The organism is Shewanella sp. Shew256 (assembly GCF_002196695.1).
Taxonomy (GTDB): Bacteria; Pseudomonadota; Gammaproteobacteria; order Enterobacterales; family Shewanellaceae; genus Shewanella; species Shewanella mangrovisoli.
The window spans coordinates 287,826-662,530 of record NZ_NAJR01000001.1; the positions used below are offsets into that span (position 1 = coordinate 287,826).

The 374,705-nt window shown below is 48.8% G+C and carries 318 protein-coding genes, 3 tRNA genes, 1 rRNA gene and 3 riboswitches (1 of these 325 only partly in view); of the genes, 163 read left to right on the forward strand and 159 right to left on the reverse strand.

The window, feature by feature from the left end:
• On the reverse strand, window positions 1-127 hold the 5' end (the start) of the coding sequence (locus tag B5P39_RS01270; protein ID WP_088210168.1) for a DUF4274 domain-containing protein. Its footprint begins 479 nt before the window's first position; only the first 127 of its 606 coding nucleotides appear in the window; it begins with the start codon at window positions 125-127; its stop codon lies beyond the left edge, outside the window.
• An 83-nt stretch (window positions 128-210) separates the two neighbouring features.
• Window positions 211-636, reverse strand: coding sequence for a CBS domain-containing protein (locus tag B5P39_RS01275; protein WP_011624048.1), 426 nt, complete (start codon window positions 634-636; stop codon window positions 211-213).
• A gap of 261 nt (window positions 637-897) precedes the next feature.
• Between B5P39_RS01275 and B5P39_RS01280 the strand changes: the two genes are divergently transcribed.
• Both B5P39_RS01280 and B5P39_RS01285 read left to right on the forward strand, forming a co-directional pair.
• Window positions 898-2,664 (forward strand): alkaline phosphatase D family protein, encoded by a 1,767-nt coding sequence (locus tag B5P39_RS01280; protein ID WP_088210169.1) that lies wholly within the window; start codon window positions 898-900, stop codon window positions 2,662-2,664.
• Between the two features lie 346 nt (window positions 2,665-3,010).
• Window positions 3,011-3,577: a phosphoribosyltransferase gene (locus B5P39_RS01285; RefSeq protein WP_011624046.1), complete on the forward strand. Its 567-nt coding sequence runs from the start codon at window positions 3,011-3,013 to the stop codon at window positions 3,575-3,577.
• Window positions 3,578-3,663: 86 nt separating this feature from the next.
• On the opposite strand, the gene B5P39_RS01290 is transcribed toward B5P39_RS01285, so the two are convergent.
• On the reverse strand, window positions 3,664-4,929 hold the full coding sequence (locus tag B5P39_RS01290; protein WP_088210170.1) for a glycerophosphodiester phosphodiesterase family protein: 1,266 nt from the start codon (window positions 4,927-4,929) through the stop codon (window positions 3,664-3,666).
• A gap of 354 nt (window positions 4,930-5,283) precedes the next feature.
• Here B5P39_RS01290 and B5P39_RS01295 point away from each other — a divergent pair, with 354 nt between their 5' ends.
• Window positions 5,284-5,589 carry a DUF3622 domain-containing protein gene (locus B5P39_RS01295; protein ID WP_011625141.1) on the forward strand — a complete coding sequence of 102 codons (306 nt, stop codon included), beginning with the start codon at window positions 5,284-5,286 and terminating at the stop codon, window positions 5,587-5,589.
• Between the two features lie 159 nt (window positions 5,590-5,748).
• On the opposite strand, the gene azu is transcribed toward B5P39_RS01295, so the two are convergent.
• The 3 genes from azu to rihA all read right to left on the reverse strand — a co-directional run bounded on the left by azu (window position 5,749) and on the right by rihA (window position 8,281).
• Window positions 5,749-6,225 (reverse strand): azurin, encoded by a 477-nt coding sequence (gene azu / locus B5P39_RS01300; protein ID WP_011718270.1) that lies wholly within the window; start codon window positions 6,223-6,225, stop codon window positions 5,749-5,751.
• 168 nt (window positions 6,226-6,393) lie between these two features.
• Window positions 6,394-7,305: a ribokinase gene (rbsK, locus tag B5P39_RS01305; protein WP_088210171.1), complete on the reverse strand. Its 912-nt coding sequence runs from the start codon at window positions 7,303-7,305 to the stop codon at window positions 6,394-6,396.
• Window positions 7,306-7,324: 19 nt separating this feature from the next.
• Window positions 7,325-8,281, reverse strand: coding sequence for a pyrimidine-specific ribonucleoside hydrolase RihA (gene rihA / locus B5P39_RS01310; RefSeq protein ID WP_088210172.1), 957 nt, complete (start codon window positions 8,279-8,281; stop codon window positions 7,325-7,327).
• 207 nt (window positions 8,282-8,488) lie between these two features.
• On the opposite strand from rihA, the gene B5P39_RS01315 reads away from it, so the two are divergent.
• The 5 genes from B5P39_RS01315 to B5P39_RS01335 all read left to right on the forward strand — a co-directional run bounded on the left by B5P39_RS01315 (window position 8,489) and on the right by B5P39_RS01335 (window position 15,643).
• Entirely contained in the window at window positions 8,489-9,850 is a 1,362-nt protein-coding gene (locus tag B5P39_RS01315) for a hypothetical protein (protein ID WP_254915665.1), read from the forward strand.
• Window positions 9,851-9,853: 3 nt separating this feature from the next.
• Entirely contained in the window at window positions 9,854-11,290 is a 1,437-nt protein-coding gene (locus tag B5P39_RS01320) for a hypothetical protein (protein ID WP_088210174.1), read from the forward strand.
• Between the two features lie 246 nt (window positions 11,291-11,536).
• Entirely contained in the window at window positions 11,537-12,205 is a 669-nt protein-coding gene (locus B5P39_RS01325) for a hypothetical protein (RefSeq protein ID WP_011718265.1), read from the forward strand.
• A 127-nt stretch (window positions 12,206-12,332) separates the two neighbouring features.
• Window positions 12,333-12,562: riboswitch (cobalamin riboswitch) on the forward strand.
• 109 nt (window positions 12,563-12,671) lie between these two features.
• On the forward strand, window positions 12,672-14,633 hold the full coding sequence (locus B5P39_RS01330; protein ID WP_086902793.1) for a TonB-dependent receptor: 1,962 nt from the start codon (window positions 12,672-12,674) through the stop codon (window positions 14,631-14,633).
• 281 nt (window positions 14,634-14,914) lie between these two features.
• Complete coding sequence (locus B5P39_RS01335; RefSeq protein WP_011718263.1) at window positions 14,915-15,643, forward strand: HDOD domain-containing protein; 729 nt, start codon at window positions 14,915-14,917, stop codon at window positions 15,641-15,643.
• 61 nt (window positions 15,644-15,704) lie between these two features.
• Here the strand turns inward: B5P39_RS01335 and B5P39_RS01340 are convergent, their stop codons facing one another.
• Window positions 15,705-16,610, reverse strand: a complete 906-nt coding sequence (locus B5P39_RS01340) for a LysR family transcriptional regulator (RefSeq protein WP_088210175.1) — start codon at window positions 16,608-16,610, stop codon at window positions 15,705-15,707.
• 200 nt (window positions 16,611-16,810) lie between these two features.
• On the opposite strand from B5P39_RS01340, the gene metE reads away from it, so the two are divergent.
• Entirely contained in the window at window positions 16,811-19,081 is a 2,271-nt protein-coding gene (metE, locus tag B5P39_RS01345) for a 5-methyltetrahydropteroyltriglutamate--homocysteine S-methyltransferase (RefSeq protein WP_088210176.1), read from the forward strand.
• A gap of 153 nt (window positions 19,082-19,234) precedes the next feature.
• Here the strand turns inward: metE and B5P39_RS01350 are convergent, their stop codons facing one another.
• Together B5P39_RS01350 and B5P39_RS01355 are read right to left on the reverse strand one after the other, a co-directional pair.
• Entirely contained in the window at window positions 19,235-19,897 is a 663-nt protein-coding gene (locus tag B5P39_RS01350; RefSeq protein ID WP_011718260.1) for a 3-oxoacid CoA-transferase subunit B, read from the reverse strand.
• Between the two features lie 9 nt (window positions 19,898-19,906).
• Window positions 19,907-20,614 carry a CoA transferase subunit A gene (locus B5P39_RS01355; protein ID WP_088210177.1) on the reverse strand — a complete coding sequence of 236 codons (708 nt, stop codon included), beginning with the start codon at window positions 20,612-20,614 and terminating at the stop codon, window positions 19,907-19,909.
• A 218-nt stretch (window positions 20,615-20,832) separates the two neighbouring features.
• Here B5P39_RS01355 and B5P39_RS01360 point away from each other — a divergent pair, with 218 nt between their 5' ends.
• From B5P39_RS01360 to B5P39_RS01380, 5 genes are all read left to right on the forward strand, one after another.
• Window positions 20,833-21,633: a 3-hydroxybutyrate dehydrogenase gene (locus B5P39_RS01360; protein WP_176399834.1), complete on the forward strand. Its 801-nt coding sequence runs from the start codon at window positions 20,833-20,835 to the stop codon at window positions 21,631-21,633.
• A 141-nt stretch (window positions 21,634-21,774) separates the two neighbouring features.
• Window positions 21,775-23,826 carry an extracellular catalytic domain type 1 short-chain-length polyhydroxyalkanoate depolymerase gene (locus B5P39_RS01365; RefSeq protein WP_088210179.1) on the forward strand — a complete coding sequence of 684 codons (2,052 nt, stop codon included), beginning with the start codon at window positions 21,775-21,777 and terminating at the stop codon, window positions 23,824-23,826.
• A 386-nt stretch (window positions 23,827-24,212) separates the two neighbouring features.
• Entirely contained in the window at window positions 24,213-25,325 is a 1,113-nt protein-coding gene (gene aguA / locus B5P39_RS01370) for an agmatine deiminase (protein ID WP_088210180.1), read from the forward strand.
• Window positions 25,326-25,402: 77 nt separating this feature from the next.
• The gene (locus tag B5P39_RS01375; RefSeq protein WP_088210394.1) at window positions 25,403-27,109 is read left to right on the forward strand and encodes an amidase; all 1,707 of its coding nucleotides are present in this window, start codon (window positions 25,403-25,405) and stop codon (window positions 27,107-27,109) included.
• Between the two features lie 201 nt (window positions 27,110-27,310).
• Complete coding sequence (locus B5P39_RS01380; protein ID WP_088210181.1) at window positions 27,311-27,691, forward strand: hypothetical protein; 381 nt, start codon at window positions 27,311-27,313, stop codon at window positions 27,689-27,691.
• A gap of 117 nt (window positions 27,692-27,808) precedes the next feature.
• On the opposite strand, the gene B5P39_RS01385 is transcribed toward B5P39_RS01380, so the two are convergent.
• Both B5P39_RS01385 and B5P39_RS01390 read right to left on the reverse strand, forming a co-directional pair.
• Window positions 27,809-28,798, reverse strand: coding sequence for an alpha/beta hydrolase (locus tag B5P39_RS01385; protein ID WP_088210182.1), 990 nt, complete (start codon window positions 28,796-28,798; stop codon window positions 27,809-27,811).
• A gap of 2 nt (window positions 28,799-28,800) precedes the next feature.
• Window positions 28,801-29,976 carry an MFS transporter gene (locus B5P39_RS01390; protein ID WP_088210183.1) on the reverse strand — a complete coding sequence of 392 codons (1,176 nt, stop codon included), beginning with the start codon at window positions 29,974-29,976 and terminating at the stop codon, window positions 28,801-28,803.
• 145 nt (window positions 29,977-30,121) lie between these two features.
• Between B5P39_RS01390 and B5P39_RS01395 the strand changes: the two genes are divergently transcribed.
• Window positions 30,122-33,640 (forward strand): hybrid sensor histidine kinase/response regulator, encoded by a 3,519-nt coding sequence (locus B5P39_RS01395; RefSeq protein WP_254915666.1) that lies wholly within the window; start codon window positions 30,122-30,124, stop codon window positions 33,638-33,640.
• Window positions 33,641-33,746: 106 nt separating this feature from the next.
• On the opposite strand, the gene B5P39_RS01400 is transcribed toward B5P39_RS01395, so the two are convergent.
• The 3 genes from B5P39_RS01400 to B5P39_RS01410 all read right to left on the reverse strand — a co-directional run bounded on the left by B5P39_RS01400 (window position 33,747) and on the right by B5P39_RS01410 (window position 37,945).
• Window positions 33,747-34,418 (reverse strand): response regulator transcription factor, encoded by a 672-nt coding sequence (locus B5P39_RS01400; RefSeq protein ID WP_088210185.1) that lies wholly within the window; start codon window positions 34,416-34,418, stop codon window positions 33,747-33,749.
• A 131-nt stretch (window positions 34,419-34,549) separates the two neighbouring features.
• The gene (locus B5P39_RS01405; RefSeq protein ID WP_088210186.1) at window positions 34,550-36,826 is read right to left on the reverse strand and encodes a TonB-dependent receptor; all 2,277 of its coding nucleotides are present in this window, start codon (window positions 36,824-36,826) and stop codon (window positions 34,550-34,552) included.
• 192 nt (window positions 36,827-37,018) lie between these two features.
• The gene (locus tag B5P39_RS01410) at window positions 37,019-37,945 is read right to left on the reverse strand and encodes an extracellular catalytic domain type 1 short-chain-length polyhydroxyalkanoate depolymerase (RefSeq protein ID WP_088210187.1); all 927 of its coding nucleotides are present in this window, start codon (window positions 37,943-37,945) and stop codon (window positions 37,019-37,021) included.
• Between the two features lie 350 nt (window positions 37,946-38,295).
• On the opposite strand from B5P39_RS01410, the gene B5P39_RS01415 reads away from it, so the two are divergent.
• Together B5P39_RS01415 and B5P39_RS01420 are read left to right on the forward strand one after the other, a co-directional pair.
• The gene (locus B5P39_RS01415) at window positions 38,296-39,429 is read left to right on the forward strand and encodes an HlyD family secretion protein (protein WP_254915667.1); all 1,134 of its coding nucleotides are present in this window, start codon (window positions 38,296-38,298) and stop codon (window positions 39,427-39,429) included.
• An 18-nt stretch (window positions 39,430-39,447) separates the two neighbouring features.
• Window positions 39,448-40,977, forward strand: a complete 1,530-nt coding sequence (locus B5P39_RS01420; RefSeq protein ID WP_088210189.1) for an MFS transporter — start codon at window positions 39,448-39,450, stop codon at window positions 40,975-40,977.
• 18 nt (window positions 40,978-40,995) lie between these two features.
• On the opposite strand, the gene B5P39_RS01425 is transcribed toward B5P39_RS01420, so the two are convergent.
• The gene (locus B5P39_RS01425) at window positions 40,996-41,907 is read right to left on the reverse strand and encodes a LysR family transcriptional regulator (protein WP_088210190.1); all 912 of its coding nucleotides are present in this window, start codon (window positions 41,905-41,907) and stop codon (window positions 40,996-40,998) included.
• A 508-nt stretch (window positions 41,908-42,415) separates the two neighbouring features.
• On the opposite strand from B5P39_RS01425, the gene B5P39_RS01435 reads away from it, so the two are divergent.
• The 3 genes from B5P39_RS01435 to B5P39_RS01445 are packed head-to-tail and all read left to right on the forward strand — an operon-like array spanning window position 42,416 to window position 47,038.
• Window positions 42,416-43,627, forward strand: a complete 1,212-nt coding sequence (locus B5P39_RS01435) for an efflux RND transporter periplasmic adaptor subunit (protein ID WP_088210191.1) — start codon at window positions 42,416-42,418, stop codon at window positions 43,625-43,627.
• Between the two features lie 2 nt (window positions 43,628-43,629).
• Window positions 43,630-45,600: a MacB family efflux pump subunit gene (locus tag B5P39_RS01440; RefSeq protein WP_088210192.1), complete on the forward strand. Its 1,971-nt coding sequence runs from the start codon at window positions 43,630-43,632 to the stop codon at window positions 45,598-45,600.
• A 4-nt stretch (window positions 45,601-45,604) separates the two neighbouring features.
• Window positions 45,605-47,038, forward strand: coding sequence for an efflux transporter outer membrane subunit (locus B5P39_RS01445; RefSeq protein ID WP_088210193.1), 1,434 nt, complete (start codon window positions 45,605-45,607; stop codon window positions 47,036-47,038).
• A gap of 86 nt (window positions 47,039-47,124) precedes the next feature.
• Here the strand turns inward: B5P39_RS01445 and B5P39_RS01450 are convergent, their stop codons facing one another.
• The 13 genes from B5P39_RS01450 to B5P39_RS01510 all read right to left on the reverse strand — a co-directional run bounded on the left by B5P39_RS01450 (window position 47,125) and on the right by B5P39_RS01510 (window position 62,439).
• Window positions 47,125-48,249 (reverse strand): site-2 protease family protein, encoded by a 1,125-nt coding sequence (locus B5P39_RS01450; RefSeq protein ID WP_088210194.1) that lies wholly within the window; start codon window positions 48,247-48,249, stop codon window positions 47,125-47,127.
• 189 nt (window positions 48,250-48,438) lie between these two features.
• Window positions 48,439-48,816: a DUF4144 domain-containing protein gene (locus B5P39_RS01455; RefSeq protein WP_088210195.1), complete on the reverse strand. Its 378-nt coding sequence runs from the start codon at window positions 48,814-48,816 to the stop codon at window positions 48,439-48,441.
• 228 nt (window positions 48,817-49,044) lie between these two features.
• The gene (locus B5P39_RS01460) at window positions 49,045-50,736 is read right to left on the reverse strand and encodes a DUF342 domain-containing protein (RefSeq protein WP_088210196.1); all 1,692 of its coding nucleotides are present in this window, start codon (window positions 50,734-50,736) and stop codon (window positions 49,045-49,047) included.
• Window positions 50,737-51,371: 635 nt separating this feature from the next.
• Window positions 51,372-51,713, reverse strand: a complete 342-nt coding sequence (locus tag B5P39_RS01465) for a hypothetical protein (protein WP_088210197.1) — start codon at window positions 51,711-51,713, stop codon at window positions 51,372-51,374.
• A gap of 75 nt (window positions 51,714-51,788) precedes the next feature.
• The gene (locus B5P39_RS01470) at window positions 51,789-52,592 is read right to left on the reverse strand and encodes a hypothetical protein (RefSeq protein ID WP_140418319.1); all 804 of its coding nucleotides are present in this window, start codon (window positions 52,590-52,592) and stop codon (window positions 51,789-51,791) included.
• A 654-nt stretch (window positions 52,593-53,246) separates the two neighbouring features.
• Complete coding sequence (locus tag B5P39_RS01475; protein WP_176399835.1) at window positions 53,247-54,914, reverse strand: sensor domain-containing diguanylate cyclase; 1,668 nt, start codon at window positions 54,912-54,914, stop codon at window positions 53,247-53,249.
• Window positions 54,915-55,100: 186 nt separating this feature from the next.
• Window positions 55,101-56,129 (reverse strand): methyltransferase, encoded by a 1,029-nt coding sequence (locus B5P39_RS01480; RefSeq protein ID WP_088210395.1) that lies wholly within the window; start codon window positions 56,127-56,129, stop codon window positions 55,101-55,103.
• A 188-nt stretch (window positions 56,130-56,317) separates the two neighbouring features.
• Window positions 56,318-57,712 carry an alkaline phosphatase gene (locus B5P39_RS01485; RefSeq protein WP_088210200.1) on the reverse strand — a complete coding sequence of 465 codons (1,395 nt, stop codon included), beginning with the start codon at window positions 57,710-57,712 and terminating at the stop codon, window positions 56,318-56,320.
• 73 nt (window positions 57,713-57,785) lie between these two features.
• The gene (gene gshB, locus B5P39_RS01490; protein ID WP_088210201.1) at window positions 57,786-58,733 is read right to left on the reverse strand and encodes a glutathione synthase; all 948 of its coding nucleotides are present in this window, start codon (window positions 58,731-58,733) and stop codon (window positions 57,786-57,788) included.
• Between the two features lie 106 nt (window positions 58,734-58,839).
• Window positions 58,840-59,571, reverse strand: coding sequence for a 16S rRNA (uracil(1498)-N(3))-methyltransferase (gene rsmE / locus B5P39_RS01495; RefSeq protein ID WP_088210202.1), 732 nt, complete (start codon window positions 59,569-59,571; stop codon window positions 58,840-58,842).
• Window positions 59,572-59,579: 8 nt separating this feature from the next.
• On the reverse strand, window positions 59,580-60,356 hold the full coding sequence (gene endA / locus B5P39_RS01500; RefSeq protein WP_088210203.1) for an endonuclease EndA: 777 nt from the start codon (window positions 60,354-60,356) through the stop codon (window positions 59,580-59,582).
• A gap of 126 nt (window positions 60,357-60,482) precedes the next feature.
• A complete protein-coding gene (locus B5P39_RS01505; protein WP_088210204.1) occupies window positions 60,483-61,088 on the reverse strand; it encodes a SprT family zinc-dependent metalloprotease in 606 nt (201 codons plus the stop codon).
• A 193-nt stretch (window positions 61,089-61,281) separates the two neighbouring features.
• Window positions 61,282-62,439 (reverse strand): hypothetical protein, encoded by a 1,158-nt coding sequence (locus B5P39_RS01510; protein ID WP_088210205.1) that lies wholly within the window; start codon window positions 62,437-62,439, stop codon window positions 61,282-61,284.
• Window positions 62,440-62,787: 348 nt separating this feature from the next.
• Here B5P39_RS01510 and blaOXA point away from each other — a divergent pair, with 348 nt between their 5' ends.
• A complete protein-coding gene (blaOXA, locus tag B5P39_RS01515) occupies window positions 62,788-63,585 on the forward strand; it encodes an OXA-48 family class D beta-lactamase (RefSeq protein ID WP_088210206.1) in 798 nt (265 codons plus the stop codon).
• A 293-nt stretch (window positions 63,586-63,878) separates the two neighbouring features.
• Here blaOXA and B5P39_RS01520 read toward each other — a convergent pair whose 3' ends face one another.
• The gene (locus B5P39_RS01520; RefSeq protein WP_011621492.1) at window positions 63,879-64,790 is read right to left on the reverse strand and encodes a LysR family transcriptional regulator; all 912 of its coding nucleotides are present in this window, start codon (window positions 64,788-64,790) and stop codon (window positions 63,879-63,881) included.
• 122 nt (window positions 64,791-64,912) lie between these two features.
• Here B5P39_RS01520 and B5P39_RS01525 point away from each other — a divergent pair, with 122 nt between their 5' ends.
• From B5P39_RS01525 to fusA, 3 genes are all read left to right on the forward strand, one after another.
• Window positions 64,913-69,466: an ATP-binding protein gene (locus tag B5P39_RS01525; protein ID WP_088210207.1), complete on the forward strand. Its 4,554-nt coding sequence runs from the start codon at window positions 64,913-64,915 to the stop codon at window positions 69,464-69,466.
• Between the two features lie 190 nt (window positions 69,467-69,656).
• On the forward strand, window positions 69,657-71,108 hold the full coding sequence (locus tag B5P39_RS01530) for a diguanylate cyclase (protein WP_088210208.1): 1,452 nt from the start codon (window positions 69,657-69,659) through the stop codon (window positions 71,106-71,108).
• 449 nt (window positions 71,109-71,557) lie between these two features.
• Window positions 71,558-73,651 (forward strand): elongation factor G, encoded by a 2,094-nt coding sequence (gene fusA, locus B5P39_RS01535; RefSeq protein ID WP_088210209.1) that lies wholly within the window; start codon window positions 71,558-71,560, stop codon window positions 73,649-73,651.
• Between the two features lie 136 nt (window positions 73,652-73,787).
• On the opposite strand, the gene B5P39_RS01540 is transcribed toward fusA, so the two are convergent.
• Complete coding sequence (locus tag B5P39_RS01540; protein WP_088210210.1) at window positions 73,788-74,675, reverse strand: LysR family transcriptional regulator; 888 nt, start codon at window positions 74,673-74,675, stop codon at window positions 73,788-73,790.
• Window positions 74,676-74,769: 94 nt separating this feature from the next.
• Between B5P39_RS01540 and B5P39_RS01545 the strand changes: the two genes are divergently transcribed.
• The gene (locus tag B5P39_RS01545; protein ID WP_011627178.1) at window positions 74,770-74,922 is read left to right on the forward strand and encodes a hypothetical protein; all 153 of its coding nucleotides are present in this window, start codon (window positions 74,770-74,772) and stop codon (window positions 74,920-74,922) included.
• A 252-nt stretch (window positions 74,923-75,174) separates the two neighbouring features.
• Here B5P39_RS01545 and napB read toward each other — a convergent pair whose 3' ends face one another.
• From napB to B5P39_RS01610, 13 genes are all read right to left on the reverse strand, one after another.
• Entirely contained in the window at window positions 75,175-75,606 is a 432-nt protein-coding gene (gene napB / locus B5P39_RS01550; RefSeq protein WP_086902827.1) for a nitrate reductase cytochrome c-type subunit NapB, read from the reverse strand.
• Window positions 75,603-76,592 (reverse strand): quinol dehydrogenase ferredoxin subunit NapH, encoded by a 990-nt coding sequence (napH, locus tag B5P39_RS01555; RefSeq protein WP_088210211.1) that lies wholly within the window; start codon window positions 76,590-76,592, stop codon window positions 75,603-75,605. The genes napB and napH overlap by 4 nt, the downstream gene beginning before the upstream one ends.
• A complete protein-coding gene (napG, locus tag B5P39_RS01560) occupies window positions 76,589-77,323 on the reverse strand; it encodes a ferredoxin-type protein NapG (protein WP_088210212.1) in 735 nt (244 codons plus the stop codon). The genes napH and napG overlap by 4 nt, the downstream gene beginning before the upstream one ends.
• Before the next feature lie 51 nt (window positions 77,324-77,374).
• The gene (gene napA / locus B5P39_RS01565; RefSeq protein ID WP_088210213.1) at window positions 77,375-79,855 is read right to left on the reverse strand and encodes a nitrate reductase catalytic subunit NapA; all 2,481 of its coding nucleotides are present in this window, start codon (window positions 79,853-79,855) and stop codon (window positions 77,375-77,377) included.
• On the reverse strand, window positions 79,852-80,121 hold the full coding sequence (locus tag B5P39_RS01570) for a chaperone NapD (protein WP_011718223.1): 270 nt from the start codon (window positions 80,119-80,121) through the stop codon (window positions 79,852-79,854). The genes napA and B5P39_RS01570 overlap by 4 nt, the downstream gene beginning before the upstream one ends.
• Window positions 80,122-80,362: 241 nt before the next feature.
• Window positions 80,363-81,988, reverse strand: coding sequence for a DUF7305 domain-containing protein (locus B5P39_RS01575; RefSeq protein WP_088210214.1), 1,626 nt, complete (start codon window positions 81,986-81,988; stop codon window positions 80,363-80,365).
• A 15-nt stretch (window positions 81,989-82,003) separates the two neighbouring features.
• Window positions 82,004-82,546, reverse strand: coding sequence for a PilW family protein (locus tag B5P39_RS01580; protein WP_011718221.1), 543 nt, complete (start codon window positions 82,544-82,546; stop codon window positions 82,004-82,006).
• Window positions 82,547-82,548: 2 nt separating this feature from the next.
• Window positions 82,549-82,956 carry a type IV pilus modification PilV family protein gene (locus B5P39_RS01585; protein ID WP_086902833.1) on the reverse strand — a complete coding sequence of 136 codons (408 nt, stop codon included), beginning with the start codon at window positions 82,954-82,956 and terminating at the stop codon, window positions 82,549-82,551.
• Window positions 82,947-83,381 carry a GspH/FimT family pseudopilin gene (locus B5P39_RS01590; RefSeq protein ID WP_088210215.1) on the reverse strand — a complete coding sequence of 145 codons (435 nt, stop codon included), beginning with the start codon at window positions 83,379-83,381 and terminating at the stop codon, window positions 82,947-82,949. Before B5P39_RS01590 ends, B5P39_RS01585 begins: the two co-directional genes overlap by 10 nt.
• 1 nt (window position 83,382) lies before the next feature.
• Window positions 83,383-83,754: a type IV pilin protein gene (locus B5P39_RS01595; protein ID WP_088210216.1), complete on the reverse strand. Its 372-nt coding sequence runs from the start codon at window positions 83,752-83,754 to the stop codon at window positions 83,383-83,385.
• Between the two features lie 234 nt (window positions 83,755-83,988).
• Entirely contained in the window at window positions 83,989-85,239 is a 1,251-nt protein-coding gene (locus B5P39_RS01600; RefSeq protein ID WP_088210217.1) for a lipocalin-like domain-containing protein, read from the reverse strand.
• Window positions 85,236-87,905, reverse strand: coding sequence for an ABC transporter permease (locus B5P39_RS01605; protein WP_088210218.1), 2,670 nt, complete (start codon window positions 87,903-87,905; stop codon window positions 85,236-85,238). Before B5P39_RS01605 ends, B5P39_RS01600 begins: the two co-directional genes overlap by 4 nt.
• Before the next feature lie 4 nt (window positions 87,906-87,909).
• Window positions 87,910-88,581: an ABC transporter ATP-binding protein gene (locus B5P39_RS01610; RefSeq protein WP_088210219.1), complete on the reverse strand. Its 672-nt coding sequence runs from the start codon at window positions 88,579-88,581 to the stop codon at window positions 87,910-87,912.
• Between the two features lie 368 nt (window positions 88,582-88,949).
• A riboswitch (glycine riboswitch) is annotated at window positions 88,950-89,075 on the forward strand.
• A gap of 150 nt (window positions 89,076-89,225) precedes the next feature.
• Here B5P39_RS01610 and B5P39_RS01615 point away from each other — a divergent pair.
• The 3 genes from B5P39_RS01615 to B5P39_RS01625 all read left to right on the forward strand — a co-directional run bounded on the left by B5P39_RS01615 (window position 89,226) and on the right by B5P39_RS01625 (window position 97,097).
• Window positions 89,226-90,584: an alanine/glycine:cation symporter family protein gene (locus tag B5P39_RS01615; protein WP_088210220.1), complete on the forward strand. Its 1,359-nt coding sequence runs from the start codon at window positions 89,226-89,228 to the stop codon at window positions 90,582-90,584.
• Window positions 90,585-90,712: 128 nt separating this feature from the next.
• Window positions 90,713-96,016 carry a PAS domain S-box protein gene (locus B5P39_RS01620; protein ID WP_088210221.1) on the forward strand — a complete coding sequence of 1,768 codons (5,304 nt, stop codon included), beginning with the start codon at window positions 90,713-90,715 and terminating at the stop codon, window positions 96,014-96,016.
• Window positions 96,017-96,080: 64 nt separating this feature from the next.
• The gene (locus B5P39_RS01625; RefSeq protein WP_011718212.1) at window positions 96,081-97,097 is read left to right on the forward strand and encodes a response regulator; all 1,017 of its coding nucleotides are present in this window, start codon (window positions 96,081-96,083) and stop codon (window positions 97,095-97,097) included.
• A gap of 59 nt (window positions 97,098-97,156) precedes the next feature.
• On the opposite strand, the gene ygfZ is transcribed toward B5P39_RS01625, so the two are convergent.
• Together ygfZ and serA are read right to left on the reverse strand one after the other, a co-directional pair.
• Complete coding sequence (gene ygfZ, locus B5P39_RS01630) at window positions 97,157-98,113, reverse strand: tRNA-modifying protein YgfZ (RefSeq protein ID WP_088210222.1); 957 nt, start codon at window positions 98,111-98,113, stop codon at window positions 97,157-97,159.
• Window positions 98,114-98,250: 137 nt separating this feature from the next.
• A complete protein-coding gene (gene serA, locus B5P39_RS01635) occupies window positions 98,251-99,480 on the reverse strand; it encodes a phosphoglycerate dehydrogenase (protein WP_086903786.1) in 1,230 nt (409 codons plus the stop codon).
• A 155-nt stretch (window positions 99,481-99,635) separates the two neighbouring features.
• On the opposite strand from serA, the gene B5P39_RS01640 reads away from it, so the two are divergent.
• Both B5P39_RS01640 and B5P39_RS01645 read left to right on the forward strand, forming a co-directional pair.
• A complete protein-coding gene (locus B5P39_RS01640; protein ID WP_088210223.1) occupies window positions 99,636-100,274 on the forward strand; it encodes a DUF2238 domain-containing protein in 639 nt (212 codons plus the stop codon).
• A 336-nt stretch (window positions 100,275-100,610) separates the two neighbouring features.
• Complete coding sequence (locus B5P39_RS01645) at window positions 100,611-101,276, forward strand: helix-turn-helix transcriptional regulator (protein WP_011621517.1); 666 nt, start codon at window positions 100,611-100,613, stop codon at window positions 101,274-101,276.
• Window positions 101,277-101,460: 184 nt separating this feature from the next.
• Here B5P39_RS01645 and B5P39_RS01650 read toward each other — a convergent pair whose 3' ends face one another.
• Window positions 101,461-102,969, reverse strand: coding sequence for a curlin (locus B5P39_RS01650; protein WP_088210224.1), 1,509 nt, complete (start codon window positions 102,967-102,969; stop codon window positions 101,461-101,463).
• A gap of 15 nt (window positions 102,970-102,984) precedes the next feature.
• Window positions 102,985-103,404, reverse strand: a complete 420-nt coding sequence (locus tag B5P39_RS01655) for a curlin (RefSeq protein ID WP_088210225.1) — start codon at window positions 103,402-103,404, stop codon at window positions 102,985-102,987.
• Between the two features lie 400 nt (window positions 103,405-103,804).
• On the opposite strand from B5P39_RS01655, the gene B5P39_RS01660 reads away from it, so the two are divergent.
• Window positions 103,805-106,312: a S8 family serine peptidase gene (locus B5P39_RS01660; protein WP_088210226.1), complete on the forward strand. Its 2,508-nt coding sequence runs from the start codon at window positions 103,805-103,807 to the stop codon at window positions 106,310-106,312.
• A 70-nt stretch (window positions 106,313-106,382) separates the two neighbouring features.
• Here B5P39_RS01660 and B5P39_RS01665 read toward each other — a convergent pair whose 3' ends face one another.
• The 8 genes from B5P39_RS01665 to sfsA form a co-directional block, all read right to left on the reverse strand.
• Window positions 106,383-106,895, reverse strand: a complete 513-nt coding sequence (locus B5P39_RS01665) for a hypothetical protein (RefSeq protein ID WP_088210227.1) — start codon at window positions 106,893-106,895, stop codon at window positions 106,383-106,385.
• A 292-nt stretch (window positions 106,896-107,187) separates the two neighbouring features.
• A complete protein-coding gene (gene panC, locus B5P39_RS01670; protein ID WP_088210228.1) occupies window positions 107,188-108,033 on the reverse strand; it encodes a pantoate--beta-alanine ligase in 846 nt (281 codons plus the stop codon).
• A gap of 76 nt (window positions 108,034-108,109) precedes the next feature.
• A complete protein-coding gene (gene panB / locus B5P39_RS01675; RefSeq protein WP_011718202.1) occupies window positions 108,110-108,904 on the reverse strand; it encodes a 3-methyl-2-oxobutanoate hydroxymethyltransferase in 795 nt (264 codons plus the stop codon).
• Between the two features lie 56 nt (window positions 108,905-108,960).
• Window positions 108,961-109,449 (reverse strand): 2-amino-4-hydroxy-6-hydroxymethyldihydropteridine diphosphokinase, encoded by a 489-nt coding sequence (folK, locus tag B5P39_RS01680; protein ID WP_086903778.1) that lies wholly within the window; start codon window positions 109,447-109,449, stop codon window positions 108,961-108,963.
• A complete protein-coding gene (locus B5P39_RS01685; protein WP_254915677.1) occupies window positions 109,449-110,756 on the reverse strand; it encodes a polynucleotide adenylyltransferase PcnB in 1,308 nt (435 codons plus the stop codon). The genes folK and B5P39_RS01685 overlap by 1 nt, the downstream gene beginning before the upstream one ends.
• Before the next feature lie 282 nt (window positions 110,757-111,038).
• Complete coding sequence (gene gluQRS / locus B5P39_RS01690; protein ID WP_088210396.1) at window positions 111,039-111,935, reverse strand: tRNA glutamyl-Q(34) synthetase GluQRS; 897 nt, start codon at window positions 111,933-111,935, stop codon at window positions 111,039-111,041.
• 138 nt (window positions 111,936-112,073) lie between these two features.
• Window positions 112,074-112,517 carry an RNA polymerase-binding protein DksA gene (gene dksA / locus B5P39_RS01695; protein ID WP_011718198.1) on the reverse strand — a complete coding sequence of 148 codons (444 nt, stop codon included), beginning with the start codon at window positions 112,515-112,517 and terminating at the stop codon, window positions 112,074-112,076.
• 162 nt (window positions 112,518-112,679) lie between these two features.
• Entirely contained in the window at window positions 112,680-113,384 is a 705-nt protein-coding gene (gene sfsA, locus B5P39_RS01700; protein WP_088210230.1) for a DNA/RNA nuclease SfsA, read from the reverse strand.
• Between the two features lie 231 nt (window positions 113,385-113,615).
• Between sfsA and pepB the strand changes: the two genes are divergently transcribed.
• Together pepB and B5P39_RS01710 are read left to right on the forward strand one after the other, a co-directional pair.
• Window positions 113,616-114,908: an aminopeptidase PepB gene (gene pepB, locus B5P39_RS01705; RefSeq protein WP_088210231.1), complete on the forward strand. Its 1,293-nt coding sequence runs from the start codon at window positions 113,616-113,618 to the stop codon at window positions 114,906-114,908.
• 204 nt (window positions 114,909-115,112) lie between these two features.
• On the forward strand, window positions 115,113-115,625 hold the full coding sequence (locus B5P39_RS01710) for a GNAT family N-acetyltransferase (protein ID WP_088210232.1): 513 nt from the start codon (window positions 115,113-115,115) through the stop codon (window positions 115,623-115,625).
• A gap of 424 nt (window positions 115,626-116,049) precedes the next feature.
• Here B5P39_RS01710 and B5P39_RS01715 read toward each other — a convergent pair whose 3' ends face one another.
• The 3 genes from B5P39_RS01715 to B5P39_RS01725 all read right to left on the reverse strand — a co-directional run bounded on the left by B5P39_RS01715 (window position 116,050) and on the right by B5P39_RS01725 (window position 118,264).
• A complete protein-coding gene (locus B5P39_RS01715) occupies window positions 116,050-116,937 on the reverse strand; it encodes a phosphoribulokinase (RefSeq protein WP_011621530.1) in 888 nt (295 codons plus the stop codon).
• Between the two features lie 88 nt (window positions 116,938-117,025).
• Window positions 117,026-117,271 carry a YheU family protein gene (locus B5P39_RS01720; RefSeq protein ID WP_011718194.1) on the reverse strand — a complete coding sequence of 82 codons (246 nt, stop codon included), beginning with the start codon at window positions 117,269-117,271 and terminating at the stop codon, window positions 117,026-117,028.
• Between the two features lie 9 nt (window positions 117,272-117,280).
• Window positions 117,281-118,264, reverse strand: a complete 984-nt coding sequence (locus B5P39_RS01725) for a hydrolase (protein ID WP_088210233.1) — start codon at window positions 118,262-118,264, stop codon at window positions 117,281-117,283.
• Between the two features lie 111 nt (window positions 118,265-118,375).
• Here B5P39_RS01725 and B5P39_RS01730 point away from each other — a divergent pair, with 111 nt between their 5' ends.
• From B5P39_RS01730 to B5P39_RS01740, 3 genes are read left to right on the forward strand one after another with little or no spacing between them, the layout of a single operon-like run.
• Entirely contained in the window at window positions 118,376-118,882 is a 507-nt protein-coding gene (locus B5P39_RS01730) for a TAT leader-containing periplasmic protein (RefSeq protein ID WP_088210234.1), read from the forward strand.
• A 46-nt stretch (window positions 118,883-118,928) separates the two neighbouring features.
• Window positions 118,929-120,530, forward strand: a complete 1,602-nt coding sequence (locus tag B5P39_RS01735) for a GMC family oxidoreductase (RefSeq protein ID WP_088210235.1) — start codon at window positions 118,929-118,931, stop codon at window positions 120,528-120,530.
• A 12-nt stretch (window positions 120,531-120,542) separates the two neighbouring features.
• Window positions 120,543-120,953: a GFA family protein gene (locus B5P39_RS01740; protein ID WP_088210236.1), complete on the forward strand. Its 411-nt coding sequence runs from the start codon at window positions 120,543-120,545 to the stop codon at window positions 120,951-120,953.
• An 11-nt stretch (window positions 120,954-120,964) separates the two neighbouring features.
• On the opposite strand, the gene B5P39_RS01745 is transcribed toward B5P39_RS01740, so the two are convergent.
• Both B5P39_RS01745 and B5P39_RS01750 read right to left on the reverse strand, forming a co-directional pair.
• The gene (locus B5P39_RS01745) at window positions 120,965-121,426 is read right to left on the reverse strand and encodes a TIGR02444 family protein (RefSeq protein ID WP_088210237.1); all 462 of its coding nucleotides are present in this window, start codon (window positions 121,424-121,426) and stop codon (window positions 120,965-120,967) included.
• Window positions 121,427-121,461: 35 nt separating this feature from the next.
• Window positions 121,462-123,375, reverse strand: a complete 1,914-nt coding sequence (locus B5P39_RS01750; RefSeq protein WP_088210238.1) for an ABC transporter ATP-binding protein — start codon at window positions 123,373-123,375, stop codon at window positions 121,462-121,464.
• Between the two features lie 391 nt (window positions 123,376-123,766).
• Here B5P39_RS01750 and B5P39_RS01755 point away from each other — a divergent pair, with 391 nt between their 5' ends.
• The 6 genes from B5P39_RS01755 to dbpA all read left to right on the forward strand — a co-directional run bounded on the left by B5P39_RS01755 (window position 123,767) and on the right by dbpA (window position 129,757).
• A complete protein-coding gene (locus B5P39_RS01755) occupies window positions 123,767-123,967 on the forward strand; it encodes a YheV family putative zinc ribbon protein (protein ID WP_011621538.1) in 201 nt (66 codons plus the stop codon).
• Between the two features lie 606 nt (window positions 123,968-124,573).
• The gene (locus B5P39_RS01760; RefSeq protein WP_088210239.1) at window positions 124,574-125,242 is read left to right on the forward strand and encodes a hypothetical protein; all 669 of its coding nucleotides are present in this window, start codon (window positions 124,574-124,576) and stop codon (window positions 125,240-125,242) included.
• 68 nt (window positions 125,243-125,310) lie between these two features.
• On the forward strand, window positions 125,311-125,493 hold the full coding sequence (locus tag B5P39_RS01765) for a hypothetical protein (protein ID WP_023266713.1): 183 nt from the start codon (window positions 125,311-125,313) through the stop codon (window positions 125,491-125,493).
• The gene (locus tag B5P39_RS01770) at window positions 125,486-126,544 is read left to right on the forward strand and encodes an LPO_1073/Vpar_1526 family protein (protein WP_088210240.1); all 1,059 of its coding nucleotides are present in this window, start codon (window positions 125,486-125,488) and stop codon (window positions 126,542-126,544) included. The genes B5P39_RS01765 and B5P39_RS01770 overlap by 8 nt, the downstream gene beginning before the upstream one ends.
• A gap of 562 nt (window positions 126,545-127,106) precedes the next feature.
• Complete coding sequence (locus B5P39_RS01775) at window positions 127,107-127,964, forward strand: pirin family protein (protein ID WP_088210241.1); 858 nt, start codon at window positions 127,107-127,109, stop codon at window positions 127,962-127,964.
• A gap of 416 nt (window positions 127,965-128,380) precedes the next feature.
• Window positions 128,381-129,757: an ATP-dependent RNA helicase DbpA gene (gene dbpA / locus B5P39_RS01780; protein WP_088210242.1), complete on the forward strand. Its 1,377-nt coding sequence runs from the start codon at window positions 128,381-128,383 to the stop codon at window positions 129,755-129,757.
• 63 nt (window positions 129,758-129,820) lie between these two features.
• Here dbpA and B5P39_RS01785 read toward each other — a convergent pair whose 3' ends face one another.
• From B5P39_RS01785 to B5P39_RS01805, 5 genes are all read right to left on the reverse strand, one after another.
• Window positions 129,821-132,097: a TonB-dependent receptor gene (locus tag B5P39_RS01785; RefSeq protein ID WP_088210243.1), complete on the reverse strand. Its 2,277-nt coding sequence runs from the start codon at window positions 132,095-132,097 to the stop codon at window positions 129,821-129,823.
• A gap of 57 nt (window positions 132,098-132,154) precedes the next feature.
• Window positions 132,155-132,403: a hypothetical protein gene (locus tag B5P39_RS01790; protein WP_254915668.1), complete on the reverse strand. Its 249-nt coding sequence runs from the start codon at window positions 132,401-132,403 to the stop codon at window positions 132,155-132,157.
• 242 nt (window positions 132,404-132,645) lie between these two features.
• Entirely contained in the window at window positions 132,646-133,173 is a 528-nt protein-coding gene (locus B5P39_RS01795; protein WP_088210245.1) for a CbrC family protein, read from the reverse strand.
• A gap of 174 nt (window positions 133,174-133,347) precedes the next feature.
• Entirely contained in the window at window positions 133,348-133,770 is a 423-nt protein-coding gene (locus B5P39_RS01800; RefSeq protein WP_088210246.1) for a VOC family protein, read from the reverse strand.
• Between the two features lie 180 nt (window positions 133,771-133,950).
• On the reverse strand, window positions 133,951-134,991 hold the full coding sequence (locus B5P39_RS01805; RefSeq protein ID WP_088210247.1) for an NADP(H)-dependent aldo-keto reductase: 1,041 nt from the start codon (window positions 134,989-134,991) through the stop codon (window positions 133,951-133,953).
• Window positions 134,992-135,456: 465 nt separating this feature from the next.
• On the opposite strand from B5P39_RS01805, the gene B5P39_RS01810 reads away from it, so the two are divergent.
• The 6 genes from B5P39_RS01810 to nqrF are packed head-to-tail and all read left to right on the forward strand — an operon-like array spanning window position 135,457 to window position 141,329.
• Window positions 135,457-136,827 carry a Na(+)-translocating NADH-quinone reductase subunit A gene (locus B5P39_RS01810; RefSeq protein ID WP_088210248.1) on the forward strand — a complete coding sequence of 457 codons (1,371 nt, stop codon included), beginning with the start codon at window positions 135,457-135,459 and terminating at the stop codon, window positions 136,825-136,827.
• Window positions 136,827-138,041: an NADH:ubiquinone reductase (Na(+)-transporting) subunit B gene (locus tag B5P39_RS01815; RefSeq protein ID WP_088210249.1), complete on the forward strand. Its 1,215-nt coding sequence runs from the start codon at window positions 136,827-136,829 to the stop codon at window positions 138,039-138,041. Before B5P39_RS01810 ends, B5P39_RS01815 begins: the two co-directional genes overlap by 1 nt.
• Window positions 138,031-138,825, forward strand: a complete 795-nt coding sequence (locus B5P39_RS01820; RefSeq protein ID WP_088210250.1) for a Na(+)-translocating NADH-quinone reductase subunit C — start codon at window positions 138,031-138,033, stop codon at window positions 138,823-138,825. Before B5P39_RS01815 ends, B5P39_RS01820 begins: the two co-directional genes overlap by 11 nt.
• Complete coding sequence (locus B5P39_RS01825; protein ID WP_011071186.1) at window positions 138,822-139,442, forward strand: NADH:ubiquinone reductase (Na(+)-transporting) subunit D; 621 nt, start codon at window positions 138,822-138,824, stop codon at window positions 139,440-139,442. The genes B5P39_RS01820 and B5P39_RS01825 overlap by 4 nt, the downstream gene beginning before the upstream one ends.
• A gap of 9 nt (window positions 139,443-139,451) precedes the next feature.
• On the forward strand, window positions 139,452-140,060 hold the full coding sequence (gene nqrE, locus B5P39_RS01830) for an NADH:ubiquinone reductase (Na(+)-transporting) subunit E (RefSeq protein WP_088210251.1): 609 nt from the start codon (window positions 139,452-139,454) through the stop codon (window positions 140,058-140,060).
• 51 nt (window positions 140,061-140,111) lie between these two features.
• Window positions 140,112-141,329, forward strand: a complete 1,218-nt coding sequence (gene nqrF, locus B5P39_RS01835) for an NADH:ubiquinone reductase (Na(+)-transporting) subunit F (protein WP_011718172.1) — start codon at window positions 140,112-140,114, stop codon at window positions 141,327-141,329.
• 97 nt (window positions 141,330-141,426) lie between these two features.
• Here the strand turns inward: nqrF and B5P39_RS01840 are convergent, their stop codons facing one another.
• Together B5P39_RS01840 and B5P39_RS01845 are read right to left on the reverse strand one after the other, a co-directional pair.
• The gene (locus tag B5P39_RS01840) at window positions 141,427-141,729 is read right to left on the reverse strand and encodes an ankyrin repeat domain-containing protein (protein WP_254915678.1); all 303 of its coding nucleotides are present in this window, start codon (window positions 141,727-141,729) and stop codon (window positions 141,427-141,429) included.
• Between the two features lie 57 nt (window positions 141,730-141,786).
• Complete coding sequence (locus tag B5P39_RS01845; protein WP_254915669.1) at window positions 141,787-142,293, reverse strand: hypothetical protein; 507 nt, start codon at window positions 142,291-142,293, stop codon at window positions 141,787-141,789.
• A gap of 652 nt (window positions 142,294-142,945) precedes the next feature.
• Here B5P39_RS01845 and B5P39_RS01850 point away from each other — a divergent pair.
• Together B5P39_RS01850 and B5P39_RS01855 are read left to right on the forward strand one after the other, a co-directional pair.
• Window positions 142,946-143,263, forward strand: coding sequence for a hypothetical protein (locus B5P39_RS01850; RefSeq protein ID WP_088210252.1), 318 nt, complete (start codon window positions 142,946-142,948; stop codon window positions 143,261-143,263).
• 120 nt (window positions 143,264-143,383) lie between these two features.
• A complete protein-coding gene (locus B5P39_RS01855) occupies window positions 143,384-144,577 on the forward strand; it encodes a serine hydrolase domain-containing protein (protein ID WP_088210253.1) in 1,194 nt (397 codons plus the stop codon).
• A gap of 221 nt (window positions 144,578-144,798) precedes the next feature.
• Here B5P39_RS01855 and B5P39_RS01860 read toward each other — a convergent pair whose 3' ends face one another.
• Entirely contained in the window at window positions 144,799-145,779 is a 981-nt protein-coding gene (locus B5P39_RS01860; protein ID WP_254915671.1) for a bifunctional helix-turn-helix transcriptional regulator/GNAT family N-acetyltransferase, read from the reverse strand.
• Window positions 145,780-145,886: 107 nt separating this feature from the next.
• On the reverse strand, window positions 145,887-146,426 hold the full coding sequence (gene yjjX, locus B5P39_RS01865) for an inosine/xanthosine triphosphatase (RefSeq protein WP_011627128.1): 540 nt from the start codon (window positions 146,424-146,426) through the stop codon (window positions 145,887-145,889).
• A gap of 256 nt (window positions 146,427-146,682) precedes the next feature.
• Here yjjX and B5P39_RS01870 point away from each other — a divergent pair, with 256 nt between their 5' ends.
• Both B5P39_RS01870 and B5P39_RS01875 read left to right on the forward strand, forming a co-directional pair.
• Window positions 146,683-149,250 carry an acylase gene (locus tag B5P39_RS01870; RefSeq protein ID WP_088210254.1) on the forward strand — a complete coding sequence of 856 codons (2,568 nt, stop codon included), beginning with the start codon at window positions 146,683-146,685 and terminating at the stop codon, window positions 149,248-149,250.
• Between the two features lie 444 nt (window positions 149,251-149,694).
• Entirely contained in the window at window positions 149,695-150,987 is a 1,293-nt protein-coding gene (locus B5P39_RS01875; RefSeq protein ID WP_088210255.1) for a serine/threonine transporter, read from the forward strand.
• A 58-nt stretch (window positions 150,988-151,045) separates the two neighbouring features.
• Here the strand turns inward: B5P39_RS01875 and B5P39_RS01880 are convergent, their stop codons facing one another.
• Window positions 151,046-151,489: a GNAT family N-acetyltransferase gene (locus B5P39_RS01880; RefSeq protein WP_088210256.1), complete on the reverse strand. Its 444-nt coding sequence runs from the start codon at window positions 151,487-151,489 to the stop codon at window positions 151,046-151,048.
• Between the two features lie 220 nt (window positions 151,490-151,709).
• On the opposite strand from B5P39_RS01880, the gene B5P39_RS01885 reads away from it, so the two are divergent.
• Entirely contained in the window at window positions 151,710-152,006 is a 297-nt protein-coding gene (locus B5P39_RS01885; protein WP_088210257.1) for a DUF4234 domain-containing protein, read from the forward strand.
• A 161-nt stretch (window positions 152,007-152,167) separates the two neighbouring features.
• Complete coding sequence (locus B5P39_RS01890; protein WP_088210258.1) at window positions 152,168-153,490, forward strand: dicarboxylate/amino acid:cation symporter; 1,323 nt, start codon at window positions 152,168-152,170, stop codon at window positions 153,488-153,490.
• A 55-nt stretch (window positions 153,491-153,545) separates the two neighbouring features.
• Here B5P39_RS01890 and B5P39_RS01895 read toward each other — a convergent pair whose 3' ends face one another.
• Window positions 153,546-153,962 carry an META domain-containing protein gene (locus B5P39_RS01895; protein WP_011718162.1) on the reverse strand — a complete coding sequence of 139 codons (417 nt, stop codon included), beginning with the start codon at window positions 153,960-153,962 and terminating at the stop codon, window positions 153,546-153,548.
• Between the two features lie 70 nt (window positions 153,963-154,032).
• Here B5P39_RS01895 and B5P39_RS01900 point away from each other — a divergent pair, with 70 nt between their 5' ends.
• Window positions 154,033-154,266: a hypothetical protein gene (locus B5P39_RS01900; protein ID WP_086903750.1), complete on the forward strand. Its 234-nt coding sequence runs from the start codon at window positions 154,033-154,035 to the stop codon at window positions 154,264-154,266.
• Window positions 154,267-154,279: 13 nt separating this feature from the next.
• Here B5P39_RS01900 and B5P39_RS01905 read toward each other — a convergent pair whose 3' ends face one another.
• Window positions 154,280-155,293, reverse strand: a complete 1,014-nt coding sequence (locus tag B5P39_RS01905; RefSeq protein ID WP_088210259.1) for a GGDEF domain-containing protein — start codon at window positions 155,291-155,293, stop codon at window positions 154,280-154,282.
• Window positions 155,294-155,465: 172 nt separating this feature from the next.
• Between B5P39_RS01905 and B5P39_RS01910 the strand changes: the two genes are divergently transcribed.
• The 3 genes from B5P39_RS01910 (at window position 155,466) to B5P39_RS01920 (ending at window position 158,481) form a co-directional block, all read left to right on the forward strand.
• Window positions 155,466-156,014: a GNAT family N-acetyltransferase gene (locus B5P39_RS01910; RefSeq protein ID WP_088210260.1), complete on the forward strand. Its 549-nt coding sequence runs from the start codon at window positions 155,466-155,468 to the stop codon at window positions 156,012-156,014.
• Between the two features lie 117 nt (window positions 156,015-156,131).
• Entirely contained in the window at window positions 156,132-158,147 is a 2,016-nt protein-coding gene (locus tag B5P39_RS01915) for an EAL domain-containing protein (protein WP_088210261.1), read from the forward strand.
• Entirely contained in the window at window positions 158,140-158,481 is a 342-nt protein-coding gene (locus B5P39_RS01920; RefSeq protein WP_088210262.1) for a hypothetical protein, read from the forward strand. Before B5P39_RS01915 ends, B5P39_RS01920 begins: the two co-directional genes overlap by 8 nt.
• 80 nt (window positions 158,482-158,561) lie before the next feature.
• On the opposite strand, the gene B5P39_RS01925 is transcribed toward B5P39_RS01920, so the two are convergent.
• Window positions 158,562-158,936: a hypothetical protein gene (locus B5P39_RS01925; protein WP_254915672.1), complete on the reverse strand. Its 375-nt coding sequence runs from the start codon at window positions 158,934-158,936 to the stop codon at window positions 158,562-158,564.
• A 130-nt stretch (window positions 158,937-159,066) separates the two neighbouring features.
• Entirely contained in the window at window positions 159,067-160,218 is a 1,152-nt protein-coding gene (gene metK / locus B5P39_RS01930; RefSeq protein ID WP_011621567.1) for a methionine adenosyltransferase, read from the reverse strand.
• Window positions 160,219-160,697: 479 nt separating this feature from the next.
• Between metK and tkt the strand changes: the two genes are divergently transcribed.
• From tkt to B5P39_RS01970, 8 genes are all read left to right on the forward strand, one after another.
• Window positions 160,698-162,692, forward strand: a complete 1,995-nt coding sequence (tkt, locus tag B5P39_RS01935) for a transketolase (protein ID WP_088210263.1) — start codon at window positions 160,698-160,700, stop codon at window positions 162,690-162,692.
• Window positions 162,693-162,820: 128 nt separating this feature from the next.
• Window positions 162,821-163,837, forward strand: coding sequence for an erythrose-4-phosphate dehydrogenase (epd, locus tag B5P39_RS01940; RefSeq protein ID WP_088210264.1), 1,017 nt, complete (start codon window positions 162,821-162,823; stop codon window positions 163,835-163,837).
• 133 nt (window positions 163,838-163,970) lie between these two features.
• On the forward strand, window positions 163,971-165,146 hold the full coding sequence (locus B5P39_RS01945; protein ID WP_088210265.1) for a phosphoglycerate kinase: 1,176 nt from the start codon (window positions 163,971-163,973) through the stop codon (window positions 165,144-165,146).
• A gap of 199 nt (window positions 165,147-165,345) precedes the next feature.
• On the forward strand, window positions 165,346-166,413 hold the full coding sequence (gene fba / locus B5P39_RS01950) for a class II fructose-bisphosphate aldolase (protein ID WP_011621571.1): 1,068 nt from the start codon (window positions 165,346-165,348) through the stop codon (window positions 166,411-166,413).
• A gap of 137 nt (window positions 166,414-166,550) precedes the next feature.
• Window positions 166,551-167,288 (forward strand): DUF481 domain-containing protein, encoded by a 738-nt coding sequence (locus tag B5P39_RS01955; protein WP_011718152.1) that lies wholly within the window; start codon window positions 166,551-166,553, stop codon window positions 167,286-167,288.
• Window positions 167,289-167,528: 240 nt separating this feature from the next.
• Window positions 167,529-168,998 carry a sodium:proton antiporter NhaD gene (nhaD, locus tag B5P39_RS01960; RefSeq protein ID WP_011718151.1) on the forward strand — a complete coding sequence of 490 codons (1,470 nt, stop codon included), beginning with the start codon at window positions 167,529-167,531 and terminating at the stop codon, window positions 168,996-168,998.
• A 166-nt stretch (window positions 168,999-169,164) separates the two neighbouring features.
• Window positions 169,165-169,914 (forward strand): winged helix-turn-helix domain-containing protein, encoded by a 750-nt coding sequence (locus B5P39_RS01965; protein WP_088210266.1) that lies wholly within the window; start codon window positions 169,165-169,167, stop codon window positions 169,912-169,914.
• A gap of 61 nt (window positions 169,915-169,975) precedes the next feature.
• Window positions 169,976-170,455, forward strand: coding sequence for a hypothetical protein (locus B5P39_RS01970; protein WP_254915673.1), 480 nt, complete (start codon window positions 169,976-169,978; stop codon window positions 170,453-170,455).
• A gap of 56 nt (window positions 170,456-170,511) precedes the next feature.
• Here B5P39_RS01970 and B5P39_RS01975 read toward each other — a convergent pair whose 3' ends face one another.
• Entirely contained in the window at window positions 170,512-171,033 is a 522-nt protein-coding gene (locus tag B5P39_RS01975) for a hypothetical protein (protein WP_088210268.1), read from the reverse strand.
• Window positions 171,034-171,043: 10 nt separating this feature from the next.
• Window positions 171,044-171,865 carry a cytochrome C gene (locus B5P39_RS01980; RefSeq protein ID WP_164717971.1) on the reverse strand — a complete coding sequence of 274 codons (822 nt, stop codon included), beginning with the start codon at window positions 171,863-171,865 and terminating at the stop codon, window positions 171,044-171,046.
• Window positions 171,866-172,310: 445 nt separating this feature from the next.
• Between B5P39_RS01980 and B5P39_RS01985 the strand changes: the two genes are divergently transcribed.
• The 3 genes from B5P39_RS01985 (at window position 172,311) to B5P39_RS01995 (ending at window position 175,059) form a co-directional block, all read left to right on the forward strand.
• Window positions 172,311-173,054 carry a winged helix-turn-helix domain-containing protein gene (locus B5P39_RS01985; RefSeq protein ID WP_011718146.1) on the forward strand — a complete coding sequence of 248 codons (744 nt, stop codon included), beginning with the start codon at window positions 172,311-172,313 and terminating at the stop codon, window positions 173,052-173,054.
• Complete coding sequence (locus tag B5P39_RS01990) at window positions 173,047-173,577, forward strand: hypothetical protein (protein WP_011718145.1); 531 nt, start codon at window positions 173,047-173,049, stop codon at window positions 173,575-173,577. Before B5P39_RS01985 ends, B5P39_RS01990 begins: the two co-directional genes overlap by 8 nt.
• 84 nt (window positions 173,578-173,661) lie before the next feature.
• The gene (locus B5P39_RS01995; protein ID WP_011718144.1) at window positions 173,662-175,059 is read left to right on the forward strand and encodes a hypothetical protein; all 1,398 of its coding nucleotides are present in this window, start codon (window positions 173,662-173,664) and stop codon (window positions 175,057-175,059) included.
• Here B5P39_RS01995 and B5P39_RS02000 read toward each other — a convergent pair.
• From B5P39_RS02000 to srmB, 5 genes are all read right to left on the reverse strand, one after another.
• The gene (locus B5P39_RS02000; protein WP_088210269.1) at window positions 175,031-177,277 is read right to left on the reverse strand and encodes a PAS domain-containing protein; all 2,247 of its coding nucleotides are present in this window, start codon (window positions 177,275-177,277) and stop codon (window positions 175,031-175,033) included. The two genes, B5P39_RS01995 and B5P39_RS02000, sit on opposite strands and share 29 nt — an antisense overlap.
• Window positions 177,278-177,410: 133 nt before the next feature.
• Complete coding sequence (locus tag B5P39_RS02005) at window positions 177,411-178,115, reverse strand: TatD family nuclease-associated radical SAM protein (RefSeq protein WP_088210398.1); 705 nt, start codon at window positions 178,113-178,115, stop codon at window positions 177,411-177,413.
• A gap of 187 nt (window positions 178,116-178,302) precedes the next feature.
• Complete coding sequence (locus tag B5P39_RS02010; RefSeq protein WP_088210270.1) at window positions 178,303-181,506, reverse strand: efflux RND transporter permease subunit; 3,204 nt, start codon at window positions 181,504-181,506, stop codon at window positions 178,303-178,305.
• A complete protein-coding gene (locus B5P39_RS02015) occupies window positions 181,506-182,723 on the reverse strand; it encodes an efflux RND transporter periplasmic adaptor subunit (protein ID WP_037430327.1) in 1,218 nt (405 codons plus the stop codon). Before B5P39_RS02015 ends, B5P39_RS02010 begins: the two co-directional genes overlap by 1 nt.
• Before the next feature lie 253 nt (window positions 182,724-182,976).
• A complete protein-coding gene (gene srmB / locus B5P39_RS02020) occupies window positions 182,977-184,239 on the reverse strand; it encodes an ATP-dependent RNA helicase SrmB (RefSeq protein WP_088210271.1) in 1,263 nt (420 codons plus the stop codon).
• Between the two features lie 400 nt (window positions 184,240-184,639).
• On the opposite strand from srmB, the gene B5P39_RS02025 reads away from it, so the two are divergent.
• Together B5P39_RS02025 and B5P39_RS02030 are read left to right on the forward strand one after the other, a co-directional pair.
• A complete protein-coding gene (locus tag B5P39_RS02025; RefSeq protein WP_088210272.1) occupies window positions 184,640-187,993 on the forward strand; it encodes an MHYT domain-containing protein in 3,354 nt (1,117 codons plus the stop codon).
• Between the two features lie 2 nt (window positions 187,994-187,995).
• Window positions 187,996-188,991 (forward strand): response regulator, encoded by a 996-nt coding sequence (locus B5P39_RS02030; protein ID WP_088210273.1) that lies wholly within the window; start codon window positions 187,996-187,998, stop codon window positions 188,989-188,991.
• A 57-nt stretch (window positions 188,992-189,048) separates the two neighbouring features.
• On the opposite strand, the gene B5P39_RS02035 is transcribed toward B5P39_RS02030, so the two are convergent.
• Window positions 189,049-189,774 (reverse strand): tRNA1(Val) (adenine(37)-N6)-methyltransferase, encoded by a 726-nt coding sequence (locus B5P39_RS02035; protein ID WP_088210274.1) that lies wholly within the window; start codon window positions 189,772-189,774, stop codon window positions 189,049-189,051.
• 523 nt (window positions 189,775-190,297) lie between these two features.
• Between B5P39_RS02035 and brnQ the strand changes: the two genes are divergently transcribed.
• The 6 genes from brnQ (at window position 190,298) to B5P39_RS02065 (ending at window position 196,196) form a co-directional block, all read left to right on the forward strand.
• A complete protein-coding gene (gene brnQ / locus B5P39_RS02040) occupies window positions 190,298-191,713 on the forward strand; it encodes a branched-chain amino acid transport system II carrier protein (RefSeq protein ID WP_176399838.1) in 1,416 nt (471 codons plus the stop codon).
• 81 nt (window positions 191,714-191,794) lie between these two features.
• Window positions 191,795-192,697: a site-specific tyrosine recombinase XerD gene (gene xerD, locus B5P39_RS02045; protein WP_088210276.1), complete on the forward strand. Its 903-nt coding sequence runs from the start codon at window positions 191,795-191,797 to the stop codon at window positions 192,695-192,697.
• Between the two features lie 150 nt (window positions 192,698-192,847).
• Window positions 192,848-193,573: a bifunctional protein-disulfide isomerase/oxidoreductase DsbC gene (gene dsbC, locus B5P39_RS02050; protein WP_011718133.1), complete on the forward strand. Its 726-nt coding sequence runs from the start codon at window positions 192,848-192,850 to the stop codon at window positions 193,571-193,573.
• 92 nt (window positions 193,574-193,665) lie between these two features.
• The gene (gene recJ, locus B5P39_RS02055; RefSeq protein WP_088210277.1) at window positions 193,666-195,390 is read left to right on the forward strand and encodes a single-stranded-DNA-specific exonuclease RecJ; all 1,725 of its coding nucleotides are present in this window, start codon (window positions 193,666-193,668) and stop codon (window positions 195,388-195,390) included.
• A gap of 37 nt (window positions 195,391-195,427) precedes the next feature.
• Window positions 195,428-195,757: a hypothetical protein gene (locus B5P39_RS02060; protein ID WP_011718131.1), complete on the forward strand. Its 330-nt coding sequence runs from the start codon at window positions 195,428-195,430 to the stop codon at window positions 195,755-195,757.
• Between the two features lie 13 nt (window positions 195,758-195,770).
• Complete coding sequence (locus B5P39_RS02065; RefSeq protein WP_088210278.1) at window positions 195,771-196,196, forward strand: GNAT family N-acetyltransferase; 426 nt, start codon at window positions 195,771-195,773, stop codon at window positions 196,194-196,196.
• A gap of 468 nt (window positions 196,197-196,664) precedes the next feature.
• On the opposite strand, the gene ahpF is transcribed toward B5P39_RS02065, so the two are convergent.
• From ahpF to B5P39_RS02090, 4 genes are all read right to left on the reverse strand, one after another.
• Window positions 196,665-198,242 (reverse strand): alkyl hydroperoxide reductase subunit F, encoded by a 1,578-nt coding sequence (gene ahpF, locus B5P39_RS02075; RefSeq protein WP_088210280.1) that lies wholly within the window; start codon window positions 198,240-198,242, stop codon window positions 196,665-196,667.
• Between the two features lie 233 nt (window positions 198,243-198,475).
• Window positions 198,476-199,045, reverse strand: a complete 570-nt coding sequence (gene ahpC, locus B5P39_RS02080; protein ID WP_011718128.1) for an alkyl hydroperoxide reductase subunit C — start codon at window positions 199,043-199,045, stop codon at window positions 198,476-198,478.
• 322 nt (window positions 199,046-199,367) lie between these two features.
• A complete protein-coding gene (locus B5P39_RS02085; RefSeq protein WP_011621597.1) occupies window positions 199,368-200,903 on the reverse strand; it encodes a leucyl aminopeptidase in 1,536 nt (511 codons plus the stop codon).
• Between the two features lie 89 nt (window positions 200,904-200,992).
• Window positions 200,993-201,736, reverse strand: coding sequence for a spermidine synthase (locus tag B5P39_RS02090; RefSeq protein ID WP_088210281.1), 744 nt, complete (start codon window positions 201,734-201,736; stop codon window positions 200,993-200,995).
• Between the two features lie 100 nt (window positions 201,737-201,836).
• Here B5P39_RS02090 and B5P39_RS02095 point away from each other — a divergent pair, with 100 nt between their 5' ends.
• Together B5P39_RS02095 and B5P39_RS02100 are read left to right on the forward strand one after the other, a co-directional pair.
• Window positions 201,837-202,382: a mechanosensitive ion channel family protein gene (locus tag B5P39_RS02095; RefSeq protein WP_011718125.1), complete on the forward strand. Its 546-nt coding sequence runs from the start codon at window positions 201,837-201,839 to the stop codon at window positions 202,380-202,382.
• Window positions 202,383-202,628: 246 nt separating this feature from the next.
• A complete protein-coding gene (locus B5P39_RS02100; RefSeq protein ID WP_011718124.1) occupies window positions 202,629-203,156 on the forward strand; it encodes a DUF3332 domain-containing protein in 528 nt (175 codons plus the stop codon).
• A gap of 103 nt (window positions 203,157-203,259) precedes the next feature.
• Here B5P39_RS02100 and B5P39_RS02105 read toward each other — a convergent pair whose 3' ends face one another.
• The 3 genes from B5P39_RS02105 to fccA form a co-directional block, all read right to left on the reverse strand.
• Window positions 203,260-203,997, reverse strand: coding sequence for a dienelactone hydrolase family protein (locus B5P39_RS02105; protein WP_088210282.1), 738 nt, complete (start codon window positions 203,995-203,997; stop codon window positions 203,260-203,262).
• 67 nt (window positions 203,998-204,064) lie between these two features.
• The gene (ldhA, locus tag B5P39_RS02110; protein WP_088210283.1) at window positions 204,065-205,054 is read right to left on the reverse strand and encodes a lactate dehydrogenase LdhA; all 990 of its coding nucleotides are present in this window, start codon (window positions 205,052-205,054) and stop codon (window positions 204,065-204,067) included.
• A 245-nt stretch (window positions 205,055-205,299) separates the two neighbouring features.
• The gene (fccA, locus tag B5P39_RS02115; protein WP_088210284.1) at window positions 205,300-207,090 is read right to left on the reverse strand and encodes a fumarate reductase flavoprotein subunit FccA; all 1,791 of its coding nucleotides are present in this window, start codon (window positions 207,088-207,090) and stop codon (window positions 205,300-205,302) included.
• A gap of 504 nt (window positions 207,091-207,594) precedes the next feature.
• Here fccA and B5P39_RS02120 point away from each other — a divergent pair.
• From B5P39_RS02120 to B5P39_RS02130, 3 genes are all read left to right on the forward strand, one after another.
• Complete coding sequence (locus tag B5P39_RS02120) at window positions 207,595-208,005, forward strand: hypothetical protein (RefSeq protein WP_011718121.1); 411 nt, start codon at window positions 207,595-207,597, stop codon at window positions 208,003-208,005.
• A complete protein-coding gene (locus tag B5P39_RS02125) occupies window positions 208,002-208,526 on the forward strand; it encodes a class I SAM-dependent methyltransferase (RefSeq protein WP_088210285.1) in 525 nt (174 codons plus the stop codon). The genes B5P39_RS02120 and B5P39_RS02125 overlap by 4 nt, the downstream gene beginning before the upstream one ends.
• Before the next feature lie 61 nt (window positions 208,527-208,587).
• Window positions 208,588-208,878 carry a hypothetical protein gene (locus B5P39_RS02130; RefSeq protein WP_011621606.1) on the forward strand — a complete coding sequence of 97 codons (291 nt, stop codon included), beginning with the start codon at window positions 208,588-208,590 and terminating at the stop codon, window positions 208,876-208,878.
• Window positions 208,879-209,011: 133 nt separating this feature from the next.
• Here the strand turns inward: B5P39_RS02130 and B5P39_RS02135 are convergent, their stop codons facing one another.
• The 3 genes from B5P39_RS02135 to B5P39_RS02145 all read right to left on the reverse strand — a co-directional run bounded on the left by B5P39_RS02135 (window position 209,012) and on the right by B5P39_RS02145 (window position 211,372).
• Window positions 209,012-209,197: a hypothetical protein gene (locus tag B5P39_RS02135; RefSeq protein ID WP_011718119.1), complete on the reverse strand. Its 186-nt coding sequence runs from the start codon at window positions 209,195-209,197 to the stop codon at window positions 209,012-209,014.
• A gap of 98 nt (window positions 209,198-209,295) precedes the next feature.
• The gene (locus tag B5P39_RS02140) at window positions 209,296-210,720 is read right to left on the reverse strand and encodes a cytochrome C biosynthesis protein (protein WP_088210286.1); all 1,425 of its coding nucleotides are present in this window, start codon (window positions 210,718-210,720) and stop codon (window positions 209,296-209,298) included.
• A gap of 226 nt (window positions 210,721-210,946) precedes the next feature.
• On the reverse strand, window positions 210,947-211,372 hold the full coding sequence (locus B5P39_RS02145) for an organic hydroperoxide resistance protein (RefSeq protein WP_011627089.1): 426 nt from the start codon (window positions 211,370-211,372) through the stop codon (window positions 210,947-210,949).
• Between the two features lie 129 nt (window positions 211,373-211,501).
• Between B5P39_RS02145 and ohrR the strand changes: the two genes are divergently transcribed.
• The 3 genes from ohrR to rlmC all read left to right on the forward strand — a co-directional run bounded on the left by ohrR (window position 211,502) and on the right by rlmC (window position 214,588).
• Window positions 211,502-211,999 carry a hydroperoxide resistance transcriptional regulator OhrR gene (ohrR, locus tag B5P39_RS02150; protein ID WP_088210287.1) on the forward strand — a complete coding sequence of 166 codons (498 nt, stop codon included), beginning with the start codon at window positions 211,502-211,504 and terminating at the stop codon, window positions 211,997-211,999.
• 80 nt (window positions 212,000-212,079) lie between these two features.
• Complete coding sequence (locus B5P39_RS02155; protein WP_088210399.1) at window positions 212,080-213,255, forward strand: glycerol-3-phosphate dehydrogenase/oxidase; 1,176 nt, start codon at window positions 212,080-212,082, stop codon at window positions 213,253-213,255.
• 178 nt (window positions 213,256-213,433) lie between these two features.
• A complete protein-coding gene (gene rlmC, locus B5P39_RS02160) occupies window positions 213,434-214,588 on the forward strand; it encodes a 23S rRNA (uracil(747)-C(5))-methyltransferase RlmC (RefSeq protein ID WP_088210288.1) in 1,155 nt (384 codons plus the stop codon).
• A gap of 14 nt (window positions 214,589-214,602) precedes the next feature.
• Here rlmC and B5P39_RS02165 read toward each other — a convergent pair whose 3' ends face one another.
• From B5P39_RS02165 to B5P39_RS02180, 4 genes are read right to left on the reverse strand one after another with little or no spacing between them, the layout of a single operon-like run.
• The gene (locus B5P39_RS02165; protein WP_088210289.1) at window positions 214,603-215,832 is read right to left on the reverse strand and encodes an ATP-binding protein; all 1,230 of its coding nucleotides are present in this window, start codon (window positions 215,830-215,832) and stop codon (window positions 214,603-214,605) included.
• A gap of 5 nt (window positions 215,833-215,837) precedes the next feature.
• On the reverse strand, window positions 215,838-216,560 hold the full coding sequence (locus B5P39_RS02170; protein ID WP_011718112.1) for a response regulator transcription factor: 723 nt from the start codon (window positions 216,558-216,560) through the stop codon (window positions 215,838-215,840).
• Complete coding sequence (locus tag B5P39_RS02175; protein WP_011718111.1) at window positions 216,557-216,976, reverse strand: DUF3019 domain-containing protein; 420 nt, start codon at window positions 216,974-216,976, stop codon at window positions 216,557-216,559. The genes B5P39_RS02170 and B5P39_RS02175 overlap by 4 nt, the downstream gene beginning before the upstream one ends.
• Window positions 216,966-217,808: a MipA/OmpV family protein gene (locus B5P39_RS02180; RefSeq protein ID WP_088210290.1), complete on the reverse strand. Its 843-nt coding sequence runs from the start codon at window positions 217,806-217,808 to the stop codon at window positions 216,966-216,968. Before B5P39_RS02180 ends, B5P39_RS02175 begins: the two co-directional genes overlap by 11 nt.
• 293 nt (window positions 217,809-218,101) lie before the next feature.
• Between B5P39_RS02180 and B5P39_RS02185 the strand changes: the two genes are divergently transcribed.
• From B5P39_RS02185 to B5P39_RS02195, 3 genes are all read left to right on the forward strand, one after another.
• Window positions 218,102-223,219: a S8 family serine peptidase gene (locus B5P39_RS02185; RefSeq protein ID WP_088210291.1), complete on the forward strand. Its 5,118-nt coding sequence runs from the start codon at window positions 218,102-218,104 to the stop codon at window positions 223,217-223,219.
• A gap of 184 nt (window positions 223,220-223,403) precedes the next feature.
• Entirely contained in the window at window positions 223,404-224,555 is a 1,152-nt protein-coding gene (gene chrA / locus B5P39_RS02190) for a chromate efflux transporter (protein ID WP_088210292.1), read from the forward strand.
• Window positions 224,556-224,690: 135 nt separating this feature from the next.
• Window positions 224,691-226,355 (forward strand): methyl-accepting chemotaxis protein, encoded by a 1,665-nt coding sequence (locus B5P39_RS02195; RefSeq protein WP_011718105.1) that lies wholly within the window; start codon window positions 224,691-224,693, stop codon window positions 226,353-226,355.
• Between the two features lie 112 nt (window positions 226,356-226,467).
• Here the strand turns inward: B5P39_RS02195 and fdhF are convergent, their stop codons facing one another.
• The gene (gene fdhF / locus B5P39_RS02200; RefSeq protein ID WP_088210293.1) at window positions 226,468-230,766 is read right to left on the reverse strand and encodes a formate dehydrogenase subunit alpha; all 4,299 of its coding nucleotides are present in this window, start codon (window positions 230,764-230,766) and stop codon (window positions 226,468-226,470) included.
• 527 nt (window positions 230,767-231,293) lie between these two features.
• On the opposite strand from fdhF, the gene prfB reads away from it, so the two are divergent.
• Both prfB and lysS read left to right on the forward strand, forming a co-directional pair.
• A protein-coding gene (gene prfB / locus B5P39_RS02205; protein ID WP_161629216.1) for a peptide chain release factor 2 occupies window positions 231,294-232,392 on the forward strand; the annotation gives its coding sequence in 2 pieces (ribosomal slippage) (window positions 231,294-231,368 and window positions 231,370-232,392; 1,098 coding nt in all).
• A 29-nt stretch (window positions 232,393-232,421) separates the two neighbouring features.
• Complete coding sequence (lysS, locus tag B5P39_RS02210; RefSeq protein ID WP_011621622.1) at window positions 232,422-233,924, forward strand: lysine--tRNA ligase; 1,503 nt, start codon at window positions 232,422-232,424, stop codon at window positions 233,922-233,924.
• 102 nt (window positions 233,925-234,026) lie between these two features.
• Here the strand turns inward: lysS and B5P39_RS02215 are convergent, their stop codons facing one another.
• Both B5P39_RS02215 and B5P39_RS02220 read right to left on the reverse strand, forming a co-directional pair.
• Window positions 234,027-234,467 carry a DUF2846 domain-containing protein gene (locus tag B5P39_RS02215; RefSeq protein WP_088210294.1) on the reverse strand — a complete coding sequence of 147 codons (441 nt, stop codon included), beginning with the start codon at window positions 234,465-234,467 and terminating at the stop codon, window positions 234,027-234,029.
• A 394-nt stretch (window positions 234,468-234,861) separates the two neighbouring features.
• Window positions 234,862-235,365 (reverse strand): lactoylglutathione lyase family protein, encoded by a 504-nt coding sequence (locus B5P39_RS02220; protein WP_088210295.1) that lies wholly within the window; start codon window positions 235,363-235,365, stop codon window positions 234,862-234,864.
• A gap of 168 nt (window positions 235,366-235,533) precedes the next feature.
• On the opposite strand from B5P39_RS02220, the gene B5P39_RS02225 reads away from it, so the two are divergent.
• From B5P39_RS02225 to B5P39_RS02235, 3 genes are all read left to right on the forward strand, one after another.
• Window positions 235,534-236,460 (forward strand): LysR family transcriptional regulator, encoded by a 927-nt coding sequence (locus tag B5P39_RS02225; RefSeq protein ID WP_088210296.1) that lies wholly within the window; start codon window positions 235,534-235,536, stop codon window positions 236,458-236,460.
• 290 nt (window positions 236,461-236,750) lie between these two features.
• Complete coding sequence (gene pbpG / locus B5P39_RS02230) at window positions 236,751-237,707, forward strand: D-alanyl-D-alanine endopeptidase (RefSeq protein WP_011718099.1); 957 nt, start codon at window positions 236,751-236,753, stop codon at window positions 237,705-237,707.
• 454 nt (window positions 237,708-238,161) lie between these two features.
• On the forward strand, window positions 238,162-239,712 hold the full coding sequence (locus B5P39_RS02235) for a rhomboid family intramembrane serine protease (protein ID WP_088210297.1): 1,551 nt from the start codon (window positions 238,162-238,164) through the stop codon (window positions 239,710-239,712).
• 68 nt (window positions 239,713-239,780) lie between these two features.
• On the opposite strand, the gene B5P39_RS02240 is transcribed toward B5P39_RS02235, so the two are convergent.
• From B5P39_RS02240 to B5P39_RS02255, 4 genes are all read right to left on the reverse strand, one after another.
• Window positions 239,781-240,878, reverse strand: coding sequence for a calcium:proton antiporter (locus B5P39_RS02240; protein ID WP_088210298.1), 1,098 nt, complete (start codon window positions 240,876-240,878; stop codon window positions 239,781-239,783).
• Between the two features lie 212 nt (window positions 240,879-241,090).
• Complete coding sequence (locus tag B5P39_RS02245; protein WP_088210299.1) at window positions 241,091-243,403, reverse strand: toxin-antitoxin system YwqK family antitoxin; 2,313 nt, start codon at window positions 243,401-243,403, stop codon at window positions 241,091-241,093.
• Window positions 243,404-243,562: 159 nt separating this feature from the next.
• Entirely contained in the window at window positions 243,563-245,296 is a 1,734-nt protein-coding gene (locus B5P39_RS02250) for a toxin-antitoxin system YwqK family antitoxin (protein ID WP_088210300.1), read from the reverse strand.
• A gap of 9 nt (window positions 245,297-245,305) precedes the next feature.
• Window positions 245,306-247,594 (reverse strand): hypothetical protein, encoded by a 2,289-nt coding sequence (locus B5P39_RS02255; RefSeq protein WP_088210301.1) that lies wholly within the window; start codon window positions 247,592-247,594, stop codon window positions 245,306-245,308.
• A gap of 271 nt (window positions 247,595-247,865) precedes the next feature.
• Between B5P39_RS02255 and B5P39_RS02260 the strand changes: the two genes are divergently transcribed.
• The 4 genes from B5P39_RS02260 (at window position 247,866) to B5P39_RS02280 (ending at window position 253,617) form a co-directional block, all read left to right on the forward strand.
• On the forward strand, window positions 247,866-248,828 hold the full coding sequence (locus B5P39_RS02260; protein ID WP_088210302.1) for a dienelactone hydrolase family protein: 963 nt from the start codon (window positions 247,866-247,868) through the stop codon (window positions 248,826-248,828).
• A gap of 1,023 nt (window positions 248,829-249,851) precedes the next feature.
• The gene (locus B5P39_RS02270) at window positions 249,852-250,382 is read left to right on the forward strand and encodes a HEPN domain-containing protein (protein ID WP_088210303.1); all 531 of its coding nucleotides are present in this window, start codon (window positions 249,852-249,854) and stop codon (window positions 250,380-250,382) included.
• 20 nt (window positions 250,383-250,402) lie between these two features.
• Window positions 250,403-250,807, forward strand: coding sequence for a hypothetical protein (locus tag B5P39_RS02275; RefSeq protein ID WP_088210304.1), 405 nt, complete (start codon window positions 250,403-250,405; stop codon window positions 250,805-250,807).
• A 110-nt stretch (window positions 250,808-250,917) separates the two neighbouring features.
• Entirely contained in the window at window positions 250,918-253,617 is a 2,700-nt protein-coding gene (locus tag B5P39_RS02280) for an ATP-binding protein (RefSeq protein WP_088210305.1), read from the forward strand.
• Window positions 253,618-254,248: 631 nt separating this feature from the next.
• Here the strand turns inward: B5P39_RS02280 and metH are convergent.
• The gene (gene metH / locus B5P39_RS02285) at window positions 254,249-257,983 is read right to left on the reverse strand and encodes a methionine synthase (protein WP_088210306.1); all 3,735 of its coding nucleotides are present in this window, start codon (window positions 257,981-257,983) and stop codon (window positions 254,249-254,251) included.
• Window positions 257,984-258,192: 209 nt separating this feature from the next.
• Here metH and B5P39_RS02290 point away from each other — a divergent pair, with 209 nt between their 5' ends.
• From B5P39_RS02290 to B5P39_RS02360, 15 genes are all read left to right on the forward strand, one after another.
• On the forward strand, window positions 258,193-258,915 hold the full coding sequence (locus B5P39_RS02290; RefSeq protein WP_088210307.1) for a histidine phosphatase family protein: 723 nt from the start codon (window positions 258,193-258,195) through the stop codon (window positions 258,913-258,915).
• A gap of 172 nt (window positions 258,916-259,087) precedes the next feature.
• Window positions 259,088-259,254, forward strand: a riboswitch (cobalamin riboswitch).
• Between the two features lie 133 nt (window positions 259,255-259,387).
• On the forward strand, window positions 259,388-260,368 hold the full coding sequence (locus B5P39_RS02295; protein WP_088210308.1) for an ABC transporter ATP-binding protein: 981 nt from the start codon (window positions 259,388-259,390) through the stop codon (window positions 260,366-260,368).
• Window positions 260,365-261,513, forward strand: a complete 1,149-nt coding sequence (locus tag B5P39_RS02300; RefSeq protein WP_088210309.1) for a FecCD family ABC transporter permease — start codon at window positions 260,365-260,367, stop codon at window positions 261,511-261,513. The genes B5P39_RS02295 and B5P39_RS02300 overlap by 4 nt, the downstream gene beginning before the upstream one ends.
• Window positions 261,514-261,675: 162 nt before the next feature.
• Window positions 261,676-262,728 (forward strand): nicotinate-nucleotide--dimethylbenzimidazole phosphoribosyltransferase, encoded by a 1,053-nt coding sequence (gene cobT / locus B5P39_RS02305; RefSeq protein WP_088210310.1) that lies wholly within the window; start codon window positions 261,676-261,678, stop codon window positions 262,726-262,728.
• 96 nt (window positions 262,729-262,824) lie between these two features.
• Entirely contained in the window at window positions 262,825-263,613 is a 789-nt protein-coding gene (locus tag B5P39_RS02310) for an adenosylcobinamide-GDP ribazoletransferase (RefSeq protein ID WP_011621638.1), read from the forward strand.
• A complete protein-coding gene (gene cobU, locus B5P39_RS02315; RefSeq protein ID WP_088210311.1) occupies window positions 263,610-264,212 on the forward strand; it encodes a bifunctional adenosylcobinamide kinase/adenosylcobinamide-phosphate guanylyltransferase in 603 nt (200 codons plus the stop codon). Before B5P39_RS02310 ends, cobU begins: the two co-directional genes overlap by 4 nt.
• A gap of 87 nt (window positions 264,213-264,299) precedes the next feature.
• Window positions 264,300-265,925 (forward strand): cobyric acid synthase, encoded by a 1,626-nt coding sequence (locus B5P39_RS02320; RefSeq protein ID WP_176399839.1) that lies wholly within the window; start codon window positions 264,300-264,302, stop codon window positions 265,923-265,925.
• Window positions 265,926-265,953: 28 nt separating this feature from the next.
• Window positions 265,954-266,589, forward strand: a complete 636-nt coding sequence (gene cobO / locus B5P39_RS02325; RefSeq protein WP_011718082.1) for a cob(I)yrinic acid a,c-diamide adenosyltransferase — start codon at window positions 265,954-265,956, stop codon at window positions 266,587-266,589.
• Window positions 266,590-266,746: 157 nt separating this feature from the next.
• On the forward strand, window positions 266,747-267,784 hold the full coding sequence (locus B5P39_RS02330; RefSeq protein WP_088210312.1) for a DUF2235 domain-containing protein: 1,038 nt from the start codon (window positions 266,747-266,749) through the stop codon (window positions 267,782-267,784).
• 14 nt (window positions 267,785-267,798) lie between these two features.
• Window positions 267,799-268,623, forward strand: a complete 825-nt coding sequence (locus tag B5P39_RS02335; protein ID WP_088210313.1) for a cobalamin-binding protein — start codon at window positions 267,799-267,801, stop codon at window positions 268,621-268,623.
• Window positions 268,624-268,694: 71 nt separating this feature from the next.
• Window positions 268,695-269,249, forward strand: coding sequence for an AAA family ATPase (locus tag B5P39_RS02340; RefSeq protein WP_088210314.1), 555 nt, complete (start codon window positions 268,695-268,697; stop codon window positions 269,247-269,249).
• A gap of 10 nt (window positions 269,250-269,259) precedes the next feature.
• A complete protein-coding gene (locus B5P39_RS02345; RefSeq protein ID WP_011718078.1) occupies window positions 269,260-269,655 on the forward strand; it encodes a GNAT family N-acetyltransferase in 396 nt (131 codons plus the stop codon).
• 44 nt (window positions 269,656-269,699) lie between these two features.
• The gene (locus tag B5P39_RS02350) at window positions 269,700-270,083 is read left to right on the forward strand and encodes an MAPEG family protein (protein ID WP_011718077.1); all 384 of its coding nucleotides are present in this window, start codon (window positions 269,700-269,702) and stop codon (window positions 270,081-270,083) included.
• A gap of 53 nt (window positions 270,084-270,136) precedes the next feature.
• Window positions 270,137-270,463, forward strand: a complete 327-nt coding sequence (locus tag B5P39_RS02355; RefSeq protein ID WP_088210315.1) for a hypothetical protein — start codon at window positions 270,137-270,139, stop codon at window positions 270,461-270,463.
• A 330-nt stretch (window positions 270,464-270,793) separates the two neighbouring features.
• Entirely contained in the window at window positions 270,794-271,018 is a 225-nt protein-coding gene (locus B5P39_RS02360) for a hypothetical protein (protein WP_088210316.1), read from the forward strand.
• A 156-nt stretch (window positions 271,019-271,174) separates the two neighbouring features.
• Here the strand turns inward: B5P39_RS02360 and B5P39_RS02365 are convergent, their stop codons facing one another.
• The 4 genes from B5P39_RS02365 to pyrC all read right to left on the reverse strand — a co-directional run bounded on the left by B5P39_RS02365 (window position 271,175) and on the right by pyrC (window position 274,456).
• Entirely contained in the window at window positions 271,175-271,468 is a 294-nt protein-coding gene (locus B5P39_RS02365) for a DUF3144 domain-containing protein (protein WP_011621652.1), read from the reverse strand.
• Window positions 271,469-271,724: 256 nt separating this feature from the next.
• The gene (locus B5P39_RS02370; protein WP_086902732.1) at window positions 271,725-272,081 is read right to left on the reverse strand and encodes a nuclear transport factor 2 family protein; all 357 of its coding nucleotides are present in this window, start codon (window positions 272,079-272,081) and stop codon (window positions 271,725-271,727) included.
• A 160-nt stretch (window positions 272,082-272,241) separates the two neighbouring features.
• On the reverse strand, window positions 272,242-273,288 hold the full coding sequence (locus B5P39_RS02375) for a hypothetical protein (RefSeq protein ID WP_088210317.1): 1,047 nt from the start codon (window positions 273,286-273,288) through the stop codon (window positions 272,242-272,244).
• Between the two features lie 136 nt (window positions 273,289-273,424).
• Complete coding sequence (pyrC, locus tag B5P39_RS02380; protein WP_088210401.1) at window positions 273,425-274,456, reverse strand: dihydroorotase; 1,032 nt, start codon at window positions 274,454-274,456, stop codon at window positions 273,425-273,427.
• A gap of 369 nt (window positions 274,457-274,825) precedes the next feature.
• On the opposite strand from pyrC, the gene B5P39_RS02385 reads away from it, so the two are divergent.
• The 10 genes from B5P39_RS02385 (at window position 274,826) to B5P39_RS02430 (ending at window position 284,939) form a co-directional block, all read left to right on the forward strand.
• Window positions 274,826-276,088: an efflux RND transporter periplasmic adaptor subunit gene (locus B5P39_RS02385; RefSeq protein WP_088210318.1), complete on the forward strand. Its 1,263-nt coding sequence runs from the start codon at window positions 274,826-274,828 to the stop codon at window positions 276,086-276,088.
• A 95-nt stretch (window positions 276,089-276,183) separates the two neighbouring features.
• Complete coding sequence (locus B5P39_RS02390; RefSeq protein ID WP_088210402.1) at window positions 276,184-276,459, forward strand: hypothetical protein; 276 nt, start codon at window positions 276,184-276,186, stop codon at window positions 276,457-276,459.
• A 100-nt stretch (window positions 276,460-276,559) separates the two neighbouring features.
• Window positions 276,560-277,300, forward strand: coding sequence for an ABC transporter ATP-binding protein (locus tag B5P39_RS02395; protein ID WP_088210319.1), 741 nt, complete (start codon window positions 276,560-276,562; stop codon window positions 277,298-277,300).
• An 8-nt stretch (window positions 277,301-277,308) separates the two neighbouring features.
• Window positions 277,309-278,613 (forward strand): ABC transporter permease, encoded by a 1,305-nt coding sequence (locus B5P39_RS02400; protein WP_088210320.1) that lies wholly within the window; start codon window positions 277,309-277,311, stop codon window positions 278,611-278,613.
• 11 nt (window positions 278,614-278,624) lie between these two features.
• Window positions 278,625-279,824, forward strand: a complete 1,200-nt coding sequence (locus tag B5P39_RS02405) for an ABC transporter permease (RefSeq protein WP_088210321.1) — start codon at window positions 278,625-278,627, stop codon at window positions 279,822-279,824.
• 96 nt (window positions 279,825-279,920) lie between these two features.
• Window positions 279,921-281,375, forward strand: coding sequence for a sigma-54-dependent transcriptional regulator (locus tag B5P39_RS02410; protein ID WP_088210322.1), 1,455 nt, complete (start codon window positions 279,921-279,923; stop codon window positions 281,373-281,375).
• A gap of 41 nt (window positions 281,376-281,416) precedes the next feature.
• The gene (locus B5P39_RS02415) at window positions 281,417-283,084 is read left to right on the forward strand and encodes a sensor histidine kinase (protein WP_088210323.1); all 1,668 of its coding nucleotides are present in this window, start codon (window positions 281,417-281,419) and stop codon (window positions 283,082-283,084) included.
• Window positions 283,085-283,316: 232 nt separating this feature from the next.
• The gene (locus B5P39_RS02420; protein ID WP_088210324.1) at window positions 283,317-283,727 is read left to right on the forward strand and encodes a curli production assembly/transport protein CsgE; all 411 of its coding nucleotides are present in this window, start codon (window positions 283,317-283,319) and stop codon (window positions 283,725-283,727) included.
• Between the two features lie 10 nt (window positions 283,728-283,737).
• Window positions 283,738-284,133: a curli assembly protein CsgF gene (locus B5P39_RS02425; RefSeq protein ID WP_088210325.1), complete on the forward strand. Its 396-nt coding sequence runs from the start codon at window positions 283,738-283,740 to the stop codon at window positions 284,131-284,133.
• The gene (locus tag B5P39_RS02430; RefSeq protein WP_088210326.1) at window positions 284,133-284,939 is read left to right on the forward strand and encodes a CsgG/HfaB family protein; all 807 of its coding nucleotides are present in this window, start codon (window positions 284,133-284,135) and stop codon (window positions 284,937-284,939) included. The genes B5P39_RS02425 and B5P39_RS02430 overlap by 1 nt, the downstream gene beginning before the upstream one ends.
• A gap of 58 nt (window positions 284,940-284,997) precedes the next feature.
• Here B5P39_RS02430 and B5P39_RS02435 read toward each other — a convergent pair whose 3' ends face one another.
• Both B5P39_RS02435 and B5P39_RS02440 read right to left on the reverse strand, forming a co-directional pair.
• Entirely contained in the window at window positions 284,998-285,606 is a 609-nt protein-coding gene (locus B5P39_RS02435) for a TetR/AcrR family transcriptional regulator (protein ID WP_088210327.1), read from the reverse strand.
• A 21-nt stretch (window positions 285,607-285,627) separates the two neighbouring features.
• A complete protein-coding gene (locus B5P39_RS02440; RefSeq protein WP_088210328.1) occupies window positions 285,628-287,052 on the reverse strand; it encodes a coniferyl aldehyde dehydrogenase in 1,425 nt (474 codons plus the stop codon).
• A 196-nt stretch (window positions 287,053-287,248) separates the two neighbouring features.
• Here B5P39_RS02440 and B5P39_RS02445 point away from each other — a divergent pair, with 196 nt between their 5' ends.
• The 3 genes from B5P39_RS02445 (at window position 287,249) to B5P39_RS02455 (ending at window position 288,699) form a co-directional block, all read left to right on the forward strand.
• Complete coding sequence (locus B5P39_RS02445) at window positions 287,249-287,647, forward strand: STAS/SEC14 domain-containing protein (protein WP_011621668.1); 399 nt, start codon at window positions 287,249-287,251, stop codon at window positions 287,645-287,647.
• 19 nt (window positions 287,648-287,666) lie between these two features.
• Window positions 287,667-288,098: a universal stress protein gene (locus B5P39_RS02450; protein ID WP_011621669.1), complete on the forward strand. Its 432-nt coding sequence runs from the start codon at window positions 287,667-287,669 to the stop codon at window positions 288,096-288,098.
• A gap of 163 nt (window positions 288,099-288,261) precedes the next feature.
• The gene (locus B5P39_RS02455; protein WP_088210329.1) at window positions 288,262-288,699 is read left to right on the forward strand and encodes a universal stress protein; all 438 of its coding nucleotides are present in this window, start codon (window positions 288,262-288,264) and stop codon (window positions 288,697-288,699) included.
• Between the two features lie 2 nt (window positions 288,700-288,701).
• Here B5P39_RS02455 and B5P39_RS02460 read toward each other — a convergent pair whose 3' ends face one another.
• On the reverse strand, window positions 288,702-289,559 hold the full coding sequence (locus B5P39_RS02460; RefSeq protein ID WP_088210330.1) for a substrate-binding periplasmic protein: 858 nt from the start codon (window positions 289,557-289,559) through the stop codon (window positions 288,702-288,704).
• 121 nt (window positions 289,560-289,680) lie between these two features.
• Window positions 289,681-290,232 (reverse strand): DUF924 family protein, encoded by a 552-nt coding sequence (locus B5P39_RS02465; protein ID WP_088210331.1) that lies wholly within the window; start codon window positions 290,230-290,232, stop codon window positions 289,681-289,683.
• A 198-nt stretch (window positions 290,233-290,430) separates the two neighbouring features.
• Here B5P39_RS02465 and B5P39_RS02470 point away from each other — a divergent pair, with 198 nt between their 5' ends.
• From B5P39_RS02470 to B5P39_RS02480, 3 genes are all read left to right on the forward strand, one after another.
• The gene (locus tag B5P39_RS02470) at window positions 290,431-290,766 is read left to right on the forward strand and encodes a winged helix-turn-helix domain-containing protein (protein WP_011621673.1); all 336 of its coding nucleotides are present in this window, start codon (window positions 290,431-290,433) and stop codon (window positions 290,764-290,766) included.
• Complete coding sequence (locus B5P39_RS02475; protein ID WP_088210332.1) at window positions 290,763-292,238, forward strand: NAD(P)/FAD-dependent oxidoreductase; 1,476 nt, start codon at window positions 290,763-290,765, stop codon at window positions 292,236-292,238. The genes B5P39_RS02470 and B5P39_RS02475 overlap by 4 nt, the downstream gene beginning before the upstream one ends.
• A gap of 96 nt (window positions 292,239-292,334) precedes the next feature.
• A complete protein-coding gene (locus B5P39_RS02480; protein ID WP_088210333.1) occupies window positions 292,335-292,700 on the forward strand; it encodes a hypothetical protein in 366 nt (121 codons plus the stop codon).
• On the opposite strand, the gene B5P39_RS02485 is transcribed toward B5P39_RS02480, so the two are convergent.
• The 7 genes from B5P39_RS02485 to B5P39_RS02515 form a co-directional block, all read right to left on the reverse strand.
• The gene (locus B5P39_RS02485; RefSeq protein ID WP_088210334.1) at window positions 292,697-293,038 is read right to left on the reverse strand and encodes a DUF2956 domain-containing protein; all 342 of its coding nucleotides are present in this window, start codon (window positions 293,036-293,038) and stop codon (window positions 292,697-292,699) included. The two genes, B5P39_RS02480 and B5P39_RS02485, sit on opposite strands and share 4 nt — an antisense overlap.
• A gap of 82 nt (window positions 293,039-293,120) precedes the next feature.
• Window positions 293,121-293,939 (reverse strand): heme ABC transporter ATP-binding protein, encoded by an 819-nt coding sequence (locus B5P39_RS02490; RefSeq protein ID WP_088210335.1) that lies wholly within the window; start codon window positions 293,937-293,939, stop codon window positions 293,121-293,123.
• Between the two features lie 11 nt (window positions 293,940-293,950).
• On the reverse strand, window positions 293,951-294,967 hold the full coding sequence (locus B5P39_RS02495; RefSeq protein ID WP_088210403.1) for a FecCD family ABC transporter permease: 1,017 nt from the start codon (window positions 294,965-294,967) through the stop codon (window positions 293,951-293,953).
• Between the two features lie 17 nt (window positions 294,968-294,984).
• A complete protein-coding gene (locus B5P39_RS02500; RefSeq protein ID WP_088210336.1) occupies window positions 294,985-295,908 on the reverse strand; it encodes a hemin ABC transporter substrate-binding protein in 924 nt (307 codons plus the stop codon).
• A 90-nt stretch (window positions 295,909-295,998) separates the two neighbouring features.
• Entirely contained in the window at window positions 295,999-296,436 is a 438-nt protein-coding gene (locus tag B5P39_RS02505) for an ExbD/TolR family protein (RefSeq protein WP_088210337.1), read from the reverse strand.
• Window positions 296,433-297,170, reverse strand: a complete 738-nt coding sequence (locus B5P39_RS02510; protein ID WP_088210338.1) for a MotA/TolQ/ExbB proton channel family protein — start codon at window positions 297,168-297,170, stop codon at window positions 296,433-296,435. Before B5P39_RS02510 ends, B5P39_RS02505 begins: the two co-directional genes overlap by 4 nt.
• Window positions 297,171-297,252: 82 nt before the next feature.
• Entirely contained in the window at window positions 297,253-298,116 is an 864-nt protein-coding gene (locus B5P39_RS02515) for an energy transducer TonB (protein WP_254915674.1), read from the reverse strand.
• A gap of 248 nt (window positions 298,117-298,364) precedes the next feature.
• On the opposite strand from B5P39_RS02515, the gene B5P39_RS02520 reads away from it, so the two are divergent.
• From B5P39_RS02520 to B5P39_RS02535, 4 genes are all read left to right on the forward strand, one after another.
• On the forward strand, window positions 298,365-300,452 hold the full coding sequence (locus tag B5P39_RS02520; RefSeq protein WP_088210339.1) for a TonB-dependent hemoglobin/transferrin/lactoferrin family receptor: 2,088 nt from the start codon (window positions 298,365-298,367) through the stop codon (window positions 300,450-300,452).
• Window positions 300,453-300,473: 21 nt separating this feature from the next.
• On the forward strand, window positions 300,474-301,028 hold the full coding sequence (gene hutX, locus B5P39_RS02525; RefSeq protein ID WP_088210340.1) for a heme utilization cystosolic carrier protein HutX: 555 nt from the start codon (window positions 300,474-300,476) through the stop codon (window positions 301,026-301,028).
• Window positions 301,029-301,058: 30 nt separating this feature from the next.
• Window positions 301,059-301,616, forward strand: a complete 558-nt coding sequence (hutZ, locus tag B5P39_RS02530; RefSeq protein WP_088210341.1) for a heme utilization protein HutZ — start codon at window positions 301,059-301,061, stop codon at window positions 301,614-301,616.
• 335 nt (window positions 301,617-301,951) lie between these two features.
• Window positions 301,952-303,739 (forward strand): ABC transporter ATP-binding protein/permease, encoded by a 1,788-nt coding sequence (locus B5P39_RS02535; RefSeq protein WP_088210342.1) that lies wholly within the window; start codon window positions 301,952-301,954, stop codon window positions 303,737-303,739.
• 101 nt (window positions 303,740-303,840) lie between these two features.
• Here B5P39_RS02535 and B5P39_RS02540 read toward each other — a convergent pair whose 3' ends face one another.
• From B5P39_RS02540 to B5P39_RS02565, 6 genes are all read right to left on the reverse strand, one after another.
• On the reverse strand, window positions 303,841-305,445 hold the full coding sequence (locus tag B5P39_RS02540; protein ID WP_088210343.1) for a long-chain-fatty-acid--CoA ligase: 1,605 nt from the start codon (window positions 305,443-305,445) through the stop codon (window positions 303,841-303,843).
• Window positions 305,446-305,681: 236 nt separating this feature from the next.
• A complete protein-coding gene (map, locus tag B5P39_RS02545) occupies window positions 305,682-306,464 on the reverse strand; it encodes a type I methionyl aminopeptidase (protein WP_088210344.1) in 783 nt (260 codons plus the stop codon).
• A complete protein-coding gene (locus tag B5P39_RS02550) occupies window positions 306,457-306,681 on the reverse strand; it encodes a ParD-like family protein (RefSeq protein WP_011621680.1) in 225 nt (74 codons plus the stop codon). The genes map and B5P39_RS02550 overlap by 8 nt, the downstream gene beginning before the upstream one ends.
• 331 nt (window positions 306,682-307,012) lie before the next feature.
• Window positions 307,013-308,446: a cytochrome c oxidase accessory protein CcoG gene (gene ccoG / locus B5P39_RS02555; RefSeq protein ID WP_088210345.1), complete on the reverse strand. Its 1,434-nt coding sequence runs from the start codon at window positions 308,444-308,446 to the stop codon at window positions 307,013-307,015.
• Between the two features lie 160 nt (window positions 308,447-308,606).
• A complete protein-coding gene (locus tag B5P39_RS02560) occupies window positions 308,607-310,073 on the reverse strand; it encodes a sigma-54 interaction domain-containing protein (RefSeq protein ID WP_088210346.1) in 1,467 nt (488 codons plus the stop codon).
• A 510-nt stretch (window positions 310,074-310,583) separates the two neighbouring features.
• On the reverse strand, window positions 310,584-311,129 hold the full coding sequence (locus B5P39_RS02565; protein ID WP_088210347.1) for a thioredoxin family protein: 546 nt from the start codon (window positions 311,127-311,129) through the stop codon (window positions 310,584-310,586).
• A gap of 203 nt (window positions 311,130-311,332) precedes the next feature.
• On the opposite strand from B5P39_RS02565, the gene B5P39_RS02570 reads away from it, so the two are divergent.
• A complete protein-coding gene (locus B5P39_RS02570) occupies window positions 311,333-312,883 on the forward strand; it encodes a S10 family peptidase (RefSeq protein ID WP_088210348.1) in 1,551 nt (516 codons plus the stop codon).
• An 86-nt stretch (window positions 312,884-312,969) separates the two neighbouring features.
• Complete coding sequence (locus tag B5P39_RS02575; protein ID WP_088210349.1) at window positions 312,970-313,584, forward strand: LysE family translocator; 615 nt, start codon at window positions 312,970-312,972, stop codon at window positions 313,582-313,584.
• A 134-nt stretch (window positions 313,585-313,718) separates the two neighbouring features.
• Here B5P39_RS02575 and B5P39_RS02580 read toward each other — a convergent pair whose 3' ends face one another.
• On the reverse strand, window positions 313,719-314,033 hold the full coding sequence (locus tag B5P39_RS02580; protein ID WP_088210350.1) for a DUF3144 domain-containing protein: 315 nt from the start codon (window positions 314,031-314,033) through the stop codon (window positions 313,719-313,721).
• 395 nt (window positions 314,034-314,428) lie between these two features.
• Between B5P39_RS02580 and B5P39_RS02585 the strand changes: the two genes are divergently transcribed.
• Together B5P39_RS02585 and ung are read left to right on the forward strand one after the other, a co-directional pair.
• Complete coding sequence (locus B5P39_RS02585) at window positions 314,429-314,863, forward strand: hypothetical protein (RefSeq protein ID WP_088210351.1); 435 nt, start codon at window positions 314,429-314,431, stop codon at window positions 314,861-314,863.
• A 277-nt stretch (window positions 314,864-315,140) separates the two neighbouring features.
• On the forward strand, window positions 315,141-315,806 hold the full coding sequence (ung, locus tag B5P39_RS02590) for a uracil-DNA glycosylase (RefSeq protein WP_088210352.1): 666 nt from the start codon (window positions 315,141-315,143) through the stop codon (window positions 315,804-315,806).
• Between the two features lie 76 nt (window positions 315,807-315,882).
• Here the strand turns inward: ung and ispB are convergent, their stop codons facing one another.
• Complete coding sequence (gene ispB, locus B5P39_RS02595) at window positions 315,883-316,854, reverse strand: octaprenyl diphosphate synthase (RefSeq protein ID WP_140418320.1); 972 nt, start codon at window positions 316,852-316,854, stop codon at window positions 315,883-315,885.
• Window positions 316,855-317,127: 273 nt separating this feature from the next.
• On the opposite strand from ispB, the gene rplU reads away from it, so the two are divergent.
• The 7 genes from rplU (at window position 317,128) to B5P39_RS02630 (ending at window position 321,467) form a co-directional block, all read left to right on the forward strand.
• On the forward strand, window positions 317,128-317,439 hold the full coding sequence (gene rplU, locus B5P39_RS02600; RefSeq protein WP_011073451.1) for a 50S ribosomal protein L21: 312 nt from the start codon (window positions 317,128-317,130) through the stop codon (window positions 317,437-317,439).
• Between the two features lie 14 nt (window positions 317,440-317,453).
• On the forward strand, window positions 317,454-317,708 hold the full coding sequence (rpmA, locus tag B5P39_RS02605) for a 50S ribosomal protein L27 (protein WP_007650346.1): 255 nt from the start codon (window positions 317,454-317,456) through the stop codon (window positions 317,706-317,708).
• A gap of 212 nt (window positions 317,709-317,920) precedes the next feature.
• Window positions 317,921-319,087: an Obg family GTPase CgtA gene (gene cgtA, locus B5P39_RS02610; protein ID WP_011621692.1), complete on the forward strand. Its 1,167-nt coding sequence runs from the start codon at window positions 317,921-317,923 to the stop codon at window positions 319,085-319,087.
• 27 nt (window positions 319,088-319,114) lie between these two features.
• Window positions 319,115-319,876 carry a threonine/serine exporter family protein gene (locus B5P39_RS02615; RefSeq protein WP_011718036.1) on the forward strand — a complete coding sequence of 254 codons (762 nt, stop codon included), beginning with the start codon at window positions 319,115-319,117 and terminating at the stop codon, window positions 319,874-319,876.
• A complete protein-coding gene (locus B5P39_RS02620; protein WP_011621694.1) occupies window positions 319,873-320,346 on the forward strand; it encodes a threonine/serine exporter family protein in 474 nt (157 codons plus the stop codon). Before B5P39_RS02615 ends, B5P39_RS02620 begins: the two co-directional genes overlap by 4 nt.
• A 22-nt stretch (window positions 320,347-320,368) precedes the next feature.
• Window positions 320,369-320,851 carry a type 3 dihydrofolate reductase gene (gene folA / locus B5P39_RS02625; RefSeq protein ID WP_088210354.1) on the forward strand — a complete coding sequence of 161 codons (483 nt, stop codon included), beginning with the start codon at window positions 320,369-320,371 and terminating at the stop codon, window positions 320,849-320,851.
• 202 nt (window positions 320,852-321,053) lie between these two features.
• Window positions 321,054-321,467: a DUF3718 domain-containing protein gene (locus B5P39_RS02630; protein WP_011621696.1), complete on the forward strand. Its 414-nt coding sequence runs from the start codon at window positions 321,054-321,056 to the stop codon at window positions 321,465-321,467.
• Between the two features lie 321 nt (window positions 321,468-321,788).
• On the opposite strand, the gene B5P39_RS02635 is transcribed toward B5P39_RS02630, so the two are convergent.
• From B5P39_RS02635 to lptD, 7 genes are all read right to left on the reverse strand, one after another.
• Window positions 321,789-323,810 (reverse strand): methyl-accepting chemotaxis protein, encoded by a 2,022-nt coding sequence (locus tag B5P39_RS02635; protein ID WP_088210355.1) that lies wholly within the window; start codon window positions 323,808-323,810, stop codon window positions 321,789-321,791.
• A gap of 96 nt (window positions 323,811-323,906) precedes the next feature.
• Window positions 323,907-324,731, reverse strand: coding sequence for a symmetrical bis(5'-nucleosyl)-tetraphosphatase (locus B5P39_RS02640; protein WP_088210356.1), 825 nt, complete (start codon window positions 324,729-324,731; stop codon window positions 323,907-323,909).
• 21 nt (window positions 324,732-324,752) lie between these two features.
• A complete protein-coding gene (gene apaG / locus B5P39_RS02645) occupies window positions 324,753-325,133 on the reverse strand; it encodes a Co2+/Mg2+ efflux protein ApaG (RefSeq protein ID WP_088210357.1) in 381 nt (126 codons plus the stop codon).
• A gap of 55 nt (window positions 325,134-325,188) precedes the next feature.
• Entirely contained in the window at window positions 325,189-325,995 is an 807-nt protein-coding gene (gene rsmA / locus B5P39_RS02650) for a 16S rRNA (adenine(1518)-N(6)/adenine(1519)-N(6))-dimethyltransferase RsmA (protein WP_011627022.1), read from the reverse strand.
• Window positions 325,996-326,009: 14 nt separating this feature from the next.
• Window positions 326,010-326,996 (reverse strand): 4-hydroxythreonine-4-phosphate dehydrogenase PdxA, encoded by a 987-nt coding sequence (pdxA, locus tag B5P39_RS02655; RefSeq protein ID WP_088210358.1) that lies wholly within the window; start codon window positions 326,994-326,996, stop codon window positions 326,010-326,012.
• A 6-nt stretch (window positions 326,997-327,002) separates the two neighbouring features.
• On the reverse strand, window positions 327,003-328,307 hold the full coding sequence (surA, locus tag B5P39_RS02660; RefSeq protein WP_011718028.1) for a peptidylprolyl isomerase SurA: 1,305 nt from the start codon (window positions 328,305-328,307) through the stop codon (window positions 327,003-327,005).
• A gap of 219 nt (window positions 328,308-328,526) precedes the next feature.
• Complete coding sequence (gene lptD / locus B5P39_RS02665; protein ID WP_011718027.1) at window positions 328,527-330,824, reverse strand: LPS assembly protein LptD; 2,298 nt, start codon at window positions 330,822-330,824, stop codon at window positions 328,527-328,529.
• 115 nt (window positions 330,825-330,939) lie between these two features.
• Between lptD and B5P39_RS02670 the strand changes: the two genes are divergently transcribed.
• The 6 genes from B5P39_RS02670 to B5P39_RS24860 all read left to right on the forward strand — a co-directional run bounded on the left by B5P39_RS02670 (window position 330,940) and on the right by B5P39_RS24860 (window position 336,500).
• Window positions 330,940-332,031, forward strand: coding sequence for an aminoglycoside phosphotransferase family protein (locus B5P39_RS02670; RefSeq protein WP_088210359.1), 1,092 nt, complete (start codon window positions 330,940-330,942; stop codon window positions 332,029-332,031).
• Window positions 332,028-332,696 carry an N-acetylmuramate alpha-1-phosphate uridylyltransferase MurU gene (murU, locus tag B5P39_RS02675; RefSeq protein ID WP_088210360.1) on the forward strand — a complete coding sequence of 223 codons (669 nt, stop codon included), beginning with the start codon at window positions 332,028-332,030 and terminating at the stop codon, window positions 332,694-332,696. The genes B5P39_RS02670 and murU overlap by 4 nt, the downstream gene beginning before the upstream one ends.
• A 93-nt stretch (window positions 332,697-332,789) precedes the next feature.
• On the forward strand, window positions 332,790-333,578 hold the full coding sequence (gene djlA / locus B5P39_RS02680) for a co-chaperone DjlA (RefSeq protein ID WP_088210361.1): 789 nt from the start codon (window positions 332,790-332,792) through the stop codon (window positions 333,576-333,578).
• Window positions 333,579-333,633: 55 nt separating this feature from the next.
• Window positions 333,634-334,278: an outer membrane beta-barrel protein gene (locus tag B5P39_RS02685; protein WP_088210362.1), complete on the forward strand. Its 645-nt coding sequence runs from the start codon at window positions 333,634-333,636 to the stop codon at window positions 334,276-334,278.
• A 46-nt stretch (window positions 334,279-334,324) separates the two neighbouring features.
• The gene (locus tag B5P39_RS02690; RefSeq protein WP_088210363.1) at window positions 334,325-335,278 is read left to right on the forward strand and encodes a D-2-hydroxyacid dehydrogenase; all 954 of its coding nucleotides are present in this window, start codon (window positions 334,325-334,327) and stop codon (window positions 335,276-335,278) included.
• 1,093 nt (window positions 335,279-336,371) lie between these two features.
• On the forward strand, window positions 336,372-336,500 hold the full coding sequence (locus B5P39_RS24860; protein ID WP_254915675.1) for a hypothetical protein: 129 nt from the start codon (window positions 336,372-336,374) through the stop codon (window positions 336,498-336,500).
• Between the two features lie 244 nt (window positions 336,501-336,744).
• On the opposite strand, the gene B5P39_RS02700 is transcribed toward B5P39_RS24860, so the two are convergent.
• The 5 genes from B5P39_RS02700 to purT form a co-directional block, all read right to left on the reverse strand.
• Complete coding sequence (locus B5P39_RS02700; protein ID WP_088210364.1) at window positions 336,745-337,722, reverse strand: transposase; 978 nt, start codon at window positions 337,720-337,722, stop codon at window positions 336,745-336,747.
• A gap of 114 nt (window positions 337,723-337,836) precedes the next feature.
• Window positions 337,837-338,247, reverse strand: a complete 411-nt coding sequence (locus B5P39_RS02705) for a hypothetical protein (protein WP_088210365.1) — start codon at window positions 338,245-338,247, stop codon at window positions 337,837-337,839.
• Window positions 338,248-338,391: 144 nt separating this feature from the next.
• Window positions 338,392-340,689 (reverse strand): hypothetical protein, encoded by a 2,298-nt coding sequence (locus tag B5P39_RS02710; RefSeq protein WP_088210366.1) that lies wholly within the window; start codon window positions 340,687-340,689, stop codon window positions 338,392-338,394.
• Window positions 340,679-342,184: a DUF3142 domain-containing protein gene (locus B5P39_RS02715; protein ID WP_088210367.1), complete on the reverse strand. Its 1,506-nt coding sequence runs from the start codon at window positions 342,182-342,184 to the stop codon at window positions 340,679-340,681. Before B5P39_RS02715 ends, B5P39_RS02710 begins: the two co-directional genes overlap by 11 nt.
• 237 nt (window positions 342,185-342,421) lie before the next feature.
• On the reverse strand, window positions 342,422-343,597 hold the full coding sequence (gene purT / locus B5P39_RS02720) for a formate-dependent phosphoribosylglycinamide formyltransferase (RefSeq protein ID WP_011623765.1): 1,176 nt from the start codon (window positions 343,595-343,597) through the stop codon (window positions 342,422-342,424).
• A gap of 217 nt (window positions 343,598-343,814) precedes the next feature.
• On the opposite strand from purT, the gene B5P39_RS02725 reads away from it, so the two are divergent.
• From B5P39_RS02725 to B5P39_RS02740, 4 genes are all read left to right on the forward strand, one after another.
• A complete protein-coding gene (locus B5P39_RS02725) occupies window positions 343,815-345,302 on the forward strand; it encodes an AAA family ATPase (RefSeq protein ID WP_088210368.1) in 1,488 nt (495 codons plus the stop codon).
• Window positions 345,303-345,538: 236 nt separating this feature from the next.
• Window positions 345,539-345,994 (forward strand): hypothetical protein, encoded by a 456-nt coding sequence (locus B5P39_RS02730; protein ID WP_088210369.1) that lies wholly within the window; start codon window positions 345,539-345,541, stop codon window positions 345,992-345,994.
• A gap of 495 nt (window positions 345,995-346,489) precedes the next feature.
• On the forward strand, window positions 346,490-346,906 hold the full coding sequence (locus B5P39_RS02735) for a DUF3302 domain-containing protein (RefSeq protein ID WP_088210370.1): 417 nt from the start codon (window positions 346,490-346,492) through the stop codon (window positions 346,904-346,906).
• 1 nt (window position 346,907) lies between these two features.
• The gene (locus B5P39_RS02740) at window positions 346,908-348,053 is read left to right on the forward strand and encodes an HlyD family secretion protein (RefSeq protein ID WP_088210371.1); all 1,146 of its coding nucleotides are present in this window, start codon (window positions 346,908-346,910) and stop codon (window positions 348,051-348,053) included.
• A 122-nt stretch (window positions 348,054-348,175) separates the two neighbouring features.
• Here the strand turns inward: B5P39_RS02740 and B5P39_RS02745 are convergent, their stop codons facing one another.
• The 4 genes from B5P39_RS02745 to cysP form a co-directional block, all read right to left on the reverse strand.
• Window positions 348,176-349,306, reverse strand: coding sequence for a sulfate/molybdate ABC transporter ATP-binding protein (locus B5P39_RS02745; protein ID WP_088210372.1), 1,131 nt, complete (start codon window positions 349,304-349,306; stop codon window positions 348,176-348,178).
• Entirely contained in the window at window positions 349,303-350,172 is an 870-nt protein-coding gene (gene cysW / locus B5P39_RS02750) for a sulfate ABC transporter permease subunit CysW (protein ID WP_011627003.1), read from the reverse strand. Before cysW ends, B5P39_RS02745 begins: the two co-directional genes overlap by 4 nt.
• A 9-nt stretch (window positions 350,173-350,181) precedes the next feature.
• Window positions 350,182-351,027, reverse strand: a complete 846-nt coding sequence (gene cysT, locus B5P39_RS02755; RefSeq protein ID WP_088210373.1) for a sulfate/thiosulfate ABC transporter permease CysT — start codon at window positions 351,025-351,027, stop codon at window positions 350,182-350,184.
• Window positions 351,028-351,210: 183 nt separating this feature from the next.
• Window positions 351,211-352,218, reverse strand: a complete 1,008-nt coding sequence (gene cysP, locus B5P39_RS02760; protein ID WP_011718011.1) for a thiosulfate ABC transporter substrate-binding protein CysP — start codon at window positions 352,216-352,218, stop codon at window positions 351,211-351,213.
• Window positions 352,219-352,426: 208 nt separating this feature from the next.
• Here cysP and cysM point away from each other — a divergent pair, with 208 nt between their 5' ends.
• Entirely contained in the window at window positions 352,427-353,305 is an 879-nt protein-coding gene (cysM, locus tag B5P39_RS02765) for a cysteine synthase CysM (protein WP_088210374.1), read from the forward strand.
• 177 nt (window positions 353,306-353,482) lie between these two features.
• On the opposite strand, the gene B5P39_RS02770 is transcribed toward cysM, so the two are convergent.
• Window positions 353,483-354,019 (reverse strand): DUF4136 domain-containing protein, encoded by a 537-nt coding sequence (locus tag B5P39_RS02770; protein ID WP_088210375.1) that lies wholly within the window; start codon window positions 354,017-354,019, stop codon window positions 353,483-353,485.
• A gap of 157 nt (window positions 354,020-354,176) precedes the next feature.
• Between B5P39_RS02770 and B5P39_RS02775 the strand changes: the two genes are divergently transcribed.
• Window positions 354,177-354,485 (forward strand): DUF1289 domain-containing protein, encoded by a 309-nt coding sequence (locus B5P39_RS02775; RefSeq protein ID WP_088210376.1) that lies wholly within the window; start codon window positions 354,177-354,179, stop codon window positions 354,483-354,485.
• A 28-nt stretch (window positions 354,486-354,513) separates the two neighbouring features.
• Here B5P39_RS02775 and B5P39_RS02780 read toward each other — a convergent pair whose 3' ends face one another.
• From B5P39_RS02780 to B5P39_RS02800, 5 genes are all read right to left on the reverse strand, one after another.
• Complete coding sequence (locus B5P39_RS02780) at window positions 354,514-355,782, reverse strand: ATP-binding protein (RefSeq protein WP_088210377.1); 1,269 nt, start codon at window positions 355,780-355,782, stop codon at window positions 354,514-354,516.
• A gap of 8 nt (window positions 355,783-355,790) precedes the next feature.
• Window positions 355,791-356,504 (reverse strand): winged helix-turn-helix domain-containing protein, encoded by a 714-nt coding sequence (locus B5P39_RS02785; protein WP_011718006.1) that lies wholly within the window; start codon window positions 356,502-356,504, stop codon window positions 355,791-355,793.
• Window positions 356,504-356,896: a DUF3019 domain-containing protein gene (locus B5P39_RS02790; protein ID WP_011718005.1), complete on the reverse strand. Its 393-nt coding sequence runs from the start codon at window positions 356,894-356,896 to the stop codon at window positions 356,504-356,506. Before B5P39_RS02790 ends, B5P39_RS02785 begins: the two co-directional genes overlap by 1 nt.
• Window positions 356,897-356,922: 26 nt before the next feature.
• Window positions 356,923-357,786, reverse strand: coding sequence for a MipA/OmpV family protein (locus B5P39_RS02795; RefSeq protein ID WP_088210405.1), 864 nt, complete (start codon window positions 357,784-357,786; stop codon window positions 356,923-356,925).
• Window positions 357,787-358,135: 349 nt separating this feature from the next.
• Complete coding sequence (locus B5P39_RS02800) at window positions 358,136-358,372, reverse strand: hypothetical protein (protein WP_011718003.1); 237 nt, start codon at window positions 358,370-358,372, stop codon at window positions 358,136-358,138.
• Window positions 358,373-359,099: 727 nt separating this feature from the next.
• Between B5P39_RS02800 and B5P39_RS02805 the strand changes: the two genes are divergently transcribed.
• Window positions 359,100-359,669, forward strand: coding sequence for an acetate uptake transporter (locus B5P39_RS02805; protein ID WP_011718002.1), 570 nt, complete (start codon window positions 359,100-359,102; stop codon window positions 359,667-359,669).
• An 82-nt stretch (window positions 359,670-359,751) separates the two neighbouring features.
• Here B5P39_RS02805 and B5P39_RS02810 read toward each other — a convergent pair whose 3' ends face one another.
• The 3 genes from B5P39_RS02810 to B5P39_RS02820 form a co-directional block, all read right to left on the reverse strand.
• Complete coding sequence (locus B5P39_RS02810) at window positions 359,752-360,222, reverse strand: YcxB family protein (RefSeq protein WP_088210378.1); 471 nt, start codon at window positions 360,220-360,222, stop codon at window positions 359,752-359,754.
• Window positions 360,223-360,366: 144 nt separating this feature from the next.
• A complete protein-coding gene (locus B5P39_RS02815) occupies window positions 360,367-360,783 on the reverse strand; it encodes a VOC family protein (protein ID WP_023267917.1) in 417 nt (138 codons plus the stop codon).
• 50 nt (window positions 360,784-360,833) lie between these two features.
• Window positions 360,834-361,448 carry an NADPH-dependent FMN reductase gene (locus B5P39_RS02820; protein WP_088210379.1) on the reverse strand — a complete coding sequence of 205 codons (615 nt, stop codon included), beginning with the start codon at window positions 361,446-361,448 and terminating at the stop codon, window positions 360,834-360,836.
• A 146-nt stretch (window positions 361,449-361,594) separates the two neighbouring features.
• On the opposite strand from B5P39_RS02820, the gene B5P39_RS02825 reads away from it, so the two are divergent.
• Both B5P39_RS02825 and B5P39_RS02830 read left to right on the forward strand, forming a co-directional pair.
• The gene (locus tag B5P39_RS02825; RefSeq protein ID WP_088210380.1) at window positions 361,595-362,215 is read left to right on the forward strand and encodes a helix-turn-helix transcriptional regulator; all 621 of its coding nucleotides are present in this window, start codon (window positions 361,595-361,597) and stop codon (window positions 362,213-362,215) included.
• Window positions 362,216-362,229: 14 nt separating this feature from the next.
• On the forward strand, window positions 362,230-362,955 hold the full coding sequence (locus B5P39_RS02830) for a pseudouridine synthase (protein ID WP_088210381.1): 726 nt from the start codon (window positions 362,230-362,232) through the stop codon (window positions 362,953-362,955).
• Window positions 362,956-363,052: 97 nt separating this feature from the next.
• Here B5P39_RS02830 and hmpA read toward each other — a convergent pair whose 3' ends face one another.
• The 6 genes from hmpA to B5P39_RS02860 all read right to left on the reverse strand — a co-directional run bounded on the left by hmpA (window position 363,053) and on the right by B5P39_RS02860 (window position 367,531).
• Window positions 363,053-364,246, reverse strand: a complete 1,194-nt coding sequence (gene hmpA / locus B5P39_RS02835) for an NO-inducible flavohemoprotein (protein WP_088210382.1) — start codon at window positions 364,244-364,246, stop codon at window positions 363,053-363,055.
• A gap of 166 nt (window positions 364,247-364,412) precedes the next feature.
• A complete protein-coding gene (locus B5P39_RS02840; protein WP_011717995.1) occupies window positions 364,413-366,038 on the reverse strand; it encodes a methyl-accepting chemotaxis protein in 1,626 nt (541 codons plus the stop codon).
• 163 nt (window positions 366,039-366,201) lie between these two features.
• Window positions 366,202-366,288, reverse strand: a tRNA-Leu gene (locus tag B5P39_RS02845).
• A gap of 44 nt (window positions 366,289-366,332) precedes the next feature.
• A tRNA-Leu gene (locus B5P39_RS02850) sits at window positions 366,333-366,419 on the reverse strand.
• A 55-nt stretch (window positions 366,420-366,474) separates the two neighbouring features.
• Window positions 366,475-366,550, reverse strand: a tRNA-Phe gene (locus B5P39_RS02855).
• 219 nt (window positions 366,551-366,769) lie between these two features.
• Window positions 366,770-367,531, reverse strand: coding sequence for an outer membrane protein assembly factor BamD (locus B5P39_RS02860; protein WP_088210383.1), 762 nt, complete (start codon window positions 367,529-367,531; stop codon window positions 366,770-366,772).
• Between the two features lie 122 nt (window positions 367,532-367,653).
• Between B5P39_RS02860 and rluD the strand changes: the two genes are divergently transcribed.
• The 3 genes from rluD to clpB all read left to right on the forward strand — a co-directional run bounded on the left by rluD (window position 367,654) and on the right by clpB (window position 372,108).
• Window positions 367,654-368,625, forward strand: a complete 972-nt coding sequence (gene rluD / locus B5P39_RS02865; protein WP_011623739.1) for a 23S rRNA pseudouridine(1911/1915/1917) synthase RluD — start codon at window positions 367,654-367,656, stop codon at window positions 368,623-368,625.
• Window positions 368,626-368,628: 3 nt separating this feature from the next.
• Window positions 368,629-369,417 carry a peptidoglycan editing factor PgeF gene (gene pgeF / locus B5P39_RS02870; protein ID WP_088210384.1) on the forward strand — a complete coding sequence of 263 codons (789 nt, stop codon included), beginning with the start codon at window positions 368,629-368,631 and terminating at the stop codon, window positions 369,415-369,417.
• A gap of 117 nt (window positions 369,418-369,534) precedes the next feature.
• A complete protein-coding gene (gene clpB, locus B5P39_RS02875; protein WP_088210385.1) occupies window positions 369,535-372,108 on the forward strand; it encodes an ATP-dependent chaperone ClpB in 2,574 nt (857 codons plus the stop codon).
• 183 nt (window positions 372,109-372,291) lie between these two features.
• Here clpB and B5P39_RS02880 read toward each other — a convergent pair whose 3' ends face one another.
• A complete protein-coding gene (locus tag B5P39_RS02880) occupies window positions 372,292-372,756 on the reverse strand; it encodes a DUF4124 domain-containing protein (protein ID WP_088210386.1) in 465 nt (154 codons plus the stop codon).
• A gap of 91 nt (window positions 372,757-372,847) precedes the next feature.
• Here B5P39_RS02880 and pssA point away from each other — a divergent pair, with 91 nt between their 5' ends.
• Window positions 372,848-373,666 carry a CDP-diacylglycerol--serine O-phosphatidyltransferase gene (gene pssA / locus B5P39_RS02885; protein WP_088210387.1) on the forward strand — a complete coding sequence of 273 codons (819 nt, stop codon included), beginning with the start codon at window positions 372,848-372,850 and terminating at the stop codon, window positions 373,664-373,666.
• Window positions 373,667-374,360: 694 nt separating this feature from the next.
• Window positions 374,361-374,705 (forward strand): 16S ribosomal RNA (locus B5P39_RS02890); the annotation flags it as partial.

The window sequence follows — 374,705 nt, forward strand, 5'->3', positions numbered from 1 at the left end:
ATTCATGTAAAGCGTCATAATCGGGATCGGCGAGCAATTGGGCGAGGCGGTCATGGTTGGCGATACAGCCTAATTCGGCGCATTCATAGGCGCGAATAAATTGTTCTTGGGTTAATAGCTTGGCCACGGGCGTCCTTGGGATTGTTAAATAATGACTCTCGCCAGCCCTGATAACTGAGAGCCAGCGAGAAAGAGTGAGGATGTTAGGTGCTAAGCTTGCTGTTGCAGCAGGGTACGACAGAGCTTAATAAAGTCGGAAGAGGTGACAATCCCTAATACTTTCTTATCGTTATCCACTACGGGTAAGCAGCCGAGTTTGTTGTCGATAAAGTATTCCACCACCACGCTCAAGGGCTCATCGGCGGTTAAGTGCTGGCAGTCTTTGTCCATCACAGTAGCTATGGGAGTGTAGCGTTCCTTGCGATCCAATGCGCCTTGGCCGTATTTGTTCAGCATAGACAATACGCTGGCGATCATCTTCTTATGGGTGAGCACACCGACTAAGGTGCCGTCGGTTTCAGATATCACAGGTAAATGGCGCACGCCGCGGGTTTGCATTAAATGGTGGGCATCTTTCAGGCTTGCACCATCGCTGATGCAGATGACCTCAGTGCTCATAATGTCGCTGACTTTCATCCTATAAATTCCTTTTTTAACAATGCGCTAAGAAGTAGTGATCTTAGGTGCTATTTGCATCTGAGTCGATGTTAGCAGCTTAGTGATGTTCTGTGCCAGCACTGTACAAATAAAGAACGCTATTCAGTATAAGTTGATGAATTAAAAGAAATCATAAAAGGCTGACAAAGATGTCACAAATGTGTAACAGTGATGTCTCACAATCGGGGCCTCATTAGACCTCATACCAGTGAAACCTCATTTTTAAAGGGAATAATAATAATGAAACGAACCGTGACTCGTCGTGATTTTCTAGCAATGTCAGCCAAAGGTATTGGTGCCGCAGTGATCTCCTACGGCCTAATGGGGTGTAGTGACAGTGATGATGATAACTCTGTGCCCGCACAGTTTTTACATGGGGTTGCCAGCGGTGACCCTGCGCAGGATGCGGTGATCCTCTGGACCCGTGTGACGCCAGATTCTGCTGGGGATGTTAAAGTCAGCTGGCAAGTCGCCAGTGACGCGGCATTCTCACAATTAGTGACCACTGGGGAGATGGTCACTAATGCTAACCGTGATTACACGGTCAAAATTGATGCCCGTGGTTTACGTGCGGGACAAACCTATTTTTACCGCTTTATGACGGGTGGAAAAACCTCCGAGGTGGGCAAGACCCGCACTTTACCCGAGGGCGAAGTGAGTTCGGTAAAACTCGCCGTTATGTCCTGTGCGAACTTTCCTGCCGGTTATTTTAACGTGTATGAACTGGCCGCAGCGCAGGATGACCTCGATGCCGTGGTGCATCTGGGTGACTATATCTATGAATATGCCCGTGGTGGCTATGCCAGCGAACATGCGGCAGAGCTTGGTCGTGAAGTGTTACCCGCCAACGAACTGCTGACGCTTAGCGATTATCGTACCCGTTACGCCCAATACCATACCGATGCCAGCCTGCAAAAACTGCACGCGAAAGTGCCATTTATTACGGTATGGGATGACCACGAAGTGGCAAACGATACCTGGCGTGATGGCGCCGAGAACCACAACGAAGGCGAAGGGGATTTTGCGGTCCGTAAAGAAGCCGCGCTACAAGCTTACTTTGAATGGCTGCCGATCCGTCCATGGCGCGAGGGTAACCATGAGGAGATCTACCGCAGCTTCAGTTACGGTAACTTAGTCGACTTACATATGCTGGACACGCGTGTGTTAGCCCGCGATAAGCAGCTCGATTATGCCGATTATATGGATGCCAGCACGGGTGCCTTCGATGGGGAGCGTTTCCTCGCCGATGTGACATCGACCACGCGCACCATGTTAGGGTTGACCCAATTACTCTGGTTACAGGGCACTTTATTGCAAGCCACGGGCACTTGGCAGGTGTTAGGACAACAGATCCTGATGGGCAAGATGTCTCTACCTGCGGCAATCGCTACTCAGCAAATGAGCATTCCACAATATGCCATGCTTGGGGCGCTGGCGAAGTTAGCCGCCCGTGCGGCGGCAAACGATCCAACCCTAACGGCGGCGGAATTACAGTACTTACAGGCCAATCAAGCCTTGTTAACGCCAGAAGTGATTGCACTGCTGCAACTGCCATCTATTCCCTATAACTTGGATGCATGGGATGGTTATGCCTATGAAAGGGAAGTAATTTTAGGCACGGCTAAATCGAAGAATCACAACCTAGTGGTGATTGCCGGTGACACCCATAACGCCTGGGCGAATGAACTTAAAGATGTCAACGGTGACACCGTTGGGGTCGAGTTTGCCACAAGCTCAGTGTCTTCACCTGGTTTGGAATATTACTTAAATCTACCGGCGGAGCAGATCCCCGCGACCGAAGCGGCGATCGTCGAGTTGGTGCCAGATCTTAAATACACCAACCTTAAAGATCGCGGTTTTATGACCTTAACCTTCACTAAGGAAGCCGTGCGGAGCGACTGGCATTATGTCAGCACGATTCTGGCGAAGGAATTTGAAGAGTCGACCAGCCGCAGCTACAGCGCCATGACTAAGGTCGGTGAGCACGTTATCAACCCTGTGAGCTAACTTAAGCGCCAAACCTAAGCGCCAAACTTAAGCTCCATTCTTTGCTTTGAGCCTGTGCTCGTTCCTTGTTGGCCACCTTTGGGTGGCCTTTTTTGTACGCTTTTTGTTAGTTCCGTCCTAAAAATGCAAAATAAACGGTCGTTCACCTGCAACTTATGACTATAACTGCAGCACGGCGGTTTTTTTTGGTATAAAATTCGCTCCCAAAATTCGGCGGCTGCCTACACTTGCTAGGACTCTTATGAAGAGAATGCTGTTCTCGTGTTTTGGACGCCGAACAGACCTTACTAGGTAAAAGCGCTCGCTTTAACACCTAAAATCAATAATTAAGATGGGGATCGGTGTCATGTCAGAAAAATATTTCGTTACCGCACAGCAACTGCTCGAAGATTCATTTCTATTAGCTTCACAGGTTTATGAGAGTGGATTCCGCCCGCAGTTTATCGTGGGTATTTGGCGTGGCGGTGCTCCAATTGGGATCGCGGTACAAGAGTTTTTCGACTTTAAGAAGGTTGAAACCGATCATATCGCCGTGCGTACCTCGTCTTACTATGGTATTGGTACCGACAAGCAAAGCAAAGAAATCAAAGTACATGGTCTGCATTACATTGTTGAAAATGCGAATGCTAGCGATAGCTTACTGATAGTGGACGATGTGTTTGACTCTGGCCGCAGCATCCACGCGCTGAAGGAAAAGTTAAGCCAACTGATGCGTTTAAACATGCCGCAGGATATTCGTATCGCTTGCCCTTATTACAAGCCAAAGAACACCGCTGTGCCTTTAAAGCCTGATTACTATATCCATGCCTCTGAAGACTGGTTAGTGTTCCCACACGAAGTGACAGGTTTAACACCGGAAGAAATTGCCGAAGGTAAGGGCGATTTAAAAAATATTCAGCATCTTTTTAAGTAAAAAGAATCTGTTAATAAAAAGCGTTAGCAGTTTTTGCTAACGCTTTTTTGTTTCTAGCTTTTGTATTTAGAGCCTATTTATTCGGCCTATAAATCCATGCAGTTGGCATAGTAAGTCACAGTCGCTGGCCAGTCAGAGAAGACGCCAATCACGCCCACATCTTTGGCGAGCACATCGAGCAGCTCGTAGGTATCGCCTTCATTATCAATGGCATCTGTGATGCTTTGATAATACCAACCGCCGCCATCTTTCAATAATCCTGAGCGTTCTAAGCTCCAAGTGATGATCTTAAGTCCCGCTGCTTTCGCGGCTTTGGCATATTCCGATGGAATGATTTTTTTATCCGCATCTAAGGTCACCAGCACCCAGAGTGGCGGCGCGACAATCTCTACGCCTTGGGCTTTCAGCTCAGCCATTGAGGGTGACCAGCTGGAGGAGTCCTGTGGGTCAAAACCCGTGTGAATATCATATCTATCATCAAGATATACCGCTTGCTTGCCAAACTCGGGAGCGTTAGCAATCCAGTATTTTACATCTTCTAAATTAAAGGATTGAGGGAATACCTGCGAGGCATCGACACCCGCTGCGGTATATTCATCGAGCATCTTCTGGGCGTACTCCTGCTGAGTAAAACCGTCGAAGGGCATAGCCACGCTGGCGGCTTTTAGCTCGGGCGTCATTTTAACGCCGGCCTTTTTAAACATCTCAATACTCTCGGCGTGGGTCATCAGGGTACCGTTGCCCGCATAGAGATCGGTGCGCCACTTTGGCGTGGCATTTATAAATTCCTCGACATTGGTCGCCTTAGGATTCTCGCCCTCCATCTTGCCCTTTAACATTTTAAATTCGGCGAGGGTGATATCGCTGGTACAGCAAGTTGCTGTGGCGGCAACGCCATTGGCCGCATCGGCGGGGGTAAAGGGGACTGAGCATTTATTGGCAAGTTCGGGAATGGCCAAAATGTTGGTCGTGCTGGCGAGATCGCACTGGGAATGGCGACAGACTAAGGCTTTATCGGCGGTAAAAGTCACATCGCACTCGACGATACCCGCGCCAGAGTCGATGGCGGCTTGGTAGGATTCTTTCGTATGTTCAGGGAATTGCATCGCCGCGCCGCGATGACCAATGGCAAAATCGCTACGGTAGAAATGGTCGGTTTCGCACTGGGCTAAACGGGTTTTTAAGCTGCTGTCCTGCATTTGACGCACCAAAAACAGTGGTCGCTCACCGACTTGGGCGGGCACCAGTTTGGCGGGCGGTGTGGTGTCGTTATCTTTGTTATCGCTGTTGCAGCCTGCGAGCAGAGCCGTACTGGCGAGCAGCATGCAGAGTGTTACTGAGGAGGTATTCATCATCTTTCCTAAATTATGGATTACTTATTAATGGGGTCCCTCATACTCTAAAATTGCTATATGACTAAATAAGCTCAGTTTTATGACTAAAACAAGAAAAGATACCGTCCGCCAGCCGCTTTTACGCTAGCTTGATACTGAGCTTAGGACTAAGATTAGGGCGAAAAATTATCTAGCATGCCGCGTTACTTTTGGGATTCTTACGGCTGTGTGAAAGTGCTAAGTATGAAAATTTTCTCGCAAGCGATCTTTCTGTGCCGAAATCAAGTAAACTGCGCTCCTTTTGTTTTATGATGGCGTTTGTATCGCTTGATAAGACAAACGTGGCAAGCATCATTTAGGAAATAGAGCAGAATGAGTAAGGGTAAAAAATACGATTTTCGCGTCACTCAAGCTGAAAATGGTTGGAAGACGGAAATCACCCGTCGTATGACGTCGACTAAAACAGTAGTGTCGAAAAGCCATGACGGTTTTGCGACCGAGGCCGAGGCACAAGCTTGGGGTCAAGCCGAGCTGCAAGTGTTTTTAGGCACGTTGGCTGAGCGCAACAAGCGTCGCTCAGAGAAACAGGCTAAGGCCAAATTAGCGGCGGCTTTAGCGGCAGAAGCGGCAACCGATGCCGATGATTTTGATGATGAAGACGAGTTCGGCGAAGAATAACTAGCCCGAAGAATACATCTCAGAAGACATCGCGAAACAAAATCCTCGAAGGCAGCTGGCTTATAAGCCAATATGCACTCAACAAAAAAGCGGACCAGAGGTCCGCTTTTTTGTTGTCTCACTTAAGGTATTCCCTTAAGTGAGCATTAGGCAATGGAATTAGCCTTGAATTTTAAAGCTACCTTGCATAATCGCCCAGTGGCCTGGGAAGCTGCAGAAGAACTGGTAAGCTTCAGTCGCGCTCATGCCTGCGGTGCTAAAGGTAACAGAAGTTGATTCACCGCCACCCACTAAACCAGTGTGTGCGATAACACGGGTATCACCGGCTTTAACGTAAGCCGCATCGGCGCCAGCGCCCATACCATCGGTCGCAACGGCAGACATATCAGCGGCTTTAGTTAATACCCAGTTGTGGCCCATAGCTGCTTTTGGCAGAGTGCCAGTGTGCGTTAGTGTGAGGGTCACTTCCTTACACGTTGCAGGAACAGACAGCTCTTTAGTGTCAAATTGCATAGCGTCAGTCGCAGCAATCTTGAGCTCACATTCGTTAGCACTCGCTTGGCTGGCGACGAATAATCCTAGGCCGAGTAAGCTAGCGCTAGTCATATTACGTAAAGTGGTGCTTTTCGCTTTCATCTGGTACTTCCTTATTCTGAACAAGGTGGGTCGAGCCGTTTTGGCTCGAACATGCGCTTGCCAGCATAGGCTGAATTCATTAAATGGGAATGAATTCGGTATGTAAATTATGTATATAGTACTTTTGAATGAAAGAGGTCGAGTGCGACAATTTGCCGCACTCATGGGTTAACGTTGGACTTCGTGGCGATAGGGAATCGCGCGCTGGGCGCCTTCTCGGGTAACGGTAATGGCAGAGGCGGCATTGGCAAACCCGACGGCCGCTGCAATTGACATCCCTTCACTTAAACCCACCACTAAGGCGCCATTAAAGGTATCGCCCGCGGCAACCGTATCTATGGCTTGCACTGTCAGCGCCGGAATTAACCCGGTAAAACCGGCACTGCTAATAAACGCGCCTTTACTGCCTAAGGTTATGACGACAGTTGCAACGCCCTGCTGATGTAGCCATTGGGCGGCAAGCTCGGCATCTTCTTCGTTATTGACCTCAATGCCTGTAAGTGCTTCGGCCTCGGTCTCATTGGGAGTAATGATGTCGACCCATTTGAGGTAATCCAACTCCTGACTGGTTGCAGGCGCAGGATTCAGCACTGTGGTAATACCGAGGCGCTTGGCGGTTTGCAATGCGTGGTGAACCGTCTCCATAGGCGTTTCGAGCTGGATCAGTAAGAATTGGGCATTGGCAAACAGGGCGTAATGCTTCTCTAACTCGCTTGGGGTGAGATCGGCATTGGCGCCCGCGGCGATCCCGATGGAGTTCTCCCCATTATCGCCGACAAAAATCAGCGCCGTGCCCGTACTCATATTGGCGACTTGGGTAATACCTTCGGCCTTAATGCCATCCTTGAGCCAGCTTGTACGCATGTCATTGCCGACACTGTCTTGGCCGAGATGGCAGATAAATGCCACTTCCGCATCCTCCTGGCATAAACGGGCACAGGCTACTGCCTGATTAGCCCCTTTGCCACCATGCTCCAAGCGATAGGCTCGGCTCATTAAGGTTTGGCCGGGAACGGGCAAATACTCAAAGTTCATCACATGATCGGCATTCGCACTGCCGATAACGAGGATCTGGCTCATGGAAGGTTCACTCTTAAGTTTATCTGCGATTGAGATAGGTTGGTGTGTAGGCCGCTAAGCTGTCAACTAACAAGTCAACAAAACCCTGTCTATCAATGCCGAAGAGCATAGTTGCATTCGCGGGTTTGCCCGTTAGTTGATAGCGGTCGACTACCGTCATCCCCAGTGTTAATTCGCTTTGGGTTTCAATGCCGACCCAGCAGTCTTGGGCATCAAACAGCGCGGGGTTGAGTAACCAAGCGATAGTGCAAGGGTCATGCAGCGGCGCGCCGACAAAGCCCCATTTAGGATCTCTATGGTAAATCATAAAGAAATCCAACAACTCGGCGACACACTTAGCCACGGGATTCGGAATGGCGCGAATACGTTCGATATCTTCATCCATGATCTGTGCCTGATGGGTGACATCGAGGCCGCACATAGTGATGGGAATACCGGATTTAAAGACGATATCGGCCGCCTCTGGGTCGACAAAAATATTAAACTCGGCGGCGGGTGTCCAGTTACCAACCCCGGCGGCACCACCCATCAACACAATGCGCTCAATCTTGGCGTGTAACTCGCCATGGCTGGCGAGTAGCAGCGCGATATTGGTGAGCGGCCCAGTAGGCACTAATGTTACTGGTTTATCGCTTTGGCGGATTTTCTCGGCCATCAGCTCGATTGCATTCACGGTCTGTGGTTGAAAACTCGGTGCAGGCAATGCCGGGCCATCGAGCCCCGTTTCACCGTGAACGTTATCGGCAATCATCAACTCACGGCTTAAGGGTTTAACCGCGCCGCCCGCGACCGGAATATCGCTGCGATTGAGCAGGGTTAAGATCCGCAGGGCGTTATTGAGGGTTTTATCTGGGGTTTGGTTGCCGGCGCTGGTGGTTACGGCCAGTGGGGTTAGCTCTGGATGGGCGAGGGCTAAAATGAGTGCGATGGCATCGTCATGGCCGGGATCGCAATCCAAAATAATCGGACGACTCATACTGTTACTCCTTTAAACAGCGGGAATGGAAACGTAGAATAGCATGCTCAAGTTTGCAGGCTAGGATATGGCCGAGTCTTTAGGGCAAACTGTGAGCTTTTTCTGATTTCTATCAATAAGCTGCTACAATAGCGCCCCGCTTTAGGCAGAATCAAGTTCTCTAATGCCTTACCGATCATGGAATGATAAGGAAGTTCTGGCGTGTTGATGAATCGCAGTCAATTAACCTCGAGTGCACCCACGCGTTTTTGGGGTTGGTTAGCAATACTCTTGACCTGTATCCCTCTCCTTTTTATGAGTGTTGCCGCGCTGTTCCTCTGGGAAGGGGGGCAAAAGTGGTTTCTGGTCAATCAGTTGCTAGAACGTGGCGATGTGGCCATAGGTAGAGTGATTGAGACCGCCTATCGCAGTGAGCGCAGTTCGACAGGCGTTTATAACCAAAGATTGATTTGCTTGGTTGAGTATCGCACCGCCGAAGGCAAGCTCGTCCGTCAATGGGAACTCGATGGTGTGAATTGCCAAGCGACCTATCAATTACGGCCGCCGCAGGGCGACACCCCAGGCGCATTAGTGCCCAACTACGGACAAAGTGTTGTGCATTATCTTCCCGAGGCGCCAACACGGGCGAGCGCAGATCTCGAATTAACCCGCGATCGCGCCAAGCTAGATTTGGGCTTTGGCATCGCAGGTATATTAGGCAGTTTGCTTATCGGTTATTTCTGTTTGACGCTATTAAGGATCCGCTGGGCCGAGTCCCGTTATGTGCCAATACTCAAGCAGTTAGGGCGGCAACAGGATTACACCGGGATTATCCATTTGCTCAACACCTATCGCCAGCATCCTGCCGCGAATATTTTGGTCTGGGAAGCGGCTGAGCATATAGGTCATTGCCCTGAGCTCTATCTGCGTTTGGTGGATTTATTCGAGCAAATGCAAACTTCACCGAGCAAAAAAAAGCTGGAGTCGGTAGATGAATCTATTGCGATGATAAGCTTTTATCGCTTGAGTTCATTAGGATTTCACGACTTAGCGCTGGCGATGCTCGCCCGTAATAAACAGGCGCTGTCGGCTAAAACCTTAGCCAGCTTTGTGCTGATGACGCGCACTAAGCAGTTGCCCTTTGCATTGGAATTAACCGCAGAAAAGTTAGCGGCATGGAAGGCGCTGTGTGAGGCCAAAGTACTCACATTCGGCTTGACGGATGAAAAGCAATGCTCCGTCGATTTTGCGGTGCACCTCGATTATTTACTCTGCTTAGTGACATTAGTGCTAGACAATACCGCACTGAACCGCCAAATGGGGCAGGCTATCGGCCCAGTTCAACGGTTGATCTTAACAGCCTTAAAACAGGCAATGCCATTTGACGCGCTCAGCCAAGACTGTGCGCAGACACTGGATAAACAAATTCAAGTGCTCTTAACCCGTTTAAATACGACTCAGGGTTTTGAATACGAACTCAAGCCGCTACTCGAGTCGATATCAGGCAAATTAGCACAACCCAATCAGCAACCCGCGTTTTCAGTAACCAAAGTATCAGCAACCAAAATTTCAGCAAATACAGGGAAATAAGTAATGCAGTCTTATCCTATATCACGCCCCTTGGCATTGGTGGCCGCCTTAGTGGCGTTACAATTAACCGCCTGTAGCCAACCTAAGCCCGTCGCCGTAGTCGAAAATGAAAAGGAATCCTTGCTGCAATTTGATAACGGCAAGCTTATCCAGTTTAAGGAAGAGGCAAATCCGAATTATCGCCATATTCCCTGCGATTTACCCGCAGTTGAGACTGTGGTGACCAACAGCACGGCCTTCGCCGCATTAACTAACTCGGGTGAGGTCATCACATGGGGCGACAGTTTTGCCGGTGGCGATAGCCGTGAGGTGACAGAACAACTTAAGCATGTGAAGCAAATTGTCCCTGTTAAAGATGGGTTTGCCGCACTGCGCCAAGATGGCACTGTGGTGTATTGGGGCAATGCGGGCAAGTTGAGTCTGGACAAGGCATTGCAAGCGCGCATGACCAATATCACTAAGCTATTCGCCAACCGAGAGGCTGTAGCCGCCCTCGACGCCAATGGTAAGGTGCATACTTGGGGCTACGGGCCTTACGGCGGCAATAGTTTGCAGGTGCAGGATGAGTTAGTCGATGTGGTCGATATCTTTGCTAAAGGGCGCAGTTTTATTGCCCTGAAAAAAGACGCCAGCGCCGTAGTTTGGGGGGAGGTTGAAAGTTCGACCAATATGAAGAAGTTGCAGTCGCAGCTGACGGATATTAAACATATCGAATATTTTCAAAATACCTATGCCGCCTTAAAAAAAGATGGCTCAGTGGTGAGTTGGGGCTGGCGCAGTGATGCCTATCCTATCCGCAGCGCGCTTAAGGATGTGGCGAGTCTCACGGCAAACAGTTGCGCGTTTGCGGTGTTAAGTCCAACGGGTGACGCGCATTTCTGGGGCGATGGCATTAACTGTGGCGTCGATTGGATTAAGAAAACCGATATCACAGGCGTGAAAGAGATTATCAGCGTCGGCCCGGGATTCTTGCTACTGCGTGACAACACTACGCCGCAAATTCTCGCCGACGATACGGATTACACCTATCTGTTTGGCTTTCATCAGGCTCAAGAGATCCTCGACAAGTATTGGCAGCAGGGCAGCAAAATTACCCTAGGCAAGTCCTCCTTTGCCTTTACGCGCCCCGACGGCAAAGTGGTACCCGTCGGTTATCGGGCAAACCTTAAAAATGTCGAGCAACTGATTGAACGCATTCCGCGCCTCACTTGGTTAGCGCAGGCAAATGATGGTTTTGTGGGGATCAGTGAAAAGGGAGAATGGGTCTCTTGGTCGATGAATCTCGGAATGTTTGATAAATCGCCGGTACAACCTGCAGATTCCTTGGTGGTTAAGCCGCTGGAATTTACCCTCGCTGCCCAATGTGAGACCCCGGAGCAACGGCAGGCGATTTTGAGTCAGGCAAGGCCGCAGCGGAAAATCAATTGGTCATTTGAATAATTCATTGTTGGGCATGTAAGGCATTTCTCAGCTGGTGAAGATCCATTCACCAGCTTTTTTAATCCCTCACAGCCCCTATCTTCAGCTGCTATTTACTATTTTACAGTTGTTATGACTGTATAAGTATCATTTTGTTTCGCTTTTTAACTGTTATCTTATTTACATCTTCGCTAGAATGCTGGATGTTTTCTATGCAATTTCATATGTCGTATTAACCCATAACAATGCGATACAAGGATGATAATAATGAAATGTATACCCCATATGCAGATGAGGTTATGGCAGGGTGCGAGCGTATTGATGCTATGCAGCCTAATCGGCTCCGAATCCGTTGAGGCGAAATTGGATATGCCTCGCCATGAGAGCAGTGCTTCCCATTCACATGTGCTTCCCGTCTTTAGCCAGCAATTAGGATTTAACCTGCCAGAGGGGTGGCGCAAAGCCTATCACGAAGAACGTGCGGGTATGTTTATGGCGGAATTTGTGCCGGAGCAGGAGGCGCTCAATCAATGGAGTGCGCTGTTTTGTGTGCAAGGCTTTAAGGATATGGCCGAAAGCGTGAGCCCGGAGCAGTTTTTAGATGCGATGGCCGAGACTTACCAAGCCTCCTGTGACGGTGAGGTGGTTTACCAAAAGCTGGGGGATACCCAAGTGGATGGTCACGACGGATTTCAAGCGATTCTCGGTTGTACCACTATGCCGAATGTCCATGGCGCAACTCAATTCAATCCAACGGCCTTTACCTCTCATCCCCAGGGCGAAATTGGTTATTACACTGTAGTGAGTGGCGACAAGGATTTGTATTTGCTGCATAAATCGATGCGTGGTGAGGTGTTTTCTGCCGATAAACCTCCTCTACAAGCGGCCAACAGTGCCGACTTTATCTCAGCCTTGGCGCCCTTTTCCTTAAAGTAGTTGTCAGTCGATAGACGGATGATCATGGACTTTCATCCGTATAGACGTCTATAATGCGCGCGCTCAGGCTTGATATGCCACGAGCCTTGTTGGGCGTTAACTGGTTTTTTCGCCCTATGAACCTCATTTTTAGTCAACCTTCTGTGGTGCTTGCGATGCATTCGTCGCGAGATAATCGGGAAGCCAGTGAAATTCTGGCACTGCCCCCGCAACGGTAAAAGGTGAGAGACGACCGCATTCGTTAGGTAGCTCAAGATGAGCCAGAGAATCGAGTGTGCAAAGGTCAGTTTCGCGTTTATCTCTCGTTGAGATAGGCATAGCCTAAGTCCGGAGACCGGCCCTAAAGGTGTTTTTGAGATTTCGGTGGGCAGATCTCAAAATGCGATAGTGACTGTCAGTATTTGTTACTGAATCAACGGTATCGTGGCGCCAATGCCCCGTTTTCCTTGCAGGAGTTAAAGGTAAAATGGGAACACATCCAACTAAAATCGCGCTGCTGATCGGCAGCCTTTGCAGCTTTTCTGTTATCGCCCCCGCCGTGGCGGCCGATGATGCCAGCGTCGCCAAAGTCGATGAGCATATTGTCGTCATTGGCCGTTCAGACAAGACCCCCTTAAATATTGCCGCCAATGTGAATGTGATTGATGCCGCTGCGATTGAGCAGAGTGGCGCAACCAGCTTGACCGAAGTCTTACGTGGTCAAAGCGGTATTCAGCTGTCCGACAATAACATTGGTACTAGCTTTGCGATGCGTGGCTTTAGCGCGAGCTCTGCGGTTAATAACACGCTGATTTTGCTCGATGGTCGTCGCTTAAATAATATCGATATCGCCGCCCCGAGCCTGAATGCGATTCCACTCAATTTAATTGAGCGTGTTGAAATTCTATCTGGCAGTGCCGGCGTGCTCTATGGCGACCAAGCGGTAGGCGGGGTGATTAACATTGTGACCAAGTCGCCTGAGAATACGGGCGGCAGCGTGCAATTATCCGGCGGCAGCTTTAATACCTACGAAGGTCGCGGCGATGTGTCGGGCGCCATCAATAAAGATTGGCACTATTTCCTGACTGGTAGCTACAACCAAGGCGATAACTATCGCAAGCATAATGCCAATGAAACTGGCTCTATCTTAGGCCGTATTCAATATAAAACCGCCACTGATTCTTTCTTCGTTGAAACCAGCTATTACGATGATGACCGCGAAAATCCTGGTTCGTTGACGGTAGAACAGTTCAAAGAAAATCCACGTCAGTCTTCTAATAGCAGCGAATATGTTCATGAGATGACCACGGCGGCGCGCAGCGGTTATCAGCATCAGCTTAACCAAAACTGGGCCTTGGCGGCGGATCTGGATTACAGCGATACCTTAGTGAGTTCATTAAACTGGGGGGCGGGTAGCCATAATACTCGCTCGCTGCTGATGTTTAGTCCTAAAGCGCTCGCAACCTACAGCACTCGTCAAGGTGAGCTAAACCTAGTCACGGGTTTGGATATCAGCCGCGGTAAGGCCGAGTTTGACTCTATGGCGCGCAGCAACGTGCAGGAAATGCAGAGTGCTTACCTGCAAGCCACAGTGCCATTAAGCCACACCTTAAGCTATGTGGTGGGCGGACGTTATGCGCGAGTGACCGACGATCTGGTCGATGGCAATGTCTATCCAAACGGCATCGATTTAGATGAAGATGCGACCGCATTCGAGTTCGGTTTAAATTACCGTCCGAGCGCCGAGCACAGATTCTATCTACGTGGCGATGAAAACTTCCGCTTTGCTAAGGTCGATGAGCAAGCTTACACCCCGAAAGATGTGTATGGCTTAAAGCCGCAGACGGGCCGCTCCTATGAGGCGGGTTGGGATTGGACTGTGGCTAGCCAAAGCCTACGTGTCAGCCTATATCGCCTCGATTTAGAAGATGAAATTGTCTTCGACCCAAGTGCTGAAAAACCTGTTGGTGGCAGCTTCCAAGGCGCCAACGTCAATGCCGATGCTTCACGTCGCTATGGCGCGAGTGCCGATTGGGATTGGCAGGTCACTCAAGCCCTAACCCTAGGCTTGGAATATAACTATATCGATGCCGAATTTACCGATGGGGTGAATGATGGCAAGCAATTGTCTTGGGTGGCTGAGCATACGGGACGCGGTTATGTCAGCATGGATTTTGCCGAGCATTTCCAAGTGTTTGCCGAGGCGATTTACACGGGTGATCGTTTTATCGAAGGCGATAACGCTAACGAAGGCGATAAATTATCTAGCTATGTTTTAGGTAATCTGGCTCTGAACTATACCCGTGATGCTTGGTTAGCGAGCCTGCGTATCGATAACCTGTTTGATAAAGAGTATGTTAGCTCGGGTTATTACGGTGGCATTTGGGGTGATAGCTATTACGCTGGTCGCGGACGTGATATTCGCTTGACTGTGGGTTACCGCTTCTAAGCTTGAGACTAATCGTTAATCTATATAAGGCCAGACACTGTCTGGCCTTATTATTTCTGTTGTTTGGCTATACGCAGAGAAAAATCCATTTTCTCGGTGTATTCTTTATAAGTTCGCCCTATATTCAGATAGCCTAAGTCGTTGCTTGTGCTGTAGATCACTGCATCTAAAGCATAGTCACAATTATTCTACGACTTAGGGCTGAAATTCTTTGTAGTTTGGGTATGATGTGAGCGGTATTCGAATCATCTTATAGCAAATTAACAGGTGTAAAGTGTCTTATGACAGATCTTGAGCAACAGGTTTTTACTCAAGTGAGAGCCATCATAGCGAATGAAGAGCAAGTGATTGGTCGCCGTGGGATCTTAATTCCACTCAAAAAAGCGATCCTTGCCGAAGGCGACATTCGTAATGTGATCGATATTATTTCGAGCGATCCCGCATTAGCTGCCCATATGTTGATGCGCAGTAATTCGGCGCAGGCTTCAGGCGTCGTAAATCCTAAATCTCGTTCCTTAAAAGACGCCCTGATCCGTTTAGGCCAGGTCAATATTTATCGTTATGCCTTCACCTTCTATTTGAAAGAGCGCCTCGATGAATTACCCCAACCCTATAAGAAATTAGTGCAAGGTTATTGGAAACTCACGGAAAATATTGCTACCGATGCGGTCGACAGCTTAGTCGATATGCCGGATGTTGAAGTTGATCCCGATGAAGTACAAACCTTGGCGCTGTTTAGCGTATTCGGGCAAATCATTGCCTTAACGGCCTTTGCATACTTAAATGCCAGCTCTGAGCAATCTTTCCCGTTAAGCGTGATTAAGTCATTGATTGATAATCAGCAGCAGACCTTAACCATCGAAGCCTTTGAGGCCTTAGATCTCGATCAGGATCTGCGCCAAGAGTTTATGATCGCCCATAATCTGCGCCAGACCCGTAATCAAAATTCTCCAGGGTTAATCCTGCGCCGTGTGCTCTCGATGCGCGGCATGTTACTCAACCCGCTCTAGACATGTGCCTTTAATAAAAAAGCCTGCGATTGCAGGCTTTTTTATTACTGTTTTTACGGTACTAATTGGATTTTTGCTGACGCGCTAAGCCTTCGCTGGCCACCAGTTGCAGCCAGTTTTGCACTAAGGCCGAGTTCGCGCTGTGGCGGCGGTAGGCACCAAATAGTGGGCGCTTTAAGCCTTCTTGGCCGAGTTTAACGGCGGCGAGGCTCAAGCCATGTCCCTCATTGATTGACCAGTTGGGCAGGGCGGCGATACCGTCCTTACAGGCGATGCGTTGCAATAACATCATGGTCAAATCGCAGGTCTTTTGTTCGCCCGCCTCAACACCAGCCGGTTCTAAAAAGTGGCGGTAAATATCTAAACGCGCCAGTGGCACTGGGTAGCTGATTATGGGTAAACGCGCCAATTGCTTAGGCGTAACATAGGCTTCTTTCGCTAAGGGATGATCCTTGGCAACGACTAACTTCACTTCAAAATCAAACAAATGCTGATAGGCGAGCGAGTGCCCCGGCACGGGATCTGAGGTCAGCACTATATCGAGTTCGCCCATTTCTAAGGCATTGAGCGAATCGAACAGGTGACGGCTCGATAGATCTAACTCGGCCTGCGGATGATCTTGCCTAAATTGCTCCATCACTGGCATTAACCAGCGAAAACAGCTGTGGCATTCAATCCCCACTCTGAGTTGATTGGTCTCTGTCTCTAGGCCATTTTTCAGATCCGTTTCCGTCTCTAACACCTTAGGCAGGATTTCTTCGGCGAGGTGCAACAGGCGTGCGCCTTCCTGAGTAAAAGAGAGCGGTTTGCTTTTACGTACAAAAATGGGCGAGTTAATTCGTTGCTCTAACTCCTTAATTTGATGGGAGAGAGCCGATTGAGTGACAAAACGTTTTTTGGCTGCGCCCGCCAAGCTGCCACTTTCCTTCAGTGCCATTAAGGTTCGCAGATGTCTTAGTTCGATCATGATCACTCCAAGTGAATTTCGCTCATGTTGTGCTTGAAATCAATTCGGTTGCTGGCATAGAGACTATCACAATAAACTTCTAGACGTCCAGACGCCCATTGTGATTTATCTAGGCTTAAATGCGAAAAGTTGCCAAGAAAACACCATCAGCTGGGTGCTAGTGCCGAATATGGCTTATCTCAAATAAAGGAAGATATGGTATGCAATTAAACAGTCTTGGTTTTCCCCGTATCGGGCGTCGTCGTGAACTGAAATTTGCCCTCGAAAAATACTGGCGTGGTGAGAGCACTCAAGCTGAACTGCATGAGGTGGCCAAGGAGTTACGTCGTACCCATTGGCAATGGCAAGTGGCCGCAGGGATCGAGCAAGTGCCAGTGGGTGATTTTGCCTTTTACGATCAAGTGTTAACCCTAAGTGCGACCCTTAACGCCATCCCTGATCGACACCGCGGCGAGGGCGCTATCGATCTTGATACCTTATTCCGCGTTGCCCGTGGCCGTGCGCCAACTGGCACCGATGCGCCAGCCTCTGAAATGACTAAGTATTTCAACACTAACTATCACTACTTAGTGCCAGAGCTTAAGCAAGACCAAGTGTTCTCTATCGCCTATGAGCAGTTTTTTGATGAAGTGGCCGAGGCACAGGCGCTGGGTTATCAAGCCAAGCCCGTGTTGTTAGGTCCTGTGAGTTACTTGTATCTGGCCAAAACCGTGGGTCAGGATTTCGATAAACTCAGCCTATTGCCCAATCTGTTAAAGGCCTATGCCGACATTCTTGCGCGTTTTGCCACGCAGGGCGTGACTTGGGTACAGCTTGAAGAACCTATTCTGGCGCTTGAATTAACCGTCGATTGGCAAGCGGCGATTAGCGAAGCTTATCAAGCGCTTAAAACGGCTCAAGTGAAGATTTTACTCACTAGCTACTATGGCAGCATTAGTCATCATCAGGCGCTGGTTTCCGCGCTGCCAGTGGCGGGGCTGCACCTCGATTTAGTGACAGCTCCTGAACAATTGGCCTTGTTTGCCAATGCCTTAAGAGCAGATCAAATTCTCTCTGCAGGCGTAGTAAATGGTCGCAACGTGTGGGCGGCAGAGGTTGACCTGATTGTCGAGCGTATCGGCAGTGTTGCCAGAGACTTAGGTGCGCGCCTATGGATTGGCTCTTCCTGTTCACTGCTTCACAGCCCTGTGGATTTAGAGGTGGAGACAACGCTCACGCCAGCACTACGTCAACAGCTTGCGTTTGCTAAGCAAAAGCTGTTGGAACTGGCTAATGTGCGCCAATTGTTACAGGCTCCTGAGTCTGTCGCCGCCAAAGAGATAGTTAACACTTGTTTGGCACGTCGTGAGGCTAAAGCACTGGCGGCGGATGCAAAAGTCATCGCCCGTGTGGCTGCGCTGACCCAAGCCGACTATGAACGTGTGAGCGAATTTACTGAGCGCCAAGCGGTACAGCAGCGCAAGTATCGTTTGCCATTACTGCCCACGACCACAATTGGCTCATTCCCACAAACGCCTGCTATCCGTGGCTTACGTAGCCGCTGGCGCAAAGGGGAGCTAAGCGATGCCCAATATACCGAGCAGTTGCAGCAAGTGACCCGCGATACCATCGACCGCCAACTTAAACTCGGTATCGATGTGCTAGTACACGGTGAGGCCGAGCGTAATGACATGGTGGAATACTTCGGCGAGCAGCTCGAAGGCGTGGGCTTTACCAAAAATGGTTGGGTGCAGAGTTATGGTTCTCGCTGCGTTAAGCCGCCATTGATTTATGGTGATGTAAGCCGCCCGAAAGCGATGACGGTAGAGTGGGCCGAATTCGCCCAAAGCCTGACGGACAAACCGGTCAAAGGTATGTTAACGGGTCCGGTGACGATTCTACATTGGTCGTTTGCCCGTGAAGATATCAGCCGCGATACCATTGCCACCCAATTGGCGCTGGCTATTCGTGATGAAGTGGTGGATTTACAAAATGCAGGCATTGGCATTATCCAAATTGATGAACCTGCCTTCCGCGAAGGTCTGCCATTAAAGCAGAGCGAGTGGCAAGCTTACTTAGATTGGGCGGTGAATGCCTTTAAACTGAGTGCGGCAGGTGTTGTGGATGAAACTCAAATCCACACCCATATGTGTTACAGCGAGTTTAACGACACGATTGCAGCTATTGCCGCCATGGATGCGGATGTGATTACCATCGAGACCTCGCGTTCACGCATGGAACTGCTTAACGCCTTTGAAGATTTTGAATATCCAAATGAAATTGGCCCAGGCGTTTACGATATCCACTCGCCAAATACGCCAAGTGTTGAGGCCATGGTGCACCTTATCGAAAAAGCGGCGCAAAAAGTGCCTGTGCGCCAACTCTGGGTTAACCCCGATTGCGGCCTTAAGACCCGCACTTGGGATGAGGTAGAACCCGCGTTGAAGAACATGGTCGATGCGACCCGTGAACTGCGTCGCCGCCTTGGCTAAGCGCGTGTAATATCCGCAATTAATGCCTCTTTGGCATAGCGTAAAAAACAGGGATACCTTAGGTATCCCTGTTTTTTATTGGCGATTTGAAAAGGCATATTTGAATGCGCACTTGAGCCTACTGTTTAATGGCGCTTATTCACTGAATTGCGCTTATTCGTTAAACATCATCTCGGGGACATGCTCAGGTACCACCAATTCGCCTGCGGTGAGCTTAATAATCTCCTCGACACTCACGCCGGGCGCACGTTCGAGCAAATGAAATTTGCCTTCTTTGATTTCGATAAAGGCCAGATCCGTCAGCACTTTTTTGATGCAACCCTTACCCGTTAGCGGCAGGGTGCACTCGGTTAATAATTTAGATTCACCGTGCTTTGAGGCGTGGGTCATGGTCACAATGATATTGTCGGCGCCGGCGACAAGATCCATGGCGCCGCCCATGCCCTTAATCAGTTTGCCCGGGATCATATAGGAGGCGATATTGCCCTGAGTGTCGACCTCAAAGGCGCCTAATACGGTGAGATCCACATGGCCGCCGCGGATCATTGCAAAGGACTCGGCCGAGTCGAAGAGGGCGGCGCCCCTTGCCATAGTCACTGTTTGCTTGCCGGCATTGATTAAGTCGGCATCGACCTCTTCCATCGTCGGAAAAGGCCCCATCCCTAACAGGCCATTTTCGGATTGCAGCATCACTTCAATGCCTTCGGGAATATAGTTGGCCACCAGTGTGGGGATACCAATGCCGAGATTCACGTAATAGCCATCTTTGAGTTCTTGGGCGACGCGCTGGGCGAGTTGTTCTCTTGAAAGTGCCATAACCAAATCCTATTTGCTGGAGGGGCGGGTGGTTAGTTGTTCGATACGTTTCTCAAAGCTGCCTTGGATAAGTCGGTCGACATAGATGCCGGGCGTATGGATTTCATCGGGATCTAATTGACCCGGCTCGACAATTTCCTCCACCTCCACCACGGTTATCTTGCCCGCTGTGGCGGCAAGGGGATTGAAGTTACGGGCGGTTCTGCGAAAGACTAAATTGCCGAAGGTGTCGGCCTTCCAGGCTTTGACTATGGCAAAGTCGCCTGTAATGGATTCTTCAAGAATGTAATGGCGACCATTGAATTCTTTGACTTCTTTACCTATTGCGACGTCAGTGCCATAGCCTGTTGCGGTATAAAAAGCCGGAATGCCCGCGCCCGCCGCCCGCATTTTTTCCGCCAGCGTGCCCTGCGGTGTGAGTTCAACTTCCAGTTCGCCAGACATCATCTGCGCCTCGAAGTTGGCATTTTCACCCACATAGGAGGCGATCATTTTTTTGATCTGTTTATCGAGCAGTAAGATCCCAAGCCCGTATTCCGTGGTGCCGCAGTTATTGGAGACGACGGTCAGGTTTTTGGTGCCCTTGTGTTTGATTTCTTTGATGAGATTTTCAGGAATACCGCAAAGGCCAAAGCCGCCCGCAATCACCGTCATCCCATCTTCGAGTCCCGCTAACGCATCGCTGTAGCTGGTAACCACCTTATTCAATCCAGACATGGAGTGCTCTCTTACGCTTGCTGAAAGTGTGGCGCTTACTATTACCCAATTTTTCGAGCGCTCCTATGGTACTAAGGTGCCAAATAAAACCGCGGCCAATTGCCATATTCTAATGGTATTGAGTCTGGGGGCATTGAGGATGTGCGTCCCGCCATGATGTGTTCAAGGCATGGATAAAGGACTGTGACTGGATTTTAAAGCATCGGGAGACAAGCAATATGGCGGTTGAACACACAAGCTTAAAAGGCAAGGTAGGGCTGATCACCGGCTCCACCAGTGGAATAGGTTTAGCAACGGCCCATGTGCTGGCGGAGCAAGGTTGTCATCTGATCCTGCACGGGTTAATGCCAGAGGCCGAGGGGCGGCGCCTCGCGGCGGAGTTTGCCGAGCAATATCATATTCACACTTTCTTCAGTAACGCCGATCTGCGGGATCCCGAGAGCATTCATGCCTTTATGGACGCGGGAGTAAAGGCATTGGGCACTATTGATATTTTGGTGAATAACGCCGGTATTCAACACACTGAAAATGTTGCGCATTTCCCGATTGATAAATGGAACGACATTATCGCCATTAACCTATCCTCGGCATTTCATACCATTCAACAAGCCGTGCCTGCGATGGCCGAAAAGCGTTGGGGCCGCATTATCAATATCGCCTCGGTGCATGGCTTAGTGGCCTCGGTCAACAAGGCGGCCTATTGTGCGGCTAAACACGGGATTGTCGGCTTAACCAAAGTCGTGGCTATCGAGTGCGCCGAGCAGGGAATTACCGTCAATGCGATTTGCCCTGGCTGGGTGGATACGCCGCTGATCAACAAACAGATTGAGGCCATCGCCAGTAATAAGGGCTTAAGTTACGACGAGGCTAAATATCAACTCGTCACGGCAAAACAACCCCTGCCAGAGATGCTAGACCCACGTCAGATTGGCGAATTTGTGCTGTTTTTATGTAGCAGTGCGGCGCGGGGAATTACGGGCGCATCGCTGGCCATGGACGGCGCCTGGACCGCGCAATAGGTTAACGCAATCGTTTTTAGCTCAACAGGTTAGTATTACTTTAGCGTCTACTTCTAAAGACCCATATCCGTTTTAAGGCGATTCACCTAGGTTTAGTTTGATGTCTATTTTCAAACAAAAATAACCTTAAAGGTGATAACAATGAAATGGAACAAATCGTGTCTCGTCGCCCAATTTCTACTCCTTGTAATTGGGCTTTTTTCATCTCTGACGTACGCCGGAAGTTGGCAACAGAATGTGGCCATTGGTGGTTTTAACAAAGTACATATCTACACTCCGGATACTGACGCTAAGGTGGGCGACGGTAAGGCCTTGATGTTAGTGCTGCATGGCTGCGTGCAACCCATCAACAACTATCTCACGGCCAATCTTGAACAGGCCGCAGAGGCTCACGGTATGGTCATTGCCGTACCCGATGCGATGAATAAGGCGGGCTACAGCTGTTGGTCCTATTGGCAGGGCAGCATTAATCGGACATCGGGGGATTATAAAAATCTGATTAATTTAGCCAATGCCTTGTCGGGTGATGTAAACCGTCATATCGACCCGACTCAGGTGTATATTGCGGGGCTGTCCTCGGGCGCGGCGATGGCAATGCAAACTGCCTGCGTGGCACCCGATGTGTTTGCTGGGGTGGCCTCAAGCGCGGGGCCAAGCATAGGGACGAGTTCGAATGGGGCGATCTCTACCTGTGAAACCGTCTCCACATCCACCTTCAAATCACGCTGTGAATCCTACGCGGGTAGCTACAAGAGTTATTTAGGGACTCAGTTAGCCGTGATTGGCCATGGCAAGGCCGACACAACGGTCAACACTTGCTATAACCAGCAGAATGCCGATGGTTTTGCCACCGTTTATGGTGTGACTAAGCTAAGCGGAACCAATGCATTATCTGAGGGCGCTGGACATACGGCATCGGAAACCCTGTGGAGCAACAAACGGGTGGCAATGTTGTGGTTCGATGGCTTAGACCATTCATGGTCAGGTGGGGCGGGCGCATCGGGGGATTATGTCGCCGACGACAGCATTAACTTTGCCACCTATTTAGGGAAGTTTTTCGCTGATAATAACCAAAGGGTAAACCGTAATGCCTTGCCTACCCTTGCCAATGTCACTGGCGCGGATAACGCGGGCGTGCTGACTGTTTCTGGCATGGCTAATGATAGCGATGGGTATGTCGCGCAGGTAACTATGGGCATTTATTTGCTCGACGGTGCGGGCCAAAGCCTGATCGGCAATGTGAGTACCACAAGCCTTGGTAGCGACGGTAGTTTTCAGCTATCTAGCCAGAGCTTGAGTGATGGCCTGTACAAGCTGGTGGTACAAGCAAGTGATGATGTGTCTGCGCTTAGCGCGCCAGTGGAGTTAACCGTACGTGTTGGGCCTGAGCCTGCGAATGCTGCGCCAGTACTGAGTAATATTCAGGTGAGTGTTTCAGGACAATGCGCATCGGTGACAGGCTCGGTTATCGATGCAAACCAAAATTTAGCCTCGGTGACCGTTGGTTTTAGTTCTGGTCAGCAAGTCAGCGCGAGCATTAATGGCACTCAATATAGCGCTCAAGGTTGTAATTTACCGGGCGGTGCGAATCTTGCGACCGTGATTGCGATGGATAGCACGCAACTCTCTAGCCAAGACAGCATTAACTTTACTATCGATGCGGGCGTGACGGGGGATTACAACACCCATATTAATCTTGGTCATATCACTTGGGGTGTAGGTTATTCCGCCTGTTATCTTGCCTTCGGTACAGGGCAATTTACCATGCGCGAATATGCGGTGGGCAGCTCGCAATGTCAGTGGGTTGCCGATGGCAATACTAGCTGCGCGGGGCCTTCGCAGGCATGTACTGGTAGCACAGGTGGCACCACTGAGCCTACAGATAGCGACAGCGATGGCATAAGTGACAGCATAGATAACTGCCCCAATGTCGCTAATGCGGATCAGGCGGATAACGATGGTGATGGTATCGGCAATGCGTGCGATACCACGCCTAATGGAGATACTTATCAATGTACCCAAGTCACGGCGACAAACTATGCCCATGTCACGGCGGGGCGCGCGACCAGCAGTGGCGGTTATGCCTACGCTAAAGGGTCGGGTCAATTAATGGGGCTTTATAACACCTTCTATAGCAGTACTTTGGCCAATACTGCCGCCAATTACTATGTGGTTGGTAGCTGTCCTAACTAAGTGAAAAGGTTGATTAGGTGAAAGCCCTAACTGGGTGAGCTCGGCTTGATAACAAAGGCGAACCTTATGGTTCGCCTTTTCGCATTGGCTTGGGTGGATGACGGGAGCGACTACTGACAGCAAATAGCGCATTATCCTGTAAATTCTAAGCAATGCCCTGCATAGCACTATTCAGCGAAAGCCGTCTTAAATGATAAGATAGGCGCCAGAATTTTTATGAGGTGAAAACTCACCTAGTGAAGACGTGGCAATTTTGACCTAACGCGCCGCGTGATGAATGCGGTTATTCGATGTATTTATTTGATTATGTTAGGTGTATTTCTATTCTGTCGTCCTAAATGGGGCGTACACCCTTATAGATTTGAGCATTACTGGAGACAAAACTCATGACAAACGCGAATGTGGATGCCACGCAGTTAACGACTAAGCCATCAGAAGATGGTTTTTACATGCCCGCCGAATGGGCGGCGCAGCAAGCCGTATGGATGATTTGGCCATATCGTCCTGATAACTGGCGCTCTGCAGGTGCTTATGCTCAAGCGACCTTTGCTAAGGTGGCCGATGCCATTGGTGGGGCAACTCCCGTTTATATGGGTGTACCTCAGGCCTTTGTAGCAGAAGCTCAAAAAGTGATGCCTTCCCACGTGACTCTAGTCGAAATCGACAGTAACGACTGCTGGGCTCGCGACACTGGACCTACTGTGGTGGTTAATGCCGAGGGCGAATGCCGTGGTGTGGATTGGGGCTTCAATGCTTGGGGTGGTCACAATGGCGGTCTGTATTTCCCATGGGATAAGGACGAACAGGTTGCCGCACAAATGCTCAAGCAACATGGTTTTGCTCGTTATAGTGCACCGCTGATCCTCGAAGGTGGCTCCATCCACGTCGATGGTGAAGGCACCTGTATGACCACGGCCGAATGTTTACTTAACGCCAACCGTAACCCAGACCTGACGAAAGAGCAGATCGAAGCCTTACTGCGTGACTATTTGAATGTTAAGCAGTTTATCTGGTTGGAAGAGGGCGTTTATATGGACGAAACCGACGGACATATCGACAACATGTGTTGTTTTGCGCGCCCTGGTGAAGTGATCCTGCACTGGACCGACGATGAAACCGATCCACAATACCCACGCTCGAAAGCCGCGTTGGACGTGTTGCAAAACACAGTTGACGCCCAAGGTCGCAAGTTAAAAATTCACCTGCTGCCACAACCGGGTCCTCTGTATTGCACCGAAGAAGAATCAAGAGGCGTGACAGAAGGCACTGGCGTACCGCGCACTGCGGGCGAGCGCTTAGCGGGCTCTTATGTGAACTTTTTAATCACTAACGACCGTATCGTCTTCCCACTGCTTGACCCTGCAACCGACGATATCGCTGCGCAAAAACTGCAGGAGATTTTCCCTGAGCACAAGATTGTGGGTGTGCCCGCGCGGGAGATTTTATTAGGTGGCGGCAATATCCATTGTATTACCCAGCAGATCCCTTCTGGAAAGTAAGTACACCAAGGAGAACAGTATGACGCTTGATGTCACTGTTATTGCACCACAATTGGTTTTCTGCGGGAGGGCGTAAAATGTTTGAAGTGACTGAAGTTTCCATTGCCGAGCTGCGTGAAGCGCTCGAATCCGGCCGCACGACTGCGGTTGAGTTGGTGAAATCCTATTTGGCTCGAGTGGCGGCTTACGATGGCCCTGCCACTGAGACTAAGCTGAATGCGTTAGTGGTGCACAATCCCGATGCGCTGAAAGAAGCCGAGGCTTCCGATGCGCGCCGTGCCCGTGGCGAAACCTTAAGCCCGCTCGATGGTATTCCTTACACCGCTAAGGACAGCTATTTAGTGAAGGGATTGACGGCGGCGTCTGGCAGCCCAGCATTTAAAGATTTAGTGGCCCAGTATGATGCCTTTGCCGTCGAGCGCCTTCGCGCCGCGGGTGCTATTTGCTTAGGCAAAACCAATATGCCACCGATGGCGAATGGCGGCATGCAGCGTGGTCACTATGGCCGCGCCGAAAGCCCCTACAATGCGAACTATCTGACGGCGCCCTTTGCCTCGGGCTCATCCAACGGAGCGGGTACTGGAACAGCGGCAAGCTACTCGGCGTTCGGTCTTGCCGAAGAGACTTGGTCGAGTGGCCGTGGCCCTGCATCCAACAACGGTTTGTGTGCCTATACGCCATCTCGCGGGGTAATTTCGGTGCGCGGCAACTGGCCATTAACCCCAACCATGGACGTGGTAGTGCCTTATACCCGCACTATGGCGGATATGCTCGAAGTGCTCGATGTGATTGTGGCCGATGACCCTATCACCCGTGGCGACCTCTGGCGCCTGCAACCTTGGGTGCAAATTCCTAAAGCGTCTAGCGTTCGTCCAGAATCCTATCTGGCACTCGCCGCCTGCGCCGACACCCTTAAGGGTAAGCGTTTTGGCGTTCCGCGCATGTACATCAACAAAGATGAACTAGCTGGTACCAGCGAAAACCCAGGTATCGGTGGACCAACGGGCCAACGTATCCATACTCGCCAATCGGTGATCGATTTGTGGGAAGCGGCGCGTAAAGCCCTAGAAGCTGCCGGTGCGGAAGTGATTGAAGTTGATTTTCCGCTGGTGTCTAACTGTGAAGGCGACCGCCCCGGCGCGCCGACCGTGTTTAACCGTGGCATAGTGACGCCCCAATTCCTCCATGATGAATTATGGGAACTCTCGGGTTGGGCGTTCGATGAATTCCTGCGGGCGAACAACGACCCTAAACTTAACAAGCTTGAAGATGTGGTGGGACATTTGATATTCCCCCATGACCTCGGCACCTTGCCAAACCGTGAGGGTGATTTAGCGGCGGGCATGGAAGAGTATGTCAACATGGCCAAACGCGGCTTGAAATCCTATGACCAGATCGACAGTATTCCCGATGGCCTGCGTGGTTTAGAGAAGACCCGTAAGCTGGATCTCGAAGACTGGATGGACGAACTTAAGCTGGATGCCGTGCTGTTCCCGACCGTGGCCGATGTCGGCCCCGCCGATGCCCATGTGAATCCGGCCTCCGCCGATATCGCTTGGAGTAATGGGGTTTGGGTGGCAAACGGTAACCTTGCGATTCGCCATTTAGGCGTGCCGACTGTGACTGTGCCAATGGGCGTAATGGCCGATATTGGCATGCCAGTGGGATTAACCTTCGCGGGTCGTGCCTACGATGATAACAACCTGCTTAAGTTTGCCGGCGCGTTCGAGTCGACGGGTAATAAGCGTATGATTCCGCCGCGTACACCGCCGCTGAGTCAATAAGCTCTAAGTCGTAAGGCTGAGAAATCCAACACGGGATGGGTAACAATACCCATCCCGTTTTTTTCGCGTTAATCTCTCATGCGTTATTTATCAAACCTATTCCAGCGTTAGGATTCTACTTTTACCATGTACCGCACTATCGAACTCATGCCTTTTGGTGTACTCAGAGCTAAAGGAAGGTCCAAAGTTTGGCAAACCTAATTGTCGATTCCCTACCTCGGGGGAGACTTTCAACTGGTTATTCATGGTGATGTTAATGGACCTTCGGCCAGTCAACGCACGGCCCTCACATTACTTATCGAGCCAAGTGAGACGTTGCGCGATGAAATAGCGACTAAAGTGGTCGAGTTTATTCACGCTTGTAATATCGTGCCTGTTGAGTTCAAGGTTGAGGTTGCCACTGTATGGTCATTGCTCACTCCTGAGCTGATTGAGGTTCACACTAGTCACGAGTACGCCTATGGTGAGGGTGAATTGGGAACTAATGCTATATCAATTGGTTACCTTACACCTTGGACGAATGAACAATTAATCCAAGTGCCATTCTTAAATGGAAAAATTGGCGTGATTTATAGCGAGTAATTTGGGGTGCAGTTGTATTTTTTAATTATGTCCTCCCGTTAATTGCTACTTAAAAAATAAGCACCTACAAACATATCTTGGGTGTAGGTGCTTCGAGGGAGAGTTTGAATGGGCCAGCTAGCGAGAGGTCGCGGTTATGGGCTCAGCTAAAAACGCGGCAATCATACGGTAGGTCGCAAGGCATTCCTCCGAAACCAAATCCTGCAGCAGCATATAGGCGTGGATCATGTCTTCAAATTGATGGTGCTGCACCTTCACGCCAGCCGCCGTTAAGGCGTTAGCATAGGCAATGCCTTCATCCCGCAATGGGTCACAGCCTGCGGTAAATATCAAGGTGCTGGGCAGTTTGGCGTTGAACTCGCCATGTAAGGGGGAAGCTTGTTTGACTCGCTCGGCATCCTTAGCCACTTCTTGAAAATACTGTTCGAAGTACCATTGCACCCTAGGGGTTTCGAGCAAGAAACCTGCGCCATTACTCTGATAGGAAGCGCTCGCCATGGTGTAATCCACGCTGGGATACACCAAGATCTGCTTGGCGATATTAAGCCTGTTGTCGCTTAGGCTACGTTGGCTAAGGCTAGTGCATAGCGCGCCACCGGCACTGTCGCCCATGATGCTAACACCTTGTTGATATTGCACCTCAGTCAACACGCTTTGATAGTGGCGCAGGGCGTATTCGCAGTCTTCAAGTCCCGCCGGATAGGGATGTTCGGGCGCGAGGCGATACTCCACACTGATCACCACACACTGAGCTATGCTGGCAAGGTGACGACAGATAGGGTCGTACAGCTCCACACTGCCGCACATATGGCCGCCGCCGTGAAAATGTAACACTACGGGCAGGGCTTTGTTCGGTGCTGGGCTGTAAACTCGACAACCAATTTCCCTGTCGCCATGCTGCGCATCCTTCACTTGCCATGCCTTATCGGCGATATAACTTACCTCAGGTTTAGCGCTCATCAGGGCCGCGAGTTTGTTCAAGTTTTCCCGCAGCAGCTGTGGACTGTATTGAATATTTTGCTGTTTCGCGAGGGCGATATTCTGGTTTGCTAACTCAAGAAAATTCGTCAGCTTTGCTGAAGCGGTACCGCGTGGGGAAACTTGCATGCTTACTCCTTAGCTTGTCCGGTTTCGGGGAGAAAATAGCTGCCAACAAACACTGTGGCGCTTAACAGGGTGATCAGCACAAACGAGGCGAAGTAACTGCCTTGGTTGATATCCACTAGCTTGCCAAACAGCCATAACACTAAGGTCGAAATCAGATAGCTGATGGACCAAAACAGGCTAAAAATTACCGTGATTTTTTGACTGGTCATCTTAGGTAGCTCGTGGGGAATCGAGACTAAAGCGGTGACGGGTAAAAAGATGCAAAAGCCTAAGACGATGGCGCACAGGGTTTGCAGCCAAGGCGCCGAGCCAAAGGATAGCCCTAACACAGTCAAGAAAATCAGCAGGCCGCTGAGGCGAATAATCGGCAGGCGCAGTGGCTGTTTACGGCTATAGAGTATCCCCGCTATGGTGCCGACAATCCCAAAGCCAATCACCCACTTACTCTGGCTGATGCCCGCCAGTGGATAAAAGGTAAATAGGCAAATATAAAAGGATAATAATCCCGAGTAGGTGAGGGCATAGGCCCAGTTAAAGCCGTCTTTTAAGCCATCGAGATAGGAGTATGAGGTGATGGCATCTTGCTGTGCATTGGCTTGATGGCTGGGGGCTTGTTCAAACTTTACCAATAACCACAGCAGCGCCAGTACCAGACTGGCCAGGGAAAACACCAACAGGCTTTGTTGCCAACCGCCGCTGATGGCATTGATGCTCGGCATGCCCCAAAGCACGATAGCCGTGCCCACATTAAAGGCAACCGCGTTTAATCCATTGATCACAGGGCGCTCTTCTGGGGCGAACCAGTGCATCACAATCGGGTTGAAATAGACAATCATAAAGGCGCCGCCCAGCCCCATTAAAAAGCGGCTCACCAGCAGTAACTCATAGTTTGGGGCGTAGGGTGTCATGACGCCCGTGACTATCAATAATGCCGCGACTAAAAACGCATATTTCACCCCAAATTTGAGGGTGAGATAGGCCGCAGCAAAGGTGCCGACAATTTTGGCTAAGGTAACTGCACCGCTCAATAAACTGGCGGAGGCATAACTTTCGATATGCATCGAGGCCATGATGTTATTCATACTCGCGGTGCCGCCAACCCATGCCATTGCAAATAAGACGTAACTGGTAAAAACCAAGCCTTCTACGAGATATTTATGGGTAATTTTTATCGGCATAGTTGTTTAAAACCTCGAGTCAATATTGGCCGTAGGTTAGCCGATGGGGGGGGATAAATAAGTACTACCTTAGTGCACCGTGCTGTTATCAAGTATTTAACAATTTGTTTGTCTAGTGTAGTTTGGCTGGGTGTATACAGGTTGATTGGGGAATATCTTGCTGGCGTGGTTGTCTGTTGATACTTGGTGGATCAGTGTTATATCGATTGCCTATTTGGCTGTGCTGTTTATTGTCGCCCAATGGGGGCAAAATCAGGCGATAGATCAATGGCGTAAACGGCCTTGGGTGTACAGTTTATCCTTGGGGGTGTGTTGTACTTCGTGGGCGTTTTACGGCACGGTTGGGCAAGCGGCTACCACGGGTGCTTGGTTAGCGCCCATCTACATAGGTTCGATAATCTGTCTCGTGCTGGCGTGGCCTATGTTGATGCGCACGCTGCAGATCATCAAAAGCCAAAACCTGACCTCGATTGCCGACTTTATCGCCTGCCGCTTTGACCGCTCGCCTAAAATTGCCGCCAGTGTTGCCATGGTGTCCCTCTTTGGCACTATTCCCTATATCGCGCTGCAGCTGAGGGCGATAAGTACCAGTTTCGATCTTTTAACGGGTACTTTTCAGTCTGGGATAAGCACGGCGTTTATCGTTACTATCGTGTTGATTATCTTTAGTATCTTATTCGGTACTCGGCAGCTTTCGGCCAGTAATCAAAATCAAGGCTTGGTACTGGCGATTGCCTTTAGCTCAATCGTAAAGCTGTTTGCGCTCACCACGGTTGGGTTGTTCGCGACTTTCTATGTGTTTGATGGTTTCAGTGATTTGCTCGCTCGGGGTCAGCATTTACCGCCGAGTTCTGAGGGGAATTCACTCTATTTTGTGCTGTCACAAATTCTGCTGGGCGCCATTACCATCTATGCGCTGCCACAGGAATTCCACATGATGATGATTGAAAATCATCATGCCAAAGAGTTAAAAGCCGCCCGTTGGATGGTGCCGCTGTATCTGCTGCTGATTAATGCCTTTGTATTGCCTATCGCGCTTGCGGGGCAGATTAGCTTTCCCGGCGGCAGTGTCGATGCCGACACCTATGTGCTGACCTTACCACTCTTCTATCAGCAGGCTTGGCTGGGGGTCTTGGTGTATATTGGCGGCCTTGCGGCGGCAACGGCTATGGTGATTGTGGCGGCGATTGTACTCAGCACCATGATTTCGACCGAGATTTTGACCCCGCTGCTGCTGAGATTGCCGAAATTTAGCTCGCAACAGACGCCGCAGCTCGCGGGGATATTGCTCAATTTACGGCGGATATCGATAGCGGCGATTCTGCTATCGGCCTTTGCCTTCGAGCGTTATATCGATCAGCAGAATCACTTGGCCAGCATTGGCTTATTATCCTTTGTGCTACTGTCGCAGTTCTTTCCCGCCGCCGTAGGGGCGCTCTATTGGCGCCGCGCCACCACCCAAGGTGCCTTTTGGGGCATGTTGATGGGCAGTTTAGTCTGGCTTTATACCTTGCTGCTGCCCGCGACCTTCCCCGATGCTCTCTGGGTCACTCAAGGGTTGTTGAATATTCCATGGCTAACCCCAACCGCGCTATTTGGTCTAACAGGGCTGGATAATATCAGCCACGGCCTACTGTATAGTTTGCTTGCGAACGTCGGTTGTTTTGTGCTGATTTCGTTGCTGAAAGAGCAGAGTGTGGGGGAAGTGCTTCAAGCCGATGTGTTTGTTAACCGCAAACAGGTGGCGCTGGAACGGCACCTCTCGGTTGAGGATCTGGCGAGCCTATTACACCGCTTTATCAATAAGGAAGAAGCCGACGCCCTGCTGGCTAGGGCGAAGGTACTTGGTTCTGAATTGCAATTAGCCACACGGCGCGAGGAGCTGGTGGATTACACCCGCCTTAAGTTGTCGGGGGTGTTAGGGTCTGCCTCGACGCGGATGGTGATGAATGCCGCCTCACGCTCGCAGCAGGTGCCGCTGGAGGATGTGGTCAGCATAGTCGATGAGGCCAACCAGATCTTCGAGTTTAACCGCGAACTGCTGCAATCTGGGGTCGAAAATATCGAACAGGGCATTAGCGTGGTCGATGCCGATATGCGTTTGGTTGCATGGAACAAACGTTATATTGAGTTGCTTGATTATCCTAAAGATTTGGTAAAAGCTGGCATACCGATAGAGAAGCTGCTGAGGTTTAATATCGAGCGCGGCATCATTGTAGGCGATGAGGCTCATGAGCTGGTGGAAAAGCGCCTTGCCCATATGCGTAGCGGTAGTCCACATCATTTTCTGCGCACTATGCTCGATGGCAAAGTGCTGGAAATCCGTGGTCAAGCCATGCCTGGTGGTGGCTTTGTAAGTACTTTTACCGATATTACCGACCATATTCAGGCCGAAAAAGCCCTGCAACTGGCTAACGAAACCCTCGAAAAGCGGGTCGAAAGCCGCACAAGGGAGCTCGCTAAAGCCAAGGCCGAAGCAGAGGCGGCCAATAGCAGTAAGACGCGGTTTTTAGCGGCGGCGAGCCACGATTTAATGCAGCCCTTTAACGCACTTACCCTGTTTACCGAGATGCTTAAACAGCGGGTGACGTCGACCGAACTCAAGGATCTCGCCACCCATATTGAAGCCTCCTTAAATGTGGTGGAGAGCCTGTTATCCGATCTGGTAGAAATCTCCCGCCTCGATAGCAGTAGCCTTAAAACTGAGCAGAGCCAGTTTGCGCTCAACGATTTACTCTCGACCTTAGTGAATGAATTTAAAGTGCTTTCCGCCGAGCAGGGCATCGATTTTTCCTATCAGTTTTCCTCCTGCCTAGTGCAAAGCGACCAACGTTTACTGCGACGGATTATTCAAAACTTCCTCTCCAATGCGTTCCATTATTCCCCAGCTGGCGCGGTGAATCGGCAAACGCAGCTGCCGCTCAATGCCAGCGCGGCTCTGCCTAAGCTATCGCAAGCCGATTTTGTGGCTAAGGTGCTGCTGGGGGTGAGGCGGCTCGAACATAGCCTGCTAATTCAAGTGTGGGACAATGGCCCGGGCATACCTCAAGATAAACAGCAGGCGATTTTCGGCGAGTTTGAGCGCCTCGAACAAACGCGGGAGATCCCGGGGCTTGGGCTGGGGCTGGCGATTTGCGATCGCATCGCTAAGTTACTCGGGCTTAAGATTAGCTTGCACTCAGAGGTGGGTAAGGGCACCTGTTTTAGTGTTGAAGTGCCGCGCGTCTTCGCCCAAGCCAAACCGAGTAATGTGGTTAAGCTACGCAGCGAAGAGGAAGGCGTAAACGATAGCTTTAATATTAGCGTGTTAGTCATAGATAACGATGAGTTAATGCTAAAGGCCATTTCCTCATTGCTGTTAGGCTGGGGCTGCCATGTACTCACTGCTCGAGATAAAGCCAGTGCCGAGCAGCAACTGGCGCAGCAGGTGTTGCCGAAGCTTATCATTGCCGATTACCACTTAGATGATGACCAAAACGGTGTCGATCTGGTGCAAAGCTTGCTCACTCATCCTGTGTTTAGCGGCCAGCGTCCGACCTGCATTATCTGCTCGGCAGATCCGTCTGAGTCCGTGCGGCAACACACCAGCAGCGCGCAGTTCAGTTTTGTGCGTAAACCCGTTAAAGCCACCGCCTTAAAACGATTGATTAAGCAATTGTCTTAACTCTGCACTATCGTGGTTCTGGCTTAATAAATACGGATAAAAAAAACAGTGGTTTAGTGCCACTGTTTTTCTTTAATTCTCAATTCTGGGAGTGGTTCAAGTTACGTTAGGCGCTGATAGGCGGTTTATCGTTGCTGGTTATCATCAGCTGCTGGAAGACTAATCCCGCCTGAGTGCGGTTGTAGACTTCGAGTTTGACTAGTATCGCCGACACGTGTTTTTTAACCGTGGTCTCTTTAATATCAAGATCATAGGCGATCTGTTTGTTTAAGCGTCCATTGGCAATGCTGGCCAGTACTGTGTACTGCTGCGGGGTTAATTGCGCCAGTTGCTTCGCTAAACGTTGATGCTCGGCAGCGGTTTGCTGATCGATATTGATATCTGTGTGTTCCGGTAGCCAGACTTCCCCTTCGAGCACTGTGGCAATTGCAGTGGAGATCTGGGTTAAGCTGGCAGATTTCGGGATAAACGCACTGGCGCCAAAATTAATGGCCTTACGAATAATCTCGGGCTGATCATCGGAGGAAACCATGATCACCGCGATATCGGGAAAATGATTCTGCAGTAGGGTTAAGCCGGTAAAGCCCTCATTTCCGGGCATATGTAAATCGAGAAAGATCAGTTCAATATCAGGATTATTCTCAACGAGCGTAATTAATTCTTGAAAGTTTTCCGCTTCCAATACTTCCGCTGTATTCACATTCTTGAGAACAGCTTGCGTTAAGGCTGTACGAAATAATGGATGATCATCAGCAATGGCGACTTTTATCTGAGACATAATCCGTTCCCTTTATTTTTTTAACCCAGTTTAATCATATTGGAAATTAATGCTAGATAATATTTAAAGCCGTTAAATTAATAACCGACTCATGGGAGTCGGTTATTATTATGCGTCAATAACATTATATTCTAGAAATTATAGCCAACGGTGAGAGAGATTGTCTCTGGATCGCCATAATAACCAATTAATGTATTGTCACCGCCTAAACCTGGAATATATCCGCCATTACCATCTGGGGTGACGAAGGCATAGTTACCGACCAGATATTCTTCGTTAGTGACGTTTTTCCAATGCAGACCCGCGTGCCAATGGCCGTCGTTGCTGTACCAGTTTAAGCCGAGGTTGAGCAGGCCATAACCGTCTTGGCTCAACAGGTTATTTACTACAGCTAAGTCATAGTCGCTGCGATAGTAGTAGTTACCGTTGGCCACAAAGCTGCCGATATCCGTGTCGATATTGTAGCTAAATCCAACGTTTGCCGTGGTATCAGGGGTGTTAGTGATAGTGTAAGTATCGCTGATATCGATGCGGTTTCCATCGCTATCGTAGGAGATGACTTCCTCGAAGCTGGCATCGATTAAGCCCAGAGTCGCAAACAGATTCAATGACTCTGTCGCTGCGTATTCCACTTCGAGTTCTAGACCCGTGGCGGTCGATTTACCAATGTTGCCTAGACGTTGGTTAAGATCGGACGCGTTTTCACCGGGTAATACGGTCACGAACTGCCTGTCTTTATGGTCTAAGTAGAAGGCGGTTGCGTTAACTCGCAGTCTGTCAAACCATTCACTCTTCATACCCAGTTCATAGGAATCAACGACTTCTGGGTCTACTGCGGGTTCAGGACCCGTTGCCCTTGGGTTAAAGGTGCCCGACTTAAAGCCCTGTGAATAGCTGGTAAAGAGCATCATATCGTCGGAGAGCTGATACTCTAAACCTAAGCGCGGATTGAGTTTCGACCAGGTTTCTTCATCATCTAACACCTTAGGAATACTGGCGTTGATGGCATCTTCATCGCGAACATATCCTGGTACCCAGCCTGTTTCGGGGTAAAGCGTCGTAAACATGATGCCGTTATAGACTGTGGCATCCTTCGTTTCGCGGGTATAACGCAAACCGGCGGTCATCGACAATTTATCTGTGATGTCGTAAGTGCCTTGAGCGTAGGCGGCATAGCTTTCACTGTTGTTGCAACCACGAACTTCACGCGTTAGACCACCGTAAACTTTGTAATATTCATACAGGATGGAATCGAACATCCCGCAGGAATCGCCTTTAAAGTAATAAAGGCCTGATACGAGTTTCAAGTTATCGCCGTCGTAGTTAGCTTGGAATTCCTGACTAAATTGCTCGTCATCATAGATAGCGGGAACGTCCAAAATACGCAGACTCGTGTTGTCAAAGTCGATGTTGGTGGGCGAATAGCTCTCGCGGGATGAGGTGACGGATTTTAGTGTCCAGTCATCGTTCAAGCCGTATTCAATGGTCAGCCCCCAACCTTCGGTTTCCACCTTGTTCCAGGTTGGCATACTGGTGTAAGAGTCGTATTTGCTGTCTGGCACTGGGGCATCTGTCAGGACACTGGGGAGCATACGGTAGCCGCCCTTTGAATTCGACTCATCTTTGGTCTTGTCGTAGTTGAGGCGCATAAACAGGTTGTCGGTTGGCGCGTATTCTAAGCTCACACGCCCCGCCATAACATCTTTGTTATAGTTTTCAGTATCTTGACCTGGTATCGCTGAGGTAATGAAGTCACCATAACCATCGCGATTTAAGCTGGCGAAGGCGCCGCCAATATACAGCTTGTCATCAATTAAAGGTAATTGACCCGCTATCTTGTAGTCTTGCTGGTTGTAGCTGCCGACGGTGGCATTGAGGTTTAACTCAGCGTCACCGCTCATCTTCTTAGTCACGTATTTGACCGCGCCGCCGATGGTATTTTTACCATAGAGGGTGCCCTGTGGGCCGCGCAGTACTTCGATACGTTGTACATCGAGGATATCGAGCACCGCGCCCTGTGGGCGGGCGATATACACATCATCGATATAGATACCGACGCCTGGCTCATAGCCCCAGAGCGGATCTTCCTGGCCGACACCGCGAATAAAGGCCGTGAGGGTAGAGTTAGTGCCGCGACTGGATTGCAGCGTGGTGTTGGGTGAAAATTGCTGGATTTCAGTCATCACGCTGATGCCATTTTCCGACAAATCGTCAGCACTGACCGAAGTCACTGCAACTGGTACGTTTTGCAGGCTCTCAATGGACTTACGGGCGGTGACTTCAATGCGTTCTAAGGTGGCTTGCTTCTCCCCGGTGCTATTTTCATCCTCAGCAACAGCATATTGTGCTGCCAATGCAGATGAGATAGCTAAAGCAATGCAACTCATTTTGATAGTATTCTGTTTCATACAGATTTCCCGTTGTAGTATTTATTTTTTAAAGGTTGGTACTTACTACTATTTTTCTGATTCACATTGACTCTATAGTAATTATTTAAAATTTAAATCGGTACTATAGTAGTATGTGTTTTTAACTCATTGTTTTTATTTTTATACCGATACGTTGAATATCGATACTCAGGGTTTATTTATTATTAAACCCTATATTCCCCAAAGATTGATTATTTCTGGCATGCTGCTGATAGGTGCTTTTAGTAAAAAGTCTCCCGTGTTGCCGCCATTTTTAATATCTGGATTAACGGCAATGCCATGGCCCATATTATTTATTTCGACTAACGAAATAAGGTTATTGCCACTCGTATCGGACCAAGTGCTAACACTATAGTCGGCATATTGTTCGACTCTTGGTGTTTTATTCGCTTGGGTCAGTGCGACCCACTGGGCCGAGAGTTGTTTGGCATTTTCAGGATTCACCACCACATCGTTTTGCCCAGTCCACACGGTTAAGGCCGGCCAGTGTTGTTGGTTTGGATGCACCTGTTTGGCAAAACTGACCAGTTCTTCAACAGACTCTGCTGGGCCCTTTTTCATGCAGGAAATGGCTTTGGTCAGGTTGTCAGCGCAGGGGTAAGGCAGGCCTGCGATCACCGCGCCTGCGGTGAATACATCGGGATAATTCACCAGTGCGGCGCTGGCCATGGCGCCACCAGCGGACAGGCCAATCACATAGACGCGCTTCGCCCCAGATTGGGATTGGGCTTTGGCTATCATGTTTTTCAGCGATAGCATCTCGCCGCTATCCACCTGAGTATCCTGCGCTGAAAACCAGTTATAACAACGCTTTACATTGTTCTCAAAACTCTGTTGTGGCACCAGTAAGCTAAACTTTTTCTCTTTGGCAAGGGCGGTTAAACCGCTATTGTTGGCGAGTTCCACGCCATCCTGCACACAGCCGTGCAGCAGCACTACAAGCGCATCTTGGCCTGGGCCTTCGGGCGATAAATAGGAGGCGGTTAACTCACCGGGATTGGCGCCAAATTCGCTAAATGCCTGATACTCACTCTGGGCATAGGCTGGGGTGAATAACAGTGCGCTGAGGCAAGTGGCGATGAGTGTCAATTTGCGCATAGGAGTGCTTCCAAGTTCATGATAGTGAGAACTTGCTGAATTTTGCGGCGCCTGACAATGGCACTTTAGTTCCAGAGCCTGATTACCCTTTTATGCTGCTGGTACAAATACGTCAGGTAAAACTCGAATATACCCGTCAATAAGGCCTAACTGCTAATGTGCATCCGAGGTTGGCGGTGTATTTGACCCTCCTAGGTTGCCCCAATCACCTGTATCTAAGTATCTTGCGAGCAAACCTGTCAGGTTCAGTCTGATGGTGGCGTGGATATTTTGATGGGCGAAGTAGTCATTGCGCATTCAAACTCAACCATAGGCGCCTAAACTTCGCGCTGCCTGTGATGGGCGGTTTCATGTTCATTCACCTTATTCCTTGGGGTTCCATTTTCTGGGCAGTAACCTTCCAGTTATTTTTCTCGCTCCAAAGCGTACTCACCAGTACAGTTTTTCCATCTTTCTCCCCTTCGATGAGTTACACGATGAAGAAAACGATGATTACGCTGGCAGCGCTGGGCACCTTGGCACTGGGCGGCTGGAAATACTGGCAGGGACAACAATGGGTCACGACCGACAATGCGTATGTCAAAGCAGACGTAACGCTGGTTTCCCCAGAAGTCAGCGGCCGAGTCACCAAGCTGTTTGTGCGCGACAACCAGTGGGTGAACGCTGGCGATCCACTGTTTCAGATTGATGACCAGGACTATCAGGCGAACGTCAACATCTCTCAGGCGGCCATTGCGGTTGCTCAGTCTGCGCTGGCCAACAATGCCTCACGAATGCAGTTGCAACAGGTCAGTATTGAACAGGCCAAAACGGCGATAGAAGCCGCGAGCGCCAATGCACAATTTCAACATTCAGAACGCCAGCGCTTTCAGAAACTTTTGCGCTCCGCATCGGTAAGCCAGACCGCCTTTGATAACCAGAACACCAAAGCGATCAACGCGCAAGCGACGCTGAAAAATGCTCGGTTAGCCCTTGATGCCGCCCATCAGCAGCTCAATACGCTGGCCGCTGAACGCGAACAACTTGGCGCTCAGCTCAATCAGGCGCAGTCCAAACTGGCATTGAATACCATTGCGTTACAGCGCACCGTAGTCAAAGCGCCGGTGGACGGTTTCATCGCCAATCGCCAGGTGCAGGAGGGCAAGTTTGTGCAGCCGGGCATGGGGACCATCACACTGGTGCCAGAAACTGTGTGGCTGAACGCCAACTTTAAAGAGACGCAGCTCAGTCACCTAATCGCAGGTCAGGCAGTTCATGTGCGAATCGATATGTATCCCGATATTGTGCTCGAAGGCCGGGTTGACTCGATCACGCCTGCCACTGGCGCTCAGTTCAGCATGATTCCACCGCAAAACGCCACGGGAAACTTCGTTAAGGTGGTGCAGCGCGTGCCCGTCAAAATCACCCTGACACTGCCTGAATCACTCAAAGGCCGAGTTTATCCCGGCTTATCTGCGGTGGTCAGTATCGCACTCGGTCAATAAGGTAGCAGGAGAATGACCATGCAACGCAAAGGTTGGCTAATCGCCCTCATTCTGTTGGCCATGTTACCCGTAGGGATCGGCTCGGCACTGTTCAAAGCACTCGCCGCAGAGATGGCCGCCAGCAACGGATTATCCGGTGATGAACAGAGTTACCTCAATATCGCGTTTTCCGCTGCACAGCTGGTCGCGTTACTGGCCGCCCCGTTTACTGTTCGCCACTTCACGGTCACTCGCACCTTGCGTGCCAGCTTGCTAATGGCCGCTCTGTGCCAGATGGTTTTCGCTTTTACCCACCAATCACCCTGGCTGCATGGCGCAACTTGGGTCCTCTTGGGCTTCTGCGTCAGTATCATCACGCTGACGATTAACCTGCTGATTTTGGATCAATACGGCTATCGCGCCATGACACTTTTCACTGCGTTGGTGCTGACTTGCTCAACCCTGCTGCCGCTGGGCGGATACCCTTGGTTCTTAACCTGGCTGGTCACGCAGGTCGAATGGCAGTGGCTTACTTATCCGATCGCCGGGTCATTGTTACTGGCAGCAGCCATCAGTACAAAATTTTCCATTCGTTATCCCTTCGCCCGAACTAAAAAATCGCACTTTCTCGCTTATGCATGCAGCGCATTGGCGCTCACGTTGCTGGTTTACCTGTTGATGCGTGGCAGCTATTACAACTGGTTTGATTATCCGGGATTTGAATATGCGATGCTGGGCGTGATTGTCATTGCGCTGTTGGCCATGTTGTTTATGCAGGCCAGCCAGAACAGCGGCCATACCAGTAGCCGCACACTGCTGACCAACCTGCACAACAATGTCTTTATGTATAACGGCTTTCTTGCCGGATTCGGCGTCACCGCCAGTGGCGCCTTGATGATGTTGTTTCTCACCAACGTGCTGCACTACAGCCATGAAACTGCTGGACAGATACAACTGCCTTCGTTGCTTGCCATGATTGTCGGCATGATGATCAGTGTCGCAGCCAGCAATCAACGGCGCTTTCCAAGTGACATCATTACGCCCATCGGTGTTGTTCTGCTGGTGATTTCGGTGGTGATGTTCAGCCGCTTACCCGCGTATGTCGGGCCGGATCAAGTGCTGCTGCCCATCTGCTTGCGTGGCTTAGGGGGCGGCTTACTCAATGTCTCGGTGACCATCGCCATGTTGGCCCATTTTCGTCCCGAGCAACGCCCCGAAGGCATCAGCGTGTTCTATGTCTGCCGCACATTGGGGGGCTTATTGGGTTCGGCGCTGTTTACCCGCTTGCTGCAGATAACACGCACTGAATCTATGACTGATCTCACTCGTGATATCGGCTCCGAACCAGCCGCATTTTACACCAACTCGACCCAGCAACTGCTGTTATCGCAAGGGCATCTGCCCTCGGCGCCAATCAGCGCATCATTGATGCAACAAACCATCAGCCAGCAAGTGATTGTCTCTGCGCTGGGCAATACCTTTCTGTGGTTCGTTGTCGCGGTTGCGGTGATGGCCCCGGTGATCCTGATTGGGAAGAAGATGGTGAAAAAACAGTCGGAAGCCGCTTAACAACCCGGCCACCGGGTGTCACATCAACAGGTGTTTCTGTGCTTCCGAGGCAAAATGGCTGCTGAGGTAATCAATCAGCAGCCGCACGCGGCGCGGAATGTGCTGACGATCGTGATAAACCAGATTAATCGGCACACGCCGGCGGTGTTGCTGGTTAAACAACGGCACCAGCTGTTGGTCCTTCATGGCTTGCGCCAGTTGAATGTCTGGTAACAACGCAACACCAAAACCCTGCGTGGCCAAGGTCAGTGCCATCTCCGGTGAATCGACGACCGTCATATTTGCCCGCCCAAGGTCGAGCTTACGCGTCGGGGATTCAAACCACCAGAACTTGTACTCATCCTGCGACATCTCACGGAAGATAAGTCGGTGTTGTAACAGATCCTCCGGCATTTGCGGCGTGCCAAATTCAGCTAAGTAATCCGGACTGGCGTAGTAGTCGGCGTACATCGCACCAATCTGCTGCGCCACCAGATTGCTGATCACTGGCTGACCAAGCTGCACCAACAGATCAAAGCGGCGTTTGGGAATGGTACGCTCCACCACTTCCTGAGCATGCAATTCCAACTCAATTTGCGGGTATAGACGGCAGAACTCTCGCAGTAACTGACCCAAACATTTGACCATCGGCGATACACACAAAAGGCGTATTTTCCCCGCCATTTCCTGTCCGTATGCCGACATTTCTTGATCCAACACCTCGACGTGCGTCAACACATCACGGCTATGAGCATGAAAGATTTCGCCCGCTTCGGTCAGGGTAAAATGCCGTGCGCTGCGATTGATCAGTTTCACATTGTAATGTTCTTCCAGTTCTTTGATTTTGCGACTGACGCTTGATTTGGGCAGCGAGAGAAAATCCGCCGCCTGCGTAATACCGCCCAGTTGCACCACGTGCTGAAACAACGACAGTGAGTCCAGTTTCAACATGCGGGAACTCCTGATGCATCGCTGACAGTTTGATGACTGTGGGAATGAAGAAAGTGCTCACCCCCCCGCTCTATATGCAGGTGAACCGGAGCTTTGTCTGGCTGAGATAGGCCCAACAGCGCGGTAGTGGCTTCTAGTAAGTTGGTTTGTTTTTGAAGAGTTGAAGGGCGCATTGCGTAGTTCCCAAGCTGTACTAGGTAGTGCGATTTTGTAAAGTATAGCGCTTGGCTGTTGATAAATCAGCGAAAAAAGATGCCTTCGCCAAGGTCAATGATGCGCGATTAGTGTCATCGCCGGTGCGTTGTGGTGGATGCCAATAAAGCTGCTGGAATTGTTACGGCCGTGTTTTATGTTTCAAACTTCTACACAGATATTTGCAAATCTTTACCTGATATCGACATTTCCTTCGTCTACTGCGCTGAGCTAACTCTATATACTGACTGCACTATTTTTCCTCCCGCAAGATGCACGCTTGCGCCCATTGGCATTGATGGACACCTAGATTCAGATGAAAAAATCCTCAAAGCGTAAACTGATATTGATCTTAAGCGGCTTAGTCCTCCTTGGGGGCGGCGCTTATTTTCTGCTGCATAAACCCGAGGCGGCCCCAAGTTATGTGACTGAACCCGTTAGGCGCGGCGACATTGAAAACTCGGTGCTCGCCAATGGCATGTTGCAGGCCTCTAAGTTGGTGAGTGTGGGCGCGCAGGTCTCGGGGCAAATTCAGAGTTTGCCTGTGGATCTTGGCCAAGAGGTGAAGAAGGGCGACCTTATCGCGCAAATCGACAGCCTTGCCCAGCAAAACAACCTGCAAAATGCGCTGGCCTCCCTTAAAAGCATCAATGCTCAATACCGCGCTAAGCAGGCGCAAATTCGTCAGGCAAAACTCGAATACACCCGTCAGCAGGAAATGCTCGCCGATAAAGCTAGCTCCCGCGCAGACTTTGAAGCCGCCGAAGCCACTTTGACGGTTTATCAAGCCGAGCTTGAGCAGTTACAGGCGCAAAAACAACAGGCTGAGATCAATGTCGATAGTGCCAGAATCGATTTAGGTTATACAAAAATCACCGCGCCTATGGATGGCACGGTCGTTTACTCTGCGGTCGAAGTCGGCCAAACCGTTAACGCCAATCAAACTACGCCAACCATAGTCGAGATGGCGCAGCTCGATACCATGACGGTCAAGGCGCAGATCTCCGAGGCCGATATCGTCAATGTGCATCCGGGGCAGGCTGTGTACTTTACGATTCTCGGTCGTCCCAACCATCCTTATCGCGGCACCCTAAGGGCAATTGAGCCCGGTCCCACCTCCATGGATGGTGACGATAGCAATATGAGTTCCAGCGATTCGGACGCCATCTATTACCACGGCTTATTCGATGTCGAAAACCCCGACCGTACCCTACGTATTGGCATGACGGCACAGATCTCGATTGTGCTCGCCAAAGCCGATGATGCGCTGTTAGTGCCATCGCAGGTGCTGCGAGCTAAACCGCGGGATAAAGCGGCATCGGCAAGCGATCGCAAATCCCGTGGGCCACAGTATCAAGTGCCAGTACTGGTGAATAACCAAGTGCAATATGTGGATGTGACCGTCGGTATTAATAACAAAATCAATGCCGAAATCCTGTCTGGCCTGAACGAAGGCGACCAAGTGGTGCTCGGAATGCCTGCCGACGGTTCGACCATGAAGTTCCGTGGCCCACCAATGAGGTTTTAAGCGTGAGTAAGCCATTACTGGAAGTCTCAGCTTGCTACCGCAGTTTTCAGGCGGGTGAGCAACAACTGACTGTACTCAAAGATATTAATCTTTCCATCGCCCGTGGTGAGATGGTCGCGATTGTCGGCGCCTCGGGATCGGGTAAGTCGACCTTGATGAATATCTTGGGCTGTTTAGATAAACCGTCAAAGGGCTCGTACTTTATCGATGGCCAAGATACCTCGCAGATGGATGTGGATGAACTGGCCAAGCTGAGGCGCGAGCATTTTGGCTTTATTTTCCAGCGATATCATTTGCTTGGCGATCTTAATGCTGTGGGTAACGTCGAAGTGCCCGCCGTGTATGCGGGTAAAGATCGCTTAGAGCGTCGGGAGCGGGCGGAAAGCTTGTTATCACGCTTGGGTTTAGGTGAGCGCCTCGACCATAAGCCGAATCAGCTCAGCGGTGGCCAGCAGCAAAGGGTGAGTGTGGCGCGGGCGCTGATGAATGGCGGCGATGTGATCCTCGCCGACGAACCGACTGGCGCCTTAGATAGTCACAGCGGCGAAGAAATGATGCGGCTGTTGCAGGAGCTGCACCGCGAGGGCCAGACCATCATTATCGTGACCCACGATATGCATGTGGCCCAGCATGCCAACCGTATTATCGAGATTAAGGACGGGGTGATTATCAGCGATGAGCCTAATCCCGCCTCAAATATCGCGGCTGCGCCTAAGACCGAAGTGATCCCCGCCAAGACTAAGGCGCGCGCCCGCGTGGCGGCATGGGACAGATATGCCGAAGCCCTGAAAATGGCGCTGCTGGCGATGTCGACCCATAGATTGCGCACCTTTTTAACTATGCTGGGGATTATTATCGGTATCGCCTCCGTGGTATCTGTGGTGGCGCTGGGGGAAGGATCGCAGCGGGAGATCTTAAAGAGCATTAGCTCAATGGGCACCAATACCATTGATATTCGCCCCGGCTCAGGTTTTGGCGATAGGCGCTCGGCAAGGGTAAGAACCCTGACCGCAAGCGATGCCAACGCACTGAAAAATTTACCTTATGTCGATAGCGTCACCCCGAGTATTGGCTCGAGTGCGACTGTGCGTTATGGCAATAAGGCGGTGACGGCGACAGTGAATGGCGTGGGGCCCGAGTTCTTCCGGGTTCGAGGATATGAGCTTGCCCAAGGACAGTTTTGGGACGATGACAGTGTTAATGCGTTAGCCCAAGATGCGGTAATCGACGATAACACCCGCAAACAGCTGTTCCCTAACAGTAGCGGAGCCACGGGCTCTGCCATTGGGGAAGTGATCTTCCTCGGGGATTTACCGGTGCGGATTATCGGCGTCACTCAGCCTAAGGAAAGCGCCTTTGGTAACAGCGATGCCCTCAATGTGTGGGTGCCATACACTACGGTTTCTGGCCGTATGGTGGGCAAAAAATATTTAGATGGGATTACCGTGCGGCTCGATGAGTCGGTGCCGAGCAATGCGGCGGAGCAGGGCATTATTAGCCTGCTGAAGATGCGCCACGGCACGCAGGATTTCTTCACCATTAACACGGACACCATTCGCCAGAATATCGAGAAAACCACCGCGACCATGACGCTATTAATCTCGGCGATTGCGGTGATTTCCCTCGTGGTGGGCGGCATTGGGGTGATGAATATCATGTTGGTGTCGGTGACTGAGCGCACCCGCGAGATTGGCGTTCGCATGGCAGTCGGGGCGCGCCAGAGCGATATTCTGCGGCAATTTTTAATTGAGGCCGTGTTAGTTTGTCTGTGCGGCGGCGCGCTTGGGGTGGCCTTGGCTTATTTGATTGGCGTGGTGTTTGCCCAAGCGGGAGGCAGTTTCCAGATGATTTATTCGACGACTTCTATTATTGCCGCCTTCGCCTGCTCTACCTTAATCGGGGTGCTGTTTGGCTTCTTGCCCGCTCGCAACGCGGCGCGTTTAGACCCTGTTGATGCCCTAGCGAGAGAGTAACTGAATGAATAATCAAGTTTTAACGCATCAAAATGAATTAGGCCGCCGTGTCTGTTCAACGCTCAAGCTCAGCGTGATTGCCATCAGCATCGCTTTGCTCTCGGGTTGTGGTGCACTGATGCGCTCCGACTTTGAGCCGCCTGCTTTACAGGTGCCAGAGCAGTGGCAGCACACCCAAGTAAATGGTCAAGTCAGCCTAGACCCTTGGTGGCAGAAGTTTAATCAACCCGAATTAAATCAGCTGATTAGCCAAGTGCTCAGCAGCAATAATGATTTAACTCTTGCGACCTTAACCTTGCAAAAGGCGCGTTTACAGGCGGGGTTAGCGCGGGATGATTTGTATCCACAACTCAGCTCCAATAATACGGCGTCTGTGAATAAACCGCTGGAGGGCGGCAGTTCGAGCAAGGCATTTCAGGCTAATCTGTCGGTAAGCTATGAGGTGGATCTCTGGGGCAAAGTGTCGGCCAATATCGATCAAGCCCAGTGGACTGCGCTGGCAAGCCTCGAAGATAGGGAGAGCACGGCGCAGAGTCTCGTCGCGACAACGGCGTCGCTCTATTGGCAGATTGGCTATCTGCATCAACGGATTGAACTGAGCAATAAGAGTATTGAGCACAGTAGGCAAACGCTGGCGTTAACCCAGCGCCAATATGCCTCGGGCGCCGTGACTGAGCTGAATGTGCTCGAATCCCAACGCAGTTTAGCGGGACAAGAGGCTTCCCACAGCCAACTGCTACAACAATTGGTTGAAGCCGAAAATGCGCTTGCGATCTTACTCAATCGCGCTCCGGGGCAGGTGGCGGTTGAGATCAAGCAATTGCCGGATAGCGCTGTGCCTGAGATTGGCGTCGGCATTCCCGCCGACTTGGTCGGTCGTCGCCCCGATGTGAAGGCGGCCCTGTATCAACTGCGCTCGGCGCTGGCCAGTAAGGATGCGACCTATGCCAGTTACTTCCCAAGCTTGAGTTTGACTGGCAGTGTGGGGGAGTCGACCTCAGAGCTAAAAGAGTTATTGCGTAATCCCGTGGGGAGTTTAGGCGCTGGCTTAGTGCTGCCCTTTTTGCAATGGAATCAAATGCAAATCAACAATGATATTGCCGATATCGACTATCAATCGGCCATCGTCAGCTACCGTAAAACCCTCTACAGCGCCTTCGAGGATGTAGATAACGCCATCTCGGCCAAGCAGCAATACGCCTACCAAGGTGAGAAGCTTGAGCAGCAATTTAGCGCTGCCGCCCAGGCCGAAGCCATTTATGAGAGCCAATATCGCCATGGCGCTATCGGCATTCAAAATTGGCTCGATGCCCAGGAGAATCGCCGCAGCGCCGAGGCCGCATTGCTGGAGAACCGCTATAACCAATTAACGGCTCAAGCGACGCTCTACCAAGCCCTAGGTGGGAGCGATATTGCGCCGCCGATAGCGGATAACTAATTGAATAATTAGATAATAAAAAAACCGCGATGCCTTAGACTATCGCGGTTTTTTATTATCTCGCTTTATCTTAATGCGAGTCGTGATTAGCTGCGCAGAATATGCAGTGGCAGGCTTAACATATCATCGCCCGTGCCCGCTAAGTGCCAGATAATGCCGACTAGGGCGGCAACGGTCACTAAGTACCAAATGGTTGAGAAAATCTGCCCATATCTGTCTAGCGGCAACAGGTGGCTTTGATGGCGGGTACGCCACTCGAACACTATCTCTAAGCTACCGATAAGTAATAGGAAACCGAGCAGGGCAAGGCCCAAGGTATAGCTGATATACACCCCAAAGGCGGCGCCAATCACGCAGGCGATTAAGCCCATGATGCTGTTCATCGAGAAGCTAATGCTCTTTAAAATATGGCCGCCATCGAGGGGTAAAATCGGCAATAAATTAAACAGGTTAAGTAGCGCGTTAAAGGCCGCGAGCCCCGCAAAGAAGACATTGTCCGTCAGGTGGTAAGCGATAAGCGAGCCCACCGACATTAACAGGCCGAAGGTCGGGCCCATAATCGAGATGACCACATCTTGCCAGCGGGTGTTAATCTTTTCGTCGCTTAGCGCGAGTCCGCCCATAAAGGGGATGAGATATATCCCTTTGGTTTTCATCCCAAAATACTTCATCGCGCGGATATGGCCGTATTCGTGGAAGACCAAACAGGCGATAAGTGCCAAGGCAAATTGGAAGGAAAACAGCCAAGAATAGGCCGCCACACTCGCGCCCGCGAGCACCACTTTAATCACTTTGGCACTCTTGAGCAGCTTAAAGCCGAGGGAGGCTAGGCCGACAAAACTGATTTTTTGTGGGTTAGTCACTGGGACTTCAGGGGTTTGGCGCTCGATATCTTTTTCGGTGCGAGTGCCTTGGGCCATCACTTCCTCATCGACCAGCAGGCGGTAATCGAATCGAAAGGGCTGCCACACCACGTCGGTCTCGAGGCGTACTTGGATTTTGTGTTCTAAAACCTGTGTTTCGCCGGTATCGCTGGCCAATTGGCTCTGGTGCTGGGTGAGTTCAAACTCATGGACTTTGAGGCCGCCATTTTCGACCGATGCGGCTTTTTGTGAGACTAAGGTATTGTCCCAAAAGAGTTGTTGCCAACCTGCGAGTGAGCCTTCCAAGCGCAGCGATTTGCCTAAGCAGTCAATCTTAAGTAGTTCCAATTTAGGGTCCGTTTGTATGTGTATCCGAATGATGCCCAGCGATAATTTGGCATATAAATATCAATCGCTTTGGGCAAAACGGCCTGAGCCGTGTGTGACAAATTATGCCTGTGAAATGTGACTGAGGATATTAGCTTTTAGGATCATCTTGGTTTTTATTGTGATCCCAGACGATTTATTCGAGCCGTATTAGTCATCTAAGGTGCGGACGATTTCCATCCCTTGGGCCAACGTGGTGAAGGCTAGCTTGGCGACGCAGCATTGGCCTATGGCATTGGCGTGCTTTTGTACCCATTTGATAAAGTCGGTAAGCGGCAATTTTTGCTCTTGTTTGAGGAGCTTAGGTAGCTCGCCTATGGGATCTTCGTGAATGGTGCTTGGGGTCGCGCGGATCAGATATTGGTTACCGAGACTGTCGAGTAACAGATCCGTATCGATAAATTGATGCTGATACAGGCAGGCAAGTTCTAACCAATCCCGTTGATGGGCAAGGTAAAGTAGTTCGTCATTTTGAGTGAGTTTGACTACCGCAGGCCATTCTATGTCTGCCATTTTCACTTGAGTCATGCGCAATCCCGTAGGCGTTTTTATGTGCTTAGCCTTTTAGCCGACAGAGTCTGTGCTAAAGAGCCATATTGAGGTCAGTATGCCACCGACCGAGGCGAAGATGAAAGGCGTTAGGGGATTTTCTCTGGCAAGTCTACCTAATGGGTGGAGCAAAGCGAGTGGTAAAGCATTAAGGCTAAGAGTTCACTCAGTGGAATGAACCCTTAGCGGGTGTTGATGATTGCCCTGTTAATGGCTCGCCGCTTGTGGCTTAGGTTTAGCGTTGTAATCGAAGTTAATCTCTTGATTCAGATTGGTTATCGAGCAAGTGCCGTGTTCGCGGGTGGTTCTGTGATTGGCTTGACCAATATGGAACTCGGCATTGAGGAACACATGCTTAATCACATCGATACGGTACTTGTCATAGTAGCTTTCGACCTCCAGCTTTAGGCTGTCAAACTCTAATTCTTCGCGGGAACGTTCACCTAAGATGCGATTCTTCTCGTCGAGCATCATCTTGATCTGTTCGATCATGATAGGGTCGTTCTGCCATTCTGATTTCGGCGGTAGTTTTTTCAGGCGAGCCTCGATATCCAGAGTCGCAACCACCATGGCCTGCACACTTTCTTCAAGCTGTTTAAGGTTTTGTTTGAGTTCGCCCTGCTCCATGGCGCAGAACACTTCGGTTTTGGTGCCAGCGGTAGCGCCAATCACCACGGCGGTAAGGCCCTTTTCGGCATGCGCTACACCACCGACTAAGTCACCACGGCGGCCGCTTTGATCGCTGACGGTGAGCGTGCCTGCGGTTTTGGTATTGCTGTGCAGTAATTGCTTAGTGATCAGAATATTACCCTTGGCAGTCAATTGGGAATATTGCACGAACTGGGCGCTAATTTGCCCCTGAGCCGTGATATTGGTGGAGAACTCATTGACTCTGACTTGGCGACCGATAACGCCCTTGCTTACCGTAATATCACCATCAGCCTCGAGGGTCGCCGAATCGACAAAACCCATCACGGTAATATCGCCTGAGCTTTTAACCATCATGCCTTCGTGCACATCACCGGTGATTAAAATACTGCCCTTAAAGTTGATATGGCCAGTACTGATATCCACATCTTTCAGCTGAAGTACATCGTCGACATTCATGCCGGTGCGGGTTTCAACCGGTTGACCAGCCACTGTGGCGATCAGTTTATTGGGATCTTTAGGATGGAAGTCAGTACCAGTACCCGGTTGTAATACCAGATCTTTTCCCGGTTTTTGTTTAAGGACTTCGCCCCTAATGTTGTAGCCGGGAGAGCCTTCGGTCGCAGGATGTTTGATCATTAGCAGATCGTTGGGTTTGACCATAATCATGGCGCCAAGGTTGCGCATATCCACAGTGCCGTCTTCCCGCTCCTGCGGCTGCAATAGACGTTCACGGGCGAGGGATACCTTGCGTTCCAATACTGCATTTTGACCATTTATCGCAGGCTTACCTTGGGCGATTTCACTCTGGCAGCTTTCACCCGGCTTTAACTTGGTCATTTTTTGCAGTAAAGCTTGGATCTTAAGCTTGCTTAAACCCATGCATACATTGTCTTTTTTGAGCTGTGTAAGGATTTCGGGTAAATCGATGGCTTTGCCACCCCAAGGGGCGGTTAAGACCATAGTGGCTTGCATCTTATCTTGGCTGAGCTCGATTTTTACGCTGCCATCACGGCGTTCTGCCAATACAGCAAATAGCTCGTACTTACCATCCTCTTGATGGCAAAGGGAATTGGTTTGCGCGATCACTTTGTCTATCGCAGGCTCGAGTGGGAATAGGGGGGCAAACTCAGGTACGGATAATAAACGCATCACATCATCACGGGTAATAGGACCGTGTTCGTTCGGAATCAAACGTAATTCCGCCTTGGTTTTATCGCTGCTTAGCTCAAGAAGTTCAGGGGCCAACATAGAGCACTTCCTATCCATTTGTTTTATTTTTGTTTTAGTAGCCACCTGAGTATAACAGTAGAAACTTTGCTCAAAGAAGCCTTTTCGGCGCGAAAAAACGTAAATGTTGGTATTTTGTGGTGTGCAGTCTATTTGTTGATTTTTAAATAGATTTTTATTTGAAATATTACCGATAACTTAGTGTTATCTTTGGTTTTTTGCCGCGGATTTAGCACGGGGATAAAATTAGCTGACTTTTAGATTTAACAAAAAATCAAACTTTACAACTGTGCTCACTATGCTAGGGAAGAGTGCTAAAAGGTAAAGCACTCGGTAATTCAGCGCTTACTGCATTTGATACCGTTCACAAAACCATGAAAATCTTATCTAGGTAGCGGCATGTGATTGGCTGCGAATCACTACTCTTCGAGGCGTTCTTAAGGGGATAAGGCTTCTATCCAGACGTGGGCTCATTAAAAGCTTCGAGTCATCTAAGTTTGGGCAAAGTAAGCTAGGTGCTTTGCTTCAATTCGTGGGATTAGGACTAAATCGAGGGGGAGGATTAAAAATTCTATGGTTTAACATTTGATTCCCCTTTTCTACTCACAGATTACACCCCCATGAGTCAGCTCAAATAGAGGTTCCTTATTGCTTGGCTAGGTCGGCTTTTCTATGGGAGATTCAAAAGTCGTCAGCCAAACTTCAAGCTCACCTGAGCCAGATAAACACCCCATGTAGGAGAAACACATACCGCTATCTATCATGTTATTGGCAAATTGAATTGCCTCTTCAAGAGAGCCTTCTTCCTTGTTATGGGTGAAGGTTTCATCGTCCCACACCCAGTTGATAGGTGCCCCATCTTCATCACGAGCAAGGTATCTTACGTTCTTATAACCTTTGCTAGCTGCTGTTAATGAATCCAAAAATGTTTCTCTGATTTCTGAGAATCTCCTCTTAAATTCTTCAATGCTAATATTTTTACTAATAATGTGCTTCATACTTGCTCTAGAGGTTAACGCCCGCGCAATAGGCGCGAGCTTGCGAGCGTCCTAATTGACGCGTTTGTTAGGGCCTTATTCATCATCGTGAAATTTACTTCTGTATTTTTCATGCATAAATTCATTTCTTTCACGAACATAGTCGTCCATAAACTTTTCTTCAATTTCGGCCCGGATCAACCTATCCCTTCGCACCTTCCTTCTAAACAACATATAAAGATACAAAACCCCGACGTAAAGAACTGAAGCCAATAATAATACCTCAGGCTTTTCTATAAATATCTTTACGAAGTCTGCAATGCTTGTTCTATCTCTTATGCTGCTTTTTGCCTCAAGCTCTTCAATTTTTGAGCTAAAGTCGGTTGCTAACTTTATTACCTTTGCGGAAACATCTTTATTATTCCCTTCATTGAGCGAGGCCAATATGTCATTTACTGCGTTTTCTGAAAGTCCGCTATACACTAAGCTGTCTGGCGCATATATTTCTGCATAGATAGTATTGAATATTTCTTTAAACTCTAATTTTTTGTCAAATTCAAGGTATTGGCTTTTAATGATGTTAAATTCTGCATTTTCTACAATTTCAGAAACTGTAGGTGTAACCAACAGATTTTCTTCTCGCGACCTAAAATCCGCTAACCGAGACAGTCTTGAAATATCTAAAGGCTTTCTGTTTATTACGTGCTCTTCAACAATTTGAACTAGCTCGCTTTTAACAGATTTAGACCGTTCTTTTTCCGCTTCTTGAATTTGCTCATCATTCAAATTTATTTGATACCAGGCAACTAGCACAGACACAGCGACACCTACTAGAGTGGTAATGGTTGGCGTAAGCCAATTCTTCTTTTTCTTCGTTTTAGTATCTTCTAATGATTCCATATTTATCTCTGACGTAGTTCGCCCTAACATTTTATTCATGCGCATGCGCGTTTACCTCGTTGGATCAGTGAAAGCGCGCACAGTTAACTATCTGTATGCAAAGAACTTATCAGCTTTCTGCCGCTTTTCATATAAGTAATCCATCTGGAAAAACGTACATGCGTGTTTTCCAAACCTATGAACTAAAAGTCAGCTACTGTAGTCAATTGATTTTATAGCATTTTATTTGTTATAAATGGAGTTAATGCGCACTGATATTGTCTTCAAATCATTCAAAAATACCTAAATTTAAATATGACTGTACACCTATGCATTGTTAGTCGATTTATGGCAGGGCCTAGCATAGGTAAATAGATGGGAATTTGTATAGCAACAGGTGTGGGAATTTTCGATTGAGTTAACGAGCCGAAACATGAAATGGGGCATTAGCTTGTTAGTCAGATGAACAGTTCAATGGCAATGCATATAACCTAATCTACGATTCAAAAATCTTGCTCTAGGCAATACTTTTTAGCCGAACGAAAACAGCTAGAGGGATCGTTAGGACTGGCATTATTGCCGCCGCGACCATTGAGAACATGGCTGCTTTTTAATATCTATATAAATGCCGTATTCGAATCTATTGGACTCCACCTTAGGCTTTAACTGCGTTAATTAAGTACAAACCTTATTTCTGCCGGTGGTTTTGGCTAAATAGAGGGCGGTGTCGGCTCGTCTTACGACATCGTAGGCAGTTTCATCCGTTTGCTCGACGGTCGATAAGCCAATGCTGGCGGTGACATTTTTTACGACAGTGAATTCGGTCGTATTAATGGATATCCTTATTTTTTCGGCAAGGGTTAATGCATCACTATTATCTGTGCCAGTCAGTATAATTAAAAACTCTTCACCACCGTAACGAGCGACTAAATCGGCTTTACGTACCGATTGCGCTAATAACTTAGCGACTTCGACTAACACAATATCGCCCGTCTCATGCCCATAGGTATCGTTAATCTTTTTGAAATGATCGATATCCACCATTAGGATCGAATAAGCCAATCCAAAGCGTTTGAGTCTCGTAAATTCGCTGTCGATATGTTCGGCGGCCGAACGACGATTGTGAAGATCCGTCAAGGGATCTCGTCGGCTTAATCGTTCAAGCTCTTGATTGGCCGATTCGAGTTCTTTGGTGCGCTCTAAGACTTTATTTTCTAAGGTCTGATTCATTTCCATTAGGCTCTTCTCATGGCTCAATAGCGAGAAGGTCATCTTTTGAATGGCATCAATTAAGAATGAGATTTCAATCAAACCATGCGATTTGGGGAATTTGACTTGCTCTTTGCCCGCTTGGATCTCTCTGGTGACGGTAATTAATCGCTCGAGCGGTAAGCTCATTGAAATCGACATGCGGTAGACAAACCACAGGCACAGCAAGACCGCAATGACGCTCACCCAGAGAAGTTGGCGTTGTAGTTCGGTGGTCTCTTGCAGGGCAATATTTTTCGGGATGCGAACGACAATGCGCCAGCCCAATTGATCCATCAAGGTTGATTTTAGTGTGGTCACACCCGTTAAATATTCATGACCATCAGGCCATTGAATAAGCTGACTGCTGTTGTCTTTGGGGAGTAAATCCTGAGGAAGGTGCTGATCTGCCGAGGCTTGCGGGTACAAAATCCCATCGTCACGGCTTACGATTTGCACATCTATCCCTGTTTGTTGCTTGCTTCTTGCCAGCGACGATTCAATCACAGTGTTAACCCATTTCCAGTTTGAATGGGTGGCAACGACCCCAAGCAAGTTGTTATTGGTATCAAACACTGGGGCCGCAAAATCGATTAGGCGCAGAGGGTCATTTTTATCGATATTTAACACCTTGGCGAGCAATACGGCATCGTGTACATCGCCAATAAACACGCCCGTCTTGCCATTAATAAACCATGGGCGTTTGGATACGTCATGGCCTTCAAGCGTGCCATCGGCCGCGTATTGGACGACGCCATTGATATCGGCAAACCCAAGCCATGAGTAGTATTCGTAGGAGGCTTTTATATTATCGAGGTTTTGGCGGATCTGTGGATAGTTAGCGCTAGCGCCTGAAAAGAGCGCGCGTTTACTCAATAGCGATATTTCTCGGGCACGTTCGTCAATGTTGTTTGAGATGGTTGTTTCAATCGAACGGCCAATCATGGTTAATTGATTGGCATAGGCATTGAGCAGTTTGTCTGAGGTAATAGAAGATAAATAGCTGGTAAAACCAAGACAGAAAATAAGACTGATCCCACCGAAGAAAAAGGTTAATCGGTATCTGAGTGAGTTGAACCAGTTAAATTTGCTCAAAATGCTTAGCCTCATACTCATATTGGGAGTTGAGACTTATCATATCGAGGCTGCCCCAAAAATTCCAAATAATTGATTGTATTGGCAGCAATTTTCCATAGCTAAGTTGAGGCTTAACCATAAAGGATATTGGAAGGTATCGAGGCGAAGGGTGTTGCCCCACTCACAATCGAGTGGGGCGAAAGATTAGGCCTGTTGGAAGGAATAGAGTTTGTACTTGTTGTTCTCTGCTGGCACGGTTAATTGGCCGAACTCGGCGGCGATGGTGTCCGAATAGGGTAGGTGGCGGTTAGCGACGATTTGCCAAATCCCTTTAGATTGTAATTGCTTGGCGCTATCGGCGACAAAACTTTGGGCAATGCTGGTCGTGCTGGCAAGGCCATCGTGGAACGGGGGATTGGAGATAATACCGTCGAATTTTCCACTGGTTTGCGCTAATCCATCGGAGGGATAGACCTTGGCCGTCATGCCGTTTGCCGCCAGCGTAAGTTCGCAGGAGGCCAGTGCCATGGCATTGATATCAATACATTCTAGCGACAGTGTCGGTTGTGCCTTTAACAGTGCAGCGGCAATCACACCGGCGCCGCAGCCAAAATCCAGTACTCGGCCTGAAAGCGTTGGCAGATGCGACAGCAATAGCTCTGTGCCTTGGTCTAAATGCTTTTCACTGAACACACCGACTAAGTTGCAGATGGTGATATTGCCCTGCGGGGTGGCGAGTTGATACTGGCTAGTCCAATCGCTGAGTTTAATTTCGGGCGCAGTATCGATTAGGCTGCTGCCAAAGAGTAGGCAGTGGCGCGCGTTATCGAGTTTGACGCCTGTAGCAAAGTATTTCGGCAACAGTTTGACTAAGGATTTAACCCCGCCTTTGTTCTCACCCACGACTAAGAGCTGGCCATCGGCCACTAAATGCTGAGCGGCCAGATTAAACAAGTAGGGCGCTAACGGCTTAGCCTTAGGAAAGTACACAATCACAGTGTCGTACTTATCCTGGTGGGGCAGTTGATGGCCAAAATAGCAGCGCAGTTTGGCATTAGCCTGCGGCGCTAAATGCAGGTAATGGTGATAATCCAAGGCGAGAGCATCGACGGACTTGGCGACATCGAGCAGTGCTTTGGGCAGTGAGTCTGCTTCATGGTTTAGCACTAAGACTCTATGTTGGCTCAGGGGTTCCTGATTGCGGATAATGACTTGCGATGGATTCGTTAACACAGCATGGCTACCGTAAAAAATAAGTGCGGGCATTATACCCCTTATTCGGCTACGAGCCAGCCTGCAAGCCGTCGACTGAAGGGATGCAGCAAAACAGCGCTCACTCGAAACTGTGCGGAATGAAAGCCAATAAAAAAGGCAACAGTGTAAACACGGTTGCCTTTTATCTGTTAGCTAATTGCAGCAAATTAGCCCTGAGACTGTACTGGTGCTAGTTCTGGTGCTGGTGCTGGAGTCGATACCTGTGCGGTGGCTTTTGGCTTTTTAGGCTTAGGTAACAGGCTAAAAATCTTATTGGCGATATCTGTGTTGTCTTGATGACCGTTAAACAACTCAGAGGCTGGGCCTGCGGCAAAGACTTGCACGTCGGTCCCTGTGTGGCCGCCGGTAGTCCAACCCGTATCGGTGCGCTTATCAATCACATGGCGAATCGCAACGGCCATGGTTTCTAAGCCCTGCATTCTGGCAACATTTAACTTAGTCACTTCTTCTTCGGTCAATTCAAAGCCTAGCCCGCGGGATAGGTCGGCTTGCCAAGTGTCACCACCAAGGGCGGCTTGGGCTAAGGTATCTGAGCTTGCCGAGATATTACGTAGGATCTCTGGATTCCAGTTGTAGTTGCCATCGGCGCCAATCGATAACCCGCCAGTATTATGGTCGGCGGTGATAACCATTAAGGTATCGGGATTTTGGCGTACGAATTGCTCGACGACTTCAATCGCATTGGCAAACTCATCCATTTCGCCCATGGCGGCGGCGATATCATTGTTGTGTCCCGCCCAGTCGATAAGGCTACCTTCGACCAGCAGCACAAAGCCTTGCTCATTTTGCGACAGTAAACTGAGGGCTTTTTGAGTCAAGGTGCTGAGTTTTTTAGCATCTTTTTCATCAATCGCCCAAGGCAGTTGCACCTCGGCAAATAGACCCAAGACTTTAGGCTGGGTAATGCTGGCCAGATCGTCAAAGCGGGTAATGTGTTGATAACCCTTGGCGGTGAACTGGGCTAACAGCTCAGGAGGGAAATACTTTTGCCCACCACCCAAAAACACATCGGCGTTAGTTTCGAGATAACTTAATGCCAGCGCATCGTAATTCTTACGGCTCTCGTTATGGGATAAAAAGGCCGCTGGTGTGGCATGGTTGATTTGCGACGTGACCGCCACACCCGTGCTCAAGCCTAAGGTTTTGGCCTTTTCAAGAATGGTGGGCAGTGGTTGTTTTTGCGTATCGACCGAAATGGCGCCGTTATAGGATTTGACTCCTGTCGCAAGGGCAGTGGCAGCAGCGGCCGAGTCGGTGACATAACCACTGACGCTGGCGGGATAAGTGCTCGCCATGCCAACCAATAAACGGTCGAAGACGGTTTGTTCGACTTCTTCGGTATCTGGATTGTCCTTGTAATAACGATAGGCACTGGTGTAGGAAGGCCCCATGCCGTCGCCAATCATGATCACAATATTTTTCGGGCGTGAGGGGGCTTTTACTGGGCCAGTCTCATTCGCTCCTGCTTCGACTGCCAGTGCGGAGGTGGAGAGCCATAAACTCATACCAAGCAATAACAGTGGCGCTTTGGTGAAACTCATATCAGATCCCTAGAAGTCGTAGGCGCTCTGTGGGCGCCTTCAATGAATAATATTATCTTGTAGGTGTACAAGCTTACTGGGCAAGACGGGCTTCGATGGCATCGAACAGCATGCCTGTAATGTCCACATCGAATGCCGCTTGGATTTCACGGATACAGGTTGGGCTAGTGACGTTAATCTCGGTCAGCTTGTCACCAATCACATCCAGACCCACAAAAATCAGGCCGCGTTTTTTCAGCTCTGGGCCAATGGCGCGGGCGATTTTCCAATCTGAGTCCGATAACGGCTGAGCAACACCGCTGCCGCCTGCGGCCAAGTTACCGCGGGTTTCGCCTTTTTTCGGAATACGCGCTAAGGCGTAGGGCACGGGCTCACCGTCGACCACCAGAATGCGCTTGTCACCCTTAGTGATTTCAGGAATAAAGGCCTGCGCCATGGCGTATTGGTTGCCATATTGGGTCAAGGTTTCGATGATCACCCCAAGGTTAGGATCGTCCTGCTTCACGCGGAAAATCGAGGTGCCGCCCATGCCGTCTAATGGCTTGAGGATAATGTCGCCCTTGGCTTGATGGAACGCGCGGATGCGATTAGCATCGCGGGTCACTATGGTCTCTGGCGTAAATTCGCTAAACCATGCGGTGAATAGCTTCTCGTTGGCATCGCGCAAGCTTTGCGGTTTATTCACAATCAGCACGCCTTGCTCTTCGGCGCGCTCTAGCATGTAAGTGGCGTAGATAAATTCGGTATCGAACGGTGGGTCTTTACGCATTAACACCACGTTCAGCTCGCTCAGCGGCGTGTCTTGAGCCTCGCCCAGTTCGAACCATTTATTGGCATCGTTGATGACCTTTAATGGACGCATATTGCCCATGGCAACACCGTTGACCATGGCGAGGTCGGCCATTTCCATATAAAACAGTTGGTAACCCCTTTCCTGCGCCGCCATTAGCATGGCAAAACTGGAGTCTTTCTTAATGTTGATCTCACTGATGGGGTCCATCACTATGCCGAGTTTTATCATTAATCTGTTCCTTATTGATTGCCGTCGCAGGCAAAAAGCATTTATGGATTAGCCAGTAATCGATTCGCCAGCCAGTGTTACCCGCTGACGTTTAACCATTTTAGATTTAACCTAAGTCACCGAACCTAAGTTGCAGCGCGGTAATCGCCGTGAGTGAGGCGGTTTCGGTGCGCAGCACTCGGGGGCCGAGTAACACATCGGTAAACTGGTAGGTTTCAGTCATGGCGATTTCTTCCGCCGATAATCCCCCTTCGGGGCCGATCAGCAGTCGTACACGGGTATGGGATAAGTCTAAGCCATTGATACCGTGTGCCGCCCTTGGGTGCAAGTTGAGTTTGAGTGCGTTGGTCGGTTCGCTGCACCATTCCTGTAATTCCATGGCGGGGCGAACGATGGGCACTTGGCTACGGCCAGATTGCTCACAGGCGCTGATCACAATCTTTTGCCATTGCTGGATTTTCTTTTCGAGACGCTCACCCGTGAGCTTGACGCCGCAGCGGTCAGAAAACAGTGGCGTAATGGTATTCACCCCTAGCTCAACGGATTTTTGAATGGTGAACTCCATCCGATCGCCGCGAGAAATCACTTGGCCTAAATGCAGGTTGAGGGGCGACTCCGATGGATTGGCCTCACAGGACAGCACTTTTACCGTGACTGATTTTTTTCCCGCATCGACAATTTCGGCAAGATAATCATTACCATCGCCATTAAACAGGCTAATGTGTTCGCCACTGCCCATACGCAACACTTTGCCAATATGGGCTGCGCCATCCTCATCTAAATTCAGCTGTTGATTTACGGCTAATGGTTGAGGTTGATAAATTCTTGGAACTCTCATTGTCGACCTTATTCGGCTAATTGTTGGCGCAGTGGCGGTGCATTGCAGGCATTCTGCACAAATGGATTATGATTACCTTGGATCTGCGCTATGGCGTTATCGCGTTTGCATTCAATAGTATCAACTGGATAGATTTTATCCCATGCTTTGAACAATTTTAATTGCTGCGAGGCGATTTTAAGGCCGTAGGTTTGCTGCATATACAGGTAAGTGCGGGCAATTTTGCCACGGGCGTTAGCGGGTGGCTGGGCTTGGCGATTCTTAAAGTCGATGACCATAGCGCATTGACCATATTGGTCGGCCTTACCGTTCCATTGGCTAAAACGGAAGTTGCTGCGATCGCCGTTCACTTCACCAATCGCGGGCACCAGATTGTGCATGTCCGCTTCCATTTTATTGAATTCTTGGCTGTTATCGGCGCAGTTTTTACGGCCGCCCTTTTGCCAGCATTGTAATTGATGGCCAAATTCCCATGCTGGAACTATATGTTCCCATTCGATACGGTTGGCGCGGGTTTCTTGTTTACGCACTTGATAGCCGCAGCTGTTGAGATCTGGCTTCCAGGATTTGCCCTTTATTTGGATATCACAGCCACAATAAAAACTGACCGCGGGCAAGGTGCCTTGGCGACTGCCTTTGTATAAAGATTGGGACAAGACCTTGGCTTGGCTAAAACTATTGGGGTGTGAAGGAGAGGCATGGACTGAGGCCGAAACCGCCAGCCAACTGAATAGGCACAGCAAGGCTTGCCGAGACCTTAAGGCTATCTTGGTGTTGTTCAATATTTATCCCAAAAAGTTATCTGTACTACGCGAGCCTGTGGCTCGTCTCTTATACCTGAATGGTAAGGGAAATAGCGCGCCTTATGCAAATCGCTCGTACTTTTGGCCTAGGATGTTGTGTATGGCGGATTATTCGGCGGCTTCGGTAAAGGTGAGGTGGGTATGGCAGCGTTTGCACAGATAACGGGTTTCACCACGCAACACTTTATTATGGCGACGGATGCTCAGCCTAACCGGACCGCAGGCGCAGCGGTACTCAAAGTCTTTCCCTTTAACCGACTGAGTATCGAAACTGTGGGTGGTATTGGGGCTCACCTTAAACAGCTTGAGCATGATGGATTGCCACTCGCGGCCATGGGGCTTGGTTTTGCCAAACAGTTGGAAACAGAGCAAATGGCTGATTTCGTGGGGCACTACTTCTGCTAAAAAGGCTTCGCTATTTTCCCTGAGCAATACGGGATTAAAGCGCAGGCGATTCTGTTGTAAATGGGCCGTGCCCGCACTCCGTCCCCGCAGGGTAAATTGAGTTAGCGGCCGCGCAAATGGACGCTTGAAGTAGATTTCCGCCTGCTGATAACAGTCTTCAATGCGTACCAAGATTTGTTGCTGCAGGGGTGTCAGCGGCTTGGGTTGGCGTTGTGGCGCGGCCGAATTAGCCGCCGTTGCTGAGGTGATACTCGTGGATGAGATGGCTTTACGGCGCAGGCTATTGAGTAGGGATCTCTTGTTAAACATAGACTTAGGCGTTAACTCTTATTTTGCAAAGCATCAATTAAACAACTCATCTAGCTATCGCACGACATCTATTACGATTTGCTGAGCTTAAAGCTCACATGTTCAGAGCCCTCATTCAAGGTGGCTCGACAAGCGTTTGGGCAAGCGTTCGCATCATAACGAACGCTTGCAGACAATGCCAGTATTGCGGCTGTTACAGGCTCGCCGCGGCCTGCATCACCATAGTACGTACTTGCTCGACGATCGCTTGTTCGGTGGCGTTGTCGTAGCCCTTCACCCTTGGGGTGTGGATATGGCCAACCTTGGCAGGGCTGTTGAACTTTTGCTGTAACACAATGGCGCGATAAGAAATCTCGTTTGAGAGATAGCCACCGCCAGAACCTTCGACCGAGGTTTCATTTTGCAGCTCGCTTAGGGAGCTGGCATTAAATTCGCCGCGAGCTAGTGTGGTCACTGTATGGTTGTCGTTGACTTTCCATTGGCCGTCTTTGACCTGCATGGCGGCGACGGGCAGTGAAAACTCAACAAACTCTGGGCCGATAAAGTCTTTACCATTGAGTTTGGGGGCGACAGGCGCGGTTTTGCTTCCGCCTGTGTACAGATTTTGGTTATCGGGTGCGGCGGCGCTACGGTTACGGCCGGGGAAGCGCTCAATATCAAAGTCACTGCGGCCCATGCTGACGGTAAAGACAAACTGGGTTTTAGGAGCGCGATAAATGGGGCTAAGTAGTGACTCGATAATGCCTTGGTCAAAATCCTCGAAGCGCACTGGGATCATTGCGGTTTCGATTTGGGCCTTTTTGCCGTTGATATCAAACCTAAAACCATCGAGGGCGAGGGCGACCAAGCCTGAAGGATTACTCTGGCTGATGTCTTTATCGAGGAAGAAAGGGTCGAATCCCGTCAGGAAGATTTTTATCTGCACATCGTCGCCGTATTGGATATCGCTAAAACCGCGAGATGCCTTTTCGACGGCGCTGGCTAAAATCTGCTGTTGCCAATCGGCCATTTTGAAATTGGCACTATTGCTCTTGATGCTATTTAACATTGAGAGCCGAGCCCAGTAGAGTGATCTGTCGTCAAAGTGCCCTGACTGCACATCACGCACTGCCTGTTGCCACAGTCTATGCCCCTGACGAGCGGCAAGTTGGGTTGCATCGCGTTCATTCTTCTGTGCGGAAAGCTGAGTCGCCAAGCCTTCGTCCAAGGCTTGATAGCGGTTAACCACTTCTGCCATGGTTTTTTCTGCAGTGGGAATGCGGGAAACTTCTACATCTCCTAGGAGTTGTACTGCACCTGCGGTTTGCGCCACTGTGCTGGCGAGGATAAAAACGAGGCTGGGCTTTAACATTGGCGTTTCCTTTTTATTTTAATCACTTATTTTGCTGGAAAAGGGCGATGTTCCTAAGGCGTTTGGGTTTGCTTCATCCTAGAGAGGATGTAACTTATGCCAAAAAGTCACAATGATTGTTTTGAGTATAAGAGTTTACCTAGAGTGATTCGAGGATCTTATTCCTGTTTTGCATATTGAGGTCGGTGCGCGGGCGTTAATCAGCGTTGAGTGGCGAGAAACGCGGCATAAGCGCCTGCCTTATTTTTGCCACAATTGGTCAGCAGTTTGCTAGGGAAAGTCCGCCAAGACGGTGCTACTCTTAGCGCCTCATTTTTATGGATTTATTGCATTAGGCAAGGGGACATTATGCGTGCGTTAGCCTTATTGGCTGTGTTGATGGTGACAACGATGATTGGCATGCCTGCGGTGGCAAAGGAGTGGCAAGAGAACAAGAGTTGGAATGCTCACTTTAGCGAACATAAAACCCAAGGCGTGGTTGTGCTCTGGAACGAGAATACACAGCAGGGTTTTACTAACGATCTTAAACGGGCAAACCAAGCATTTTTACCGGCATCGACTTTTAAGATCCCAAACAGTTTAATTGCCTTGGACTTAGGTGTGGTTAAGGATGAGCATCAAGTCTTTAAATGGGATGGACAGACGCGAGATATCGCCGCATGGAATCGTGACCATGATTTAATCACCGCGATGAAGTACTCGGTTGTGCCTGTTTATCAAGAATTTGCCCGCCAAATTGGCGAGGCACGTATGAGTAAAATGCTGCACGCCTTCGATTATGGCAATGAGGATATCTCGGGCAATTTAGACAGTTTTTGGCTCGATGGTGGTATTCGCATTTCGGCTACCCAGCAAATCGCTTTTTTACGCAAGCTATACCACAACAAGTTGCACGTCTCTGAGCGTAGTCAGCGTATCGTTAAGCAAGCCATGCTGACCGAGGCAAATGCCGATTATATCATCCGGGCGAAAACCGGCTATTCGGTCAGAATGGAACCCAAAATTGGTTGGTGGGTTGGCTGGGTCGAACTGGATGACAATGTGTGGTTCTTCGCGACCAATATGGATATGCCTTCCGCTGAGGGCTTAGGGTTGCGTCAAAGCATTACGAAAGCAGTGCTGAAACAGGAAAAAATTATTCCTTAGAAATGGTTAGCGGCGCATTTGTGTTAAATAGCAGTCATATAAGGTGTAAAGATATATGGACAAAATGCTTATGCGCTCATAGCTAATGGCTCATATTTAATTCGGTCAAACACAATCGACTCGTGCTCAGCGTTAACAGTTAGTCTGAGCATTAGCACCTCATTCCTAAACGCAAAAAGCCTAGTCAATTCGCTAGGCTTTTTTGTTATCTCAATGGCATGGTCACTCAACATAGGGATGTGGATCAAGGAGTGGCGATATAGATAAAGAAGAATACCTCAGCGATAAAGTGCTTAGCCCATCAAGGATTGCAGGCTTTCTTGGCTACTAAAGCGTTTGACGAAAAAGTCCAAGAAGGCACTGATATTAGTAGCTAATTGGCGACGGCTCGAATACACCCCATAGACTTTAAAGGGTTCGATTGGCCATTCTTGTAGTATGGGAACCAGTTGACCATTCGCCAATTCCGTCTTGCAGGCGGAGTTGGACAGCATGGCAATGCCAAAGTCATCGAGGGCTAACTGCTTGACCATAATAGGGCTATTAACCCTAACCTTACGTTGAAAATTCACCATGGTCTTACGCGCGCCTTTACCGAGGGGCCAAATGGGCGCAGAGCGTGATGTCCCGAGTAGGATGCCACTGTGTTCACTTAATTCCTTGGGTGTAGCAGGCGTGCCTCGGGCTTTTAGATAGGCCGGGCTTGCCACGAGAATGGGTTGGCGCTCGAACAGTAATCTTGCAACAAGATCAGAGGATTGCAGTGGCCCATATTTGATAGCTATGTCATATCCTTCACCCACTAAACCGATATCGTTGTCGGTAAACTGGACATCTAATTCCACATTGGGATATAAACGCATGAATCCGCTACAGAGGTTAGCGATTAATTCTTGGCTAAAAGAGACTGGAATAGCTATCCGTAATGATCCTGACACATCATCATGGGTACTCTCGATAACAGCCTTGGCCGCTTCCACCTCATTGCGAATGGAATCACAGTGTTGATAAAAGAGGGCCCCGACTTGAGTAAGGCTTAAGTTGCGGGTGTCGCGTTGTAATAATCGCACGCCAAGTTCTTCTTCGAGCTGCGCGATTTTGCGACTTATGGTGGATTTTGGGTGGCCGGTTTCACGTGCAGCTTGGGAGAATCCCTTCGCTCTAACTACGGCTGCAAATAGCATCATACCGTTTAAATCTGGCATGTTTTTCCCACTGTCTCATATTTGGAACATAGCGTCTTATGCAGTTTAATGGCATTTGGCGGGATAACAAAGTTATATTTATTGGCTAAAAATTTTCAGAGGCTAAAGCAGAGGATCTTTTGATGACCAGCAATAATCAGCCCACACACATGACTCAAGCCCAAACGCCCGATCCGCTTTTTTTACAAGCCGAGCATTTGGCAAAAGATTTTTCTCTGTTTCCTAAACACAGTAAACAGAGCTTATCAGATGAAATTAAAGGTCTTTTAAACGATGACGCCATTCAGGCAAATTTAAAAGACTTGGCATCGTTAGATGTCGATGGTTACGTCGCAAAAGTGATCCAGCCGACTCAAGATAAAGGTCGTCCTGGTGCAAAACGTATCATTGCTGACCTAAAAGGTCGCTTGATTACCGAAACTCACTTGGGTTCTTTCTACAGCGCTGAGGTCGAGCTGAATTTCGGTTCACGCACTCGTCGTATCGGTTTTATTGCCCAAGAGCGTACTACGGCTAACGGCGCGTGGATGCCAGAGCATCACTATGCAGCCTGTAAAGCGATTCGTCATTTCGCCGAATTGTCTATGCCTATCGTTTACCTCATCGACACCCCAGGGGCCGATGCGGGCGAAGTGGCCAACAGCCAAAACCAAGCCCATTCTATTTCTAAGGCGATCGCAGAGAGTGCCAACGTTGACGTGCCAACCGTCGGTATCGTTATCGGTGCGGGTTACTCGGGCGGCGCGATTCCATTAGCGGCGGCCAACATCCTGTTATCGCTGCGCGATGGTATTTTCAACACGATTCAGCCACAAGGTCTGCAGAGTATTGCGCGTAAGTACAACCTGTCATGGCAGGAATGTGCTAAGTCTGTGGGCGTGTCTCCAGAAGAGCTTTACACTGCGGGTTGTATCGATGGCATCATCGATTTCTCTCCAGGTGACCGTGACGAGCGTCAGCACAATTTACGCCGCGCTATCATCAGCAGTATCGAAGCTGTTGAACGTGCAGCCATCAACTTTGTGCGTGAATCTAAAGATTTACGTGAGCACTATGACCGCAGTTTAGCGCGTTTCCTTAACCCATCTAAAAACCTGATGGCGTTAGAATTAAACGCAGAGCTGGCTGTGGCAACTAGCCCGACCAACCATCACAACCTGTTTGGTAGTGCCTACCGTTACCTGCGTTATTTAACGCTGCGTAGCCGCATTCATTCAATATCTCAGGAGCAATACGGACGTTTGTCACGTGTTAGTGTGCCTGAAGGTGACTTGTTAGCTCGTATCCAGCAAGAGCAAGACCGTGTATTCCAAGCTTGGTTATCAAGCCCTGATAAGCTGGTTTACGATGAAGATCTAAACAAACTGTGGGCGAACTTTATTGCTAAGCGTGATGAAGTGTCTACCGAGCGTAACATGCTGACGCGTTTGATTTTGGGTGAGCCAAAAGAGAACTACAAAAAAGCACGTAAGGCGCTGTTATTTAACATCGGTTGGTCTCTATATCACCGCTGGAAGAGCAACGCGGCAAACAACTTCAAGGGCTTAATCCAGCACCTTGAAAATCTGCCAAAGTCAGTGACTCAAGCCAAGTGGCCTGAACTGAATCAACTGACTGTGCTCGATGTGGTTGTGAACGATGAACTGCGTGAAGACTTCATTTGGCAATGTCATAACATCCTGATCTTTAACTCACTGTACGACAATGTTGTGGGCAGCTTAGCGTCTATCGCGAAAGAAGCCATGATGGCGAAGAGCTTGTCGCGCAATTCGGTGAACAACCTGCTGCACAAGTCAATTGACCATGCGCTGTCGACTCAGGATACCGCTAACGATAAGGCGAAATTCTACAAGTGGCTTAAGTACTTTATGGGCCAATCTAACCGTGCCGATCTCTTGGTGCGTGTAGAGCAGTGGAAGAGTGTGGGCTTCCCACAACTTAACGACAGTCTATTCGTTATTCTTACTTACTTCTTCGAGCGTTTACTGCCTGAATACTTCGACAGTGAAAGCGATAACAGCAAGTACACTGGCGCGATTAACCCTGTGCGTATCGGTCGTCGTAAGGACTTCTGGAACCGCTTGACTATGGGTTATCAGGACTTACTGATCCAAAAAGTATTACGTGACGAAAAACGTACCGGCAAGATGACGTGGGAAAATGTGATTAAGCAATTCTTCACTCATTTTGAAGAGATCAATGGCGACAAGATGTCGGCCAACTTGCTTAACTTCCCTGGTTTCCGTCTCTCAATCGAAGATGCGTTAGACAAAGGCATTCGTCCTTGCGGTCTGATCACTGGTATTGCTGACTTTAAAGAAAAAGGTCAAAAAGTCCGTGTGGGTGTGGCTGTGTCTAACACCGCATTCCAAGCGGGTGCCTTCGATATGGCGAGTGCTGAGAAATTCTCTGCGCTGCTGATCGAGTGTGCTAAGCGTAAGCTACCTGTTGTTTGCTTTATCAGCTCAGGCGGTATGCAAACTAAAGAAGGTGCTGCAGCACTGTTCTCAATGGCTGTTGTGAATGACCGGATCACTCGTTTCATCCGTGATAACGAATTGCCAGTACTGATGTTTGGTTTTGGTGACTGTACCGGTGGTGCGCAGGCGAGTTTCGTAACTCACCCATTAGTGCAAACCTATTACCTGTCTGGTACTAACATGCCATTCGCGGGTCAAATGGTGGTTCCAGCTTACTTGCCTTCGACTTCGACACTGTCTAACTACTTGTCGAAAGTACCAGGTGCAATGGCGGGCCTAGTCCACAACCCATTCAGCGAAACCTTAGATAACCAATTGGCGAGCATCGATCCTCTGATGCCAATGCCAACGGCGAAGATCAATGACGTGATCATCAACGCCCTATCAACACTGGTTGTTGAAGCGCCTGTTGAAGAAGAAGTGATTGTTCAAAACGATCCACGTAAGTTAATGAAACCAATTAACAAAGTATTGGTTCATGCCCGTGGTTGTACCGCTGTTAAGTTGATCCGTAAGGCTCACGATAACGATATCAACGTGGTATTAGTGGCGTCAGATCCTGACATGACCGCCGTACCTGCGGATATGCTGAAAGACTCAGACAAGTTAGTCTGCTTAGGTGGTAACACCTCTGACGAAAGTTACCTGAACGCTTACTCAGTGCTCAAAGTGGCCGAATACGAGCAAGTTGATGCACTGCACCCAGGTATCGGCTTCCTGTCTGAAAGCCCACAATTTGCGGCATTGTGTGTGAACAATGGGGTTAACTTCGTTGGTCCTAGCGTACATTCAATGACGACTATGGGTAACAAGTCGAACGCGATTAAGACGTCACAAAGCCAAAACGTGCCAGTAGTACCAGGTTCGCACGGTATTCTGACGAACGCTGAGCAAGCGGTGAACGTGGCCAATGAAATTGGTTACCCAGTACTGCTCAAAGCGGTACAAGGCGGTGGCGGTAAAGGTATCCAGGTCGTTAAACGCCCTGAAGATATGATTGGTTTGTTCCAAAAGACCTCTACCGAAGCGGCTGCGGCCTTTGGTAACGGCGACTTGTACTTAGAGAAATATGTAACGTCACTGCGTCATATCGAAGTGCAGTTACTGCGTGACAAGTTTGGTAACGCTAAGGTTCTGGGTTTACGTGACTGTTCTGTACAGCGTAACAACCAGAAAGTGGTCGAAGAGTCTGGCTCAACCATGCTGCCAGAAGAACTGAAGAAACAAGTGCTGGATTACACCCGTGCTTTAGGTGATGCGACCGATTATATGGGCGCAGGTACAGTTGAGTTCATCTATAACTTAGATGCGAACGAAGTGTACTTCATGGAAATGAACACTCGTCTACAGGTAGAGCATCCTGTAACTGAAGCGACTTCTGGTATCGATATCGTGAGCGCGCAGTTTGATATCGCTGCGGGCCGTTCAATCGAGAACCTCGAGCCGAAAGAAATCGGTTATGCGATGGAAGTGCGTGTGACTGCAGAAAAAGCCGCACTGGACAGCCATGGTGTACTCCAACTGATCCCAAATCCTGGCAAGATCACTGAGTGTGTATTCCCTGATCATCCAGATGTGGAAATCATTTCTATTGCCGCAGCGGGTAAAGAAGTATCGCCATACTACGACAGCTTAATCGCTCAGGTGATTATGCGCGGTGAAAACCGTGAAGACGTTATCGCGAAACTGCACGCTTACTTAGACAGCGTAGTACTCAAAGGTATCGCGACTAACATTCCATTGCTGAAACTGATCCTAAGCGATGGCACCTTCAAAGAAGGCGTATACGACACTAACTACCTGCCACGCTTTATGGCTGAGCTCGACATTCCAGCGCTGATCGCTGAAATGGAAGCCGCTGCCGAAACTGTGGGTGTAGACACTGAGTCACTGCGTGTTGGTGAAAGTAACGAGCTGAAAGTATTAGCCCAAGGCGCAGGTATCTTCTATACCTCTCCAGCGCCTGGCGAACCTGATTTCGTTAAAGAAGGTGATATTGTGACTGCAGATCAGACGCTTGCGTTAACTGAAGCGATGAAGATGTTCTCACAAGTGAACTTAGCCGGCTTCAACCGTCAAGGCGCTGTGCTATACCCAGAAGATAAGAAGTATCGCATCGAGCGTATTCTGAACAGCAATGGTCAGCAAGTATCTCAAGGTGACTTACTCTTCGTGGTATCACCCGTAGAAGATTAATCAGTAAAGCAGACCGCTTAAACGAAATACCCGCCAATTGGCGGGTATTTTTTTATCCTAATGAATGTTGCATAGACAAACCCTTAGGCTATTTCCATACTTGAACTAGGGCTTATTGGTATTATCTTAATATCGCGTATACACTTTTTTGACTTTGTCTGATTGATAGCGGGTCGAATCGAGAGGTGCCATGGGTTGCAGATACTGGGTTTTACTCCTCTGTTTATGCTCTCCATTATCTGGAAATGCCGAGCGTTTGGCCTCAACTTACCTCAATGCAGCTGAAGACGCTAACCATGCGACTCAGTTGGTGCGTTATTGCGTCGACCCCGATTGGTTGCCCTACGAAGCGATTCGTGATGGCCAGCACGTGGGGATTTCGTCGGATTATATTCGTTATATCGAAGCCCACTCGTCGTTAAAGTTCAGCTTGGTTCCCACGGCATCTTGGACACAAACCTTGCATTTTCTGCAAACGGGGCGCTGCGATTTAACACCGTTACTCAATAAGACGGCGACTCGAGAGCAGTTTTTACATTTCAGCCATGTGTATTTTCGTTCCCCCAATGTTTTAGTGTCGCTAAAGGAGCAACCCTTTTTACAGGGCTTTGAAAATATAGGGTCGCGCACCTTGGCTGTGCCCGATGGCTATCGTCTCGCCGAGTATATTCAGCATTACTATCCCAATGTTCACACCATTAAAGTGGCGAGCGAGCCTGCGGGGCTTGAGGCCGTGCTTGATAAAAAAGTTGACCTCTTTGTCGGCTCGATGTTTTCGGTCAATGCCTATATCCAGCAGACGGGCTTTAATCATCTTAAAATTGCCGGCTGGGGCGGCCCTGAGGATGAACTGCGGGTCGGAGTGAGCTTGGGGCATGAGGCGTTGCTGCCGATCATCAATCAGGTATTGGATAATGTGGATGAACTGGAGCGGATCCGGATTTATCAGAAGTGGAACAATATCACCATTATCGATGAAACTAACTATCTGCTTATCTATCAGGTCATTGCAGGCACTTTGTTGGTGATATTTTTACTTGCGACTCGCACTTATGTTATCAGCCGTTACAATCGCCGTTTAACCGATAAAAACCAGCAACTTGAGGTTTTACGTTTGCAATTAGAGCAGAGTAATGCCGAGCTTGAATTTTTATCCACCCATGACCCACTCACTAAACTCTACAATCGGCATTATTTTAACCGCCAGTTTGTTCACGAACATCGCGCCGCTGTCTCCATGGATGGCGCTATTTGTCTGGTGATGTTAGATATCGATTTTTTTAAAGAGATCAATGACACCTTAGGTCATGCGATTGGGGATAAAATTTTGATGGAGTTGTCCTCGGTGTTGCAGCACTGCGTGCGCGAAAGCGATGTGGTGGCGCGCTGGGGCGGGGAAGAGTTTGTGATCCTTTGCCATCAAACATCGCTCGATGCCGTTAAATCATTGTGTCAGCGGATAGCTCACGCCATCAAAGATTATCATTTCAGTGGTGATGTGCGGCTCACCTGTAGTTTTGGGATTGCCAAACTTGCGGTCAATGAGCCCATGCAGTCATGTTTTGAACGGGCAGATAAGGCGCTATATCAGGCAAAAGCGTTGGGACGGGACCAAATTTGTGTGGATGAGACGCACCTCTAGTGCGTGCCGAGCGTGATGAATAGACTGTATTCCTCAGTACATAGCGGATTTCATTCAGAAATCGGCTATTTATCCTAGAAAACCTGCGTCATCGAACCGATTTTAACGGGAATATTGCCCATAGGCGCACTGTCTGAGGGCTGGATTTTTGCGTTTAATGAACCGTTAAAGCATGGAAAAACATCAATATCAGCAAAAACACGCTTATTTTTAAGGTTTTTAGTAATTGATTGATAAATGAGCTAAAAATTTTTATTTAATTGTTTTCACATATTTTTCTTATTTTTTTTTAATTTTTTCCGCGACTTTATCGTGAAAAATTGCAAGAGCCATTTGCGAAGAGCGGGGTTCCAATTTACAATATGCGCCTAAAATAATCTGATGTGCGGTGTGTCGGTGGTTTGTCGCATACTCCGTCTACTTCTTAAACTAATCATTAAAGTTGAATCATGACCGAATTATCCAAATACAGAAACATTGGTATCTTCGCTCACGTTGACGCGGGTAAAACCACGACCACCGAGCGTATTCTTAAGCTAACCGGTAAAATCCATAAGTTAGGTGAAGTTCACGACGGTGAATCAACAACAGACTTCATGGTTCAGGAAGCTGAGCGCGGTATTACTATTCAATCAGCTGCAGTTAGCTGTTTCTGGAAAGATCACCGTTTCAACGTTATTGACACCCCTGGACACGTTGACTTCACAGTTGAAGTTTACCGTTCTCTGAAGGTTCTTGACGGCGGTATCGCTGTATTCTGTGGTTCTGGTGGTGTTGAGCCTCAATCAGAAACTAACTGGCGCTATGCTAACGAATCTGAAGTTGCTCGTATCATCTTCGTAAACAAGTTAGACCGTATGGGTGCTGACTTCTTACGTGTTGTTAAGCAAACTAAAGACGTTTTAGCTGCTAACCCACTGGTTATGGTTCTGCCAATCGGTATCGAAGACGAGTTCAAAGGTGTTGTTGACCTGTTAACTCGCAAAGCTTACGTGTGGGACGATTCTGGTATTCCAGAAAACTTCACTGTAACTGACGTTCCAGCAGACATGGTTGACCTAGTTGAAGAATACCGTGAAATGCTGATCGAATCTGCTGTTGAGCAAGATGACGATCTGCTGGAAGCTTACATGGAAGGCGAAGAGCCATCTATTGAAGACCTGAAGCGTTGTATCCGTAAGGGTACTCGTACTATGGCATTCTTCCCAACATTCTGTGGTTCTGCGTTCAAGAACAAAGGTATGCAACTGGTTCTAGACGCTGTTGTTGACTACCTGCCAGCTCCAGACGAAGTTGATCCACAACCTTTAACTGACGAAGAAGGTAACGAAACTGGCGAATACGCTATCGTTTCTGCTGACGAGTCATTAAAAGCATTAGCGTTCAAGATCATGGACGACCGTTTCGGCGCCCTGACTTTCGTACGTATCTATGCTGGCCGCCTGAAGAAAGGTGACACCATTCTTAACAGTGCAACTGGTAAGACTGAGCGTATCGGCCGTATGTGCGAAATGTATGCAAACGATCGTATCGAAATTGAATCAGCTGAAGCTGGTGACATTATCGCTATCGTGGGTATGAAGAACGTACAAACTGGTCACACTCTGTGTGATGTTAAGCACCCATGTACTCTGGAAGCCATGGTGTTCCCAGAGCCAGTTATCTCTATCGCAGTAGCGCCAAAAGATAAAGGCGGCAGCGAGAAGATGGCTATCGCTATCGGTAAGATGATCGCTGAAGATCCATCATTCCGCGTAGAAACTGACGAAGATTCAGGTGAAACCATCCTTAAAGGTATGGGTGAACTGCACTTAGACATTAAAGTGGACATCCTGAAGCGTACTTACGGTGTTGAGCTGATCGTGGGTGAACCACAAGTAGCATACCGTGAAACCATTACTCAAATGGTTGAAGACCAATACACCCACAAGAAACAATCTGGTGGTTCAGGTCAATTCGGTAAGATCGAATACATCATCCGCCCAGGTGAGCCAAACTCTGGCTTCGTGTTCAAGTCTTCAGTTGTTGGTGGTAACGTTCCTAAGGAATACTGGCCAGCAGTTGAGAAAGGCTTCGCCAGCATGATGAACACTGGTACTATCGCTGGCTTCCCAGTGTTAGACGTTGAGTTCGAACTGACTGACGGTGCTTACCACGCAGTTGACTCTTCAGCAATCGCGTTCGAAATCGCTGCTAAAGCGGCATTCCGTCAGTCTATTGCTAAAGCTAAACCACAACTGCTTGAGCCAATCATGAAAGTTGACGTGTTCAGCCCAGAAGACAACGTAGGTGACGTAATCGGTGACTTAAACCGTCGTCGCGGTATGATCAAAGACCAAGTTGCTGGTGTAACTGGTGTTCGCGTTAAGGCTGACGTTCCGTTATCAGAAATGTTCGGTTACATCGGTTCTCTACGTACAATGACTTCAGGTCGTGGTCAGTTCTCTATGGAGTTCTCACACTACAGCCCATGTCCAAACAGCGTTTCGGACAAAGTTGTTGAGCAAGTTAAAGAGCGTAAAGCTGCTGAAGCTAAGAAGTAATTCTTAACTTCCTCTAAATAGAAACCGCTGCTAAGCCTAGGCTAGCAGCGGTTTTTTTATTGGTGAAATTTAAGAATAAATGCAGGGTTAGTGGGACAGACTAAGGCTTAATCCTAGTTCAAACTTAGGGGCAGATTTAGCGCAGTGCTTTCTGTTTACTCAATTCCAATAACGCATTGGCCGCGGGGGTTAAAGGCAGATTTTGCCGCCAGATAAGGGCTAAATCCCAGGTCATCGCCGGTTGCATAGGTCTAAACACTAGTTTGCTGGTGCTGAGTTTTTGGCAAATAGGTTCGGGTAAAATCGCCAGTCCCATATCGGCTTCGACCATGGCCGCGAGGAAGTCCCATTGGCCGCTTCGAAACGCGATATTGAGTTGTACTCCCGCCTTACGACTCAGGCGATTGATTAGCTTAGCCAAGGAAAAATCTTCGTTGTAGAGAATAAAGGGATAGGGCTCAAAATCCTGCCAGCTGAGGTGTGATTTAGCGGTAAGTGGATGCCCATCGGGCAAACAAGCGAGCAGGGGATATTTGGTCAGAGGTTGGTTAACCAGCTCGGTCTCATGGGTGGTTGGCAGCGCAGTAAAGGCGATGTCTAAGCTGTTATTCAGCAGCGCTTGTTCACAACCGAACCCGCCGTATTCATACATTTGTAGTTCAACGCCGGGATAGCGTTTCCGGTAACTGGTCAGCAGCCCGATAATTAAACTGCTCATCATAGGGCAGACGCCTAATCTTAATCGCCCCGTCTTTAGCCCACTTAAGTTGCTCATGTCCTCCTGCAATCTATGCCATTGCCCGAGAATTTCCCGTGCGCTGTGCTCAAACAGTTGTCCCGCTTGGGTCAGCTCGACCTTTTGATTGTTACGTATTAGCAGCGTCTCTCCTAAGCTCTCTTCGAGCCTTTGGATGATCTTGCTGAGCGTCGGTTGGGTGATAAAGCATTTTTCCGCGGCTCGAGTGAAGTTTTCCGTTTCGACGAGGATCAGAAAACATTGCAAGGTCTTGATTGGAATATTCATGCTTAAATGGAATCCATTGTATGGCGTTAATTCATTTTACTGATGATGGCCTAAGTATTACTTTGAGCTCGTTAACAGAAAAGGGGAATTACCAATGAAATCCACATCGAGTTTATGGGTAGGTGCTTTGTGGCAGGCAGCGATGCCTGAAGCAAAGAATGTGCAAACAGCTAAAGCGGTGCAAACCAGATTAACGGCTCCAGCGGGTGATTTGCATAAAGCAAAACAACAAGTAAACCCAGCCTAGGCTGGGTTTTTACTTTTAGGTCGTTTCTTGTTTGTATCCTCTTACCGCCAGTTTTCTTTCCCTGCTCTCCTATCTTATTGCACGGTTGTTTAGTCCTTGCATTTCACTTTCTGCGTCTAACTCTTCAGTTTTAGCGGCGCTCTTAACACTATGTTTTAAACACTTAGCAGGCAAAGCTTAGCGCTGAGGGGTTATTACTGCGAAAAAAGCCACTAGCTTAGCAGTGGCTTTTGTGGGCAGGGAAGTGCTGTGTTATTGATTTGAGAACTTGTTCTCGACTAAAGGCGCCTTGTTTTCTGCCTGTGCCACGTGGCACTGGGTGCAGAAATAGTTATGGCCATTGAGCGTGCCTTTATCATCGATTACGTGGGATTTAGCCACTGGCGTAGCCTTCATCCGTGGGGCTTTATCCCAGCTGTGGCAGGTTAAACAGCCATTCTTATCCATAGTGATTTTGTAATCATCCTTATGGGGAATGAGTGGCGGTTGGTCGGTAAAGCTGCGCTCTAACGCCTTGCCACGACTTGGGTAGACGGGCATGGCATCGGCGGGGCGAATATCCGTTACCGCGCTATCGCCGGCGAGGGATTTAATGTTTACGGGTGTGGCTTGCGTGTCTGCTTGTTGGCCTGAGCAGCCGCCGATGGCTAATACAATCGCAGCTAAGGTGAGTATTTTTTTCATTGGTCATTCTCCGCCTTGGGGGCAATGTGTTGACGAATTGATGAAGTGGTTGATGGCGACTGACAATCGGTCGAATCGCCTGGACTAAGTTGGGCCTGAGTGGCCGTAAAGCGTGTTTGATAGCGAAATACGCGTTGTGCGCAGACATCGATACAGCGACCGCATTGGGTGCAGTCAGGGCTCGTGATCACTGGGTTTTGCCCTTTTAACGCCGGCTTTAATACCTGGCGCTCTGGGCAAACGGCAAAGCAGTCCATGCAGTTATCACAGGCACTGGCTTTGCTGGCGACGATTTTGATGGGGCTCCATTTGCCGATTAAGCCAAACAGAGCGCCTGTTGGACACAGGTGACCACACCAAGCGCGCTCGGCGATAAACAGATCCAGCAGAAATATCGCCGCTAAGATCCATAAACCACTGAGACTTCCAAATAACACGGCGCGATAGACTAAGGGGACTGGGTTAACCCATTCCCAAATCAAGTTGCCCGTGAGCAGTGGCAATAACAGCACGAGTGCCAGCAGGTAATAACGTAAATTACTCGGCAACTCGCTGGTGCGAGGAAGGTTCAATTTACGTCTGAGCCAGCTTGCGACATCGGTAACCAGATTGACTGGACACACCCAACTGCAAAACACCCGGCCACCGGCGAGGGCATAAAACAGTATGACCAAGGCGGCGCCTATCAGTAGACTAAGCACGGGAATATGCCCGCTTGCCAGCATTTGTAAGCTCACCAGTGGATCGGCAAAGGGAATGGTATCGAGCAGTAAACTGGCCGATAAATTTCCCTTAAATAGCCAAATTCCTAAAAGTGGCCCGAGTGCAAATAGGCCTAATAAGCCAAATTGCACCGCGCGGCGTAGCAGCAAATATTTGTGTGCGCCAAACCATCCGAGTTCTGCAATGGCTGCGGCATGTTCGCCTTGCATGTGAGCCTTAGCTTTTGAGTTCACTGTCTGGTTATTCATAGACTTGTTACTCATAACGTCAGCCCCTTATTCAACATCTCTAAGGTGGTTTCCTCAGTGTTGATATAAGTGTCATGCGCCGCCGCTTTACCGAGTGCGAGTGCAGTCGGTAACACCTTGATCGCGGCCGTGTCGAGCACGCAGGCATGCTCGCATTTACCGCAACCCGTGCAGGTATCGCTGTTGACTGTGGGTAAAAACATGGCGTGGTGGTCGCTATGTTGATTGCGTTGGCGTTCTAAGGTGATGGCATTGTCAATTAACGGACAAACCCGATAACAGACATCACAACGTAATCCCTTAAAGTTGAGGCAATTTTTCTCATCTATCAGTACCGCAACCCCCATCTTAGCATCGCTAATTTGCTCAAGTTGAGGATCAAGCGCGCCCGAAGGGCAGGCTTTGATGCAGGGAATATCCTCACACATTTCGCAGGGAATGCGTCTTGCGGTAAAGAATGGCGTGCCAGTGGCGGCGCCATCGAACCAACGTGCCAGCGATAGGGTGTCGTAGGGACAAGCCTCGACACACAAACCGCAACGCACACAGGCGGAGAGAAAATCGCTTTCTTCAAGGGCGCCCGGCGGTCTGCAAGCTTGGGGGGCTAGTTGGCCTTGGCTTTTTGCCGTGGCCGTCAAGCCTAATCCCACGAGCCCCATCACGCAGCCAGCCTTAGCCGTCGTTGCCAAAAATTGACGACGGTTTACTTGCTTGACTGTGAATGGACTCTTCACTTGCTGACTCACCTTAGACTCCTTAATCGCTTTCAAATACGCTTATCGCTATCAAATGAGGGCTTAGGCCTTCATCACTTTTACGGGACACTTCTTAAAGTCAGTTTCTTTTGACAGTGGATCGGTCGCATCAAGAATCAGCTTGTTAACTAACTGACGCGCATCGAAGAAGGGCATAAACACCACGCCGCGTGGCGGTTTGTTACGGCCTTTGGTTTCGACACGGGTTTTGACCTCACCACGGGGAGAAGCGACTAGCACTTCATCACCACGTTGCAGACCACGGGCCTTAGCGTCTTCAGGATGCATAAAGATTTGTGCATCGGGGTAAGCGCGGTACAGCTCAGGTACACGGGCGGTCATCGAACCTGTATGCCAGTGTTCGAGTACACGGCCGGTAGACATCCACAGATCGTATTCTTCATTTGGCTCTTCTGCCGCAGGTTCGTAGGGCAGGGCGAAAATCACCGCTTTGCCATCGGGTTTACCGTAGAACTTGTAGCCTTCTCCCGCCTTCACATAAGGATCGCTACCTTCAACGAAGCGGCGCAGGGTTTCTTTGCCCTCAACCACAGGCCAGCGTAAGCCGCGGGTTTCGTGGTAACGGTCGAAGTCGGCTAAGTCATGACCATGGCCGCGACCGAAGGCGGCGTATTCTTCGAAAATGCCTTTCTGTAGATAGAAACCAAAGTGCGCGCTTTCATCGTTTAAGTCGCCCTTACAATCTGTGGTTGGGAACTTGTTGATAACGCCGTTGGCGAATAGCACTTCATAAAGCGTTTTGTCAGCATATTCTGGTTGTTTGGCAATAAGCTCAGCAGGCCATACTTCAGACACTTTAAAGCGTTTTGAGAATTCGACTAATTGCCACAGATCCGACTTAGCCCCTTCAGGCGCTTTGACCTGTTGATGCCACATATGGGTGCGGCGCTCGGCGTTACCGTAGGCACCTTCTTTCTCAACCCACATGGCGGTGGGCAGAATTAAGTCGGCGGCCATGGCGGTAACGGTTGGGTATGGATCGGATACCACGATAAAGTTTTCTGGGTTACGGAAACCGGGGTAAATTTCATCGTTGATGTTCGGACCCGCCTGCATATTGTTGGTACACATGGTCCAATAGCAGTTGAGCTTACCGTCTTTGAGCATGCGGCTTTGCAGCACGGCATGGAAGCCTGGTTTTGGCGGAATCGTGCCTTCTGGTACCTGCCACAGTTTTTCTGTGATGGCGCGGTGTTTATCGTTGGCCACTTCCATATCCGCAGGTAAGCGGTGGGCGAAGGTGCCGACTTCACGGGCAGTACCACAGGCCGAAGGTTGACCCGTTAATGAGAATGGGCTGTTGCCTGGGGTGGCGATTTTACCTGTGAGTAAGTGGATGTTGTAGAGCATGTTGTTTGCCCACACGCCACGAACGTGTTGGTTGATGCCCATGGTCCACAGACTCATGACTTTGACCTTAGGATCGGCATAGGCCTTAGCTAAGGTTTCTAATTTTTCAGGCTCTACACCACTCATTTTCGCCGCATATTCCAGCGTATAAGTGCTGACGAACTTAGCGTATTCTTCGAAGCTGATAGGACTGGATTTACCATTGCCTGGGTTTTTGGCTTTCTTCTCTAACGGATGATCTGGGCGCAGACCATAACCGATATCATCCACTCCGAGGGCAAACTTAGTATGTTTAGTCACAAAGTCGGTATTCACGGCTTTGTGTTGGATGATGTAGTTAGCGATAAAGTTGAGGATCACTAAGTCTGACTGTGGACGGAACACCATAGGGTTGTCCGCTAAGTCGAAGCTGCGGTTCTCGAAGGTGGATAGCACATGTACGCGGCAGTCTTTGTGGCTTAAGCGGCGGTCGGATAAGCGCGCCCACAGGATCGGGTGCATCTCGGCCATGTTGGCGCCCCAGAGCACAAATTGGTCGGCGGCTTCTAAGTCATCGTAACAGCCCATTGGCTCGTCGATACCGAAGGTACGCATAAAGCCACCCACGGCCGATGCCATACAGTGACGGGCGTTAGGGTCGATATTGTTGGTTAAGAATCCGGCCTTATGTAATTTAGAGGCGGCATAACCTTCCCAAATGGTCCATTGGCCCGAGCCGAACATACCGACTGAGGTAGGGCCCTTAGTGGCGATGCTGTGTTTCCACTTAGCGGCCATAGTATCGAAGGCGACATCCCAGCTTACAGGGGTAAACTCGCCTTCTTTGTGGTATTTACCGTCTTTCATCCGCAGCAGCGGCGTGGTTAATCTGTCCTTGCCGTACATGATTTTCGACAGGAAGTACCCCTTAATACAGTTCAAACCACGGTTAACTGGGCTTTCGGGATCGCCCTTAGTGGCGACGACTTTACCGGCTTTAGTTCCGACTAGTACGCTACAACCCACACCGCAAAAACGGCAGGGGGCTTTATCCCACTTGATGCTATCTGACTCGGCGGCTTCGACCATTTTCACGGGAAGCGTGACGCCAACGGCCGTGGCAGCGGCAACCGCTGCGTTAGCCTTGAGAAACTCGCGGCGGCTAATGCTCATAGTGTTTCCTCACTCTCTTGTTCTAAGGGTTCTACTTGGTGGTAAATCAAACTGGCGGATAACACGCCGGACAGGGCATTGATGGCTTCAACATTGTCGAGAATGGCTTTTTGGCTATTGCCTTCGAGGGTTATAACGAACTTGCCCTCGGGGGAAATAGCGTGGATATCGCAGCCCTTTAATGCGGCAATATCGGCCTCAACCTGTTGTAAGGCATAAGGGGCGGCATGTACCACAAGACTGGTGACATGGTATTCCTGACTCATAGCGGTACCTTTATCTTGAGATTCATTCAGTTGTTTTCGATAAACATCGCGACAACTCAATGTGGATAACTGTGAGTCTAGACCTGATAAAAAATGTGGGTATACCTCGCAAGAGGTATTGGCGGGGATAGTCGATCGGGATCAAAGTTTTGCGCGTGATCTAACTCTCAGTTTGAAATTTACACAATCCCTATCCCTTTGGAGAGGGAGCCTGCGAGTAAGTTAAACATGGGCATTGGCTCTATAAATATTGCCATTGCTTGAGCAAGATGACCGCGGGATTAGCATTACCTTCGCCTAAGTCGGCAGCGCCTAAGGCATTGTCATAGTGGCTTTTTCCATTTCCGGTGGCTGTGATGGATTTGCCCCTCACCGAGCCGAAAATCTCTGGGCCGCCGGGAAGATTAACCTTAGATTTGGGGGCGTAGAGCGCGGCATAAATCGGCACATTACCGCTGACGGTGACATCCTTATCCGAGCCAGAAAAAATAGACAGTGGCGGCTTGTTGCTATCGGTTAGGGTTTGTCCCTTAATGTTGTTACCGTTGTTTGTTCCCGCCGTAAAGGCGACTTCACCGCCCACAAACAGTGTAAGGCTCGAGCCCGGGGCAATATTTAGCTGATTCGAGCCACTCATCTTAAAGTCACCATTGACTATCAGGGTGACATCGCCGCCACTGATATTGAGCACGCCATCGGCACTCATGACTAAGCTGTCGAGGTTAAATACCGGGGTGTCACTGCCGAAGATGTTTTCTGACGTGGGAGTTAGGCTCGGGAAATAATCACCTTTCCAGCAGAGTTCGGTCTTACTCGACCCCGATGGCGTGATAGTGACATTGGCGTTTGAATCAATCCTGCGCGCGCCGTTATTTGGCATCTTAAAGCCGCCCATCACAGCGCCAATATCCAGTGGATCGCAGGATTTTGTCGGCACGGGCGGCACATTAGGGCGCGCGTTGACTAGGTTGCCAATCTGGCTGTCCTGATGAAAGTTACCGTCGCCACCATATTGCAGTGTGCCATTCACTTGGGCTTTGGGCGCCGTGGCGGCGTTATTATTAGCTTTGACCGAACCTTCCACCGTGCCGCTATTGGCCAAGTTAAAGTTATTGCCCGCCGCGACATTCCCGCCTATGGTCCCAGTGCCTAGGGTGACATCATTATTGGCTTGAATGCTGCCGTGGATATCCGACGAGCCGGTGAGGGTGACGCTGCCCGTGGCGCTAACATCGCCGTAAATTGGTGCGTTGCCCGTGAGCGTAATATTGGCATTGGGCTCAATGGTGGTGACATTGCCTTTGCCGTGTTGATTAAGCTCACTGCCACCTTGGCCATTACTGATGCTATCGCCATAGGCGCCTTTACGGGAATCGTAGCCATCGATGCTACTGCTGCCGGTAAGGTTTAAGCTTTCGCAGGACACTATCGCATCATTGAAAATCGTATTTCCGTGACTGCCCTGCAGTGTGAACTGGGCGTTGAGTTTGGCCTCGCCCTCTAAATGATTGCCACGACTGTCGAGGCTAAGATCGGCCCCGGCGATTTGGCCGTTTTCGAGGGCATAGCTGCTGCCTTCGAGGCTGCCATCGGCTTCGGCGGGGAGTTGCTCATAAAGGGTTTGCAGGCCTTGATTGGGCGCGCGCTGCAGCTGAGTCTTGAGTTGGTTGTAACTCTCATGCATCCCCTGTTCGGCGAGTAGCTGCGCATTGACCTGCTTTTGAAAGTTACCACTCAGTCGCTCTTGTACTAGGTTATCCCTGAGGGACGTGACCACCAGTAAACTCGCTAACAGACTGAAGACTAAGACGATAAGCAGTACCGCGCCATGTTCCTTATTGCCTAGAGCAGGTCTTAGATTATCCATTATGGCTTCCTTGCTTTATGGGTTCTGTTGGCTGTTGAGGGCTTGTTGCCATAGGGGTTTACGCAGGGCGATATCGAGCTGGATCCCTTGTCCATATTGCGCGGGGAGTTTTTCGGGCTTGAGTACTACAGTCACCAGTTCGCCATTCAGTGCAAAACGGGTCGATTCTAGCCCTGTGAGTAACACCTGAGCGCCATCGCCGTCGTCGCAGCTCAGATTGGGGGCGTCAAAACGGTAGGTTTCGTTGTAATCGCTGGTTTTGCTGGTTCCTAGGCAAGTTAAACTCGGCTGGGCTGGGGATGCTGCAACTGCGAGCACTAACTCATTCGCGCTGAGGGATACGATATTTGATGCACGTTTGACGCTCTTGCTAAGGCTGAGGGTGGCGTATCTCAGCGCATCGGCAGCGTTTTCGAGGCGTTTACTTTCTTCAACAGTGGCCTTGAGCGGGGCGAAAAAGTTGACCACGGCCAGCATAATAATCAGCCCAAGCACCATAGCGATCATCAGCTCTGATAAGCTAAATCCCGCTTGCTGTTTTTTCGCGCTTAAGGACATAGCTACACCTGACATAAGTGCGGAAAGCTGGCGTTGAGGCTCACACTGTTATTGTCCTCAATGCGGCCGTCCTGCCAAGTCACAGTGATGGGCATAGTGTCTTGATAAGTGTTCGGTAGCACTAAGGTGTAACCGCTAGGCATATCTTGGCTGAGGCTGGCCCTAAAATTGACATCTTCAAAGCGTGCGGGTTGGCGCTGAATATCGCAGATCCTCGGCCAGATCCTTTCAATGGCATTCTGCGCTTGAATGGTGGCGACCGTATACTGGAAGCTATTGGTCGCATGCTGCAATGAAGATAGCTGAGCTTTGCCGAGCGCCAGTAGCGAAGTGACTGAAACCACTAACGAAATCAGCACTTCGGTCATGGTAAAGCCTTGTTGTTTCTCACTCAGCACCTTTATGCGCATGCCGCCTCCTGTAAATAACTTTGCCCGCTTGGCAATATGCACAGATTGAGCGTTTCGCCTTGGGTGTTTTCGAGGCTCATCTGGGTTTTAGTGGTGTTGCCTGTCGCATTGATATTGAGGGTGTTAAAGCCATCGATGCTGACGCCGCGGTTAGATGGGCTAAAGACCTTAAGTTGTTCCTGATTGCTGATAACTAGCCAGCGTCCATCTTCTGTCGCTTCCAGTGTCACGGGCTGATTGCGCTTGATGGCTTCGCCACGGGCGAATTTATAACTGGAGATCAGTTCATTCGCCGTGCTGGTGAGGCTTTCTCTGGCGATCAAATTCCGATAGGAAGGCAGGGCGATGCTCGCCAAGATACCTATGATGGCGATAGCGACCAGTAATTCGACTAAGGTGAACCCCGCTTTAGTGCGCTTTGCCATCTTAGTGGGTCCAGCAATGGGTTGCGGGGGCGCGTACGCCTTTATGGTCGAGGCTTAAGGTGCCGTAGGAATCCGACTGACGACTGGTGGGGACGGCCTTGAGGCTAAAACCTAATTTATCCGCCGTGGGCGTGTAGCTGAAACTGTAGTAGGCACTGTTGGTTAAACTCTGCGAAGCGGGATACAGGCCGTTGCGGGAATAATGGCGCTCTAGCGCTTGGGCGCTACTGACGAGATATTGCTGCGCATCGAAGCGTCGGCCTTGTTTCAAGTACTCATTAAACGAAGGAATCGCAATGGCGGCAAGAATGCCAATAATGGCGACGGTGATCATCAGTTCAATCAGGGTAAACCCTTTACGTAAAGCGCTCATCCCCCCCTCCCTGTGTTATTGAACTGAATAGAATCGTCCGTGATTACGATGGCTATCTTGTTGTTTTGATTATTTTGACAACGTTGTCATAATAATTTATTGGGATTTCAATCGAAATGCAATCACTGAGTGAAAATTCAACAGCATTTGCAATCGATAGTATGAGAATAATGCGTGTTAAGTCGCTGTATTTGATATGGAGATCACATCAGAGCTAAGCCAGACGTATGGAGATTAATAGCCCGTCAGTTCCATATAACCCGTGCTGCTATGGCTGCCTTTAAGCTCAATCGGGCCTTCCCAATAGGAGGTGGATAACGCCATGGCGCTATTGGGATTTAAGGGGGAAATGCGGATGTCGATTTGCTCGCTTGGGATTTGCACTTGCCAGCGGATCGGGTATTTACCCGTGCTGGTGGTTTGCCACTCGAGTGGCGTCATTTTTATCCCATCGGGGTTATCGCTGGAATTGATGTTGCGTCCGGTGCCATCGGCAAACATTCGTCTGGCGCTGTAAAAGGCCGATTGCGCTTTATCGGAGGATTGTTCCCTGAGCTGAAATAGCATCAACGCCGAACCATCATCTAACCTAAGGGCAAACCAATCCCAGCCCTGCTGGCTCTTGGTTAAAAACTGCGAGCTCCATTCTCTATCTAGCCAGCCTTGGCCTGTGACTTTCTCGACGCGGTTTTCCACTTGGCCATTGATCTTGATATGGCGGGTGATTTCGCCATGAATCGTGATAAAGGGTTGGCTGTAGTAGTAAGAGGCGACTTTGCCGTCGCGACTCTTAATGCTGTAACCATTATCCCCTTGATATTGCAGTGGCGCTTGGCTGCTAAGCTCGAGTTGATAACTAAAGTCGTCGGTTGCAACGCTTAAGGTTGCTGGGAATAAGTCCTTTGACTGACTACGCCATTGCCAATTATCGAGGTGAATTTGGTAGGGATCTGCACTTACCCCTGCAAGTGATGGATGCGCCCGCGACCATTTCTCATGGGCGAGGTGAGAAGTGCTGAAGGTGAGTGCGCTATGGGCAAAATAAAGCTGTTCAGTCGCCCAAGTGGACTTAGGATTAGGTTCCACGTTTTGCGATTCACTGTGCTTAGGTTTTAGCGCCACCCTAAATTGCGTCCATTGGGCGCCAAGTTGCTCGCCATTCTCTGTGGTTAAATTGGCGGTGAGATACCACCATTCTTGACGAAAATCCTGGTGGGCGAGGTGATCTTGAGGAAATTGAAAGTGGTTTCCCGGCGTTACCTTAGCAAAGCTTTGGCTATCTGCGCTTGCTTGCCCCAGTAAAGCCCCCATGGATTGAGGCTCGGTCGTTGAAGGCGCATTATCGCAGCCGCTTATTGTCGCAAGCAGTAAGCCGCCTATGGCACTCTTCAAGATAAAGCCTGCACTTGTGCTGAGCTTAAATCGCGTTGCAGACGCTAATGCATTAACGCGCCAAGCCTTGGTTTGATGTATGCGTGCGCTCATAGGGTTTCCTGCTGCAAACTGGCAATTAAGGGCCTGCGGGTTTGCCAGTAAAGCGGTAAGAGTACGGCTAAGGTGCAGGTTACTAGGGCAATGAGGATAGCTTTTCCATAGGCAAACCAATCCCAGATCATCTTGATTGTCCAGCCGAAGGCCTGCAGGGTGATTTTATCAATTAATAAATAGCCGAGCAGCGCGCCTGTGGGCATGGCCATCAGGCAAGTGATGACCACGACTAGCAGCATTTGGCTGAACACCATAGTCCGCAGCTTACTGCGACTCACCCCGAGGGAATACAGTCTTGCCAATGGTGCTTGTCGGGATTGAGTTAACATCAAGCAGGCGCTAAATAGTCCTATGGCTGCCACCAGCAAAGTTAAGCTATTGAGCACTAAGGTGATTGAGAAGGTGCGTTTAAACATGGCAATGGCCTGAGCCTTGATCTTGGCTTGGCTGTAAATTTGCGCCTGTGCTAAGCCCAATGTAACGGCCAATTGTCCTTGCAGTTCATCTAGCTCTGCCTCGCTGAGTTTGCGCTGAGTCGTTGTGGTTTGAGCTCCTGGCTCGACAGAGTGGAAACTGGCCGCAAGGCTAATGGGTAACACGGGTAGCTGCGCCTGTTGCCATAGCTTATGGCTGATGATGAGCTCATTGCGGGTATTGCCGTGGTCGTAATAAATCCCCGCGATTATGACGGGATTGTTGGCGGTTTTGTCCAGCACGTTTAACGCCACAGTATCCCCGAGTTGCAGCTGATACTTAATGGCCATGGGTTCGCTGACTAACACGTAATGTCCGTCAAAGTAGGTTTGCCAGAGATCCGGCAAGCTTTCTTTGATCGTGCTGGTGTGTTGAATCGATGTATCATCGCGGCTAATCAGGTTGACGGGTATGGTTTGCGCCGCCCCTTGGTTAGAGACTTCCGCTTCCACTTGCCATTGCTGATATAGGCCACTCAGGCGGGGATCTTGGCGCAACTTATCACGCACTTCGGCCATATGATTGGCGCTGGGGCGCAGGTATAAATCGGCATGCAGACGGGTTTCTAACCAACTTCTTAGGGTTTGCTCGAAGCTCCCGACTAAGGTGTTCATCGATACATTAGCGCTCAGTGCCAGCAGTATCGCCATCATGGCAAGGGACAATGGCGCGATAAGTTCGCGGGTTTCGGCGAGGAGATATTGATTAAGCCCTGGACGAGTCAATGGCAGCAGCAAGTTGACGCCCCAGTGCAATACTTGCGGTAATAACAATGGAATCGCGACGGCGACCATGCCCAACAATACCAAACTGGTGTTATAGCTTTGGCTGAAGGGTATGAGTATTGCGGCGAGCGAGAGCAGGCCGCAGGCTAAGATAAACTGCCTGCCATGGGTTTTGTTGTGGGCCTGCGTTTGTTGATAACGATTAGCGCCTTGGGCGAGGGATTGGCGGGTTAAGTCAAAATACAAGGGCAAACAGGCGGCTAGGGCGGCAACTAAGGTGAGGGCTATCGCCTCGGCCAACCAACGCCATTGCCAAATCCCCGGCAATAAGTGGGCACCGTAGAGCTGCTCTAAGGTCATAGCGACCATAGGTTGCAACCAGTGACTCAGCTGTAATCCTAGGATAAATCCCATTAACGAGCCCAACACCACCAACAGCAGTAATTCGCCAAGTAGGGCAAGCATGACTTCGCGCCGTGCTAAGCCCTGTTGCAGCAATTGGATTAATAGACGTTGGCGTTTCATCAGGCTGTAACGCACGCCGTTATAGGCAATAAACAGCCCGACCACAAAGGCTAACATGCTCATTGCATTGAGGTTTAAATGAAAACTGCGGGTAAGCGCCATTAAGGCTTGGCCTTGATCCTGTTGACTGTAACTGGCGCGAAGCGGCGTAATCCCCAGGGTATCGAGCCGCTGCTTTAAGGCGGGGAGCTTGTCCCTGTCACTAAATAGAGCGATATAGCTGAGTTTGCCTTGCATTCCGAGTAACGTTTGGGCGAGGGAAATGTCGGTCAGAATTGCACTGCCCAGTCTCCAGCTATCATCGATACTAATGACTTTAAGTTTGTCCGGCGCAAAAGACGCTGGCGCGAGGACGAGCTGGCCATTGGGCGCAATTTTATTGGCAAGGCTCTGACTCATGACCACTATCGGCTCACCACTCATTAAATCGGCGAGCGGCAGCGCTCCCATCGACATCCTTGGATTGGCTTCTTGCTTTGTGCTGGTGTCGTGCTTTTGTCCCTCTTTTGGGCTTAGGCTCGCCGTCAACGCGGCGACGATATCGCTGCCTTCAATTTGCCAAAACTGACCGTTCATGCCCGCCACTCTGCCACTGACAACCGCAAGGCTTTGGCTGATGCCCGCTTGCCTTAGGCTGAAATACACGGATTCGTCGAGGGTTTCTTGACCTATGGGCGCGCTTAAGAGCACATCGGCCCGCTGGCTCAAGAGTTCTGTGGCCTCACTGTAGCTGCGAATAGCATTATCATTGGTGGCTTTAACCCCGATAAGCAAAGTCACGGCGAGGGCAAGCCCGAGCAAAATCGCGCCCGCTTGCAGCGGCGCGTGGCGATAATGGGCGAGAAAGACCCTTAATACCCAATAGATCCGCAGCCATGGGCGATTTCTGCTTGGGGTTTGGCTGTGATTGACCTTAGAGGTTAATGCTGGACTCATCATCGAGTTAACCGGAGATAGACACTGCGGCGTGGGAAAGATGCCAGCGTTTGTGCATAAAGGCGGCGCATTCTTCACTGTGGGTAACCATTAATATGCTGGTGTGGCTTTCTTTGGCCAGTTCACACAGCAGTGACATCACCTGTTTACCCGATTCATCATCGAGATTGCCCGTGGGTTCGTCGGCCAGCAGTAAACTCGGGTTGTGGGCTAAGGCTCTGGCGATAGCGACCCTTTGCTGTTGCCCGCCTGAAAGTGCCTCAACCTGCCGATTGAGCAGCGAAGCCAGCCCCAATTTGTCGACGAGATAATCGCACCAAGGATTCCAACTGGCGCCGTTGAGATTGAGTGAAAAACCTATGTTGCTTCTCACATTGAGTGGCGTCAGTAGATTAAATTGTTGAAACACGACGCCTAAGTGGTTGCGCCGGAACTCACTCCAGTGTTTGTCTTGCCAATCTTGGGTGGGTTGATGATTCAGCACTATCTGGCCGCTGTCTGGCGTTTCAAAGCCTGCGATCAAATTTAACAGTGTGCTTTTGCCGCTGCCGCTGGGGCCCGTGAGAGCGATGGTTTCGCCGCGATGCAAGGTTAAATCGACGGCTTGCAGTACGGTATGGCGCTGTTCGCCATCGCGAAAACTTTTACTCACTTGGATAAGTTTGGCTACTTCTGACATTTATCCTTCCACTCTGGCAACATTTAGCCCGACTAAAGATAAAACATTTTATCTTCTGATAGATACTGCTATTTGGCCCTTAAGGTTCACTTTGCATCGATTCAGACTTAGGTTTTATGCTGTTTAAATTTTCTGCAATTGTGGCGTTTAGCTCGCATTCTGTGAGCGAATGGGCTTGAGCTATTTTTGTGTTTGTTGCATGCTGTGCGCCCTGTTAAATCGATAGCGGACTATCGATTTAACAATCCGTTCGGATGAAGGTAGCAGGAGAGTGGGGAATTAACCCCACACCGACGAGGCAACTTTGTTTTGGGATGTGTCCCGAACCAAAGCACTCTTTCAGGTGCCGCAAGGCGTGGACTGTTACTGGACGAGCCTCTGGAGAGACTACCGATTGCGTTAAGTCGCGATAATAGGTGGCGCCGAAGGCGAAAGTAGGTGCATCGATGAATGCATTCTGCGAAACGCTCAGGCAAAAGGACAGAGGAGAGGATGACTGCACGATCCCTGTCGTTTGTCTTTTGGACGCTTCCCTGCCTTTATTGGCTGGGTGATAGTCTTTCTTTAGGCTGGCAGCGGTGTGTCACAGCCATTTCTTTTCCTCCTCCTTTATTAATTTAGTTGTTTAATAATTGAGGAATATCATGAGTTTTCAAGCTTTACTCAGCAGCCTGAACGGTATCGTTTGGGGACCCGTTACCCTGTGTTTACTAGTAGGTACGGGCATCTATCTCACCCTGCGTTTGCGGCTTATTCAAGTGTTTCGTCTGCCTATGGCGCTTAGCCTATTGTTTAAACCTGCGAAAGGACACGGGGATCTCTCTTCTTTCGCCGCCTTATGCACAGCGCTGTCCGCCACCATAGGGACGGGCAATATTGTTGGGGTAGCAACCGCAATCAAGATGGGCGGCCCAGGAGCATTATTTTGGATGTGGCTGGCGGCCTTCTTTGGCATGGCGACCAAGTATGCCGAATGTATGTTGGCGGTAAAATACCGCACTACCGATGCGCGCGGACAAATTGCAGGCGGCCCCATGTATTACATCGAGCGGGGTCTTGGCATACATTGGATGGCGAAGTTGTTCGCCCTGTTTGGCGTGGGGGTGGCGTTCTTCGGGATTGGTACTTTTGCCCAAGTGAATGCGATTAGCGATGCCCTGACCATTGCCTTTGAGGTGCCGACCTGGGCGACGGCACTGGTGCTCACCCTGTTAGTCGCGGCGGTAACCTTAGGTGGGGTGAAGCGGATTTCCAACGTGGCGCAAAAGTTAGTGCCAGCGATGTCGATTGGTTATGTGCTGGCTTGTGTATGGATTTTAGTGAGTTTTGCCGAATCGATTTTACCAGCATTGCAGTTAGTGGTGGAGTCGGCCTTTACGCCTGTTTCGGCGGCGGGCGGATTCTTAGGGGCGACCGTGGCGCAGGCGATTCAAATGGGGATTGCCCGCGGGGTGTTTTCGAACGAGTCTGGCCTCGGTAGCGCGCCAATTGCCGCCGCGGCGGCGAAAACCAATGAGCCGGTCGAACAGGGCTTAGTCAGTATGACGGGCACCTTTTTCGATACCATCATCATCTGTACTATGACGGGACTGGTGCTGATTATCACGGGTGTCTGGAGCGGTGATACCGCAGGCGCAGCCATGACTAGCACGGCCTTCAGCCTAGGCGGTTCGGCGGCCATCGGTCAGTATTTAGTGACTATCGCCTTAGTCTGTTTTGCATTCACCACTATTTTAGGTTGGCACTACTATGGCGAGCGCTGCTGGTACTATTTAGTGGGCGAACGTGGACTGCGTGCCTATCAAATGCTGTTTTTAGGTCTGATTGCGGTGGGGGCCTTTATCAAGCTGGATGTGATCTGGTTATTGGCCGATACGGTAAACGGTTTAATGGCGATACCTAACCTAATTGCGATTATTGGATTAAGGCACGTCATTATTGCTGAAACCCAAAGCTATTTTGTTCGGACACTCTCAAACCGTACATTAGACCCAATTTATTAATGTTGTGAAAACAATATATTAGTTCACATTATTTTAACTTTAAGATTGTCGCCACAAGGTTCTTCGTTTACTTTATAAGGGCTACCCAAAAATGGGTGGATTAAAAACGGGGGCTTTGAGGCGACGCCATGGATAAAAGTAAACTTCGTACCTTCCGCAGCAAAATTCTATCCCATATTGCGCTGCCTTTAATTCTTATCATGACGGCCGTTTACGGCATTAATGCTTGGTTTAATTATCTTTCTGCCGAGCGAAAGCTATACGATTCCTTAGCCCAGGAATCCAATCATTCCGCCTATCGCCTACAGTTGCTACTCGAACATGCGCAGGCCAATACGCAAGGTGTTGCCGATTTTATTGGGTTTATCTCCAATAAGGAGGGCATTAATGATAGTGAGAAAATCAAACGGGTACTCACTAATCGCATCGAACGCAATCCCGATTTTTATGGCTCAGCCGTTGCGTTTAAACCTTATACCTTCCCCGATAAAAAACTCTTTTCCCCCTATGTTTACCGCGATGGCAACAACTTCCATTACCTAGATATTGGCGCCGAGGGTTATGACTATACCGATGGCTCTTGGGATTGGTGGTCGAAAGCCATTAATCAACCCGGAGGCTATTGGTCTAAAGCTTATTTTGATGAGGGCGCAGGAAACACTTTGATGGTGACTTATTCGGTGCCTTTTGGTCCTGAAAATGATTACTTTGGGGTGGCGACCGTCGATTTGGCGCTCGATAAATTGCCTGAACAACTGGGTGTGCAGCCAAGCCAATTAGTGGTACTCGATGATCAAGGGCGGCTGATTTTCCACAGCGATAAAGAGAAAGTGCTCGCCGTGACCTCCGCCGAATGGCTCGATAGAAATACCCGTCGAAACAGTGACTTTTGGGCATTATTGGATAAGGGGCTAAATGGACAAGCGCGCTTTATCGATGATAAGAGCACTGTGTATCTCGCCAGTGTTGCTTCGGTCGCTAAGCTCAAATGGCGCGTCATTGTCATGGTGCCCGAACATCAGCTGTTTGCAACGCTGCTGGATGATGTGGCATCCGTGGTGCTCAACCTTAGTTTATTAACCCTATTGTTATTACTCACTTGCTACATCGCCGCTAAACGTTTGACTCGTCCACTTGAGGCGCTGGAGTCGGGCATTTTGGCCTTTGGTCAGGGTAAAGCCCAGCAATTGGCGATCCCCAAAGGCGCGGTGAGTGAGATAGTTACCTTAAGCAGCACCTTTAACCAGATGGCGGAACTCCTCGCCGAGCGTGAGCAGGCGATTTTAGACTCCCGCGGTAACCGCTTCGCGCGGCTGATCGATGGCATGAGTGATAAGTCCTTCTATTGCTCGCTCGACCCTTCAGGGCAGTTGGCGCAGGTGAGTGAGGGCGTCACTAAGGTCTTGGGCATGTCACCTGAACTGCTCAAGCGTAAGTATCAGAGACTGTTTACCGCCAATCCGTTAAATGAAAAAAACTGGGAATACACGGATTTAGCCCTGAAGGGGGAGAATGTTCCTTCCCATCAAGTCGAGCTGCTCGACGCGAGTGGTCATCCACGTATGCTCGATCTCTTTATGCAGCCCTTGGTTTCCGACACGGGCGAGCTGATGTCGGTGGAGATGTTATTCACCGATGTGACCGAACAGTTCTCTGCCGCTACTTGGTCTAATGCCGTACTCGAAGCGGCGCCAGAGGCGATGCTGATCGTCGATCAGATGGGCTCAATTGTATTCACTAATACCCGCTGCCAAATTCTCTTTGGTTACGATGCCAACAGCATGTTAGGGCTACAGGTGGAGTCACTCTTGCCTGAAGCCATGCGTAGCAACCATGCCCGCGACCGCCTGCAATTTTTGCGTGAAGGCCGCGATCGCCCCATGGCCAATGCGCGCCATGTGCGGGCGCTTAAGGCCGATGGCGGGGAGTTTGTTGCCGAAATCGCCTTGAGTATTTTACCTGCCGATCATGAAGGTCGCAGACAAGTGGCAGCATCTATTCGGGATATGACCCAGAAGTTAGCCGTAGAGCAAAAAATTCGTGACAGTGAACTAAGGTTCCGTGGCCTAGTGACCAATATTCCTGGCGCCGTCTATCGTACGCGCATCGGCGATGTCTGGGTGATGGAATATGTCAGTGACAACATTGCCGATATTACGGGTTTTGCGGCGAGCCTGTTTATTGAAAACCGTCAACGCACCTTTGCCTCGCTGATCGTGGAAGAAGATCGTGAGCTATGCCATCAACATATCGATAGGGCGCTGGCGCAACAGGAAACCTTTGAGATGGAATACCGCATCCGCCACCGTGACGGTAGCATTCGCTGGGTGCATGAAAAGGGCAAGGCGAGTTATACCGAAGAAGGATTCCCGCTATGGTTTGACGGCAGTATTGACGATATCACCGAGAGTAAACTGGCCATGGTTGAGCTTGAGGCATCGCGCCTGCAACTCACCAATATTACCGAATCTATCCCTTGTACCGTGTATCAGTTGCGCTGGGTTTCTCCTGCGGATCGCACCTTTACTTTCCTCTCCGGCGCGGCATTCCATATGCTGGGCTTACACCGCGAAGATTTACTGAAAGACTTTAATATCATTGCCGAGCGGATATTTGATGAGGAACGCCCCGAGGTGGTGCGTGCCTTAGCGGGTAAGAGTGAGGACAAGTTGCAATGGGTGCGAGAGTTCCGTTATCGCCATCCTAACGGCAGTATTCGCTGGATGGAGGCGGGAGCGAGCGGTCACTACAACGATGATGGCGCCATTATTTGGAATGGCTACGTGATGGATATTACCGAGCGTAAAGCCATTGAAGAAGAGTTGGCAGTTAGCGAGGCGCACTTTAAGGCGCTATTTGATGGCTCGACCATTGGCATTGTGAACGTCGATGCCAAAGGCGTGATCCTCGACTGTAACGACCAATATTGCGAAGACATGGGCCAGACCCGAGAGTCACTCTGCGGTGTGCCAATTTTCGATGTCTTGAGCCTGCAGGATAAAGAAACCGCTAAGGCTCAGTTTAGAGAATTGGCCGAAGGTAAAGTCGACCACTATCGCGGTGAACGTAGCTTTATTCGCCCCAATGGTGAGCCGTTGTGGATGACGGTCAATGTGTCGGCACTGTTTGATAGCCAGAAGCAGTTCGAATCGGCCGTGGTCAGTATGGTCGATATGACAGAGCTGAAACTGCTATCTGACGAACTGTTAGTGGCGAAAGAGGAGGCTGATGCGGCGAGTAAGGCTAAGGGCGATTTCCTCGCGAATATGTCCCATGAAATCCGCACGCCGATGAATGCCATTATCGGTATGTCGCAACTTTGTTTGCAGACGGCGTTGGATAAGAAGCAGAAAAATTATGTGGAGAAAATTGAGCGCGCTTCAAAATCCTTACTCTCCATCATTAACGACATCCTCGACTTCTCTAAAATTGAAGCCGGCAAGTTAGACATCGAATCTGTGCCCTTCCAGCTCGATACTATGCTCGAAGATCTCAGCGATATGTTCTCCGAGAAGGCGGCCCATAAACAGCTTGAACTGCTGTTTGCGGTGGCGCCCAATGTGCCTAGGCACTTATATGGTGATTCGCTGCGCCTAGGGCAAGTGCTGATCAACTTGATGAACAACGCGATTAAGTTTACCGAGCGCGGTGAAGTCTTGTTATCGCTCAACTTAGTTGAGCAGCAAAATGACGATGTGGTGCTGCGCTTTAGTGTGCGCGACAGCGGTATTGGTTTAACCGCAGATCAGCAGGCCAAGTTGTTTAAATCTTTCAGTCAGGCCGACACCTCAACCACCCGCAAGTACGGCGGTACGGGCTTAGGGCTAGCGATTTGTAAACAGCTCGTCGAACTGATGGGCGGCACCATAGGGGTTGAAAGTCAGTTCGGCCACGGCAGTACCTTCTACTTTACCGTTAAGTTGCAGATTTCCAGCGGTCAAAAGCTAACGGTTGCCCAAGAGCTCGAAGGTATGCCGATTCTGGTGGCCGATGACAATGCCACCGCCCGTGACATTATGCGCACCACCTTAGAAAGCATGGGCTTTAGGGTGGATACGGTGCGCTCCGGCGAAGAGGCTGTGACCCGTTGTATCCAGCAGGAATATGCCGTTGCCTTAATCGACTGGAAGATGCCAAACCTCGATGGCATTGAAACGGCTAAACAAATCAAGCAGCAGGCGAAGAAAGCGCCGCGGATCTTGATGGTGTCGGCCCACGCCAACCAAGACTTCTTAAGCCAAATTGAAGAACTTGGCTTGGCCGGATATATCAGTAAACCCATTAGTGCATCTAGGTTGCTCGACGGCATTATGAATTCCCTCGGCCGGGCGGGAGTTCTCCCCGTGAGACGCCAGAGCGAGAGCATCGATCCTAAACTGTTATTGCCGCTTAAGGGTAAGCGCATCCTCTTGGTTGAAGACAATGAGATGAACCTTGAGGTGGCCACCGAGTTTTTAGAGCAGGTGGGGATTATCTTATCCATTGCCACTAACGGCCAGATAGCGCTCGATAAGCTGGAGCAGCAGAGCTTCGATCTGGTGTTGATGGACTGCCAAATGCCAGTGATGGACGGTTATCAGGCCACGCAGGCACTCAGAAAGCGGCCTGAACTCACCGAGCTGCCCGTGGTCGCGATGACGGCAAATGCGATGGCTGGCGATAAGGAAATGTGTTTAAGAGCGGGGATGAACGACCATATCGCTAAGCCGATTGAGGTCAACCTACTGTATCAAACCCTGTTGAAATACTTAGGTGGCAGCGCGTCGCTGGTCGATAACACAGAACCGAGTCAACTGGTTGATATCCCAGTTAAACCTATCAACTTAGATTCTGAATCTGTGGTGAAATGGCCCGAGCATCCTGAGCTGGATATCGATAGGGGCTTACAATTAGTTCAAAACTCTACCCGTTTGTATCAAAGGATCTTCGATCGTTTCGTTACCAGTCAGCGTAATGTGGTGGATCTCATCAATAAAGCGCTCGCCAATGACAAACGTGACGATGCCGTGCGGATGGCGCATACCTTGAAGGGGCTCGCGGGTAACTTAAGCTCCAGTAAGCTGGTGGAATTAGCCCGCCAACTAGAGTTGCACTTAGGTGAGAAGAGCGAATACCAAACTGAGTTAGACCAAATCCAAGCGCTAGTGGCGTCGATTTGTGATGCCATTGAGCGGGTCAAGCCCCAGTTTGAGGAGTCGACCACATCGACGAGCGAACAACTCTCGCCAGAGGCGCTAGTCACCGCCTTAAAACAGCTGCGACAAAGCCTAGAGGATGCTGACTCAGATGCGGTGGCGCAAATCGATGCGCTAAAACCTCAGGTGAGTAGCAAGTTATGGCTGCAGCTCAGCCCAGCCCTGACTATGATTAATCAGTATCAATTTGATGAAGCCGTGGATTTGATAGATGACGTGCTTGCGGAATTAGCGTGACAACCGGTCAATGAGGTGCGGTAGTTGACCATAAATAAAGCCACTGGATAAGGTGAAAGTGTTGATGGATAAGGCAACGATATTGGTCGTCGATGATACACCGGAGAATATTGATATTTTAGTGGGTATCCTCGGTGAGGATTATAAGGTCAAGGTGGCGATTGATGGACCAAGAGCACTCGCCCTTGTTGCCAAAACCCTACCTGATTTGATTTTACTCGACGTAATGATGCCCGGCATGAATGGCTATGAAGTGTGTAAGTTGCTTAAGCAGGAACCCTTAACTTGCCATATTCCGGTGATTTTTGTGACCGCCTTGTCTGAGGTGGCCGACGAGACCCAAGGGTTTGAGTTAGGCGCCGTCGATTACATTACTAAGCCAGTGAGTGCTCCTGTGGTAAAAGCGCGGGTCCGAACCCATCTAGCGCTGTACGATCAAAAGCGCCTACTAGAGCAACAGGTAAAAGAGCGCACCCAAGAGTTAGAAGAAACCCGCTTCGAAATTATCCGCCGCTTAGGCCGCGCCGCCGAATACAAAGACAACGAGACGGGCCTGCACGTGGTGCGCATGAGCCACTATGCACGGATGCTGGCCGTGAAATTAGGCTTGCCTAGCACCTTCTGCGAGCTGTTATATAACGCCGCGCCGATGCACGACATCGGGAAAATCGGCACTCCCGATGCGGTGCTGAAAAAGCCCGGTAAGCTCGATGCCGATGAGTGGGAAATCATGCAGCAACATGCCGCCATTGGCGCTGAGATCATTGGCGAACATGGCGATCCACTGCTGCAAATGGCGCGGCGCATCGCCTTAACCCACCACGAAAAATGGGATGGTTCGGGTTATCCTAATGGTTTGTCTGGGGAAAATATTCCGATTGAAGGCCGGATTGTGGCGATAGCGGACGTTTTCGATGCCCTGACTTCGCGTCGTCCTTACAAGGAGCCGTGGACAATTGAAGCCACGGTCGAGTTACTCGAAAGCCAAGCGGGCAAACACTTTGACCCTAAGCTGGTGGAGGAGTTTAAGCAAATTCTGCCCGAAGTCGTGGCTATTCGAGACACTTACATCGAGCATTAAACAAAAAAGGCGCCTAGAGCGCCTTTTTCAATAGCAACTCTTTGTTTGCTCGCGGCCAACTATTCCTCTTCGAGCGAGTAGGGCAGCGCTTGGATCCCTAAGCTGGATTGCTCGTCATCAGCAAAACGCAGCTTGGCATCATTTGCGGTATCGTTAGCGAGAACGGCGGTCAGTAACACTTGATTGCCACGCTGCACGAACTCAATAATTTGTCCGCCCTTGCGATAGCCATCTTCTAATGCAATCTCGATAACGCTTTCTAAATTAATCGTTAATACTGTGGTGCCCTGAAGAATATAGAGTGCGCGCTTGTTACCGCCACGGTATTTAGTGCGAGCAACGGTTTCTTGGCCCATATAGCAGCCCTTGTTGAAGCTAATGCCATTAATGGCCTGCAGGTTACACATCTGCGGCACATATTGGTTAGCATGGTTTGGGGCTAGATTAGGGTAGCCTGCTGCAATTTCTAAGGCTTGCCAAGCGCTGGCATCAAACACTGTGTGCTCGCCCACTAAGGCCGTTGCCGCTTCTGGCTGCAGCACCAGAATAAAACGGTCCCCATCCTTTAGGATGGCGCCATGTTCAACCAGTGTGAGTTCTTCAGTGATTTCACCGAAGTGTTGCGTCACAAACGGTACTGCCTGTTCGCCCGCCACACCGAGTAATGTCCACTCAGCCGTCGCATTTGTCAGGGTTGCCTTGCTAAATACGGCATATTTTTGCAGCTGTGGCAGGTCGAGCTCAAGGGTGTCCTTTGGCATCAGCATCAACAGCGCATCTTGGATGGCGAAGGTGCGGAAGCTGGCGAGCATCTTACCCTTAGGATCGCAATGTGCGCCCCAGCGCCATTGGTTGGCTTCGAGTGAGCTGATATCCGTGGTGACTTGACCATGGATAAAACTGCGACCCTGTTCGCCGACCACTTTGATGAGGCCGAGGTGGGATAGGTTGGCGAGCATAAGTGGAGGCATTGAGGCGTCCAGATCCCAAGTGGGTGTCGAAACTGCAATAGTCATAGCGGAGATCCTGAAAATGAAGACGATGCAAGAGGCTAGATTGTAGCGGAATTAAGCGGCGCTCAAAAGCATAAGGCGCACATATCTTGAATGAAATGTGCGCCTTATAAATACACTCAAGCTGAGTGCGTAAAGCCTTAGAACAATACGCGGGTGCGCAGTGTGCCTTCAATGGCCTTAAGTTCGACCAGTGCTTCCTCGGCTTGGTGAGTATCGACTTCCATCACCACATAACCGATTTCAGCTGTGGTTTGCAGATACTGAGCGGCAATGTTGATGCCTTTTTCAGAGAAAGCTTTGTTGATTTTGATCAGCACGCCAGGACGGTTTTGGTGAATGTGCAGTAAGCGCGAAATACCTTTGTGCATTGGCAGCGACACTTCAGGGAAGTTAACCGCAGAAACGGTCGAACCGTTGTCTGAGTATTTGGCTAACTTACCAGCCACTTCGATACCGATGTTTTCTTGGGCTTCGGCAGTACTGCCGCCCACGTGCGGGGTCAACAGCACATTGTCTAAGCCACGTAATGGGCTGATAAATTCATCATCATTCGATTGTGGCTCGACGGGGAATACGTCGATTGCCGCGCCCGCAAGGTGACGCTCTTTAAGGGCAACCGTCAGGGCATCGATATCAACCACAGTGCCGCGTGAGGCGTTGATAAAGATGCTGCCTTTGCGCATGGCGGCAAATTCTGCGGTGCTGATCATATCTTTGGTCTGCGCTGTCTCTGGGACGTGCAAACTGATCACATCGGACTGTGCCAGTAATTGTTCCATCGAATGAATTTGTTGGGCATTGCCTAATGGCAGTTTGTCTTCGATATCGAAAAACACCACGCGCATGCCTAAGGTTTCAGCCAGGATCCCAAGCTGAGTACCAATATGGCCATAACCTATCACACCTAAGGTTTTGCCACGGACTTCGTAACTGCCGGCGGCCGTTTTCATCCAGCCACCACGGTGGGCGATGGCATTACGTTCAGGAATGCCGCGCATCAGCATGATAATTTCGCCTAATACCAGTTCAGCCACGCTGCGGGTATTGGAAAACGGTGCGTTAAAGACGGGGATACCGAGTAATTCGGCGGTCGCGAGATCCACTTGGTTAGTACCGATACAGAAACAACCAATCGCAATCAGTTTTTCGGCACGCTTCAATACATCAGCCGTTAATTGGGTACGGGAACGAATACCAACAAAGTGAGCATCTTTGATGGACTCGAGCAGGGCTTCATCACCCAAGGAGGCTTTGTGATACTCGATATTGGTGTATCCAGCACGTTCAAATACATCGACCGCAGATTGGTGGACGCCTTCCAACAACAGGATCTTGATCTTATCCTTGTCCAGCGAATGTTTCGCCATGATATGGGTACCCTCTAATTAATTGAAATAGTTCTGTGTGATATGCTGACAGCCTTGGCCTTCCAAAGTAGCACTTTTTTTGCTCACTGTGGAGGGCTAGATGGCTAAAGTTAATATTCTAGAATTAGAACAATATCGCATAAGAGGAAGGAACATTGAATAACAAAATCATTTGGTGCGGTATTTACCTCTCAGTTTTAATATGGTCGGCGATAAAACCCGCAGATCCATTCACTTGGTGGCTCGAAGCCTTGCCCGCATTAGTGGCCGTGCCCTTGCTCTTTTTTACCCGCAAGGGTTTTCCGCTGACGCCCTTAGTGTATTTTTTGGTGCTGGTGCATTGCTGTGTGTTGTTTGTTGGCGCGCACTATACCTATGCCGAAGTGCCACTGTTCGATACGATTGCCCAGTGGATGGGCACTGAACGCAACAACTACGACAAGGTCGGGCATTTCGCCCAAGGTTTTATTCCTGCCATGTTAGCCCGTGAGATTATGTTACGTAATCAAGCCGTTAAACCTGGCGCATGGTGTGCCTTTTTAGTCACCTGCTTTGTGTTGGCCTTCAGCGCCTTCTACGAACTGATTGAATGGTGGGTGGCCGCCGCGACGGGCGAAGGCGCTGAGGCCTTCTTAGGTACTCAAGGTTATGTGTGGGATACTCAATCGGATATGTTTTTAGCCTTGATTGGGGCCATTGTCGCACTAATCAGTTTGTCCCGTGTGCAGGATAAACAAATCGCAAAACTTATCGGTCAGGCTAGGCTCAAACACTTACCGAAAAATCCCCTCTAAGTCTCACTTAGAGGGGATTTTTTATGCCTCAAACCGTCATTATTTTCTGTTAAATTTTTGTATCAACTTTCGATTGAGAGCTTTATAGACTAAGGTGTACCCTGAATGTTCCGTCGATAAGCTTCAGGATTAATCACTGTTTAGTGATAAAGCCTTGGTCTGTTAGTCGAACTTACTATAAAAAAAGAGTGATTATTTAGTACATTCGGGTGATGGCATTCATGCGGTAACTAGTCAAAATGGGCTATGTTAATTAATTGTATTTTTGTGCATTTGCACGCTTAAGTTCAACATTAGACTAATAAAGACGAAATACTTTTCAGGGAGAAGAGTAAAGTGAATACTATCAACGAGTTAGTTTTTCTGCATCAAGTGGCAGCGCCTTGCCATTTGGCGATACTCGCAGAATCTATCGGATTAAAAACACGGATTGTTAAACAGGCTTCCGAGCTAAATTTAGATAAAGGGCAACGCAGTTTTTGCCTTATCGCCCAAAAAGGCGCTGCCTTAGATAATAAAGGCATTCCGCTGTTGGCCTCACGTCTGGTGCCCCATGTTCCCGTCGCTTTGTATCAAGTCGAGCGTAATTCCTTAGACCAAGAGTCAGCCATGTTGCTGGGGATCCGCGGTTTGTTATTTGCGGATCAGCGCATGGATTTGATGCTAACAGGGCTGCGCAAAATGGTGGCCGATGAGCTTTGGTACGATAGAACCTTACTCAGTAAGATGTTTCGCCGGGTGGTGCAAAAGTTGGATGGGCAAAATGATATGCCCGCCGATACTGTTGCCATGTTGCAAGCGCTTACATCGAGGGAGCGAACCATTATTCAGTTCGTCTCTAGCGGCGCGCGTAATAAGGAAATCGCCCATCGACTCTGCATCAGTGAGCATACGGTGAAGGCACATATTTCCTCTATTTTCCGTAAGACCCAGTCCCGCAATCGTGTTGAGCTATTGCGTTGGGCTCAGACCTATCAAACACATTTTGAGTTTTGCAGTTAAGCTCAAAGCTTAAGCCTTAAACGCACTAAGATGAGTTGCGAGTGAACTGGGCCGGTGATTTACATCGGCAAGATAAGACGAGCGGCAACTCACTTTTGCGCTTTATATGCAAATAAAAACGGGAACATGATTCATGTTCCCGTTTTTATTGGGCCGCCTACAGCAGACGGCCTATCGATAGAGATTAGTACTGAACAACGGTTGCAACGTTCATATCACCGGTTTGGTTAACGCTGATGCTGTTGCTATTGCCAGCTTGTGAACCCAGCACTAAGTTGTCATTACCAGTTTGGGTAATCATTAGGCTGTTGTTGTCACCACGCACGCCAAATGAGCTTGAAGCGAATGAAGTGCCGCTATCGCCACCTACCCAGTTACCGTTACCCGCTTGAGTGATTTGAGCTGAGTTTTCATCACCTTCGATGATTAAATCGATAAGGTTCAGATCACCACGGTGTTGCAGTGCAGTCACATCGGCGTTGTTGTTACCCGTTACGCTAATGATGGTTTCGTTTTGTCCGCCATCTTGCTCAACATCCACTTCGTTGTCGTTACCAACGGCATCCACATAGGCGAAGTTCGCATCACCTTCTTGGCTGATTTCGATGCTGTTGTCTTCACCTGTTGCGAAGGCAACCAGCTCGTTGTTATCACCCTTAGAAGATAAGTCGAAGTCGTTGTCTGTACCGTAAGCGCCAAAGGTTGCGAAGTTAGCATCACCACGTTGCTTTAAGTCAACGTCGTTGCTATCGCCCCATACTTGGAACTCTGCGCCGTTGCTGTTGCCACGTTGCTTGATAGTGATATCGTTGTCGTTACCTTGAATGTCAGCCACTAAAGTATCGCCTACAGTGTTGCGGTCGCCGTCTTGAGCGATATCAATGCTGTTGTCATCACCTGTGGTCATTGAAAGGTAAGCAGTGTTGTTGCTGCCTTCTTGTTTCATGGTGATATCGTTCTCACTACCCGCTAAGGCGTAAACGAAGCCAGTGTGGCTATCACCCTTTTGATAGATATCGATGCTGTTGTCGTTACCCGCGATGCCTTTAGCCGCACCAAAGTTGTTGTTACCAATCTGTTCAACCGATACGTCGTTGTTATTACCCACGTTTGCGGTCAGGTCGAGTGCGATTAAACCCGCTTGGTTGTTGTTACCGTATTGCTTGATGTCGCCATCGTTATTATCACCTTGTACGCGGAATACGGCGAAGTTGGCATCACCTTCTTGTTCTACGAAGGCACTGTTTTCGTTGCCAGTGATTTCAACTTGGCTTTCGTTCACTTCACCTAATTGGTTTACAGAAACCAGGTTGTCGCTACCAGTGATGTCGTTGCTGCTTTGGTTGTAGAAACCATCCTGTGCCACTTCAGCGACGTTGTTATTGCCAGTGACGTTAACTGACGCAACATGCCAATCAGTTTGTTGAGTCACTGTGACTTCGTTGGCATCACCCGTTGAGTTAACTTGCGCTTCATGCCACACACCGTCTTGTAATACGGTGGCTACTTGGTCGTTACCCGTTTGGGTCACTGCTGCAGCGTTAATCACTCCAGTTTGCGCAACTAGGGTGTCTTGACCTTGGCCAGTTTGCTCAACGCTGATGTCGTTAACGAGACTGGCCGCAAATGCTTGGCCACTTAAGCCAGTTGCAATAGCTAGCGCAATGAGTGATTTTTTCGCTTGTGATTTCATGTGGACTCTCCCTGTTTAATATTGAGTTATTGAGATTGCAGCACCGTCTGCAATCTGCTGGATCGAAAAATTGCCGCTTCCTAGTTGGTTCAATTGCACCAGATTGTCATTGCCAATCTGGGTGATTGAAGCCGTGTTTTGAGTGCCGACTTGCAGTAGTTGGACTTCATTGTTGGAACCAATCTGTGTCACAAGCGAAACGTTATCGTTACCCGCTTGTGTCACATAGGCGCTGTTATCGCTGCCCGACTGGATCACTATTGCTTGGTTTGCCGTACCTTGCTGCACTAGGTCGATAAGGTTATCGCGCCCAGAACGCTCAATGAGCGCCTGCAGGGTGATAGGCAGTTCACTGACATCCGCCGCTTGGCTGGGCGTCAGACAACTACATAACAAGATGAGCAGTACCAAAAAGCGTGTGAATAGACTTGGCACAAGTGACTCCTTGTATGTATAGGTGTTTTGGCCGAGGTGAAAACACTCCAACCAATTCAGGCATCAAGGTACGAGTCATAGGGCCGAGAGACAATTGGCCGAAAGGGTATTTATTTGTTGGGTGCAATAGCCTGCTAGATAGAATTAACTTTTGTTAATCCTATGATAAATCAGTTTATTGTCTATTTACGCTCCGTGCTCCTTTCTTTTTAACCTACCAAGTCGGTCTAGTAGTTAAGTCGTATTTCGCAGTGGGCGGCTTTTTTAAGTTGAAACATTATGGCAACAATTTACCGGCAAACATGCTGGATGTTCGTTGCTATTATCCAATCAATTTTGAGCGGAGGCTGCGTAATTGCGGTTCCAGAATTTCAACGTAAAGGACTATAGGAAGCTCAATATGTCGATAAAACTCTCACCACTGGCGTTAGCAATTGCAGGAGCGATGACACTGTCAGCCGTGCCTGCTATGGCAAAAGATGCCCCTGTCTATGAAAAAGATGCCATTCTCGTGGTGTATAAAGACAATGCGACGAAAGCGGAGCGCTCGGCGGCTCAGCGTTTAATTCGTGGCACCTTAACCGATGCCAATGCGGACGGTGTCGATGATAAGTTCCAGCATTTACTTAATGGCAAACTGGCACGTTTAGCCCTGCGCAAAGGCGCCAATATTGAGGATGCGATTAAGGTGATTAGCCGTCATCCTGCGGTGAAATATGCCGAACCTAACTACATTCTCAAGGCGATAGGTACGCCTGATGACCCAAGCTTTGCTAGCCTGTGGGGCATGCATAACACGGGACAAAACGGTGGCACCGCCGATGCGGATATCGATGCGCCTGAAGCTTGGGAAATCACCACCGGCAGCTCGGATGTGGTGATTGGGGTGATTGACACTGGGGTGGATTACAATCATCCCGATCTACAGGCCAACATGTGGGTGAATGGTGGCGAGATCCCTGGTAACGGTATCGACGATGACGGCAACGGCGTGATCGACGATGTTCACGGTTACAGCGCGGTCAATAATAACGGTAATCCTATGGACGGTAACGGCCACGGTACCCATGTTTCCGGCACGATTGGCGCTAAAGGCAATAACGGTGTGGGTGTCGTAGGGGTGAACTGGGATGTTAAAATCGCCGCCTGTCAGTTCCTCGATGCCGATGGTTATGGTTCCACCGCAGGTGCGATTGCCTGTCTGGACTACTTTACCGATCTTAAGGTTAATCATGGCGTTGATATCAAAGCCACCAACAACTCTTGGGGCGGCGGCAGCTTTAGCCAAGCCTTAAAAGATGCGATTGAAGCGGGTGGTGAAGCGGGCATTCTGTTTGTGGCCGCCGCGGGTAACGATGCGGTGGACAATGATGCCAGCCCACATTATCCCTCAAGCTACGACTCGGATGTGGTGTTGTCTATTGCCAGTACCGACCGTAATGACCGTATGTCAGATTTCTCCCAGTGGGGCTTAACCAGCGTCGATATGGGCGCGCCAGGTACTGCAATTCTCTCGACAGTACCAGGTGGTGGTTATGCCAGTTATTCTGGTACCTCAATGGCGACACCCCATGTGACAGGTGCGGCGGCACTGGTGTGGTCGTTAAATCCCGATCTCTCACCAGTAGAAATGAAAACCTTACTGATGGCATCGGGTGATGCGAATGCGGACCTCACCGGTAAAACCGTAGCTGGGACTCGCCTCAATGTGGCAAATGCCTTAGAGCAGGCAAACCCATCCCCTAGCTATAAGTTTACCGTATCGCCAGCATCGCAATCGGTCGAAGCGGGTAACACGGCTAGTTATAACTTTAGTGTCGGCAGTGTGGCTGGGTGGGAAGGTGATGTGGCGCTTAGCGTAGCCGTATCTCCGGCGCTTGAAGGCGTATCCTTATCAGCCTCAACAGTTGCTGCTGGTGGTTCATTTACCTTAGATGTAGCGACAACGGCGCAAACAGCTTGGGGTGATTACAGCATTACAGTAACAGGTACCGATGGCACCATTGAAAAGTCTAAAGTCGTTTCACTGAATGTGTTCCCACAGGGATTAAATGACTTTAGCTATGGCAATGAAAACGCTGTTGCTATCCCTGATAACAATGCTAATGGCGTGGTGAGCACTATCGACGTTGCCGACGATGTGCAGATTTTTGGTGTGACCGCCGATGTGAATATCAGCCACACTTGGATTGGTGATTTACGTGTCGTGTTAACCTCTCCTGCGGGCACCGAAGTGGTTCTGCATAACCGTGAGGGAGGCAGTGCCGACAACATCGTTAAGAGCTGGGACTTAAGCGCGTTTGACGGTGAAAATGCCCGCGGTACTTGGTCATTATCTGTGGACGACAATGCGGGCGCGGACATGGGCACCCTGAATAACTGGGGCTTAGTGATCAGCGGCTTAGGTGAAGCCTCTCCTGCGGCACCTGTTGCAGGTTTCGAGTATACTGTTGAAGGCTTAAGCGTTGCCTTTACTAACACCAGTACCGATGCAAACGATGATATCGTGAGCTATAGCTGGGACTTTGGTGATGACACTAACTCTAGCGAAATGAACCCAAGCCATGTGTTTGCTGCCGCTGGCACCTACAGAGTGTCGCTTACCGTGACTGACGCTATGGAGCATAGCAACACTGTGACCATGGAGGTGCAAGTGTATGAGCATAGCATCAGTGCCGATGTGACTCGTGCGCTAGTCTCACGCCGTGGCAGTGCTATGGTCGATCTCACATGGGATAGCGCCTTAGGTGAAAGCGTCGCCCTGTACCGTGATGGTGAGTTAGTGGCCACGACTGAAAACGATGGTAACTACCGTGATCGCTTTACAACGACGGCATCGAGTGTGACGTACCAAGTGTGTGAAACCTCGGGCTCACTCTGTTCTGCGGCGGTTGTCGCGCAGTTCTAATGAAGTCATAAAATAACAAGGCGACCCTAGGGTCGCCTTTTTTGTTCTCTAAACTCGAAAGCTAAGGTTTTTATTTCACTTCCTCTGGCTCAGTTTCGGCGGAAATTTGTGTTTTTCGGTCGGATAACTGCTGTATTGCCTGAGTGTTATTCGAGGTTAAGCCATTAAAATGATCGTTAATTTTATTGAGTTGGCTGATGTATTCAGGATCATCTTTTTCTTTATGTTGCCAGTAACGTTGGCGTTCTAATTTTTGCAACTCGCTGGTTCTTAGGATTTCGAAATAGCTGTTTTCCTGCTTTAGGCGGTACAGCTCGGCATCGAGCAATTGCAGCAGTTTTTCCTTAGAAATCGTTTGGCTATTGAGCAAGGCTTGCAGCGGGTCGACAGGCGTCTCTCGTTTGTCTGAATCGGTTTCTGTGGTGATGCCAAGCTGATACTCAATCTTATGTTGGCTATAATCCTGCGGGCAGGCGGTTTGGCTAAAGACGATCTTATCGTCCTTGCGACATTTATAGACGGTATTTGCAAGTGCAGTTGTAGGAAGCAGCACGCAAATAAGAGTCACTATGAGTCTTGCCATTCGACGACAGATCCTTTGTGTACGCAATAATGAATAACGTTACTGTATTGGTGCAATGCCAGATTGTGATTGGCGCTTGCGTCCTTGTTAAACTCTAGCAGTTATCAGATTAAGAGGCTGGAATACTTGTTACTCATAGTTAACAACCGTGAATACTATGGCGTAACTTGAAGAATAAAACCAGTTTTTTGACGATGGAATTTTTTTGACGCTCAATAGATTGAGGCGAGTTTACACAGAGCGGCACAAACAAAAAAGGAGCCTAAGCTCCTTTTTCTTGCGCTAAAAACGCTTAGCGGTCGAAGCGCAGGTTATCGATAAGACGCGCCTTACCTAAGTAAGCGGCGGCCAAAATCACCAGTGCTTGGTCCGTAGTTTCCGCATTGGCCAGCGTAGTGGCATGGCGAACTTCTAAATAATCCGGCGTAAAGCCTGCGGCGATAAGGCTCGCTTTAGCTTCAGCGGTGACTTGTTCGATGCTCAGGCCTTGCTTGATGCCTTGCGCCATGGCATCGATAGCTTTTTTCAGCGCCGGCGCCGCGGCTTTTTCTTCCGCCGTCAGGTAGCCATTGCGGGAACTCATGGCTAAGCCTGAGGCTTCACGAATGGTATCCACACCGATAATTTCAATCGGCAGTGACAAGTCTTCAACCATAGTGCGGATCACTAAGAGTTGTTGATAATCCTTGTTGCCAAAGAACGCCACATCGGGCTGCACTATGTTGAACAGTTTACAGACGACAGTCGCGACGCCACGGAAGTGGCCGGGACGACTGGCACCGCAGAGCACATCGGAGATCCCAGGTACTTCAACATAGGTTTGCTGCGCCAAGCCTTTAGGATAAATAATCGCAGGCGTTGGGGTAAATAGCAGCTCGGCGCCCGCGGCAGTCAGCGCTTGGCTATCGGCCTCTAAGGTGCGCGGGTAGGCGTCGAGATCTTCGTTCTGCCCAAACTGCATGGGATTAACGAAGATTGAGACGACCACATGGTCGCATTTCTTCGCCGCTTCTTTCACTAAGGTGATGTGTCCCTGATGGAGATTGCCCATGGTAGGCACAAAGGCGACAGTCTCGCCCTTGGCACGCCATGCTCGCACTTGAGTACGAATATCATCGATATGGGCGCTAGTGATCATTAACTCTTACCTTGCTAAAACTTGAAATAGTCGTCTGTGTGCTTAGCACTATTTAGCTCAATGAGTGCTAGCACGCTTAGTTAAACGTGTGATCAGCACTTGGGAAGCTACCATTGGCCACTTCTTCAATATAAGCGCGTACCGCCGAGCGGATTTCGCCCGTTTGCTTGAGGTAGTTCTTTGAAAAACGTGGGATATAACCACTCGAAATACCGAGCACGTCGTGCATTACTAGGATCTGGCCATCTGTCGTGGCGCCAGCGCCAATGCCGATCACTGGGATAGTTAATGCTTGAGTGATGGCGGTGGCGAGTGATGCCGGAATACATTCAACTACTAACAGCTGCGCACCAGCGGCTTCTAAGGCTTTGGCTTCATCGAGAATGCGCTGGGCATTTTCAGCATCGCGGCCTTGTACTTTAAAGCCACCAAAAACGTGTACCGATTGCGGGGTGAGGCCCAAGTGGGCGCAGACAGGAATACCGCGTTCGGTCAGTTTAGTCACGGTTTCGAGTAACCAGTGACCGCCTTCCAGCTTGACCATATTGGCACCCGCCTGCATGAGTGCAGTGGCGTTTTCCATGGCTTGTTCTGGCGTGGCGTAACTCATAAATGGCATGTCGGCGATCAGCAGTGAGCGCTCGATACCGCGACGCACACAACGAGTGTGATAGGCGATTTCGGCTGTCGTGACGGGCAGGGTATCATCGTGGCCTTGCAGAACCATTCCCAAAGAATCGCCGACCAGTAGCACATCGATGCCTTCGCCGTCGAACGCACTGGCAAAGCTGGCATCATAGGCTGTCAGAGCGGTGAATTTTCTACCTTCCTGTTTGTATTTCAACAGGGTTGAGCTAGTAACTTTAGACATATGGGTGATCTTCAAACCAAATAGAAGTGGTGTTATAAGCTAACTGGGGGCTGACTTCAATGATCATTGCCCAGTAGTTGTAACTCGGCCAAGAATTTTTCACTGATAAGGCTGCGTAACGGCGTTTTACAAGGTAACACCAGATCCGGTGCTATGGCCGCCAAGGGCACTAGCACAAAACTACGCTCCTTCATGCCGTAGTGCGGCACTTTAAGTCTGGGCTCATCGATAATGGCATCGCCATATAAGAGTAAGTCGAGATCTAAGGTTCTGGGGCCCCAACGTTCTTTACGAACACGGCCCTGAGTGTTTTCAATCTCTTGCAGTGCATCTAACAGGGCGATGGGCGCAAGAGAGGTCTCAAAGCTGGCAACGGCATTGATATAGTCGGGCTGCACTACGTCACCCATGGGGGCGGAACCGTAATAGGGCGATACCTTGAGACTCTGATGTTCAGCCAAGGTGGACAAGGCCGCAACGGCATTGTCCAACTGGGTTTTAGGATCTTCAAGATTAGCCCCGAGGGCGACAAAAACCTGAGTCATTATTCGGCGGCTTTGGCTTTCGCGGCACTCGGGCGACGGCGACGGCGCTGTAGTGAATTGCGGTTACGGTTACCCGCCGCTTTGTTACCACTGCGGGCGATATTCATACGCTCGGTTTCATCCGCTTCAACAAACTGTTGCCACCAAGCGGCACTCTTGGCGACATTGCCACCTTCGACTTCGCCGCGCAGTAACAGTAAGTCGTAGGCCGCTCTAAATTTAGGGTGCTCTAACAGTTTAAAGGCGCGTGTGCCTTGGCTGCGATCGAAGCGTAATTGCAATTGCCAGATGTCTTTGGCGGGCGTACTAAAACGGCGCGGAATGCTGATGGTTTGGCATTGCTGCTCAATCACATCACCCATGGCGGCAAAAAACGCATCGTATAAAGTCAGACCGCTCTCGACCGCGATATCTTCGGCGCGTTGACGTAGTGGATACCAGAGGATCGCCGCATAGAAGAATGACGGAGTAACAGGCTTATCTTCGTTCACGCGCGCATCCGTGCTCTTCATAATGGCTTGCACCATCTTCATCGCAGGGCCTTTTGGCGCATCTTTTAATTGGGCATCGACTTGCGGGAAGAGCGGCGCGAACAGCTTATATTCCTGCATCATCTCAAAGTTGGCCATGGCTTTGCCAGCGAAGAAGAGTTTGAGCACTTCTTCATACATGCGGGCGGCCGGAATGTCCTTGAGCAGTGGCGCTAACTGTTTGATAGGTTTAGCGGTCACTTCTTCAATCGCCATGCTGAGCTTAGTGGCAAAACGCACTGCTCTGAGCATACGCACCGGATCTTCACGGTAACGGGTTTCGGGATCGCCAATCAGCCTTAAGGTACCGGCTTTAAGATCTTCCATACCGCCGCCATAGCTGCGGATAGAGTAGTCGCTAATATCGTAGTAAAGGGCGTTGACGGTAAAATCGCGGCGCTCTGCGTCTTCATCGATTTCGCCATACACGTTATCCCTGAGCAAACGCCCTTCGGCATTGGCTTTGGAAATCTTTTCATTGCTGTCGCCGTGGTGACCACGGAAGGTGGCAACTTCAATCACATCGCGGCCAAATACAATATGGGCGAGGCGGAAGCGGCGTCCGACTACGCGGCAATTGCGAAACAGCTTTTTAATTTCTTCCGGCGTTGCATTGGTAACCACGTCGAAGTCTTTCGGTTCGAGTCCGAGGAGTAAATCCCGTACGCCCCCACCGACTAAATAGGCCTGAAAACCTGATTTATTCAATCGGTATAATACTTTAAGTGCGTTTTCGCTGATCTGCTTACGGGAAATCGAATGCGCATCCCGAGGCACGAGCGACAAGCTTAAGCCGCCTGAAGTGAGTTCTGGCGTTTGGGGTTCAATCTGAGCTGGAGTCGGAGCGGTCGTTTTAGGCGCGTCTTCAAATAGCTGCTTGCAGAATTGGCTGATACGGCGAAAAATGGGACACCTCGGAATGTATCTGTTATGTGATTAAAAATCTGGCGGCTATGATATACCAATTGCGCACCGATGGGTATATCGCGATTTTTGAGCTATGCCACGACTTAGCACTGCTAAAACGATGCTTTTTGGCCGCAACTCGCCCTAAGGGGATTAAGGTGCTATCAAGATTTCCCGCTGCTTAGGAATGGCCGACAGTTGAAACTGCGCCAACGCTTGGGCCAGCATTTGCGGCGCCGTTGTCGGCTCCACTGGCGCTTGGCCTAAAAAGCTGAGGGCGGCATTAAGGCTTGCCTGCGGATGCTGTTTATCGATAGCCTGTGCATGGTTTTGTTTCGACAGCTTAAATCCCGGCGTCAAACAGGCTAAGGGTAAGTGCAGCCACTGCGGCGCGCTTAGGCCAAAGGTTTGATACAGGCTTAATTGGCGGCAACTGGCTTCGATTAGATCGTAACCGCGTACCACTTCGGTAATGCCTTGATAGGCGTCATCCAGCACTACAGCGAGTTGATAGGCATACAGGCCATCGCTGCGTTTGATAATAAAATCTTCGGCGGCAAAGGCATGGTCCACTACGACTTTTCCCATCAGATTATCGCTAAATTCGGCTACTTGTTGTCGATTTACAATGCGAATTGCGCCCGATTGATGCGGCGTGGCTAACTGATGACAGCGACCATCGTAAATCCCGCCCATGGCTTGGATCTGTTTGCGACTACACTGGCAAAAGTAGGCGTTATCTTCGGCGAGTAACTCGTCGAGCTTGGCTTGATAGGCCTCGGTGCGTGCACTCTGGTACAGCACAGTGTCATCCCATTCGAAACCGTAGGCCTCTAAGGTTCGTAAAATATCATCGGCTGCGCCTGCGACTTCCCTCGGAGGATCAATATCTTCAACGCGAATTAACCACTTTCCCCCCAATGAGCGTGCCCGCAGATAACTGCCAAGGGCGGCGATCAGTGAGCCAAAGTGCAGCGCGCCCGAGGGCGAAGGGGCAAAACGGCCAACATAGGGATGTAAAGCAGGAGTGGTGGAAGAGTGAGTCGCCATCATAGAAATGTGCAGGAATAACCAGTCAAAGTGGCTGTATTTTAGAGGGATACAAATAAAAAAGCGAAGTGAAACGAAGGATGTTCATGCAAGACGCATAAACAAGTAGGCGGGGAAATCCCCGCCCGAGATGGCCGATTAACCCGCCATTTGCTTCTCTTTGATCTCTGCAAGCGTTTTACAGTCGATACATTGATCGGCCGTTGGACGCGCTTCGAGACGGCGAATACCAATTTCGATACCGCAGGTTTCACAGAAGCCAAAATCGTCTTCTTCGATTTTTTGCAGGGTTTTCTCGATCTTCTTGATCAGTTTACGTTCTCTGTCACGGGCACGCAGTTCGAGACTGAACTCTTCTTCTTGCGCTGCACGGTCTACAGGATCAGGAAAGTTTGCTGCTTCGTCCTGCATGTGACTCAGAGTACGGTCGACTTCCTCACGCAACTGATTGCGCCAAGCTTCAAGAATGATCTTGAAGTGACCCAGTTGCTTAGCGTTCATATACTCCTCACCTGGCTTTTCCTGGTAGGGACTTACACCTGCGATAGCGAGTACGCCAAGTTTTTTGGTGCCTTCAGGCATAACGCATCTCCTGTCATCATTTGCGTTGTAGGGCGTCCTTAAGAACGGCCGCTATCTATATCAGAATCTTCACATTGAGGCAAATTTTTCATTTCACCTTGGCAGAATTTTTTGATTGCCTTCGCTAATTGAAATGAAAATGCATTTTACTGAATCTTAACATCATACTCGGACTGGACAAGCGTGGGCTAGATGTATCTCACTCGCAGAAATCTCACAGCGATAAGCTAAGACTTCTACTCCCGATAAAACAGCCTTTTTCAATAGGTTAGCATATTCAGGGTCGATATGTGCCGCGGGAGCCACACTGTGGATGTCTGTGTGTTGCACCACAAATAGCAAGACGGCTCTATGACCAAGGCTGGCCATGTGCATTAATTCTCGCAGATGTTTTTGGCCGCGAAGACTCACAGTATCGGGGAAATAACCTTGGCCATCCTCAAGCAAAGTACAACTTTTGACTTCAATATAGCAGGCGGGTTTTTGAGCAGCCTCAAGCAAGATATCGATGCGGCTATTTTCATCGCCGTACTTCACTTCGCGACTTAAGCTGTCGTAGCCGGTGAGTTCGGTGATGGCACTTTTATTAAGCGCCTCCTCGACTAGGGCGTTGGCATTGCCCGAATGAATGCCAATAAGGCCGCCCGTTGGCGTGGTCATTAACTCCCATGTATGGGCATATTTACGTTTAGGATTATTAGACGTGGAAAACCACACGGTTTCACCGGGGAACAGGCAGTTACGCATTGAGCCGGTATTGGGGCAATGCAGGGTGATTTCAGTGCCGTCTTCGAGTTGAACATCGGCGAGAAAACGTTTGTAGCGTTTAAGTAGCTTTCCCGATTTCAGTGCTGGACTAAAGTGCATGCTATAACCTGTAGCGAGGTGATTTGGGCGCCCAAGACTAACAAATTTCGCAAATGTTTACAGATTTTACCTCGGTAACTTAGGCCGATGGCTTTCAGTCCTTGCCTGCTAGCAGTAAACTGCCGCCAACCCCGTTGTACTTTGTATACCCCAAAAGCCTGAGGATGCAGGATCTCTCACCTTAACTTGCATGGGTATAAGCGTAAGAACAAATTAAAATAAGGACCCCTCATGAGTGAACTTAAAGTGACTGAAGTGATGAGAGTTGAGTTAACCAAAGATACCCCTGCCGCCCATTGGGGCAAAGCCGATGTGACCTTCAATGCCGAAGGCGCATTAGTCCACTTAGGTGGTGGCGATGAGCTGCGCCAAATTCAAATGGCGGCGCGTAAATTACGTAATCAGGGGATTAGCACTGTTGCCTTAGCGGGCGCTCTTTGGGATCTGAATAGCCAATGGGTCTTCGCCCAAGGTTTTGCTACCGCTAAACCCGGCTATAAGATCCAATGGTGTGGCGATGACGCTGTGCAAGCCGAGTTACAACGTCGCTTAGAGGTCGCGACATTTGCCCGTCAACTGATCAACGACACCCCTGAAAATCTGTCGCCAGTGAAACTGGCGCAGCAAGCAGCCAAATGGTTAGTCGATATCGGTGGTGCTAAGGTGAGCTACCGTATTATTGAAGGTGAAGCATTATTAGAAGAGCAGTGGATTGGGATCCATGCCGTAGGCCGTGGCAGTGAGCGTCCACCAGCGATGTTAGAGCTAGACTTTAACCCGCTGTCAGCCGATGCCCCAGTATCTGTTGCCTTAGTCGGTAAAGGGATTACCTTCGACTCAGGTGGTTACAGCATTAAAGCCTCTGAAGGCATGCTGGGTATGAAGTGCGATATGGGCGGCGCCGCCACTGTGACCGCCGCTTTAGGTTTAGCGATTAAATCGGGTCTGAACAAACGCGTTAAGTTATTCCTCTGCTGCGCAGAAAACCTGATCAGCGGTCGTGCCTATAAGTTGGGTGATATTCTTACCTATAAAAATGGTGTGACAGTTGAAGTGGTTAACACCGATGCCGAAGGGCGCTTAGTGTTGGCCGATGGTCTGCAAGCGGCTTCTGCGACGGGGGCTCCTTTTATTATCGATGCGGCAACCTTAACCGGCGCAGCGGTGATGGCGGTAGGCTCTAACTACAACGCAATTTTCTCGCCACAGACTGAAGTGTTACAACTTGCGCAGCAAAAGGCCTCGACTGTGGCCGAGCGTGTATGGCCATTGCCACTGGATCCTTGGCACAAAGACATGTGTCCATCTGCCTATGCTGACACCGCAAACAGCCGCCCTGTAAAAGGCGGTGGTGCTGGCGGCGCTTCGAATGCGGCGGGCTTCCTGTGGCGTTTCGTTTCGCCAGAAGCCAAATGGTTACACGTGGATTTAGCGGCGGCCTTCGAAGATTCAGCTTCTGCACTATGGGGCGCTGGCGCGACCACCCATGGCGTGCTGACCATCAGTGAGCTGATTAAAGGCTAAGTTTGCCTTCGCGACTGAGTTTGCCTTTGCGGCTCAGCTTACGAGTAACGCTTTTTATTGTGTTAAAACCGCCTACGGGCGGTTTTTTATTGCATAAAATTAACGCATGGGCTGTATGAGTCTTTAGATGTTTGTTTTATGATTCAATCTATTAGCGGTTGGCTATGGTTATGGATATGGCTAGGGCAATTTATCGGAAAGACTATGCTAAGGATACGTAAAGCGACGCAATTAGATGCCAAGGCCTGCTGGGATATTCGCAATGCGGCGATTAATAAAGGCTGCGCCGGATTTTATTCTCAAGATGACTTACAGATTTGGACTCAGGGTGAATTGACTGAATCTTTTCGTCGTATGGTGGGCGCGCATTTTTATGTGGCTGAAATCCTCAATGAGACAACCCAAGAACCGACGGTGGTGGGCACCATCATGCTGGATGAACCCTATGCTCAGGTCGAGGCGCTGTTCGTTTCTCCCGAGGCGATGGGCTTCGGTGTTGGCAGGTCGTTACTGCAATTTATTGAAACAAAAGCCTTTAATTTAGGCCTTGCCCAATTGCGATTAGAGTCGACCTTAAATGCGGTCGAATTTTATCGCCATTGCGGTTTTGGTGGTGAAGGCCTAGAGGAAGACGCCGTCTATTGCTCACCCCGCGGCATCGCCTTGGATTGTCGGGTGATGTATAAAAACTTAGGACGATTAACTGCTCGCCGTTAGCTGAGCACAATTGAAAATCTGGGGTGATAAAGTTTCGAAGGATTATAGATGTGGAATTAATAGCTTAGACTTAACGCAAGATGGGGTTGATGGCATATCTAAGGGAATCAACAGACCTAGCATTAAAGTGGAATTCACTTCTAGAACTTGTTTGGAGGGTTGCTGACATACTCAAGGGAATCAACAGATCAAGCATTGAGGTAGAATTAACTGCTAAGACTTAACGCAAGATGGGGTTGCTGGCATACCCAAGGGAATCAACAGATCAAGATGGGGGAATTAACTCCCAAGAGTATGCCAACTATCGTTCTTTCGCCTGAAATCCCGATGCCAATAAGATTAACTTCAATGGCTTAAATCAAGCTTAATCTATTGCTCAAAAAGGCTTTATTTCATTAGCCTTTAGTCAAACGTTCACTCTATCTCAATTCGCCTGAGGGCTATTAAGCTGCTGGCGTTTTTCCATTAAATCTTTAATCAGTGGTGTGAGGATCAGCTCCATAGCTAGGGACATTTTGCCGCCCGGCACCACTAAGGTGTTGACCCGTGACATAAAGGAGCCTTGGATCATGCTCAAATAATAGGGGAAGTCGACGTTGTTGATGCCGCGAAAACGGATCACCACAAAGCTTTCATCTAGGCTTGGAATATCTTTGGCGCTAAAGGGGTTAGAGGTATCGACCGTCGGCACCCGTTGGAAGTTGATATGGGTACGGGAAAACTGCGGTGTCATATGCTTAATGTAATCGTCCATGCTGCGCACAATCGAGCCCATGACTTTTTCGCGGCTATGGCCTCGCTCCGAGGTATCACGAATGATTTTTTGGATCCACTCTAAGTTGACGATAGGCACCATGCCAATCAGCAAATCCACATGCTGTGCCACGTTGGCATCGCCCGTGACTACACCGCCATGTAAGCCTTCGTAATACAACATATCGGTGTTTTCTGGCAGTGGGCGCCATTGGGTGAAGGTGCCCGGCATTTGGTTAAAGGGCACAGCTTCATCGAAGGTATGTAAATAGCTGCGGGTTTCGCCTTGGCCCGTGGCGCCGTAATCACGAAAGCATTGCTCTAGGCGGGCAAAGTTATTGGCCTCGGGGCCAAAGTAACTCAGGTTGCGATTCTCGGCCTGGGATTTGCGGATCATCACTTCCATCTCTGCACGGGTAAAGTGATGAAAACTATCGCCTTCTACAAAGGCGGCATTAATCCCTAGCTGGCGAAAGATATGGCTAAAGGCGGTAGTAGTAGTGGTGGTTCCTGCGCCGGATGAGCCTGTAACTGCAATAATCGGATGTTTTGCTGACATTTTTTCTACCTAGCTAGGAACCTAAAGAGCCGCCCATTTGGAGCGATAAACCGTATAAGCTATTTATACGGCACAGGGATACTGGTGGTCAATCTTGCCGTTTGGCCACTTGGTCTGCGTGGCGAATGGCAAAGGATTCATCGTCCTCGCTGTATTCCAAGACGAGTTTTCCTTGTTTAAGTGCTTGTTGGCATTGCGCTATTGCCGCTGATAGCTCTTGCTCATCTAGGCTGGTAAAACTACCATCCTCCACTTGGCCTAACAGATATTCGCGGATCAAATTGGCTAACGTCTCTTTGGGGAGCTGGAGTAAAGCATCGTAGGGGATAAGCATTCGGGTTCCTTAAGGTGCCGATAAAGCATCATTGGCGAGTAAAAAGTCTAAAATGCGCCGCTCTAGATAATAGCGTGGCTTCCAAGGCGTACCACCCTCAATAAAACCGACATGGCCGCCATGGGCATGTAATTCATATTCCACATGCTCGGAAAGCTGGCTGGAATGCGGGATAACGGCATCCGTCATAAAGGGATCGTCCTTGGCGTGTAAGATCAGCGTCGGCTTAGTAATGCACTTGATAAAGGGGAGGCCGCTGGCGCGGGTGTAGTAATCTTCAACACCCAAAAATCCATGGAGTGGTGCGGTGACTTTATCGTCAAAGTCATAAAAAGTATTGAGATGAGCAACTTGCATTGGACTCAATGCCATCGCACCCGCCAGATCGGGGTCAGCGAGTTTTTGATTGACCTTATGTTGTAACTGTTTGATTAAATGGCTTTGATACACTTTTGAGAAACCACTTTCTAAGCGTTTGGCGCAGGCCGATAATTGCAGCGGCGCCGACACAACCACGGCGCGACTCAACAGGCTATGCTCTTGATATTCGCCTTGATATTTGGTCAGCACATTGCCACCTAAGCTGTAACCCACGGCCAATAAAGGTGATTGCGGATACGTTTGTTGCAGCAGGCTTAGGCTAAACTGCAAATCGTCGGTATCGCCACTGTGATAACTGCGGGCGAGGCGATTGGTTTCCCCTGAGCAGCTTCTGTGGTGGTGAACCACAGCCGCTAACCCTTGCTCTTTACAGGCTTGCAGAATGCGTCTGGCATAATGGGACTGGGCACTGCCCTCTAACCCATGAATGATGACCACAATGGGTTTGCCGATTTCTGGCCTTGCTTGCCAATCTAAATCGATAAAATCGCCGTCGGGAAGCTCGAGTCGCTGCCGCTCAAGCACAGGTTTGGCCACTTTAGTAAATACGGGCAGAATAGTTTGTACATGGGGACTTTTGGCCCACCAAGGCGGATTAAAAACGTTTGGCATGGGATCTTATCTTGATATCAACTATTGCTGAAAATTAAAACGTGTGTTTAATTTAGATTCGCGGTCATTGTAGCACAATAATTTAACACTAAGCGTCTTGGGGAGACATTGATGAATAGACGTACCTTTTTACTGGGCGCGTTTGCCGGTACGGCGGCGATTGCCTTGGGGGTGAATCTCTACTCTCCCGAATTCAGCCTCCCCGATGAAGGCGAAGGAAAAGACTACCGTTTGTTATTCGGTGTGCTGTTACCTGTGATGCTCGATGGGGCCTTGCCCGATGTGGCAACCCATAAGTTGGCGGCGCAAAATCGCACCTTAGATGCCATTAAGCACTCGATTGATGTCTTGCCCGACGAGCAGCAGACTGAACTATTCGAACTGCTGGATATGCTGGAAAATCGTCTCGGTTTACTGCTACTTACCTCGAATATGACGCCGCTGCTGATGCGTTCACCCAGCGAATTAACGCAAATGCTGGAAACCTGGCGCCACAGCTACTTTGCATTATTGCAAACAGCTTATTTAGGCCTGCGGGAATTAGTGATGGCCAGTTATTACGCCTGTCCTGAGCATTGGAGCCGACTCCACTACGCCAAGCCTGAATTGTTCAAATAGGCTGAATTTATAATAATAACAATAATGTAAGAATGGAGTGTTCCAAGTGGCAATCATAGATCCCATAGTGACAGGCTTAAATTCCGGTTGGTTACATACCGACGCCAGTCAACTGCAAGAGAACCAGCAATTTGAAGCCGATGTGGTAATTGTGGGCACGGGCGCAGGCGGCGGTGTGGCGGCGGAAATCCTTACCCAAGCTGGACTCAGTGTGATCATGATTGAAGCGGGGCCGCTTAAATCCTCCAGTGACTTTAATATGGAGGAGCGAGTCGCTTACCCGAATTTGTATCAACAGGCGGCCGCGATGAAAACCGCCGATAAGGCGATTGGGATTTTTCAAGGTCGTGCCGTGGGCGGCTCGACCACCATCAATTGGACCACCTCCATTCGTACCCCGAAGGAAGCCTTAGCCTTTTGGGCGCAGCATAAATCCGTTGCCGGACTCGATCCCGAGGCCCTTGCCCCTTGGTTCGAACAGATGGAGCACCGGCTCAATATTCATGAATGGAATTATGAACCTAACCGCAATAATGGCGCCCTCAAGCAAGGCTGTATCAATCTAGATTGGGATTACACCGTCATTAAGCGCAATGTGGCGGGCTGTTGGAATACTGGCTATTGCGGTATGGGCTGCCCGGTTAATGCTAAGCAGTCGATGCTAGTCACGACGATCCCGACCGCATTAGAGAAGGGCGCGCAGCTTGTTAGCCGTGCCAAAGTCATTAAGATTGAACACCATAATGGGCAAGTGTTTGCCCTCAAGGCGCAGGCGCTCGATGTTAATTTACGGCCGACCTCGGTCGAGCTGTTATTTAAAGCCAAACACTATATTTTAAGCGCTGGCGCTATCCACACGCCGACCTTGATGATGCGCTCCGAGGTGCCCGATCCCTATCAGCTGTTGGGTAAGCGTACCTTTTTACATCCCACAGTGCTCTCGGGTGGCGTATTTGCCGATGCGATTAATGCCCACAGCGGCGCGCCGCAATCTATCTATTCCGATGAATTTGTTTGGAAAAATGGCGCCGATGGCGAGTTAGGCTACAAGCTTGAGGTGCCGCCTGTGCATCCGATTTTGATTGCCTCTAAGACGATAGGTTACGGCGTGAGCCATGCCGAATTGATGGCACAGTTTAATCAGCTACAGGTCACTATCGCCTTGATCCGTGACGGTTATCATCCCGATAGCCAAGGTGGGCAAGTGCATCTCACCTCGACGGGCTTTGCCTTGGATTACCTGCTCTCCGAGGCCTTTTGGCGTGCGGCGCGGCGGGCGTATGCCAGCATGGCCGAACTGCAATTCTCAGCGGGGGCATTAAAAGTGCTGCCCATCAGTGATGGTATGCCCTATCTGTCATCATGGAAGGAGGCAAAAGAGAGCATTGCGCAAATGGATTTAGCACCGCTGCGCACAGTCGTTGCCTCGGCGCACGTGATGGGCGGTTGCCCCTTTGGTGAGGATGAAAAGCTCTCTATGGTCAATAGCTATGGTCAGTCACATTATCTGGATAATCTGTCGGTGATGGACGGCTCAATCTTCCCGACCAGTCTCGGGGCCAATCCGCAGCTGTCTATTTATGGCATTACCGCGCGCAATGCTACGGCGCTGGCACAAAAGCTCACCGATGGCCGAGAGTCGCAATAGCGCGGAGCCTGTATGCAATCTATAGAACCCTTGGAGGGTGGCTGTTTATGTGGGGCGATTCGTTATCGGATTGAGGGTAAGCCCTTCGACGCCGATTATTGCCATTGCCGCATGTGCCAAAAAAGCATTGGGGCCGTGTTTGGTGCTTGGATGGATTTTAAGCTGCAGCAGGTGACTTGGGTTAAGGGGCAAGTGACTGAGTTTGCTTCATCTGAATGTGTGAGACGCGGTTTTTGTGCCCACTGCGGCTGCTCGCTGACCTACAGGCACACTGAGTATCCCGACTATCTCACCCTGACGATTGCAAGCTTAGACGATCCGAATTTAGTGCAGCCTAATTACCATATTTATACCGATGAGCAACCAAGTTGGCTCAAGATTGAGGATAACTGCCTACGCTATCCTCAGGGGCGTACTAAGTAATGTTCGGTCTATTAAGGCGCGATAAAATTCAGCGAATTTACATCGGCTGCGGATAGGCCAAATAGGGCGAGGTAATTGACCAGATTGGTTTGTTGGCCTGTCGGCGATAACCCATTGACGGCATTTAGAATCGTGCGCTGCGCCTTACGTTCCATCATCAGCTCAACATCGAGCATCTGCTGGTATTCTTCCTCATTCAGGCTTGCCTTAGCGAGACGGCGCAGACGACGATAGGGCGTGAGAAACTTTTCATTCCAATCCCAAACCGCATTGACCAGCTGCTGCCACTGCTCGGTCGAATATTCCCGCGGGCCCGCCACATCGCTGGTGAGATCTAAATACTGCGCCAGCAGTAAGAGATTCACATTCACTTGGCAGTTATCCTGTAGCTCGAGGCAAAGCTGCTTATTTTGCCCGTAGCTCATATCACACCAATGCCAAATTTGACTGTCTAGCGGGGTTGCATCCGACATACTGTTTCCTTGTACGTTAGGCGATAAAGGGTCAATTACTGACCCATCAGCTCAAGTTCCATTGCATCAATTTCTTCTTGCAGCTCAAGCCATTGCATTTCACTTTCTTCTAGCGTTTGTGTCAAGCTGGTGCGCTCACTGAGTACCGACGTGAGTTTGGCTTTATTGTCCTGATCATAGAGCTCGCTATCGGCGAGCAGATGCTCTAGCTCGGCGAGCCGTTCACTAAGCTTTTGCTGATCGGTTTCAAGCTTCGCCTGCTTGCGTTTAAGTGGCGACACCTTTTGGCGCAGCTCTGCCTCTAACCGCTTTTGCTGTTTCTTATCGACGGCGGGCTTGGCATCGTCACCATTAGCGGTGGAATTTGCACTGGCGGCCTTAGCGGCATCGAGTAACCATTGGTGGTAATCCTCTAAATCGCCATCGAAGGCCTGCACTTGGCCTTGATCAACCAGATAGTAATCGCTACAGGTTAAGCGCAGTAAGTGACGGTCGTGCGATACAATAACCATTGCGCCTTCAAAGGTTTGCAATGCCATAGTAAGTGCATGGCGCATTTCTAAATCTAAGTGGTTGGTCGGTTCGTCGAGCAGTAATAGGTTAGGGCGCTGCCACACTAATAAGGCCAACACTAAACGCGCTTTCTCGCCCCCCGAGAAGGGACGAACTGGCGAGAGCGCCATATCGCCATGGAAGCCAAAACCACCGAGGAAGTTACGTAATTCCTGCTCACGAGCATTTGGCGCGAGGCGCACCAGATGTTGCAGCGGCGTATCGTCTAGGCGTAAAAATTCGATTTGGTGCTGGGCAAAGTAACCGATATTCAGGCCGGGATTTGGCTCATACAATCCGGTCATCGGTGACAGTTGTCCCGATAACAGTTTGATTAGTGTCGATTTACCCGCGCCGTTACGCCCTAAGAGGCCAATACGGGCACCGGGGACTAAGTTCAAATGTACTTTGCTAAGGATTTGCTTGTCGCCATAACCTACAGCCACTTGCTCCATTTTTATCAATGGATTGGGCAGAGCTTCTGGCGGGCGAAACTCCATATAAAACGGGCTATCGGCCTGGGATGGCAATAGCTCAGTCATCCGCTCCAGCGCCTTTAAGCGGCTCTGCGCTTGCTTGGCTTTACTGGCCTTGTAGCGGAAGCGGTCGACGAAGGACTGCATATGCGCCCGTTCTTTTTGTTGGCGCTCATAGGCGACCTGTTGCTGCGCCATACGTTCGGCACGGATGCGCTCAAAGGCACTGTAGTTGCCTTTGTAATAATTGAGTTTTTGATTCTCGACATGGACGATTTCATCGACAATCTCGTCGATAAAATCCCTATCGTGGCTGATTAAAATCAGCGTGCCTTGATAGGACTTAATCCACCCTTCGAGCCAGTACATGGTATCTAAGTCTAAGTGGTTGGTCGGTTCGTCGAGCAGCAGTAAGTCGGAGCGGCACAGCAGCGCTTGGGCAAGGTTGAGGCGCATCCGCCAACCGCCCGAAAAGCTTTTCACTGGGTTGTTTTGCTCGGCTTCGCTAAAGCCTAAACCTGCCAGCAAAGCACCTGCGCGGGCACGAATGGCGTAGCCGCCAATGGCATCGATTTTTCCGTGCAGGGTGGCAATGGCGTGGCCATCATTATGTTCCTGCGCGATATGCAAATCGGCCTCAAGCTGGCGATATTCTTTATCACCATCAAGTACATACTCAAGTGCAGAGACTTCCAGCGCGGGCGTTTCTTGAGCTACGGTGGCGATTTGCCACCCCGAAGGCATACTAAACTCGCCTTTGTCTAAGCTTAGGTGACCCATAATTAATGCCAGCAGTGAGGACTTACCCGTGCCATTGGCGCCGACTAGGCCGACCTTATGGCCGGGATAGATGGTCAAAGAGGCTTCGTCGAGCAGGGTTTTGCTGCCACGGATTAATTGCGCTTGGTTGATGCTGATCATTAACTACAACTTGGTCATATCATGAATGAGTAAGGGCTGTGATGATAGCGTACAAGCCGATGGCAAACCACAACTTAGGCCGAGTTGCTGAGGATTTCTTACACTTTTTACTGCATCTTTTTGGCGAATGTGGTGGCGGCTTTTAGGGCGCTCTTATGATGAGTGCCAATGCGAGTGTACGGCTGATTTGGCAAATCCTTCTTGAGTGAATCCCACAAGATGCTAACGCCTGCTCATATCTTATGGCATCACAACTTGGTTTAAAGGCTGGCAATAGCTGGGCACTGTGGCAAAATAGCGGCCAATTTCAGGCTCACGCTTTGGTGTTCTCAAGCGAAGCGTAGTCATCTTCTGATCCAACTGAGCTGGTCTGTGCATTAAAGGTATTAGCATGACAACCAAAATCAAAAAGCGCTTCGTAGCTGGCGCAAAATGCCCAAAATGTGGCGCCAAGGACAGCATTCTGCTGTTTAAAGAAAACGGTATCGAAACCGTAGAATGTACCGACTGTGATTACCGCGAACAACAAACCGATGTGAAAGTCACCGAAAAAGCCACAGGTGCCGTGATAGGGGTGTTTAAGCCTGACTAGGCTTGGTGTTGCTTTGCCTGTTAGTTGGATTTCAAAAGTCTCTCCAACTCGCTGTACAGGATTGTCATTGTTTCCCCTGTGACACGCCATAAACTCCTACCTGAGGGCTCGACGGCGGCATCCATGCCGCCAACGGTCACAGTTGCAACAATGACAATCTTAACGATTATTGTACTGCTCATCTGGCTAAATGCTTTTGCCCCATTCCGTGTTTCGGCTCGTTAGCTCAATCGAAAATACCCACACCTGCTGCCATACATATTCTTATCTATTTGCCTATGTTTGGCCTTACCAGAAATAGGCTAACAATGTATGGGTATACAGTCGTATTTAAATTTAGGTGTTTTGGTATGATTTTGAGACAAAATCACTGCGCACTAATTCCATCCGCAATAAATAAAACTCTATAAAATCAGGTGAATATAGTAACTGAATTTTAGTTAATAGGTTTGGAAAACGCGCATGCGCGTTTTTCCAGATGGTGTATTTGGCAGAAAGCTGATAACTTCTTTGCATACAGATAGTTAACTGTGTGCGTTTTCACTGGTCTAACAAGGTAAACGCGCATGCGCACGAATAAAATGTTATGCATCTTAAGGAGTAATCGTGGCATTCACGGATGAAACAAAACACGCAATTGAAAGTTACATTGACGGGCACCTAGCCGACTGGGACTGGCACAAGGATCGATTCGATTTTATTTCTGACGATGTTTTGAGAGACAGGCTTGCTGACGAGTTCATGTCAACACGCTATGTCTATAAGCTGCTCGAAGGAATGTCGGCGGACTCATGGCTTTTGCGTGCTCAAATACGTCTGCAAGTTCTCTCTTATGCCTCGATATATGAAGCGGTAATTCATCATATTTTGTTCGATGATCTAGCTTCTAACTCCGAAGTTCAGTCACTTACTGAGTTTAAAACGAAAAAAGTAATCGCTATTCCTTCGTCAAAGATGGCCCAATTGCAGGCTGCTTTAGAGCATGATGGGAAAGATATAATTCCAACATATGAGGGAATAGGCAGAACAGATACTACAAAAGTTAGATTCGACAAAAAGGCCGAGTGCGCTGAAAAGCTCGGGTTAATCGAAGAGTGGCTCAAAGATGAAATAATCGAATTTTATGAAGCTAGGAATGCAATACATATTCATGCAGAAATCAGGAAGAGCCTTGAGTATCAACTGGACTTATCAAAAAGAGCTTATAGGCGCATGGAGCCATTTATTGACCAAATCAGAAGCAACTTGCCAAAAGTGGTGGCCAACAATGCATAACAAGGCGCTCAAGCAAGGACGCAGCAAGCTGCGCCGCTTAGCTTGGCGTTATGCATAAGGAGAGCTAAATGCAGTGGATAATAGATAACAAAGAATGGGTGTTTAGTGGTATCGGCGTGTTTGTTCTCAGCTTGATAGGTGCTTTTATCTTTAAAGGAAAAAGCACAACCAGTCAGACCCAGAAATCTGGAAAGAACTCTAAAAACTATCAAGCTGCGGGCGACATTAACATCGGTACTAAAAATGATTAAGGATAAGGTTCAAAAACAAGAGTCAGGAGATGACTCTACAAATCTTCAGGCGCAATCAATTACCATCAATCAAGGTATTACCTACTCAGACGCCAAAGAGATTGCTCTTGATGTGTATAAAGCTAATTTCCTACAGCTGTCGCAAGATGCTGCGCAAGTGGCAAGAAAAAGAGCTGAAGAGCTAACAGATGATTTTCTTCAAAAGTTACAACAAGAAAACGAGTCTGCAATAGAGTCAATGAATGAGCCATCTATGCAAGCTGCGTTATACGAGGCTCAAAAACAGTATGCAAAGACTGGTGACAAGGACTTAGAAGGGTTGCTTGTTGATATTTTGGTTGAACGAGCAGCCACACCTATGAGAAATATCCATCAAATTGTATTAGATGAAGCGCTTGAAGTTGCAGCAAAACTGACAGCGGAACAAATGGATGCTCTGACAATAAACTTCCTCATAACTCGAACATCCAACGGATCTTTGACAAATCTCCCTGCTATTCCAAATTACATTAAAACGCATTTGGTTCCATTCATAGCTAATCTCAGTAGCGAGAGCTCATGCTATGAGCATCTAGAGTACGTTGGCTGTGGCTCTCTTATGCATATGGGAGGGTTAAAGCCCATCGAGAAAATATATCAAGAAGTCTATGGTGGACTATTTTCTAAAGGCTTTGATCGCGAGCGCCTAGAAAATGACATTGCAACTCCTGACAGCTATCCACAGCTGATTACTAATTGCCTACATGATTCAAGTTTGCTTCAAGTAAATGCGATAAACGTTGGTGTAATCGACCAAATATCTGAGAGTCAAAATATTTCGGCAGATGTAAAACAGAAATTCGTAAACCTATTCAATTCCACCCTGATGAATCCTCAGGAAATTAAAGACTATCTTGTTAAAGTATCACCTGAAATAGAACCGCTGTTTAAGCTTTGGGGTAAGTCTGGATTATCCAAGCTAGGCCTTACAACAGTGGGCATTGCAATCGCTCAGGCTAATTTCCGAAGAAAGACAGGCATAAAACTAGACCTATCAATTTGGATCAAGTAGATGCATAACAAAGCCATCAACTACGCGCCTTCGGCGCCGGACTCAGCAAAGCTGCGCCGGTTATGGCGGCGTTATCGCCATATAAATTTTTATCCGAAATTCACCTGATGCACCCGACGTCCTAACATGCTTTTGTCCCAAAGTATGCTGCGTAAGGCTTTTAAATCTACAGGTTACGCTATATCCAAAAAGGTGAGCCATGGTGATTAGCGAGACGACCGTCCGCCCCATGGATGGGGCGGTCGAGCATCCACGGACGGACTTGAACAACATCCTTGTTTAAAGGCCAGTTCGCCATCCATGGCTCTCGTTCATAAGCACAGAAACCCTAGGTTTCCATTCACCGTGACTGTGAGTGAACATCATGGCAAGCATGTATTCATGGGCATCAGCAGCCTACCGTTCCATTTTTTCGAATGTTTAGACCGTGATTTCGCGTTATTCATTTGCAAATTTCCTTGTTATTCTGCCTCCATCAGCATTGCCACTGTTTGACTCAGTCACTTCTAACCCAAGTGATCGTGAGTACACAGGCTAATGCCTTATGAGTTAGGAGCATAAAATGAAAGTCTTAGGTCAGTTTTCTGCTAAACCTGCGATGGATGGTGACGGGGTGAATATTCGCCGTGTGGCGGACTTTGTTACCACCCATTTTGATCCGTTTTTGATGATGGATGAGATTAAATCCGATGATAAACAGGATTTTATCGGTGGCTTTCCGCCGCATCCGCACCGTGGAATGGAGACCTTTACTTACATCCGCAAGGGCGGGTTTGAGCATCGCGATCAGATGGGTAACGTCAAAGCGATTCGTGCTGGCGATGTGCAGTGGATGAGCACGGGTTACGGTGTGGTGCATTCCGAAATGCCGCTGGCCGATGCGCTTAATGGTCTGCATGGCTTCCAAATTTGGGTCAATATGCCTGCCAAAGACAAACTGCGCCCCGCGACTTATCAGGATACGGCTTCAACCCCTAGCGTTGAAACCACGAACGACACAGGCGCCACCCTTAAAGCCTTGGCGGGGGATTGGGGATTTGCGGGTAAGAGCGCGACCAGTGCCACCATTCAAGGATTAGCGGGCGAGGCGGCGATTGCCGACTTGATGATTAACGCCAATGGTGAGGCTCAGCTCGATTTATCTAAGCATGAGTTTGCCGCTCTCTATCTTTACCAAGGTGGCTTGAGTAAGGGCGAAGGCTCACAGTGGTCATTCAATGAAGGCGAGTTTTTAGTGCTCGATAGCCAAACGCCATTGCAGCTCAAGGCCGATGAACGCGGTGCGGGCATGTTACTGTTTGTAGGTAAACCTATTCGCGAAAAAATCGTTCAAATGGGGCCGTTTGTGATGAACACCCAAGCGGAAATTCAGCAGGCGATTCGCGATTATCAAGAGGGGCGTTTTGGCAGCATTGCTTAAATCTCCCTTGCTTTAACTATTGACTCCTGCTTGAAAAACACTGTTAGTTCAGACCTTGTTTTTCCGTAAGTCACACCCACTAAGCCCTGCCAATGCAGGGCTTTTTGTTGGCGCACTTCTTATTAATGACTCTCTTTAAAGTAGGCAATAAAGCCTGCTTTGGGGGTTAAGAGAAAGACTTCAGGAAAAGGGCGCGCTTTATTGCTACAATAGCCGAGCTTTGGGATGGTGCGGATAAGACTGAGCACGGCAAGTTGCCAACTTAGACTGATTGCACGAATGGCTAAACGCCCCGAAGCGATAAGCGTATTTAATCAGTAACACTATGCAATTTCAGTGACTTGCCTGAGTTTATGCCAGCGCGGGTTACCCACCACAGGATATTCGCCTTGAGCAATTCAGACACTCAGCCTTCAATGGCTTTCTCGACTCTTAAGCTAAAACCCGAACTGCTTGAGAACCTTACCACTATGGGCTATCACGAAATGACGCCGATTCAGGCGCAGAGTCTGCCAGCCATTTTAGCGGGCGAGGATGTGATTGGTCAGGGTAAGACTGGCTCGGGTAAAACGGCGGCCTTCGGTTTAGGTCTGTTGAACAAGTTAGATGTGAAGCGTTTTCGCATTCAAACCTTAGTGCTGTGTCCAACCCGCGAACTGGCTGACCAAGTGGCGCAGGAGATCCGCACACTGGCACGTGGTATCCACAACGTAAAAGTGCTTACCCTCTGTGGCGGCGTGCCCATGGGGCCGCAAATTGGTTCGCTCGAGCATGGCGCCCACATTATCGTCGGAACGCCAGGGCGGATTGTCGATCACTTAGAACGTAACCGTTTAGATTTAAGCAACTTAAGTATGCTCGTCTTGGACGAAGCCGACCGTATGCTGGAAATGGGCTTTCAGCCACAGCTCGATGCGATTATCGAGCAGTCGCCACGCGAGCGCCAAACCCTGCTGTTTAGTGCGACCTTCCCCGAGCAAATTCAGTCGATTGCTAAGCAAATTATGTACGACCCAGTGATGGTGAAAGTGGCCGTGACCCACGAAAAGAGCACCATCGAGCAGCATTTCTACCACTTGGATGACGACAAGGCGCGCATGCAGGCGCTGCAATTATTGCTGCTGGATCGTAAGCCCGAGAGCGCCGTGGTGTTTTGTAATACCAAGCGCGAAACCCAAAAAGTGGCCGATGAACTAAGTGATGCTGGCTTTAGCGTTATCGCCCTACATGGGGATTTAGAACAGCGCGACCGGGATGAAACCCTGCTGCAATTTGCCAACAAGAGTGCCTGTGTGTTGGTGGCGACCGACGTGGCTGCCCGTGGTTTAGATATCGATGCACTGGACGCGGTATTTAACTACCACGTGGCCTATGATACCGAAGTGCATATTCACCGTATTGGCCGTACCGGCCGTGCGGGCAGTAAGGGCGCAGCCTTTACCTTCTTTGACGATCAAGACGGCTACAAGATTGCCCTGTTAGAAGAGTATTTAGAGCGTGATATTCAGAGCGAAGCCTTGCCATCATTAAGTTTGCTCGGCACAGCGCCCAATGCGCCAACCATGATCACCCTGCAAATCGATGGCGGTAAAAAAGAGAAGCTTCGCCCCGGCGATATCCTCGGTGCCCTCACGGGAGAGAATGGTATCGAAGGCTCGCAGGTCGGCAAAATCCTTGTAACCGACTACCGTGCCTATGTGGCGGTGAATCGCAAAGTCGCTAAAAAGGCGCTGAGCAAAATCACCAGCGGCCGCATTAAAGGTAAATCCTACCGCGCGTGGTTAATGAAATAACCCGCAGTTCAGTGATTAAAAAGCGAAGCCAAATGGCTTCGCTTTTTGGTTTATGGCCTGGGGTTAGAAGTTATAGGTGACTCCCAGCATCAGGTTGCGCCCCATTAACGGTGCATAATCCTTGAGTAGGGAAGTATGGGGGCGGGCCTCCTGATTAAGCAGGTTGGTACCTTTGAGATAAACCAAAATATCGCCGCTTGAGGTGTACCAGCGATAGGTGGCGGCCGCATTCACTAGGGCATAGCCTGCGGTTTCGGTCTCATTGTCGGCGGTGTCGGTTTGGCGGGCATAGCCTATGGCGCCTAACTCTGCGTGCCACTGCTGCAGATCGAAGTTTAATGTCGAGCCGACACGCATCGGCGATATTTGCGGTAAGTTACCGCCATCGACGAGTTTGCCGCGGGTGTAGTCGCTAAAGAGCCCGAGTGACCATAGATCATTAAATGGAATCGTTGCCTGCGCCTCTATGGAATAAAGATCCGCATCGCCTTGAGTATATTGATAAACCGGCATATCGCCTTCTTCATCGCTATTGACCAGATCCGAGGCAACCAGTCCAGTATTGCGCTCATAGTAGAAGTTGTTGACTCGGTTATAGGCGAGGCTGAGTGAACCTGTCCATGCACCGTCCAGCTTACGCAGCGTGAGGTCGATATTGTTGGCGATTTCCTTATCGTTACTGCCGCTGTTGGCAACGATTTGGCCATTATCTAGGCTAAATTGCGACCCTAGCTCAAAGCTTTGAGTGGCATCGTGTGGCCCGTAGCTGTAAAGCTCTTCGGCGGTGGCTGAGCGTTCGGCGCGGGTGAGTGACAGCCCTAGGTTGTATGATGGACTAAAGTCCCACACCACGCCTGCCGACAGCGTCACATTATTATCAGTTAAATCATTAGGTTGATACTCTTGTTCACCATTAAGCGTGTCGAGCTGCATGCTCTCGGGCGCGAGGCGGTAATGCTCGAGGCGACCGCCGAGTTCAAAGCGAAAATCCCCCAGCTTACGTTCTTGCACGATAAAGGCGGCGAGAGTGTCCGTTTTACTGTCGGGGGTCAGGGCTTCGTCGCCTTCCACCGCAAAGTCACGGTGCACCGCATGTAATCCCAGAGTACCTTGCCATTCGCCCCAAGGATGATTGTTTAGGCTTAAACGTGCTTCGCTCTGCTTGTTAAAAAAGGTGGTGCCAGCAATGCCATCTTCTTCCTCGGCGTGTTGATAATCGCTATAGGCAGCGTCGAATTTTAACTTACTAAAACCAGCAAAGGGGTCGAGTAGCCCGCTATGTAATTGCCAAGCGGTTTTCTGTAAGTCGATGGTGATATTGGGTGCATCGGCCTCACCACGGCTGGGGATGCCGTAGTTGGATTCGGTGCGAGCGCCGGAGACACTAACAAAACCCGAATCCCCCGTATAACCAACGCCTGCGGCGTAATCATCGAGTTTGAGTTGGCTATTGGCTAAGGTGCCGTGGGTGGTCGGCATATCGGCAATGGCATTACCGGGAATGTCGACATCTTCGGTTTTTCTGTGGGTGCCATCCAGATGCCAGTTGAACTGGCCATTACCGCCGTTGAGTTCGCCATTGTAGGTTTGGCCATGATTGGCACTGTCGTAGCGAGCGCCAAAGTGCCCTGTCACTTCATCGATTGGGGTTTCGCTGTAGCGGCTATCAACCACATTGACGACACCGCCGATGGCGCCATTGCCATAGAGTAGGGTGCCCGGACCGCGAAGAATTTCAATTTGCTGTGCCGAGGCGGCCTCGGAGGTCACGGCATGATCTGCCGATACGGTAGAGGCATCGCCAACCGACAGGCCATTTTCAAGCACTTGTACTCTGGGGCCGCCCATGCCGCGGATAATCGGCCGACTGGCGCCCGCACCAAAGTGAGAGGCCTGTACGCCGGGGAGTTTTTCTAAGGTGTCGCCCAAGGTGGGTTCGGTGTTGAGTTTGAGTTGATCCTCGGTCAATACGCTGATGGGCGTAGTGCTTTCGAGGGCCGAGCGGGCGAGGGGCGAGGCGGTTACCACAATATTTTCCATCGGGGTTTGGCTCAGCGTCACATCTTGAATGAGCATGCCTGTCGTTGAGCTAATCTCTTGATCGCTATGTTTAAAATTCGCATGACTCACGTGTAGGTGCAGGTGACTATTATCGGCAAGCTTGAGTTGATACTGGCCTTGGGCATTCGTGGTCGTGCTGTTACCGCCGTCAACACTGACGCGGGCATTGGCGAGCGCGTTACCTTGTTGATCAGTGACTTGGCCTTGAAGCTCTGCGGCCATAGCCGATGAACACACGCTCGCGACCGCAAGCGCTATTGAAGATAGTGCAAGTTTCATTGTGCCTTTCCTTGTAGATAAGCAAAAAATTAATTTTTAAGTTTTTGAATTTGCTTTCTAAAAGGGAGGGGCGCGCGCATTAACATGGCGGATGTGGGCTAAGTTGGGGGCTTGATAGGCGGCGGTGGCACGATGATCGGCATGTTGCAGATCCAGTGGTAGCACGGGCATAGATGCCGGACTTGCACTGGTATCATGGCCAAAATCGCAGACAATACAATGGGTGTGTTCATGTTCCAGACTGTGTTCGGTGTAATGGGTCAGCGCAAAGCACTGGGTAACCAGTAGCCATACACTGAGCAGCAACCAAGGCCACTTTTTATGAGTCCGAAATTGATGATAAGCCATTATTGTTATTGGTTAAGGTTCAGCCGTTAGTCTTATCGGGAAGCGCGTATCCCTGTTGAAATAAGCTAAAGCCTGCGCCTGCGTCAGGCAACCTGAGTTGCTGATGCAGGCCCATTCGCTTTAGCCTTATCTAATCCACAAACTGACCTTAATTGATTTACATTGACCGAGTCTAGTTAACTTTTAGTTATAAAACTGGTTCAGTGGCAATCTAAGGTAAAAATCGCTTGCTGGCAGTGGCGGCACTTAAACTTGTAAATGGCCGGGTTGCCACCCTTTTGGTAGTTAGATAAGAGTTTTTGCCATAGGTCATGGTTTGGCAGGTATTCGGCTAAAAAGTCTTCTAAAGCTTCGCCTTGCAAGGCTTGTAAATCGGCGAGTTCGGCATCGCCATGAAACTCGCAGGCATCGTTACAATGGGACTGCCAGACTTCCTGTTGCCATGAGGCATACCCCGGCGTTCTTTCCGCCACTTCCTTCACTATGGCGATATCCAGCCCCGCGTCGAGTAGCGGATAATCGTCGACAAAATGGCCATTAAATTTGTCTGCGGCGCTACCATCGGCAACGCACCAAGGGCATATTGCTTCAACATTGTCCCTGCAATACATTCCTGAGCTGCAGATAAATCCCCGTGCTTGGCCGCAGCATTCGCAGGTCGCATCGCTTGAGATCACGGCGCCAGTATCGAGGGGATGAGGGTGATAGGTAAACTGAGGGAAATCCATTTCAACTCCTAAGTGAAGAATAACGCGATTAAATAGCCAAGCGATTATCATCAAGTTGCGTGGTTAATTCAATTGGTTATTCAATTAGATAAGCACTTAGCTGCTACTCGCAGCGTCACTTAGTTAACGCTTCTTCTGTTTTTTACTTGGCTATCGGCTCAGTCTTTTGCACTGTTATTGGCATCTTTTGGCCATGGGATGATTAGGGCTTAATTGCAATAAATCCCAACGGTTGCCATAGAGGTCTTCGAATACGGCAACGGTGCCGTAATCCTGCTCCTGCGGCTCACGAATAAAGCGGATCCCAATGGATTGCATATGGTGATAATCGCGCCAAAAATCATCGGTATTTAAGAACAGAAACACACGGCCGCCGGCTTGATTACCGATAAAGGGTTCTTGCTCCGGCTTAGAAGCCTTGGCTAACAATAAGGCGGTGCCACTAGAATTGGGCGGAGCGACCACGACCCAACGTTTATCTTGCTCGGGTTGATAGCTGTCTTCAATCAATTCGAATTTGAGTTTATTGACATAAAAATCAATCGCCTCATCGTAATCTCTTACGACGAGTGCAATATGGACAATGGCTTGTTTCATCTGGATTTCTCGACTTTTGCTGTCTTATAGACCGCTATTGTAATGGCTATCGCTGCGGTCAGGGTACCGCTGTGATAGGCAATCAATCTGTGGCTCAAGTGAGTGGCACTTTGGCCACTCACTTTAGAGGCTTGTTTAAAAACTCAATTTAACAGCTCATTGTTAGCGCTCTTTTAAGAGCTAAGGACAGGGCAATCTAAATTGATCTGAGAGTGCATTGAGACGGCTGAGTAACTCGGGGGAGAGGCTGACCTTTAAGCTGTCGATATTCTCTTTCAGTTGGTATAAGTCTGTGGCACCAATGATGTTTGAGCCAACAAATTTACGCGAGTTAACAAAGGCTAACGCCATTTGCGCGGGGGAGAGATTAAACTCGCTGGCTAAGTCTACGTAGGCCGCTGTGGCATCGAGTGCTATTTGCGATCCAGTGTAACGGGCGAAGCGTTTAAACAGGGTTAAGCGCGCGCCTTCTGGCCATTGGTTATTGCAATATTTACCGCTTAAGGCTCCAAAGGCCAAGGGCGAGTAGGCCAGCAGTGGAAGCTCTTCGCGGTGGCTGATTTCACTCATGCCCACTTCAAAGCTGCGATTGAGCAGGTTATAGGGGTTTTGCACGGTAACAATGCGTGGCAGGCCGTGTTTTTCCGCCAGTTGCAGGTACTTCATCAGTCCCCAAGGGGTTTCGTTCGATACGCCGATATAGCGCACTTTACCTTGGCGAATGACTTCGGCGAGGGCTTCTAGGGTCTCGAGGATTGGCGTTTGCTGCTCAATCTCTTGCTCGTCGTAAAATAATTCCCCGAAGAAGTTGGTATTGCGGTCTGGCCAATGTACTTGGTAGAGATCGATAGTATCGATTTGCAGGCGTTCGAGTGAGGCATCGACCGCTTGATGGATATTGTTCCAGTCCAGCGCCATATTTTTGCGAATATAGTCACTCTTGCCGCCGGGTGCGGCAATTTTAGTGGCGATCACTAGGTCATCACGGTTGCCTCGGGCCTTAATGTATTGGCCCAAAATGCGCTCGGTTTCCCCTTGGGTTTCCGGCTTAGGCGGCACAGGGTACATTTCCGCAGTGTCAATAAAGTTGATGCCACTGCCGATGGCGTAGTCTAGCTGTGCGAAGGCTTCGGCTTGGGTATTTTGTTCACCCCAAGTCATAGTGCCTAAACAGATTTTGCTCACCTCGAGATTAGAATGCGGTATGCGTCTGTATTCCATCTATTTCTCCTACGGAAACTATCTTAGTCCGAGGCTATCAAGCTTTTGCTGTAAAGCAAAGGTTAATAGGGCGTCAAACATTTTACTGCAGTAAAAATAACCAATGCTTTAAAGCCGGGCGTTGCAGCAGGATTGCGGAGCGCGCAGATTGGATTGCACATGAATTCATCACTGACTCAAGGTTTTGAACCTTTGTGTTAATTCTGGGCTGAAAGGGGAGATTTTTGTCAGTTTTTATCTAGTTAAGTCAAAACTAAATCAGAAATGCAGGAATTATGAATTATTTGTTATAAAACTACATTTGCAACTTTAGGCTGTAATCGATGTGAATCTATGTCACAAAATGGCGCGAATTTACGTATATTACTTACGAAATTGCGGCGGAATGTGACGCCAATATCGGATTATCTGTTAACAAACATCTACCCTAAATTTATCTAAAAATTTTCATGGTTGATATTTGTGATGGCAGATTTTTCAAACCAAGTTATAACGATCAAAAAAGGCCTCGACTTGCCGATTTCGGGTGAGCCTAGGCAGATCATCGAACCCGGTAACAGGCCATCCCAAGTGGCTCTGTTGGGTGAGGAGTATGTTGGCTTAAAACCGACGATGTTGGTGGAAGTCGGCGATAAGGTCAAAAAAGGCCAACCTTTGTTTGAAGATAAAAAAACAAAGGGCGTGCTGTTTACCGCTCCCGCCAGTGGTGAGATTGTTGCAATCCACCGTGGTGAGCGTAGGGTGTTGCAGTCCGTGGTGATCCGCTGCAATGGCTTAGACGCCGATGAGCAGATCCGTTTCGATATTCACACCGATTTACAGGCTCTATCCGCGGATGTGGTTAAAGCGCAACTGGTTAATAGCGGCCTGTGGACTGCGCTGCGTACCCGTCCTTTCTCCCGCGTTCCCGCACTCGATAGCAAACCCGCAGGCATTTTCGTGACGGCGATGGATACCAATCCACTCGCCGCCGATCCTCGGTTGATTATTGCTGAGCAGCGCGATGCCTTTAAGGCGGGCTTAGCGGTACTAAGTCATTTAACCGAAGGCAAGGTTTACCTCTGCCAAGATAAAGGCGAAGCCTTAGTCGGTGCTGATTTGCCTAAGGTTGAAGTGCGCCGTTTTACTGGGGTACATCCTGCCGGATTAGCCGGGACTCACATTCACTTTACCTTACCCGTCAGCATTGAACGTCAGGTGTGGCATATCGGCTATCAAGACGTTATCGCCTACGGCAAGCTGTTCCAAAGCGGTGAGCTTTATACCGACCGCGTGGTGGCGCTGGGTGGCCCGAGTGTGCTTAACCCGCGTTTACTGCGCACTCAGTTAGGTGCTGAGCTGAGCGCCTTAGTGGCCGACGAAGTGAAACCCGGTAACAACCGTGTGGTATCAGGCTCAGTGTTATCAGGCCATACTGCGAGGGGCGTGCATGACTTTTTAGGTCGCTTCCACAATCAAGTATCAGTGCTCGCCGAAGATGCGCAGCACCAAGTATTGCCTTGGGTGCGTGGCGGCTCGGATAAGTTTTCTATCACCCGTGCGGTAACTTCCCGTTTATTTGGCCTGACCAAGTCCTTCGAATTTACCACTCATCAGGGCGGTTCTCACCGCGCCATGATGGCCTTTGGTCAGCTCGATCGCGTTATGCCATTAGATATTTTACCCACTCTGCTAGTGCGTGACTTAGTAGTGCGAGATACCGATGAGGCGCAGGCCTTAGGCGCATTGGAGTTAGATGAAGAAGATTTAGCCCTGTGTACCTTTGTGTGCCCCGGCAAGTATGACTTCGGTAAAGAGTTACGTGCCTGTCTAGATGTTATCGAGAGGGAAGGTTAATGACGACACAACCTAAAAAACCTGATTTACAGGAAGACTACTACGCCACGGGGAAATCGATGAAGGGCTTTGTGCGCTCATTGGTGATCGCCAGTGGTCGCAGCACTAAGGGACAAGTACACGTACGTGACGCCATTGACGTAAAACGTACCATGACCTTAGTGGGCCTTTGTTTATTACCCGCCATTTTATTTGGCTTATATAACGTAGGCTTACAGGCTCAGCTCGCACTAGCAAGCGGCTTAACCACGCCAGATACCTGGAAACTCGCGCTGTTTAATGCCTTAAGCGGTGGCTTAAGTGCCGAGACGGGCGTGATTGGCCTGTTCCTCTATGGCTTAAGTTTTTATCTGCCGATTTACTTAACGGCCTTGCTGACCAGCCTGTTCTGGGAAGTGGTGTTTGCCAAGGTGCGCCGTCAAGAATTGCACGAAGGCTTCTTCGTCACAGCCTTGTTATTTACGCTGATTTTACCCGTTTCGATTCCACTCTGGTTGGTAGTGATGGGGATTAGCTTTGGGGTAGTGATTGCCAAAGAGCTGTTTGGTGGTATGGGATACAACTTCCTTAACCCTGCATTAGCAGGTTTGGCCTTTATCTATTTTGCCTACCCTTCTGAAGTGTCAACCGTTAAGCAACTGGTTGCCGTAGATGGTTTTTCTGGCGCGACAGCCTTAGCACAAGCCGCTGCTGGTAAGTTGCAATTTGCCGATTACGCTTGGTACAGCGCCTTTAGCGATCCGAACTGGTGGAGTAATTTCTTCGGCTTCACCGTAGGCGCGATTGGTGAAACCAGCACGCTCGCCGCGTTGCTCGGTGGGCTATTACTGCTTATCACCCGTTTAGCCGACTGGCGCATCGTGGTGGGTGTGATGTTGGGCATGATTGCCACTGCAACCTTGTTCAATGTTATTGGTTCAAGCACAAACCAAATGATGGCAATGCCTTGGACATGGCACTTAGTCACGGGCGGTTTTGCTATCGCGATGATGTTTATGGCGACCGATCCGGTAACGACCTCTTATACCCGCCAAGGCAAGTTTGCCTACGGCGCGCTGATTGGTTTTATGACAATCCTTATCCGTGTGGCTAACCCCAAAATGCCAGAAGGCGTGATGTTAGCCATCCTGTTCGCGAACCTGTGGGCGCCGCTGTTCGATTATCTGGTGGCCCGTGCCAACATTAAACGGAGAGTAAAACGTCATGGTATTTAAGAAAGATACTGTGGTGGGGACCATGATCTTCACCATCACGCTCTGCCTTTTGTGCTCCTTTATGATCACCGGCACCGCAGGCGTATTGAAAGAGCGTAAGCTCGCAAAAAAACGCGATGAGTTACAACGTTATGTGTTGATGGCGGCCGATGTAAATATTGGCCAAGGCAATGAGTTTAGAGAGATTTTTGCTAAATCCGTTAAGCCATTATTGATTAATCTCGACACAGGCAAAGTGGACTCGGATGCCAATGTACTCGACTTTGACGAGCGCATGGCGGCGATTAACCCAGAAACCTCAAGCGCCCCTAAAAAGGATATCGCCAAAATCAAGACCCGCGCCAACGATGCCCGCGTGTTTAAGGTGTTCGATGACAGCGGCAAGTTATCAAGCGTGGTCGTGCCTTTCTACGGTAAAGGGCTGTGGTCGATGATCTACGGTTACGTGGCCGTCGAGCCTGACTTTAATACCATTAAAGGCATGGTGGTTTACGAGCACGGTGAAACCCCAGGTATCGGCGACTTTGTGACTGACCCACATTGGTTATCCCTGTGGAAGGGTAAACAACTCTTTGATGAAAAAGGCAAGTTTGCGATGCGCCTCGTGAAAGGCGGCGCCAAAGAGGGCGATGTGCACGGTGTTGATGCTGTGAGTGGCGCGACCATGACTGGCCGTGGCGTGCAACGCGCAATGGAGTTTTGGTTTGGCGTCGAGGGTTTCCAAACCTTCTTCAACCAATTAAAAGCATCGGCTGAGCAAGGTGAGTTGGGAGGTGCAAAATGAGCAACAGTTTATCCATGCGGGACATGCTAGCAGGCCCTGTATTTGCCAATAACCCAGTGGCGATGCAAGTGCTGGGCGTATGTTCGGCGCTGGCGGTGAGTAACTCCATGCAGACGGCCGTGGTGATGACACTGGCGGTGACCTTCGTTCTGGTGTTCTCTAACCTTATCATCTCCGCCATTCGCAACTTTATCCCTAACAGTGTGCGGATTATTGCCCAGATGACGGTCATTGCCTCCTTGGTGATTATTGTCGATATGGTGTTGCAGGATGTGGCTTACGAGCTGTCTAAGCAACTCTCTGTATTCGTTGGATTAATTATCACTAACTGTATCATCATGGGCCGCGCAGAAGCCTTTGCGATGAAGTATCCACCTCACTTAGCCGTGGTCGATGCCGTGGGGAACGCGGCGGGTTATGGCTTGGTGCTGATCAGTGTGGCCTTTGTGCGTGAGCTGTTAGGCACAGGCAATCTGTTTGGTCATAGCGTGTTGACTACGGTTGAAAACGGCGGCTGGTACTTACCTAACGAGATGTTTAAGTTGCCACCAAGCGCCTTCTTCCTGATTGGCCTGCTGATCTGGAGCATTAACGTGATCCAGCGTAAACGCGGTTAAGGAGCGGATATGGAACACTATATTAATCTGTTTTTACAGGCCACATTCTTAGACAACATGGCGCTGTCGTTCTTCCTCGGTATGTGTACCTTCTTAGCCGTGTCTAAAAAGGTGTCGACCGCCTTCGGCTTAGGCATTGCGGTTATCGTGGTGATGACCTTAGCCGTTCCGTTAAACCAACTGATCTATGTGAAGGTGTTAGCACCGGGCGCATTGGCTTGGGCGGGTATGCCAGGCATCGACTTAAGTTACCTGCAACTGATCACCTTTATCGGTGTGATTGCGGCCTTAGTGCAAATCCTTGAAATGTTTTTAGATAAATACATTCCAAGCCTGTATGACTCCCTCGGGATCTTCCTGCCACTGCTCACCGTAAACTGTGCGATTTTTGCCGGGGTGATCTTTATGGCTAACCGTGATTACAACTTTGCAGAATCTGCGGTGTTTGCCATGGGCTCGGGCACGGGTTGGGCGCTGGCGATCGTGATGCTGGCAGGGCTGCGTGAGCGGATGAAGTTTCATGCGATTCCCGAAGGCTTACAGGGGATTGGTATCACCTTTATTACCACAGGGTTGATGGCACTTGGCTTTATGTCTTTCTCGGGGATCTCGCTGTAACGCGTGGCTGAGAAAGTGAAACCGCATTCTGTTTAGAAAAAGGGTTATCGAATGGAAATGGCAATAGGCATAGGCATGTTCACCTTAGTGGTGTGCCTACTGGTGATAGTAATCCTTATCGCCAAAAAGAAATTAGTGACTACTGGTGAGATCACTATCGGGATTAACGACGATGCCGAGAAAAGCATTAAAGTTGCCGCAGGCGACAAACTGCTTGGCGCCTTAGCGAGCAAGAATATTTTTATTCCCTCGGCCTGTGGCGGCGGCGGTACTTGCGGCCAGTGCCGGGTGAAAGTTAAATCGGGCGGCGGTGATATTCTGCCGACAGAACAAGGGCATATCACTAAAAAAGAAGCCAAAGAAGGTTGTCGTCTCGCCTGCCAAGTGGCGGTGAAAACCGATATGGAACTTGAGCTAGAGGAAGAAATCTTTGGCGTGAAGAAGTGGCAATGTGAGGTGATCTCAAACGATAACAAGGCCACCTTTATCAAAGAGTTATTGCTAAAACTGCCCGAAGGTGAAGACGTACACTTTAAGGCGGGTGGTTATATCCAAATTGAAGCGCCAGCCCATGTGGTGAAGTATGCCGATTTTGATATTCCGGCTAAGTACCGCGACGATTGGGAAAAATACGGCCTGTTCGACTTAGTCTCCACCGTCAATGAAGACGTGCTGCGCGCCTATTCAATGGCGAACTATCCCGATGAAAAGGGTCGCATTATGCTTAACGTGCGGATTGCGACGCCACCTTCAGCCAATGTGCCACCGGGTAAGATGTCTTCTTATATCTTTAACCTCAAGGCGGGGGATAAGGTGACCATTTCTGGCCCATTCGGTGAGTTCTTTGTGAAGGATACCGATGCGGAAATGGTATTTATCGGCGGTGGTGCGGGCATGGCACCGATGCGCTCACATATTTTCGATCAGCTAAAGAGTAAAAAGACCAAGCGTAAGATGAGCTTCTGGTACGGTGCCCGTTCGACCCGTGAGGTGTTTTACCAACAAGATTTCGATGCATTAGCGGCTGAAAATGACAACTTTGTCTGGCATGTGGCGCTGTCGGAGCCGCTACCTGAGGATAACTGGACGGGTTACACAGGCTTTATCCATAATGTGATTTACGAAAATTACCTTAAACATCATAAGGCACCTGAGGATTGTGAGTACTACATGTGCGGTCCTCCAATTATGAACTCCTCGGTGATCCGTATGCTCGAAAGCCTAGGGGTTGAGCCTGAAAATATCCTGCTCGATGACTTTGGTGATTAAGCGATAAGTGGAATAGAAAATCGCGTTAGGCACAGCTAGTACAGCTGAGTCTAACGCGATTTTTGTTTATCTGGCTTTTAGTTTTAGGTTTTGATATCTAGCTAAAGGATTTACCGCCATGGCGGCTTAAATAGCTCAGCATACGCTGACTCTCAGCGGTATAGCATCCCATGCGAAACTCTCCTTGCCAGTAAGCAATATCGAGCGGACGATACCCCAGCGCATTTGGATGATTCACGTTGGCCCCTGCATCCACAAGTAGTTTGAGCAGTTCAAAAGACTGTAGCTCACAGGCATGCAACAGTGCCGTCATCCCATTCTCGTCAACGCCTTCAAGATCAGCGCCATTGGCAATAATGCGCTTAACCGCAAGTGTATCCTTCGCTTTAACTGCATGGATAAGTTAAGTGCTCATAGGGATATTTAACCTGATCCTGTGAAGCAAATTTAAAGGAGATCAATCAGAAACGCCCAAGTGAATAAATACAACTCCTTTCCTGCCCTCGATAGCAAAATCAACCCATTCCATCTCGTACCATTCATCCGTTATCAATGAAACAGCTAAAACCCTTTTGACCTCTAGCAGCGCATCAAGTTGATCACTTATCTGTTTGATAAATTCGTCTCTAAAGCTTTTTATGGACATTGAAAAGGCGTTATCGACATCCTTAAGAGAAGTAAAAGCTGAGCCGCAACCGGCCTGTGTTGTAGGTAGGAGATAGGAAAAAAGCCAAGTATGAAGTGCTGCGTTGATCTCACTACGCCAGTCTATGACTTCACTAAAGCTAACCGTGGCATCCTTATAAAAAACCTTAAGATAATTTTCCGTTGCAATCTCTAATGGTTTTGATGCATCAATTTTAGTGATTTCAAACGTATAGCCGTGATTCGCTTTATTGTTTACATAGGATAGCCCCGTGAGTATCCCGTTTAACGTACCCAATTTATAGTCAAAGTTATCCATTTCAGTTACTACACGCCTTTAGCCATTGAAAATGGCAACCAATAATTCTATCTGTCATTTTAAATCAACAACATAATCTGCTTTCGGCTTCCCCTCAAGCGAATAGTGATTGAGATTGCTCTAAAGATAGCTGCTGAGTGGCAGCCAAGGTTTATAAATGGGTTTGTCTTTAAAACTCAACCCATACTCTCATTGCTAATTTCAAATGCTCGACCGTGACATCTACTGCATACGGAAATGGAAATGCCGTGATCACCTGGATATGAAAGAGCGGCCATGTTACGAACGGTCGAGGTTATTCATAATTCTGTGTCAGGTTAACTTGAACATGGCTCAATTTTGTTTTTTCGTCGCAAAATTTACCAATGGGTGTCTCAATAAACTCCTTTTGTGCTTAATCCTGCTAACCACTGCGTATCCTGCTAGCTTGAATATGCTTCAAATTGGTCTTCTCGTTGTAAAATTTAACAATGGGTGTCTCAATAGATTTATTACTTGAACCTCAGTCAAAAGATTTAACCTTAGTCAATTCAGCTCAAGTTTCTTTAGTTTACGAGCGGAATTTCGTAAGTTGAATCGTCTTATCTAAGTACTTATGCCTATGGGAATTATTTAATCATGGATGCAACCGTTTGTAGGATAGGAGGTTCGTTTGAAAAGGCTAGCCATAGCATTACTTATCAGTTTCTCCCTTAGTGCATGTTCTTCACTCAATGAAGTTAAATTAGACGCTCAATCGGCACCCAGTTATATCGGCGAAAAAGTCAAAGTCACCACCGTATCGGGTAAACAGGTGGAATTTACCGTCGAAAGAGTGACTGACCAGCAGATTGAGGGAGAGGGAAAAGAAGTCAAAATTGAAGAGATACAAACGTTGGAGGTTGAAGAGTTTAGCCCGATAAAATCGATATCACTCACAGCGGGTTTATATATGTTGGGTGCGGTAATTATTGCCGTTGTGGTTTTATAACGAATTATCAATTGCTTCCTAACTGGCACTCCAAACCTCAAGTCACACTTAAGGTGTGCCTGTGATAAGCTGGCCGCTTTCTAATCTGGCAGTATTTGCTAATTAAGTTAAGGATAACCCATGCGTTTGAGTGTTATCGGTTCCCTGCTATCGGGGTTGTTATTACTCCCAAGTGCCAATAGTGTTGGCGAGCCGTTTGAAACTGCGATTGTGTCGGAAAGCGTGCAAGGCGGTCAGTTAGTTAAGCTTGAAAGCCAAACTGCATCCTCAGAATCTAAGCTCGGGGAGGTTAAGAGTTTAATCCAAGCGGCGATAATGGATTCGCCGCAGCCATTTAGTGGCAGCGTTATTCTGCTTGAAGAGGGGAAACCACTGCTTGAATTACAAAAGGGCGAAGGGATCAATCAAGATTCGCGCTTTGTGATGGCATCGCTCTCTAAACAAATTACCGCAACGCTAGTGTTGCAGGCACTCGATGCGGGGAAACTCGATTTAAATCAAGCGCTAAATCATTACCTTTTTGGCGATCTTGACGCGGAATCTAAGGCGCTAAAAGCCATTGATGCGAATGCCAATGCGGGTGCTTTGAATCCCAACCGTTATGATGAGCGCATTACTTTGCACCAACTGCTGAACCATACATCGGGTGTCGATAAACTGGGTAAGCACAATCGGTTCGTTCCTGGTAACCAGTTTGAATATTCCAATTTGGGTTATTCATTGTTGGGACAAGTACTTGAGAAGGTGAATCATCAATCCTTTACCGAGCAGGTGGTACAATTTGCTGCGCGATACCAACTTAGTGGCCTAAGTGCTGAGCTTGGCAGTATTGAGGCGATTCATGCCAAAGTGCCTAGCTTGGCGGTGGGATTGCAGGAAGGCGAAGTGATTGCGCCTTCTGAGCTGGTGATTGATGAAACGTTATTGCCCGCAGGGGGATTAATTGTCTCGACGGCCACTTATGCCGCCTTTCAGCAGCAATTACATGCTGGCAAGTTGTTGAGCCCTGAAAGTTATCAGATGATGACCACTGCCTATATCGAGCTGCCATTTTTGTGGCCGAATATGCGCTACGGTTATGGGATAAGGATAAATAAGGACAATGACTTAGTCGAATATAGCCATACGGGTTATGTCTCGGGGTATATGTCAATGACGCTGCATTACCCAGGATATAATCTGGACTTAGTCATGCTGGAAAATCTCTCCTTAAACCTTAACGACCGTAACCGGGTATTTGAACTGCATAATCAAATACGTCAAATCATTCGCAGTCAGTTACTACTGACGACATCATCTCTGCATAAGGTTTAAGTTTGTCACTGCGTCGACTCAGTAGACGTTGCGTTTGCGGGAGTAACGCAAACGCAGGGCTGGGTCTGATGTAACCGTTAACGCTAATGACTTCGACAGAATAAGGCTCCACGATTTGTTAATTGAGCCTTATTCTGGTTTCTTTCGTTGAAAGGGGCGCTTTGTATCACCAAAAAGTGGGTCTTAGCCGCGCCTTAACTGCTGCAAATATTGGCACAAGGCTATTCATTCAGTTCGGCGTGCAGTGGCAATAGCATTGGGATCTCGCAGGCGTCGTGGCCAGTATTGCCAAGTGGTGTGCTCAAGTAGTTAAACCCTAAGTGTTCGTAGAGTTTTAGGGCTTCTTTGAGTAATGCGGTGGTTTCGAGATAGCAGCTCTGATAACCCGATTCACGGGCGAACTCGAGGGCCTGCAGCGCTAAGCGCTTGGCTAAGCCTTTACCGCGGATCTCGGGCATAAAGTACATTTTTTGCAGCTCACTAATACCTTCATTGTTAGCCAGTGGCGCTATGCCTGCGCCGCCAACCACTTGGCCTTCATGCTCAATCACCCAGTATTTGGCGCCCGGCTGCGAATAGATTTGGCTTAAACAATCTAAGGTGGGGTCGGCCACGCTATAGCCTTTATCCGCCGTTAAGCCGTATTCGGCGGAAACCGCACGGATCACTTGGGCAATGGCGGCATCATCGGCGGCGGTCGCTTCACGGATAAGGCAACCCGATTGTTGTTTGGCTTTGTGTATGGCTTGGTTGTATTGCATAAGAGCTTGCTCGATTTGTTGAATTTGCTCAGGGGTCAGCTGGGCCAAGATTTCTTGAAAGAGTTGATTTTGCTGGCTATCTAATTTTGCGAGCAGCTTTTTACCTGCGCTCGTGAGTTGTACGACGAGGCAGCGATTATCCCGCGGATGCATTTGGCTCTGGGCGAGGTTTTTATCGACTAAGTGTTTGATCGCGCGGCTAGCATTGGATTTATCTATGCTCAGTTTGCAGGCGAGTTCCTTAATGGTTTGCGGTTGATTGCCTATCTCAAACAAGGCGTGGGCCTGTACTGGGGACAGAGGTAAATCGCCAAAGGCCGCATTGAGCATGCCTAAGTGTCTGACCATATAGCGGGAAAGGTGTCTCAGTTGGCTAGATGAGCCTGGATCATTTGCCATAGTCGGATTGAATGCCATCAGGGTTAACCAAAGTTGAGCCATGCAAGCACTTGTGTGGGCTGGCAGTGGCTCAGTTCGAATCATTTAGTTGCAAGTTACAACGAAATTAGCGGGCTTTGCTCGGCTTTGCAATATTTCATTAACAAAATTTAAGGGTACAGCTCAGGATTCAAAAACGGCGCCATGGCGAGGATAATCGCTTGGGTGTAATTGCTCTCACGGGTGGCATGGCCGTGGGTGAGCAGGCCGATTGCGCCGCCTTTTTGTTTGATGTTGACAGTATTGAACAGTCTATCCATCACATGCCCCAACTCTTCACCCGCCTCAAGTGCCTGATAAACCTGCATAGGTAGCGGCAACAGGGCGCCTCGGCCAATGCTCAAACGGGCTTGGTGGGCAATCGCAATATAGGCGAAGGTCGCAGGACCAAACTCGAAACAATCGACGCCGCCTTCCATCGCAAAGTAATAATCCGCTTCAACTTGTTGCTGGCAATAGTGAACACGGTTGATTGCCCCTTGGCGGGTGTCGCTATCTGTCATGGGCTGTGCGGGGACACCTGAGGGCGCATCCATGCCTTGAGTTTGGATCTCATATTCAGGGAAGAGCAGCGCCATGGCATTGGCCGCCGCGTTAATTTTGACGGGGTTTTTCGAACCGACGATCACTTTGATAATGTTTTGTTGCATATAAGTTATTTATTTTGGTTTTTAATGTGGACGCTCGTTTGAATCATTGCTTAAATGGTCGGAGGTGTCTCGCCTCTGGGTTTTCTATTTTGCCATATTCATCGCCTTGGCTCAGTAAAAAAGCGAATGCATGGGGAGCAAATAGCCAGAGTCGTGCATCAGGAAGCGACATACGACTATTGCTCCTTCAGTCAATTAGCTGATTTAAGCAGTAAAGCTATGTCATTGAAGGAACTAAAATTAAGAGATAATAATAATGAAATTCAACAAACTCATGATCGCGATGGGGATGGCCTGCGGCGTTATGCTCACAGGCTGTAACGACAGCGAAGATAGCACTACACCTACCGAACCTGAAACCCAACTACAAACCTTTGCCCCCAACGGCTTACTCAAAGCCAATATTCGTCGAACTACCTACGGTGTGCCCCATATCCAAGCCGATAACCTAGAAAGCTTAGGTTTTGGTAGCGGTTACGCGCAGGCGCAGGACAACCTCTGCGTGCTCGCCGATGGTTTTATTAAGGCCAACTCCCAACGCTCTATGTACTTTGGCCCCCATGCGTCGATTGATTTCACAACAGGGCTGCCCACGGCAGAAGACAATGGCAACTTAATCTCCGACTTTGCCTATAAAGCCTTAAAAATTCGTGAGCAAGCCGAAGCCAAATGGCCGCAGTTTAGTGAGCGTTCCCGTGCATTAATCCAAGGTTTTACCGCGGGTTATAACCAATACCTTGCCGATGTTGAAGCGGGTAAACAAACCGCCGAACCTTTCTGTGGCGGTCAGCCGTGGGTGAAGCCCATAGTGCCAGAGGATGTGGTCACTTATCTGTTTTCCATCGCCCTGTTACCCGGTGCGGCTAACTTCCTCGATTTGATTTTCTACGCTAACCCCGGGGATGGGCAGGAATACATGCCGCGCATCGTCGGGCCTGCGCCAAGCCAAGAACAAACCGCGTTTGTCAGCGATATGCAGTCTAAATTGCTTGCCCGTGCGGCGCGCATTACCACACCTGAGACTAATCCAAGGGATTTAGGCTCTAACGGTTGGGGTCTGGGTAAAGACAAGACTGAAAATGGTCGCGGCATGGTGCTAGGCAATCCGCATTTCCCACACACGGGCAACCTGCGCTTCTGGCAATCGCACATTACTATTCCAGGCCAATTGGATATGATGGGTGGCTCGCTGGTGGGCATGCCAGGCCCTATCAATATCGGGTTTAACAAAGACTTAGCTTGGACTCATACCTTCTCGACCGCTGAACATTTTGTGATGTATAACCTCGAGCTGGTCTCTAGCGATAGATTGCAGTATCTGTTCGATGGTCAGCCGATGCCGATCAATAAAGAGACTGTGTCTATCCTAGTGAACGCAGGCCCCGCTGGCATGTTAGTGGCTGAAAAGGATATTTACACCACGGCAAAAGGACCTATGGTCGAGGCGCCGCCTGCGCTCGCGCCTTTGGGTTGGGACGATGGCAGTGCCTTTATGATCCAAGATGCGAACATGGCGACTATGGATCCGGTCGATCATTGGCTCGCCATGAACTTAGCGACCAATAAAGACGAATTCCAACAAGCCTTTAAAGACTACGACGGGGTGATTTTCAACAACACTATGTATGCCGATAAAGAGGGGAACGCCTTCTATATCGACGACTCGACCGTGCCCGGTTTATCCGAGGCGGCGGTGGTAGTGCTAAAGACTTCACCCGATATTAAGGCGGCAAAAGAGCAAGCAGGTTTTACCATTCTGCCGGGGAATACTTCGTTATTTAGCTTTAGTGGCCCCACGCCCTATGAGCGTGCGCCTAAGCTTGAGCGTAGTGACTTTGTGCAAAACTCCAATGACTCCTTCTGGTCTACCAACTTAAATGAGCCACTGACTTACTTCTCGCCCATGTATGGTCCAGAAGCTGGGCAGTTATCGCTGCGTACCCGTATGGGCTTAACCTTGATGCAGGATGCGGCGGGCAGTGATGGCAAGTTCAATCTGGAAGAGTTAGAAGCCGCGGTATTGTCGAATCGCAGTTATTTAGCTGAGTTGGTATTGCCGGATTTGATTGCCCAATGTGAGGCGCAGGGCAGTACGCCTGTGGTGGTATCAGCGAGTTTATCGAAGGATCTCACCTCAGCCTGTGCGGCGCTCAAAGCCTGGAACGGTAAGCAAGATAACGACAGTAAAGGCGGCGCCTTACTGCGTGAGTTTGCCCATCAGTTCAGCCAAAAAACCATGTTGACCAAGGGATTCGACCCCGCGAATGCGGCAACCACGCCTAATACGCTTACCACAGACGGTAGTGCATTAGTGGCGCTTGCCCATGCGGCCTTGAATCTTGAAGCCGCGGGTTTTGCCTTAGATGCACCGCTAGGTGATGTGCAGTTTGTCGAGAAGTCACTCCCCGACGGCACAGCCAGCGGCGCGCGTTTACCTTGGCCGGGCAGCCATAACGCGGAAGGGGGATTCAACGTATTCTCTACGAGCTTGTCGGGAGATGACACTCTGATCCCGCAGCATAAGTACGCGCCGCTAATGGATGTTGTTACGGGTAAGGCTATGGCCTCAGGCATGACGGCTAAGGGTTACCAAGTGCGTTACGGTTCAAGTTGGATGATGGCGGTCAGCTTTACCGATGAGGGCCCTGTCGCGCGCGGCATACTTACCTATTCGGAGTCGAGCAATATACTGTCGCCTTCCTTTACCGACCAGAGCAATCTGTATTCCAGCAGTAAGACTTTCCGTCCTTTACTGTTTAAGGAAGCCGATATCGCCCCTGCGGTGATTTCGACCACTGAGCTGACACTGCAAAAAGCCCAGTAATTGCTGAGTTGTCGTGAATAGATGGGCTCACTTAGGTGGGCCTTTTTTTATTGGCTTTCTCTGGCGCAGCGCTCGCTGTTTCAAAATGTAAAAATTTAACAATTTACACAGTGATCTCGATCAAGCTTTTATAGGGCTTAATTGAAGCCTGTCGCATTTAGTGCATTTTTGCGACTTGATGCGGTTTTGTGGTTTTTATCGACAAACTGGCCGTGTCAACTCTTAGGTGCAGGGGTGAATTAACTGTACGTTATTGGTGTTTTTGTGTGATCTTTTTGCTGCACTATTGAAAATTTATTACGTAAATTCATGGATCTAGATCGCAAACCCAGTTTTATTTGAAATTTCATTACTTAAAATGGTGTTAGATCAACTTTTGCTTAAGCTTTTTCGCTATCCTTACGCCGAATTTTTTATGCGGTATCACCGTAAGGTAATTTTAATATGCAAAAAGATGCGATCAGTGTTCTCGAAACACCTCAAAGCACGCAAGAAAGCACAACAAGACACTTACCATGGACGCGCCAAGACACTACTTGGATGCTAAGTTTATTCGGCACCGCTGTGGGGGCGGGCATTTTATTTCTTCCTATCAATGCGGGCATGGGCGGTTTTTGGCCATTAGTCTTGATGGCCATCATCATCGGCCCTATGACCTATCTCGCCCACCGCGGTCTGTCACGTTTCGTATGTTCATCGAGTATTCCCGGCAGTGACATTACCCAAGTGGTTGAAGAGCATTTTGGGATTGGCGCGGGCAAGGCGATTACGCTGCTGTATTTCTTAGCGATTTATCCCATTGTGTTGATCTACGGTGTGGGGATCACTAACACAGTCGACAGCTTTATCGTCAACCAGTTGGGCATGGCCTCTCCGCCACGTTTCTTGCTGTCTGGCGTGTTGATTTTCGGCATGATGTCAGTGATGGTTGCTGGTGAGCAATTTATGCTAAAAGTGACCCAACTGCTGGTCTATCCGTTGGTGGGGATTTTGGCCTTTATGTCCATCTATCTGATCCCTGAGTGGAAAATGGATGCGCTGCAAGTCGTGCCAGACACCGGCGCCTTTTTGGGCACTGTATGGCTAACCATTCCTGTATTGGTGTTTGCCTTTAACCATTCTCCAGCGATTTCGCAATTTTCGGTTTCCCTTAAGCGTGACCACGGCGTCAACGCGGCCCGTAAGGCCGATGTGATCCTGCGTAATACCTCGATGATGTTAGTCGGCTTTGTGATGTTATTCGTGTTCTCCTGCGTGTTGTCGCTGTCGCCAGAACAGTTGGCCGAAGCGAAGGCGAAGAACCTGCCGATTTTATCTTACCTTGCGAACGTGCATGACAGTGGTTTTGTCAGCTATTTCGGGCCTTTCATCGCGTTTGTGGCGATTGTGTCTTCTTTCTTTGGCCACTATATGGGCGCGACTGAGGGCATGAAGGGCATTATCGTTAAGCAGCTGCGCTCAAGTAACAAACAAATCAGCGAGAACAAGCTGAACAAGTTTATCTTAGTGTTTATGTTTGCCACGATTTGGGCCGTTGCGATTAAAAACCCAAGTATTTTGGGGATGATTGAGGCGCTGGGCGGGCCGATTATTGCGGCGATTTTGTACTTAATGCCAATGTATGCCGTGTACAAAGTGCCAGCTTTGAAGGCTTACCGTAACCGCATCAGCAACGTGTTTGTGATTATTGCGGGCCTACTGGCGATGACGGCTATTCTGTTTGGTTTGTTAAGCTAAGCTTGGAATTAAAAGCGGTTTGAAACGAAAGGATCGGGTGATGCCCGATCCTTTTTTATTACTTCTCTTCGTACATCAGATAGTAACTCTGCTTCATCCCTAGCGCTTGGTAGGTTTGTTGAGCGGCGGTATTTTCCTGCTCCACATAGAGACGGAAACTCGCGGCGCCACCATTGGCCTCGGCCAATTGTTTCACCTCAGCATAGAGCTTGCCATAAATCCCCTGACGGCGATTTTGCGGACGAATATAAACGCTTTGGATCCAGTAATAATCTTTGGCGCGCCAGTCGCTCCACTCGAAGGTAACCATCAGCGAACCGACAATGTCGCCATCGATTTCGGCCACCAGATAAAAGCCTTTCTCAGGGTGATTCAGTAAGGTATTGACGCCTTTAATCAGGGTCGTTTCGTCTAGGGTGAGGCCTTCGGTTTCCTGCGCCATTGCCTGATTAAATTGAACTAGGGCGGTGAGATCTTGCACTTTGGCTTTACGGATCAACATATAACAACTCCTCGGCGGTTAGTACCTCTACCGCTCTTGTGTATGGGGATGACGCTTATGCATCGGCTTTTATTTGGCGGCACACTTTAGCACGGAACCGTTTAGAAGAACGAGTGAACAGCGTTTCAAATCCTGCTTTAATCACGGCTAATTTTTGTACGACTAAAGTCTAATCTGCTAGGCTTGAATAAGGTTTTCATCCTAAGGGAGTGATGCGATTATGGCATTCGTAAAATCAACTCGTCGCTTTAAGCCAAAATTTTTACAAGCCTATGAGGTGCAAGAAGATTTTAAGATGAATCATGCCATGCACTTTGTACTTACCTTAATCACCTTTGGACTATGGGGGCTGGTTTGGTGGTATTTGATCCTCAAATCGCAGGGGGATAATCAGTCACTCTTCAGCGGTTTTGACGATGACTATTGGAGCTACCTTATCGAGTGCGAGCAGCCGCCCGCATCCCTTTATCGCCAACGTTTTGCCGCCTCAGTCAATTCGGTGCAATTTGAGGCCTAGGCTTTGCCTTAGCTGGATTTTGCAGCGGTTGGCATCAACGTGATATAGATCATCCTTAGAATTTTATCCCTTATGTTAGACTCGGCGGCTGGCTAAGTTAAGTTAGTCCCGCCAAGGATAAGGCTCAGCCCTATCATCATTTAAAACTCAAGGTTATAAACATGTCAAAACAAAGGTCATCAGCCCTAGGCCGGATCTGGTCTTCCTGGATGTCAGTGCCCCTGTGGCTGCAAATTTTCGTTGGTATGGTGTTGGGGATTGCGGTGGGCATCAGTTTAGGTGAGCAGGCTTCTTACCTGAAACCTATTGGCACCCTGTTTGTGAATACCATCAAGATGCTGATCGTGCCTTTAGTGTTTTGTTCCTTGATTGTCGGTGTGACCTCAATGGAAGACACCGCCAAAATGGGCCGAATTGGGTTTAAATCCTTTGCGTTTTACCTGTGCACCACCGCGATTGCGATCAGCCTAGGTTTAGCCGTGGGCTATGTGGTGCAACCCGGTGCGGGCGTGCCTTTACTGCAACACGAAGCGGTACAAACGGCAAAAGAAGTGCCTTCGGTGATGCAAACCCTGATTGATATAGTCCCTACCAACCCTGTTGCCGCCTTGGCGAGTGGTCAAATCCTGCAAGTCATTGTGTTTGCTGTGGCGCTAGGGATTGCCTTGGTCTTGATTGGCGATCATGGAAAGCCTGCTATCAAGGTGTTTGAAAGCCTTGCAGAGGCCATGTACAAACTCACCGACATGGTGATGAAGCTTGCGCCTTATGGGGTATTTGGTCTGATGGCATGGGTCGCGGGCGAGTATGGCATCGACATGCTGTGGCCGCTGATTAAAGTGATTATTGCCGTTTATATTGGCTGTATTATCCACGTGTTAGGTTTCTACAGCATAGTGTTGCGTCTATTTGCCAAGCTGAATCCACTGCATTTTTTCAAGGGGATCAGCAATGCGATGGCGGTGGCATTTACCACCTCAAGTTCGGCGGGTACCTTACCTGCAAGCATGAAATGTGCGAGCGAATATCTCGGGGTAAATAAGAAGATCTCTAGCTTTGTGCTGCCCTTAGGCACCACCATCAATATGGATGGCACCGCCCTATACCAAGGCGTGACCGCACTGTTTGTGGCGCAGGCCTTTGGTATCGATTTAACTTGGGTCGACTATCTAACGATTATTTTAACCGCGACCTTAGCCTCAATCGGCACCGCGGGTGTGCCGGGTGCGGGCTTAGTGATGCTGACCTTAGTGCTCTCGACCGTGGGCTTACCCTTAGAAGGCGTGGCCTTGATTGCGGGAATTGACCGTATTCTCGATATGGCGCGCACCGTGGTAAACGTTTCTGGCGACTTAGTGGCGACGACTGTGATTGCTAAGTCGGAAGATGAGCTCGATGTTGAGCATTACAATGCCGACATGGTGCAGAGCGCTATGATTGCCGAGCAAAATGCCGCGAGTGAAAACGCCGCGACAAAAAGTTAATTCATCGAATAATAAAAAACCGCCAACTAGGCGGTTTTTTATTATCTAAGCAAGTTTATTTAAGCTGGCTTAAGACTAGGACGGGCTTATCGTCGCTGCTAAGCAGTGTTAAACGCCCTTGCACTAACTTGGCCTTAGCGACCAGTGGCAGGGCTTGCATCACTTTATGCTCCTGCTGCATCAGTGCATCGACACAGGCCTTCATCGTGCTGCCGCCAGGTATGATTTTTAGCGCCTGTCCCTGCTGGCTGTATTGACCAAAGAAGTTGTTGCAGCTGTTATTGCCAGAGAGTTTACCTTCATCAGCGAAGGTGATTTGCGCAGGGCTGTAATCCACTGTGGGTTGCCCTTGAACGGCTTCAATATGCCAACTTCCCTGTAATGGCACTGTGTCCTGATTGGCAACGTCAGTGCTCTGACATGCGGTTAAACCAAAAAGTAATGCGCTTAATAGAAATGTTTGTTTTAACATTGTCTCAGTTCCTTTTTCCGTATTCATGGCCATAGTGTACAAGTTTAGCGGGAGATAAAAAGAGGTTTATATGACAGATACCATTAAAAGCACTATGAATTTATTGAAGTTTTTACATTGGTTAGGTGTTTTGATGTTAGTTTGTGGACTTGGGATCTATATGTTGACCCAATGGAGTCTAGAAATCAGCGGTATGTTACTGATCTCAAGCCTCATTGGTTTAGGACTCGTATTGATGTCACCCTATCCCGTGGTGCTGTTTATCCAATGGGCGAAGCGTCAGGATGAGCTTCCTAAAGACTAATCGCGCGTAAAAGCTAGAGCTCGGCCGAGTCGGCGGCGGGATTATCATACTGTTCGGCATCGAACTTGGGCGCTTGATTTGTTTGGTTTGGTTCAGGCTCTGGCTGCATGGATTTCAGTTTGCAGCGCGCATCCTCCATCATGGGCGCTAACTTGGCCGTCGATTCTGGGGTAAAGAAGCTGTAACTGGCATCGAGTTTTAGATGGGGGTTTTGTTGTTCTAATTGTTTTTCGACCCGCTTCATAATGTGCAATATATCGCGCTCGCTATCGACGAAAGCTAACACCACAAATTGAGTCTCACTGTAATGGGCGGCCACATCGGCGGTGCGAATAGTATCTTGGACCAAATTGCCCAGCAGTCTATGGTGTTTCTCTTCTAAAGTATTTTCCGACGAATTTGCTTCTGTTAACTCGAAGAAGACGATTCCTGCGTGGGCGCCAAAACGTCGTCCTAGATTGAGTTGCCTGGGCGCCATCATCATAAAACCGTAATGGTTGAGCATGCCGGTCTCTTGATCGCGCATCGATAGGGATTCAATTCGATGATTTTGGCATAACAGGGATAATTCCTGCTGCAATAGAATTTGGAAGGGCTCGAGCATGGCGCTGTTGCTCGCGGGCTCGACCATATGGGGATTTAATACGCACAGCGAACCAAATTGGCTGCCGTCGGGCCAAGCGATAGGGCGTGAGAGAATATGTTGAATACCATCAAAATCCCGTGGCAATTCATCGAGCATAAAACGACCGAGATTAAGATAGTCTCCTTCCGCTGGACTATGTTTAAGTTGTTCAAACAGGGGGAAGTCGCTCGCAAACAAAGTGCCAGAGGTAAAGAGTGGCGTTTCGCTCACTGAGCTGACTATCACTTCAAAACCAGATTGAGTCATTTGCAGCACAAACACACTGGTGGCGCTGTAGTAGCTTTTAATCAACTCGCATTGATGCATCCAGCGACCAAGATTCACTTGCTGGTGGTCACTATCGAGCAGGCTGACATTGGGGTTGATGGTTTCGGGCAACATGGTGGCGCCTAAAGGGCAAAAAATATGCCTTAAGTTTGGGAAACAACAAGATAATTTGCAAATCAACGGGCTAAAAATCATCAGTTTTTATGCATCTATTATTGGGATGATTTATGACTCCTGTATACTGGCGCGCCGCCAGCCATATTGCTCGCCAAATTGAGTTTAGACAATGACAGTAAATATACGCCCTGCTACGACGCAAGATATTGATTCTTTAGTTTTATTAGAAAGAACCTTCCTCAATGATGAACTGGCGTCTTCGGCGATGGGCTTGGAGGGGCAAGCCTTTGGCCGTAGTGAACTGACCGAATTAGTCACTCGACATTGGGTGGTGGTGGCCGAAGATAAAGGGCGGATTATTGGTTATGTGATTGCCGGGCGTTGGGCCTTTTTCGAAACTTGGCCAGTTTATCGCACGCTCCTTAATCGCTTAGCTAAGGCCGAGTGGGACGGCCCTAGATTAACGAAGCAGAACACTTGTCAGTATGGCCCCATTTGGATAGATAAACACTATCGAGGTCAGGGGGTTTTTGAGGCGTTGGTGAAGGGGATTTATCAGCAACTTGCCCCTCATTTTGCCTATGCGGTGACCTTTATTGCCGAGGAAAACGAGCGTTCCTTTGCTGCTCATACTCAAAAAGCCACGATGCAAGTGGTCGATTTCTTTACCGTTTCGGCAAGAGATTACTATTTAATGGTGGCGCGCACTCAGGCTTAGTGAACATCCAGATTGACACGTGTTCTTGCTTGGAAACTCAGTATTTAGTGCATATCGTTATGAGGAATACTCTGTATCGACTATGGTTAGAAAATACTAATCAATATAGATGCTGCTATGAAGTTTGAGCTACGCCAATTTCTTGATAGAAGTTTTCTCATTTCGATACGTGAATCCTTTATCGCGTTACTGCCTTTTATTTTGATTAATTCGTTTCTCTCGCTGATTATTGCCTTACTCGACATTGGCATACCTACTTGGCAAGGCTCTGCATTTCATCAGGGAATTAGTTTTTTTTCGGTGCAACTTTCAAAGATTTTTCCATTACTTGCACTGATTTCTTTGTCCTTTCACTTTGCTAAATATCTACAACTGTCGGCGATTGTGGTGTGTTCTTTGTCGCTCAGTATTTTACTCGCCATTAATGCCCAAGATACGGGTAATGTATTTAATCTCGATTATGTACGCGCCATTTTGGCGGATCCGCGGATTGCGGTTTTGCCAATTATCTCGGCCTATTTATTACGTTTTTTGAGTGCATGGAAGGGGCTTCAACTGATTAAAGCGAAGGCGCTGAGTCGTTACTTAAAGCAACATTTAAATTTATTTTTCCCGATAGTGATTGGTTTTATCGGTCTGTTTGCCATCGTTGCCGAAGCTTCTATCTTTTTAGAATGGTTATTTGCGCCATTTATCGAAGGGTTGCAACAAGCGAGCCTCGGCGTGCAACTGTTTATGCGGATCCTGCTCACCCATGTGCTCTGGTGTTTTGGAGTGCATGGCGATAACGCCTATCTACTGTTGATTGGCGTCGATAATGGTTTAATGCAACTGGTACCGCATTTAACGGCGAGCCAGTTTATGGACTTGTTTATTCTCTATGGCGGTAGCGGTGCCACTTTATCGCTGATCATTGCCATTTTTATTGGCGCTAAAGACAGCGCTACTCGGCATATTGCCAAAATTGCCACACCCTTTGCGATTTTTAACATCAATGAAATTCTGATTTACGGCCTACCGATTATCTTTAATCCGCGCTTATTAGTGCCGTTTATCCTATCGCCGCTGATTAATTTTATCTTAGCTTACAGTGCTATCCATGTTGGGATCTTAAGCTTTGAGGGTCACAGTTTCCCTTGGATCACGCCGCCATTGCTCAACGCTTACATTGCCAGCGGCCATATCAGTGCGGTGTTTTTCCAGGTGTTATTAATCGGGCTTGGGGTATTGATTTATCTGCCCTTTGTACGACGTTTCTCCTTGATGTCTGAGCATTATGAGTTTGATAGCGAATTAATCAAACGTGTGCAGTTTCAAGCAGATATCGACCGGATGAGTGAGCAGCATTATTCACAGCAGCAGTCCGAATCGCTTAAGGCTGAATTGAACCTCGAGAAGACCATCAAAGAAGTCTTGGCGGGTGAGTTGCAACTACACTATCAGCCTAAAATTGCCTTAAGTACTAATCATGTTGTTGGATATGAAGCGCTTATTCGCCTGAAGGATGAGCATGGTAAGTTAAAGGGGCCGTATTTTATTGATGCCTTTCAGCGTGCAGGCTATTCCCATATCATCGACCGCTTTGTGATTAATACGGTTGCAGAGGATCTCGCTCGCTGGGAATTAGAAGGTTTTTACCCAAAAGTGAGCATCAATATCGACCCAAACAATATTACCGATCCCCAATTGTTGGCGACCATGAATGAAAGGTTAGGCAGCGTCGCCAACCGAGTCGAAATTGAGATGTTAGAATCGGCCTTTATGTTGGATTTAAATCGTATCGATAACAGCATGAAGCAGCTTAAACAACATGGGTTTAGCTTTTTCTTAGATGACTTCGGGACAGGGTTTTCTAGCTTAAGTTTACTGAGTCGGATTAATGTCGATGGTATTAAGCTCGACCGCAGTATTCTGGCCAATACCAGCGAGCCAAAAGGGCGTACCTTGTATCTGCAAATCTGTAAGCTTTGTAATAGTTTAGGCTTCAGTTTGATTGCCGAAGGAGTTGAAACCCCTGAAGAAGCCGAGTTTGTTAAAGCGGCGGGGGTGAGTTATGTGCAGGGCTGGTTATACGCCAAGGCGATGCCAGGACCCGAGGCTAAAGCCTTTTGGTTGGAGAGAAATAGTGAGTGATACCTTGGTCAGCAATCTGCTGACGACATACGCCAATGCCAATTTGTCGGCTTGGGATAATTTGCGAGTCTTATTATCCGAGTGCGCGTTGCAGCAATGCGAAGCCCGTGGATTTGAAGTCGATTGCGACGATAGTCGCCCCCATTATTGGCTGCAGATTGAGGATTGTTGGCTCGATTGCGGCAGAACCAATGCCTACAGCGCGGCTATAGAACGTTTAACACCTGAGGCCGTTCAAGGTGCAAGGATTATCGGCGTGCAAGACTGTGCACTGTTATCCGCCGCGCAGATAAACCTGCTGTGTATGCAAAACGCCCATTTTGACCACTGTTAATCCGAGTTATAGGATTAACCATTCCCCCGTCGGATACTTCCCTTGATAGCCAAAAGGAAGCCGTCCTTGTAAGTACCAAGCTAAACGTTCTTGGGTAAATTCTGAGAGCGTTCATCGGCTAGCAGTAAAGTGGCTAAGGTATCGGCATCATCTGACACCAGTGTGCAAATCTCAGCAACGGGTACTATTTTCCAGGTTTCCAGATAGGCGGCTTTAGCGATTTGAGCGACGATTTCGCTTGAGACTTGGGGCTTTAATCTGTCGGCTTGCTGATGGTCGCTAACGCATAAGCTTTCATAGGGTTCGGAGTAGGGCGGTTCGAAAAAACGGTCGGGATCCTTTTCAAGATAAGTGGTGATTTCTTCAAGGCTGCCTAAGGTTTTGGTCATGGGCTCGTTATGGCCCACCTTGGTCGCCCAAGAACAGGATTGGAGTTGTGCGATTAACGGCTTCATTGAGTCCCTGTCTTTTGCCTATAGTGAAAGCCATCTTGCTGATTATGATGGGGTTAGGCAATACATCCTAAGCATAAAAAAACCGCCCTAAGGCGGTTTTTTACAAGCGAAAGCGTGAGCTTAATGCAGATTACAGACCTGCATCGGCGCGAAGTGCGTCAGCTTTATCCGTCGCTTCCCATGGGAACTCGTTACGGCCAAAGTGACCATAAGCGGCGGTTGCTTGATAGATTGGGCGAGCTAGGTTCAACATTTCGGTCAGGCCGTATGGGCGCAGGTCGAAGTGTTGACGGACTAACTTGATTAAGACTTCTTCTGATACTTTACCAGTACCGAAGGTCTCAACGCTGATAGACGTAGGTTCAGCCACACCGATAGCGTAAGACACTTGGATCTCACAACGGTCCGCTAAGCCTGCTGCAACGATGTTTTTCGCTACGTAACGGGCAGCGTAAGCCGCACTACGGTCAACTTTTGATGGGTCTTTACCAGAGAAAGCACCACCACCGTGACGCGCCATACCACCGTAGGTATCTACGATGATCTTACGACCGGTTAAACCACAGTCACCCATTGGACCACCGATAACGAAACGGCCAGTTGGGTTGATGAAGTATTTAGTGTCCTTGTTCAGCCATTGTGCTGGCAGAACTGGCTTGATGATGGTTTCCATCACGCCTTCGATCAGATCCGCTTGGGCGATGTCAGGGCTGTGTTGGGTAGACAGTACGATCGCATCGATACCAACAATTTTGTTGTCTTCGTAAGCGAAGGTGACTTGGCTTTTCGCATCAGGGCGTAACCATGGCAGAGTGCCATCTTTACGCACTTCTGATTGGCGCTTCACTAATGCGTGGGCATAGGTGATTGGCGCTGGCATCAGAATGTCAGTTTCGTTGCTGGCATAACCAAACATTAAACCTTGGTCGCCAGCACCTTGTTCTTTTGGATCGGCACGGTCGACACCTTGGTTGATGTCTGGAGACTGTTTACCAATCGCATTTAATACTGCGCAAGAATCGGCATCGAAGCCCATATCGGAATGGACATAACCAATTTCACGAACCGTTTTACGGGTCAGCTCTTCAATATCAACCCAGGCAGAGGTGGTCACTTCGCCACCTACTAATACCATGCCAGTTTTGACATATGTTTCGCACGCAACACGTGCTTTAGGATCTTGGGCCAGAATCGCATCTAGCACAGCATCAGAAATCTGATCTGCAATCTTATCGGGATGACCTTCTGAGACCGACTCAGAAGTAAACAAGTGCTTTGCCATAGTAGGAAAATCTCGTCGTTAGCAATCAAACGTGTAGAAGCATCTACATCTAGACGGCTATTTTAGTGGAATTTCCCTTGGTTGACACCCCCTAAACTAAATATTTGTGTGTAAAGTGAGGTAAGCCCCAAATCTGGCTGAGTTTGCGGCGCTGGAGTTTCTGCTCTAACTCAATGAATTGATAGTGGTATGTGGTTTTTGTTCCAGATGAGGTGGGTAAGTTGTCGCTGAGCTAAGCTCAAACCAAGGTTGTAGCCTGATTGCTATGGGACTAAATGTGACAAAGGATATAACATATTTAAATTATTGTATTACAAATGTGTTTAATGTGTTTTAAGATGAATTCGCCTAAACCTTCAAAGGTGTAATCCACCAGACTGGACAGTGGAATGCAATTTTCGTTTGCGTCGCTTCGCTATGTAGGGGAAAATATGCGTCCAAATTGCCCGCTAGACCCCACAAATTAAGCAGGAGAGAGCATGTCTTCCCGTAAAGTACTCGCCAACGCAATCCGTGCGTTAAGTATGGATGCAGTTCAAAAAGCAAACTCAGGCCACCCTGGCGCCCCAATGGGCATGGCAGATATTGCTGAAGTGCTGTGGAATGATTTCCTTAAGCACAATCCGAACAATCCGAAATGGGTAGATAGAGATCGTTTTATCCTCTCTAACGGTCACGGATCTATGCTGATCTACTCTTTATTACACCTGACTGGCTACGACCTGCCTATCGATGAACTGAAGCAATTCCGTCAGTTACATTCAAAAACTCCGGGTCACCCAGAATACGGCTACACCCCTGGTGTTGAAACCACCACTGGCCCATTAGGGGCGGGGATCAGCAACGCTGTGGGTATGGCGATTGCAGAAAAAACCTTAGCGGCACAGTTCAACCGTGAAGGTCACGAGATTGTTGACCACTACACATACTGCTTCCTCGGCGATGGCTGCTTGATGGAAGGTATTTCCCACGAAGCTTGTTCTCTGGCTGGTACCTTAGGCCTAGGCAAACTGATCGCATTTTGGGATGACAATGGCATCTCTATCGACGGTCATGTTGAAGGCTGGTTTACCGATGACACGCCAAAACGTTTCGAATCATACGGCTGGCATGTAATTGCTAACGTTGATGGTCACGATAGCGATGCGATTCGCGCGGCTATCGAAGCGGCAAAAGCCGTGACCGACAAGCCAACCATGATCTGCTGCAAAACCATTATCGGTTTTGGTTCACCAAACAAATCTGGCAGCCACGATTGCCACGGCGCACCATTAGGTGATGCTGAAATCGCAGCGGCCCGTGAATTCTTAGGTTGGCCACATGCGCCATTCGAAATCCCTGCCGACGTATACGCAGGTTGGGATGCTAAAGAAGCCGGTAACGCCCGTGAAGCGGCTTGGAACGATAAGTTTGCCGCTTACGCTGCTGCTTACCCAGAACTGGCTGCCGAATACGAGCGCCGTGTGATGAAAGGTGAATTACCAGCTGATTTCGAAGCTAAAGCGCAAGCCTTTATCCAAGAATGCCAAGCGAAAGGCGAAGGTATTGCGAGCCGTAAAGCGTCACAAAACGCGATTGCCGCCTTCGGTGCGGTTCTGCCTGAACTGTTAGGCGGCAGTGCTGACTTAGCGGGTTCTAACCTGACCTTGTGGGCAGGTTCTAAAGGTATTCAAGAAGATCCAGCGGGTAACTACGTGTACTACGGTGTGCGTGAGTTCGGTATGAGCGGCATCATGAACGGTGTGTCACTCCACGGTGGTTTCATCAACTACGGCGCGACGTTCATGATGTTTATGGAATACGCTCGTAATGCAGTACGTATGTCTGCGCTAATGGGCATTCAAAACATCTTCGTTTACACCCACGACTCTATCGGTCAAGGTGAAGATGGTCCAACTCACCAACCAGTTGAGCAATTAGCTAACCTGCGTATGACGCCAAACATGGCGGTATGGCGCCCATGTGACGCGGCTGAAACCGCAGTGGCATGGAAAGCGGCTATCGAACGTCGTCATGCACCAACATCGCTAGTATTCAGCCGTCAAAACCTGAAGGCTCAACCACGTACTGCTGAGCAGTTAGCTAATGTGGCAAAAGGCGCTTACGTACTGCAAGACTGTGCGGGTACGCCTGAGTTCATCCTGATTGCAACCGGTAGTGAAGTGCAATTAGCGGTAGAAGCGGCGGCTGCGCTGACTGAACAAGGCAAACAAGTTCGCGTGGTTTCTATGCCATCAAACACTGAGTTTGATAAGCAAGATGCCGCTTACAAAGAGTCTGTACTGCCAAAAGCGGTGACTAAGCGTATCGCTATCGAAGCGGCCCATACTGACTTCTGGTACAAGTATGTTGGTTTCGAAGGCACTGTTGTTGGCATGACCACTTTTGGTGAGTCTGCGCCAGGTAACGTCCTGCTGAAGCACTTCGGTTTCACCGTTGAAAATGTGCTGAATGCTGCAAAATCACTAGGCTAATCGCTTAGGTGATGAGATTACCGACAAAAGGTTAAACTTTTGAAAGGTTAATCTGTATAATGCGGCCTGCAATCGTTTGCAGGCCGTTTTTGTATATGCAGTATTGTTAAGAGGAAATAAAGACCTCAATGATCCGAGTCGCAATCAATGGTTATGGTCGTATTGGCCGCTCAATCCTTCGCGCTTTATATGAGTCCGGAAAACGTCAGCAAATACAAATTGTCGCAATCAACGAGTTGGCTAAGCCAGAAGCCATCATTCATCTGACCCAGTACGATACTACCCACGGTCGGTTTCAGCCCAGAGTCAAATTAGTCGATGATCAGATGCTGATCGGCGATGACGTCATCAAAATTCTCCATGAACCGGATCCAGCCAAGCTGCCTTGGCGCGAGATGGACATCGATATCGTCTATGAAGCGACTGGCGCCATCTTAGATCGCAACAGTTGCGAGGCCCATATCTACGCAGGCGCCAAACAGGTCTTAATCAGTCACCCTTCTTCTGCCGATGTTGACGGCACTATCGTTTACGGTGTGAACCAAGACTTACTGCGCGCCGAGCATACTGTGGTCTCCAACGCCTCTTGTACAACCAACTGTATCGTGCCCGTTATCGACGTGCTGGATAAACACTTTGGCGTGAAAAGTGGCGCGATTACCACTATCCATTCGGCGATGAACGATCAGCAAGTGATTGATGCCTATCATGATGACTTACGCCGCACCCGAGCTGCGGGTCAGTCAATCATCCCTGTCGACACTAAACTTGCCCGTGGTATCGAGCGGATTTTGCCGCACATGAAAGACAAGTTTGAGGCGATTTCGGTGCGCGTTCCCACGATCAACGTTACCGCTATCGATCTTTCGGTAACATTAGATAAAACAGTGGATATTGCGACCGTCAATCAAGTGTTAGAATTGGCCGCCAATGGACGATTTAACGGTATCTTAGGCTATACTGATGAGCCGCTCGTATCCTGTGATTTTAACCATGATCCGCGCTCAAGCATTGTCGATGGCACCCAAACTCGGGTGAGCGCAGGGCAGTTGGTGAAACTGTTGCTGTGGTGCGATAACGAGTGGGGCTTTGCAAATCGTATGCTAGATACCAGTTTGGCGATGATTGCAGCTAAACAAAGCTGAAGATGAGAATTTATACCAGTGGGTTAAGCCTAGTGGCCAATTCGACGGGATGTCGAGTGCCGAGTAGCTATCTAGGCTAACCGATTGATGCAAAACCAGTTTGTTTTTTTTGATTATAAAAGGAAGCGTTACCATGGCAATTATCAATATGTCAGATTTAGATCTCCAAGGTAAGCGAGTGCTTATTCGTGAAGATCTCAATGTGCCAGTCAGCAACGGCGTCGTCACCAGTGATGCACGTCTGCGCGCCTCTCTTCCCACTATCGAATTAGCCCTTGCCAAAGGCGCTGCGGTAATGGTGATGTCTCACTTAGGTCGTCCAACCGAAGGTGAATACAACAGCGAATTCTCCATGCAACCTGTGGTCGATTACTTGGCCAAAGCCCTGTCTTGCCCTGTGCGCTTAGCGACCGACTATTTAGACGGCGTTGAAGTTGCGGTAGGCGAAGTGGTTGTGTTTGAAAACGTTCGCTTTAACAAAGGCGAGAAGAAAAACGACGAAGCCCTGTCAAAGAAAATGGCAGCCTTATGTGATGTGTATGTGATGGATGCCTTCGGTACCGCTCACCGCGCAGAAGCGTCTACCAATGGTGTTGGCTTACACGCACCTATAGCCTGTGCAGGCCCATTATTAGCACAAGAATTAGAAGCGTTAGGCAAAGCCCTAGACAACCCAGCGCGCCCATTAGTGGCCATCGTTGGCGGTTCTAAAGTGTCGACTAAGCTGACCGTATTAGAAAGCTTATCTGGCATCGTGGACCAGTTAGTCGTTGGCGGTGGTATCGCCAACACCTTTATCGCTGCGGCGGGCCACAATGTAGGTAAATCCTTATACGAAGCGGATTTAATTGATGAAGCTAAGCGCTTAGTGGCGAATGCCCAAAGCCGCGGTGGCGACATCCCAGTACCTACCGATGTGGTTGTTGCGGGTGAGTTTAGCCCAACGGCCGCCGCGACCTTAAAAGCGGTCAATGAAGTGGGCGATAGCGACATGATTTTCGACATCGGCCCCGACAGTGCCGAAGCGTTAGCGAAAATCATCAAGTCTGCTGGCACTATCGTATGGAACGGCCCTGTGGGCGTGTTCGAGTTCGACCAATTCGGTGAAGGTACTAAGCGTATCGCGCAAGCTATCGCTGATTCTAAAGCCTTCTCTATCGCTGGCGGTGGTGACACCTTAGCGGCGGTCGACAAGTATGATATCGCCGATAAAGTCTCTTACATTTCTACTGGCGGTGGCGCTTTCCTTGAGTTTTTAGAAGGTAAAGAGTTACCGGCTGTAGCTATGCTAAAACAACGCGGTGCCTAACATTAAGTTAGGTATTGCGCCATCGCGGCAGGGCGCTGCGATGGCACTAAAACTAGATAAAAAAATTATAAAAAACCGCTCATTCTCTTAAGACGACTAAGTTGTTCTTGAGTGATTGAGCATAAAAATCCATCCAAACGATAGCGACCTCGGTGACCTAACGTTGATGTGACAGTCACCCTATTATTGGAGTTAAAAAATGGCGTTAATTTCCCTACGACAACTACTCGATCACGCGGCAGAGCATGGATACGGTGTGCCAGCGTTCAACGTAAACAACCTTGAGCAAATGCGCGCTATCATGCAGGCTGCAGAAGCCACAGACAGCCCTGTTATCGTGCAAGCCTCTGCGGGTGCACGTAAATATGCGCGTCCACAATTCTTAAAATACCTGATGACGGCTGCACTTGAACAGTATCCAGATATCCCAGTCTGTATTCACCAGGACCACGGTACCGATCCTGACATCTGTCAGCGTTCTATCCAATTAGGTATGTCATCAGTCATGATGGACGGTTCATTAATGGCCGACGGTAAAACCCCAGCATCTTACGAGTACAACGTTGATGTGACTCGCAGAACCGTAGCATTCGCCCACGCTTGTGGTGTGTCTGTAGAGGGCGAAATCGGTTGTTTAGGCAGCTTAGAAACCGGTACAGCTGGTGAAGAAGACGGTGTGGGCGCAGAAGGCGTATTAAGCCACGACCAATTGCTGACCAGCCCAGAAGAAGCGGCACGCTTCGTTGCCGATACCCATGTTGACGCGCTGGCGATTGCAATTGGTACTAGCCACGGTGCATACAAGTTCAGCCGTAAACCCACGGGTGATGTACTGCGTATCGACCGCATCAAAGAAATCCATGCCCGCATTCCTAACACTCACTTAGTAATGCACGGTTCATCTTCAGTACCTCAAGAATGGTTACAGATCATCAACCAATACGGTGGTCAAATTCCTGAAACTTACGGCGTGCCATTAGAAGAAATCGTTGAAGGTATCAAACACGGCGTGCGTAAAGTGAACATCGATACCGATTTGCGCTTAGCGTCTACCGGTGCGGTACGTAAATACTTGGCCGAACACCCAAGCGAGTTCGACCCACGTAAGTTCCTGAAAGCCTCTATGGAAGCGATGGCAGACATCTGTACTGTTCGCTACGAAGCCTTTGGTTGTGCGGGTCAAGCTTCTAAGATTAAGCCTTTGTCTTTACAAGCAATGTACAAAGCTTATCAGTCAGGTGCTTTAGACCCTAAGATCAACCTGTAAGGCTTAAAGCATGTTTAAAAGCCCGCTGATTAGCGGGCTTTTTTATGCAAAAAACCGTTGAATTTTCATTTTTTAATCGTAAATGTTAGTATTGCGCAGATTTTTTAGGGGATAAAACGCAACAGGAACGGATAAACATGAAGAAAGTACTGACCGCAGCGCTATTAATGACTGCGCCATTTATGGCTAATGCGGGAGCCGATTTTGTAAAAGGCGACAAGACATTCGCAGGTGAAGCCGAGTTAGGTGCAACCTTAACCACAGGTAACACCGATACCTCATCCTATAAGGGCCGCTTAAGCCTAAAACACGAACTGGGTGACTGGGAAAACCAATATCTTTTAGAAGGTTTGTACAAAGAAGATACGGGTGAAGTGACAGCTAAACGTTATTTAGCGGGTGCTCAAGGCAACTATAAGATGACAGATCGCAGCTATCTGTTTGCCAACGCTAACTACGAAGTTGACCCTTTTACCGGTTATGACTACACAGTATCAGGTGCTGCGGGTTATGGTCACAGACTCTATGACACCAGCAAGACCTTCTTGGATGTGGAAATCGGTCCCGGTTACATCTATCAGCGCCTCGATTCAGAGCAAGCCCTGCTAGAAGGCACAGATTCGAATGACAGCGTGGTTGCCCACGGCGTGATTAACTTCGAAACTGAAATCACTGAAACCTCAAAATTCCAGCAACGTTTTGTGGCCGACTACGGCGATAAATTAGATGCGCGTTCAGAAACCTCGCTGACGGCCAATATTATTGGCGCCTTGGCGATGAAGTTTGCGATTATCGTGCGTTACAACAGCGAGCCGCTGGATGATAAAAAGAGCACTGATACCGAAACAAATATGACCTTGCTCTATTCGTTCTAATCAATGTGATTGATATCAATAAAAAAGCACCGAGAGGTGCTTTTTTATTGGCTGTTTTTGGACTAACTTGAAACAAAGTTAGTTAATTCTTTATTAGTTATGTCTGTAGTTATACAAAAATTAATGTTGTAGATGCCCTTGGTTATCGGGAAATGCATAGAAAGTTGCGTTTTGTCAAAATTTACAGAGCCCGAGCTATGGTAATTTTCGAACTAATTTCCCTTGCAGAGATCAACTTTGATGAAATTACAGCGGTGGTTTAAAAACAGTGGAGTGGTGCTAGCTAGCCTATTCTGCGTTGCAATATTGAGCGGATTCTCACCAGCAGTTTGGGCAATGACCGAAGGAACAGAACGGCTCGATTTAACCGCTGCATCAGTGGGGTATATTGCCGTATGCGTCTTCGTACTCGCCTATATTTTGGTGATGGCCGAAGAGGCGCTACACCTGCGTAAATCCAAACCCGTATTGGTCGCAGCCGGCATTATTTGGGGCATGATAGGTTTTGTGTATGTGCAAAATGGCATGTCGGAGGTTTCCGAGGCGGCCTTTAAGCACAATCTACTGGAATACGCCGAGTTATTACTCTTCCTCTTAGTGGCGATGACTTATATCAACGCCATGGAGGAACGTAACTTATTCGATGCAATTCGCGGTTGGTTAGTCGGACGGGGATTTAGCCTGCGAACTGTGTTCTGGCTGACGGGGTTTATGGCATTCTTCATTTCACCGGTGGCCGATAACTTAACTACAGCATTATTGATGTGTGCCGTGGTGATGAAGGTCGGCGCGGGGCAGCGCAAATTTATTACGCTGGCGTGTATTAACATTGTGGTCGCGGCGAATGCGGGCGGTGCCTTTAGTCCCTTTGGCGATATCACCACCCTGATGGTGTGGCAAAAGGGCTTAGTGCACTTTGCTGACTTCTTCCATCTGTTTATTCCCGCCTTGGTCAACTTTGCCTTGCCTGCGGCGATTATGAGCGTGTTTATTCCACGTTATGTGCCAGAGCCAGAAAAAGAGCAGGTGTACACTAAACCCGGTGCTAAACGTATCGTGGCGTTATTCCTGCTGACCATTGCGACGGCAGTGTGTGCTCATTCCTTCTTCGGCATGCCACCTGTGCTTGGGATGATGACGGGTCTGGGCTTCCTACAGTTCTTTGGTTATTACCTGCGTAAGACCTTCGACAAATCCGTTGCCCGTGAGCGTGCAAAGGCGGAATTACGTCAGGATAAACAACGACTACAACAACTTGGCAGCGTGGTGCCCTTCGATGTGTTTAGCCGGATCTCCCGCGCCGAATGGGATACCTTACTGTTCTTCTACGGTGTGGTGTTATGTGTGGGCGGCCTTGGCTTTATGGGGTATTTGAGCTTAGTGTCTGAGGCACTGTATTCCCATTGGGATGCAACTTATGCCAACGTGGCTATTGGTCTGTTGTCTTCGATTGTCGATAATATTCCAGTGATGTTCGCCGTATTGACCATGAACCCAGAGATGGCCCTCGGTCAATGGTTACTGGTGACCTTAACCGCGGGCGTTGGGGGTAGTTTATTATCCATCGGCAGTGCGGCCGGGGTTGCCTTGATGGGACAGGCTAGGGGGATTTACACCTTCGGCGCCCATTTACGTTGGACACCTGTGATCGCGCTTGGCTATATTGCTAGCATTTTGGTACATATGTGGCTCAATGCTGCAATGTTCTAAAAACAAATGAAACACTATGTATCGTCGTTTGTTTTTAGCATTAAATGTTTTATTGATGTGTTTCACAGATTATTCATCTGACCATGTTAGGTGGCATTAAGATCACTGCGTTGTTTTAGCTCGAATTGTATACTCGGTCTCAAGTAAGATGATGAAAGAGGCCGAGATGCAAATAGGCGCTTGTTGGTTTAATGCACAGGAACAAGTGCTGGTTGATTCGGCTTCAGGACGCAGCTGGTTATTGAGTGCGGATGAATTTCAAATACTTTCTCTGCTGAGTGCACAGCGCGGCAAAGTCGTTTCGCGCATGGAGTTACAGCAGGCGATTCGGCCGCAACTCAAATTGTCTATGCGTGCTGATGACTTGCTCAATAGCACCATTCGTCGCTTAAGGTTATTTCTCGGTGACGATGCGGCGCATCTATTAGTTAATGTTGCTAATCAAGGTTTTATCCTTTACGCCACCCCTAGAAAACAATCTCGTACCGAGCTTAATTCGCCGCTTTTTAAACTAGGTATGCCGCAGTTTATGTTGCTGATGCTCTTGACCTTGGCAACGCTGTTTTGGGTTGGCTCTCGGATCTCCCATCCCACGAGCATCGCGCCCAATTATGCGACGCAATTACCTATGCATAATGGTGATTTGTCAGAGATCCAATTCTATACGGGGCAGCCGACGGACCATTCGATGAAGCCATTAGTCGACCACTTTCTGGTGCAGGTTTCGGCTTGTGCCATTTTCCCTTGGCAATCCATCGCCGCCACTATCTCAACGGACCAAAAGTTTGTGAGTCTAGTGCTAAAAAATGAAGATGCCGATGGGCTGAGATTCGAGACCATCAAGATGATGTCCGAGGATTTTAATGCCGATGTGATTGATGAGTTATGGCTAAAAATGGTGGGGATCTGTGCTTAAATTTTCTGATTTAACGGCGAAAACCCATAGGTTTCGTTTATGGCATGTAGTTGGAATAATTGTGGTTTTATCCAGTATAGTGCTGGGCACTTACGCCATGAGCTTTAACAGTAAGCAACTCAATTTGAGTTGCCAAGCTAAGCTGTACCAATCGCCTTTTATGGCCGAATCTCTGCCTGCCTTTAGCCAAAGCTTAGCCCTCGATGTGGCGATAGAGGCTAATCACGCTAAGTTAAGTTATCGCTATGCACAGGATGGGCAAGACTTGGCTGCGCTGATTTACCGCGGCAAAGTCAGTGCCTTAGAGCCTGGCACTATGACTTATAAGCTGAATTTAGACCAAGCCAATTTAAAAATGGACCTACTGCAAACCGAAGTGCCCGACTTAATGCGTGCCGAGGTGCGAAAATCCCGCCAAGCCTTATTTGAGCAGGGCAGAATGAGTTTCGATATGCAGATTGTGGATATGGATACCTTAAATGATTTCGTGTTGATTAAGTTCTATCCCAGCGGGCATTTGTGGGCTTGTAGGAGTCATTAATATCAGCAATAAAAAGGCATCCCATTGGATGCCTTTTTTTGGGCGCGATGATGGGATTACTGCGGTGTGACTTGGACTAATGTCAGTTCATTATTGGCTTTAGCACCATAGATCTGAATGGCGACCTTGATTTGGGACACGGCGCCACTGGGGTCCTGTTGCTGCCAATCGAGACCCGCGATTTCAAACTGATATTGGCCATTCTTGACTTCGGTCAGTTGACCCGAACATTCCCCTTGGCTCTGACAGCGATAGCTTTGGGTCACATGCCAGCGTTTCCATGCCTTAGGATTGGACGAGGCTTTATCCTTATTAGGGAAACCAAAGTAATAAATGTCATAGCTCTTGGCGGCGGTAATCGCCGCTTGGTTAGCATCGGTTAATGAGAACACTAAGCTGCCAGTGTTGGAGTCAAACTGTTCTACCGCCAGATTAATCTGGGTGGCCTCATCGATACTTACTGTGGTTTCGACCGGCGGTGGTGGCGGAGGCGTGATCTCCTCGGATTTATCATCGTCACTACCACAGCCAACAAGGGCGAGTGTACCTAGGGTTAATGCGAGTAATGGGTATTTCATCACTGCCTCCTTAATTGAAGTGGCCAGTGTGGCACGTGGTGCATTCCATATCGGTTTTAACACTTGCCGCCGAACCTAAGGTACTGGTGCTGCCGTGGCAGACTTGGCAATCCTGCGCTTCCAGTGAGGGTTTACTGCCGGGGAGGGCGCCAATATTCTCGCCCTGATAGGCACGGTTTAGCAGTTCAACCAAGTAATAGGCCATAGAAGCCGATAGGCGATAGCAGCGCTCACCCTTCTTGGCGAAGGGCAGGCCAGAAGCCCGTGACCAATTACTGATGGAGGAGTGGCACAGCACACTCATGGCTTTCGATGAGCTACCTACAAGGGCGGTTTTTTCCGCTGTCGAGCCGATACCTGCAACGAACTCAGGGGTCGATAGTGGCAAGGTGGTGTTTTCATAGTAACGGAAGGTATTGGCGATAACCGCGCTATTCTGGCCGTTAATATCATCTAAGATGTTGACTAACATACCAATAGCGTTGAGGTTACCACAGAGTGTGCCTTGGCCTGTGACCCCAGCAAAACCATACCCCGCAAGGGCGGTGGGAATGGTTTTAAATTTGTCGGCATCGGCACTATTTGATTGCGCTAGCATAGTGATAACCGAATGAAACACTTGGTGCATACAGCCGCCACCCGTCTCGTAGGCAAGTTTTGCGGTTGCCATGGCATCGAGTGGCACATATTTGAGTTTTTCCCCGAGGGCTAATTGATATTGACCGTCGGCATTGGTCGCCGCAAATGCTGACGTACCCATTAAAGTTGCGCCCGCAGCCGCCGTGCTGATACCGATAATGCGAGTTAATGCTTGGCGTCGATTAATGCTCATCATGAATATCCTCTTTTATTAATTGCTTTTATTTATCAATCAGTAACCATTGGTTGATGACATCATTCTAGAAACTACAGCAATAAATAGTGTGATTTGCGGCCGGGGATATTTGGTCTCCCCAAATCGCTGGCGGTGGGAGAAGAACAATCGTTTTAGCCGATGCTTGCTAGGTGGTTTTGTGGTTCTGCTCGATTTCAATTTGCGGTAACGCACATTATTTGTGGCATTTATGTAAATTTACGCGGATTTATCACTAAGCTAGGGGGCTGCAAATACCATTTATCGCTGTGAGCTGAAGCAGATTTTTGTTCTATGCTCATTTACCTGCGGGGGAAGCTCACGAAAATTAATTATTTAGCACCTTGGGTTAACGGGATCACAGTAATCATTAGCAGGCTTGCATAGACTTAATTCGATGATTTTATAGGTTGGAGTTTGAATTATGCAGGTGGGGGGCTGTTGGTTTGACCGTGAGCGTGGCTTACTCGTCGAACAGGCTCGTGATGAATCTTGGCACCTTCCCCGTGCCGAGTTGCAAGTGTTGAGCCTGTTGGTTGAACATCAAGGCAAACTGGTCTCCAAGCATGAGTTGAAGACTGGCGATGGGGCGCATCCTCCTCTGACTGATACTTCGTTAGCGCGGGCGGTCTTTATGATCCGCTCCTTCCTCGGGCCCCAATATGAGGGGCTGATAGAAACCGTCAAGGGTCAAGGCTATCTGTTGCATTGTACCCAAGGGCAAAAGCTAAAAAGCTTACGCTATCCTAGGCTGCAATCCTTACCTTGGTGGAGTGTGTTGCTGGTTTTTGGATTTATGCTCGCGATTTCAGGCTTTTATCTTAGCCGCATCGACCACAGCGTACCGACGCAGCCTTTGCTCTCTACCGATTTGCCCTTAGCCTCGGGTCAACATATTCGACTGCATTTGTATGCCAACTCGAAAACCAACAATACCCTATTGTTTGAGTTAGGCGACCGCTTAGGCCAAGGGCTAAGTCGCTGTGGTCACAGTGATTGGTCCGAAGTGTATTCCTCTCTCTCCCACGATAAACAGGTGCTCAACATTACTATGCGGGGTTATAAACTCGGGCAATCGGTGATCCGTAACTTGAAGATCAGCGACTTTAGGCGGCCGAAGGAGTTTATCGATGTGAACTGGCTTCAGGAGGTCGGGATCTGTGGCTAAGTGGCTCAAGTGGACGATAAATCTAACCATTCTCTCGGCGCTAATTGTCGCCTGCGGGGTGATTTACCTGCAATCTGTCTCCAATAAGGCGGTGATCTTAAATTGCAGCTCAGAACTCTTCGACCGCCATACGCAGCAAGTGGATGAGGGTAAATTCTACTTATTGGTCGATGTCTTAATCTCGGCGGGCAATGCGCAAATCAATTACCGTTACTTTAACCTCGATGGTTCAAGCGCGGGTGCGATTCTGATGCAGGGCGAGGTCAAGAGTATGGAGCTGAACCGCATGACCTACAATGTTTCAGTTAAAACCAAGACAGAGTCCGAAGACATAGATAAAAAGTCTTGGCCCGAACATATGAAATACCTTTCCTACATCAGCAGCTTGCACTTTAGTGAATCCGGCAGACACAATCTCAGCATTGAGGTGCTCGATAGCGACACGAATCAAGACTATGCGGTTGTCTTATTCCAACCGAGTAACACTGTTTGTGGCTGTCGAATCGTCAATAGCCGAATTTAATCAGTGAATTTGCTGCGCTTTCGGTTTAGATTATATTTTCCATGGTGTTAATGCCGACTCTTCCATCTCAATCATAAGGTTGTTGTGTTTAAGATACGTGTCAAACAAGAAGAATCCCTGTCGATTAAGTTCAGCCATCAGATGGAAAAGGGCGATAATCGTCAGCTCGATCTCTATTTCTTTTTACCAAAGGAAATGGGCATAGGCGCGCACACTTTAAACGAAGAAGAGTATTACCACAGCGCGATTGTGGGACGCCGCTCTTACTACTCCGAAGGGCTGCACTTGCCACTGGTGCAAGGGCGTTTCGCCAGTATGAACCGCCGTACTGTGGAAGAATTCCGGTTGTACTTAAACCTGTTTGCCTACCAGTTTGCCGTCGCGGTGGAAAACGATGTCAAAGAACTCAATCGCATCGCCGATGTGGAACACTTCTATCTGGCGCTCGATGAGCTGTGCGAGCAGGTGACGCAACTGCTGAAAAAGTTTCGCCGTAATGAGCCGGGCGATCCTAAATGGAAATCCTATTTCGAGAATGCCGATAACTATCTTTCCTGGTTCTGCGAGCAGCAACTGCTAAAAGTACTTGCCCATGCTACCCGCACCAGCGATTTTGCCGACATCCAAGAACGAGTCTTGACCCTGTGCCGCACCGAATGTGCTTATCGCGATGCCAACAACTATAACTCGGCGCAGACCAAGCAAGATCCCAACCGAATTTCGAATAAAATGCTGTTATTGCGGCGCTTAATTCAGCAAGGTGTGGTACTCAAAGAAGAGTTAAAACCCTTAGGCATTGGCCTTAAGAAGTTTACGACTGGGCTGGCGACCGCATTGGTGATGTTGGTGGTATCGGCGCTGATTATCGAAGCGCAGGGCGTCTTTAGCGGCTTTACCATAGCGCTAGTGCTGACGCTGGCGGTGATTTACGGATTTCGTGAAATCTTTAAGGACGATGTGCGTAATGCCCTCTGGCGCTTTATTCAGCGTGGTCGGCCGCGTTGGAGCCGTATCTTAAGGGATACCACCAGTCAGTCGGTGATCGCTAAGCAATTAGTCTGGCTCGAATTTATGCGGCAGCAGGATTTGCCTGAGAAGGTTAACGAAATCCTAAAACAACGGCATAGCCAGAATAAGGTCGATGCCGAAGTCCTGCATTATAAGATTGCCACTCGGGTAAATCATGGCGAGTTTCAGGCGGGATATTCGACCATACAAGAGCAAGTGAACTTCAGTTTTGTGCCCTTTGCCCGCTACTTAGAGCGGGGCAAGGCCAAGATTTATAAGGAACTTGAGGGCAAGATCAGCCATGAGTCGGTCGAGCGTCGTTACCAAGTGAATCTGATTTTAGTGCTGCGGGACGGCCGCGAAGAGCCTGAATACGCGCGCTACAAAATCACCATGAACCGCTCGGCCATTATCGAGATCACCCAAAGTAAGTTACCCGATTCCTTTAATCCGCCCGCCAAGGCTGACGAGTAAAGGCCTGGCCGATATTCTGATCGTTATTCTGCTTCGCCCGTTTGAGCGCCACCTCGGCATTACTGAGGTATTGCTCTAGGCTTTGTCCTTCCTGATAGCTGGCAATCCCAATGCTAATCCCTTCACCTAAGCCATTGCTGTTGAGCTTTTCTATGGTATTGAGGGCGAAGTGATGCGCCGCCGTGGCATCGGTATCTGGCAGTAACAACAACAGTTTACCGAGTTGCCAGTGAAGGATTTGGTAATGGGTAGGGATTTCGAGCAAGAGCTGCACTTCCACTTCCTGCTGACGTGTCTCGAGTTGGTCGATATCACTCATATGGCTGAGTAAACCCTCGGGGTTGATATCCATCACTAGCAGGCTTGAGTGGTTGCGGCTTTGGGGGGAAAGCGATGCAAAATAGCGTTCTAAATCGGCAAGATGCTGCAAAATGGTGCTGCGGTGCGGCACAAAGCTGCGCGGCTCTGCGCCCCTTAGACTATCGGCGGCTTGCTCTAAGGTACAGATGATATAATCAATCTCACCGTCGGCGGCCACATGGCCCTTTAAGGTGGCCTGTAAACAATTTGAATGGCGCAGATTGGGCGAGCAGAGGATCTGCCCTTGCCATTGACCTTGCATGCTGATCTGAGCGGTGATCCGCTGCCACTGGTTACCCAGATCGTTGGCGAGCAGTGAGGCTAAATCATGGTTCAAATCGCCATTAAGCTGCATCAGTTGATCGAATACCGGATTGATTTTTATCAGCTTACCATTGGCGTCCGTCAGCGCTGTGGCCACAGTCGTATCGCAGAGTAAGTCGCTTAAGAAGGCTTGATTCTGGCAATCGATCATGGCGCTAATATCTTCAAGGGAGACTAACAGATGCGGTAAGCCGCGCCCTAATCTCGGCGCTTGGCGTACACACACGCTAAGTCTTGAGCCCTTATCATTGTCTAGCGACAGCTTGCCTTGCCACTCACCCTGTCTATGCACTTGGTCGAGCATTTGTGCGTGGGTCAGGTCGTCGAGATTCAGCGCACGTTGCAGGCTGCGATCTGTGAGTTCATCCTGTGGGACTTGTGTCGCCTCGGCCGCTTTGGGGTTGGCACTGATGATCCGTGCCTGCTCATTGGCGAGGATAAAGCCGATATCATTGTTAAATAGTGCATTGGCCACATCGATACTGTATTGGCGCGAGCGATACTGCAGGCGATACATATGGCTGAGTAAGATCACCCAAGCGGCGAGTAAGGTCAGGATTAACGCGGCGACGATAACGATGTTCTGCCACTGGGAAAACTTGGAGGCGATGTCGGCATTACGAATATAAGAGAGTAAAAAGTACTCGCGGCGCAGTTCAGGCTGGTTAGTTAACTCGACTTTGAGGTACACGAAGGTGGCATCTTCACCATGGAATTGGCCAAAGTTGCTCATCGACATTTCCCGCCACAGCGCCGGATAACTCTGGCGCAAACTGGCGCCTAAGGTATCGGGAATATGGGTTAAGGGCGCGAGTTCACTCACTCCAGCATAGAGTAACCCTTGGGTATCTAACACTAGCATCGGTGATTTATTGCTTGAAAATGCAGGCTTTATCGCTTCTAGCATCTGCACAATCGAGTTATAGGTAATCAAATAACCCATGGAGCTTTGATCGGGTTTCTCAAGCCAAGTCATTTGATACATATAGGGTTCGAGCATGCCATTAAGGGGCACAAACTCTAAGGGCGAGGTAAAGACTTCTTTGCCGCCTAAGTTACGACTCGAGCCTAACAGGGCGGCGGGTAGCGCGTCCTGACTAAAGTTTGAAGGTGTCGCAAACTTATAATTACCTTGGGGATCGAACAGGGCAATCCCGAGGAGTTCGGGAATATGCTGTACTAACTCCTGCCAACTTGCCTGTAATTTCTGTTGAGACGAGGCCGTTGGATTTTTGAGGTACTGCTTGAGTAATTCGTCTTTGGCAAATAGCTGAGTGCGAAATTGCTGGAAGGCGACCTTATCTGTGATCAGCGTGCCTATGGTTTGTAGTTCGCTATATCTTTGGGTTGCCCATTCTTCTTGTAACCGACGTTCACCTAAGGTAATGATTAAGTTAGTTAAAATAATCATACCTATCACCAGCATCGATAACTGGCTCGCGACAGCCAACAGGCGTTGGTGAGACCAATGCAGCCCTTGGGTCAATGAAAGTAATGGCGCGAGTGGGTGTAGGTTAGGGTTCTTTTTCAGCATGGGCCGATTTAGGGTTGATTAACTGTTAATTAGGCTATGTTAACACGAATGAAATGTTACGACAGTGGCAAGTTGCTCGGCGACTCTGTTATCCCGAGCAATGCATCAACCCCAATGCGGCTGCGCGGAACGGTTAGCCGAGTGCGCCTAACACTCTGTGCTTAAACTCGCAGCCCGAGGCGAGCACTTGTTCGCGGCAAAGATCGATGTCGACCCCTTCTAATCCCTCAATCGCCGAGACTTGAACCCGCTCGATATAATGAGGGGCGAGGGCGATAAAGGCATTCACGGCGGCGTAGGAACCTGCCAGTTTTGGGCGGCAATGTTGGTTATAGGCGGCTTCATTGTCGGCGTTGAGGGAAATGGATAATCCATCCACGCACTCCGCTAACTCGGGCAGAATGTTGCGTCTGTGAACTAGGTTGCCTAAGCCATCGGTATTGACCCGCACGCGGCCACCACGGCGTTTGATTTCTTTGGCAACGGCCAGCAGGGTCGGCAGATTCATCGTCGGTTCACCGTACCCGCAGAACACATATTCCTCAAAGTCTTCCACTTTACCTAATAGCGGGATAATTTCCTCCGGCTTGGGCTGGTGGGTCAATGCCAATTGATACTCGTGAATTTGTTTACTGCCATTGTGTTTAGGACAGAAGGCACACCGCAGGGTGCAGCGACCCGTGATATTCAGATAACGACTCCTGCGAATATCATAGACTAAGGTTTCGGTGGCGCAGGTTTCATTGGTGCACACTTCCGCCGTGGTGTTGCCATTGGCTAAGGTTTCAGTGGCTTTAATGGGGGCGGGGTGGATTGGGGCAGAATGTGAGTTTGGCATCCGATCTGTTTTCATACTATCGACTTTATTGGCATCTTGGCGGTCACTTAAGTTGAGTGTAACGAATGCCATCCTTGATAACTGCCACCTAGATCGCACAACGCGCTTTACTCGTTCGGGGAGGTTAGAGATAAAAAAGAGAGCCTAGGCTCTCTTTTTATGGGGGACAACGGTGACTTGACGACCACTAATCCTGTTTATAGTCAGGTTCATTAAAGGCGTCTAAGGACACCTTGTGGGTCTCATTGGCATGTAAATGTCTCTCCTGCGATGTTTTTGGACGCCACCACCAATGGTAGAAGCGGCTTCCAACACGTTTAGCATCATCGAGAATGATGTACAGCAAAGGCACCAAAATTAAGGTCACCACAGTCGAGAATAGGATACCGAAGGCAAGGGACGTCGCCATAGGGATCACAATCTGCGCCTGTAGGCTGCGCTCAAGAATAATAGGCACAAGACCGACGAAGGTGGTCAATGAGGTCAAGATAATCGCCCTGAAACGATAACATCCTGAATCTACCGCCGCTTGTCTGACCGATTGCCCTTGCTCCCGTGCACGGTTTACAAAGTCCACCAAGATCAAGGAGTCGTTTACCACTACCCCGGCGAGCGCGACGATACCACAGAGACTCAAGACGCTCATGGCAAGACCTTGGATCAAATGCCCAAACAACGCGCCGATAATCCCGAAGGGGATCACTGACATGATGATCAGCGGCTGGCTGTATGACTTAAGCGGCACCGCCATTAAGGCATAAATGGTAAACAGCGCAAAGAAGAAGCCCTGCATTAGACCGACCATAGCATTCTGTTCATCCAAACTGCCGCCATCGAGGGTGGTTTGGATTTTAGGATACTTGGCCTGTAACTGCGGCAGGAAATCCTTTTGTATTTCAGTAACGACCTTAGAAGGCTCCACCTTGTGTTTGTTGGCATTCGCAATAATGGTAATTGCCCGCTTGCCATCGACACGGGTGATTGAGGCGTAGGATTCGCCTTTTTCAACCTCAGCTACAGTAGAGAAAGGCACCGACTTGCCCTGCGGCGTGCGGATCAACATATTCTCGAGGTAGCCAACGGTACGGCGCTGCTCCAAGGGGTAGCGCACCATGACCTTGATTTCTTCTTTATTACGCAAAATACGTTGTGCTTCATAACCATAGAAGCCATAACGGACTTGGCGAGCTAAATCAGACAAGGTTAAGCCAAGCGCTTCGGCCTCGGGGCGGATCTTTAAGCGGATCTCATGGCTACCCGAAGAGAAGTTATCGGCAATATCATACACACCTTCGTAGGTGGCGAGTTTTTGCTTGAGCTCGCGGGCGGCTGCGGATAATTCTTCGAGATCGCTCGAGGTCAATCTAAAGGAGATGTCACCACCGCCACCGCCGTTACCGCTGGCGTTAAAGTCGAGCTTCTTCACCGACAGTAATTCTGGCAGTTGTTCGCGCCATGCGGCGGCAATAGCCTCGCCATCCACTTCCCGGTCTTCGCCCTTGGTGAGTTCGGCAAAGATAAAGGCGGAGGTGCGCGAACTCATATTGATAAAACTATGCTTCACTACTTCGCTGCCGTTGTCCTTCTCCATTTTAGCGTTCATCTTGTACAGGGCTTCTTCAATATCCTGTACCACCTTGAGGGTGTTCTGCTCTGAGCTGCCTTCATCCATCTCCAGCTGTACTTGGATAAAATCCGATGGAATATCGGGGAAGAACACCCAGCGCACTTTGCCGCTGGCGACTAAGGCTATGGATAAAATCAACACACCGATAAAGGCCGCGACAACGTTGTAGCGATGTTGGATACAGCGCTCGAGGAAGTTACGGTAACTGTGGTGAATAAAGTGCTGAACGCGATTGTTAAATTTGTCCTTGAAGCGACCAAAGAAGCCCGTGGGTTCACCTGGTTTTCTGAACTTCATGTGGGCTAAGTGCGCTGGCAGGATAAATTTAGATTCCACCAGTGAAAACGCCAGACACATGATGACCACCATGCCGATGGATTTCCAAATAATCCCCATGGGGCCAGAAACCATCAACATAGGAATAAAGGCGGCGATAGTGGTTAACACCCCGAAGGTGGCGGGCATGGCCACTTTTTGCGCCCCGCGGATCACGTTATCAATCGAGTGTCCGTGCCGTTCGACCTCACTGTAGGCGCTTTCACCTATCACAATCGCATCGTCGACCACTATCCCCAAGACGAGAATAAAGGCGAACAATGTCAGCATGTTGATGGTCATGGAGAAAGGTTCCAACGGCATGATGAGCATAGTGCCGAGGAAACACACGGGTAATCCCATCATCACCCAGAAGGCGAGTTTGAGATCGAGGAACAGGGCTAAGATCACAAACACTAACAGGGCGCCATAAAACATGTTCGACATCATCATGTTCAAACGGCCCTTGAGGTAGTGGGTTAAATCTCCCCAAGTGTCTAATTTTGCATTGGCTGGCAGAGTGGCGCGGCGTTTCTCAACGTAGTCTTTGACCTGTTGAGCAATGTCGAGGGCGTTTTGATCGTTAACGCTGGTCACTTCAATAATGGCCGCAGGCTTGCCGTTGAAGCGGGTGTACTCTAAACGTTCTTCAAAATCGTCCTTAATGGTTGCCACTTGAGGCAACATCACTCGACTACCATCGGCGCGGGTGGTGACGACGATATTGGCAAAATCATCGCCAGTATAGGCTTGGCCTTTTGTACGCAGCAGAATGTCGCCATCTTCGGCGCGGATCGAACCGCCCGGCAAGTCGATAGAAGAGTTTTGCACCGCCAAGGCGACTTGCGAGAAGGTTAAGCCGTATTCCCGCAGCTTATCCTCTGAGACTTCGATACCGATTTCATAGTCGCGCACACCCGTGACTTTCGCGCGGGTGACGGCGGGAAGTTGGGTCAAATCATCACGTACCGATTTAGCCAACTCCTTCATATCGTGCAGCGACATATCACCGTAGACCGACACCCAAATCACGTTGTTTTCGGGTTCGATTTTATAGATTTGCGGTTTTTCGATGTTCACCGGAAAGGTGGAGATCGCGTCCAATCGTAACTTGGCTTCGTCGAGCACGGTTTGCACGTCGTAGTCATCTTCGACTTCGACCGTGATGGCGCCAACCCCTTCACTGGCAACCGAAGTAACTTTCTTAATCCCGTTGATATCTTGGATGGCTTCTTCAATCTTGATGTTGATGCCTTCTTCGATTTCCTGCGGCGCAGCGCCGGGATAAGCAACGGTAATGCTCAATAAGTTAAGGTTAAAAGAGGGAAAGACCTCTTTATTAATCAACACTGTGCTAAATAGACCACCAATCAATAGCGCCCACATTAACAGGTTAGCTGCCACGCTGTTGCGGGCAAACCAGGCTAAGATCCCTTTTTGAGTATCCATTAGTTCACCCCAGCGGCCGCAAGACTCGACTCAGGAGCATCTTCCTTAGGTGTGGGTGTCTGCACCGGCTTGGCATCTTCACCTATGATTTTGACCAACTGGCCATTCGCCATATTGCTAAAGTGAGTGATGGCAACGCGCTCACCAGTCTTTAAGCTGTCTTTGATAAACACATTTTCAAGATCGCTACGTACGACATTCACATGGCGCATCTCGACAATATTTTGCTCGTTAATCAAGGCCACATGCTCGTTACGCACCACGTGGCGAGGCAGTTTAACTATGCCATCGACGGTGCGGCCCTTAATTACGGCATTCACAAAGCTGCCGTATTTCAGCGGTAAACTGCCTTGAGTTTTGTGCTCACGCAGGTAAGGGTCTTTAATCTCGGCGACGAGGTAAACCATGCGGTTATCGGCATCAATCACGCCTTCGCTACGAATAATATTCCCCATCCAAGTGTTTTCCTTACCCGCTAAAGAGGCGCTTAAGGTGACTTGGGTATCGGGGTGATCGACGGATTCTAAATAGGCTAAATCATCGTTAGAGATAGGCAGACGAATTTCGGCAATGCTAGTGTCGTACAGCTCACCCAAGTTAGTGCCTAATGTCACGTACTGACCTAAATCGACATTTCTGGCCTTGATTATGCCGTCAAAGGGCGCGCGGATAACAGTGCGCTCTAAGTTACGCTGGGCGCGTGCCAGTGCGGCCTGGGCATATTTAACGTTGGCTTGCTCTTTTTTCAGCTGCGGGATACGCAACCCCAGCTCTGGCGGTAAGCCTTTGTCGTAGCCCTTAAATTCGATTTTAGCGACTTCGCCACGGGCAATTTCTTCATTGAGCGCTGCGGTTGCCTGAGCCAAGGTGGCTTCGGCTTGCATTAAATCGGCTTCGTAATCCGAAGGTTCGATTTGGGCTAATTGGTCGCCTTTCTTCACTATGCCACCAGCCACAAATTGCGGCGAAATGCTCAGCATCCGCCCTTGGACTTCGGTCACCAGTTGCGTCTTATATTTAGGGGTAACCACGCCGTAGGAAGGAAGATTAAGCGATACCGTTTGCTGCTCAACCTGAGTGACATCGACGATAGGTACTGGCATTTCTTCAGGTTTTTGTTCGGGGGCTTCCTTAGTTGACATCAGTGCTATCGCACCAACAACAAATAACAGCAGTATAAACAGAGGAGATAATCTCCTGAGTAAAGTTTTCATCATATGATTGTTACATCCGTGCTAAATCGCTTAATGCGCCTAAAGTATCAGAGTCGAGCGGCGCAATAAATTTATTTTTGTAAATAAAATGTGTCTAAAGGTGATGGCGCGTTTTTACGGTACGCCACCTCTTTTTGGGCTGCTGATAAGCATACGGAAAATAAGAGTGTTTGGGTCACTCCGTTTGCATTTGTTATAGCGATTTTTTGTGGCGGGCGAGCATAAAAAAGCCGCATTACGCGGCTTTCGGGGGGATTTAAGCTTGCTTCTTACGAGCAATTTTAGTGGCCTTTTTCGCGGCCTCTTTCTTGCTGGTTCGCTTGGCCGCTTCTTTGGCTTTCACCTTCGCTTTTTTCTTGGTCGGTACACGCGCTTCTTTGTGCTTAGGACGCAGTTCCTCAATAATACGGCGCTTAAGCGGCTGCTCGATATAACGCTCAATCTTACCGACAATGCGCATATCGTGGGCTTCGGCTAATGAAATCGCCGTCCCTTTCGCGCCCGCGCGACCAGTGCGACCAATGCGGTGAATGTAACTATCGGCAGAACGTGGCATGTCGAAGTTAATCACATGGGTGATATCGTCGATATCGATACCACGAGCGGCCACATCGGTCGCCAGTAACACATTCACTTCGCCTTTGGTAAAGCGGCTTAAGGCTTGGAAGCGTTTCTTCTGTTCCATATCGCCACGCATAAAGGCGCAGGGAATACCGGCTTTCAGCAACTGACCTTCGAGGCTAGAAACCACATCGCGAGTCTTTACGAATACGATGGCGCGTTTAACATCTTCCTGCTTGAGCAGATGGCACAGCAGGGCAATCTTATGTTCTTTATCATCGGCAAGGTGGATCCATTGGTGGATCTTAGCCTTTTCTTTGCGCGGTGCGTCGACATCGATTTCGATAGGATCGTTAAGCACTTCGCGGGCAAAACGGATAACGCCGCTGCCTTCGAGGGTGGCCGAAAACAGCATATTTTGCTTACGACCTTGGGCTTCCAGGGCAATGGCCTTCACCACGGCGGAGAAACCCATATCGAGCATGCGGTCGGCTTCGTCGATGATCAATATGTCGACCGATTCTGCGCTGAATTTGCCTCTATCTAAATATTCCATCAGACGACCAGGAGTCGCGACCAGAATATCGATATTGTCTTTTAAGGCTTCTTCCTGCGGACCATAGGGCACACCACCAGTGATGATGGCGATATTCAGCCCTTGGCCTGTGGCTAAGTGGCAGGCATAACGGTGAATTTGGCTGGCTAACTCACGGGTTGGCGTCAGGATCAAAATTCGCGCATGGCCAGAATAGCGACGGGGAAAGTCGATTAAATGTTGCAACGCAGGCAATAAGAAACTGGCGGTTTTACCTGTACCCGTCGGGGCGCGCGCCAAAATATCCCGCTGCTCGAGGGCATGTGGCAGGGTTTCTTGCTGGATGGTGGTGGGCGACAGGTGCCCCATGGCTTTAAGTGACTCTAATAAGCTAGGGTCAAGCTGAAAATCTTCAAATTGCATGCGCGGCGTCTCGACGAATAATAGCCAAGCATTATAAAGGTTATAACCGTTAACTTAAATAATTTAATCGGGAGAGGGTTTACTTTTACGTGCTTTGGCCGATGCAGTGCGGGTCTACCTACTTTAAGCCTCGTTGATGGCGGCCGTTAGGAGTGGGTTTTACCGTACTCTATTGCATTTGAAGGCAGACATTTTGCAAAAGATGTATAAGATAAAGAGAACATTGTAAAAAATTGGCTGTTGTTGAGAGAGTTCGAAGGATTGATGGGATGTTAGCTGGAGTCTTAACAATAAATTGTGCCTATGGTTGATGAGTGTATCCCATAGTACCCAAGCGTTAGCCCTGCTTGGATTGGCGTATTCGAATGTTGGTTACGATTAGGTTTTACGTTTCTAAAACATGGGCTTGGAACATATGGCTTTTGATTGGTTATCGCAGTTTTTTATTTCTTCCCAAGACAGCCTATTGCTGAATGTCTATTACAATCCTCTGCTGGTCACTATTTCCATTCTGATTGAGATTTTTGCCGCTTTTATGGCCTTTCAGGTCACCTCTCAAGCGGTGCAGAGTCAATCGAGAGCGCGGCAACAGATCATGTTACTGACGGGGAGCGTAGTCCTCGGCGGTGGGGTCTGGTCGATGCATTTTATCGGAATGTTAGCCTTCGATTTATGTTCGCCCGTAACCTATAACTTTGGGCTCACGGCGCTATCCCTTTTACCTAGCATTGGTGCCTCATGGGTGGCGCTGAATTTGCTTTCTAAGCCGAGTTTTCAACTTTCCCAAGTGCTGATTAGCGGCACCTTAGTGGGCGCAGGGATTGGCACTATGCACTATGTGGGGATGGCGGCCATGGAGATGGCGCCATTACTGCGTTATGACCCATGGATTTTTGCGCTCTCGATCGTAGTCGCCGTATTACTCGCCATTATTGCGCTGTGGGTTCGCACTGGGCTGAATCAGCTTATTTCCTCCAATATGAATAGCATTAGCTGTAATTTTATCGCCAGTATCGTGATGGGACTGGCGATTTCGGGCATGCATTACACTGGCATGGCGGCGGCGCGATTCGTTAAACCCGAAGGTCTGGAGCTGAGCCAGCAGAGTTCAGAAATCTCGTTTTATCTGGCGCTCGGCGTCTCGGTGATCACTGTTATCATCATCTGCTTAGTGCTGATCGTGAACGTGATTTTTAAGTATAAAGACCTGTCTTTACTCGCAAAATCCAATGAAGACCGCATGCGCGCCATGATGAATACCGCTGTCGATGGGATTATTACGATCGATGGACAAGGCATCATAGTGAATGTGAACAAAGCGGTGACCACTATTTTAGGTTGGTCATCCGCAGAGTTACTGGGCGCGAATGTGAAGAAAATTGTGCCCGAGTCGATTCGGCCGAACCACGATGGTTATTTAGCCCAATACGTGAAAACCCGTGAGGCGCAGATTATTGGCACGGGGCGTGAGGTCGAGGCGCAACATAAGGCGGGCCATTTGGTGCCAGTGCGCCTAAGTATTGGCCATGTGATGCAGGGCAAGGCCCATTACTTTGTCGGCTTTATTTCCGATCTCAGCCAACGTAATGAGATGGAGCAAGAGCTTAAAAACAATGAGGCCAAGTTTCGCTCGCTGATCACTAATATTCCGGGCATTGCCTATCGCTGCAAAAGCACTGAGGGCTGGCCCATGGTGTTTATCAGCGACGCGGTGCAAAACATCACTGGCTATCCCGCCGAGGATTTCGAGCTTCCCCATCCGAAACGTTTCTTCTCGGATCTCTATCACCCAGACGATATTGAAACCATTTACGCCCAAGCGCAGCCGCCGACCTTTTCGATGGAATATCGCATTATCCGCGCAGATGGCGGGGTGCGTTGGTTGTTCGAGCACGGCAATTATATTCTCGATGAAACCAGCAAAGAGGTGTGGATTGACGGCTTCCTGATGGATATCACCGAGCGTAAGGAGATGGAGCAGGACCTAGTGACGGCGAAGAATAATGCCGAGCAGGCGGCTGCGGCCCGCGCGGCCTTCTTAGCCAACATGAGCCATGAGATCCGCACGCCAATGAATGCCATCATCGGCTTTAGCGATATTCTGTTGGAGTCAGTATTAGATGTTGATCAGCAAAAACAGCTCTCCACCATCAATCGCTCCGCCAAATCCTTGTTGCATCTACTCAACGATGTGCTCGACAGCGCCAAGCTCGACAAGGGCAAACTCGAGTTAGAAAACCGCGTGTTTTGTTTAACCGATGAAATCGATACTGTGATTTCAACCCTGTGGTTGCAGGCGAAAAAACAGCGCTTATCCCTCGAGGTTAATATCGCGCCGACGATGGCGGCGAACTTTATTGGCTCGCCGGAGCGCATCCGCCAAGTGCTGATCAACTTAATTGGTAATGCGGTAAAATTTACCTGCGAAGGCAAAGTCACGGTCAACGTTTTCCCGCAGGATGAGTCTCTGGTTAGCTTCGAGATTGTCGATACCGGAATTGGTATGTCACCCGAGCAGCTAAATCGGGTCTTTGAGGCATTTGCCCAGGCCGATGTGTCCATGAGCCGAAAATACGGTGGCACAGGGCTTGGCACGACTATCAGTAAACAGTTGGTTGAGTTGATGGGCGGTAAGATTGAGGCGAAAAGTGCCCTCGGCCAAGGCAGTACATTCCGCTTTACTATTCCCTTGCAACCTAGCTTTGAGCCGCTATCGAGCCAGCACGACGATAACTGGTCATTACCGCCACTGACGATGTTAGTGGTCGATGATATTCAGCAGAATATCGATCTCCTGTCCGTATGGTTAACCCGCCAAGGGCATAAAGTGATCACCGCCCGCGATGGTGAACAGGCGCTGCTGCGGATGCAAAAAGCCGACATCGATATCACGCTGATGGATCTACAAATGCCTGTCATGGATGGTCTGACGGCGGCGAAGATGCGGCGCGAGCAAGAAGTCGCATCTCAATTACCCCGAATGCCAATTATTGCGTTAACCGCGAGCGTGCTAGAGCAAGATAAGAGCGCCGCCGAGCAAGCCGGTATGGATGGCTTTGCGAATAAGCCCATCGATTTTGCGCTGCTGACGCGGGAAATTGCCAGAGTGTTGCAGCTTAATCCGCCTCAGGCCGAATTTGTCTCTTCGCAGCCTGCTAGCACGCAATTAGTCGATGAAGCCAAGGGCGTGAAATTGTGGGGTTCTAAACCGCAATTTATCAAAGAGTTGATGAAGTTTATTGCCCAATGGCCAGAGAAAAATCAAGCGCTACAACAGGCGATAAGTGACCAAGATACTGTGACCATTAAGCTCCTAAGCCATAGTTTGAAAGGCGTCAGTGGGAATTTGGGTCTATTGCAGTGGATGGCGCACTTTGGACAGTTAGAGCAGTTGGCGCAAGCTCAGTCACCTTCGCGTGAAGCCATGGAGGCCATTGTTGCTAAGGTAAGCGACTCCCTCGTCGAGATTGGGGATTATATCGAGGGCACCACAATGCCATCGGCCAGCGTATCCGCCGTCCATGTGGGGACAAGCGATCCCGCAGAATTATTAGCGCATATTGATGCCTTGCTAGCATCGATTGCGCACCATAGTTTTGAAGAGTCTGATCTTGAGGCGCTTACCGCTCGTATTGATGAGCATCTGCGCCTTCATGTGGCCATGATTACCGAAGCCTTAGACAACTTTGATTTTGATATTGCCCATAACGAATTGACCGAGTTACGGCGTTCTATCACCGCGAATAAGGAGTAGCAATGCAGTCTACATCTGAACATAAGAAAACCTTATTGTTGGTGGATGATGAGCCCGTTAACTTACGGGTGCTCAAGCAAGTTTTACATCAGGATTACCATCTTATCTTTGCCAAAAGTGGCGAAGAAGCCCTGCGCCTCGCGCAAACTGAGCTGCCATCGCTGATCCTACTGGATATTATGATGCCCAATATGACGGGGTTAGAAGTCTGTCAGTTGCTGAAAAATATCCCAGAGACTCAGTCGATCCCTGTGATTTTTGTCACCGCTTTGAATGATGAGCACGATGAAGCGGCGGGCTTTGCCGTGGGCGGGGTGGATTATATTGTGAAGCCGATTTCGGCCACCGTAGTCAAGGCGCGGGTGAAAACCCATTTATCCTTAGTGCAGGCCGATGAATTGCGCCGCACTCGCTTGCAAGTGATCCAACGTTTAGGTCGCGCCGCCGAATATAAAGATAATGAAACCGGCACCCATGTGCTGCGCATGAGCCATTATTCTAAAATTTTGGCCTTGGCCTACGGCCTGAGTGAGGCGCAGGCGGATGATTTATTACATGCTGCGCCCATGCACGACATTGGTAAAATCGGTATTCCCGATAGCATTATGCTCAAACCGGGAAAGTTGACCGATGAAGAGTTTGCCATTATGAAAACCCATCCCCATATCGGCGCCGAGATTATCGGTGAGGCGGATTCTGAGCTGCTACGGTTAGCGAAATCCGTGTCTTTAACTCACCACGAGAAATGGAACGGCACTGGTTATCCTAATGGATTGAAAGGCGAAGCCATTCCCTTAGAAGGACGCATAGTTGCCCTCGCCGATGTGTTTGACGCCCTGACCAGTAAACGCCCCTATAAAGAGGCTTGGTCAGTTGAGAAGACCATGGACTATATCCAGGAGCAGAGCGGGGTGCATTTCGACCCTGAGTTGGTGCGCTTATTTACCGATAACTTAGATAAAGTGCTAGAGATTAAAAATAAATGGATAGATAGCTGATATTAGATTAGCGACAAAAGATAAGGCTCTTGCTGGGAGCCTTATCACTCGTTTGAATTACAGTTTTAGATAAAAATCTTTGGTCAGGGCAATCATTTGCTCGGTATAGCGGCCATCTTCTCGGCGTAGAGTGAGCTCTGTGTGCTGGCAAGGTTCATCGTGACTTTTAGTCTGCGCAGTCTTAGCCAACAGCAGTAACACGCGATTGGCGGCCTTATTCTCCACGCTTTTTACCCTCACTTCCTTTACAAGATAAAGTTGAGTCTGATGCAGGCAAGCTTTAAAGCGCGTTAGGCTTTGGATGGGGAGGATCAGGCTGGCGTGGCCTTCATGCGACAGGCACTGACTTATCGCCTCGAGTAAGGGCGTAAAGCCTAAGGTATCAGTGTGGCGCGCCATCGCCCTGTGTTGCTCATTTGCCTTGGGGCCATGTTCGAAGTAGGGCGGGTTGCAGATGATATGGTCGAAATATTCTTGATACTCAGCTTGTTGGCAAACGTGCTGAATATCGCCATGGATGAGCTTACATCTATCCGCCCACGGACTTTGCGTCATATTGTATTGGCACGCAGCGGCGGCTTTTTCTTCCAACTCGACAGCGGTTATCTGCCCTTGGCTGCGCTGCGCCGCCATTAAACTCAATAATCCACTTCCCGCACCAATATCGAGAATATGCTTAGCCTGCGACAGCGGAGCCCATGCGCCTAATATCACGCCGTCGGTGCTGACGGGCATGCCGCAATTAAGATCGTCAATGTGGAATTGTTTAAAGGTAAATGCCATTGGATATCAGACTATCGAGTGAATTAATGGGGGCGATTTAAGATTGCCGCTATTTTAAAGGGCCGTTCGCGCTTTAGCTAAGATTTTTATGGTTAAGTGAAATAAGTCTATTCTTCCATTTAGATCTAGTTTTTGTGTTTTTTATGCTGTTTTGAGGCGAAGTTCACTTAATTAACGGTTTAATTTATTACCTCGGTAACGCATTGTTAGCAGTTAATTAGCATTGAGGTGGTTTTTTTCTTAAAAACAACCTTGATTGTTGCATTGGTTTTTTAATTCTGTTATTAGTTTCGCCCCCATTTTTAATCAATTTTATGATTAACGGATAGGTGAACGGGTTTTTAGGTGAATAAATCGGCAGTGAAGCCAATTTTTAGTTCATTTTTGTTTATAAACTCAGCAGATATCGCACATATTTACCACGGAATTGTGTAAACATAGATTTGCACTCCGAATGGGCTTTGTTTTAGCTATGGCTAATCGACACATAATCACTTAAGTTTATTAAAAACAATAAGACAAGATGGGGCTTTCCGTGCAAGACAATCAGATGAGTATCGGGGATACATTAGGCTTAGGTTTTATGACCTTCGCGTTTTTTTTGGGGGCAGGTAACTTAATTTTTCCACCCTTTGCGGGTATGTTGGCCGGGGAGAATATGCCCCTTGCCATGTTAGGCTTTCTCATCACTGCCGTAGGTTTACCTTTAGTCGGGCTCATTGCTGTTGCTAAGGCTCAAGGTAAGGTTATGGCAATGCTGCCAGTGTTTGCGGCAACCGCTTTGGCCATCGCGATTTATATCATTATTGGACCAGCGTTTGCAGCGCCACGTACGGGTCTTGTGGCCTATGAAATCGGTGCTAAGCCCTTTATCGACAACACAACTGCGACCATTATGCTCGGCAGTTTGTCGCTGAATCTGTCGCAACTTATCTACACCCTGTGCTTCTTTACTGTGACTATGCTACTGGCATTGTTCCCCGGTAAATTACTCGACAGCGTCGGTAAAGTATTAACTCCTATCCTGTTGTTATTACTGGTCGGTTTAGCCCTGTCTGTGGTGTTTTTACCCGCAGGCGATGTAGGCGTGGCCGTGGGTGACTACCAAAACCATCCGCTGACCAAAGGTATCCTCGAAGGCTATAACACCATGGATACCCTAGCGTCTTTGATGTTCGGTATGTTGATTATCGATCTGCTGCGTAAAAAGGGGATTGACCAGCCTAGCGCGCAGACTAAATACTTGATCCGCGCAGCCTTTATCGCGGCGGCAGGTTTGGCCTTTGTGTATGTGTCACTGTTCTTTTTAGGTGCGACGGCAGGTGATATTGCCGTGGGCGCGAAAAACGGTGGCGAGATTTTAACTAACTATGTGACTCGTGAGTTTGGCAGTTTAGGTACTGTATTGCTGTCTACTGTAGTGACCTTAGCCTGTTTAACCACGGCGGTCGGTTTAGTGAGTGCCTGCTCAGAGTTTTTCAATGAGCTGATGCCAAAGCTGTCTTACCGTTTCTTAGTGGTTCTACTGAGCGCCATCTGTGCCTTAATCGCAAACGTTGGTCTGTCGCAGTTAATTACTATCAGTATTCCGGTGTTGATGGCGGTTTACCCTGTAGCGATTGCCTTAGTGGCTGTGACTTTCTTGACCGAATACTTCCCACGTCCACAGTTTGCCCATCGCGCGGCACTGTCGGTAGCCTTGCTGTTCGGTATTTTCGATGGGATGAAAGTTGCGGCGAAAAGCCTCACTGGTGAAGACGGTAAAGGCGTGACGGAAGCGGCGCAAAGCTTTATCGACTTAGTCAGTGGTATGTCTCCAACGCTGTCTATCCTACCGCTGTATGAAGAGGGCATGGCGTGGTTATTACCAACGCTAGTGGTGATAGTGCTCTGTTTAATCATTCGTGGTAGCGGCGCGAAAACAGTTAGCGCGGCATAAACAAGGCGCTGCTAGAAGCAGACAATTGAGTTAATATCAACGGCGTATCTTTAGAGTGCGCCGTTTTTTTATGGAGTTTTTGTGGCTAAAACCTATCAGTGCGATCCGCTTATCGATGCCTTTCTCGATGATCTTTGGTCCAGCAAGGGCTTGAGTGATAACACCTTGAGTGCCTATCGCACCGATTTACGCCATTTCGACCGTTACCAACAGGGCCAAGGCCTGCGGTTAATCGAGGTGGGGCAAGCCGATGTGCGTGCCTATTTAGCCTACCGCGTCGAGCAACAATTTGCCCGTACCAGTAGCGCACGTCTACTGAGCAGTTTACGGCGTTTTTACACTTATTTATTGCAGACCAAACAGATTGCTGGCGATCCTATGGCGTTAATTGAATCGCCTAAATTGAGTCGGCAGTTGCCCGATTCCTTAAGTGAGTCACAGGTCGATAGATTACTGGCCGAGCCTAATGTGGATGACCCCGTCGAGTGCCGTGATAAAGCCATGCTTGAACTCTTATATGCCACTGGATTACGGGTGAGTGAGCTGGTGGGACTCACCATGGAACAGATGAGTTTACGCCAAGGGTTAGTGCGGATTGTGGGTAAGGGCGGTAAAGAGCGCTTAGTGCCCATGGGCGAGCTGGCCATTACCGAGGTCGAGTGTTACTTAAGCTTTGCACGGCACGAACTCTTGGGCAATATCCAGTCCGATGTGGTATTTCCTTCGAAGCGGGCACAGATGATGACAAGGCAAACCTTTTGGCATCGGATCAAGCTCTATGCGAGTCGCGCTGGCATCGAAACCGAGCTTTCGCCCCATACCCTGCGACATGCCTTTGCCACCCACTTACTTAACCATGGAGCCGACCTTAGGGTGGTGCAATTACTCTTAGGTCACAGTGACTTATCGACCACTCAAATTTATACCCATGTGGCGCGAGCGAGATTACAAGAGTTGCACCAACAACATCATCCTCGCGGTTAAGTTGGATCCTTCACAAAACCGTGGATGGTCGAATTTAGTTACAGTATAAATTTGCATTCTATCTGGCTTGTCTGTAACTTTTTGCCCCCATACAAGGTCTAATAAACAGACCCATATTTCGCAGTAGCGATTTACTTAATAGGAAGTCCCATGAAGTTGACCCGAGCATTATCTTTAGTTATCGCGCTTGTTGTTGCGCCTCTGGCCAGCGCCGCTACGGCGACCACTCCCGACACCGCTGCGATTAAGCAAAAACTCAGCGAGATGTTAGACGTTGAAGTGATTTCAATGCAGGACTCGCCGATTGAAGGTTTATACCAAGCCATGACCAATCGTGGTGTGCTCTATATTAGCCGTGATGGCACAAAACTGTTCCACGGTAACTTGTACGATCTCGATAAGGGGATGAAAAACCTGACGGAAGCCGCACTTGCTGGCCCGCGTCTGGAGATGATGAAGCCGCTTGAAGATCATATGTTGGTATACAAGGCCAAGGATGAAAAACACGTAGTGACGGTATTTACCGATGTAAGCTGTGGCTATTGCCGCAAATTGCATAGCCAAATGGCCGACTACAACAAGATGGGCATTACCGTGCGTTACTTAGCTTTCCCACGTGCTGGCGTACCATCTGCCAATGCCGATGAAATGCAAGCCATCTGGTGTGCTAAGGATCCATTAAAGGCCATGACAGAAGCCAAGGCGGGCCAAAAAGTGTCTGCCGCGACCTGTGATGCCAAAATTGCCGAGCAGTATGAGTTAGGTACCAGTTTTGGTGTTAACGGCACGCCTGCAATCGTATTGGAAGATGGCAGCATGATCCCTGGATATCAACCACCTGCGGATTTACTGCGTACCTTAGAAGCGCGTAAATAATCCCGTTTCGGATAAATTTATCCCATTAAAGGTGAGCTTAAGGCTCACCTTTTTGTTATCTTAGCCCCATGATTGCTTAAGAGTTTGCTCCCTTGATCCATAAGATAGTCCGTCGTCCAACCGTTGATGATAGCCATTTACCCGCTCACCTTCCGCCGTTATTAAGACAGCTTTACGCCCGCCGTGGTGTTATGCCCAACGAGTGCGAGCTAGTGCTTAAAGGCCTGTTAAGACCCGATACTATGAAGGGCTTGGAGCAGGCCGCTAAGTTGATTGCCGATGCGATGCAGCAGGAGAAGTCGATACTGATCGTGGGTGATTTTGATGCCGACGGCGCCACCTCGACCAGTGTGTGTTTGTTAGCACTGCGAATGATGGGGGCGAGCAAGGTCGATTATCTGATCCCCAACCGTTTCGACTACGGTTATGGCCTAAGTCCTGAGATTGTCGCCGTGGCGGCATCCAAACAAGCAGAATTGCTTATCACAGTGGATAATGGCATTTCCTCGATTGATGGCGTAGCCGCCGCCAAGGCCTTTGGCATGCAGGTGGTGATCACTGACCATCACTTGCCCGGCCATGAGTTACCAGATGCCGACGCCATAGTGAATCCCAACCAGCCCGGTTGCCAGTTTGCCAGTAAATCGATTGCCGGCGTCGGGGTTGCCTTTTATCTGATGACGGCGCTTCGGGCAGAGCTGCGCACTCGTCATTGGTATCAAGCCCGCGGCATTGCCGAGCCAAACCTCGGCACTCTGCTGGATATTGTTGCCCTTGGCACTGTGGCCGACGTGGTGTCGCTCGATGCCAACAATCGTATTTTGGTCGAGGCGGGATTGGCGCGGGTGCGCAGCGGCCGTTGCCGCGTGGGTATTACCGCTCTACTCGAAGTGGCGAAACGTAATCCCGCTAGGATTGTCGCCTCGGACTTTGGTTTTGCGGTAGGCCCAAGGCTTAATGCCGCCGGCAGGCTGGATGAAATGGCGCTTGGGGTTGAAACCCTGCTGTGCGAAGACATCATGTATGCAAGGCGGATGGCGGCAGAACTCGATAGCCTCAACCAAGAGCGACGTGAGCTTGAGGTGGGGATGCAGCAAGAGGCGCTGAAAAGTCTTGAATATCTAAAGCTTAATGAGGAGCAACTCCCATGGGGCATCGCCCTCTTTCAAGAGGATTGGCACCAAGGGGTTATCGGTATTCTTGCCTCGCGGATTAAAGATAAATACCACAGACCCGTGATCGCCTTTGCCGATGCGGGGAATGGCGAAATTAAAGGCTCGGCGCGCTCCATTAAAGGTTTGCATATGCGGGATCTGCTGGAGTTGGTTAATTCCCGCCATCCAGGGCTTATCAGCAAATTTGGCGGCCATGCAATGGCGGCAGGCTTAACCTTAAAGTCCGGCGGCTTCGCAACCTTTGCCAAAGCCTATGATGATGCGGTGCATGAACTATTAAAGCCTGAGCAGCTGACGGGCGAGCTGTGGTCCGATGGCGAATTAACGCCGACGGAACTTACCCTCGAAATCGCTCAGTTACTTCGCAATGCGGGGCCTTGGGGTCAGTCCTTCGAGGAGCCATTATTCGATGGTTATTTTAAGATTATCCAGCAGCGGATCGTGGGAGAGCGCCACCTTAAATTAGTGCTTGAAACCCCATGTGGCACAGCGATGTTAGACGCGATTGCCTTTAATGTGGATTTACACACCTGGCCCGATGCGACAATTCAGCATGCGCGCATCGTCTATAAGCTGGATGTGAACGAATATCGCGGTAATTTCACCCTGCAGTTGATGGTCGAGCAAATCGAGCCGATGTAGTCAGTGATTGCGTGGAAAAAGGTGAAAAGGAGTTCAGTTGAAGCCGTTATCGGATAAAAAAATTCGTCAGTTACTCAAGCGCTTTGCGTGGATATACGCGGCATGTTTGAGTATTCCTTTTCTGTCAGCGCTTTTGACGACCAAGGAACAGGGGCAAATGCTGATTATTGGTATTTGGCCTGCCGCTTCGCTGCTTTACTTCTTGGCTTATCGTCATCTCGCTCATTTATTCAAATATGAAATCAATCGTCACTTGGCATTTACTAACCATGGCGGTGGCACTCTGGCGGGCGCCTTGTATTCATTAGCTAAATTAGTGTTATTCGCCATGGCTTTCATGTTATTGGTAAGCGTCAATAACAGCTAAATCGAGGCGAGTGATGAAATATCGGGTCAGCACAGCGCAAACGGAAATGGATTTTGAGCTTATCCATGGATTTATTTCCAACAGTTATTGGGCGCAGGGTATGCCGCCTGAACTCTTGCGAAAGGCGCTTAGCAACAGTTTATGTTTTGGGGTATTTGATACGGATAATCAACAGCTTGCCTTTGCGCGCATGATTACTGATAAAGCCACCTTTGCCTACCTTGCCGATGTGTTTGTCCTCGAATCTCACCGCGGCTTGGGGTTAAGTAAGATGATGATGGCAGCAATTATGGAGCATCCTGATCTGCAAGGATTAAGACGCATAATGCTCGCCACCCGCGATGCCCATGGACTCTACGCCCAGTTTGGTTTCAAAGCGGTCGATACACCAGAAACCTTAATGCAAATTAGGCTTGAAAGCCCCTACCTAGATTTATAAATAGGCATGGTACTCAATAGATGATTTCCTAAGGGGATGTGAGGAAGTGGAATGTCCATTTGATAAGTATGGGTGAATCAAGGTGAAAGGATTAAGAGCTTTTATAAGGGTTACTTATTTATCATTCTTGTATGTCATTTACCTGACTTTAGGGGGCATGCTGTTTGCGCTGCTTCGAACTGTGATGAGTGAGTTTGGAAATTTCACTGAGTTCATTCATATTTTTCTCACTATGAGTATCGTAATAGTGATTCCTTTTTGCTTATTCGGTTTGGTTTTAGACTTCTTTAGAATCAGAGCGTATTGTGTTTTGGTTCGGAGGTTAAAGATGAAATACAGTTATTTCTTATCTCTGGATACTAAAGAGCAAGAAGCATTAGCGCGTTCTTTGTGAAGAGTGCCATTTCTCGAAGGCAACAAAAAGCCAGCATCAGCTGGCTTTTAAGTCATAGGAATAATCGTTAACGATTAGGCCGCTTTAGTTTCTGTAGTCTCGGTACTGTCATCGCTATGGCGAATGAGGTAATCAAACGCACCCAATGAAGCATTGGCACCGCTACCCATAGCGATGATGATTTGCTTGTAAGGTGAGTTAGTCACGTCACCTGCGGCAAATACTCCTGGGATAGAGGTTTGGCCGCGCTCATCGACGATGATTTCGCCGCGAGGAGTCAAATCCACAGTGCCTTTTAACCATTCTGCATTGGGCACTAAACCGATTTGTACGAAGATACCAGCCAGCGCGATATGGTGGTTTTCACCGGTCGCACGGTCGGTGTAGTTCAGGCCGTTTACACGGGTACCGTCACCAGTCACTTCAGTGGTCATCGCTTGAGTAATTATATGGATATTACCCATAGAGGCCGCTTTACGTTGCAGTACGTCATCGGCGCGCAGTTTGCTATCAAATTCGAGTACTGTGACGTGCTCAACTATGTTCGCTAAGTCGATTGCTGCTTCGATACCTGAGTTACCGCCACCGATCACTGCAACACGTTTGCCTTTAAATAATGGGCCGTCACAGTGTGGGCAGTAAGCTACGCCCTTACCACGGTATTCTTTCTCACCGGGGACATTCATTTCGCGCCAGCGGGCACCCGTTGCCAGTAGTATGGTACGGCTGCGCAGTGTAGCACCGCTTGCCAGTTCGAGTTCGAATAAACCATCGCTCGCCAGTTTAACGGCTTTCTGGTTATCCATGATGTCGACTTCGTAGTCACGAACGTGGGCTTCAAGGTTAGCCACCAGTTTTGGACCTTCAGTCGCTTTTACCGAAATAAAGTTTTCGATACCTATAGTTTCGGCGACTTGGCCACCGAATTTATCGGCAACCACACCAGTGCGAAGACCTTTACGGGCAGCGTAAATCGCAGCTGCAGCGCCAGCAGGGCCACCACCGACGACTAAGACTTCGTATGGGGCTTTTAGGCTGAGTTCTTCAGCTTTACGGCTGGCAGCGCCAGTATCGAGTTTATTTAAGATCTCACCAATGCTGATTCGACCCGCGGCAAATACTTCACCGTTTAAGTACACAGACGGTACGGCCATGATGTTGCGGCTGGCCACTTCATCCTGGAACAGGGCGCCGTCGATCATCACGTTGGTGATGTTCGGGTTGATCGCGGCCATCATATTCAGCGCCTGAATCACATCAGGGCAGTTTTGGCAGGTGAGTGACACATAGGTTTCAAACTCATATTTACCAGGCAGATTACGGATCTGCTCAATGACGTCGTCGCTGAGTTTGATTGGGTGTCCACCCGTGTGCAACAAGGCTAACACGAGTGAAGTAAATTCGTGACCCATAGGCAGACCAGCAAAGCTAATCTGAGTATTGAGATCGGTGTTAACCACTGTCATTGCTGGCGTACGAGAGCCTTGAGCTTCTTTGAGGCTCACTAAAGAGGAAAGGCTAACGATGTCATTGGCTAAGCTTTTTAATTCTTGAGACTTCTTGCTTTCATCTGCTGACACGACAAGTTCAACTGGTCTCTTGAGGTTTTGCAGATAGGTTTGCAGTTGATTTTTTAAATTCGCATCTAACATGATGACTCCAAAATCCTTGAAAATGAAATAATTGAAAACGCGAGGGGGCCAACCTAGAACCTTGCAGGGGGCGGTTCTCTCTTCCTATTTGGCACCGCAGTTGCGTTGGCTGCATTTACTCACCCCAATCACTTAGATACTAAGCTCATGGGGATTCGTGCAATTGCCGTCTTACTGCGCTGCCAACTAGCTTGAGATACTAGGTTGGCGGGGGTGACTCTTGTTAGGCTAGATTAGATTTTGCCTACTAGGTCTAAAGATGGTGCTAAGGTTTCGTCACCTGGTTGCCATTTAGCTGGGCAAACTTCGCCATCGTGAGTTGCAACGTACTGAGCGGCTTGGATCTTACGAACCAGTTCAGATGCGCTACGGCCGATACCTAGGTCATGGATTTCAGCAACTTTCACTTGGCCTTCTGGGTTGATAACGAAAGTACCACGCAATGCTAAACCTTCTTCTTCGATCATCACACCGAAGTTACGGCTGATCACGCCAGTTGGGTCAGCCAGCATTGGGAAGTTGATCTTCTTGATGGTGTCAGAAGTATCGTGCCATGCTTTGTGAGTGAAGTGAGTGTCAGTAGAAACTGAGTAAACTTCAACGCCCATAGATTGTAACTTAGCGTAGTGATCCGCCATGTCGCCTAATTCAGTTGGGCAAACGAAAGTGAAGTCTGCTGGATAGAAGAATACAACTGACCATTTACCTAACAGATCTTGTTCAGTTACAGGAACGAACTCACCATTGTGGTAAGCAGTGGCTTTGAATGGTTTGATTGTGCTGTTGATAATTGACTGAGTCATTTTATGCTTCCATTTAGTTGATTATGGTGAATTAAGTACGAGTCACTTAACTTGTGTCCCGTTGATGTGAAGCATATTACCCAGCCCAGAATGATAAATATAACGCATAAAAACTATTATTCTAATCGGTTTTGTCGAATTAAGCGGGTTTGAGAGGGAGGATTAATCGATTTTGCAGTACTGGCGCGTGTTAGCGGCTAATTGATTGTTTACTTTAATGAAGTGATAAAAGAGCAGGGCAATAAAAAAGGGATATCGACGATATCCCTTAACCTAGCATTCAAACCAGCCATAGACTCGGTTTTAGCGTTACAATATCGCGTTAGTTTTGCGCCTTAGGCTGAGTTAACCAAGTGCTGAGCAGGCGCACGCCATAGCCAGTGGCGCCTGCAGGCACCACGGCGGTATCGGTGGCGGTTAAGGCATTGCCAGCGATATCGAGGTGAGCCCAAGGTTGCTCACCCGCAAAGCGTTTGAGGAACATAGCGGCAGACGATGCTCCCGCGCTGCCTTCTTTACCAGTATTCTTTAAATCGGCGATGGTGGATTTGAGCTCATCGTCGTAGGCTTGATCTAACGGCAAGCGCCAAACTTTTTCACCCACCTGTTGACCCGCAAAGGTGAGCTGCTGCACCAGTGGCTCAGAATCGGTAAATAAACCTGCATACACACTACCCAGCGCGCCCACTTTCGAGCCTGTGAGGGTAGCCACATCGACGATAATCGAAGGGCGGTAATTCTCACGGGCATACCAGAGACCGTCGGCTAACACTAAACGGCCTTCGGCATCGGTGTTGAGCACTTCAACCGTGAGGCCTTGGGCGGTTTTAATCACATCGCCTGGGATCATTGCATGTCCCGACACCATGTTTTCCGCCATCGGCATAATCGCGACTAGGTTTACCGGCGCCTTTTGAATGGCCATGGCCTTGACAGTGCCGAGCACGGTCGCCGCGCCCGCCATATCGGACTTCATCCGCGCGATAGAGGTGCCTGTGGCCTTGATATTGTAACCGCCAGAGTCGAAGGTTATGCCTTTACCAACTAGGGCGATAGGGGCTTCTTTGCTACCGGGCCAGTGGGCGACGACCAGCTTAGGTGGGCGCTCGCTGCCTTTACCCACCGCGGCTAAGGCGCCGAGGTTTAAACGTTCAATATCTTTGGCTTCAAGTACTGTGACTTTTACGCCGAGGGACTTAAGCTTACGCGCCTCGTTGGCAAAGCTTTCGGGATACATAATCCCCGCTGGCGCATTGGTGAGATCCCGCGCTAAAAACACACCCGCTTCGATAGCTTGCAGATTCTTATGGTGTTTTTGGTTTTGGCTTAAGTCATCAACCCCGATTTGATAGTTCTTCTCGGCGCGATTGCTGGCTTTAAATTGAGTGTAGCGGTAGCTGCGCAGCTCAATGCCGTGGGCCAGTTCTGAGCCAAACAGCGGCGCGTTACTTAAGCCTTGGGTCAGCACACGCACAGTAGCTTGAGGTACGGTTTCAAGCTTGGCGGCAATATTGCCACCTAACGTATTGATTTCACCAGGTGTTAAGGTCTTAGCATCGCCAATTCCAACCAATAAGACTCGCTTAGCGTCGATTTCGCTTGGGACAAGGATTTCTAAGATTTCACCGCGTTTACCCGCAAAACTGTTGTCGGCGACCGCAAGGTTGAGTTGGTCTTGAGTCGATTGAGGTAAAAAATCGAGACTATAGGTTGTCGAATCAGCGCTTTGGAACAGCACTAATGTGTCGGAATTGAGTGAGTTACGAGTGTCAAAACTAAAGGTTTCGGCGTTAGCATTGAGAGAGTTAAGGCACGCCAGCGCCATAACGCTTAACAAAAATTTATTCTTATTTTTCATGGTGACAGCTCATATCAATAGGGAGTGAGAAGCATAGCAAAGCTGAGTCTTAGGGTTAACTAATTTAAGCCATTTGACTGAGATTAATCTTAAATCCAAGGGCCAAAGCGAGTCAGTGAACGTTCAAGGGCAAAATCCAGTTGTTGTGACAGGGTTTGCGCCTGACTCTTCAGTGCCGATGCGCCCAAAGATTGCGGTGTTTGGCTGGCAAATATTACCCAGTTGCCACCGCTGGTGAGGCAGGCATGCACGTGGGCAAAATGGTGTTGCAGATCGGCGAGTAACTCGCGATTTTGGCTGTGCTCCTTCCAGCAATTCAGCACTAAATAACCATTGGGTTTAATCAGTTGTGTGCACTGCTGAAGAAAAGTGGGCGAGAGTTGCCCCGTGTCGACCCCTTTAGCGCTGTAGATATCGGCAAAAATCACATCGACCTTTTTATGCTCGGCCGATGCCATAAAGGCGACGGCATCTTGGTTGATGAGATTAAGCTTTTTGCCAATCGGTAATTGAAAGTAACGCTTGGCAAGTTCAATCACCGCCGGGCGAAGTTCAACCGCAGTAAGCTTGATTGCGGCATCGAAGCGGCGCAGGGCATGAATGAGGGCGCCGCCGCCAAGACCGAGAACGATGGCGCTTTTCGGTTGGCAAAATAACAACACCAGTAGCATGCCTTGCACATAGGTATGTTGTGGGATGTGCGGGGCGGTTTTAAGAATTTTGCTCTGCTCATCGTTGTCGCCAAAGGACAGCACGCGGGTATCACCATAGTCGAGCACGCGGATCGGCCCTAGGGCATCTTGGGTTTCGTGTAGCAAAGTGGCGTCGGCCATAGTACTTATTACTCTATTTGCGTTGGGCTGATTTGGGACTCTATAACTGCTGGTGCAAAAAAGTTAGAATTCAGCTGGTTTCGTTTTTTAAGTGGCTATTATGACAAATCAAATCCTGCTTGCCTGTATTTATCTTGCGGTGTTTCTCTTTTTGCAGCGTGCCTTAACTCAATGGGTGAAAAAACTCTCACTAATGAAGCAGGTGAGTGCGGCCCGTACCAGTCTTGTCACTCGGTTTATTTCCTATGTGATGTTTTTTATCACTCTGTCTTTGATGGCGGTGTCCCTTGGCTTGGGTTATCAGGACGTGTCGCTGTTTGTCTCCTCCGCGTTTGCGGTGATGGGCGTTGCCTTGGTCGCTCAGTGGTCGATACTGAGCAATTTAACCGCTGGTGTGCTGATTTTCTTTGTGTTCCCATATCGAATTGGTGAACGCATTCGGGTGGTGGATAAGGATGAAGATATCAGCGGAGTGATTATTGAAATCGCGCTGTTTCATGTGCTTATCCTTAGGGACAATGGCGATACCATCACCTATCCCAATAATTTGATGCTGCAAAAGGCGGTGTTGAAGCTGGCCGATCAGGCACCGCTTGCCGAGCGCCAAGCATTGCTGGATGGCAAAAAGAAACTCGACCTCGAGTAACTATTCTCCTTTATGTGCGCCGCAGCAGTACATTTATTAGCAAACTGTTGTCGGCGCATCGCGAACTGATGAGATTTATTATCTTCCCGTGAGCTTTACTTGCTTGAAGCTTTTTCCATAACAAAATCAGCGTACTTGCTTACATTCACTCCCTTTTGTTTACCTAGGTTTGTGCCCCGTCGCACGGTTTAGCCCTGTCTAATCCTTAGAATTCGTGTTTTTGTTTTTACCAAGGGAACGAATCGAATGAAATCTAAACTCTTAGCCGTGACGATTGGCGCACTGTTAACCACACAATTAACCGGTTGTATGGGACAAATGGGTCTGAGCCAAATGGTGACTAAGGGCAACTTAAGCGCGGTAGATAACCGTTATGGCCGTGCGGGCTTATTTATTCTGTTAAGCCCAGTGTATGGTCTGGCGGCAACGGGCGATTTGTTTATTGTTAACACTATTGAGTTTTGGACGGGTAAGAACCCGATCACCGATAAATCGCCTGCGGTAGTTGATATGCCAGTGGATGCGATTTTTAAGGTAAATCCCCATGTGAGTGATGAGCTGAAATCGGCGCCCGTTAAACTGACTCAGGCGCAAATTGCCTATCCCGATGAGCACACTGTGACTATGACCTTAGCCTACGAAGATGGCAGCACTCAGTTATTGTCGGGCCGTAAATCGGGGGATGATGTGGACTTCTTCCTCGACGAGACTTTTATTGCCCGCGTGAGCAACCAAGAGTTGGTGGCCTATAGCCAAAGTCGTTTACAAGGGTAAGCCCTGAGGTGTAAAGATTTAGAGGCTTAGGCTCAGAGTTAAGCATTTAGCTAAGCCAACCCATTAATTACGCTTGATTAATGAGTTGGCTTGATACTTTCGCCTATCTCAATACTCGGTGAAAAAACGCCACGGATTGTTGATACATTTGCAGCGCCAGCGCGGGATCGTAGCGCTCCCCCTCATCACGCATAAAGGCGTGCTGAGCATTAACCTCTAACCAACTGAAATTGCGGTTTTTAGCCATCAATTGTTGGTGGATCAATACCCGACCTTCGGGCGACACATGGGGATCTTGCTTGCCAAACACTAACACTAATTCCCCTTGAATATCGCCGCTGCGACTCAGTGAGTCATTGTCATAGGCGCAGGGCAGGGTATTGGAGTGAATGTCGGTCGGATAGAGGCAAAACGCCCCCAAAATCTCGGGATTGAGTGCGGTGCGGTAGGCTAAGTGGCCGCCAATACACACGCCCATACTGCCTACCTTACCCGTGCAATAACTCTGCTGACGGGCAAAATCGATAAGGGCTTGGGTGTCGCTATCGTGCTGCTCTAAGGGTTTGGCAAATTTATCGGCATTGCCTTTATCTTTACCCACATCATCGTAGGCTAGCACTGTGCCTATCGGATTCAGCTCGTGGAAGACTTCTGGGACTAACACCACAAAACCATGGCCTGCGAGGATAGTTGCGGTGCGGGCGATGGGCGCGGTTTGCTGAAAAATCTCAGAATAGAAGAGGATGCAGGGGAATTGCCCTGGGGCATCTGGGCGATAGACATAAGTGCGCATCGGCCCTGTGGACGTGTTGATATCCTGAGTTTGCTGAGTCACTAACATATTTAGTTTCCTCTGTGAGGCTTCAATGTTGAAGCCTCACTTTAGCAGTCAGGTATGGTTCTGTCAGTTAAAACAGTTCGTTACCAGAGCGCTCACCCGCGAGCACCGCTTTGACATTGCTCAGGGTTGTGTGGGCAATCGCGCCCAGCGCCTCTTCGGTAAGGAAGGCTTGGTGACCGGTAAAAATCACGTTATGGCAGGCGGATAGGCGACGGAACACATCGTCCTGAATGATCTGGTTCGACTTGTCCTCGAAAAACAGCTCTTTTTCGTTTTCATACACATCAAGCCCTAAGGAGCCAATCTGGCCGAGCTTTAAGGCTTCCATCGCATCGAAGGCATTGAGCAGGCCGCCACGGCTGGTGTTGATCACCATGACGCCGGGTTTCATCTTGGCAAAGCTTTCTTTATTCAGCAGATGGTGGTTATCGGCGGTTAATGGGCAATGCAGGCTGATAATATCGCTGTTGGCATAAATGGTGTCCAGATCCTGATATTCCACATTGAGCGCTTCTACCGCAGGATTTGGGTAGGGGTCAAAGGCTATGACTTTACAGCCAAAACCGAGCAAGACCTTAATCGTGGCGACCCCAATCTTACCTGTGCCAATTACACCAACGGTTTTGCCAAACATGTTAAAACCGACTAAGCCTTCGAGGGAGAAGTTCGCATCACGGGTGCGTTGGTAGGCCTTATGGATTTTGCGGTTTAGGGTCAGCATCAAGGCGACTGTGTGCTCGGCCACGGATTCGGGCGAATAGGCGGGCACGTTGACCACTTGCATGCCTAGGCGTTTGGCGGCGACTAAGTCGACATTGTTAAAACCCGCGCAGCGCATGGCAATGATTTTAGTGCCACCTTTGGCAAGCTCGACTAACACTTCTTCACAGAGGGAATCGTTAACAAAGGCGCACACCACCTCAAAACCTTCGGCAAGCTTAACGGTTTGCATGCAGAGGCGATAATCGAAATACTCAATTTGCGCACCAAATGCGGCATTTGTACGGTTAAAATGCTGCATGTCGTAGTGTTTTGCGCTAAAAAATCCAATTCTCATTTCAATCACCTAAAGGTTACATTGTTACTGGCACTGAGTGTATGTGACTCGGCGACATTTGTCCTCTGGTGATGAATTTACCCCGTAAAAAGAGTGAGCTTTGTCATCAATTGCACAAAAAATCATAAAAAAAGCGAGCCCCTGACGGCTCGCTTGTACCGATAAGCTTGAAGAATCAAGCTGGGCTCCCATGGGTCGTGCTATGTGAGCCTTAGGTTAGTCCCTTAACCTAGAAACGTTTGATACTAGTGGTCTTTCGCGTATTTAGCGGCAGATGCACCCGCGATGCGGCCGTAGGTCACGATATCAGAGATGGCGTTACCACCTAAACGGTTAGCACCGTGAACACCACCAGTCACTTCACCTGCGGCGTATAAACCGCTGATAGGTTTGCCGGTTTTTTCACTCTTCACTTCGGCTTGAGTATCGATAACGATACCACCCATAGTGTGGTGAACCGCTGGTGCGATTTCTAAGGCATAGAAAGGCGCTGTGGCGATTTCACGTGGCAGGTTTGGACGTTCGAATTGAGTGTCTTTGCCTGATTTCACAAAACCGTTGTAAGAAGTAACGGTTTTCGCCAGTTCAGCGGCAGGCACATCGAGTTGTTTCGCTAAATCTTCGATGGTTTTACCTTCTTTAACGATGTTCAAGTGAACATAGCCTTCGATGGCTTTTAAGCTCTTACGGATAGAGTCATCGAATACGAGGTAAGCGCTTTCGCCTTTTTGTTGCAGAATCGCAGCTGACGCTTTATCGCGGGTAGTGATTTCGTTCATAAAGCGGTTACCGTCACGGTTAACCACGATGGCACCGTTACCACGTACCGCTTCGGTGATCATCACACCACCGGCTGGTGAGTAAGTTGGGTGAGCTTGGATGTATTCTAAGTCACGAGTTGCAGCGCCCGCTTGCAGCGCAACGTCTAAGCCGTCACCAGTTGCACCTGGGTGGTTAGTCGCTTTAAAGCCTTTTAACTTAGGATCGTACTTAGCGACGCGATCATTGTTTTTCGCAAAACCACCAGCAGCAATCACGACTGCATCGGCTTTGATCACATAGTAGCCAGTGTATTCACCTTTCACTAAAACACCGGTCACTTTACCGCTTGCATCTTCAAGGATGCGTACAACACGGCTGTTTAAACGAATGTCAGTACCACGTTTAACGGCGTTGTCCCACAGCACTTGTGCAACGTGTGCGCCCACACCCGCACCACCGGTTGGACGGTGACTACGGTTAACGCTTGCGCCACCCATACGGCCCACGTCAGTCATGTCGGCACCCATAGAGGTTAACCAATCGATAGAGTCTGAAGAGTTGTTGGCCAGAACTTTCACTAATTCAGGATCGTTGATGTTACGACCACCTTTCATGGTGTCGTCGATCATGATTTGCTTCTTATCTTCGATACCTAACTTAGCCTGTGGCTTAGTTTCTGCAGCGTTCATACCGCCAGCAGCCAGTTTAGTGTTACCACCTGGGATAGGTTCTTTTTCTAACAGGATCACTTTCGCGCCAGCATCACGGGCTGAAACGGCGGCCGCAAGACCTGCACCACCTGAACCGATAACCACGACGTCAGTGGTTTCTTTTACGCCAGCGGCGATGGCTTTATCTTGAGCCGCTTTGTCTGCATCAACAGGCACAAACTTACGTTCCCACTTGCCGCCAAATGGCATGTCGAAGCCGAAGCTGTGGCAAGCGTCACAGTAAGTAACTGATTTTTCGTGGCCTTTATGGCAGCTGGTACAAGCGATTTCACCAATTAAGTGAGATTTGTGCGGAGAAACTTTATCTTTTGGCGCTGCTGCAGCCAGTTCTTTTAAATCACCGTGGCAGCTAACGCATTGGGCATTTTCATGGGTCAGGTTGTCGTTGGTCACGCCACCTTTGTCTGATACGTGGCAGCTATCGCAACCGCCCATTTCACCGTGAAAATCGGCTAGTACTTCTGGCGCGGCATAGGCTGTGCCTGCCATTGCGCCAGAGATCAGCATGGCTAGTGCTGTTTTTTGAATCTTTCTTGTGAACATAATCGTTCCTCCGCCGTACATTTCATCTACTTAATAAGGGTTATTCATCATGGCGTGATATTTATATTTTACGTAGCTCACGCGCTTTTAGAGTATTCTCCATGAACAAAGTTACCACTATCTAAAGAGGTATATGCGTGCTTAGGTCACATAACGATTGTTACAGTGAAAATTACATAATTGAAATGTGCAATATGGCTGAAAATATTAACGAAATTGAAGTTAATCACTCAGTGAATACGGTATAACTTGCGTGAGTTAACATATTTTGATGGGCTAAATTATCATTGCTGAATTATTGTGGGAAAATAATGCGTTGTACGGGTGATTTATTTTAACGTGCTAATTTATATGTTTATTTTTCGGTTTGATTATTTAGTGTAAATATTCGAATATTTATCCTGTGAGTATTCAGTAAATAATCAAATCTCACCAGTGTTTTTTGAGAAAATATAATATATTTTTTCCAAAATGTTACTTGAGTGGTGCTAAGGGGTTAAATCTATGGCAAGGCAGCAGATGTCTGAAAAACGTTTTTGGGTACAGCGGCTGAGTAAAACAACCCTAAGAGCTTTACATATATTGGGGATTGCTGGAGCGGGCGGCGGAATATTACTTTCCGTTGAGAAATCCCTATGGCTCAATTATTGGTATCTGGCGATGATTACTGGCAGCATATTGATGTTGTGGGAAATTATTCGAGATTGGCGTTGGTTAATTCAGCTCAAGGGGGTGTTAACCCTCGGGAAATTAGGGCTGCTTTGCCTGTTTGTGCCGCTTGCCAACTACAAGCCAGAACTGTTTATCTTAGTGTTATTTTTATCTGTGATAGTATCCCATGGCCCATCGGGGCTGAGGCACTATTCGATAGTGCATCGCAAACAGATAGACACTAAAAAAGAGATAAAGGGATGACACACGCCACACTCAGCACGGCCTCGAGCTTAATTACCCAGTTTTCATGGCCTGAGCTTACAGGGCTTAAGGTATTGGATTTAGCCTGCGGTTCGGGCCGAAATGGTCTGTGGTTTCTCTCCCAAGGTTGTGAAGTGACCTTTATCGACCAGGGTTTGAGTGCCTTAGCCGAGCTGACACACGACAAAGCACATCAATGGCAATGGAATTTAGAAGACGGCAGCGCGCCTCCGTTACCCCAAGAGTCATTTGATATTGTATTAGTCTTTAATTACTTACATCGACCACTATTTCCGCAAATCGCTGCGAGCCTAAAATCCGGTGGACTGATTGTGTATGAGACCTTTACTTGGCAACAGGCGCAAATTGGTCGACCTCGTAACCCTGATTTTTTACTCACAGAGAACGAACTGCAATCCGTATTTGCTAACTGGCAACCTTTGCATTACTTTGAAGGTCGGTTAAGCGATGCTGCGGGTACTGAAAGTGCCAAGGCGCAGCTAATCGCACGAAAACCCTAGACGTCACCCCATCGCGGGGCGACTGACCGTATCAGTATTGAAGAAGTGTAAGAGGCCAAGGATGTTCCCGTATCCAGAGCAGTATCGTGTTGCCACGCCACCTTTAACCACGGCGCTGATGGTGGCTTGGGCGCTGTTGAGTCACAGCCTATTAGCCGATGCCAGCCCTTTTGCCTTGTATCCGTTATTTATGTTGTTTCCCGTGGTGATTGGCCTACATCTGTATTTGATTTGGCTGGCCAAGGGAATGAGTCGGCTTGATCAATGCTTCTATGCCTTAGTGCATATTCCACTCGCGTTTGTGGTGTGGACATTCACCATTATGCATGTCAATGGTAATGCCTTTTCTTAGGGCTGAGTCGGGTAGAGCCTTAGGTTAGCCCGCTTAAATGGCAAAACTTCATTCAAATGCCTTAAACAAAAAAGCGCCCCGATATTCGGGGCGCTTTTTTTATCAATCTCTTGCGGGTGCTATTGCGAGTCGATTAGGCCGTAGTGTTGATATTGTGACCGGTATTTCCCACGGGTTGAGGTGCGGCTGCGTTAATTAAATCAACGGCAATTTGACCTTCCGCCTTTTGCTGCTCTTTGGCTAACTGCGCCACTTTAACGCCAACGGCACCATTTTCTAAGTTAGGCGTGATAGCTTGGGTGTTCAGTGAAATAGACATAACTAACCTCAATTGAAAGCTGAGTCTTTGTATCGGCAGGCTCAGGTTTTACTTTAGTCCTTTATCCCGAGTTTGCCAATCCAAAACCCAGCTAATGCTTATGCCGTTTTATTGGCTTTTGCCGTGAGCAACTTGCGACTGAGTACTATGATGGCGGTCAAGCCCAATGAGCCTAGAATTAATCCCAGTGCCAGCCCAACACTCTGCAACGCCGTGGGATCTAACACTAGCGCGACACCCATACCAAACATCATCACACCGGACATCAGCTTGAGTGCTTGACCTTCTTTTTCGGTTAGTTTGCGTTTACCTAAGGTCGCACTAAACACAATCACAATAATCGCCAGTGGGATCACATAGACAATATTGTATAAAACCAAATACATATAGCGCTCGATATCAGGCAAATTATGCATGGATAGCACGCTGGTATAAATCATCGGGAAGCCCGCAGTACAGAGTAGCTCGTAGGCATTGGCTAAAATGGCCAGCACGGTTGAGCCGACAATCAGCGCGCCTAAGCTGCTGGAGTTCGACAGTTTACCCATGCGTTTGATAAGGCTAGTGCGGTTTTCAGCCGACATCGACAGGGTGACGTCACCCTTAGTGAAGAAGTAATCCTTCACGTTTATCGTGCCTGCGATCAAGGCTAAGATCCCTGCGGCAAGAATGATCATCCCGCCATCGCTGCCCGCGCCTAACAATTGGAAGATGTTTAGCCAGGCCGTCATAAACAGGAAGTAAATAAAGCCAGAGAAGAACACGAAGATGCCGCCGACTAACAGCATGCGGCTGCGGCTCTTAGCGTTAACCATAATCGACAATAAAAACAGCAGCACGAAGAAGGCGCAGGGGTTAAAGGCATCGACACCCGCCAGCACTAAAGTTAGCAAGGGAAGTGACATGGTCTCGGGCGTCACTACACCCACAAGTGGTAACTCAACGGGCTGCACTTCGGCTTGATCGTTACTCGCAAGGCTGGTGGCATCACAGGTGCCTTCGCCAGAGTCGGTTCCACAGGTGCCAAACAGGGGTTCACTATTGGTGGGCGCTGCAGCCGTTGTCCCTGTGGTTGGCATATCCGCTTCGCCCAGCTGGCCGCCTAGGGATAAGTAACAGTTCTTCAAGCGATTCACTAAAAACTCACCGGTCACCGCCTCGCTGGAATAACCGACAATGGCTTTCTCGCAGCTAGCCATATAAGGCACAGAGCGAGCCTCTGTCGTAGTTTGGGAGGCAATATTTTGCCAAATATCCTGCACGCCAGGGGCTGAAACCATATGGGATTCGAGTTCTATCCAAGGATATTTCTGCGGCAGTGAGTCGATAAAGGGATGGGCCTCGGCGCAGTGCGGGCAGGTTTTCGACCAAAAGAAGTAGAGCTTGATCTTCAGCTCACCTTGGGCATTCACATAATGCCAAGTTTGGTCCGGGTTATGGGTTTCTTCGGCCCAGCTTGGTGTGCTCAGCATGGCCAGAGCAAGGGAGCATAGCAGAGCGAATTTGGTTAAGTATTTAGTCATGGCGCCTCCACAATCGTGGGGTTATAGGTATTTAAACGGTTCTCTGACTACTACTCTACTGAATTCAATCCCCTTGATTAAATTGAGCATTAAGAAATGTTAGTTAACTCGCGATTAGCTGTTTTTTGGGAAGTTAGGCAGGTTTATGGGAAGGGCGATTCGCGGCAGATAACTAAAAAGCACCCTGAGGTGCTTTTTAGACGATAGTGACTGTTGTCTTATGGGCTTAGTTTAACGCCGCGCCATTAACACTCAGTTTTACATCGATATTATTGCGTGTGGCGTTGGAGTATGGACACACTTGATGGGCATGACGCACTAAGGCTTCGGCCTCGGCTTGGGGAAGGTCAAGATTCACCTCCAGGGCGACGGTTAAGGCAAAGCCTCCCGCATCATTGGCGCCAATACCTACCACAGCGCTGACTGGTGCTTCAGTAATAGCCACTTTGCCGATTTTGGCTACGTGTAAAACCGCATTAGAGAAACAGGCCGCATAACCCGCTGCAAACAGTTGCTCAGGGTTGGTTGCTAATCCACTTCCGCCCATCGCCTTTGGATAGGCGAGTGCAACATCGAGTAAACCATCATCGGTACTGACTTGGCCTTGGCGACCGGCTCTGGCGGTAGCACGGGTTTCATATAATGTTTTCATATTTCGTTCCTCATAGTGATAAATAGTAATTTAAATTGTGCGCAATTCAATTGTGATAAACTATAATTCGATTTTTACCCTGAATGCAAGTATATTGTGCGCAATATATTTAAGTTTTTTGGTAAGACTATGCCTAATTCAGAGTTAACATCCTTAGATAAAACGTCGGATACGGCGGAAAATACCCAAGCAGACAATGCCTTATGTTTAGAGAATCAGGTGTGTTTCTCTCTTTACAGCGCAGCCAATGCCATGGTGCGCGCCTATCGTCCTATGCTCGATAAGTTGGATTTAACCTATCCCCAATACTTGGTCATGCTAGTGTTGTGGCAGGAGCAGGGGATCAGCGTAAAGACCTTAGGGGATAAATTGTTCCTCGATTCGGGTACGTTGACGCCTCTGTTAAAACGTTTAGAGTCGAAGGGATTGGTGAGCCGTGGACGCAGCGACCAGGATGAAAGGGTTCGGGTATTGTCTCTGACAAGTGCCGGGCAGGCGCTAAAGCTTGAGGCGAGTGAGATCCCGCATCTGATGCGCTGTAAAATCGGTGCTGAGATAGAAGATCTTAAGGCGCTAAAATCCATGTGTGACAAAGCCTTAAAGCAATTGCACGCCAGTATCGAATAGTGTGAGCCCCAATCTGTGATAGCAAGGGAGTGGAACATGGATAAACGCACCATTAAGGCGCTGGGATGGATAAAGCCGATATGAGTTCATACGATATTGCAATTATCGGTGGTGGGATCAGTGGTGTCGGTATCGCCCAATATGCGGCGGCAGCAGGGTATTCGACCCTGCTTATCGAAAAAGGTGAGATTGGCGGCCAAACCTCGGCCAATTCCAGCAAGTTGATCCACGGTGGGTTGCGATATCTTGAAAGCGGGCAAGTGAACTTGGTGCGCAAATCCTTGCAGGAGCGGCGCCATTTGCTCGACTTCGCGCCAAGCTTAGTCAAAGCCGTGCCTTTTTATATTCCCGTCTATCAAGACAGTCAGCGTAACCCTTGGACAATTCGGGCGGGCTTGAGTCTGTACGCGCTACTCAGTGAATTTGATCCGCTTGGCCGCTTTGTATCTATTCCCGCCGTGCATTGGCATCGTTTTAACGGGCTTAAACTCCAAGGTTTGAAGGCCGTGTTCCAGTATTGGGACGCGCAAACCGACGATAAATTGCTGACGCAAGCGGTGGCGCGAAGTGCCGAGGCATTGGGCGCCCATGTGTATGCCGAGGCGGAGTTTTTACAGCTCAATCATCTGGGTGAGCAGATTGACCTAAGCTTTCGCCATCGCGGCGAAGTGCAACAGATTGACGCTAAGCTGGTGATTAATGCCGCCGGTCCTTGGGTGAATGAGGTGATTGCAAAGGTGTCACCGCCACTGGCAGGTGTCGAACTTGATTGGGTGCAGGGCGCGCATTTACTGCTGGATTTACCCGCCCCCGACGGCATCTTATATTTAGAATCTTGCTTCGATAAGCGGGTGATTTTTGTGATGCCTTGGTATGGTCAAATGCTGATTGGCACCACGGAAACTGTACTGACATCTTTAGACTCACCACCCCAAGTAACAGAGTCCGAAATAAATTATCTCTTAGGGATTTATCGGCACTACTTTCCTCTGTCGCAATCCATTGATGAACTCAAAACCAAGATAGTGCAGACCTTTTGCGGTGTGAGGGTATTACCTAAGCAAGCGAGCTCTGCCTTTGAGCGCCCAAGGGATACCCTAATGCAAACCTCAGTTTCTCATCCAAGATTATTGAGTCTCTACGGCGGAAAGCTCACCACTTTTAGAAGCACCTCTGCCGAAGTGCTTGAGTGGGTTGAACAAAAACTCGGAAAACGCACTACCATCGCCGATATAGATAGCCTGAGATTAAGTTAATCTGAGCCGGACTATAGGCCAATGCTGCACTTCAAGGTGATTTTTCGGCGTAAAAACGCTAAAGTGTGGCGCTTTTTGACTGGGGCCTTAATGTGTTTGTTATGCTTCAGTTGTCATCCAAATTTCACTCGCCATCTCAATAGATAAGATAGACGGGCACTGCTGTGGGTACGATGCTGTGAGTACATTAGTACAATGTGGGTATTTTGAACGAGGCCAATGCCAATCCTGTCGCCATATTAAGCTCCCTATGGCGCAGCAACTGGCGGCTAAAACCCAAGAATTGCAGCAATTGTTAGCGCCTTTTGTCGATAAGACCGAACCGCAGTTTTTACCTCCGGTTGTGGGTGACAGCAGCGGTTTTCGTAACAAGGCGAAAATGGTCGCCTTGGGCGCTGCTCACGCCCCCGTGTTGGGGATTGTTAGCCCCAGCGGCGAAGCGGTGAGCCTGTGTGACTGCCTGTTGTATCCTGCTGATATGCAAGCCTTGCTTCACCGTTTAGAGCGCTTTGTACAGCAGGCTGGCATTCCGCCTTACCGTGTCGATAGGGCCAAGGGCGAGCTTAAATTTATCCTACTGACGCGCAGTCAAGTGCGTGGCGAATATATGTTGCGGTTTGTGCTGCGCTCGCGGGATGCCATCGCCCGTATTGAGCGTGAATTGCCAGCGCTGATGGCGGAATATCCGCAGATCAAAGTCGTCTCCGTCAATTTGCAACCTATTCATATGGCTATCTTGGAAGGTGAGGAGGAGATTTTCCTCACCGAAAATACTCGCCTCGAAGAGTGCTTTAACGATGTGCCTTTGTTTATTCGTCCCAAGAGTTTTTTTCAAACCAATCCGCAGGTGGCGGCTAAGCTATATCAAACCGCCCGTGAGTGGGTGGCCGACTTCGCGCCAGCTTCCCTTTGGGACTTATTCTGTGGTGTGGGCGGCTTTGGTTTGCACTGTGCTAGCAAGGAAATTCCGCTAACGGGGATTGAAATTGAGGCCGAGGCTATTGCCTGCGCTAAGATGTCGGCGCAGTTGATGGGATTGGATAAAGTAGAGTTTATGGCGCTCGATTCCACCGACTTTGCCAAGGGCGAGGCGGCGCAAACGAAGCCAGAGTTGATTATTGTCAATCCACCGCGCCGCGGGATTGGTGAGTCTCTGTGCCAATCCTTAAGTGAGTTTGCGCCTAAGGCGATTTTGTATTCCAGCTGCAATCCTAAAACCTTAGCCAAAGATCTCGGCCATATCCGTGGCTATCGGTTAACTAAGGTGCAGTTATTCGATCTTTTTCCTCACTCGGATCACTTCGAAGTGTTAGCGCTATTAGTGAAAGACTAAACCTCAGCACTCAATTACTCGGCGTCAGTTTCGGCTTTAGGCGTTAAGGCATCGTCCCAGCTAATGCTGATTTCGGCGCCGCCTAAGGCCTGTGAGCGGCTTAACTCCAGTGTGCCATAATGCCAAGTGGCAATTTTCTTGACGATATACAAGCCTAAACCATAGCCACTGGTATCGCTCTGCTGGCTATCCCGCTCGAAGGCGGCCACCAGTTTTTTGCCTTTACCCTCAAATCCTGGACCATCATCCTCGACACTGATCCGATTTATGCCACCTTGCTGATGGAAGTGGACATGGATGTCATGTTGGGCGAAACGCATAGCATTTTGGACAAGGTTTTGAATCGCAATCGTCATCGCAATCGGGTCGAAGTGGGCCTGCTGCGCCTCATAGTGAAACACAATATTAAACTTAGGCTGGTAGATAGCATATTTGTGGGCCAATTTTTCCATAAATAATTCAATGGATTGTGATTCTTGGCTGAGGGTTTCTTCCTTATGCTCTAGGCGAGCAAAAGACAGATAATTCGCTGCAAGTTGTTCAATATCATCGATATCTTCATTTAAGCGGTTAGCGTAATTTGCATCGATTTGTGGCCGAATAATTTCCAGTGCAAAGCGCATTCGCGCAAGAGGCGTGCGTACCTCGTGGGAGATGGTGCGGGACAGCTCCTTGTGCATCTGGATAAAGTCGACGATTTGGTGGCTGACACTGTTAAAAGCCTTAGCAAGCGGGAAAATTGCCGAGTGTTTATGGATATCCTGAGGTCGTTTACGCGGGGCTTGGCCAAATTCGATAGCGGCCTGCTGCAAATGGTTAAGATCCCGAAATACTGGCCAAATCCACCAGAGGGCAACCAAGCAGAGTGATGAATATAACCCCAATAAAATCAAACTGGTATTGCGCTCCTTTGGCACAGGTGTTTGCACTGGGCCTAGCACTAAGATATGGCTGCTATCCTTATCGAGGCGATAATAATAGAGCTCATTACTGCTATGGCGCAGGGCGATTGTCGCCCCCTGTTGCAGTGAGGATTGCAAATTTTCTGGCAGCGAGAGAGAGGCAACGGGAATGCGTTTTATCTTAGGTAGTTGCTCATCATAATTTTGCAGTAGGTCGTCGACATCGATTTGGTAGTTGTATTCGTCGTGGGCGAAATGCTCGGCGAGCTGACCAAAGCTCCAGATCACGATTCCGCAGGACAGCAGTAAAAAGATAAACAAGCGGTAGAACTGAAATTTCATTTGGATTAGGTCCGACCTTGGGTTGGCAAGTAATTGAATAAATAACCTTTCCCATGAATAGTCGTTATGGCCAGTCCCGGTACATTCAGCTCATCTAAACGTTTACGTAGGCGGCTGATTTTTAAGTCGATAGCTCTGTCTAAACCATCATATTCGCGGCCCACGAGTTGTTCGAATAAAAACTCCCGCGACAGCACTTTGCCGGCGTGCAGGGCGAAAATCCACAGCAGTGAAAACTCCTTAGTGGTAAAAGATAAGGCTTCATCACCCAGATTCACTTGTTGTAGGTTGGGGTCTAAAAATAGGTCGTGTAACTTAAGTTTACTGCGGCTACTGCTGGATTGCTGTTTGCGCAGGTTAGCCTTAATCCGCGCCAGTAGTAAAGGCGGTACTACGGGTTTGAGCAAGTAATCGCAGGCGCCAAGATTTAATCCTCGAATTTGGTCGGCATGATTATCGAGCGCCGTCAGGAAGATAATCGGGCAGGGATAACTCGCCGCTAACTGCGGGTAAATACTAAAGCCATCTTGCCCTGGCAGCATGACATCACAAATGATCAGGTCAAACTCATCGGTATCCCGGCGGATCAGCGCGTCTTCGGCATTATCTAAATGGATAAGCTTGTAACCTTCTTGGGTTAAATAAGTGCAGACCAGTTCGGCAAGGGGTTGGTCGTCTTCAATTAACAGGATTTGCGATAAGGGTTCAGGCATTGGCGCGCTTGTCATAATAAGTTCCAGTTCAGTCCACGACGTCTTCTGGGGTTGGCGGGTTCAAACTTAGCGACTTTGACTAATGCGGTGGTCACTAAGCTATTGTTTTTGGGATCCCTGAGTTCGAACAAGGTATCTTTCGCTAAGGTCAGTTGTATTTGGTATTTAAAATCGAGCCTATCTTGAAAGCAGGCGATAGCAACGGTTTCTGTCGTGAGCCATACACAGAGTGATTGCGGAATATCCGATTGATATTCAATCAGTAAGTCTAAGTGGCAGTCGGGCTTTTCTAGTGTCACTGCACAGGTATTTGGTGTGATCCTCAATTCGTCGGCGAGGCAAGATAGGCTGACGAAACAAGCGATCATTAAGCTGCAATAGGTGCAGTAGGTGAGCCACAGCGAATTGGAATGGTATGCCTTAGAAGTCATAGCTAATTCCAACAAATCCAGAAACATAGCCAGCTTTATCTATCAATACGCTGTCAGTGATTTCTTGTCCTAACCAAGTATATTCGAGTATAGCCACAAAATTAACGCTGTCGAAAATGGGCACATTGACCACGCTTCGGGCATGGTAATTGATGGCGGCTGAGGGTTGATATTTGGTTCGCAGCGGGCCTTCTTCCTCTTTAGTGAGCTGATAGTAGTAGCCGACGAGGTTTTCACTCTTGCGAATTGCCCCAATCTCAAAGCCGAGCGCCCCCCATGAAAACGCCTGACTGCGTTTGAGTCTAAGCTGGATCTCGTTACCTTGGTGAACGCCGGTAATATCGTGGAAGTAACCTAGGCTAATATCGAGATAGGGCGTCACCCAAGTGGCATTGAGTCCACCTAGGTAGGAAAGATTGCGTTCGATTTCCTCGAATTTGACGACTTTAGGATTGATGGGCTGCTTCACTGGGGTATAACCTAAAATATCACTCAGTAATAGTTTATTCAGTCCATCGAATTCGTAGAAAAAACCGTCCTCATTAAAACGCGTCTGTAGGTCGACAATAAAGCTTTCTGACTCGTACAGGCTATAACCTAAGGTGAAGTTTTCGACATAAAAGTTCTCACCGTAGTAATACCAAGTGGGCAGTATCCAAGTGTTGATATTTTCAACTTTTGCCCTTGGGTTTTCGAGTGCGCCATAACCTGCGGCAAGGGAAATCTGCCAGTCTCCGGCGGAAACTGTTTCAATTTCTTTAGCTTGCAGTGTGGTGCACCAACTCAGTAGTAGTACGAGCGGTAAGCATTGTTTTCTGACGTTAACTGTCACTTCTTAGATAATCCCCAATGTTGTTTAAATGCATTGCTAAACCGCATTAAGACGAGCCTCAGCCTATCATTTTGTTCACAGAATTTAAGCATAATTATTCATGGTGCTACAAAATGCTACATCTTTGCCGGTAAGTCTTTGTGTAATAAATGTGTTTTTACCGTGTTAACAAATTGTACAAAATGCTACGTAAAAGTGTTGCTGTTTTCTCCAGCTTGAATGCTTAGATGGTTGGCCGCTAGGCAGCTTGTCCGTGATAAACGGCTTGCGATAACAATAATGGAGAAAGCAAAGTGAAGCTTAAAATACTAACTTGTACTATTGCTGCCGCCCTTTATGGTGCTGGTGCTATGCAGGCTGCTGCTAGCATAGGCGATGTACATCAACTTAAAGGTTTGCAGTTAACACCAGAACAAATTGCAAAGTTAAATGCCCCCCAAGCCGAGGTAGATGATTCGGTACAAGGGGTTGGGCTCAACCTTCAAATTACCCCTCAAGCTAACAAATTCGAATATGAGGAAGGTTTGACCGGTGAGCAGATCTACATCGTTCGCTTAAACCAAAAACCACTGGCACAAGTGAGTACGGAACTGTTTGCTAGCAGCAACGCCAGCAAAACCGTTGCGAAATCGTCAAGCCAAAAATTATTCGTTGCCGGACAACCTGCAAGTAGTGCGGTAAAGAACTACCGTAGCCGCTTACTCGATAGCCAAAGACAAGTGATTGCCGATATTCAATCGACCGTCGGTGCGCGCCAAGTTCGTCAACAATTTACCAATGCGGTGAACGGTTTCTCGATGGCGATGACGCAGGAAGAGGCGCAGCGTGTGTCTCAGTTAGCCAATGTGTCATCGGTGCGTCGCTCGAAAAACTATGAGCTATTCTCGGATGCGGGCCCTGAGCTTATCCAAGCCGATAAGATTTGGTCGGGTGAAGCGACTGAAGCCGTGCCTTACAAAGGCGAGGGGATTATTGTTGGTATCGTCGATACCGGGATTAACTCAGATCACCGCTCATTTGCCGCTGTCGGTGACGATGGTTATAAGCACAGCAACCCTTGGGGCGCCGGTAACTACGTAGGTGACTGTACCAAGAGCGGTTTTGAGACCATGTGTAACGACAAGTTAATTGGCGTTCGCTCTTATCCTGTGATTACCGATAATTTTACCAGCGGTGTTTATGGTGCGACTCGCCCTGCAGTAGGTGAAGACTATCAAGGCCACGGCTCACACGTTGCCTCTACCGCAGCGGGTAACGTGCTGCTGGATGTGGATTATGTTAGCCCAGAAGGTGGCAAAGCCGTTTCCGATGGCGCTGTAATTAAATCGAATCTGTTCCCACGCATGAGTGGTGTTGCTCCCCATGCGAACATCGTCGCTTACCAAGTGTGTCATCCGGATAACCAGCTGAATGCAGGTTGTCCAGGTGAGGCGCTGATTGCCGGTATTGAAGATGCGATTAACGATGGCGTTGATGTCATCAACTTCTCCATCGGTGGCCAAGATTCAAACCCTTGGGTAGATGATGTGGAATTAGCCTTCTTATCTGCTCGCGAAGCCGGTATTTCTGTCGCAGTGGCGGCGGGTAACTCAGGCCAACCAGCGGGTTATAAAGAATATTTTGGTCTGATTGACCACGCATCACCTTGGTTAATGAACGTAGCGGCCAGCACCCACGCTCGCGAAGTTGAAATCACGACTAAGCTGATTGACCCTATGGGCGGCAGCGAAACGCCAAAATGGAGCGAAATTGTCGGCGGCGCGATCAACGCGGCACCAGTCACGGGTATGGTGGTTAACGCTAAAACCTTTGGTGATGAATACTGTGCTAAACCTTTCCCTGCCGGTACCTTTGACCTGAAAGATGGCGACGGTAATCCAACCGACGTGATTGTGGTTTGTAAGCGTAACAGCTTATCAGACACCGCTGGTATTGCGCGTTCCGTGAAGGCGGACAACATCAAAGCGGGCGGCGCCGATGGCATGATCATGTATAACTATGCGAACGGTGATGCGCTGGTGCCAACGGCTTCTTACTCAGTTCCGAGTATTCATATTACTAAGGAAGAGTGGGACGGTCGTTATGATAACGGCATGGCAGGTTATGGCTTAAGTGATTGGCTGGCAAAAGGTAACTACCACATGCTGACCATTTCTGGCACGACCATCGAACGCACTATCGACCCAGAGCGTGCTGATTGGTTAGCGGCATTCTCCTCTCGTGGCCCAAGCCCATCGACGCCAGAAGCGTTGATCCCTGCGGTTGCGGCGCCTGGTGTGAACATCTATGCGGCCTTTGCCGATGAGCATCCATTTAGTGGTTCACCTGCATCGGGTGACTTTGCCTTCTTAAGCGGGACTTCAATGGCATCGCCACACGTGGCGGGTTCGATGGCCTTGTTACGCCAAGCTCAGCCAAGTTGGAGTGCAACTGAAATCCAATCGGCATTGGCGATGACGGCTGAAAACAAAGTGCAATACTATCGCTTGGATGACAAGAATGGTGATGTGGCTTTAGCCTCAACTTACCGTGCGGGTACTGGCCGCATCAACGTGGCCAATGCGGTGAATGCGGGCTTTGTGATGGATGAAACCGTAGAGCGCTTTAAAGCGGCGGATCCACACAATGGTGGCGCGGTTCATAAGCTGAACATCCCACAATTAGTGAACTTCGAATGTAAGCCTAAGTGTCAATGGATCCGTACCATTAAAGCGACCAAAGACGGTACTTGGAGTGTCACTAACGGTGATGTGATCAACTGGAGCGTGGATTCACGTTCACAGTTAGTCCAAAACGGTGTGTCTATTAAAGTGTCACCAAGCGAGTTTACCTTAGCCGCGGGTGAGACCATGGATATCGTGGTTGAAGCATCAATCATGGATACTCAAGATTGGTTCAGTAACGCCGAAGTTGAACTGCATTCAAACCTGATCTTCACCGAAGCGAGCGGCAAAGCCTCTGAGGCGCACTGGCCTGTGGTCTTTAAATACGACAAAAACGGCATGCCAGGACGCTTAAGCGCAGTGGCTCACCGTAATGATGCCAATACTGTGATCAAAGGTATCGATTTACCTGAGGGCGACAACATCCATGGCCGTATTTTCAGTCCAGTAAAAGCGGATGTGAAAACCGTGGTGCTGCCAAAGGATGACGATGGTAACTTCCCTTGGGCAAGTAATACCGATTTAACGATCCCGATGGATCTGCGTATTGACGAAGCCACCCATGTGGAAATGATTGATGTACCAGCCAATGCTCGCCGTTTAATCGTTGAATCCTTCGGTACGACTCAGTCAGATCTCAGCGCGACTTTAGATAAAGGAAACCTCATTGTTTATGTCGGTAAGGACTATAACGGTAACGGTAAGGCCGATCCTTTCGAAGAGTTGCTTTGCGTGTCTAACCACATCCAATACAACAACTTCTGTAACATAAACCAACCAGAAGAAGGTCAGTATTGGGCGTTGTTCTACAACCCAAGAAAAGGCTCAGCGGCGAACAACTATCACAATGCGCTGGAAGAAACCTTCCAATATGCAACGACAGTTGTAATGGACCAAGTTGCCAGCGATATGAGTGTTGAAGTACCTGCGAGCAATGGTCGCGACCCTGTTGATATTAAAGTCAATTGGGATATGCCAGAGATGAAAGAAGGTGACGTGTATTACTCGTTACTGGACTTCGGAACCTCAGAGGTGAACGCGGGGAACATTGGTAAAGTCGCCTTTAAACTCGAGCGCGGCATCGATGATGTGCACTTAGACGCCACCCAAACGGCGGCGGTAGCGGGTGACCAGATTCCATTTACCTTCGAGGTACAACCTAACGATACCGGTGTTGACCGTGCATTTAGCATAGTTGCGAACATTCCGGCTGGATTAAGCCTGCGCCCTGAAGATGTACTGACTTCTTCGAGTGCCATCGTTAAGGATGTGAAACTGGAAAATGGCAAGCTGACTATCAGTGGTATTCAACCCGATACCCGCGATCTTGAGCCACGTTACAACGTCACCACTAACATTGATGACGCTATGTGCCGCACGCCAAACTTTGGTAACAAGAAGCCGGGCGGTTATGTGAACTTAGAAGAGTTTGCTATCTACCCAATCTTCAGTGGTTTTGCGCCTGTTGAGTATGGTTCTAATGGTAAAGCGTTGAGCGGTAAGGATAATAACATCCTATATCGCAACGGTATTACCTTACCGATTAGCACTGTGTTTGGTGGTACTTATGATCGTTTCCACCTGTATAACAACCAAGACCAAATCAACATCTATAAACAAAACTCACTGGATATTCGTGGCCACGGTATTGTGTCCTTATTCCAAGGGCAGCCATTCTTCTATCCGTACCATGACATCTTCCCGTACAACAGCTTCCCATACGCTGCTATCGGTATGTTGTGGCGTGGATTTGGCCTAGGTGCCGGTGCGACTCAAGATATTCTGAGTGCGCCATTGGTTAATACATCAGCTGAACGTGCGGGTATCTCTATCGCGAGTACTCAAACCGGTTGGGGTATCTTGGAATACGATAATGCTCGTTCTTACAAGCCATTAGGATACGATGCAAACCGTGTTTACCAATGGGAAGAGAAGGACGATAGATTCGACTTCGAGCTTATCTTCAACGTGAACACCCGCTTCGGTGACGGTGAATACGAAATGATGATGGCCTACGACAATATCAACTTTGGTTCACAAGATGGTCGTGGTTCTATCGGTCTGCAAGGCTTCCAAGGCGGTCTGTATGCCTATGGCCCACTGCAGAAATACCTCGGTGAGCAATACGCCTTCGATAACCTGAAGGACAAAGTCAGCAATGGTCTCGTGATTTGTTACGACTACGTTGGCCCAGAGTCATCACAATTTGAAGTGACGGCTTGGACGACAGTTAAAAACACCGCTGCTGGCCAAGTGCTGACGGTTGATGCGGTTAGCCAAGTCGATGGTATGGCTGATATCAATATGAGCCACAGTGTAACTGTGCCATCTAATATCAGCATTGGTGCGATTGCCGACCAAACTATCGCGGAAAACACGAGCTTAGAAGGTCTGAAGGTTGTGTTTGCCGATGAGCAAAACAGCGTGAACAAGATCACCGTAACGGGTGAGCACATCAGCGCTGTGGTAAATGGCAACACTTCAGGTTCAAGCATCACTATTACACCAGAAGCTAACTTCCACGGCGACGTAGAAGTCACAGTGACTGTGAGTGATGTGGAAAACCCAGCCGATGCAGCGAGCACTAGCTTTATGCTGACCGTTGAATCCGATGGTGTTGAACCGACTGCGCCTGTAACACCGACTACACCAGAAACACCGTCTGAAGAAAGCAGCGGTGGTGCTTTAGGTGGTTTATCTATGCTACTGGCTCTCGGGGCATTGATCAGAAGAAGAAAAACTCACTAATCATGGGTTTAACTTCCTAGTCAATTGATATTTATCCTGAATTTAGGATGCCGGCAAATGGATTTTGCCGGCTTTTTTGTTTCTATGGCTTAGCGCTCTTTCGCTGTAACAGTATTTCCTTTTCATCAAATTGTCTTTTTAATGGCATAATCTCGCTTACTTTATGCATTGAAAGGCAAAGCATATGCTGCAGATATTCTTACGTTTTTTAACCCTTGGGCTGATGAGTTTTGGCGGACCTGCGGCGCATATCGGCTATTTTCGACAAACCTTTGTCAACGAACTCGGTTGGCTTGATGATAAACGTTATGCCAGCTTAGTGGCTTTAAGCCAATTTATGCCGGGACCCGGTTCGAGTCAGGTCGGTTTTGCCATTGGTTACCATAGGGGTGGACTGCTCGGCGCCATAGCCGCCTTTGCCGGATTTACCTTGCCTTCTTTTGTATTGATGTATCTGCTGGCCGTAACCACCGCCGCTTGGGTAGGTAACGATTATATGCAGGGCATAGTCCATGGCTTAAAGCTGTTGGCTGTGGTCGTGGTTGCGGATGCTGTGCTGGCGATGTTCAGCCAGTTTTGCCAGCGCAAAACCGCGCGCTTATTGATGCTTGGCAGCGCCGCGAGCATACTGATTTTCCCGTTCTTATGGACCCAAATTGCGCTGTTAATCCTTGCCGCGATCTTAGGCTTATCATTCTTGAGTGCAACCGAGAGTGAGTCTCAAAAACCTGACCCCATTCGTTTGAACTACTTGAGCTTAGGCATATTTATCGCCTTGTTTGTGGGGAGCTTTTTTGCTTTAGAGCTTGGTGTTGAAGCTGGGATCTTCGGTGAGTTTTATCGCGCTGGCAGCTTAGTCTTCGGTGGCGGCCATGTGGTGCTGCCGTTACTTGAGACTGCGGTCGGCGATTCTCTGAGTAGCGATCGCTTCCTCACTGGCTATGCCTTTGCTCAAGCCGTGCCTGGGCCTATGTTCACCTTTGCGACCTTCCTTGGCGCCGAGATGATGCTTGAGAATCCCTTTGTCGGCGCGGCTATCGCAACTCTAGCTATCTTCTTACCGGGATTTTTATTGATGCTGGTGGGCTTAAAGAGTTGGCATGCAATTGCCGCCAGACCCAAGATTGCCGGCATGCTTGCCGGTGTCAATGCCTGTGTGGTGGGATTACTCGCGGCGGCGCTATACCAACCCGTGTTTACCCAAGGGGTGTTATCTGGTGTAGATATGGCCATCGTCTTGCTCGGTTTTGGTGCGTTAAAGCTCTTCAAACCGCAGATGCTGCTATTGGTTTTAGGCTTTAGCCTGTGTGGTATCGGATTGATATTACTTGGTTAAGCGAATGACCTTCTAAAGCTGGCGCCTGAAATTAATACGATATTTGTTAAGTTAAACGCAAAGATGTTGCACTGTTTTGGCTATACTTCAAAAATATAAAAAAATATAAGCTCGATCACCTTGGAGTAAGCAAGCATGTCGAATTTAAGCCTGCGTAATAAACTACTGCTGTTGTCTTTGTTCCCCCTAATCTTGACCTTATTAGTGCTGATGACCGTTTCCTACTACGTCGAGCAGGAATCTCTCGCGGAAGAAGTGGTGACCTTTAGAACGAAATTGGTGGGCGAACGTAAGCAACAAATCAAAGAAGCGACCGAAATTGCTGCAGGGATCGTGCAATATCAACTGTCATTGAAAGACCAAGGCAATGTGAACCAAGCTCTGCGTGATATTCGTTTTGGCAGCGCGGGTTATTTCTTTATTTATGATTCCCAAGGCAAAAACATTTTCCACGCCTTAATGCCTAATCTCGAAGGGCAAAACAAAATCGATATGACCGACCCTCGCGGTACTAAGATCATCGTCGGTTTGCTGGATGCGGCCAAACGCGGCGACGGTAACTTTTCCTATTACTATCAAAAGCCTAATACTAACGAGCAAATCGAGAAGATTAGCTATGTGATGATGGTTCCAGGTACTGACTGGATGCTAGGTACAGGGGCTTATATCGACGATATCGAAGCCGTAGTCGAGGATTACCGCCAAACCGTGACCGAACAAATGGCCGATAAGTCCTTCATGATCCTATTAATTGCCTTAGTGCTGACGGGGATCACGGCCTTTATCATCATGGTCGCCGCCCATCGTATGGTGGTGCCGATTAAGAATATGGCGGACAGTTTGAATGATATTGCTAAGGGTGAAGGTGACTTAACTAAACGCTTAAGCGTGAAGGGCGAGGATGAAATTGCTCAGTTAGGTCAAGCCTTTAACTTATTCGTCGATAAGCTGCAAACCATTATCGGCGATGTGGCCAATGCAACGGCTAAGGTGAAATCCGCCGCCAATGCGATTCACGACCAAACCAAAGTGATGTCGAGCCAGCTGCTGAGCCATAACAACGAGACAGACCAAGTGGTGACGGCCATTACCGAGATGTCGTCCACCGCGAGTGAAGTGGCACAAAATACCACCCAAGTGGCCGAGGCGACTCAAGCCGCTACAGGGGATGTGGCCAATGCCCAGCGCTGCGTCGATGCCTCGCTCGAAGAGATTGCCGGACTCATGTCGCAAATCAACAATGCTGCGGGCAGTATTAAATCCTTAAGCGAGCAATCGCAAAAGATTAACAGTGTGTTGTCTGTGATTGGCGGCATTGCCGAGCAAACTAACCTGCTGGCCCTTAACGCGGCGATTGAAGCGGCCCGCGCCGGTGAACAGGGCCGTGGTTTTGCCGTGGTGGCCGATGAAGTGCGTAATCTTGCCAGCCGTACTCAGGCGAGTACCTTAGAAATCAACGAAATGCTCTCTGAGCTACATAAGTTAGTCTCGGTCGCAGTTAAAACCATGGACGAGAGCCAGCAGAGCTGCGTGCGTTCGGTGGATTCTTCCCGCGCTATTTCCGAGAGCTTAGGCTCTGTGACATCGGCGGTGACCGCGATTAATGATATGAGTACTCAAATTGCGACGGCGGCGACCGAGCAAAGCTCTGTGACCGAAGAAATCAACCGTAACGTTTATGCCATCCAAGAGATCGTTAACGAGCTACTGCATTCCAGTGAAGATGCGGCCAAGGTGAGTCAAACCGTGTCTCAGGAAGGGATTAACCTCGGTAAATTGGTGGGGCAGTTTAAGATTTAACTCATCTAATTAAACAAGTTAATTAAATTCGCGAATAAAAACGGGAGACAATGTCTCCCGTTTTTTATATCCAGCGATGGGTCTATCCCTTGCGGGGCTAGCTGCGTAAGTCTTAAGCTGGTTCACTCACGCTTGCAGCTACCTTTTCAGCCCTGACCGCACAGACCTTATATTCGGGAATATAAGCCACAGGATCTAAGGCATTGATAGTGAGCTTATTCGCCGCCGCTTCCACAAAATGGAACGGCAGGAACAGTACACCTGCTTGGGCGCGTTTAGTCACAAAGGCATCGATTTCAATCTCTCCGCGGCGGGTAGTGAGGCGAAGTTTATCGCCATTGTTTATCCCCAGTTGCTCCGCATCATAAACCGAAATCATCACCTTAGGCGCGCCGAGTAAATCCAGCCCTGGTGTCTTACGGGTGAGTGTGCCCGTGTGGAACTGCTCCAACAGCCGCCCCGTTGACAGCGTTAGCGGATACTCGTTGCAGGGCATCTCGGTGGGAAGGCGATAACTGACAGGCGTAAATAAGCCTAAGCCTCGAGTGAATTGGCTCTGATGCATAATCGGCGTTCCGGGATGGGTTTCATCCGGACAGGGCCATTGAATCCCTTGGGAGATTTGACCTTCGGCATCGGCACTTAATCTGTCCCAGCGAATGCCACGATACTGCGGAGTAAGCTCGTTGATTTCGCGCCAGATGGCCTCTTCGTTGGCATAGTTCCAGTTAGCGCCCATGGCATTAGCGACGGCTTGTACTATCTGCCAATCGGGTAAGGCTTCGCCCGGTGTGGCGAGTGCCTGCTCGAGCCGCTGCACTCGACGTTCGGTATTGGTAAAGTGACCGCGTTTTTCCACGAATGCGGCGGCGGGCAAGACCACATGGGCAAGCTCGGCCGTTTCGGTTAAAAAGATATCCTGAACCACCAGAAACTCGATTTGGCTCAATGCATTAAGCACATGGGCTTGGTCGGGGTCGCTGAGCACGGGATTCTCACCCATCACATACAAGGCTTTAATTTTGCTCTTGGCAATATCGTGCATCATATGGGTTGCAGTGACGCCAATTTCCCCCGATAACGGCGTTTGCCAATGGTTTTCGAAACGCATTCTGGCATGAAGATCCGTGACCTTTTGGTAACCGGTAAAATAGTTGGGTAGGGCGCCCATATCGCAGGCACCTTGGACATTGCTCTGGCCGCGAAGTGGGTTAATGCCCGCGCCTGACACACCAATATTGCCGCAAAGTAACTGTAAATTAGAGATGGCGGTGACATTATCGTGCCCCGTCGTATGCTGAGTGATGCCCATGGCGTAGTAAACCGCGGTCTTTTCGGCCGTGCCTATGGTACGCGCGAGGCGGGCAATGTCTTCGGCTTTTACGCCCGTGATAAGCGCTGCGTTTTCGAGGGAATAATCGTCCTTGGCTAACTCTGCATAGAGGGCCTCAATGCCTTCGGTGCGCTGGGCGATATAGGCTTTATCCTGCCAATCGTGGCGAATAATTTCCGCCATAATGGCGTTGAGTAGCATCACATCCGTGCCCGGCCTATGGGCGACATACAGCTCGGCCTTTTCGGCAATGCCAACCCGCTTCGGATCGGCGACCAGTAAACGCGCGCCGTGCTGCATCACCGCCTGCTGGATTTTTGAGGCGATAATCGGATGGGCGCAGGTGGTATCCGAACCTAAAATAAAGATGACGTCCGAGTCCTTAATGCTCGGAATATCATTAGTCATGGCGCCGCTACCAATACTCTGTTGCAAGCCTGTTACCGTCGATGAATGGCAGAGGCGGGCGCAGTGATCGATATTGTTGGTGCCAAGAACGCTGCGGACAAACTTTTGCAGCACAAAGTTATCTTCGTTGGTGGCCTTGGCCGAGGCGAGACTGGCGAGGGCATTGCTGCCATCTTTTTGTTTTATCTCGGTTAAGCGTTTTGCCACATAGGCGATGGCTTCGGGCCAGCTACTCGGTTGTAGCTCGCCGTTTTTACGGATCAGTGGCGTAGTGAGGCGTTTGTCGCTGTGAATAAAATCGAAGCCAAAACGTCCCTTAACGCACAGCATGCCTTGGTTAACGACCGAGTCCTTATTGCCTTCGATATGGCGAATGCGATTGGCGTTGGGGTCGATTTTAAGATCTAGACGACAGCCCACGCCGCAGTAAGTACAAATCGTCGAGGCGGTTTTTAACTCTGTGCTATCGCCTTGGCGTTTATCTCGGGCATCGACCAGTGCACCCGTCGGACAAACCTGTACACAGTTACCACATTGCACGCAGTGGCTATCGGCCATGCTTGCACTAAAGCCGACTCTGGGGGCTCTTCGTTCTTCAGTAGAACTGATGCTCTGTGGCAGTGCTTGGTAGGAGTCATTCGCAAATTGAATCGCGCAGTGGCCACTCTGCTGCTGACACACATCGACGCACTTACCGCAGCTAATACAGCGGTTGGCATCGAATTGAATAAAGGGCGCACTCTTATCCACACTGAAATGCCGTGCATTTTCAGTGGCTAAGCTTTTGGCCTCGACACCGTAATCCGTGGCGTAATCCCTCAGCTTACAGTCGGTATTGGCCTGACAGGCGCACTCGAGACAACGTGCCGCCTCTTGCATGGCTGCATCGGCGGGAAAACCTAGCTCAACTTCACTGTAATTCAGCAGCCGTTGCAGCGCCGTGAGTTCGGGCATCTTCAGGCGGGGCTGACGCGGCGTATGGGGATAAAGCGTTGACCCTGCTTTTGAGCTTGTTTCGGTTTGCTTAAGGGTACTTGGAATGAGGGCGCTGGGAATGGTTTTGACCGAGTTAAACTCATGGGCATGTAAATCGCAGCTAAGGCCTATTTTTAGCATCTTATCAATAGCGATTGCCGCTTTGCGGCCATCGCCAATCGCGGCTACGGCGGTCGCGGGGCCACGGCGGGCATCGCCCATCACAAACAGTTTTTCGACTCCCGATGACATGGTTTGCTCACAACCAATTAGCGTGTTCCAGCGGCTCAGCGCCAGTTCACCCTGGCTGAGTTGCCCCATAGGATCCTGCATAAAACTCAGATCCGGCGCTTGGGAGACGGCGGCGATAACGGTATCGAAGGCCTCGGTAAAGGTTTCTCCTGTGTCTACTGGCGCGCGTCTGCCCGAGGTATCGGCTTCACCGAGCGCCATTTTGCTGAAGGTGACAGCTTCTACCTGTCCATTGGCATCGCCATGATTTTCAATGGGATTGGTTAAAAAATGAAATTTTACGCCTTCGACTTCGGCCTCGTGTACTTCGTAGGCTTCGGCGGGCATTTCGGCGCGGGTACGGCGGTAGATTAAGGTGACATCGCAACCTTCACGCACCGCGGTGCGGGCGCAGTCGATGGCGGTGTTGCCGCCGCCAATCACGGCGACTTTTTTTCCCAACTTCAATTGTTTGTCGAGGCAATGGTCCTTAAGAAAATCCACCCCAAGGTAACAGCCCGCAAGCGCTGAGCCTTTGTAGTTCATCGGTACCGCTTTTTGGGCGCCGATGGCGAGGCACACAGCGTCGAAATCGGCGACCAGCTGGGCTAAGTGAATTTCATGGCCGAGGCGAGTATCGGTATGAATGGTTAACCCATTACGGCACAGCAGCTCGATTTCTTTATCGAGAATCGCCTTAGGTAAACGGTATTCGGGGATCCCGTAGCGCAGCCAGCCACCCGCCTTGGGCATGGCTTCAAATATCTCAACATTATGCCCTTGGTTTGACAGGTAATAACCCGCGCTTAAGCCCGCTGGGCCCGCGCCAATAATGGCAATTTTCTTACCTGTGTCTGCAAGGCGTGGTGGTTGATAACTGCCACCTTGTTCATCGTCGGCCAAGTCTAAATCGGCGGCGTGGCGCTTAAGTTGACGAATGGCAATGGGGTCATCGACGAGGCCGCGGCGGCATTCGCTCTCGCAAAACGCGGGGCAGACTCGGCCAATCGACAGCGGTAGCGGCAGGGTGTCTTTAATGACTTTAATGGCTTGGGTATGGTCGCCTTGGGCAATGTGGTACAGGTAACTTTGCACATCAACGCCCGCGGGGCAAGCCTGTTGGCAGGGCGCCTCACAATCGGCAAAGTGGTCACTTAAAATTGTGCTCAATGCAGCTTGGCGCTGTTTGGTCAAATATGCCGATTGGGTGATGACCTTCATGCCCTGTTCGGCGGGCGTTTCACAGGCTTTAACACAGCGCAGGCTGGCATCGATGTTTTCAATTTGCACTAGGCAGAGGTTGCAGTCCTGTTTATCGGCGTTAGGAGCTGTGCCCAATTGCCGTGTCGCATCCGTTGGATCGCACAGGCTCGGAATGGCTATGCCCGCCTTACGGGCCGCCTGTAATAGGTTATCGTTCGGCTCGGCCGTGACGCTGTGATTGTCGATTTTAAGTTCTATCATCCCAAGGCCTTTTATATTTGTAGGGTGCTTGCTGCATTGGCGTAAAGCGGCAGGCTTAAGGTGGGTTTGAGTATAACTAGAGCGCTTTAGAAGACGCTTATGGGCGGGGGAAGTTTGACGCTAAATTGCCGTTGTCATCACAAACCCGTATCAGACTGTGCGCTGATGAGGGTTTGCTGGTGGAAAGTTGTGATTTGCTTGGTGTTTTATATTTGATTTATCTGTATCTAGCTTAATCCTTTGAGGTTTTTAGTGATTATCACTGTTTAGCTTGCTCAAATTTATGTTTGATAGAGGCGTTAAACGGGTTATTTCATGTAGGATCACAGTCTTAACTCGGCTTTGTCTGTTAATCTGCTGGCGCCAGCGGTGCTTTTTAGGCTGATAAAATCGCCCTGAAGTGTCAACACGCCCTAGGTTTACTGCCGTTGTTAGGTTAAAATGCGCGGTTGCAAATACTGTTAATCGCCGCCTCCTTTGATGGAAAATCCATTGAAACGGCAAAAATAAAGCGAAGTTGAAAATCCATGTTTGAAGTTAATCCAGTAAAATTCAAAATTAAGGAGCTTGCCGAGCGTACGCAGCTTCTTAGGGGGTATCTTTGACTACGATGCTAAGCATGAGCGTCTAGAAGAAGTCAGCCGTGAACTTGAAAGTTCTGAGGTGTGGAACGAGCCAGAACGTGCTCAAGCCCTAGGTAAAGAGCGCGCCAGCCTCGAAGCCGTTGTCAAAACTATCGATGATATGGACGCAGGTCTAGAAGACGTTGAAGGTCTGCTAGAACTTGCCATCGAAGAAGAAGACGAAGACACCTTCAATGAAACCACCAAAGAGCTGGATTATTTAGAGAGCCGTTTGGCCGAACTCGAATTCCGCCGTATGTTCTCTGGTCAACATGATGCCTCCGATTGTTACTTAGACATTCAATCGGGCAGTGGCGGTACTGAGGCACAGGACTGGGCCAACATGGTACTGCGTATGTACCTGCGCTGGGGCGAAGCCCACGGATTCAGCCCTGAGCTGATGGAAGTCACCGATGGTGACGTCGCCGGCATTAAGGGCGCGACCATTAAATTCACCGGTGAGTATGCTTTCGGTTGGTTACGTACCGAGACGGGCGTGCACCGTTTAGTGCGTAAATCGCCATTCGACTCATCGGGCCGCCGCCATACTTCTTTCTGCTCGGTATTCGTTTACCCAGAGATTGATGACGATATCACCATCGATATCAATCCTGCTGACTTACGTATCGACGTATACCGCGCCTCGGGTGCGGGTGGTCAGCACGTTAACCGAACCGAATCTGCGGTACGTATTACCCACTTACCGACCAACACGGTAGTGCAGTGCCAGAACGACCGTTCACAGCACAAGAACAAAGATTCGGCGATGAAGCAGTTAAAAGCCAAACTGTTCGAATTAGAAATGCATAAGCAAAATGCGGAAAAGCAAGCCGCCGAAGATGCCAAATCTGACATCGGTTGGGGCAGCCAGATCCGTTCTTATGTATTGGATGATTCCCGTATTAAAGACTTACGCACTAGCGTGGAGACGCGCAATACCCAAGCGGTACTCGATGGCGATCTGGACAAGTTTATCGAAGCCAGTTTGAAATCAGGGCTGTAATTAATTCAAAGGTATAGACGAGAAATAAGATGACTGAACAAGTACAAGATGAAAACAAACTGATTGCCGAGCGTCGTGCCAAGCTAGAAAGCATTCGCCCGAACTGCAGCGCTAATGCTCACCCTAATACTTTCCGTCGCACCCACAAAGCGGCTGAGTTGCAGGAAAAATACGGTCAAAACACTAAGGAAGAACTCGAAGCCTTAGGTTTTAAAACCAGCATCGCTGGCCGTATCATGGCAAAACGTGGCCCATTCCTGGTGATCCAAGACGTGTCTGGTCGTATCCAAGCTTACGCTGAAAAGGGCGTTCAAGCGGATCTGAAAGACCGTTACCAAGGTCTGGATATCGGTGACATCATCGGCGTAACCGGTCAGTTGCACTTGTCTGGTAAAGGCGATCTATACGTGAACATGGAAGAGTACCAACTGCTGACTAAAGCACTGCGTCCTCTGCCAGAAAAATTCCACGGCTTAACCGACCAAGAAACCCGTTACCGCCAACGTTATGTGGACTTAATCGTTAATGAAGAATCTCGTCAAGCCTTCGTCATGCGTTCAAAAGTGGTTGCTGCTATCCGTAACTTCATGATCAAAAAAGAGTTCATGGAAGTTGAAACCCCAATGATGCACGTGATCCCAGGCGGCGCTTCAGCCCGTCCATTTATCACTCACCACAATGCGCTGGACATGCCAATGTACCTTCGTATCGCGCCAGAGTTATACCTCAAGCGTTTAGTGGTAGGTGGTTTTGAGCGTGTGTTCGAAATCAACCGTAACTTCCGTAACGAAGGTCTGTCACCACGCCATAACCCTGAATTCACTATGATGGAATTCTATATGGCCTATGCAGACTACAAAGATCTGATGGACTTAACCGAAGAACTGTTAAGCTCTATCGCGATTGAACTGTTAGGCAGCGCGCAAATGCCATACGGCGAGCACACTGTTGATTTCGGTGGCCCATATGCCCGTTTAAGCATGTTAGAAGCGATTCAGAAGTACAATCCTGACAACGCGACTATCCAAGCCATGACCTACGAGCAAGTGAAAGATCTTGAATTCATGCGTGAACTGGCTATCAGCTTAGGCATCAAGATCGAGAAGTTCTGGACCTGTGGTCAGCTATTAGAAGAAATCTTCGGTGAAACTGCTGAATGGCAGTTAATGCAACCGACTTTCATCACTGGCTACCCAGCGGACATTTCGCCACTGGCACGTCGTAACGATGACAATCACTTCATCACCGACCGCTTTGAATTCTTCATCGGTGGCCGTGAAGTAGCTAACGGTTTCAGCGAGTTAAACGATGCTGAAGACCAAGACAGCCGCTTTAAAGCGCAGGTTGATGCGAAAGACGCGGGTGACGATGAAGCCATGTTCTACGATGCAGACTACATCACTGCACTGGAACACGGTTTACCACCAACAGCGGGTCAAGGTATCGGTATCGACCGTTTAGTGATGTTATTCACTAACACTCACACTATCCGTGACGTGATCCTGTTCCCAGCGATGCGCCCACAGGCCTAAGCCTGATTGGAGTTGTTGATTTAACACCAACTCCAGCATTTAGCGAACAATAAAAAACCAGCCTAATGGCTGGTTTTTTATTGGCCAAAGAATAAATAATGACTACTTCGCCAGTTTACATTCTTGAACGTTTTTCATGCCTTCGGTATCCGAAACCGCTTTTAATCCTGCTCCACCAACAAAGACACCCATCTTGATATATTGCTCGAAGAAGTAATTTTTACCTCCTTCGGTTTTTACGGTTAAATTGTTTTCGCTGAACTCAGATTCAGTCGACAACATTTGTTCACCCGGCTCAACTTCCTTAAAGAAATAAACTTTGTTAGCCGACTCTCCAATGAGATCACCGTTAATATAGATATTTTTCTTTAGTGCCTGTCCAACAAAGCTATTACGGTAAACATAAATACCACTTTTATTGTCTGCTGGTTTTTGGAATGTTTTTAATTTTGCATCTTCTTCTTTTGAGGCCATTGGTACTGTTGCGCAGCCAGAAAGGAATAGGCAAGCAGTCAATATTGGCGTAAGCAGTTTTTTTAACATCATCAATCCCTAATTTTGAAATAATAAAAACCAGTGGTGTCCACTGTAAACATCAACTCGTTATCAGGAATAGTGTTACGTAGGGAGAAAAAACATCATCCTGACACGAGTAAAGGTTACCGCATACGGTTAATTGCCAGTCTGAAAATGTTTTTAAATCAGTAAGCTAAACGTACTATTCCTGATGTGGCGAAATATAACTTAAGTTGTATCAATGAGCCATTGGTTTGTAGCTTAAATTGATGGAATGTGTATTTTTGTGATCTTGGTGAGAGGTGCTGTGGTTGGGGGAATCTTCTACTGGTTTCTATTTGAGCTATTGAGTCGTCCATACCAATATCACATCTTGGTCAACCTAATATGAAATGATATGGACAACTTCTTTAGTGGTGACTTATTGATAGGCGCCGCTGGCATAATGTAGCTCATAGCTATGGCTATATATTTCGAGGATATTGCCAAAGGGATCTTCCATATAAATCATGCGATAGGGTTTCTCGCCCGGATAGTAATATCTCGGTTCCTTCATACGTTTCTTACCGCCAGCGGCGACAATTTTTTTGGCAAGTTCTTCAAGGTTGGGATCTTGCACGCAGAAATGGAATACGCCGGTTTTCCAATATTCAAAGTTGTTCTCAGGGTTTACTTGATTCGCGAATTGGAATAGCTCGACGCCAATTCGGTCGCCCGTCGATAAATGAGCAATTTTAAAAGAACCCCAATTAGGACCAAATACATCGGTGCACATCTCACCGATAGCCGAGTTGTCTTCAATAATTTCAGTTGGCGGCATGATCAGATACCAGCCGAGTACCTCAGTGTAAAACTTAACCGCTGCCTCGAGATCGGGGACCGAAATACCAATATGCGAAAAGGTGCGTGGATAAGGTGTATTCATATTAACTCCTAGTGCGAATGTAATGTGCCCAAAAGCCGAATCATCACAGCTTCAGTGGCGATGGAGTCAGTTTATGGTGTTCTATTAACAATTAAAAATTATCAAATTTTCTTATTTTGATAATTTTTGTTTATTATTGGTGGGCGAAATGATCGATAGAGAGTGCATATGCTGAATCAACAATGGCTACAGACCTTCGTGACCCTGATTGAGGTCGGGCACTTTACCCTGACGGCTAAAAAGTTGTTTATGACTCAACCAGGCGTTAGCCAACATATTAAAAAGTTGGAAGAACAAGTGGGTGTGTCCCTGATACTGCGACAGGGCAAGCGTTTTGAGTTGACAGAAGCGGGCAGCATTCTCTATCAACATGCCCGTGAGTATCGACAAGCCGAAACTGAGCTGTTAGCGCGATTGCAAACAGACGAACCCTATATTGGTGAGTGCCGTTTTGGCTGCTCGGGGGCGATAGCAAGTTTGCTCTATCCGCATTTTCTAGAGAGACAAATTCAGTATCCCAGTTTGAATGTGATGCTAGAGGCGGCGCCGAACCAACGCATAGTGTCGGGTATTTTAAATAACCAGCTCGATGTGGGCATAGTCACTAAGCGCACAGATGACGCTGAACTCAGTTATCAAGCCATAGGCTATGCGGAGTTAGCCTTAGTGCTGCCAAGCCAGTATCAAAGTATGCCGTTAGACAAAGAACGCCTTGAACATATTGGTTTTATTGATCATCCCGATGGACAATATTATCTGCAGCAAGTCCTCAGGGCCAATTTTGGCGACGCTGAAGCGACACGCACTGCCCGTGGGAGTAAGCGATACTCCAGTAGCATAGCCCAGCAGATCCCTCGCAGGGGTTATGTTAATCAGCTCAATCAAATCTTACTGCCAGTCGCTAAAGGCATTGGTTTTACTGTGCTTCCTTTAACTACGGTTAACGCCTTTATACCTAGGGAGAGTCTATGGGCGGTAGAACTTGAGCAAAAAGTGCAGGAGTCGCTGTATTTAGTGCATAAAAACACTCGGCCTTTGCCTTCTCGATTTGAGGCATTTATTGACTTAGCGATTCGTCTGATAGCTAACGAGTAACAACTAAAAAGTCTCTCCTAATCGCAGTTGTTTGGATGGTCATACTGAAAATGACATTGTTTTTAGTATTGATAATTACTGATTGAATTTTTATTGGTATTAAGTACTTAATTAACGAAATTTTTAGTGAATGAAAATTCAGAAAATTTCCGCAAATTTAGGCTAAAAAGTGCTGATATTACTGATAAAAGTCGATGGGGATTCTATTCCTTTTTCCACAGACCTCTTATACTTAGCTTCAACCTTGTGCGTAGCACATTCGACTTATTTAACGACTCAGTGAAATCTACATGAAGATCCCTTCTCTGCTTGGTAGTTTTATCTTGGTATGCAGCAGTTTAACTGTTGCCGCGACAGCGCATTCTGCCGATTCGGCCTCTGTCACTACAAAAAGCACCGCCACGGCGAAAAAAGCCCCTGTAAAACAGCAGGAAGTGGCCGCCAATAGTGCGCTGGTGGTGGATCTAAAAACCAATGAAATTCTCTATTCTAGTAATCCCGATGCCGTAAGGCCGATTGCTTCTGTGACTAAGCTGATGACCGCCATGGTAACCTTAGACGCTAAGTTGCCTATGGATGAAAAGCTTGCCATCAATATCAACGACACTAAGGAAATGCGCGGTGTGTATTCTCGAGTGCGTATCGGCAGTGAAATTAGCCGTAAGGATATGTTATTGCTGACATTAATGTCATCAGAAAACCGTGCTGCGGCGAGTCTTGCCCACCATTATCCCGGTGGTCATAAGGCTTTTATTAAGGCGATGAATGCTAAGGCAAAAGCTCTAGGCATGAAGAATACTCGCTATGTGGAGCCTACTGGGTTGTCCGAGAAAAACGTTTCGAGTGCCCGCGATCTAGTGGTGTTACTCAAGGCCAGCGAAGGTTATCCCATGTTAGGTCAGTTAAGCTCGACCGAAAAGAAAACCGTCACCTTTGGCAAACCTAAGTACAGCCTCGACTTTAGAAACACTAACCGTTTGGTTTACAAAGATAACTGGAATATTCACCTCACTAAAACTGGCTTTACCAATGAGGCTGGCCATTGTTTAGTGATGCGTACCGAAATGGCGAAACGCCAAGTGGCCTTTGTGGTGCTCGATGCCTATGGTAAATACACCCATATGGCGGATGCCAACCGTTTACGTAACTGGTTAGAAACCGGCAAAGTGACTCCGATCCCTGCCGAAGCTAAGCAGTATAAAAAGCAGCGCAGCCAGCAGCAGTTTGCCAAAGTCAGTGAGACCTAAGCAGGCGTTAGTTGCTTATCCACTCAACAAAAAGGCCAGAATCGTTCTGGCCTTTTTATTGGTATTTGCCTAGGGCGTGTTGACGTTTCAGGGTTATTTTTGCAGCAATGTGGCTGGCTTTTATGCAAGGCAAAGTCCGTGCAGTGTAGTTATTCTACATAAACGGACGATAACGCGGCAGAAAAGCCAGCCAAATGCTGCCCGAAGGGTTCGCCTGGCAAGCCCTTGCTCTTTGTCACTCGTCATTTGAGTAGAATAACTACACATCATTCCTCGTTTCGCGAGCACGTGCTTGCCAGAACGAACAAAATTTAATCTCGAAACGTCAACACGCCCTAGTCCTTTGTTGTAGAGGATTGATTGGCTTAACTAAAATTCAAGCAATCATCCCGCTAAGGGTGCGTTGTGTGGTGATACGCCGTATCATGGGCGGGATTTTTCTCTCAAGGATGATATGCGTGTGGCGTTAATCTTAAAAAAACTCCAGTTGATCTATGTGCCCTTTATGCTGCTCTGCCTGCTATTTGTCTCAGGCTACAGCTTGCTCCATTGGTTGTTGATTATCGAGTTCCAACTGCTGAGCATTGACGAATCGATTATCAATTTCTGGCTGCCGCTGTTATTGCCTTGGCCCTTGCTGTTTTTCTATTTAAGACCTCGGCTTAAGTTATTCCGCTTTACCAAGAGTAATAGCCGTTTTATCTATTTTGTGATTGCCGTGCTTTTGCTGGCCGTGCCTACTATCGTGGCGCAGGAATACCTTAATAGCGCAACGGGCAAGTTGACTCAACTCGAGTCCATCAATGCACTATTGCACCAGCCGCAGACCAAGTATTACCAATTAAATCAGTTTTATATCGATAAAAAACACATAGGCGTGCAGCGTAATATTGAGCCCATAGGTAAGGGCAACAGTGAGCTGCGCATGAGCCTGTATATTGCGATGCCGATTTTCGCTAAACGTAATGAGAGTTGGCGGGTCGGTGCTAAGGCCTTGGCATGGTATGGCAAAGTTTATGAGAAAACGATCAGCAATCGACTCGAACAGCATGAAAAAGAATCGCTATTTCAGGAGTTTATTCATCAGAGTCAGCAGGAGTTTAATGGCTTAAACCCGGATGACTTTGTCTATCTGGACCGTATTGGCCCGTCGAGCCGCTACACTCAGCTACTCACAGCAGCCCAAAAAAGTACTGTGTATTTCGATGCTTACCAAACCGTCTTAATGCCTGTGAATCAACCCTTCGAGGCGCGTAATGGCCATAAATTGGCGTGGATTATTGCTTGGTTAAGCTTTGGGGCCATTCTGTGGTTGTTGATGAGTCTGATGCTAAAACTGGATGAGACGCAGGCGTCTAAGCCCTTGGCTGCGCAGCTGAGTATGGAAAAACCTAAGGCAGAGCTCTATGGCTTTTTGGCCGAATTAAAACCTCGGCAGGGCTTTGTTATCACGCCTATCTTGCTCTATATCAACACCTTGATATTTGTATTGATGGCCTTTGCCAGCCAGCACCTTATCGCCTTACCAAACAGTGTGTTACTCGATTGGGGGGCAAATCTTCGTCAGTTGGTGCTTGAGCAGCAAGTCTGGCGTTTAATCAGTAATGTGTTTTTGCACGGCGGCCTGATGCATTTAGTCTTTAACTTATACGGGTTGTTTTTTGCTGGGATGTTTTTGGAGCCACTGCTGGGCAAATGGCGTTTACTCTGGGTTTATTTGTGCTGTGGCTTAGTGGCGAGCATGGCCAGCATTGGCTGGTATGAGGCGACGATCAGCATAGGTGCCTCGGGCGCCATCATGGGGCTATTTGGGGTGTTGATCATCTGGATATGGTTGGGTTTATTGCCCTTGGCGGACAATATGCCGCTCGCCCTGAATCTAACCCTATTCGTTACTGCAAGTCTTGTGATGGGACTCTTTGGCGGCGTGGATAATGCCGCGCACCTTGGCTGTTTAGGTTGTGGACTGCTGCTTGGGAGCTTGCTACGCCCAAACAAGGTGTAACATCAGGTCAATAAAAAGCCGAGGAAAATCCTCGGCTAATGGGGTTTACTATTGAATGTAAGCGGTATTTAGGCGTGCTCAAACATCAGGAAGAGGTACACGATAAACAGCACTATATGGGTCGCCCCATGGAGTGCATTGGTTCGACCGCTGCTAAAACTGACTTTGCAGACCATTAAACTGGTGGCCAATAGCACCATATCCGCTGCAGATAGGCCTAGGTGGACTTCTTGGTCGATAAGAGAGCCAATAATCAACACCGCGGGTACGGTAAGCGCAATAGTGGCGAGTACTGAACCAAAATAGAGGTTCATCGCCCGCTGCAGTTGATTGTTGAGTGCAGCCTTAAAGCCACCTACGGCCTCTGGCGATAAGATCAAACAGGCGACAATAAAGCCACCCAGTGCTGGCGGCGCCCCGAGAGCGGCCACGCTGTAATTAATGGGCATCGCAAGGGTTTTGGCGAGCAGAATCACCACTAGCAAATAACCAATCAACAGCACTGTGTGGTAGATATTGCTGCGCAGTATGCCGTGATGCTCTTCGTGGTCCTCATGGTCGGCATCGACAAAGAAGTGGCTATGGCTCTTGGTTTGGATCACTAAAAAGATGCCATAGAGCAAAATCGAGATGATGATCAGCATCCAAGACATAGGCTTAGACATGCTGCCAATGGTGCCGCCCTCGGTAAAGTTAGGTAGCACTAAACAGAGCAGGGCGAGGGAAATTATCGCCACTAAATAGGATTTCACCCCATCCAAATTAAAGTGCTGGGTATGATAGCGCCAACCGCCAAGCAGCAGCGTGAAGCCAACTAAACCGTTGATAATTAACATTACCACGGCAAACATGGTATCCCTTGCCATCACGGGGTTTGGCTCGCCCGTTAACATCACCGAAGAAATCATCACGACTTCGAGCGAAATCACCGACAGGGTTAAAATCAAGGTGCCATAGGGGTCACCGAGCTTGATGGCAAGCGCGTCTGAGTGACGCACCACGGAGAAAATCGCCCAAGTCACTACTCCGAGTAGGGCGAGTGAAACGGGAATATAAGTTGAGAGTGCCGTGCCATCGGCCAGCAAGCTATCGCCACCTGTTTTAAAGAATACTAACGTGAGTATTCCGAGCAGCAGGGCAAATTCGTCTTTGATAAATGTCTTCATAGGCAGTTGATCCAAAGCGGAAAAAGGCCGTTAGTATAGACATTGGTTATGGCACACTTTGCATGAATAATCCTTTAGATTTGGGGTTAGGCATAAATTTTTGAGCGAGATCGCTTTTTTATTCAAAACCACAGTTCTCGGTTAATACCTTTGACTTAGCCGATTTTGCGAGTCACAAACTAGGCAAACTGCATGCAAGCTAAAGCAATGTCTTAGCCATGGTGCTCGGTATTGATCAACTTGCCGAGCTGATCGTAATTATTCCAGTCCCCCGCTTGGCGATCGGCAATATAGCTACCCTCACTGCGTTTTTCGCCATTGGGCCAAAATTGTTGCCACAAACCTTCCTTGCGATCCCGTAAAAAGCTCCCCTGTTCGGCCAGTTTGCCATTGGTGTGGTAATAGCTGGCATCGCCTTCCTTCTGGCCTTTTAACCAAGTTTCAGTCAGTTTAGGTTTACCATTTTGGTGGTATTCCCTGCGCTCGCCGTCGAGCTCGCCTTTAGTGTATTGGGCTTCGAATTTGAGCTGACCATTGCTGTAATACTCTTTGCTGCTGCCCTGTTGTTGGTTATCTAAAAACTCGCTGCTGGCGGCTAAAATGCCATCCTCATACCAGCTTTCCCACAGACCCGTTTGCTTGCCTTTATCCATAGTGCCGCTGAGTTTGAGCTGGCCATTGTTAGGATAATATTCGGCATAGGTGCCAGTTTTATCATTGTTATCATAGGTTTCTAAGCGATAAACCACTTGCTTAAAGCTGTAGTACTCGCTGGTGCCATGGCGTTTATTGTCCTTCCAATGGGTTTTCTGGCTGATATTGCCCTCGGGGATTGCACCGTAGGTTGGGTCTTTGGCTTCGTAGCGGTAATCAATCCAGAGACCGGTTTTTTGATTATCCTCATATTGGCCAGTGACGCGGCGGCGACCTTGATAATATTCGGCGTAGTCGCCATTGAGTTTGCCGTTAACAAAGCTCTGTTCTTTCTGTTTTTGCCCCTGTTGATATTGGATCCACAGTCCCTCTTTAACGCCGTTTTGATAATCTCCTTCCTCATTGAGATCGCCATTGTAGTACCAACGACTAAAGTGGCCATCGAGGGGATAGCTATTGCTGTTATCCGCTTTCGTGCGGGCGTAGTGGGCGAGTTCTCTGGGCTTGCCATTGTCGTAAAAGGACTCGTACTTACCGACCCAAGCGCCTTCGATGCGCTCACCTCGTTCATTCACCGAGCCATCCTCATAGTAGGATTCGGAGCGGCCAGTGAGTTTGCCATCAACATACACATCTAAGCTGCGTAGCTGGCCATTGGTGTGGTAACGACGGAACTCTCCATCCCTTTGACCTAGCTTCCACACCTCTGCGGTTTGCAGTTTACCGCCGTTATAACGCTCAAATAATCCATCCTTTAAGCCCATGTTGTAGCTGCTTTTTTCGATAAGATTACCGTCCGTATCATAACGCTCAGAGGGGCCATGCAACGGATATTGACCATTATCGGCCAGTTGCGAGTCTTGATAGGTTCGCAGCTCTTTAAGTTGGCCGTTGGAATGGAAATACTTTTGCGTGCCAGCGAGCATATCCTGCTTGTAGTTCAAATCGCTGGTCAGTACGCCCTCGAGGTTAAAATACTGCTGACGCCCCTCTAGCACATCGTTGAGGTATTGCTCCTCCACTTGGAGTTTGCCCAGTTCATTGAATTGCTGACACTTACCGTGGCGAAGTCCCGCCTGATAGTGGCACAGGCTTGCTAGTTCGCCACTGGGATAAAAGGTGCGTTCTTCCCCCTCGAGTTTATCGAGATTAAATTGGCTGGCACTGGCCTTAGTGCCATCGTCGAAAAAGGTTTCCCATAGACCTTGGCGGCGGCCGTCGGCATCGAAGCGGCCATTAACGACCACTTGGCCCTCGGCATTTTGCTCGAGATAGGGGCCAGAGAGTTGGTTATTGGCGTAGGTCTGGCTTTGGGAGAGGGTGCCGTTTTCATAAAAGCTTTCCCATTTACCGTGGCGAAGGTTATCGAGGTAGCTCTCTTGCGCCTGTAATTTGCCACTCGGGAAGAAACGTTTTACCTGGGACTTTTGGCCATTTTGATAGAGGGTGCTTTGGTTGACATTGCCCGTGGCGCTAAATTCCTTCCATTCGCCAACCGGAACTCCTTTGGCAAATTGCTGCTCCTCGGTTAGGGCGCCATCTAAGTCGAACAGTCGCCAGGTGCCATCTTGGTAACCCAGTTGATAGTTACCTTCGACGATTCGGCTGTTATTACTATGAAAAACCTGCCATTTCCCATTCGGTATCCCCTGCGAAAATTGCCCTAAGGTATAACCTTGGTTATCGCGGACAATGGCAATGTCGCCATTTAAGGGCATGCCAGTGGCAAGATTGTAATAGCTGGGAATGCCGTCCTGCTGGCGAATTTCGATCATCATGGAGGAGAGGTTTTGCGCCGCCTGTGCATGGACGCCGACTAGGCTAGTTGCGGCAATGGCGAGGCTAATAAGGCGAAATGGCGTGTTGTACATGCTGATCCTTTGCTCTGGGTCTTAGGGCCGCACAATGGCGGCCAGTATAAGAATCCTAACGTTTATAATACGTTAATGCAGTGCACTTTGGCCGAGTGCACAGCGCGTTAGTTTACGCGAATGGCGTTAAGCTAAACAGCTTACAGCCACAGGCTTGAGTTAATAAAAGGGAAACACACTATCTTCAACGGGTAAGACGGGCGGTGGTGTTTCCTGATTTAAAAACTGACCGTGATTGTAATGATTAATGACCTGTATCGAGCCATTATTCTCAAACTGGTATTGCTTACCATGCAAGTTACCTTGGTCGTCATAGTTAGCAATTTCGAGCACATAATCCTCGGGTGTGCGCAGTTCCCAATGACCGACTTGCTTACCCTGCTCAAAACGACCATGCCAAGAGCGTCTTTCAGGATTCGGCCTTGGGCGATATTGGAATTCGTTATCGGTGAATACCCAATCGCCTTGGCGCAGGTCATTACGATATTCGCCTTTTTCATACACTTGGCCATTACTGGCGTAACGCTGGACTAAACCATCGGGTTTGCCGTGTTTAAAGTGTATGGATTCAAGCAACTGGCCTGAGTTGGCCTTGTTGAGGTATTCACCGTGGAGCTCACCATTATCATCGTGGCTATAGGTGAGGGTGGCGTCGTCCTGATATTTCTTCCAAGTGCCTGCTTGTTTATCCTTGGCATACTGACCTTGCTCTACCAGCTGACTTTTGCCTGTGGCTGGCTCTATTTTCACTGTCTCATAGGCGCCTTCACGCTTACCCGCCTGATAATATTCACGGGTGAGAGTGATGACATCGTTGTAGTCGAAGGATTTGATCTGTAAGCCATTCAACTGCTTATCGAGTCGCTCCTGGCGCTCGATTAACAAGCCTTTTTTAAAGGTTTCAGAGAGCGACCCGTTTTTGAGTTTGTCCTCTTCGTGAGTCTCAATCAATTGGCCGTCGCGATAGCGCTGCTGTTTGCGATAAACCCAGCGATTACCTTGGTATTTGCTGTCGACGGTGCGTTTAATCTCACCCTTGTCATCGTATTCGATAGCCTGGATGACATCGCCCTTATCGTTGGTGACTTCCTTTAATTTGAGCTGGCCATTTTCAAAATAAGTGAGCTGCTCACCGACCTTATAATTCTGTTGATACTGAAAGTGCTGCTCTACCTTGCCATTGTCAAAATAGCTAAAGTAGTCGCCGTGTTTTTTATCCTTAAACCACTCTTGGGTGGAGATAACTTGTCCATTCAGCCCCCAAGTGGTCTCTGTGCCTTGCAGTAGGCCATCAACCTTATGCTCCTCACGGTTGAGTTTGCCTAGATTAAAATATTGGCTGACACAGGTGGGGTCATGGCAGATTTTGGCGGTGACTTCACCTTCGGGACTAAAATTTTCGCTGATACCGACGGCTTGGCCATCTTTATAGGTGGTTTTGTTGCGGATATTGCCGCCATTCCAATAACCCGTTTCTTGGCCTTGTTTTACACCATTTTCATAGTGCGACTCAGTATATAACTGGCCCGTGGCAATGTACTTTTTGATTAGGCCATCGAGCTGACCTTGCCTGTTGCGAAAGCCCTGTTCGTAGGGGTTTCCATCGTCGAAGTAACATTGATAAGGCCCGCGAAATTGCTCGCTAGTGAGTGCCTTACCGATATTTTTATCGGCGATGGCCGTTGAGCAGAAAAGCCTATTCTGTTCTTTGTAGTAAACCTCGACCTTATAGTAGCCATCAGTCAGATCAACGGGTTGCTCAAAATAGTACAGCGCTTTTTTCTCATCCTTGATGACATTCCAATGGGCATCGAGTAATACCTTCTCTGCATTAGCATGGGTACTGATGAGGGCGAGTGCTCCTAGGAGCAGTTTTACAGTAAATGGACGCATAACCGCTCCTTAAGGCAAAGGTTTGAAGGTGAACTCATAGGGAATATCGACGGAATCTTGGGAGATAGTCATATAACTCACCTTTGCGGCGGCGCCTGTGACACTTAAATAGCGGCCATCTAACAGCACCTCATCAATCCTATACTCTGTCTCTTCGGGCATACGAATCGTTAATGGCTTACCTTGGGCATTCTCGACTCTAATGTAATTGGGCAGATCTTTACTCGGCTCCTTGCCATAACCCGTATCGGTCAGCCAGGTTTGCAAATCGATTAACCAAGGGCGCTCGGTGGCAGATTGCGCTAAGGTTTGCCAGTGGATATCGCCTTTGCAATGGATAGTGCCTTGAATGCGCTTATCGTAGAAGTACTGGCGCACGCGGTCGGGCGTCATCAAATGGTAAGCCGCGCCTTCGGGTCCATTGGGCACAAACTGCCAAGTCACCGCCTGTGTACCTTCATTAAAACCTTGTGCTATCTCGGGCTTACAGGCCGTCGCTAACGCAGCAGACATGGGGATATATAAGTTGTGACCATTTTCAGTCGCCGTTTTTATATCCTTCACTGCACTGATTTCTGGCTTGGACAACGCCAATTTATCCGAGAAGGAGTCGCCCATACTGACGCTGCCAAACTCGCTCAGGGGATTGGCAAGATTTTGGTTGTACTCAGCTTCGGGAACAAAGCGGATCTGCTTGCTTTGAGTGAGTTCTGGCTGGGGTTGACTCGTCACTAGCACTAGGGTTTTAGGGATTTCGTCTAACTTAAGGAGCAGTGCACTGGTCGTCTGCTGATGACTCTCATCGGCACCAGTCAACTCCGCGAGCAGTTCTTTATCGGTCAGGGTGAGCCACTCGGGATACTCCGATTCGGGGCGGGCATGGGCCATTTTGCCTGTTAGCTGCTGAAGACCTAGGTGGATCTTGTTGCTGTCGCTCTGCTTGATGACCACTTTAAATAGCTTAGCGTTGGCATCTAGGGGCTGAATCGTGAGGCTGGCATCGCCAAAGGTATAGGGCGCTGCGAGCAGTTCGTCCCAGGATTTTTCGATGATGCTATTCGACTCGGGGATTAGGGTGAGCTTAGCGCTGATATAGCTCATCCGCTTGAGTTTATCGGCGGTGTTATCCCAACCCGTGGCGATAATATTGGTCGACGACTCAATGTTACGGCTGAAATTGACCGCAGACCCAGTGCTGTGTTGCCAGAAGTCGAGATCTAACGCTTTTCCGCTCTCATCAAAGGCGGTGATGTCCTCATAGCGCATATTACCGACCACATATTGCGGACTCATGGCATGCACAAAGCGCAGTTGGATCTCCTCGGGAGTATCGCTGCCCCAGTCGCCAATATTATCAATAATCCCTTGGTGATCAGCTAATAAGGATTGGATAAATGCCTTGTCGGTAGGCTTATATTCCCGCGGTACATCGCTGATGGGATAAAGCTCCTTTTGCTTATCATCGATATCCCGCTCGGCATCGTAGTTGTCATCGGCATACCAAAGCAGGCTCATCACATCGGGGCGATCCTTAGGCGCCATAACGATGCGCTGGACAAAGGTTCTTCCCCGCTGTTCATCCTGTTTAAATAGCGCCATGCTCTCTAACCAACCGGTTTTACGGTTAAGCTCGAACTTGCCGTAGACCTTAAGGTTACTGTTTTCGCCCAGTTGCTGTTTATTCTGTAACACCGCCAGCAATCTATCGTCGCTGACTTGCTCAACCGTCCAGATTAACCGCTCATCCATGGGGGCGCTGGTGCTATAACCTACGCGGGGCTCAAGCTGCACGGGCAGGGTAGGCGATTGCTCAAATAGGGACTTAAGGCTCGTCCAGCGATTAAATAGCTCGGCGATATCCTTCTGATTTATTTGGGTAACGGGCGTGAGCCGATTGTTGTCACCATTTTTCAGCTCGAGATTAAAGCCCGCTTGAATGATGGAGGTGAGCTCTTTGCCACTGTTTTTTGGATCGATATTGCTGATGGGGATAGGCAGGGCGTGATCGCTTAATTGCATCAGGCTCGGCTGAACGAAGAAGTGGGCATCATTGGTCAATGGGGTGGTTAAGCTGGTCGCTTTACCCTGAGCATCCTGCAACTGGTAATTCAGTAGCACGCGCCCCTGCATGTTCTTTTGGGTTTCAATACCATCATTAATGCTGAGGGTCGAAATCACCTGATATTCACGTGTGCTGGGGATGCCCCCCGATTTATTGGAGCCAGCGCTATCGCACGCCGTTAACCCAACCGTGAGCGTGAGAGTGGTACAAATTACCCTGCATATCCCTATAGCCATCTGAACTCCATTGGCAATTTATGTTGTTGAAATGTAAATCTATTAATCCAGAAGTTGGCGACATTATACACAAAAAAGCCCCTAGGGAATAAAAAGCTCATGCCAATCAGTGGGCAAGATCAGTCGTAAGTTTGCATGATGAATATCGGCCTAAGGCGAGAAAGCCGATTGCCCTAATCAGGCTTCATCCTTTACTCTTGTTAACGCCGCTAGATAACTCACAAGCTAGGGAAGACAAACCTGTGGTAGCTTGTTCAATGGAGAAAGAACGATGAGCCCACAACTCAAGTCCGACAATAACGCGCCAGCTGCCCAGCCTATCCCGCAGGAGGCCTTCGATTGGTACGATGAATATGCCCACGGCATCATCGACCGCCGCGAGTTTATGGCTCGCCTCGCCGGCCTTGTGGCACTGGGGTTTACCATGACAACGCTTACTGGCGCACTCATGCCCAATTACGCCTTAGCCGAACAAGTCTCCTTTAACGATCCCAGTATTCAAGCCAGTTATGTGAAGTTTCCCTCCCCCGAGGGCTATGGCGAAGGCCGCGGTTATTTAGTGATGCCAACTTCTATGCTGATTCCCGGCAAAGAGGCGGGCGATCCTAAGACCTTGGACCCCACTAAAAAAGCCGCCGTGGTGTTAGTGGTGCATGAAAACCGTGGCCTGAATCCTTATATTGAAGATGTTGCCCGCCGCTTAGCGGCCAAGGGTTATATCGCCTTTGCCCCCGATGCCCTTTACAGCCTCGGTGGTTATCCCGGTAATGACGATGCGGGCCGCGCCATGCAGGCCAGCCTCGACAGAGCCAAAATCGAGCAGGACTTTATCGCCGCGGCCCGCTTTTTAAAGGCCCACCCCCAGAGTAATGGCAAACTCGGCGCCGTCGGTTTCTGCTTTGGCGGCTATATAGTCAATATGCTCGCCGCCAGCATTCCCGATGAGCTAACGGCTGGCGTGCCTTTTTATGGCACCCCTGCGGCCACTGAGCTACGCAGCCGAGTCAAAGGCCCGCTAATGTTGCAATTTGCCGCCTTAGATCAACGGATTAACGACACTTGGGCCGAGTACGAAACTCAATTAAAGGCTAACAAGGCGGAGTATATTGCCTATCTCTATCCCAATGTGAATCATGGTTTTCATAACGATTCCACCGCCCGTTATGATGAGCCAACCGCCGAGCTTGCATGGGCAAGAACCTTGGATTTTTTTGCGAAGTACCTACAAGGTTAGGGATTGCCGAACGGCAATTGAGAAACGTTTTATTTGCGGTCTATCGACCGAGGTGAATCAAAGTCGTGGGGGGCCACTCCACACTAGATCATATTGCTGTTATCTGTTTATTGCGGCCTTACGGCCGAGAAAGTCGTGGGGCTTCACCCCACACCCGACCAAGGAGGACTGCTCGTCCTATCCTCCTTGGATGCTCCAAGACGCCCCTAACGGAGTTGAAAGCCCCTTGTGCTCATTGCCAAATTTGCTATCGCTTCCGAAGGATGCGTCCCTGCACCTGCGAAAGCTAGCTCGCCATCCATGGCGAGACTCACGCAATTTGTCTATTCGCCCTGCGGCAACTCCGAGGGGATGGTGTATTCCTTAGGCTATGGAGTTGTAAGCTTGTTTTTAAAAGCTAAGTACCCAAATTAGGTATTACTTAACTACTTAATTTGTAATGTGAAAGTGGTAGACAGATATTAAACAGAACGTTATCTTAGGTTTTTAACAAGGATGAAACTTAATCGTGACCTCGATTCAGTTCACTTGCATCAGGAAGATGTATCTTTATTTCGCTAGAAACGCCTCCTGAACAATCCAGCCCTTACCATCATTGGCTAATGACTGTTAGCCAAGTGCGGTAGCTATGGGAAAGCTTTTGTTTTTGCGGCCTGTCGGCCGAGAAAAGTTTAAGGTCGTGGGGCTTCACCCCTGATTTTTAAACAAGAGCCGACCAAGGAGGACTGCTCGTCCTATCCTCCTTGGATGCTCCAAGACGCCCCTAGCGAAGTTACATGCATTTAGTTAGTGGCCTAGCGCTTATTCGAAATCGCTAACGCTTCCGATGGGGCGTCCTCTTGATGTTAAACAGAGAGTCCGAAAGCTAACTCGGCATCCATGCCTAGCTCACGCGATTTCTTTCAACGCCCTTCAGCAACTTCGCAGGGTATTGGCGTAACTCTTGGTATTAGTGTTTATTTAAAAAACTTTATTAAAATTCATATTGTTACTTGTATGACTACTATTTAGCTAAGGAATAAAATGTCTGTTGCTCTAAATACATTTAAGCGTGCAATCAATGATGCAAGAGCTTTGATCGAATGCTACGACGAACTAAATGTAAAACAGGAATCACAAGCATTAGGTGCATTAAAAAGAGCTGCTTTGATCATGACTATGACCGCTTGGGAAACCTATGTAGAAGATGTTGCTACAGAACTTTTCAACAACAAGTTTGGTGTATTAAAAGGGTGCCAAATTGGAAACTTTATGGAGCAGCAGTTTTCTACCCGCTTGAAAATGTTTCATAACCCTGACTCGGCTAAAACTAAGCAAATTTTTGAAGAGTTTTTTGGGATTGATGTTACAGAGCATTGGAAATGGCCGAATTATATCCCTAAACAAGCCAGAGAAAACCTTAATACTTGGCTAAAAAAGCGTGGAGATGCGGTTCATCGTGCACAGGTCGAAATAGGAACCCCTCAGATTATTAAGCGCGATGAAGTGGATAAGTGTATTCGATTTATAACCGAGTTAGTGACTGCTACAGATAAAGCATTGGGTTCAGTTTAGTTAGGGTAGTGTGAGCAGCGATGAAACTAGTACTCCAGATTACCTTAGGGATTTTGCTAGCGAGCTTGGTTACTTTGTTAGTTCGAATTGGCTATCTAAGCTACGTCGAATATCGGGTTAAGCAAGAAATAAATGAAATCGCGCTACAGCAGCAACAGCGAGAAAAAGCTCGTCAACAAGCTGTAAAAGAACGTCAGCTTGCTGAATACCAACAGCAACAAATTGCAATGCAGCAGGCTGCGGAACAACGACGAATAGCACAACAAAATGAAGCCGCACGCGTACGTAAAGCCGAAGCATGGCGCAAATACTACATCGTCCCCGAAGACTGCAAAAACTATAAGTCAGATGAGCATATGGTCAACTGCCTAAACCATAAAGCCGATGCCAAAGCAGAATTTAATAAAATATACGATTTAGAATAATCATGACCTTAGTAAGATTTTTATATTAAGTTTATGGTGAATGATAATTTATATTTTTATTTATGAAACTAATTTCTAAACTTTTATACTATATTTAGTAAGGAATTTAAATGCTAGACTTTGACCGCATAAAAACATCAATGATTGTATTTGCTCTTGAAAAAGAATTAGGGAATTTAGTTCTGAGTAATGATTCTTCATTAATTGATTCTTCAGCTATTGATACTATTTCTGAGCGTGAAGAGTCCAAGAAGAGAAATAAAGTATTAGATGCCAAAATGTTAGTTAAGGCTAGTTACTTTGGAGAGCTTTTTGATTTTGCTATAAGTGTAAGCAAAGATAAATCTGTTCATGATTATTTAATAGAGTTAAAAAGTTTTTGTTTTGCAAATGATATTTTTGAAATACGTAATGCTGTTAGTCATTCTACAAAGGACTTTCATGTCAATTATTGGTATAGAGCCGCAGCGATTGCAACTCATCCTACAATAGAGAAGTTAAACTTTGAAATGTTACAAGAGGCTCTGTATTGTGCTGAAAATAATGAGTTAAAAGAGCCGCCAGAGGAGTGGTTGGAAAAGATTTGTTGGTCAATACCTAATAATCTACCTGAACAGTTTGAACATTCGATTACATCTCTTATTGGAAGAAGTAAAGAAAGTGAATTGTTAAAGGCAAAGATTAGATCTCCAAGGGCCGATTTTATCTCAATTATTGCCCCAGGAGGAATTGGAAAAACTGCATTAGTTCTTGATGTTTTGCAAGATATTAGTTTAAGCCCAGACTTTTCTGATGTAGTTGATGGAATATGTTTTGTTACATTGAAAAGAGTAAGTCTGACAGCCGATGGACTTGTATGTTTTGATGCAATTAAAACAATATCTGAAATCGAAAAGGAAATTGAAGATTACTTTATTGAGTATCATGGTGATGAATCTATTGTTTTTGAGGGTGTAAAAGAAAAATATAATGAAATGAAATTGATATTGTGCATTGATAACTTAGAAACTTTGCTAGTTGAAAGTCCTGAAACCTTTCAGCTATTTATTGATGGTTTACCACGAGATTGGAAAGTAATAGTAACAAGTAGAGTTACTGTTTATGATTCATCAAATATGCCTCTACCTGGTTTGACAGATGGGTTATGCTTTAATTTGGCTAGAGAGTACATGCTCAAGAGAGGGATAACACACAGCCATAAAGATGATATTAATACTTTAGTGAAAAATTCAAACAACAATCCATTGGCAATAAGATTGTCCATAGATTTGATTGGCAAGGGGTACTCAGTCCCAGATTCTATTTCACATACTAAAAGTGAAATTGTAAAATTTTCATATGATAATTTAATTGATAAGTTGTCACATGATTCGATAAGGATTTTAGAGTCTCTACTTGCTGGAGGGGCTTTATCTAGGAGGGATTTATCTAGCTTTCTTGAGTTGACTTCTGATGAATTGGCTGAATCAATTAAAGAATTAACTGCAACAACATTAATTTATAAAAGTAAATCTGATGAGGTATATAGTTTAAGTGACTCCATCCGAGAGTTATTGGTTCTAAATCCAAGGAATTTAGAGGTTAGGACGCAGTTGAATGAAAAAGTAAGACGTCGAAATATGGAGATTTCTCAAATAAGCAAAGAGCAGGAAGGGCTTAATATTGATAGGTTTGATGCTAATTATATACCAGATGATATCAGTCCTGAGTTAAAAATAGTCTCTAAAAAAGTTAACTCGTTATGTGCGAATAAGAATATTTCAATAGAAAATGCTGCAGATATATTTAGCTCGCTTGATCGTTTTAATGAAATTGATAAAAATGCATTTTTCTTCTTCCAGCGTGGTCGTGTTTTTCAAATGGTTAGTGATTACCCTGGTGCGGTAAAAGCATATGAACGTTCAATCGTATTGTTCAAAAACCCAGTAGTTATGCTGCAGTTGGCTAAATTATATGGTTCTCAAAATGAGACGCCGAATGCATTGAAGTTATATGAGCAGTTAATTGAAGGTCGTTATGCTGAACTAGAAAGCTCTTCAGCAAGATTTTCAAATGATGTTATATATGGGTATTTTATTTCTTTGCTATACTTAGGAGAGTATGAAGTTATTTTTGATAGGACTGAAGATATTGGTTCTCACAGGTATCGAGAGATGTTACTTCTTTTTCGTGCTGCAGCATTTAAGCGTAGTGTTGAGAATAAAGTTCATTTGGGAGGTGATGATTGTAAACAAAAGCTAACTAAAAGTATGGAGATTTTTTCCATTATTTTTAGAGAGTATGGTTATAAGAATAAGTCTTGTGTTGAATTCCGTAAACTTACAAGCGAACTTGCACAGTATTGCTTTTATAATTACTTTAAAGATTCTAAATTTGCGTCAAGTGTTACTAAATTTGTATCAGCCCATGCTCATCAAGTTATGACACAAATGGTTGCAGATTCAGATTTTTGTTATAAATTTAAGAGTGTAATTGGAACGTTGTATCGTCTTAAAATTGATGGTAATTTTTTTGATAGTGATTATTGGCATGAGTTATTAGATTGCTTTGTGAATGATAGTAAAGCTGTAAACAATGGATTTACAGTTGTTAAAGTTAGTTCAATACATGCTAGAGATTCTAGGAATTTTGTAATTTGTGTTGATAAAAATTCGGAAACATATTTAGTTCATAAAAAAACGTTAACTTCTGGAGCGTCAAGATGTTGGGAGCAAATTGATACCGGATTTCCATTGTGTATAAAACATCGACCAGATTTGAATGACTCGAGTAAAAAAATTGTTTACCAAACAGCATTGTTTTCTATTTAGTTTTGAAGTGTTTATTCGATAAAATGTATTTTCATCTTCAATAGCGCGGTAGTCAACTTCAGCTATATTTTGCTTTTGCCTTAAATATGGCGAGAGATATAATACGCATAACTCTTTCAATACTAAAACTGTACACTAATGTATAGAATTTCACCTATACTCTTGCGAAATTACTGATCGCGTGAGCCACGCATGGATGCCGAGTTAGCTATCGAACTCTCTGTTTAACGTCATGGGGATGTACCATCGGAAGCGTTAGCGATTTACGAATAAGTACGAAGCCACTCCTTTTGTGGCTATTTTTTTAATTAATTAGCCACAAATATATGCTGAAACTGATGGGTACACCAGATAGGGCACTGTTGCACCAGTGACCTTCTAAAACATGGATGTTTTAGTAGAGCCTACAAGGATGTATGCACGGCGTGTCACTGGGGTAACAGTGCGAAAGCCTGCGGCAGGCAATGAGTTGCACCATCACTTTACAGCGATATGGTTGCTAGTTCGTAATGCAAAACGAACCAGCAACATCGGGTGTGGGGTGAAGCCCCGCGACTTTGATTTTGACTTATAAATTCAAACGAAGTTTGAATCAGCTTTTCAAACCGCGTTAGCGTAAGTCCGATCCTGATTACTCTGGATCATAATCCAACACTGGCGCCAGCCACTTCTCCGTTTCACTTACTGTCATCCCCTTACGCTTAGCGTAATCCTCCACCTGATCGCGGCCAATATTGGTCACGCCGAAGTAGCGGGATTTTGGATGGGCGAAGTACCAGCCGGACACTGCGGCGGTGGGGAACATGGCGTAGCTTTCAGTAATGTTTAAGTCGATGGTTTCATTCGGCTTTAACAGTTCCCACAACAGGCCTTTTTCGGTGTGATCCGGACACGCTGGGTAACCCGGTGCGGGGCGAATACCTTTGTATTTCTCGCGAATTAAGGCTTCGTTATCGAGCTGCTCATCGGCGGCATAACCCCAGAATTCCTTACGTACGCGCTCGTGCATCCGCTCGGCAAAGGCTTCGGCCAGACGGTCGGCTAAGCATTTGAGCATAATGGCGTTGTAGTCATCGTGGTTGGCCTCAAAGCGGGCAATATGCTCGTCGATACCATGGCCAGCGGTGACCGCAAAGCCGCCCATATAGTCGGCAACGCCGCTGTCTTTGGGCGCCACAAAGTCGGCCAGACAGAAGTTATCGTTACCCACACGCTCAAGCTGCATCCGCAGGTGATGGGTGGTCATTTCGACTTCGGTGCGAGTCTCGTCGGTATAAAGTTCAATATCATCGAAGCCGACGGTATTGGCGGGGAATAGCCCAATTACGCCCTTGGCGGTGAGCCATTTTTCATCGATGATTTTTTTAAGCATGGCCTGACCATCGGCGAACAGTTTCTGCGCCTCAGTGCCTACTACCTTGTCGGTTAAGATCTCGGGGTAATGGCCGTGTAGCTCCCAGGCGCGGAAGAAAGGTGTCCAGTCGATACGGTCGACTAAATCGGTTAATGGATAATCTTCAAATACTTGGCGACCCAGCACATTGGGTTTGAACGGGGTGTAGTTTGCCCAGTCGTGCTGGCAGCGGTTTTCGCGGGCGGCCTCTAGCGAGACGATTTCCTTACGCTTGGTTTGCGATAAACGCTTAATGCGCATCTCTTCGTATTCGGCGTAGGTCTCATCGATAGTCGCCTGACGGGTTTCGTTGCTGACTAGCTTGCTAACCATAGGCACGGCGCGCGAGGCGTCGGCAATGTAAATCGCGCCATGGGGATAATGGGGGGCAATCTTCACTGCGGTATGGATTTTCGAGCAGGTGGCGCCGCCGATAATCGCCGGAATGGTAAGGCCTTCACGGTAGAAGGTTTTCACATTGTGCACCATCTCATCGAGACTTGGGGTGATAAGCCCGGACATGCCGATAATGTCGATATTGTGCTCTTTCACGGCCTCAAGAATGCGCTCCACCGACACCATCACGCCTAAGTCGAACACCTCAAAACCGTTACAGGCGAGCACCACGCCGACAATGTTTTTGCCGATATCGTGCACATCGCCCTTAACCGTGACCATCAAAATTCTGCCGTTAGATTGGCCTTCGACCTTCTCTTGCTCGATAAAAGGGTTGAGGTAGGCCACGGCCTTTTTCATCACCCGCGCCGATTTTACCACCTGTGGCAGGAACATTTTGCCCGAGCCAAACAGGTCGCCGACGATATTCATACCGTCCATCAGCGGACCTTCGATCACATCCAACGGACGGGAGGCGAGTTGGCGAGCCGCTTCGGTATCTTCGTCGATAAATTCGGTGATGCCTTTGACCAACGCATGGGCGAGACGTTGATTCACCGGCCATGAGCGCCATTCTAAGTCTTCTTTTTTCGCGCTACTTGAACCATCGCCACGGAATTTTTCAGCAATCTCAAGCAATTGCTCGGTGTTGTTTGAGTCTTCAACTGGGCAGGGCAGGTTGAGCACGACGTTCTCGACCTTATCCTTAAGCTCGGGGTCGATATCATCGTAAATCGCTAATTGGCCCGCGTTAACGATACCCATGTCCATGCCGACTTTAATTGCGTGGTATAGGAATACCGCATGGATCGCCTCACGCACTGGATTGTTACCGCGGAAGGAGAACGACACGTTCGACACCCCGCCGGAAATCATCGCGTGGGGCAGGGTGGCCTTAATCTCTTTAATGGCTTCAATAAAATCGACGGCATAGTTATCGTGCTCATCGATACCCGTGGCAATGGCAAAGATATTCGGGTCGAAGATAATGTCTTCGGGCGGAAAGCCGACCTTATCGACCAGCACGCGGTAGGCGCGGGTACAGATCTCTACTTTGCGCGCCTTAGTGTCGGCCTGACCTTGCTCGTCGAACGCCATAATAATCGCCGCGGCGCCGTAGCGTTTCACTAGGGTTGCCTGCTCGATAAACTTCTCTTCGCCTTCCTTCAAGGAGATAGAGTTTACGATTCCCTTGCCTTGAATACATTTGAGGCCAGCTTCAATCACCTCCCACTTTGAGGAGTCGATCATAATCGGCACGCGGCTGATATCCGGCTCAGAGGCGATAAGATTTAAGAACTTATGCATCACCTCCACGCCATCGAGCATACCTTCGTCCATGTTGATGTCGATGATCTGCGCGCCGCTTTCTACCTGTTCACGGGCGACATCGAGCGCCTGCTCGAACTTGCCTTCTTTGATCAGTTTTAAAAACTTGGCCGAGCCAGTCACGTTGGTACGTTCACCCACGTTCACAAACAGGGTTTGGGCGTCGATAGTGAGCGGTTCCAAACCCGATAAACGGCAAGCGACGGGGATCTCGGGTAGTACCCGTGGTGCAAAGGGCTCTACGGCTTCGCGAATGACCTTAATATGCTCGGGCGTGCTACCACAGCAGCCGCCGATAATGTTGAGCATGCCTTCACGGGCCCATTCTTGGATAACGCTCGCCATATCCTCTGGGGTTTCATCGTAACCGCCAAACTCGTTTGGCAGACCCGCGTTAGGGTGCGCTGAGACATAGCACTCGGCGATGCGCGACAGTTCTTCAACGTAGGGGCGCAGCTCCTTAGGGCCGAGGGCGCAGTTAAGGCCGATGGATAAGGGCTTGATATGGCGAAGGGAGTTATAAAAGGCTTCGGTGGTTTGTCCGGTCAGGGTTCGGCCCGAGGCATCGGTAATAGTGCCTGAGATCATAACCGGTAAACGCGCGGGCGAATTTGGCCCAAAGAGTTCATCGAACACGGTTTCGATGGCAAATAAGGCGGCCTTAGCGTTTAAGGTATCGAAAATGGTCTCGACCATAATGATATCGGCGCCACCTTCAATTAAGGCGCGGGTCGATTCGCAGTAAGCGGTCACTAACTCATCGAAGTGGATATTGCGATATCCGGGATCGTTAACATCGGGGCTGATAGAGCAAGTGCGGTTAGTGGGCCCTAACACACCGGCAACATAACGTGGCTTACCCGTGGCTTTTTCGATTTCATCACAGGCCTCACGGGCGAGGCGTGCACCTTCACGGTTAATTTCGGCGGACAGCGACTGCATGTCGTAGTCGGCCATGGCGATAGTGGTGGCGTTGAAGGTGTTGGTTTCAATAATATCGGCACCGGCTTTTAGGTAGTCGATGTGAATTTGTTTGATGATGTGTGGCTGAGTGAGCACTAAAAGATCGTTATTGCCCTTAACGTCGGTATGCCAATCCTTGAAACGCTCGCCACGGTAATCCTCTTCCTCAAGCTTGTAGCCTTGGATCATAGTGCCCATGGCGCCGTCTAAAATCAGAATGCGCTTTGACAACTGGTTGCGAATGTCTGCCAGTGCTTGGCTGGCTCGATGGAGAGATATCGCCATAAATGATTACCTTTACTACAGCTAAGTTGAGTCCAAAGTACGCAATCGGGTGACAAATTGCATTTTATTATTGAATGTCGTTCGTTATGTTTTGGACATTTATACGTATAGACGTCCATAATACGCGACATCGGATTGTCAGGGCAAGGCTAAAGTTGGTATAGCATAGGCGAGATAAGGCAGATAAAAACGCTAAAAGGAAAGATTAGATGAAGCAGCTCTGGTTATTACTGTTACGCCATGGAGAATGCGAGGGCGGGGCTATTTTGCGGGGCCGAGTCGACGTGCCACTGAGCGACAAGGGCTGGCGGCAGATGTCGGCGGCGGTGGCGGCGCAGGCGACTGTGTGCCACGGCATTTATAGCTCGACCTCAAGGCGCTGCGCCGAGTTTGCTAAGGCCTTTGCGGCCGAGCTGCATTCGAGTGCGTCAGTAGGCATAAGTTTAGATGCGCCCGCGCCTTTGCCGCTCAAGGTCAACCTGCTGGAGGAGTTACAGGAAATAGCCTTCGGCGATTGGGATGGCTGCCTGCTCGATGACTTATATCAACGCGACGGCGAGCGGATGGCGGCCTATTGGCAGAATCCCTGGGAGGTGACGCCGCCTAATGGTGAAGCCATGGCAAACTTTGAAGCCCGTATCGATGGTGCGATAGCACAAATCCTCGATAAAGAGTTTGCCCTGCTGACTATGGATGATGAACAGGCCCATGGGGAGTTTAATGCCTGTGCACCCGCGGCTAATATCTGGGTGGTGACCCACGGCGGGGTTATTCGCCACTTGATGTCAAAAGCGCTGGGGGCGGTGAAAACCTTAGGTTTTTACAGTCAGCTCGCCTTACCCGTGGCGGCGGTGGTGACGATTAATGTGCTCGAGGATGAGCAAGGTAAAAGATACTGGCGTTTAGACTGGCCATCGGGCCACTGTGAGTAGCTTAAAAGCATCAGTCATCGGATGATGAAAATTTTCTGATTTAAACAGCATTGCCTAATGGGCAAGATATAGGATAATGCTTTTCCCTTACATTTGAGCCAGATAACGAACCCAGTACGTTAAGCTCAAAGGTCGCAGAAATAGGTGTTAGGAATTTTGCGCAATTTAGTGCTATTGCTTAAGGGCAACAGTGTTGAAGCGCGCCGGATAACCCAAACATAATAGGGAATCGGGGAGCTGCCCGTCAGTAGCCCGAACTGTACCCGCAACTGTGAGTAGTCGAAGAACTTTGTGTCTTCCCCTACGAGTCAGGATACCTGCCTATTTCTGTTTTCGCTGCGTGCAGCCTTAGTTCTCGAGCGGGTAACTCGAGGGAGCAGAAGATGACATTAATGAGTTTCGCCCTGTTGGCCCAAGCGGCTGCTGGCACAGATAACACCAATCAATATCCATGTGGGAGCAATCGTTAGTGATGCATTCCACATCGAGCCTTGCGCCCTTAGCGCCCGCTGCGACCTCCGCCAATATGGCACTTAAGGTCAGCCAATTGAGTTGGGCGATTGAGGGAAAAACCATCCTCTCGGAGATAAGCTTTGCCCTGCCGCAGGGGGAAATGCTCGGGCTGATAGGCCCCAACGGCGCGGGTAAATCCAGTTTGCTGCGCTGTTTATACCGCTTTATTCGCCCTGCTAAAGGTCATATCAGTCTGTTTTCGCAGGATATTAGCGAGCTGTCGCCCAAGGCGTTTGCCTGTAAAGTGGCGGTGGTGCAGCAGGATACGCCGCAATACTTCGATATGACCACAGAGCAATTGGTTGCCATGGGACTCACGCCGCACAAGGGGATGTTTGATACTAACTCCAGCGGCGATGGTGAAAAAATTGCTAAGGCGCTGGAAAAGGTAGGCCTCAGTCATAAAGTGCATCAACAATACGATCGTTTATCGGGCGGCGAGAAGCAACGCGCCCTGATCGCCCGTGCCATAGTACAGCAGCCGCAATTGTTGATTTTAGATGAGCCGACAAACCACCTCGATATCCGCTATCAAATTCAAATCTTAGAGCTAGTGCGAAGCCTTGGGATCAGCGTCATTGCCTCTATTCACGATCTTAATTTAGCCAGCGCCCTGTGCGACCACTTATTGCTGCTGGACAAGGGGCTGGTGAGTGCCATGGGCACGCCGGCTCAGGTTCTAACCGAGGAACGTATCGCCGAAGTCTTTGGGGTATGCGCCCAAGTGACGCCACATCCCCAGCATGGTAACCCCTTGATTAATTACTTTTATGGTTATCAAAAGCCCAAGAGCGATGCTGTGGACGCGGCGAGAGACTCCCACGCAGTTTCGGCTCAGGCTAGAGCGTCAGAGGCTTGCGCCTGCCATAACCCAGGTGCGCCAAACGAGGTCTTACAAAGAGCTGCAATGCTAAATGAGAGCGTCGAGAACACGCCATGATAGACACACTTAAACTGGTGACCATGAATTTTTTTAGCCACATTTTTACGCCGCTCACGCGCCAGCAATGGCTCATCTTAGGCTTGGCGGGTTTTGCCCTGCTCACCCCCATCGCCGCTGCGAGTTTTGGTGCGGCCAATATTAGCTTCTTAGATGTGCTGCAGGTGTTTATCAATAAACTCAGTCACTTGTTTATGGCCGATGAGGCCGTGAGCACCAGCAGCATGACAGAGCGGATTGTGATGGAGCTGCGACTGCCACGGATTATACTCGCCTTTGTGGCGGGGGCGGGGTTGTCTTTGGCGGGCAGCGTGCTGCAAACCGTGACTCGCAACCCTCTTGCCGATCCTTATCTGTTCGGCATTAGCTCCGGCGCCTCCTTTGGTGCCGTGGTCATGCTGACGCTATTCACAGGTTCTGGCCTGTTTGGCAATGCGGGCACGATCGCCAATTCGGGGATTTTTAGCGGTTCAGGGACTTTTGCTGGCTTGTTATGGTTTAGCTTACCCTTCGGCGCCTTTATTGGTGCCAGTCTGTCGGTGCTAATCGTGCTGGCGTTAGCTGGGTTAGGCCTTAAGAGTCAGGTGGAGCGCATGTTGCTCTCTGGCGTGGCGACCTCCTTTATGTTTAGCGCCTTAACCAGTTTATTGCTGTACTTTGCCAGCCCGCAGGCTACCGCATCGGTGTTATTTTGGAGCCTTGGCAGTTTTGCTAAGGCCAGTTGGTCGCTGCTGGTGCTGCCGTCTTTAGTGGTGCTACTTAGCTTTTTTATTATCCTAGGTTGGAAACGCCAAATCATGGCCCTGCAAGCGGGGGATGAAACGGCCCACACCTTAGGGGTGAATGTGCCTAAGCTGCGCCTCAATATGCTGCTGCTCTGCTCGCTTATCACCGCGATTTTAGTGGCTACTTGTGGTGGTATTGGCTTTGTCGGCTTGATGATCCCGCATACAGTTCGTTTGTTATTCCCCGGTCGTCAGCCCATCTTACTGATGGCGCTGGTGGGCGGCCTGTTTATGGTGTGGATTGATGTACTCGCCCGATGTTTGCTTGGCAATCAGGAATTACCCGTAGGGATTATCACCGCCGCGATTGGTAGCTTCTTCTTTTTGCTGATTTTGCGTCGGCGCAAGCTATCGAATTAGCATGGGTCTTATGGATTGCCGAAATTTAGTACTAAGTGCGTATGGCAAATTACAGCAGGATGCTTCGTAGTTGTTGTTCTAGAATGTGTTAGCGAACGTACTAGTAAATGAGTTATTAGCAGCGGATCTATCATTGGATCCGACATTGCCACTGGAGTGTGAATGCCTCAATCTGTCCCGTTATTTCAAATCGAGCCTGTGAGTAAAGCGCAGGATCAACTCATTCAGCAAAAGATCGATCTTAAGACTAAGCCGCCCGGCGCTCTGGGGCAGTTAGAGTCCTTAGCGTTGCAAATTGCCCGCATTCAAGGGCCGCAGCAATTACAGATAGTTAACCCTACCATGTTGGTGTTTGCCGGAGATCATGGGATTGCCGCCGAAGGCGTGTCGATTGCCCCGAGCGAAGTCACGCGGCAGATGGTGCAAAACTTTGCCCATGGCGGCGCGGCCATCAATGTGTTTTGTAGTCAGTTAGGCTTCAATCTGGAAGTGATTGATTGCGGTATTTTAACCCCAGTTGAAGATGCCGAAGGCATTATCGACCAACGCCTTGGCGCGGGAACGGCCGCGATTCACTTAGAACCTGCCATGACGTTAGCCTGCGTGGATAAGGGCTTTGCCATGGCGCAGGCGTTAATCGAGCGTCACCATCAGGCGGGCTGTAACTTGGTCGCATTTGGTGAGATGGGTATAGGCAATACTTCGTCAGCGGCGGCAATTATGGCGGCCATTATGCAACTCGATGTAGCCGACTGTGTTGGCCGTGGTACGGGCATCAATAGCGAAACCTTAGAGCGTAAACAGATGCTTATCGAACTCGCGCTGCTGTTACACCAGAGTGCGATGACAGGGCCTCGGCAAGTGCTGGCCTGTTTGGGCGGCTTTGAAATTGTGCAAATGACGGGGGCCATGCTCGCCGCTGCCGAGCGCAAGATGCTGGTCGTGGTGGATGGTTTTATTGCGACCGCAGCGGCTTTGGTTGCCGTGACTATCAATGCGAATGTGCGGGATTATTTGATTTTTGCCCACCGCTCCGAGGAGCAAGGTCATCAGCGTATGTTGGAACATTTAAAGGCTAAGCCATTGTTATCTTTAGGGCTGAGATTAGGCGAAGGCACGGGCGCTGCCTTGGCATTGCCATTAATTCAAGCCGCTGTAAATTTTTACAATCAAATGGCGAGTTTTAGTGATGCGGGGATTGAGGCTGTTGTATGATGTGCGCTGCTAAGTGGCTTATTTAAAATAATAACTTTTAGCAGACCTTTTTAATCTTAAACCTTGCAGCAAGTGTTAATTCACTAAGGATGCTTTATGTCAGAACGCGAAAGCTGGCACAAAGAGATAGATTTGTTTTTAGTGGCCATGGGCTATTTTACCCGCATTCCTATGCCCAAATGGGTTGAGGTCGATGCTGACAAACTCAACAAAGCCAGCCGTTACTTTGGCTTAGTGGGCCTGCTGGTGGGTCTACTCAGTGCCATCGTGTTTTGGCTCACCCAAAACTGGTTGCCCGCCGGCGTGTCTGTGCTGCTGTCTATGGTCACGGGCGTGCTGTTAACGGGTGGTTTTCACGAGGACGGTTTAGCCGATACCTTCGATGGTTTCGGTGGCGGTTGGACGGCGGAAGACAAGCTGCGGATCATGAAGGACTCTCGCCTTGGGAGCTACGGCGCCTTGGCTTTGATGCTCGTGCTGATGCTCAAGTGGCAATTATTAGTGGAACTCGCACTTTATGATCCCGTGGTTGCAGGCTCGGCGATGATCGTCGCCCACACTGTGAGCCGCGTAGTTGCCGCCAGCCTTATCTTTACCGAGAAATATGTGCGCGACGATGAGTCCAGTAAATCCAAGCCGTTAGCGCAGCATCAAGGTATTAATGAACTGTTTATTTTAATCGCCAGCGGCGTGTTAGTGCTGCTAGTGCTTAAGGGGATTGCCGCGCTGTCACTGTTATTGGTGATGATAGGTCTACGCCGTTTGATTGTGGTGATCTTTAGACGCCAAATCGGTGGTTACACGGGCGATACCTTAGGTGCGGCGCAGCAGATCTGCGAAATCGTCTGTTACTTCGTGCTGCTTGTTGTGGGTAGCATACTGTGATCCATTTAGTGCTAGGCGGCGCGCGTAGCGGTAAGAGCCGCTACGGCGAAGCCTTAGTGCGCCAGTATACCGCCTTAGGATTCGATGCCTGCTATCTGGCGACTGCACAGGCGCTCGATGCCGAAATGAGCAGTCGCATTCGTTTACATCAGGATGGACGTGCCAAGGATGATATCGACTGGCAACTCGTCGAAGAACCCTTGGCATTAACCGCTAAGCTCAAACATTTAGCCAAACCCGGCCGAGTGATTCTGGTGGATTGTTTAACGCTTTGGCTCACCAATCAATTACTTGCACAAAGCCCCGAGGCAGAACCCGCTTCAACGGAATCGGACTTTGCCTTGGATTTTGCCCGCTCTCGCCATGAGCCTTTAGAACACTGGCGGCAGCAGCGCGCCGATTTTATCCAGACCTTAAGCACCCTTGAGGGCGTAGTGATTTTAATCAGCAATGAGGTCGGCTCTGGCATTGTGCCCTTGGGTGAATTGAGTCGTCAGTTTGTCGATGAGGCGGGTTGGTTAAATCAGGCCGTTGCCGAGGTGGCGGATAATGTGACCTTAGTGGTGGCGGGTCTACCACTGGTGCTTAAATCGAGCTAAGACAAAGTTTTATCGACGCATTCTTAGTGAGGGAGCGAACCGATTCCACTTTAGTTTATTTTCCTCTATTGAGTGATGTTTTTGCCCATGAATTCAAATAACGCCTCTAATCCTACTTCAGCCTTGTCGCAAAACCAGTTTCAAGATGTTGTAAGCCAAAGTGAAGCTCAGCATTCTGGCGCTAAAGTGCTTATGGTGCAGGGAACCACCTCGGATGCGGGCAAAAGTACGCTAGTGGCGGGGATTTGTCGATTGCTCGCCCGTGAAAGGGTTAAGATCGCGCCTTTTAAACCACAGAATATGGCGCTCAATAGCGCAGTCACCATTGATGGTGGGGAGATTGGCCGCGCTCAGGCGCTGCAAGCCGCAGCCTGTTTTCTCGCGCCGCACACGGATTTTAATCCCATCCTGCTTAAGCCAAGTTCGGACACGGGCGCACAGATCATAGTGCACGGTAAAGCCTTAACCACCTTAGAGGCCTCTGCCTTTTTCGGGGAAAAGTCTAAGGATTATAAAGCCATGGCGCTAAATGCCGTGCTGGAATCCTTTGGCCGTTTAGGTCAGCAATACCAAACGATTGTGGTTGAAGGGGCGGGAAGCCCGGCGGAAATTAATCTGCGTGAAGGTGATATCGCCAATATGGGCTTTGCCGAGGCGGTCGACTGCCCGGTGATCATCATTGCCGATATCGATAAAGGCGGGGTGTTTGCCCATTTAGTGGGTACCTTAGCGCTGCTGTCACCCTCCGAGCAGTCTAGGGTAAAAGGCTTTGTGATCAATCGTTTTCGCGGCGATATCAGCCTGCTACAGTCTGGTCTCGATTGGCTCGAGGCCCATACGCAAAAACCTGTGTTGGGAGTGTTGCCCTATTTGCATGATTTGCATTTAGACGCCGAGGATGCGCTTATCGAATCGCCCACTAAGCAGGAAAAAAGCCGTTTTAAGGTGCGGGTATTAGTGTATCCCCGCACCAGTAATCACACGGATTTTGACCCGCTTAGACTGCACCCGGATATCGATTTTGATTATGTCTCGCTCCAGACTCAAGCCTTCGCACAGACGCAGGAGATTGCCGCCGATCTGCTGATTTTACCCGGCAGCAAGAATGTCCGAGCAGACTTGGCTTTTTTGCGCGAGCAGGGCTGGGATAAACAAATTGCCAAGCATCTACGCTACGGCGGTAAGCTGCTGGGGATTTGCGGCGGCTATCAAATGTTGGGTGAAAGCATTGCCGATCCCATGGGGATTGAAGACACGCTCGGCGTGAGCCAAGGGCTCGGATATTTACCCATTACCACCGAATTTAAGGCTGAAAAACAGCTACGTAGGGTCACTGGCAATTTAGCGCTGCAAGGGCAACAAGTAGAGGTGAAGGGCTATGAGATCCACTGCGGTGAGTCCCAATATCTCACGTCCAGTGATGCCGCCAAGAGTGCGCCATTACGCTTGAAAAGTGAGAGTACTTGCGATCAACAGGCAGAAAAGCCTTTTGCCGATGGCTGTTTAAGTGACGACGGGCAAGTGCTCGGCAGCTATTTACATGGGCTATTCGACAGCCCAGAGGCCTGCCAGCTCGTCCTTCACTGGGCTGGGTTGGAAAATGCTCAAGCGATTGATATCAATGATATTCGCGAACAACACTTGGATCGCTTGGCCGACGTATTAGCCGAGCACCTCGATATGCAAAAGCTCGCATCCATTATAAATGCATAAGTGTTAGCAGTAGGAAGAACAGAAAATCATGACAGTAGAGAACGAAAAACAGCTCGACAACGAGCAAGCGCAAATCAAGGCCGAACGCCATAAGGCGCGTCAGCAAAAAGTGAAGGCAGGTGTGGACGCTAAAATTGCCGCCGCCCAAGAAGAAAAAGGCATTCTACTGGTGCTCACAGGCAATGGCAAAGGCAAGTCGACCTCAGGTTTTGGCACGGTTGCCCGCGCGGTCGGCCATGGCAAAAAAGCGGCAGTAGTGCAATTTATCAAGGGCACATGGGAGTGTGGTGAGCGTAATTTGCTTGAAGGTGCGGGCGTGGCCTTTCATGTGATGGGCACAGGCTTTACCTGGGAAACCCAAGACAGAGAAAAGGACACTGCCGCAGCCCTCGTGGCGTGGGAAGCCGCCGAAGCCTTACTTCAAGACGAGAGTATTGATTGTTTAATGCTCGATGAGCTGACCTATATGGTGAGTTACCATTACCTCGATGTAGAGCGGGTGCTCACGGCGCTGAAAAACCGTCCGCCGATGCAGCATGTGATTATCACTGGCCGTGCTTGCCACCGCGCGATTATTGAACTGGCGGATACGGTCAGCGAAGTGCAACCCATTAAACATGCCTTCGAAGCGGGCATAAAAGCGCAGCCGGGATTCGACTATTAAGCAGGGCGGCTAAGGTGGATGGGTTACACCACGAGCCGCCCTTTAAACCCAAGTAGGGCTGTTGTTCCTCGGTAAAATCCGTTAGCGTCTCTATCGTTAGCGTTTTTATTGATAGCATGAGTAGCATGAGTAGCATGGGTAACTCAAGGATGATGCGATGAATAAACGTATTGTGATTTGTGCCGACGGTACTTGGAATCGGCCTGAGAAAGACCTTAAGGTGGATTTTCCCACCAATGTGCTGCGTCTGGCGCGGGCTATCAGCCCGATGGCGGCCGATGGTAAACCCCAGCAGGTGTTTTACGACTGGGGCGTTGGCTCCTATTACGATCAAGCCATCGGCGGCGCGACGGGGCGTGGGCTGCACAAAAACATCATGGATGGTTACCGCTACATAGTGCAGAACTACTCCCCCGGTGATGAGATCTATCTCTTTGGCTTTAGCCGAGGCGCTTACACAGTGCGCTGTTTGTGTGGCCTTATCAATAATTGCGGCATCCTCAAGCGCCACGATGCGAGGCTGATTCAACAAGCCTTTGACCACTATAAAAAAAGCAGTGCACCCTTTGCCCCAAGCGGCGATAAATCCGTTGAATTTAGACAAAAGCATAGCCACGAATCGCGGGAGATTAAGTTTGTCGGCGTGTGGGATACGGTGGGCGCCATGGGGATCCCGATTTCGTTCCTCGGCTTATTCGAAGATAAAGACGAGTTTTACGACACTAAGATTGGCCGCAATGTGCGGGTTGCCCGCCATGCCTTGGCGATAGACGAACACCGCAGCGACTTCGAACCCACGATTTGGCAACTGCGCGACAATATGGATATGCAGCAGGTCTGGTTTGCAGGCGCCCATAGCAATATTGGCGGCAGCTATCTGCCAGATAAGGACGGTTCGCTATTGTCGGATAATGCGCTCGCATGGATGATGGCCGAGGCTGAGCGATTTAATTTGAGCTTAGAGCCGCACCTTGCGGCGAGTTTGCACCCCAATCCTTTGGCAACCTTACACGACTCGCGCCGCAGTTTTTACCGAATTAAGCAATCCTATTTGCGCCCAATTGACCCTAACGTCGCGCCCGTGTTGCTGCATCGTTCGGTGAAAACCCGCTGGGATCAAGACCCTAAATATCGGCCTAAAAACCTGCAGACCTACCTTGAGCTGTACGGCTGGCCAGAAGAATTCATCGATTAAATATAAGGAATATCATGTTAATGCGACGCTTTATTGCCCTCGGCCTGAGCTTGGCGCTGTTACCCATAGCGACGATGGCCGAGCCTGCAAAACGTATTATTGCGCTTTCGCCCCACGCGGTTGAAATGCTCTACGCCATCGGCGCGGGGGAGTCGATTCTGGCCGCGACAGATTATGCGGATTATCCTGAAGCGGCGAAAAAAATCCCCAGTATCGGTGGTTATTATGGGATCCAGATTGAGCGGGTATTAGAGCTTAATCCCGATCTGATTGTGGTCTGGGATACGGGCAATAAAGCCGAGGATATCAATCAACTCAAAAACTTAGGTTTTAAACTCTATAGCAGCTCCCCAAAGACGCTTGAGGATGTCGCCAAAGAAATTGAGGAGTTAGGTGAGCTGACAGGACAGACAGAGCAGGCGACTCGAGTGGCGGCGGATTATCGCAGTGAGCTGCTGCGATTACGTAGCGAGAATGCGGCTAAATCCGAGCCAAAGGTGTTTTATCAGCTATGGTCTACGCCGTTAATGACGGTCGCGAAAAACAGTTGGATCCAGCAGATTATCGGTGTTTGCCATGGCAAAAACGTTTTCTACGATGCGGCGAGTGATTACCCACAGGTGAGTTTAGAGAACGTATTACTGACCTTGCCCGAGGTGATTTTACAGAGCGAAGAGGAGGGTAATGTCAAAGGGGTTGATTGGAGCCAATGGGCCGAAATCCCCGCGGTTAAAAACCAGCATATTTATCAATTAAATGCCGACTTATTGCACCGCGCGACGCCCAGAGCGTTACTCGGAGTAAAAGCCGTATGTGATGCCTTGGATAAAGCACGTTAACTAAAGCGTGTTACTAAAGTGCGTTAATAGTCTATTGCAGCAGGGAATGCGCGTAAGGGGAGGGGATAAAGATGTCGACACCAATCAATGTTAGTGTAGATATCTGTTCAGGCGCCAATTCAGAAATCAGTAATAAGGGCACACTTGTGCTGCTGTGCGGCAAGATGGGCGCGGGTAAATCGACCTTGGCTCGTGAACTGGCCAAGGGTGAACGCTGCGTGCTCATCAGTGAAGATGAATGGCTAGCGACTTTATATCCAAATGAAATTAAAGACTTTGATGCCTATATTCATTACGCCGCTCGCCTAAAACCGCTACTGAAGCGCCATATTGAGGCACTGCTGCTGGCCGGATTAACTGTGGTCATGGATTTTCCTGCTAATACCCTCAATCAAAGGCGTTGGTTGCTGGGCTTGAGTCTCGATACGGGGGCGGCCCATAGACTGATTTACCTAAAGCACAGCGATGAGTTATGTCTGAGTCGCCTTGCCCTGCGCCGGCAAGCAGAGCCGGAACGCGCCCAGTTCGATACCGAAGCCGTGTACTGGCATGTGAGCAGTTTCTTTCAAGCGCCCACGGAAGAAGAGGGCCTTAATATTGAAATCCTTGAGTCATCAGACTGTTGAGTAATGAACTATGTACCAAGTGATAGAGCAAGTGGCGTCGGTTGAAGATTTTATCCGTTTACGGCAGATTTCGGGCCTAAGTCCTCGACCTTTGGCGGGCGTCGTCAAGGCGCTGCCAAAGAGTTTATACGGCGTGCAAATTAACTGTGGTACCCAAACCGTGGGTATGGGGCGGGTTGTGGGGGATGGGGCGATTAACTTTGAGATCGTCGATGTGGCTGTGGATCCTGAGCATCAAGGCAAGGGGCTTGGCCGATTGATTATGCAGCATATTATGGCCTACCTAGACCGTGAGGCTTTTACGGGGGCTTATATCACCTTAATGGCCGATGTGCCTGAACTCTATGAAAAATTTGGTTTTAAATTCAGTCGTCCCGCCAGCGAAGGCATGTATCTGGTGAAATAGGTGCAGGCCTGCATACACAACAAAAACAATAGGATCCCTTAAAGATGAACACGTTACTGATTTGCTTATTTATCGCTATGTTATTGCCTTACTTAGCTAAAGGCCCAGTCGCATGGGCAATGGCCAAAGCCGGCGGTTATGATAATCATCATCCGCGAACTCAACAGGCGCAATTAACCGGATTTGGTGCGCGGGCACTCGCTGGACATCAAAACGCCTTCGAATCCCTACTGATTTTTGGTTTGGCCGTAGTGACGGTTATCGCCACGGGCAAAGTCACTGCGACTGCCGAGTGGTTGGCGGTTGTGCATATTGTCGCGCGGGTGGCGTATCAGATCTTGTATCTACTGAACAAAGGCACATTACGTTCACTGTCTTGGTTTGTGGCGATTTTCAGCGCCTTTGGGGTCTTCTTCCAAGCCTTTTAACGGCCAGGTGTGAGTTTACAGTGATGTGAGTCTCTAAGATCGACGGAGTTGAGATGAGAGTAGTGGATACTGAGAATCGAGCCTGGTTTTTGTTTGAACATGAGGGCGAACTTTATCTGGATGCTAACTGCAGTATGAGTGCATTTGGTTATCACTACTTGATCCCATTAAATGAACAGGAATCTGCGCGCTATCGTGAGATGGGGCGAGCATACTTAACGCAACTCGCCTACAACATTCATTATTCGGTGCCGATTGCTGAAAACAGCCGCTCAATTTATCGAGGCAGAGATAAATCCAGAGAGTTTGAACCCTTATCTCGTCGTGCAATCCAGCTATGGCGGGAAAGGGGTCTCCAACAACTTAAGACTGCACTCTAGCTTAGGCTTGGCTTGCTGTGTCAAAAATCACAATTGATGAATTTATCGTCGACTTTCTGACATTAGTTAAGCAGTACATGATTTATTGTCACTTAAAAAACTATGTCAAATAATCGCTCATTTTTAATGGTTAATAGCCAATTTTGACGGCTAGAAGCTGACTTTGGTCTCAAATAGCTAAATTGATGTAATTAAAGGTTTTTGTGTTTTTGTATCCTATTGAATAATGGTGGTAATTTGACAATTTTAAGCCATTAAATTGACAGTTTTCTTTATGAAAAACCTCAGTTATATTGCAGTTGTTGATACAATTGTTGAGGTTTAAAAACCATGTTACGTCTAATGACCTATGGCATTGTCGCCTTTGCATCTTGGTTTATTTATCAGGATGTTTCCGACCATTTTGGAATGGAGACCTTTGATAAGGTCTTGGTGGAGAATGTGCAACATAAGGTAGAGGCTCGAAAGGCAAAAGCAGCGGCGGAGCTATATGCTCAGCAGCTTAAGCGTCAGGCCGCAGCCGACTGCCAAACGACAAACGCATGCACTCAATAACGGCGATGTATCATCTTTGTTCTTGCTGCGCATAAGTAAGAAGCTGTTCGCCACAGTGTCATAGTAGAGGGGCAAATAATCCTATTTGCCCCTCTTGGGCTTATGAGCCCTAAACCAACCAAAGCAATTCTATTAGAGCAATTGTTTATTCACTGACTACTTTTGTGTGGCGCGGTAGTGGTCGAAGTTTTCGATATAGTCTTCGAGATTGGCGTCAATCATCTCTTTGTAGCGTTCGATATAGTAATCCATCATTTCCTGTTTTTTGGCCTGCATTTGTTCTTTGGATTCAAAGCTGGTTGAGCCAAACCAAGCGTTGTAGCGGGCGACGGCCCACATAAAGGAAGCGCTGACCTCACCTGTTTGGATCTCGGTGTTTTGGTTTTGCTGGTTCGCGAGCTTAATCATCTCGGTGGCACGTTCGTAAAAGGCTTGTTGGTTATCAGACATCAGCAATTCCTATTGTTGGGCAAAATGAAGAGGGCGTTGAGTGCATCGCCCTTTAGGCTGTTACTAATAACCCTAAGGTATTTTGTGGTTGAGGGACAGTCGTGCGCTTCACAGAATCCGTTGATATCACACCAAAAGGCGGCGCCGAAATGAAATATGGGATAGGCGTAACATTTTTCACTGCTTTAGCGAGCGCCTTTGCCGCAGATGCTTGTTGTTACGCCAGTCAGCTTGATATGACCATTTAGCGCGCGCTTTAGTTAGCGGCAAAGCTCCACATCGCTTGGATAAGGCCATTAGCGACTTCAAAGACCACCATGACTTCAAAGGGCTCCTCGCGGATGCCGCTGATCCGTTCGTGATCGACCACCTTATTGCCGACCACCATACGATTGAGGATCTCGGCGTGCAGATGCGGCAAGTTAAAGCGTTCATTTTGATAGAAATCACTAAAGGCGGCCTTGCCTCGGATCACGGGCTCTGTGGCGGGTGGGCGGTAAATACAAACATCGTCGCTAAAGAGCGCGACAAAGCTTGCAAGATCGTGTCGGTTATAGGCGACTAACTGGGCTTGCACTAAGGCTTCGGCTGTTTGTTCTGCTATCTGGGGCATTTGCTGGCTCAAGCTATCTTCCTTCAAAATAGGGGCTGAATCTGACAAGAGACGTTAGCCCGTTAAGGTTTGCGAGAAAGGGCTTTCTAACGCTTATTATCGTTATCTCAGCCTGCTTTCCCGCCATCGCGATTAATGATTGAATTTATATTAAATTATATTATTCCAATAACTTAAGCTGCGTTTGCCCCCAAGGTGTGGCAAAGGGCATGGCTTCTTGTGGGGTTAAGGTAAACTCCAGCTCACAACCATCGCCACGGGGCATTTCCCAAAACTTAACCCCATTCGTCTCGAGGGTGAGCTGAAAATACCCAGAGCCGTCGGCTCTTGGGCATTCGGTATCAGGAACCGCATTAGCAAACAACCTTTCTTTAAGTGCAGGAGGGAGCTGATAACTCATGCTTTCTGGCAAGGTTTGCGAGGGTTTATCGGCAATAAACCACTGCCACGGATGGAAAGGTTTACCATCGGCGAGGGAGAAGCTAACAAACTCTTGGCTGATCCCATTGGCGCCAAAACCCGCCGCCCAGCGATATAAGCGCACGCTGAGCCAATGCTGATTGAGGAAAATCGGTTCAGCATAAGTTTCATCGGCCACAAAGTGGCCCATTTGCGACAACATTCTGCGGCGAGTATCAAAGGTCTGTGCCAGCTGCGCATCATCGGTGAGCTTTTTCTCAAGCCACTGATTAATGGCGGAAATGCCTTTTTGCGGGCCGTTAAATTCGATACCGACTTCGGTGCCATAGGTCAGCGGACGGTATTCAATGGTTTGAAAAGCTTGCCATTTTCCGCGGCTCAGTGAAGGTTTGGTTTCAAGTGGCAGATTGTAGGCATCGGCGCTGCAGTCATCCTGATTATCCGGGCTGAGTTGGCGCTCAAGCTTTATGGGTAAGGATTTACCGGAATTGCCTTTAAACCAATGGCCGCTGAGTTGCTGCGCCGTAGCGCTATCGAACTGCCAGTTTCCGGTATTGTTTTCTTCTTTCCAAATACCGTTTTGCAGCTCGAGCTGTATTGGGGTTAAGTAGCGTTGATAGTAGTAACTGCCACTGCCGTATTGGTTAAAGCAGACTCTAACACTGCTTTTACCCAGCGTGCCCTGCCAAATACCTGAGAGTTCATCGGCGGCAAAAGTGCTGAGTGGCAGCGTAGTGGCAAATAATAGGCTTGAGGACAACAGCTTAAGTAACTTCCGTGTATTCATGTTTTTTCTCTTAAAAGATAATCGCTTATGGCGTTATTTGCTGGTTATAAAAAAGTCGCCCTAAGGCGACTCTTAACGGTTTAGATCTCGATAAACGGCAGATTTAGATAGCCGTTTATCGCGTCAAAAGGCCCGTTTATTCGACTTGCCAATCGATTTGTTCGCCAGCGCGAATTGGCACAACATTGTTGTCGCCAAGTGGGTAACTGACGGGCACATCCCAAGATTTTTTCACTAGGGTGATGGTATCGCTGTTGCGGGGCAGATTGTAAAAATCTGGGCCGTTGAAGCTGGCAAAGGCTTCTAATTTATCCAGCGCATTGACCGATTCAAAGGCTTCTGCGTACAGCTCAATGGCCGCATGGGCAGTATAAGAACCCGCGCAGCCACAGGCGGCTTCTTTACGATCTTTAGCGTGTGGCGCAGAGTCGGTACCGAGGAAGAACTTCTTATTGCCACTGGCCGCGGCACCTAACAGCGCTTGCTGGTGGGTATTGCGCTTTAAAATCGGCAGGCAATAGAAGTGCGGACGAATACCGCCAGCCAACATATGGTTGCGGTTATAGAGCAAGTGGTGCGCGGTGATCGTGGCGGCCACGTTTTCAGACGCTTGAGTCACAAAATCGACCGCATCCTTAGTGGTGATATGCTCGAGAACGATTTTAAGCTTAGGGAAATCGGCCACGATCTTGCTGAGGATATTCTCAATAAATACCCGCTCACGGTCGAAAATATCAATCGATGAATCAGTCACTTCACCATGCACTAGGAACAACATGCCCACTTCCTGCATCGCTTCGAGGGCGGGGTAGATGTTCTTCAAATCGGTCACGCCAGAATCCGAGTTGGTGGTCGCGCCTGCTGGGTAGAGTTTCGCGGCAACGATTTTGCCCGAGGCTTTGGCTTTACGGATTTCTTCTGGGCTGGTTTTGTCGGTGAGATACAACACCATTAAGGGTTCAAATTGCGAGCCAGCTGGCACTTGCGCCTTGATACGATCGTAATAAGCCAATGCGGTTTCGGTATCGATAGCGGGAGGAGCCAGGTTAGGCATGACGATAGCGCGGCCCATATAGCGGCTGATATCGCGAACCGTGTCTTTTAATTGTGCGCCGTCTCTTAGGTGAATGTGCCAGTCGTCAGGACGAGTAATAGTGAGTGTTGTCATAGGGCGATTCATCTTGTTGAATATTTTTGCTGCGAGGGTGGCAGGATCTTATGTGGCAAGGATTTAGCTGTAAAGGGAAACTCAGACAATTCGCTAAGAAAAGTGTTAACACATGTTGAATGCTCACAGCCAGTCTTTCACTTAGCTTTACCCCCCATCTCGAGCGGACACTTTCTCGAAAATCTGCGGACACTTTTTAATAAAGCCCTCTGTGTCCGCGGACACTTTTATCTTGAGTTTCACTTAACTTTATGAAAATAAATGCTTTAATTAAGTTGGCATAGGCGTTGCTTTTACTGGTTATCGATTTTTAATAGTGTCCGTAGCGATGGGCCTATCCAGCCCTACGACAGGGAAGCGAGAAACGCCATGATTAAAGATACCAGCGGCCAAGATAAAGTCCTTGTGCCATCGACCGCCAAACGCCTCAAGTTGCCTCTGATGATTGGCGGCTGCACCTTACTGGTTAGCGCCTTAGTGTGGGCCAGTTTTGGTAGCGATAAAGTTAGCCAGTCCATCAGCCGTAGCGAGCTCACTACCGCCACTTTATATGTTGGCACGCTCACTCGAGATGTGGCCACCACGGGCAAAATTGTTGCCGCCAATGCACCGATTCTCTACAGCACCGAAGAAGGCACAGTAACGCTATTGAGCAACCCCGGTGATAGCGTTAGCAAAGGTGATGTGGTCGCAAAGCTGGATAGTCCAAGATTAACCAATCAATTAGAGCAGGCGAAATCACTATTGGCGGGATTAGAGAGCGCCCTTGAGCGTGCCAAGCTAGACGCCAGACGTAACCAATTACAAGTCAATCAAACCTTAGACATGGCCTCGGTCGATTTGGAAGCCGCCGATCGGGAGAGCCGTCGCGGGGATTTATTGATCCAGTCTAAACTGATCAGCCAAATCGACTATGAGAAGGGCAAGGACGATCTGCACAAGGCAAAACTCAAGTTTAAGCATGCGGAGCAGGAAGTGGCCTTAACCAAGGATACCTTAACCTTTGAGGTGAAAAACAAGGCCTTGGAAATGGAGCGTCAGAGTTTGGCGGTGAAAGAGCTTGAGCGTCAGGTCGACGCCTTAAATATCAAGGCGCCGGTGAGCGGCATTATTGGTAACTGGTTGACCGAGCAAAAAACACGTCTGAGCGCCAATCAGCCCATCCTGACCGTGGTCGATTTAAGTGCCTATGAGGCCGAGTTGGCGGTGCCAGAATCCTACGCCGACGAGTTAGGACTCGGAATGGAGGTCGAACTGAGCTTCGGTGAAGTCAAACTCATGGGCAAGTTATCCTCGATTTCCCCCGAAGTGCGTAACCGTGAAGTGACCGCCAGAGTGCAGTTTGTCCAGAGCGAAAGCTTGAAGCTGCGCCAAAACCAACGGATCTCCGCCCGAGTCTTACTCGAACACAGGGCGAATGTGTTGATGGTTAAACGCGGTGCCTTTATGACCAGCGGTGGCGGTGATGAGGTGTATCAAGTCGAAGGCGATATTGCTACCCGCCGCGACATTAAGCTCGGTAGCACTAGCATGAGTCAGGTTGAAGTGATCGAAGGCGGCAAAGCGGGTGACGAATGGGTGATCTCCAGTGTTGAGCCCTTCAACCATGCTGAACAGGTCAAAATGCATTGATGACCGATAGTCAAAAATTACTTATTAATCAAATTGATGTAATTAACGCCGCTCTGGCTAAAAAGTCTGCGGCTAAGGTGTACAAGGAGTTCATTATGCGTACTAAAAACGTCGATCTTGGTCTGCTGATGTCATCCAAATTGTTTGGTGTTCTGGCCTTGGCTCTACTGGTCGTGGCGGTTGAACTGGGCATAGGTGAGGCCAATAGCTGGTTTTTCCTCGGTTTAAATATTTTGGAATGGACCAATCCCCTAGAAGAGGTGCGCCAAGTGGGTGATGTCTCGATGGAAAGTGTGAGCTTTATATTCGCCTGTCTCAATGGGGTGTTCGATGCCTTGAGTGGGGTTGTGATGGGCCGTTTTGCGGGGTAATGGCTGTGTGTCAGCCGTTACCGCTTAAAGATAAAGAAAATACTGGCGCGTTTTATAAGCCGTTTGCGCGCAAAGATAAAAATTAATCAAGGAAATTAAAATGTTATCAATGAAGAATATCAGTAAGGTTTTTAAAACGGACTTAGTGGAAACCCACGCACTGCGGGATTTCAACCTTGAGGTGAATGAGGGCGAGTTTGTGGCGGTCACGGGTCCTTCGGGCTCAGGCAAAACCACCTTCTTAAATATCGCAGGCTTGCTCGAAGGCTTCACCCATGGGGATTATTTTTTAGATGGAATTAATGTCTCCAACCTCAGTGATAACAAAAGTGCCGCCGTACGCAACGAGAAGATTGGCTTTATCTTCCAAGGCTTTAACTTGATCCCCGATCTTAACCTCGCGGAAAACATTGAAGTGCCGCTGCGCTACCGTGGTTTTAGTGCCAAGGAGCGTAAACGCCGTGTGGAGCAAGCGCTAGAGCAAGTGGGCTTAGGCGCGCGGATGAAGCATTTACCGACCCAATTATCCGGCGGTCAGCAGCAAAGGGTGGCGATTGCCCGCGCTTTAGCGGGGGAACCCCGTTTTCTGCTCGCCGACGAACCAACGGGTAACCTCGACAGCTTAATGGCGCGCCAAGTGATGGAATTATTAGAGAATATTAACCAGTCTGGCACCACGATCATCATGGTGACCCACGATCCTGAACTGGCCCGCCGTGCCCAGCGCAATATTCAAATTGTCGATGGCCAAGTCTGCGACTTTACCATGTATCAGCCCAATGCGGCTCGCAGCGCAAACCACGGCAGTGTCGATAAACTCGTTGCTAACGCCCAAGGCTAGGAGCGGTTATGTTCTTCTATTACTTAGATTTAGCTTGGCGTAGCATCAAAAAAACGCCTATGTTGTCGGCATTGATGATTATGGCGATTTCCATCGGCATTGGTATCACTATCACCACACTCAACATCTATAAAATGATGTCGATTAACCCTGCGGGGGAGAAATCGGGTCAACTGTTTGCGGTGCAGTTGTGGAGTCAAGGACCTGATGCCTGGGATCGCTTCGATCAACAGATCACCTATCAAGACGGGATGAACTTACTTAAGAGTGATATTCCGAGCCTGCAAACCCCCATGTTTCGCACGGGCGGCGCGGTACAAACCGAAGATCCGGCTTTTTTACCCGTGCTGCAATCTCAGGTTAGGGTAACCAATAACGACTTTTTCCCACTGTTTGGCCTCGAATTCCAATACGGTCATGCATGGGATGACAGTGTCGATAAAGATGCTCGCTACGAAGTGGTGTTGACCGATGAGCTAAATAAGACGCTGTTTGCGGGCCAAAATAGTGTGGGTAAGACGATTTATTTCAATGCTAAGCCCTATCAGGTGGTGGGAGTGCTTAAGCCTTGGGCACCGAGTCCAAACTATTACGATCTTAACAATGGCGCCTTTGGCAATGTGGATACCTTGTTTGTGCCCTACAGTTTGGCACCAATTGAGGAGTACGCCAGTTGGGGTAATACCAACGGCTGGAACTATGAAAGCATCAATAACTATGCACAGCGTTTAACTTCAGAAAAGCATTGGACGCAATATTGGGTGCAACTCGATACGCCTGAGCAAGTGGCCGAGTACCGTCAGTGGGTACGCCAATATATTGAACAACAAAAGAAATTAGGCCGCTTTAGCTCACCTAAGGCCGATGTACAGTTGTCCGATGTTGACCAATGGTTAGCCATCAATAAAGTGGTGCCTGAGGATAACAAGGTGCTAGTGGGCCTGAGCGCACTTTTCTTAATTGTCTGTTTAGTCAATATGTTAGGTTTATTGCTGTCTAAGTTTTTACGCCGTGCTCCCGAGATCGGTGTGCGCCGCGCCATTGGCGCCAGCCAAGGGCAGATCTTTGCCCAACATATGGTGGAAGTGTCCTTGATGGGATTATTCGGCGGTTTGCTCGGCTTAGCTTGGGCCTGGGGCTCACTGATGCTGCTGACGAAGAAGTTTCAGTTGGAGGCGTCTTTAACTCACCTCGATACCAGTATGTGGTTGATAGCACCTTTGATCGCGATTTTGGCGGCAGTGGTGGCTGGCATCTACCCCGCGTGGCGTGTGTGTACGACTAACCCAAGTGTTTATCTTAAGAGCCAATAATCGGGGGCAATATGTTACATATCAAACCTATTCTTAGCAGTTTATTACGCAGTAAAAGTGGCCCCTTGTTGCTGTTATTACAGATCATTTTATCTGTGGCTATCGTCGCTAATGCCAGCTTTATTATCGCCGAGCGCCTGAATTTAATGGCGCGGGATTCGGGGATTGTTGAAAGCGAAGTCTTCGATTTCAGTATTTATCATTTTGATAAATCAACGGATTTAGTTGCGCAGGATAAACGAGATTTAGAGATCATCCGTGCGATCCCGGGCGTTATCGATGTGGCGCCCACCTCTATGGCTCCCCTGAGCGGTGGCGGTTGGTCGAGTAACTTTACGCTTGGGCCGGAGGAGCGCGCTAAATCTACGCCCAATACGGGCATGTATATGAGTGATGAGCATTTCATCAACTCCCTAGGACTGAAGTTAGTCGAAGGACGCAACTTCTATTCCCAGGAGATCACCACTGAGTTGTTGGAAGATGGTGGCAAGATGATCGTCACTAAAGCCTTTGCCGATAAGGTATGGCCAAATGAGACTGCGCTTGGCAAGAGCGTATATATGGGCACGCAGCACTTTGTGGTGATTGGGGTGTTGGAGCGCTTACAAACGGCGTGGGTAGATAACAAAAACCTAGAGTTTAGCTCAGTGTTGTCGGTGAATTATCCCGCTGACTATAAACGCTATTTAGTGAGAGCTAAGTCGAGCGATATGGCTCGCCTCAAGGAAGTCATTCCCGAGCTGCTGCACAAGGAATATCCGAGCCGCGTGGTCGAAGGATTTACGACCATGGGAGAGCGCCGTATCGAGGCGTACCGTGACCATGAGTTAATGGCAACCGTACTGACCATGATGGTGGTGTTACTGCTGCTGATCACATCCCTTGGGGTGACAGGCATGGTGATGTTTAATATCCAGCGCCGCACTAAGCAAATTGGAACTCGCCGCGCGTTAGGGGCGAAAAAAAGGGATATTATCAGCTACTTCCTCGTAGAGAACTATCTGCTTTGCTTGCTCGGCGGTGGCATTGGTGTGCTGTTAGCGATTCAGCTCGGCCAGCAATTGATGAGTCTCTATAGCCTGCCGATGCTGGAGATAATCTATCCATTGCTGACTGTGGCGGGGCTGTTTGCGGTAACCACCCTTGCGGTGTACTTGCCAGCTCGCAAGGCCGCTAAGATTTCTCCTGCGACAGCCACCCGCAGTGTTTAAATAGGATGAAGGGCATTAAGTGCAATAACATTAGGATGTTATTGCACTTTTTGTTACTTTAAGGTTAATAGTTTTACTCTGGACGCACATGCTCACATGGACACTATTCTGATTGTCGACGACAACCATGCCATCTGTCAGGCCTTGGGCTTAATGCTGGAGATCAATGGTTATCAGGTGTTGACTTGTCATACGCCCGAAGATGCCCTTAGCCTAATGGCAACCCAAGATGTTGATTTGGTTATCCAAGATATGAACTTCACCCGCGATACCACCTCGGGTGAAGAAGGGCGGCAGTTGTTTTATGCCCTGCGTGAGCGTCAGCAAGATCTGCCGATCATCCTGATGACGGCGTGGACTCAGCTCGAAACAGCGGTCGAGTTAGTTAAAGCGGGCGCCGCCGATTATATGGGCAAACCGTGGGATGATGCTAAGTTACTCAACAGTATTACGAATTTAATTGCGTTACATAAACTTGCCCGTGCAAACCAGCAGCTCGAACGGGTGAATTCCCAGCGTCAGGTGGCGATCGCCGATGCGGATCTCTGCGGAATCGTGTTTGGCAGTGGCGCCATGCAGCGCTGTATCGACTTAGCCTTACAACTGGCGCGCTCCGATGTGTCTGTGTTGATAACCGGCCCCAATGGTGCGGGTAAAGACAAGCTTGCCGATATTATTCACGCCAATTCCCCCTTAAAAAACAAACCGTTTATCAAGGTGAATGTGGGCGCCTTGCCGATGGAGTTACTCGAAGCCGAACTCTTTGGTGCCGAGGCGGGGGCTTTTACCGGCGCTAATAAGGCGCGCATTGGTCGCTTTGAAGCGGCCGATGGCGGCACGCTGTTTTTGGATGAAATTGGCAATTTACCTCTGTCGGGCCAAGTGAAATTGCTGCGGGTATTACAAACCGGGGAGTTTGAGCGCTTAGGCAGCCATAAAACCTTAAAGGTGAAAGTGAGGGTGATCAGTGCGACTAACGCCGATCTGGCCCAAGATATTGCCGAAGGACGTTTCCGTGAGGACTTATTCTATCGTTTGAATGTGATTGAATTGGCTTTACCGCCGCTGAATCAACGAATTGACGATATCTTGCCCTTAGTGAAGCATTTTGTCGGCGAAGGTTTTAGCCTGAGTAAACCAGCGCAGCAAGCCCTGTTGCAGCACCGCTGGCCGGGCAATGTGCGCGAGTTGGAAAACGCCTGCAAACGTGCGGCGCTGTTGGCCAAAAGCCGAGTGTTAACCGAAGTCGATTTTGGTTTACCGCCCGCGCATGCCCACCATCAAACTAGCCATCAAACGAGTCATCATGCTAGCCATATGAGTGTCGCGCCCCTTGGGCAGACTCGGCCCTTAGTCTCGCCATCAGAGATGCAATCTCTGGCGAATCCGCCGATTGAGCAGGAGAGCAATGAGGCGACGGATGTGAGCCGTGAGCAGATTGAAATGGCCTTAAGGCAACACAAGGGCGTGATTGCGCGCGTGGCCAAATCCTTAGGGCTGAGTCGCCAAGCCTTGTATCGTCGTATGGACAAGTTTGGCTTAGAGAAGTAACGATTGGCGGCGTAATGGGTGGCGATTAGGCGGGAATTAACGTGCTACTGCGAACAAAATTAATCATTTATTCAACAGTTTGTTGTGCTTTGGGTGTGTTACTAACCCTAGGCGCCATGAGTTATCGCTCGTCAGTTTCCTCTCTTGTGGAGGATGCTCCCCACACCTTGCCCGATATTACCGTGCCCGAGCTGGATTTGGCACAGCTCGAAGATGCGGTGGCCGCAATCGAATCGACGATTAAGGATACTGAGCAATTTCAAAAGGCACTCTCATTGCAGGAGCGCTTGAAGACAGAGCAAATCAAACACGAGTTGCAAAAGTTAGAGCAACTTAAGCAAGAGCAAGTGCAGATTAAGCTCTATAAACTCGATCGTTTGAAGGACGGGCTTTTTAGTCCCGCCCCCCATCCTATTGAGGCACCACCAATGGTTGCGCCGGTTGAACCTGTGCTCCCCGCCGAATTTAGCCTGTCGGAACACACTCAGTCGATGCCGGCAGTATTTGATATGCTGCTGATCTTGCTGCTGGCCTGTGGTAGCTGCGCGCTTGGGGTTGCTTGGTTTACCCGCCATTTAGCTCGCAGTCTCAATGCCTTAGAGGTTGGTTTGCTCAACTTTAACGACAATGACTTTAGCGTGAGCATTCCGGCAAATGGTGAAGGGCAGCTAAAAGCATTGGCGGAGTTATTCAATGATTCGGCGGCTAAGCTGCGCCAAGAGCGGCAATATATTTACCAGCGGGAATTGCTGCTGGATAAGGTGATTCAAAGCTCTCCGAATGTGATGCTGCTGTTTAACGATCACCAGAAACTCATGTATGCCAACGATGCGGCGCGGCATCTTTTTCATATCAAAGGCAAGATGGAAGGCTTGAGCCTCGACGAGCTGCTGCAAGACTTGCCCGAAGCGCTTGCCTTGGCCCTTAAGCAAGAAAAGAGCGGCCTGTTTACCATGGGTGAGGATGATACTGAGACTTGGTATCTGAGCCGTGGCCAGTTTTTACTGAATAACCAACAGCATAACTTAATCTTGCTCAAGCAGATGACCCGAGAACTCAATCGTCAGGAAGTGGCGGTATGGAAGAAGGTGATCCGCATTATCAGCCATGAGTTGAATAACTCTGTTGCGCCCATCGCCTCCATGGTGAACTCGGGGCGTTTACTGACGAAAGATCTCGATAATCCCAAGCTTAAGCTGATATTCGATACCATAGAGAGTCGAACGAATCACTTGAGCCAGTTTATTTTCAATTATGCGCGCTTTGCTAAACTGCCTTTACCGCAGCGACGTGATGTGCCGTGGCAGCAGCTTATCGAACATTTAACCCAACATTATCCTTTTACCTTAGCCAATGAGTTACCCGCTGAGATGGGCTATTTCGACCAAGGGCAAATGGAGCAGGTCTTGCTGAATTTACTGAAAAATGCCCATGAATCAGGTTCCAATCCCGATGAAGTCACTCTCTCGATTCGCCATCAAACCATGGTGGATGGGGCGGGCTTTAGTATCAAAATCGAGGATCGCGGCAGCGGTATGTCCGAGGAAGTGTTAGAGCAAGCCCTCTTACCCTTTTACTCGACTAAACAATCGGGCACGGGTTTAGGTCTGCCCCTTTGCCGCGAAATTATCGAAGCCCACGATGGCAGCATTAGCATGCATAATCGCAGCGACGGCGGTCTGTCGGTACATTTGTGGCTGCCGCAATAAACCGCCTTTAAGTGTGTATCAAGAGGTTTCACTCCTCAACCGAATGTATTACCCAAATGGGCTATTTTGCGGTTTTTACCTTAGCTTTTCGGGCTAATTTGCCCCTCCCTCTAATGACGACAGATCGGCTGTCCTGTTACCCTGCGTAAGCGAAAATGTTGACTAAGGGCTTGTCCTTGGTTCGGCTTTGGATATCGCGCAATGGGTGGCTTTCATCAACAGGGAGAGGAAAGTGAGATCGTTAAAAAAGCGGTTATTCGTCTGCATCTTGTGTCCCTTGCTGTTTGTCAGTTCCCCCAGTGTTTTGGCCGATGATGACATTGAAATCAGTGGATTAGTCATAGACAGAACCTTAACCCGTTTTGGTAAGGATTTTGGCTTTTACTATTCAAGTTATTGGCGCGAATTGCCCTTTACCCAAGGCTTTAACGTGACCCTGTATGAAACCGTGTTTCCGCAGGCGGGCACGGTTTTAACCTTGGAGGTCAACGGTACGCGCATCTATACCACGCACTTTGGTCGCCGCGCCAATCCGATTAAGGAAAGCGCAGAGCAGGCCATATTGCTGACCATTGATTACTTAGCTCAGGTTCGAGCTAATGCCATTACGGGTGATTTTTCAGGAACAACGGACGACTTTTAGGATAATAATAATGACTTACAGGACGTTACTTTCTCTTGCCGTGCTCTGCATGGCATGCACAAGCCAAGCAACCGAATTAATCTATACCCCTGTGAATCCCAGCTTTGGCGGTAATCCGCTCAATGGCGCCTTTCTGCTGAATAAAGCGCAGGCTCAAAACGATAACAAAGCCAGCTCGACCGAGAAGGACTTTGTTACCCGCTTTAAGGAATCCTTAGAACGTAACATCATTAACTCTATCACCCGTGGCGTGGCCGATGGGGAGATCACCGATGGCGTGTACGATACCGGTGATTTTCGTATTGAAGTGGCTTCCACTGGCACTGGGGTGATGCTGACCATCACTAATATCGAAACCGGTGAAGTGACAGTGATTGAAATGCCAACCTTCGGAGGCGGAAACTAATGACTCGTTTCATCTTTATCGCCCTGATGCTGCTGAGTATGTCAGCCTGTAGCTTGATCCCAAAGCCTGACTTAAATATCACGCCCGCACAGGTGAACCCCGTGAGTGAGGTGATGAAGGGATTACAGAGTCAGCCTGGGCCTAAGTTTCCTATCCCTGTGGCCGTGTATTCATTTCGCGACCAAACGGGCCAGTATAAGCCTCAGGCGAACGTGAGTTCCTTCTCCACGGCGGTCACGCAAGGGGCAACCTCTATGTTGATGCAAACCTTGCTCGACTCGAAATGGTTTACCCCCGTCGAGCGTGAGGGCCTGCAAAACCTACTGACCGAGCGCAAAATCAGCAACAAACAAAATGGCACTAAGGGCGATGATATTCCGGTGTTATCGACGGCGAGATTGCTATTAGAAGGTGGCATTATCAGCTACGAGACCAACACCAGCACCGGCGGCACAGGGGTGGAATACTATGGCATTGGCGCCTCGGAAATGTACCGTGAGGATTTAGTCACTATCTATCTGCGCGCGGTCGATGTGCACACGGGTAAAGTGATGATGTCTGTATCTACGAGTAAAAGGGTACTTTCGCAGGAAATGCGTGCAGGCCTGTTCCGCTATACCAGTTTGAATCGTTTGGCCGAGGCGGAAGTCGGTTTTACCACTAACGAACCCGTGCAGTTTTGCGTGCTGCAGGCCATCGAACTCGCGGTCGCCGAGTTGATTGATAAGGGCATTAAGCAAGGTTATTGGAGTCAGGCTCAGGTGACACAACCCGCAGAAAGACAGCAGGAGTTGAGCCAAGGTTAATTCCCATTGCGATAACAAGCACCGAGCCAGCGACATGTCTGGCTCGGTTTTTTTATGGTTAATCGGACTGTAACGCCTTCCAAAACAGCGCAAAGCTGGCATCGCGGTAATGCTTATCTTTGCCTAATTCTGGATTATCGATAAAAAAGCGCGTGGCGGCCAAGTATTGGCCGTGACAGTTTTCAAGCATTAAATCAACGGGATAGTGAGCAATCAACCCCATCAGTTGTCCCTGTTTTATCAATTGCGCGATAAACCCTAAGATGCTGTTCATCGCCTGCTCGCGAATATTCAGTGCTATCTGCGGCGACATAGAATACTGCTGGAAAAACAATTGTTTGACTGGGTTTTCAATCGACCAATCGATCGCACTCTGCCAAAGCGTTTCGGCATTATGTTTAAGATCTTGCCCCTCACCGACCTTTAACAACAAGGCATCGGCAAATTCTTGCTTGATGGTAAGAAACAGGCTTTCCATCAATGCTTCCTTGGTCGGAAAATGGTGGAACAGAGTGCCCGTGGCGACGCCCGCCTGCTTGGCTATCGATGCGGTCGAGGTGCCATGAAACCCTTGGTCGACAAATAAGCGTAAGGCGGTTTCCAAAATGGCCTGACGTTTATCTGTCATGGGTTTAGTGTCTGTATCTGTTGGTAATAAGCTCGGCATAACCCCTCCTAAGCGCCCGTATTAGCGTAAAAACAGCTTCATCAACATCCGTTGGATAAAAGTACCATAGGGAGGGTGGACAAACTTACCCGTGTTGAAGCGACCTCGACTAAGTACGGTTTTGGCGTGGCTAAAGGTCAGGAATCCTTCCTTGCCGTGGTAATGCCCCATCCCCGATGGGCCTATACCGCCAAAGGGGGCATCGTCGGCGGCCACATGGAACACGGTTTCGTTGATGCACACACCGCCGGAATGAGTTTGCTTGAGGATTTTTTGTTGGCTTGCTTCATCAAAGCTCATCACATACAGGGCTAAGGGGCGAGCACGATGGTTCACGTAGCTAATGGCCTCATCTAGGCTGTCATAACCAATCACTGGCAGCAGTGGGCCGAAGATTTCCTCTTGCATGAGTAGCATATCTTCAGTGGTGTCGGTAATGAGCTGAGTCGCGAGTTTACGATGCTGGCTATCAATCACGTCATTCGAGGCGGGGATCACCTTAGCCCCTTTAGCCTTGGCATCCTCAAGCACGGTTAGCAGGCGCTCAAACTGGCGGGCATTAATGATGCTGCCGTAATCTTTGCTGTGGGTAATGGCGCCATACATGGCCTGGAATTTCGTCTGATAGGCTTGGATAAACTCTGCCACTTTCGCCTTAGGACAAAGCACATAGTCAGGGGCTACACAGATTTGTCCAGCATTCAAACACTTACCATAAATCATTCGTTCTACTGCTATCTCAAGTGGCATATCGGGGGCGATAATCACTGGCGACTTACCACCCAGTTCGAGGGTCACAGGTGTGAGATTATTGGCGGCGGCGCGCATCACATGGCGACCGACTGTGGTTGAACCGGTGAACAGCAGATGATCGAAGGGCAGGGCTGAAAACTGCGCCGCGACATCGGCTTCCCCTTCGACCACGGCAACATGGGATTCTTCAAATACTTCGGCAAGTAATTGCTTAATGACGCTATTGGTCGCGGGAGTGAATTCCGACAGTTTGAGCATGGCATGGTTGCCTGCAGCGATGGCCGTGACTAAGGGACCGATGGAGAGCATGACGGGAAAGTTCCAAGGCACGATTATCCCAATAACTCCCAGTGGTTGATAATGCACTTTCACTTGGGCGGGGGCGAGTAAGATGCCCGCATGGCGGCGGCTTGGCTTGAGCCATTTCTTCAAGTTTTTCAGGCTGTAATTGATGTTATTGACCACGGGCATAATGTCGGAAATCAAGCTGTCGTCGACCGATCTATGGCCATAGTCCTGTGACAGCGCTTCGACGAGTGACTGTTGGAATTTCAACAAAGTAGCCTTAAGGCGGATTAAGCGTTCTTTACGGATAGCATAATCGGGATTCGGCGCCGCCAAGTAACTTGCACGTTGGCGTTGGAGTAACTCGGTGAGTGACGAGATTTTTGCTGGGTCTGTTGCCATATTCATAGTGATCCCTCTGATGCAAGTCTGAGCTGATGAAGCGATTTGTGGCGTATAAAAATAAACCGACTGATTAGTCGGTTTATCCTAGCGAACAGCGTGAGCATTCGCAAGTGTTCTGGTGTATTTATGAGCAAGATCACGGCCCGAAGTGGGCTTAACTTCTACACTGAAATAGTAGTTGGTTAAACAAGGAGTGGGTATGACTTTGTTAAAGCATGGAATTTCTGTTGGCATTGAGCGTTATGGCGACGATGATTTTTTTGTTGCCTTTAAAGCCGTTGGCACTTTAACTCATCAGGATTATGAGATGATGGTGCCCGTGCTCGAAGCCGCGTTAGCTGGAGTAAAAGATCCCGATATTTATGCCCTAGTCGATGTGACTGAGCTCGATGGTTGGGAACTTCAAGCCGCTTGGGACGATCTAAAACTAGGGGTTAAGCATGTTCGCCACTTTGAGCGGATTGCCATTGTCGGTAAAACGACTTTACAGGAAGTCATGGCGAAGCTGGCAAACTGGTTTACTCCTGCTGAGGTTAAGTTTTTTGTCGATAAGCTGGATGCCATTACTTGGCTCAAAGATGAGCTTCACGATGACTAGCCATTAAGGAGAACAGATTATGCGTTCAGGTCAAATACTCTGGCCCACCGATTTTTCGGAAACTGCGGCCCATGCGCTACGTTATGCTATTGAAATGGCAAATCTATACCATGTAGGGCTAAAGATTTTACACGTTGTAGAGCAACCCTTGGGTGACGAAAACTATATGATCTTAGCGATCACTCCCGAAGAACTCGCTAAGAGTATGGAAGAAGCCGCCGCAACTAAGATGCAGGCTTTACTCGAGGGCCTTAAAACCGAATTACCTATCACGACCTTAATTCGCCGTGGCGATCCCGTCGATCAGATCCTCGAAGAGGCGAATGGCAAAGACGTGGGCATGGTAGTGATTGCCAGCCATGGCAGGACGGGGATCTCGCACTTTTTACATACCAATGTCGCCGAGGCCGTTGCCAATGGCGCCGCATGCCCCGTACTGGTAGTAAAATAACGTTTAACAGAGGTACAAGAGGGCGCTAAGGCGCCCTTTGTTTTTGATTGCTAAAGCATAATTAATTTTACGCCCTAGCTGCTTGTGCCGATTTACTGCTATAAAATACAGATTATCAGCCCCCATTTATTGGGCGAAACAACCATAAGCGATGGATAAGATCATGCGTACTCAAGAAGTGTTATGCCCGACGGACTTTTCGGCGACTGCCACCCATGCTCTTAAATATGCGGTTGAAATGGCGAATCTTTATCAGGTGGATATCCGCTTGTTACATGTCGTTAGCCCCGCACGAAGCGCCCATTTTTACGGTGTGGCAGTGGAGACGCCTGCGACATTAGAGCAACAGCTCGCTGAATTTGTTGAACAAAAAATGCAAAGCCTACAGCTGGAGATGCAGCAGGGATTAAAATCAGGTCTGAGTATCAAACCCGTCATTCGCCATGGTGATGCCAGTGAAGAAATTCTCGCCGAAGCCTCCGATGTAGGCATGGTGGTCATTGCCAGCCATGGTAGCACTAGCTTAATGGACTTTTTAAAACCCCATGTGAGTCAAGATGTGGTGCGACTCGCTAAGTGCCCGGTACTAGTCGTTAAGTAGGATCAGAGCGGATCATGCTTTAACACTGTGTGGTCGAGCAGGGTATTTGAGGCCTCGGCATCGTTGTCGAGGGACACGAAACGTCGATATTTTTCCTGTAGCGCGTTGATGGTTCCATCCTCGGTGATCTGCTTCAATCCCAGATTAAAGTCATCCCGAATTTGTTCATTTAAAAAGGCAAATTTATATTCCGTTGGCGGGAAAATACGATTGCAAATAGCCACTTGCTTGATTTCCGCCTCGGTCAATTTCCCCTCGATAAATGCCTGCTTGAGATAGTATTTAAAAATGTTCTTATCCATCACTACCACATCGGCCCTGTGTTTCATCAACATATAGACCTGTTGTATTTGCCTCGCCTGTTCTTGATAACCGCTGTTGGCTTTTGCCATCAGGCTAAATTCCTCGCCGAGCAACACTGAGGCCCGTTGAAAGGCGACTACCTTTTTATTGGCAAGGTCTTGAACACTGTTGATAGCGAACTTATGTTCATCGAGGCTGATGGCACAGTTTTGATAGCGGATCGCGACGTCGGAGTAGAATACGTTATCTACCATGCCTTCTTTGATGTTGATAATGCCGTCGAGATTGCCCTTTCGGAGTTCATGGAAAGTGCGGGCTAAGGGTAAATAATGAATGCTGGCATTATGTCCCTTAACGGCGAGGGCTTTGTAGAGTAATTCAAGCTCTAAGCCACTATCGGTCTCTTGAATCACATAGGGAGGGATTGACACACTGACCCCTATTTTGAGTTCATCAGCTTTGCTTGTAAGGGGATGAAATAGGGCGATTAGCCCCATTAGTGGGTAACGAATATGGCAAAATTTAGCGTAAGCCGAAGCAAGGTTAACCTGTCTCATCACTCATCAATACCTCTTAGTGAGTCACCAACCAGTTTTGGCCGCTCCATGACCTACTGCAATAAGTGTAGTTTGCTAATTTATAGTCTTGTTTAATTTATTTAGCAAAGGCGCAAGAACCTTAGAAAGAGGACCCCGGCTGGGTTAAAAAGGCGAGTTCATCGGCGGTGGATTCTCTGCCTAATATCTTGTTTCGATGAGGATAACGGCCAAATCTGTCAATGATGGCTTTGTGTCTAAGCTCAAATTCTAAATTGGCGATTGCCGCTTCTCGATTGAATAACTTTTCGGCGACCTGATGAATGACGGCCGACTCGCTATGCATGTATGGCATAAATAAAAAGGGCACTTGTTTTGGCTTAAGTGCTAGGTCAACCTGCTGAGCCACAGCCTCTTGGGCTAGGACGAGCGCGATAGCGTCGGCCTCAAAGGCGGCGGGCGTGTCGCGATAGATATTTCGGGAGAATTGATCCAGCACTATGATTTCGGCTAACCGTCCCTGAGGGGTGACGCGCCAATCGGCAAGCTCGCCCCGTTTCGCTTGTTTAAGCAACTCTTCAAAACGGGACTGGATAAGGGCGTCAAACTCGTGATCTTTTATCCACCAAGATTTAGGTGAGATTTCCTCAAACCAGAAATGCAGCACTTGCTCCGCAGTAATAATGTGGCTCATCGCTTGTTCCCATCGATTGACTCCTTTTAGAAATAACAGCGATGGGGGGATAAACACAAGTCAATGATGCAAAATTGTTCAATATTGGTAGGTGTAGCGCTGTAAAATCTGCCTAATAATTTGCGCTGAGGCTATTTCTTATTCACTGAATATCAAGTAGTTTTATTGTCTCTTGGTTAATATTTGGATCGCTCCGTTATGCCCCTAGAAGTTGCAGCCACTCAATCGATGTCGAAACAGCATAAGGCATTTTTGCGTAAGCTATATTTAGCGCATTTAATGGATGATGAACGGCATAACCTTTTATCACTCAATAAGTTAACTGGAATGCCGCGGCGCACGCTGCAGGATTCTATCGCCGCATTTGAAGATATTGGCATTCGAGTCGAGTTTGTGCAGGACGGCAGTCGTAACAATGCGGGTTATTATCGTATCGTTACTTGGGGGCCCATAAGCAGCGCCTGGGTTGATACCCATGTTGATGAAATTGCCGCAATTATTGGGGTTAATGCCTCGAGTGAAACCTTGGCGTGAAAGAGCGCGGATTTTGGTTCGACACTGAGGCTAAGTTAATTCGACGAGCCGTTTTACCGCCCTTAGAGCAGGATATAAGCGCCGATGTTGCCATTATCGGAGCGGGGTATTCCGGGCTTTGGACAGCCTATTATCTAAAACAATACCAGCCAAATCTGTCAGTGGTTATCCTTGAGGCCGAATGCATAGGCCAAGGTGCATCCGGTCGAAATGGCGGTTGGTTGATGGGCAGTTTCAGTGGCGATGTCGCCTATCTTAATCGGCTTGAGGGCGAGCAGCGCCTTAGCGCTAAAGCCATTATTCAAGCAACTATTTCTGAAGTGGCCACAGTTTGCGCCAAGCATCATATCGACTGTGATTTACACCACGGCGGTAACCTGCGGGTGGCGGCGCGTTATCCAGAGCAATTAGCCAATATTAAAGCCGAATTAGCGCAGTGGCGCGCAGAAGGTTTTGGTGAAGAAGATATTCGTTGGCTGGATAAGACTGATCTCGATAAGCAAGTATCTATGGCCGAGGGCCAAGCGGCACTTTTTACTCCCCATTGCGCGCGAATACACCCGGCGAAACTCGTCTGTGGTTTGGCTGATTTGGTGCAACGCTTAGGAGTGAAGATCTACGAGCACACCCCAGTAAATCACATGGCGCATCTTGGTGATGCACAAACCTTATTGCAAACACCAAAAGGACGAGTTCGTGCGACGATTGTGGTGCCCGCAGTGGAAGGTTATCTGCGTCAGCTTAGTGGACTGGGGCGATTTACCTTACCTGTGCAGAGTCTACTTATCGCCACCGAGCCGTTAACGGATGCCACATGGGATGCAATTGGCTTAGCCAATCGCGCGACCTTTAGTGATGCCAGCCGCATAGTGACTTATGGCCAGCGTAGCCCTGATAATCGGCTGATATTTGGTGCCCGTGGCGGTTATGGCTTTGGCGCGAAAATACGCACCGAATTTGGTTTTGACCCTAAACTGTTTAACGGGAAATTTCCTGCAAACCAAAGCCTACCTCAGCGTACTTTCGAGGGCGAATTTGGTTTCCGTTATCAATTACTATTGGCGTTATTTCCTCAACTTAAGGGCGTGCAAATTACCCATGGTTGGGGCGGAACGTTAGCCTTGGCGAGGCGTTTTGCTCCCCATGCCATTTTTGATAAGAGCCTGGGTTTAGGTCTGATTGGCGGCTATGGTGGGGAAGGTGTCGGGGCGGCAAACCTATTTGCCCGCACGCTGGTGGACTTACTATTAGGGCGTGATACACAGCTTGCATCGATGCCTTGGGCGTTTAATGCTCCAGTTCAACAGGTATTAGCCCCCTGGGAGCGCGAGCCTTTACCTTGGCTCGCATACCATGGCATGAATAAGATTTTTGCGTGGGAAGATAGGCTCTACAGTCAGCCAAAGAGTGCGGCTTGGCAAAAAGGTTTAGCTAAGCGGCTCGCGAATCGATTAGAAGGCTTAATGAGTTAATCTACTTATAAACCAGAGAGTTAATCAGGCCATTATCGATTCATCTTTTTAATAAACGATTTATTCATACACGATAACTACTTTGATGATCCGAATATGTTAACCGAACAGTTTTTTCTACAGGGCCGCTTTAAGCTGGAGACCATTCCCCATGAAATGCGCATGTCCCATTGGGTATATGCGCCGAGATTAACCGACACGCAAAGCGGGCAAGTGCTGCTCGACCTTGTCGGCCAGTGCTGGGATTGTCAGTCTGCCATTGAGCGGGATAATACGCTTTGTCTAACACTCGATGGCTACCCCGACAGAGCCAGCTGGCTCGAGTTGGCCTTTTTCCCCGAGACGGGGCGAGTCCAGCTAAAGGCTGGCAATATCAATGCTAAGGCACTAATGGCACAAGCGTTTTTGCCTCAGGAGCTGACTAGCTACCTTGATAGGTTACGCGCGAATATCCTCAGTTAAAGGAAGATATAAGCCCCAAAGCCCAGCCAACTGAGGAGTAACAAGGCGATGGCTGCCCAAGCAACAGGAGTAAATTGAGTCTGCGGCAGCGAAAAATCTTCGCCTTCATCTATTTCGTCAGCCGCGCTCGCTTGTTGGTTTCTGGCCCTTAGTTGTTGTTTTCTCAGTTTATCGCGCTCACGGGCCTTGGCTTTTTGGCGTTTTTTGTATTCGGCAATGCCTTTTTCAATCCCCTGCGCGATAAGCTTAGTCTGTTCCTTCGTTTGCCCCGGTTTTTGCGTGGCTTTGGCAATGCTTAAGGCGTCTTGCTGCGTCTCTGTGGAAATCGTGGTTTTCATCTGCTCAATGTACTGGCGATATCGATTGGCACGATTATACCCTTAACCTTAAGTGAAAAAGCTTAGCGAGTTTGATTTCGGATTAAAAAATCAATGGATAACCGCCCTGTGGTGCAGGAATAAACTCAGGTTCATAATCCCATACTTGCCGAATTATCTCGGCCGATAAAGCTTCCTTTGCCGAGCCTTCACTGACGATTTCCCCCTGCTTGAGGACAATAACTCTATCGCTGTAACGGGCGGCCTGATTGAGATCGTGTAGTACCACAATCACAGTGTAGGCGTGCTTGTGGGCGAGATTTTTTGCCAGCGCTAATACCTTGTGTTGCTGCGCCAGATCCAGTGCCGAGGTAGGTTCATCGAGCAGTAAAATCGGCGGGAAAGGAGATTGGCTCAACTGAGTTAATACCCGCGCCAGTTGCACCCTTTGTTTTTCGCCGCCCGAAAGGGTGGGGTAACTACGCTGTGCCAAGTGCAATATCTCCACCTCAGTGAGCCATTTGGTCACTAGATGTTGTCCCGCCTGTTGGCTCAGCGTGAGGGGATACAAGCCCATGGCGACCACTTCATTCACCTTAAAGGGAAAGGTTAAACTCGCGTGCTGTGGTAGCACAGCGAGCGATTTTGCCAGTTCAGCCCTTGGCCAATCGGCAAGCGGACAGTGGCCAAGCCGGATGCTGCCGCGCGCGGCGGGGATCTCTTGGCACAGTGCCTTTAACAGTGTGGACTTACCCGCGCCATTCGGTCCTAACAGAGCGGTGACACTGCCCGGTTGAAATTGCACACAAATGTCTTTTAACACCGCCTTATTGCCGATAGCGTAGCTGAGTCTATCCACGCTTAATTGGGTACGTTCAAAATGTTGTTTAGCGACGGGCGCAGCCGATAAGCTCATAGCCATGGAGTTCTCGCTTAGATTAATTTGCTGCGTTGTTGCAGGAGTAAAAAGATAAAGAATGGGGCGCCAATGAGCGCTGTCACTAAGCCAACAGGCAGTTCCGCAGGGGGTAAAAAGGCGCGCGCGCCGATATCGGCAAGTGCCAACAAGGCGGCACCTAAAAGAGCGCTCATGGGGAGGAGGCGTTGATGATCTGGCCCCAGCAACATACGCACTAAATGGGGCACTACTAAGCCAATAAAACCGATAATGCCCGTTGCCGCAACACTGACGCCGACCCCTAAGGCGCAGAGCAAGATGAGTCTCAGCTTGAGTGAATCAACATCAATCCCTAAATGCCTAGCCTCGGCTTCACCGAGTAGCAGGGCATTAAGCGCCTTAGCATCACGATTAAATTGCCAGCTGAGCAGTGCCAGCACGACTAAACACAAACCCACATATTGCCATTGTGCGCCGGCAATACTGCCCATCTGCCACAGGGTTAAGTCCCTGAGCGCCATATCATTGGCTAAATAGGTCAATACACCAATCCCAGCTCCGGCGAGCGCGGCAACGGCGACACCTGATAAGAGCAATAACACGACCGATGTGCCTAAAGCGCTGCTGGCAAGACGATAGACGATAAGAGTAGTGATTAAACCAGAGGCAAAAGCACTGACAGAAATCATGACCGATTCGGCGTGGGGGAATAGCACTATGCAGATGGCCGCACCTAATGCCGCGCCGGATGACACGCCAATAATCCCTGGATCCGCCAAGGGGTTACGAAACAACCCCTGCATCACCGCACCGCATTGGGCCAACATAGCCCCAACGGCAAGGGCGAGTAAGGTGCGAGGTAAGCGGACATTGCTGACAACCAGTTGCTCGTGGGGCGCGAGATTGCCAATATTTTGTTCCGTGGCCCAATTAAATACCGCGCTGAGGGAGTCGATAAGGCTGATATTCACAGGCCCGACACTGACGGAAAGCAAGCTGCTGAGGAGTAGCAGCATTGCCATGGTGGGCCATAGCCAGCGATGTTGTAACATACTCATCAGCCCTAACATTATTGATCTTGCTTGAGCAAAGTGGCGGCCAAGTCTTCAGCCGCTCCGATAGCACTAATGCCTAATCCGCCGAGTAAGGCTTGCGGCGCAAGGGTTTGGATATGGCCATTTTTGCCTGCGGGAGTATGGGCGAGTAATGGCATTTCCTTTAACAGTGCTTGCGCGGTTTGTTCATCCGTTTGTGCATCGCTCTGCTCGCTGCGCGTAGAGAGTAAAATCACATCGGGCTGGAGTGAGAGTATGCCCTCTTGGGAGAGACTTTTGTAACCTTCAAAGTCGGCAATATTTTTCCCTCCCGCGAGCGCGATAATGGTATCGGCCGCAGTACCTTTGCCGCCGACGCGGGCGCCGCGTCCTTCCTGTAATAACATAAACAGGATTTTCGGCTGGGCCTGCTGTTGGCTCAATTGCAGTTGCTGTTTATGTAGCCCATCAAGTCTTTGATGCAAATCTTGTTTTAACTGTATAGCTTTGTCTGTGCGTTTCAGTAGCTGAGCTAGGGTATCAATATTGGTCATCAGCTGTTTCTCATCGGCACTTGAGGGTAACTTCACCACCTCAATCTTGGCCTGTTTGAGCACATTAAGGGTGGTTTCTGGGCCCATTACCTCAGAGCCGACAACTAGAGTTGGTGACAACGCCATAATGCCCTCGGCCGACAGCATTCTGTGATACCCCAATTTGGCAATCGATGCCAAGTGCTCGGGAAGGTAGCTGGTCGAATCCACCGCAACCAGCTCGTCGGCGGCATCGAGGGCAAGCACCAACTCAGTCACCCCCGCGCCCGCACTAACCAGTTTTATCTCCTGTGATAAGGCATTGGTCGAGAATAAGGCGGCGAGCGTTGAGAGGGTGAGTGCTTGTAAAAATCGCCGCCACTGATTGACTGATTGATTGGCATGACGATTGGCTTGAAACAACATGGGTAAACTCCTACTTCATCTGTGTGCAAGGCAGGTAAAAGCGACTGCCAAGGAAATGGTTTCGAAAATGTTCTGCTTTAACCTCAGTGATTAATGCTCCATCAAAATTTGCGTCTGGCTGATGGCATTGCCCTGCAAGAGCGCTAACAGCTGCATTAAGGGTTCTACCGGCGCGGCTTTATCTGCGGCGATAATGATACTGGCCTGAGGATGGCGTTTTAATAGTTCTTCAAATGCCAAGCTGAAGGCGCTTAAGTCGGAATAGGTCTCACCGTTTAGCGCCCAGTGGGGAGCGCTTGCCATAATATTGATGGCGATGGATTGTTTCGGTTCGACGGCCGAGATGGCGCTGCTTGGGCTTTGCGGCACTTCCACGGGTAAACTCATCAAACGGCTATTGGCGGTGAGCAATAGAAACACTAAGACGATAAAAATAATGTCAATTAATGCTGTTAGATCGATACTCGGCAGGGGCTCTAAGGCCGAGATCCCCGCTTGAGGTAATGAGGCTCTATTGGCACTGATCATGGCTGTGACTCGAGTTGAGTGTTAGATGCGGGTTTAGCGCGATTAACGTCGGCAAAAGCCTGATAGTGATTCTGCTCGAGGGCGATATGTTCAACCCCCGATAGCCACAAATTGAGTTGATTCAATACATGACTCACTTTTACGCACTGACTATGGGCCCAGATCCCAAACAAATGGGCGGCGGTAATGGTCGGCACAGCAATAATCAGGCCCGCTGCCGTGGTGTTCATCGCCAGCCCAAGCCCTGCACTGAGCTGTGCTGGGGTGACTGGACCTTGGGATTGCCCTAACTGGGCAAACATTTCAATCAGCCCCAGTACCGTCCCCAGTAAACCGAGCAATGGGCTAATAATCCCAATCACTTGCAGTAACTTGAGACCCGCTTGTAAGTCCCTTTGCTGCTTGTTCAGCCACAGGCTGAGTAATTCTTCCCTGAGCGGCTTTGGCTTATCGGCTTGTTTTAGCAGTAAATTGGCGCCCCTTGTCAGTAAGTCCTGCTGACGATTCGTACTATTGATAAGCGCTTGAATAGTTTCACTGTTGGCCTTGGCATCGGATTGACGCAGCGTTTTCACCCAAGCCTGTTTTTTGGGCGACATAGATGCAAAGGATTGCTGTAAAAATAAGGCGCTACGTTCGAGGCAAATCATTAACGCGATAAAAGCGCAGATAAGTAGCGGCCAAGTCAGGGCGCCGAGTTGAGCCTGTAGGGTGGAAAAGTCAGTCATGGGCATTAAGCCTCTTAGGTTAAATTCTTTATTTAATAATGGGTTATTAAGCTATCAGCGATAACTGGAATACTGCGGTTAGGGACGTTCAATTTAAGGCGAACCGAATAGGTACTCTCACCTTGTAATGGCTGGCCAGTTTGTTGGTGGGGGCTTGAAACTCCCAGGTCTCAACCGCCTCTAATGCCGCTTGATCTAATAGTCCAACGCCTGAGCTTTTCACTAAGGTGAGGGCGAGCTGTTGTCCAAATTCGTTAAACATCACTTCTACCGTCGCCGTGCCTTCAAGCCCTTTTTTACGTGCCATGCGTGGATAGGTGGGTTGCGGCGGTTTACTGGCAAAAGTCGGTGTTGCCAGTTCAATAACCTCGGGAGTGGCTTTAGTGTTCTCGCTGGCGCTGGTGGGCGCCATATTGATGTTGTTAATAACGGCATTATCTTGAGCCTTTATTTCTGCCATTTGCGACAACACTAAGTCAGAAGGTTTTGTTATCTCTTCAGTTTCTTTCTGATGCTGTGTATTTGCGGCCATAAGAGGCTTTGCTGTTGTCGCATCAGCCTTAGAGGATGTGTTCGACGTTGGCTTGTTCTGCACTGCGGATTGAATCGTTCGCGGCTTAGCTGTGGTTGGTGCGGAGGCTTGCCTTGCCATTTCAGTTACTGGTGTATCAGTGAGTGCTGACGCCGTTTGGGGCTTACTGGTATTAGGCACATTTGTTGAAATCGCATCTTCGGTAATCGTATTTGCAGGCGTATTTTTTATCGCTGATTTTTCTGCTGCACGAGGAGCTGCAAAGCTTAAGGTAACCGCTTTATTTGCTTCTTTGAGTGCGGTCATTTGTGTCGATTCACTGAGACTACTTAGTAATGGCATAGCAGGCTGCGATGCAATCACACCCGTTTGGATTGCAACGGTTAATGCGCCAAAAACCAGATATCGTTTCGGTGTCACAGTACGCCTTCCAAGTTCAAAAAATAGTCGCCCATCAATCAATGCTAATTAAGATACGTGAATATAAATAAGATCGCAAATGATAATTATTTCCATTTGATCAATTTTCCAATCTCAGTTAGAGTGCCAGCAATTACGAAAATGGATGCTCAAAAATGCAGCAGCTCGACCTAGGTTCACGGACTAACCATACATGGTCGATTTGAATTCTAATCGATTAATATCATTGATGATTTAAGGATGTAACCATGCAAAAGAAGCCGTTAGTTATCGCCATTGCGATCGCATTAACGACTACGGCGCTAAGCTTCACGTTAGCGGCTGAAGAAGGTGTGACTGAGCAGCAGAAGGAGAAGAAACCGGGATTAGTCGAGACTGAGTTTGATGAAGTATTAGTCAGCGCGACACGCTTGAGTGAAAAAGTCTCCCAAACGAGCCGCAGTGTTGCCGTTGTGAGTGAAGAACAGCTCAATGTGGCTCAGGCATCATCGGTTGCCGAAGCGCTAAAAAATGAAGCCAACATCACTCTAACCAATGGTCCGAGAGCGACGTCTCAAGGGGTTGAGATCCGTGGCTTAAGCGGCGATCGTGTATTACAAACCATTGATGGTGCAAGACAGAATACCAGTTCTGGTCACCGTGGTTCTTACTTTATGGATCCAGAATTACTCAAATCAATTGAGGTGATTCGCGGTCCTGCCAGTAGTCTCTGGGGCAGTGGTGCCATCGGTGGTGTGGTGGCACAGAATACTAAATCGGCTCAAGACTTCTTAGCCCCTAACGAAACCTTTGGTGGCTATCTAAAGCAAGGCTATGACACTAATGGCGACCGCACTAAAACCAGCGCTGCCGTGTATGGCCAACAAGATACTATTGATTGGTTAATCAATGGCTCCTACTTCGACTCCAATAATATCAATACGGGGAATGACGAAACCTTAACGAACAGTGCTTCTTTGGGGAGCAGTGGTTTGGCTAAGTTTGGATGGCAAGCCGATGAGGCTTCACGCTTAGAGTTATCGGCAAGAGTAAACAAGATTAATGAACTCGTGCCGAGTAATCCTTCCGCTGCAGTGAGCAGTTCAGTGCCTTTAGTGCGCCGCAAAACGGATGATCAAAACGTTACCCTTAATTACAGCTTGGCGCCGGCAAATAATCCGTATTTGGACACTAAAGTGCAGGTCTATTGGAATAGCACGGATTATGACGAAGACCGAGTGACCAAAGGTCAATTTGATAGCACCGAATACCGCACCATTGGCATCAATCTCAACAACAGTTCGCAACTTGGTAATACTAAGCTGACCTATGGTGTCGATGGTTATCGCGATACTCTTAAAACTGTTAGAGACGATAGGGGCCAAGTAGGGCAGCGCCCAGGGGATATCGATGGTGAGACCACTGTGTGGGGCGCCTTTACCCGTGCCGATATTCAATTGACGCAAACCGTCAATCTCGACGCCGCCTTACGTTATGACAGCTTCAAAAACGAGAGTCACAACCTCAATGCCTCCGCGGATGACAATGAGTTATCGCCTTCGCTGGGCTTAAGTTGGCAGACTCAGCCGTGGCTGACCTTAAGTGCACGGTATGATCAGGCTTTCCGTGCGCCAACGGTTGAGGAAATGTTTTCTACCGGAACCCATTATTGCATTCCGCCGATCCCCGGTTTTTTACCCCAAGGTCTGTGTAATACCTTTGCGACGAATCCTAACTTAAAGTCTGAAGTCGCCCGCAATAAAGAACTGAAAGCCGATTTTCGTTTCAACGACTTAGCCGGAGATGATGAGTTAGCTTTCACCTTAAACATCTTCCGTAACGATGTGGACGATTTTATCGTGCAGCAAGTCTCCAATCCGTTAATGGGGATCCCAGGATTTGAGCAAACCACCTCATGGAATAACGTGGAAGATGCGCAATTAACGGGCTTTGAGCTCAGCGGCCGTTATCGCATTGGGCAAACACGGCTGGCGATGAATTACGGTCAGACCCGCGGTGAAGACCGTAAGACTGGCGACTATATCGAAGGTATGCCCGCCAATAAGTTTAACGTCGACCTCTCTCAAGGCATCATGGAAGGCGATATGAAACTCGGCACTAGAGTGACCTATGTCGCCAGTCAATCCAATACGCCCGAAGATTATCGCGTGGCTAAGTATGACGACTATACCCTGTGGGATGTGTACCTCGCCTGGGAGCCAGCGATGGGAGCTATGTCTGGCCTGAGAGTCGACTTTGCCATCGAAAACATTGGTGATGAGAAATACCAGCAGGCATGGCAGACCCTGTATCAACCTGGTCGCAATATGAAGTTGTCAGCACGTTATATGTTCTAGGCCCAGCTTTAGGAGATGCAAATGACACAGACAATCGACACTGAAATCAGTCACCCTAGCCATCACATAGATGCCGACTCGCAGTCCATGTTAAGGCAGCGCTTTGTCAGCCAGCCCGATTTAATGCCCGCACAACTGGCGAGTGAATTAGGGATTGCCGAGCTTGATGTGGTCGCGGCACTGCCGCAAGCGCAGCGGGTGTTTCTACCTTTGACACAAATCGACGAACTGCTGCAAAGCTTACCCGAGTGGGGACCTCTGACCACGATAGTGATGCTCTCGGGCAGTGTGTTTGAATTTAAAGGTGATTTTCCCCAAGGGAAATTTGCCCATGGATATTACAACCTCTACAGCAAAGGCGATGGCCTTCATGGGCATCTCAAGCTGGATAACATGCGAGCGATCGCGTTAATCAGCAGACCCTTTCGGGGCAGCGAGAGCCATTCGATTAACTTTTTTGGTTCTCAAGGCGAGGTGGTATTCAAAGTTTATTTAGGACGAGACAAGCAAAGAGTGCTTTTTCCTGAGCAAGTTCGCCGTTTTAAAACGTTGGCGGGCACCTTTGCCACTCAATAGTCATCGACATAATTTATTAAGGTATCCAATATGAAGCCTGAAATCTCCGAGCAAGAACAACGTCTAAGGGACAAACTGTTGCCCGAAATTGAGGCCTTTAAACAGCAGCGCCATACTTTGCAACTCGCAACAGTCGATACGGATGGGCAACCCAATGCCAGTTACGCGCCATTTGCCTTAGCTGACGATGGCTTTTACATCTTAGTGAGCGACTTAGCGCGTCATGGCCACAACCTTAAGCAGTCGACCAAAGTGTCTGTCATGCTGGTGGAGGATGAAGCCGAAGCTAAGTCGGTATTCGCCCGTAAACGCCTCACCTTCGACGCTTTGGCTCAAGCGGTTGAACGGGATACGCCCTCGTTTAGTAAGGGAGTCAGCCTGTTATCAAAACGCTTTGGCGACATATCCGATAACCTCGCGGCACTGAAGGACTTTAATCTGTATAAGTTAGCGCCCCATCAGGGATTGTATGTGAAAGGTTTTGGCCAAGCCTTTAGTCTGACGGGCAGTGAATTACTCGATGTTAACTGGAAGCGTGATGGCCACCATGGCACACCTAAAGCGCCCGAAGATATGCAGGTAGCTTAAGTGACTTTAGCTTAAACATTTCTGATTTTGAAAATCAGCGCCTTGAGCTTGACCGACTCAAGGCGCAAGCATAAACCCGCTATCTAGGCGGGTTTATTGTTATATTCCTCGAGATATTTCGTTATGCCTTCATTCTTTGTTATTGCCCGCTTTGCAGCGACTCCTTGCGAAAGTCACTTTGTTTATCATGAGGGCTTTCGGGTATGCTCTGTTGATACTCGCATATGTTAAGGTTGATGGGCATATAAAGCCTAAGGATATCAATAGTGAACAAACAGGTAACCGAGACTACAGAATCGAGTACACTTCCCCCACGATCATTATCAGAGTCCACTATGTCTCACAACGCTGCTAATTATTCGATTCGCCAACGGGCGGTATTGCCCTGGATTTGGCAATTTCTTAAGCCCTATCGCCTGCAGGTGGTGGCGGCGATTGTATTTCTGTTGATTGGCTCCTTGGCTTGGCTTTCCCTCGGGCAAGGCGTGCGGCTGATGGTGGACGAAGGTTTTATTAAGGATAACGCCCAGCGCCTCAATGAAATTATTCTGTTGGTGCTGCTGATCACTGCCGTGAGTGGCACTGCGGTATTTTGCCGTTTTTATCTGATGACTTGGCTCGGCGAGCGGGTCAGCGCCGATATAAGGCTGACGGTTTACAACCAACTGCTGAAGTTGTCTCCTGCTTTCTATGCCAAGGTGCGTACTGGAGAGGTGATTTCGCGCTTTACCGCCGACTCTACGCTGCTGCAAACCGTGGTCGGCTCGAGTCTCTCGATGGCGCTGCGCTCCGGTGTGACAGTGATAGGTGGGCTGGCGATGATGGGGATCACCAGCGTGAAGATGACGCTGCTCGTGCTACTGGCCGTGCCTTTGGTACTAGGGCCTGTCGGTTTCTTTGGCCGAAAAGTGCGAACCTTAGCGCGGGAGAGTCAAGATAGGGTGGCGGATTTGGGTGCCTATGTGGATGAAACCTTACATGAAATCCACACAGTGCAAGCCTATGGTCATGAGGATAAGGACCGCAGTTTGTTCAATGGTCGTGTCGAAGATGTGATGACCGCCGCCAGTGGTCGTATTCGCTATCGCGCCATGTTGATTTCCTCCGTGATGTTTTTAAGTATCGCCGCCATAGCATCTGTGACTTGGGTCGGCGCCCACGATGTGATGTCGGGTAAGATGACGGGCGGTGAACTCTCGGCCTTTATGTTTTATGCCGTGATGGTAGCAGGCGCCGTCGCCACCATTAGTGAAGTCGTCGGTGAGATCCAGCGCGCCTCGGGCGCTGCCGAGCGCTTAATCGAACTGGCTGAAACTGAAGTCGATATTCCTGCGCCACTGGTGCCTAAAACGCTGCCTGCGAAAGTGCGTGGCGAGCTGCAATTGCAACAGCTGAATTTCCATTATCCCGAGCAAACTCAGTTAGTGCTCCGCGATTTAGAACTAACGATTACTGCGGGTGAACGGGTGGCCTTGGTCGGGCCGAGTGGGGCCGGAAAGAGTACCTTATTTCAATTATTGCAGCGGTTTTATGTGCCGTCATCGGGCAGCATTCATTTGGATGGGATTGATATTGCTGAGCTTTCACCAAAGGATTTGCGGGCACAGTTTGCGCTTGTGCCGCAGGACTCAGTGATTTTTGCTACTAGTGTATTGGAGAACGTACGCTATGGCCGCGTCGATGCCAGCGAGCAGGAGGTGATAGATGCCTGTATTGCGGCCCGTGCCCATGAGTTTATCAGTGAATTTAGTGAAGGTTATCAAACCTATTTGGGTGAGCGCGGCGTGCGCTTATCCGGTGGTCAAAAGCAGCGTATCGCCATTGCGAGGGCGATTTTAGCCGACAGACCTATCTTGCTGCTCGACGAGGCGACCAGCGCGCTCGATGCCTTAAGCGAGCAAAAAGTGAAGCAGGCACTGGATGAATTGATGAAGGAGAAAACCACGCTTATCATCGCCCATCGCCTCGCCACTGTGATCAATGCGGACCGAATTATCGTGTTCGATAAAGGGCGTATCGTCGCCAGTGGTAAGCATCAAACTCTTATACAAACCAATGCCCTATATCGCGAGTTTGCCAGTTTGCAGCTGCTCACGGATGAAGTGAGTGCGCTGAGTGAGTAAGGTTCGGATGGGAATGTAACGTAAACAAAACCCCAGAGTGTTGCTCTGGGGTTTTGTTTTGGATTTAAGACTGCTCAAACACCACTGATGTTTAGGTATGTTTAAGCCTGATGTTTCAGTTCTCTGCGTAGAATTTTGCCCACAGTGCTCTTAGGTAGCTGTGGCATAAATTCAATCAACTTGGGCAGCTTGTAGGCGGTAAGTTGCTCGCGGCAGAAGTTAAGAATAGCGGTTTTCATCTGCTCATGGTCTTGGCTGTCATCTTTTAGCACAACAAAGGCTTTGACCGCTTCTCCTGAGTGTTCATCCTTTACGCCAACCACGGCACATTCAATGATATTTGGATGGCTTGCGAGTACGTTTTCGACCTCATTCGGATAGACGTTAAAGCCGGAGACAATAATCATATCCTTTTTGCGATCAACGATTTGGTGGAATCCTTCCTCGTTCAAAATCGCAATATCCCCAGTTTTAAAGAAGCCATCGGCAGTCATCACATTGGCCGTTTCTTGGGGATTATTCCAATAACCTAGCATCACTTGTGGCCCACGGGCGGCGAGTTCACCGGCTTCTCCTTGCGCGACTTCATTGCCGTTTTCGTCTAACAGTTTGACCTCAGTGCCGAGAACGGGCTTACCGATAGTGCCAATCTTCTGATATCCGGGGGCATTGAGTGAAATCACCGGTGAGGTTTCGGATAATCCATAACCTTCACTGATGGTGTTGCCCGTGGTTTGCTGCCAGATATTGGCAGCGGCAGCGGTGAGTGCCGTACCACCCGAAATCGTGATTTTTAAATGACTGAAATCCAGTGCCTTAAATTCGGGCTGATGACACAAGGCGACAAAGAGAGTGTTAAGCCCTGCAAAACCAGTAAAAGGGTATTTCGCCAGCGTCTTGATTAAGCCACTAATATCACGGGGATTGGGGATTAATACCGAGCAACCACCACATTCAAAATACAGTACTAAGTTCACCATAAAGGCGTAGATATGGTAAATCGGCAGTGGCGCGACAAAAATATCTTCCCCATCGCTGATAACGCTGCCAATACGAGATTTTACCTGCGCCGCATTGGCGAGCATATTACCGTGGGTCAGCATGGCACCCTTGGAGAGGCCCGTTGTTCCACCTGTATATTGCAGCGCCGCTAAGTCATTTGCTGCGGGAACAAAACGGCTAAAGGGCAACTCTGCCCCTTGTTTTAGCACTTGGCAGAATTCGACATTTTTAAGCCCCGTTTTGGGCTGCACTTGCGGGTCGATAAGATCTAACGGGTGAGTGGAAATCACTAATTCAATCGGTGTGGTCGCAACCACTTTGGCGAGGGTTGGCAGCAGATCCGACAGCACCACTAAGGCCTTAGCGCCAGAGTCATTAAACTGATGAATAAGCTCTCTTTCGGTGTAGAGCGGGTTAGTGTTAACTAGGATAAGCCCCGCCCGCAGCGCACCATAGGCCGCGATAACGAACTGGGTAATATTGGGTAATTGAATCGCGATCCGATCGCCGGGTTTTAGATTAGTGTTATTCTGCAAATAGGCGGCAAAATAGCGTGAATCGCGTTCTATATCATTGAAGCTGCTGGTTTTCCCCAAACAAGCATATGCCGTTTTATCACCAAAGCGTTGGCTAGTGCGTTCGATTAAGTCTATGAGTGATGAGTATTTGCCAAGTTCGAGTTGTGACTCTTGATCGTATGCCATGCCTAACTACCTCAAATAGGTTTATCGTTGTTATTATTTTAAAATCAAACGAGTGTTTAGATTAGAAGGATTCAACCTGTCAGGTCAACGTTTATCGTTAAATTATTGTAGCAATTTGCACGGCTATCCAATTGTAAAAATAGAATTTTTACTCTAATGAAGGGCGGTGAACTGCAGTGCAAATTTACTACAGCACACCTGAATTTGAGATGAAAAAGCGAGGGTTAGCGTCGAAATTAGCGGGGAGATTGCTCATCGTGGCGTAGGGTGAGCACTTCGTATCCCGTAGAGGTGACAAGTATCGTATGTTCCGATTGCGCCGAGAGTTTTTTATCGCGGGTAACAACCGTCCAACCATCTTTTTTGAGCTTTATCTTTTCAGTGCCCTGATTCACCATAGGCTCAATGGTAAACACCATGCCCGCTTTGAGCTTAAGGCCTTGATTCGGCTTTCCATAGTGAAGGACTTGCGGCTCTTCATGCATTTCTTGACCTATCCCATGGCCGCAGTAATCTCTGACAATGCTATAGCCAAAGGATTGGGCATATTGGTGAATCGCATGGCCAATATCGCCTAGAGTCGCCCCAGGTTTTACCTGTTTGATCCCCTGCCACATGGCAAGATAGGTAACATCGGCCAGCTTCTTCGCTTCGGCGGGTGCCTGTGGCATCACATACATTTTACTGGAGTCGGCAATATAGCCGTCTCTCTCGAGGGTAATATCTAAGTTAATGATATCTGTGCTTTTGATGACCTCATTCACTGAGGGCACCCCATGGCAGACCACTTCGTTAATGGACGAATTCAGCACATATTGATAGCCATACTGACCCTTACTGGCGGGACGCGATTTTAGCTCATTGACGATAAAGGCTTCGACCGTATCGTTGATGTCCATGGTGGTAATGCCGGGGCGGACATAGGTATCAAGCATTTGAAATACTTGAGCTAGTAATTGCCCCGCACGGCGCATCAGTGCAATTTCTTCGGCAGATTTTATCTTCACCTGATTATTCATCGGCCATTTCCTTTACTTGGGTCACATTGGCTAGGTTCACGTCCGCAGATTTCATTAAGTCGGCGACTAACTGATTAAAGGAGAGCTGTGGATGCAACTCTGCCAGCATCCCGATCCTTATCCAGAATTCCGCCTGTGAGTTGATTGAACGTGACATGACCGAACTGGCTTTTCTCAGTTCATCATGCAGCTCTTCGGAAATTTTAACTATGCCCATAAATATACTTTATATATGTTTCGTATATTTATTGTATTCGATCTATATGGTGATTCGTCAATAATAAATCGATATTGCTTTACCGCAATGACAGCCGAGCCTCTTTTGATGCGGTCATCGTAAGCGCAAGAGAAGTGGCTATAAGGCTATTGCTTTAAATTGACGTACTTCATATTTGTGCGGCGCGAGTTGAGGCTATTTAGCTGATTTAACGAAATAAGGTGAGCAAAAAAGCCCGGCGAACCACAGTGATCCAACGGGCATCATTCATAGAAGTGACTAACGAGCATGCAATGTGCTCGTTTATCGGTGAGCACACTAGCGCATTACGCTAAGGGCTAAAGAAGCCGGTTTCTTGGCTAACGCTTTGTTCAGGTTTGCTGACATCCGTTACCGAGAATTCGATAATTTTGCGCCCCGTTGGGATTGCATCCTTATCAGCTAATACTGTCACGGGATAATCTGATTGCTCGCCCGGAGCGAGGGTAATGACCTGATCGGCAATTAAGCTGAAGGGCATTTCGCTGTTGACCGCGAGTTGATATTGCTTGGTTTGCTGAGTCTTATTACGGATCTTCAGCTGGTAGGTATTTTCAACTTTGTTATCGGCGGTTTCGCGGTACAGGCTCTGTCTGTCACGAATAACGTTAAGCTGAATTTCACTGCGACTAGAAAGATCTAAACCTATCACAACCAGCATAATGACAACGGCGGCGCCGTAACCTAAAAAGCGTGGCGAGCGCCAGTTGGAATGGGTGACGCCCTTTAATTCATTCTCGCTGACATAGCTAATCAGGTTTTGTTTGTAGTCGAATTTTTGCATGGTTTCATTACAGGCATCGACACAGGCGCCGCAGTTAATGCACTCGTATTGGAGACCTTGGCGAATATCGATTCCCGTCGGGCAGACTTCGACACATAAATTACAGTCAACACAATCACCGAGTTCAGTCTGTTGTTTGCGCTTACGTGGACCGCGCGCTTCGCCGCGTGCGGCATCATAGGTCACGGTTTTAGTGTTGGCATCGAACATCACTGCCTGAAAACGCGCATAGGGGCAGCAGTGTAAGCACATTTGCTCGCGCATCCAGCCAGCATTTAAGTAAGTACAAATCGCGAAAAACCATACCCAGCAGGTTGTCCAAAAGCCGGCGTTGCCGGTAAAAATATCCAAATAGAGTTCTCGGGCGGGGATGAAATAACCAATAAATCCACAACCAGTAATTAAGGCGGCTAATCCCCACAGACCGTGTTTAAGGCTTCTTTTGCCGAGTTTATTGGCTGACCATGGCGCCTTATCGAGCAATTTGCGTTTGTTGCTGTTGCCCTCAATCCGGCTCTCGAGCCAGACAAACATAAAAGTCCACGCGGTTTGCGGGCAAAGATAGCCACACCAGACGCGCCCCCAAAACACTGTGATGAAAAACAACCCAAAGGCGGCGGCAATAAACACCCAAGCGAGCAAGGTGAAATCCTGTGGCCAGAGCGTGAGGCCAAAAAAGAAGAACTGTTGTTGACTCACATCCAGCAATATCGCTTGCCGACCATCAAAGGAAATAAAGGGCAGGGCAAAAAACAGCAATACTAATAGGCTATTCATTGTGGTTCTCAGGCGTTGAAAATAGCCCTTCTGCTCACGGAAATGAATCTGGCCACTGCTTTTATGTGCTGGCTTATCGTCCGCCTGGATATTTTTTACGGGGATGAATTGCTCGGCAGAGGAGCGCTTGGCGTTCTCACTCTGTAGGGTGTCACTCTTGGGCATATGCTGTCCTAACGGCTTAAATAAGATTCGGCTCCCTATAGCAAGCGTTAGGCCAATAATTTTTTGTTTTAACGTATTGATATTTAATGGTTAAATCAAAGGGTGATTTAACGCATGTCGCGATATATCGCTAATTGGCGATATATCGCGTTTTTTAAGGCTACTCTTCTGCAGGGGTTTGGCGTGTAATCCCGAGTTTCTTCATCCGCGATCTGAGTGTACTTGGCGGAACGCCGAGCACATTGGCCGCACCATTGGGACCCGAAATACGCCAATTGAGCTGCTTTAATGTTTGCTCTATATGCTGTGCTTCCGCCTCGGCCAAGGTTTGTAATGGTGAAGCCGCGGTTTGAGTCTGCAGTTGATGCGTAGGCATGGCATGGATTTGTAAAATATCCGTTTGGGATAAAATGGCCTCCCGTTCGAGGATATTCTGTAATTCGCGCACATTGCCAGGCCAGCTATAGGCCATCAGTTTTTGCAGACCCTTTTGGCTTACGCCGCGCAGTTTCTTACCGAGTTTGCGGTTTAGGGAATGCAAAATGTGGCTGACAAGCTCGGGCATATCTTCAAGCCTTGCCCTCAGCGGCGGCACTTGAATAGGGAAGACATTCAAGCGGTAATAGAGATCCATCCTGAATAAGCCCTGTTCAACGCGCTTGAGTAAATCATGGTGGCTGGCGGCGACTAAGCGAATATCGACCTTGATGGTTTCACTGCCGCCGAGTCGCTCAAAGGATTGCTCTTGGATCACCCGCAGTAACTTAGATTGCGCCTCCAAACTTAATTCGGCCACCTCATCAAGAAACAGTGTGCCTTGATGGGCGAGCTCGAAGCGGCCCTTGCGCTGCTGAGTCGCACCCGTAAAGGCGCCTTTCTCATGGCCAAACAACTCACTCTCTAGCAGTGAGGCTGAAAACGCCGCGCAGTTAACGCTGATCATGGGTTTATCTTTACGGCGACTCAGTTGATGTAAGTTGCGGGCAACCAGTTCTTTGCCTGTGCCATTCTCGCCACAAATCAATACGGTACTGTCGGTATTGGCCACCATATGCAGTTGCTGGATCATATGGCGGATCACCGCGCTACTGCCCGAAATATCCACATCGCCGGTCTTATCGGCTAACTCGGCTTGGAGATAGTGATTCTCGCTGGCAAGTTGTTCCGACAGTGCTTGAACCTGCGCCAAAGCTTGGCGTAGCGACTGCTCGGTTTGTTTCTGAATACTAATGTCGCGAAATATCGCGACTACACCGATAAGCTTGTTATCCCGATAGACGGGCGTAGAGCTGTAATGCACTGGAAAGCTGCTACCATCCTTACGCCAGAACACATCGTGGGTAATTTCCCTTGCTATCCCATCTTTTAACGTATTGTAGATGGGGCAATCTTCCTGGGGATAATGACTACCATCCGCGTGGCTATGATGATGGCAATTATGGATATTTTTGCCGAGTAACTCTTCATTTTTCCAGCCCGTCATGCGCTCGGCGGCGGGATTGATAAAGACGGCATTACCATTTAAATCAAACCCATAAATGCCTTCACCCACGGCATTAAGCAGTAACTGATTCTCTGGCAGAAAATGTTTATCCAAGGGCATTGCGGTGGGCTCTATTGATGTCATTCAGCTGATTCCTTAATACGAATGAGTGCCCTAAGTATAACCCCTTGAATCGTGTCGCGATATATCGTGAGTTGCTCTGTGATGCTTGAAGTGAATGCTTTAGAGGCAAGCTTAGAGGTCTGACCATTAACCTGTTGATAATAAAAAGCTTATATTTTAATCGATCGAAAGTTGTATTTAATGCTGGCGTAAAGGATTAAATTGTTATAAAAATGTTTCATAAATATCTTTGGCTAAGTTGACCTGAAATAAGCAGGCTTGCCCTTAATACTGGGGATTCACGGCAACGCGGGGATGTTTATTGAAGTACGGTGTGAGTGAACGAACGAGTTAAATAGCGTTTTGGGGTTAGACGGTTGTAAGAGTACGGAGTAGTTTTCTGCCCACCTTTCCGGAAAATTGCTTTCTACTGATTTGAAGTGTGCAAAAAGGCTGCGATGCAGCCTTTTTTATTGCGCCAGCGTTGAGCTTTACGGCTTCGGTTTTTGAGGTTTAAGCCAAATTAACCGCTTACAGAGCTTTCGCCTGAGCTAAGCCATTAAGCACGGCCTCTATGGTGAGTGTTGAAGGCAGCACTATGCCGTTAGGCGCCCTTGGGCCATAGACCTTATTGTAAGGCGTGCCCGGTACGCCTTCATGCTTCATGTAACCCGCAATGGTGGAATCGGCTTCACTCCAATTTCCCTGCATCAAAATAACCTTGTCGGCCATCAGCGCATTCACCACTTGTTCCCTATGCGTGACTTCCGCCTTGTTGGTTTGGCAAATGCTGCACCAGTCAGAGGTGATATCCACAAACACTGTGTAGCCATCGGCGACCAGTGGCGCGATTTTTTCAGGGGCCAGCGTGTGCCACTGCAGCTTTTGATAGGCTTGATAATCTTCGCCTTTATGTACAAAACCGATAATTCCGCCTAGGCCGACGGCGAAAAATCCCAACACAAAAATTACTGCCAGTGGAATGCGTTTACCTTTGCTGCGTTGCCAGATTAACAGGCCAATCGCGCCCACAAGTAATGCGAGAATGACCAGACTGATAAGAGTGATAGTGCCCATAGATGCCTACATGAGTTTTCGATAATCCAATCTATCTTAGCGGCTAACAGCTTAAATCTGCGTGAATTTATGCTTTAAAAGCCGATTAAACCTTTGACGCATTCGGTTGCAATTGTGCTTTTGCGCCGAGTGCACAGTCTTTGTAAGCTGGTGTATTAATAAAAAGACCACAAAATAATTACAACGGAAGGGAAGGACGATTAATGCGAGCGCTAACAGAGAAGCAAACGCCCTCAAGGCTGATATGGGCAAGTGTGTTGCTGCCCTTGTTATTCACTGTGTCCATGGTCGGCCATGCCGAGCCAGCTAAAAAAAGCGATGCCAAAGTGGATAAGCTAGTGCCAGAGGTGGTGACCACTAAGCACAGAATGACGATTCAAAATCAGAAGATCAGTTATCAAGCCATCAGTGGTGAGACCATTTTAGAGGATGATAAGGGTGAGCCTCAGGCGAGCATCTTCTCTATTACGTATTTACGGGATGATGTGCAAGACAGCAGTAAACGCCCGGTCACGTTTATTTTTAACGGTGGCCCAGGTTCTGCCTCGCTGTGGCTGCACATGGGGCTCTTTGGACCAAAACGTGTGATTGTGCCAGGTGATGCTAAAGATGATGGGGCGGCGCCTTATCGGATTGAGGCCAACGATTACTCGTTACTCGATGAATCAGACTTAGTGTTTATCGACCCTGTGGGCACGGGTTTTAGCCGCGCCCTCGGAGAGAAGAAAGGCGCCGATTTTTGGGGCGTGAAAGAAGATGCCCAATCAATTGCTGAGTTTATGCGCCGTTGGTTGATTGAACATAAGCGTTGGAATTCGCCCAAGTATCTGGCGGGGGAAAGCTATGGTACGACGCGAGCCGCGGCATTAGTGGATGAGCTCCAAGGCGGTTGGACCGATATCTCGGTCAATGGCGTGATGTTGATTTCATCGATTCTCGACTTTAGCCACGCTCGCTATCAACCGGGTAATAACCAACCCTACATTGGTTTTTTACCAACCATGGCGGCAACCGCGTTTTATCACAATAAAGTCAGCAAGGCCGACAAGGCCTTGGGGCTCGAAGCGTTTGTCGAACAGGCGCGTCAATTCGCCATCAAGGATTATGCCTTAGCCCTATTGCAGGGTAGCCGTTTGGCGCAAAGCGATTATCAAAGCGTACGCAAACAGTTGGCGCGTTTTACAGGCTTGAGTGAGTCTTACCTCGATCGAGTGAATTTACGGGTGAGTGCGAGTCGCTATACCAAGGAATTGCTCAGGGATCAGGATTTAACAGTCGGGCGGTTAGACAGCCGTTACACCGGCAAAGATTACGACAGTGGCGGTGACTCGACCGATAATGACCCTTCAGGATATGGTATCGATGGCGCTTATACGGCGGCTATCCATCAATATCTGTATGAGGATTTGGGGGTTAAATTATCACGCCCCTTCAACGTGCTCTCCACCGATGTTAACCGTGGCTGGAACTGGAATATCAGCGGTAAGCAAATGCATTATGTGAATGTGGCGCCCTATTTAGGGCAGGCGCAGCGCGAGAATAAAGACCTGCGCATTTTTGTTGGTAACGGTTATTTCGATTTTGCGACGCCCTTCTTCGCGACTGAAAATACCTTTGCCGATAATGGTATAGATAATAGCCGCGTCACTATGCATTACTACAAGGCGGGCCACATGATGTATATAGAGCCCGCATCGCTTGCGCAACTGGTGCAGGATATCCGCGCTTTTTATCATCCTAACGCGGCTAAATGAGAGTGACCGTATTGTTTGGCCAGTGTTAAACTGCCACTCCTGTGAAGGCCCTATTGAGGGCCTTTTTATGCTTTAAAGGGTTAAAAATGAGCTTTAGTACTTGGTTAGGGCTATTGGCGATTTGTTGCTTGGGCGCTATGTCTCCCGGGCCGAGTTTGGCCATGGTGGTGCGTCATACCTTGGGCGGTGGTCGCGGCAAGGGGATTGTTTGCGCTTGGGCACACTCGATTGGTATTGGCATTTATGCGTTAGTGACGTTACTCGGCCTAGCCGTTGTATTGAAAAAAGCGCCGTTGATTTTTAATGGGATCGCGATTTTAGGCGCGCTCTATCTCGCATGGATGGGGATCCAAGCATTGCGCTCAAACGGAGGCATGCAGGCAAAACTTGCGGCGGGGGAGGGGACGGATACGCTCACTGCGGCGCGCGATGGTATCGCGATTTCCCTGTTCAATCCTAAGATTATGTTGTTCTTTTTAGCGCTGTTTAGTCAGTTTGTCATGGTGGCCGATAGCTTGACGGGGCAAGCGCTTATCGTGTTAACACCGTTGGTGGTTGATGGGCTTTGGTATACTTTGATTGCCTTACTGTTGTCCCATTCGAGCGTATTGCCTAAGTTACGGGAAAAAGCGGGACTTATTGATAAACTCTCTGGTGTGGTGCTTATCCTGCTCGCGATACGCGTGGTGTATACCCTCTAACGTATTGCAATGCGTTTAGAACAATGCGAAGAGATAAATGCACAGAGATAAGTGTTCAGATATAAAAAAACGCCATCCTAGGATGGCGTTTTTTATGGGATTTTGGCAGGCGATGCTTGGCCTATAGCGCATCATCAGCCTTTAAAAATTTGTACCGAGTCATCCATTGCAGCTTCTTCCTGCATAACGGGTGGATTGGCGATATGGTCGTCTAGGTTGTCGTTTAGCATTTCGCGGTATTCGGCGCTAAACCAGTCGAGCGCATTGTCTTTTTCAGCGCCTAAATCGGCAGATTTAATTGCGGCTTCAAAGGCGTTAAAACGGGCCGCGGCAAAACGCAGGGCAGTGCCGACTTTACCGACATCAGCTTCCTGCTGGCTTAGCTGATTGGCTAAGGCAATAAATTGATCGGCAAGTTCAAAAATCGTGGTGTTGCTGGTATCAGTCATAGCGCTTACTCAAAATAATTTATTGGTGGGCGATTCTATCCTAAATTCGGCCAGAAGGAATCGTTAACGCGTAACTATTGGGATCTACATCTGTTGTACTCAGCCTAATACTTAGCAGGTCATCCATCGATCAATTGCGGTTGGTTTGAATAATTGTTTGGTAGCATTATCTTTTATATCAATTGGTTATTAGTTGTCCACTCAAGGCAGTAGATGCACATCAGTTCCGTCATCGTGGTTTGGAACCTTGCCGATTTGGGATATTGATAGTCTGCCGAAGTAAAACCTTTGCATGGCTATGTGAGGGGAATAATATCCGATTTAGCCTCCTGTGAGGATTCATCTTCTGTTCAGTTAGCCACTCGCATACTGCTTCTATCAACAGGAGAACCGTCATGAAAGCAATTAAACTTACTCTGTCAGCCTTACTACTCGCTGCAGCTTCATCTTCGGCCATTGCGGCAGATGTCGGAGTGTCGATTAACATCGGCGATCCAAACTTTTACGGTCAGATCAATATTGGTAATTTTCCTCGTCCACAGGTGATTTACGAACAGCCTATTATCATCGAGCAGTCGCGGGTCGTGTATGAACCTATCTATCTGCACGTACCGCCAGGTCATGCGAAAAAATGGGGACGCTATTGTGCCTCCTATGGGGCCTGTGGTCGTCCGGTCTATTTTGTGCAAGATGGCTGGTATCGTGACGAATATGTCCCTCGCTACCGCACCTATAAACAGGATAAGCATCACCACAAACATTACGACAAACATGACCGCCGCAAAGATTGGGATGACGACCGTGGTCATGGTCACCGTGGTCGTGATTAACAAGGATTGTTTACACAAACGCCCCTATCAATGTAGTTGATGCTTAGCAGATCTATATGCGAGTCAAAGCGTCTAGGAGCCGCACTCGGCTTTACTCGATTGCACTCTCGCAATAAGGTAGGGATAGTAATCGATTGCCTTGTGCTAAAGGGCGGCGATGGATTTAGGTCATAATATGCTTGAGATATCTCAAGACTAGGGAATAAAAACCTGAGTTGGCTTGTCATGTTACGCTATCACTTTTAAGCTAACGGCATTCTAACCAGAGGAAAAGATTGTGACTGTGGCAACTTGGCAGGAATTTATCGATTATCAACGTGCTCAACCCTATTACCAGCAGTTGATTGCATTTGTGAATCAAGAGCGTGCGTCGGGTAAGGTGATTTATCCCCCCAAGGAGGATGTGTTCAACGCCTTTAAGACAACTCCCTTGGAAAAGGTGCGTGTGGTACTTATCGGCCAAGATCCCTACCATGGTCCCGACCAAGCCCACGGCCTGTGTTTCTCGGTTAAACGAGGCATTAAACCGCCACCATCGCTGGCCAATATGTATAAAGAGTTAGTGAACGATATTCCCGGTTTCCAAATCCCTAACCATGGCGATTTAACCCAATGGGCGGAGCAGGGGATCTTAATGCTCAATACCGTGCTGACGGTGGAGCAGGGGCAAGCTCATTCACACGCCAATGCGGGCTGGGAAACTTTTACCACTGAGGCATTAAAGCTGCTTAATGCGCAGGAGCAGCCGATTATTTTCGTACTCTGGGGCAGCCATGCCATCAAAAAAGGGGCGGTGATTACTGCGCCACAGCATCAAATTTTGTCGGGGCCGCATCCGTCACCGCTCTCAGCTTATCGCGGCTTCTTCGGTTGTGGGCATTTTTCTAAAGTGAACCAACTGCTGATGGCAAGGGGCGAAGCACCGATCCAATGGCAGGTTTAAGTTCACTTTGATAAAGAATGTTAAAAATAAAAAGGCCTTGCTAAGCAAGGCCTTTTTATGAGTTTATCGCAGCCAATTAGTGGTTGCGGTCAACTGAGATTTTTGCCAGCGAAATTAATGCGGTTTTGAAATCACTGTCGGGTAATACCGCCAGCGCTGCAATCGCCTTGTTGGATTCTTCAATGGCTTTTTGCTGAGTGTAAGTGAGCGCGCCGCAGTGATGCAGAGCGGCAACAATTTTCTCAATGGCGTGGGTGCCATCACCTTGCTCAATTGCTTGACGAATGAGTTGCTGCTCTTCTTCCGTTCCATGGGCAATGGCATAGATCAGCGGTAAGGTCGGCTTACCTTCGGCGAGGTCATCACCGATGTTTTTACCTAACTCTTCACTGTCGGCGGTGTAGTCGAGTAAATCATCTGTTAACTGGAAGGCAGTGCCTAAATATTTACCATAGTCGCCTAATGCGGCCTCTTGCTCAGGAGTCGCGCCGGCTAATACGGCAGCCAGTAAAGTAGCGGCTTCGAATAGCTTGGCGGTCTTACAATAGATCACCCGCATATAGCTTTCTTCTGTGGTATTTGGGTCATTACAGTTCATTAGCTGTAATACTTCCCCCTCGGCCAATACGTTGGTGGTATCGGCTAATACACGCAGTACGCGCATGCTGTCGAGTTCGGTCATCATTTGGAATGAGCGGGTATAAAGGAAGTCACCCACTAATACACTGGCGCTGTTACCAAAGAGTGCGTTGGCGGTTTCGCGGCCGCGTCTGAGGGTCGATTCATCGACCACATCATCGTGCAGTAATGAAGCGGTATGAATAAATTCAATAATCGCGGCAAGCTTAAGGTGAGCTTCACCTTGGCAGTCGACGGCGCGTGCTGCGAGGACGGACAGTAAAGGACGAAGACGTTTACCACCACCATTAATAATGTAGAAACCTAACTGGTTTATCAGGGCGACATCTGACTCCAGCTGTTTATAGATCAGCTGATTGACTGCTTGCATATCAGTGTCAGCCAGTTGACGAATAGCGTTTAAATCCATAATAGACTCTGGTTGTGGGGCCATTACGTACCCGGCCTCTATTTTAGGCTCACGTGTTATATAGAATGAATTTTACCTAAAATTCCGACATATGACAGTACTCACACTACTAATGTGCGAGTTATTCCGGCCTTTTTTTATTCTTTCCTAATTAGGGCTTGCCAGATAAGGATTCTTCGCGTAAACTCCGCGCCCATTGTCAATAAAGTTTTTGTAGCACCCTGCCTCCCATAGTGTGAGCCAGCGTGTTAGGAATATCGGAGTAAAATAGCTATGTACGCTGTTTTTCAAAGTGGTGGTAAACAACACCGTGTAGCCCCAGGCCACACAGTTCGTTTAGAAAAATTAGAAGTTGCTACTGGTTCAACTGTTGAATTCGATCAAGTATTACTGATCGCTGACGGTGAAAAAGTGCACGTTGGTGCTCCTTTAGTAGCTGGCGGTAAAGTCGTTGCTGAAGTAGTAAGTCATGGTCGTGGCGAGAAAGTAACTATCGTTAAGTTCCGTCGTCGTAAGCACCACGACAAGAAGTTGGGCCACCGTCAGTGGTTCACCGAAGTTAAAATTACTGCTATCAACGCATAATAGGAGTCTAACTCATGGCACATAAAAAAGCTGGCGGTTCTACTCGTAACGGCCGTGATTCAGAAAGTAAACGTCTTGGTGTTAAGCGCTTTGGCGGTGAATCAGTTCTAGCTGGTAACATTATCGTTCGTCAACGTGGTACTAAATTCCACGCTGGTGTAAACGTGGGTATTGGTCGTGACCACACTCTGTTTGCTCTGACTGACGGTAAAGTAAAATTCGAAGTTAAAGGTCCTAATAACCGTAAGTTTATTAGCATCGAAGCTTAATTTTCGAGTCTAGCTTATACTGTAAAGCCCCGCCATTGGTGGGGCTTTCTGTTTTTTATGCTTCTATTTACCTGCGTTTCTGGTGAGTTTGGTAAATCTTTATCAAATTGAGGGCGTTGGCTGGTAAGATTGGGAGCAAGTATCTCGAGTTTTTTGGCGACCGATGAAGTTAAACGGTATAATTCCTTCATTCAGTGATGCCAGGAGTAAGTATGAAGTTTGTCGATGAGGCAGTAATTAGGGTCGAAGCAGGCGACGGCGGTAGCGGTTGTGTGAGTTTCAGACGCGAAAAATATATCCCTGATGGTGGTCCTGATGGTGGTGATGGTGGCGATGGTGGCAGTGTCTATCTGCAGGCCGATGAAAACCACAACACCCTGATTGAATACCGATTTGAACGTTTTCACATGGCTGAGCGCGGTGAAAACGGTCGTGGCCGTGACTGTACCGGTCATAGCGGTAAAGATTTGATTTTAAAAGTGCCTGTGGGTACGCGTGCCATTGACGATGAAACCGAGGAAGTTCTCGGCGATTTAACCACCCATGGTCAAAAGCTATTAGTGGCTAAAGGCGGATTCCACGGCTTAGGCAACACGCGCTTTAAGAGCAGTACTAACCGTGCCCCACGTCAGAAGACCTTAGGTACTCCGGGTGAAGTCCGTAGCCTGAAATTAGAGCTGCTGTTATTAGCCGATGTTGGCTTGCTCGGTATGCCTAACGCGGGTAAATCGACCTTTATTCGTGCGGTATCACGTGCAACACCAAAGGTTGCCGATTACCCCTTCACGACGTTAGTGCCTAACCTAGGTGTGGTTAACCCTCGTCCTGGTCAAAGCTTTGTGATCGCCGATATTCCTGGTTTGATCGAAGGCGCGGCAGAAGGTGCAGGTTTAGGTATTCGCTTCTTAAAGCATTTAGAACGTTGCCGTATTCTGTTGCATATCATCGATATCGAGCCAATTGATGGCACAGATCCTGTGGATTCTGCCCGTGCGATCGTCGGTGAACTTGAAAAATATTCGCCAAAATTGGCAAGCAAGCCTCGTTGGTTAGTCTTTAACAAAGCGGATCTGCTGCTCGAAGACGAGCTAAAAGAGAAGGTCGCTCGCGTAGTTAAGGAATTAGGTTGGGAAGGTGATGTTTATACCATTTCTGCCTATAGCCGCGATGGCACTAAAGAGTTAGCCACCAAGCTGCTGGACTTCATCCAAAGTCTTCCACCGGAAGATAAAGATGCGAACCCAGATGCAGAGGTTGAGTTCAAGTGGGACAATTATCATCAAGCCAACATTGATGCGATCAATGAAGACTATGACGATGAATTCGACGATGACTTTGATGATGACGACTACGATGTAGAAGTGATCTACCAAAGATAATATCCCTATCTAAGTTTTGAGAGTCCCGTGTACGCAGATACTCAAAATGACATTACTCGGCAGGTTGTACGTGTCGCACAACTGCTACTGGCCTACGGTGCTGAATCTGATTTAGTTGAAGAAATCAGCCAGCGCCTAGGTCAGGCCTTAGGATTGGCAAGTGTTGAGCTTTCCATCTCCTCTAATTCCCTCGTGTTAACCAGTTTAGTGCATGGTCGCTGTATCACGACGACGCGTCGGATCCGCGAGCATGGCATCAATATGACCATAGTCTGCGAGTTACAGCGCATCTGTTTATTGACTGAAAAAGGTCTCTATGGTCCCAACGAAGTGCGTAAACGCCTAGCGCGGATTGAACCTAAGACCTATCCACCATATTTGGTGATCTTGATGATAGGCCTGTCCTGCGCAAGCTTCTGTCATCTATTTAATGGCGATGTCGCCGCTTCAATCATCACCTTTTTTGCCTCAGCAGTGGGGATGTCGGTGCGCCTTGCAATCGCCAAACGGCATTTTAATTTGCTGGTTAATTTTGCGGTGACGGCATTTGTCACAAGCTTATTGGCGCAGACGGGTTATGTGTTTAACTTGAGTGAGACCCCGCAGGCGGCCATGGCGGCCAGTGTGTTGATGTTGGTGCCGGGTTTTCCGATGATCAATGCGATTTCTGATATGGTCAAAGGCCATATGAACGTGGGGATTTCCCGCTGGGGCCATGCCACCTTGCTTACGGTGTCATCCGTTATCGGCATTACCATTGCTATGCAGCTAGGGGGGATCTTCCTATGATCGCCTTACTGTGGACGCTATTGCACGATGCCTTTTTCTCGGCAATTCCCGCTGTAGGCTTTGCCATGGTGTTTAACGTGCCGAAACGTTTCTTACCCTACTGCGCGCTTGCAGGCGCCATAGGGCATAGCTCACGCACGCTAATGTTGCAATTTGGCTTGCCTATCGAATGGGCGACCTTTGCCGCCGCGGCTCTAGTGGGGACTATCACTATCGGCTTTGCCAAGCGTCACCTCGCGCCGCCCTTGATGTATGCCGTTGCGGCGATTATCCCGATGATCCCTGGCACCTACGCCTTTAATACCGTAATAGCCCTAGTGCAATTAACTGCGCAGTCGCAGGTCAGCCAAGAGCTGACCGGACAAGTGATCAGTAACGGCTTAAAAACCGTGTTTATCTTAGGCGCACTGTCGGTGGGCCTTGCTTTACCGAGTCTGCTGTATTTTAGAACCCGCCCTGTTATTCAATAAAAACAATACCAAAGGAGTGCCCATGCGCATTGCTATGATAGCCGCGATGGCAAACAATCGAGTCATCGGAAAAGACAACAAAATGCCATGGCATCTGCCCGAAGATTTACGCCACTTTAAAGCCATGACCTTAGGCAAGCCTGTGGTGATGGGGCGTAAAACCTTCGAATCCATTGGTAGACCCCTTCCTGGACGCCACAATATTGTGATTTCCCGCCAAGCGGATTTGCAGATTGAAGGCGTGACCTGCGTGACCTCATTTGAAGACGCTAAACTGGCGGCGGGCGATTGTGAAGAGTTGGTCGTTATTGGTGGGGGGCAATTGTATCAACAATTATTACTTCAAGCCGACAGACTTTACCTGACGCAAATTAACTTAGAAGTTGAAGGCGATACCTTTTTCCCCGCATGGGACAGCGATAAATGGCAAGAAACCGAATCGCTCACTAGTATAAATGCTGATGGGCTGGAATATCGCTTTATCAATTTGGCAAAAAAATGTTAAATTACGTTGTTCTGTTGTGTACCCTGTGCGTATGGATTGTCAATATGTCTAAGGTATTAGATCCGATAGGCCTGACTTAGTTGAGATAGCGGTATTTTACGGCTTCCACACTAATGACTCCTAGGAGGCCAATATCCGCTAGAGATAGACGCAGCCCATATAAAACATAATAAAACTATAAGAAAGTATTAAGGAGTATCGGATGCGTCTTATGCCTGTAGCTTTGGCTGCACTAATCGGATTTAGCTATGTTTCTGTGCCAACCACGGCAAAAGCCGAAGCTGATCCACTTGTCGCGAGTATTTGTGATTACGTAAAAGCGAACGATAAAAACCGTCTACGTAAAAAACTAAAAGAAAGCCGTGTTAAGTTACGCCAAGTGTACAGCGGGATTAGCTGTGATGGTCAAAGCTTGTTGCGTACTGCCTATGCCGCGAATGCGAATGATGCCGGTGAGTTTGTGGCTAAACGTCTATCAGTTAACGAACTGAGCGTACCAGAAGCCGATGGCATGACGATTCAAGCGTGGGCCGAAGCGAATGGTCACGGTGCTAGCCCTATCACTGCTGCAGTGAAAGAGCGTTTAGGCGCTGCTGCCGGCGGTGAAGAAGAGTAATCATCTGTTCTATCATTTTTAGTGTGCTTTAACACAAGGAAAGAATGATGCTTAATTAAAATGCCGAACTGAGTTCGGCATTTTTTATGGGCGTCGTTTGTTAGTTTTTGCCAAATATCCTGTATTGATATTGCGTTGGATATTGACTGCCGAGTTTGAGTTTATTGCCTCTGCTATCTGCTCTAGCAGCGGGATAGCCTAAAAGCCTAAAAGCCTAAAAGCCTAAAAGCCTAAAAGCCAAGCGAAAGCACAATCACAATCACAATCACAATCCAAAGAAAAGGGCCGCAATCGCGACCCTGTTCATACCTGAGTGTTTGCTTACACTCTAAATTCACCGACAGAAGCTTGCAGCTCTTCGGCGAGTTTAGCCACTTGATGGCTCGATTGCGCGGTTTGATCGGCGCCAATCGCGGTTTCTTCCGAAATTGCTGCGATATGCTCAAGTTTCTCAGACACTTGCTGACTGACCACATTCTGCTCCTGCGCGGCATGGGCAATGTGCGTGCCCGCATCATAGGCTTTATGTACAGATTGGCTGATGGTCTCTAGCGCGAGGTTAGCTTGCTCTGTCTTATCGACACAGGCATTGGCTTGGGCACGGCCCATATCCATAGCGGCTACGGCTTGCTGTGCACCCTGTTGCAGCACTTCGATCATTTGCTGGATCTCGCGGGTCGAGACTTGAGTACGTGAGGCTAGGCTGCGTACTTCATCGGCCACGACCGCAAAGCCGCGGCCTTGCTCACCGGCGCGTGCCGCTTCAATCGCGGCGTTTAGTGCCAGCAGGTTAGTCTGCTCGGCAATGCCACGGATCACATCGAGAATTGAGCCGATAGAAGCACTATCCGATTGCACCTTGTTGATCACTTGGCCAGCCTTAGCGACTTCGTCTGCTAGGGCTAAAATGGTGCGCTTGTTCTCTTCGGCAATGGTGCGCATATGTTTGGCTTCTTGATCGGCCTGCTTGATCTGCGCCAGTGCATCATCGGCACTCATCGATACTTGTTGTGCACTCGAGCTTAATTCTGTGGTTGCGGTGGCTACTTGGTCGACCTGGCTCTTTTGCTCTTGGATACCCGAGGTGGTTTGCGCCGTGATAGCCGACGTTTGTTCCGCTGCTGCGGCTAACTGGTTAGAACGGTCCAAAATACCGACGATTAAGCCCCGTAGACTGTCGACTAAACGGTTACAGTTTTTCGCAAGCTCGGCAAATTCATCGTGGCCAGAATCATCTAATTTGTGGGTTAAGTTGCCTGAAGCTAATACATTCAGCGCGTTATTGACTTGATAGAGAGAGCGCTTTAACGGGGCCACAACGGCAAAGCTGATGATAATCGCGGCGACAATGGCGATTAGCACCACAATGATAGTGCGGATACTGGCGGCATCAATCTTAGCTATGGTTTCTTGGCTCATATTGGCCGCAACCGACTCGATGTTATTGCTCACATCTTCCATATTGCGATCGATGACTTTGACATCTTTCTCAATGGTCGCCAATTGATTCATGGCACTCTTGGCGTGATTCAATTGGGTCGCTTTCAACAGCACCATAGAATCAGGACCTTCGAGCAACGCGAGTACCTTTTTCGTGTCTTCATTGACGGATTTTAAGGTGTCAGCGTCAATTATGTCCTGCGCATGACGATTCACGTATTCGAGTTTGTTCTTGGTCTCGCTGAGGATGTAGTCGAGTTCTTTGGAAATGAGTTCATGTTTACTCATTTCTTCATTAGTCACTAAATCGGCAATGGTCGTGATGATATTACCCATGCTGGTATCGATAGCGCTGGCAGAGGCCGCGATACTCTGAGCGTCGGGGTTTTGGCTATTTTCTAAATCGATAATATCGAGCAAAACCGACGAGGCGTCATCGGCGGCATTTTCAAGCTTCTTCTTTAAGCCGATAAGCTGCTCTTGTTTGCTGAGGGCGGCTTCACGTTCAGTGAGCATGGCGAGACTATCGCGCTCGAAGGTCGAGAAGCTACCATCCAGTTGCGAGATCAATGCAGAAAGATTGGCTTGCCCTTGAACCAATTGCGTTAGATTGCTGATCTCGTTTTTAAACTGGGTGCCGTGGTCGTTAAAGACTTTACGGATATCGGGAATGTTCGAGGACTTTGGTGCGTGATAGGCGATCAGCACTTGGCGCTGTTGTTCACTCAGGGTTTCGGTTAAGTGGTTGGTCGCCTTTAGGGCTGGCAAGCTTAACTCTTGCATCATGGCCGAACTATCTTTGAGGCTAATGTTCGTCAGGTACGAGGTAAATCCTAACAACACAAGTAAAAGTGTAACAACACTAAACCCGCCAATGACTCGGGTGGCTACATTAACTTTCATAGGATACTCCGGTTATTATTATATTATTCCGAATGAAAAGATTATTAAATTCAGGGCATAGGGTACTGTCGTATATCGACCACTCTCGGGCTTAGTTTAACCCTTTTTTAACCTTTTTTGGGTAATTTTTTGGTCTTTTTCAAGATGCCATAGGGTTAGATATTCCCCCCAGCAACAGCCTGTGTCTAGTGCTTTTAGCTTAGGGTCGTTGACTTTACCCATCAATGCCGCCCAATGTCCAAACACTAAAGTGTGACTCTGGCGTAACGCAGAGGTAAATTCAAACCAAGGCCGTAGCTGTGGATTGTTACAGTCCTCTGGTGGCTGTTTACAGTCAAAGTCTAAATGGCCATCGACATACAGATAACGCATGCGGGTCAAGGCGTTGATACAAAAACGCAGGCGATTGATCCCTATAGCGCTAGGCTCCCACCGCTCGGCGGTATCGCTATACATTTGGCTTATCAGTGCGTCGAGGTAATCACTCTGCTTGAGGGCTTGGCTGACAAGTTGCGACTCTTGCCTTAACACCTCTAATGACCACTGTGGCGGCACACCGGCGTGGGTCATGATGAGCTTGTGCTCAGGTAATTCCCGCATCAACGGCTGTTGTCTCAGCCAGTCAATTAAACTGGTAATATCGGGTGCGTTTAATAGTGGCGTTAAGTTATCGCTGGTTTTATCCCGCTTGAGTTTGCCGTGCAGGGCGAGTAAATGCAGATCATGATTACCGAGGACGGTTTTGCCCGCATCGCCTAAGGATTGAAAAAAACGCAGTGTGGCTAATGAATCTGGCCCTCTGGCGACCAGATCGCCCACCGCCCAGAGTTCATCGCGGGATGGATTAAAGGCGACTTTAGCAAGTAATCGTTGAAGTTCGGCAAAACAGCCTTGGACATCACCAACAAAATAATGGGCCACAATATCCTTTCTATAATTAAATCAATGTAATAAACCGGGGAGTGCTAAGCGGAAGGGCTTAATCGTTGCCTTAAAGTGCTCGCCTGATTCGCTGACCATACCATAAGTGCCATACATAATGCCAAGGGGCGTATCGAGTACGGTACCGCTAGTATATTGATAGGCGGTATTGGGGGGGATGGTTGGGGTTTCGCCGACGACACCTGCGCCTTGCACTTCACTGATTTTGCCGTTGGCGTCAGTAATGATCCAGTGGCGTGTTTCGAGTTTGGCGGCTAGTTCACCGAGGTTGATGATGGTGATAGTGTAGCTAAAGAGGTATTTCTGATCCTCGGGCGAGGACTGTTGTTCAATGTACTCGGTTTTGACTTCGACTCGGATTGAGTCATCCAATGCGCTCATGCTGCTCCCTTGAATAAGATAGGGCACCCTAAAGTGCCCATCAAACTGATATTGCTTAAGCCTGCTTATCACACACCATATTCGCCATGGCGACATATTGCTCAACACTGATTTGCTCAGGGCGCAGATTGGGATCTATGCCTAATTGCTCAAACTCTTCATCGCTTAACACTTGCTTGAGGTTATTACGCAGTGTTTTACGGCGCATGTTAAAGGCTGTGGTGCACAGCTGGCGCAGTACATTCACATCCTTGCAGGGGAAAGGTTTTTCTGCATAGGGCAGTAAACGCACCACGGCAGAATCCACCTTTGGCGGTGGCGCAAAGCTATGGGGTGGCACTTCAAGTACCGGAACCACTTGGCAGAAGTACTGGGCCATCACCGTTAAGCGGCCATAGGCCTTGTTACCCGGGCTTGCCGATAAACGCAGCACCACTTCTTTTTGCAGCATAAAATGCATGGTTTCAATCTGCTCGGCAAACTCGAACAGATGGAACATCAAAGGCGTTGAAATGTTATAGGGTAAGTTACCAAACACTTTGAGTTTTTTACCCGGTACCACCAACTGGCTAAAGTCGAATTGCAGCGCATCGCCTTGGTGAATCGTGAGCTTATCCTTAAGTACAGGGTGATTCTGCAAGCGCTCAACCAGATCGCGGTCTAACTCGACAACGGTCAGGTTATCTATCGCCGTGGCGACAGGTTCGGTTAAGGCGCCAAGGCCGGGGCCGATTTCGACCATCACGTGGTCATTATCGGGGGCGATCGCACCCACAATGCGGTTAATCACATTGTCGTCGGTTAAGAAGTTTTGTCCGAAACGCTTTCTGGCCGTGTGGCCTAAATGTACTTTGCTACTCATTAATATCTAATCGTTTAGTTTTTTGAGGATAACTCAATGGCTTTATTCAAGGCGCAGACAAAACTGCCAATATCGGCTTTGCCAGTTCCCGCAAGATCGAGCGCCGTACCATGGTCAACCGAGGTACGGATATAAGGTAAACCTAAGGTAATGTTTACCGATTTGCCAAATCCCTGTGACTTTAGAACGGGTAAGCCTTGGTCATGGTACATGGCCAACACGACATCCGCGTCCTGTAAATATTTAGGTTGGAACAGGGTGTCGGCGGGTAGAGGGCCGACAATGTTCATTTGATATTCTTCACGCAGTTCATTCAGAGCCGGAATAATCACATCGATTTCTTCCCGGCCAAGATGGCCGTCTTCACCCGCGTGTGGGTTTAAGCCACAGACATAAATTTTAGGGGAAGCAATGGCAAACTTGCTGATAAGATCAGCGTGTAAAATCTTGATAATATGATGCAAACGCTGGCGCGTAATGGCTTTTGCCACATAGGCCAGTGGAATATGGGTGGTCACCAGTGCCACCTGTAAGCCTTGAGTCGCTAACATCATGACCACATCGGGGCAGTTGGCCTGATGGGCAAAAAACTCGGTATGGCCGCTAAAGGAAATCCCCGCTTGATTGATGATCCCTTTATGCACAGGGCCAGTAACCACGGCATCAAACTCGCCGCTCATGTTTTTCTCACCCGCATAACGCAGGGTTTCAACCACATAGGCACTGTTCTGCTCATCGAGCTGGCCGCAAACGGCGTCGGTCACTAGTTTGAAAGGCGCAATGGTGAGCGTGCCTGCTTCCTGCGGTTTAGGCGGTTGCTCGGGCAGGTAAGGGCGAAAAGTAACAGACAGGCCGAGTCGTTTTGCTCGGCCGGCTAATAATTCGGGATCCGCACAAACGACTAACTCAGCAGGCCAAGCCTGCTGAGCGAGTTGCACGACTAAATCGGGGCCGATACCCGCAGGTTCTCCGGGGGTAACGGCAATACGTTTAGTGGTCAATTTACCTTAACCTCGGTTTGACTCAGGCTGAAAGACTTCAATGTATGCGTCGGCACGCATTTCGTCTAGCCAGTTTTGCAGTTCTTCATTAAATTTGCGACGGAAGATCAGTTGGTGCGCACGGTTAGTATTAAATTGATCCGTGGCATCGGTTTTTCTGCGCTCTTCCAGCTGAGTGATATGCCAGCCGTGGGTAGTACGGAAAGGCTCACTGATTTGATCTGGGCTTAAGCTGTTAAGGGTTTGCGCAAATTCAGGCACATAAATACTTGGCTCTGCCCAGCCCAGTTCACCACCTTTAGTGGCTGAACCTGGATCTTCAGAGTATTGGCGGGCTAAATCTTCAAACTTGGCTTCGCCAGAGCGAATTTGCTTTAAGAACTGCTCTAACATGGCCTTAGCGCGGTCTTCCGACAGAATTGGCGATGGCTTGAGCAGGATATGACGTGCTCTGACTTCTTCAATTTCTTTGGTTTGTAAACCACGGGCATCCATGATCTTGATGATATGGAAACCTGCGCCACTCTTGATTGGGCCGATAATGTCGCCTTTCTTCGCGCCGTTGATGACTTCCGCAAACAGCGTTGGCATCTCGTTGATGTTCATGTAATCCCAGATACCGCCTTCCAGTGCTTTAGGACCCGATGAAGACGCGATGGCGGTGCGGCGGAAATCCTCACCACTCTTTAAACGCTCGAGTACGGCGTTCGCGCGCTTGCTGGAGGCTTCCAGTTGTTCACTGCTTGGGTTGTTCGGTACGTCAATCAGGATATGGCCGATTTGGTATTCGACGTCCTTCATGCCTTGCTCTTGGATCAGTTTTACTAGGCCGGTGATTTCCTGTGGTGACACTTGGATACGGCGTTGAACTTGGATACGTTGAATTTCACCTAGGGTGATTTCTTCACGCAGTTGCTCACGGTACTGGCTGAAGCTTAAGCCTTCGCTCTCGATTTTTTGCTGCATTTGCGCCACGGTCATTTTTTGCTCGCGGGCAATGTTTTCAATTGCTTGGTCTAGCTGTAAGTCACCGATATGCAGACCGATACGATCCGCCATCTGCAACTGCAAACGGGTGAGGATGAGTCGCTCGATAACCTGAGTACGCAGTGCACTGTCGGATGGCAACGATTGATTCGCGGCTCTCGCATTGGCTTTTACAGTGTCAATCATGTTGGTGATTTCACTTTCGAGCACAATACCGTCGTTGATTTGAACTGCAACACGGTCGATTGGCTGGGGAGCGGCCATAGTAGGCTGGCTGATAGCGAGTGCAAATAAAGCAAAAATCAGATGTTTACTGGGTTTCATCCACAAAATCCTTGGCACGTTCTAAGGTCAAATTCGACGGCTTATTTAAGTTAACTTTACCATTTATATCGAAATTACAGTGAGTTGCCTAAATGTTCTTTTGTTAGTAACTCTAAAAGCGTGCGTTCCGAGACTCTTTTTTGGGGCGCGCACGGCTTTCATTAACCTGTTTGGACTCTCAGTCCTTGTTGAGGTTCAGCAATCTACCACAAATCTTTGCTAATTCCTCAGATAAAGCGGTTTTCTGTAGTTAAACAGACCGTCATTGAGCATATCGGATACGCCTAATGGGCCCGAACCACCGAGTCCTTTGATGACTAAATTCAGGTAAACACCGCTTTCAAATTGCTCGCGCTCATCGATAACGGCCGAACCAATGTTGTCATCGTAATTGGTCTTAATTCGGTAGTGATAGCTGAGACGAATTGCGTAACAGCATGATTCATATTGGAAACCAGTATAGGTTTCTATGCTGCGGCTCTCGTTGAGGTCGTAGTACCAGTTACCGACAAAATACAGGCTGTCGTTAATCGGCCAGGCACCACGCACACCCGCTTGGGAAATATTCACCAGATCGTTGGTGTTGGAGTTCAATAGATCCGGCACATAACGATAACTGAGCTGCAAGAGTTTATTGGCTTCGGGACGGAAGTCTAAGGTGACTTCGGTCTTCTTGTTATCGCTCGAGTTGGTGTCGTATTGAATCGCGGCACCTAAATACCAGTCATGGCTTAAGCGGGTATCTAACTCGGCGGCCAAGACTGAAGTTGATTGATTTTGCTCGAAGAGGTTATCTTCGTAACCCAGCTTACTGTCCTGCAGATAGAGGATCTGACCTAGGCTGAACTTAGTCGCCTCTTGGTTGTGATCGTCGAAGAAACGCGTGGTCACACCGAGCGTGACTTGGTTTGCATCGGCGATGCGGTCAAGGCCTGAGAAGCGGCGGTCACGGAACAGACCGAAGTAGTCGTCCTGTAACTGGGCCGTATCGTAAATGCCTATGCCACGCTGATCTTCATAGCCTACGTACAGATACTGGAACTGAGGTTCGAGTGTCTGGCGGTAGTTTTGATCGAACAGTTCGGTAAAGCGCTCGAAGTTGATTTGACCATTGATCCGCACCTGCGGAATGGTGCGACTCACAGTATCGTCTAAGCCATCGAATCCACTGTTGTTTTTTTCCTGCCAATAGTTGGTTTGCATCAGTTTGACTTGGCTGGTTAACGAACCCGAAGGGCCGTGAATTGGTAGCGTCAGGCTAGGTGCCATATGCAAACGGGTGGCGGTATTCATGTCGCTGTCTTGATGGGCGAAGTTGGTCAGCTCTGAGTTAAAGCCAAAGTCCAAGTTATTCCAAAAGTCGGCGGCGCGGTAGTTAAAGTTCACCTGCGGCATCACTTGATAAGGCTTTTCGTCCTCACCCAGCACTTTAATATCTTGTACCCGAGTGCTGATATCCCAATCTCGTTCGAAGTAGCTGACTTCACCAATCCGCGATAATTGGTTATCGGTGGCGCGGTTGACATCAGACTTTAAGTCGTTGAAATAGTTGTTATCAGACACTTCGGTAAAGTTGGCGAGTACCCGCCAATTTTTATCGATGGCGCCTTGGTGTTGCCAGTTATAGAGGTAACGATTTGGGCTGCCGCTGATCATCTGATCATTACCCAAATATTCTAAATTCAAGCGACCACTCTGGGCCTCACCCGCGAGATAACGAAATTCTGTCTTGGTGAATAAACCACGGCTAGACATATAGTTAGGTGTAAAGGTGAGGTCGTATTCCGGCGCGATATTCCAATAATAGGGCGCGGAAACTTCAAAACCGTTGGTGGTGCTGGTGCTAAAGCTTGGGTAGAGGAAACCGGTTTTACGTTTATCGGAAACTGGCACCGTCATATAAGGAATATAGAACACCGGAATATCGGCGACTCTCAGCTTGGCATTCCAAATCTCGCCCCATTCTTCTTCGCTGTTAATCTTGATTTTTTCTGCTTCGAGCAGCCAAGAAACATTGTCTGGCGGACAAGTGGTGAAGTTAGTATTGGTTAAGATCAGGTTGTTGTTCATGGTGATTTGCAGTTTTTCGGCATCGCCGTGAACCTGCTGACCATGTAGCCAATACTGGGCACCCTTGAGGGTCGCGCGGTTGCTGCGCATTTGTGCCTGCAGCGAATCGGCGGTAACGGTAAAAATACTGTCTTGGAAAACGAGGTTGCCATTGGCATCGAATTGCTCGGTCGCTTGGTCGAGAATCGCTTCATCGGCGGCAATATGTCTGTCGCCCTGACTGAAGACCACATCGCCGGTAAAAATGGCTTGTTTGCCCATTTCGGCGTTGGAGCGGTCCGACACGATACGAATTTTCTCTTGATCGGCGGCGCTCAGGCCGGGTTGAGATACGATACGAGGTACTGGCGGTTCAATGACGCATTGTGACGCTGAGGCTGTGGGAGATTCGTCTGCCAGGACAACTTGCGGTAACAGGCTCAAGGCCAGAAAGTAACGGATCTGCATCTTAGGTCAATAATAATGATTTCTTTGTCTGGACAAGTATCGACGGGGAAAGTTGCAAACTACAAGTGCAACGCAGCAAATAAATCTCTCAATTTCTTAGCTGTTTCCAAATTATATGCCAGCTATAATAAAGCAATTTTTCTATAAGAGCCATGAAATGACCTTATCCGACTCGAGATTTATTTCCCTTAATCAGTGGCTGAACCGTTATTTTTCCTATGATGTGACCCCGATTCTGATTTCCGGTGACGCCAGTTTTAGGCGCTATTTCCGGGTCACTGACCGCGATACGAGCTACATTGTTGCCGATTCGCCGCCCGCCTTAGTGCCTATCGCGCCTTTTATCGCCCTCGCCAGTGCCTATGCGGCGGCGGGACTGACAGTTCCAAAAGTCATCGCCTCCGATGCCGAGCAAGGCTTTATGCTACTGAGCGATCTTGGGGATACTCAGTTGTTGTCTGTGCTGACCGATGCGAATGTGGCGGACTACTATCGCCGCGCCTTGGCATTGTTACCTCAGGTAGCCTCAGTGGTTGAGAGCCTTGACCCTGTTACTGGCAGCACGCAGCCATTGCCTTTATATGATGAGGCATTTGTGCGCCGCGAGTTGGGGATCTTTACCGAGTGGCTATTAGAGAGACATTTACAGCTCGAACTCAGCCATGAGGAACGCTCTCTGGTTGAAAAGAGCTTTGACCTCTTGGTAGACAATGCCCTCGCGCAACCTAAGGTGGGAATGCACCGCGATTACCACAGCCGTAACTTGATGCTCAAAGAGGGCGAACTGTGCGTGATTGATTTCCAAGATGCGGTGCTCGGGCCTGTGACCTACGATGCCGTGTCTTTACTGCGGGATTGCTATGTGCGTTGGCCGCAAACCATGGTGCAGGAATTAATGCGGCAGCATTATCAGCAAGTGCTTGAGTTAGGGCAAATCCCTATACAAACATCCTTTACCCAGTATCAAACTTGGTTTGATTTAATGGGATTGCAGCGCCATATCAAGGCCGCAGGGATTTTTGCGCGTTTACACTATCGGGATAACAAGCCCGCCTATATGGCCGATATTCCGTTAACCTTGTCCTACATTGTGGATATTGCCAGCCTTTATCCAGCGCTCACGCCATTTTCCGCTTGGATGCAATCGCGCGTTGTACCTGCGTTTGCGGCTAAGGGAAAGGGTACTCAGCAGGGAGACAAGCAATGAAGGCAATGATCCTCGCGGCAGGCAGGGGAGAGCGTTTACGCCCCTTGACCGACACCCAGCCCAAACCTTTAGTGCCCGTCTTAGGTAAACCGCTGATTGTGTACCATATCGAGAAGTTGGCCGCGGCAGGGATTGTCGATATCGTGATAAATCATGCTTGGCTTGGGCATAAGCTGGTCGAAACCCTAGGGGATGGTCACGCCTTTGGGGTCAAGATCCAATATAGCGCCGAAGCATCGGCCCTCGAAACCGGAGGCGGAATTAAACAAGCCTTGCCTTTGCTAACTGACGGCGACTCGGATGCGCCGTTTTTAGTGCTCAATGGTGATGTGTTTATCGATGCCTTGCCGACGATTGTTCCCTTAGCGGATACTGCTCTGGCGCATCTATGGTTGGTGCCAAATCCCGAGCAACATCCAAATGGTGACTTTGCCTTGGAGCAGGGGCTTGTACGTGAGCAGGGTGAGCAGAAATACACTTTCTCTGGTATGGGTTTATATCGCCCATCATTTTTTGACGGCACGCCGGATGGTGCCTTTGCCCTTGGGCCTTTGCTGCGGGCTAAAATGGCCGATGGCCTGATCACCGGGACACACTTTAATGGACTCTGGTGCGATGTTGGGACGATTCCGCGTCTGCAAGCATTAGAGTCAGCGCTGGCGTAATGGCATATCGCCTAACGTTTAGCGCCTTGAGTGAAGGGTTTCACTCGCCATGTCGATTGAGTGACTGAATAAATTATCAAATTGGGAATTAAGATGCGCCTTTGGGGTAAGTTTTTTGGATTTGTTATCGGGTTTATGTTTGGCCGTATTTTCGGTGCGTTACTGGGTTTATGGCTTGGGCATCTCTACGACAAACGCGTCGGTGGTGGCGCCAGTTTTAGCCAGATTTTAGGTCAGGCTAAAAACCGACAGGGGATATTCTTTAACACTACCTTCGCCGTAATGGGCCATGTGGCCAAGGCATCGGGTCGTGTGACTGAGACCGATATTCGTATCGCGACTATGTTGATGGATCAGATGCGCTTAACGGGTGAAGCCCGTAAAGAGGCGCAGCAGGCGTTCCGTGAGGGTAAAGAGCCGGGTTTTGACCTGCGCAGCAGTCTGCAAGCCTTTCGCGCCGTGACCCAAGGTCGCCAAGAACTGGTGCAAATGTTTATCGAGATCCAAATTCAAACCGCTTTATCGGACGGTGAGCTCGATCCCGCTGAGCATGCAATTCTGATGACGGTGGCCCAAGAGTTAGGGTATGGTCGTGGGCAACTCGATGAATTACTTAAACGTTGGCAAGCGGAATACCGTTTCCACCAGACTTCTAATGGTAATAAAACCTCGATTACCGACGCCTATAATTTGCTTGGCATTAATGCTGAGGCGACGGATCAAGAGGTGAAGCGGGCTTATCGCAAGTTGATGAATGAACATCATCCCGATAAGTTAATCGCTAAGGGGTTACCACCCGAGATGATGGAAATTGCCAATCGTAAAGCGCAGGACATCCAAGCTGCGTACGACAGGGTGAAATCGGAGCGCGGCATGCGCTAACGCTTCGGTTAACGTTGTCGACGCAAGGAATAATAACGACAGATAAGGGATTAAGATGAAATACGTTAACCGATTAACTGTGATAGCAGGTTTGTTACCTCTAACCCTCGCATTACCAACCTATGCCGAACCCGAGCTGTTTGTCGCCCCCTACGGTGGTTACAGCTTTGGTGGTAGCTCGTTCGATATCAATGAACTCGATGCGAACAAGGCTGAAACCGATCATAAGCAAAGTGTGGGTATCGAAGAGGCGAGCCATTACGGCATCATGTTAGGGATTGGCACTAACGATCCCGGCAATATTTACCTGCTCTACAGTCGCCAATCCTCCGAGCTGAAAAGCGGCGGTCTGTTTACCCCTGACTTAGTCGCCTCCTTAGATGTTGACTATATCCACCTTGGCGGCACCTTATTCTTCCCCAGTGGCGATTTTCAGCCCTACATTACCGCCAGTGCCGGGGTGACTCGGATGATGCCCGATGATTGGTCAACGGAAACCCGTTTCTCCATGGGCATTGGTGGCGGTGCTGAATACCGCATGACGCAAAACTTCGCGCTGTTTGCGGACTTGCGTGGCTACGCCACTTTTATCGACAGTGACAGCTCACTTTTTTGTAATGAAGACCAATGTCTATGGCATGTGACATCGGATGTGATGTGGCAAGTGCAAGCCAATCTTGGAGTCAAACTCAGTTTTTAATTCCCCTGCTTTATGGGCAAGGCGCAAACGCAGTTAAGAGGTAAAGATGAAAATAGTCGTACTCGATGGTGAAACCTTAAATCCTGGGGATTTAACCTGGCAAGCGGTCAGCGAGTTAGGGGAGTTTAGCTGTTTTGCCCGCACGCCCTCGGCCGAGATTATCCCCCGCGCTCAGGATGCCGAAATTGTGTTCACCAACAAGACCCCCCTCGATACCAATACCTTAGCCCAACTGCCAAAGCTTAAATATATCGGTGTGCTCGCCACCGGCACTAACGTGGTGGATCTCGCCGCCGCAAAAGAGTTAGGCATAGTGGTCACCAACGTACCCGCATATGGCCCCGATGCCGTTGCGCAAATGGTGTTTGCCCATATTTTGCATCACACGCAAGCCGTTGCGGCGCACCATCAAGCCGTTGCCGCAGGGCAGTGGAGCAATTGTAGTGACTTTTGTTTTACCTTAATGCCGCTGCAATCCCTTAAAGATAAAACCTTAGGCTTGATTGGTTACGGGGATATTGGCCAGCAGGTCGCTAAACTCGCCTTAGCCTTCGGCATGAAGGTATTAGTGAATACCCGCACCGAACCCCGTGATTTACCCCAAGGCGTGAGTTGGACATCCCGCGATACGGTATTCAAGGAGTCCGATATTCTCTCGCTCCATTGTCCTCTCACTCCTGAAACGACCAAGCTAATTAACACTCAAACCCTCGAATTGATGAAGCCGCAGGCGCTACTGATCAACACCGCGCGCGGCGGCTTAATTGATGAGGCAGCTCTAGCGGCGGCATTAGCGCAGGGCAAAGTCTTTGCTGGCGTTGATGTTCTCTCAACCGAACCACCGAGTGCGGATAATCCGCTACTCACTGCGCCCAATATCAGTATCAGCCCACACAATGCTTGGGCAACCAAAGAAGCACGACAGAACCTGCTAAATATCGCGACGGCAAATCTCAGCGCCTATTTAGCTGGTGACAAAGTTAATTGGGTAAATCCCTAAGGTTTGTGGGTTAGAACGTTTCTTTTGATAAGAGATAATGCGTTTATTCCAAAGTCACACCGTTGTGTGCTGAAGAGTGTAATACATGGGGTGGATAGTGCCGTTAACGGCATAAAATTGGGGGGAGACGATATTTAAGTGCTAAGTTATAGGTGAGCCATGGTATTCGCTCTCCGACGCGCAGCGAGTCCATCCTTGGATGCTCGACCGCCCCGTCCGTGGGGCGGACGGTCGTCTCGCTAATCACCATGGCTCACCTATTTGGCATCAGCGTAGCCTGTAAGTTTTAAAGAAACACACAGCATGTTTGGGGACATTTTCGAGTTAAAACCTTAACTCTAACGAGTCTGTTTTAGATAAAAATATCTATGGAGATAACGCCCGCCACAAACGCAAGCAATTTGTTGCGAGTCGAGCCGCAAAGCGGCGTTTTGATGGCGTTTGTTATGCATTTTTCAATAGCCTTTCTGCCAGCGCTTTGGGTAAACACCTTTAAAAGAGATATTTATAAACTCGTCTTTACTAATGAGTCCATTTTGGTACTTAATTCCGTAGTAAATGAAAGCCGATAAAACACAAAATATGTACAAACAGAGAATAAGCGTTAAGAGGCAGCTTGCGAACATAAAAACAACTATCGTTTGATCATATTGCCGGATAGGGACATCAGTGGCTATACCAAAGAACGATGAAATATATTGGAAAAGGTAAAACGCTAGTACTCCACCAAGTATGCAACCGAAACCGCCAACTCTCGCTGATTCAGCGTAGAACTGAGGTTGTAAGTTTAACTGACTTTTAATTGCCCGAATCACTATGTGATTACCTCAAAATGCATAACGCCGCATTAAGGGGGGAACAACGCATTCCCCCAAACCTAAACCATTGTGCCGTAACCACTAAGGCTTATTCAAACCCAAAATACCAAGCGTTGTGAATCCCTCTTAAATGCTTTGTTATGTGCGTAATCAACAACCTTGTTTCTGTTGTAACTTGTGATTAAATGCAACTCTTTGCTTATTTGTGCTTTTAGAATACGACCCGTTTTAATACTTTAGTTTTGGTTTCATTCAACTTCGTTCAAGGAGACAAAATGGGTATCAAAACTGGTCCTAAAAGAACAAACCAAGATGGAACACCTGATAAACGACAACGTGTTACCGAGGAAAATAAGAAAAAACATCCAAAGTTAAAAGAGCACAAACACGAAAAAGGCGATTAACGCAATCAAAATGAGTAAATCTGGCCACCCATTTTAAATCAACAACATAATGCACTTTCGGTTTACCTACAACTTGTAACAGTTAATGTTGTTTAAAAAAGAACCATCAAAGTCGCAGGGACAACATCTGAGGCAATAAATTGCGCTAATTCCTTTAAAAATAGAGCATTTCAGACGAGATAACTCATCCCTTAGTGCTTGGGATGTGTTCAGGATGGGGCTTTTGAAATGATATAAGTAGTTTTCAGTTGCTGTAAAAGTGCTGGCAGCATTTAGCAAAATGCCGTCGTCGCTTTTCTAAGTGTTCGCAATAATCGGTTAGTGCTTGCAATGTGCCTACAGGACCATGAAATAGCTTGCCAAACTCGGTGGTCAGCTTGAGCCAATTGTCATGGGGGATATTTAATCTGTTCAGTATCTTGGTACTACTTTCACTGATGTATCCACGTTTATCATTGCGAATAATTCGGCCCGTATCATCTACCAATTTAAGGTAGTCCGTTAATGAAAACGCAATGCCATTGGGTTGGTTGTCGCACTCGTTACCAATAAAAGGCAGGAGATTGCTTGGCTGCTTACCTTTTAATGCGGCCCGAATACGTAGTTGAATACTGGTATGGTCGGATTGTTCTGGTGTATCAGCAAATTGCGCTCGAATCGGATTCAAATCAACATAGGCCATACAGGCTAACACCGCAGCTTCATCGAGTAGGGCTTGCGATTTGAACCGCCCTTCCCAGAACCTGCCTGTGCAGTTATCTTCTTGATTTGCTTGCCTTGCAATCGGTTCGTTGAGGCAGCGCATAAACCAGCTAATGTCGCATAATCGACTGCGATAAAGAGCGATTGAGTGCTTTAATCTGCTCACCTCATGGGCTTCAACTAACTCACCTTTCACGAATTTTTGCGTTAATTCATCGCCTTTAAACAACTTATGCCACTGCTCAAGCACTTGGCGGTCTGTCCAACGATTGGCCGTCTCGATATCGACTCGCAGCACCACATGCAGATGATTAGACATCACGGCAAAGGCTGCGATATCAATAGCAAAAACAGCTTCAAGTTCAAACAATAATGACTCTACCCAAGCGCGGCGATGGTCGTAGTTTTTACCCGAATAGGTATCATCACCACATAAAAATGCCCGCCGAACAACGCGGCTACAGCAATGATAATAAGGTGTGTCTTCAAGACTTATCTGAGTTCTACGAGGGCGCGGCATACAAACCTCCTTGTTCAATGCTTAACCAAAGCATAGTCGGAGGTTAGCTACTGCGCTATTGAGGTTGGGTGTCCGGTTTTGTTCATCTTCTACCTTCTTCAGAAGGTGGATTCTTTACTTTTGTAAACGTTCATCATGCAACCATTTAGTGACTTTCGTAACCGTACCAGCAGAAAGTCCAATTACCCCAGTTAAATCAGCATTATACACCCCTTTAACTTGAACGTATTCGCCTTTGAGAGCCCGAAGTGATTTCTTTTGAGTTTCTGATAGTTCAAGCTCGACCGCATAAACTGACATTCGGCGTTCATATTTCTCATAATCTAGGTAGAGTCGATATGTATCTTCAAATTCATCATATACACCGCTAACAACTATTATTTTCTTGTTAAAATCATCAGGGTTGGCTATTAAATGTATTATTGAGACTATACAGACAGTCGGCTCGTCTGACGAACAAATCCGTGCATAGCTGTTTGAACTCAAAAGAAGTAACAGTATTGTAATGTATATTAGATTCTTCATTGTTTTCGTTGTAATTGGTCAATTTGTTGTGTATTCGGAGCCATCATAGAGACTAACAACAAAATTTTAGTTTTATGCCCAAACTACCTGAATCCAGCCTCTTCGGGTTGTTTGGGCATATTTAACTTTTCATCTCAGTTGATTTTAGCTTTGATGGTTTTTTGCTCGGCGAGATCGTCTGCGTAGACCAATAAATCCGATCAAGGCTGCAGTGATAACCAGTGAGCCATAGGCCACGGGCTTTTTCAGTTTGTGGTAAATCGCATTCCACTTGGCGATTTGGTTGGCTTTTTCCCGTTCGACGGCGCGGTCAAAATCTGGGGTTTCACATTGCGTACCAAAATTCTCCGCCCAAGGCACAAAGGGACCATTGGCGACGTATTTTTTATAGTAGCGGCGGGCGAGTTCATCATCGCGATATAACACCCAACCTGTGGCTTGGCACAATAGCGCCGCATAGGCTTGGCTGTTGTGGGGCACGAGATCGGCGGCCTTGCTTGCTAGCTCGGCGGCTTGGTAACGATAGTGGAAGCGTTTATCGGGGATCGCTTGGCTGGCACTAATGCGTTGCTGCTCTTTATCGCTGAGCTTATCCGCAGCGTACCAATCCCTTAGGTCGAACATCCCAGCGTAAATCGAATAATCCGGCGCTAATTCAAAGCCTAAGATTTCCATCCCTTGATGACGCGCGAGTTCGGCAGCCGCCCAATAGGCGCGGGCGCTCTCAATGCCCTTGCTATTCTTGGCAGTGGTCAGCGCCTTGCCATACTCCAGCACGTTGACGTTGAGTGTGGGATTACTGAAATAAACAGGCGCCTCGGCAATGGCACCTTCACGCAGTAAGCGACGACCCAGTAAGTAACGCAGGCGATTGTTGATTGGCTCGACACTATCGTACCAATCACTGTCCTTGGGATACTCGAAAGTCATTACCGGCACATGCTTGTCGATAAACAGCTTAAGCTCGGCGGTGGTGAGCACGCGCTCGGCCACATAGGCGATATCCTGCCAATACTCATCGCCACTGGCGAACAGTTGGCTGAGGGCGTCAACATATTCGCCCCGTTCAAGGGATAGCACGCCCTGCTCGGCGCGAATACGGCAATAGGTGGCTTGCTGGGCATCGGCGTCGATGGCCTGTTGTTGAGTATCCTTAGCATTTAAGTGCTCAGTACCTGAAGTCGCATCGGTTGGAAAATGATGCACTGCTTGGGCATAGGCCTTAGCCGCTTGGGCTTGATCACCCTTTTGCAGCATAAGCTTCGCCGTGAGCCACCAAGTCAAGCCGCTCGGTTTGGCGAGTGCCAGCATGCGCTCGGCGCTGGCATAGTCACCCAATTGATAGTAAATCGCCGCTAACTTATCACCCTGGCTCAGTACTACACCATCGGTTGGGAATACGGTGAGGATTTCGGCAACCTTTTGGCCCATGTCCATTAGTTGTCCGTCGAAGGCGAAATCATTAGCACTGCTTTGCCAGTAGGCAATGAGTAACTGTTGCACACTCGGCTGCTGTAATAATGGTTTTAGCTCATTGATATTTTTAGACATTAAGCTGCGACTTAACATCAGCAGCGAATCATAGCCACTACTGTCGCCCTGCACCGACTGGGTGGCATAGAGTTCAATAACCTTATCTAAGGTGGCAGGATTTAAGGCTACATCTATTTTAGGCGGCTCATATTCCCCACGAGTGACTTCAATTTGAGCTTGGCTTTGATGCAGCAGAATATAAGCCTGCTCGCCAAGGCCAGCCAAACTCAAGCGCAGCGGATCGGCCGCGCCTTGAGTCACCTCTGCTTGTAGCTGCTGCAAATAAGCATTGGCTTGGACAAAATGGCTATTATCACTAGCGGTTTTGCTCTTTATCAGCTCGATACGAGATAAGCTATACAGCGCCCACAGGCTGCGACCCGCACGCTCACTCTCAGGTAGGGCGATGACTTTTTTAAAGTAATCGCTGGCTTTATCGTACTCTCTGGCATCAAACGCCATGGCGCCAAGGCTGTACCAAGTTAAGGCGGGCGCTAAGGTCTCTTTTAACTGCGCGGCGATTTGCTCGGCCTCTGCCAAGCTTTGCGCATCACGCAGGCTATTGACTAGCGCGAGTTGAGCCTCGGATAACTCGCTGTTTTCATAGGCGCGAGTCTGGGAAAGATAGCGACTATGCACTTCGTCCCAGAGGTATTCCTGCGCCGCAGGTTCATCTTGAAACTGCCAAGCCAGTGGTTTAGCTAAACCGCTAAGTTGTTGGCTAAAACTGGTTTGCGGTAAATAGCTTAGGTTATTTTGCCTGTCTTGGGTTAATTGCAGCGGAAAGTCTGGGCCACAGGCTAACAGTGCGGGGGAAAACAGACTTAAGCCAATCAGACTGGTTTGTTTTAATTTGGTTTTCCAGCGAGGGAGAGGATTCGCTGATAATGAATGTGGCTTATGGCGCATAAATTCCCTGTAAATGTAATGACTCACAACGTGCCCAACCGATAACTCTGCGCCCGTTTGGGCTTAGCTCGACCGCTGAGATTAAATTCGGCGCAAACTGCGAGGAGGCAGGCTCTGCTGTGCGCTCCGTTGAGGTGGCTTGCGGTAACTGCCACACTAATGTTCCTTGGGTTAATTTGGCTTGATAACCGTTTTGCGCATCATACCCGCTGCACGCCTGCGCCGCTAGGGACAACTGGCTAGGTAACTTGCCCGCAATATTGCCCTTATTGACTAACACCAGTTGAAATAAGCTGGTTTTCGGTGCCTCATGTTGGGCTGGCTCAGTATTGGCTTGGTTTAAGATTTCTAGCTCAATCTGCGGGGCGAGTGGTTGCTGCTTGGCGACCGCAATCAGGGTCGAGAGTGGCCAAACCCGTTTATCCCCTTCGAGGGGTAATCGAAACCAAATCATCCCCTTAAGCCTTGGGTCGGCAAAAGTGTGCAGTTTTTTAACGAAGGACTGCAACATCTGTGGATCGGCCATCAATTCCTGGCGCGCTACATGCTGCGAAGATGCTGAGTCTGCCAATGGCATTCGCATCGGCACTTCACTCTCCACTCGATAACCCGATGCTGTGCTATACACCGCCGAGCCATAGGACGGCAGGGCGATGAGGTAGGGCACCTTGGCTAACCGTGACAGCTGCTCGACCCATCGCCAGCCTTGCGCAGCATCGAACAACCCTAAACGTGGGTCGCTGACACTGTGAATTTGCAGTACCAGCTCATCGATATTGTCAAACAGCGACGGAAACTCTGTGCTGCTCAACCAAGCGGGCAATGAGGTAATGCTAAGTTTAAGTGTTTGGGGTAATTGGCTTTTTAACTCGCGTAAAAAGGCGTTATAGGCCGCGAGTTTACTGCTGGCGCTATCGTGGTCGATTTCAATTCCCGCAAGCTTGGTGCCCTTTGCCTGCCAATCTTGAATGAGCGCGAGGATTTTTTGGATGACTTCGCGATTATTAAGGCGTGTTAGTTGGCCATCTAATCTTATTACCGCCACTTTAGGGCGTGGATCGGCCTGTAACCATTCATGGTTGACCTGTACCTCAAACCAGATATCCGCGCCATTGGGTTTGGGATGGGCTTGCAATGCTAAGATGCGCACGCCATTAAATGTGCTTTGGCTTTCGACCAAGGCGCTTTGATTGGCATCGCGCCATTGCCGCTGCCACACATACACCTCTTGGCTTAATTCACGCGGGGCGACGGTGTCTACCTTGCTGCTCGATGTATTTTGATTTGCTGGCTGACAGGCACTCAGAAGCACTAAGCCAAAGGATAATGCCAGTAATAGAAAAAGGGGGCGATGTATCGCTTGCAAGGATTTAGAGCGCCTAGGCTCAAAGTGCTTGAGCTCAAAGTGCTTGGACTGAAAGCGTCTAGAGTGAAAGCGCTTAGAGTGAAAGCGCTTAGAGCGAATGAAAGAGTAATAACGACTGCTTAAATCCATGGGATAAGAGTAAAAGCCTAGCGTGGGGCATGCCAAATAGAGGACTACTATGCCTCAAAACCACCTTGGATTGCATCAGGCTTTTGCATTAGACGCGCAACCAAGTTGGGTGAAGAGGAGATGGCGGTTAACTCGGCTTAAACGCCTTAATAACGCGCCCAGCAATAGTGCTGGGCGCGGTGCAGATCACAGTACTAAACATTAAGGTATTGGCGACAAGTCGTTAAGCATTCATGCCTAGAAAATCACTTTTACCTTAGATGCACTATCCAGCGCTTTGTTGACTGCGCTTTCGATATCCTTATCACGGGCGAGGGCAACCCCTAAACGGCGGCGACCATCGATTTCAGGCTTAGCGAATAATCTGAGCTGAGTATTCTCTGCGGCCAAGGCATCGGCAAGACCTTGATAGCGAATGTTTTTCGATTTGCCTTCCACCAATACTACCGCCGAGGCGCTGGGGCCATGTTGGTGGATGTTCGGAATGGGCAGACCAAGAATCGCCCTAACATGCAGTGCAAACTCGGATAAATCTTGGCTAATTAAGGTGACTAAACCGGTATCGTGCGGACGAGGCGAGACTTCAGAGAAATACACATCGCTCCCCTTCACAAACAGCTCGACCCCAAATAAGCCGTAACCGCCGAGGGCTTCAACCACTTTACTGGCGATTGCTTGGGATTTTGCTAGCACGTCGGCCGACATGGCTTGAGGCTGCCATGACTCGCGGTAGTCGCCATCTTCTTGTCTGTGGCCAATTGGTGCGCAGAAGTGGATGCCATTCACAGCGCTAATGGTTAGCAGGGTAATTTCGTAATCGAAGGGGATAAAGCCTTCGACAATCACACGGCCACCGCCCGCGCGGCCGCCTTCTTGGGCGTATTGCCAGGCTTTAGCGCTTTGGGATACATCACGGATAACACTTTGGCCCTTGCCCGATGAACTCATCACGGGTTTGACCACGCAGGGCACGCCAATCTTGCCAATGGCTTGATTAAATTCGGTTTCCGTGTCGCAGAAGAAATAGGGCGAGGTCGGCAGACCTAAGGTTTCGGCGGCGAGGCGACGAATGCCTTCTCTGTCCATGGTCAACTGAGTCGCGCGTGCGGTCGGCACGACATTGAGGCCTTCGGCTTCCATCTCGACCAAGGTTTGAGTGGCGATGGCTTCAATTTCGGGGATTACTAAGTGGGGCTTTTCTAGCTCAATAATGGCGCGAAGCGCTTTAGCATCGAGCATATTGATCACATGGGAGCGATGGGCAATTTGCATGGCAGGGGCATTGGGATAACGATCGACGCCAATCACTTCAACACCTAAGCGTTGGAGCTCGATGGCGACTTCTTTACCTAGCTCACCGCAGCCAAGCAACATGGCGCGTCGAGCGCCCTCTGTGTAGGGAGTTCCTATCATGGTGTGGGTACCTTTTTATATTGGGATAATTGACGCCTTGGGACGTTCTTGGGCCATAGTCTACCCCGATTGGCGCTAAAGCATGAGACTGAAATTAACAACTGTGTTTTCGATCAAGCTATTTAAGAGCGATTAGTGCTTGGGCCTGGTAAAAATCCTGTTTGTGGCGGTGTTTTATGTTAACTTTTCGTTTCATAACGGATTATGGAAACCTAAGATGCAAGACATTCGCGATTTAACCGCTGTACTACGCTCTAAAACGCCTATCGTAGTGATTGAAACCTATGAGGAATACCGTGTTGTAGACATGCTTAAGCGGGTGGCGAATGTGCTTTATCAGCCCTTATTTACTTGGAGTATTACCCAAGGGCTGACGCGGGTTGATAAACCCATGGCGGCGCAGAAATTTAATACTGAACCTGGCGACATCCTAGGGCAGATTAAATCGACAACCCAGCAGGGCATCTATGTGCTCTGTGATTTTCACCCCTTTGTGGTTGATGCGCCAAAGAATGTCCGTTTGCTTAAAGAAATCGCCCTCGAATACGATGCGCTGCAACACACGCTGGTGCTGGTGAGCCATGCTTTTGAGATCCCGCCCGAAATTAAGCGTTATTGCGCCTATTTTCAGCTCACCTTGCCGAGCACTTCTCAGCTGGAGAACTTGATCTACCTTGAAGTGGATAAAGTGCGCGGCCAAGGCATGCCGCTCACTGTGGATGATAAAGCCGTGGGTAAACTGGCGGAAAACCTGCGCGGTGTGACTTTAGATGATGCCAGACGGTTGATCCACAAGGCCATTGTGGATGATGGCGCCATTACCCATTCGGATGTCGATCTTATCAACAAAGCCAAATTCCAATTACTCGATCTTAACGGTGTGCTGCAATTTGAATACGACACCAGTGATTTTTCGCAGATTGCCGGATTACATAATCTCAAGAAATGGTTAAAGCAGCGCGCGCCCGCGGTGCAGGTAACCACAGATGCCAAGGCTACGGTACAACCCGATGCGCCCAAGGGCGTGTTATTACTCGGGGTGCAGGGCAGCGGCAAGAGCCTTGCGGCCAAGGCGGTGGCGGGCGTGTGGCAACGACCCTTGCTCAGACTCGATATGGGCACCTTATATAACAAATACATAGGCGAAACCGAAAAGAACCTGCGTAATGCTCTCGAGCTGGCCGATATGATGTCGCCCTGTATCCTTTGGATTGATGAAATAGAGAAAGGTTTAAGCGGCAGTAGCAGTGATGAGGGCACTTCGACCCGCATTCTTGGCACACTGTTAACTTGGATGGCGGAGCGTAAGTCCGAGGTGTTTGTGGTCGCTACCGCTAACGATATTCAAGCCCTGCCGCCTGAGCTGATGCGTAAGGGGCGAATGGATGAAATCTTCTTTGTCGATTTACCCGACGAGGCTATACGTCAGGCGATTTTCCTGATCCATTGCCAGCGCCGCAGTATTGATGTGACTCGGCTCGACCTTGCGCAGCTATCGCGCCACAGCCAAGGGTTTTCGGGAGCTGAAATCGAGCAAGCCGTTATCGCCGCCATGTACAGCGCCCGCAGTTTAGCGCGCAGTCTTGACCAAGATATGTTGCTAGAAGAACTGACCAAAACCAAACCTTTATCCATAGTGATGGGCGATAAGATTAATGCCCTAAGACAATGGGCCGCAGGACGCACAGTCAATGCCCATGAGTAGCAACTTAACCCGCGATGAGTGCTCGCGTTATGGCGGCGTATTGGGCGACTGAGCCTTATCCTCTACGAAACAACTTTAAATGTCGTGCGTGTTTCGGATTAGATAATATAGTTGGATATCTGCGCCGTCGATGTTAACTTGCTGGTCGATATGGATTATTTAGAACTTAAACGGCAATTTTTTAGCATGAGTAATATTCTCCGTTCCAGTCGTACAGCATGATAAGCAGGGATGAGATGAGTTTCGAGCAAGAGTTTACAGAAAAAGTCGGTGGCTACTTAGACGAGCTCACCGATGAGTTACAGCCCATTCTCAAGCAATTGATTGAGCATGATTATCCCCAAGAGGTAGCCACGCTAGCATTTGAAGTCTTTGTCGATGGTTTTTCATCCCAATTCCCGGTGCGGGTATTTTTTATGGATATCGATGGCAAGGCGGCATACCCCTCGCCAGTTAATCCTCATTTACTCGATATAGACCATGTTTATCCAGATGAATTTGAAGAGGAATATATTGAAAAGGATGAAGATCTTGACCCTTGGCAGATTGCGACAAACGCGCTTATTGAATGGTTCTCCCAGTGCTGGATTGCCGCGGGTGGTCAAAGCTTTAAATTAAACGCCAATATCGCCCCCCATGATAGCCACTATGAGTTCAATTTAGTCGAGTGTCAGTGGCAAGAAAGAGGTTAACTCGCTTGAAGTTAAATACTTTGCTGTTGTGGTTCTTGGCCTAATACTCTGCATTGCGATCCTGCGCCTCTACATCGGGCGTTAACTTAAAAAAACTAATAGAAACCTAAGCTGGCATGACCTTCCTGCAAATCTTGTCTTTACTTACTTTACGCGTTGCTCACTCACGCTAGCGCCTTCTCAAAACAAAAGGTAAAGGCCTAGTCTTTTAAAGACCCCTTTCCTGTTATTTGCTGTATTTGGCAAGCAACAATCCCACCTTAGTTATCGCAATTGGTCGTTACTGATAGTGCATCTTGGGATGCCATTAGTCGCACCGAAATAAACAATTGTGTTTTGGGTCAAGCTATTTAAATGGATTTGTTGCGAATTTGTTTTCATGGTGTAGAACTATATTGTGCTGCACATTGATAGGCACGGTTGGCAAAGTGCGGTTTCGGCAAGGGGATTGATTTCTAACCGAAATAAAGAGCGGGAAGGGAGTGGGAGCTGAACATGTTTTTGGATTATTTTGCCTTAGGCATTTTGTTTTTTGTCATAGTGGCGATCTTTTATGGCGTGATTGCCATTCACGACATCCCCTATGAAATTGCGAAAAAGCGCAATCATCCCCAGCAGGATGCATTGCATATCGCGGGCTGGGTCAGTTTATTTACCTTGCATGCCCTTTGGCCGTTTCTGTGGATTTGGGCGACCTTGTATCGAGAGGATAGAGGCTGGGGATTTAATACCGTGATGAAGCGCGAGCAGGCATTGGAGGATGATGTTAAAGCGCTAAGGGAAACGGTATTGGCCTTGCAGGCAAAGCTTGAACAACTGGAATCGACAGCCAAACCTGCGGTGGTGAAGCAATCCGAGGCAATACCCACAGAAGCCAGTGTGACCGAAACTAGCCCAAAAGCCGAGGTGTAACATGGATTTACTACTGATATTAACCTACGCCTCGATCTGCATTGTGATTTTTAAAGTGTTTAAGATCCCAATGAATAAATGGACAGTGCCGACCGCCGTATTAGGGGGGGTAGTGTTGATTGGGGCGCTGCTACTTATCATGAACTACAACCATCCCTATTCTCGTTTCGCGCGGGAATACTATGTCACTATCCCGATTACGCCTGCGGTAAAAGGTTTAGTGATCTCGGTGGAAGCTAAACCAAATACGCCGATTAAACAAGGGGATGTGCTGTTTCGAATCGACCCAACTCCCTTTGAGGCCGTGGTAAAACGCAAAAGAGCCGCATTGTTAGCGGCGGAGCAGGAAGTGCCACAACTTGCAGCTGCTTGGGAGGCTGCAAAGGCGAATGTGGCCAGAGTGGCTGCGGATAGGGTACGTAATAAATCGGCCTATGATCGCTATGAGCAAGGCCATCGTAAAGGTGGGGCAAATTCTCCCTTCACTGCGCTGGAATTAGACAATCGTCGCCAACTGTTTTTAGCCTCTGAGGCTCAGCTAATGGCCGCACAGGCCGAAGAGTTACGCGCACGTCTTGCCTATGAGTCCAATGTGGATGGGGTCAATTCGAAGGTTGCAGGACTACAGGGGGATCTTGAAAGCGCGCTCTATAATCTCGAGCAAACCGTAGTACGGGCGCCCGCCGATGGAATAGTCACCCAAATGGCGCTGCGCCCAGGTGCGATGGCGGTGCCTTTACCTTTACGGCCGGTGATGAGTTTTATCCCCGATGAGCAACGTTATTTTGCCGGCGCATTCTGGCAAAACTCCCTGCTGCGTTTGCAAGAAGGGGATGAGGCGGAAGTGGTATTAGATGCGGCGCCTGGGCAAGTGTTTAAGGGCAAAGTCGCTAAGGTACTCCCCGCGATGGCCGAGGGGGAAATTCAGATGAATGGTACGCTGCAATCGTCTAATCAGTTGTTCCAAAGTGGCCGGGTTATCGTATTAATCGATATTGAAGATGACGCGATACGCCGCCAATTCCCGGCGGGTGTTGCTGGACAAGTGGCTGTGTACACTGAACATTTCCACCATGTGGCCGTGATGCGCAAAGTGCTGCTGCGGATGCAGGGCTGGCTAAACTATCTGTTCTTCGATGGGCACTAGTGGAGTTTTACGCTAACTACTTCGCTCGGCGCTGGTGTTAAGCTGCCTAAGAGTTTAAAAAAAGCGTTGACATGACTGTCAGCGCTTTTTTGTTATGTGTAGTAGGTAAATGCTGGCTGCGATTAAATATCGAAGGCCAAGCTGCCCGGTGGGAGGAAGGGCCAGCTTTGACGCACAGGCGAGCCATCACCTTGTTCACCAAAGAAATAAGCCGTTCTTGGGGTGGCGTAGACCACACTGCCTTTTTGCAGTCCTAATTCTTGCAGATGATGGTGGGTAAAGGTGGCTTCCCACAGTTCTTCACTCTGCCAGCCGATAGGCGCCAGTTCGACACGCACTTCTGCGCCAATCGGTGTTATTGCCACTATGGTAAAGGGAATATGGGCTTGGCTGTTGGGTTTATCCGCCAGTGCCAGCTCATGGCTCCGTACATAGAGCGCGCCGTGTTGTTGCAGTGGCGCTTGCTCAGGAGGCACTAAGAAGGCGTCACCATTGGTCCAACGATTCTGTTGCCAGCTAGCCTCAAACCGATTGACGTTACCTAAGAAATCAAACACAAAGCGGCTATTGGGTTGGGCATACAACTCAATAGGGGTATTGACCTGCTCAATATGGCCGTTGCTCATAACTACCACCCTATCGGAAAGCTCTAAGGCTTCGTCCTGATCGTGGGTTACAAACACGCTAGTGAATTTCAGCTCATCGTGAAGGCTGCGTAGCCAGCGGCGTAGTTCTTTACGCACTTTAGCATCGAGGGCGCCAAAGGGTTCATCGAGTAACAGCACTTCGGGCTGAGTCGCTAAGGCGCGAGCCAAGGCGATACGCTGTTTTTGTCCGCCCGAGAGCTGCTCAGGGTAACGCTGTGCTAGGTGGCCAAGTTGCACCATTTCGAGTAAATGGCTGACGCGCTTTTGGATTTCGGCCTTAGACGGGCGCTGTTTTTTTGGAATGACTTCGAGCCCAAAGGCGACGTTGTCGGCAACAGTCATATGGCGGAACAGGGCGTAGTTTTGAAACACAAATCCGACCCTGCGATCGCGAACATGCACTTGGGTCACATCGCGATTACCGAAATGGATTTGGCCGCTATCAGCGCCTTCAAGGCCGGCAATAATCCGCAATAGGGTGGTTTTACCCGAGCCAGAAGGGCCGAGAAGACCTATCATCTCGCCTTCTTGAATATCCAGATTGAGCGGCGAGAGCGCCTGAAATTGGCCAAATTTTTTGGAAATATTAGTTAAACGAATACTCATAATGATTGGCTCTGCTCTTGGTTGTCATTGGCGGATAAGCTGCGTTGTTGGCGCCACTCTACTAAGGCTTTTAGCAGTAAGGTACATAGGGCGATCAAGGCAAGCAGTGACGCGCTCGCGAAGGCGGCTTCGGCCTGATAATCTTCGTAAAGTAATTGCACATGCAAAGGTAAGGTGTTGGTTTCACCGCGAATATTGCCTGACACCACTGCAACGGCACCAAACTCACCCACGGCTCTGGCATTAGTGAGGATCACCCCATAAATCAGCGCCCACTTGATATTGGGCAGAGTCACGCGGCGAAACAGTTGCCACCATGAGGCGCCAAGAATAACTGCGGCTTCCTCCTCAGATGCCCCCTGTTGCTGCATCAAGGGGATTAATTCTCGAGCAACAAAGGGGCAGGTCACGAAAATGGTGACTAACAGAATCCCCGGCCAAGCAAACATGATCTGTAAATCGTGCTCAAATAGCCAAGCGCCGAGCCAGCCACTGTTGCCGTAAAGCAGTAGATAGAGTAAGCCTGCAACCACGGGCGATACGGCAAAGGGAATATCAATCAAGGTGATGAGTAACTTGCGCCCCGGAAACTCAAAGCGCGTTACGCTCCAGGCGAGCAGCACCCCAAACACTAAGTTAATTGGCACGGTCAGCGCCGCGACCATAAGGGTCAACCCAATGGCATGGAGTGAGTCGGGTTGACTCAGATGTTCGATATAACGTTCCCAACCACCAACGAAGGCCTGCTGGAAAATACTGACTAAGGGCAGTAACAATAACACCATGGCCAAAAACACGGCTAGGGTGATTAGGCTCCATTTGATGAGGGGCGCTTCACCGACTCTTAAAGGTTTAAATGAGTTCATGGTGGCTCCTTATCGGCCGTGAATGCGGCGTAAATAACGCGCCTGCCACAGGTTAATCAGCAGTAGCAGCAACAGCGAGGTCAGCAGCACGACGGAGGCAATAGCGCTGGCGCCGGCAAAATCAAATTCCTGTAGACGAACGAAAATCATCAGGGAGGTGATTTCACTGATGTAGGGCATATTGCCTGCGATAAAAATCACCGCACCAAACTCACCTAGGCTGCGGGTAAAAGACAGCGCCGTACCGACCACTAAGGCAGGCCAGAGGGAAGGTAAAATCACCCGCCAAAACACGGCGCCATCGGTTGCGCCTAAGGTCATGCCAGCTTCTTCTTCATCGTGGGATAACTCTTCCAGTACGGGCTGGACGGTTCGCACCACGAAGGGAATGCTGGTGAAGATCATCGCAACCACAATCCCCAATGGCGTGTAGGCCACTTTGATTCCGATTTCGGCCAACAGGCTACCAATCTGGCCATTCTCAGCGTACAGGGTCGCTAAGGTGATACCCGCGACGGCTGTGGGTAAGGCAAAGGGTAAATCGACTAAGGCATCGAGGATGCGCTTACCCGGAAACTCATAACGCACCAATACCCAGGCGAGTAACAGGCCAAAAAGGCAGTTAAACAGGGAGGCGGCCAGTGCAGATAAAATAGTGACTTTATAACTCGCCAGCACGCGGGGATCGGCAATCACGCCCCAATACTCGGCCCAGCTCATCTGGCTGGTTTGCATAATCAGGCCTGTGGTGGGGAGTAAGAGAATCAAGCTGACAAACAGCAAAGACACACCGAGGCTGATACTAAACCCCGGCAAAACCCGCTTGTGGCGTAAGCGCCCATTATTAAATATCACTGAATAACCACCCGATAAGGTTAATGGAGTTAATCCAATATTATTATGCCATTAGCACGTTATTGCTCAATCGCGATAAAGACAACTTGTGATAGCGACCTTGTCCGTTGCCGCGATATAACCACAAAACCCGGGACATTGCCCGGGTTGTGGATTTGGTGACTTAGGTACCCAAGCGGATGATCAACGTTTTAATAACTGATCCAGTTTGGCGCCATTGGCAAATTGAGTCTTCATAGCGTTGTCCCAGTTACCTATGATTTGCTCAACGGTCATTAACTCAACCGCTGGGAACTGTTTGGTAAATTCGGCAACAACCTTCTCGTTGTGAACGCGGTAGTTAAATCCGGCTAACAAACGTTGTGCTTCTTCGCTGTAAAGATAGTTTAAATACTCGGTCGCTAATTCTTGCGTGCCGTTACGCTTAGCGTTTTTCTCAACGACGGCAACGGGGAATTCCGCCAGAATCGAGGTTTTAGGCACGACAACTTGGTAATCATCGGCACCATATTGCTGACGAATATTGTTCACTTCAGATTCGAAGGTGATCAGCACATCGCCGATGCCACGCTCTACAAACGACGTGGTTGCGCCACGGCCGCCCGTATCGAATACAGCAACGTTACCGAGGAACTTCTTCAAGAACTCATCTAATGAGGCTTGATTATCTTTGCCATAGTTTTTCTGGGCATAACCTAAGGCTGCTAAGTAGGTGTAGCGCGCATTACCCGAGGTTTTTGGGTTCGGGAACACCAACTTAACGTCATCTTTAGCTAAATCATTCCAGTCGCTGATTTGCTTTGGATTGCCCTTACGTACCAAAAACGCGATGGTAGAGTAGTAAGGTGAGCTGGCATTCGGCAGCAATTGTTGCCAGTTTTCTGGGATTAACTTGCCGCGGTCATGCAGAATTTGCACATCGGTGACTTGGTTAAAGGTCACCACATCGGCGGGTAAGCCCTGAAGAATCGAGCGAGCCTGAGCGGAAGAACCCGCATGGGATTGCTTGATTTCAACGGTCTTGCCGGTTTGTTCTTGCCAATGTTTAGCAAAAACAGGGTTATAGGCATTAAATAATTCCCGTGCGATATCATATGAGGAATTTAATAGTGTCTGATCGGCGGCTGCCACATTGAGGGAGGTTCCCAGTAATAGGGTTCCCAGCAGGGCTTTAGTCAATTTTACTGGCATTTTGTACTCCTTAATCTGGCAACTGTGTCAGTGTATAGGAATAGAGTAATAGAAGATTTTATTTATAAAAAGCCACACAAATAGAACTTTTTTGAATAACTATGAGCGATTAATTGTATGCCGTTGATGATATTCACGTGTTTGTTGCGTCCAAGCATCTTAAAATACTCGAATACTGAGTCGCTTTTATCAAATAAAGGATAACCGAGTGTCTGACTTTCCGACTATTGAAGCCTGTATTGGGCAAACTCCGCTGGTGCGTTTGCAGCGGCTTGATTGTGGTAGCTCAACGGTATTGTTAAAGCTGGAGGGGAATAACCCTGCTGGCTCGGTAAAGGATCGCGCTGCGCTGAATATGATTATTCAGGCGGAGCTTCGCCAAGAGATTGCCCCCGGGGATACCCTGATTGAAGCTACCAGTGGCAATACAGGCATCGCCCTAGCCATGGCTGCGGCGATTAAAGGCTACAAGATGATCCTGATCATGCCGTCGAATTCGACCCAAGAGCGTAAGGATGCCATGCAGGCCTATGGCGCCGAGTTGCTGCTGGTGGACAATATGGAAGCCGCGCGCGATTTAGCCTTAGAACTTCAGGCACAAGGCAAAGGTAAGGTGCTGGATCAGTTCAATAATCAAGATAACGCCAACGCCCATTTCCAGACCACTGGCCCTGAAATTTGGCAGCAGAGCCAAGGTAAGATCACTCATTTTGTCTCTAGCATGGGGACCACAGGCACTATTATGGGCGTGTCGAAATACCTAAAGAGTCGTAATCCCGATATCACTATTGTCGGGCTTCAACCCGCCGATGGCAGTTCGATTCCGGGGATCCGCCGCTGGCCGCAGGAATACCTACCGGGTATTTTTGATGCTGCCCGTGTCGATGCGGTGATGGACATTGAGGAGCAAGACGCCAAAGCCATGGCAAGAACCTTGGCCCGTGAAGAAGGTATTTGTGCTGGCGTGAGTTCCGGCGGTGCTGTGTTTGCGGCGCTCGAGATTGCAAGGCTGAATCCGGGGGCCGTTGTGGTCGCAATTGTGTGCGATAGAGGCGACCGTTATCTATCATCTGGGTTATTTTCTTAACCCTAACTTAGATAGAAATGTGTTTTTTCTTCGGCAATAAAAATGGGCGTTCATCGCCCATTTTTATTGGCTATTGTATAAGCCACAGTGGTTTAAGCCATTATGGTTAAAGTCATTATGGCTTAAACCATCAAGGGCTAATCGCCATCAGATCAATCAGCGCCGTTTTAATCAGGCTTATGGCTGCGGTGGAAACTGTGCCAAAATCCGGCTAACGGCTTTGGCTGTGTCTTGGGCTTTTTTATCGCCGCCGCCATCAAAATCGAAACTATCAGTGCCGCGCCAAATCAGCTTATTGGTTTTAGTGTCGATAATATCAATTTGAATAGTTTGGATTTTTGCCGTATCACTGCCAAGCGGCACGCCGACGCTCGTACCTACGCCAATGCCGCCAGAGCGGCCAAAACTGCCCGTGCCTAAGCCTATGGATAAGCCCGAGTCTTTGGGTTTGTCTTGAGTTAGTAAGCCATAGGCGACTTTAAAATCGGGGGAAGAGGCATTTTCGGTAAAGCCTTTTTGGCTTAATTGCTGGGTGATTTCGGTTTGAATACGCTGGGCGCTGAGTGGGTCGTCGCTGGGCTGGGGAACGAGCTGGGTAAAGCTCTGTAATGCCTTAAAGTCGTAATTGAGATCGTAATCGTTTTTCGGCTTACTGCTGCAGGCGCTGACTAAGACCAAGGCGACAAACAGACTGGCGATATTTTTGTATCCCATGATGGCACTCCAAGTTGTACAAACTCTGTTCAATGTGCCTTGATTAACAGTAAGACTGCAAGTAATTTAGTGAAAAGTGTTTAATTTTTGTCTTGTTTTACTTGTGTATCTAAGGTCACGTATTTTAGATGCTTAACTGGTAGAGTCGCTCAACATCATGGAACAGTTAGCCTTTTTCGAAATCCCTAGCCCCTGCATCGGTGTGTGCCAAACCGATGCCCGCGGCTATTGCAAAGGTTGCCTGCGTAATCGTGAGGAGCGATTCAATTGGTTGCATTTTACCGATGCCCAAAAACACGATGTGATCCGTTTATGCCATCAACGTAAACGTCGGCGGCAGTTGGCCTTATATAAAGCCCGTCAGCAGGCACTTGAGCAGGAGAGGGCTGCGCTTAACCCGCAACTCGATTTTGAGCCGCAAGACGCCGCTGAGTTAGACCTTGGGGATTTTGACCTCGAGGAATAATCTAACTTTGAGAGCGCCAGTTAAACGCTTAAATTTCTCGTTTCTTTGGCCAGCTTAAGGTAAAACACGTTTGAGTGGGATTGCTGCTGACGCTCACTTCGCCCTGATGACGCTGCATAATTCGTTTGATAATCGCCAGACCTAAGCCATGACCCTTGTTACCATTTTGCACCGATTGGCTGCGGTAAAAGGGCTCAAACACCATAGGTAAATCCACCTCGGGAATAGGCTCCCCATCATTGCTGACACTTAAAGTCACCCTTTGCGGGGTTTGGCTGACTTCAATCAGGATTTGCTGGCGGGCAAAACGCTGGGCGTTGGTCAGCAGGTTTTGTAGTGCGCGTTCAATCAGTGCGGGTTCGCCGACTAAAGGGAGAGTCGTCATCTCCGCCTGTAAGTGGATGGGGGTATCACTTAAGCTGCTTAAGCGTTTGATGCTCTGGTTTACTAAGCTGAGCAGATCGTATTCGTCCAAAGGTGTGCCTTCGCGCTGAGCCTCAAGACTGGCGTAAGTCAGCAGTTCCTGCAGCAGGTTTTCCATTTCCTTAATGTCGAGCTGCATCTCATTGAGAAAATCCTGACGCTTTTGCTCGTCAGAATCGGGCTGGCAGTACATCGGCATTAGGGCGAGGGCGAATTTCAGCCGTGCGAGTGGGGTGCGGATCTCGTGGGAAACCGCATTGGATAAATGTTTTTGGTTTTCGATTAACGCACTGATATGGCGCGCCATTTCATTAAAGGTGTTCGCTAAGGGTTTAACCTGCGAGCGGTTTGAGAGGCTAATGCGTGTATCCCATTTGGCTTCGCCAAAATCCTTGGTGGCCTTACGTAAGATGCTTAAATCCCGCGACAGCGGGCCGACCCAAATCAGTGCAACTAACGCCAACGAGAGATAGAAAAACAGCGTAAACAGATTTCGCAATGAGGCTCTTGGGTCTATCTCTATGGGGCCCGCCATCAACACTTGCTCGCCAACCTGAATAAACTGGAATTGCTCGCCCTCGCTGGTTGTGGTGGTGACCACATGGTTGGGCGTGAGCTGTTGATCCTTGGCTAGCGCGATTTGATCTGGGCTGAGCAGATTGAGAGGCAGCTGAGCATGGCTCGGTAATGCTTCAAGGTAGGCGTTACGATTCTCCTCTGGCAGCTGGGTTAGCAACTGGGCTAACGCAACCAGAGGAGCGTCTAACGCATTATTTTCATCCACATTTTTCTGCCACAGGCTGTCCAGTGTCCAGCCTATGCCCAGAAAACTGAGGCTCAGCAGTAAATATAAGCTGATAAAGAGACGTTTCACGGCAGCTCTTAGTTGTTCCAAGCCTCAGGGGCGAAGAGATAGCCCTGTCCCCAGACGGTTTTAATTCTGAAGGGGGTTTCGATATTGTCGTTGAGCTTTTTACGCAGTCTTGAAATACGTACATCTATCTTTCTGTCTTTACCATCAAAATCAATGTTAAGCAGTAATTGATAGATGTACTGACGGCTCAGCACTTGTCCCGCCTGTGAGGCCAGTAACCAGAGGAGTTCAAACTCATGGCTGGTGAGGTCGACTTCTTTATTGTCGAGGCGGATTGCATGGGTATGGGGATCGATACTCAGCTTACCAAAGGTCAGGCAGTGGGATTCGGCCTGCGGCGGTTGGTTTTGGCGGCGTAACAGATTGTTGATACGGGCAACCAGTAGTGCGGGGTCGACGGGTTTCACCACATAGTCGTCGGCGCCGAGTTCTAAGCCTTTGATCTGATCTTCGCTCGAACCTAGGGCACTCATCAGCAGGATCGGGCCGGCAAAGTAATCGGGCAGCTTTTCACACAGACTAAGGCCATCTAGACCTGGCAGCATAATGTCTAGCAGTATGATATCGGGCTTGTAGTTGATTAAGCGGGTTAAGACTGTATCACCGCGGCGCTCGACTTCAACGTGCATACCGTGTGATTTCAAATAATCTACGATTAAATTCGCAAGACGGACATCGTCTTCAACCAATAACACTCTGTGGGGTGATTGTGGATTCGTCATTAAAATAAACTCCAAGGGTTACGGTAACGTCTGCGCACCTGAGGCTGCGAGGTTGACGTAATTTTTAATTTGGCTCCAGCCAGTGTTTGATTGGTGTCCTTACTCACTAAGATAAATTGAATATCGTTTAACGTACTGACATTCAACGTTATTGCATGCTGTTCCAGTGATTCGCTACACCATTTAGGATAGGCGTTATTATCGGACAAGATACAGACTAGCTCGTCATTAACGAGTTGCCACTGTAGCTCTACGCGGATCTCACAGGCTTGGCTTTCATCCCCAGTGATACAGATTTCGGGGGTGAGTTTTAAGGTTGACTCTTCATCTGATGCTGCAAGTGCATAACTGGGCCCCATCAAGCTAACGCTTAGGCCTAACACGCACAGCATCCTGATATGAAGAGGAGTCACTAGTGTCAGAACCTATACGCTGCGCCAATAAAATATGTGCTGCTATAGTCTTGATCGAGCAAGGGGCTGGCGGCAATTTCGTCTGCAAGTTGTGTGTAGCGGAACGCAAACAGCATGTCCCAGTTATCAGTTAAGATATAACGGGCTGTCATTTCTATCCCTTTATTCCAACCTGCATCGGCATGGTAATGTTGGCTCCAATAATCATTTTCACTCGGGCGAACACCATAGTAATAGTCGACCACATTCGTACTCTTCCAATCGAATACGAGTGACATATCCATCACCCAGCGCGTTAAATGCCAGCCATAGGTCCATTTGATTTGCGCTTCAGACCCTTGGTGCACATTAAACATATCATGGGTATAGGCCAATCTCACTACACCTAACGGGCTATAAATAAAGGCTTCGGCGCCGCCGAGCATGGTAAAGTTGCGCGATTCTAAGGAGTTAAATACGGGGTCCGGCTCACTGCTCAGGGCGGTATTGGTTGAGAGCAGTCTGGCCTCTTCCTGTGAACTGCGTTTTAGGAAGATATTGGACGGATCCCAACGGTAAAAGTAGGCCCTATCTAAGCTATAACTGGTGACTAAGTTTAAGCTAAAGTACTTCTGCTCTGTTAAACTGTAGCCCAAGTTGCCATTATCAAAAAACCAATGCTCACCATAGTAAGCTACGGTGGGAATAAAGAAGACTGGGATATCATCAAAATCTCGCAATGGATTGGTCTTCTGTCCCCAGCCGATCGCCACCCCTAAATCCCAGTTACGCATTTCAATACATTCATCTTTAGTGACGCACGGCTCCTTCGCCATTCCTATTGAAGGCAGGCTAAGTGCGGCGAGTAAGATAAATAGAATTCGATACATGATTTTGCGTTCGGGTTTAATGTCTGTCGATAATGGGCAACAGATTAGCATTTTATGCTTAATTCCACAGTGCTTTCACCTTTAGGGATGCAAAATGATACAGATATCATATAAATAGCTGATATGTAGATTACGCAATCACTTGAAAGACAAAATAAAAGCAAAAAATACCTTTGTTTAGGTTTTTTAAGGTTGCTGATTTTTGGTTGATATTTTGTAGTGTTTTGTGAGGTGAAAGTTTGCCAAATCTGTTTGTCTGCCCAATAAAAATGCCATTCAGAATGTGAATGGCATAAGGACAAGACGCTAAAACCCGAAAGAGTTTATAGGCTAAAGGAAGTAAAAACGATCAGTTAAGCTCTTTTACGGTTTGATAACCCATTTCTGTTAGCTGGTCATTCACGCAGTCGAGCACATATTGCTTAAGCTCGGCATTTTCGACCTGATCTTCAGAGGCCATTTGTTGGCACACTTCTGTCAGTTGAGCGATATCATTTGCAGGGGCGGGAGGAAGTGTCGATTCGTCGGCAAAGGTTGCGAAACTCATTAGTGCCGATAGTGTGATAACAGCTGATAAGGTTTTCATTTTATTTCCTTTAGTTATTGATAGTTAACAACAGCCTAACTGGTTTCCCATCATGCCGCTGCGTCAACAGATAGCAATCTATCACTGCTATTATTTTTTAGATATAAATAATTTTTCGCTAATTTGGTGAGCCATTTTTGCCAGCAAAAGTCGCTTATTTTATGGGCAGCTTTATCGAGGATTGAGGGCTGTTTTGCAAGAATGAACCCACCATACAATGCCACTCAATCGCACCCTCTCTTACGCCAAGCTTGAGCTCTTCCCTCTAAGACTCTCTAAAAGGGCTTAAGTTTCCTTGCCACGCGTGCCTAAATGTTATCAATTTGTCTAAAACTAGACTTATCTCATCTTTGATGGCGTTATGGGATGAAGTTAATGTTTTTTAGGCTTTAGCCCTATGTGGGCTGACGTTATTTTTAGGTGGGAAAATGGGAAGTTTGAAGCTGAGCAAAATTAACTGATAAATCAGATGTGGCGCACTCTTTGTTCCGATGTTCTGTAGTTGTTTGAATCTTATTGGATTAATTTTTAAACTTTAGGTTTAATTGAGTTTTAATTTTACTATGCTTATGATTTTAAATGATAAATTATTGTTTTTTTCTGGTATTGATATTTTGATTGTGATCTCCTTATTAGTTATCTAGAATTCGCCGCTTTTTATAAAATAATAAGTGCCTAGAGTGTATCTAGGTGCTGAGATTAACTTATTTATTTTTGGGGACTTCCTGTGTCGACGAAACTGGCGAATCCTGCTCCATTAGGTTTAATGGGCTTTGGTATGACGACTATCCTGCTGAACATTCACAATGCGGGCTATTTTCCGATTGATGCAATGATCTTAGCGATGGGCATTTTCTATGGCGGACTCGGCCAAATCATTGTCGGCATTATGTGTTTTATGCGGGGTGATACCTTTGGGACAACCGCATTTACCTCCTACGGTTTATTTTGGCTAACCTTAGTCGGGCTGATTTTAATGCCTAATGCCGGAATTGCGGCGAGCCCAACCCACTTTATGGGATGGTATTTAACCCTGTGGGGGATCTTTACTGCTTTTATGTTCGTCGGTTCGCTACGCTACCCAAGAGCGAAACAGTTTGTGTTTGCCTCGCTCACCATTTTGTTCTTCCTGCTGGCGGCAAGAGATTTCACTGGCAGCGCCTTGATTGGCACTATCGCGGGTTTTGAAGGGATTATCTGTGGTGCGAGTGCGATTTACTTTGCGATGGCGCAAGTGCTCAACAATGAATATGGCCGCACGATTTTGCCGATTGGCGAGTTAAAAGCAAAGGCTTAAGCGTCATTATTGATATTTAGTATTTAACAAAAAGGCTGAATGATTCAGCCTTTTTTGTTTTTGAATGCCTGTGCCGTTTAGGTTAGATTTTTGATTTAATAAACGCGCTACAGGCCTCATCTAAACTGCGATTGGAAATATAACTAGTGCCGGTTTTATGGGTGATCAGAAAACCCTTTTCCGTTGGCACAATACGGTAAATATCCGTCCAAAGGATTTGGCTTTTAACGTATTGTGATTGAGTGCTAATCCCTTGTTCATCCACGATAAGCGTGACTTCATTATTAGCGGCCTTACTCATCATCTGCCGCATCAACCACCAGGCTTTGTTGTATTTCACATTCAAGGCTTCAATGACTCCAAGCCCGACAAAGAAATAGGCCAGATAGAGGCTGATATCCGCAAAAATCAGTGCAATACCAATGAGTCCAAACCCCATGGCCTTATAGTAAGGTTTGAGCGTGGGATCGGGTTTAACTGACTGGGTATAACACTCGTCAAAATGCGCTTTATCTAAGATATAAGTAGTGGAATAACAATAAGGTGTTGTCATCGAGTTATCTAATATTGGAAAGCCTGATTGTGCGCTAGTTTAGCGGTTTAGCCTGTCAATGTAACGATTTTTAGGGTTGGTTCTAAGGAGTGGATAAGGCGAGGAATACTGAATTTATGTATCCCGTCGCCTTAGGATTAGCGCTTAATAACGATTGCGTTCGTTGGGCAGATCGCTGAGATACTCCACAAACTCGACCTCAAAGCCATGGGCATCGAAGAAGTAGATATTGCGCCGGAAGGGGTCTTCCATACCATCTTTGGCTATCGGAAAACCGGCTTGGGTTAGTCTGGCAATCACGGCATCTAAATCACTTACCACAAAGGCAAAATGGGCTAAGCCAATTTGATGACCTGTTAAGTCGCGGTTTTCGCCCTCGCCGTTATCGCTAAAGGCAATGTACTGATAATCATCGCCAAAGTGGATCCAATTGCGTGGCTTGCCGTACCAAGTCCCTTTATCTCCGCCACGGACACGCCAATGGGGGAAGGCGGCTTGATAAAAAGTGAGTGCTTTGGGGATGTCGTCAACGACTAGGTTGATATGTTCTAAATAGATCATGATGCGTTCCTTGTAATGATTTTAGTCAGAGTGATAAACATCCAAGCTGCTTACATACCGTAGCAGTATTCCTGCTGCTTGGGGTAGGGTTGATGAACATGGCGTTGGCGTATCGGTGCTAAGGCTTGGGCGTATTGATGCAACATAAACAGGCTATATTGCACTCTTTCCCTGAGGTCGATATCCCGCGTACCTTGGGGCGTAGCGTTGAGTACATTCTCGACATTACGGATGATCAAATGGTCGGGAATCGGCACTAATTTATTGTTTTTGAGTGCATTCATTTTGACTTCCACAATGGGGTAAGCACCGCTAATACCGCTGCAAACTGAAATCAACAACACCGGCTTATGGGCGGTTTCCTGACGGCTACACATCAACAGGAAGTTTTTAAGCAGTGGCGATGCCATTCCACCCCATTCCGGTGTGATCAAAACCAGGGCATCCGCAGCATCCACCCTTTGCTCAATCTCAGGCCAATGTTCGCCCTTGTTGTCTTCTTCACCGTCCCAGAATGGCAGATTGAACTGGCAAAGCTCTAAGTGATGGATAGCGTCGTAACCGACACTATGAGGTGATAAAAAACTGGTTTCGGCTATGTATCTCGCGACTTTAGCGCTTTGTGAGTGAGCTCTTTGGCTAGTGCTGATGATGAGTAAGTTCATTATGTAAACCTATTTGTTTATAAATTATTTGTAAGGTAATTACTTTATTTCATCTTGTAAAGGATAAAATAAATAAAAAACTTTATTTATTCTGTTAAAAGGTAGGCGATTGAGGGATAATCCGAGGCGAAGAGCGGAGAGTGCATATGAAAACCACTGATAAGATTATTCAATTACTCAAGCTGCATGGTCCTTTAACGGCAAAGACCCTGGCGGAAGAACTGGCCCTGACCACTATGGGGGTTCGGCAGCATTTGCAGGCCTTAGAGGATGCAGGTGATGTCGATATTGAAGATAGAGTCGAAGGCCGTGGACGCCCAACCCGATATTGGGGACTTACGGAGCAGAGTCGGACTCACTTTGCCGATCGCCACAGTGAGCTTAGTTTGCAATTGATTGATTCCGTTAAAATGATATTTGGCGATCAAGGTTTGGATAAACTGATTGAGCATAGGGAGCAAAACGCTATGCAGCAGTATCGCAGCGCGATGCAAGGCATGACGGATATTGCCAGTCGTTTAACTAAACTAGTGGAGCTGCGTACCCTCGAAGGCTATATGGCGACGCAGGAACAAGCGGGTGGCGTTTTCTGGTTGCTTGAGAATCACTGTCCAATTTGCAGCGCTGCAACTAAGTGCCAAAACTTTTGCCGCTCCGAACTGCAACAGTTCCAGCAATTATTTGCCGATATCGCTACTGTAAGCCGTGAAGAGCATATCATCGACGGCGCCCGTCGCTGCGCCTATCGCATTGCGCCTTTATCTTAGCGCTGGGTGGGGTTATGCAATCAAAACGTGGTCGTCTCGACAGATACCTTGCTGTTAAGCTACAAATTCACCGTAAAGCCGTGCGAGAACTCTTGCTGGCGGAGCGAGTGTATGTGGATGGCGCGCCTGCAAAAGCGCTCGATCTGCTGGTGGATGAATTTTCCCATATTGTGTTTGATGGACAAGTCTTACAGGCTAATAAACCCGTTTATCTAATGCTACACAAGCCCGTAGGCGTAGTGAGTGCCACCAAAGACACAGAGCACCGCACAGTGATTGATTTACTCGACTGCGATGCTCGCCATGAGCTGCATATTGCAGGGCGGTTAGATTTAAACTCCTCGGGTTTATTGCTGCTGACCAATGATAGCCGTTGGTCCGAGGCACTCATGTCGCCCGATCAAAAGGTGGATAAAGTGTATCGGGTGACTTTAGCGAATCCTTTGAGTGAGGAATATATCGCGGCATTCGCCCAGGGGATGTATTTTGGCTTTGAAGATATCACCACGCAGCCAGCAAAGCTGACTATCCTCGACTCTCATATTGCTGAGGTCACGCTAAGGGAAGGAAAGTATCATCAAATCAAGCGGATGTTTGGTCGTTTCCGTAATCCTGTTGTGGGATTACATCGGCTTTCTATCGGTGAGATTAGCTTGGATGATGGCTTAAAGCCGGGCGAGAGTCGTATGTTAACAGCGCAGGAGGTGGCTTCTGTCTATCTTGCGGGGAAGTTAGCCTAGTTCAGCGTTTATGGAACAAGCATTAAGCCACCTTGCTTTGCGGGAAGATGGCTTTGTGCTTAGTTATCTATCGATGATTGATAATGACGTTGTAGCCTTAGAGTTCGGCATGTGGGCCAAAGACTTCATAGTGCATTTGCTCGCTAGGTACTCCGAGGGCGAGTAATTGCTGTTTAATTGAAGCCATAAAGCCAATCGGGCCACAGAAATAGTAATGTGCGTTGGCCACGATTTTATCGGCGACGGAGGTTAAGTTCATTGTGCCTTCAAAATCATAATCTTGGCCTAACACATCAGCCTTTGTCGGCTCTCTGTACCATACATGGCTGGCAAGATTCGCATGTTGGCCGAGTTTGTTTTTGATGGCCGATTTAAACCCGTGCACTCCACCGTGTTCGCAGGCATGTAACCAAGTCACTGCACTCGGATGTTTGAGCTTTAAGAGTTGATTTAACATGCTCTTCATCGGCGTTTGCCCAACCCCCGCCGAAATTAACACGACAGGCGTTTCAGCTTGAACCGCTAAAGTGAAATCGCCCGCAGGTGGCATCACTGAAAGTGTGTCACCGACTTGCAGTACATCGTGCAGTAGATTTGATACCTGGCCATTAAGCTCTCGCTTTACCGTGATCCGATAGCTTTGACCATTCGGAGCATCCGAGAGCGAATATTGGCGAATTTCATCGAAGGCAAGCTTAGGATGTTGCGCCTTAATGCTTAAGTATTGTCCTGGAACAAAGTCTTTTACCGCTTTGCCATCCACGGGCGTTAATACAAAGGAGGCTATTTCTAAGGACTCGGCTTTTTTCTCACTGATGATAAATTCACGCACTCCCGACCAGCCGCCATCTTGCTGAGCACTTTCTTGATAAATTTGCGCTTCACGATTGATAAAGATATTGGCTAAAAATCCATAGGCATCGGCCCATGCCGTTAATACTTCTTCTGTGACGGCTTCTCCACCCAGCTCTTTGAGTGTCGCCAATAGGTGGCTACCGACAATCGCATATTGTTCTGGTTGGATTAAAAACCCTGTGTGTTTGTGGGCGATGCGCTCTACAGCCGAGCCGAGTGCACCTAAGTTATCAATGTTTTTGGCATAGGCCGCAACTGCGTTAAACAGCGCTACGGGCTGACCGCCTGAATGCTGATGTGCCAAGTTAAATACATCTTTTAACTCAGGATTGTGTTTAAACATCCGTTCGTAAAAATGTTGAGTGAGTGCGGGACCAGCAGATTCGAGTAGGGGAATGGTGCTTTTAATCACTTGGATGGTACGGCTATCCAACATAATGAATCCTTAACATGCTTTATTTATGAATGTTATTTTAGTTTAAAGATACATTTGATTTGGATCAATAAAAATCACACCTAAAACTGTTAGGTGTGATTTTTGTGAAGGTAGGCATTGAGTAATGAAGTCGCAGGCACAGTGAACCTGTGCCTACGAAGAAGTGTTAAAGCCTAAATGCGCTCACCTGATTACGCATACTGTTGGCAAGTTTTGTGAGATTAAGTACGGATTCACTCAACTCTAAGGCTGAGTTCGTGGAGTGTTCGGCAATATCACTGATGGCGATAATGCTGCGGTTGATGCTCTCGGCTACGCTGCTTTGCTCCTCGGCAGCCGTAGCGATATGAGTATTTAACTCGGTGATATTGTCGACGGAGGCGACAATCTCTTTTAACGCTTGGCCAGCTTGATTCGCCTTATCGTTGGCATCATCCACTTGATTGATACCGACCTCCATCGCATTCACCGCTTCTTTTACGCCTTGTTGTAGAGTGGCGATCATCGCTTCAATTTCTTGAGTCGATTTTTGGGTGCGCTGCGCCAATGTCCTGACTTCATCGGCGACCACCGCAAAACCTCGACCTTGCTCTCCGGCGCGGGCGGCTTCAATCGCCGCATTTAGTGCCAGTAGATTGGTTTGTTCGGCAATACTTTTGATCACATCCAATACCCGACCGATGTTTTGGCTTTCATTGGATAAAAAGCCAATCACTTGCGCCGTTTTCTGAATTTGCTCCGAAAGTTGCGACATGCTGGTGATGGATTGCATCACAATATGATTACCGTTGGCGGCATAACTATCCGCATCCTTGGCAGAATCTGCAGCCGCTGCGGCGCTTTGAGCCACTTCGGCAACAGTTGCCGTCATTTCATTCATGGCCGTTGCCGTTTGTTCGGTTTCCGCCTGTTGCTGCTGCATGCGTTTATTGGTTGCTTGGGTAAAACTACTTAGTTCAGTGGCTGAACTATTGACCGTATTTGCGGCTTCGGCAATTGAGTGCAAAATGCCCCGCAGATGTTCAATCACTTGGGTCAGGCTAGTGGAGATCTGCCCGAGTTCATCGTCGTTGAAAGTTTTAAACTTAACGGTGAGATCAGAGTCTTGTCGTATCGTCTTAAGATTTTCAACAATATCACGGATCGGATTCATCACGCTGCGATTCACCCAGAGCCCAATCACTATGCTTATCAGCATGGCGATACCCGCAAGGGTGATAAAAATAGAAATAGAGGATTGGTAAATACCGTTTACGGCATCTTTCTCCTGACCGGCGATCTTAATTTGCAGATCAATCAGCTCGGAGACTTTACCGCTGATAGGGTCGATGGCGTTATACAGAGGTAATATTTTGTCGTTCAGTTGATGCACCACATCGCCATTTAATCCCCGAAGATACGTGATTAACTGCTCTATTTGTTCATTGGCGGGAGTAAATAAACGCTCAGCTTGCTGCGCGAGTTGCGACTCTTCCTTGGTAAGCTCAGTTGATAGGTATTTCTGCCAGCGTTGATTGACTGTGGATTTAGCACTTTCAAGGGCATTGATGGCCTGAGAAGCCGTAAAACCGCCAGCATTAGCCTTGTTAACCGCATCAATCACATCGACGGCATATTTATCGGCAATCACTTTGAGATCATCAAGGGGGACGACTCGGTCGTTATAGATGCGTTCGACGCCGTATTCGATTTTTCCCATCATATTGATAGCGATAAAACCGATAGTCAGTAGCATTAGGAGCGGCACGAGAATGCCGATAAACATTTTTTGTTTTATTTGTAGACCATTCATATGGATTTCCTCGGTGAAACAAGGGAGTCCTTTAGGCAGAGCTCGAGCTGTCCCTATGATGAGTCTGTATGAATAGTTATAGCAAATTTAAGGAAGGTGATAAGTTACTTAAGGAAATTAAATTGCAGATACAAAAAAACCTCGCTAAGCGAGGTTTAAATGTTGGTACAGATGAGAGGACTTGAACCTCCACGCCCGCAAGGGCACTAGCACCTGAAGCTAGCGTGTCTACCAATTCCACCACATCTGCATTGGTATCCGACAATGTGTCGAATTTTAATTTGAATCGCAATTTGGTACAGGTGAGAGGACTTGAACCTCCACGCCCGCAAGGGCACTAGCACCTGAAGCTAGCGTGTCTACCAATTCCACCACACCTGCACTGTACTTTATTGCGATTCTTTAACACTGGTCGCTAAGGCAACCAATTTAAAGATGGTGCCCGAACCCGGAATCGAACCAGGGACACGAGGATTTTCAATCCTCTGCTCTACCGACTGAGCTATTCGGGCGACGGGCGCAATTTAAAGGCTTTTCGGCTTTTGAGTCAACTGATTTTTACGAAATAATGCAAAAAGTGGTGCGGTTGGATAAGTTTTACACGAATAGCGTATTTATTGACTCTTACCCATATGAAAAGGAACTTGGCGCGCTGCAGAACCTAAAAGGAAAGGGGGATCAAACGGTGAACTTAAGATAAAAAAATGCCCCTTATAAAGGGGCATTTACGCTTAGTTCGATAAGATTTCGTTGTTTGGGAAGTTAGCTTGCATTACCATGAGCACGTTTTGCTTCAGTTGGTTCTGACCTAACTCGCCATAAGCTTCTGCCATAATCTCCAGTGCACGTTCCGTTGAAGGGGTGCCGGGATATGTTTCCAACACAGATTGAGCACGAACAGCCGCAGCACTCCAAGCGTTCATTTTGAGATAATACTCAGCAACTTGAATGGAATACTTTGCTAAACGGTTTTTCAGCGACAGCATGCGTTTTTGCGCATCGGCAGCATATTTGCTGTTGGGATAGGTTTTGATTAAACGATCAAAATCCTTAAAGGCATCTTGGGCATTTTTAGGATCGCGGTCGGTTCTATCGATATTCAACATATCGTGGAACAGGTAGCTGTCCGCCTGCATATTGACGAGTCCACGCATATAGTAGACATAGTCGATATTGGGATGAGTTGGGTTTAAACGGATGAATCTGTCAATGTTGGCAATGCCAGAGGCAACATCGTCCATTTTGTAATAGGCATAAATCAGATCTAACTGAACCTGAGTTTTATGTGGTCCGAAGGGAAAGCGTGAGTCTAATGCTTCCAATGAACGGACGGCTTTAGAGTAATTGCCAAGTTCCATGGAGGTTCTTGCCTGAGAATAGAGCACATCAGGTGAGGTTTTGGCGGCAATATCGTTATCTTCAGGACTGCTGCTACAGGCTGATAACGCTAGCGAAAATAGGACTAAGGTTAAGCCTTTGGAGAATTTATACATACTTGAATTCAATTCTTTATAAGTTGTAGTTAAGAATTTTTCCATTTCACGATAAAATAGAAAGCATTCGATTGTAACAGATAGCACACATTTTTTGACCCCAAAATGGGGATACGGTTCCTATGACACAAGAGATTAATCTAAAAAGCGAGATTTCGGCAACACAAACTGGCCTGAGATTGGATCAAGCACTGGCTGAGTTGTTCCCAGATTACTCGCGCACGCGCATCAAGGAATGGATCCTATCTGATGCAGTCTATGTTGATGGCGTGATGGTGAATAAGCCGCGCGAAAAGGTATTCGAGCTGCAGCGCATTGAAATTAATGCCACGCTCGAAGAAGAAGTACATGCGGCCGCGCAAGCCATTGAGCTGGATATTGTCTATGAAGACGATGATATCTTAGTCATCAATAAACAAGCGGGACTAGTGGTTCACCCCGGTGCGGGCAATGCCGATGGCACTTTGATGAACGCCCTGCTGCATCACTGCCCTAATATTGAGCACGTGCCACGTGCAGGTATTGTGCATCGTCTGGATAAAGACACCACAGGTTTGATGGTGGTGGCCAAAACGGTTGAAGCCCAAACCCATTTAGTGGCTGCGTTGCAAGCCCGTGAAATCACCCGTGAGTATGAGGCGATTGTCCTCGGCACTATGACTGCGGGCGGTACAGTCGATGAACCTATTGGTCGTCATCCGACAAAACGTACCCATATGGCGGTGCATCATTCGGGTAAACCTGCGGTGACTCACTACCGTGTCGCGGAAAAATTCCGTAATCACACCCGTTTAAGATTGCGTTTAGAATCGGGCCGTACTCACCAAATCCGCGTGCATATGGCATATATTGGCCATGTGTTGGTGGGTGACCCAGTTTATGGCGGCCGTCCAAAACCACCCAAGGCTGCAAGTCCTGAGTTTTTCGAGATCCTGAAAAACTTTAAACGCCAAGCATTGCATGCGGTGCGTCTGGAGTTAGCGCATCCTGTGACTTGTGAAATCATGAGCTGGACCGCGCCTATTCCAGAAGACATGGTGATTCTGACCAAAGCGCTGCGTCAAGATACCTTAGAACACCCAGTCGAGTACTAAGCTATGCTGCTTCACGATTGGCCTGTACCGGATAATGTGGAAATTGCGATGACTGACCGCCACGGCGGTGTGAGTCTCGCCCCCTACGACAGCCTGAACTTAGGGCTGCATGTGGGGGATGCGCCGCAGCAGGTATTGGCTAATCGTGGCATTTTGGCGAAACAGTTAGGGCTTGCGACTGAGCCAGTGTGGTTGGAGCAAGTCCATGGCACTCAGGTGGTTGATTTAGCCGATATCGCCCCAATTAATCTTGCCCAAGAAGCTCAATCAGAGAGTGTGGACGCGCAAGATACGCCACCTTTGGTGGCCGATGCCAGTTATAGCAATCTCGCAGGGCGGGTTTGTGTGGTGATGACCGCCGACTGTTTGCCAGTACTTTTATGTAACGAGCAAGGTACAGAAGTCGCCGCTGCCCATGCTGGCTGGCGCGGACTCTGTGATGGGGTGATTGAGGCGAGTGTGGCAAAATTTGCCTCTAAGCCGAGTGAGCTGATTGCCTATCTAGGGCCAGCCATTGGGCCCAAGACCTTTGAGATTGGCGCCGAGGTGCGTGCAGCCTTTATGGCAACAGATCCTAACGCCGCAAACTGCTTTGTCGCTCAATGTCAGTCAACTAAGCCGGACAAGTACCTCGCCGATATTATCGGATTAGCTAAATTGCGCTTAAAGAAACTGGGCATTAAGCAGGTCTACAGCGCCGATATTTGCACTGTCTCTAGCCCAGATTATTTCTCTTATCGCCGCGATAAAGTCACTGGCCGCATGGCTTCATTGATCTGGCTTAAGTCTTAGGTATATTCCCCTACAATTTGTATTAATTTCCCGCCGTCTTGCTTGAAATCGGTTAAATAGCCCCCATCTTTTAACTAACAAAATGTTATACCTCATTTGTGAGTTTTAGGAGGCTGTATGCGACTCGATCGTATGACCAATAAATTTCAGCTTGCCATCTCAGATGCCCAGTCGCTCGCGCTCGGGCGTGATCATCAGTTTATCGAACCGTTACATTTGATGATGGCGCTGCTGAATCAGGATTCTGGTTCTATCCATCCTTTATTAACCCAAGCTGGCATTCGGGTGAGTGCGCTGCGCTCGCTCTTGAGCCAAGAGCTTGAACGTCTGCCACAAGTCGAAGGCACTGGCGGCGATGTGCAATTATCCCAAGGTTTAATTCGCTTATTAAACCTGTGCGACAAGTTGGCGCAAAAGCGCAAAGACAAATATATATCCAGTGAGTTGTTTGTCTTAGCTGCACTCGAAGGCAGCGATGCCTTAGCACAATGCTTAAAGAAATCCGGCGCCACCAAAGAGCTGCTGGAGCAAACCATTGAGCAAGTGCGCGGTGGTCAGAATGTGGATGATCCTAACGCGGAAGACCAACGCCAAGCGCTGAAAAAGTTTACTGTCGATCTCACCGAGCGTGCCGAGCAGGGCAAACTCGACCCTGTGATTGGCCGTGACGATGAGATCCGCCGCACCATTCAAGTGCTGCAACGTCGTAGTAAAAACAACCCTGTGTTGATTGGTGAGCCTGGTGTGGGTAAAACCGCGATTGTTGAAGGTCTCGCTCAGCGTATTGTGAACGGTGAAGTGCCTGAAGGAATTAAAAATAAACGCGTTTTATCCTTAGACATGGGCGCACTGATTGCGGGTGCTAAATACCGTGGTGAGTTTGAAGAGCGTTTAAAAGCTGTGCTTAACGAGCTGGCGCAGGAAGAAGGCCAAGTGATCCTCTTTATCGACGAGTTGCACACTATGGTGGGCGCGGGTAAAGGCGATGGCGCCATGGATGCGGGCAATATGCTAAAGCCTGCGCTGGCCCGTGGCGATCTTCACTGTGTGGGCGCGACCACTCTCGATGAATATCGTCAATATATTGAAAAGGATGCCGCCCTTGAGCGCCGCTTCCAAAAAGTACTAGTGGATGAGCCTAGCGTTGAAGATACCATCGCGATTTTGCGTGGTCTCAAAGAGCGTTACGAGCTGCATCACCATGTGGAAATTACCGATCCGGCGATTGTCGCGGCGGCCACTATGTCGCACCGTTATGTGTCGGACCGTAAATTACCCGATAAAGCGATCGACTTGATTGACGAGGCGGCATCGAGTATCCGTATGCAGATGGACTCTAAGCCCGAATCCCTCGACAGATTGGAGCGCCGTGCTATCCAGTTGAAACTGGAAGAGCAGGCATTAGCCAAAGAAAACGATGAGGCGAGCCGCCGTCGACTCGACCATTTACGCGTCGAGTTACATGAGGTTGAGGCTAAGGCGTCGGAGCTTAATGAAATCTGGCGCACCGAAAAAGCGGCGCTAGCGGGGACTCAGCATATTAAAGCTGACCTCGAACAAGCTCGGATGGATTTAGAAGTGGCACGCCGCGCGGGCGATCTAACCCGTATGTCCGAGCTGCAATATGGCCGTATTCCAGAGCTTGAAAAGCAACTGGACTTAGCATCGCAAGCCGAAATGCAGGACATGACGCTGCTACGCAATAAAGTCACTGACTTAGAAATCGCCGAAGTGCTATCAAAGGCGACGGGGATTCCGGTTTCTAAGATGCTTGAAGGCGAGCGTGAAAAGCTACTGCAAATGGAAGTGGCACTGCATGAGCGGGTGATTGGCCAAAACGAAGCCGTGGATGCGGTCGCCAATGCGATTCGCCGTAGCCGCGCAGGGCTTGCCGATCCGAATCGTCCTATTGGTTCGTTCCTGTTCTTAGGACCAACCGGTGTGGGTAAAACTGAGCTGTGTAAGTCGTTGGCTAAGTTCCTCTTCGATACGGAATCGGCCTTAGTGCGCATCGACATGTCTGAGTTTATGGAGAAACACGCTGTTTCACGCTTAGTTGGGGCGCCTCCTGGCTATGTCGGCTATGAAGAGGGCGGCTACTTAACTGAAGCGGTGCGCCGTAAACCTTATTCGGTGATATTGCTCGATGAGGTGGAAAAGGCTCACCCAGACGTGTTCAACATTTTGCTGCAGGTGTTGGATGATGGCCGCTTAACCGATGGCCAAGGTCGAACCGTCGACTTTAGAAATACGGTGATCATCATGACCTCAAACTTAGGATCTGACATTATCCAAGAAGGATTTGGTCACCTAAGTTATAGCGAAATGAAGAGCGCGGTGATGAATGTGGTCACCCATAGCTTTAGACCCGAGTTCTTAAACCGGATCGACGAGTCTGTGGTATTCCATCCCTTGGATGCGGAAAATATCAAGCATATTGCTTCTATCCAAATTGCTTCATTGCGTAAGCGTTTGGCAGAGAAAGACTATACGCTGGAGATCACCGACGAGGCATTATCGTTAATCGCCGAAATTGGTTTCGACCCAGTTTATGGCGCAAGACCGCTGAAACGTGCCTTGCAGCAAGAGATGGAAAACCCATTAGCGCAAAAATTACTGCGTGGCGATTTACTGCCCGGCAAACCTATCAAGGTCAGTTGCGCAGGTGGTGAGTTGGTATTCGAGCAATAATTTGCACGGATGGTTACCGTGCTAAATGCTGCTTAACCTAAACAAAAAACCGAAGTCTTAGACTTCGGTTTTTTTATATCTATATGCTACTGATAAAGTGTTCGCTAACCACTAAAAGAGTGGCTAGCAATAGCGTGGCGTTGCTATTAAGGCTTCAGTCGATCCTATAACAAACGCAGAACGCTATTTCTTATCGCAAAACAGTTTTATCCGCTGCTGATTCTCGCTAATTGCCGCTTGGCGTTCTTCTTCTGTCATCGCGACAGGTTCTTTATTACCGTCTGCTTGACGGGTAAGTTTGGTATGAGTCGTTAACACATCTAAATTATGTTTAGCATTTTCACAAATCGCTTCGGCTTGCTTAGCGTCTTTCTCTTTAATTAACGCCGCCGACTTTTCGGACTCGGACATTTCAGGGGGGGCATCTTTTTTAACGGGAGCGATATAGCCAATCTTACCTGGCTCGATATCTTCGCTATAAAGTTGCTGCGTTTTAGATTGCTCCTGCTCCGGTGGTTGTTGACTGTAATGGGTGACACCATTCTCATCAACCCAAGTGTAAATCACCCCAGCTAATACGGGCTGAGTGAGCAGCATTAAGCATGCAATCCGCAGAAACATTGCGCTAACCTTGGCTTTTCTTAACATAAAAATCATCCCTAAGGGTCACCATCGACATGATAGTAAAATATGCTATCTTGAAGCCTACTTCCATTTCAGCTCATAGCTTTATAAGTGTATGCAAAATTCTTCGAATCAAACAGTAAAGAATAAAGGTATCTATTTACTGCCAAATTTATTCACCACTGCAGGCTTGTTTTCCGGTTTCTATGCTGTGATTGCCTCTATGAATGCTAACTTTGAAGCGGCGGCGATTGCGATTTTTGTGGCCATGATTTGCGATGGCTTAGACGGCAGAGTGGCAAGGTTAACGAATACGCAAAGTGACTTTGGTGCCGAATATGACAGCATGGCGGACATGGTGTCCTTTGGTATGGCGCCTGCGTTGCTCGCCTATAATTGGGCGCTTGCGGATTTAGGTAAGGTTGGTTGGCTTGCAGCATTTATCTATTGTGCGGGCGCTGCATTAAGGCTTGCTCGTTTTAATACTCAGGTAGGCGTGGCAGATAAACGTTATTTTCAAGGCTTAGCGAGTCCTGCGGCTGCGGCAGTTATTGCAGGTAGCATTTGGCTTGGCAATCAATATAGCCTTGATGGTAAGAATATCAGTTGGATAGCCGGATTGATTACGGCTATTACAGGATTATTAATGGTGAGTAATTTCCGTTATCACTCATTTAAGGAAATTGACTGGCGCGGCAAAGTGAATTTCATTGCTATCTTATTTGTGGTTGGCGTGTTTGTGGTGGTGTCGGTGCAACCAGCATTAATTCTCTGTATTGGTTTTTACCTCTACGCCATCTCTGGGCCAGTGATCACTATTCGTACCGTGAGAAAACTAAAAGTGGCACACATTGTGGGCGATGGAGAGCATGAAAAGGAACAGGAGGCGGGTGAGGGCCCCAAGAGTTCGACAAATTCTGCGGATAAGCCTTAGGCTGACAGTTCCTACATTCACAAGCTTGCATTCCATGAGTTAGTTCTACGGTTCAAGAGTCGCTATTCGTTACTCTTGAACCGTTTTCCTCATCCGACATATATACATCTATATATGCAAAAGTTTTAAAGCGTCCTTTCTTAAGGCTATTCAGTCTATAGAATTCCCTGCACACCCATGCCGCGTATGCCAAACTTATCAACCCGAGTGACAAAGATTGCAGCATATTTATCCGATATTCGCTGTTTTGCTGGTTATTTGCTCACTTAACGTAATTTGTTAAAAAAGCCCTTGCGAAAAAAGTTTCGGTGCCTATAATGCGCATCCACTGACACGGCAGACAGCGAAAGCGAATGCGGTATCAGTGTGAATCGAATGCAAAATGTGCACTTGGTTCGAAAGCCTCAAGAAGTTTGCGAAAACGCCTTGACGCGACACGGGAAATGCGTAGAATACGCAGCCCTGACCCGCTGAGCGGTAACGCGAAAGCTGAGGTCAAATGCTCTTTAACAATCTAAACAAGAAATCTGTGTGGACACTCACAGGTGTTGAGTTAATCGAAATTACTCTGCCGTTTGGCGAGTAATCAAAATTTAAATCAATGAATGAGTGTTCATAGCAATATGTACAACGACTTATTAAGTTAAGTCGATTCAGAATTCATTGAGCCGAACCTTCGGGTTCACAAAACTTTTAATTGAAGAGTTTGATCATGGCTCAGATTGAACGCTGGCGGCAGGCCTAACACATGCAAGTCGAGCGGCAGCACAAGGGAGTTTACTCCTGAGGTGGCGAGCGGCGGACGGGTGAGTAATGCCTAGGGATCTGCCCAGTCGTGGGGGATAACAGTTGGAAACGACTGCTAATACCGCATACGCCCTACGGGGGAAAGGAGGGGACCTTCGGGCCTTCCGCGATTGGATGAACCTAGGTGGGATTAGCTAGTTGGTGAGGTAATGGCTCACCAAGGCGACGATCCCTAGCTGTTCTGAGAGGATGATCAGCCACACTGGGACTGAGACACGGCCCAGACTCCTAC

Coding starts and splice junctions, on each gene's coding strand:
- dsbC (WP_011718133.1), top strand. CDS start 192,848: ATGAAGTTGACCCGAGCATTATCTTTAGTTATCGCGCTTGTTGTTGCG.
- B5P39_RS01570 (WP_011718223.1), bottom strand. CDS start 80,121: ATGAGTCAGGAATACCATGTCACCAGTCTTGTGGTACATGCCGCCCCT.
- B5P39_RS02705 (WP_088210365.1), bottom strand. CDS start 338,247: ATGAAGAATCTAATATACATTACAATACTGTTACTTCTTTTGAGTTCA.
- B5P39_RS02095 (WP_011718125.1), top strand. CDS start 201,837: ATGACAAATCAAATCCTGCTTGCCTGTATTTATCTTGCGGTGTTTCTC.
- rplU (WP_011073451.1), top strand. CDS start 317,128: ATGTACGCTGTTTTTCAAAGTGGTGGTAAACAACACCGTGTAGCCCCA.
- B5P39_RS01355 (WP_088210177.1), bottom strand. CDS start 20,614: ATGTCTGGATTGAATAAGGTGGTTACCAGCTACAGCGATGCGTTAGCG.
- B5P39_RS02330 (WP_088210312.1), top strand. CDS start 266,747: ATGAATAAACGTATTGTGATTTGTGCCGACGGTACTTGGAATCGGCCT.
- B5P39_RS02005 (WP_088210398.1), bottom strand. CDS start 178,115: ATGCCAAACTCACATTCTGCCCCAATCCACCCCGCCCCCATTAAAGCC.
- panC (WP_088210228.1), bottom strand. CDS start 108,033: ATGATCACTAGCGCCCATATCGATGATATTCGTACTCAAGTGCGAGCA.
- folK (WP_086903778.1), bottom strand. CDS start 109,449: ATGACTCAGGTTTTTGTCGCCCTCGGGGCTAATCTTGAAGATCCTAAA.
- B5P39_RS01280 (WP_088210169.1), top strand. CDS start 898: ATGAAACGAACCGTGACTCGTCGTGATTTTCTAGCAATGTCAGCCAAA.
- B5P39_RS02730 (WP_088210369.1), top strand. CDS start 345,539: ATGAGTTTCGAGCAAGAGTTTACAGAAAAAGTCGGTGGCTACTTAGAC.
- B5P39_RS01925 (WP_254915672.1), bottom strand. CDS start 158,936: ATGAAGCCGTTAATCGCACAACTCCAATCCTGTTCTTGGGCGACCAAG.
- B5P39_RS02470 (WP_011621673.1), top strand. CDS start 290,431: ATGCCCCTAGAAGTTGCAGCCACTCAATCGATGTCGAAACAGCATAAG.
- serA (WP_086903786.1), bottom strand. CDS start 99,480: ATGGCGAAACATTCGCTGGACAAGGATAAGATCAAGATCCTGTTGTTG.
- cysW (WP_011627003.1), bottom strand. CDS start 350,172: ATGAACTCATTTAAACCTTTAAGAGTCGGTGAAGCGCCCCTCATCAAA.
- B5P39_RS02400 (WP_088210320.1), top strand. CDS start 277,309: ATGTTCTTCTATTACTTAGATTTAGCTTGGCGTAGCATCAAAAAAACG.
- B5P39_RS02320 (WP_176399839.1), top strand. CDS start 264,300: ATGAATTCAAATAACGCCTCTAATCCTACTTCAGCCTTGTCGCAAAAC.
- B5P39_RS02810 (WP_088210378.1), bottom strand. CDS start 360,222: ATGACAACACCTTATTGTTATTCCACTACTTATATCTTAGATAAAGCG.
- B5P39_RS01410 (WP_088210187.1), bottom strand. CDS start 37,945: ATGCGCAAATTGACACTCATCGCCACTTGCCTCAGCGCACTGTTATTC.
- B5P39_RS02165 (WP_088210289.1), bottom strand. CDS start 215,832: ATGAAATTTCAGTTCTACCGCTTGTTTATCTTTTTACTGCTGTCCTGC.
- B5P39_RS01510 (WP_088210205.1), bottom strand. CDS start 62,439: ATGTTAAAGCCCAGCCTCGTTTTTATCCTCGCCAGCACAGTGGCGCAA.
- pyrC (WP_088210401.1), bottom strand. CDS start 274,456: ATGACAACACTCACTATTACTCGTCCTGACGACTGGCACATTCACCTA.
- yjjX (WP_011627128.1), bottom strand. CDS start 146,426: ATGCAACAAAACATTATCAAAGTGATCGTCGGTTCGAAAAACCCCGTC.
- B5P39_RS02580 (WP_088210350.1), bottom strand. CDS start 314,033: ATGACTGATACCAGCAACACCACGATTTTTGAACTTGCCGATCAATTT.
- B5P39_RS02385 (WP_088210318.1), top strand. CDS start 274,826: ATGATTAAAGATACCAGCGGCCAAGATAAAGTCCTTGTGCCATCGACC.
- folA (WP_088210354.1), top strand. CDS start 320,369: ATGCGCATTGCTATGATAGCCGCGATGGCAAACAATCGAGTCATCGGA.
- B5P39_RS01880 (WP_088210256.1), bottom strand. CDS start 151,489: ATGTTGATCCGTAAAGCCAAAGTGCAAGATCTCACCGCCCTAGTTCAA.
- B5P39_RS02335 (WP_088210313.1), top strand. CDS start 267,799: ATGTTAATGCGACGCTTTATTGCCCTCGGCCTGAGCTTGGCGCTGTTA.
- B5P39_RS02015 (WP_037430327.1), bottom strand. CDS start 182,723: ATGATGAAAACTTTACTCAGGAGATTATCTCCTCTGTTTATACTGCTG.
- B5P39_RS01420 (WP_088210189.1), top strand. CDS start 39,448: ATGCAACGCAAAGGTTGGCTAATCGCCCTCATTCTGTTGGCCATGTTA.
- B5P39_RS01885 (WP_088210257.1), top strand. CDS start 151,710: ATGGCATTCGTAAAATCAACTCGTCGCTTTAAGCCAAAATTTTTACAA.
- B5P39_RS02815 (WP_023267917.1), bottom strand. CDS start 360,783: ATGATCTATTTAGAACATATCAACCTAGTCGTTGACGACATCCCCAAA.
- B5P39_RS02880 (WP_088210386.1), bottom strand. CDS start 372,756: ATGTTAAGAAAAGCCAAGGTTAGCGCAATGTTTCTGCGGATTGCATGC.
- pepB (WP_088210231.1), top strand. CDS start 113,616: ATGAGTGAACTTAAAGTGACTGAAGTGATGAGAGTTGAGTTAACCAAA.
- B5P39_RS02240 (WP_088210298.1), bottom strand. CDS start 240,878: ATGAAGACATTTATCAAAGACGAATTTGCCCTGCTGCTCGGAATACTC.
- B5P39_RS02225 (WP_088210296.1), top strand. CDS start 235,534: ATGCTGAATCAACAATGGCTACAGACCTTCGTGACCCTGATTGAGGTC.
- purT (WP_011623765.1), bottom strand. CDS start 343,597: ATGATAGGAACTCCCTACACAGAGGGCGCTCGACGCGCCATGTTGCTT.
- B5P39_RS02025 (WP_088210272.1), top strand. CDS start 184,640: ATGGGCTTGGAACATATGGCTTTTGATTGGTTATCGCAGTTTTTTATT.
- B5P39_RS02740 (WP_088210371.1), top strand. CDS start 346,908: ATGGATTTACTACTGATATTAACCTACGCCTCGATCTGCATTGTGATT.
- cobO (WP_011718082.1), top strand. CDS start 265,954: ATGACAGTAGAGAACGAAAAACAGCTCGACAACGAGCAAGCGCAAATC.
- rbsK (WP_088210171.1), bottom strand. CDS start 7,305: ATGAGCCAGATCCTCGTTATCGGCAGTGCGAATGCCGATCATGTGATG.
- B5P39_RS02280 (WP_088210305.1), top strand. CDS start 250,918: ATGCTAGACTTTGACCGCATAAAAACATCAATGATTGTATTTGCTCTT.
- fusA (WP_088210209.1), top strand. CDS start 71,558: ATGACCGAATTATCCAAATACAGAAACATTGGTATCTTCGCTCACGTT.
- B5P39_RS02145 (WP_011627089.1), bottom strand. CDS start 211,372: ATGAAAACATTATATGAAACCCGTGCTACCGCCAGAGCCGGTCGCCAA.
- B5P39_RS02490 (WP_088210335.1), bottom strand. CDS start 293,939: ATGGCTATGAGCTTATCGGCTGCGCCCGTCGCTAAACAACATTTTGAA.
- lysS (WP_011621622.1), top strand. CDS start 232,422: ATGACTGAACAAGTACAAGATGAAAACAAACTGATTGCCGAGCGTCGT.
- B5P39_RS02775 (WP_088210376.1), top strand. CDS start 354,177: ATGGAACAGTTAGCCTTTTTCGAAATCCCTAGCCCCTGCATCGGTGTG.
- blaOXA (WP_088210206.1), top strand. CDS start 62,788: ATGCGTGCGTTAGCCTTATTGGCTGTGTTGATGGTGACAACGATGATT.
- B5P39_RS02535 (WP_088210342.1), top strand. CDS start 301,952: ATGTCTCACAACGCTGCTAATTATTCGATTCGCCAACGGGCGGTATTG.
- B5P39_RS02035 (WP_088210274.1), bottom strand. CDS start 189,774: ATGGCATTTACCTTTAAACAATTCCACATTGACGATCTTAATTGCGGC.
- B5P39_RS01320 (WP_088210174.1), top strand. CDS start 9,854: ATGCAGTCTTATCCTATATCACGCCCCTTGGCATTGGTGGCCGCCTTA.
- B5P39_RS01365 (WP_088210179.1), top strand. CDS start 21,775: ATGAAATGGAACAAATCGTGTCTCGTCGCCCAATTTCTACTCCTTGTA.
- metK (WP_011621567.1), bottom strand. CDS start 160,218: ATGGCAAAGCACTTGTTTACTTCTGAGTCGGTCTCAGAAGGTCATCCC.
- B5P39_RS01525 (WP_088210207.1), top strand. CDS start 64,913: ATGACCAGCAATAATCAGCCCACACACATGACTCAAGCCCAAACGCCC.
- metH (WP_088210306.1), bottom strand. CDS start 257,983: ATGGCGATATCTCTCCATCGAGCCAGCCAAGCACTGGCAGACATTCGC.
- rluD (WP_011623739.1), top strand. CDS start 367,654: ATGACACAAGAGATTAATCTAAAAAGCGAGATTTCGGCAACACAAACT.
- B5P39_RS02445 (WP_011621668.1), top strand. CDS start 287,249: ATGACTTTGTTAAAGCATGGAATTTCTGTTGGCATTGAGCGTTATGGC.
- B5P39_RS02250 (WP_088210300.1), bottom strand. CDS start 245,296: ATGCGTCCATTTACTGTAAAACTGCTCCTAGGAGCACTCGCCCTCATC.
- B5P39_RS02375 (WP_088210317.1), bottom strand. CDS start 273,288: ATGAATACACGGAAGTTACTTAAGCTGTTGTCCTCAAGCCTATTATTT.
- B5P39_RS02430 (WP_088210326.1), top strand. CDS start 284,133: ATGACTCGTTTCATCTTTATCGCCCTGATGCTGCTGAGTATGTCAGCC.
- B5P39_RS01800 (WP_088210246.1), bottom strand. CDS start 133,770: ATGAAACAAGCCATTGTCCATATTGCACTCGTCGTAAGAGATTACGAT.
- B5P39_RS02010 (WP_088210270.1), bottom strand. CDS start 181,506: ATGGATACTCAAAAAGGGATCTTAGCCTGGTTTGCCCGCAACAGCGTG.
- B5P39_RS01750 (WP_088210238.1), bottom strand. CDS start 123,375: ATGATCAGCATCAACCAAGCGCAATTAATCCGTGGCAGCAAAACCCTG.
- B5P39_RS02570 (WP_088210348.1), top strand. CDS start 311,333: ATGCGAGCGCTAACAGAGAAGCAAACGCCCTCAAGGCTGATATGGGCA.
- B5P39_RS01745 (WP_088210237.1), bottom strand. CDS start 121,426: ATGTCGGATGCAACCCCGCTAGACAGTCAAATTTGGCATTGGTGTGAT.
- B5P39_RS01580 (WP_011718221.1), bottom strand. CDS start 82,546: ATGTCCTTAAGCGCGAAAAAACAGCAAGCGGGATTTAGCTTATCAGAG.
- B5P39_RS02355 (WP_088210315.1), top strand. CDS start 270,137: ATGAGAGTAGTGGATACTGAGAATCGAGCCTGGTTTTTGTTTGAACAT.
- B5P39_RS02300 (WP_088210309.1), top strand. CDS start 260,365: ATGATAGACACACTTAAACTGGTGACCATGAATTTTTTTAGCCACATT.
- B5P39_RS02465 (WP_088210331.1), bottom strand. CDS start 290,232: ATGAGCCACATTATTACTGCGGAGCAAGTGCTGCATTTCTGGTTTGAG.
- napA (WP_088210213.1), bottom strand. CDS start 79,855: ATGAGCATTAGCCGCCGCGAGTTTCTCAAGGCTAACGCAGCGGTTGCC.
- ispB (WP_140418320.1), bottom strand. CDS start 316,854: ATGGATTTAAACGCTATTCGTCAACTGGCTGACACTGATATGCAAGCA.
- aguA (WP_088210180.1), top strand. CDS start 24,213: ATGACAAACGCGAATGTGGATGCCACGCAGTTAACGACTAAGCCATCA.
- B5P39_RS02140 (WP_088210286.1), bottom strand. CDS start 210,720: ATGACTAAATACTTAACCAAATTCGCTCTGCTATGCTCCCTTGCTCTG.
- B5P39_RS01435 (WP_088210191.1), top strand. CDS start 42,416: ATGAAAAAATCCTCAAAGCGTAAACTGATATTGATCTTAAGCGGCTTA.
- dksA (WP_011718198.1), bottom strand. CDS start 112,517: ATGCCTGAAGGCACCAAAAAACTTGGCGTACTCGCTATCGCAGGTGTA.
- B5P39_RS01620 (WP_088210221.1), top strand. CDS start 90,713: ATGGATAAAAGTAAACTTCGTACCTTCCGCAGCAAAATTCTATCCCAT.
- nhaD (WP_011718151.1), top strand. CDS start 167,529: ATGAAATTACAGCGGTGGTTTAAAAACAGTGGAGTGGTGCTAGCTAGC.
- B5P39_RS02725 (WP_088210368.1), top strand. CDS start 343,815: ATGCAAGACATTCGCGATTTAACCGCTGTACTACGCTCTAAAACGCCT.
- epd (WP_088210264.1), top strand. CDS start 162,821: ATGATCCGAGTCGCAATCAATGGTTATGGTCGTATTGGCCGCTCAATC.
- B5P39_RS01605 (WP_088210218.1), bottom strand. CDS start 87,905: ATGATGAGTCCAGCATTAACCTCTAAGGTCAATCACAGCCAAACCCCA.
- B5P39_RS02255 (WP_088210301.1), bottom strand. CDS start 247,594: ATGGCTATAGGGATATGCAGGGTAATTTGTACCACTCTCACGCTCACG.
- B5P39_RS02340 (WP_088210314.1), top strand. CDS start 268,695: ATGTCGACACCAATCAATGTTAGTGTAGATATCTGTTCAGGCGCCAAT.
- pssA (WP_088210387.1), top strand. CDS start 372,848: ATGCAAAATTCTTCGAATCAAACAGTAAAGAATAAAGGTATCTATTTA.
- B5P39_RS01715 (WP_011621530.1), bottom strand. CDS start 116,937: ATGTCAGCAAAACATCCGATTATTGCAGTTACAGGCTCATCCGGCGCA.
- B5P39_RS01545 (WP_011627178.1), top strand. CDS start 74,770: ATGAAATCCACATCGAGTTTATGGGTAGGTGCTTTGTGGCAGGCAGCG.
- B5P39_RS02585 (WP_088210351.1), top strand. CDS start 314,429: ATGAAAGCAATTAAACTTACTCTGTCAGCCTTACTACTCGCTGCAGCT.
- B5P39_RS01590 (WP_088210215.1), bottom strand. CDS start 83,381: ATGGCAAAGCGCACTAAAGCGGGGTTCACCTTAGTCGAATTACTGGTC.
- B5P39_RS01860 (WP_254915671.1), bottom strand. CDS start 145,779: ATGGCTCAACTTTGGTTAACCCTGATGGCATTCAATCCGACTATGGCA.
- gluQRS (WP_088210396.1), bottom strand. CDS start 111,935: ATGGCGACTCACTCTTCCACCACTCCTGCTTTACATCCCTATGTTGGC.
- B5P39_RS01710 (WP_088210232.1), top strand. CDS start 115,113: ATGCTAAGGATACGTAAAGCGACGCAATTAGATGCCAAGGCCTGCTGG.
- B5P39_RS01905 (WP_088210259.1), bottom strand. CDS start 155,293: ATGTTGCCCGAAACCATCAACCCCAATGTCAGCCTGCTCGATAGTGAC.
- B5P39_RS01575 (WP_088210214.1), bottom strand. CDS start 81,988: ATGGATAATCTAAGACCTGCTCTAGGCAATAAGGAACATGGCGCGGTA.
- napH (WP_088210211.1), bottom strand. CDS start 76,592: ATGAGTAACAAGTCTATGAATAACCAGACAGTGAACTCAAAAGCTAAG.
- fdhF (WP_088210293.1), bottom strand. CDS start 230,766: ATGATAGAACTTAAAATCGACAATCACAGCGTCACGGCCGAGCCGAAC.
- B5P39_RS02135 (WP_011718119.1), bottom strand. CDS start 209,197: ATGTCTATTTCACTGAACACCCAAGCTATCACGCCTAACTTAGAAAAT.
- B5P39_RS01855 (WP_088210253.1), top strand. CDS start 143,384: ATGCGTTTGAGTGTTATCGGTTCCCTGCTATCGGGGTTGTTATTACTC.
- B5P39_RS01915 (WP_088210261.1), top strand. CDS start 156,132: ATGAAGTTTGAGCTACGCCAATTTCTTGATAGAAGTTTTCTCATTTCG.
- B5P39_RS02260 (WP_088210302.1), top strand. CDS start 247,866: ATGAGCCCACAACTCAAGTCCGACAATAACGCGCCAGCTGCCCAGCCT.
- B5P39_RS02125 (WP_088210285.1), top strand. CDS start 208,002: ATGACACACGCCACACTCAGCACGGCCTCGAGCTTAATTACCCAGTTT.
- B5P39_RS02195 (WP_011718105.1), top strand. CDS start 224,691: ATGTCGAATTTAAGCCTGCGTAATAAACTACTGCTGTTGTCTTTGTTC.
- B5P39_RS01290 (WP_088210170.1), bottom strand. CDS start 4,929: ATGAATACCTCCTCAGTAACACTCTGCATGCTGCTCGCCAGTACGGCT.
- B5P39_RS02360 (WP_088210316.1), top strand. CDS start 270,794: ATGTTACGTCTAATGACCTATGGCATTGTCGCCTTTGCATCTTGGTTT.
- B5P39_RS01625 (WP_011718212.1), top strand. CDS start 96,081: ATGGATAAGGCAACGATATTGGTCGTCGATGATACACCGGAGAATATT.
- B5P39_RS02820 (WP_088210379.1), bottom strand. CDS start 361,448: ATGAACTTACTCATCATCAGCACTAGCCAAAGAGCTCACTCACAAAGC.
- B5P39_RS01520 (WP_011621492.1), bottom strand. CDS start 64,790: ATGCCAGATTTAAACGGTATGATGCTATTTGCAGCCGTAGTTAGAGCG.
- hmpA (WP_088210382.1), bottom strand. CDS start 364,246: ATGTTGGATAGCCGTACCATCCAAGTGATTAAAAGCACCATTCCCCTA.
- B5P39_RS02275 (WP_088210304.1), top strand. CDS start 250,403: ATGAAACTAGTACTCCAGATTACCTTAGGGATTTTGCTAGCGAGCTTG.
- metE (WP_088210176.1), top strand. CDS start 16,811: ATGCAATTAAACAGTCTTGGTTTTCCCCGTATCGGGCGTCGTCGTGAA.
- B5P39_RS02235 (WP_088210297.1), top strand. CDS start 238,162: ATGCGTGTGGCGTTAATCTTAAAAAAACTCCAGTTGATCTATGTGCCC.
- B5P39_RS01815 (WP_088210249.1), top strand. CDS start 136,827: ATGACGACACAACCTAAAAAACCTGATTTACAGGAAGACTACTACGCC.
- B5P39_RS02410 (WP_088210322.1), top strand. CDS start 279,921: ATGGACACTATTCTGATTGTCGACGACAACCATGCCATCTGTCAGGCC.
- B5P39_RS01785 (WP_088210243.1), bottom strand. CDS start 132,097: ATGAAACTTGCACTATCTTCAATAGCGCTTGCGGTCGCGAGCGTGTGT.
- B5P39_RS01650 (WP_088210224.1), bottom strand. CDS start 102,969: ATGAAATCACAAGCGAAAAAATCACTCATTGCGCTAGCTATTGCAACT.
- B5P39_RS02830 (WP_088210381.1), top strand. CDS start 362,230: ATGCAATCAAAACGTGGTCGTCTCGACAGATACCTTGCTGTTAAGCTA.
- B5P39_RS01795 (WP_088210245.1), bottom strand. CDS start 133,173: ATGGATTTCCCTCAGTTTACCTATCACCCTCATCCCCTCGATACTGGC.
- B5P39_RS01845 (WP_254915669.1), bottom strand. CDS start 142,293: ATGGATAACTTTGACTATAAATTGGGTACGTTAAACGGGATACTCACG.
- nqrF (WP_011718172.1), top strand. CDS start 140,112: ATGGAAATGGCAATAGGCATAGGCATGTTCACCTTAGTGGTGTGCCTA.
- map (WP_088210344.1), bottom strand. CDS start 306,464: ATGAATAATCAGGTGAAGATAAAATCTGCCGAAGAAATTGCACTGATG.
- B5P39_RS02215 (WP_088210294.1), bottom strand. CDS start 234,467: ATGTTAAAAAAACTGCTTACGCCAATATTGACTGCTTGCCTATTCCTT.
- B5P39_RS01895 (WP_011718162.1), bottom strand. CDS start 153,962: ATGTTAAAACAAACATTTCTATTAAGCGCATTACTTTTTGGTTTAACC.
- B5P39_RS02480 (WP_088210333.1), top strand. CDS start 292,335: ATGTTAACCGAACAGTTTTTTCTACAGGGCCGCTTTAAGCTGGAGACC.
- B5P39_RS01330 (WP_086902793.1), top strand. CDS start 12,672: ATGGGAACACATCCAACTAAAATCGCGCTGCTGATCGGCAGCCTTTGC.
- rpmA (WP_007650346.1), top strand. CDS start 317,454: ATGGCACATAAAAAAGCTGGCGGTTCTACTCGTAACGGCCGTGATTCA.
- B5P39_RS01955 (WP_011718152.1), top strand. CDS start 166,551: ATGAAGAAAGTACTGACCGCAGCGCTATTAATGACTGCGCCATTTATG.
- B5P39_RS02505 (WP_088210337.1), bottom strand. CDS start 296,436: ATGATCAGTGCCAATAGAGCCTCATTACCTCAAGCGGGGATCTCGGCC.
- B5P39_RS02130 (WP_011621606.1), top strand. CDS start 208,588: ATGTTCCCGTATCCAGAGCAGTATCGTGTTGCCACGCCACCTTTAACC.
- B5P39_RS02520 (WP_088210339.1), top strand. CDS start 298,365: ATGCAAAAGAAGCCGTTAGTTATCGCCATTGCGATCGCATTAACGACT.
- B5P39_RS02770 (WP_088210375.1), bottom strand. CDS start 354,019: ATGGGATACAAAAATATCGCCAGTCTGTTTGTCGCCTTGGTCTTAGTC.
- tkt (WP_088210263.1), top strand. CDS start 160,698: ATGTCTTCCCGTAAAGTACTCGCCAACGCAATCCGTGCGTTAAGTATG.
- B5P39_RS02800 (WP_011718003.1), bottom strand. CDS start 358,372: ATGAAAACCTTATCAGCTGTTATCACACTATCGGCACTAATGAGTTTC.
- B5P39_RS02565 (WP_088210347.1), bottom strand. CDS start 311,129: ATGGGCACTATCACTCTTATCAGTCTGGTCATTCTCGCATTACTTGTG.
- rsmE (WP_088210202.1), bottom strand. CDS start 59,571: ATGAGAGTTCCAAGAATTTATCAACCTCAACCATTAGCCGTAAATCAA.
- B5P39_RS01765 (WP_023266713.1), top strand. CDS start 125,311: ATGCAGTGGATAATAGATAACAAAGAATGGGTGTTTAGTGGTATCGGC.
- B5P39_RS02495 (WP_088210403.1), bottom strand. CDS start 294,967: ATGTTACAACATCGCTGGCTATGGCCCACCATGGCAATGCTGCTACTC.
- B5P39_RS02450 (WP_011621669.1), top strand. CDS start 287,667: ATGCGTTCAGGTCAAATACTCTGGCCCACCGATTTTTCGGAAACTGCG.
- B5P39_RS02485 (WP_088210334.1), bottom strand. CDS start 293,038: ATGAAAACCACGATTTCCACAGAGACGCAGCAAGACGCCTTAAGCATT.
- gshB (WP_088210201.1), bottom strand. CDS start 58,733: ATGATAAAACTCGGCATAGTGATGGACCCCATCAGTGAGATCAACATT.
- surA (WP_011718028.1), bottom strand. CDS start 328,307: ATGAAACCCAGTAAACATCTGATTTTTGCTTTATTTGCACTCGCTATC.
- B5P39_RS01740 (WP_088210236.1), top strand. CDS start 120,543: ATGCAATCTATAGAACCCTTGGAGGGTGGCTGTTTATGTGGGGCGATT.
- B5P39_RS01600 (WP_088210217.1), bottom strand. CDS start 85,239: ATGAGCGCACGCATACATCAAACCAAGGCTTGGCGCGTTAATGCATTA.
- B5P39_RS01445 (WP_088210193.1), top strand. CDS start 45,605: ATGAATAATCAAGTTTTAACGCATCAAAATGAATTAGGCCGCCGTGTC.
- B5P39_RS01660 (WP_088210226.1), top strand. CDS start 103,805: ATGTCGATAAAACTCTCACCACTGGCGTTAGCAATTGCAGGAGCGATG.
- B5P39_RS02510 (WP_088210338.1), bottom strand. CDS start 297,170: ATGCCCATGACTGACTTTTCCACCCTACAGGCTCAACTCGGCGCCCTG.
- B5P39_RS01530 (WP_088210208.1), top strand. CDS start 69,657: ATGGGTTGCAGATACTGGGTTTTACTCCTCTGTTTATGCTCTCCATTA.
- B5P39_RS01285 (WP_011624046.1), top strand. CDS start 3,011: ATGTCAGAAAAATATTTCGTTACCGCACAGCAACTGCTCGAAGATTCA.
- B5P39_RS02790 (WP_011718005.1), bottom strand. CDS start 356,896: ATGCTGTGCGTGTTAGGCCTAAGCGTTAGCTTGATGGGGCCCAGTTAT.
- B5P39_RS02370 (WP_086902732.1), bottom strand. CDS start 272,081: ATGCCCCAGATAGCAGAACAAACAGCCGAAGCCTTAGTGCAAGCCCAG.
- B5P39_RS01980 (WP_164717971.1), bottom strand. CDS start 171,865: ATGAGCATTAATCGACGCCAAGCATTAACTCGCATTATCGGTATCAGC.
- B5P39_RS02175 (WP_011718111.1), bottom strand. CDS start 216,976: ATGACTTCTAAGGCATACCATTCCAATTCGCTGTGGCTCACCTACTGC.
- B5P39_RS01400 (WP_088210185.1), bottom strand. CDS start 34,418: ATGTCTCAGATAAAAGTCGCCATTGCTGATGATCATCCATTATTTCGT.
- B5P39_RS01595 (WP_088210216.1), bottom strand. CDS start 83,754: ATGAGCGCTTTACGTAAAGGGTTTACCCTGATTGAACTGATGATCACC.
- napB (WP_086902827.1), bottom strand. CDS start 75,606: ATGAAAAAAATACTCACCTTAGCTGCGATTGTATTAGCCATCGGCGGC.
- ldhA (WP_088210283.1), bottom strand. CDS start 205,054: ATGAGAATTGGATTTTTTAGCGCAAAACACTACGACATGCAGCATTTT.
- B5P39_RS01425 (WP_088210190.1), bottom strand. CDS start 41,907: ATGTTGAAACTGGACTCACTGTCGTTGTTTCAGCACGTGGTGCAACTG.
- B5P39_RS01375 (WP_088210394.1), top strand. CDS start 25,403: ATGTTTGAAGTGACTGAAGTTTCCATTGCCGAGCTGCGTGAAGCGCTC.
- fba (WP_011621571.1), top strand. CDS start 165,346: ATGGCGTTAATTTCCCTACGACAACTACTCGATCACGCGGCAGAGCAT.
- B5P39_RS02220 (WP_088210295.1), bottom strand. CDS start 235,365: ATGAATACACCTTATCCACGCACCTTTTCGCATATTGGTATTTCGGTC.
- B5P39_RS01725 (WP_088210233.1), bottom strand. CDS start 118,264: ATGCCAAACGTTTTTAATCCGCCTTGGTGGGCCAAAAGTCCCCATGTA.
- B5P39_RS02440 (WP_088210328.1), bottom strand. CDS start 287,052: ATGAATATGGCAACAGACCCAGCAAAAATCTCGTCACTCACCGAGTTA.
- B5P39_RS02550 (WP_011621680.1), bottom strand. CDS start 306,681: ATGGGCATAGTTAAAATTTCCGAAGAGCTGCATGATGAACTGAGAAAA.
- B5P39_RS02745 (WP_088210372.1), bottom strand. CDS start 349,306: ATGAGTATTCGTTTAACTAATATTTCCAAAAAATTTGGCCAATTTCAG.
- rihA (WP_088210172.1), bottom strand. CDS start 8,281: ATGAGTCGTCCGATTATTTTGGATTGCGATCCCGGCCATGACGATGCC.
- B5P39_RS01615 (WP_088210220.1), top strand. CDS start 89,226: ATGAGTTTTCAAGCTTTACTCAGCAGCCTGAACGGTATCGTTTGGGGA.
- B5P39_RS01910 (WP_088210260.1), top strand. CDS start 155,466: ATGACAGTAAATATACGCCCTGCTACGACGCAAGATATTGATTCTTTA.
- B5P39_RS02690 (WP_088210363.1), top strand. CDS start 334,325: ATGAAAATAGTCGTACTCGATGGTGAAACCTTAAATCCTGGGGATTTA.
- B5P39_RS01875 (WP_088210255.1), top strand. CDS start 149,695: ATGCAAAAAGATGCGATCAGTGTTCTCGAAACACCTCAAAGCACGCAA.
- pgeF (WP_088210384.1), top strand. CDS start 368,629: ATGCTGCTTCACGATTGGCCTGTACCGGATAATGTGGAAATTGCGATG.
- B5P39_RS02365 (WP_011621652.1), bottom strand. CDS start 271,468: ATGTCTGATAACCAACAAGCCTTTTACGAACGTGCCACCGAGATGATT.
- B5P39_RS01325 (WP_011718265.1), top strand. CDS start 11,537: ATGAAATGTATACCCCATATGCAGATGAGGTTATGGCAGGGTGCGAGC.
- B5P39_RS01415 (WP_254915667.1), top strand. CDS start 38,296: ATGTTCATTCACCTTATTCCTTGGGGTTCCATTTTCTGGGCAGTAACC.
- cgtA (WP_011621692.1), top strand. CDS start 317,921: ATGAAGTTTGTCGATGAGGCAGTAATTAGGGTCGAAGCAGGCGACGGC.
- djlA (WP_088210361.1), top strand. CDS start 332,790: ATGCGCCTTTGGGGTAAGTTTTTTGGATTTGTTATCGGGTTTATGTTT.
- cysP (WP_011718011.1), bottom strand. CDS start 352,218: ATGCCAGTAAAATTGACTAAAGCCCTGCTGGGAACCCTATTACTGGGA.
- B5P39_RS01805 (WP_088210247.1), bottom strand. CDS start 134,991: ATGGAATACAGACGCATACCGCATTCTAATCTCGAGGTGAGCAAAATC.
- B5P39_RS02245 (WP_088210299.1), bottom strand. CDS start 243,403: ATGTACAACACGCCATTTCGCCTTATTAGCCTCGCCATTGCCGCAACT.
- B5P39_RS01315 (WP_254915665.1), top strand. CDS start 8,489: ATGAATCGCAGTCAATTAACCTCGAGTGCACCCACGCGTTTTTGGGGT.
- B5P39_RS01405 (WP_088210186.1), bottom strand. CDS start 36,826: ATGAAACAGAATACTATCAAAATGAGTTGCATTGCTTTAGCTATCTCA.
- B5P39_RS02090 (WP_088210281.1), bottom strand. CDS start 201,736: ATGGCCGACGCCACTTTGCTACACGAAACCCAAGATGCCCTAGGGCCG.
- B5P39_RS02735 (WP_088210370.1), top strand. CDS start 346,490: ATGTTTTTGGATTATTTTGCCTTAGGCATTTTGTTTTTTGTCATAGTG.
- dbpA (WP_088210242.1), top strand. CDS start 128,381: ATGGCTTTCTCGACTCTTAAGCTAAAACCCGAACTGCTTGAGAACCTT.
- pbpG (WP_011718099.1), top strand. CDS start 236,751: ATGAAGATCCCTTCTCTGCTTGGTAGTTTTATCTTGGTATGCAGCAGT.
- B5P39_RS02560 (WP_088210346.1), bottom strand. CDS start 310,073: ATGACATCAATAGAGCCCACCGCAATGCCCTTGGATAAACATTTTCTG.
- B5P39_RS02825 (WP_088210380.1), top strand. CDS start 361,595: ATGAAAACCACTGATAAGATTATTCAATTACTCAAGCTGCATGGTCCT.
- B5P39_RS02290 (WP_088210307.1), top strand. CDS start 258,193: ATGAAGCAGCTCTGGTTATTACTGTTACGCCATGGAGAATGCGAGGGC.
- fccA (WP_088210284.1), bottom strand. CDS start 207,090: ATGTTCACAAGAAAGATTCAAAAAACAGCACTAGCCATGCTGATCTCT.
- B5P39_RS02685 (WP_088210362.1), top strand. CDS start 333,634: ATGAAATACGTTAACCGATTAACTGTGATAGCAGGTTTGTTACCTCTA.
- B5P39_RS02710 (WP_088210366.1), bottom strand. CDS start 340,689: ATGCGCCATAAGCCACATTCATTATCAGCGAATCCTCTCCCTCGCTGG.
- B5P39_RS02460 (WP_088210330.1), bottom strand. CDS start 289,559: ATGAGACAGGTTAACCTTGCTTCGGCTTACGCTAAATTTTGCCATATT.
- B5P39_RS02795 (WP_088210405.1), bottom strand. CDS start 357,786: ATGTATCGAATTCTATTTATCTTACTCGCCGCACTTAGCCTGCCTTCA.
- B5P39_RS01505 (WP_088210204.1), bottom strand. CDS start 61,088: ATGTTTAACAAGAGATCCCTACTCAATAGCCTGCGCCGTAAAGCCATC.
- B5P39_RS02345 (WP_011718078.1), top strand. CDS start 269,260: ATGTACCAAGTGATAGAGCAAGTGGCGTCGGTTGAAGATTTTATCCGT.
- B5P39_RS01985 (WP_011718146.1), top strand. CDS start 172,311: ATGCAGGTGGGGGGCTGTTGGTTTGACCGTGAGCGTGGCTTACTCGTC.
- B5P39_RS01335 (WP_011718263.1), top strand. CDS start 14,915: ATGACAGATCTTGAGCAACAGGTTTTTACTCAAGTGAGAGCCATCATA.
- B5P39_RS01755 (WP_011621538.1), top strand. CDS start 123,767: ATGACAACCAAAATCAAAAAGCGCTTCGTAGCTGGCGCAAAATGCCCA.
- B5P39_RS01610 (WP_088210219.1), bottom strand. CDS start 88,581: ATGTCAGAAGTAGCCAAACTTATCCAAGTGAGTAAAAGTTTTCGCGAT.
- B5P39_RS01540 (WP_088210210.1), bottom strand. CDS start 74,675: ATGAATATTCCAATCAAGACCTTGCAATGTTTTCTGATCCTCGTCGAA.
- apaG (WP_088210357.1), bottom strand. CDS start 325,133: ATGAGCGCATTGGATGACTCAATCCGAGTCGAAGTCAAAACCGAGTAC.
- B5P39_RS01465 (WP_088210197.1), bottom strand. CDS start 51,713: ATGAAGCACATTATTAGTAAAAATATTAGCATTGAAGAATTTAAGAGG.
- B5P39_RS02295 (WP_088210308.1), top strand. CDS start 259,388: ATGCATTCCACATCGAGCCTTGCGCCCTTAGCGCCCGCTGCGACCTCC.
- B5P39_RS02405 (WP_088210321.1), top strand. CDS start 278,625: ATGTTACATATCAAACCTATTCTTAGCAGTTTATTACGCAGTAAAAGT.
- B5P39_RS02100 (WP_011718124.1), top strand. CDS start 202,629: ATGAAATCTAAACTCTTAGCCGTGACGATTGGCGCACTGTTAACCACA.
- hutZ (WP_088210341.1), top strand. CDS start 301,059: ATGAAGCCTGAAATCTCCGAGCAAGAACAACGTCTAAGGGACAAACTG.
- B5P39_RS02310 (WP_011621638.1), top strand. CDS start 262,825: ATGTCAGAACGCGAAAGCTGGCACAAAGAGATAGATTTGTTTTTAGTG.
- B5P39_RS02785 (WP_011718006.1), bottom strand. CDS start 356,504: ATGACGAATCCACAATCACCCCACAGAGTGTTATTGGTTGAAGACGAT.
- B5P39_RS01485 (WP_088210200.1), bottom strand. CDS start 57,712: ATGAGTTTCACCAAAGCGCCACTGTTATTGCTTGGTATGAGTTTATGG.
- B5P39_RS02670 (WP_088210359.1), top strand. CDS start 330,940: ATGCCAGCTATAATAAAGCAATTTTTCTATAAGAGCCATGAAATGACC.
- B5P39_RS02540 (WP_088210343.1), bottom strand. CDS start 305,445: ATGGCATACGATCAAGAGTCACAACTCGAACTTGGCAAATACTCATCA.
- B5P39_RS02630 (WP_011621696.1), top strand. CDS start 321,054: ATGCGTCTTATGCCTGTAGCTTTGGCTGCACTAATCGGATTTAGCTAT.
- B5P39_RS01350 (WP_011718260.1), bottom strand. CDS start 19,897: ATGGCACTTTCAAGAGAACAACTCGCCCAGCGCGTCGCCCAAGAACTC.
- B5P39_RS01775 (WP_088210241.1), top strand. CDS start 127,107: ATGAAAGTCTTAGGTCAGTTTTCTGCTAAACCTGCGATGGATGGTGAC.
- cobT (WP_088210310.1), top strand. CDS start 261,676: ATGCCTCAATCTGTCCCGTTATTTCAAATCGAGCCTGTGAGTAAAGCG.
- srmB (WP_088210271.1), bottom strand. CDS start 184,239: ATGCAATTTGAAGATTTTCAGCTTGACCCTAGCTTATTAGAGTCACTT.
- B5P39_RS01820 (WP_088210250.1), top strand. CDS start 138,031: ATGGTATTTAAGAAAGATACTGTGGTGGGGACCATGATCTTCACCATC.
- hutX (WP_088210340.1), top strand. CDS start 300,474: ATGACACAGACAATCGACACTGAAATCAGTCACCCTAGCCATCACATA.
- ccoG (WP_088210345.1), bottom strand. CDS start 308,446: ATGCCCAAGAGTGACACCCTACAGAGTGAGAACGCCAAGCGCTCCTCT.
- B5P39_RS01890 (WP_088210258.1), top strand. CDS start 152,168: ATGTCAAAACAAAGGTCATCAGCCCTAGGCCGGATCTGGTCTTCCTGG.
- B5P39_RS02715 (WP_088210367.1), bottom strand. CDS start 342,184: ATGGATTTAAGCAGTCGTTATTACTCTTTCATTCGCTCTAAGCGCTTT.
- B5P39_RS01360 (WP_176399834.1), top strand. CDS start 20,833: ATGGCGGTTGAACACACAAGCTTAAAAGGCAAGGTAGGGCTGATCACC.
- B5P39_RS02635 (WP_088210355.1), bottom strand. CDS start 323,810: ATGAAAGTTAATGTAGCCACCCGAGTCATTGGCGGGTTTAGTGTTGTT.
- B5P39_RS01825 (WP_011071186.1), top strand. CDS start 138,822: ATGAGCAACAGTTTATCCATGCGGGACATGCTAGCAGGCCCTGTATTT.
- B5P39_RS01900 (WP_086903750.1), top strand. CDS start 154,033: ATGACAGATACCATTAAAAGCACTATGAATTTATTGAAGTTTTTACAT.
- B5P39_RS01965 (WP_088210266.1), top strand. CDS start 169,165: ATGCAAATAGGCGCTTGTTGGTTTAATGCACAGGAACAAGTGCTGGTT.
- clpB (WP_088210385.1), top strand. CDS start 369,535: ATGCGACTCGATCGTATGACCAATAAATTTCAGCTTGCCATCTCAGAT.
- murU (WP_088210360.1), top strand. CDS start 332,028: ATGAAGGCAATGATCCTCGCGGCAGGCAGGGGAGAGCGTTTACGCCCC.
- B5P39_RS01340 (WP_088210175.1), bottom strand. CDS start 16,610: ATGATCGAACTAAGACATCTGCGAACCTTAATGGCACTGAAGGAAAGT.
- B5P39_RS24860 (WP_254915675.1), top strand. CDS start 336,372: ATGGGTATCAAAACTGGTCCTAAAAGAACAAACCAAGATGGAACACCT.
- azu (WP_011718270.1), bottom strand. CDS start 6,225: ATGAAAGCGAAAAGCACCACTTTACGTAATATGACTAGCGCTAGCTTA.
- B5P39_RS02575 (WP_088210349.1), top strand. CDS start 312,970: ATGAGCTTTAGTACTTGGTTAGGGCTATTGGCGATTTGTTGCTTGGGC.
- B5P39_RS02155 (WP_088210399.1), top strand. CDS start 212,080: ATGAGTTCATACGATATTGCAATTATCGGTGGTGGGATCAGTGGTGTC.
- lptD (WP_011718027.1), bottom strand. CDS start 330,824: ATGCAGATCCGTTACTTTCTGGCCTTGAGCCTGTTACCGCAAGTTGTC.
- B5P39_RS01585 (WP_086902833.1), bottom strand. CDS start 82,956: ATGCGCATAAAGGTGCTGAGTGAGAAACAACAAGGCTTTACCATGACC.
- B5P39_RS02000 (WP_088210269.1), bottom strand. CDS start 177,277: ATGCTGAAAAAGAACCCTAACCTACACCCACTCGCGCCATTACTTTCA.
- brnQ (WP_176399838.1), top strand. CDS start 190,298: ATGGGGCTTTCCGTGCAAGACAATCAGATGAGTATCGGGGATACATTA.
- B5P39_RS02170 (WP_011718112.1), bottom strand. CDS start 216,560: ATGACAAGCGCGCCAATGCCTGAACCCTTATCGCAAATCCTGTTAATT.
- B5P39_RS02700 (WP_088210364.1), bottom strand. CDS start 337,722: ATGCCGCGCCCTCGTAGAACTCAGATAAGTCTTGAAGACACACCTTAT.
- B5P39_RS02120 (WP_011718121.1), top strand. CDS start 207,595: ATGGCAAGGCAGCAGATGTCTGAAAAACGTTTTTGGGTACAGCGGCTG.
- B5P39_RS02620 (WP_011621694.1), top strand. CDS start 319,873: ATGATCGCCTTACTGTGGACGCTATTGCACGATGCCTTTTTCTCGGCA.
- B5P39_RS01770 (WP_088210240.1), top strand. CDS start 125,486: ATGATTAAGGATAAGGTTCAAAAACAAGAGTCAGGAGATGACTCTACA.
- ahpF (WP_088210280.1), bottom strand. CDS start 198,242: ATGTTAGATGCGAATTTAAAAAATCAACTGCAAACCTATCTGCAAAAC.
- ahpC (WP_011718128.1), bottom strand. CDS start 199,045: ATGACTCAGTCAATTATCAACAGCACAATCAAACCATTCAAAGCCACT.
- B5P39_RS02425 (WP_088210325.1), top strand. CDS start 283,738: ATGACTTACAGGACGTTACTTTCTCTTGCCGTGCTCTGCATGGCATGC.
- B5P39_RS01720 (WP_011718194.1), bottom strand. CDS start 117,271: ATGCTTATCCCCTACGATGCTTTACTCCAGCTCCCCAAAGAGACGTTA.
- B5P39_RS01870 (WP_088210254.1), top strand. CDS start 146,683: ATGAAATTCAACAAACTCATGATCGCGATGGGGATGGCCTGCGGCGTT.
- B5P39_RS02390 (WP_088210402.1), top strand. CDS start 276,184: ATGCGTACTAAAAACGTCGATCTTGGTCTGCTGATGTCATCCAAATTG.
- panB (WP_011718202.1), bottom strand. CDS start 108,904: ATGTCTAAAGTTACTAGCTCAACCCTGTTGAAATACAAACAGGAAGGT.
- B5P39_RS01665 (WP_088210227.1), bottom strand. CDS start 106,895: ATGGCAAGACTCATAGTGACTCTTATTTGCGTGCTGCTTCCTACAACT.
- B5P39_RS02435 (WP_088210327.1), bottom strand. CDS start 285,606: ATGCCGAGCTTATTACCAACAGATACAGACACTAAACCCATGACAGAT.
- chrA (WP_088210292.1), top strand. CDS start 223,404: ATGCTGCAGATATTCTTACGTTTTTTAACCCTTGGGCTGATGAGTTTT.
- B5P39_RS01810 (WP_088210248.1), top strand. CDS start 135,457: ATGGCAGATTTTTCAAACCAAGTTATAACGATCAAAAAAGGCCTCGAC.
- B5P39_RS02105 (WP_088210282.1), bottom strand. CDS start 203,997: ATGTTAGTGACTCAGCAAACTCAGGATATCAACACGTCCACAGGGCCG.
- B5P39_RS02350 (WP_011718077.1), top strand. CDS start 269,700: ATGAACACGTTACTGATTTGCTTATTTATCGCTATGTTATTGCCTTAC.
- B5P39_RS02395 (WP_088210319.1), top strand. CDS start 276,560: ATGTTATCAATGAAGAATATCAGTAAGGTTTTTAAAACGGACTTAGTG.
- B5P39_RS01470 (WP_140418319.1), bottom strand. CDS start 52,592: ATGGAATCATTAGAAGATACTAAAACGAAGAAAAAGAAGAATTGGCTT.
- B5P39_RS01390 (WP_088210183.1), bottom strand. CDS start 29,976: ATGCCGATAAAAATTACCCATAAATATCTCGTAGAAGGCTTGGTTTTT.
- B5P39_RS01275 (WP_011624048.1), bottom strand. CDS start 636: ATGAAAGTCAGCGACATTATGAGCACTGAGGTCATCTGCATCAGCGAT.
- B5P39_RS01455 (WP_088210195.1), bottom strand. CDS start 48,816: ATGACTCAAGTGAAAATGGCAGACATAGAATGGCCTGCGGTAGTCAAA.
- B5P39_RS02065 (WP_088210278.1), top strand. CDS start 195,771: ATGAAATATCGGGTCAGCACAGCGCAAACGGAAATGGATTTTGAGCTT.
- B5P39_RS02030 (WP_088210273.1), top strand. CDS start 187,996: ATGCAGTCTACATCTGAACATAAGAAAACCTTATTGTTGGTGGATGAT.
- B5P39_RS01945 (WP_088210265.1), top strand. CDS start 163,971: ATGGCAATTATCAATATGTCAGATTTAGATCTCCAAGGTAAGCGAGTG.
- B5P39_RS02840 (WP_011717995.1), bottom strand. CDS start 366,038: ATGAATGGTCTACAAATAAAACAAAAAATGTTTATCGGCATTCTCGTG.
- B5P39_RS02860 (WP_088210383.1), bottom strand. CDS start 367,531: ATGTATAAATTCTCCAAAGGCTTAACCTTAGTCCTATTTTCGCTAGCG.
- rsmA (WP_011627022.1), bottom strand. CDS start 325,995: ATGAGTAGCAAAGTACATTTAGGCCACACGGCCAGAAAGCGTTTCGGA.
- B5P39_RS02455 (WP_088210329.1), top strand. CDS start 288,262: ATGCGTACTCAAGAAGTGTTATGCCCGACGGACTTTTCGGCGACTGCC.
- B5P39_RS01295 (WP_011625141.1), top strand. CDS start 5,284: ATGAGTAAGGGTAAAAAATACGATTTTCGCGTCACTCAAGCTGAAAAT.
- B5P39_RS01730 (WP_088210234.1), top strand. CDS start 118,376: ATGAATAGACGTACCTTTTTACTGGGCGCGTTTGCCGGTACGGCGGCG.
- nqrE (WP_088210251.1), top strand. CDS start 139,452: ATGGAACACTATATTAATCTGTTTTTACAGGCCACATTCTTAGACAAC.
- B5P39_RS01385 (WP_088210182.1), bottom strand. CDS start 28,798: ATGCAAGTTTCCCCACGCGGTACCGCTTCAGCAAAGCTGACGAATTTT.
- ohrR (WP_088210287.1), top strand. CDS start 211,502: ATGCCTAATTCAGAGTTAACATCCTTAGATAAAACGTCGGATACGGCG.
- B5P39_RS02500 (WP_088210336.1), bottom strand. CDS start 295,908: ATGTTGTTTCAAGCCAATCGTCATGCCAATCAATCAGTCAATCAGTGG.
- B5P39_RS02270 (WP_088210303.1), top strand. CDS start 249,852: ATGTCTGTTGCTCTAAATACATTTAAGCGTGCAATCAATGATGCAAGA.
- ygfZ (WP_088210222.1), bottom strand. CDS start 98,113: ATGACTATTGCAGTTTCGACACCCACTTGGGATCTGGACGCCTCAATG.
- sfsA (WP_088210230.1), bottom strand. CDS start 113,384: ATGCACTTTAGTCCAGCACTGAAATCGGGAAAGCTACTTAAACGCTAC.
- B5P39_RS01460 (WP_088210196.1), bottom strand. CDS start 50,736: ATGTTGGCCCCTGAACTTCTTGAGCTAAGCAGCGATAAAACCAAGGCG.
- B5P39_RS01975 (WP_088210268.1), bottom strand. CDS start 171,033: ATGAAATACCCATTACTCGCATTAACCCTAGGTACACTCGCCCTTGTT.
- B5P39_RS02085 (WP_011621597.1), bottom strand. CDS start 200,903: ATGAAAAATAAGAATAAATTTTTGTTAAGCGTTATGGCGCTGGCGTGC.